We start from the raw sequence: 409424 nt of genomic DNA, 5'->3' as shown, positions 1-409424 counted from the left end.
GATTTATTAACGGCTACGGGCACGATTTTCAGTTTTGGGAAACTTCAGCCAGTATTACCACCTTAGTTTTATTGGGTAATTTGCTCGAACAAAGGTCGGTTTACCAAACAAATGCAGCCATCAGAGGTTTAATAGCCATGCAGCCCGAAAAGGCTAACTTAATTAGTTTCGACCAGACATTAGGTAAAGAAACAATTATTTCGGTGCCGGCAAAGATGTTAAAACCAAACAAATTTTATTGGTCAATAGCGGCGATAAAATTCCGGTTGATGGTGTGGTAATTTGGGGCGAGGGCATGGTCAATTCTTCTATGATGACCGGCGAGTCAGAATTGCAATATGTAGCTACTAAAAACGAAGTTATTGGAGGAACAGTTTTAGAATCGGGCAGTATCCGGATTGAAGCCACCCGGGTAGGCGGACATACTGCATTATCTAAAATAATAGAATTGGTGCGAAAAGCCCAAAACGACCAACCTAAAATACATCGGTTAGCCGATAAAATTAGTGCAGTTTTTGTTCCGGCAGTTTTAGCAGTTGCCATTTTAACCTTTGTTTTGGGATTTTTTGCCTTTAATTTGCCCGCCCCACAAGCCATGTTAAACGCCATTGCTGTTTTAGTAATAGCCTGCCCCTGCGCCATGGGTTTAGCTACGCCAACCGCCGTAATGGTCGGCTTAGGTCGTGCTACGCGACAAGGCATTTTAATTAAAGGAGGCAGTATCATCGAGTTATTGGCAAACGTTAAAAAAATAGTGTTCGACAAAACGGGTACACTTACCACCGGCGCCCTGGCCGTAGGCAATTATAGCACAACTTTACCCGATGATGATTTTGCCGCAGCAGTTTCCGGATTAGAAAAATACTCCTCTCACCCAATTGCAAAATCGGTTGTAAACTTTTTTGAAACCTATTTATCGCCAAATATGCCACCTTTAGTTTTTAGCCAAATTAACGAAACCAAAGGCAAAGGCATAACGGGCACCGACAGCGAAGGTAATATTTGGGCTATTGGCGCACAACACTATTTTGACGATGACCTAGTGCAAAACAGCAAAATTGTAGAAGGGCAACAAATATATATTTCTTGTAATAATAAATTTGTTGGCTCAATAAACCTAACCGATACCCCGCGTCCTGAGGCAGCTCAGGTAATAACCCAGCTTAAAAGCCTTGAAATTGAACCACTGTTGCTAAGCGGCGACCAACAAACAAAAGTTGCCCAGTTTGCCCAAACGGTAGGAATTGACAACTGGATGGCCGGCCAATTACCCCAACAAAAATTAGCTGTAATTGACAACCTTCAACAAGAAAATACCGCCATAGCCATGGTAGGAGATGGCGTAAACGATGCCCCAGCACTACAAAAAGCAACAATTGGAATTTCATTGTCAGATGCCTCGTCCTTAGCTATGGAAACCGCCGATATTGTTTTGCTGAACAACAAATTAGGTCAACTTACGCAGGCAATAGGCATTAGTAAATTAACCATCACTACAATTAAACAAAACCTTTTTTGGGCATTTTTCTACAATGTATTAGCTATACCGCTGGCTGCTGCTGGTTACTTAAACCCAACCATTGCCGCCTTAACAATGGCTTTGTCAGATGTGGTTGTGATAGGCAATTCGTTGCGATTGCGCTATAAAAAATTGCCCTTCTAACGTTTAATTGTTTGCTGTAAATTTAACACATATAACTGTGTGTAATTAAACCATTGCCTACGTTAAAGTGTTTAACTTGCGTTATTTGTCAGATTTTAGCCCTTATAGTAGTTTTTTTGGACTGATTTTTGTATTTTATTAGGCCGAAATTGCATGGACAAATAAAAAAATGGCTAATTTTGACCATCAAAACCAACTCAACATGTCCGGATTAATTTTTTCCGGATGATGTTTTGCGGTAAAAATATCCAGTAAAATATCCGGATAGATTAACCCGACTGTCTTTGTCTAACAAATATCAATATAATAAACACCTATAAAACCAAATAATATTATTTTAATGAAGCAATTACTTTTTTACGTTAGCGTGTTGGCTATTGTCTTTTTAGGGGCAAATAATTTAAAAGCGCAAAATATTAATTTTTTTCAGGGCAACTGGAAACAAGCTCAATTAGAGTCGCAAAAACAAAACAAGCCCATTTTTATGGATGCCTATGCCAGTTGGTGCGAACCTTGTAAACGTATGGATCGCGAAATATTTAGCAAACCAGAAGTTGCCAAGTTTTTTAACGACAATTTTGTAAACGTGAAATTTGACATGGAAAAAGGCGATGGACTTGCCTTGGCAAAAACCCACCAGGTTAAATTTTACCCTACTTATTTGTTTTTTAGCACCGAAGGAATTTTAGTTCACCGCGGCGGCGGCTATATTGAGGCCGGCGATTTTATAACCTTAGGAAGTAACTCCCTAAACGAAAATACACAATACTACACCTTAAAAAACACATACGACTACGGAACACGTACCCCCGACCTGTTGTATAAATTTGCTATGGCTGCCGTTGAAGCATCTATGGGCGACGCCGGCACAATCTCCGAAGAGTATTTACAAGGTTTGGCCGGAAGTAAAAAATTGTTGAGTACCGAAAACATGAAACTCATTATGCAGGTTGCTCAAGATTTTAATAATACCGCATTCGACATTATGTCGCAAAATACCGCAAAATTTGTTGAAACATTTGGTGCCGAAAAAGTACACACTGTATTGGGTAATGCTATGCGTCAAAAAGTGGCCGAAGCCGGCAAAAAAGGCAATACTACGGCAATGGACGAAGCCTTAAAATTTGTTGATGCCAATATGAGCGATAAAGCGCGCCGTCTTAAACCCGAGCTTTCAATGATATACTTTGAAGCCAATAAAGATTGGGCTGCTTATTGTAACGCCGCCCCCGATTACGTAACTTTAAACTTAATGGACGACGCAGTTGGACTAAATAATGTAGCCTGGAACTTTTTTGAACATGCTACAGATGCCGAACAATTAGAAGATGCTATTAAATGGTCTAAACGCTCCATCTCGTTAAGCAACAAATATTACAACAACGATACTTATACTAACCTGCTTTATAAAGCCAAGCAATACAATGAAGCTTGGGCTGCTGCAAAAATAACGCTCGAAAAGGCCGAAAAAGAACAAGTTGATTCAAAAGAAACCTTAAACTTGCTGTTTAAAATGGCTCCCGACATGAAATCTGAAGGGATTGAATATTTATTGGCAAATAAAGCCAAATTTGTTGATGCCTACGGGGAAAAAGAAATTGACAAAAAATGCCATGATTTGATTAACGCAAGTATAGCCAAAGCCGGAGAAAACAAAGACCAAGCCATGTACAACGAATATGTTGGAATTGCCCGCCGCTATTACCCCGGCGAACAAACAAAAATGGAACCTCGCTACCAATTGTTATACTTGTCGGCAGGTAAAGACTGGAATGCCTACGTGGACTATACAGCTAATTATTTTAACGGCCAAAACATGGACGATATTGATTTGCTCTTAGAAGCCAGCAACGTTTATAATAATTATGTTAGTGGAAAATTAGATTTATATAGGGCAAAACGTTGGGCCGAACATATTTTGTCGAACGCTAAAGACAAAAAAAATTACACTACCGTGAGTATGTATGCGAGCCTTCTTTATAAAATTGGCGACACCCTAAATTCAGAAAAATACGCCAACGAAGCAATTTCCATAGGCCAAGCAGAAGGTAAGGATATTACCGAAATGCAAAAACTTTTAGAAAAACTTAAAAAATAAAGTCAAAGACAAAACAAAAAAACGACCTAAAAAATCATATTTAGGTCGTTTTTTTTATTTCAGCCAAAAGATAAAATAGGATGGCCTATTTTATTAATACTCAAGACGAGTAACCCAGCAAAATCCGGAAAAAGATTGTTGCCATTCATCTGTTTGTTACTCGCCATAATATTCGGCGTAAATAGTATCTGTTTCCTCTAATCTAATGCAATGCAAAGTAGCCGCACCGGTAATATGTGGTGTAAGTTGTTGCCAAATAGCAATCAAAAGGTTTTCGGCTGATGGCAAAATGCCCTGCATAAAATCAACATCGAGGTTTAAATTAAGGTGGTCAACCTTTTCTAAAATTACCTTTTTAATAATGGCGCTAAGATTTATAGCATTTATTACAAATCCTGTGTGGGGGGCGGGCACCCCTTTAACAGTTACATGTAACCTATAATTATGTCCATGCCAATTAGGGTTGGCACATTTGCCAAACAAGGCCTGATTTTCGGCCTCACTCAAATTAGGGTTGTGCAATTTATGGGCAGCACAAAAATGTTCAACTCGGGTTAAATAAACCATATAATAGTAGTGCGTTAAATTATTTTTCTCTGCAAAGATAACTATAAGGTTTTACAAGTTTAATAAATTGCGCTTGGTTTTGCACAAAACAATTAATTTTGCCCCTCTTGTTGCCACTACCCTACCCTACATTATATTTTACAAACTATGAGCACCGATACCGTAAAACCAAAAATTGACGAGTCGTGGTTTAACGTATTAAAAACCGAATTTGAGCAGCCTTATTTTGCCAATCTCAAAGCTTTTCTATTGGCCGAAAAACAGGCTCAAAAAACTATTTATCCTCCCGGAAATTTAATCTTTAACACCTACAATTTATTACCTTTTAACCAAGTTAAAGTGGTTATTTTAGGTCAAGACCCTTACCATGGGCCAAGGCAGGCGCACGGGCTTAGTTTTTCTGTTCCGAATGGAATTGAAGCACCGCCATCGCTTAAAAATATTTTTAAAGAAATTAGTGCCGATTTGGGCATCCAATTTACAGGCAATACCGACCTAACTCCATGGGTTAAACAAGGTGTCTTTTTGCTCAACGCCATGCTTACCGTTGAGCAAGGCAAACCACTCTCGCACCAAAATATTGGCTGGCAGCGTTTTACCGATGCCACTATTAGCGCCCTGTCGCAGCACAGGCAAGGCATAATTTTTATGCTTTGGGGCAATTTTGCCAAAAGTAAATTAGCTTTAATTGATGCCAACCGCCACCATATTTTAACCGCCGGACATCCCTCGCCACTGTCGGTACGATTATTTTTAGGCTGCCAACACTTTAGCAAAACCAATAATTTGCTAACACAGCAAGGCCAGTCGCCAATTGATTGGAAACTATAAAAAGTAAAAAATTTAGGCAACTAAGCCTAAAATAAATTTACTTTACTTTGCGTAGTCTTGTCAATGTTTACTGCGCTAACTGTCAATCATTTACAAGATATTGTTTTTATTTGTGCAATACAGTATTAATTCCGGAAAAATACCTACATTTGCGGCTTGTTTTTCCGGATTAACCAAGATTAATTCAAGGCAATATCTTCCGGATGAACAAATATATTAAACTTAGTAAATTAATCCCCGTCTTAAAATTTGAAACCAATAATTTATTAGAAACACAAAATATAAAATTGAATTAAACGCAAGAACAAAACTAACGATATTAAATAATACTTTTACACGCACTACCCCTAAAGTAGAAAAAAATTATTCCACAAACAATCAGTTGTTAAACGCCTTTAATCCGGATAAATTTATTTACTTACAAGTTTATCTGGCGTAATTTATTTAAATTTTTAACAACTATACTACTTAATGAAAGTTTTAGCAGACAAAATTGCCATTGTTACCGGAGGTGCAAATGGCATTGGCAAAGCAACCGCCACCCTATTTGCCCAAGCGGGTGCTACCGTAATTATTTGGGACATGAACGAGCCTAAAGGCAAAGCTACCGAAAAAGAATTGCAAGAGCAAGGCTATAAAGTGCATTTTGCAAAAGTTAATACCTCTGAATGGAAAGATGTAGAGGCCGCCGCAGACGCAGTGGTCAAAGAATATGGCCAAATTGATATCTTATTAAATAACGCCGGAATTACCCGCGATGCAACCCTTGCCAAAATGGAGGTAGAACAATGGGAGCAAGTTATTGATGTCAATTTATCGGGGGTATTTTATTGCGGCAAAGCAGTTGCGCCTTATATGATTAAAAAAGGCTATGGCCGTATTATCAATACCTCGTCGGTTGTAGCATTGTATGGCAATTTTGGCCAAAGCAATTACGCTGCCGCCAAAGCAGGTTTAATTGGAATGAGTAAAGTTTGGGCACGCGAATTAGGCAAAAAAGGCATTACCGTAAATACTGTTGCCCCCGGTTTTGTGCAAACCGACATGATGGGCACCATACCCGATAAAGTAATGGAGGGTTTGCTTAGCCGTATTCCCTTAGCGCGCTTAGGCACACCCAACGAAATTGGACAAGTATATCTGTTTTTAGCCTCAGATAATGCCAGCTATATTAACGGTGCTACCATTTGTGCCGACGGTGGTTTAACTTTGTAGAGCTACCGACGCAACCCAAAAATGAACTGAAGCCTAGCCACAACAAATCTAAAACCTAACTAACAGGAGAGTTATTTTTATAATTTGCTCTCCGGTTAATTAGGTTATGTTTTATATCATTTTAAAAGAAAAACATTATGCAAAAAGGTTCACTTACACTGATATTCTTATTATTGTTAATTGCTGCCTTAAATGCTGGTTTCGGTTGTAGCAAAAAAACTGATTGCTGTGCTATAGTTGACACGGCTGTTCAAATTCATTATAAAACACAGGCCGGCAATAACCTGATTAATAGCAGTGAAGATTATAATGAATCCAATATCCGGATTTATTACAAAAACGGTACAGCATTTGAATACATGCACAAGGAAAATTTAGATAATCCAAACTTTTTCGGCACAACAGTAAAAGAAAACGGAGATTTTATGCTTACCGTTTACCCCTCTTACTATTACGAGGGTATTCAATCTACCACACTAATTGCCTTAAATCTGCATACTGTTGACACGTTATTGTGCGAATTTGATTTAGCCGATAACAAAGAAATTTGTAAACAAGCATGGCTAAATGGCATAGAAATGCCCAACAGATATATAGAAATTGCCAAATAAAAAGAATGATTTTATTTTGGTTTGCAGTTTTAACGTGACAGTTTTGTTTGTGTTTGCAGTTCGGTTTTCCATTTAAAATGCCCATAAACGGCCAGAACCAAATAAATAACAAATTGTAAGGCAATAAACCTTACATCTTTTGCTATATACAAACCAATAGATAAGACGTTAACAAAGACCCAAACAGCCCAGTTTTCGAGGATACGGCGAGCCAGCAACCAATTGCCTATTATACTTGCAGTAGTTGCCAACGAGTCGGTATATGGATAGGAGGCCGGAATAGTAAAAATTGCAGGCAACCATACATGTAGTTTTTGAGTTATAAAACCCATTACTACAGTACTTGCCAAAATGAGTAGTAGTAATTTTAGCCGTTGTTGGGCATTTAAAACACCTATATTTTTTTTGGGTTGATGGCTATTTTTTTGCTTGCCCCAGTACACCCACCCATAAATACACATAACAAAATAATAAACCTGCAAAAACATATCGGCATACAAGTTTATTTGGTAAAACAGCACAAACAGCGCAACAGTGTTAATAATGCCTATTGGCCAGGCAAAAATGTTTGAGCGTGTTTGTAACCAAACCGTAATTAATCCGGATATGGTGCCTATCAATTCTACAAACGACAATTCGTAGCCCACTATATTGGCTACAACATAGCTTGTTTTATACCAATTTAAAAAAAAATCGTGTATCATTTTTTCTTAGAAGATAATAGAATAGCATTGGTATTAACTTGCTTTATTTTGGGCTTCGTGGGTGGCAATAGCTGCTTTAAGGGCAGCAATAGTTTTGGGTGCATTGCCAACAAACAAAGAATCGCCTACCCAAAAGACAGGTCGTTTTAAAAAAGTATATTCCTCTAAAATCAGGCGGCGGTAATCGGCCTCGGTTAAAGATATATTATTTAAGCCCATTGTTCTGTATTTTAGGGCATTCCGGCTAAATAATGCTTCGTAACTACCCGTCTTTTCTTTCATTTCATCGAGCTGTTCTGGCAAAATACCTTCGGTTTTAATATCCTGAAATTGGAAGTATGGCCCCGGATTTACTTCTTTAAGTATTTTTTTATTGGTACTGCACGAAGCCAAAAGGTAAATTTTATATTGCATATTTTAATACTATTTATTTGACCGACTTTAAGCGCATTTTTTTGTTTTCCCGTCTCCGGATAAATGTTTTTAGCAGCCGTGTTTTTTTAATATAAAAAGGTACGAATAAGCTAAATGGTGCGGCAAAGATACAAGTTTATTAACGTATTATTTGAAAAAACCTAATATTGCGCCAATCAGGTTGTATAAAAACAAAAGCACTTGCTAAAGTTTTGGCAAGTGCTTTGGGTATTTTCAGAAAAAAATTAATTCGAAAAAACTAAGTAGATAATCGCCTTATTATTCGGCAACAACCTCAAATTCAATCGTGTAATGGCGACCACCGATAAAGTTAAGTTGGGCGGTATAAAGACCTAATGTTTTAACCTCTTCAACAATTTCTATTTTGCGACGGTCAATATCAATTCCGGTTTGGCGTTTAATTGCCTCGGCTAATTGAACATTGGTAACTGCACCAAATATTTTTTCGGTTGTGCCGGTTTTAGCGCCTACAATAATAGGTTTCTCCTTAATGCAGCCTACTAAGTCTTCAATTTCGTGCAGCATACGCTCTTCTTTTAATTGAAGTACTTTCATACGTTCAGCCGCCATAGCTTTACTGGCTTTGTTGGCAACAGCCGCTAATTTTTTGGGAATCAAGTAGTTGCGGCCATAGCCGTTTTTTACTGTTACCAAATCGTACTGCAACCCTAAGCCCGCTACATCTTGTAATAGTATAAGTTCCATAATTGTATAGATAAATATTTAATGCCTTGGCGGCTTATTTTAACAAATCGGTTACATAAGGTAGTAGGGCAAGGTGGCGGGCACGTTTAATTGCCTGCGCTACGCGGCGTTGAAATTTAAGCGAGTTGCCCGATATGCGGCGAGGTAAAATTTTTCCTTGCTCGTTAATAAAACGCAATAAAAACTCAGGGTCTTTATAATCAACATATTTGATTCCTAATTTTTTAAAGCGGCAATATTTTTTCCGGTTTAAACCCAGTTTAGGTTGGGTTAAAAAACGAATTTCTTTATTTGCACTCATTTTAATATTACGTGTGTGTTAAATAAATAATTAGTAATTAATCAAATAATCAAACAAATTAAATAATTATTTGTCTTTATTTATTTGATTTAGTTGTTAAATAAATTAAGTAAAACAAGTTTAATCGTTGTCGTTTGCGTCGTTATTGCTGTTATCATTGTTGTCATTAACATTTTCATCAATAACAACATCATCGTCATTGGCAACGGGGGCAACGGCGGGGGCATCGGGGGTAACTTGTGGAGCTTCTTTTTCGCGGCGCACCAAGGTGGGGCGTTCGCGGGGCGGCTCGGCAAGGGCTTGTGCGGCGGCTTCGGCGGCAGCGGCATCTTGGGCAGCTTTGCGGCGAATTGGGCCAACAATACCATTGCGGCGGTCTTCGTTGTACTTAACAGCGTATTTATCTAACCGGGTAGTTAAAAAGCGCAGTGCGTTTTCATCGCGTTTTAGTGCAAGTTCAAGTTTTTCAACAACATTACCATTTCCGGTGTATTCTACTACCCAGTAATAGCCAGTTGTTTGTTTTTCAATTGGATAGGCGAGCTGTTTTAGACCCCAAAACTCTTCGTGCACTATCGAAGCGCCGAGGGCATTCAACAACTTTCGGTATTCGCCTATCGCATGGTTTACCTCTTCAGCACTGTACTGCGAGGTAAAAATAGCTACAGATTCATACGACGTAGGCATTCTTACAAATTTAAGTTAAAGAATATGGATTTACCAAAGTGGGCGCAAAGGTACAACTTTTTTATCAATCAAGTTCATAAAAAAGCAAATAATTTTTAAGACCCAAAATTAGATATGGTTTATTTAATTTTCCGGATAAATATACGCGCTTCAAATTAGCTTCCAATTTGCATTTTATCGGCAAAGCGCACCATTAAGGCTTTAAAACATTTGGCGGTTATTTCGGCATCTTCAAGGGCATTATGCGTAGTTGTTTCGCGCTCAAAACCCAACCACTCGGCCACCGACCCTAAACTGCGCGATTTTGGTACTGAAACTCCGCTTTTGCGCAATACCCTGAACACCAAAAACGTTAAAGTAAACAAATCAAACTGGGTGTACGAAAAAGGCCATTCCATCCGGCAATCTTTGTATGCAAACTTTAAAAACATAATATCGTTTACTACACTTTGCCCACACAAAACAACATTCCTCAAAGCGCGGCGCTGGCGTTCTTGCTCGTTGTTTGCAAACATAGTTTCTAACATCCAATCTTCAAAATCCTCTAAAACCTCATCAATCAGAAGTTCGTTTTGCAGTTCGTCCCAGGTAAGGTCGTGTATTTCTTCGGCAGGCCTCGAAAAAGCCTCTTTATTTTCGGGGCAAACATTGCATAAATAATCGCCTAAAAAATTCCAGTTTTCGTCGTATAAAATTGCGCCAATTTGAATAATTTCATGCCATCCGGGTTCGCCGCCCGACATTTCAAGGTCAAAAACCAAATAATACATATTTACTAAATAATTGGGAGTAGTTTATTTTTAATGTTAGAATTTGAAAGGAGTTTAGGGTGCAAATATCCGGAAAACAAAAATATGCAGTATTGGGCAAAACAATAATTTTATCCGGATAAATTAGTGCTGCAATATTGCGTTAGTCTTGTAAAAACTATAATTTATGTTAATTGAGCGGTATTTATTGTGTCTGATTGTATCTTTGCCACCAAAATAATTTAACCTTTTGCAGACCTTAGTTGTTATTTATTGACTTTAATTTTGAAAAAATATTTTTATATGACCAAAAAATGGTTTATTCGATGTTTAGTTTTGGCTTCAATTGGTTTGGGTTTGGGGTTTGTGGTGCCAGCCAACCACTTTGAAATTACCAAAAATGCCGAGCTTTTTGTTAATATTGTGCATCAACTTGAAAGCTATTACGTAGATGAAATAAATCCGGATAAATTTATTAAAACCGGTGTTGATGCGATGATGGCATCTTTAGACCCGTACACAGTATATGTTTCGGAGGAGGAAATGGACGGTTTTAAAATACAAACTACCGGAAAATATGGCGGAATAGGCGCACTTATAAGCAGCAAAGATAATAATATTATTGTGGCCGAACCCTACCAAGGCTACCCCGCTGCAAAAAACGATTTGCGTGCAGGCGATATTATACTTGAAATTGATGGCATAAAAGTTAAAGGTAAAAAAACCGACGAAGTAAGCCGAATGTTAAAAGGCCAACCCGGAACTCCGGTAAAAATCCTCTTGCAAAGACTAAACGAGCCAAAACCCCTTAGCCTCACCCTGCTTCGACAAGAAATTAAACTGAGCAGTGTGCCCTATTTTGGTATGCTATCGCCACAAGTAGGATATATTGTTTTGGCCGATTTTACCGACAACTGTTATTTTGAGGTAGCTAATGCGTTGCAAGAGTTAAAAAATACACACAAAGCCACCTCAATTATACTTGATTTAAGGGGTAACCCCGGCGGCCTTTTAGACGAAGCAGTTAATGTGGCTAGCTTGTTTTTAAATAACGGGCAAACCGTAGTTTATACAAAAAGCCGAAACCGCGAAGGCGATAAATATTATAAAACAGACCGCGAACCAATTGATAACAATATACCTTTAGCAGTAATGATTGACCGCGGGTCGGCATCGGCAGCCGAAATTGTAGCGGGCGTTATTCAAGATACAGACCGGGGTATTGTGTTGGGCAATAGAAGCTTTGGTAAGGGTTTAGTACAAACCACACACCCCTTGCCCTACGATACAAAACTTAAAATAACTACCGGAAAATACTATTTGCCAAGTGGCCGTTGCATACAAGCTATTGATTACTCGGGAGGCTACCGCGACAATTTAGATAAAGTTGCCGACTCGTTGCGAACAGCTTATAAAACTAAAAATGGTCGCAAAGTATTGGATGCAGGCGGTATTGACCCCGACATTACAATACCAGAGTTTGAATATAGCCTTATAACCTCGAGCCTTTTGCAAAAAGAACTAATTTTTGACTATGCAACGCTTTTCAGAACAAAAAACGAAACGATTCCCCAACCCGAAGAATTTGAATTAACCGAAGCCCAACTTAATGATTTTTTTGCGTATATAAAAGATAAATCCTACGACTACTTAACCGAAAGTGAAAAATTATTAAAAGACTTGCAAAAAAACATCGAAAACGAAAAATATTTACCCCTTGTTAAAGACGATATGCAAAAATTAGAAAACCAAATTCAACACGACAAATTAAATGATTTACAAAAATATAAATCAGAAATTAAATTTGCCTTAGAACACGAAATCGCCATGCGTTATTTTTTCCACAAAGGGCAAATTAAAGAAATGCTTGAAGACGACCCTGTAGTTATAAAAGCACTACAAGCACTTAACGATAAAACTACCTACCAAAAACTGCTGAACTAAAAAAACCAAGAGAAGCAATCATTTATAATTAACAACTGCTAAAATGAACCTTAATCATATTGAAATAAATATAAAGAACAGCGCCGTTATCATAGTGGTATTTGCCTTCGCTGCCATTGGATACGGATTTACCGACACAGGCAATAAGCACTATTTTGCCTTACTAAAAAATATTGAACTCTACATTCAGGCATACAAAGCCTCGAATGAGCTGTATGTTGATGAAGTAGAGCCATCGAAATTAATGCGCGCAGGTATTGACTCGATGCTTAAAACACTTGACCCCTACACTAATTATTTTTCGGAAGGGCAAATTGAAGAATACAAATTAAAACAAACCGAAGCCGGAGATATTGGCGTGGAATTATTTATCCGGAACCAGCAAATTGTTATCTCGGAAGTAATACAAGAATTGCCCGCCCAAACAAAAGGGCTGCGCCCAGGCGACATTATCGCCAGCATAAACGGCCAAAGTACAAAAGGCCGCAATATTGACGATGTTAAACGAATATTACAAGGGCAACCGGGCTCGGAAGTAAGTTTGCAAATAATACGCGAAGGTCGCACCGACCCCATGAACCTAACCCTCGAACGCTCGAAAAACTTAGGAAAAAGTGTACCATACTATGGCATGTTAGCCAATGGTGTTGGCTATATTAATTTAAAAACATTTTTAAAACCCGGATGCTCGGGCGAGGTGCGCGATGCCCTAAATAGCCTAAAAAAACAAGGCGAACTTGAAGGTTTGGTTTTTGATTTGCGGCAAAATGGCGGTGGTTTGTTGGCCGAAGCCATTGCAATGGTTAATTTATTTGTACCAAACGGCGAATTAGTAGTAAAAACAATTGGCAAAACCGACGAATGGATTAAAGATTATAAAACTCAACAAGATGCAGAAGACCCCAAAATACCAATTGTAGTATTGGTTGATAACAAATCGGCTTCGGCATCAGAAATTGTAGCCGGGGCTTTGCAAGATTTTGACCGCGCCGTTATTTTAGGCAATCGAAGTTTTGGCAAAGGTTTGGTACAACAAACAAAAGATATAGGTTATAATAGCAAATTAAAACTTACCGTAGCAAAATATTATTTGCCAAGTGGCCGCTGTGTGCAAGCCCTCGACTACTCAGGCCGTTACAAAGATGGTACAACAGCCATGCCCGACTCGTTGCGCAAAGCCTTTAAAACCCGCAATAGCCGCCAGGTTTATGATGGAAGCGGTGTTGAGCCCGACGTGCCCATGCCCCCCCTTGAACACCCACCCGTAATTCAGGCACTTATTAAGAACAACCTAATTTTTGATTACGCTAACGCTTACAACCGAACCCACGACAGTATTCCGCCAGCCCATAATTTTCAGTTTACCGATAAAGATTATGAAGATTTTTTAACCTTTATTTCCGGAAAAGATTATACCTATCAATCAAAAAGTGAAGATGATATAGAAAAATTGCGTACAAGTGCCAAAGAAGAGCAATATTATTCGGCCATATCAGAAACTTTGCAAGGCATTGAATCCAAAATTAAAACACAAAAAAACACCGAACTGAACAAGTATAAAAACGAAATAAAACAATTATTGCGTCAAGAAATTGCCAGCCGTTATTACTACCAAACCGGAAAAATTGAAACCAGCTTGGATTACGATGAAAATATAAAAAAGGCCATCAGTTTAATTCAAAACAACGCCGAGTACAGTAAATACTTAAAATAAAACGTTGTTTTCGGCCATTTTGTGGGCGATTTCTTCGGTTACTCCGCTGTTCTAACTGCCGTATATTTTTATCCGGATGAGAACATCTGAACAGTATTTTTGTTTTTTTTAGGCTTGCTGTTGTTTATTATTCTTATTTTCAACATTGCTGTTTAGCCTACCCGTATAACCTAAATACAAAAGCACCAGCCCAAATGCAAGTAACGGCAGGTTTAATAATTGGGTAGTTTCTGCGTTTGCCTTAAAAAACTCGAGCAAAAACCGAAAACCAAAGGTTAGAGTAAAAAACAAGCCGGCAATAATACCTGTCTTTAATTTTTGGCTGTAATGATACCATAAATGCGCAAGAAAAGCTAAAATGCCAAACAGCATAATGGCTTCATAAATTTGTACCGGATGTCGAGGCTCGTTGTCAATAGTCCGGAAAATAAAAGCCCAAGGCACATCGGTTGGCTTTCCCCACAACTCCGAGTTAAATAAGTTTCCAATTCTTATTAATCCACCTACCAAAGGCATACACAGCGAAATTACATCAAACAAAGCCCAAAAACTCAAATCGCGATGGTTTTTAAAATACAACCACGTTGCCGCCATCACGCCTAATGCGCCGCCATGGCTGGCTAAGCCACCTTTCCAAACCATAAATATTTCGATGGGGTGTTGCAAATAATAGCTTAAATCGTAAAAAACAATTTGGCCAAGCCTTGCGCCAATAAGTCCGCCCCAAAATATGTACTGTACCAAATTGGATAAGTTTTCGGTCGGGTAGTTTTTAATTTTATACGCCCATTGCGCCAAAAAATAACCCCCTAAAATAGCCATGCCCCACATAAGGCCATACCAGCGCAGGCTAAAACTACCAATCTGAAAAATTGTATCCGATGCGTTCCAATCAATAAATGTTAAAACCATTTGCCAATTTTATTGTTGTTGTTTACTAAATTAATTAAGATGTTAGGTCGCAAAAATCAGCTTGCAAGTTACGAAGTTTACAGTTAAACTAAAGGAATGAAAATAAAATTAATTGCTATTGGCAAAACAGCCGAGCCTTTTATTGCCTTGGGGTTTAACCTTTATCAACAACGTATTCAAAAATATACTAATTTTGAATACGCTGAAGGTGTTTTGCCTGTCGCAACAAAAAAGTTGCCGCCCGATGCCCTAAAAATTAAAGAAGGCGAGTGGTTACTGCAACAATTAACAAGCAGCGATTTACTTTGTTTGTTAGACGAATCCGGAAAAAATTTTACCTCAATACAGTTTGCCAACCAATTACAAAATTGGCAAAACCGCAGCATCCGGACGGTAATTTTTGCGATTGGTGGCGCTTTTGGATTCAGCGAAGCCGTTTATGCACGGGCTAACGACCAAATTTCTTTATCGAAAATGACTTTTTCGCATCAAATCATCCGGATAATTTTTGCCGAACAACTTTACCGGGCCTATACCATCTTAAACAACGAACCCTACCATCACGCTTAAAAACGAGCAAGTTTTTGTCTCTATTTGTAACTTAAATATATTAAATCCAGTTTTTAAATCAATCTATCAGTATAATAACAATATGATATCGAGCATTGCCATTAAAACAGCCCAAACAAACCACAATATTTTACCTGCCATTAAAAACCGTTTTAGCCCTCGCGCCTTTTCAAACAAGCCAATTTCTACCTCCGACCTTGCTGTCATGTTAGAAGCGGCCTCGTGGGCGCCAAGCGGCATGAACGACCAGCCCTGGCGTTTTATTGTAGCACATAAACATAATCAAACAGAACTGTTTAATGAAATGGTAAAGTGCTTGTCGGCGGGCAATCAATCGTGGGCTAAAGACGCTGCCGTTTTGATTTTAACTTTAGCAGCTACCCGTTACAGCAACAACGAAGCACCTAACCGTCATGCCTTGTTTGATGTGGGCGGGGCAGTATCACATTTACTGCTACAAGCTGCCGAAATTAATATTTTTGGCCATATAATGGGTGGCTACGATTACCAAAAAACAATAACCAACCTTGCTATCAACGAGCAAACCGGACTTATACCCGTTACTTTTTTGGCTTTGGGCTATTTGGCTGAACCCGATGTATTGCCAGAGCCATTTAAAACTCGCGAATTAACCCCGCGCACCCGGAAACCCCTGCATCAAATTGTACTAAATGCAAACGATGTGTTATAGTTTAGTAAGCTGTTAATATGTAAAAAATTTCTATTTAAGCGCATTGGCAATTACGGTCGCGTTAAAGCGCATCATGCCAATATAAGTGCCTTCGGGGGTGTTGGCGTTGCCAAGAGCATCGCTAAATAATGTTCCACCTATTACAACTTTATGATTTTGTTTTAGGCAGCCAGCTAAAACAGCTTCAATAGGTTTTTGCGCAACTGATGTTTCGACAAAAATAGCTTTTATATTGCGCTGTACAATTAGTTGCACCATATTACTGACATCGCGCAGGCCAAACTCGGCAACGGTTGATATACCCTGCAAACCTTTCACTTCAATTTTATAAGCGCGGCCAAAATATTTAAAAGCATCGTGCGAGGTAATCAGCAGGCGTTGGTCGGCGGGAATTTGCGCCATTTTTTCGATGATTGTTCGATGAAGTGCATTCAACTCGTCAATATAACGGGTAGCATTCATCCGGAAGAAATTGGCGTTAATTGGGTCTAACGCTTGTAGTTGGTTACTAATTTCGTAAACGGCACCTACCCATAATTGCGCATCCATCCAAATATGCGGGTCGTAGCTATTAGCCATGTCGCCCGATAAATATTGGGCTTGAGGAATGCCATTTGCCACGGCTACTACTGGTTTATTGCGACCAATTTTAGTTAAAACATCGGTCATTTTTCCCTCTAAATGTAAGCCGTTATAAAAAATAATCGAAGCATTGTTTAGTAGTGTTAAATCGCCCGAGTTAGGTTTGTATAAATGAGGGTCAACCCCTGGCCCCATTAAAGCGTTTACCTTTATGCTATCGCCGCCTACCTTGCGCACAGCATCGGCAATCATACCGGTGGTGGCCAATACATTTAAAGGAGGATCGGTAGGTTTGCGTGGTTCGAAATTTTTTTGGGCCAAAACCGCATCGTCATTTTTTGGTGGCTCATTTTTACATCCGGAAATAAGCCCTACGACAGAAATTAGCAATATAAGCAGTAGTAATATTTGCTGTGGGGATATTTTTGCTGCTATTTTCATATATCTAAATACAAACTAAAATGAATTATAGGGCAAAATTACAATATTTTTTTAGTGTGTCAAAATATTTTTTTAGGCGAGCCTAAATTTTTTATTAGACGGGGCATGGTGGGGCATGAAGAGGGTGTGGGAATTTAGATATTGAAATGCGAGGCAAATTCCGGATAAAAAAATACCTGCCTGCTGGTAAACAACAGGCAGGCAAAAATGAATAAGTACGATTTTCTATTTATTGGTAAACTGAACAACGGGAACAATCATTTCTTCGAGTGAAATGCCGCCGTGTTGAAAAGTGTTTTTATAATAATTTACAAAATGATTGTAATTATTTAAGTAAACGAAAAAGCTGTTTTCGCGCGCAAAAATAAATGCCGAGCTAATATTAGGGCGGGGTAGTTTTGCCTCAATAGGGTTGTTAACTACAAATACTTCCTTGGGGTTATACTGCAAATTTCGGCCATGTTTGTAGCGAAGGTTGGTAGTTGTTTCGCGGTCGCCAACCACTTTCGAAGGGTGTTGAACGCGCACAGTGCCGTGGTCGGTAGTAATAATGAGGTTAATTTTTTTATCTTCAATGCGGCGCAGGGCTTGCCATAACGGCGAATACTCGAACCACGATTTAGTAATGGAGCGGTAGGCGGCCTCGTCGCTGGCTAATTCTTTTAGTACTTCCATTTCGGTGCGCGCGTGCGAAAGCATGTCCACAAAATTATAAACAATAACATTTAACGTGTTATTTAGCAAATTATGGATATTGTCAACTAATTCGAGGCCATTTTGGTGGTTGGTAATTTTGGTGTAGCTGTGTTTGTATTTTTTATTGTAACGTTGCAGTTGGTCGGCTAAAAATTCGGCTTCGTATAAGTTTTTACCCCCTTCATCCGCATCATTTTTCCATTGGCTGGGAAATCGCCGCTCAATATCGCTGGGCATTAATCCGGCAAAAATGGCATTTCGACTGTAATGAGTGCTGGTGGGCAAAATACTATAAAAATAGTCTTCATCAACAAATTTATAACTTTCGCTAATTATTGGTTGAATAGCTTTCCATTGGTCAAAGCGCAAATTATCAATTACAACTACAAAATTGCAGGCGTTTTCATCTATCCGGGGTAAAATTTTCTCGCGGAACAATGTGCACGAGGTTACCGGCCCTTTCTTTTTCCCTTGCACCCAATCTAAATAGTTTTTTATAATATACTTATTAAACTCTAAATTGGCTTCGGCTTTTTGGTTGGCTAAAACTTCCTGCATTTCACTATTGCCCGATGCGTCTAACTCAAGCTCCCAAAACACTAAACGTTTATAAAGTTCAAACCAAGCATCGTAGTCGCCGCCGGTTTGTATATCGGCAAAAATACTGGCAAATTGTTGTTGATAGGCCGATGCTGTTGCCTGAGTAACAAGGCGTTTGTTATCTAATATTTTTTTTAAGGTAAGCAGTATTTGATTAGGGTGAACAGGTTTAATTAAGTAGTCGGCAATTTGCGCGCCAATAGCCGTTTCCATAATATTTTCAGTTTCGTTTTTGGTAATCATCACCACGGGCAGTTGGCTATCGTACTCTTTAATGCGGGCTAAGGTTTCAAGGCCTGACAAACCGGGCATACTTTCATCTAAAAATACTACTTCGGGGCGGTCAGCTTTAATGGCGTTAATGGCATCGTGGCCATTTGTTACCGGATGCACCTGATATCCCTTGGAATCTAAAAAAAGCAAATGGGGTTTTAAGACCTCAATTTCATCATCGGCCCAAATAATTTTAATTTTTGACATAAATTTATTTAAAATTGTTGATTATTATTTATTTAATTTACTTGATAATTTTTTATGACCTCCTTTAATAAACATCTACTAAATCGTTGAATGAAGGGCAGGTTTCCTTTATTCCACTCATCCGGATATTTTAGTAAATTTGTAAACTCAAAAACAAAACAACTGCTTGTCGCTTAATAATGGTCAAGCCAAAAAAAATCAATCGTTTTATTTGTTAAAAAATGAGGTGTAAAATTAAAGTAAAATTAGAAGCAAATTTATTTAATCAACATTTAAGTAAGCTATAACGTGTTTAACGTGTAAAATAACCTTTTAGTTTAAGCACCTAAGAAAAAAAAAGTTAAAATAATAGATTACCAAGCAATAAAGGCCGTATCTTTGCACCTTAAAAAAACACTAATTAGTAAATTGTTAGTTATTTTATTTTGTTTTACCTAATAATCTGTTCCAATCATTTTATTCATTTTTGTAAACAAAATAGCTTACAATAGCCCGCATTTAGCGGGTATTTTTTTTAGTACCTTATTTAGAATCACCTCAACCATATAAACAGCATTAACAATATATTTATTATTTTTTTATTCCCTAAAGAAAATGGAGCGTATTTTAAGCGAACAGGAAATTTTAAGGCGGCAATCGTTGGCACAGTTGCGCATGTTAGGCATTAACCCCTACCCTGCCGAAATGTTTGAAATTACCGCACAAAGTCAAGAGATAGTAGCTAATTTTAATCCGGATATTAAAAACTACCAACAAGTGCGCATGGCAGGTCGCTTAATGGCAAAGCGCATCATGGGTAAGGCATCGTTTGCCCACTTACAAGACCATCAAGGCCGCATTCAGCTATACATTAACCGAGACGATATTTGCCCCACAGACGACAAAACTTTATACAACGAGGTTTTTAAAAAACTACTCGACTTAGGCGATTTTATAGGCATAGAAGGCTACGTTTTTAACACACAAACCGGCGAAACCAGTGTACACGTTACCCGCTTAGTGGTTTTGGCCAAAAGTTTGCGCCCACTGCCCGTTGCCAAAGAGAAAGACGGTGTTGTTTTTGATGCTTTTACCAACCCCGAACAGCGCTACCGCATGCGTTACGTTGACCTCACTATTAATCCACAAATACGACAAATATTTGTAAAACGCACGCGATTAATTCAGGCTATGCGGCAATACTTTGATGCGCACGGCTGGCTCGAGGTAGAAACACCTATTTTGCAACCCATTCATGGTGGTGCGGCAGCCCGACCTTTTAAAACACATCACAACACCCTCGATATGCAACTTTATTTGCGTATTGCCAACGAATTATACCTAAAACGCTTAATTGTTGCCGGTTTTGATGGGGTTTATGAGTTTGGCAAAATGTTTCGCAACGAGGGTATGGACAGCACACATAACCCCGAATTTACTTCGATAGAAATTTATGTTGCTTACAAAGATTATATTTGGATGATGCAAATGGTTGAGCAGTTATTAGAACAGGCAATTACAGCCGTTAATGGCAGCCCGGTTGTGCGCGTAGGCAACAGCGATATTAATTTTGCCGGACCTTACCGGCGCTTATCTATGTACGACAGCATTAAAGCCTACACCGGAATTGATGTTTCAGAAATGGATGAGGCAGCATTGCGCCAAACTTGCCGCAACTTACATATTGAAATTGATAATACCATGGGGCGAGGCAAACTAATTGATGCCATTTTTGGCGACAAAGTTGAAGACCAGCTAATACAGCCAACTTATATTATTGACTACCCTATTGAAATGACACCATTAGCAAAAAAACACCGCACACAAGCCGGATTAGTTGAACGCTTTGAGCTGTTTGTAAACGGCAAAGAAATAGCTAACGCATACAGCGAATTAAACGACCCCATTGACCAGCGCGAACGCTTTGAAGAGCAATTAGAACTGGCTAACCGCGGCGACGAAGAAGCGATGGCTTTAGACGAAGATTTTTTGCGCGCCTTAGAATATGGTATGCCCCCAACATCCGGATTGGGTATTGGCATTGACCGCTTGACCATGATGCTTACCGGCCAAACTTCAATTCAGGAAGTCTTGTTTTTCCCGCAAATGCGCCCCGAACAAACGCAAAAGCCATCCGAAAAACAGTCAGACAAACAAGAGCGCTAAACTGCCTTGTTTTATTAATTTACAACTCATTAACCTGTTGATTTAGCCAGCTTAAATTAGCAATTGGTGTTGTTTTGACTATTTGTTGACGCAATTGTTCTAACTCGGTTTGCCATGTCATTTTTTTGATATAATCTTTTTTATTGCGCAAGGTAAAGGCGCGGCGGGCAAAGCGCAGCAAATTACTGTAACCCTCTTGTTGTCTTTTTGATAAGGTTTTGTGGCGCGTTAAAAATATTTTAAACGAATCGCAAAGGGCAAAAAACGCATCAGTTTCCTCCGATTCAAAGTAAATTTTAAGCAATAAAGCCCGCGCATCTAACTGGTAAACTGGGTCGGTAAATGTAACTTGCAGCAACAAATTCATGGCTTGCCGATGTTGTTTAGTAAAATAATACCAAGTAGCCAAATTAAAATTATAAGCATTATAGGCTACCGAAGGCGGCAATTTTGCCCGATACGTTTCAATAAAATTCCGGATAAATTGGTGTTCGTTTAAGCGCAATCCTACCGTTACAATATTTTTATAATGCCACTCCGATAAAAATCCCAACGCATCAAACAACCATTCGCGCTGTAATTGAGTGCGATAAATTAGCATGATTTGGGGCAAGAAATCGGGTAATCCGGCATTTATTTTCCGGATACAATAATTTTGTACATGCACATAAACTGCTTTGGCCGTTTCGGCAGGGGCTTTATCTTGCAAAAGTGTAAGCTCTTCAAGCAGTTGGTTAAAATACAAAGGGTCGTCTTCGTGTTGTAAACACATTAATAAATTATACCAAAGTTTAACCTCCATATTTTGTAAATAAAGCTGTGGATGTTGGCTTACCAAAGGCAAAAAATGTGTTGCCAAAGGCAAGTCGAACTGTATATTTAACACTGCTTCGCGGTTTTTCATTTCGCAGGCAGTTGCCAACTGGGTGGCCAAATAATAGGCATCAAAATATTTTGACTGAGCTTGTAAATGGTTTGCTGTTTGATGCCCCTTTGTTTGGCTTTGCCAATGGTTTGCCGAGTTTTGCAAGGTGCTACAATATTTTAATTGTTGTGCATCTAAAATTTCATCATTTTCAAAGGCTAAATTTGCCTGCTGCCATACGCGCCAAAATTGTTTTTCGTGTTGGCGTTGACTTAATTGGGTTAGCAATAGCTGAGTTTGCTCGGCAGGATTTGCTTCTAAAGACAATTGGCTAAAAAAAATAGTAAGCAATTGCACCATTTTTGAGTTAAGATGGTGTATTTTTGCAAACTTAAATGTTTTAATATCCGGATAAACCTTTGAAAAAATATGGGTTGGCTGCAAGTCAAAATCCGGATAATTGGTTTGTAATAAGGTTATATACGCCAAACAATCGGGTTGTTTATTAAAAAATGGCGAGCCTACCAATTCGGCAAACCGCGCTAACTCGCGCCGATTTAAAGTTTTTAAAAGCGAAACAAACAAATTATCTTCCATTTAGCACTATTTTTCTGCGGCAAAGATAGAGAAGTAAAAATAAAAATCCGAGAAATGTAGTTAATTTTATCGTAAGTTGCTGATTATCAATAGACATTTTGTATTATCGTCTAAAAATATACCGATAATTTAGGAAAAAAGTTATTTTCTGTACTCATTTCTCGCTGCATTTTTGCATCATCAATTAAAAGTTTTACCCCAACTCCTAAACCAAATTGTATGAATTATTCATTTTCAGTTTCAGCCTTTAAAACGGCATCGTTTTTTTTAGTCGTTTTTATTGCCAGTTTCTTATTTGCAACCAATTACACCCAAGCACAATGTAGCTATGTTTCGGGGTATGCTTGGTTTGACCAAAACATGGATGGCATTTACGACCCTATTGAAGCACCCGCCCCCGACATGACAATTGCTTTAATTGGTGCTGATAGTACTTTTGTTACAACCGAAACAAACGCTAACGGGTTTTACCAATTCGATATTGCAAACCAAGGAACGTACAGTTTAACTTTTTTTGAAAGCGGATACACATTAACAACACCCAATAATTTTACGTTTTTTATTGCCTGCGGCACTACTTTTCAAGCTAATTTTGGAGTAAGCCCTAATAACACCTTCCCTCAAGCCACCGACGACGAATATTATACCTACAAAAACGAACCATACACTTTTAACCCAACCGAAAACGACCTTACGTTGGGCGATTATACCATTGAAATAATTACCGGCCCCAACCATGGCACCATTACAGATGCGGGAGGTGGATATTTTATATACACACCCGACACCGGATTTACCGGCACCGATGAACTTACATACGAAATTTGCTCGACCGACTTTATTCCAATTTGCGACCAAGCCACCGTTACTTTTATAGTTGTTGAAAACGGCAATTTTGTTGTGGCAAATGACGATAATGTTAGCATAAATATTGATAACAGCGCAAATATTAATGTGTTGGCCAACGATTATACCTCCGACTCTTTGGGGATATTAACTATAACAATTATTGACGGCCCATTACATGGCACCGCCGAAACTACACCATCCGGAACAATTTTTTATACCCCCGACACCGGATTTATTGGCACCGATTATATTGCCTATCAAATTTGTGATGATGCCACCCCACCCAATTGCGATACTGCCTTAGTAACTATTACCGTTGATTACGGCTGCGGCCCCATTGAAGTTTGCGCTACCAATAACCAAGCCCACGAACTTTGTTTTACCGAATGTATTCCCGAAGGATATGTTATTAACAGCGCTAACACTAATAATATTTTTAGCGAAGTTGAAATATTAAACGAGCATTGTATTATTTACACCCCCAATTTTCCGGAAGATTCAACTTTTACTTTTACCGAAGCAATTGTAGTAACAGCAAATATTCCCGGAACAACCTTTAGCATTACTTTTACCGTTCTTGCCTTAGGTAACATGTGCGATGATGCAGTTTGGCCCGGAGATACCGACGACAATGGAGAGGTTAACATGGAAGACCTGCTAAATATTGGAATAGGCTATGGCACAAGCGATATTGCCCGCAACGACAATACTATAGATTGGTATGGCCACCCATATAGTTTATGGACAAATCAATTTGATGGCGAAGTAAACTATGCCCACGCCGACTGCAACGGAAGCGGCACCATTGACGATGCCGACACTGTTGCCGTAGCTGCTAACTATGGTAAAATACACGCCAAAGGCAGTCAATCGTTAGTGGGTACTCCTTTATTTGTGCAACTGCCCACCGAACCCATCCTAGAAGGCTCGGATATTGATATGCCAATTATACTTGGCACCCAAAGCCAACCCCTTGACGAAATATATGGCCTTGTCTTTACCGTAAACTACGATGCAACACTTTTAAAAGAAGGCACACTAACCTTAGATATTAATCCAAGCTGGTTGGGCAATAATACCGACCGCCTTCACCTTTGGCGCAACGAGTTTAATAATGGGCAATTCCAAGTAGGTATAGTGGGCAAAAATCAGCTTAACCGCAGTGGATACGGCCAAATTGCCAAAGCACACGCCGTAATTATCGACAATATTGCCGGCAAAGGTAGCAACGTACCCTTTGCCATAAAAATTACAGACGTAAAAGCAATTAAATTAGATGGCAGCGTAATTGAAGTTGCAGGCGAAGAAACCGCAGTTGATATTTTATCCGGAGTGGCTGACCCCAACAATCCGGAAAATGCTTCGGCAACAATAAATATCACACCAAATCCGGCTAATAATTTTGTTACCATTAAAGCATCAGACGGCCAAGCCCTACAAAGTGCTACTATTTACAACGCAGTTGGCCAGCAGGTTTTACACCAACAAGGCAACAAAGCGCAAATAATTTTTGAATTGAAAAACCTTGCCGAAGGCATTTATTATGTTGGCGTACAAACAAGCAACGGCAGCAAAACTTTCCAAAAACTAATAATTGCTCAATAGAGCATATTAAATGTAATAGATAATACCCCAAATTGCTATTTCAATGCCTGCATAGTAAAATATGTGGGCATTTATTTTTTGCCGCAAAACTGCGAGCTATGTCGTTGTTCTTTTACTCGGTAGCCTGTCCTCTAATTTTCATTGCCCAATTTTTTTATTTGATGCAAGCAATTATGTATCTTTGCTCTTCAGTTAATATTTTATGCGGCAAAGAGGTTTGAACGAAGAGCAAAACGTTTTAGTAAAACTTTGAAGAACATCAAAAACGGAGAAACAAATAAAATAGCATTAAACTAACGGTAATATCCGGATAAAGAAGCTAAACCTTATGTTAATTGATTGATAATCAGCGCATTATAACAATTTATCTCAACTAAAATTTTCATTTGTAAAAATCTATAAAAGCAAACAGTTTGTAATGGCAAAACAAATTACCTCGGGAACCATTTTGGTAATAGATGACGACCGCTCGATAAGGCGAACGCTAAAAGAAATTTTAGAATACGAAGGCTACAAAGTAGAGGAAGCCGAAGACGGCATGGATGGCATGGTTAAAATTAAAACCAATAACTACGATGCTATACTTTGCGATATAAAAATGGCCCGGATGGATGGCTTAGAAGTGCTTGATAATGCCGTTAAACTTAAACCCGATTTACCCCTTATTATGATTTCGGGGCATGGAACTATGGAAACCGCTGTGCAAGCAGTTAAAAAGGGAGCTTACGATTTTATAGCCAAACCTTTAGACCTTAACCGGCTGCTTATTACCGTGCGCAATGCCTTAGACCGCAGCGATTTAGCCGCCCAAGCCAAACAATACAAACAACGCGCTACCCGCATCAACGAAATTATTGGCCAATCGGCAGCCATTAAACGCATAACCGACACCATTGACCGTGTTGCCCCAACCGACGCCCGAATTTTAATTACCGGCGATAATGGCTCGGGTAAAGAATTAGTAGCCCGCTGGGTGCACGAAAAAAGTAACCGCGCCGAAGGCCCCTTCGTTGAGGTAAACTGTGCCGCAATCCCCTCAGAATTAATAGAAAGTGAGTTGTTTGGGCACGAAAAAGGCTCGTTTACCTCGGCAATAAAACAACGAATTGGCAAATTTGAACAAGCTAATGGCGGCACCCTTTTTTTAGATGAAATTGGCGACATGAGCCCATCTGCCCAAGCAAAAGTGCTGCGGGTTTTGCAAGAAAACAAACTAACCCGTGTAGGTGGCGACCGCGATATTACAGTTAATGTGCGCGTGCTGTCGGCAACAAACAAAAACTTGCTCGAAGAGGTCGGAAAAAATAATTTCCGCCTTGACCTATATCACCGTGTAAACGTAATTCAAATTCACGTGCCATCTTTAAATGATAGACGCGAAGACATTCCGTTGCTGGCAAAACATTTTATTAACGATATTTGCAGCGAACAAAACGATAAACCTAAAAATATAACCCAAGACGCGCTGAACCAACTGCAAAACATGAAGTGGACAGGAAACGTGCGCGAATTGCGCAACATAATGGAACGCCTGATTATTTTAAGCGACCAGGAAATTACCCTAAATGATGTTTTGACCTATGGAAACCCAAGTGGCAATATTACCTCCGGATTTGATTTTGACGCATTCACCTCCTTTCAAGATTTTAAAGACGCAACCGAAAAGCAATTCCTAGAATTTAAACTGCGAAAACACAACTGGAATATTTCAAAAGTAGCCGATGAAATAGATATTCAACGAAGCCATTTATACACCAAAATAGAAAAATATAACCTACAAAAAAACGATTAACAAACTAATTTAGGTTTTTGCTTTGTCTTGTTGTTGAACTTCCGGATATTTACTTTTTTTCTTAATCAAAAAATCATAAGAATACATTTAATCTAACAATTAAAAATTTTATTTACACATGCGTACTATCCAAAATTGGCTCGATGCTTACGCCGTAAGCCATAAAAACAGTACAAACAAATTGATACATTGGATTTGCATACCTGCTATTATGTTTAGTTTGTTTGGTTTATTGTATTCTATTCCGTTTTTTACCGCCAAAACCTTACTATTTAACTGGGCTACCTTTGTTTTGATAGCTGCTTTAATTTTTTACCTGCGCTTGTCGTTTGCCATGTTTGCTGGGTTTACCTTAATTGGCTTAGGCATGATTTGGGGAAACCATAAAATTGCACTTTCAGGGGCAAACTTACCGTTAGTTTCAATTATTGTTTTTGTTGTGGCCTGGATAGGACAATTTATAGGCCATAAAATTGAAGGCGCTAAACCTTCTTTCTTTGAAGATTTACAATTTTTGTTAATTGGTCCAGCGTGGTTGTTGTCCTTCATTTTTAAAAAAACAGGTATTCGGTACTAACCTAAGTTCATACAAACTTTATAAATATAACGCCATGACAAGTTTAGTGAACTTCTTACGGCAAAAAAATAAAACAACCGACTACCAACGGGTTGTAAGCCTACAAATACTAATTATAGGCTTAGGGCTAACACTCGAACATATATTGGCCTTGTTTGGCATTACCAACGCACAAACATTTTTATTTGGGCTATACTCGTTATTTGGTGTAGCCTATATGTATTTGTTGTGGGATTTATTAAAAAATTTCACTCAAAAAAAATGGCTTATAAAAACGGTTGGTTATACTTACCTTGGGGTGTTTGTATTAGGCAACTTAGCACAAAACCCTTTTCTAAGTATTTTTAACAACCCACAGCCTGCCTTAGCCGTATTACATGGCACCCTAATGCTAACCGAAATTTTATTAGTTGGCTTTGGCATAACCGACCTTTTCTCTGAAAACTACACCACCGCGCAACGTATATGGGCATCGGTTTGTATTTACTTGATGATTGGTATTGGCTGGGGAAGCTTATACGAAATGCTCTTAGCCATTGACCATAACGCTTTTGGCGTTTATTTACCTGCCGGAATGAAAGGCTACTCCGAATCAATTTACCATAGCTTTTGCAATTTGGCAGGAATTAGCTCCATATACACAAATCCAAGCACTTTAGTGCGCAATTTGGGCCTTATTGAGGGCATTTGGGGCAATTTGTACATAGTATTGCTAATTGGTCGCGTATTGGGTGGCGGCAACGATTCGCCGCCCGCGGCAAACTTACGAGGCGAGAAAACTTAACGCTGAAATGCTTTAAATCAGTCGTTTTTTAGGTTAAGGGCTAAAACCACCATCCTGTTTCGCATTTTTAAATTTAGTTATATCCGGATAAAGCAATTTTTTCCGGCAAAACTTCATTTGTGTAACTTGTTAATCGCTTTATTATCAAGTACTTACGCCTTGTCATCATTCATAAATTCATCTACTTACATACACGATAAAATCAATAAATTGTAGTTGGAAACAGCATTGCCCTAATTGTAATATTGTAGTGCTAAAAACCAAAACTTTAGCTTTTTATCCGGAGGAACATATTCTACATGCTTTTACATCCGGAGATAAAAACTCAAACAAAATTCTCAAACTTTAACTAAAATAAATTCTATGTTGCGTTTTTTACTAATATCACTATTTGCAATTTATCTAAGCGCTTTAGCTTTTGCGCAAATAACTGCCAAACTATCTCTTAACACTGCGAAATGGAAAAACATACAACAAGTTGCCCCTCCGAGCTTAGTTCTTACACAAAATCCAAAACCTACAAAGGTAAAAAAACCTCGACTGCCAAAAGCGGTGCTGCCGAAAAAATTGGCGAAACCTCGTACCACCTGCAAAGCAATAGCGCAGTTGGCCAACGCATTTTAACCGATGACGATGGCAATATACACGCCGTATGGACAATGAGCAAAAGCTATGACGTGGCTGCCGCCGACCGCGGAACAGGCTACAATATGATGAGCAGTGGCGGAACCTGGGGTGCCTTACCCGACGAACGCTTAGAAGGCAACCAGCGTACCGGATGGCCTAATATTGGCTTAACCGCCTCGGGGCGTTTGTTTAGCATTACCCACGCCTCTGGCAAAGGTGCCCACATGACCTATAAAGATGCGGGTAGCACCACCTGGAAAAATAAAGTAATAGGAAGTGAAGTTAATGACGCATCCGGCGTTTGGCCGCGGGCGGCTGTATCGGGCAATAATATTTACGTTATCATTAGCCGCCAAGAAGGTGCTTGCAGCGGCGTGCCTGCCGGCATTTGTTTTTACCGCAGCACAGATGCCGGAGACACCTGGGAGAAAATAGACAATATTGACCTCTCGCCATATCTGCTCAAACTTAGTGCCGACGACTACGCCATTGATGCCCGCGACAAAAATATTGCCATTGTAGTGGGAGGTTATGCAAGTCAAACTGTATTAATTAAATCAACCGATAGTGGTGATACCTGGAATTACACCGTAGTAACACCCACCTCTAACCCGCTCATTCCATCAACAGATGCACCCGCCGATCAAACTTTAGACCCCGTTGCCGTTGGCGGTGGCGAATTTACTGTTGTGCTCGACAGCAAAGGCACAGCCCATATAGCTTTTGACCGTTTATACTGCTATAAACAGGCAACTGGCATTGCCGGCGGGCCTTATTATTTACCTAATAGTACTGCTATCATGTATTGGACAGAAGGTATGGCCAAAGCCGAAGTAATTGGCAAAACCGTGCGCCAAGACTACGATGGCGACAGCACCGCATTTGTAAATTCTGACAAGGTACAAGTACGCAGTTATGGCGGTCTTGTTGGCCAACCATCTATGGGCATTGATGCCAACGATAATATTTTTATAGCTTATAGTGCTGCACGAGATGGCGCTTGGGAGGTGCCGCCCGGCGACAATAGCGCTGGCCGTCTGTACCGCGATATTTATTTGGTTAAACGCAACACAAACAATCCGGAATGGGTTGGGCCCCTAAACGTATCGGACAACGAAAATAAAGAAGATGTGTTTCCAAGTATTGCCAAGCAGGTAAATGGCACCGTTCACCTAATTTGGCAACAAGATGACCTAACAGGAGTTGACCACCAATATATAACAAACGATATTTTATACCAAGGCATAGCTATTGATGATATAATTGACCCGGCTGATACCTTAGTTACTGTTCCGGATATTTTTATGCTTGGCGACTTGCCTTTTGTTTTAGAAAATTGCCCTATAAACTGCGACCTTTTCTATGATTTACACGCTTTAGACTATCCGGATGGTTTGTTTGAATGTGGTTCAGCCAATATGAAAATACCTTTTGTGGATAGTTTAGGCTATTGGCTAATTTCGGCCACCGACAACGATAACAACACAGCAAGTTTAGGAAATTTAATTCCGGCAACCATACTTGACGATACCACACCGCCTATAATAATTGCCGGCCCAATAGACACCATAGACGGCGTTATATACTCGTACTTTAGCTACTACGATACAATGCAAATATTAAAAGGCAGCACCTATATTGAACACAGCGCTATTGTTTACGATTATGTTGCCGATACCATACCGGCATCTATTTTTGGCTGTGGCGAGGGCTTTTTAACAATTACCGGAACGGTTGATGAAAATAAAGCCGGCAATTACACTATTACTTACGATGGTGAAGATATAAATGGCAACAAAGCCCTGCCCGTAACACGCTTGGTAACGGTAATTGATAAAGATGTTGATGCGCCTGTTATCACTTTATTTACCGGAAAAACGGGTGTTGATTCATTGGCGGCCTGTGGCGATGAATTTGTAATTGAACTTCAGTCTGGCGGCTCTTGGAAAGACCCTGGTTATATTGGTTTTGATAATATTGATGGGTTTGTTGAAGTAGTAGTTAGCGGCGAACTGCCCAATTTAGAGATGCCCGGCACCTACACCATTATTTATACCGCCACCGACAAAGCTGGCAACAAAATTGAATGTACCCGGTTGGTAAAAGTAGCCGACACCCAAGCGCCTCATATTATACTGGCGGGACCTGGTAGCATTTTTTGGCCGTGTAATAATATTTTCAACGATATGGGTTACACCGCCTTCGACAATTTTGACGGCGATATTACCGACCTTGTAATTGTAACAGGCATAGTTTGTTACACCTGCCCCGGCACGTATTTAATTACTTATACCGTTAGCGATTCGCATGGTAACACTACAACTGTTACCCGCTACATCCTGATAATAGACGATGCCAACTGCCTTGGCTGCGAAGAGCCCGAACTTGAGTGTGTTGATTTTAGTACCGGAATAAGCAACCAAAATCTGCTGCCGCAAAACAATATTAGCATTTACCCTATACCAGCCACCAATACCATAAATATTCAACTTAACAATATGGTTGGCCATATTAGCATAGAAATTTGCAACGCGGCTGGTAAAATTGTAGCAAGCACCTCCCAAAATGCCGCTTTAAACAAAATAATAAGCATAGATATAAGCAACCAACCCGCCGGCGTTTACTTTGTACAAATTAAATCAACCCATGAAAATAGCATACAAAAATTGTTAATTATAAAGTAAATTATACTATTAAAGATTTGAAGCGATGAAACAGATAAACATCCGGAAAACGCAAAGCCCAAACGACTAAAATGTGCCGGATGATGCAATTTTTGCTCTGTTAGCGTTCTTATTTTATCCGATAAACAAGCATTATTAGAGCCAAAATGTTATTTATAGAATTTATTATATTCCTAATAGTCAATAATTTACGAAGTAATTAATTTATAATATCATCCAAATAAGTTTTCGATAAAACCCTTAAATTGTAGTTGAAAACAGCATAAAAATAGTTGTATTATTGTATCGTGAAAAACTATTTCTTTTTCTTTACTAATTCCAATGTAGAAGACCTATCAGAAAAGCATACTGCAAACACTTAAAAATATCCGGAAACCTAAATTAAAAAACCATTTTCCGGAAAGTTTATCCGCTATTATTATAATTTTCGTTTTGTGCTTTAAACTCTTTTTTCTATCTTTGCAATCAAATTAAAAAAATACTTTTAAATTAAATTAATATTTTTCATCATTAACTTAACAAATTCTATGTTGCGTTATTTACTAACAATGTTTGCAGTTTGCCTAAGCACTTTAGCTTTTGCGCAAAAAACTGCCAAAGTACCAGTATGCGCTCCCTCAACACAACCTAAAATGGAATGGACCCAAGAAACAACTTGCGGAAACGAAGTTGACCTTTCGACCCCACCATCTATTAAAGGTAAAAAAAGCTCGACAGCTAAAAGCGGTGCAGCCGTAAAAATTGGCGAAAGTACTTATGACCTTCAAACGAACAGCTCGGTATGCCGCCGTGTTTTAGTTGACGGCGATGGCAATGTACACGCCATGTGGACAATGAGCAAAAGCTACGACGTAGCCTCGGCCGACCGCGGAACAGGCTACAATATGATGAGCAGTGGCGGAACCTGGGGTGCCGTACCAGATGAACGTTTAGAAGGCAGTCAACGTACCGGATGGCCCAATATTGGCTTGACCGCCTCGGGGCGCTTGTTTAGCATTACACACACCCCCGACAAAGGTGCCTATATGTCCTACCAAGATCCAGGCGGCACTTGGAAATTTAAAGTAATTGGCACCGAAGTGGGCGATGAAACCGGTGTTTGGCCTCGTGTAGCTGTTTCGGGCGACAATATTTACGTTATCATTGGTCGCCAAGAAGGTGCTTGCAGCGGTGTGCCTACCGGTATTTGTTACTACCGCAGTACAGATGCCGGCGACACTTGGGAAAAATTAGACAATATTGACCTTGCTGCGTATGTTAACGACCTAAGTGCCGACGACTACGCTATTGATGCCCGCGACAAAAATGTAGCCATTGTAGTTGGTGGTTATGCCTCACAAACAGTTTTGCTTAAATCTACCGACAGCGGCGATACATGGAACTATACCGTAGTAACTCCTACTTCTAACCCGCTTATCCCTTCAATAGATGCCCCCGCCGAAGAAACTTTAGACCCCGTTGCTGTTGGCGGCGGCGAATTTACAATTGTACTCGATAGCAAAGGCACAGCCCACATAGCTTTCGACCGTTTATATTGCTACAAAGATGTAACCGATGCTGCTGGTGGCCCTTATTACTTGCCAAACAGTGCTGCCATCATGTATTGGAACGAAGGCATGGCCAAAGCCGAAGTAATTGGCAAAACTGTTCGCCAAGACTATGACGGAGACGGCACCACCTCGGTTAATACGCAACAAGTGCAAATACAAAGTTATGGCAGCATAGTTGGCCACACCTCAATGGGTATAGATGCATCTGACAACCTATACATAGCTTACAGCGCAGCACGCGACGGCAATTATGAAACACCTCCTGGCGACAATAGCGCTGGCCGCCTTTACCGCGATGTTTACTTAGTTAAACGCAATATAACCGATGCCGGATGGGTTGGTCCTCTTAATGTATCGGACAACGACAACAAAGAAGACGTATTCCCAACTATTGCCAAAGAAGTTAATGGCACTGTACACCTTACTTGGCAACAAGACGACCTAACAGGCACCGCCTTACAAAACACCAATAACCAAGGCCATGCGACCTTTGTAATGAACGATATTTTGTATGCCGGTGTAAATGTTGATGATATTAAAGACCCATCTGCCGAAGTTAGCACCAAACCCGAATTTTTCATGACTGGAGGTACTCCTTATGGTTTGAAAAATTGCCCCGTAAGTTGCGACCGTTTCGGTGGCTTATCTGTTCTTGACTATCCGGATGGCGAGCTAACCTGCAATCAAATTACAATTGGCGGAACCGTTGATTTGTCTAAACCCAATGCAACCGGCGAAGGCTACCATTGGCTATTAACCGCTACCGACAGCGACGGCACCACAAGTGAGTTAACTTTTGAAGATGCTGATGGCAACGAAATCAATGTAATTGTATTTGACGATACCACCGCACCGCTAATTTTAGCCGGACCTATAGATACTATTGATGGCACCATATACTCGTACTTCGAATATTACGACAGCATGAAAGTGGTAAAAGGCACAAGCTACGATGAGCCAGGCGCTATTGTTTACGACTTTTTTGAAACAGATAATGGCTTTAGCCCATCATGGATATTTGGTTGTGGCGAAGGCACCTTAACAATTACCGGAACAGTTGATGTAAATACCGCAGGTGATTATACCATTACTTACAACGGCGAAGACATGAACGGCAACCAAGCCGACCCAATAATTCGCTTGGTAACAGTAATTGATAAAGATGTCGACGCGCCCGCTATCACTCTGTTTACCGGAAAATCGGGCGTTGATTCATTGGCCGCCTGTGGTGCCGATTTTGTAATAGAAATTCAGCCCGGCGGTACTTGGGAAGACCCAGGCTATATCGCAATTGACAATGTTGATGGTTTTGTTGAAGTTGTAATTGGTGGCCAAGTTCCTAACTTAGAGGTGCCCGGCTCATACACCATAACTTATACCGCTACCGACAAAGCAGGCAACAAATTTGAATGTAGCCGTGTTGTAAAAGTAGCCGATACACAAGCTCCTACTATTACACTATCGGGCCCTGGCACTATTATTTGGCCATGCAACGTGCCCTATACCGACCCAGGCTACTCGGCCTTCGACAATATTGACGGCGATATTACCCAATATGTAATTCTTTCGGGTAAAGTTTGTTATACTTGCTCGGGTACATATACTATCACTTACAGTGTAACCGATGCAGCCGGCAATACCGCAACTGTAACCCGCAACGTAATTATTCCCGATGGTTGTACTAACTGTAGCGAACCCGAACTTGAATGTGTTGAATTTGGCACCGGTATTGACAACCACAACACTTTGCCACAAAACAGCATTAGCATTTACCCCATGCCGGTTAGCAATACTTTAAATGTACAGTTTAACACCATGGTTGGCAATATTAGCCTTGACCTTTACGATGCGGCTGGCAAAGTAGTAACAAGCATTTATGGCAATACTGCGGTAAACAAAGTATTAACCATAGACTTAAGCAACCAACCAGCAGGCGTTTACTTTGTAAGCGCTACTTCGAGCCAAGGAAATACTACTCAAAAAGTAGTTGTAACCAAATAAGGCATTTAGTAGGTTTGAGCCTAAACAAAAGTTTATTGTTCTTTCCGGAATAAATTAGAATTAAATTCTATTTTTGACAAAACTCCGGTGTAAGGCAAATAAACTTCCAAACTAAAAACGGCGGTACAATCACCAAATTGTATCGCCGTTTTTTTTAACCTAAAAGTATCAAATCTTAATTTTAAGCGCTTAGCAATAAATTAAAAAATATACTTTTGTGGTTTGGCTCGATGTGCATTTGTCCAGCCGCCCATTTTTATTTACATACCCCAAATCAAATGCGTTTTTTTTATACGCTGCTTATTCTGTTAGCCCTCAGTTACGCAGGATGGCAATTTTTTAGCATTTCTACCGATAGGTTTTTGTTTAGTGCCGTGCCTAACGACGCATTTAGTTTGGTTTGGATGCAAAATCAACAGCAGGTTTTATCCGGATTAGACAGTTTGCCGTGGTTCAGCAATCTTAAGCAAACTAATTATGGGCAAAGGCTAATAGAGGAGCTAAAATTAATCGATTCTATTTTATTTCAAAACAAACAACATACAAGCTTAATAAGCGCTCATTTAACCAACGCCAACCAATTCGATTTTTTATTTTTGGCCCCGGCAAATCAGTTGCCGCAAAATTTAAGCAAATTTATTCAGGAATGTCGTGTCAAAAACTACCCTATAAACGAACACTATTTAAAAGGCAGTACTGTTTTTGAAATTCAACTACCCAACCACCCTAATCCATTTATTGTTGCCAACGATGGCTATTTGGTGGCGGCAAGTTTTGCCCCAAATTTAGTAGATAACGCTATTGCCGAGTATAGTCACCCGCTAAGTAATGGTTTTGCTTTTAAATTGCCAAATTTGCAATACAAACTGCCAAAATTTAGCTTGTTTTTACATTTGGGGCAGTTTTCGTTGCTAAAAAAAATGCTTTTTGATGAGCAAGATATGAGTTTATTAACTCCATTAAGCGAAGATGCGCAGTGGATTTCGTTGCATAGTGTAGCGCAAACGCCATCCGGATGGAGTTTCGAGGGTAGTCTTAAATTTAAAGATTCAGAATCGGCTGTTAAAAAAATAGCCAGTCAAACCGCAGCAACTACTGGCGGAGCAGGACATTTAGCCCCCAACAACTCGGGGTTTATTTGGTGGGCATCGAGCAATAATACCAATTTACTTTTCGATGGCATTTTTAAGAACCCACAATGGATTGGCAACGATTGGGTTTTGGGTTGCACCGCCTTAACCAACAAAGATATTGCCCGAAATACTTATGCCATCATCCGGATAAATGATGCCCAAGCAGCCCACCAAGCTTTATTGCAGTTGGCCAAGTCTGCCAATTCAAACACGCCATCAAATAGCGGCAACACGCAAAGTAAATTACTTTTACTCGACAAATATCCCCAACTGCCTATTAACGCACAGCCTTTAATTTCGCAACTTTATGGGCAGCAAATTGGATTGTGGTTTAGTCAGGCGCAAGCTGCAATTTTGCCAAATTGTATTGTAATTACCACCCATGCCAACCATTTGCTAGTAGTTACCTCGTCTATTTTGCAAGGACAAACATTGGGAATACAAACAAATTTCCGAAACTTTTTTACCCAACTAAATGTAAATACTACTCAGTTTTTTTATGTGCAAACACCACAATTATACCCTTGGTTAATGGGTATTGTTAGTCCTAACCTTAAAACCGAATTGAGCCAAATTGCCAGCAGCTACCAAAGTTTATCGCCTTTAGGGTTAGGCATTTCACCCCATTTTTTGGGCTGGAGCGAGGTTCAAATGCATATTTTTTATACACCACAAAATAAACTGCCTATATATAATGACAATGGTAGTTTTTTGTTGCAAAACAAAGCCAATACTACCACCTCACCGTTAGCAACCGCTTGGGTCCAAACCTTAAACGCCCCTTTAATGGCTGCCCCACAGGGCATTTACAACCCTCAAAACCAAAGTCAATACATAATTGCCCACGACCAACAACATAATATTTATCTGTTTGATATAGCCGGTAAAACTCAGTGGCAAAAAAAATTATCGCAAGGAGTAATTGGCAATTTTACGCAGCCCGACTATTATAATAACAAGCAACGGCAAATTAGTTTTGTTACAACCGATAGCCTGTACTTGTGGGGCTTAATGGATGCCAAAGGACATGATGGGTTTCCGAAACGCCTGCCCGAACCTGCCAACGCAGGTTTAGTTGTCGTAAATTTTGAAGACGACAACAACAACAACGGGGATGCTTTGTTTATACCCTGCGGAAAAAGCGTCTATGGATTTACAAGGTTAGGGGTTCCTTTGTCGGGGTGGCGGCCTAACCAAACGGGGCAATCTTATTGGCCAGTTGCGCCCATGCGTATTAACGGACAGACCGCTATTGCCGTTTTAACCACTGATGGCTATACCACCCTATACAACAAATTAGGAAAAGAACTATGGAAAACCAAAACCGGCACTTCTATTGGCAAACTACAAGTTGATTATATAGGCGAACAAGCATTTTTAACCTTTGTAACACCACAAAATGAGCTAATAAGTGTTGATGGTGCCGGAAAACTAAAGCGAAAACCATTATCCGGAAATAAAATAAGTAGTTTTTTAACTTCTAACTTGGTGGGCACCCCCACAGACGAGCGTGTTTTTTTACAAGGGAATTCCATTTTAACAAATGATTATGGCGGCACTCTTATTTTTAAAACTACCCTTAAAAACAATACCGCCGAAATATTTAGTATGCGCCGTAATAATAGCACAAATATTATTGGGGTATGGTGGCCCGGCAATAACGCAATTAACTTGCTAACCGAAAAAGGGAAATGGATGCTACCCTCCGATTTGCCCGCTTCAACTCCGGCCTGTTTAATTCCACTAAATAATTTTAATAAATATTTGTTGGTTTGCGGTACCACACCTAATAATTTACAAGCCTATAGTTTTAATTAAAAATCTTAAATTTCGTCGTTATTGCGGGCAGGGTATAGTTTTGATTTGCTATTTAATTTTTAACTTTACCCCATCAACAATTATGTTTATTCTAATTTTTTTTGTTGTATGAGCCAACAAGAATCCGGAAAAACCTTACAACTTTTTTATTTTTTGTGTCTGTTTGTATTAGTGGCTTTTGTTGTTTGGACAATATTCCATATCTACAATATCCATCAAATAAAGAAATTGTATATTGAGAAACAAGAATTAATTTACAAATCACATAATTTTCCGGAAAAACTTGAAAATTCCACTTCGTATAAAGAGGCACAACAAACGGCCACTTACCAAGTTCTGTTGTTGTTAATTTTAGCACCATCGTTATTGGCTTTTATGGCATGGGGTGCTTGGCGTTTACATAAAAACATGGTAAACGAAATTAGTTTTTACAAGCAACAGCAAAATTTTATGCTGGCTATAACGCACGAGCTTAAAACCCCCTTGACAACCATAAGGTTAATTTTAGAAAATTTACTTTTTATACCAACACCCGGCCAAAACACACGGGAAGCGCGTTTAGCTGACGGGTTAAGCGAAATTGACCGTTTAGACCATTTGGTGGTCAATATTTTAACAGCCTCGCGCATTGAACACAATAAAAGAACGCATTTTATACATGAACCGGTTAATATTAGTACGGTAATTGAAAAATGTATTAATGTTTATGATAGTCGCTCGGAAACAATTATTACTTGGGATATTAACATTGCACCCAACATGTTTATACAAGGCGACGAGGGTGCTTTGACGGTCATTGTAAATAATTTAATTGACAACGCCATAAAACATGCAAGTTTAGCGCAATCAGGCAGTTTACTTTACGCCGAAGAAAGCAATGAACAAATTGAAGAACCTCAAATATCTATTATACTAAAACCGGTGCAAACAAACGAAAAACAAGTATTATTTCAAATTACTGATAATGGGCCGGGCATTCCAAACCACGAAAAAGAAAATGTTTTTGACAAGTTTTACCGGATTGGTAACGAAAAAACCCGCACTGCAAAAGGCACCGGATTGGGCTTGTACATAGTTCGTGAATTGGTTTTGTTGCACAAAGGCAAAATTTCAATTACTGATAATTTGCCACATGGAGCAGTTTTTAATATTACTTTTCCTATGGCATAATACCTCCCATGTTTGCCTTACAATTGTAGGTTTTTAGGATAACATATAAAATATTTCACTACCGGAGTTGCCAACTGTGCCAAATGCTGATAATCTGATGCTTGCGTTATATCGCTTACATTGCCATCTTTGCGCAATATTTGGATGCGCGAAGCTTTGTAACTATAGGCACTATTACTTGTAGTGTCGGTATAAATAAAATAGGGCAAATTTTGAGGTGTTAAATTTGGGTATTTTTTTAAACAAGCTGTTTCAAGGGCAGCAATTTTTTTTTCGGAAAAAGGAGTATAGGCTATTTCTATTTGCAATAATTTGCGCTGAACAATTCCCGTTGCCAAAGTTGACAAAACTATATCCGGATGCTGTTGCCATACTTTTAACGAAGCCCATACATCGGTGTCATCCAAAGCCGAAAAATGGGTTAATAAATCATCGTTCTCCTCAAAATCGGTTATGGTAAAATTATTTTCTAAAAACAGCTTAAAATTTGGCGTGGCAAACAAGTTTTCGCCTTGCTTAGTTAATTGTTTAGCCCGCTTTAAAACCTTTACTAACATGGTTTCGGCGCTTAAAACTGTTTTGTGTAAGTAAACCTGCCAATACATAATGCGGCGCGAGACCAAAAAATTTTCGACCGACAAAATGCCTTTTTCTTCCACAACTATATTGTTATTGTGTATGGTAAGCATTTTTATTAACCGCTCCGAGCCAATTACCCCCTCTTGCACGCCGGTAAAAAAGCTATCGCGGTTTAAATAGTCCATCCGGTCAATATCTAATTGGCTCGATACTAATTGATGCAAAAAAGATTTGTGATATTCGCCTTTAAAAATACGAATAGCCAAATCTAATCGCCCCGAAAATTGCTGGTTTAGTTTTTTCATAAACAGCAACGACAAAGCCTCGTGCGATACCTGGGGGGCAAGGCTATGCTCTAAGGCGTGCGAAAAAGGGCCATGTCCAATATCGTGCAGCAAAATGGCAATAGTTACCGCCTCGGCTTCGTTTGGACTAATAGCAATACCCTTGCTGCGCAAAACATCAATGGCCTGATGCATTAAATGGGTAGCCCCCAAAGCATGATGAAACCGCGTATGCAAAGCGCCCGGATAAACATAACACGACAAACCCAACTGCTGAATATGGCGCAACCGCTGAAAATACGGATGCTCAATTAAATCGTATAAAATCTCGTAATTAAGGGTAATAAAACCATAAACAGGGTCATTAATAATTTTGTGTTTATTCATATTAAATACAATCAGTCAAAATTATATGTATGTATTTATTTGTGGTTGTAAGCAAAACCAAATAAACAGCAAAATTACATCTTAAAATTTAAGAACTTGTTTAATAATAATTTTAGGCAAAAAGAGCATACTCGTTTTATTTCATCCGATAATCAGTTTAAACAAAATCAAATTTTTACCGCCACGGCAAGCACAAGTTTTTAACTGCCAAAATAAATTGGTAACTTTCCGCCCAATTAAAACTATTGCATCCTACAAACAATAAATAATGCTTCGAGGTTTTTGTTTATTTGCCATTTTTTGTTTTTGTATTTTTAACCACAAAATTTTACTCGCTACTAATAGCGCCGATAAGTATTGGCAACAACAGGTTAATTACCAAATTGCGGTGAGTTTGAACGACCAAACCCACGAACTTACCAGCGAAATCAAAATAGATTATACCAACAACTCGCCCGATACGCTTACCTTTATATGGTTTCATTTATGGCCTAACGCCTACAAAAATCAAAACACAGCCTTAGCCAAACAATTTCTTGAAAAACGCAAAACCGATTTTTATTTCTCAACTGCCGAGCAACGAGGTTATATTGATGGTCTGGCCTTTACCATAAACGGAAAACAAACAAATTACACCTATCATCCGGAGTATATTGACGTTGCCCGTATAGATTTACCTGCACCATTATATCCGGGTGCCACCTGCCAAATTGCCACTCCGTTTAAAGTAAAACTCCCCGAAACTTTTTCGCGGCTGGGGCATATAGGTCAGTCCTATCAAATTACGCAATGGTATCCAAAGCCCGCAGTTTACGATGCCAAAGGCTGGCATCCGATGCCGTATTTAAACCAAGGCGAGTTTTACAGCGAGTTTGGCAGTTTTGATGTGCAAATAAGTTTACCTAAAAATTATGTGGTAGGTGCTACCGGCTATTTACAAAATCCGGAAGAAAAAGCCTGGCTAAACAAACGAAGTGCCGAAACCGAAGCACGTACCGTTTTTGATAAAAATGATTTAGATTTTCCGGAATCAGACCCTGAAATTAAAACTTTACATTACAAAGCCAACAATATCCACGATTTTGCTTGGTTTGCCGATAAACGCTTCCATGTACTACAAAGTTCGGTAGTACTGCCTCAGACCGGGCGCAGTGTAGCTACTTGGGTTATGTTTACCAACCTCGAAGGGCATTTATGGAAAAAAAATGGCATTCTATCGGTAAACAAAGCCCTACTGCATTACTCGAGTTTAGTGGGCGATTACCCCTACGACCAATGCACCGCCGTTGAAAGCAGCCTAAGCGCGGGCGCTGGAATGGAATACCCCATGATAACCGTAATTGGCAAAAGTGGCGCTACAAAATCGCTCGAAAATGTAATTGTTCACGAGGTTGGGCATAATTGGTTTTATGGAATTTTAGCCCCAAACGAACGCGACCACCCTTGGATTGACGAAGGTATTAACTCGTATTACGAAGAACGCTATATGGCCGAGCATTATCCGGAAGAGGACTTGGTAGATGGGCTTCCTAAAGCACTTGACTATTTTATGCCGCCCCCCGGAGAACGAGACGAAACTTATATTTTATACCAAGTTCAACAACGACAAAATTTAGATCAGGCTATAACATTACATTCAAATGATTATACGAACACAAATTACGGCGTAATTGTATATGCTAAAACGGCAAAGGCTTTTAATTACCTCGAGAAATGGTTGGGTACACCAAATTTTGATGCCATTATGCAAAAGTTTTATCAAAAATACGCCTTTAAGCACGTATATCCGGAGGATTTAAGACGACATTTTGAGGCCGAGTCGGGAAAATGGCAAGAGTGGTTTTGGGACGAACTGCTGCCTACCACCAAACCAATTGATTATAAAATTACAAAAGTAAAACTTAACACCGAAAAAATTGGCAATACTAATTATCATAAGCTTACCGTAACAAACAAAATGGGTAATACCCGCGGCCCCTACCCTATTGCGGCCTATAAAAATGACGAAATAGTGCACAGTGTTTGGTACGATGGTTTTGGAGGCGAGATGGAGGTATTATTCCCAGCGGGCGATTACGATTATTTCCGGATTGACCCCGCACGTGTCGTTCCTGAAATTGACCGTACAAACAACAACTATCGCTTAAACGGAGGTAATTTTTTAAATAAACACATGCGACCTCTAAAAATAAAACCCTTACTCAGCATAGAAACCGAGCGATATAAACCTTTATACCTTACCCCCATTTTTGCTTTCAACACAGTTGACAAAGCCATGTTTGGCCTTGCCCTATACAACAATTTTTTGCCGGCACGCAAATTTACTTTTAATTTGTTGCCCATGTATGCCTTGGGGCACGAGCGCGAGGGAGGGCTAAAGCGGGATGACAAATGGGTTGGCACAGGTAATATTGACTTAAATTTAACACCAAAACAAGGAATTTTCAGCCGGATACAAATAGGATTATCCGGAAAAACTTTTTCGCATGGCTATTGGAAAGGGAAATTTGATACCATTCCTAACACCTTTACTTACAGCGAAGGATTTCGTTTCACAAAATTGGCAATGGCAGTTAATTTGCGTTTTAGACCTAAAACTTTGCGCAGCAGCATAAAAACTGAGCTTACTGCCCGTTTTGTTGCCATTGACAAAGCCGCGACTCCCAATTTTCAAATAGACCAACCCGACACAACTTTTTATTTTACCTCGCCCTCGGCAATGGTGCGCGACGACTATAATGTGGCCATACTAAGGTTTAGCGTTAATAACTCGCGTGTAATAAATCCGGTATCTTTGGCGCTGCAAGTTGAGCAAGGCACAAGGGCAAACCAAGGCAGTTTGTTTGGCAAAGCTTTTGTTGAGGCAAATTATACCCTTAGTACTCGCCGAAAAAACAAAGGGCTACACTTGCGCCTTTATGGTGGGTTAATGTATAATGCAAACCTTAGCCTTTACGACCGCAGTTTTAGGCTAAATGCTTTTGCCACCGATGGGCCAAACGACTATTTATTTGACCAGGCATTTATTGGACGCATGGAAAACGATAATTTTTGGGCGGCACAAATCTATAATAAATCAGGGGGCGGCTTATTATTGCGAAACGATGCCATGGCTTTTTCGTTGGGCAATACCGAAAAATGGATGGCCTCGTTAAACACCTCGTACGATTTACCTATAAAATTGCCGCTTGCCCTATACGCAAACGCCGCTTATTACCCAGCCCCTGGTTATGTAGGCGCCAGCTCCAATTTGTTGTTTGAAAGCGGCATAGCGTTTAAATTAATACCCGGCATGGCCGAAGTTTATTTTCCGGTTTTGTTGACCGGAGATTTAAAAACTGGCGTTAAAACAATGAATAATCCCGAAAAAAGTAAACTTAACAATTACTTTAGGCGAGTTACTTTTATGATAAACTTTAACCGTTTAGATTTATTTAAAACCCTTCGCGACCTTAACTTAAACACCATGATAGGATAAACAAATAAGTATTCAACCTAAAATATCTAATAACTCAAACAGCATTATTTATTTTGTATTTAGCTAATTTTATCAACGGTAAATTAGTAGTCCCCCAAAGCCAGGCGTACCTGCCTTCGTACAACCCTGCTACCGGGCAGCTACACGCCCATGTTCCCGCCTCTAACCACCTTGATGTTCAAGCTGCGGTTGATGCCGCCAAACAAGCCTTTGCAGCATGGGCAGCAACTCCAGCAGAAAAAAAATCGAAGATTTTGGCGCGAATTGCTGACTTAATTGAAGCAAATATAGAAACTTTGTCAATTGCCGAAAGTACAGATAACGGCAAACCTGTTTGGTTAGCTCGCAAAGTAGATATTGCGCGTGCAGCCACTAATTTCAGGTTTTTTGCCTCCGGATTAGTCCATTTTGCCTCCGAAGCACATGTTATGGAGCAAACCGCCATCAATTATACCCTTCGCAAGCCTATTGGAATTGTTGGCTGTATTTCGCCCTGGAATTTGCCGCTCTATTTATTTACTTGGAAAATTGCCCCTGCACTTGCTGCCGGAAACTGTGTTGTAGCCAAGCCCAGCGAAGTTACGCCCTTTACCGCTTTTTTATTGGGCGAAATTTGCAACGAGGCAGGTTTGCCGCCCGGCGTGTTAAATATTGTCCACGGAGATGGCGCACAATGTGGTACGGCAATTGTTCAGCATCCGGATATTAAAGCTATTTCGTTTACTGGTTCAAGCCGTGCCGGTCGCGATATTGCCTCAAAAGCGGCACCTATGCTTAAAAAATTATCGCTCGAGTTGGGCGGTAAAAATCCAAATCTAATTTTTGCCGACTGTAATTTTGAAAAAACACTGCAAACAACCCTTAAAGCTGCTTTTCGCAACCAGGGGCAAATTTGCCTTTGTGGGTCGCGGCTATACATTGAACGGCCTATTTACGAGGTTTTTAAAAAAGCATTAATTGAGCAAACGGCTGCCTTAACCGTTGGCGACCCCCTTGACGAAGGCAGCCAATTAGGAGCGATTGTTTCGGAAGTACATTTGCAAAAAATTTTATCGTATATAGAATTGGCCAAACAAGAAGGGGGCAAAATTTTAGCAGGCGGCCATCAAATATTTTTAGAAGGGCGCTGCGCATCCGGATGGTTTGTTGCGCCAACGATAATTGAAGGTTTGCCTAATAATTGCCGTACCATCCAAGAGGAAATATTTGGCCCGGTAATTACTTTAACCCCCTTTGATTCCGACGAAGAGGCCTTAGCATTAGCAAACGACAGCGAGTATGGTTTGGCAGCCACTATCTTTACCGAAAATTTAAACAGGGCAATGTATTTTGCCGATAAAATTCAAACTGGTATAGTTTGGGTTAATTGTTGGCTGCTGCGCGATTTGCGGACCCCCTTTGGTGGGGTAAAAATTCGGGGGTTGGGCGCGAAGGCGGATGGGAGGCTATGCGCTTTTTTACCGAGCCTAAAAATGTTTGTATTGCTTTGAGCTAATTTTTATAATCCGGAATTTAATATTATTTAAGCACTTTTTAACCATATTGTAGTTTTGCAAATCTAAATTAATTCTGAATAATGAAGAAATTGCTAAAATTAAGGAATTTCCTATTAAATTGTCATTAATCAGATGTGTAATTAGTTCATTTTCAGTTATTTATACAATATATTTGAGTCTTTAAAGGAAAAAAGCAAGACCCTTATAATTAGCTGATAATCAGGAAATTATAAAATTAAAATTATAATATTATATTTTCAACTCAATGAACAATTAAAGAATAAGATTACTCTTAGCACATAAAATTACTATTTTTGCACCCCGAAAGCACACCTATCTTACCTTAATATTTACATTAAAAAAGAGATATTTTGTAATTGTAAAGCTATAACTAATAATGCTACCCCATTTAATAGCCGTTACATCACCCAATAAAGCCAGTTAATGAAGCAACGTTCTATACACTTTTGTTTTTATTTTGTTTTTTTGTTCGCCGCACTTTTATTAACTGCAAAGCCCATCAAGGCATTTCGGTTTATAAATGCAGAAAACCGTGCCACTATTAATTTTAATAATTGCGACATTAATGACACAATAGAAATAAGTGTTCCGTCCCCTTTGCCCTTTTATATTTTACCCAGCGACACGCAAACCTATAAGCCACGTCCGAGTACTTTAATTGATTTGGGACTTAAACCTCAAAAGCAAAACTCGGCAAGGGCTACTTCGTTTATTGATGCCGACAAGCCACTTTCTTTAGAAATTGACTTAACAGCCAATAATCTTAACTTATTACCCGATACTTTGTTGGCCGACCAATTAGCTGCCCAAAACAGCAACGGCAAGCAAAACAATCCTTTTTCGGTTGTTGATGGTGCCTTGGTATTAAATGGTATGCCAATTACCGACCGCGAAACGGCTGTGTTTTTTGTAGGTGAATCTTTGGCGAATGAATTTTTTGGCTTATCAAAACAAGCTACACCAAGCACAAATCCGGAAAGCCATGAACAGGGAACCACACCCGATTTAAGCACAAATTCTTTATACCAAAACAATCCATATCGCTTAGGGAGCACTGTTTTCAACCAAGCCGAAAAACTAAATACACCGCACCAACAGCCTATTGGAAACAATACAATACCTGTCAATATTGAAGAAGTAAACATTGCAAATTCCGATTTTACAGATATTATTGCCGAAGAGAAGCCAATAAAAGGAAAAAAGCAGAAAAAATCGACCCGGCGTTCCAAAACAAATTTGGCTTATGCAAAACCTGCACTTTCCAGCGCTCCCGTAAGTTTAGATGTTTCGCCGATAACCCCGCCTAAATCGTATGCAAACTCGACCGAAAAAATTTTATTAACCGATATTTACGAAGAAACCATTCCTTGTTTTAGCCATTACAACTACTCGTGGGATACAAATAACCCGTATTGCTACGGTTATGCAGTTAAAGATATGCCGTTTGCCGTTGAATTTTTGCTCACACACGGCGTTGGTGAAGATTTTAGAATGCCCGTAAATGGTGCTCTAACATCGGGGTTTGGGCAACGTTGGGGGCGTGCGCATAATGGTATGGACCTTGATTTAAATACTGGCGACCCCGTTCGTGCCGCTTTTAAAGGTATGGTGCGTATTGCCAAATATAGCAGTGGTTATGGCAATTTAGTTGTAGTAAGGCATTGGAACGGCTTAGAAACTTTTTATGGCCACTTATCTAAAATTTTAGTTGCGCCCAATCAGGTAGTGCAGCCCGGAGATATTATTGGCTTAGGTGGAAGTACCGGACGCTCGACAGGTAGCCATTTACACTTCGAAATCAGGTATTTAGGTCAACCCTTTGACCCCACCGACTTTATTAATGTGCGAGACCAAAAACTACATAGCCACACCATAACATTATTCCGCAGCTCCTTAAAATCGACCAACCCGTTTGAGTTGCCCGAAGACGATGACCACTACAACGACCACGCAACGAAATCAAATGGAAAACGTTTAAACGCAAAAACAAAAAATCAACTTGATGTTGACGAGCACCAAACCGCATCATCATCGGCATCATTGAATACAACGCCCTCAAATAATTTAAATAGCCCAGCGATTGGGGTTACCGATGTACTTCAAGCACCGGTAAAACTTGACCCTACATACGAAGGACAAATTACCATAGGCGGCAGTGATAATACTGATTTTGAAAACGAAGAAACCGGCAACCTAAAAGATGAATTTGAAACTGAAACGGCCAACGAATCTTCAAATTATCCGGATGTTGCCAAGTCAACTAAACTCAAAGCCACAAAACCAAAATCACATATTACAAAACGTGGCGAAAGTTTATACACCATCTCGCAAAAATATGGTATTTCGTTAAACGACTTGTACAAAATCAACAAAATGTCGGCCAAAACCCGCCTTGATGTTGGACAGAAAATTAAATTAAGCAAGTAAAATTCAATTTTATTAGAAAAGACAACGCTTGCCCGACTTAACCACAATCAGTTAGAAATTTAAATTATCAACTGACTGCCTTGTTTAAAAAATCATTAAACGGTTTAAGTGCGGCAAATGCGGCAACAGTTTGCGCAATAAAATCAGGCTGAATAAGTTGCTTGTCAGTAAAATTACGCCCAACCACATAGTCTTGGAAGCGAAGCAAATCAATGGCAGGGTGCGTTTTATCGTAATCCTTAGGTGCGGTTTTAAGTTGTCGGCCATTTAAGCTGCCAAACTGTTGCACAAAGTCAGGATTTGAGATGATTTTCCTAAACTCATCGGTATGGTAGTCTATCTCTTGCCGGATGCTTTTAAGCACAGCAGCAGAGGGTTGGTACATACCACCGCCTAAAAAACTTTTGTCGTTAGGCTCAATATGCAAATAGTAACCGGCTTTCGTTTCGTTGTGTTTGTCTTCAATAATATGTGCGCCAAAATTAATTTTATAGGGCGATTTATCTTTTGAAAAACGAATGTCGCGGTTTTGCCTGAACAAGGTTTTTTCGGGCCGTACTGTAGCTATCGAAGGGTCGAATTGCTGCGCAATTTGGGTGCATATTTGCGCCACAACGGCAACGGTATTGGCTTTGGCGGCATCGTAGGCTTGTTTGTTGGCTAAAAACCAATCGCGATTGTTGTTGGCGGCTAATTCTTTTAAAAAATTCAATGTCGTTTGATTGATCATCGGGACAAAGGTTTATAGTTTTGTGGATGGAAGTTAAAGGGGGCAATAAAATTAGCCTATTTAATCCGGATTTTTTATTTCCGGAATAATAGGTAGGTCGCGGGGATCATCAATTTATCAAAAAAAGGAAATTCGGTCTAAAAAAATTAAACATCATCTTTTAACCAATTTAATAAAACATCGTCAAATGGGCTGGCTGACGGTTTAATTACGGCATGTATTTGACCATTTTCATTGATTAAAAATTTTTGAAAATTCCAAGTAATAGGTTTGTTTGATGTTGTTTGCAACCAATTAAACAAAGGATGTTCGTTGGGAGGTAAAACCTGAACTTTTGATGTTAATATGAATTTTACATCAAAATTAAGGCTACAAAACTCGGCTATTTCGGCTTCTGAGGCTGGCTCTTGGTTGCCAAAATCATTGCAAGGGCAGCCAATAATGATTAATTTAGAGGCGTACAAATTGTGTAATTCTTGTAATTGCGCGTATTGCGGGGTATAGCCACACGCCGAGGCGGTGTTTACTATAAGCACTTTTTTGCCTTTAAAGTTTGTTAGTGGCAGTGGTTGGCCATATATGGTGATTAGGTTAAAATCGTAAAAAGTTTGGTTCATGTTTTTTTGCTTGGGTTATATTTTAAGCTTTAGACAGTTAATAGTTGTTTAATTGCTGTTTTTGCAATATTTAGTCTTTGTGAAGGTTCGCCTTGAATAATAGTAAAGCGGCGATTTGTTTGGGTTAAATATGTTTTATACAAATCAAACAGTTGCCAGCGCGTTTGGCTTAGCGGTGTTTCGCGCAGGGGGTCGGGTTGCCAGGGCAAATCGGGGGCTGTAAGCAAATAAAGGGCATATTGCTGGGCTTGCTGTTGCCAAATTGTTTCGATAGTTGGGTGTTGCTGACCAAAGCGTATTTGCGCCCAAATTTTAACAACCAAAGCTTCGGTATCGGCAAACAGCCATTTAATATTGGGCGTTTTTGCTATTTCGTTTTCTAAAATTTGCTGTGCGTTTGCTATGAGTGGTAAATCTGAAAAAGTATAGGCTTGGCTTGGGGGCAAGGCTGTTAAATAAGTGCGGGCAAACTCGGGCACCCAATTAGCGGGCGAGAAATTTTGAGTTAAAAGTTTTGCCAAAACCGATTTTCCGGACGATTCGGGGCCGGTAATAGCTATCCGGATGGGAAAAGGCATAGGTTGGTGGGGGCAGTTTATTGCTATTTATTTGTTGATATCAGTATTTTGGCTCGTTTTAGTAATACTTAATTGCCTCGCTACCGGGGCCTAAATCAAGGTATTTGTTGGTAGCCTCTAACTGGGCTTTTGCAAAACCCGGCAATACAATACCATGCGCCGCACTGTTGCGTATGATACTGTTTTTTATTTTTATGATTACTGTATCAGTATTATCAACAAATATGCTGCCTTGTAGATTTGAATCGAGGCCTGCTTTTCCGGCATCGCTAATAATTACCTGTTGCATTTCGAGGGTGCTGTTGTCTTCAACCCAAATTCCTTGCCAATAGCCGGGTAAAGTGTCAAAGCCTGCTATATAAGTTTCTTTCTGTGGTTCGCCTAAAATAATTAATCGAGCGCCATTGGTTATTTTAATACACGCCTGAGGGTGACACATTATAATATTGTTAGGTTCGATGGTTACGGTAGTATTGGGGCCGGTAATTTCGAGGCAGCCTTTAATTTCGTAATCAATGCCAAATTTTTGGTCAGTTAAAACCCGGCTTGTATTTATAATGGAATCTAACAATGGTTTATCTAAAATAATATCGTCGTTTTTTTGGCAAGCATTGTTTAGAAGCAAGACAGCGAGGGTAATAAAAAAGACACAAAATATTTTTACAAAACTGACCTTCATGATAGAGATATCGCAATGGGCTGTGTTAAAAAATTAATATTATTGTTTCAGCGAAAAATTGATGTAAAGATAGGTTTTTTACGGTAAATCATCCGGAATTGTAGAACTTTCCTTAATTTTGACCTTATTTTTTTGTTTTAACTGTTTTTAAAAATTTTTTAGATTTAAGATGTTTTTTCACTCTTATTATAAATAATATAAACTTAAGTTATAGCCCCCTTGTATTTAGTTATGCCGTCTGCAACACAAATAGAAACCGCTTTAGTGAACAACAATAAGCCTATTATGAAAATAACCGTATCGGGCGAAATAGACGCAAGTACCGCTATTTTGCTTGATACGGCTATTTTAAATTGTAAAGAAAGTTTAAATTATAGGGTAATTTTTGATTTTAATGAATTACATTATATTTCTTCGGCTGGATTGGGGGTTTTTATTGCCCATATTGAAGACTTTAAGGCCAATAGTGGCGATTTTGTTATGTACGGTTTAAATCCGAATGTGTATAGTATTTTTGACCTATTAGGCTTAAAAAGCATATTACATATTGTAGAAAATGAAAATGAGGCCATTTTATTTTATTGCTAAAAATAGTTGCACTAATTTTATATATTTATATTTAAACTGTTTTTCCGGAGTTTTCTTTTTCTAATTTGAGAGTTCTATCTACTACCATCCGGAAAAAATATTTGTTTTGCCCTCGTCTTTAATGGTTGCTTTACAGGCGGTTGGGTACATTCGTTTTAATCGTTTGTCTATATCTTGAACGGTAACTTTTCCGTCTTTATCTTCATCCAAACCCGCATTCATTTTGTATTGAATGGAGGGTTTGCTGTACAAGGCATAACAAGGCTCGGCATCTAAAGCATCCGGATATAAAATAGCTAAATACAAACTTGTAATATTATTATATTTTATATTGTACTGTTTTTTCACTTTGTTTAAATAAGCATACACATAATCAAGTTGGTCTAAGTGGTTCATATTTTGCAATTGGTCAACGGTGATATCGTATTGTTTTGCCGTTTGGGGCATGAATTGTATTAAACCCGTAGCGCCACTTCCTTTAAAATTGCGCGCCGAGGCATTAAACCCACTTTCAGAGTGCATGACGGCCATTAACCACTCGGGAGGAACAGCTAATTTTTTGGCAATTTTCCGGACTTTTTGCTCAAATGCAATGGTATCAGTTAGGTAAGTGGCGGCTTGCTTCAACAAATATAAACTTTTGGTGTGATTGGCAGCTAAATTGCCAGTATCTATGGAGCTACGGCTAAATAGAAGCCAAGTAAAACAATTTGTAAAAACAATAAAAAGCCCTATTACTATTACTTTAACAGGTTTTGCAGATAAAAAAAGACTTAAATTTTGAGGCCAGCGGGTTAATTTAATTTTTTTCGGGTAGATGGATGAATTTTGCATAATAAAATAAGTACATTTTGGGGATGGTTAAAAAAACTAAAAACAAAAATGAGGCAAATAATTTTTATGGCAAAATATTTTAGCAAAATGTTAATAATTTTAGTTTTTTACTACTAAACAAGCCGGATTTGATGCTACCTACATAAGTTCGACCTCAATTTAGCAGATAGCAAGAGATACAAGAAAATACACTCGCCTCACACATTAAATTAGAACACAGGGTGTTTTTGAAAAAAACGGCAAAATGGCATAGTTTTTGAATTAGGCAAACTATACTACAAACAACTAAAATTGAAAAAAGCGAAGCAATTAATTAATACTCTAATATAATAAATACTTAAGCATCAATATAATTGCTACAACTATATATGAGAAAATTCTTTTTTTTATTTGGCTTAATTTGGTTGCTTAATTTGCTAACCAACGTATTTGCTTTTAAAAATAATGCCCAAACAACATTTTTAGCTAACAATAATAACAATTGGACATCGCCCGTTGATAATAGCCCCACTACCTATATTGTAAACGGAAAAATAGAGGCAGCAATACAACAGGCAAAAATCGAAAATAAATTGCTATTTATATATATACAGGGAGAAGGTTGCGCGCCTTGCCGCGAACTTTCGCGCACCTTGTTATTAAGCGAATTAGCTTCAATATATAGTAATAATTTTATTGTAGTAGCACTTGACCAGTTTCACTTAGACGCCATAGAAATTATGCTAAACAGCACCCACAGCATAAAATTGCCATTTCTTATGTACAAAGACCCAAACAAAAACACAACTTTATACATAGATGAAAGCGGCGACAGGTCATCAAAAAAATTAGTTGACAATGCAAACTACGTGCTGTCGTTAGTTGGTAAAACACTTAACACAAACAGTAACCAAATTGCAACGCCAACCATAAACTTCTCCGATATACAATTATCTACTTTACATTACCTTCACTTGCCCGACGATTTATTCCAAAATAACAACAGCAACCTGCTGGCAAGTAATACGAATAATATATATGTGGAAAACCCTAATCAGTTTCCTTTAACAAACGCTACTAATAAGCAGTTTCCTAATATTAAACAACAACAACAAAAAGCAGTTACTACAATAAATACTGAATCTCCAATTGCCATAGTCGAACGTTTAACAAGCCCAAGTAACGCTATCAGAGATAATTCGATTACTAAACAGCCAACTGTTTCGCCTGTTTCAAATGTTAATAATCAAACAAATGCCACAAGTTTTGAAAACCTTAGGCAGCTTTATAAAAGCGGAAAACTAAACCAAGAGCAAAAATTAACCTATATACATCTGCTCGAAAAAAATAATTACGATGCAAGTTCAGTAATTAATGACAATTTTACTTATTTACTGCAAACAACTCCAAATCCCGAATACTCGCCCCAAGTGCAAAATTTTGCGCTTAAATATGCAGCCTATCCAAAAACAATAACAGTTGAGTTTTTAATTCAACACAGCAATATTTTAGCCAACCAATACGACAACGACCAACTGACTACTATAATTCAAAATGCACTTTTAAGTCATACTTATGAGGCCGGAAGCTACAACAACCAAATCTTAATGAAGCAAGTGCGTGAATGGGCAGATATGGCAAACTGGAATTATGCGAGTCCTTTTAGGAAGCAGCTCGAAACATATTTTTTACAGTTAAGTGGCAATATGTAATATAGTTTTTTGCCATAAAACCTGTGCGTAAGGCAATATTTTGTTACCTTTGCTTTGTATTTATTTGTTTTATCCGGATTTTTGACCCTCCTTTTCATCCGGATTAAAAAGATAGTGCACATATATTCCTGCACAATATACAAGCTACATACAAACATGTCTGAATCCCCTCCAATTATTAATACCGTAGCTGTTGCCGGAGCCGGGCTAATGGGTGCAGGTATTGCCTATTTAAGTGCCTTGGCCGGTTACAAAACCATTTTGTACGACGTAAACCAGCAAGCCCTAATATCCGGAATGTTGCGCGTTACCGACTATGCCAATACTGCCGTAAAACTCAAAAAAATTGAGGCGACAAAGGCCATCGAACTTCAAAACAGCATACAAACAACTACCAACCCCAACCTCCTTATTGCCGACCTAATTATTGAAGCCGTTTTAGAACAATTGCCCATAAAAATAAACTTGTTCAACCAACTGGCACAAATCAATGCGCCACATACTATTTTCGCCAGCAACACCTCGTCTATACCAATTACACAAATTGCGGCACAAATACCAAACCCGCACCGCGTAGTAGGTATGCACTTTTTTAATCCTGCACCCGTAATGAAATTGGTTGAAGTCATACAAGGCGTATCTACAAGCACCGAAACGGCCTTGACTGTTGCAGAAGTGGCTAAAAAAATGGGCAAACAGGTAGCTTTCTGTGCCGACTCGCCCGGATTTATCGTAAACCGTGTAGCACGCCCATATTATACCGAAGGGTTAAAACTGCTCGAAGAAAATATAGCCCCCCTCGAAATTATTGACGACCTTTGCCAAGCAACCGGATTTAAAATGGGGCCTTTCAGATTGATGGATTTAATTGGCATTGAAACTAATTTTGCTGTTACAAGCACCATGTACCAACAATTTTTTTACGAGCAGCGCTTTAAGCCTAACCGCATACAGCAACAAAAAGTAGATGCCGGGCATTTTGGACGCAAAACCAAACAAGGGTTTTATACCTACGACTAATAGATTTTCACCCACCTAGCTTTTATTTTTCCGGATTCCGGACACTGCAACATCATACAACAAGTTTAGTATTTAATACACAGGAACACCTTCTTAAGTATGCAAATATCGGTTGTAATAATTGCCCAAAACGAGGCACACCGATTGCCGCGCTGTATTGCTGCCGCCAAACCCATTGCCAACGAAATACTAATTATAGACGGCGGCTCTACAGATAATACGATTCAAATTTGCCACAATTTAAACGTAAGGCTGCTTCAACGCCCCTTTGATGGATTTTCGACCCAAAAAAACTACGGCAATAGCTGCGCCACCCACGATTGGATTTTATCGCTTGATGCCGACGAGGTTTTAAGCCCCGAACTACAAAGCGAAATTGCAAAGCTAAAACAAATAGCCAATTTTGATACTTTTGCCCACGCTGTAAGCTTAAACCGCTTAACCAATTATTGCGGCCATTGGATTAAACATAGCGGCTGGTTTCCCGATGTTAAAATAAGGTTGTTCAACCGCCACCAAGCAGAATGGCAAGGACTAATTCACGAAAAGTTAGTATTTAACACCCAGCAATATACCCCTTTAAAAATCCATGCCTGCAAAGGTTTGCTGTACCACTACTCTATTGAAAACAAAAAGATGCACCAGCAACGCATTGAACACTACGCAAAACTAAAAGCCGAAAAACTACATACAAAAGGGCAAAGTTTAAATGGTTTTATCGTTTTTTTAAAAGCTGTTTTTAGGTTTTTTAAGCATTTTGTACTTCAGTTAGGCTTTTTAGACGGGTGGGCGGGTTTTCAGATAGCACTTTTTTCGGCTAAGGCGGTACTGCTTACCCATACCTATTTAAAATCCTTACAACGAAGTTGAAAAGAGACAAATTAGCAAATAAAAAATCCGGATAAGCGGCAAAACTTTATCCGGATTATTTAACAGGCCAATTTTAGGCAAATAGCAGATTCAAAATCTTAATTTTTTGGAACTCTGTTTTTGCGGTCATGGCGGTCTTCGGCGCGGTCAAGTTTATCTTCCCTACGGTCGCGGCGGTTTTCTCTGCGGTCGCGCACATCCTCAGCTTTGTCTTTAATATCCTCAGCGTTATCTTTAACATCTTCACGGCGGTCGCGGCGGTCTTCAGCTTTATCTTTGGCGTCTTCAACTTTGTCTAAAATGCCCCCGTCATGGTTGGCGTCCCAAACATCTTCAGCTTTATCTTTCTTGTCTTCGCGGCGGTCGCGCACATCTTCGGCTTTGTCTTTGGCATCTTCTTTGCGGTCGCGGCGGTTTTCAGCGCGGTCGCGGCGATTTTCTTTGCGGTCGCGTACATCTTCGGCTTTATCAAATTTGTTTTCAAGTCGGTCGGCTGGTGTAGGATCTACTTTTTGCGCCAAGGCATTGTTAAAGTTTACAGTTAAGGCAATTAAGAGAGCGGCAAATACGGCTTTGGCTAAAGAACTGTGTTTCATGACTTTTGTTTTTTTAATTTTAATTATTAAATTATTTTTAATTATCTATAAGTTTAAACAATTAATAATCAGTAAAGTAATATTTTTTAACTGAGCGATTATGCTCCTTTTGACAACATGAGATAGAGATTTATTCGCGGCACAAAAAAAAAATAAAAAAATTTTCAAAAAAAAACAAAATCCGGATTCCGGGGTCTTGAAGCTACCATTAATCTCGCATCTATAAATTGTACGGTAATTGCCGACCTTTGGCACTAAAAAAACGTATCTTTGTCGTTCAGCTATATTTGGTCGAAATTATCTACGTTGAGATTTAAAACTACCTAACAAGCCAGCAAGCAATTTAATAATAACTACCAACTACTTGTACAATATGCGTATTAGTTCAAATGCCGACTACCAAACTGCCTACCAAAAAAGTATTGATAACCCCGAAGCATTTTGGAACGAAATTGCCCAAAATTTTACCTGGCGGCAACCGTGGCACACTACCTTAAACTGGAATTTCACCGAACCTAAGGTGGAGTGGTTTGTAGGCGGCCAGCTAAATATAACCGAAAACTGTATTGACAGACATTTACCACTTCGGGCTAATAAAACTGCCATTATTTGGGAGCCTAACGACCCAAACAAACCTAATGTCCGGATAAGCTACGCACAACTATACGAACAAGTTTGCCAAATGGCTAACCTCTTGTTAAGCAAGGGCATTTCAAAGGGAGACAGAGTTGTGTTATACATGCCCATGATCCCGCAATTAGCCGTAGGCGTATTAGCCTGCGCGCGTATAGGGGCGGTGCACTCGGTTGTATTTGGCGGGTTTAGCAGCCAAGCCCTTGCCGACCGTATTAATGGTGCCCAGGCAAAGCTAATAATTACCGCCGATGCTATTTTGCGCGGCGCAAAACAAATTCCTTGCAAATCAATTGTTGATGAAGCCCTTTTGCAATGCCATAGCGTACAAACCGTTTTAGTAGCAAACAGATGCAACACGGCCAATTTATATATGCAGGCCAACCGCGATTTTTACCTCGAACCTGCACTTGAAAAATGTGCTACCCATTGCCCCGCCCAAACAATGGACAGCGAAGACCCGCTGTTTATTTTATACACATCAGGTTCAACGGGCAAACCCAAAGGCATTGTGCATACCTGCGGCGGCTACATGGTTTTTATGGGATACACGTTTTTAAATGTTTTCCAATACAACGAACCCGATATTTTTTGGTGTACCGCCGATATTGGCTGGGTTACCGGACACAGTTACTCACTATACGGGCCGCTGCTTAACGGAGCAACAACTGTGCTATTCGAAGGGGTGCCAACCTACCCCGATGCCGGACGCTTTTGGTCGGTAATTGACAAATTAGGCGTTACCCAATTTTATACCGCCCCCACAGCTATTCGCTCGTTAATGGGCGAAGGCGAAGCACCCATTAAACCCTACAATTTACAAAGCCTAAAAACTATCGGTTCGGTTGGCGAGCCAATTAACGAAGAGGCATGGCATTGGTACAGCACCCATATTGGAAAAAACCGGTGCCCCGTGGTTGATACCTGGTGGCAAACCGAAACCGGAGGTATTCTTATTTCAGCGTTATCCGGAATTAGCGCCACCAAGCCTACTTATGCCGGCCAACCCCTGCCCGGCGTTCAGCCGGTTTTGCTCGATGCACAAGGCAACGAAATTACCGAAAACAATACCGAAGGATTACTTTGTATTAAATTTCCATGGCCATCTATAGTTCGCACTATTTACGGCGACCACGAAAGCTGCCGACAAATTTATTTTGCACCCTTTAAAAACTATTATTTCACCGGCGATGGCGCTAAACGAGATGATAACGGCATGTTCCGGATAATTGGCCGCGTTGATGACGTTATTAATGTATCGGGGCACCGGATTGGCACCGCCGAAATTGAAAACGCCATTGACGAAGATGAAAATGTAATAGAATCGGCGGTGGTAGGTTATCCACACCCTATTAAAGGCCAGGGTATTTATGCTTATGTAATTTGCCAAACTACACCAGCACAAAATAGCCGCGAAGCCGCCACTATTCGCCAGTCTATTACGGCCATGGTTGAAAAACAAATTGGCAAAATTGCCCGCCCCGATAAAATTTTATTTGTAACAGGTCTGCCCAAAACAAGATCGGGCAAAATAATGCGGCGCATATTGCGCAAAATTGCCGAAGGCCAAACCGACCAATTAGGCGATACTACTACCCTACTCGACCCAAGCGTAGTGATTGCTATTCAGCAAAGTGCAACTCAACTTGAATAAAGTAAGTTATATTGATTTGCGCTCGTAAAGAGTTTAAATTTTGTAATTTGCAAGTTCTGGAAAAGGTTTCAAATAGCAAGTGGTCGAAGTTGCGCAACTCCGACTACAAAAATCGTAAAAAATCATCCGGATAAAAACAAAATGGCGAGGTAAACACTCAAAATCCTGTAGCCAATAAATTGTTTCTTAGCTCAAGTATTTTTCGTAGGCCACCACTATAGCTGCCACTAAACTGGCCGCTGCTTTGCCATATTGCGACTGCGCTACCATGCCTTTTATTGTTCCGCCTTTATTTTGTAAAAATTGGGTAAACTTACTGTTGGACTGCTTTTTTGTTGTGGCAACCGCTTGTTGTAGCGTTGCATCAATTTCGGCTTCAGCCCAAATATGATTGCGCAAGCTATCCATAATAGGTTGATGTGCTGCCTCATCCGGTATAAGTTTTATAACCAAGCCTTCAACTGCCTCCATACTTTGGTAAGTATTACTATCTATTTCATCGTATAATTCTAATAGCTCTACCCTACATTTAAGGCAGGCATCAACATGGTTTGCAATTGCTGCTGGCAAGGTATCAAAAGCATTGCCCATATTGCGCTCAATAAATAAAACACGGCCATGTAAATTAAGATGCCCTGTTTGGTCAAAAAATGAGTTTTGTAGATGTTTCATTGGGAGCGGATTTGTATCCGGAATTTAAAAAAAACTTTAAAATCGCTCAAGCAATATGCTTGGTTTTTAAATAGACGTTTGGCAATGAATATTTTCGCAAAACTACAAACTTTTTTTTTGCTTGACTTGCAAATTTGCGCAACCTAACTTTTTTATTGACCTTTGCAGTATGGAATTACCCAACAAGGAAACCAAAAACATTACCATTTTAGCCATCGAAAGCTCGTGCGATGATACTTCGGCTGCCGTAATACAAAATGGCCGTGTGCTGAGTAATATTGTGGCCAACCAGCGTATTCACGAGGCATGGGGTGGCGTAGTGCCCGAGTTAGCTTCGCGGGCGCACCAATTGCATATTATTCCAGTGGTTGACGCTGCGCTTAAACAGGCTAAAATTGATTTACAGCATTTAAGTGCGGTTGCATTTACGCTTGGTCCCGGATTAATTGGCTCGTTGGTAGTGGGGGTAAGTTTTGCCAAATCATTGGCCTTGGCGTTAAACATACCAATTATTGCGGTAAACCACATGCGGGCGCACGTGTTAGCCCATTTTATTGATGCGCCAATACCACAATTTCCATTTTTATGCCTTACCGTTTCGGGGGGGCACACGCAATTGGTAAAACTAAGCTCGCCGTACAAAATGCAGGTAGTTGGCCAAACCCTTGACGATGCTGCGGGCGAAGCTTTTGACAAAACAGCGAAAATGTTGCAATTACCCTACCCCGGCGGCCCTTTAATTGACAAATACGCACAAAACGGCAATGCGTTGGCCTTTCCGTTTCCGGTGCCAAAGGCGGACGGCAAGTTTAATTTTAGTTTTTCGGGACTAAAAACTTCGGTTTTGTACTTTTTACAAAAACAAACAACAGAAAATCCCAATTTTATTAGTCAAAATTTAGCCGATATTTGTGCCTCCATCCAATATACCATTGTAAAATCGCTGATAAAAAAATTAGAAAATGCTGCCCGATATTATAAAATTACCCAAATAGGTATTGCCGGAGGGGTGTCGGCTAACACGCTTTTGCGCCAAGAGGTAGCTGCATTAGCTCAACGCAACGGCTGGCAGGCTTTTATTCCGGATTTTGAATACTGCACCGATAATGCCGCCATGATTGCCATTGCTGCCCACTATCAATATTTGGAGGGTAATTTTGCCGATCAGGAGGTTTCGCCTGTTGCCAGACTTGAGGTTTAGCTACAAAAATTAATAAATTGTTAGGCAAAAAAGTCAAAGCTCTACTACTCAACTTCAAATATGCAATACGCTGGCATTAAATAGATGTATATTTGCAGCCTAATTATGAAAAGTCGCAATGAAACTAAAGACAATTTTACTGTTTCTTATATTCTTATCCGGATTGTTTGGATTAACAAAGTGTGTAACTGAATCGTACAATTTATCCGGAGATTGGGAGCGTTATGGCGATCAATCGAGGGGTAGTATTTTGCAATTTTTAAAAAAAGATAGTTTGTTTGAAGGTATCATTAAGGTGGCAAATGGCGAAATGGCTGCCTCCGGATTTGTTACTAATGCCATTAAATTTTCAGAACTACATCAGATTTCGGCCAATACTTACCACGGATTTGAACATGTTACCCTACAAAAGCAAGGCGAAGTAATAGATAAACGGGTTGTAAAAATTGAATTAAAACAATATGCCAATGATTTTTTAGAAATTACCTGTATCGATTCGTGTAAAAATCAAACAAATAGTGCCTATGGCATAAAACAAAAATGGAAAAAAATAAAATAACTTTACTTGCCCGCGGTTATATTGCTTTATTGGTAAGAAAATTAATACCGCCAACCACAATTCACTGCTCATACAATAAGAAACCTTCCTAATTTAATATATGCGTACCTATTACAAGCAATTTTATTTTTCAGCAACACACTCAAGTTCATTTTCATTTTTAGTAACTTTTTGCTTATTGACTTTTGTATTAAATAGCTGCCAACTGCCCGAAAAAACGAACCCCGAAACGCAAAATAAAACAGCCGGCCTGAAACAAACAGCAAGCAAACCCAACTATACCGACAGTATTGAGACGGAAATTGATATGCCCGACTACCCCGGCCGGGCACCCTTAAGCTTTTTTGCCCCCGACAGTGTTGAAATTCATGCCGTACTGTTTCATCAGGGCAATTCGCTTCCGGTAATGGTGCTATGCCACCAAGCACAATCAAGCAAAGAAGAATACGAAGCCATTGCCAGCCGCTTAAATTTATTGGGTTTTAATTGTTTGGCTATTGACCAAAGGTCGGGCGGCACAGCTTTAGGTGGCAACAACCAAACCGCCGAAAATGCACTCAAACGCAACATGCCCACAGACTATATCAATGCCGAACAAGATATTATTACCGCTATAGATTATGCCGCAAACTTGTATAAACGTCCGGTAATTTTAGTGGGTAGTTCTTACTCGGCCTCATTAGCCCTTAAAATTGGCTGTCAAAACACAAAAGTTACAGCTATTGCTTGCTTTAGTCCGGGTGAATATTTTGAAAACCAAGGCAATCATTTCATTAAAAACAGTATGGGCAATGCTTGTAAAAAACCATTATTTATAACATCATCAAAAACAGAAGCCCCCGAAGCTGCAACCTTTATAACTGCCTCGGCAGCTAATTATAAAACCCAATTTATACCCAAGCAAGAGGGCATACACGGTGCGCGTGCATTATGGGTCTCAACCCCCAATAATGAAGAGTATTGGCAAGCTTTTGAAACCTTTTTAAAAGATTTACCAAAATAAAAACACTTTAATTACCTCGTTTAAGTAATTGGCGGTAAATTTGCGGCGTTTTATATTATCAAGGTTGATATTAACAACATTTTTAATTTAATATGACGAGCGTACCACAATTTACCCCCATAAGTTTTTCAGCGGAAACAATGGCCGACGTGCAGCGCATTATTGCCATGTTTCCGGAAGGAAAACAAAAAAGTGCCCTTTTACGCATCTTACACATAGCACAAAAAGAATTTGGTGATTGGTTAAGCCCCGAAGTAATGGACTACGTGGCCGATCTATTAAAAATTCAACCTATTGAAGTGTACGAGGTTGCCTCGTTTTACACCATGTACAACCTTAAACCCGTAGGCAAAGTGTTACTTGAAGTTTGCAGAACAGGCCCTTGCTGTACGGTTGGTGCCGAGCGCATCTTACAATATATTGAGCGAAAACTGGGCATAACCGTTGGGCAAACAACACCCGACGGCATGTTTACCGTGCGAGGCGTTGAATGTTTGGGTGCTTGTGGTTACGCCCCAATGATGCAGGTAGGCGAAAAATATTACGAATTTTTAACCGAAAGTAAAATTGATCAACTGATAGAAGAATTTAGGCAAAACCCACCTGAAACAAGGTAAAACCACCATTGATTCATGTTTGTATTTTTTTCTTCCGGATATTATTGCAACACCAATATCAAAACAAAATAACTAGCTGCCACATCCGGATAAAATATTAACTAAAGTATAATTCCAGTAAATCAAACAATAAGTTAAATCACACCCTCGCACACAAACCCATCTTTAATATCTTTTTTATACCAAAATGGATCGACAATTATTATTAGAACATATAAAGGTAGAAAATATTGCTTTATACGAAACCTATCGGAAAATGGGTGGTTACCGCTCAGTTGAAAAAGCGTTAAAGAGCCTTAGTCCGCAAGAAGTAGTGGACGAAGTTAAAAAATCGGGGTTGCGTGGGCGTGGTGGCGCGGGCTTCCCAACGGGCTTAAAATGGAGCTTTTTGGCTAAACCCGAAGGTGTACCGCGTTACCTGCTGTGCAATGCCGACGAAAGTGAACCCGGCACATTTAAAGACCGGTATTTGATGGAAAAAATTCCGCACCTTTTAATCGAAGGCATGATTGTGTCGAGTTACGCTTTGGGGTGTAACACGGCTTATATTTATATCAGAGGCGAGTACATGTTTGTATTGCGGATATTAGAAAAAGCAATTGCCGAAGCCTATGCCGCCGGCTGGTTAGGTAAAAATATATTAGGAACAGGTTATGACTTAGATTTATACGTTGCCCCCGGTGCCGGAGCTTATATTTGCGGCGAAGAAACCGCCCTTATTGAAAGCTTAGAAGGCAAACGTGGTAACCCGCGCATTAAACCACCTTTTCCGGCAGTTAAAGGTTTGTGGGGCTGCCCCAGCGTAGTAAATAACGTAGAAACAATTGCCGCCGTTGTGCCCATTATTAACGATGGTGGAGACGAATATGCTAAAATTGGAGTGGGCAAAAGTACCGGAACAAAACTTATTTCGGCGTGTGGCAATATTAATAATCCCGGAGTTTTTGAAATAGAATTAGGTGTACCCGTCGAAGAATTTATTTACAGCGACCAATATTGTGGTGGCATTGCCAAAGGCAAACGTCTAAAAGCCTGTGTTCCGGGTGGTTCGTCGGTGCCAATTTTACCAACTCACCTTATAACAAAAACAGCCGCCGGCACCGACCGCATAATGACTTACGAAAGCCTCTCGGAAGGTGGCTTTGTAAGTGGCTCTATGCTGGGCTCGGGCGGATTTATTGTTTACGACGAAGACCAGTGCATTGTGCGCAACACTTGGAATTTTACCCGGTTTTACCACCACGAAAGCTGTGGACAATGCAGCCCCTGCCGCGAAGGTACCGGATGGATGGAAAAAGTGCTTCATAGGTTAGAATACGGACACGGACACATGCACGATATTGATTTATTAGTAAACGTGGCTAAAAATATAGAAGGAAATACAATTTGTCCGCTCGGCGATGCTGCCGCCTGGCCCGTAGCAAGTGCTATCAGGCATTTTAGAGAAGAATTTGAATGGCATGTTCGGCAGCCGCAACTAAGCCAAGAACGCAATTATGGACTTTTACAAGGGCTGCAGCAAGTTGGAGCTTAATTAAAATGAATTAAAAAAGGAAAAAACTACGCATAATCTTTTTCCGGAATTTTATCCGGAATAATTAGCCACTCAACCAAGCAAACAATCAAACAAATCGCTTTAAGTTAGTACATACACATATATTTATCTATCTATGGCTAAAGTTAAAATAGACGGCTTCGAAGTAGAGGTTCCAGACGGAACGACCATATTAAATGCAGCCCGGCAAATTGGAGGCGAAATTGTGCCTCCGGCAATGTGTTATTACAGCAGTTTAAAGGGCAGTGGTGGTAAATGCCGCACGTGCTTGGTTGAAATTTCAAAAAACTCGGCACAAAACCCCAATCCATCGCCTAAATTGGTTGCTTCGTGCTCTACACCTGTAGCCGATGGCATGGAAATACTTAATATAACCAGTCCAAAAGTACTTGAAGCCCGAAAAGGGGTAGTTGAATTTTTACTGATAAACCACCCCCTCGATTGCCCAATTTGCGACCAGGCAGGCGAGTGCCATTTGCAAGATCTTTCTTACGAGCATGGCGTTGGGAGTACACGATACGAAGAAGACCGTCGCGTTTTTAATAAAATAGATATTGGGCCTTACGTTCAGTTACACATGACCCGCTGTATTTTATGTTACCGTTGTGTTTATGTGGCCGACCAACTTACCGACCAACGGGTGCATGGCGTACTTAACCGGGGTGATGTCAGCGAAATTAGCACCTATATTAAAAACAGTATTGAAAACGATTTTTCGGGAAACGTAATTGACGTTTGCCCTGTTGGCGCACTTACCGATAAAACTTTTCGGTTTAAAAGTCGCGTTTGGTTTTTAAAACCCATGGATGTTCATAGAAAATGTGAAAACCCCAAGTGTTGCGGCAAAGCAGTGGCGTGGATGTTTGGCGACGAAATTTTTAGAATAACTGCCCGCCGAGATAAATACGATGAAGTATTAGAATATATTTGCAATACTTGCCGTTTCGACAAAAAAAATATTACCGACTGGGTTGTTGAAGGTCCGCGCACCATTGACAGCCATTCGGTTATTTCGCAAAACCATTACACAAAACTCCTTGACCGAGCCCCCATAAAACATAAAAAGACCTTAAAATAACCATTTAACTCATCAAGTATCGTATATTTAATATACCGCCCGTTTAACACATAATACTTACCTTTGCTTCTCGGGTTTTTGGATATGCCGAGACAAGAAAACAAAAATTCTTTTGCCCCGCCTTTATAACCTATATCTTTAGTATGGACTTTGCCTTTCTGCTCGAAAAAACCATTTTTATAGTTATAATATTTGCTATTACCTTATTAATTGCCCTATACTCAACGTATGGCGAGCGCAAAATTGCCGCCTTTTTGCAAGACCGCCTTGGCCCCGACCGCGCTGGCCCTTGGGGACTTTTACAGCCTTTGGCCGATGGTGGCAAAATGTTTTTCAAAGAGGACTTTATCCCGGCTAAAGCATCTAAATTTTTGTTTATTTTAGGGCCAGGCATTGCCATGTTCACTGCCCTTATGACAAGTTCGGTAATACCCTGGGGTACAAGTTTAAACCTTTTTGGCCGCGAGATTTCGTTACAAGTAGCCGATATTGATATTGGAATTTTATTTATTATGGGCATGGTATCGGTGGGTGTCTATGGTATAATGATTGGTGGTTGGGCATCAAACAATAAATATTCGTTATATGGAGCTATTAGGGCATCGTCTCAAATGATTAGTTACGAGCTTGCCATGGGTATTTCTATTATCGCAATTATTATGATGAGCGGTTCGCTAAACCTTAAAGATATTGTAGCACAACAAGCAGGTTTTAACTGGAATGTATTTTATCAGCCACTCGGATTTATTTTGTTTTTCACTTGTGCTTTGGCCGAATGTAACCGCGCACCATTTGATCTTCCGGAATGTGAAACTGAATTAGTAGGCGGCTATCACACCGAATATGGTTCAATGAAATTAGGCTTTTATTTATTTGCCGAATATATCAATATGTTTATTTCCTCGGCAATTATTTCAACCTTATATTTTGGCGGGTACAATTTTCCCTTCATGCACAGTCTTGGCTTGTCGGCAAACGCTGTTAGTATCATTGGCATCTTCGTACTTTTTGCAAAAATATTTTTCTTCATTTTTACCTTTATGTGGATCCGTTGGACCTTGCCCCGATTTAGGTACGACCAATTAATGCACTTAGGATGGAAAACCTTAGTACCACTCAGCCTTTTGAATATGTTGCTAACCGGAATTTTTTCACTCATTTTTAAATAGAAACCCTAAAAGCCAAAAGCTAACAGCCAAAAGCCAAAAGCTAACAGCTAACAGCCAACAGCCATAAGCCATAAGCCATAAGCTAACAGCCAAAAGCCCCAAAAAGCAGCTCTTAATCAACAATAATAATAATTTTTTTCTACATATGCAACCGCTTACCAACCGCTCAAAATTAGTGGGAAAAAAAGAAATGACCTTCTGGGAACGCCTATACCTTCCGGCTATTTTTGGTGGAATGTGGATTACCCTGAAGCATTTCTTCCGGAAAAAAAATACCGTGCGCTACCCAGAGGTTCAACGCGAATTTAGTCAGGTATATCGCGGACAGCACGTTTTAAAACGCGACGAAAATGGTGCCGAACGCTGCACCGCTTGTGGCCTTTGCGCCGTTGCCTGCCCCGCCGAAGCCATTACAATGACCGCTGCCGAACGCAAACCAGGAGAAGAAAACCTATACCGCGAAGAAAAATACGCCGCCATTTATGAAATAAATATGTTGCGCTGTATTTTTTGCGGCCTGTGCGAAGAAGCCTGCCCCAAAGAAGCTATTTTTTTAACCGACCGCATAGTGCATACCGAGTATGGCCGCGCCGAGTTTATTTATGGTAAAGATAAATTGGTTGAACCCGAAGATAACGATAAACGAATTGATGTTAGCAAGCGGCAAGATTGGCGACTAAAACAATTAGATAACAAACATTAATAAAGTAATAAAAATTTTAAGCACATTATTATATTATGCTTTTAGTTCTTTTTTATATATTTGCCGTTATAGCTATTATAACATCGCTGCTAATGGTATTTACCCAAAACCCCATTCATAGCGTACTATACCTAATTGCCACCTTTTTTACCATTGCCGGAAACTATATATTACTAAATGCCCAATTTTTGGCCATCGTACATATTATTGTTTATGCGGGGGCAATTATGGTACTGTTTTTATTTGTGCTAATGTTGTTAAACCTTAACGAAGATACAGAACCGCAAAACTCGTCCCTCATTCAAACCATTGCCGTCATTACGAGCGGCCTTTTGGTAGTAACTTTATTAGGTGCGTTGCGCGGCTCAGAGCAACTGCAGTTGCCAACACAACATGACCCCAACCTCGGCTTGGTAAAAAACTTAGGGCAAAAATTATTTACCGACTTTGTTGTGCCCTTCGAAATTTCATCGGTACTGTTTTTGGCAGCTATGGTGGGAGCAGTATTAATAGGCAAACGCAACTCAAACGCAGAAAACGCAACAAAATAAAAGCTAACCAAATAAAATATTACCTCAAATTATATGACCCCATTCTTATTACTTTTACACGCCATACCAATCAGCCATTACCTTATACTTAGCAGTATTTTATTTAGTATTGGTGTTATGGGCGTACTTATCAGACGCAATGCAATTGTTATATTAATGTGCATCGAACTTATGCTTAATGCCGTAAACTTGCTTTTGGCAGCATTTAGTACCCACTTAAACGATGCCTCCGGACAAATTTTTGTGTTTTTTATAATGGTGGTGGCGGCAGCCGAAGCCGCCGTTGGACTAGCCATTTTAATGATGGTTTATCGCAATACAAAATCAACTGATATTAGCTTTTTAGACAAGCTCAAATGGTAAAGACACATTAAACAAAAAATTAAAAACAACGCCTTTATCTTATTTAAATAAATATGTCGCAATTAATACCTATTATACCCCTACTTCCACTGTTAGGTTTTATAATTATTGGGCTTTTTGGCAACAAATTAAACAAAACCCTTGCTGGTGGAATTGCCTCTGCAACCGTTTTGGGAGCATTTGTGGCTTCGCTGGCTTTATTTTTTAATATCCACCAAAATCACAAGGCATTTGAATATATAGCGTTTACTTGGATAAAAGCAGGTGGTTTTCAGGCCGATATGGGCTTTTTAATTGATGAACTCTCGGTGTGGATGATGCTAGTTATTACCGGAATTGGGTTTTTAATTCATATTTACTCCACCGGATATATGGCTCACGATCCTGGTTTTTCTCGCTTTTTTGCCTACCTCAATCTCTTTATTTTTTCGATGTTGTTGTTGGTAATGGGCAACAATTTTCTAATTTTATTTATAGGCTGGGAAGGTGTAGGGCTATGCTCGTACTTATTAATAGGCTTTTGGTACAAAAATAACGAATACGGTAAGGCGGCTCGCAAAGCCTTTATTATGAACCGCATTGGCGATTTAGGCTTATTATTGGGCATATTTTTAATTTTTACCACCATCGGAACGGTAAATTACGCTAACCTAAACACCTTAGTCGCCACCGCAACACCTACCACCTTAACCGTAATTGCCATTTTGTTATTTGTTGGTGCAATGGGAAAAAGCGCACAAATTCCACTTTATACCTGGCTGCCCGATGCTATGGCCGGCCCAACACCCGTATCGGCACTTATTCACGCCGCTACAATGGTAACAGCCGGCATATACATGGTTGTCCGGACTAATGTTATTTACACCGCCTCGCCATTTGCTTTGGCTTTTGTTGCTTTAATAGGATTAGCCACCTCGTTGTTTGCTGCCATTATTGGGCTGCGTCAAAACGATATTAAAAAAGTTCTTGCCTATTCTACCGTCAGCCAACTTGGTTTAATGTTTTTGGCCTTGGGTGCCGGTGCTTATGCCAGTGCTATGTTTCATTTAACAACCCATGCCTTTTTTAAAGCTTTGCTGTTTTTAGGGGCAGGAAGCGTAATTCATGCCATGAGTGGCGAACAAGATATACGCAATATGGGTGGATTAAAAGATAAACTACCCCAAACCTTCCGGATATTTTTAATTGGCACCTTAGCCATTATTGGGTTTCCATTATTATCCGGATTTTTCTCGAAGGACGAAATTCTTGCTAACGTGTTTGCTTATAGCCCCGTTTTATGGTTTTTTGGCCTCGTTAGCTCTGTCATCACTGCTTTTTATATGCTAAGGTTGTTGTTTTTAACATTTTACGGCAATTTTCGGGGTACCGAACAGCAAGCACACCACCTACACGAAAGCCCGGCAAGTATGACCATACCATTATGGATATTGGCCGGATTAAGTGTAATAGGCGGCTTGTTAAACCTGCCACACTTTATTTTTCACGAAAGCGGCAGCTGGTTAGCACATTGGTATCAATCGGTTATACCGCCATTAACAACAAACTTGTCGGCCTCAACCGAGTGGCTGTTAATGCTATTCACAACTGCTTTGATTTTAGCAGTACTATACCTAAATTATCAGTGGTACGTACAAAAAGGCTCGTTAGCCAAATCAAACGACCAACTCAAAGGCTGGGAAAAATGGGCAGCCAATAAATTTTATATAGACGAACTCTACGATTTAATATTTGTAAAACCAATTACGCTTTTATCACATTTTTTTTCTCGTATCATAGACAATAGTATTATAGACGGTTTTGTAAACGGCGTAGGTCGTGCTACCCTTTCAATTAGCGATGGACTTAGGCGTTTGCAAACAGGTAATATCGAATTTTATTTTTTTGGTATTGTTTTAGGTATCATCGCTATTATTACATTTAGCTTAATTTTATAAAACATTAAAACACTACGAGATAGTAACTAATATCGTCTGTTTGCTCTGATTTTTGTATCCGGTAACCGTATTATATTACGAATAATTCAAAACGTTTCCATCCATCAATTTAACCCCCAAAACTTGCCCACACTATTATATATATGATAATATTTGTTTTGCTTATTCCATTAGTAATAGCTTTGATGGTGTTTTTTACCTCGCAAAACACCGCCCGAACCCTTGCATTACTTGGGACAATAGCTAATTTAGGTTTATCCGGATGGATGATTGCCAACTACAATACATCTGATGGAAATTATGCCTATGAGTACTTATGGCCTTGGATTGCCAGCGCAGGCATCAATTTTCACTTAGGCGCAGACGGTATTGGCCTGTTAATGGTATTACTAACCAATTTATTAACTGTTTTTATTATAAGCAGCAACTGGGGGCAAGAAAAAGCACCCACCGGGCAGTATTATGGTTTAGTTTTACTAATGCAAACCGCTTTGCTGGGTGTATTTACTGCCTTAGATGGCTTATTGTTTTATGTGTTTTGGGAACTTGCGCTTTTGCCAATTAGCTTAATATGTGTGCGTTGGGGCGGCGAAAATAAGCTAAAAACCACTTTAAAGTTTTTTCTTTACACCTTTGTTGGTAGTTTATTTATGCTGGTTTCGTTGCTGTATGTATATTTACAAACCCCGGGCAACCATAGCATGTATATAGCCGATTTGTACGCCGTTCAACTCACACCAGCTACTGCTTTTTGGGTGCTGCTGGGCTTTTTTTTAGCATTTGCCATTAAAATGCCGGTATTCCCTTTTCATACTTGGCAACCCGACACCTACACTATGGCACCCACAGGCGGCACCATGCTTTTAAGTGGTATTATGCTTAAAATGGGGGTTTACGGTGTAATTCGCTGGATGCTGCCCATAGCCCCCGAAGGGTGGAGCAGTATCGCACCTTTTTTTGTGTTCTTAGCGGTGGTGGGCATTATTTACGCCTCTATTATAGCCATTCAACAAACGGATTTTAAGCGGCTAATTGCCTATTCGTCTATCGCGCACGTAGGCGTAATAGCAGCCGGCGTATTTGCTGCCAATGCCGAGGGGTTACAAGGCGGGCTTATTCAAATGCTAAATCACGGTATAAATATTGTTGGCTTGTTTTTTATTGGCCATATTATAGAGCAACGCTTAAACACCCGCAATTTGGCAAATATGGGGGGCATTGCTCAAAATGCGCCAAAATTTGCCGCAATGTTTATGATTATTTTACTGGGTAGCGTAGCTATACCACTTACAAATGGATTTGTAGGCGAATTTTTATTGCTAAATGGCTTATACATTTATAAACCACTTGCAGCCTTGTTTGCCGGACTAACTATTATTTTATGCGCTGTTTATATGTTGCGCGTATATCAGTTGGCTATGTTTGGCCACTCAAATGCGGCAACTGCCAATTTTGAAGACGTAAAAAACCGCGAATTTTGGGTTTTATCCGGAATTTGTTTTTTGGTGCTTTTATTAGGTGTTTATCCCCAACCTATTTTAAACTTAACCGAATCATCTGTTCAGAAAATATTATTGTTGGCAAAATAAATATTATTTCCTCCGGAAAAAATTAATACAGCCAAACAACGAACCTTTTATAACCTATTTCATTCAATAAAACGCCAAAATAATACAACAACGCATTTCATTCATGAAGTCATTAATAATAGTTTTCGCGCTTGCCTTGGTAGCCTTATTTGCTGGCCTTTTTAAAAAACGCAGCTTAATACAACCCCTATTAATTTTAGGTTTATTAGGTGCTTTGGGCGTTACAATTGCCGACTGGTTTGCCACAACATTTGCTTTTACTGGCATGATGGCATTTGACCATTTTTCCCTGCTTTTTTCGGGAACAGCTATAGTTGCAACAATTTTAGTGGTATTATTAGCCGGAAACGCTTTTAAGCAAGCTAACGAAACCTTAGGCGATTATTATGGTTTAATGCTATTTAGTTTAACTGGTGCTTTGTGCTTGTTTTCATACGAGCATTTGGTGATGCTGTTTTTAGGTATCGAAATTATGAGTATCCCGTTGTATGTGTTGGTAGGTAGCCGTAAAGACAATCTTTTAAGTAACGAGGCGGCATTTAAGTACTTTTTAATGGGTGCTTTTAGCACTGGCGTAATGCTAATGGGCATTACATTAGTTTATGGCGCTACCGGCCATTTTGATTTGACGGGCATTGAACAGGCAGTAACCAAAGGTGGCCTGCCTTTGTTTTTTAACGTAGGTGTTTTGTTAATTTTATGCGCGCTGGTGTTTAAAGTTGGTGGAGTGCCTTTTCATTTTTGGGTGCCCGATGTTTACCACGGAAGTCCAACCATTATTACCACTTTTATGGCCACTGTAGTAAAAATTGGCGCATTCGGTGCTTTTGCGCGCTTATTTTTAGGCGCACTTAGTACCGAGACAACTATTTGGCCCGATGTTTTGGCAATTATATCCGGATTAACCATTACCATTGGCAATTTTGGTGCGCTTTTCCAAAAGCAATTTAAACGCATGATGGTATGGTCAAGTGTGTCTCATGCCGGATATTTGATGATGGGTTTACTAACCACCAACCCAAACAACGGCAATATTGCATTGTTGTGGTATTTATTAGCTTATGCAACAGCAACAATATGTGCTTTTGCAATTTATATGTATTGGAAATCCGAAACCAAGCAAACTGGCTTTAAAGTGTTTGCCCATATTGGCCGAACTCATCCATTGGCCGGATGGGCTTTGGCAATTTCTATGCTTTCGCTGGCCGGAATACCCCCATTAGCGGGCTTTTTTGGTAAATACTTCGTTTTTACTCAAGCATTGTCGGCTTATCCGGTTTTAGTTGTTGTAGCCGTAATAAACTCGGCAATTAGTTTGGCTTATTATTTTAAACCCATAATTGCTGCTTGGTTTAATAACTACTCGGTAGATGAAACAAACCAAACTGCTGCAGGTTTTACCTTAGATACTAACTATAAATTAGTCTTAATTATTGGCATACTAGTACTTGTTGCGCTTAGCGGCCTGCCCGGATTTGCTTTAGGTCTGCTGCGTTAATTAGTATATTAATTAATGTGATTTATTTTTTTAAATCCGCAATCAATTTGTTTACTTTTTGCTTGTATCCTATTTTGCAGCAAATGCCATGTTTTATATTTTAAAAAAATAATAGTTGCCTATAAAATCAGCGATTTAAAAAACTCGGCAATACCAACGCCATTTTATCCGGCATTAGTATTATCAAGCTAATAACCTACCTAACCAAAGTAACGTTGCCTTGTAATTTTCGCGCTTGTGGCTCGTCCTCAAACCAAATAGTAGCATAAAAAACATAGACCCCCACTTCTAAGTCTTTAAATTTATAGGTGCCATTCCAGCCATCGGCGGGGTCAGTTGTTTCAAATAATTGGTTGCCCCATCTGTCATAGACAGCAAATATATAGTTTGTAAAGGGTGCATTGCCAATAAATGGCTTAAACACATCGTTAATATTATCGTTATTGGGACTAAATGCACTGGGTATTTGAATTTCGGCAATAGGTTTTTCGTTTACCACAACCGTTACAGTATCGCTGTTACCGCAAGCATCGGGGGTGGCAACAATATAGGTAGTTGTTTGCGTTGGACTGGCAATAGGGTTTGCACAATTTAAGCACGACAAGCTTGGATCGGTTTCCCATAAATACGCTGTTGCACCTGTTGCTTCTAACTGCGCAGTTTGGCCCAAAAATATGATTTTATCTAAGCCCGCATCAACAAACACATTAGGCAAAATGGTAATTAAAACACTGTCGGTTGCCAAGCCACAAACGTCATTAGCCGTAAAATAGCACCAAACTTCTGTTGCATCCAAGTTTGTAGGAGTGAAAATAGCGTTTACATTATTAGCATCATCAAATAAGCCCGCTACCGATGCCGTCCATTGGCCTGTGGCGTTGCCACCACTTGTTGTTATGGTAGCGCTTAAATTAATAGGCTCGCCTTGGCAAATTGTTTGGTCGGGGCCAGCGTTTACGGTTAATGTATTGCCCAATACGGTAATTACAACCTCATCTGATGCCGTGTAACATTCGTCTGAAACGGTAAACACAAGGGTATAAACGCCTGCGCCAGCATCCGGATTAAAATTGGTAAGGGCTGCATTCGCATCGTCAAAACTACCTCCGTCATTTGTTGTCCAAGTACCGGAATTGGGGTTTTGTCCGCCCGATATGGTGGCCACAAGTGCTGCCAACTGTCCTTGGCAAATGGTTTGGTTGGGGCCAGCATTTACAGTTAAATTATTTTCCGGAATGGTGCTGGTGCCAGTTGTTATGCAATCGGGCTGACCATCGTTGTCATTGTCGGGTGCAAATGGAAGGTAAGCGCGCCAGTTTGCGGTAATAGTGCCGGCCTCGGGCGCAGCAGCCCAGGTGCCGTTGCTTTGCAAATACTCTACAACAACACTGCCGGGCGGGCAGGCGCTGGCAACAACAAGGACACAAGGATTAGGCTGCACAATATTAACAGGTGCTACATAAACAACAACGCTCAACCATCCGGCCTTAATTTTTGAGCCATCTTTACACAACAAGGCTATATAAGCCGTATCTATGGGTAACGAGCACCCATTTCCATTATAAACAAAATCATCCGGATTTACGGTTTGTGTTAAATTTACATCTTTAAACCATTCAAAACCATTCGCTTGGGCGTCGGGATCATTAATAATTATCTGACCTTCAAAATTAGAGAAATCAGCGGGTGCATTCCCATCGCAAAACTTAATACTGCCCGATAAAGTAGTAGTAACAGTAGGGCACAACACATCGGGACAGGCGTAATCAACGAATACCGTTTCGAGAAAACAATTTCCGGAAATTTGATATTCTGCTTGGCCAGTTTCACCCGGATTAATTATAGTTGGCACATTTATAGGGGTAATTGTGTAGGTGCTGCATCCGGAGGTTATATTTGGCAAAGTACCACATAAACCATTTGTTATTGTTAAATTAGCCTGGTCGAATTTAGGTGGTATAATTACCTGCCCCGCATCGAGGGTTATGTCGGGGTCGGTAGTTTTTAGGCATTTAATAACCACACTGTACGCATTTGTAATTTCGTTGCAGGTTTGAGCCTGCGCAGTTGTGCTGTACGTTAGGTTAGTAGCTCCAGCAATAGGGTTTCCGTTTTCGTACCATTGAACCGAATAATCGGTGTTAAGAAGGGCGTTGGCGGGTGTTATAGCTATTTCGAGGTTAATAATATCGCCGTCGCAGCTTAATGCCGGAGCGGTTTGCACTAAATTAGCCTGGGGACAAATATTGGGGCAGTTATACGGAATATCAACAAACTCAGTCCAACATCCGGCGGTTGTGTTTAAAGTAACACTCCATGTAGCATTGCCATTATCGCCCGGATTAATGACGATAGGAACACTAATCGGTGTAATTTTATAAATAGAGCAATTGGTGCTGATTGTTGGTATTTCGCAATCAGCCGGAGTATTTAGCGTCAGCAAATTACTGTCAAACGGTGGGTTAATAACTACGGTAATATCTCCGGCTAAAATTGGTTGGCTTAGCAAGGCGCAAGCAGCTCCCAAATATAAGGTTTTTTGTTGTAAAATACAATTATCGGGGGCGGTAAATTGCCAAAATGCAGCCGAAACGGGTTTAGTAAGGGCGGGGTCTTCAAACCAGGTTAAGCCAGTAAAATTAGATGGGTCGCTAATAATTACCGAAGCCTCGAAAAAAGGCAAGTCGGCAGGTTGACCACTGCAAATAGTTGTTGCGCCCTGCGCTTTTTGGGTAACAGTAAAGCAAGCCGAACAATCTATCACTTCAATTTGGGCAGTATCAGCCTCTGAACATGCGCCTGCGGGTGTAAATATTAGGTCAAAAAATACCTAATCCGGCAGTTTTGGGGTCAAATAAATTATTTCCTACCCCATTACCTGTCCATGTACCAGCCTCATAATTAGGGTCATTAAAATCAGTTAAATCTACCACCGAGGCATCATCACATAAATTTGGCAAAGGGGGCAAATTGGGTTTCCCTTTGGCGTTAATTATCAATTCAACAGGTGTTGGCGCGCTTGTGCAGGTGCCGTCGGTGTAGGTTTCAGTTAAAAAATATTGGTAAATGCCAGGCAAAGAGCGCACAGGCAAAAATCCGGCCTTGCTGCTGCCATTATCTAAGCCATCGGCACTTGTCCAGCTAATACTACCATCAAAAGTTGTGGGCAATACTAATACGCCAATCACATCGCCCTCGCAAACAACATACGGCGATTTTACCGTCATTGTGCCCACAGGCAACTCGTTTGCTGTTATTTCAACAACATTGCTCAAGCATCCACCCGATGACTGCGCTACAACCCAATAAGTGCCAATTCCCGGAGGTGTAAAACTATTTCCAGTGGCTATTGCCAAGCTAATATCGTCATTAATATTGGCCAACCAATAATAAGTATCGCCCAAATTCGCAATGGTAAAACTGGGAATTGCTTCGTTTTCGCACCAGGTTAAATTTGGATTGACTACAATTGGGTCAGTTGCAGTGGGTTGGCAACTACAATCTTTATTTCCGGATATTATTATTTCCGGACAAACGGCATTAGCATCGTCAATCGCAATATTAAAAGGCGTATTGCTGGCAAAATTAGCCACATAAGGGTTCGTGCCAATAAAAGTAGCCCCCACTAAGTTATAAGGGGGCACACCGCCCGAAACAGTAATTTCAAGGTCGTAAGTGGTTTCATCGGCAGCGCAAATTGTAGTATATTGCACATTAAGCGGCGCAACAAAATTAATATTTACCTGGTCGTTAGCTGTGCAATTATTTTTAGTGCCGGCATAGTTAAAGGTATAAACACCCGGCTCGATAACAGTTACATTGGTAATTAGTGCATTAGGGAAGCTAAAATTGGCAGTTGCCGTCCCCGAAGGCGTAGCCACAACTGTCCATGTACCCGCATCGCCCAAGGCATTGAGCGTGGTAGAAAGTCCGCAAACATCTAAATCAATGCCAGCATTTGCAGTTGGCACTACTACCATAATTGTTTGAGACGACAAATCATCAGGGCAAACACCCAAACCAGATAAACCATAGGTTATGGTATAACTGCCTTCGGCTAATCCGGATGAATTAAATATATTACCTGCTCCTATAGTACCTGCTGGCGCGGTGGTATTCCAAACGCCATTTGTGCCCGTTCCGGCAGCTAACAAATCGTCTAAATCCAACACATCGCCTTGGCAAAGTGGATCTGTCGGCGGATTTATATCGGCAACGGGTGGCAACTGAACAGTTAAGGTTTCGGTTTCGCTTACATCGGGGCATCCAGGGGCGCCGGTTACAGTGTAGGTTATTGCATAATTTCCGTTTAAAGCACTAACGTCAATAATTGAGCCGGCGTTAATCGGCACAGCAGGTAAAATAGCCCAGGTGCCACCGGGGGTGCCTGTTATCAAAGTATTTAGGTCAAGCGTATTGCCCGCTAAAGCACAAATAGGTGTTGGCGGGTTTATAGCAGCGCTTTCGGTACAGTTAATATCACAATCAATAATTTCGATAGTTTGCGTAGTTTGGTCGGTGTTACAACTGCCTGTAACAACATAAGTAAACGTGTAAATACCGGTTGATAATCCGGTTGCATTAAAAATATTTCCAGCATCAATAGTTCCGTCCGGACTTACTGACCACATCCCACCCATATCTCCAACAACTAAATCATCTAAATCAATTTGGTTTGGATTATTACCGTTATTACAAAGTTTTGTTATAGCCGGAGCTTGCGTGGCGGCACTTAATAGCGGTTCGATAATAATAGTTATATTTTCCGGATTTTGCCCACAGTTTCCTATTGTATTTGAAGGGTATAATCCACACGGGCCAGGTATATAGGCCGTAACTCCACCATAATAATAAGCTATACAAGCATTAGAGTAATCAACGCCGTCACAACCGCAAACCGGCACATAATCGGCAGGGCAACCCATAGAAATATCAATTAGCGACGCATCATTACAAATAGCCGAATACGTAAGCGTTACGCTTGTTTGACCGCTAACCGAGGCGGGGTCAAAAATGCCATTACTAACACCCAAGCCCGACCATTCGCCGTTTGCCGAGCCGGGCAATACTAAACTGTACAAATCAAAAGCCGGGTCGTTCGCACAAATAGTTGTGCCTGTAACCAATAGCGGTAATACTTCGTTTATTTGGATATATAAATCCATTGAGGCCGAACAGCCACTAATTGGGTCGGTAACAAGGCAAGTAGCAGTATAATTTCCGGGGCTTAATCCGGAAGGCGTAAACAAGCCCAATGCATCTACAAAACCACCTCCCGACCATACCGGATTAGCCAAAGGGTTGCCATTGGCATCGCTCAACCATATATTTAAATCAAATGGGGCATTGCAGTTTAACGCCGATATAGTTTGAATGCCATAAACTAAATTAATCGAAACATACGGATAAACTGTAATGTTTACATCGGCGGTATTGCCACAGTTGCCATCGGGGTCAAAAGTAATGGTTACTGTTTGCCCGGCAAAGCCGGCAGGGTCAAACTGCGAGCCAAGTACTACCCCACTACCCAACCATTGGCCGGCAAAATTGGGGTCTTCGTAAGGCGAAAGGTCAATTAAGCCGCTGCTTGCACAAAGCGCCGGTGGTGTGGTCAAAATTGGGTCGCTATTGGGGTTTACAACCACCTTAATACTGTCGGTAGTAGTGCAGCCATTTTGGCTTAGGGAATAAACCAACCAATTAGCCCCAATATTTCCATTTGCCGGGTCAAAGGCAGTTCCAGCAACACCTGGCCCAGCCCAGCTACCCCCGGTTGGCGAGGCAAATGGGGTAAGGTCAAAAGCAAGCGCACCTGCGCATAATGCCGCCGGTGTAGTTAAGCTCAACACAGGGGCAGCATTTATAACAACATCAATAGAAGCGGGTGCACCACAGCCGCCCGATGGCGTGAATGTTAAGGTAATATTGCCGGCACCTGCCACGCTGGGGTCAAAAATGTTAGCTGCTACGCCTAATCCCGACCAAGTTCCCGTAAAAGCATCGTCATCATACAAAGTTAAATCAACTACCGCATCATTATCACACAAAGGGCCAAAACTTGTTAAAACAGGCGTGGCTGCCGGAATTACAGTAACCATAATTGTAGCATCAGCTACACAAGCCCCAATAGCCGAAAAAGTTAGCACATAATTGCCAGGTATAACTGCCGAGGGGCTAAACGTATTACCGCCCATAACACCTAAACCCGACCAGGTGCCCGTATAATTAATATCCTGATAGGGAATTAAACTAAATGCCGGATCTGTGGCGCAAATTGGAGGTGGGGTTGTTAGCACCGGAATATTATCCGGATTTACAACTATATCTAAGGTGGCAACTTGTGTACACGCCCCCGAAGGTGTATAAGTAATGGTAAACGTACCTGCACCGGAAACACTTGGGTCAAAATTAGTACCTGTTACGCCTATGCCACTCCAAGTGCCGGGCAAGCTATTGTCATCGTAGTTGTTAAGGTCAAGGGGGTTATCACTTACACACAACGGATTAGGCTGTGTTAAATTAGGAATAGCAGGCGTCATAACGGAAATGGAAATGTTTTCTGAAAGGCCGCAGTCGCCATCAGGGTCAAAAGTTAGGGTAATTGTTTGCCCAGCCAAGCCGGAAGGGTCAAAATTAGTACCGCTAACTCCAATACCACTCCATGCGCCGGTAAAGGCTGCATCTTCAAAAACAGTCAGGTCAATGGGTGCATCGGTAGCACAAACAGGAGCAGGAGTCCCTAAAACAGGTTGGCTTGATGGATTTACCACAACATTAATCGTTACAGTTTTAGGACATACATCCGGCGGCGGTGTATTGCCGGTGAAGGTAAGCGCATGGTTGCCCACACCAGCCAAAGAAGGATCGAACTGATCAGCTCCTACAACACCCAAACCCGTCCAAGTTCCGTCATATCCGGGTAATTCAAACGTGTTCAAATCTATTATTGGGTCGCCTTCGCAATACGGGCCGGGCTGACCAACATTCGGTGTCCAGCTATTTTTTACTTCTATGTCTATACTTGCCGACAGGCTGCAATCTCCATCAGGGTCAAAAATTAGGGTAATTGTTTGCCCACCCAAGCCCGAAGGGTCAAAATTAGTACCGCTAACTCCAGTACCACTCCATACGCCGGTAAATAAATCATCGTCATACAAGTTTAGGTCAAGTAAAGCATCATCATCGCATAAAATAGGCGGGGTACCTAAAACAGGGGTAGTAGTTGGATTTACTACAATATTAATAGTTGCCGCGGCCACGCAAGATCCGGAGGGGGTAAAACTTATTACATGATTGCCTGTACCTGCTATTGATGGGTCAAAACTATTCCCGAAAACCCCTACCCCGACCATGTACCTACAAAATTATCATCATCATACAAACTTAAATCGAGTACAGGACTATTGGCACATAAAGCCGCAGGAGCCAATAATATTGGTACTTGCAAAGCGTTTATCGTTACATTTATATTGCCGTTGTTTGCACATGGGTCAGCAGGGTCGTATGTTAGGGTAATTGTTTGCCCACCCAAGCCAGCAGGGTTAAACGTAGTGCCAGTAACACCTGTTCCGCTCCATACACCGGGTAGTGCATTGTCGTCATACAAATTAAGGTCAAGCACGGCATCGTCTTCGCATAAAACAGGTGGCGTTATTAAATTTGGATTCATTGTTGCGTTTACCGTTACCGTAATATTGTCGGATGCCGTGCAGCCCTCGCTGTCGGTAACCGTGTAGGTAAGTGTAAAACTTCCGGAGGTCGTAGCCGTAAAAACAGGATTTACGATATTTGTAGCTGATAAAAATACAGTTCCGCTACCCGTCCAAACGTGGGTGGTATAAATTCCCGAGCCGCCCGATGGGTTTCCGTTAAAATTAATCGTGCCCCCTTGGCAAATTTCGGCAGGGTCGGGGTAATATTAGCTGTAGGAGCAGCATTTACCGTTACCGTAATATTGTCGGATGCCGTGCAGCCCTCGCTGTCGGTAACCGTGTAGGTAAGTGTAAAACTTCCGGAGGCCGTAGCCGTAAAAACAGGATTTACGATATTTGTAGCCGATAAAAATACAGTTCCGCTACCCGTCCAAACGTGGGTAGTATAAATTCCCGAGCCACCCGATGGGTTTCCGTTAAAATTAATCGTACCCCCTTGGCAGATTTCGGCAGGGTCGGGGGTAATATTAGCTGTAGGAGCGGCATTTACCGTTACCGTAATATTGTCGGATGCCGTGCAGCCCTCGCTGTCGGTAACGGTGTAGGTAAGCGTAAAACTTCCGGAGGTCGTAGCCGTAAAAACAGGATTTACGATATTTGTAGCTGATAAAAATACAGTTCCGCTACCCGTCCAAACGTGGGTGGTATAAATTCCGGAGCCGCCCGATGGATTTCCGTTAAAATTAATCGTACCCCCTTGGCAAATTTCGGCAGGGTCGGGGGTAATATTAGCTGTAGGAGCGGCGTTTACCGTTACCGTAATATTGTCGGATGCCGTGCAGCCCTCGCTGTCGGTAACCGTGTAGGTAAGTGTAAAACTTCCGGAGGTCGTAGCCGTAAAAACAGGATTTACGATATTTGTAGCTGATAAAAATACAGTTCCGCTACCCGTCCAAACGTGGGTGGTATAAATTCCCGAGCCGCCCGATGGGTTTCCGTTAAAATTAATCGTGCCCCCTTGGCAAATTTCGGCAGGGTCGGGGGTAATATTAGCTGTAGGAGCAGCATTTACCGTTACCGTAATATTGTCGGATGCCGTGCAGCCCTCGCTGTCGGTAACCGTGTAGGTAAGCGTAAAACTTCCGGAGGCCGTAGCTGTAAAAACAGGATTTACGATATTTGTAGCTGATAAAAATACAGTTCCGCTACCCGTCCAAACGTGGGTGGTATAAATTCCGGAGCCACCCGATGGGTTTCCGTTAAAATTAATCGTACCCCCTTGGCAAATTTCGGCAGGGTCGGGGGTAATGGCAGCTGTAGGAGCGGCGTTTACCGTTACCGCAATATTGTCGGATGCCGTGCAGCCCTCGCTGTCGGTAACGGTGTAGGTAAGCGTAAAACTTCCGGAGGTCGTAGCCGTAAAAACAGGATTTACGATATTTGTAGCTGATAAAAATACAGTTCCGCTACCCGTCCAAACGTGGGTATTATAAATTCCCGAGCCACCCGATGGATTTCCGTTAAAATTAATCGTGCCCCCTTGGCAAATTTCGGCAGGGTCGGGGGTAATATTAGCTGTAGGATTGGGGTGAACAGTTAAGGTAACAGCTAATTCATCGGTACATCCGTAAGGCGTTGTAGTTTTAAGTGCGTAATAGGTAGTAGTGCTTGTGGGCGACACCGTTGTGCTTGCAAGCTGGTTGCCCGCATTTGCCGGGGTACCGCTATGCCAACTAATAGTTCCGGAGGTACTGTTGGCATCTGCTATATTGAGGGTTGTTAAATCGAATGCGTTGCCGTTGCATATTTCAGGGGCCGCTCCGGATAAACTTAAATCCGGAACTGGGGTTGCTGTAATATTAATTCCGGATACCTGAATGGGACCGCACCCATTGGCATCGTCCACCCAAATAGTATAGGTTCCGGCATTTAAATTATAAAACTCCGGACTTGGTTGATAGGCAATATTATCAATCGAAAAACTGTACTCTTCTGTACCACCTGTAGCGGTTACAATAATAGCACCATTACCCAAACCGCAAGTATCAACGGCAGTACTAACCAATGAAGCCGTTAAAGCAGCAGGCTGCGTAATAGTATAAGTTCCGGTGGTTGTGCACCCCGCCCCCGATGCTGTTTCGGTAACAGTTACATTATAAGTGCCTGCAATTAAATTGGTTGGGTCTTCAATATTGCCTATGGGTTCGGGGCCTGCCCAAGTAAAATTATACGGGCCAACGCCGCCAGTAACGGTCAAATCAATGCTACCATTACCTTGCCCATTACAAAGGATATTGGTAATAACCCCTTGTACCTGTGGGCACGAGATATTTATTTGAATTGGGTCGGTATAGGGGTCGGGTTCGGGTGAGCCGCCCAAACAATTATCGGAAAAAGGGCTAACTGCCGCCGTAAAATAATAGGATTTGCCACACATGGTATCGTCTGTGGGCAAAGTAAAGGTGGTACAGCCAAAATCGCCATCGTAATTGGGTGGGCAAACCGAGTTCCAATCAAGGTCCACATCATCAATCCGGAAAGTACCTGTAATATTAGAAGTATTATAAGCATATACCCGAACACAATATTGTTGCCCACTTTGCACCAAATGATTTGGTACAGGGAAAGAAATACTATGGCAGGTTAAGGTGGCAAAGCCAATAGACGAGCCAATCGGGTTGGTAAATCCATCGTCAGAGGTTAAAACGCTCATACTGGTTGGTCCGGTAGTAGAGCTACCATAGGATAAACTAATATTGGTAATGCGCAAATCGCAGGCAGCATCGGCTGTAACACAAACTTCGTAATAACGGCCTGCTGCAATAGCTTGCGCAAGGGTTGTGTTGTTCCAAGTATTTGCGTTTAGATATTGTTCGCTTACACCGTCTCCGCAGGTTCCGTTGGGTGTAACCCCCCAATAAGTTCCCGGGTTATTGCGGACGGCTGTATTGCCTGTGGCTTTGGTAATATCAGATGAAGTACCTGCTGGCCCACCTGAGCCGGATGTGCCCGCACCTGTGCCAAAATCCCAAAAAACATCTCCGGATGTTGTTACCGATTCCGGAATATCTAAGGTGGTAATTAAGTTACCTTGTGTTGGGTCGGCAAGCAGAGTGTCGCTATAAAACCATTTGATTTCGCCACCTGGAGGCAGGTCGGTTCCGGCAAAACAAAGATTTACATTGCCTCCGGCGGGCATACAATAGGTGGTATTTGTTGCGGTGCTTCCGGAAATATCAAAGTCAGGACAATATTCTCCACTGCAGTTTTCTACTGCAACCGTAAAATTCATTGTTACCGTGGGACAGGTTAGGCTTACAACTGTTGCAGTATAGGTGGTAGTAGTGGTGGGCGTTATGGTAATACTCGTATCTGTTTCTCCGCCGGGCGACCACGTTACGGTTGCCCCGTCTTCGAGTGTTAAAATAATAGTTGCCGACTCGCCCAAGCAAATAGAATTTGGTGCACTTGAAGCTAAAATTGGCGAAATTACATTGAAACTCATGATGTTTCCGGCATCATCTTTATTGTCTAAATCGCTACAAAATCCACATTCAACCTCATCGGCTAAAAGGGTATTTACGTTGGCAAACCCGTCTGCGTAATCTGTAATATTGGCATAGCCGTTTGCGGTAAGGTCGCTATTTTTAACAGACAAGCCCCAAATATAGTAAGTGCCAAAAGGCAGGGTTGAAAGGTCAAAATCGCCGGTAGTTGACAGCCCTAAAATAAGATAAGGAGCGGTGTTTTTTGAGAGCACATAAATATACGAGTAGCCTGCGCCTGGGTCGTCTTCGTCGGGTGCGGCATAGTTGTGGCCAAAGGCGGGTTTATCTTGCCCCTGGCAAATGGTAAAGCCGTTTGTTTCTCCGGTGGGTGGCGTAAGGTCGCCCGCATCGGCTTTACAAGGGTAGGCAATATCGCCTTGGCAATAAGCGGCAGGGTCGGCCAATATGTTGGTTATAAATCCTTGGTTGGTGGCATTGTTGTAGGCACCGGGCGTTTGGTCGGTGGTTAGGTTGCTTTCCGTCCAGTTGGCATCGTCACCATAATCGCCGTCGTTAAACATAAAAACTTTGCCACCTGAATTGCCCGAAAAATAGATAAGATTAGGGTCGGCTACAACTAAATCGCCGAGGCCAACATCGCCCCAATGGATGCCATGTATAAAAACCTCGTCAGGGTTGCGTACCTGTGCTAAATCGCCTTGATTGCGCATACCAAGCACCCACGAGCCGCCGGGGTTCAAGCCGCCCGTACAGGGGCAATATTCGCTGCTGCTTGTATTGGGGTTGCTTGAGCATTTAAACATACAAGTACTATTATCGGGTATAATATAAACATTGTCGGAATTGCTGTCGGTGGGGTCGTCTGCCGGAAGGGCAGCATTGGGGTTGGTGCTGTCGTAAACTACTAATATTGAGCCGGGGGGTACAGAGGTATAACAATCGCCAAAGGCTAAATATCCGGTTGCTGTGCCTACTCCGCTGCCCGGATAATTGTTGTCGTCAATTATCCATCCGGAAATATTTATATTAGCTGTTGGGTTGTTGGGGTCGGGCATTACAATTAATTCAAAGTATTCATCTTGCCCCGATGCACCCATATTTGATATTTCGTTTAGGATAAGGCCACCCCGCTCGTGGCAATAAGGGGCAGTGCCGGTGAATTGAGCAAATACTGTAGCAGGCAAGCTACAACAAATCATTAAAAAAATTGTAAAACAACGTATATACATATTTTCAAACTTTTTTACAAGGCAAGTTTTAATACAAATAAAAGAACGCAAAAAAATAGTTTTATGTGGTTTGAGCTTAACTTAAATTTAGCACAAATTTACACATTTAAGGGGCAATTTTTCTAAGAATTCACCCAATTTCATAAAAAATTAATCTCTAAAGCACGCCTTAATTAATACCAAGGAGATGAATATTTAAAGCCACAGTAACAGTTAAACCGGGCGGCAAAACAAAAGCTACCAAGGCAAAAAAACAATTACCGTTGTTGTGGTGAGGTTGGCTATATGGTGGAACCGTTGTGCGCCGCATAGGTAGCGCAAGCAGTTGTATCTTATTGCAGGCTTGTTTTTTTTATTCTTTTCTTTTGAAGTAGTTATCGCACCCATCAAGGATACTATTATTAAATTCTACCCTTCCGCAGCAAAATAAAATTTGTCCGTGAAGTTGAAATACGCTTGGGGCAACATTTATTGCAAATAAATCAGCATCGCCATCAACAACTTTCCAATTTGATGTTTGCGTTGTTTGTCCATTTTTCTTCATATCCAAGGTGTTATCTGGCCTAAACTCAATTGTCAAGCCTTTAAATTCAGTTTTATTGGTATCTGGTTCTTCAGAACAAGTAAAGTATTCCCACGTCCATTCGCCTATTAAAGTTTTTTTTTTATTTTCAGTGAATCCCATGTTGTTTTATGATGACAATCCCACATATTTGCCTGATTGATGAGTGGGTTTTCATTTTTATTACAGGCAAGCAAAGTAGAAAGGATGACTAAAAATAAAATACTTGATTGAATGTTTATTTTCATTTTTCTTTTGTTTTTTGAATAATATATTTTCTGACTGTAAGACTATACTTTTTCATTCATTGGTTGCTACGTCTTCTCTTCTTCTCAATGTTTGATAAATCTAAATATGGATAGCCCTGTTATTAGTGGCAGCTAAACAAGCCTCGCGGAATGCTTCGGTATAGGTTGGGTGGGCATGGCTAATGCGGGCAATATCTTCGGCGGCGGCGCGGTATTCCATTGCCACTACTGCTTCGGCAATCATATCGGCGGCACGTGGGCCAATAATATGTACGCCTAAAATTTCGTCGGTTTGGGTGTCGGCCAAAACTTTTACAAAGCCATCAGTGTCCATACTTGCGCGGGCGCGGCCACTCGCTTTAAACGGGAAATTGCCTGTTTTGTAAGGGCGGTTTGCGGCTTTAAGCTCGGCTTCGGTATAGCCTACGGCGGCAACTTCGGGCCAGGTATAGACAACACCCGGAATAAGCAAATAATTAATGTGTGGCTGTTGTTTGGCTATGGTTTCGGCTACAAATATTCCTTCTTCTTCGGCTTTATGTGCCAACATTGCGCCCTTAACTACATCGCCAATAGCATAAATATGGGCTACGTTTGTTTGTAAATGTTCGTTTACAGGTATGCGTCCGCGCTCGTCGGTTTTTAATCCGGCATTTTCAAGGGCAAGGCCGTCTGTATAAGGTCTCCGGCCAATAGCCACTAAACAATATTCGGCTTCGTAAGCCAGAATTTCGTTGGTTGCATTGTTTTTAGCTTCGACTATGACGCCATTTTTAGTAGTTTTAACAGCGGTAACGCCCTGGCCTAATGCCATCCGGATATTTATTTTTTTAAGTGTTTGCTCTAAAGCTATACTCAGGTCGGCATCCATTGAAGCAATTAATTTATCCATATACTCAACCAAAGTAACCTGAGTGCCCAAGCGCGCATATACGCTTCCTAATTCGCAACCAATAACACCTCCACCAATTACCACCATGCTTTTAGGCAAAGTTGGCAGCGATAAAGCTTCGGTTGAGGTGATGATGCGCTGTTTATCAATGGTTATGAAGGGTAAAGTCGAGGGTTTAGAGCCGGTAGCGATAATAATATTTTCTCCGGATATTTGTGAGGTACTGCCATCGGCGGCGGTAATTTGGATGGTATTGGCATTTACAAACGAGGCCAATCCGGATAAAACATCAATTTTGTTTTTTTTCATTAAAAATTTTACGCCCTGCGCGTTGGCTGTTACCACTTTTGCTTTGCGCTGCACCATGGTTTGAAAATTTACACCTAACTGCCCTACCTCAATACCGTGGGCGGCAAAATGATGGGCAGCATTGTAATAATGCTCAGTACTATCAAGCAGGGCTTTTGAAGGGATACACCCAACATTTAAACAAGTGCCTCCTAAATTGGGGTATTTTTCAATTATAGCTGTTTTAAAGCCTAACTGTGCGCAACGAATGGCCGCTACATAGCCGCCCGGCCCCGAACCAATTACAATAACTTGATACGACATACTTGCTGTATTGTATTATATAATTAAACAATTAATATAGTAAAGTTGTAGGGCAAAGGTACGTGTTTTGTTTGGTTGGCGGGCAACAAATACTTGTCGATTGGCCGGTTGGCAGTTCAAATATTTATGGCGTTGCAATAATTAATTACAGTGAATTTATTTCTTCGGCAGGTTGGTTTAAAACAGGGTAGCTAATGCGTACATGATGAATACTGCGCAACTGCTTTTTAAATACTCTTTTAATTTGCACTAAATCTTTGAAGCTAAGTGGGCAATTAACCAATTGGTCTTCTTGAATTTTTTCGTCAATGAGTCGTTCTACTAATTTGTTTATTTCTTCTTCATCGGGGCTTTTAAGCGCGCGCGAGGCAGCCTCAACTGAGTCGGCGAGCATTACAATAGCCGTTTCGTGCGAGTATGGCACTGGGCCTGGGTAGCGGAAAAAGCGGTCGTCATCGCGGTCGGTTCCCATACCTAGTTGTTTTTGGTAAAAGTATTCAACGCGCGTGGTACCGTGGTGGGTTCGTATAAAATCTATTATTAAATTTGGCAGTTTGTGCCGGCGGGCAATGGCTACACCTTCGGTAACGTGTTCAACAATAATTTGTGCGCTTTCTTCGGGGGCTAAATCTTCGTGGGGGTTAATATCTTTTGGTTGGTTTTCAACAAAATAGATGGGTTTGTACATTTTGCCAATATCGTGGTATAATGCACCTGTTTTTGCCTTTAGTGGATTTGCCCCTATTTCGCGGGCGGCGGCTTCGGCTAAATTGGCTACATTAAGGCTGTGCGAAAAGGTGCCGGGTGCTTTATTGTAGAGTTTTTTAAGCAGGCCCCGATTTAAATCGCTAAGTTCAAGTAAGGTTAGCGAGCTAACAAAACCAAACAGTTTTTCGAAAATAGGTAGTAATTGATAGGCTGCCAAATTAATGAGCGAGTTAATAGCCAACCAACCTAAAACCTGAAAATTAGCGGGCGGTTCAAAGGTTTGCCGCATAAGCGAAACGCCGGTGTAGCAAGTACAATAGGTTACAAAAATTAAAGCAGCGGCAATAATAAAATCGTTCCAATAATAAATACGCTCGTTTACAGTAATAGCGACTAATCCGGCTATAAACTGAACAAATAAAAAATCAAAGCCTAACGGAGCCATAAATCCGGCTAAAAACAGCAATACAACGTGCGAAAAATAGGCAACCATCCGGCCAAAAAAGTTGCTAATCAAAATTACCGGAAAACAGAAAGGCAAAACATATAAAGCCGGATGCCCTGTATTTCCTTCGACCAAATAATATACATATAACAATACATACACAAACATTACAATGGTTAGCAATAAAAATGTTAGCTCGCGGGCATATTTAAATACGCGCTCGTTAAAAATACGAAGCGATAAAACAAGCAAGGCAAACAACATAAAAGTTACCAAAAAATAGCCAATATCTGTTTCGTAAGTTTTAAGCCATCCGGAGTTGTGGCCGCGCCTGTCGGTATCAATTTGCTCGTATTTTTGCCGCAACGATTCAAGTTCGCGCAATATTTGTTCGCTTACTATTTGCCCTTGTACTACAATTAACTCGCCTTTTTCTTTGTAACCCGCTCCTTCGGTTATACCAGCTAAAGCCTCATCGTGCATTTTACGGGTTACAACACTATCAACAGTTAAATTGGGTATTAGCAGGCCACACATGCGGTTGCGCAATTGCTGGCCAACCGAGTCGGGCATGTTGGCGGCTTGTTGCTCGCTTATATAAGCACAGGCGTTATTGCGTTTGTAGTAGTTGCGGTTGGGTTCAACTTTTCGGTAGCGTTTAACACCGTCGGGGCCAATTTGTGGTACATATATTAGCAGTACCGAGTCGGGTTTATTAAAATCGGCGGGGGCTTGCTCGTAAATTCCACGCTGGTACAGGTTAGTTAATATGCGCTGGCTGGTGCGCAGGTAATTAGTAGAGTCGCGCTGATTAATTTTTAAATTGCTAAATACACCATCTTTATTTAAATTGACAACTAAATGGGCAAAAACCGAATCGGCCATGGTATTAGTTACCGCATAATAGGTATGAAGGGTTTTGTATAATTCATCTTCTTCGCGTTTTATTTGTGCTGGCATTTTTTTTATGGTATAACTAAACGGCGCATAAAGGTCATCGTATTTCCAAGGTTGGCCTAAAGCATAATCGTAATGAAAACTGCGCCGGGGGTACAAAAATGTAACCCAAATAATAATTACCAAGACCAATAAATACCTAAACGAAAAAATATGCCGGTTAACCAACAACGAGATAAACTTTTTCATACGGCAAATATAGAAAATCCGGATTAAATAATTGACAGATAATTGGCAGCCTATTTTTTCCGGAGCTAAAATATACTAAACCATCACTTGTTTCGTTCATCAAACTTAAATAAATAACAAACTTAAAAACATGCGGCCTTGTATTTTGTTTCACTTAAGTCAAGTTGTTTGCTTACCGCCACAGTTTGATTTAAATTTGCGCCCCGCCATGTAATTTTTAATTTTACAAAACCTTAACAAATATTATTGCCATCAAGCCTAATAACCAACCATATCCCAAAATTGTATTTTTATGAGAAAACAGCTTGTATTATTGTTTCTTGCGCTCTTATTGAGCCAATTTGCAACCGAGGCGCAAAATACTGCCACCCCTACCCCACCCCAAACTATTGACCCTGCAAATAAGGCAGCTCTTTACGAAACCGAAATGGCTTTAATGCCCATTATGGAGCGTATGCGCAAAGATAGTACCACCGAAATGCGGTTAATTGCCAACACCGAGTTTATACCAAAATTAGTTGCCGGACTAAAAACACCTCAATCGTTTTTATATAAATTTGATTCGCTTAAAAATATGTCTATAGTTGAAGCCCCCGACCACAGTTTCCGGATTTTTACGTGGATGGTAGTGCTTGATAACGTTAATTTTACTTACCGCTATTTTGGGGCAATTCAAAAAAACAATACCGAAAAATTAGAACTACTGCCGCTTATTGATGGCAGTGCCGAAATGAGCTCGCCCGAGGTGCAAATTACAGACAACGAAAAATGGTATGGCTGCATCTATTACGGCATCCACCAATATACCTACAACAATACAAATTATTATATTTTGTTTGGCTGGGATGGCAACAATACCCGCAGCGACAAAAAAATTGGCGATGTGCTTTATTTTAACAACGGGAAACCAAGTTTTGGCGCACCAATTTTTAATATCCCTAATTTTTCAAACGAGTTAGTCATGCGCAACCGGCTTATCCTCGAATTTAAAGAGGGTGCCATTGTAAACCTTAGCTTCAATAAAGATAAAGACATGATATTGTACGACTTTTTAACCACCGAAGCCGGCGACCCGCCCAGTTCGGGCAATGGGTTTGCCTTAGTGCCCGACGGTACTTACCACGGTGTTAAACTTGACCCCAAAGACGGGGTTTGGAAATATCAATCTATAATTTTTACCGAAGTATTGTCAGAAGCACCCGTTTACCGCGAAAAATCGAAACCCGCTAAAAAAGAGAAAAAGGCTAAAAAAAGAAAAAATAGAAAGAGCAAAAAAGCAAAGTAAAACATATTATTTCTTCCGGATGCTTGCTTTGGGTGTATCAAAATTTTTCCGGATGAAATAAATCGCGCTCACTTCTTTGCAAGTGTACAATATTATCCTTGTAGTTGTGTGCTAAAAATCGTTGCCCAGCGATAAATAAATACAGCGTTGTGTTCGGCTGCCCGTATCAATACCCCATGCCACATCGAATTTCACAAAATAGCCCAATATTTTGCTTCGCAACCCATAACCATAACCCATAACAACAGGGTTTCGGTAATATTTTACGGTAGCAATAACGGGGCCGGTTGCTTCTTCGGGCGGAGTAATACCGCCTTGGTCAACGGTAACAACGGTATAGCGGTTGTCATCGTTAAACGGCGAGATGCCCGTCCAGGCAGCGCCAAAATCGGCAAAACCTACAATTTGAAACGACCGTAAAAACTCAGAGCGCAACGGGTTTCGCGCTAAATACAAAAACAACGGAATACGCAACTCGCTGTTTAATAGGGCATAGCTTGTTCCATTCCGGATGTTTTGCTTAAAACCGCGCAGTTGGGTAACATACGACTGAAAAGCATACGTGTATCTTGTATCTTCTATAGTCGAAAATTCGTATTTTTTCTGCGGATCAAACGCGAGCCAGTTTTCAACGCCGCCTAAGCGATACAACAGCCTTTTATTGCCCACCGATACGGCGCTGGCAAACCTATTTGCCCATGTAATTTGCCGGCTTACGCGCTGGTAATGCCTTGCATCCACACCTATTACGCCTAACCATCCGGTATTGTTAAATTTCATTTTTACCCGTTCCTCGTCAATAGTGCCTTCAAACGGCTTATGAAACTCTACGTATGCCTTTGCGCGCAAACCTTTAATAATATTTAAAGTTACGGGACTTGTATTATCGAAAATATACTCGGCTTTGGCAAACAACCAGTTTTCATCTAATTGTGAGGGCAGTTTGTTTGACAGCGAGTCGGTTACTAAAATGCGCAATTTGTCATTTCTAATGCCGCCGTGTAAGCGCAGGCTTTGTGCGGCATCGAACGGGTAATTAAAACTTGATTGTGCATAATGCGTGATGTTTTTACCTTCAATGGCAAATACCGGAAATCCGGGCAAACCTACCATGTATGGATTGCGTTGGGTTTTGCGGTAAAATAATAATTTTTTATCCCAACGTTTTTTCAGGTTCTGAAATTGAGCAAAATACTCCGAACTTTTAAAATCAACAGGAAGCCTAAACCCGCCCATAAAATGGTAATCTTCTAATAAATCTTTAGCCCCAATTTTAATGGTGCCGCCTAAATCGGGCTGATTAAAAAAACCACCCGTTAAGCTATAACTTTCGTAGGGGGTAAACAAAATGGCATTATCAACCTGCGAAACAACCTCATCAACGTAAAATTGTGGTTTGTAAACCCTAATATTTGTGCGTTTAAAGGTTCGGTTTGGTTGGTCAAATAAAGTGGGCACGCGAGGTGCTGTACGAAGTACATTGTTTGCAGCGCTTTCTGTTGTATTGCTGCCGTTTCCTGAGGAGGGGTTAAATTTATTTTTTCTGTTTCAAATTCGCTTTGAAAAAAATAATTTTCTTCGGATTTATCTAAGGTATCTGTTTTTAAGTCTGTTTTGTTTATTAATTCGGGCTCTGAATTGGGTTTTGTGTTGCTTGAGTTTGATGGCAGTGCTGGTGTAGGTTGGTTGTTTGGCTGTGGTGGTAGAGTTTGATTTATTTTTTTGACTTTAGCCAGATTTTCGGTTTGGCTGCGATGGACCGTATTTTGCAAACTTGGCCGCGCAGTTATTAAATCCGGAATTGGTTGCTGGTAAAAATGGTATCGGCCTTGGTAGTTTTGTAAGCTAAACCATTGTGCTGCTTTAACGGCAGCATCGCTTGAAATGGGACCTTGTGGTAAATTAGTTGCTGTCTTTATTTTGGCTACTGTTTTGTAAATTGGTTTAAAGGTTATGGTATCAATTAAACCGCTTTTAACAAATGTGTCTAACGGGTAAGCCGGATTTACCACTAACGAGTCTTTAAATTTTACCCATTTATCGGTACGAGCGAGGATACTGTCAAATTCGGCAACGTATAAATTATTGATGCCATTTTGGTCGCTCATCCATCCTACGTGGGTGCTATCTATTTGTTGGGGAGTTGTTTCGGCGGCTAAAGGTGTAAAAGTACATTGTGCCAAAGCATTACCATCGTTTTTACCCTCGAGCGTGTATAAAAATACATTATGATTACCAACTGGCAACAAGGTATCGGGTTTGGCAGCGCTTAAGGTATCGGTAGGCCGGTTCGATATAAATAAAATACCAGTCCGGTCTTTGAGGGCAATATAATTAGCATCTAAATCGGTATAATAATCGTCTGTTAGCTGCACCGTTCCGGCTGTTGGTATATTAAACAAGTACAAATCTACCTGCCCGTTGCGCATGGCAGTAATTACCATATTTCGGGGGTCGTTTGTAAAATCTATGCTGTATATTTGTTGAAACTTGACAATTTCGTCGCTTTGTCGCTCGTGCGTTTCGGCATTATACACTAAAAGGCGTGTTTGGTCGCGGCGGTCGTAAACAACGCCCAAAAATTTACTTTTATTATCCCAGGTTAGCAGGGGGTAAACATCGTCGTTAGGTTGGTTGGGGGCGCGGTAGCCATTGCGCAGTATTATTTTGGTTTCTTTTGTTTGGGTATCAAAAAGTTTAACTTTTTGCCGGCCATATTCGCTGGTTGCCCACGCCATATAACGGCCATCGGGACTAACTTTTAAATTATAGTAATCTATATGTAATTTTTGTGCTCGTTTTTTTGAAGTGTAAAGTTTAAGGCTATCATCCGGAAGTAACAAATTATTGCGTTCGGCAAGGTATCGTTGTTGGTAATATTCTAAAAAATCGACCAAAGTTCCTTTTAAATCATTGCCCAAAACAAACATAAATCCGCTTTCTAAACTGCGGTTTACGCGGGTAATATACAGCAAATTAGGTATGGCGGGCTGGCCGTGCAATTGGGCAATATAATGCCAAAGTGCGTGGCCGGCAAAAGTAGCCTCTTCGCCTTCTAACTGATTAAAATGGTCAAAGCGTTTGCGTTCAATAAGGTTGCGCAATTGGTCATCGTGTTGTGCGCTCCAGGGTTGCCCCAAATACGAGGTGAGGCCGTTTATAAACCAATCGGGCAAATTTAGCAGTACCGCGTTTTGTAATACCTCTTGAATATTGCCGCCGTGCATCATTTTGGCCAATAAAATACCGGCAATGCCCTCGCGAACCTGCCGCTGAAGGTCGCTGTAGTTGCCATTAAAATAAATAAATACTTTATTACCTATGGTTTTGGTAATGCCCCCCGGATTAGTTTGCCAAGCAGTAAGGCCAATATTGGTTTGGCGCAAATCGCTAATATTGTGGTACACCATAATATCAATCCGGTTATTGTTTTTAAACTCTAATTTCGACTCTAATTCTGCTAAATTTTGTTCGGCCATAAATACCACAAACCGGCCTAAATTTTGCCCTCCCTGGTAAAAATAGGTAGTAAAATTTGGCGACTCATAACTTGTCCAAATAAACTGGTGATATTGTACTCTGTTTTGCCCAAAATCGGTGTTAAATCCTTGTGCGAAGGCATTAATTGTCCGGATACCATTGCTCAAAGCAAGGAACAACAAAAACAAGCGAATATAAGTGTGAAAATTAACGCGCGGTGAAAGGTGTTTCAGCATTTTTAATAAAAATTACAAGTAATATTGGCCTGAATTAATTTGGTAGAGGTAAAAATAAAGGCTTAGTTGGATGTATCAGGGGTAAAAAAAATTTCCGACCTGTTAATTAACGAGGATAAAGTGCTAAAAGTTGTGTTTTAGCGGGGCAAATACTGTTAGACAAGATGAATTACCATCAATATCGGTTGTTTCCGGATTAAAGTTAAGCCAACTAATATGCATCAATTAATCTTCCAAGTCAAAATTAACCGTATAACTAAGTCCGGCCATATTAAAATTATAACCTGTGCCTTTTTTGCCGTTATAGGTTAAACTCAGCCAGTTGTTGCCACCCACTTTAACTCCGACTGCCAAACCATATTTAGCGGCATATTCATTTAAATAGCCACAAGCACTAAACATAAATTTTTCGTCAAATATTGTTTGGAGGCCATATTGTAAATTTGGTTTATACGTTACACTAAATGACTTAGAGGCAAGCACTTGCTTAAGCTGTATAAACGGCTTTAGCATCCAGCGTTTTTGCACCAACCAATTGTAGTGGGCATTTACACCCATTACCCGCATAAACCTAAACGAAATACCGGGCTGGTAAAATTGATAATCGGGTTGATTTGTATTTACAAACGAAGCACCCAATGAGGCTTGACCCAAACGCAGCAAAAAACCAAAATCTAATTTAGGTTTAAATTTCGACTCAATAAGCGGTACTATTACAGTGCCGCCTGTTCCGCCCGTTCCAAACAAGCCGTTATCGTTGGTTGAAAACCTAATAAACCCCACGCCAACCCCAAACCGAAGGTACGATGCTTCTGAACCGCCCAAAAATTGTTGGTAATTATACATGCCCGTAAGCATCAAAATTTTATCTTTGTCGTCATTGTTAAAATTCACAAAATTGGCCTGCAATCCAAACCCCGACTTAATAGACGTAGCGGGGCCATGCCAGTAGCCAACAATTTGCAAAGGCGCCGAGGTGTCGGCGGCGGCCTTATTCCAGCCATATTGTGCAGCCAAGCCCAATTTAGGCATATCGGTTTCGCCGGCAATCGCCGGATTTGTCATTAGCAAATTATTGGCATAAAACGAACTATTTGGCAATTCGCGGGGTAAATAATAGCCTTGCCCATAAACAAGCGGCATCAAACAAGTCAATAAAATACTGATAAAAACTAAAAAACGCATAATAAACAGACATTAATAGATTTAGATGCCGTAAAACTACCCTAAATTTGCCAAATTTTCCGGATGTTTTTTTTTCTTCCGGATAAAAAGACTGGGCAAAGGCATCCATCGGTTTAAAATTACCTCATCTAAGTTCAAATTACAGCAGCAGATATGTCAGACAAAAAAATATCAAAGCAATTTCACTGGCTTTTACCTTTCCTAATTGTTTGTATTACCGCTATTTGCTTTTACCCCAGTTTAACCAACGCCAATTTTGTAAACTGGGATGATGACCGCTACCTACTTAATAATATTGCCAAATTAACTGCCCCCATAACTGCGTTTTTTACCCAACCATTTGTTGATAATTATATGCCGCTAACTGCTATTTCGTGGGTTGTAAATTATAAACTAAACGGTTTAAATCCTTTTGGTTACCATTTTGTAAATTTGATTTTGCATTTATTAAACACAGTTTTAGTATATATTTTGGTTAAAAAAATTACCGCTAATAATTTGAAAATGGCCGTATTTGTAGCTTTATTTTTTGCCATTTCGCCCTTACGTGCCGAGTCGGTGGCGTGGGCTACAGGGCGCAAAGATGTTTTGTATATGGCCTTCTTTTTATCCGGATTATTGACGTGGTGGCAATACATCGGCTCAAACCATCGAAAATATTATATTTATACGCTGTTATTTTTTGTAGCGGCTTTAATGAGTAAGCCAGCAGCCATTGTTTTTCCGCTAATACTGCCTTTGCTCGAGTACCTTACGCCGCGCTGCCCCATACTTAAAGGGCGCGCCTTGATTGAAAAATTGCCTTTTGTAGGTTTGGCTGTTTTGTTTGGTGTTATTACCTGGCAAATTCAGGCCGGGCAAGCCATTGGAAACTGGGGGCAGTTTAGCGCAGTGCAAAAAATTAGTTTTACCTGTTACGCTTTATTGCAATATGGTGTTAATATGTTAATACCGTTTAAAACGGCAGCCCTACACCCTTATCCTGTGTTTGATGCCCAAACTAATTTGCCATTTTATTATTATGCCGCTATACCAGTAGCAGTTCTTGTATTTGGCCTATTCTTATATTGGGCGTACAAAAATGTTTGGATTCGGTTGGCTTTGGGTATTTATATTGCCGGATTTTTGCTGGTACTACCTGTTTGGCAGGTGGGCAACGCCATTATGGCCGACAGATACACTTATTTAAGCGCAATTGGCTTAGGTTTGGGTTTGGCTTGGTGGCTATTTAGCGATAAATCACAAGCGCAACGAGCCGCTGCAAACCGCTGGCCTAAACTTGTTACCGCGCTCCTTGGTTTGTGGTTTTTTGTCTCCGGATGGCTAACTGTCGAAGCCACTCAACGTTGGCAAAACAGCGAATTGCTTTGGACGCACGCCATTGACTTATATCCGCAAGGGCATTTTTTGGCTTATAACAAACGCGGCGAGGTTTTTTACGAAGCTGGCAAATTTGACCGTGCCTTAGCCGATTATGAGGCAGCCATTAAAGCCCAACCCAAACATTATTTGGGCTATGCGGGGCGGGGGCAGGTATTGCTAAATGCCAAAAAATTCGACCAGGCCCTGCCCGATTTCAACCAAGCAATTTCGCTTAACCCACAAAGCGCAGCCACCTACAACAGTCGCGGGCATTTATATTACCAAACACAACAATTTGAGGCCGCCTTAGCCGATTATTCGAAAGCTATTGCCCTTGACCCAACCTATTACCGCGCCTTTAATAACCGTGCCATTATTTACCACACACAAGGCAATAAAGCCGCCGCCTTAGCTGATTACGACCAAGCGCTAAAACTGAAACCCAATTATACAAATGCAAAAATTAACAGGCAAAAGCTATTAGAACAAACCCCTTAAAAAGAGCCTAAACATTTTAGCCACATTATCCGGATGAATGTTGCATGCCGATAAACTTGCTCTACACATTAAATCTAAAGTGCATAATATCGCCATCTTTTACTACATACTCCTTTCCTTCAATATGCAGTTTGCCGGCCTCGCGGGCGGCACTTTCCGAGCCATACTTCACAAAATCATCGTATTGCATTACCTCGGCACGAATAAATCCGCGCTCAAAATCGCTGTGAATAACGCCGGCGGCTTGCGGAGCTTTGGTGCCTTGGGTAATTGTCCAAGCGCGTACTTCTTTTTCTCCGGCAGTAAAATAAGTAAGTAATTTTAGCAATTTATAGCTTGAGGCAATTAAGCGTACAATTCCGGGTTCTTGTAGGCCCATCGTTTGCAAAAACTCTAAACGCTCTTCGTAACTTTCTAACTGCATGATGTCGGCTTCTAAGCCTGCCGAAATAATAAGCACTTCGGCATCTTCGTCCTTAATAGCATTTTGCAAGGCTTGGGTATAGGCATTTCCGGATGCAGCCGAATCTTCGTCCACATTACAGACGTACAAAACGGGTTTTGCGGTCAGCAAGTTTAAATCTTCAATGGCAAATCGGTCTTTGTCTTCAACGGGGGCGGTTCTTGCCGATTTTCCATGCTCTAAATGCTCCTTGTAAATATTTAAAATATCAACGGTGCGGTGTGCTTCTTTGTCGCCGGCATTGGCAGCACGTTGTAGTTTGTTTATTTTTTTTTCTACGCTTTCTAAATCTTTAAGTTGCAGTTCAATGTCAATAATTTCTTTGTCGCGAACGGGGTTTACCGAGCCGTTTACATGCACAATATTGTCGTTGTCAAAGCACCTAATAACGTGCAAAATGGCATCGGTATCGCGTATATTTCCTAAAAATTGGTTGCCAAGCCCTTCGCCTTTGCTAGCTCCGGCCACTAAGCCAGCTATATCAACAATTTCGACTGTGGTAGGTACAACGCGCTGCGGATTTACAATACGCTCTAATACATTAAGTCGCTCGTCGGGTACGTTTACTACGCCTATATTTGGCTCGATGGTGGCAAAAGGGTAATTTGCCGCCAAGGCTTGCGCGTTTGAAAGGCAGTTAAATAATGTTGATTTTCCTACGTTAGGCATCCCTACAATACCACATTTTAGACCCATATATATAATATTTTATTTGCTTTTATGAAATGAGGCGCAAAATTACGAAAAAATAAGCTTGGTTGGGCTACATGAGGCAACTTTTCGGTAGCAATGTCTGTTATATAATAAACTATTAATCAGTTTTTTGTAAATTTTAAGCAATAATCAATATTTTACGAAGGAAAACTTGCCTAAAACAAAAAATTTACCTTAATTTAGCAATATAATTAAATTAAAAACAAATATTATTCACCGTTTTTTTAAAACTAAATTTTAAAAAATGAATTATTCCCAGCGACCAACCACCATACGATATGGCTAATTAATTATATTTAATTGTATTAGTAGCCATTCAATTAGTGTTAAATATAATTTTACTTATATTATATCAAATTATTTTTTAACCAAATTTACGTGTTATTTTTATGGTTACAATCATCTTCTCACTACTGCTTTTTCTATTTTTTATAGACAAGGCAACCCGTAAGGGTTTTAAACCAAGCGACCAACAACTACACAATGTTGGTTTGGATGTACTACGACAAACAAACGGCAACTTTGAAAGTTTAACTGTAAAAACTGATTATCACAACGACGAAAACGCAAAAAGTATTACTTGTGTTACATTCAGATGGACGATTACCGAATGCTTTTTTTTCAACCACTATTGCGAAGTTACAGGTATTATTCACACAAATGAATATAACCAAGTAGTTAAGTTTCAAAGTTTTAACACCAATGCAACCCTTAAACGTTATGGTTTTGAAAACCATGACATTACATTAAACTACTACAACTAAAACTACTTTTATCGACTAAAAACTTACACTGCACTTTTTTATCCGGATAAAAAATAGAATGAACGGCGTATTTTTGCCCCATGGAAAATCAAAATGCACCGTTTACCTCCTCTAACTCTAACCATTCAGCAAGTACCGGTACTACTGCTGAGGGAAACACCTCGGCACAGCAAATTAAACATAATATTGATGCCCACAACCACGTTGCCAAGTGGTACGACCAAAAACATGCCGAAATTTACAACCCCGTTGAGCAAGAACGGCTAACACAGTTGTTGCAAAAAATGGTAACGGCATTGCCTATGCCGGCCAATCAGGTTCATGCTTGCGATGTAGGCGCTGGCACGGGCAATATTACCCTCAAATTATTGGCATTGGGCTGCCATGTTACCGCTGCCGATGTATCTGAAACATCGCTAAATTTGTTGCGGCAAAAAACACCTCTTAACGACCTGCCCCGTTTGCAAACCGTTGTCATACAAGGCGAACGCTTGCCATTTGCACCTAATTCGTTTCAATTAGTAACAACTTATTCGGTGCTGCACCATATACCAAACTACTTAAATGCGGTAAAAAATCTACTCGATATATGTGCGCCACAAGGTTTTGTTTTAATTGACCACGAACACGCAGCACAACATTGGCAACCCGACCCCACCTTACAGGCATGGCAACAAATTGTAAGAATGACCCGCTACGAGCACCTGCGCGGCTTAATTACACGCGGCGAACTATTTACCTTGCCCTTTGTTAAAACAATTTTTCAAAAACTATTTGTAAACCCTCGTTACGAGCGCGAAGGCGACCTGCACGTTTGGCCCGACGACCATATTGAATGGCCTAAAATTTTAGAACTTGCCAGCCAAAATAATTTCCGGATAGTTGAATCGCCGCAATATTTGCTCTACCACCCCAAAGCTACAATCCAGCAATACGAATATTACCAGCCGCTTTGCGCCAATATGCAATACGCCTGGTTAGAAAACTTAACTGAAGGCAATTAGGTTCGTTGAACAAGAACAAAAGAAAGAAAAGGCAGGTTTTAAAATTTAAACATTATTGGTTTTTAGCGAAAGTTTTAATCAGCAGCAATTAATTCCGGATAAAAGAAAATACAAGCAACAAATCAGGTAAAATCAGGTTCTAAGTGGTGCAAATAGCATGGAAAATTTCACCCCTATTTTTGCACAAATCTAACCAATCCCGAAGGGATATTATGTTTATAGAAAACCAAAATATACACAGGGTTCGACCCCAACGGGGTCGCATAAAACCCAACACAACCGGTTCTATAAACCTTTGAACCCTTGGGGTTCTAAGCTATGGAAATAGTGTAACAACTTAGGCTATTTGTTTTTGAGCAAACTACACATAACCAAAAAATAAATTTATATATTTGAGCAAAAAACGGCAATAAAGTTTTGTTTGCTGATAATAAAAATTATTAAATTGCTGGCAGATTTAAACAACCAATTTTTTCATCCATAAAAATAGTATAAAATGAAACATGTTGTTAAAAACTTTAATTTAGTGGGGGGGGTAATGTATAGCCTTATTGTTATGTTTAACTTAGCGCTATACCCCAATTTAAAAACCTATGCCCAACAAGACCCTTTTAACCAACCCAAGCGCAGCTAATTGTCTATAACCGTTACGGACAGCGTGTTTTTAACGGAAATGCCTTTGATGGTTGGAGCGGTGTTTTACCCAACAACACCCCCGCACCCGTTGGCGTGTATGTATATATGTTCAGCTACACCAACCCTTTATCCGGATTAACCGAAACGCAAAAAGGAAATATTACGCTGTTGCGGTAACGATGCATTGTTTTGCAAGATTGGTTTGTTAGTAATTCCTATTTTTATAGCTTTACATTTAGCCGCATTTATTATAGTTAAAGCCATTTTATTGTTACTCCAAATAGGCTGGAAATCAGTTTAAAAAAAACAATTCCATTATGATATACGACTCCATTTACTTCGGCTTTCGCGGCGCCAAGCCTCATAAAACTGTTTTAAATTATGGTTATCCGGGTTTTGCATATTAGCATCGGCATCTAAAAGTTTTGAGGCTGCAGCCCTTGCCTCGGCCAATAACGCACTGTCTTTTACTATGTCGGCCAATTTAAACTGCACTAATCCGCTTTGTTGGGTGCCGTCTAAATCGCCAGGGCCGCGCAACTGCATATCAACTTCGGCAATTTTAAAACCATCGGTAGTGGCTACCATGGTGCGCATACGCACACGGGCATCGTGGGTAAGTTTGTCGCCAGTAAGCAGTACGCAATAGCTTTGCGCTGCCCCCCGCCCCACACGCCCTCGCAACTGGTGTAGCTGCGACAGGCCAAAACGCTCGGCACTTTCAATTATCATAACGCTGGCATTTGGCACATCTACGCCTACCTCGATAACCGTTGTGGCAAGCATAATTTGCGTAAGCCCCTGCTTAAATCGCTGCATTTCGGCTTCTTTTTCGCTGGGGCTAAGTTTGCCATGCACTACACTAATAGTATAGGTTGGTTGCGGAAAAGCAAACGACAACATTTCGTAGCCCTGCATCAGGTTTTTGTAGCTCAAAGCCTCACTTTCTTTAATCAGTGGGTAAACAATATACACTTGCCTGCCCAAGGCAATTTCGTGGCGCATAAAGTCAAAAACGGCTTGCCTTTGCCGCTCGCTGTAATGTACTGTTTTAATTGGTTTGCGTCCGGGGGGCAGTTCGTCAATAATCGAAACATCTAAATCGCCGTAAATAGTCATGGCCAAGGTGCGCGGTATGGGCGTAGCACTCATAACCAAAACATGCGGTAACACGGTGGTTTTTGCCCATAAACGCGCGCGTTGCGCTACACCAAACCGGTGTTGCTCGTCAATAACCACCATACCGAGTTTATTAAACTGAACGGGGTCTTCTAATAAAGCGTGTGTGCCAATTAATACTTGAAGTTCGCCGTTGGCAAGCCGGGGCAACAGTTCTTTGCGAGCTTTGGCTTTGGTGCTTCCGGTAAGCAAACCAACTGTAATAGGCAGGTTTTGAAGCATTAACCCTATATTGTTGGCATGTTGTTGGGCTAAAATTTCGGTTGGCGCCATTAGGCAGGCCTGGCAATTATTATCAATAGCCATTAACATAGCCATTAAAGACACTATTGTTTTGCCGCTCCCTACATCGCCTTGCAACAAGCGGTTCATTTGTTTGCCGGCAAGGGTGTCGCTTCTAATTTCGCGCAGCACCCGTTTTTGGGCGTTGGTTAGGGCAAAGGGCAAATGCTGGTTGTAGAAACTGTTAAAATACTCGAGTGCCGGAAATCGCCAGCCCTGGTTGTTTTGCCGGTTACTGTTGCGACTCAACAAAATACGCAACTGTAGTAAAAAAAAACTCTTCAAATTTTATGCGGCGTTGAGCGGCGGCAATTTGCGCTTCGGTTTCCGGAAAGTGGATATAACGATAAGCATCGGCACGATTTATAAGTTTGTAGTGTTGCCTTATTTCCTCCGGAAGAAATTCGGGCAGGTCTTTTTCGGGTTGAAGTTTTTCAAATAAATTCCGGATAAGTTTATAGATGCCTTTGCTGTCTAAAAAGCGGGTTTTTAGTTTTTCAGTCGAGCTGTAAACGGGTTCATATTTTGCCGTAGCCGTATTTGTTTCGGTGTTGTCGGCAAGTTCGGTTACAAATGGGGTAATTTCGGGGTGCGAGATACTAAATTTTGCCCCAAATTGGCTTGGTTTTCCAAATACTAAATAAATTTTTCCGGGAGTAAGGTATTGTTTTACATAGCCAAACCCCTGAAACCACACCAACTCAATACTGCCCGTATCGTCAGACAAGGTAGCGGCAAGGCGGCGGGTTCGTCCTTCGCCTAATTCTTCAAATTTACCCAAAACCCCTTTAATTTGTACTAACTGCGTGCTGGGATTAATTTGGCCTATCGGGTAAATTTGGGTTTTATCAATGTATCTAAAAGGGTAATGCTCTAATAAGTCGCCTAAGCTAATGAGGTTTAGCTCGGCCCTAAGCAGTTCGCCCTTTTGGGGGCCAATGCCTTTAAGGTATTCAATTGGGGTTTCTAAAAGTAGAGCAGTAGGGTTTAGCGCCATATTTGCATTAATGGTAACACAAGAAAAAGCAAACCGCTAAGATAGCGTTTTTTTTAGTATTCTTAAAAAAAAGTGTATTATTTTTGGAGGATACTGTTACATTTTTTGATTAAACACATGTTGTTTTAAATTTAAAGTTTAGCCGCCGGCATGGTTTTATCCGGATAAAAAACAAAAATCCCCTGCAAAGAAGATGATTCTTCATTGCCGGGGAAGTTGAAAAAACGTGGGGATATCTTCTGAAAAAATTTACAAGTTTAAATCCTAATTATTTTGTGGTCAAACTAAAATGCAGTAAGTCTGTTTATTGCATTCCACCCGTTGGAAACTTATAACTAATGCCGTTGGGGGCCTCGCCAACTGATATGGTATGGGTTACTTTTTGGGTGGCTACATCAATAACAGAAACTGTATTGCTTTTGCTGTTGGTAACATAAACACTTTGCCCATCATTGCTTACTACAACACCATGTGCCGCATTGCCCACATCAATAGTATTGGTTACCGATGAAGCGGCAATATCAATAACATATACTTTGTTAGAAACAGGGTCGGTTCCAACACCGCCTTGGTCGCAAACATAAAGCAACTTATTATCGGGAGTAGGATATAATTGTATTGGCCCCAAAGCCCCTGCCGGAAGTGCTATTTTGGTAACCTGTTTAGTTTGTATATCATACATTGCAACCTCTTTTGTATCATATAAAGAGGCAAAGGCATATTTTCCATCCGGAGTAACAGCGGTTTGTACTGCCATTCCGCCTAAAGGTACCTCATCTATTTGCCCACTTGAAATATTTATTATCGACATGCTTTTTGCCCCCATATTAGCCACATACAGATTTCCTTTTGAATACCTCAAGCCATGCGGTTCATACGTTGCGCCAAGGTTATATCTTTTCACTTCGGTGTAGGTTTTGGCATCAATTTGTATAACCTGGCCAGCTTCATTGGCAGTTGCAAATGCGTAGGTTGAGGCAGTGTCGAGCACTATATGCCCAAGATGCTGATTAACGCCGACATTAATCTTTTTTAAGATACTATGATTGGCAACTGGGTCAATCACAATAACTTGCTCCATGTCTCCGCCATCATGGGCTGTGGCTGTTACCCAAACAGACTTTCCGTCGGGTGCCACCTGTACGTTGTGCGGCATAAGCCCCATTTGAGACGAGTGGTGGTCGCTGATTACTATGCTGCCAACTACTTTGTTTTCTAACGGATTAATGACTGTAATTTTTCCTTCATCCTCTTCGGCAACATATACCGCATAAGGTTGGTAAGGTATTTCGTTGTGGTTGGAATGGTCTTTTTTGCAGCCCACAACAATAGATAGTGCATAAATAAAGACAAACAAAAATAATACTGCCCTCAAAGAGACAAAATTAAATTTAATCATGTTTTAATAAGGTTTTATATGAATTAATATTATAATAAAAAGTAGGGGTGTTAATTAGAAAGTTTCTTATTTCATGGTTAGACTCAGGTTTTGTCGGAGAACTAAACCCTGTACATTTTAACGAACAACCTGATTGAATGGTTTTGATAAAACACAGTAATATAACAGTTAAAAGCAATTATACACAATACTATTAAATCTTAAATATTTTTAGCATTAAAAACGCCTAAACTTATGATTAATTTGATTATAGGATTGGTATGATTTTGAGAACAAAGCAGCACCTACTGTTTTTTCCGGAGAAACCTCTTCGTTGTCTCTTATCCGGATAAAAAACCAAGCATTAAACGCTAATTAGAAATTAAAATAACGGGGTTCTTAATGCTTCCGGAAAAATTATTGCAGAGCAAGTTTTCGCTTCAAAAATCATCACTATCAAGCTTAAAATAATATCGTAAATTTGCGCCATTAATAAACTGCCTGCCCAATAAACTATGTTGAAAGCCTTTTTTACCTTTATAATTGTTATTATTGGTGTATTTTTATTGCAGCCGGTAACAGCCCAACCGCCGGCATCGTGTACTAACCAACGCTATCGCACCGATATTTTTACTGCCAACACGCAAACTAATGTAGCTACCTACGCTACAGCTACAGCGGTAATGTATCCGCCATATATTTCAGAAACAAGCACTTATAGTCAAAACCTTAAATTTGACCTATACACCCCCGCCGGCGACACGTGCACCAAACGCCCATTGGTAATTGTGGCCTTTGGCGGTGCATTTTTGGTTGGCACTAAAAGCCAAATAGAGTTGGTAGCATTTTGTAAAGCCTTAGCCCGCAAAGGTTATGTGGCAGCCGCCATTGATTACCGCTTGGGTTACAATATACTAAACGAAAGCACTGCTATTAGGGCTGTTTATAGGGCGGGGCAAGATGTTAGGGCTGCCGTTCGTTATTTTAAAGAGCATGCCAGCACTTATGGCATAGATACCAACTATATTTTTGCCGGAGGCAATAGCGCCGGTGCTGTCGCCTCCATACATACCGCGTATTTAACCGATGCCGAGCGCGCAGCCTCGCCCTTGTTAATACCAACCTACACCGTTGACCAACCACTTTTGCCCGATTGGCCCGACCTGGGCTGCATTGATTGCTCGGGTAACAATTACGTACACAACGGAGCGCCCAAGGCAGTGGTAAACCTATGGGGTGCCATTGGCGATACCCTTTTTATGGATGCTGGCGAAGCGGCTATTGTTTCGTTTCATGGCACCAACGATAATATTGTAAATATTGGGGCGGGTGTTCCTTTTGGGGCTACAGGCTTTTTTCCGGTATTATATGGCTCGCAACCAATAAGTGAGCGTGCTGCAAACATCCCCTTAGCCTTTGAATTTTATCCCTTTGAAGGGCAAGGGCACGAGCTTTGGACAAACCCTACCAACGCAGATTTTATAAATGAAAAAACGGCGTTATTTTTATATCATCACTTGTTAAAACCTACAAAACCAACCCTTTTAGGCAATGCAACGGCTTGCAATAACGGCCTCGAAACCTACTCGGTAACACACCACTATGGCAGTGTTTGGTGCTGGCAAATAGTGGGGGGGCAAATTGTTGGCGATGCCACACAAAACAGCATTCAGGTAAATTGGCAAACGCCGGGCATGGGTAGTATTACGGTGCGCGAAATTAACTCGTTAGTGGCCGAAAGTGATACCGCCTATATGTCCGTAAACATTGTAAATCCACCTGTACCTATTAATTTAACTGCTGCCAATATAGGTTTAGGCAGCGCTGATATTAGTTGGAGTGAGCCTTATGGCTTTGAAACTGAAATAAGATACCGGCAAATAAACGGAAACAATACTTGGGCGACCACTTCGGGCGGTGATTCCGGATTTAAAATTTTATCCGGATTAAGCCCATGTAGTCAATACGAAATGCAAATTAGCTCACTTTGTAGTGAAACTCAAAGTCAATATTCGACCTCGGTATTTTTTAACACGCCTTGCGCAAACTTAGCCGTTACCTGCTTTTTAGAAGGTAGTTTTAACAATAATACCCAAACTATGAATACTACGCTGCGCAGTAAAGATCTTTTACCCAATACGCAGCCCTTTAATACCGCACCTTGGTGGTATGCGGGCAACCAAGCAACCCCCACCCTACCCTCGCAAGTAGTTGATTGGGTGCTAATAGAGCTTAGACCACAACAAAACACAACCCAAATAGCCGAGCGCCACGCAGCGCTGCTGTTTGCCGATGGCAGCATTAGGGCAACCAATGGCAATACTTTTATTACTTTATCGGCCAATATTAACCCCACCTTAGCTTACTACGTAATTGTGAGGCACCGTAACCATTTAGGCGTTATGAGCGCGCAAGCACTGCCGGTTTCAAACACTATGACATGGAATTTTAGTACGCAGGTGCAACAGGTCTACGGCATAGGCCAACAAATATACAGCGCGAGCGGCATTGCCTTGCTGCGTGCCGGCGACGCCGATGCCTCGGGCAATATTACCGTTGCCGATTTTAACGTGTATAACAGCATGACCGCTTTGTTAAACGGTTATTATAAGCCCGATTTTAATTTGGATGGCAATATTACAGTTGCCGATTTTAATCTTTACCACCCCAACGCAAGTAGTATAGGAGTTTGGGAAGTACAAAACCCTTAAAATCTATCCGGATAATTATAATAGAAGTTAAAAATAGTCTTGCCATTGACGCTCTTAGGCCTTAGTGGCAATGGCAATAAAATGATCTTTCTCTAATAAACGGTATTGCAATTTGCAATTAAAAACTTGTCTAGTTTCGGCAATAAGAACTTCGCCGTCCATTTCCGCCCAATCATCAGGATAAGGGTCAGAAAATAATGTAATGCGTATATTCTCGCTAAAACTAAGTCCTTTTCGTCCAACTAATTTATACATAGCTTCTTTGCACGTCCAAAAAATGGTAGCATAGGACGCTTGTAAACGCGAGGGTTCTACCTCTCGAATCAAACGCAACTCGTAATGCGAACAAAAACGTGGGGCAATATTTAAGGCTTTGGGCGAAATTAATTCTACGTCCACACCAATAGGACCACCTTGGGTATTAACGGCCACAACAACCCATTTTGAGGTGTGGCTAATACTTATTTGATGTTGGGGAAACTGTGGCAAATACGGTTTTCCGGATGGATGATATTTAAGTAGGGGGTCGGCAGTTTTATTGTCATTCTCCGAGCTTTGAAATAATTGTTGTAATAAGCACAAAACCGCCAACCATTGCCGTTTTTTTTGGGGATGCTGTAGGGCTGCCCATTTTTCTGGGTAAAATTGTAGTACTTTGAAGTTAATTTGTTCAAGTAATGCCTCAACTGATTCGGTAAGTTGCCAAATAGCAACAAAACAAGTTTCTTCGATTGTTATTTTTTGGTAAAATGGCATCTATGTGTCTATTATTGCCCAATAACTAAATCAAACCAATTAAAGCTGCAAAACTATTAAAAATTTTGATCACTGCATAAGCAATATAAAAAGTAGTGGCCAACATAGATACAGCTACGGCAATATTAATTGCCGAGCAATATTTAATAAATTTGGTTTTGCCCCAAAACACACCAGTAATACCACCCATCAAACTTATAGAACCTAAAGATATCATTAAAAAAAGTGAAACATCAATAGCAGTGGTTAACAGGAGAATAAAAAACAAAAAATTAACTGCGGTAGCTATTAACGAAATTAAATTAAGCTGGTAAAACCATTGGTTCGTATTCATAATCGTAAAGTACATTAATTAAAATTATTTGCACCCTATTTTATTAGACGTTTGCCTTTGCCGATTTTGGCAATTTGCACTAAGGTTCTTGGTAAAATAAAACATTTTTGTCTAAATCAAAAGATAATTTTGCAATTTTGCAGGATAGAAAGCAAAACATAACTTGTTCAAAATATTTTTTAATACTAATATATTGTTAATTTAACATGTCCACAATCGATAAAAATGCTAATTTAGTTTTTAAAGAAAATAATTTTTGGAAGCAAGTTTATACCCTCATACAAAAAGATGCGCAATTAGAGTGGCGACAAAAATCGGCGGTGGGTGGATTGTTATTATATGTTGTGGCAACGGCATTGCTGTCGTTTTTGGCCTTTAAACGTATTGACGGCCTTACGTGGGTAACTTTATATTGGCTTATGTTAGTATTTGCCGCCGTAAACGCTGTAGCCAAAAGTTTTATGGCCGAGTCGCGCGAGCGGATGCGTTTTTACTACGGTTTAGCCAGTCCGCAAGCTATTATTATGGCAAAGCTGCTTTACAATTGCGGTCTGCTAATTATTATTGCCGGCTTAGGTTTAATTATATTCAGTATGTTGTTTGGCAACCCCATTGAAAATATGAGTTTATTTGTAGTAATTGCTTTTTTAGGTGCAGTTGGTTTTTCGTTTTGTTTTACCTTGGTATCGGCAATAGCGGCGCAAACGGGGGGTAATGCCGCGCTTATGCCTATATTAAGTTTCCCGATTATTATTCCGGTATTTATTTTGCTTCTGTCCTTGTCAAAAATTGCTCTAATTGATACATTTAACGCTAATTTTGCCCTCGATTTGGGCAATTTATTGGCCATAAACGTACTTTTATTAGTGTTGTCGGTAATTTTATTTCAGTTTGTTTGGAAAGAATAAATGACAATCTCTTATCCATTTATTATGTCAATTATCCGGATTATTTACTTGTTTATTTAATTAATTAGTTACGTGAACCAAACACTTTCAGTGCCAAAAATTTTACACTTAAAAAAAGGAAAAGAAGCCTCAATAATGCGCCGGCACCCTTGGGTTTTTTCCGGAGCCATTAAAAATATATCCGGAAACCCAAGCGAAGGCGATTTAGTGCACATCCAGACTGCAGACGGCACTTTTTTAGCCTCAGCATTTTATCAGCAACAAGGCAGTATTTCGGCACGCATAGTAAGTTTTGAAGCAGTAACAACCACCGACCAAACATTTTGGGGTAAAAAACTAAGCATGTGTTTAAATAGCCGCCAAAAATTAGGATTATTAAACAACTCTCAAACCAACTGTTTTAGGTTAGTAAACGCCGAAGGAGACGAAATTCCGGGCTTAATTATAGATATTTACAACAGGGTAGCGGTTTTTCAGGCTCATAATTGGGGTATTTACAAACAAAAAACGGAAATTGTTGCCGCCTTATTGCAAATTTTACCGCCTTACAACCAACCAATTATAGCTATATACAATAAAAGCGCCGATACACTGCCTAAAAACTCGCCTTACCCACTGCCTACAAACGGTTACCTGTGGCAAGAAGAGGCGCAGCTATCAACAAACGCAAAATTTAGCAACGCCAAAGGAGATTGGGTTACAGAAAACGGACTAAATTTTTGGATTGACTGGGAATTAGGGCAAAAAACAGGCTTTTTTTTAGACCAGCGCGACAATAGAAAACTGTTGGCTACCTACGCAAAAAATGCGAACGTGTTAAACGCTTTTTGTTATTCGGGCGGATTTTCGGTGTATGCCTTGCAAAATGGGGCGGCAAAAGTAGTAAGTATTGATAGCTCACAAAAGGCAATTGATTGGGCAAACAAAAATGTGCAACAAAATTTTCCGGATACTGCCGTACCCGATAGCCCAATTTCATACCCCCGCCATCAAACCGTTACCGCTGATGTTTTGCCCTATTTACAACAAACCGAAGCCAACCAGTTTAACCTAATTGTGCTCGACCCACCTGCATTTGCCAAAAATTTAGCTGCTCGTCATGCTGCCGTTCAAGGCTACAAACGCCTAAATGCTCAGGCTATGCGCAAAATTGAGGCAGGGGGCATTTTGTTTACTTTCTCGTGTTCGGGGGTTGTAACCCGCGAGTTGTTTAACGATACTATATGCGCCGCAGCCATCGAAGCCAATAGAAGCGTGCGCATTTTGCATCATTTGGCCGCCCCTACCGACCATCCGGTAAATATTTTCCATCCCGAAGGTGCTTATTTAAAAGGCTTGGTAGTACAAGTTTTTTAAACTAAATTACTCATTTTAAAAGCAGCGTCATTCCCTTGAATTACAACCAAACCTTAGAATATTTATATCAAAAACTGCCCATGTACCAGCGCATAGGTGCGGCAGCCTATAAAAAAGATTTAGACAATACCCTTGCGCTAAGTGCATTTTTAAACAACCCACATACTAAATTTAAAAGTGTTCACGTTGCCGGAACCAACGGAAAAGGCTCGGTTACCCATGGAATTGCCGCAATTTTACAGGCAGCAGGCTATAAAACAGGCGTGTACGTGTCGCCACATTACCGCGATTTTAGGGAGCGGATAAAAATAAACGGTCAATACATACCCAAAAAAGCAGTTATTAATTTTGTCAAAAAATGCCAGCCGGTACTCGAAGATATAAACCCCTCCTTTTTTGAAGCTACGGTTTGTATGGCTTTCGACTATTTTGCAAGAATGGCCATTGATGTTGCCGTTGTAGAAGTTGGCTTAGGTGGCCGTTTAGACTCGACAAATATTATACATCCGGAATTGGCAGTTATTACCAATATTAGCCTCGACCATACCGACATGCTTGGCGATACCTTGCCTTTAATTGCCGCCGAAAAGGCCGGCATCATTAAAGCCCAAACTCCGGTTGTAATTGGCGAAACCAACCCGCAAACGGCACCTGTTTTTATTCAAAAAGCGGCAAACATGGCTGCACCGATATTTTTTGCCGACCAAATTTTAGAAATCAAGAACTTTGAGCAAAACTTGTTGGGCTGCAAAGCAAATATTGAAAACAGTGGCCAATTAATTTATCCGGATTTAAGCACCGACCTAACCGGCGATTTTCAACGCCACAATTTGCTCTCTATTTTACAATCCGTTGAAACACTGAAGCAACAAGGATTTATTATACCTAAAGAAGCGATTTATGCCGGACTGAACCAAGTTAAACCGCTTACCAATTTCATTGGTCGCTGGCATGTTTTACAGCAGCACCCTTTGGCTATTGCCGACAGCGGCCATAACGAAGCCGGTATAAAATTTGTCGCCACCCAGTTACAAGCTTTAAATGCACAAAAACTTCATTTGGTTATTGGGTTTAGTAAAGACAAATCTATTGACGCCATTTTGCAACTATTGCCAACAAAAAATACCGTTTATTATTTTTGTAAAGCCAATATTCCAAAAGGGCTGTCGCAAGACGAGTTACAAGCAACTGCCGCCCGTTTTGGTTTACATGGCCAAACATATCCAAGCGTAAAGGCAGCCTACAAAGCCGCTTTAAAAGCTGCCAATCCTCTTCATGATGCTGTGTTTGTAGGAGGTAGTATTTTTGTAGTTGGCGAGGTAATATAAACTGGTTATTTACAGCAAACAAAAACCCCCAAACTTAAGGCCAAGTTTGGGGGAGCGGTTAGTTATAAAAATTCACGAAAAAATTAGTTAATTTCGATGTTTTTAACTGTAGGTTCGGCAACAACGGGTTTTACCTTCGGTAAATTAAGGGTTAAAACTCCATTATTGTGGGTAGCGGTAATGGCGTTGGCATCAATATTTTCAGACAAGTTAAAACTGCGTTTAAACGAAGCATGTTTGTACTCGCGGCGAATATAATCGGCTTTCTCGTTGGTTTGCTCCGTTTTGTGTTCGGCACTAATAGTTAGTTGGCCGTTACTAATGCTAACAACTACCTCATTTTTATCGAAACCTGGCACCAAAATATCCATTGCAAAAGCATTTTCGTTTTCGGTAAGGTTTACACGACCTGCCAAATTTGCATTTTTACCCCCCCAATTAAAAGATTGGTCGAGATTAAAAAATTCGCTGGCTAAACGGTCAAAAACGGTAGGCAAATTAATGGCATGATAGCGCATTTTTGGTTGGCAATAAGAGTGCATCATAATAATTAAATAATGGTTTATGGTTAGTTAAATGATTAAAAATTTGTTTTTGCAAATAAGCAAGTACGCCCTCTGTATTGCAAACGAGATGCCAACAGGTTAGTTTTATATTTTTAATGCCTTAATGTCAAAAGTAAACGCTAAAATGGCATTGTTTTGTTAAATTTAATGACATTTTGGCAATATAAAGCTGTTTTAACAAGCCAGCTTCTTATTTGTTTCCCACTTGAGCAAGCAAATTAGATATCCAAGTTTTATTTAAACAAAAAATACTAATTTTGAGCCTTCAGTAAACATAGTATTTTGTTGGTTTATTTTTTCCTATTCACAATCTATTAATTTGATGTCCATAATGTTTCGTTTTATTTTGCAGATAGGGCTTGTTATCTTTTTTTTATCCGGATATTCGAGTTTTTCCGGATTTGGCATTTTTCTTCATGCCCAAACGACAAATAAACAATCCTCCTCAAAATCAAATACTTCACTAACAAATTTCGATACTTCGTATTATAACGTTATGCGCTGGCGCTGCGTTGGCCCCTGGCGGGGTGGCCGAAGTTTAGCCGTTGCGGGGCATACCAACCAGGCAAACACCTACTATTTTGGTGCCACCGGCGGTGGTGTTTGGAAAACTACCGATGGTGGCGAAACATGGAATTGTATATCAGACACCGTGTTTACCGCATCGAGTATTGGCGCTATTGCCGTAGCACCCACCAACCCCAACACCATTTATGTTGGCACCGGCGAAGCCGAAATAAGAGGCAATATTAGCTATGGCGACGGCATGTATAAATCAAACGATGCAGGCAAAACTTGGCAAAAAATTGGCTTGCCAAAATCGTATGCAATCAGCACTTTGGCAGTGCACCCAAACGACGAAAACACCGTCTTTGCCTGCGCCTTGGGCAATGTGTTTAGTCCAAATCCTGAAAGGGGTTTGTACAAAACCAAAGACGGGGGCAAAACATGGGAATTGGTATTAGCTAAAAACGACTCGACGGGCGCAGTAAACGTAATTTTTGACCCCGGCAACCCCAATATAATGTATGCTTGTTTATGGCAGGCTTACCGCAATGCTTACAGTATGAGCAGCGGCGGCCAGGGCAGTGGCCTGTACAAAAGTACGGACGGCGGCGAAACATGGAAAAATATTTCAACTCGGCCGGGTTTACCTAAGGGAGTTTTGGGTAAAATTTGTATTGCCATATCGCCAGCCAATACCAACCGCATTTGGGCCATGATAGAAAACGAAAACGGTGGCTTATACCGCAGTAACGATGCCGGCGCTACTTGGCAACGCATTAACGAAGATAAAAACCTGCGGCAACGGCCTTGGTATTTTTCGCAAATTTACCCCGACCCAAAAGACGAAGACATATTATATGTGCTAAACGTAGGATTTTGGCGCTCAATAGATGGCGGCGGTAAGTTTAACAGCATAAATGTGCAACACGGCGATTGCCACGATTTATGGATTGACCCCAACAATCCGGAAAGAATGATTCTGGGCGATGACGGCGGTGCAGAAATAACTACTAACGGCTGCCAAACATGGACTCAACAAGATATTCCTACGGCACAGTTTTACCATGTTGTTTTAGATAATGATTTTCCTTACAATATATATGGCGCACAACAAGATAACAGCTCCATCCGGATTGCCTCGCGCACCAATGGCTGGAGCATAGATGAACGCGACTGGTATCCGGTGGCAGGCGGTGAAGCTGGTTATATCTTACCGCACCCCGAAAACAGTTTAATAACGTTTGGCGGAGAATACGATGGTCAAATGACAAAGTACAACAAAACTACCGGACAAAACCAAACCATATCGGTTTATCCGGAAGGTGGTATCGGTAATCCGGCAAAAAGTAAAAAAGAGCGCTTCGCATGGACGTTTCCCATTGCGGGCTCGCCCCATAACCCAAACGTGTTATATGTTGGTTCTCAACATGTTCATAAATCCACTAATCAGGGCGCAAGCTGGCAAGCCATAAGTCCCGACCTTACCCGCAACGACTCTACTAAACAAATGTCGAGCGGCGGCCCCATTACCAAAGACAATACCGGCGCCGAAGTCTATTGCACGGTATTTGCTATTGCCGAATCGCCTATACAGCCCGACTTAATTTGGGCAGGCTCGGATGATGGCTTGATACACCTTACCACCGATGGAGGCAAAAATTGGCGCAACGTAACACCTTCTAAAAATATACTCCCCGAGTGGGCACTAATTTCCATTATTGACCCGTCAAGTTTTGATGCCGGAACTTGTTATGTAGCTGCAACACGTTATAAATTGGGCGACCAAAAACCCTACTTGCTAAAAACCACCGATTTTGGCAAAACCTGGCATTTAATTGTCGCCGGATTGCCTGCGAATGCCTATACACGCGCCATTCGCCACGACCCAAACCAGCAAAATTTATTGTATGCAGGCACAGAGCGCGGTATCTTTGTATCGTTTAACAATGGAGACAAATGGCAAAGTTTACAATTAAATTTACCGCTCACCCCAATACACGACCTGCGCATCCACCCGCGCGAGCGCGACTTGGTAGTAGCTACCCATGGCCGCTCGTTTTGGGTATTAGACAACTTAACGCCATTACACGAACTATGCACGCAAAACCAACAAATAACTAAGAATGCGCTGCATCTGTTTAAACCTAAATTTGCTTACCGGATGGAGGGCGGCAGCTATTACTCGCCCACCATGCAAACCGGGCAAAATGCGCCCAACAATTTACAAGTATATTACTACTTAAAAACCGAACCAAAAAAATCGCTAAAAATGCGATTTTTAACCGAAAAGAACGACACCGTTGCCACGTTTTACAGCAATAAAAAACGTAGCAGCGAAGCCATGAAACAAGATAACAAATTTTACGAAAATCCGGAGAACAAACCAGGCGATGTATTGCCTCTTAAAAAAGGGTTGAACTTGTTTAACTGGAATATGTATTATGATGACGCTACCCGATTAGAAGAAGCTACCCCAATGTGGCATGGCGGTGTAGGTGGGCCACAGGCAATACCCGGAAAATACCGCGTTGAATTGCTGTTAAACGACACCTTAGTTGCCCAACAACCATTTGAAATTACAAAAGACCCCCGCATTACCACCACCAATACAGAATATGCCGAGCAGTTAGAATTTGCCTTAAAAATACGCGACAAACTGTCGGCCACCCATGAATGTATAAACCAAGTTCGCAAATTGCGCAAACAAGTCAACGATTTTAGCAACTCGTTAGGCAAAGATTCGACAATGATAAAAGTACTAAACCCACATACCAAAGGCATTTTAGATACTTTGCAGCAAATTGAAGATGCCTTGGTACAGCACCGCGCAAAAGCCACACAAGATTTGCTGGCACATCCGGTAAAGCTAAACGATAAATTGGCTGGCGTAAAATCAACTGTTTTATCGGCTGATGCTGCCCCTACCGCCCAATCGTATGCGGTTTATGCCGACCTTGCTGCCAAAATTGATGAACAATTAAGTATTTTTGAAACTATAAAGACGAAGCGTCTAAAAGCACTAAATCAACGTATTGATGAAATGCGCATTGATGCGATAAGGCTTTCGGATAAAAAATAACGGCCTTAAATTTGTTCTTATCTACTTCTGGAAACAGACAAGATACAAGTTTCAAAATGTATTGACGGCTTGTTAAATTTGGGTTTATTTTAACCATCCGGTAATACTTAACCGCTGCCGGGTGGCTGGTAAAACTTCATGAGCCAAAATATGACTTTTAAAAATAACGGTTTTCCCAAAGTTTGGGTTCATATAAACTGGGGTGGTTTGGTTGGGCAAATAAATGGCCAATTGGCCTCCATAGGAAGGCAACCAATCGGGGTTTAGATAGGTAATAAAAGTGAACTTGCGTGAATCGTCGTTTTTAAACCGGTCGATATGTTTTTTGTAAAAACTACCCGGCTCGTAAACGGCATAATGAAACTCGCCCGATTGAATACCGGTATAACAAGTTTCGTTTAAATAGTTGTAAAATGCTTGTACGGCCAAGAAATAGTCTTTTTCCGGACTTGCTATATGATCAAAAGCATCATTATTATTGTCAATCCATAAAATTTTATCATTTCGTACAGCCTCGTTAATATTCAAATTGGTTTTATTGCCTGTACCAGCCGTTTTAAAATTGCCGTTTGCTAGGTTTAGCAACAATATGTCGCGAAGCTGGGTCAGCAAATTTGAAGGCAGCAGAAAATCGGTTTCGGCATATTGGTTGGCAATTAATTGGTCAATTATTGTTTCGTAAATTGAGTTCGGGTTGTTCATGGTTCTATTTATATGGTTAGAGGCCAAAGGTGTGTTTAATTATTGGTGTGGGCTGTTTAAATCCGGTTCGATATTCAAATAAATTTTTCCGGTGTTGGTTAAAATAGTAAGTCAAATAAACCATCAAGCCAAACATTGCCGAAACCTCTACGGCGGTAATTAAAAATCCGGACTTAAGCTTAGGTATTAAAATGGCGTTATTGCTTATAACGTGCTTACTTTGAACACACTGAAACCCTTCATCTTTTAAAAATTGTAACAAAACGGGCAACATTGCGCTATAAATACCCTTGTTGCGGTGAGGCTCAAAAATTCCGGTATTGCGCATATAAAATGTTTCATCGTTGGTTTGAATTCCGCACGTCCAACCAATAATTTCATCTTTTTTACAAATATACCAATTTAGCTGAAAGGGCTGCCCTAAGTTTTGTGCTAGTTTTTTAATTGCGGCAATTTCGTTTGGGCTTAATAATAAGTCTTCGTTTAGGCGCGTGCTTTCACCAAACACAGTTAAACGATGTCGTTCAAAATAATCCCAAAATTCGGTAATATTTTGTGCGGGTTGAATATTGTAATCGTCAAATAAAAGTATTTTTTGCAGCATATTTTACATAATATTAATAAATTCGTTCGTCTTCAACAAACGACCTTAAAGCTTTGCCACCAACGGGCGGGTTTAGTTTGCTTACCCTTACGCGGGCATGTGTAGGTTGAGGACTTAAAGTGCCTAATCCGGATAAAATACGCTGCACAATTGGCTCTAACAATTTAGAAGGTATTTGAATGAGGTCTTTGCACAAATCATATACCTCTGCGTAATTAATTGTATCTTGTAAATTATCGGTTTGGGCAGCTATACTAATATCTGCTACTTGCAAATAAACATCAACCCAATACCAGTTGCCGCGGTCTTGCTCGGCTTGAGTTACGCCATGATGGGCAAAAAATTGCATTTTTTCGAGCGCAATGGTAGGCATTTTGTAACTTTGTGCTTCGGTTTAGTTTTGCACCCCACAAAGGTAGGCTTTAGATTATTAAATAAGACCTACAAAACACAATTCCGGAGCAAATTTTGACCGTTTTTTTAAATGCCAACGCCTATTTAAAATAATATTAATTAAACACATAACAATATAATTTTATGACCCCATCCGATAACAACCAAACCACCCACACAAAAATTGCCGGACAAGACAAATACCAGTTTCACGACTATTATTTAGTTGATGAGTTGCTGACAGACGAACATAAACTCATTCGCGAGTCGGTACGGGCATGGATAAAAAAAGAAGTATCGCCAATTATTGAAGATTACGCCCAACGCGCTGCCTTTCCGCACCATATAATATCCGGATTAGGTGAAATTGGCGCATTTGGCCCAAATATACCAACACAATATGGCGGCATGGGCTTAGACCAAATTGCTTACGGCATCATTATGCAAGAATTAGAGCGCTGCGATTCGGGCATCCGGTCAACGGCTTCGGTGCAAGGCTCGTTGGTAATGTATCCGATTTATAAATACGGCAACGAAGCCCAACGCCATAAATATTTACCTAAATTGGCAAGCGGCGAATGGATGGGCTGCTTTGGTTTAACCGAGCCTAACCACGGCAGTAATCCAGCCGGCATGACTACCCGCTTTGAAGACAAAGGCGACCATTACCTGCTTAATGGCGCTAAAATGTGGATAAGCAATGCCCCATTTGCGCAAATAGCCGTTGTATGGGCAAAAGACGAAAATGGCGAAATAAGAGGATTAGTTGTTGAACGCGGTATGGAGGGCTTTACAACCCCCGAAACACACGGCAAATGGAGTTTGCGGGCATCGGCAACCGGCGAGTTGGTATTCGACAACGTTAAAGTTCCCAAAGAAAACTTATTGCCCAACGTAAAAGGATTAAAAGGACCTTTGGGTTGCTTGTCGTCGGCAAGGTACGGCATTGCCTGGGGGGCTATTGGCGCAGCCTTAGATTGCTACGATGCTGCCCTTCGCTACTCGATAGAGCGCGAACAATTTGGCCGACCCATTGGAGGCTTTCAGCTAACACAAAAAAAATTGGCCGAAATGCTCACCGAAATAACCAAAGCCCAATTATTGGCCTGGCGCTTGGGCACCCTAAAAAACGACGACCGCGCCACACCTGCCCAAATTAGTATGGCCAAACGCAATAATGTAGAAATGGCACTAAATATAGCACGCACCGCCCGCCAAATTTGTGGCGGTATGGGCATCACCGGTGAATACCCCATGATGCGCCACATGATGAACCTCGAAAGTGTAATAACTTACGAAGGTACACACGAAATACATTTATTAATTACCGGATTAGATGTAACCGGATTGAACGCATTTGGCTAAGAAAAAAAGGGAAATTGATTAAGGTATTTTATATTCCGGATCCATCCGGATAAATGGCTTCAATCTATCCTAAAATTAAGTACCTGCAATTGCAACACAAAATAGCCTTTTAAATGTAATCAATATGGCTCATATACCTTTAATAAACGAGCAGGAATTGCCCGGCATTACCGGATTGTTGCACTACAGCCCCGTAACTGCCCAACCTTTGTTGCTGTTAGCCGATACTTTATTGCACAACCCAAACACCTCGACCTTAACACCCGGCGAGCGCGAAATTATTGCCTCGTCGGTATCGTTTTGGAACGACTGCCATTTTTGCCACGCCTCACATGGGGCAGCAGCAGCCGCACACCTGCAAACCGATTTGTGTTTAATAGACGACATCAAACAAAATTTTGAAGGCAAAAATATATCTCCCAAGCTACAAGCCTTGCTACAATTAGCTAAGCAAGTGCAGCAAGGCGGAAAAATGGTTACAGAAACCCATATTGCCCAAGCCAAACAAGCAGGCGCAACCGACCACGAAATACATGATACAGTATTAATAGCCGCCGCTTTTTGTATGTTTAATCGTTATGTTGATGGTTTGGGAACCTGGCAACCCAGCGAAAACGAAGCCTACAAAACAATGGGCGAACGCATGGCACAACATGGTTATATACGGAAACATTAAATTAAACTTACCAACCTTCAACCCCTAATAAATAATATTGTGTAATTTTACCTTTTAAACGGTCAAATATGATTGTGGCTTCTACAGCAAACAATATCGAGGTATTTAGGTTTGGGCAAATTTTGGCAATAATAATACTGTTTTTTGTATATTTTGGTCTTGTTTTGCCGGTTATTTGTAAAGCCCAGACCCCTGCAAACCCAAGAAGCAGTACTACTGCCCCGGCAAACACCTCAAAAGATGGCAATCTTAATAATAAGGTCGTTGACTTCGATTTAAGGCATTTTGACGACAATGCAATGAAAGAGATGGGCAAAGACCCCTTGTATAATTATGCCAAAACTTCGCAAGATGAAGGATGGTTTAAACAAATGTTGAACAAGATTTGGCAATTCATTTTAAACAAGTTTGAAAATCTTTTTGGCAAATTAGACGGGGTTACATCTTACCACATTGAGCTTTTATTTAAAATAGTAGTTTATATACTTTTTGCCGCCTCGCTTATTATTTTAATAATGCGCCTGCTTAAAGCCGATTTGCGCTGGTTGTTATTTAAACGTTTAAACCAAACCGAAATAATAGCCAACGACCTTGGCATAGACCAGATTCACAAACTTGATTTAGAAACCTTGCTGCGCGAGGCTATTGCTCAAAAAAACTTAAATCGCGCCATTCGCATTTTATATCTAAAATCGCTTAAATATTTAGCCGATACCGAACAAGTAGTATGGTATGCCCATAAAACAAATCAAGATTATTTGCGCGAATTACAAAAGCATCCGGCAAAACCCCAAATGACCGAGCTAACTTATTGGTTTGATTATGCTTGTTATGGCAATTTTCCGATTAAGCAGGTTCAGTTCGATGCTGCCCAAAAAAACTATCAGGCAATAGAGGATATTGTGCAAAAACTACCACTAAAAAAATACCCTGTCAACAATAATTAAATCAATTACGGCTAGCAAATTTATTTCGTATGCATAAAAAAAACTATTTGCTATTAGCTTTTGTAGGCGTTTTGTTGGCAATAATTACCGTTACTGAGGTTGGCAACAACAAACTCATCAACTGGAAGCCCACTTTTGCAAGCCAGCAAACAATTCCCTACGCTTCAAAAGGATTGTACACCCGTTTGGGCGATATTTTTCCGGAAGCCAGGATATCGCAAAACACTTTGTCTTTTTACGAGTTTAGTAAAAACCTTGAAAAAAATAACGCTTTGAATAAAGGCAATTCGGCATTTTTTTTAACAACCGAATATCTTAATTTTGATAGCCTTGAAACAGCTAAATTGTTTGATTTTGTTGCTGATGGCAACTATGCTTTTTTAAGCACCGAAGCATTTACAGGGTATTTAAGCGACACCTTGGGCGTAAGGCATACGCCCACACCTTTTATAACAAAAAATGATATAGACCCAACCAAACCTTGGATAATTAATTCCGACTCAATTGGTATTTACTTTTTACACAAAGCCATACCAACTGCCCATAGCGAATTTTGTATTGCAAAAAAAGAAGTTGAATACGGCCTGAAAACAGATACAAAAAAGCCCGGATTTACCTATACGCCGTTAGCCAAAAACGAGTTCGATCAAACGGTACTACTACATATAAAATTAGGTAGCGGGGCTATAATTTTGTCGAGTACGCCGCGTATGTTTACCAATTTTGTGGCTATTTACCAGCAAAAACAAAGTTTTGCAGCGATAGCCTGGTCGCATTTGCCCGCAACAATTGAAAATATTTATTGGGACGAATATTACAACGGCAATATTATAGTTGACGAAACTCCCTTGCGCTATATCTTGTCCTTGCCGGCCTTTAAATGGGCTTTTTATCTGATGTTGGCAGGTATTTTATTATATATGCTCTTTGAAGCTAAACGCCGTCAACGTGCCATACCTATTGTTGTGCCGTTAAGCAATACAACCGTCGAATTTGTTCGGACGGTAGGTTTATTGTACTACGAAAACGCCAATCATGCCGATATTGCCCACAAAAAAATAACCTACCTAAACGATTTTTTGCGCACTCAATATTGGTTGACTAACTGGCAAAATAACCCCGAATTTTACGATTTGATAGCCGCAAAAACGGGCGTAAATCCGGATATTGTAACACCACTGTTTGAACAAATATCGCAAATCCAGCAAAAAACCAAATTAACTAATGCCGAACTGACCAATTTCAATCAACTAATAGAACAATTTTACGACCAATGCAGCACACAAAGGTAATCGCATAAACTACACAGCCCTATTTTTTGCCTGCCAAAATTGCCCTATCTTTGCCCCAAACCAACTGAAATAAATAAAAAATAAATAAATATATTTAAAAGTGTTATCAATTCCTGAATTACAAAATTTTGCCTCGCAGGTTCGTCGCGACATAATACGCATGGTTGCCCAAGTTAATTCGGGGCATCCGGGCGGCTCGTTAGGCTGCGCCGATTTTTTTACCATCCTCTTTAATAACATCATGCGCCATAAGCCCCACGCTTTTACTATGGATGGCATAGGCGAAGACTTGTTTTTTTTATCGAATGGGCATATTTCGCCGGTTTATTACAGCACCTTAGCCCGGTGTGGGTATTTTGATGTGAAAGAATTAGCCAGTTTCCGGAAAATAAACTCGCGGTTACAAGGGCATCCGGCCACTAAAGAGGGGCTGCCCGGCGTGCGAATTGCTTCGGGTTCGCTGGGGCAAGGCTTGTCGGTAGCTATTGGCGCGGCTTTGGCCAAGCGGCAAAACAACGACCCCAGCTTAGTATATTCGCTGCATGGAGATGGAGAATTGCAAGAGGGACAAATTTGGGAAGCAGCTATGTTTGCCGCCCATCATAAAGTAGATAATTTAATAGCTACCATTGACTGGAACGGCCAACAAATAGACGGCTCGAACGATGAAGTGCTTAGCCTTGGCAATTTGCCCGCAAAATGGGAGGCTTTTGGCTGGCAAGTACTTCAAACAAACGGCCACGATTACGAAGCCTTGCAAAATACCCTGTTAAAAGCTAAATCCTTAACCAACAAAGGTCAGCCAATTGTTATTTTAATGCGCACTATTATGGGCAAAGGGGTAAACTTTATGGAAGGAACGCATAAATGGCATGGCGTAGCCCCTAATGCCGAGCAAACCCAGCAGGCATTGGCGCAACTTGCCGAAACATTAGGCGATTATTAAGCAAAAAACAAACAAAATATGTTAATTGTTGGAATTGCGGGTGGCTCGGGGGCCGGAAAATCAACGGTGGTTCGCAAATTAATGAGTTGTTTACCCAACGATAAAATTGCGCTTTTACCCCAAGATAATTACTACCGCGACAGTAGCCACTTGCCCATGGCCGAGCGGCAAAAGCTAAACTTCGACCATCCGGCATCTATTGAGTTTGAGCTATTGGTAAACCACGTGAAACAACTAATAGAAGGCAAACCCATCGAAATGCCAATTTACTCGTATATTACCTGTACCCGCGCCAAAGAAACCATTACCGTAGCGCCCTGCGATGTTATTATTGTAGAGGGAATTTTAATACTAACCGATGAGCATTTACGGCAACTGTTACAAATAAAAGTGTTTGTAGATGCCCCCCCAGACGACCGATTAATACGCATTATTAACCGCGATATTTTAGAACGAGGGCGTAATTTACAAGAAGCGTTAGCACATTACCAAAACCGGGTTAAACCCATGCACCAGCAATTTATTGCCCCCACCAAATCTTTTGCCGATATTATTGTTCCGCAAGGCGGAAACAACCAAGTTGCCATTCAAGTTTTATCGAGTATGATATTATTAAACGTGCAATAATCAACAACTCTTTCTTTCCGGATAGATTAAAGTAACGTTCATTAAGCGCGCTGACATTTTAAACATACTCACTCAATTCAAGCCATCGCATACTTTTTTCGTCAATTAAAGCTATTAGCTCATTAATACGGGTAGCCCATTTTGTAAGCTCGGTATGGCTGCCTTTGCCAGATGAAAGTTGAGCTTCTAAGTTGGATTTTTCGGTTTCTAAATTTTGGATTTCCGTTTCTAAAAGTTCAAACTCGCGCTGTTCTTTAAACGACAATTTAAGTTTGGGTTTAGCCGTCGTATTTAGTTCGCTTGATGACTGTTGCTGCCGTGTAGTATTGTTTCCGGATGCGTTTTTTCCGGATGATACTGTGGCAGCGGTATTAGTTATTGTTTGTTGTTGTTGCTGCAATTTTAGTTGTTGCTCTTCTTCGGTGCGTTGCTCGCGGTATTGGGTATAATTGCCGGGGTAATCGCGTATTTTGCCCTGTCCTTCAAATGAAAAAACGTGCTCTATCAATTTATCCATAAAAAACCTGTCGTGCGATACAATTAGCAGGCAACCCTCGTATTGTTGCAAATAATCTTCAAGGGCGTGCAAAGTTTGAAGGTCTAAATCGTTGGTAGGCTCGTCTAAAATTAAAAAATTGGGATTTTGCATTAAAATCGTCAACAGGTACAAGCGACGAAGCTCGCCCCCACTTAGGGTACTTATGTAGTTATGATGCTGGCTGTACGGAAACTGAAAATGGTCTAACAGTTGGGCGGCGGTAAGGTGTTTGCCTTTGGCTAAGGGTAAAAACTCGGCCACATCGGTAACAATATCAATAATTTTTTTGTCGGCGGTAAATTTGATACCGTCTTGGGTGTAATGACCAAAAACAACAGTTTTGCCCCAAACAATTTTGCCTATGTCAGGTTTTTCGGTTCCGGTAATTAGGTTTACAAGCGTTGATTTACCCACGCCATTGCGCCCCACCAAGCCTACACGGTCGCCTTGGGCAAAAGCGTACGAAAAATCGCGCAGCAATATTTTATCGTCAAAGGCTTTGTCAATATGATACATTTCTACAATTTTACTGCCCAAGCGTTGCATTTGTAGTCCTGTTAAATTTAGCTGGGCATCGTCAAGGCGGCGGCGGGCTTTGGTTTCTATATCGTCAAAAGCATCAACACGGGCTTTGGCTTTTGTGCCGCGTGCTTTAGGCTGGGTACGCATCCAGGCAAGTTCTTGTTTGTAGCGTTGTTTTGCTTTTTCGGTTTCGGTTTTAAAAATTTCTGTTAATTCGGTCTTTTTTTCAAGATAGTGCGAGTAATTGCCGCGGTACATCCGGATTTGCCCTGCATCTAATTCGGCAATTTCGGTACAAACGCGGTCTAAAAAATAGCGGTCGTGGGTTACTAATAAAACGGTAATATTTGGGTTTTGCAAATAGTTTTCCAACCATTCAATCATGTCGAGGTCAAGGTGGTTGGTGGGTTCATCTAAAATCAGTAGGTCGGGTTCGCGCACTAAAAGGGCGGCAATAGCCAATCTCTTTCGCTCTCCGCCCGACAGTTCGCGGATAGGTTGATTTGTGTTTGTTATATTAAATTTTGTCAATATCTGCTTGATCCTAATCTCGTAGTCCCATGCGTTTTGCGCTGTTAGTTGTTCCATAACCCGGTTAAGTGATACCTGGTTTTGGTTGTCATCCGGATATAATTCGTTTAAAAGCAGTAATTTTTCGTAAGCCTGAATTAGCAATAAAGTAGGGTCGTCTCCGGCAAACAGGGCTTCTAAAACGGTTAATTCCTCGTTAAAATTTGGTGCTTGAGGCAAATAACCTAAGTGTGCCTCGCGGCTAATCCAAACCGTTCCAAGTTGGTCGCTAGAATCAAGCCCAACTAAAATTTGCATTAAACTCGATTTTCCGGAGCCATTTTTGGCCACAATGGCCATTTTTTGCCCTTTGTTTAGCAGCAAATCAACCTCGTTAAACAGCACTTTTTCGCCGTAAATTTTAGTCAGACGCTCGGCTTTTAAATATTGCATAGTAAGGCAAAGGTAAGGCCTATCTCTGAATTTTTATCTTTTGCATTTATTACTTGAACCTAAAGGCAATAAAAAAACGAACATAAATAATATAAAAACAAATCATCAAGCAGGACTTCATTCAATAGGCCTGCCTAATTAAAAAAGTATTGAATTTGTAGGAGGCAATATTGCTATTCGAGTATTTTTGTGATGTCGTCATAAGAAAGTTCAATAGTTTTATCTGTTTTATTATCAACTTTTATGTAGCAGGTTTTGTCGTCTTTAAGCAACAAAGACGGCAACAATCACGAGTATATATTCGCATAATATTAATTTTAAGTTTATACTATTGCCGTCATTTTTTCTTTTACTACCAACTCAGCGTTAAAGCTGCCGATTTGCGCAAATTGTAAATAGGAATTGCTGCCTCGCCGCAAATTTGTTCGGTTTTTTGGGCAAAGCGTTGGGTGTTACTGCCATCTATTAGCAGCGAATCAAATAAAAGTGTTTGTTGGCTATAAATTAAGTCGGTTTGTGCATTTTTGCGCAATATGGCATAATGGGTTTTAATTTTTTCATTTTTTGGTACTAATTCGGCGTTGTATGGGCTTTTATTAACTGATAGAAAGGTAAACTGGTAAGGGCCCGCTAAAACGGTGGGGTATTGTATAGATACTTTCTGGTTAAACACGATATTACTGTTTGAAAATTGGTTTATTGTACTATCTGTGGGCATTTCAAAATTTTCAATCCGGATAATTTGCGGCCTGCCAACCCCTTTTTTCCATAGATTTGGCTGTATTTGGGTAGGCATCTGTGCCAGTCCTGCCGAGTCAAGCAGTAAAACACTGCGCCTGTTTTGGGTAATATCTATAGCTGTTCCTCCGGAGATACTATAAACGGTTATTTCATTCCGGATACTGTTTTGGTAAGCATCGTACAGCGTTTGAACCCCAACTATCGTCAAACTTATTAATCCGGATAGTAGCCATTTAGTTTGTTTAAATTGTAAAAACTGCGCTACCCCTACAATAGTTACAAACAACAAAACAGCCGAAGAGATGGGTGTCATATAGCCTTGTATTAATGCGCCGGGCAAGCTCCCCATAAAGGTTAAAAAATGGTTTTGAAACCAAACTAATCCATACATTACCCAACCTACCCCCTGCGAAACAAAGGCAAAAACACTAGTCCACTGTGCAAATAAGGCCGTAAAGAACAGGGCAATGCCCGCATATAACACCCACCCCGACAATGGCACGGCTACAATATTAGCCAATAAAGCATAAGTTGGGAACTGATGAAAATAATACAACACCAAAGGCAGTGTGCCAATTTGCGCTGCTATTGAAACCGAAGTAATCTCCCAAGCGAGGTTTAACAAGGCATTTGGTGCTAACCAAACCCTATATATAGGTGCTTGCCACAGCAAAATTCCCAAAACCGCCCCATACGACAATTGAAAACCCACTTTAAACAGCATTAATGGCTGAAAAAACAATATTACCAATGCCGAAACAGCTATACTGTTAAAAACATTCGAGCGACGTTGTAAAAAGTCGGCCATCATAACTAAAGAAATCATTACTGCTGCACGCACAACCGAGGGCGGCAAGCCTGTAATAACAGCAAAAATCCAAATAAAACCCAAACCCAATAATAAGCGCAATAATCGCACGCTCTTTGTGTTATGTTTACCAAAAATCAAACGCAACAGCCATTGTAACAAGCCATACAAAATTACCACGTGCATACCTGACACCGCCAATACGTGCATAGCACCTGTGGCCGAATAAGCCTTTACAATTTCGTCATCAAGCAGGTGGGTATAGCCAATAAGCAAGGCAGCCGCTACGCTTGCCTCGTCTTTTCCGGGCACATATCTTGCAATAGCATCCAAAAAAAAGCTGCGCAAATAGTAAATCTTAGCAAAAAACCAGTTACCCTGATTTTGTTGAGTTGGCAGCCATTTACCCGAGGCCAACCAAGCTCTGTGGTAAATTTGCTCGAATTGTAAATATTGTCTGTAATCAAACGCTCCGGGATTTTTAACTGAATCAACCAAGGCAACCGCCTGCGCCTGTGCAACAATTAAGTCGCCGTATTGTAGCGCGGCGGCGGCACTGTCGAGGGCTAAATAGGTAAGTATTTTTCCTTGCGCTGGTTGTAAAAGTTGGGTGCTATTTTCATTTGTATAAACGCCTAATACCTTAGTAGTAGTTTTATAACTGCGGGTTTTAGCAATTAGCGGCTCTTGAATTTGCAATAATAATGTCGCACTGCTATCTGTTGAAGTAATAAAATGCCTAAAATGTGTTGGCTGCTGGAATTGGTTTTGTTGCAAAGTACGGGCTAAGCCCAGCAAAAAAAATGCAACGGCCATGCAAACACCAAACCAAACCTTAATCTGTCGCGTTTTTTTCGATTTAATATTGCGAAAAAAGAACAACGCAACAACCAACAAAGGCAAACAAGCGGCAGTAATGGCGTAAGCCCACCACCAAGGCTCAGTTTGCTGCCCAAAGAAATAATAAGCCGCTATAATACCTATCACAAAAGGCAATAGCAACCGTAGGGCTGGCAACTGCTCTATATAAGGTATAATTCGCTCGATGTTTGGGTTGGTAATTGGAGGTTTACTTTGCACAACTTCAAGAGGTTCGTTTCAATTAAGCGGATGTTTGCTGTTAAGTAAAAATAGGTTCTGCTTTTAATTTTTATCCGGATTAACAAAGTTACCGGATCAAGTAAACTTCAACTACCAGAGCAAAAAAATAGTCCGCTAATTAAGCCCAATGGGCAAAATTAGTTATAATTCATTTATTTATTTACTATTTATGCCAACTTCGCACTATATTATTGCTGCCCGCTTTGAGTATCCATCCGGACAATAAAACGAATGAAAGCAGTTACAATCAAAAAAAAGGATTGAATTTTATTTAAGTTAAAGCCTTTAAGCTTCGGGCAATAATATCAACACAATCGTAAATTTGATTTTCGGTAATTACCAAAGGTGGGGCAAAACGTATTTTGTTGCCATGTGTTGGTTTAGCCAAAAGTCCAAAGTCGCGCATTTTAAGGCATATATTCCAAGCCAAATCGCTGTGCTCGTTGGTATCAATTTCGATGGCGTTTAACAAGCCTTTGCCGCGCACTTCTTTAACTAAGGGCGAGTTAATATTGGCAATACCCTCGCGCAGCAGTTTGCCCATTTCTTGGGCGTTTTGTGCTAATTTTTCGTGTATTAACACCTCAAGCGAGGCGATGGCCACTTTGCAAGCAAGAGGGTTGCCGCCAAATGTAGAGCCATGTTCGCCGGGTTTAATGCAAAGCATCACTTCGTCGTTTGCCAATACTGCCGATATAGGCATAACGCCGCCCGAAAGGGCCTTGCCTAAAATTACCATATCGGGGCGTGCGTTGGGTTCGTGGTCGGTGGCTAACATTTTCCCGGTACGGGCTAAGCCTGTTTGCACTTCGTCGGCAATAAAAAGCACATTGTGTTGGTTGCAAAGCAGCCTTACTTGGGTTAAATAGTCGGGGGCGGGTACAATTACGCCCGCCTCGCCTTGTATGGGTTCAACTAAAAAGGCGCAAACAGTGGGGTCGGCAAGTGCATTAGCTAAGGCGGGTATATTATTAAAAGGCACTTTAACAATACCGGGCAGGTAGGGGCCAAACCCTTCGTAGCTTTGCGGGTCGGTTGAGGCAGACACGGCAGTCATGGTTCGGCCATGAAAATTTTCGGTGGCTACCACAATTTTAGCTTGGTTTGCAGCAATATTTTTATGTTTGTAACCCCATTTCCGGGCTAATTTGATGGCCGTTTCAACCCCCTCGGCGCCGGTATTCATGGGCAATACTTTGTCGTAACCTAATAATTGGGTAATAAATCGCTCGTATTCGCCTAAGGTATTGTTGTAAAATGCGCGCGAAGTTAGGGTTAGTTTGGTAGCCTGGTTAATAAGGGTTTGAACAATATAGGGGTGGCAATGCCCTTGGTTTACTGCCGAGTAGGCCGATAAAAAATCGTAATACTTTTTGCCTTCAACGTCCCAAACAAATACACCTTCGCCCCGCTCTAACACTACGGGCAAAGGGTGGTAATTATGTGCGCCGTAGCGGTCTTCTAATTCGATGTAATAATTGGCGCGGGCTTGTGGGGTTGAAAGGGTGGCAATCATGTTGATGTATTAAAGCTAAAAAATGATATAAAAAATACGGATGGCAAAATTACCATTTATTTTTCCGGACACAAAGGATTTATCCGGAAAAATTTGCTTGGGTGAGGTTGGTAATAAAACCTGCAACTTTATTGCCCGAACAAGTCATGAGATTTTATACTTTTATCCGGACATAAAAAAACAAAACAGCACCCAATTTTAGCCGAGTATTGCCTTAAATCAGGTGCTGCAAGCAAGGTCTCAACCTTTTGTGTTTAGCGCTTTGCCATTGCAATTTGTGGGGTCTTATTTTGCCACTGTTATCTTTGCCGTATCATAAGTTTTGCCTTGGCTATAGACTTGTACTATGTACACACTGTTTGGCAAATGATAAAGGTTTATAGGTTCAATTGAATGAGAAACAGGGCTTGAAAAAACCTTAACGCCTTGTAAATTATACACTTGTAAGAAGGTATTTTGTTGGCTGTTAATGAATTTTTCCGGAATTGTTACCGTAAACTGCCCGGTACTAATGGTTGGGAAAACTTCTAAGGTTTGCGCTGAAGCATCCTCGGACGTAGCCTCATTTATACTTGTAGTATATGAAACTTTTGCTATCTTAAATAACATACTACTGTCGGCATCAGTAATTGTTACACCATAATTACCTACAGCTAAATAGTTAATAGTTTGAGTGGTATCACCGTTGCTCCATTTGTAGGAATAGGGTTCAGTTCCACCCGAAACATTTACCGAAGCACTGCCGTCGGTGCAGCTATAACAACTCGCATCCGTAACAATAACCGTAGCAGTTAATTTTGGTTTTCCAACTTTGATTTCTACTTTAAAGGTTGCCGTAGTTACCATTTTTGTGGCGAGGCTAATTTTTAAGCTGTCGCCATTGTTATCTTCAAAAACGCCCGATATTGTATTTGCCGGAATAAGAATTTGGCCTAAATTGTCATCTTGGGGGCAAAACAAAGCATCGTCCCGCTCTAAAGCCTTTACAATAACGCTGTCGGCGGTCAGGTAGCCATTAACATAAAAATCAACTGGGCAATTATCATTTGCTTTGTCGGGTATTTTTAATTGAAGTATCTTGGCTGTGTTAAACAAGTTCAAATAATAGTCGGGACTACCGTCAGTAATACAATCACTCCACAATGTACTTGTTTTTAATAAGGTAAGTTTGTCAATAATTCTAAAACTGTCTGCCTTGGTTACCGTTAAACTTAAGGTGTATATGTCAAGTTCGGTGTAGTTTATAGTTGGGTTTTGTAGCGTCGAGGTTTGCCCATTGCCAAAATCCCAATAATAGGTATCGAAGCCCGGTAAAACAAAGGAAAACGGGATGGATTGATTAACAACAGCATCGTAATCATCCCAATCTGTGCCTAAGTTTAGGTCAACTTTAAATAAAGGCTGCGATACTGCTTTTGAACAAAGTGTTACTAACAAAATAGCGTAAAAAAAATAAGTTTTCATAAATGTGTCTTGTATTGTTTGAGTGAAAAAATTATACTTAGCAATGTTGATTTAATGTTGTTTTCTTTAATAAGACGCTCTGCTCTGTTTATTTTGGCCGGCTATTAAACTTTTTAAGAAAATAAATGTCGCCTTACAATTTTGGTTTTCCGGATAAGAAGATATAACTCGTAAAAAAATTGTACCACAAGGCTCAATATTTCGGATATTTGCGTCTAAATACAGCAAATTATTACCATCCGGAATAAGAATATATTTTCATATTGTAATTTTAAACCTATGCCGTTTCTTATAAAAAATCATTATATCGGTCTGCTATTTGTTTTTTTTGCCCTACTGCTTACAACCATTAACTGTGTATTTTTTGCCGCGCAAGCTCAACCTTGTACCACCGAAAATGCCGCCGGTTGTGTGTGCCCACCTCAAAGCGCCAATGCCGATACTTGCTGGCTTTTGCCCGACCTTAGTATTGCCAAAAAAATGTTGCTTGACCCCGAATGGAATACCGAAACTAAAGGAAATTATTACCTTTCGGTAGCAACGCCCAACGTGGGCTACGGGCCTGTACACGTAAAAGCCTCGAACTATTTTATTTGTGGCACCGATACGCTTTACTACGCCAATGGCATTGCCGATACCTGCCCCGGTGGCACCTACCCAAAGCAACTAATACGGCAAATTATATATATCAAAATGGGCGAAACAATGGATACTGTGCTGAGGTGGGCAGGCTCAATGACCTACCACCCTTTGCACAAACACATGCACGTTGATGATTGGTCGTATTACTCTATCCGGATAAAAAACCCCGAAGAGCCTAACCCTTTAAAATGGCAATCGGTGGCCGAAACAACAAAAACAGGATTTTGTTTAATGGATTTTGGCAGTTGTACCAGCACCAAATACAACGATTATTGCATTGATGCCCAAGGCAACGCCCTTAACAACCCCGCCGACATACCTAATTACGGCTTGGGCGGCGGCGAATATACCTGCGGTTTTGACCAAGGCATATCGGCAGGCTTTTTAGATGTTTACAACCAATATTTGCCCACCATGTCAATTCCAATACCCGATGATTTATGCGATGGCGATTATTATTTAGTGGTACAAGTTGACCCCTTAGATTATTTTTTAGAAATGGACACGACTAATAATTTATTGGTTTTGCCCCTTACCCTAACCGAACAAACACCCAAGCAAGCAAGTATTTTAGCTGTAAACGGCAAAAACCGCACCTGCTACACCGATACAACTTGGTTAAAGGCAACCACTGGCGATACTTTTTTGTGGAACACCGGCCAAACTACCCAAACAATAGCCGCTACTACTACCGGAAATTATTGGGTAACCATAACCAACCAATGCGGCAATTTTACCAGCGATACCGTTTCCATCGAAATTATTAATCCGGATACCCCCATTGCCCAACCCGACACAGTTTGCATAGGCGAAATTCCCATTTTTACTGTATCAGCTGCCGACTCGTCCGTTAATTGGTACGCCTCGCAAACCGATACAACCCTTTTAGGAAATGGTTTAAATTTTAGCCCCCCTGCCCCACCCTTCAACGATACTGTTTTTTATGCCGCACACCTGCAAAATGTAGTAGGGCAAAGCCATTATTGCCCACCTTACGATAGGTTTTTTGGCCCCGGAGGTATTATTCCGCCTAATTATCGCGGGTATTTGGTATTCGATGCACTTAGCCCTTTTGTGCTTAAATCTGTTGAAATTACTAACCTTGAGCCGGGCGAAATCACCATTGAACTGCGCGACAGCACAGGCCTTGTACTACAAAGTAAAAAACAGTTTATTGAATATGGCACAAAACGCTACGATTTAGATTTTTATTTGCTGCCGGGCAAAAAATACCAGCTCGGCACAGCCGAAAAAGCTCGGTTTTTCCGGAATTTTAGCCCCGTAAAATTTCCATTTCAAGTAAATGGGTTTGTGCGCATTACAGGCGGATTTTGCCAAGAGTGCGGCTCGGGCGAAAATATTATACCTAATAACTACTTCTCGTTTTACAAATGGCAAATTGACGAGCCCAATTATGCTTGCCTAAGCCCTCGCATACCTGTAATGGCAGTTGTTGATTCGTGCGTGGGTGGCACCTCCGGAGGGTTTAGCCAGAACAATATAGCTCAACTGCAAATTATACCATCGGCCATCAACAAACAGCAACAAAACGAAATAAAAATTGTAGGCCAAATTACTGCTGCCGAGGGCAATTACCAACAAAAAATACAATTTGCCTTGTATAATTTGTGGGGTCAAGAAGTATTTATAAGTAGTTTTTATGTTAATACCGCCCAACCTGTACAACAAAATTTAGTTTTACCCCCGGCACTTTTGCCGGGCTTGTACGTTGCTAAGGTTTATCCGGAAAAAAAGGCTTGGGTTTGGCATCAAAAATTATTGCTTTATGGCAATGACAAGTAATTTTTGGAGCTTGGAAAATTAAATTGCCGAGTTTATCTACATTTAAACCCTTTGGGTTCTTATCTGTAGAATTTATTATGTTGTGGGTTCAAAAAAGTGTGGAAGCTATTTTGGGGAATCCTATTTTTTTAATCATTTTTGTGAACATGAGTGTTTAATTTTATAAAGCCAAACTCTTTGTTGAGCTCAATGGCAACCACCCTAATGACCGTATAACAAGGCATGGCCAACAACATGCCCACAATGCCGGCCATTGTACCGGCAATAAGTATGACCAAAAATATTTCTAAGGGGTGGGCTTTAATACTGTTCGAAAAGATATAGGGCTGAAAAAAAACGTTGTCAATAATATGTACCACCAAAAAAACCGTAAAAATTTTAAAAGCCAATGGCAATAAAGTGCCATAAAAATTAGGGTCATCTAACGAGGCAGTTATGCCTACCAACATGCCAAAAATACTGCCTATAAGCGGCCCAATAAAGGGAATTATATTAATACATCCGGCAAAACAGCCAATTAATAAAGCATATTTAACGCCTACTAAACTTAATCCTAAAACGGTAATTATAGCTACTAATGTTATTTGTATTAGAACGCCAATAAAATAACGGCGCAATAAAGTTTGGCAGGTAGTGGTTACATGTTGAAATTTAAACTCCCATTTTGCCGGAACAAAGGCTACGGCCACTCTGTATGGTATTTGTGGGTCAATTAAAAAAAAGAAAGTAATAAACGTTATTGAAAACGTGGCAGCCGCTAAATTGCCCAGCAAACCGACCAAAGACGAAAAAATACCCGATACATTGCCCATATTGACCAAATTGGTAAACCCGTCGCGAATGGCATCGCTTACCGCCGAGCTCGAATCGTGTAAATTAAAACGGTTAATCCAAGAATCGGCACTGTTTAACGACAACTCTAATTGCTTGGTAATGCTTTGAAAATTCAAATTGCTTATCATATCAATTTCGCCATAAATTACCGGAACAACCAATGCAACAATACCCACCACCACTAAATAAAACAAGATTAAAGTTAAGATAGCCCCCACCCAGCGCGGAAGCCTGATTTTGCCGCCAAAGCTAATTTGGTGCAAGCGGGTAGTTAAAGGCGCACCAATTAAAGCCAAAATTCCGGCAATAAGCAAATACAACAATATAGTTTGTAAATGAAATACAAAATATGCCAATATGCTTAGCAAGCCCAAAATAAAAACAAGTCGCCAAAAATTACTCATAACAAATAAGATTATATTTAATATTGCTTACTTATTTTTTAGTAGGACTGTTTTTTTTAGTAAAAAATTTAGCACCCCATTTTAAGCGTGGCAAATAGTTTTCAATATTAAACAACGCCGAGTCGTTCATAGCTTTGTAAATAAAAAACAAACCTACAGGAAACAAAATAAACAAGGGCATCCAGCCGCCTAAAAATGGGCTGATAAGCTTAGATTCGGCCATTTTTTTGCCAATGGTTGATAAAATATGGAAGCTAAGGAAAAAGGCAATTGCTACAATCATGGGCATTCCTAACCCCCCTCTGCGAATAATGGCACCCAAGGGCGCGCCAATTAAAAACAGCACAAAACAAGCCAGCGACAAGGTAATTTTTTGGTGCAAAATAACGCCTGCCTTAATAATTTGGTTTTCGTAATTGCCCTGTTGAGTTTTTTCAAGGCGGGCAAAGTTTTTAACATTTCGGGCGTTACGGGTAGCTGCCTGTTTAATTTCGACAGCCATGTTTGGTGGAAATTCGGTTAAAATTTGGGCAAAATTTGTTTGGTTTTGCAGCAAAGGGTTAATTTCCGGATGATTTAATTGCGCTTGATATGTTTTAAAAAAAGTGCTGTCTTTAAAAAAAATAAAATTTGTTTTTAGGTTAGCCTCTAAATACGAAACGCGGTCGGTCATTTTTTTCCGGATAGAATCGTTATGCGCCGTCAGTTGGTTGACGTTCATTAGTTTAATACTATTTTTAAACATGTTTTCATCGGCTTGGTTAAAACTAAAGTTCGACAGGTCAAACAACATCCGGTATTCGGTAAAATTATTGCGAATAAAAGCATTTGTAGGGTTGCGGCCTGGCCCTGAGGGGTTGCCCCCCGATGCTGGTTCTTCGACTTGGTAACCGTTGTACAACAAAAACACTAGCGAGCTGTCGGCTTCGTTGCGGTGCATTTCGCCGCGCTCGGCGTATAACGAGTTTACATTGCCCTGCCTTTCGCTGTGGTCATAAATAATTATATTGCGCATTTCGCGGCCACCTTTGGCCAACTCGCCAACATATATAACATAATTTTGAATGCCATCGTTAAATACGCCCGGTTTAATATTCAGTGCAGGGCGTTGGCGCGTAACCGAGTATAACATGGTCATGGCCTTTAAGTTGGCAACTGGGCCAATATTGTTGGCAAATAAAAACGACAATCCACTCACTAAAACAGCCACAATAATTAAGGGCATAATAAAACGTATCAACGAAATGCCCGAAGATTTAATGGCCACCAACTCATAATTTTCGCCAATATTGCCCAAGGTCATAATGGCAGCCAACAGTACGGCAATGGGCATTGCCAAGGGCACCATAGTTGCCGACATATAAAACATTAACTCGGCCACAATACCTAACTCTAAGCCTTTACCAACTAAATCGTCAATATATTTCCATAGAAACTGCAAAATAAGCACCAATAAAGCTATAAAAAAGGTGGCAATAAATGGCCCAACAAATGCCCGCAGTATAAACGAATCAATTTTTTTCATAAAAAGCCTTGTGCGAAAATACAATAAATCATCCGGATAATTTAATTAAGAACAAAATTACTATTCTTGTCGCTCAAATTTAATATATTCCAAACCTTTGTTGTAATAAATTCGCAGTTCGTTGCATTTACGGCTATAAGATGATGTGTTTCCTAAGGCAATTAACAATTTTTTGCCCCATAAATTTTGGTCGGTGCCGGTGGCGTTAATATTGGTAATTTCTAATTGGCTGTCGTTATCGGTTTGGTAATTTGCCGTTAAAGTGTGCTCAATAGTTTGCCCTGTTATTTGATTTTGGTCGTTAAACGTCAATACTATTGGCCGTGCGATATTTGATGGCTCGTGGCCAACTTCGCCCGTTAGCTGGTAATGGATTTGGGTCATTTGCCAACTGCCAATTAAGGTTTCTCGGTCGTTATCTTTACAACATCCGGAGGCAAAACCAAGCAAAATGGGCACAAAAAACAAAACAAATAAGGCCCTTAAATAAATTGGCAGCATAAATTTTTATCTTGCTAAAAAGTAATTATTAGTTTAACGCAAATAACCGCGGGCAAGGTTGTTTTTTTATTAAAACTAGGATAAAAGCACATCAGTTACAAGGGCAAAGATAGGATTTTTGTAAGCAATTAGATTTAACAGGTATGTTCGATACTGTATTTAAGGTTTAAGGAGTAGATAACCCAAGCACATACTTAGCAATTTTCCGGATAAGATATTTTTAAATAACCCTCAACAATTTAGAAAAATATTTAGAAAATCATAAATTTAACATTAATTTGTCTCCGTTTCGAAAACAAGACCCTGAATTGTATTGACCCCCAAACCAACCGCATTTACGCCTACGACTGGGTGCGCGCCCTGTGTTTTAATACGGCAAGGTAAAATAGCAAACTTCGACACTTGTTTTTTAACAAATCAATTAATCCCGAAGGGATTTTATGTTTATAGATAAACCCAATACAACCCGTTCTATAAACATTTGAACCCTTCGGGTTCTTAGTTTAGCTGTTGCAACTACAAGTAACAAACAAATTCATCCGGCATGTAGTAGGCGGGTTAGGCATCTCAAGCTAAGTATAAAATTAAAAAAGCCGACAATTAAACAAATTGCCAGCTTTAAGTTTTTATAATGCAGTATTTAAGTATTAGTGTCCGCCGGTATTAGGTGTGGTGTTTCCATTTCCAGCTGGGGTGGCGGCAGGGGTAACGGCAGCTTTTACATATAACATACTGTTTTCGGGGGTGGTATTTGCCCAAATAGTAACCGATTTTTTTTGTTGCCCTTTTTTGCCTTTCGAGTTAAATTTGACGTGAATTTCGCCGGTTGCGCCAGGAGCAATAGGGGTTTTGGGATAATCGGGTACGGTACACCCGCACGAGCCTTTAGCGCGGTCAATTTGTAAAGGGGCGTTTCCGGTGTTTTTAAAAGTAAAAGTATGCTCTTTAACATCGCCCTCGTTAATTTGCCCCCAGTCGAACTCGGTGCCATTGGTAAACTCAATAGTAGTTTTGGGCATGGCGGCTACTTTTGCCGACAAATCTTGGCCTTGTGCTTTACCGGCTGCCGGTGTGGTAGATGGCTGGGCTATTGCGGGGGTAGGTTTAGCTACTGTCGTTGGTCTTGATGCTACTGGTTTTGCCTCTGGTTTTGGTGTTGTAGTGTTATTGGCAGTCGCCTCGGTTTTATTGGCTGTACTGCTGGTGTCGGGGCCTTGTGGGTTAGCTTTTTTATGGCAGGCTGTTAGGCCAAATACTAAAAACAAAACCATACCGATACTAATAATTAAACGATTCATGTGTTTAAATAAATTAAAATGGTTGAAAGAAAATTTTTTGTTTGTAAATAATTTGGTGCAAAGGTAAATTACATTTTTTCGCATCAACTAAATTTTTAGTTAAAGAATGTAAAAGTGAGGTAATATTATTAAAATTAACTGGTTCGCCTTCGTTACCACTTAACTTTACTTGTTGCCACTTAACTAAAATATAAGATTTTGGTGATATTCCCCATTCTTCGTTTGTAACTATTTAACCGCTTTAAATGAATTCTGCCCATCGCTGCCATTTTTTAATCCGGATATGCCTTTGGGTGTTTTTAAATCGAAACTGAAAATACTATTCTGAAAAAACTCAAATATTACTTGTTAATATAAAACAAAAGCACTATGAATAAATAGGCAGTTTTGTTATTTTTTTTCAGCTACCGCGAATAAAAATCATTGGTCAGTTGTCTATTCAATAAACTTAGTTTAAATTCGCATTGTGTTTTGTATTTCCGGATAGATTTATTGGATTTGTGGTTTCAGATTAGCGTTATCCGGAAACAATTTAAGCAATACTATAATCATAACAATTATTTTTTAATTTATACATCCATAAACCATTTTTATGGCCTCAATAGCTCCTTTTACGCAAAAACTTGGTTTGCGCTTGGCTGCGCACTTATTGCGCCGTGCCAGTTATGCTTACTCAAAAGCTACCCTTGATAGCTTTGCCGAACTTACCCCCTCGCAAGCCTTAGATGTGCTGTTTATTACCAAAGAACCGACAATAGCTGAACCCATCGACCCCAAAACAGGCCAAGGTTGGATTAACAGCGGCACCGACCCCCTAACCATAGAAAACGGGCTGCGCCAGTTTGTTAAGGGGTGGTGGCTCAACGAAGCAAGGCAAGATGGCTCAATTGCCCATAAAATGATGTTTTTTTTACATGGCTGTTTTACCACCGAGGGTAATGCTGCTCAATCGCCTTATTTTTTCGATTATTTGGGTTTGTTGCGCTTCTATGCCTTAGGCAACTACAAATCATTGGCCTACCGCATGACCGTAGATAACATGATGTTGCGCTACTTAGATAATACTTTTAACGAAAAAGGAAAGCCAAACGAAAACTACGCCCGCGAATTTTTAGAACTGTTTACCATTGGCAAAGGCCCCCAAATTGGCGAAGGCAATTATACCAACTATACCGAAACCGATGTAAAAGAAGGCGCACGGGTGCTAACCGGTTTTAAATTTGGCAACCGTACCGACAATATTGACCCGGTAACCGGAATTGCCATGGGCAAAACAAATATTTACAAACACGATACCGAAGATAAAACTTTTAGCTCGGCCTTTGGCAACCAAACCATAAAAGGTGGTAAAACACAAGCCGAAATGCACACCGAACTACAAGAATATATTAGTATGGTGTTTAACCAAAAAGAAACAGCGCGCTTTATTGCCCGCCGCTTGTATCGTTATTTTGTTAGCACTAATATTACCACCGAAATTGAAACCGACATAATTGAAGCCTTGGCCACCACTATTTACGATAATAATTACGAGCTAAAACCCGCCCTTCGACAACTGCTTGAAAGTCAAAATTTTTACGATGCCGACGACAGCGATAATAAAGACGAAATTATTGGAAGTCTCTTAAAATCGCCAATTGAGTTGTTGCTACAGGCTATTTCGTTTTTTGAACTACAAATTGCCGACCCCAAAACTAACCCCGACGACCACTATTCAAAATTTTGGTCTAAAGGCATCATATCCGCTTTTTATGCCATTCAAGGATTTGACCCATTTTACCCCCCCGATGTGGCCGGCTACCCCGCTTACTACCAACAACCCGACTACACGCGCTTGTGGTTCAATGCCAGTTCAATTATACCCCGCTATAAAATGCCCGAAGCATTACTGTATGGCAAAGTCGCCTCGTTAAAATTAACCTTAGGCACCCAACTTGATATTGTGAACTGGATAAAAAACAATATAAGCAACCCTTACGATGCCGAAACAGTAGTATATGAGTTAATTAGCTACCTGCACCCCGAACAACCCGACACCGACCGCTATAACCATTTTTTATACACCGTATTTTTAGACGGCCTATCTGTAGAAGACTGGAATTACGAATGGGATGCCTATATTAAAACCAGCGAAGATGGGGAGGTAAAAGCAGCCCTTAATAACTTGATAAATGCACTTATGATTGCCCCCGAATATCAAGTTTTTTAGAATAAATAAAAAACCGGAGCCTTTTTCTTAACAAACCAAACAAAAATATCCGGATAAAACAGCAATAATAATTTGTAACCGCAAAAATCATTACACACAACCCACAAAACTTAGCACCTATCTGTTTAAAATCTTACAATAAATAATATATGAATCGCCGCAATTTTTTAAAAATAACCTCGCCTTTAGCTTTGGCACCTATTGCCATAAACGGATTTACCGCGCGCGCATTTGCCCCAAACGCTTTGTTAAACGCACTATCGGGCGCATGCGATGGCATTGAAAACCGTATTTTAGTATTAGTACAAATAAAAGGCGGAAACGACGGCTTAAATACTATTGTGCCGCTTAATCAATACGACACTTACGCCCAATTACGACCTACCATAAAACTTCCGGAAAAAGGCACAAACGGACTTATTGCCTTAGACAATACCCTGCCTTTAGCCGACCAAGTTGGATTGCATCCGGCCTTAACCAGTTTTAAAAATATGTACGACAGCGGTCAAATGCACATTGTGCAAGGCGTTGGCTACGAACAAATCAACAAATCTCATTTTAAAGCCACCGATTTATGGCTTACCGGCGGTGATGGCACCCCCGAAAACTACAATATAAACTCGGGATGGATGGGGCGATATTTGGCTTATACCTACCCTGGCGTAGCCGGAAACCCCAGCACCCAAATGCCCGACCCACTTGGCATACAACTTGGCGACCCCAAACCTTCGCTCGGTTTTCACTCCGAAGCCGAACATGCCACCTCCATTAATCTTAGCGGGCAAGACCCCGCCGGCTTTTACAGCCTTATTTCGACAATTGGCGGGCAGCCAATATCCAATATGCCTAACTCAGACTACGGCGACCAGTTGCAGTACATTTCTGACGTAGAAAAAAATGTCAGTGTGTATGCCGAGCGTATATCGGCTGTATTTAATGCCGGACAAAATTTAGGCACTTACCCCGGCGAAACATTTGCAGCCCAGCTTAAAACGGTTGCCCGCCTTATTAGCGGCGGTTGCAAAACCAAAATATACTTAGTGCAATTAGGTGGCTTCGACACGCACAATTCACAGGTAGATACCGCCGATACAACCATTGGCACCCACGCCGAGCTATTAACACGCTTGTCGCAAGGCATCGAAGCATTTTATGCTGATTTGGCCTTGCTAAAATTAGCCGACCAAGTAGCCACCGTTACTTTCTCGGAATTTGGCCGCAAAGCCGCCGAAAATGGCAATTTTGGCACCGACCACGGCACCTTAGCACCTATGTTTATATTTGGTAATGCCTTGCAGGCAGGCGTATCGGGTACTAACGTCAACCTTTCGGACCTTGAGAATGGCGAGCAACTTAAAAACCCACAACACGACTACAGGCAGGTGTTTACAACTATTTTACAAGACTGGTTAGGGGCATCTGGTTCATGCTTAACAGCTACTATGTTTGAGGAATATCAAACCCAAAAACTTAATATCTTGCAAAGTAGTACCGTTGTTGACCCCGATTGCTATATAGATACAATTGCCACAAGCATAGATTTGCCCAATAATACTGCCATTGGTGCGGCACAAATGACGGTTTACCCAAATCCGGCACAAAATATTGCTTGGTTGCAGCTATCATCGGCCATTAACACCGAGGCACAATTAAATATATGTAATATGGCAGGGCAGGTGGTTCAAAAACGTGCGTTAAGCCTACAGGCTGGGGCTAACTTGTTGCCAATTGGCCTAAACCGCGTTGCTGCCGGCAATTATATTATACAAGTTTTAACCAATGACGGACAAATTGCACAAAAAACACAGTTAGTAGTGGTAAAATAACAAATGAAGCCAATTGCTGCTGCTTAGTTTAGTTAAGCAAAATCCGGAGGATAGCAATACCCGCTATGGCCCATAAAATAAGGGCTACCGCTTTGTTTAAATACAAGTTCAGATTTTTTATTTTACTGAAATAGTTTTTTGCTAAAAAGGCAAAAAGCAACATGGCCATCATAGTGCCTAATCCGGTACTTAAAATAAATACTGTAGCCGTACTTAGCTGGGTGCTAATAATATGGTTCGATAAACCGTATCCGATATAAAATAGCCAAAACGGATACACGAGTGTATTTAAACTGCTAAAAAATGCGCCTTTAACAAAGGCATTGTTGTTTATACCGTATTTTTTCATCCGGATTTTGCTCTCCGAATTAGGGTCGTGCTCCGATTTTAATTGCGCTAATAAATTGCTGGATTGCTTAAAAAAATACCAGGTGCCAAGAACTATTAATATTGTTATACCAGTATAGGTAAGCACCGTTTGTACCATTTCTTTTTCGTGGGGCAGCAAAGTAATAATTAAAAAACAAAGGGCAACTTGTATAATTTCGACCACAACTGCGCCCAATGCCAACCACAAACCCAACCGTATTGATTTTTGGGTGGTTGTTTCAATAACATTTAACCCAATTAATCCGGGAGGTAATGCCCCAACAAAACTGGCTGCCGCACCAAAATACAAGGCTTGAATCATAACGCTAAAACATAGTTTGCTCTTGACAAGAGCAGATTTGAAAAAAACGTGCAAATTTACAAGAAAAAAATGAATATTTTTTTAATATATGCCTTTTTTTGAGTTAACTACTTGAAATTTAGCGGGTAATCATCTATTTAGGCATTATCTTTTTTAGTATCTGTTGCGAACTGGCTTTGTAGGCCGCACTTCCATAAGGTAAATTTTGTTGAACGATGGCTATAAGTTCGGGTTTTAGGTCGGGGTATTTTTTTTGGGCAATTTGGGCTAAAAAGCGCATGGCATAACATTTAGTTGCAATAGCTTCGGCTGGGTTTTGCAGCCAGGTAAAACAAAGGTCAATAGCTTGCCCAAGATGTTTGGCCGGCGCAGCAAGCCCTAAATCCTTTAAGGTGCAGGCAATGTTTCGCTTGGTAGCATCGTGCAAATTTGGTTGTGTGGCCTTTTGCAACAATTCACCCCAATAAGGTGCCAACAAATTGGCGTTTTGTTGGGCTATTAGCCGCAGCGACCATGCCGCCCTTTGACTAATAATTTTATTGGAGCTACAAAAAGCAGCAATATACTGTGGCATAAACGCATCCGGATGATTGACTACCAAATCGGCAACCTCTACAGCCGTACTTTTTGCATGTTTAGCTAACAACATGGCTTCTATTTGCATAAAAATTAATTTATTCTAGGTCAATCGATCTAAAAACATCTTACATTTGAGGGCGAATTAGGCAATAAGCCTGCTCCTCTTAAAATATTTATCTTAAATTTAAATCCCTTATATTAGTTATGTTAAAACAAGCACAAACTTACGCTTTAATTGGCATATTATTTTGCCAAATACTGGGACTATACACAAGTTGTACTTCTCCGTCAAACCAAAACAACCCCACTACTACCACTACTGCTCCTGCCAATAACACGCCTCAACCAGCTACAAATTCAGAGACAACTCCGCCTGCCCCATCAAACAACCTAATTAGTTGCAACGGTATAGACCAAGTAAATTTAACTGACACAGAAGCCGACATAATTCGAAAATATGGGCAGGCTAACGTAACCCGCGATACACTTTACGCCGAAGGTATGCCCGTAACCATTGGCACGTATGTATTGCGCGACACCCCCCGCGAAATACAAATAATTTGGGAGGGGATTGACAAACCCGGACAAGATATGTTAATTCCAAATTTCAATAAAATTAGCTCATTGGTTGCCAAACACGAAAAAAGCCCTTATAAAACGGCTAACGGCATACAAATTGGTGTTACAACGGTACAAGATTTGCAAAAATTAAACGGCGGCGTACCATTAGGTTTTTCGGGATTTGGTTGGGATTATGGCGGTAGCTGTTGCAATTTTAAAGGCGGAGCTTTTGAAAAAGAGATGCCCTGTATAGGATTTCAACTGACCTATGATGAAGGTGGCAAGCCACTAAGCGATAAAGAGATGAATGCAATTATGGGCGACCAAGAAGTTTTGTCGGATAATAAAGTTTTAACAAAACTACGTGCCTACGTGTTAGAAATTTCGGTGCACAATAAATATCCGGAAACAAAATGAGGTAAAGAGCAATTTTTATTTTATCCGGATAAAAAACACATCAAAACAAATTAAATTAAGTTAAAACACTAGTATTGAGCTACAAATACTACAAATACTCAAAATTATGTACCAAACGTGGCCTGCCCTTGCCGTAATTTTGCGCCATGAAACAAAATAATAACATTTTTAAGCTCGTTTTTTGGTTTGGTATTTTATTTTTTGCTTTAAGTTTTAACAAAAATACATTTGCCCAAAAAACTCATTTCGCTTCAACAACCTCAGCCAACGACACCATGTTGCTGCGTGGTTTTGTTTACGAAGAAATTCAAGGTAAAAACGAACGATACCCTATTATTGGCGCAGGCGTATATTGGCATGGCACCACAACAGGAGTAATAACCGACGAATTTGGCCATTTTGAAATTGCCCCCTTGCCAGGATTTGATACCTTGGCCGTTAGTTTTGTTGGCTTCCCTAAAACGTTGTTGCCTATAAACTTTGCCGATGCCAGCAGTATCAATCAGCCCATTACCATTTTAATGCAGCCCGGCCTTGAGTTAAATAAAGTTGAGGTGTTGGCACAGCGCGGTTCAACTTTTATTTCGCGCCTTAGCACCATTAAAACCGAAAACGTTACCGCCCAAGAGCTATGCAGGGCAGCCTGCTGCAATTTAAGCGAAAGTTTTCAAACCAATGCTACGGTAGGGGTAAATTATGCCGATGGTGTAACAGGTGCCAAAGAAATTACCATGTTGGGCTTGGCCGGACGTTATACCCAATTACTTTCTGAAGGCATGCCTTTAATGCGTGGCCTTGCCGCCCCGTTTGGCTTAACTTACGTTCCGGCATTATGGATAGAAAATATTCAGATTGCAAAAGGTAGCGGCTCGGTAATGAACGGCCCTTCGTCAATAGCCGGGCAAATTAATACTGAATATATAAAACCCGACAAGGCCGAGCGACTTTACTTAAATGTATTTGGCAATAGTATGGCCCGGCTCGAGCTTAACGCCAATTATGCACACCGCTTTAAAAAATCGCCGTGGTCAACCGCCTTGTTGTTTAATGCTAACACCCATCCTATTAAAAACGACCATAACGAAGATGGCTTTTTAGACTCGCCGCAACTAACTGCTTACAATGTTTTGTCGCGCTGGAAACGCGATACCGACAAGCTAAAAATACAGTTTGCCCTTAAAGGTTTGTACGAAGACCGCACAGGAGGGCAAACAAGCTACGATAAAACACAACCCAGAACCATAAATAACGGCTATGGAATTGGTATTGAAACGGCGCGCCTCGAAGCATTTGGAAAGACAGGCTACGTATTTAATGATAAACAAAGTATAGGTTTGCAATGGGCTGGTGTTTGGCATCATCAAACAGCATTTTTTGGATTACAAAATTACGATGCCACCCAAAAAAGCGCCTATGGTAATCTTATTTTTCAACATGGACACCCTAGCTCGCAACGGCATAGTTTTACTTCCGGATTAAGTTTTGCCTACGATGCCTATGCCGAAAATTTCAACCAAAATACAGCTAATCCAGAAGAAATAATTCCAGGCGTGTTCGGCGAATATTCGTATAGCGTTCCTAAAAGACTAACTGCCGTACTGGGGTTGCGGGTTGACCACTTAAACAATTCCGGATGGTATGTTTTACCGCGTATGCACTTCAAATTTGACCTTACACCGCAAACAGCCCTGCGTTTATCGGGTGGGCGTGGTTTTAGAACTGCCAAAATTTATGCCGAAAACATGGCTATATTTACTACCGGTCGCACCTTAAATATAACTGAAAAATTGCTTCCGGAAGATGCTTGGAATTATGGAGCCAGTTTAGTACATAATTTTTATATTGAACGGCGAGATGGACAGATTTCGTTAGATTTTTTCCGGACTAATTTTATTAATCAGGTAATAGTTGATGCCTATAGCAATAGCAACGAATTGCGCTTTTATAATTTATCCGGAAAATCAATTGCCAACAGTTTTCAAGCCGAAATATCGGGCGAATGGCTGCCCCGATTTACCGCCAAGGCTGCTTATAAATTAGACTATACCTTTGCTACCTACAACGATAAATGGTTGCCGGTGCCATTTTTGCCCCGCCATACCGCAATACTATCGCTTAGCGCCCGCACACGCAACAGAGCCTGGCAAGCCGATATTACCACCCGCTACCAAGGTAAGGCAGCACTTACCAACCATTTGGCGGCTACACAACACGACAATAACCACCAGCCCGATAACGATGACGTTGCTTACTCGCCCGATTATATTACCTTGCAATCACAAATTACTTACAACCATAAGCAATGGAGTTTTTATGTTGGTGGCGAAAACTTAACAGGTTACACCCAACACATGCCCGTAATTAAAGCTCAAACACCGTATAGCCCACAGTTTGATGCCGCTAATGTTTGGGGGCCACTTGAAAAACAAACCGTGTATGCCGGTATTCGGTTTAAAGTGATATAAATGCAATTCGAAAAAATGGTTTTTTAATTTATTAACACATTATCAATTAACCTAACTGCGCCAAAGCGCACTGCTACGCAGGCAACAGTTGGCGTTTGAGTTTGCCACAGCACCAAAGGTTGTAAAAATTGGGCATCAACAATTTCAAAATATTCGGTGTGCATACCCTCAACGCCGTTTAGCTGCTCTATACAATACCGTTGAACTTGCTGTGGCAAACATTCGGGGTTATTAAACTGCTGTGCTGCCCATTGCAGGGCTTCGTAAATAACACCTGCCATTTGGCGCTCGTGTGGTGTTAGTCGCTCGTTGCGCGAACTCATAGCCAGCCCGTTTGGTTCGCGCAAGGTAGGGCAGGCCACTAACCGGACGGTGCTATTGGTTAAAGCCAATAAACGCCGCACAACTGCTACTTGCTGGAAATCTTTTTGCCCCATAAATAAAGCTGTAGGTTGTACAATATTTAACAAGCGATTTACTACCTGTGCAACCCCATTAAAATGACCAGGGCGACTTTTGCCCTCCATGGGCAATGCCACCTCGCCCAAGTCAAAAGGTTGTTGCGGCGGCAATCCAGAGGGATAAACTTCGGCAACATCGGGCAAAAAAAGCAGATTGCAACCAGTGTGGCTTGCTAATAGCTCCATATCGCGTTCAACAGGTCGGGGATATTTCTCAAAATCATCTTTTTCGTTAAACTGTGTTGGATTTACAAAAATACTAACTACCGTACAATTGGTTTGTTGGCTTGCCATTTGTATCAAAGATAAATGACCGGCATGTAAAGCCCCCATTGTAGGAACAAAACCAATCGTTTTGCCTTGGTTTCGCTGTTGTTGTAAATAATTTTGCAGTTGGGCCACAGTTTTAAAAATAAACATGGTTGCAATAATTAGTTGATGTTAATTTAGTTGATAATGTCAGGTAAGTAGGTAGGCAGCAAAATTAAAAATTAGGCGATAATCCTTCTGCTTCATAAAATGCGTTAATAATATTGGCCACCTCGTCAACATCATCGGTCGTCCTAATCAAATCAAGGTCAGTTGGATTAATATTCTTTTCAGTTTCTAATACGGTTTGTTTAATCCAAGCCATTAGCCCCGACCAAAAATCAGTACCCATTAAAACCACTGGAACGCGCGTAATTTTTTGAGTTTGTATTAAGGTTAAACATTCGAACAATTCGTCTAAAGTACCAAAACCACCCGGAAGAAAAATAAATGCTTGGGCATATTTTACAAACATCACTTTCCGGACAAAAAAGTAACGATGGTTAAGCAGTTTGTCGGCATCAATATATGGATTATGAAATTGCTCGAAAGGCAAATCTATATTTAAACCTACCGACTTGCCGCCAGCGTTATATGCCCCCTTATTGCCTGCCTCCATAATGCCTGGGCCTCCGCCAGTAATTATACCGTATCCATCTTGAACCAATCTTTTGGCTACTGCTTCAGACATTTTGTAATAAGGGCTGTTTGGCTTGGTACGCGCCGACCCATAAATAGAAATACACGGCCCAATTCGTGCCATCGTATCAAATCCATCAACAAATTCGGACATAATTTTTAGGATACGCCACGAAGATTCTGCTTTAACTTCAGACCAGTTTTTTTGGTGATGTTGCTCTAATGGTGTCATAATAAAATTTTATAAAAATAAATAATCAGTAAATTTACACTAAGCTCAATACCTCAATCAAACACCATTCGGTTTTGTAGGTTACATTTTTTACTTGTAAGTTTGGGTAATTTTGTAGTGCGTTTGTTATAAATGGTACATCGGCATGAAGTAAGCCACTAAGCAGTAGCGAGCCGCCTGCTGCCAAAGCGTGGGTTAAATTGGCTAACGACTCTAAAATAATATTGCGGGTAATATTAGCCACAATGGTTTTGTAAGGCTGGTTAGGTGCGGTAGCAATTGCCGTATCATTGCCCACAATAACGGTGCTAATATTATGTAGTTGATGTGCTAAAAGATTTTCGGCAGCTATTTTACAAGCGTGGGCATCATTGTCTATACAAACAATATTTGCCGCCCCTTTAAGTCCGGCCATAATAGCTAAAATGGCAGTTCCACATCCAAAATCTAAAAAGCTATGACCTTTAAGGTTCATTTCAAGCAAAGCTTCAAGCATTAACGCCGTAGTTTCGTGGTGCCCTGTGCCAAAAGCCATATTGGGGTCAATGGTAATAGTGTAGGGGTAGTTTTCTTTTATAAGCGACTGTTGAGCATGGAAAGGAGCTTGTACTAATAATTTACCACCGATAATTAGAGGTTCAAAATTGTTTTCCCATTCGGCGTTCCAATTAATATCAGGAAGAGGTTGCGTGTATAGCCATTTTATATCCGGATAAAATTGAATAGCCTCTAACATGTTCGCTTCGTTATAATACTCTTCCGGAATATAGGCACATAAACCTATTTCTGTAAATTCAAATCCGTCGTAGCCAATCTCACTCAGCTCGGCCATAGCAATTTCAATTAGCTCAGTAGTAGAAATAGAATAAAAAACTTGTAAGTAACCCATAATTGTTAAAAATGTGGCGACAAAAATAGGTCAATTAGCCCAAAAATGAAAAAAAATAAGAGACTGTCTAAAAATTAAAAATTGGCATGCCAGTCCTAAAAATTGATAGGAAAAAAGTTATTAAAAGAGATGTGAATAAAAGACTATCAGTTTGACGTTTAAATAATAATTCATAGCTTTATGAAAAATCAAACACATAAAGTAAAATGAAAACCTACCCAAGCAGTCTCACCGATAGTCAATGGAGTGCAATATTAGGCATTTTAGACGACAAACGGAAACGAAAACACAGTTTAAGAGAAATTTTTAATGCGCTGTTCTATTTGCTTAAAACTGGCTGTCAATGGCGCATGCTGCCGTTCCATTTTCCGTCATGGAAGCTTGTTTACTACTATTTTACCAAGTGGAAGAAGGATGGGACGATAGAACTCATCCATGAAATACTCAGGGATAAGACTCGAAAGCAAGCAGGCAGGGCTTCATCGCCAAGTGTTGGTATAATTGATAGCCAGAGCGGTAAAGACAACAAGCGTCGGAGGCTTGTGCAGAGGGATTGACGGGGGTAAAAAAGTTAAAGGCAGAAAGCGGCATATTATTGTAGATACAATGGGACTACTTTTAGCGGTTGTGGTTCATGCGGCAAATGAGCATGACAGTAAATCAGCCCCAATGGTTATAGCTGACCTCAGAGGCAGGTTTTGCAGATTGGTAAAGATAGTAGCTGATGGCGGGTATAGAGGCGAGTTAATTGAAAATACCCGCAAAACGTTTGGGTGGGTGGTTGAGGTTGTAAGTAGATCGAATACAGCCTCGAAATTCGAAGTATTGCCAAAAAGATGGATTGTTGAAAGAACTTTTGCATGGCTCGAAAGCTATCGAAGATTGAGTAAAGACTTTGAGTTCCAAACCGAAACGAGCCAGACAATGATCCAACTTGCCATGATAAAATTGATGCTTAATAGAATTAGAAAATAAAATTTAGACAGGCTCTAAAAGTTTTAAAAAAAAATGAAAAAAAACTTGTTAAAGTCGTTACCTTTTCGTTACTTTGTGTCTTAAATGTGAGTTGAGTGTAGTGATTGGGAGCAGGATATTAGAGGTAACCCCTCTTATCCTGCTTTTTTTATTGCCTAAATTTTCAAAAACAGACATTTTAGTTTTAAATCACTCAAACTTCACTCGGTTAATGCCAATTTAAACCACCTCTTTAAACTGGTGGTCTCTTTGAAAAAGCCCTGCGCATTGACCTTTATTATTACGGACACAAAACTTTGGCTTTTCCTCTGTATAACAGATGGTAAAACTGTTTCCGGATATCCGGAATTTTGGCTGCCCTTGTATCAATATATATTACGGCTGGGTCAAAATTTTTAGCTTTCATATTAAGGTTATTACTCTTATTGTTGCCTCTATTCTCTATTTAGAAAAGATAGAAGAAGAGTAATGTGCTAAATTAGTTGACAATACAAAATTCGATTTTCGCGAGGCACCAAAATTGTCCCTTCAAAGGCGCAAAATTATAGGAAATCACAGCTGTAATTACATTCTATCCCTAAAAACCTAGTTTTTATCCCTAAAATTTTAGGTTTAGGAATTTACATGGAACCTTTGCGTGTCAGAAAAAACAAAAACCGAAAATAGAAAGCTATAATAGCTATTTGCAGGTTCTGTCTTTTCATGGCGATATTTTTTTACTACAAACTTAATATTTAAGTTATTTATGAAAAATTTAATTTTCTTTGCCTTGTTCTTGTTTTATTCCGTGTTATCTATTATGGCACAATCGGGGAACGGTACAATTACTGTTGGCAGCAAAATTACCGAGGGACAACGTATTCATTCCGCCAACAAATCCCATTATCTGACTGTACAAGCCGACGGAAACCTTTGTATCTACAGCAGCAGCGATGCTTTTGTTTGGTGTAGTATGGCTACCAAAGGCGGCGGAAGCTATTTAACTTTTCAGGCAGATGGAAATTTAGTAGTTTATGACCGCAACAATCAGGCAGCGTGGTCAAGCCAAACACAAGCGTTTTTTGACCCTAAGTACGGAACAAATGAATGGAAGCCTGTTCGCGCTATTTTGGAAGATGACGGTAGCCTTTGCTTGTACACGGCTGCAAACAAAAAAGTATGGAACAGTCCGCCGGGCAATAATAATTCCGGAAACACCAGTGCCATAGACCCCAAATATAAACCTGCCGAAGGTTACAGCGGTCCTACAACAAAAAAACAATTAAATATTGTGCTGCCAATGTCTAAAAAAGCACAAAATGTTGAGGTAGAAATAACCCCAGACGGAAAAGTTATTTATCAAAGTGATATGGTATTAGGAAAAGTTGAAGATTTTACCAATACCCCCGCCCCATCTAATGATGCTGATAATTCCAGAAGATGGCCAAATTCTACCATCCCGTATGTTCTTCCTGCCGGGCACAGCAAAAGAGATATTATTTTAGCGGGCATCAACGAGTTAAACACCAAAACAAACCTGTGTATAATACCTCGAACAAATGAAAAAGACTATGTTGAGTTTGTCTCCGAATCTGGAAACTGGTCGGATGTTGGAAGGAGTGGTGGTATGCAGAAAATTTCAATTGATAAAGCGGGAATGGGCACAGTTGCCCACGAGTTATTACATGCTGCCGGTTTCAGCCACACGCAAAGCCGCGAAGACCGCGATAAATATGTTACCATAAATTTTGGCAATATTATCGAAGACAAAAAGCATAATTTCACTAGAGAGGAGGATAAGGCTACCAATATTGGTGCTTACGATTTTGGCTCGATAATGCATTATTTTGCTACCGCTTTTTCTAAGAATGGCCGAAATACTATTGATGTAAAAAGTGGTACGGCACCTGCAAATATGGGGCAACGCGAAGCCATAAGCGCCGGCGATATTGCAGCTATTGCCTCTATTTACCCACCTGGCTCGTGCAAACCCACCACAACCCCGCCAACTGCGCCAAGCACGTCAACTGCTCCAAGCACGGCAACGAGCGCTTCTAACTGTGAAGCAAAAGATGCGGTTAAAAAATACCAAACCATCTTAAATCTTGGCAACCGCATACTAGAAAAGGAAAAATTGGTATCGGCAAACGGTCGTTTCCAACTTCGCGGCACAACCGATGGCAATTTTGTGATAGAAGAGATTCTAAACAGCAATAACTGCCAATTTAAAGAAGTATATCGTTTTCCTTTAGAAGGGCAATGGGGCAACCCACCTGCTGTAAGCTTTTTAAGCCTCAACCCCGATGGAAATGTTTGCATAGACAGTAAACTAAAAAAGAATTATTGCGCAACTACCGGACAAGATAACGTTGCAGGAATAATACTAAACAAAGTTAAGCACGCCGAATTAACAGATGACGGCCGGTTAAGGCTTGTTACCACATCCGGAGAAGAAATATGGGCTACAGCACCTGCTCCGAACCAAAAACAACCAACTCAACCAACACAGCCGACACAACCAACAAGTACTGCAACACAAACGAGGGGAATATTGCAATTGGCAAAACTGCATCCCAATCGCCACTCTTCCAAGGAATCGAAAACAATGCCCCTAAGGTTATTGACGGTAATACAGACGGAAGATTAAGTATGGGGTCGGTGAACCAAACCGATGAAGGCGCATGCCCCTATTGGGAGGTTGATCTTGGTGCTATACACAACGTAGAAAAAATTGTAATATGGAACAGAACAGATGAGTGTTGCTGGAGTAAACAACAAAATTTGTGGGTGGCAACCGGTGCTGCTGATATAATAAGAGCAAGGACTACAGGTGGAGGAACCTATAAAAATAACGGTAACGGCACTATGACATCTACAAACTATCAAACTGTTTGTGGACATATGGGTGTGGACGAATTTAAAAATCGTAATGAAAATCTCGGTCCGTTTAGTTTTAAAGACCCCAACCAAAAAAACCGCACTGTTCCTATAAATCGCCAAGCCCGATACATTAGAATATACATAGATACAAATGATGCAAAAACACCCGGAAGCGGTAGCTTGAGCCTTGCCGAAGTACAGGTGTTTGGAACGCCTATACAAACTACTAGAACAAGAACCAGATAAATAGCACAATAAGAAAAATTATTTTGCGTTGCTTTTGCTGTGGGCTAAAAAATTGTTTTAGCCCACAGCTATTTATAAATATTTAATACAAAACAATATGTTGTTTTTTGTTTATAACCTTCTTTCGTTCCTTGCAGCAATGGTATTTGGGTTCAATTCGTCACTCAAAACAGAAAATTTGCAGCACTTAAATATACTGCATTACCAAGCACCCTGCCAGGGCGAGGGTGTTCAGTTCTGCTATTTAATTCGTACAGAAGATGGAGAGACCGAATTTTTTTACGATTCAATAGAAGGTTTCAATTATGAATGGGGACATAACTACGAAATAGAAGTAGAAAAACTAAAAATCGAAAATCCAATGGCAGATGCTTCTTCCTTCAGCTACCGGCTAAAAAAACTAATAAAAAAAGAAAAAGTACCCGCAAGCCTTCGTTTTGAACTGCCTTTGAAAGTTAACGGGTATAACATGGTGGATTCTGATGGCAAAAAATGCACGTATTTAGGCGAAATCGTCATCAATACAGGTGTTTTTTCATGCGATTCAATAGCATACGGGCAGGCGGGTATTTTTCAACACACCAAGGACGGAATAAATTTAATCGAAATTATAAAAAACATTCCGGATAAGAAAGAGTAAGGCACTGAATCGTTAAAGATATAGGTTTTTAAGGTCAAAGGCAACTAAGCATTGAAAATCTGTCGATAATTATGGCTTAGCTGGTTACAACCTTATTTAGACAGACCCCTTTTTGCCCGTCAAAAATACTATTTATTAACGTTGCTCGCTGGCAAGGTTTTCCTCGCCAATTAGGCTTTTTTTAATAAGCATAAATTTATTTTACAACCCAAGTCCCGCATCCCAAGCATGCAACAAGGCTTCAGTTGGCAAGTCAATACACGTTGTATTTTGGCAGGTAACTATTAGTTGGGGCTGTGCGGTAACCTGCCCTAACAAAATAGCGCGCTTGCCCATAATAGCTTCAAAACTTATTTGATGCGCTGGGGCAACAGACACCACAAAGCGCGAGTGGCTTTCGGCAAAAAGAATAGCTTGTAAATTTACGTCCTGATTAGTATTTAGCAAACCCGAAACTTCAATTTTAGCACCCAAACCACCAAAAGTACATTCCGTTAGGGCAACCATTAAACCACCATCACTAAGGTCGTGGCAATTTTGAATAAGTCCTTTCGCATTAGCCCTCATTACCATTTGATACAAGTCTTTTGCATTATTAGGCCTTACAATTGGCAAATTAGCCCCTAAATAACCATGCAAAGCATAATATTCTGAAGCACCAAGTTCGTTATACGTTTCGCCGAGTTGATAAATAAGGTCGCCCGATGCTTTAAAATACGATGTTACAGTTTTCCGGATATCCGGAATTTTGGCAACCATTGAGTACAAAATCGTTGGTGGCACCGAAATTTTCACGCCATCGGCTTTAAAATCGTTTTTCATACTGTCTTTACCCGAAGTAAGCGGAATGTCGAAAAAAACCGCCATATCGTAAAGCGCCTGGCACATCTGTACCAATTTTGCCAATTTTAATTTCCCATCCGGATTAGTTTCGGGGTGATATACGGAATCGGGAACGCAAAAATTATCGTTCACCGACCAGGCAATGCCATCATCGGCGCTCCTATTTGGCAACAATCCGCCTACGGCAATAATTTGCCTAACTGCTTCGTCAAAGGCACCCGCCGACATTTGATAAGCGTCAATATCGCCGTAACGTGGCAATATTCCATTAGAGACTGCCACCCCCTCGTAATGTTCAAAATGGGTGCGCACTACGGCTGCATCTTGCGGAGCCTTACCCTGAGCACCCATTAAGGGCTTAATAACCGTGCGCCCTTTTACTTCGTGGTCGTATTGGCGGATGATGGCCTCGCGCGAGCATATATTTAAACTGCCCATTAGTCGCAATAATACCTCGTTATAATTTTCATTATCCGGAATTTGTGGCTCTATTAACTGTGGCTGTTGCCATTCAGCTTCAAGGATTTTTTGAGGCACGCCGTCATGTAAAAATTCTAACGATAATAAAGCCAATAAGTTATTGTTAAACCTAACTTCTAAATTGCCCGAATTAGTAAAGCAGCCAATATCTGTTAACTCTACCTCCATGTGTGCAGCTAATGATAACAGGGCGGGTACTTTTTCCGGATCTGCTACAATGGTCATACGCTCTTGCGACTCGGACAAAAATATCTCCCAAGGACGCAGTCCACTATATTTTAGCGGTACTTTTTCGAGGTTTACCAAAGCTCCACCCGATATAGTTGCCAATTCGCCAATTGAAGACGACAAACCACCTGCGCCATTATCGGTACTGCATTTTACAAGCCCCGCTTCGCAGGCTTTTATTAGAAAATCGTTTAGCAATTTTTGGGTAATGGGGCTGCCAATTTGCACCGCCGAGGCCGGCGAATGTTCATCAATTTCGATAGACGAAAATGTTGCGCCATGAATACCATCTTTGCCCACGCGCCCGCCGCCCATTAAAATGCGGTCGTTTGTAGCAATAGGTTTTTCCCAGGTAGGCAAGCCGTGGTAATCGGGTTTCAATAGCGCACCAGTACCACAATAAACAAGGGGTTTACCGCTAAACCGGTCATCAAAAACAATACTGCCGTTTACCGTAGGTATGCCCGATTTATTGCCGCCATCTTCAATACCTTTAACTACTCCTTCAAAAATTCGTTTGGGATGCAGTTGTCCGGTAAGCAATTTTCCGGAAAAAAACGGATTTCCAAAACAAAGCACATTTGTATTGAACAACAAACGAGCGCCGCCAACGCCTGTTCCTAATGGATCGCGGTTATTGCCTAAAATGCCTGTAATGGCACCGCCGTAAGGGTCAAGTGCCGAAGGTGAATTGTGAGTTTCTACTTTCCAGACAAAAAGTTGTTCGGGGTTAAGGCGAACAACACCGGCATTATCGGTAAATACTTTTACCAACCAATTATTATTGTTGGCTTTAAGTGAGGCAGTAACGGCATCGGTAGCACCTTTTATATACGTTTTGAATAGTGATTTTATAGTTTGTTTTTGGTTGGTAACATGGTTGGTATAGTGAATTATAGCGTTAAACTCCTTGTGTTTACTATGTTCGCTCCATGTTTGGGCTAAAATTTCGAGTTCGCAATCGGTTGGATTAGCGGGTAAACCTGCGGCCAACCGCTGTTGTACTGTTGTAGTATTGGCAAACCACGCTTGTATGGCTTTCATTTCGTCTAAACTTAAAGCCAGCAACATTTTACGCGAGAGGTCTAATAATTCCGGATCGGTTAAATTGAGCGAAATATCTTTTACCGTTAGGTCGGCGGCAAGTTTTACCTTTGGCACATACAGTTTAGCTGTTTGCAGGTCGTTAATTGCCGACAGTGAATCGTATTGAAAATGGTTAATAAGTTTATTGCCCAACAGTTCTTCGGCAATTTTTTTTAATTGTGGGCGGGTAAGTGGCTGCTCAAAATAATAAATATACTGGGTGTAAATGTGTTGTGTATTTGTATCTAATGGGACATTTAAAAAATCGGCTAAAGCTTTTTGTGCCGAGGCCCCTTCGTCGTCGGTAACGCCCGGAAGTTTGGCAACTGCAATATACGAGCCATATCCTTCGGGAATTAGCAAACTGTTAATATATTGGGTATTCATTACCTCGTCATAAAGGCAAGCGTTGCTAAATGCCGTTAACTGGTGGTTGTTTAGGTGATAATCTACTACAAACACCCGAGACGATTTAATTTTTCCGGTATTGATATTTAAAAATTGTTGACACCGTTGGGCAATGGCATCTCCAAAAACATCGCGCAAATGCGGGTGCAGGGCTAACTGAATAAACGAATAACTCACAAATACAGCAATTAAGTTACAAAGGTAAGGAAGGCAGGTAAATTTTTCAGGAAAAAGTTGAAAACAGGGCGGCAAACATATTTATAAAATAAAATATTTATTAGTTTGTTAAACGGGCTAAACCCTCTTGTAAGGAGGTAATTTTTTGCTCGGCATCTTCTAATTTTTTTTGCTCAAGAGCCACCACTTCCGACTTAGCGTTTTGTACAAAACGCTCGTTGTTCAATTTTTTAAGTACCGAGTCGCGAAAGCCTTCCAAATACTCCAATTCTTTTTGTAAGCGGCTGCGTTCGGCCTCTGTATCAATTAAATTTCCTGTTGATGTAGTTATAAAAAACACATCGTTGCCCACTAATAACGACACACTATTTGGCACTTCGGCGTTAACAAGTTCAAACTCCGACAAATAAGCTTTGCGAACAAGCAACTGTTTCCATGCTATCCATCCGGATGCGCTGGCATCAACGGTTTTTAGTGCTAAATTAATGAGGTCGCGCGGTTTTAATTGTAGTTTCACCCTGGTATCGCGCAATTTGCGTATTAGCTCGGCTACTTGCTCGCCAGCCAAAAGTGCAGCGTTGTCAATTGTTTGGGCCTGTGGGTAGCGGGCAACAACGATACAGTCGGCAGGGTTTGCTCTGCGGCAAAGTGTATGATAAACCTCTTCGGTTATAAAAGGCATAAACGGATGTAGCAATTTCATCAGGTCTTCAAAAAATTGCAGCGTAGCATTGTAAGTGTATAAGTCAATTGGTTGGCCGTATTCAGGTTTTGCCATTTCGAGGTAAGTACCGCAAAAATCGTCCCAGATAAAATTATACAAACTTTTAATAATTTCTGAGAGTTTGAAATCGGCATACAACGCTTCCGTTTGGTCAATAAATTGGTTGAGTTTGCTGCCAAACCAAGCTATCAGGGGTTCATTATCCGGATTTTTGGTTGCGCCTCCTTCGGTTGTCCATGATTTTACCAAGCGCAGTGCATTCCAAATTTTATTGGCAAAATTCCGGCCTTGCAGCACTAATTCTTCATCGTACAATATCTCGTTACCGGCTGGCGAGCTTAACATGATGCCCATCCGCAAGCCGTCTGCGCCATGTTGGGCAATTACCTCCATGTGTCGGGGCTGTTGCCTAATGATTTCGACATTTTTCGGCGCAGTTTATCGCGCACAATTCCGGTTAAATATACATGCGAAAAGGGTTTTTCAGCGCGATATTCAATGCCGGCAATTATCATACGAGCCACCCAGAAGAACAAAATTTCGGGGGCTGTAACCAATACATTTGTTGGATAGTAGTAGTTTATTTCTTCGTTGTTGGGGTTCGAGTAACCTTTGAACACTTCGATTGGCCATAACCAAGACGATGCCCAAGTGTCGAGCACGTCGGGGTCTTGTTGTAGGTTGTTTTCGGTAATATCCGGATTATTGGTAAGGCGGCGGGCGCGTTCAACGGCTTGCGTTATGTTTTGCGCCACTACAAACTGCCATTTTTCGGGTTTTTCATCCGGATTTTTAATAAAATAAGCCGGAATTTGTTGCCCCCACCATAATTGTCGGCTTAGGCACCAGTCTTTTACATTTTCCATCCAATATCGGTAGGTAGCTACAAATTTATCCGGAATAATTTGCACTTCTCCATTAACAACGGCATCGAGGGCTGGCTGGCAAATTTGTTTCATGCTCAAAAACCATTGCATAGAAAGTTTAGGTTCAATAACGGCATCGGTGCGCTCGCTGTAACCTTTGGCATGTGTTAGTGGCTCGCGTTTTACAATAAGCCCTTGTTTTTCGAGTTCGACGGCGGCCATTGGGCGTGCTTCTTCACTGTCGAATCCTATAAAAAATTGGGCATTTTGATTAAGGCGGCCATCAAAATCAATGATATCCAAAATGGGTAAATTATGCCTAAGTCCAATTTCGTAATCGGTTTTATCGTGGGCAGGTGTAACTTTTAGGCATCCGGTGCCAAATTTGCGGTCAACGTATTCATCTGTAATGATTGGTACAGGTTTATTTATTAAGGGCACTATTGCCATTTTGCCGTGTAGGTGGGTGTAGCGTTCGTCTAAGGGATGTACGGCAACGGCGGTGTCGGCCATAATGGTTTCTGGTCGGGTGGTAGCTACGGTTAGGTATTCGGTGGTGCTGCCTTCAATAAAGTATTTTACGTAATATAGTTCATCTGTTGTTTCGCGGTAAAAAACCTCTTCGTCTGATACGGCTGTTTGAGCTTTTACGTCCCAGTTTACCATCCGGAGGGCGCGGTAAATATGGCCTTTGTCGTACAAATCAACAAAAACATTTACTACCGATTTGTAGTAATGTTCGTCCATAGTAAAAGTGTTTCTGTCCCAGTCGCAGCTTGCGCCCATTTGCCGCAATTGTTTATAAATATGGTCGCTGTGTTTATTTGCCCATGCCCAGGCATGTTGTAAAAAAGTTTCGCGGCTTAGGTCGCTTTTTTTAATACCCTCGGCACGTAGTTTTTGCACTACTTTGGCTTCGGTGGCAATGCTGGCGTGGTCGCTGCCTGGCACCCAACAAGCGTTAAAGCCTTGCATACGCGCCCTGCGAATTAATATGTCCTGAATAGTATTGTTAAGCATGTGCCCCATGTGGAGAACCCCCGTTACGTTTGGCGGCGGAATAACGATGGTAAACGGTTTGCGGGCGGGGTCGGGTTTTGAGGCAAAAAATTTATGCTCCATCCAATAGTCGTACCATTTTGTTTCAATGGATTGAGGGGCGTATGTTTTAGCTAATTCCATAAAAAATAAGAGCAGTAATTATAAAGTAGGTATTCGTTAAAATGTGGGGATGTTTTACAAATAAACCCCAATAAGCGGTGCTTCAATCGCTTACGGGGGTTAGTAGCTATACAAAATAAGTAAAGGGTTTATTTTGGGTGCAAAGGTAACTATTTTTTGCGAGCTTGGCAGAGATATGTTGAGTTTAAAGTATCCGGAGTTTCCTAACGCTGCCCCCACCCTACCTACCCTTTGGAAACCCTCAAGCAATGGAGGGGTAAAAAATCCTGCAAATCATTAAACCACAAAAACGTTGAATTGAGCTTGCCGAAATTTCATGGTTAAAGTACGATTTTTTTTAGCCTAATGCATACAAGCTAAAATAAAGTGTCGTACATTTACCACATATAGTCGTTTCTATATATTAAGGCTTAATTTTTCGCTCACAATTTAACCGCCGTTTGCTATGGTTTTTTGTTTTGCTACTACCGCCCGCACCGGCACTTGCTACACTTTAAGCAAGCGCTGGGGTAAATACTAAGCCGCAGCTCACCGCTTTGTATTTGCCCCCACTTCCCCCCGTCCTTGCAAACACGCCCCCAAGTAGAGAAATTGCCTCGTCTGTCTATCTTCGCCTAAATTAATGTTCAACTCCTTCGGAGTTGGGGGTTTGTGGTTCTACGTTTTGTCTATTAACATTACACTCCTTCGGAGTTAAAGCTTACCCTCGATAGAAAACTAACCCACCCCTGCGCCCCTCCGAGGAGGGGAGGGTGTGAAATCCTCCTAATCCGTTAATCCGCTAAATCAGTGGTTCAGACAATATCCGGAATAAAAAACCACAAACCAAACCAATTTTTTAACTTCAAAAAAAACCATTTTAAATGAAAAACTTTTTTCTTAATTTTGTAGGCTTAACTTCTACAACAGCCCAACAGCCCAACAGCCCAACAGCCCAACAGCCCAAAAAATTTAAAAACTGTAAAGGTAATGCTTATGGTTTTGCTATTTATAATTAACAATGTTGGGGTGTGGGGGCAAGAGACCGAAAACGCACCGTTATACAAAATTTGTGGCACAAATAGTCAAGCAAGCCAACAACCAATGCAGGGTAGTTGCAATACAGATACGTTGAAATACTACGAAGAACAATGTTTGCGCTATGCTCATCTTGAATTTTATTTTGTTGGCGACGAAGGCTATACCGCTACCGGCAACCACTTAAACCTAAAATTTAAAGATTTTAGCAAATACCACACTTATAATGGTTATGACTATGTTGCCGAATTAGTTGCAAGGGCTAATTATGCGTTAGCTACTATGCAGCCTACAAATTTATGTACGGGCTGGGGCACCTACTCGCCGTTAAAGTACGATGCCAACGGCGATTTAACCGTACCAAACCCTAAATTTAATACCAATTTTAAAGTATGGACGGGCAATATAGCCGAAAAAATGCCTCCTAAACCCAATGCCGGATTTAGGTATGTAATAGATACCGTGCATTTTTTAACATGGGAACAAACCGATTCTGTATTTGAAAACGACAACTTTTTAGGCGATGACAAAATTGAGGTATTTTTGTTCCCTACTTTTTTTTCGCCGAACACAACCATACCCATTGCAAATGCTTACCACAATGCCGGGCATATTACCATTAGGTCGGTAAACTCGCCACCAACTAACCCTTCTTTGCTGCTTCACGAAACCGGGCACGCCATGGGCTTAGACCATACTTGGTACTATACCTATAAATTTGGCATTGAAGAGGCAGTAAACACCATTGACATATTAAATGTTTGTGATGACTACGCAACTAATTCCAAAATTAATTTAAGTACCGCAGGCCTTATAACCCAACTACTCGATACTATTGATAGAAAATTAATAAACAAATATTTAGACGCAGACGGAAACATAAACTACACCCTGCCCGAAATTCAAGCTATGGCCACCTACAAGGGTATTGATTGCCAGCCCTGTTTTAAACTGCTTGCCGATATAGTAATTGAAAAATGGAAAACTGCAGTAGAATGTCCGTATTTTAATCCGAAAGAGATATCTTCGCCCGATGAGTCTGAAAATCGTTGTTATGATAATATCGGTCCAGCCCCCTGTACAGTTGTATCAAAAGAAATGGAAACAGGGCCGGGGCTAAGTTCTTGGGATAATTTTAGCGATACCAACCCCAATACTAATTGTGGTGGTACAGTTTTTGAAAAAGATTGGGTAAACAACAAAGCTCGGCAAACCTACCTAAAATCGTTTTTTACCTATTGCAACGACCCCGAAGAAATAACCAATAACACCATGGATTATGTTGATGGTTTACCCCTAACTTTAACTTGCGAGCAACTAACTGCTATGCACAACACTAAATTTATGATACCAGCACCCACCAACTTACTCCCCCTCGAAACACCGCATAGTTTAGTACTTAGCTGCAATACGCCCGGCAGCATTACCTTTAATTGGCAGGGCAACCAAGCCGACAGCTACCAAATTGCCTACCATATTAACAGCGATACCATACCTGCATATACTATTATAGACCACTCGTTGCTGCCCACCACCCCACAAAACTACACCTTTGAAATGGCTGCCTTAAATACAACCTATAAATTTACTATTAGGGCAATTAATGGCAGTTGTAGCGGACGCGATACCAGTGCTTGGAGCGACACCCTAACCGTAAATACCCCATCCGGATTTGTAAACCCCATAGGTTTTGCTTGGGCAAACAATGAGTTTAACATTGATACTTGTTTTTTAACCTCACTCAGTTTTTATCTAACCCCAAACACCTATACAAGTATTGTATGGCGAAAAACAGATGCCGCCGGTAAAACCACCATATTAACCGCCTTTAACAACCAAGATACCGCCCAAATAGTAATTGATGCCGACGGTCTTTTGCAGTTTTGTGTTATTGCCACCGATACCAGCGGCTGCACCTACCACCAGCATTTTACCACCAATACCGATAAAGAAAAATTGTTTCTATATGCAAACGATTGTGGTAAAAGCACCAATTTTTACCTGTATCCTGGCGATACTAAAAACGACACCATACAAATATGTAAATACGACTTGCCTTTTACCATTTTTACAGAACGAACATTGAACAATAAATACCACCTCGACACCCTTGAGGCGTTTTGGAAAATTAATGATATTGCCATGCCCCACAATATAGATGCCAATAGCGATGGCTATTTCGATGGCTATTATGATGTTAATGCCGCCTGCAAATTTACCTACGCCTTTGGTTTGCACATTAACGATATATTGGCAAACAATACCCTCTTAGTTGAAAACGACACTAGTTTTAATATGAGCATTAACCTTTATAACGACACGACCCAATGCCATACCTTGTTTAATTTTGTAATAATATACCACAATATAGAACCAAAAGTAAACCTTGGACCCGACCTTTGGCTTTGCCCCTCTGCTATTAATTTTACCGCCGGTGTTGATACCACCGGACAACCGCCCGGCGTAACCTACCTTTGGAACGACGGCAGCAGCAGCCCAACCAAACTTATAACCCAAGCCGGCACCTATATTTTACAAGCAAGTGCCGCCGATTGTACCGCTACCGATACCTTGGTGGTAACAAACGCCCAACCCAATATAACCTTTAACGAACCCGATAGTATTTTTGACGGGCTTATGGCTTTATGCCCCGATACCGACACTTTTACCCTTACTGCCTTATGCCAATATATGCCCACCGATGTAACCTATTTATGGAGCAACAACGCAACCACCCAAAGTATAACTATAACGCCACCCTACCCGCAAACCTACAATGTTACCATAACCCCAAAAGATACCAGTTTAAACTGCCCAAACACCAGCACCATAACTATTAACGAGGCAATAACCCCCACCATAATCCACAACAAAATAAGTAATTTTAAGGGCAATACCCTGCAAAACCCTATTAACCAAAACGATATTGTAAGAATTTGTAAAACAGACCCAGAATATTATTGGTTTGTAAGCACAACCGATAGTGCCGAAATTACCAACTGGGTGATAGACGGCATAGCACTAACGCCCAAAAAAACTACCGGATATTGTTTAACCGATGACGACAACGGGGTAGAAGGTTTTGTTATTTCTTTTCCGGAGGTTAAACTGAACAAAAACAAACTCATTAACCAATCCGGCGTTCATACCGTTGTTATAACCATTACCAATATTTACTCGGGCTGCCAAAACACCTATAATTACACCCTATATATATACGGCACAACCCTTAGCTTACAAAGCCAACCGCAAACCGTTTGCCCCCAAAGCCCCGCCACCATTACCCCCACACCGCCACCGCCACCCGACGCCTTGCTGTGGAGTACCGCCGACACCACCCCCACCATTACCGTAACCCAAGCAGGTACTTATAGCCTAACCGTTACTCCGCCTTTAGCCGGCTGCCCCCAATATAGCAGCAGTATTACCCTAACCGATGGCGCCCCACCCCTTGAAATTACCCCCAATAATGGCAATAATACCATTAGCGTTTGCCAAGCAAATTTGCCCCTTACCTTAACCGCTACCAGCACCGACCCCAATATTACCAACTACCTTTGGGGCAACGGCGAAACCACCCCCACCATTAGCGTAAACCAAACAGGTATTTACACCGTTACCATTACCAACCAACAAGGTTGCACCAATACCGCCGCCATTGCCGTTATTATAAATAATGCCCCAATCATTACCCTCATCGCCCAAAGCATAAATACCTGCACCACCCTAATTACCGCACCCGGTTTATTGGGTAGTTATGAATGGTCGGTACCCGACAACGATGGCTCCACGCCCAATACTATTGAGGTATATGAACCCGGTATCTATACCCTTACTTTTACAGATGCCCTAACCGGCTGCCAAGCAACCACTAATATTACCATTAACGACACTAATTTTTACGATTTGATTGACCCCTTAATTACCACCAACACCACTTGGGATATGAATAGTTTTGCGGGGGGGGTAGCCCGCATTAAGGGTATTATTAAAATTGCCCCTAACGCCACCCTTACCATTGACAACCTAACCCTGCATTTTGCCGACCCTCAAAGCGGCATTGAAATAGATACCGCTGCTACGCTAAACCTAACCAATAGTACCCTAAGCAGCGACACCTGTACCCAAAACTATTGGCAGGGAATTGTATTATTGGGCAACCCATTTTTGCCACAAGACACAACCAACCAACCCCGACAAGGCATACTAAATGCCAACAATAGCCTGATTAAAAATGCCTATATTGGTGTACATATTGGCAAAATAGCATTTTTGCAAAATAACGGAAACCCATTGGCATATATGCGCTCGGGGGGGGTAATAAACGCCACTAACACGCAATTTTTAAACTGCTCGGCAGGGGTGGTTTTTGAGCCATATAGCTTTAGTGCTTATAGCACTTTTGCTGTAAATTGCCGGTTTACCTTTAGTAAACAATTTATAGGTAACGAAACAGCTATGTTTAACCCCGATGCCGGCTATATTGGTATTTATACCAGCGGTATGCGCCGCTTAAACCTAACAGGCATTATATTTGAACGAACAGGTACTATTGGCAGTAGCCTACAATACCATAAACAAGGTATTGGCATTGTAGCTACCAACAGCCACCTAAATATAGGTAGCTTAGCGAGTAACGGAAATATGGCACCTACCTCCGAAAGTTGCACCTTTACCAACCTATACAAAGGCATTGATATTTATGGGTTCGGCACTGCCTTAAATGCTGCAATTATAGACCAAAACCAATTTACCCAAACCCGGCGTGGCATAACCCTTAACGGCAACGGTTTCAGCCAAATTAGGCAAAATACTTTTACCCAAATACCAAGTATCGAAACAACCCAAAACAGCAACCTTATTTACCAAGCCTATGGCATTTTAAACTACGGCAGTACGGCGTTTAATATAGAGGGCAACGTATTTAGCAAAGACAGCCTACAATATAACGCCACCCACGGCATTATTACGCTAAACTCGGGCTTAGGTGGTGGCACTATTAAGCGCAATGCTTTTGAGGGCAGTTTTTGGGCAGCCAATTTACTACTCGGCGACAACCAAGCACTTGAATTAGACTGCAACCAATACAACAGCCAAAACAAAGCCGACTGGTTAATTGCCCACGCCTTAGACCCCGAAACAGGCATTATAAATTTGGCAAACCTAAAAGAACAAGGCTATTGCGACTTTAATGACCCCAATAACAACGCCCCCCTACACGAATACTGGCACGCCGAAGCCGATACCACCAACTACCACATATTAAACTTGGGGCTTGATACCGTAGTAGTGCATTACGAACAAAACGACCCCGCCACTTTTGAACCTACCTTAATTTCCGGAATTGTTGATGCAACAGTAAACTGCGAGGGACAAGGTTTATTTTGCCAAAGTAGTTTTGCACAAACCCCTCAAGGGTTGGCAGCAATTATACAAAACCAAATAAGCCAAACGGGTACTTATGCTGCTAATCTGGGGAATGCCTTAGTACAAAATTATGTGGCGCATGGTAATACCACAGCCGCTATAAATTGGCAACGCAACAACCCCAATATTGCCAATAATACGGCATTAATGGCGCATTATACCCTGCAAAACCACGCCGATAGTGCGGCGCATTATTGGGGTTTGGTGGGCAGCAATTCCCAACCGCAGGCACAAGCGTTGCACCAAATTTATAGCCCTTGGGTAGCAGCATTGCCAACCAATAGCAGTTGTTTACCCAGTATGCAGCAGCAAGCTGATACCCTTATGGGCAGTTTTGGCACTATGGTAGCGCAACAATACTTGGCGTGTTTTAATAATACCCTATATAATAGACAGGTGTATATACCCGCTATTGCCGAAAAAAATGCGCCAACCATGCCGACAAACGCCAGTAACACCCTAAAAGTATATCCCAACCCTACCAATAGCAGTTTTACCGTTGAAACGCCTACTGCCGAAGGTTTATTAAAAATCTATGACACAAAAGGTATTTTATTATTACAAATACCTGTAGCCCAAAAGCAAACTTTGGTAGCCACCCCACAATTAACAGCAGGGGTTTATTATGTATATTGGTATTCGCCAAACAGCAATACGCTTATGGCAAAAATAGCAGTTATTAAATAAATAGGTTGTAGCCGTGTAGGGCGGTGATTGCTGCCCTACACTTTTTATTAACTATTAAAAAACGATTTAATTATGTATAAACTTATATTTGTCGCAGCCTTAATTTGGTGGCATACAGCAGTAGCAGCACAATCTGTTTTTAACAAATTATACACCACCGACACCTCGCATATTGGTTTTATTGCTGCAAGGCAAATAGGCGACCAATACCTTGCGTTTGGCTCAACTTATAATATTAATGGCAGCTATGTGGGCTTTTGGCTATTAGATGCAAATGGTAAAATAATGTCATTTAACTTATTAGACTATGCAAAAAAGAATCATAGTTTATATGGCAAAGGGCAATTATTACAACTAAGTGACAGCGTATTTATAGCTGCCATTGATGCTAAAAGTAGTAAGCAAAATTATTCTGACGATATTATGGTCATAAAATTTGATATTTTGGGAAATATTTTATTAAAAAAAGTGTATGAAAAACAAGATAATCAAACCGCCCACGAAATTATTACCACCTCTGACGGCGGGTATTTGATTGCCGGATGGACACAAGCCATAAATGAAATAGGGTATATGTACGCGCTTAAAATAGATAGTATTGGGGGGTTTGTATGGGAGAATACTTATAGTCTTAGCAATTACGGCAATAGTGCGGCTGTGTCGGTAGTGCCTGCCGTTGGCGGCGACGGGTATATACTATCAGGCTATGGCTACCATAAAGATAAAGACTACCAAGCCTATTTAGTAAAAATTAACCACAATGGCGAAAAAATTGAATATAAAGATTTTGGAGGCATCGAGGCCAACGGAGCAGGTCTTTTAACCGTTTACCAAAATTTATACTTTTTAATTTATGGCGTACACAAAGCAAAACAATATTACCCTGTAATTAGCTTGATTGATACATCTTTTAACCCCGTAGGTCCCCTTAAAAAATACGACAACATTAGTGAAGTAGCAGGGTATGCAATTCCGATAGTAAAGGGCATGGATAATGGATATTGGTTAGCGGGTTATAGTGCCAAAGATAATACTGCTAACCCTGCGGGTATGGTTATGCGTTTTACAGCAAATTGCGATACGGTTTGGGTTAAAACAGTACAAACATCACCATCGCACGACAACTACCTGCGCGATGTAACCCCCACCAGCGACGGCGGTTGTATTGCGGCGGGTTTTAAACTGTATCCTTCGCCACAAATGGGTTGGTTACTTAAATTTGATGCCGATGGTAATATCTGTTGGCAGGTAAACTGCGATAGCACCCTTACCACTACGCAAGTTATACCTACCATTTCCGGAAACGGTTTAACGTTATACCCCAACCCCGCCGACCATACCCTTACCGTTAGTACTACCAACGATTTAGTGGGCACTTACTTAGAAATATATAATAGTATGGGTTTATTAGTTTGGCAGCAAAAACTAACTGCCAATACAATAACTTTTGCTACCAATCATTTAGCCAATGGGGCATATTTTTTGAGGGCAAATAACACTACTGTTAAATTTACTATTATCCATTAATCTTTAACCAAGCAGGGGCAACCTCATTATTGCCCCTGCTATTTTATTTTTTACACCATGAAACACTATTTTATTTTTTATTTTTTTGTTAGCTGCTATTGCATAGCACAACCCAATGATGGAAGCTATTTGTTTAATAAATTATACCCCCCTGAAAAACCTACCTATGCCCGTAGTTATGTTGCGGCTATACCCATTGAAAACAACCATTATATAGTTGCCGGAACACACCACAGCACCGAAAACGAAATTTACGTACAAAAGCACGATGAAAAAAGGCGACATAAAATGGCATACAACCGTATTAAAAACTACTGATTTTGCAACTACCTATTTTGGTAGTGCCTTAACAAAAGGGCATGACGGCAATTTTTTAGTTACGGCAAAACGCGGAAAAGAAAAATGGGATACTGATTATATTGTTGGCAAGGTTACTCCCTACGGCAAATTAGTTTGGGTTAAGGAATACCCCTACCCTTTAAACGATGATTGTATGCACATCATTGCCTGTAAACAAGGGGGGTATTTGGTGGCAGGTACCAACCAAGAAGTGATACCCGTAGTAAAAAACGCACATTTTCAACTATTGCGATTAACTGAAAACGGCGATACACTTTGGCGAAAAAAAACAGCAATAACCAATTTTGCAGTACTTGACTTATCACAAACAAGCGATAGCGGTTATGTATTTAGTGGTTATAGGTATAACAAAGAAACCGGTTACGATATGTTTGCCGTAAAAACCGATAGTTTGGGTATTATTGAATGGCAACAAACCTACGGCACCCCTTATGACGACGGCGGTTGCCATGTTATGGAACGCCCCAAAATACAGGGTAGCTACCCCAGTTATGTATTAGTTGGGCTAATAAACACAGGGGGCGGACAAGAGTATAAAAAAGGCATTTATTATGCCCATTTGAGCAAAAAAGATGGAAAAGTGTTTTGGATAGAAAAAATTTACGAGCCTAACAAAGTAGATATTTATGGGTCTAGTTCTGAATGGATGGATGAAAAAGGGGAAATATATAGTGCAACACACAGTTATTCTTCAATCATACCCGTATATAACGAAATTACAAAATTTAACAGTAGTGGCGATACTTTATGGAAAAGACCCATAGCTACAGGGCTACCCGATGACGATTATATAAGAGATATTAGGCAATGCGAAGATGGTGGTTTTATTTTAGCTGGGTTTAATTTTAGTATTCCAAATACTGCGTGGTTGGTAAAAACAGATAGTTTAGGTTATACCTGTGGTTTGCCTAATTGCGATTCTACCTTAATAAATACTTCCGTTAGCCACCCTATAAAAAGCAAAGCAAATATTATCCTTAGCCCAAATCCGGTTAATTTAAACCAGCCAATACAAATACAATATACCCTACCTCCACAAATCTTAGAGGCGGTATTAGAATTTTATGATGAGCAAGGTCGAAAAGTAGCTTATAACATGTTATTAAATGTATTGAATACATGCAGTATTGAACCTTTACCCAAAAAAGGGTTATACACTTGGCAAGTCAAAACACCCTATAAAGTGTTGTCATCGGGTAAATTAGTGGTACAGTAAATAATCCGGATAATTTACAATCGAAATCCTATTTATCATTTAATCCTACAAATCATAATTCAGACGAAAAACCTTAAAATCATGATACTTTTTACCCAAACCCAGCGCGGCGTAACCCTTAACGGCAACGGTTTTAGCCAAATACGGCAAAATACGTTTACACAAATACCAAGTATTGAAACAGCCCAAACCGACGAGATTATTTACCAAGCCTACGGCATTTTAAACTACGGCAGTAAGGCGTTTAATATAGAGGGCAACGTGTTTAGCAAAGACAGCCTACAGTATAACGCCACCCACGGCATTATTACGCTAAACTCGGGCTTAGGCGGCGGAACCATTAAACGCAATGCTTTTGAGGGCAGTTTTTGGGCAGCCAATTTACTACTCGGCGACAACCAAGCACTTGAATTAGACTGCAACCAATACAACAACCAAAACAAAGCCGACTGGTTAATTGCCCATGCCTTAGACCCCGAAACAGGCATTATAAATTTGGCAAACCTAAAAGAACAAGGTGTTTGCGACTTTAATGACCCCAATAACAACGCCCCCCTACACGAATACTGGCATACCGAAGCCGATACCGCCAACTACCACATTTTAAACCTGGGGCTTGATACCGTAGTAGTGCATTACGAACAAAACGACCCCGCAACCTTTGAACCTACCTTAATTTCCGGAATTGTAAATAAAGACGTTCCTTGTACCGGATTTGGCGAATATTGTCAAAGTAGTTTTGCACAAACACCCCAAGGGTTGGCAGCAATTATACAAAACCAAATGAGCCAAACGGGTACTTATGCTACCAATTTGGGCAATGCCTTAGTACAAAATTATGTGGCGCAAGGCAATACCGCCGCTGCCATACATTGGCAGCGCAGCCACCCCAATATTGTCAATAATACTGCATTAATGGCGCATTATACCCTGCAAAACCACGCCGATAGTGCCGCGCATTATTGGGGTTTGGTAGGCAGCAATTCCCAACCGCAGGCGCAAGCGTTGCGCCAAATTTATAGCCCTTGGGTGGCAGCCTTGCCAACCAATAGCAGTTGTGTACCCACTATGCAGCAGCAAGCCGATACCCTTATGGGCAGTTTTGGCACTATGGTAGCGCAACAATACTTGGCGTGTTTTAATAATACCCTATACAATAGGCAAGTATATATACCCGCTATTGCCGGAAAAAAATCGCAAACCATGCCCCATAACGCAAGTAACGCGCTAAAAGTTTACCCCAACCCTACCCACAGCAGTTTTACCGTTGAAACGCCCTCTGCCGAAGGATTGTTACAAATATATAATACCAAAGGTATGTTATTGTTGCAAATACCCGTTAGCCACGAGCAAACTTTGGTAGCCACCCCACAATTAACAGCAGGGGTATATTATATTTATTGGTATTCGCCGAACAGCAATACGCTTATGGCAAAAATAGCAGTTATTAAATAACTAGGTTCTAGCCGTGTAGGGCGGTGATTGCTGCCCTACACTCTTTATTAACTACTAAAAAACAATTTAATTATGTATAAACTTATATTTGTCGCAGCCTTAGTTTGGTGGCATACAGCAGTAGCAGCACAATCTGTTTTTAACAAATTATATACCAATGATACCTCACAAATATTTTTTACTGCAGCACGACAGTTAAACGAAACCACCTATTTAGCATTTGGGTCATCGGGCAATTCAAAATATGGATATATAGGCTTTTGGTTACTAAACCAAGCGGGTAATATTACCAATTTTCATTTACTAAATACCTCTTTTGAAGGGCATAGTTTATCTGGCAGGGGGCAATTATTGCAACTAAGCGACAGCGTATTTATTGCTACTTTTGATGCTAAAAACAGCAACCCAAATTACGCCTACGATGTTATGGTTATAAAATTTGATATTTCGGGAAATATTTTATTAAAAAAGACTTATGAAAAAATAGGATTGCAACTGGTTTATGAAATAATACCAACAAATGATAAGGGTTTTTTAATAGTAGGTGGCACTCAATTAGTCAATGAAATATCTTATATGTATGCCCTTAAAATAGATAGTATTGGCGGTTTTGTGTGGGAGAATACTTATAGTCTTAGCAACTACGGCAATAGTGCGGCTATGTCGGTAGTGCCTGCCGTTGGCGGCGACGGGTATATATTGGCAGGCTATGGCTACCATAAAGATAAAGACTACCAAGCCTATTTAGTAAAAATTAACCACAATGGCGAAAAACTTGAATATAAAGATTTTGGCGGTAGCGAGGCTAACGGAGCAGGTCTTTTAACCGTTTACCAAAATTTATACTTTTTAATTTATGGCGTACACAAAGCAAAACAATACTACCCTGTAATTAGCTTGATTGATACAGCTTTTAATCTCGTAGGTCCCCTTAAAAAATATGACAACATTAGCGAAGTGGCGGGGTATGCAATCCCTATTGTAAAGGGCATTGATAATGGGTATTGGTTAGCAGGGTATAGTGCCAAAGATAATACCGCTAACCCTGCGGGTATGGTTATGCGTTTAACGGCAAATTGCGATACGGTTTGGGTTAAAACTGTGCAAACATCAGCATCGCACGACAACTACCTGCGCGATGTAACGCCCACCAGCGATGGCGGTTGTATAGCGGCGGGTTTTAAACTATATCCTTCGCCTCAAATGGGTTGGTTGCTTAAATTTGATGCCGATGGTAATATCTGTTGGCAGGTAAACTGCGATAGCACCATTATTAACACCGCTATTGAACCGCCTCCACAACAAGGAGCAAATTCCCCCGCTTTGAGGGGGTTAGGGGGAGTTGTTACCCTTACCCCCAACCCAGCTACCAATATGGTACAGTGTAAATTTTTGCAATATAATCCTGCCCAGCAAAACGCCACTTTACTACTTTACAATACCCAAGGAGTAGTAGTTAAAAAAGTACCGCTAACTAATACCGAAACCGCTTTTTCCGTAACCGACCTACCCAAAGGCGTTTATTATGCGCATTTGCCAGATTATGCCTATTTTTATAAGCTAATTGTGCAGTAATGCCCCTACGGAGGAGCAACCCACCCCTGCGCCCCTCCGAGTAGGGGATTGTGCAAAATCTTGCTAATCCGTTAATCCGCTAAATCAGTGGTTCAGACAATATCCGGAAGAAAACGCAACGGTAAAATTACGGCAAAACTACCCTAAAGATACAGGTTCACAAAAGAAAAACGCCACCTACTTTACAAACACAAGCAGATAGCGTTTTTCAAATAAATCCAATTAATTCTTTACTCAATAACAACCACTTTAACGGTACGGGTTTGGTTGGCATTGGTAAGGGTTAGCAAATAGGTTCCGGCTGCCCAATGGCGCACATCTATATTAGTTTGATGGATGCCTGCTTGTGTATTTTCATCCGGATGTTGGTTTTGGAACACCAAACGGCCTGTTACGTCGTAGGCATATAGTTGCATATCATTGTTTTGCATGCCGTCCGGAATAAAATAGCGAATAGCAATAGCATCGGTAGCTGGTTGTGGCATTACCTGCAAGATGTCGAATTGGCCATTTCCGCGCAATAGGGCAATAATATTTGACTCGGCGGTTTTACCCTCGCTATCAAGAACAGTAACACGGTAGTAGTTGGCACCTTCAACGGCATTGGCATCAAAAAAGGCGAATTGCTGTTCGCCTGCTTTAGGCTTCATAGTTTGGGTATTTAAAACCTCAAACTGGTTAACATCTCCTCCGGAGGTCATGCGCCACAAAGTGCAACTAATATTATCGCCCTCGTCGTCGGCAATTTGCCAGTATAAATTATTACCTAATTCGGCCACGTCTCCTGTTAATTGAATAGCGGGTGGTATGGCCAAAACCGGTTTACAGTTGGGTTGCCCTGTAAAATTGCCCATCAAACAATTATTGGCATCTAAAATAAGTACCTGATAGGCGATATCGGGAGCAACAGGGCCAACTTCGGGCACAGCGCCCATAGCCGCTATGGTGGTATTTAATACGTTTCCGGATATGGTGTAAGGAGCGGTACCTTGTTCTATGTACATACCTAAATAGTAGCTGAAATCGGGTTCGTTTTTACAAACTTCATCTAAGTAGGCCTGTGCCCCTTCGCAAAGCGAGTTAAACATATACCCAGCATCGAGGTCAAGATCGGTAGTGGGGGCAAACAAGGTAAAATTGGGTGTACGGCCTGTGGCATCAATATCGCTGTCTAAGGCTGGGTTGCCGCCTGCATTGGCCGGCGATATTATATAGCTTGGCAAAATACCAACAGATATGTAATAGCTGCCCAAGTCCAAATTATTAAACAAGTAAAAACCGTTTACGTCGGTAATGGTAGTTGCAACTAAGTTATTGTCGGTGGTATAAAGGTAAACCGTTACGCCTTCTAAGCCGCCTTCTGTGGGGTCTTGTACGCCATTGCCATTGGCATCGTTAAATACGCGGTTTCCGATAGCCGACTTGGTTGCATCGCAAAATACCTCGCCGCTAACAATTAAATTACACCCGTCGTTGGCAATATCAATAATTTGAACAAAATAAGTTTGGCCACTCATGACCGGCAAAATATACTTACCTTCGGTAACGCCCGATAGTATTGTCGAAACGCCATCGGTAATATTGTAAGTGCTGCTTCCGGCTAAGGCTATTTCTAACTGAAAATCGCCAGCACCCAAGCAGGTTTCAACTGTATTTACTACAATATCGCAGGGCGGAAGTTCGTTGCAGGTTTGCGACACCGGAATATCAATTGCACAAGCTGTATTATTTTTGTCGGCAATATGCAGGGTATAGTCGCCGCTAACGTATCCGGGCAAAATTACGGTGCCAGCCGTTTGGTCAAAAACAGGTGGATGCACGCCATCGGTAATATTATATACCGCCGAGCCAGTAATAAGTAATTCTACTTCAAACTCGTTGCCACCGGTGCAGGTTGCGCTTGACTGAACACCCAAGTCGCACTCAATTGGGTTGGCACAATCGCGAATGCCGGCAAGTGTTTTAAAGCAGTCAGTATATTGGGTATCGGTTACTTTTATGCTGTACTGACCGTTGTTGAAAGGTCCTAATTTTACCTCACCGCCTCCGGTAATGGTTATATCCGGATGTTGGCCATCGGCAATAAGGTAAGTCGAGCCTCCGGAAATTGAGAGGGTAATTTCGTAGGTAGTTTCATCTAAGCAGGTAATACCCAAAATATTTGTTGTTAAATTACATTCGGGTATTGGGGTACAGTCTTTAATGCCTGTAATGGTTTGGGTACAAGTAGCATCAATATTGCTAACAGCGGTTATGCTAAACGAGCCGTTGGGGTAAGGTCCCATAGTTAAATTGCCCGCCGATACATTGGCTAATTTGCTGCCATTTTGGTCCATAACTGTATAGGTGCCTGTACCAGCCAAGGTTAGAGTTACATTATAAGTATTATCGCCAAGGCAGTCGGTAGCCGTTGAAAGGTTAATATCGCAATTAAATGGCGGCTCGGTACAGTCTTTTGCACCCGAAATGGTGTTTACACAAGCGGCAAAGTTAACGTCTTGTACGGTTATTTCGTAGTTTAGTAAGGTTGAGTTTCCGAGCGGGTAAGTACCTGCTGTTACGCCGTTAAGTGGGGCACCAAAATTAGTGGTAATATTATAAGTGCTGCTTCCGGTAATGGTAATACTTACGGCATATCCGGCAGTTTTTTCGTTGCACAACAAACTCACTTCGGTTAGCAGGTCGCAGCTTGGGTCTATTTCGCAATTTACAAAACCCGACGAGCCAACAAAACAAGTGGGGTCGTTTACGTCTGTAACAAGGAATTGATAATCGGCATCTTGCGGCAAATCAAAAGGCCCTAAAACGTAGCTGCCGGCTGGTTGGTTAAACAAATCGGGGCTGTTTGATATTTGCACATTATAAGTGCTTGGACCAGTAATATTTAAGTTTATATTAAATTCATCTTGGCTTAAACAGTCAATTTGTGGGGTTGCGTTTAGGTTGCAAGTACCGGGCGGCGTGCAGTCCATTGAGCCTTCGTTTCCAAAATAGCACCCTTGTTGGAAATTAACATCCGCGATATTAACATAGTATAAAAACTGGGTCAAATTTTTAATGGTATAGGTTCCGGCAGGATTAATTTCGTCGTAAACTTCGTTTCCACCCAAGCCGCCGTCACGTACCCGCAAACGATACTCGCTACTTCCCGAAATGGTAATAATTAGGTCGTACGTGCCATCATCATGACATTCGGTAGCTACGGTATAACTCAAATCACATTCCGAGGGTTCGCAGTACCATGTTCCGGTATAGTCGGTATTACATTCTGGGTTTTCACTATCCATAATTACCATATCGTATTCGCCGTTATTAAAAGGCCCAACCGTATAAACCCCTGCCGGTACATTTTCTTCAAATTGTTGAACCAAATTGCCTGGGTAGTCGCCTTCCCATATATTATAGGTACTTGAGCCTGATATTGTAATTTCAAGATTGTACTCGTCGTCATTTAAGCAAACAAATTTGTTGGTAACATTTATGTCGCAGGGCGGCGGCAAAAAGCAGGGCAATGTTTTTAACAAATTAACCTGGCAGTTTTCGTTCTTTTCGTCAACAACCTGTAAAATAATACTGTTTTCGTCGTTGTATGTATAGCTATACCATCCGGCAGTGGCTGCTGTTACACCTGTTACCGTTTGTCCGTCAAAATTAATGGTGTAGGTAGAGCTTCCATTTAGCGTCAAATGTACGGCATACGAGTTGGCTTCTTCAAAACACACTACGCTATCAATGCTGGCACTAATATCGCAGGGTGGAGGTACGGCGCAAGCATAAATTCCGGAAAATTCCTGCACGCAGGCCGAAAGTGCTTCGTCAACTACTTTAACGTTGTATTGGCCATTATTGGTATAAGTGCCTATCGTTTCGGTGCCGGCAATAATTCCGGATTTTAACAATACGTTTTCCTTGAACAGGCTGTAGGTGCTGCTGCCCGAAATAGTAACTGCCAAATCGAAGGCTGTATTATCGCTATTACAAACGGGGGCAACGGCTACATCTAAATCGCAGGTGGGGGGCGGCTCGCAAAACACCGAACCCGATAAATAGCTGAAACATACTGGATTTGTTTCGTTTTGCACAAAGGCGCTATATGGTCCGTTGGGATAAGGGCCAAAATTGTAGGTTCCGGCGCTCAAACCTTTTATCGTATCGGTTTGATTGTATATAATTGTGTAAGTGTCGGTTCCGGATATTACTAAAGTTCCGGTAAAACTATCGCCAGCATCAACGCAAGTAGTTGTTGCAACGGCTTCCATATCGCACGAGGTATTTACAACACAGTCCACCTCGCCAAAAAACTCAAAACGGCAAGATTGGTTTCCGCCACCGGTACCTAAGCGCACTACAAACTGAAAGTTTCCATCATCATCAAACGGGCCAACTATATAATCGCCGGCGGGTACGTCATTAAATTCGGGGGGGCCGCCGCCAACAAGGATATCATATACACTGCTGCCGGCAATATGCACCAACATATTGTAATTGGTGTTGCCTTCGCAAATAGGTTCGTAGCTTACAATTAAATCGCAGTTTAAGTCGCAATCTTTAGCAATTTCCATACTTGTTACACAGTCGGCTAATTGTTCGGCGCCTGCGGCACTAACTGTTATATCAATTTCACCATCATTGTAGGGGCCAAGTACATAGTCGCCGGCGGGTACATTGGTTAAAACTTCGTCATTTTCAACCTCAACATCGTAGTTATACGAGCCAACAATGGTCAGGTGTATTTCGTATTGGCTGTTTGAAGTACATACGGCATTGGCCATTATACTTAAATCGCAAGACTGTTCAACGGTGCAGTCGTGGTTTTCTTGTAATTGGACCGAACATCCGTTAGGATTACCCACTTGGCTAATTTCGGCAACATGGGTGTCGCTGGTCAATCCGGTAAAAGTATATTCGCCGGCCGGGGCATTATTTTTGCTAAAATTATTGCCTTCAAAATCGTTCACCTGAATATTGTAAAGCCCCGATCCGGTAATTATAATGTGGTAAATATACGAGCCATCGGGTTGGCACTCGGTAAAACTGGTTGCGCTAAGGTCGCAGTCGGGGCAGTCTTTATTTATTTCAAAATCGGTATAACAATCTTCCTTTTCGGTATCTTGAATTTCAATATTTTGGTTATTACCATTACCCAAAGTAAAGGTATAAGTGCCGGCAACTGCTCCGTCAATATCTTGCCCGCTGCCATTTAAGTTAATATCGTAAGTGCTAAGGCCATTTAAAACCAGTGTGGCTGTAGGCGAATTGCCATCACAATTTAAAGTTAAGTCGGCATCGAGCGTACATTCTTGTTGCACACCACAGGATTTAAGTCCGGATACTGTTTGGAAACAGAACGGGTTATTTTCGTTTGACACCGTAATATTAAATATTTGGGCATTTTCAAAAGGGCCTATGGTTGTTGAGCCTGCACTTACGCCTATCAGTGGGCTATGTATGCCGTCTGTAATGGTGTAGGTTGAGTTGCCTTCGATGGTTAATTTTACCATATAAGTTTGATTGGGCAGGCAATCGGGGAGGGCAACGACATTGAGCACACAATCATAATTACAAGTTTTAGTACCGTTAAGCACTACCTGGCAATTAGGGTCGGCTTCGTTGGTAATTACTATACTGTAAGCACCATTAGTAAGTGGCCCTAAAACATAGGCGCCTGCTGTTGCGTTGGTAATAGGGGTATTTATGCCATCGGTAAGGGTAAATGTGCCGGTACCTGCCAAAGTTACTGTTACCTCGTAAGTTGTAAGCGTTAGGCAGGTAGGCAAAGCAGTAGCAACGGGGTCGCAAATGATGGGGTCTTCGCAGTCGTAAAACCCACCTAACGAGGTAAAACATTCGGGATTAGCTTCGCTAATGATGGTAAGATTGTAGTTGCCATTTGCAATAGGGCCTAAAGAATAGGTGCCAGCAGTTAATCCGGTGAGTGGTGGATTAACGCCATCGGTCATTACATAAGTATCAGTTCCGGACAAAATGACTTCTAAATTATAAGATTCTTGTCCTTCGCAAATTGTATTTGCTGTTGCCTGTACATCGCAGTTAAACTCGGGCGTACAGTCTTTTACACCTGCCAGCGAAACGCGGCAATTAGCCTCAACAGGGCTGGCTACATTAACCAAATAACTGCCATTGGGTACCGGGCCAAGCGTGTAAGTGCCCGCCGTAATATTAGTAAGTATTACGCCAAAATTGGTTGTTACATTATAAACGCCCGTTCCACCTACATTAAGGGTAATATTGTAATTAGTATTGTCGTCATTACAAATAATATTGGTCGAAGCGGTTAGGTCGCACAAATAACAATCGGCAGCACCATTAAGGGTGGTAAAACAGTCGGGGTCGGCGTTATTAATTATAGTAATGCTGTATGTGCCATTGCTGTAAGGGCCAAGGGTTACGGGGCCAGCGCTAAAGGTTTGCGGTGCATTAATACCGTCATAAATTGTATAGGTTGCGGTGCCCTCTAAAACAAAGGTTACCATATATCCCGATTTATCTGACACACAATCTACATCGGCAACGGTGGGCAGTTGGCAGTCAAAACAAGTTTCGGTGCCTTCAACAACGGTTTGGCAATTAGGGTCTTCTTCGCTGATAACGCCAAACTCGTAGGTTTCATCATTGGCATAAGGGCCAAAAGTGTAAGTGCCGGGTGCTAATCCGGTAAATGCTGGCGTATTAAAATTGGTAACGGTAAAAGTACCGGTTCCGGAAATTATTAAATCTACAAAATAAAAATCATCGTCTTGGCATTCGGTGGTAGCCGATGCTGTTAAATCACATTCAAAACAGTCTTGGGTGCCGGTAAGTACTTCAAAACAATCGCTGGTTTCTTCGTTGGTTATGGTTATAGTATAGTTTCCGTTGGGGAATGGGCCAACTACTACCGTACCTTTTTTACCGGTTTGTGGTGTATGAATTCCATCGTCAACGGTATAAGTTCCAGGGCCAACAATAGTTAAAGTAATGGTGAACTCTAAACCGTTAGTACAATTTATATTTTGACTAACCGATAAATTACATTGATAACAATTTTCGTTGATAGGTACTACGGTAGTACAATCCGGATTAGAACCGCTTACAACAGATATATTGTGCATGCCATTTGTTAAGGGGCCAACCTCCCAAACGCCTGCGCCTACGCCACTGTGGTAAACCGTACTGCCTTCAGAGATGGTATATAAACCCTCGCCAGATATGGTTATTTCTGTTTCAAAAGTGTAATTATCTATGCAAAAAGTTGCTGCCGATGCGTTTAGAACGCAATCAAAGCAATTGGCTTCGGCGGTTAATGTTTGTTTGCAAGAGGCATCGGTTTCGCTGGTAACAACAAAAGTTACGGGTGCATCTTCATCGTCGTAGCCGGTATATTCGTAGGTGCCGGCATCAAGCCCTGTATCGGTTTGGCCATTATGTACTACTTTATAGGTGCCCGACCCTGTAATTGTTAAAACTACATTATACAAACCATCATCGGTACAATCGGTGGCAATAGTTGCCTCTAAATCGCAACAAATCACATTCATTGGCAAAATAGTTACGCAGGTAGGGTCGGCGGTGCTGGTTACGGTAATGGTGTAGTTACCTTGGTCAAAAAGTCCTAAATTATAGGTGCCGGCATCAATATTGTAAAGTATATTTACGCCATCATCTAAATTGTAAGTGCCCGAACCGGTGATGGTAACTGAGGCAACAAATTGCCCTCCGCTAAAACACGATGTCGAAACCGTAGCAGCCAAATCACACTCAACCGTACAATCATCGGCAACTGTTACCGTTTCAGTACAAGTGGCATCATCTGTTTTTGTAACAACTACATTATAGTTGCCGTTGTCGTAGGGGCCAAACGTATAAGTTCCGGCGGTTGCATTGGTGTAAGGGGCATGGATACCATCAGTAATATTATAAAGCCCTTGCCCGGTTATGGTAATAAATGCACCAAAAGTTTCCGTGTCAATGCATTCGGTGGTAGCTGCTACAGTTAAATCGCAGGTTTCCAAGCAATCTTCTGTTACCGGAATTACTTGGACGCAATTAGGAATATCTTCGCTGGTAATACTTATATCATACGAACCGTTTGGAAGCGTGAAAGTATAAGTTCCGGCGGGTTTGTTGGTTAGCGTAGTTGTATTATATTGGATGGTGTATTCGCCAATTCCGGATATTATTAAAGTTACGGTATATTCGTTGTCGTTCAAACAATCTACTGTTGCCGATACCTCTAAATCACATTCCGGAATGTCTTCGCAATTTATTATTTGCGATACCGAACATCCATTGGCATCTGTTACCACCAATAAATACATACCGGGCGGCACATCAAATTTTCCATCTGTGTTTGTTTCTATCAACGTAGGGTTAAATCCGGGGGTGTATAATTCGTAAATGTAAGGGGCCACACCGCCAATGGCAACAATACCGTCGGCACAGCTATATGGCTCTACAATATCTAACGGAATAGCAACGGTTACTACTAAATTGTTAAGCGTTTTAGTACATCCTAAAGCATCAGTAACCGTAACCGAATAAGTACCAGTATTTAATCCGCTAAAATAACCATTGTTATTTTGGGCAACTAAAATACCATTTTTAAACAATTTAAACAAGTACGGAGTTGACCCGCCCGTTGCGCCAATATTTAAAATGCCATAATCGCAAAGTGTTGTGTTATTTGTAACCACCAATTCGGGGTAAGCCACAATATTTACGGTAAGTGGTTGGCCGGGGCAACCGCTGTTGTTTAACGAATAAACCACATAAGAACCTGTACTAACATTTGTAAAAGTTGCTTTTCCGTTGGCATCGCCATTTTGGGTTTGCAGCCAGCCATTTCCGGCATTTTGTGGGTCAGATGGCACAAAAGTTCCGGTTGAGGTGTATAAATAAAACGTCCAGCCGGGCCCACTTGCTTGCACGCTAAACTGGTTAGACTTACAATTATCAAATGGCAGTAAGGTAATGGGCTGATTTTGATTTACCGCAATAGGGATAGATGCCTGACATCCTAAATCATCTTCAACAACTAAATAATAATTCCCGGATGCTACGCCACTAAATGTGCCCGGCCCGTGCAATACTGGTGGCGTTGAGCTTACATTCGGAATAGCTCCCGGCGCTGGCAATGTGGACAAAAATATATCGTACAAACCTGCTCCTGAAAAAATATCGGGGTCATGGCCTCCATCTACATTATTAACGGTTACCAAATTATTTTGGCAGTTGTACGAGCCAGTAATTACTAAGGCCGCCGATACTGTTACCGTAACAGGGCCAGCTACGCAGCCAGAATTATCAATAGCCCAAATTTTATAAGTTCCCGGATTTATACCCATAAAATTGCCAGTATAGTCGTTTCCGCCTACACCCAAATCGCTGGCAACCCAGCCATTTACCGGATTTGTGGGATTAAGTGGGTCAAAACTGCCAGTAAATTGGTACAAATAAAAATCCCAATCGGGGGTGCCGCCTGTTGCGGTTGCCTGCGCCGTATTTGGGGGGGTATTGCAATTGGCTTGAGTTGCAGTTAGCGTGCCAGGATTGCCCGTTACTATTACCGGAACCGAAGCTTGGCAGCCTAAATTATCTTGTAAAATAGCGTAATAGTTGCCATTTGGAACGTTGGTAAAAGTACCCGGACCCGATAATGTTGGAGGGGTAGTGCTTACATTTTGTATGCCACCTGGTGCCGGAAAAGTAGAAAGAAAAATGGTATAGCTTGCGCCTGCAAACACGTTGGGGTCGCTGCCCCCACTTACCGAGTTAATAGTTACAGTACCTCCTTGGCCACAGTTGCCGCTAGCAGAAGCCGTAATAACTAAGGGGCCGCGCACTTTAACTGTTTGAGGGCCAACTTGGCAGTTATTTGCATCGAGCCCCCAAACTTTGTAGGTGCCGGGTGCTATGCCTGTAAAATTGCCAGTATAGTCGTTGCCACCAGTGCCAATATCGGTTGCGAGCCATCCATTGCCCGCATTTTCGGGATTTAGCGGGTCAAAACTGCCGGTATTGGTGTAAAGGTAAAAATCCCAGTCGGGTGCGCCATTGGTAACGTTTACAATGGCGGTATTATTGGGTGGATTTGTGCAGGTTAAGGCGGGTGTGCTTATAACAGGGGCTTGTCCGGTTAAAGTAACTGGCACCGACACTTGGCAGCCTCGCGCATCCGATAAAATAACATGGTAACTACCGCTGGCTACATTGCTAAAAGTACCCGGTCCCGTTAGGGTTGCGGGCGTTGAACTTACATTGGGTATGCCGCCCGGTGCGGGTATAGTTGAGAGGTAAATAACATACGGCGATTTTCCACCGGCTACGGTATTAACGGTTACGGTATTGCCGCCCGTACAAGCTCCCGAGCCATTAGCGGTTATGCTCATGGGGGTGTAAACCTGCACATTCAGCGTTTTGGTGCAACCGCCCGGAACATCCGGATTATTGTCGTTTACTTCAACGGTATATGTTCCAACTGATAATCCGGTAAAAATGCCGGTATTATTGGTTGCCAACAGGGTTCCGCCCTGAAAAAGTTTATAAGTAAACGAGGTGCTGTTCCAACTTGCGCCGGCGTAACCTCCCGAGCCTGTTGTGTAAATTTGCCCATCAACACATTGGTTTATTTCGGTTAAATTAAGCGGGTTGTAAATGCCTACCGTCATCGAAATAACAGTACAGCCAGTGCTGTTCTCGGCATAAACAGTGTATTGCCCGCCGCTAATGCCGGTAAAACTGCCCTGATAAACGCCGGGTGATATGGTATTGGGTGTTACGGGCGTAGTAATATCGGTAGCACCGTCATCAAAAGGTGCACCTAAATTGTATAAATAATAGACCCACGAGCCGGGCTGCCCGCCTGTTGTTTGAATGGTAGCTTTGTTCCAAGTGCATCCGGTTGGAATTTGGCTGATGGTGTAGGTTTCATTATTTTCGGTAACAGTAACCGGAACGGAATATTGGCAGCCTCTGTCGTCTTGCAAAACAACATAATAATTGCCTGCTGCAACATTTAAAAAGGTGCCCGGCCCCGACAAAGTTGCCGGTGTTGAACTAACATCGTTTACGGCACCCGGTGCGGGAGTTGTTGATAAGAAAATGGTATAAATAGCGCCCGGAAATCCGCCGCCTTGTGTTTCTAATGGAGAGCGGCCACCATTTACGCCGGTTATTTTAACTTTTTCTTGAAAATCGCAGGGGTCGGTTGAAAGTGTTATGCTAAACGGGTCATACACTTCGATGGTAACAGTTTGCGAGCACATAATACCGGTGGCTACGCCATAGGGGTCAATGTATTCGTAACTAACGGTAATAGTATGGTTTCCGGAGGAAAGGCCTGTTGCGGTAAATAATCCGGAGGTGTTGCAGTTGCCTAAAAATCCATCAATATTTGAGCTAACTTCGTAAAGTGCTAAATTGTTATAGTTTGGGTGCGCGGGCTGTCCGCCGCTTACCTGTAAAGTAAAAGTGTTAAACGTGCTACAAGTTATAGTATTTACGTTTACGTTAATAGGATTAAAAATTTCAACGTCTATAGTTGTTTGGCAGCCTGCCTGGTCGGTAATGATAACTGGGTACGTTCCTTGCGGTACAAATCCGGAAAATTGCCCGGTATTGTTTGTGCCAAGCCCTGCCGATGTCGCATCGAAGGTGTATGGCGAGGAGTCGTAGTCGGGTAAACCGCCATTGGCACTAATATCAATACTGTTATAGCTACAAGCCTGTTCGTTGGTAACTGCTTCAATGGGGGCTAACATAACCATTGTGGCGTTGCCTCCGGCAAACTCTTCGCATCCGGGAGGGGCACTATCGCTAAAATCTTCCCAAATAGTGCCGGTAAAGGTCATAAGTGTATTATAGGGGTAAGTGCCATTATTGGTAAGGGTAAACGAGGTGCCGGCACCTAAGTGGTTTAAATTGGGATTATTGTAGGGGTTGGCATTGTTCCAGTGAATATGGTACGAGCCACCCGCATAGGGAATTACTATATTTGCCGGATTTTCAACCTGCACAGTTCCCGATTCGCCGGCACATAAAATTTGGTCGGTAGTGGTTACGGTAAGCTTGTCGGCTTCGGGGCAGCCCACTACAAATGCGTAGTCTTGCGAAGCAATAGCCGCCGAGGTGCAGGTTTGATAGGCTTCCCAACGGATGGTATTTGCCCCGCAGTTCACTTTTAGTTGATTTGCGTTGGGTATGCATCCGGGGTTGCCGGGGCAGGCAATAAGCTCTTTGTTTATCGTTAGGATTTCGCTGCCATCGGTACAGTTGCTGGTGGCAGTAGCTACTACAACGCCGTTCAGTTTTATTTGATACACCAAACTGCTTTCAATACAGCCGTTTGTTGGCGAGGTTGTTAAAGTGGTATTTAGGGTAAAACCACAGGTTATGGTTTGGTTATTGTTTAAATTAGTAGCTACGCTAAAGTTGGGTGCGGTTGGTTGCCCTGTTATGGTAAAGTTTAGCGTTTGTGGATACGAGGGGTTTAGCCATCCGCTGCCGTCTGGCAGGGTACAATCTTCCATACCATCTAAGTTTCCAATACTTGGGTTGCCATTACAACAACGCCACGGGCCAGGGCCAACATTTGAGTTGTCGGCAACACCTTTGTCGTAATCGGGGTTCATGGCGTAGGCAAAAAGCGTATAAGTTGTGCCAATGCAAAGTTGCGAGGCTGGAATTTGCAGTAAATTGTCGCAACCGCCTGGGCTGGCACAAGACGAGCCAACAGCCGTACTGCCCACAGTACAGTTTGTGCCCCAAAAACCGTGTGCAATAAGGCCGTTTTGAACCTCAATACCTTGTAAATCGCAAGCCGAGCAATCGGAATTGGCGTATAAAAACCAATGAATATCTACATTGTCAATACCAAAACCGTTTACATTACAATCGTAGTTAAACCCACCACAGTCGGGCATATCGTTAGGGTCTAAACGAAATAGAAATTCGTAATTGCTGCCTACTAAATTAGGGCCACTTACAATTTTTGCATAAGGAGGGTTTTCAGCATAAGTAGTGGTTGCAGCGAAAAATAAAACAAGTAAAATCGTTGCAAGTGATTTTACTTTTGGTAAAGCTTGGTTCATAGGTTAGGGATTTTTTAAAAATAGTAGCGCTGTCGAAATAAAAAAAAGGATACTTTTGTTTGAAAAGGTAGATTTTTTCCGGATTGGTTGCATACTATACAGCAAGCAAAAAACAAAAGTAATTAGAACTGTCGTTTAGCAGGCAAATAATTATAAAAAACTTGTTTTTAATAGGTAAACTTGGTATAAAGGTAGTTACAATTTGCCAAATACTTTATAGCCTCGCAACATTATTGTTTAGACATGTCGTTTTTCTGCCTAAACCTTAATTTTGTTTCAGGGCTTGGCATAAAATAATTCTAACTCTGATTTAGTGCAAATGATATAGTTAGAAGATTCTTCCGGAAATAGCGCGCAAATACAGCTAAAACCGAACCATTCAAGTTGGCATAGGCAAAAAGTTGTATCTTTTTTACTTTGAAAACGGCGAAATCAAAAAAGTATTACCTTTATACTAAACCTATCTATGATGGCGTTTTAAAAGCTATATAAATTTCCGGATTTGATACCAACCCACCCTACTAAGTTTTTTAATTTATAGCTGTAATATTGCTCAACACAAAACAAGCAAACAACTATCTTATGTTAATCCTTTATTTAGTTCGCCACGCAAAATCTGACTGGGATAATAATTTTAATGACCACGACCGCCCACTTAACGAGCGCGGTCTAAACGATGCCCCAAATATGGGCAAATATTTAGCCCAGCACCTTAACCCCAGCCAATTGCCACAATATATAATTTGCAGTACGGCCAAACGGGCACATACTACCGCCCAGCTAATTGCCCAACAACTAGGCTATCCCCCCGAACAAATAGCTACTGACCCTTTGCTGTACGATTTTTCCTTAGCATCGGGCAATATTGTGGCAACCCTTCAAAACCTGCCTAACCAATACCAAACAGCTATGATGGTAGGCCACAACAGCGCGTTCTCGCAGTTGGTAGCTTGGTTTTCCAATACCCGCTATTTTGACCGCCCAACTTGTGTAGTGGTACAAATTTTATTGCCCATAACGCAATGGAGCGACATAAAGCAAGGCATTGGCTCGTTAGAAATGTATTTAACGCCTAAAAGTATATAAACTAAAATTAGGTATTTTAACAAAGTACAAACACCCAATTAAACAAAATAGGCATCTGTTTAAGTAGAAGTGTGGTTAATGGTAGTTTTTGAAGTGTTTTTACTGCTGATACTGCTATTTATGAGCCATTTATTTATAAAATTAACTAATTCATTTTATTAAAATGCGAGCCAAATTATACTCCTTTTGTTTAACCCTGTTGGTATTTACTTTATTTGCTTTATATGCCCCATTTTTAAATGCTAAATTGCTGTTGTCTGCTTCCGGAAAAACCCTTGTCAATAACAGTGGGCAATTACAAGGCACTGTAACCGATGCTACTACCGACCAAGCTTTATCGGGCGTTACAATTTCCTTGTTGGATGGCAACAAAACCATAGCTCAAACCACCAGCAACAAACAGGGTTTTTACCAAATAACAAACTTACCCTCGCAAGAGTACCGGTTAGAGGCCTCTAAGGTGGGTTATGTTAATGCTACACTATATGCGTTGGCAATCCATGAAAGCCAACCCAAGTATTTACATATTTCAATGTCGAGAGACAAGTTTGCCGAATCGAAAAAAGCAGATGATTTGGCCAGTTCAAAAACCGAACCCCCAAAAGATACTAAAAGTAAAACAGCCAACAACACTAAACCCAAACCAACAACCGAAACCGGTTATGGAAGGCAATCCAAACTATCGTTTAGTGCTATACCTACCTCGCCCCCAGCAGCACCTGTACCTACAAAATCTTACGAATCAATTAGCAAAGCCGAGGCATATTATGTTGATGGTATTCGATTAAGTAAAAACCCCAGCCCCAACCCAAGTAGGAAGCCTTTAGAATTAACCGCTATAAAAATACCCTCTGATAGCCGCAGTATTGAGGTAGGCGATTTAGTAAAAAAACATTTTGAGGGTGGCGGTGCTTACACGCTGGAAGCACCCAAACCGAGTGCCGGAACTTTAACCGCCGGAGAACTTAGCGATTTTAAAAAATGGGATCTTTGGCAAGATATTGCTAACCACGATTTATACCAATACCAGCAAAAATGGCAAATACAACCCATGCAACGCTATACGGTGCAATTAGTTACCGAATCCGGATTTCCTATTGCCGACCAACCTGTAAAACTATTAAATAAAGCAGGGCAAACCGTTTGGCAAACCCGCTCAGACAATACCGGCAAAGCCGAACTTTGGGCAAATTTATACTCAAAAAACGATACAACAACAAAAACTGATAAATCGGAATTAATTTCCGGAAAAAACGAGCAATTTAGTATCGCTGTTAATTATTCCGGAAAAGAATACAAGGTAAAAAAAGCACATCCGTTTCATAAAGGTATAGAGGTAATTACCCTCGATGCGCCTTGTTATGCGCCCCCAGTTGCCGATATTGCGTTTATTGTTGATGCTACAAGTTCTATGGGCGACGAAATTGAATACCTTAAAGCCGAGCTTTTAGATGTAATTGCCCGAATTAAAAACCAAAATACTACAGAAGAATTAAGCTTGCGCGTGGGCAGCGTTTTTTACCGCGACTTAGACGACGAATATGTTACCCGCACCTCGCCATTAAGCACCAATATTGACGAAACCCTAAACTTTATCCGCAACCAAAAAAGTGGCGGCGGTGGCGACTACCCCGAAGCAATTGACAGCGCTTTGTCGGTAGCCGTTCATACTTTAAACTGGAGCAGCGAGGCAAGGGCGCGGCTGGCTTTTGTAATTTTGGATGCCCCGCCACACGAAGACCCCGAAAACTTTATCCGGATGCAAAATGCCATTACCACCGCAGCCGCCAAAGGCATCCGGATAGTGCCAATTGTGTGCAGCGGCATCAAAAAAGACAGCGAATACCTTATGCGCAGTATTGCTTTGGCCACTAATGGCTCGTACCTGTTTTTAACCGACCACAGCCGCGTGGGCAACAGCCATATTGAACCTACCACCGATAAATACGATGTAAATAAACTTAACGATTTGTTGGCGCAGGTGGCTTTGCAATTCATAAAAATGCCAAACTGCCAAATTCCAATTGACCAACAGTTTGTAGCCGATAGCACCGTTGTTGACCATATATTTATTGCTGCTGCTGCCTTAAATGCCAATATTACCACCGATACAACTCAAAACAACGGCAACAAAACATATAACGACATTAAAACCATTGAGCTTAAATTATATCCTAATCCTACCTATGGCCCATTAACCCTAACTGCAAATGCCGATATTGCCGAGCTTTATTTGGCCGATGTCGCCGGCAAACTCATCGAAAAATACCAACTCACCGGCAATAAACCACTTCAGTTAAATTTAGCACAATACCCCGCCGGCGTTTATTTTATCCAATACCCAAGCGGGCAAAGTTTAAAAGGCGTTAAACTGGTTTTGCTGCATTGACCTATAAATCAATGGATAATTAAGAATTGAAAATTCTGCCTTATCTTTTCATATTAAAAATATTTTTTTCGTAAAAAGCCATTAAATAGGCGTACCTTTGCAACCCTTACGTAGTTTTAGCATTAAAATACCCTATTTATTATTTACGAATGATTTCGGTTAGCAATTTATCGTTGCGGCATGGCAAGCGTGTGCTGTTTGAAGATGTAAATTTAAAATTTACGCCCGGAAACTGTTATGGCATTATTGGCGCTAATGGTGCCGGAAAAAGTACTTTTTTAAAAATACTATCGGGCGAGGTTGACCCCACAACCGGCAGTGTTGAAATTGGCAAAAACCAACGCCTAAGTGTATTAAAACAAAATCGTTACGAGTTTGACGAGTTTCCAGTTTTAGATGCGGTAATTATGGGCAACGAAAAATTGTACAAAATTATCCAACAAAAAGAAGCCCTGTACGCCAAACCCGACTTTACCGAAGAAGATGGCCATTTAGTTGGCGAGTTAGAAAGCATATTTGCCGAAATGGACGGCTGGAACGCCGAAAGTGATGCTGCAACATTGTTGAGCAATTTAGGTATAGCCGAAAGTTTACACTACCAAATGGTTAAAGACTTAGACGGCAAAGAAAAAGTGCGCGTTTTATTAGCACAGGCCTTATTTGGCAATCCGGATATTTTATTATTAGACGAGCCAACAAACGACCTCGACTTAAATACAATAGACTGGTTAGAAAATTTTTTAGCCGATTATCAAAATACTGTATTAGTAGTTTCGCACGATAGGCATTTTTTAGATGCCGTTTGCACCCACGTTGCCGATATTGATTTTCAGAAAATTACCATTTTTTCCGGAAATTACTCGTTTTGGTACGAATCGAGCCAGTTACTGCTAAAACAAGCCTTAGATAAAAACAAAAAAGCCGAAGATAAAATTGCCGACCTCAAAACTTTTATTGCCCGGTTTTCGGCCAATGCCTCAAAATCAAAACAAGCCACCAGCCGTAAAAAAGCCTTAGAAAAAATAAAACTCGAAGACATTCGCCCCTCGAGCCGCAAATACCCCGCCATTATGTTTAACGATATGCAGCGCGAAGCCGGCGAGCAAATTTTAGAAGTTGAAGGCTTGGGCTGCGAATTAAATGGGCAGGTTTTATTTAGCAACCTCAGTTTTCAGGTACAGCGCGGGCAAAAAATTGCCATTATTGCCAACAACAGTTTAGCCGCAACGGCTTTTTATCAAACCATTATGCTGCCCGATGAACAGCCACATACAGGCAGTTTTAAATGGGGCATCACTACGGCACCCACCTATTTACCCTCCGACAACTCGGCATTTTTTGCCAATGCCAACCTAAATATTGCCGACTGGCTGCGCCAATTTTCTGATGAAACAGAAGAAACTTTTATTCGCGGATTTTTAGGTAAAATGTTATTTACCGGCGAAGAAGTTTTTAAGTCGTGCGCAGTTTTAAGCGGAGGCGAAAAAATGCGCTGTATGATTAGCCGGATGATGATGTTAAAAGGCAACGTATTATTAATGGACGAACCAACCAACCACCTTGACCTTGAAAGCATAACCGCCCTAAACAACGGTCTAAAAGATTTTAAAGGCACCTTGCTGTTTACCACCCGCGACCATGCCCTTGCCCAATCTATTGCCAACCGAATAATTGAACTTACCCCAACCCATTGCATTGACCGCGAAACTAATTTTGACGAATATAAAATGAGCAATAGTATGGCCACCTAAGCAAAAAAACAGTAAAACAAAAAACTGTATGTACTACCTTTGCTTTTGCAAAATTCAAATAAGTAAACTAAATAAACATGATACAATACCTTATTAAACGAATTTTATATGGCATTTTAGTGCTGTTTGGTGTAATAATAATTGTGTTTTTTTTATTTAATGGCTTAGGCGACCCCGCACGGCAAACAATGGGGCAACGCGCCGATGTAGCCACCCTCGAAGCGGTAAAAAAAGAATTAGGATTAGATAAACCATTAATGACACGGTTTGGTTTGTATCTAAACGACTTGCTACCAATATCAATACACGAAAATACCCCCGAAAACCAACAGAAATACAACTATAAAAAAATACTAAATATTGGCAATAACAACGTAATAGCAGCCAAATGGCCATTTTTGCGTAAGTCGTACCAAAATAACCGACCCGTGGGCGAAATTTTACTCGAAGCCCTGCCAAAAACCATTATCTTAAGTTTGGTGGCCATGACTTTGGCTACTATTTTGGGCGTTTTTTTGGGCATGTTGGCGGCTATAAAACAATTTTCGTGGCTCGATAACAGCATTGTTGTAAGTTCGATATTAGGTGTTTCGCAGCCCTCGTATTTTACCGGAATTATATTAGCTCTTATTTTTGGCTATTGGCTTAAAGATTATACCGGACTTAATTATACCGGAAGTCTCTACGAAATGAACGACTTAGGCGAGGAAACGCTAAATCTTAAAAATCTTATTTTACCTGCCATAGCCTTGGGTATCAGGCCATTGGCTGTTATTGTGCAGTTAGCCCGCAGCAGTATGGTCGAGGTATTAAGCCAAGACTACATACGCACCGCTTACGCGAAAGGATTAAACCCTTGGGGCGTAGTGATTAAACACGCCTTGCGCAATGCGCTTAACCCGGTTGTTACCGCCGTTTCGGGGTGGTTGGCCGGCACCTTAGCCGGGGCGTATTTTATTGAAATAATTTTCGACTACAAAGGACTGGGTTTTGTTACCATTAACGCACTTAGCAACCTCGATTTTCCGGTTGCTATGGGAGCGGTATTGTTTACTGCAAGTTTGTTTGTAGTAATTAATATTTTGGTTGATATGCTATACGGCTTGCTCGACCCACGTGTTACTTTATAACTAAGATTGTTTTTCGTTCAACTTATTTTAGCTGCCTAAACGCGGATAAAAAGCAATTTTGGCTAAAAATTCCGGTAAAAAAGCGTAATTTTACGGCAATATCAACCCGTATCTATAAAAAATATATGCCTCGTAATACCACCACCAAACAGCCTGTTTCGGCAGCCGAAATAGCCGCTATTACCGGAAAAAACTTAACTTGGGATGAATTTTGTACCGAAGTTTTGAACGATTTTTACTTAGCAAACGCCAGCCGCGAAATGAGCATTTTAGGCCGGAAAGAGGTTTTAGGTGGCAAAGCAAAATTTGGAATTTTAGGCGATGGCAAAGAAGTGGTACAGTTGGCAATGGCCAAAGTGTTTCAAAACGGCGATTTTAGGTCGGGATATTACCGCGACCAAACCTTAATGATGGCACTTGGTTTGCTTACCCCTCAACAATTTTTCGCCCAGTTGTACGCCAATACAAATCCGCAGCAAGAGCCAAACAGCGCAGGCCGCTGCATGAATGGTCATTACGCTACAGCTAGTTTGAACGATGATGGCTCGTGGAAAAATTTATCGCAACTAAAAAACAGTTCGGCAGATGTATCGCCAACAGCTTGCCAAATGGTGCGGGCCGTAGGCTTGGCTTTGGCCTCAAAAAAATACAGAGAATGTGCCGCACTGCATAACGAAACTGATTTTTCGAACCAGGGCAACGAAATTACTTTTGCCACCATAGGCGATGCCAGCACCAGCGAAGGTATTTTTTGGGAGGCCATTAACGCCGCAGGCGTACTGCAAATTCCGTTGGCAGTAACCGTTTACGATGATGGTTACGGCATATCAGTGCCTAAAAAGTATCAAACAACAAAGCAAAGCATCAGCGAATCGCTTAGCGGCATGGCTTATGACGAAAAAAATAAAGAGGGGATGTATATTATAACCGGACATGGATGGGATTATGCCGGATTATGTAAAATGTATCAAAAAGCAGTTCCAAATATCCGGAAAAAACACGCGCCCGCCTTATTTCACATCCAAGAGGTAACGCAGCAACTTGGCCACTCAACATCTGGCGACCATAGGCGTTACAAATCGGAAGAACGCCTAAAATGGGAAGTGGAAATGGATTGCCTACTGCATTTTAAAAACTGGATTATAGAACACAAAATTGCAGATGCCGAAGCCTTACAAAATATTGCCAACCAAGCCATTGCAGACGTTCGCCAACAAAAAAATGCCGCTTGGAAAGAACTGAACCAACCCATACAGGCGAATTTAGCTGAACTGTTGAGTTTGTACGATGCCATAGCCAACGAGGGCACGCATCCGGAGAAAATGCAGCAATTACGCCTCGACCTCTCAAAACTGCTAAACCCTACCCAGCGCGAAATAGCCCAATCGGCACGCAAAACTCTATTACAACTGCGCAACGCCACAAATACCTCCGGTATAATTAATTTGAAGCGTTTTACAAACGAGTTAATGCAAACACAAAAACAAATTTTTACCTCGTTTTTAACCAGTCCCTTTCCAAACTCAGCACTCAAGGTGCCACATATAAAGGCAGAATACACTGCAAATAGCCCTCAGGTAAATGGCTACGAGATTATGGTTGCTTGCTTTGATGCCATTTTAGCACGCGAGCCTCGCTTTTTTGCTTTTGGCGAAGACCTGGGCAAAATTGGCGATGTAAACCAAGGATTTAGTGGACTGCAAGAAAAATACGGCAAACAGCGGGTTTTTGATACCGGAATTCGCGAAGCCACCATTGTTGGGCAGGGCTTAGGAATGGCCATGCGCGGGCTGCGCCCCTTGGCCGAAATACAATATTTAGACTATTTACTGTATGCGCTTCAAACGCTTAGCGATGATGCCGCTACCTTATTGTACCGTACTGCCGGAAAACAAAAAGCACCCTTAATTGTGCGCACACGTGGCCATCGTTTAGAAGGTATTTGGCATACTGGCTCGCCAATGGGGGTAATTTTACACGCCTTGCGCGGTATGTACGTGGTAGTGCCCCGAAATATGACCCAAGCCGCCGGACTTTATAATACCTTACTGCAAGCAGATGACCCCGCCTTGGTAATTGAGTGTTTAAACGGATACCGGCTAAAAGAAACGCTTCCGGATAATATTGGCAGTTTTACCGTTCCGCTGGGTGTGGTTGAAACTTTGCGCATAGGCACCGACCTTACCATTGTTACCTATGGCTCGTGCTGCCGTATTGTTATGGATGCCGCCGAGCAATTAGCGGCTATCGGTATAGATTGCGAAGTAATTGACGTGCAAAGTTTACTGCCTTTCGATTTAAACCACAACATTGCTGCTTCGGTGCAAAAAACAAACAGACTGTTAATTGTTGATGAAGATGTGCCCGGAGGTGCATCGGCCTATATTTTGCAACATGTTGTTGAGGTGCAAGGTGCTTACCGCTGGTTAGACAGCCCGCCCGCTACCCTTACCGCCGTTGAAAACCGCGCCGCTTACGGCAGCGATGGCGATTATTTTTGCAAACCCAGCGCCGAAGATATTGTAGAAAAAGTGTACGCAATAATGAACGAAGTTACACCCGCAATCTTTAAAGAATATTTGGGGTAGCATGGCACACTACCTGTATAAAAAACATGTGTCGGTGAATGTATTTGACCACAAATTGTTAATTGACATTTTTAGATATTTATTCTCATCGTAAAAAAGTAATTGTAATTGGGTTAGGGAGGATGTAAAAAAGACCTAAATTAAGCAACAAGAGGGAAAAAAAGTCACAAATTAATTTGATGATTAACCCTAATATTGTCGTAAATTTGGACAAGAGTTTTTTTTTCCATAAACAAATACTCCCATGAAAAAGAACTTATTTAAGGGCAATATTTTTGTTTTCGCATGTACTTTTATGGCTTCTTTCTATGGTCAAGCCCAAACTAAAAAGTTTTAGTTTGTTTTCAGAGAATTTTGAAAAACCTAAGTATTTTAAATTTCAATTAAACTCGGATACCATTCCGCCCCATGGCGTAATCTCTTTGTTGGTAAAGGATAGATCGAATTTCAAACGTCTTTTTTCTCTAACGCTATGTATTAGAAATTTAGCAACAAAATTAATGCTTTTTTCTATTGCGGAATCCGGGTTAAAAATGTCCATTACTCCTAAAATATTCAATGTGATTAAATTATTAGCATCAAGCAATAATATCAAAATTGAAACTCGTCAAGAGAAAAAAAGCAAGTATATCGCATTATCGGCCTCCCATAACGGTGGCAAATGATTTGTTTTGCAATTTGCTTTCAACCCAAACTACAAAATCAAAATAAGCTAAGGCTTTGCTTTCAAAATGGTGGGTTTGCAATTCGAGTAGCTGTTTGTGTAAGTCGTGCAGCAAGCCTTGAAAATTAAGCTCGGTGTTTGCGTGTACCACTTGCCGTAAAAATTGCACCACCAAACTTTCGAACTGGTAGCGGCGTTGCCTTTGCACCAAATATTTATAGGTTTGTTGCACACATTTTTTAAGTATTTGGGGGGTGCCCAACTCGTAGGCTGCCAATAACGACAATATCCTCGAAAAGCAATAAATATCGTCTCGAACAACGTGCGGGGGCATGGCTAAAATCCGGACTAAAAAGCGATATGCTTCAGCAAAACGCTCGCAACCAAAGCACAAATGAAACCCATAAAAACAAAGCATAGTTTGCCCCATTGCATCTATTTTGTTATACCAGCGCTGCAAACCTTCCTCTAACTGGGCAATTAGGTATTCGCCCTCAAAAAAGCGGCCGGTGCTAATACATCCGGTAATTTGGTGGTAATAATACGCTTCAAAAAGTTTTATTTGTAGTGGTTCGTTGTGTTTTAACGATTCGTTTGTTAGCATCAGGGCTAATTCTTGCAAATAAGTTTGCCGCTCGGCAGCCTTTTCGGGGGCGGTGGTCATATTTAGCAAATTATTAACCGATTGTACGTACAAAAATTGGTTGTCGTTGCGCAAATCGGGGCGCGACTCGATGGTTTGCACTAATTTTTGGCTATATTGATAACAATTTTTAAAATCGCGGGCGATAAAAAAATAGGTGGCATAAATTCGATAGAACGAAATGAGCGCAGCGTGCGAAAGGGCTTGTTTTTCGTCTTTAAGCAATGGCGAGTTAAACACGCCGGCCAGTTGGTCAACGTCCGAGGGGTTTCGCATCATGCCTTTATCATTATAAAAAGCATATAATTTAGCTTGTAACAGCCAATATTCGTTTTTATTTACCAACTGTTCTAAGGTTTGGCACTCGGCATCATAAATAGCACGCAGAATTTGGGTTGGGTATTGTTGATAGGCCAACAAGTCGATAATTTGTTTGTGTAGTTCGACAATTTGCGGCAAAAGGGCAGTTTTTTCTCGTTCAAGGGCGGCTTTTTTGGCTTTGTTAACCCATTTTAATGACTGCTGGTATAAGCCTTTTTCGAGCAAAAACCGGGCTTGCCCTAACCAGTCGGCAATTTGCGTTTCGAGCGAGCGCGAAGCATGGCAAGCGTTCATACTTTTAAGTATCAACTCGTACAAATATGTTTTTGCCACCGACAATCTTTTGGCAAATTTTTGTGTTTTGAAGCGTTGTAACAAAGCCGTCTCGTTGTAAATAGGCTGTTGGTTTATGGCATCAAAAAGTTTAACATAGTTATTTTCGTTGCCAATAACATGGCGCGAAGAGTAAATTTTAAAAAACCGTTTTTCCGATTTTGTTAAGCTTTTAATGAGGTCAAACAGTGGCTCTGATTTCTGCATACTACAACAACATATACACACAGCCAAATAACGGTATATATAGGTTTTAAAGGGCTGTAAGGTTTAAATAACAAGCACGCAAAGATACAAATTATTTTTAGACTACTGCGTTTATTTTTTAAAAGTTGTAGGCGGTGTCGCTAAACTTATATAAATACAAACCCGTAGGTAATTGGCAGGGTATTGCCTGCTGGTTTTGGATTGTATTGTAGGTGCTAACTATTTGCCCTATACTGTTGTAGCGTTTGTTTTTGTATTGCTTCATAATTTTTAAAATTTAAAATGAAAAATTATATCAGTCATTTGCAAAATTAACGCATTTTTTTATATTTGCAAGGGGGGGTAAAAAAATGTCTTGAACCATGATTTTTAGGATTATAGGATTAACAAGATTTAGTTCAGTTTTACCCACCGCCGCCCACCAACAAAATTTTACCCATGATGACAGGTTTTTTTTCTTCTTCCGGATTGTTTGGCGTGAAATGGTAATAATAGATGCCTTGGGCTAAATTATTGGGCAAATTGTAAGCATTATATCCGGATGGAATAGCGACAACCGACCAAACCAACTGCCCCAGAGTATTGTACAAAGCCAACTGCCCTGCTTGGGGCGCGTGTATATTAACCGAACCACCCGCCGCAACTATGTTTGGAAACAAAGCCCACCCATCCGGCGGCTTGTAGCGCGTAGCCCCTTTTACGGGTTGGTAGCCAAAGGTGTCTTGGGGATTGGTGGTGGTATCTTGGGGGGTACATTTTTTTACAGTTAGCAATAGGGTATCGCTTAACACAAGGCTATTACATTTTTTATTAGTGGCATAAACCACATAATAGGTGTTTTCTGTGGGACAAACCGTAACCCCCGATACGTTTTGATTGTTGCTATACCCTTCGGGAATACTGATCCATGTAATGGTGTATAAACTTTTATCGAAACTATTTGAGGGAACCCATATTATTGTGCAACTGTCTTTGCAAATAGTGGTGTTCTCTGCTTGTAAATCAATAGCGGGATTGGTATCTATATAAATGGGTGATAAATTATCAAGCATTACTGCTGACGTTATGTTGGGGTCTACCTCACCTGCCTCAAATAGCATATAGGGGTAGTGTTGGTTGGGTATAAAGGTAATAGTATCTTTATGCCACATACTGCTTTCTAAACTAGAACCCGATTTTGTGCCCGCCCAAAGCAGTTGGTCTTTAGCGCAGGGCTGCATACCCCCCCATAAAAATAAATTGCCATTAAGCACATTCGACGATTTTCCGGTAAAAGCGCGGTACGCATCTACATAAAAAGTATGTTGACAGTGGGCAACTAAGGGGCAACTAAGTTTTTGCATAAAACTTTCGTTTCCCCAGTCAGGAAAATGAGCAATTTGTATATAACAAAGTCCATCTGTTGGCTTAATTAATGCAAAATCATAATATCCACCTAAATCGGGGGTTGGCATACAAACATCCCAACCTAATGCTATTGTATCTTCCCATATATCATTTCTTGGAACACCCTCAAATGATGGGTTTATAAAATGTATAGTGGCTTGCCAAGCCAATAATAAAAATAATTTCATAAAAATAATAGTTTGTACAAGTGCTGATTCTTATTTGCTTGCTGTAAACAACAAGCAAATAAGAATAGCACTAAATGTTTATTGTAAAATTATTTTTCCGGTTTCAACTGTATTAGTAGCAGTATGTACGCTATACCAATATAGACCATTGGGCAAATGGCCTGGTATTGGTAGCTCATTTGAATTTGCTATTGGGGTTTGCCAAACCAATTTATCCGCCATATTAAACAAACGCAGTTCGGTTGCTGCAAGCTGTTGCGCCAGATATAAAGTGCCATTATTTGCCCATAGTTTGAGGGGTGGTTCGTGACTATTATATTCTTGCTTACCACTTTCGCCGTCTTCTGTTTCTATAACGCAGTTAGCTGCGTTGTCAATGGTTAAATTATAGCGCATTATATTAGCCCCCCCACATATGTAAAAGTAAATAATGTGTTGGTTAATTTACCAACTAACGCCTGGCTGTATTGAAACAGCTTTTTGTCTTTGTTAGGCATAATTCTAAAAATTTAAAATGAACAACTATATGAGCCAAGGGCAAATTTAACGTATTTATTATTTAGTTGCAAAAAAGTTGAGATAAAAAAGCGTCTTGAACTATGAAATTTCGGCAAGCTCAATTCAGCGATTTCGGCAGGCTCAATTCATCGTTTTTAGGATTAAATAATTAGCTTGATTTTTATCCGCTATTACTTCATCATTTTTTCCGGATAAAAAAAAACAACGCAAGCAGTTTTTGCCAGTTTTTGTCCATTATTAAACCTGCTTTGCGTTTAAATGCTAAATTCCACACTATTTACCTTATTTTTGCGTTTTATCTTTAAAAGAAAATTCCGAAAACCACAGCATTTCTATTTTGTTTTATTTTTCTATGTTGTTTAACCAAATTAACTCTAATATCCGGAAACCATTGCCGGCTTTAGTTTTGTTCTTATTTTTATTGGCAGGGTGGCAGCCCGTTTCAGCTCAAAAGGTCAATCTTTTTCCTACCAATGCCGATGAGTTTTACGCCAATTTAACCGAGCGTGCCGAAAAAACCACCCGCAACGACACGCGCGAAGCCGTAACAACTTTTGTTGCCTCGTGCAAAGCGGGCACTATCAAAAGCACACAATTACAAGATATTATTGCCACGCTTAATGCAATGGAAAATATTGGGCTGCGCATCCACCCCAACCACACCTCGTATTTAACGGTAATTAATAATTTAATTGCCAAAGGATGGGTAAGCACCCAATTTAACACATGGAACGATATTATTAAAAAAATGGCCGAGAAATCGGTGCGCGGTAAAACCAAAGCTTTAGATGAATTTATGGAGTTTTCGGAGCGTTTTTTTGCCAAACGCAGTTTTTACGATGCCGGCGGCAAACGCTGGGCTTTTCAGGCCGATGCTTATACTTTTGCCCTAAAAAATGATACGCCCAGCGTAAGTTTCAACAAAGTATTGCTAATAGGTGCCACCTTTAACAAAGATTCAATAATGATTGCCGACACTAAAGGCAGCTATTGGCCGCTTAGCAATATTTGGCGCGGCGAGGGCGGACGTGTTACCTGGGAGCGCAACGGCATACCCGCGGCAACAGCTTATGCCACCTTAGACAAATATGTAATTGAAGCCAAACAAAGTGGTTACAAAGCCGAAAACGTAACATTAACTTACAGCAAATATTTTAACACACCTATTAAAGGCACCCTTACCGACCAAATTGCAACCAAAGTAAGCGGTGTTTACGATAATCCACAGTTTACATCAACCGATTTAAACCATAATATTACCGGTTTTTCAAACCAAATAAAATATTACGGCGGTTTTGCCCTCGAAGGCCCTAAACTAATTGGCTTTGGAACCGAAGAAAACAAAGGCCGGATGGACTTTTTTGACGACAAAGGAAAATTAATTTTGCGCTCGTACTCAAAACGGTTTGGCGTAAAAGAAGCAAGCGAAATTAACGCCCAACAAACTGCTGTTTCGTTGTATTTTGGTAAAAACGACTCTATTTACCACCCAGGCGTAAACTTGCGCTACGATATAGCCAACAAAGAGCTTCGTTTGGTGCGCGATGCCAAAGCAAGCGCGCAAATTGCCTTCATTTCATCGTATCACCGCCTTGAAGCCAACGTTGATGCTGTTTCGTGGAAAACAACTACACCCGTCATTAATTTTGAAGTTGTATCGCTGCTTAAAGATAATACGGTAATTTTTGAATCATTTAACCTTTACGAGCCTAAACGACTGTACAAATACACCGCCTACAGCGACCAAGACCCTATTTTGTACCTTAAAGGTTATGTTGAAGGTGGGCAAACCCAAATACCAATTCAAGATTTTGCCGGCGCCTTTAATGCACGCTACGACAAACAGGCTGTGCTAAGTACCGTTTTTGATATGGTTGCCGATGGATTTGTTTTTTATAATCCGGAAACAGAAATGATTACCCTGCGCGAAAAAACCAAATTATATATTGAAGCAAGGCGCAAAAAAACAGATTTCGACCGGATCCTCATTAAATCGGAAACCAAACAAGACAACGCCCAACTTGACCTTACCACCCAAGAGCTAATAGTAACCGGCGTTAAACAAGTAACCCTTAGCGACTCGCAAAAAGTTATTATGCAGCCCGCAAAAGGGTTTGTACGGGTTAGTCAAAATCGAAATATGGATATTGACGGCACTATTTTAGCCGGAAATGTGGACTTTGTAGGCAAAAATATGCACTTCGACTACGATAAATTTAATATTAACATGGATACAGTAAATCAAATGTTAATGTACATTAAAGACCCCGAAGGCAAACAACCCACCATTGACGGCAATGTATCGCAAGTAAAAACACCCATTCGCGACATTTCCGGAACCCTTAGTATTGACCGACCCGACAATAAATCGGGGCGCGAGATGTTAAAAGATTACCCAAGTTTTACCAGCCGAGGCAACTCGTATATTTATTACGACGATAAAAACCTGTATAACGGCGCATACAAACGCGACCAGTTTTATTTTAAACTAAAACCATTCACCTTTAACGATTTAGATGAATTAACACCCGATTTAATGAGTTTTCCGGGAACAATGAAAACCGCCGGCATTTTTCCGGATTTTGACCAAATCTCATCCCTCCGAAAAGATTTCACCTTAGGGTTTGAGCGCGAAACCGAAGCCAATGCAATGCCAATTTACGCTAAAGGCAAATATTCGGGCAATATACAAATGAGCGGCGCCGGATTGCGCGGTACGGGCGAAATAAGTTATATGACCAGCAAGTTTACCTCGCAGCAATACGAGTTTTTACCCGACTCAACCTTAGCCAACTGCGATTTGTTCGAAATGAAAAAACAAACCACCCGACCCGAATTTCCGAGCGGCTACAATGCCAAAGTGCGCATGAAATGGCTGCCCAAAGCCGACGGGATGCACATAATAATGAAAGACACCCCTTTTACACTGTACGACGAAAAAATTGGGTTTAAAGGCGAATTGCTTATTAGCGAAAATGGTTTAAAAGCCAACGGCATATTAAACTTCCGCGAGGCCGCCCTGCGAAGCAACGAGTTTGTTTGTTTGGCCAACTCGTTTAAAGCCGATACCAGCGACGTAGTTATTAAAAACAAAGATATTGCCAAAGTAGCCTTCAACTCGTACAACGTGCGCTCGAAAGTTGATATGGAAAAATATACGGGCGAATTTACCGCAAACGGCGACAATATACCCATTACCCTGCCTTTTAACGATTACAAAACCACCGCCAAAGAGTATATTTGGTTAATGAACGAAAACATAATTAACCTGCGTATGCCCGACGACCCCAATCAGGCTGTTTTTGAATCGACCCACCCCGACCAGGCCGGCCTTAAATACCAAGCATCAGGGGCAGTTGTTGATATTGCCAACAATACCATTAAAGTGGACGGTGTACCTTATATTGTAGTAGGCGACGCCAAAATTCGCCCCGATAATACCCAGGTAAACATTAAGCCCGGAGCCGTTATTGAAACCCTAAAAAACGCCCTAATGGTAACCGATAAAATAAACGAATACCACTCGTTAGAAGACTGTACCTTAGACATTAAAAGCGCTTACGTTTTTAAAGGCAACGGCACCTACCAGTTTAAAGTAAAAGGTTTAAAAAAGCAAAAAATTGTTTTTGACGAGATTACCTCGCTGAAAGACGAAGAAAAAAAGGGCGATATCTATTACACTTTTGCCGAAGCTAAAATTCCGGAAGAACGAAGTTTTAAACTAAGCAGCCGGATTGATTATAAAGGCAAAGTAAATTTAGACTCGCGCAAACAGTATCTTATTTTTGACGGTTTAGCCAAACTCGACCTTGTTTCGAAAGATTATATCGACTCGAAATGGTTTAAACTTAAAGACGACATTAACCCCGACAATGTGCAAATTGATGTAACAGCACCCATAGGCGAACGCAACGACACTTTAACTTTTGGTATATCGCAAGATATGGATGCGTTGGAACTTTACCCCACCTTTTTGTTTAATAAACGTACCCCCTTAGACGTAAACGTATTTAACACCAACGGCGAATTACAATTTGACCCCGCAACCAATACCTATAAAGTAGGCACCAAAGAGCGTGTATTGGGCGTTAATGACTACGGAGAACTGTACACCCTGCGCGATGACAAAAGCAGCCTTAGCACAGAAGGAGCTATGAATTTAGGCAAATATGGCTTAGTTGATTTTAAAGTATCCGGAAAAATTGACAACGACCTTAAAGCTAAAACCTTCGATTTTAAAAACATAACGATGGCTATTGATTTTATGTTCGATAAAAAATTAATAGCCAATATGGCAAGTGTGTTGCGAACCTCATCAGCCGATAATCCGGAAATTAAATACACCGATGAAAGTATCAAATCGGTTATTCAATTAGTCCCAAAAGATAAAATGGATGACGTTAAACGGATGTTAAACCAAATGGGTTATGTTTCTGAGCGATACAAAGGCTTAGATAAAACATTATTGCTAACCAACGTAACAATGGTTTGGGATACCTCGACCCGAACCATTCGCAGCGTGGGGCAAATAGGTGTGGCTTATATTGGCGACCAATATATTAACCGGATGGTGGACGGCTATATAGAAATTGGCATTAGGCGTAGCGGCGACTATTTTGACCTGTACTTTGAAACCAAACCTCAAGAGGGCGGTGGCCGGCAATGGTATTATTTTACCTATACAAAAGGCCAAATGCGCGTAATTAGCGCCGACCCAACATTTAACCAAGGTATTTCGGACGCTAAAGAAAAAGACCGCACCTTAGAAGATAAAAAAACAGGACTAATTTACCAATACAAACTGGCACCCATGCTTAAACGCAACCAATTTGTTGGCCGCATGAAAGGCTCGGTCGAAGATGTTCCCGAACCCAAACCCGCTAATATTAAGCCCAAACCCGAAATGCCCACTCCCGACCCAACGCAACCCGCCGATACCACCAACGCCAGCCAACCAACCTCCACCCCTACCCCACCCGACCCCAGCAATACCACAACCGACCCCAGCACCGGTGGCGACACGACCCCTCCTGCAACCCCACCCACCGAAGAACCCAAAAAAGAGCTGACCCCCGAACAAGAAGCTGAACAAGACTTGCAACGGAACAAAGTATTAGAAAAAATTAAAGAGTTTGAAGAAAAAGAAGGCAAAAAGAAAAATAAAAAGAAAAAAAAGAAAAAAGATGGAATTGATTTTGGTACCGGCGACGAATAAAGCCTATATACAGCCCGCATCATCCGGATAGTTAAGGCTAAGTAAAAACCTTAAAAGTGTTAGTACTAACGCTTTTAAGGTTTTTTAATTCGAGGCATAGGTTTAATTTCAAATCAAAAAATTAATGTTTAACACGGTCGTAAAGCATTACTTTATTTAAGTTCCGTCTAAACCAAACCTTAGTAAAATTGTTTGTTTAGATTAATCATATTTGGTTAAAATAAAATCTAACCCAACTTACTGCTTTAATTTATAAAATGCGCTCATTTCACTTTATATTACTATTTATTAGCCTAATTACCGTCGCACCATTTGCCACCATAGCCCAAACCGCCAACACCAAAGTAACCCTTAGCGGTTATGTGCGCGATGTTACCAATGGCGAAACCTTAGTTGGTGCTAATGTTTACAACGCTGCAAACCGGCAACAGGGGGCAGCAACCAATGTTTACGGTTTTTACTCCATAACAATTCCAACTGGCCAATACACTTTTGAATGTTCGTACATTGGTTATTTAACCCAACAAATTACCTTAAACCTTACCGCCGACCAAACTTTAAATATTGATTTACCCAGCACCAGCATCATGAAAAACGAGGTGGTGGTTACCTCAAAACGCGCCGACGAAAATGTACAAAGCACCGACATGGGCAAACAAGAGCTTAGTATCGAAAAAATTAAATCTCTGCCTGCCTTATTAGGCGAGGTGGACGTGGTGCGCACCCTGCAATTGCTGCCGGGCGTAAGCTCATCGGGCGATTTAAACGCAGGTTTTTACGTGCGCGGGGGCGGCCCCGACCAAAATTTAGTGCTTTTAGACGAAGCCGTTGTTTACAATACCGGCCATTTATTGGGCTTTTTTTCGGTGTTTAACCCCGATGCCATAAAAAATACAACCCTCCACAAAGGAAGTATGCCCGCCGAGTATGGAGGCCGGTTGTCATCGGTGGTGGACGTTACCATGAAAGAGGGCAACAATAAAAAATACCAGTTCGATGGCGGCGTTGGCACCCTTTCATCGCGGCTTACGGTGCAAGGCCCTATACAAAAAGAAAAAAGTTCGTTTTTAGTTACGGGCAGGCGCACTTATGTTGATTTATTGGCTAAACCATTTATTAAAAATACCGAATTTGCCGGAACAGGCTACTATTTTTACGACCTTAATGCAAAGGTAAATTATCGTTTTTCGGACAAAGACCGCTTGTATTTATCCGGATATTTTGGCCGAGATGTTTTTAATTATAGCTCTACTGACGGCTTTAGTTTCCGGATGCCTTGGGGCAACACTACAACTACTTTGCGCTGGAATCACACCTTAAACAAAAAAACATTTATCAACACTTCGGCAATTTACAACGACTATTATTTTGGGGCAAACTCATCTTTTGACGAGTTTAACTCTGAATTTCATACTAATATTAGAGATTGGAATGCAAAAATTGACCTTGACCATTTTCCGAGTGTGCTGCATAAAATAAAATCCGGAATTAACTATACCTGGCACAGATTCACGCCTTACTCGGTTAATGCCACTGTTGGAGAAACTGTTTTTCAAACCGATTCGCTTAATAAACAATATGCCCACGAAATAGCTGCTTATGCCCAAGATGATTGGGCAATTTCAGAAAAATTTAAAATTGCATACGGCGTTCGCACAACATTTTACCAACAAGTTGGCCCTTACAGGCGCATTGAATTTGGCAACCAAAACACCATAATAGACACTTTAAACTATAAAAAAGGCGAACCAATTGTTAAGTACTGGGGTTTTGAACCCCGCGTTTCAATGCGTGTTGGCTTAGGTAAAAACAATTCCATAAAAGCCAGTTGGGTACTTACCAACCAATTTATTCATTTGGTGTCAAATAGCGGTTCAACATTGCCCACCGACCTTTGGGTGCCCAGTACAAAACGCATAAAACCACAGCGCGGCTCGCAATATGCGTTGGGGTATTTTCATAATTTTAACGACAATACTTACGAGTTATCGACTGAGTTGTATTACCGCGATTTAAAAAATCAAATTGAATACTCAGATAGTTATGTGCCAAGTTTAGGGCGCGAGTTAGAAGATGAATTTGTGTTTGGGCGCGGTAGGGCTTACGGCGTTGAAGTGTTTTTTAAAAATGCCAAAGGGCGCTTTAACGGGTGGTTAGGCTATACTTTTTCGCGCACCGAGCGGCAATTTGCCAGCCTAAACCAAAACGAATGGTTTCCTACGCGCTACGACCGCACCCATGACGTAGAATTAGTAGCAAGTTTTGAGGCATCGAAAAAATGGACTATATCGGCCACCTGGGTTTACAATACAGGGCAAGCCCTAACTTTGCCAAATGGCTTTTTTATTTTTGACGGATGGCTTCATACCAGCTACGATATGCCCCGAAACAGCTACAGGCTAAAACCTTACCACCGCTTAGATATAGCTGCAGTTTTGATTTTGACCGACAAACCCAAATTTTATAACGACCTGACTTTTTCTATTTATAATGTTTATAGCCGGATGAACCCGTTTTTTGTTTACGCCTCGCCCGAGTTTCCTAAAAACGAAAATGGAGGCGGCAACAGCAACGGAGGTTTAATTACCCAACCCATTAATATTAAACTAAAACAAGTATCTTTGTTCCCGATATTACCCGCCATAACTTGGAATTTTAGATTTTAACACCTAATAAATTGACAGATTTAGTATAAATAGAAAAAAATATCCGGATAAAAAAAACTCCGGATAAGCGATTAATCAATTTATCAAGAAGTAAGTCAAGTCAGAAAGTAAACATACAACTAAACAATAAATAGTTATAAAAATGCAAATAAAGTTTTGCGGTGCCGCCCGCGAAGTAACCGGAAGCAGTCATTTATTAATCTTAGATAATGGCTATACTATTTTGCTTGACTGTGGCTTGTACCAAGGCCAAGACGAAGATTTGCAAAACTTAAACCGAAGTTGGCATTTTAAGCCCTACGAAATAGACTGTGTTGTTTTATCGCACGCCCATATTGACCATTGTGGACGGCTGCCCATGTTGGTCCGCGATGGGTTTAAAGGCAATATTTATTGTACCCATGCCACCCGCGACCTTTGCGCTATTTTACTTTTAGATAGCGCCAAAATACAAGAGCGCGACACCGAATACAGCAAAAGACACAAAAAACAAAGCGGCGGCGAAACTACAGACGATGAACCACTTTATACCGAGCAAGATGTGCGCCGCGCTATGCAGCAATTTATAACCTTGCCCTACGAGCGCCCGTTTAATATTTGTAGCGAGGTAAAAGTAATGTTCCGCGATAATGGCCACATTTTAGGCAGTGCCAGCGTTACCTTAAAAATTGAACAAGAAGGCAAACCCGCCACAACCTTTGGTTTTACCGGAGATATTGGCCGCCCCAACAGACCAATTTTGCGCGACCCCATTCCCATGCCACATTGCGATTATCTAATTTGCGAATCGACTTATGGCGACAGATTGCATAAATCGAACCCCGATGAACGCGATGCTTTGCTTAAAATTATTAAAGATACTTGCTTAAAAAATCACGGTAAATTGTTAATTCCGGCATTTAGCGTAGGCCGGACCCAAGAATTAATATATGCCTTAGACAGATTAGAGCACGAACACAAATTGCCGCGTGTGCCCGTTTATGTAGATAGCCCCTTATCTACAAGTGCTACACAAATTTACCTGTCGCACCCCGATTGCTTTGATGCCGATATTATGCGCTACATGCTAACCGACCCCAACCCATTTGGCTTTCAAAACCTGCGCTATATACGGCGCGTTGAAGAATCAAAAACACTAAACTACCAAAACGAAGCCAGTATTATTATTAGCGCATCGGGCATGGCCAATGCGGGGCGTATAAAACACCACTTGCGCAACAACCTCGAAAAAACCAGTACAACAGTTTTAATGGTTGGTTACTGTGCGCCCGGCACCTTAGGCCGCCGCCTCAGAGACGGAGAACCCGAAGTGCGTATTTTTGGCGAAACAATTAATGTTAATGCTACCATAGAAATTTTAGAATCGTTTAGTGCGCACGGCGACCAAAAAGAAATGCTCGATTTTATTGAAAATCAAGACCGCGACCGCCTACAGCAAATATTTTTAGTACATGGCGAGTACGAATCCCAAAAACTTTTAAAACAAAAATAGAGCAGCAAGGCTTTAAAAACGTGCAAATTCCCCAAAACGGAGAAACATTTGAAATTAACGGGTAATACGGCATCAGCCGTTAATAATTTTGAGTTGCCAACTATTAACTGTAATTTTGCGACTTTATATTACATTGTATTGCATTATTTTTTATGGAAATTGTTTTAAGTGGGTCGAGGCCAACGGGATATGTACATTTAGGTAATTATTTAGGCGCTATCCGGAATTATGTGCGGATGCAAGACAATTATAAAGCTTATTTTTTTGTTGCCGACTATCATTCGCTTACCACCCACCTCGACACCTCCGAACTTCAAAAAAACACAAAACTATTATTAGCCAATTATATAGGCTGCGGTTTAGACCCTAACCGGTGTACTATTTACATACAAAGCCAAGTTCCCGAAATTAGTGAACTATTTTGTATTTTCAATAATTTAGCATACAAAGGCGAGTTAGAAAAAGTACCTACTTTTAAAGATAAGGTTCGAGACCAGGAAAGCAAAAATAAAACTATTAGTGCCGGATTATTGACTTATCCCGTTTTAATGTCAGTAGATATTTTGATTCACCGCGCACATAAGGTTCCGGTGGGCAAAGACCAGGAATCGCATTTAGAAATTACCCGCAATTTAGCGCAGCGTTTTAACTATTACACCAATTCGCAGTTTTTCCCCGAGCCACAAGGCTTTAATTTTGGCGAAGACCTATTGCGTGTTCCCAGCTTAGACAATACCGGAAAAATGTCGAAATCGGCAGCGAACCCAAATAGCGCTATTTTTATGACCGATGACAGCGAGTTAATCCGGAAAAAAGTGATGCGAGCCGTTACCGACTCAGGGCCTACTCAACCCAACCAAACCAAACCCGATGCCATAGGCAATCTTTTCGATTTAATGAAGCTTGTTTCGAGTCAAAATACTTATGACCATTTTGAAACAACCTGGAACAACTGCACCATTCGGTATGGCGACCTAAAAAAACAATTGGCCGAAGACATGGCCGCGTTTATTTCACCGTTTCGCGAGAAAATTTTAGACCTCGAACAAAATGTGCCCTATTTGCAGAAAGTAATAAACGAGGGTGCCGAAAAAGCCCGCCATAGCGCCAGCGAAACATTACAGGGAGCTAAAAAATTACTTCGCTTTAACTATTTTACTTAGCCTGTTTAAGCCTTGCATTGATTAGTGTTTATAAATAGTTTTGTAAAAATAATTTTTACCGACGAAATAGCAAAAATTGTAGGATTTCAGGACGGTGAAGTAGCTATTGTATTACTCGATGGCGAAGAAATACCCGTTTTTATAGAACATCTGCAAGCAGTTCCGGATGATTTTGTACCTCCCGAAATTGAGAACAACAATAAAAAACAAATCTCCGGAAAAACTACACCAACAAATCCACCTGCCCATCAATTATCGCCGCCGCCAAAAACTGTCGAACCAGCCAAACAAAACCCCGACAATCAAACTAATTTACCCACCAAGCCAAACTTGGGCAAAAAAAACCCATTAGCCCCTTACCACCCCGAAAAAGACAACGGCTTAACCTTGGCATACGTCGCTACCTATGATGCGAACGGCGAAATAGTACATTTTACGCCTTATTTAATAAACAATAGCGGTTACACGCTACAAATTACCGCCGAATTTGTTTGCCCCCACGATGCCTACACACGCCGCTTTACTTTAACTACAAATAACGCCCAAAATTTGCCCAATCTGCTGTTTGGTCATTTAAATTACGCCCCACGCTATAAATTTTTATGTCATTTGACCCATTTGCTTGAAGGCATACGACCCAATTTTGAATTGTTGCAGTCGCCAAAAGTTAAAATGATTAATCGCCCTGCCAACACGCTAAACATTATTAATTTGCCCGGATGGTTATTTGTACTTTGCAATAAACTGCCCGCCTCGAAAAGTGCAATTATGGCAAACGAAACACCAGTTTCTACAGAAAACTTAACAAACGATGTTTTGCAGCCTAAGCAAAAGACACAGCCCGATTATAAGCCCAAAGTTAAATTGCACCACGAGTTGCGCATTATTGACCTTCATATCGAAAACTTAGTAGAAGGCAAAATTGCCCATTTAAAAAATCACGAAAAACTCAAAATTCAATTAGATGTATTTGACCGCGAAATTGCTGCCGCTATCCAACACCGCGAAAAAACAATGGTGGTAATTCATGGCTTGGGCAAAGGCCGGCTTAGAGATGAAATACTTAGTCGCCTAAGATTTTATCCACAAGTGTGCGATTTTAATAATGATTATGATGCGAAATATGGATTTGGCGCTACTAAAATATTTTTTGATTACAAGTAATTTCAAGTAGCGGTAAATTTAGGCACCGATATTAATACTACCCAAGCAGTTATATTGAAAAATAAAATATTAGTTGCTACTAAGATTAGTTGGCTCTTGCGAAGTTTGTTCTTCCTTAATTTGTTGGCGCTTAACTATTTGCCGGTTGCGCCACCACCAAATACCCAATGCCATTGCAAGTAAATAAGGTGCCGCCAACAAGTATAAAATACCCCTGTTTATACCTCGCCCGGCCGAGCCGCCAGCACTCATATTCGACTCTAAAGTGCTTTTGCACATAGGACATTGCGCCATTACATCAAAACATAGCAGTAAAAAAAGTAAAGAAAAGATTAATAGTATTACATATTTTTTCATAATCCATCTGTTTTATTTTATTACTCTAAACAAAACGAAGTTTAATAATACGGAGAAATTAGCAAATAAACAATTACGCCTGTAATAGATACATATAGCCATAACGGCATGGTGTAACGTGCAATTTTTCGGTGCGCCTGAAAGTTTCCCGAAAATGCCCTTAGAAAGGTAAACAAAATAAGAGGCAAAATAATAGCTGCCAATACAATATGGGTAAGAAGTATAAAATAATATATATATTTTATTGCCCCTTCTTCGCCAAATTTAGTACTTTCGGTAAAAGTATGATAAGTAATATACGACACAAAAAAAACAGCCGACAAAATTAAGGCCGTTATATTACATATCTTGTGGAATTTTACTTTTTTATTCCGGATAAAATACCAGCTTGATAACAACAGCAAACTTACCGTGCCATTCAAAACAGCATGAAACTTAGGTAAAATCTTCCAATTAAATGAAGTATTAACCTCGGGCGGAGCAAGGTAAAACAAGGCAACCACTAAAACTGGTACAAGAACCGAAATTAAAACAATAATTTTTGCCCAAACTTGCTCGCGCGAAAAAAATTCAGAAGACATATTTGTAGTTTATTCAATACAATTAAACGCACCCAAATAAAGGGGTTACTCGGTTGCGGGAGGGGTGTTTAGTCGCTGAAACAAATCATTTAAACGAATTGCCTCATCTAATGAGTCGTCTAAGAAAAACTCTAACACCGGCATCCGGCGCAATTTATTATGAATTTTCTGGGTTAAATGCCGTTTAATCAAATGGCTCCCGTCATTTATTTGCTCGAGTACCTGATTTTTGTCAGACACATTATAAATACTCACATAAATACGTGCAGTCAATAAATCGGGGGTTACGTATATTTTAGTGATGGTTACAAATGCAGTTTTATACACTTCCCGTCCATGCCTTAGAAACACATCTGCAAGGGATTCTTCCAATAAATGGGCAACCTGTCGTTGTTTGATACTTTCCATAAAATTATAATAAATGCAATAGCATTACCTAATAAAATGCAAAGTTAGGGCATAAAATTGTTAATAGCCAAAAAACTTTGCTTTACTTTGTGCCTGAAATGAACACCTACCGGCAAATTGCCCAATATATAAAGCCATATAAAGGTTTAGTAGCTGCTAATGTAATTTTAAACTTGTTGGCCATTGTATTTAGTGTACTTTCGCTAACCATGATGGTGCCTTTTTTACAAATGTTATTTGGCACCCAACCCATAACTACCAATTTGCCCGCTTTTAACTGGTCGCTTATGTGGTTTAAAGCCGCCTTCGATTACAAAATGGGGCAACTGATTGCCGCAGGTGGGCAAAACACCGCACTTTTTTGGGTTTGTGTTATAATTATTGTTGTTTTTTTACTTAAAAACTTATTTTTATATTTAGCAAGCCTTAAAATGGCCAATTTACATTGCAGCGTTCTGCGCGATGTAAGGCAAAAACTGTTTGAAAAAGTTTTGCGTTTGCCCTTGTCGTACTTCACCAACGAGCGCAAAGGCGACCTCATTACCCGGTTTACCAACGATGTGCAAGAAATTCAAATTGGGGCTATGAGTTTGGTAGAGGCTGCCACCCGCGATCCCATTGCCATAATAGCAAATTTAAGCCTGATGCTGTTTATTAGTCCAAGTTTAACCGGATTTGTGCTGGTTATACTGCCTCTCACAGGGCTAATTATTGGCCGGATTGGCAAAAACCTGCGCAAACGCTCCGAGCAAGCTCAAAATCAATTAGGTTTTTTATTGTCAATTGTTGAAGAGGCATTATCAGGTTTGCGTATTATTAAAGGATTTGGAGCAAGCGAGGCACAAACAAATCGTTACAGCGAACAAAACCAGTTACAATACAAATTGCTCCGGAAAATTTTGAAACGCCGGAATTTAGCCTCTCCATTAACCGAGTTTTTAAGCATTTGCGTTGTAGCTCTAACGTTATATGTCGGCGGGCGTATGGTTTTATCCGGAAATTCGAGCCTTAGCGCCGAGCAATTTATATTATTTGTCGTTATTTTTTCGCAAATACTACCGCCGGCAAAAGGTTTAATTTCGGCTTATTACCAACTGCAAAAAGGTGCGGCCTCGTTGCAACGCATACAAGCGGTAATAAAGGCCCCCGAACCAATAGTTGAACAACAAAAAGGTATTGTTTTGCCTGCATTTACCCGCGAAATTAGCTTCAATAACGTATCCTTTAGTTATGGCAGCAACCAGCCTGCGGTTAAAAATATCAATTTTACCTTAAAAAAAGGGCAAACTATTGCCATTGTTGGCGAGTCGGGGGCAGGAAAAACTACCATTATTGATTTGTTAATGCGATTTTATGATGTTACCGAAGGGCAAATTTTGATTGATGGCATTGACCTTCGCGAACTCTCGCTGCCCGAGTGGCGGCAATTAACCGGAATGGTTTCGCAAGAGCCTGTATTATTTAACGACACGGTGCATTTTAACATATCGCTTGGCAACAGCAAAGCCACCCGCAGCGAAGTAATTGAAGCCGCAAAAATTGCCCATGCCCACGAGTTTATTAAACAATTACCCAATAATTACGACACAACTATTGGCGAACGCGGTGGTAAATTAAGCGGCGGCGAAAAACAAAGGCTAACCATTGCCCGCGCCCTGCTGCGAAACCCCTCAATTTTACTTTTAGACGAAGCCACATCTGCACTCGATGCCCAAAACGAGCGTCTAATACAAGCCGCCCTGCAAAACCTGCTCAACGACCGGACTGCTTTGGTAATTGCCCACCGGTTGGCAACGGTGCAACATGCACATCTAATTTTAGTAATGGAGCACGGTCAAATTATAGAGCGAGGCACCCACGCCGAATTATTGGCTTTAAATGGGCAATACGCAAAAATGGTGCGGCTGCAAATGTTGTAAGACAAACTATAATCATTTAAAAATACGAAAAACTATTTAGCTAAAATTACTTAACAAACAAAAATTTAGTGTTAAAAGCATAAAAAAGCGGTAATTTTGCACCTTTAAAATTGTGATACTGTGGGTTAAAGCAATTTAATAACATTAAATAATCATTTCGCTGTTCTTACACTATATATACATGACCTTATTTGAAAAACACCAATCTATTTTAGAAAATGCGGTAAAAGCTGTTTTTGCGCGCACCTTTTTTGCACAATACCCCGAACATCCGGGCGCTTATGGCCCTGACGCCCCAGGTGTAGGCCAAACAGCCTACCAAAACGCCCTGAACAAACCCTTCGAAGGGCTGCTTCAAACAGGCAGTAACGGCGTAATTGGCGAAGAAGTATCGCCTTATACCGGCCAAGCCTTAGGTATCACCTACCCTACTGCACCGCCCGCCGTATTAGTCGAAAATGCAAAAAAAGCCGCCGAACAATGGCAAAACACCGATGTGCAAACCCGTGCAGGCCTGTTAATTGAAAGTTTAGAACAAATTAAAAACCGTTTTTTTGAGTTGGCGCACGCCACCCAACACACCACTGGCCAATCTTTTATGATGTCGTTTCAGGCATCGGGGCCACATGCTTTAGACCGCGCTTTAGAAACTATTGCCATGGGCTATGCCGAGCTTACTCGTTTTCCCGAAAATATTGTTTGGGACAAACCCATGGGCAAATTTAACTTGGTGCTGAACAAATCATTTAAAGCCATATCCAAAGGCATTGGCTTAGTAATAGGCTGCTCAACTTTTCCGACATGGAACACCTTGCCCGGCCTATATGCCAATTTAATTACCGGAAACACTGTCATTGTAAAACCACATCCGGGGGCAATTATGCCCATCGCAATTGTGGTAGCCGAATTACAAAAAACTTTACAAAATGCCAATTTCGATGCAAATATTGTGCAATTAGCCAGCGATGAAAGCAAACACCCAATAACCACTGAATTGGCACAACATCCGGATATTAATTTGATTGACTATACCGGAGGAAGTGCTTATGGCCGTTTTTTAGAAGCCATTCCGAACAAAACCATTTTTACTGAAAAATCCGGAATAAATGCGGTTATTATTGACTCGGCACATGATTTGCGCGAAGTAATGCGCAATATTGCTTTTTCGGTTAGTTTGTATTCGGGGCAAATGTGTACAGCACCTCAAAATATATTTATTCCCGCCAATGGTATTGCCATAGCCGATGGCGAGGTGGTAAGTTACGCCCAAGCGGTTGATTTGCTTAAAAACGAAATAGCAAGTTTAGTGCTAAACCCCAAAGCCGGACCCGGCACTTTAGGGGCTATCCAAAACCAAAACACCTTGCAGCGAGCGCAACAAGCAGGCAATTTAGGGGCAACCGTTGCCTTGGCACCTCCGGCGGTTACTAACCCCGAATTTACAAATGCACGCATTTGTGCTCCTACATTATTAGAAGTATCTGCCGAGGCTACCGAAATATACCAGCAAGAGTTATTTGGCCCTATTGTTATTGTGGTTCGCACAAGCTCAACCGCCGAGTCGGTGGCCATTGCTGCCGATATGGTTAAACAATATGGTGCCATCACTTACTCGGTGTATTGCACTAACGCCGAAAAATCCCAACAAATTACAGACACGTTAAACCGCGTGTTTGCCCCTGTATCGTTAAATTTAGTAGGTGCTGCCTTTGTAAATCAACACGCCGCTTTCTCCGACTTTCATGTTACGGGCGGCAACCCAGCAGGCAATGCCTCGTTTACCGATGGCAATTTTATTACCCGCCGTTTTGTATGGGTAGGCAACAGAAGCCCAAAATAAAACAAAATCAAATCGTAGAAAAAACAGCATATTCTTTTGAAATGCAAAAATATAATAAATTATTAATTAATTAACTAACTAAACAATAAATAAATAGAAATGAGCACTGTATTAGCAGCTAAAGATTTTGCAAGCGACCAAGATGTTCGTTGGTGTCCGGGGTGTGGCGATTATGCCATTTTGAAGCAAGTGCAAACCGTGCTTGCCCAATCCGGATTTAAGCCACATGAAGTTGTAATGGTGTCAGGTATTGGTTGCTCATCTCGGTTTCCGTATTATGTAAATTCATACGGCATACACTCTATTCATGGGCGGGCAACTGCCGTGGCTACCGGACTGCGCTTAGCCAATCCAAATTTAAGTATATGGGTTATTACCGGCGATGGCGATAGTTTATCAATTGGTGGCAACCACACCATGCACTTATTGCGCCGCAATGTAAACCTTAACGTTTTGCTGTTTAATAACCAAATTTATGGCCTAACAAAAGGGCAGTACTCGCCAACCAGCGAACCACAAAAAATTACATCCTCAACGCCGTTTGGCTCAATAGACCACCCTTTGAACCCCTTAGCGTTGGCGATGGGCGCCGATGGAAGTTTTATTGCCCGCTCGTTAGACCGCGACCCCAAACACCTGCAAGCTGTTTTAACACGTGCCAACCAACACCAGGGCACTTCGTTTGTTGAAATATACCAAAACTGCAATATTTTTAACGATGGTGCTTTTGAAGTGTTTACCGAATCGACTACTAAAAAAGCCAATGGCCTGTTTTTACAACAAGGCGAACCTTTAACCTTTGGCAATAACAACGAATGGGGTATCCGGTTAGATGGTTATAAACCACAGGTAGTATCTTTAACGGAAGGCTCGACATATTCGGTAAACGATTTATGGGTACACGAGGAAACCGACTTGTTTAAAGCCCAAATATTAGTGCGGTTTTTTGACGACCCCAATCAGCCCAACATTTCCGGAGCAGACTTAAACAGCGACCAAGCCTCGCCCGGCTTTTTACCGCGCCCATTTGGCGTAATATATACACACCAGCGCCCTGCCTACGATGCCCAGCTAACCGAACAAATAACCCAAACAACAGCTTCTAAGGGCAAAGGCAACCTAAATGCCTTATTGGTCGGTACTGATTCGTGGACGGTAGTATAAACCAAACAAGCAGATGATTTTAAAAGAATTGAAACCACGAAAGGCATTAAACAAAGCCTTTTTAAAAGTAAGACTCAACAGAGTTGAAATTGAAGGTTTCAAGGCTAACCTTATTACCTTACTTGACAGAATAAATGACACCGAAAGCGAAAAGTTTCATAAAAACTTAGTTTCTGACTTCCTTAAAGACACTTATTACAAGCAAAACCATTTTATAAATACCAAAGGCCGCAACGACCTTGTAATTCATAACGGGCAAAATGCCAACTCAACCGTTGGGGTAATTATTGAAGCTAAAAAGCCAACCAACAAAACCGAAATGATTACCACCAAAAAACTAAACGTAAAAGCGTTTCAGGAATTGGTGCTTTACTATTTACGGGAAAGAATTACCCACAAAAATCCTATCGCGTAATTTGGGATAAGCCTTATACTGCGAAATTCTGGGATACGAGATATAGAATTGGTATTGGGAGTAAGTCGAAAAACGGTATTAAATACCTTGGTAAAAGAAGCAGAAAAGTGTAAGATTGTCCCTAAATTAGCTTTATCATACATTTTAAACCACAACCTAATTTATATCCTATACGCAATAAACAAACATGGTTTGACTTAGGCGTCAAGTTCGCCGGCAATTACGTTCATGCTACTCATGGTTAAAATAGCGTCGCTAAGCATACCACCTTGTACCATTTCGGGGTATGCTTGGTAATAAATAAAACAGGGTCGTCTAAAGTGCAGGCGGTAGGGCGAACGGCCACCATCTGAAATAAGGTAGAAGCCCAGCTCGCCATTACCACCTTCAACGCTGTGGTAAACCTCGCCTTCGGGAATTTTGGTTTCGCCCATTACTATTTTAAAATGATAAATGAGGGCTTCCATACTTCTGGTATATACTTCATCTTTTGGCGGGAGGTAAAATTCGGGCACGTCTGCGTGGTGTTTTCCGGATGGTAAATTTTCGAAGGCATTTTTAATTAGCTTAAGACTTTGCCTAATTTCTTCTTGTCGCACCATAAACCGGTCGTAAGTATCGCCGTTGGTACCTATTGGAATTATAAAATCAAAGTCTTGGTAGCTGCTGTAGGGGTTCATTACCCTAACGTCGTAATCAACGCCTGCTGCGCGCAGGTTGGGGCCGGCAAAACTATACGCTAAGGCGCGTTCGGCACTAATTGGGCCAGTATTTACGGTGCGGTCTATAAAAATGCGGTTGCGTTCTAACAAGTTTGCGAACTCCTCAAAACGTTTAGGAAAGTCGTTTAAAAAATGGCGCAGTTTTTCCATAAATTTTGGACTAAAATCGCGCTCAAAGCCACCAATCCGGCCAATATTAGTAGTTAGCCTTGCGCCGCAAACTTCCTCAAACAGTTCATAAATTTTTTCGCGCTCTTGAAACATATAAGTAAATCCGGTAAGTGCGCCCGTATCAACACCAATTACGCTGTTGCAAACAAGGTGGTCGGCAATTCGCGAAAGTTCCATTATAATAATACGCATATATTCGACGCGTTTTGGCAGTTGCACGCCCAGCAGTTTTTCGACTGTCATGTGCCAGCCCATATTGTTTATGGGCGACGAGCAGTAATTGAGCCTGTCGGTAAGGGGGGTAATTTGGTTATAGGGGCGGTGTTCGGCTATTTTTTCGAACGCGCGATGAATGTAGCCAATGGTTGGTTGGGCACTTAAAATGCGTTCGCCGTCCATTTTTAGTATATTTTGAAAAACGCCATGTGTGGCAGGGTGCGTTGGGCCTAAATTAAGAGTTACAATTTGGCCGTCAATAGTTTCGTCTAATCGGGTGGCGGGGTTGGGGTTGCGTAAATTCATGATGCGAACAATAAAAAATAAGATTGCGGTTGCCGGGTTTCTTTACTTTTGTTAGATGCTAAGAAGATAAAATTTAGTTAGGTGTTGTAAATTTATCCGGATAAAAAAAGGCAAAACTTAGGATTTTTTTCCGGAAAAAGGAATTGAGAATTAGGTGAGCGATTTTATGTCGTCAAATTCTATTCCTACATGTCCGTCGCGGCCAAAAAAGCGGTCGTCTTTATCGGTTCGGGTGCCGTCTTCAAGGGGGTATTCCTTCCGGAGGGGGAAATAGTCCATTTCATCAACGTTTAGTATTCGGCGCAAATCGGGGTGCCCGTCAAAATGGATACCAAAGAAGTCGTAGGTTTCGCGTTCCATCCAGTTTGCTGCTGGCCAAAGTTTGGTTGCGGTGGGGGTATGCGGGTTTTTTACCGGAAAGAAAGTTTTTAACCGGAGGCGGAAATTATGAGTTAAGCTGTGCAAATGATAAACTACGCCGAGTTCTTTTCCGGAATTATTGGGGTAATGCAGGCCGCATAAATCGGTCAAATAAATCATTTGAAATTCGGCATCATCTCTCAAAAATTGCAGTACGGCCATTATGTTTGGGTGTGCTATTTCGAGGGTTAGCAAGCCATAAGGGTCGTCAAACTCATGTACGGCGTTGGGGTGTTGTTGCCTGATACGGTCAAGGACGTGTTGGTTATCGAGGGGCATGTTTTGCTTGGTATAAATTAGGATTTGATGTTTGGAAACTGCTATGGATATTGTTAATGTATTTCGTAATATTTGAGTAAATGCTCGTATTCAGGCGAGTGTCGGCGGCGCAACGATTCGTTTTTTACTAATTCTTGAATGCGCATAAAGCCGTCAATAATTTGTTCGGGTCGGGGCGGGCAGCCAGGTACGTAAACGTCAACGGGAATAACTTTATCAATACCTTGCAGTACGCTGTAGGTGTCAAAAATTCCGCCGCTGCTTGCGCAAGCACCTACGGCTATTACCCAGCGGGGTTCGGCCATTTGTTCGTAAACTTGTTTTAATATTGGCCCCATTTTTTTGGCTATGGTGCCCATTACCATGAGCAGGTCGGCTTGTCGGGGCGAGAAGCTTAGGCGTTCGGCGCCAAATCGGGCTAAATCGTAGTTAGTGCCCATGGTTGCCATAAATTCAATACCGCAGCACGAGGTGGCAAAGGGAAGTGGCCAAATTGAGTTAGCGCGGGCAAGGCCAATAGCTTTATCGAGCGTGGTGGCAAAAAAGCCTTGTCCTTCGTAGCCTTCGGGTTTATCAACTAAAGTAGGCATTTTATTTAGGTATATTGGGTGTTAATTTAATCAAAAGAGAGGAGAAGAGGTGGTAGTTGCGTTTTGTGTGTTTGTTTTTATGTTTTGTCAATATTATTTTTGGCACATTTCTTTTATGTCGGCTACTGGCAGGTCTAATAGTAAGCTAAGCGAGGTTAGGTCGAATCCTTGTTGCAGTCCATTCCGGATAATAGAAATACGGTCTTGCAGTAATTGTTCTTCTTTACCGATTTCTTTACCGATTTCTTTACCAATTTCTTTACCGCGTACTTCGCCGCGTTCTTCACTTTCAAAAACAATTTTGTCGTATAGGTTTTTAAATATTGGGCGTGTTTTAGTTGGCATAGTTTTGGTTAGCCTTGATTTAAATTATTTTTGGCAATTATTTCTTTTATGTCGGCTACTGACAGGTCTAATAGTAAGCTAAGCAAGGTTAGGTCGAATCCTTGTTGCAGTCCATTCCGGATAATAGAAATACGGTCTTGTAGTAATTGTTCTTCTTTTCCAATTTCTTTTCCGATTTCTTTTCCGATTTCTTTTCCGATTTCTTTACCGATTTCTTTACCGATTTCTTTACCAATTTCTTTACCGCGTACTTCGCCGCGTTCTTCACTTTCAAAAACAATTTTGTCGTATAGGTTTTTAAATATTGGGCGTGTTTTGGTTGGCATAGTTTTGGTTAGCCTTGATTTAAATTATTTTTGGCAATTATTTCTTTTATGTCGGCTACTGACAGGTCTAATAGTAAGCTAAGCGAGGTTAGGTCGAATCCTTGTTGCAGTCCATTCCGGATAATAGAAATACGGTCTTGCAGTAATTGTTCTTCTTTTCCGATTTCTTTTCCGATTTCTTTTCCGATTTCTTTTCCGATTTCTTTTCCGATTTCTTTTCCGATTTCTTTTCCGATTTCTTTACCAATTTCTTTCCCGCGTACTTCGCCGCGTTCTTCACTTTCAAAAACAATTTTGTCGTATAGGTTTTTAAATATTGGGCGTGTTTTGGTTGGCATAGTTTTAATAATTTTTATGATGTCTATAGAAATTACCTGATGTCTAATGATATATGTCAGTAGGGTTGAAAAATAGGCTGTTGCAATTTCGTTGTCGTATAATTCGGTTAAAGTATCAAATAAATATTGGGCTTCTGCTAATAATTTATCCGGAGTTTTGTAGTATTTAAAGGCAATGAATGTATTTGTTAAAAATTGTACTTTTAAATTTAGTATATCTTCTTTTGTATAGTGGCTAATATCTGTTAAATGGTAATCAAAATTTGGTATATATTTTAAAATTTCAGATGGGATGTCTTCAAAATAGGTGTGAAATGGTTTATAGTGCCAGGTTTTTTGCCCATGATAAATTATAATTGGTATAGTAGCTTCGAGGTGTTTTAGTTGTTTTAAGTCATCCATCCACTTGTTTAACAAATAACGCATCAATTGCAGATGCGGGTATTTTGGTGCAAAACTTTTATGTTCAAACAAAAAGGCGATACTTACAGTTCGATTCTTTTTTAATTTTTTTGATTTATTTTTTCCTGTTTTTTGTTTTTCAACTAATTCAAACCGGTAGGTTATGTCAGACATTTCTTCGGCTAAATCGGCTTGTATATACGAGTCGGCCAAGCGTTCATAGCGTTCAAAGTTTAGAAGTGGTGCAATATTTGGCAAAAATTTAATAATATAGCCTATAGCGGCTTCTGGCTGGCTAAAGGTAGCCTTAAATAGTGCGTCGTGTGGTTTATTGTCGGGCATGTACGCTATTAATATTAATAGGTGAGTATGCTATTTGTCCCATTCAAATGCTCCTTTGCGCAATACATAATAAAACCCTATCAAAAAGAACGAAACAAACATAGCTACCGCTATAAAACCTTGTACCCCCATATCTTTAAAGTTTACCGCATAGGGGTAAAAAAATATAACCTCTACGTCAAAAAGTACAAACAAAATGGCAGTCATAAAGTATTTTATCGAAATGGGTATCCGGGCATTTCCCTGAACTTCAATACCACATTCAAAGGTTTCTGATTTTGCTTTTCCCTTTCTATTTGGGCCTAACAAGTGGGTTAACAATAGCACTAAGCCAACAAAACTTAATGCTACAATTGATTGTATTAAAATTGGAACGTAATTAATTGAACTGTTTAGTAATACCATATCCTATAAGTTGCATTTAAAAATAAAAATTAACTTTAAAAACAAACGGCAAAGTTACAATTCATTATTGCAATTTTCCGGTTTATTTTGCCCGGTAAAGCAATTTTATAGCCTCACTTTTTTTCATATCAGATGAAAGTTTAATTTGGCGACTAATTTTGCCATCGGTAACGTTTAATGCGGCTGTGTTGGGCGGTGTTTTGCCTAAATTATGCGCATAAAGCACCAATTTGCAAGGCTGTTCTTCGGGTAAATGCAGAGTTATGGCTTTTTTATCTTTTTGAATGGCGTATTCTTTTAAAACGCATTCGTCGTTAAAAAATAAAGATACAATGTCTCCGTCAATTTTTTCATCATCCCAAATTTCAACTTGTATGGTGCTGTTGTTAAACACAATAGTGGCTTTGTCGGTTATGGCTCGGTTTATAGTAGTTGCAGGTGTTGAGGTTGTATTTGTTGGAGGTTGTGCGGGTATATTAAATGGCTTATTGCTTAAATTGTACGATTTTAATTGTCCATCGCTGCCGGCAACGTATAATTGTCCGGATTTATTGTTGAAAGCAAAGTTTGCAACTGCTTGTTGGTGTGATTTTTCTTGTAAGGCAAGTTCTTGCGTTTCAATATCCCATATTTTATAACTTGTGCCCGAGTTTCCCGAAATCAAAAACTTATCATCTAAACTAAACAAGATATGGCTGTATCCTTTATCTCCGGCCATTTGGCTAAAAATGGGTTGCCGGCTTGGATATTCCCATAAATGTAACTGGCCGTTTTCGCTCCACGCTGCTAATTTGCTGCCATCGTGCGAAAAACATAAATCGTTTACGTAGTCTTCATTTGGAGTGATTTGAAAAGCAGTTCGTTTGGTTACGGGGTCAAAAAAGCGAATATGTTTTCCGCAGCCAATTGCCAAATATTTTTTATCCGGAGTCCATGCTGCTGTTGTTAAAATATATAGGTCGGCAAATACTTCCTCCGGTTGGCTATTGCCTTGCACCGGACATTTATTTAGTCTAAAATTTTTGCCTCCAAAATATAAATACTGTTCCGTAGGGTCGAAAAGAACAAAATTTGCCCCTTTGTATTTATTGCCCGGAGGTGCATTTTCAATTTTTTTAAGTATTTGCCCAGTTGACACATGCCATAAAATAACATATCCATCGTCGCTGGCCGATGCTAATTTGTCGCCTGTTTGGTTAAAAACCACGTGATTAATATATTGTGAGTGCCCTTTTAATGTTCGCTCCAAGGTATTTTTGCCAAGATCCCAAATTAAAATATCATTACCCTCGCCTGCGGTTGCTAACCACTTCGCATCAGGGCTAAAAGCTAATGTTTCAATTTTATGTACTTTTCCGTCGCTTGTTTTATGCTCCATTTTGTTTGCTTCCTGCACATACAATAGTTGAGCAAATATATTGGTATTAAATAATAGTAAAATTAATATAAATAAATACTTGTTTTGCATTTTTATTTAAATTGGAGATAGGTGGATACGGCGGTACTTGCTTATTAAAGCCTAACAAATAAGATGCCTAAAACCGGCTATTGTTTATTTTTAAAACTACAAAATTAAGCTAAAAATACCCAAATATGCTATCTTAGTTTTAGTTGTATTTTGTTAATGGCTTTTTGACGAGGTGATTGAGCAATAATTTTTTTCTGAAATTTGGTTACACAAAAAAAAACACCTACCTTTGCGGTTCAATTAAAAAATACAGAAACTAACCATTTACAAATAAATTATTTTATTCTTTATATGGCACATCATAAATCGGCATTAAAAGCCATTCGCCAAACTGAAAAACGCCGTTTATTAAACCGCTATCAAAAAGCTACCGCCCGCAACGTTATAAAACGCATTCGCAAATCGCATAATAAAACCGAAGCAGCCGAATTGTTGCCTATGGCGGCAAGTTTAATTGATAAATTGGTTAAACGAAATATTATCCACAGAAATAAAGCAGCTAATTTAAAATCAAAATTGGCACATCATGTTGCCAAGATGCACTAAACAATCCATTGTTTTTTGTTTTTTGTTTTTTTTAATGAATATCTACTACAGCATAGACTTTTTTAGTTTATGCTGTTTTTTTTATTCAAAACTACAACAAAAAAGCCTTTTCTGTAAACACAAAAAAGGCTTTTTAATCTAAATCAACCTTAAATAGGTTGGCTTTTTAATTTTTATACGTTGGCTGGAATACGCAAAACCTGCCCCACATAAATTTTGTCGGGGTGAGAGAGCATAGGGCGGTTAGCCTCAAAAATTTCGTGGTATTTATTGGCGTTGCCGTAAAATTCTTTAGCAATTTTAGATAAGGTATCGCCAGCTTGAACGGTGTACATTTGCGATTCGGGTTCGGCAATAGCGCGTTCAACTTCTTCCGGAAAAACCACTTCCATTTGGTCGTCAACACTGCCAATACCTTCAACATTACCAACGGCAATAATGGTTTTTTCTTTGTTGCTAAACGAGTTGGCTGTTCCATAAACGGTAGCGCGGTCGCCGTCAACTTCAACGTTAAGGTTGGCAATTTCTAAACCAAGGCTGTTAACCATTGATTCGAGGTCAAGTTCGCGTTGCGCATCATCAACAGGGCGTTCGGTTGTAGCAGCGCGCTCTTCGGCGGCGGGGGTAGGGGTTTTGCCAAATAATTTAGAACCGGCATTTTTAATAAACGAAAATAATCCCATTGTTTGTATAGAATTTGTATGGTGAAAAAAATAATATTTAATGTTTGAGATAATCTAAAAAGTTTAGAGTTGTAAAGAAAAATACAAACTATTAAACAAAAACATCCGGATAAAAGTTTTTTATCCGGATGTTAAGACTTAAAAAAATAATTTAGTTACGTGCAAAATACACTTTTTTTCCATCATCATAAGTTATAGCCATCTTGTTGTCATCTATAAAATAGGTGCAAATAGGGCTTGGTTGGTTTAAAGTTTGGCCGTTAACCTCGGTTAATAAAATTTGATTGCCTTTGGTTATGTATCTGCCGGTATATTCAGGCTCACTCCAAGTCGAACCGTCGTAGCTCCAGCTGCTTCCGCCGCCATACGATCTTGACGCGCCAAATTCAAAGCTGCCATCTTGACCAAAATACATCAGTTTTTCGATAGCCATATAGCCACTGCCATACGAGCCTCCTAAATTTTCACTGTTAATCCAAGAGCCTGCTAAGTTTAAATCAAAATTTGTATTTGTTGCAGCTGGTGGTTCGTGCGGAGTAAAATTAGACGCGGCAAAAGGGTTGCCGTTGTTAGGGGCGTTTGCATAATTGTTCCCTGATTTTATGCCTTGTTTTTGTAAGGTAATTTGCGCAAATGGTATGCCCATTAGGCCTAATTCCATATTAATTTGTTGCGGGCTGGCTATTTCGGCACCAAATTGTATTTGCAGGTTTGCCGTGCCCGCCCCTTGAATGTAGCCGCCTGCCATATTTCCTTGTATTACACCGGTAATGGCACTTTCGCCGTCACTGTCTACCCATAGGCCTGTTAAATTATTGCCTTGTTGGTTTAAACTTATTTGAGCGGCCTGCCCTTCTATGGTGGTGGTATATAGGCCAGTAAAGTTTTGGGGGTAAGCATTAACAGAAATTACTAAGCTTAAAACGATGGTTAAAATACAATTTGTCATGATGTTGTTTTGTTAATTTGGTTTGTAATGGTGTTTAATTTTTTGATGCCACAAAAATAGGGCGAGCCATTAGGCCATTGAAACCACAAACAGTCCTAATTTTTAAAAAAAACAAAATAAAATTAAATAGATAAACAAGTTTAAAGCCTTATCAGAACAATGTTTTACAAAGATTGGCATTTAAAAAAACACAGCATTTTTTTTATTCCGGAAATAGCTGCCAGCAATAAATTTATTCCGGATTTCGATTGTCTTTAAAACGCTCCCAAAGGGTTTTAAGGCGTCTCCAGTTTTGATGTAATAAAACCGCTCTAAAGCACCTGCTTAAATCTTGATTCCGGGCAATGGCTGCTTTTTAAGATGGGGCAAACCCCAGTAGTTTACTCCGGGCAAGAACAGTTTCTTTTAGCGTTTTATCAAAAATGCTTATTGTTTTTTCTCCCTAATTTGTTAGCATAGAGGGCATTTCTGCTAATTTCCCTATTTTGTTTGTGCCCACAACCTCGATACACGCGCCGCAAACGGGGCAGTTGGCTTTGTACAATACCTTAGGGCAGTTGGTTTGGTCGGTTAGGGCTATTCCATCCGGATATAATGCTTTTAATTTGCCAAATAATTTAGCCCAAGGCATGTATTACTACCATTTCACGCCCAATCATCCGGAAGAAGAAAAACCTGTAATAGTGGGTAGAATTTTGTTGGTGGGTGTGGGTAGTGAGAGTTGAATGGAACTATCAATTTGGCATCAAAATTAACCCTTTTTTCTATTGCGGAATATGGGTTAAATAATGGCTGTCTAATACAACCAGTTTTTTTGCCTATTTAATTTTAAAAATTGAAGTTGTTTAAGAATTAACCCATATAATTAACCACATAGGACACATAGAATTTGTTTAAGCATAAATAAGATGTGACAGTTTAAACACTTGATACTAAGAAAATATCGAGGTAAAAACAGGCTACAAAAATGTAAAACAGATTTATAGAGGACTTAGTTTCGCAATTGCTTCAATGGCACATAGTTCTAAACTGTTTCAATAAACTAATTTTTAAACAAGTTCATTGTAAAAACTCATTTATTTACCCGTCTTGCCGCTCGACATAACGTTTATGCACCCAAAACATACCAATTACCATAATTGGCAGTGCTAATGCCGACCCTTCAAACCCAAAGCTTCCGCCTGTTAGCCAATTTGGTCCGGTTAAATTTTGTTCAATAATACTGCCGCCTATATTGTTGCCGCTTACTTCAAAGCCCAGCACGGGCCCCTGAAAAAAATTCCATGCAAAATGCAACCCAATCGGAAACCATAAATTTTTGCGCCCAATATAATACACACCCAGCAAAATACCCGCCAATACTAACGATATAAACGGTAAAACGGCAATATTTGCATTTAATAGATGAAAAACGGCAAAAATAACAGACGACAATAACAAAGCCCACCCCGGCGGTATTGATTGCGAAAAATTATTTAATACATACCCCCGCATCGAAATTTCTTCGTTAAACGAAACAACTACCATAATGGCTATTTGCAATAAAATTAAACCTATATTAGTAGAACTGCTAAAACTTGCCTGCAAATAACCCAATGCCCATAAAATAACAAAACCTGTTGTAATTAATACACCTCCAAACAACAAACCCGTTAAACCATGTTTCAAAAACGGGGTATGGTAAGCTAAACCAAGGCTTTGCATGGGGCGTTTATCAATAAAACGGCAAAAAAGGTAGGTGACAAGCAAGGTGCCACCTAATCCAAACAGTTGTAAACAAAAAATAATTTGGGGACTTTGTAATTCGGCTACTTCACTAAAACTTTGCCCAGTTATGCCACCATAAACCAATATACCCAATACCTGAAAAACTAAGGCGGCAATAATAAAGGCAAAAACGTATAAACTTGCCCGCACCCAACCATGTTGTAACATAAATTTATGTATTTGTTTTAAATTAAAAATGAAGATAAAATTGTGAAGAGCTTACAGATAAGTAAAATATTGAGTGCGTTGGCCATAAGTTTTTCTTCCGGAGGTATTGAGATTTAATGCGAGCGGCTTATGGTATATTCAACTAAATTTTTTAGGGCGGTTAAAGTCTCAGAAGGCGGCAGTTGACTAAATAATTGCATAGCTTGATCAATATAAGTTTGCATTTTTTGCCTTGCGTAATCTATGCCTCCGCTTTGTTGTACAAATTGTACTACTTCGTTAATTTTTGCCTTGTTATTGTGGTGGTTTTTAACAAGGTATATGATACGCTGTTTATCGCTTGAGCTGGCATTTTGCAAGGCATAGATAATTGGTAGGGTCAGTTTTTTTTCCTGAATATCAATGCCGTGGGGTTTACCTGTTTCTTCGTCTCCTAAGTCTAACAAATCGTCCCGTATTTGAAAAGCCATGCCAATAGTTTCGCCAATTTGCCAAAACTGTGAGGCGTTGCCCCCAACCGATGCTGCCCCAACCGAACAGGCCGAGGCAATAAGCGTAGCTGTTTTTTTCCGGATAATATCGTAATATACCGCTTCGCTTACATTTAGCCTGCGCGAGTGCTCCATTTGAAGCAGTTCGCCCTCGCTCATGTCGCGCACTGCCCTCGATACAATTTGCAGCAATTCAAAATCGCCATTATCTAACGACAGCAACAACCCTTTCGACAGCAAATAGTCGCCCACTAAAACGGCTACTTTGTTTTTCCACAAGGCATTTACCGAAAAAAAACCTCGCCGTTGATAAGCGTCATCTACCACGTCGTCGTGTATTAGGGTGGCGGTATGCAGCAGCTCAACCAATGCCGCGCCACGGTAGGTCGATTCGTTAATTTGTCCGGCAATTTTAGCACTTAAAAATACAAACATAGGGCGCATTTGTTTGCCCTTGCGCTGCACAATATAGTACATCACTTTGTCAAGCAAAGGAACTTTAGACTTAACCGAAGCCTCAAATTTTTTTTCAAACAATTTCAACTCGGCATCAATTGAAGCCCGAATTTCGCGGAAAGAAACAGCCATTAGCCAACCTTAAAACCATCAATCACTTAAATACGGCTGCAAAGTTCCTAAAAGTTCTCATTTTTACACGATGAAACAAAAAATTATTGTCTTTAAAATGAAAAATAAGCCCTATTTAAGGTATTTATCCGGATTTTTAACCTTTTTACTCCTTGTTTTTTTATGTTTTAGTTGCCAAAACTCTTCAACGCCTCCTTCAAACAACGACACTGCTATTTCGTCGCATTCGCCTGCTGCGTTAAACCAAATCAGCCCGCTGCCAGAAAGCTGCGCCTTAGGTTATGTGGCCTTGGCAATAGAGAAAGAAGCAAACCTAACTATTCCTGAAAACGCCGTTGCCCGTTTAGATAGTTTTTGTGCACGGGTAAAAAATATCCGGATAAAAAAACAGACATTAAACCCGAATGACACTAATCAAATTTACCGGATTGAAATACTAACAGCCATTGAGCATCAAATTGCCCAATTTAGGCAAAAAACGGTTACCTACCACCCCGCATTTGGTATGTGTTTGGCTTATGGATTTTTTGACTGCGATATTAATACCATTTTATACCTAACCGCCGCCGATACTTTGGGGCTACCTTTAGAAGCCCTGCTCTTGCCAAACCATACCGCTATTGTATGGCCTACCACCACCGATACTTTGTATTGGGAAACCACCACAGCCCAACGCACCAACAAAAATTATTACCTGAAAAAATATCTAAAAAATACTGCCGACACCACTTGCGCCGGATGTTTTACCTTGCTAAACCGCCAACAATTAATAGCCCTTTTATGGTTTAATGTGGGTAAAACCTACGCCGATGCCGGCCATACCCACCTTGCTGAAATTTGGCTAACCAAAGCCATTAGCGTTTGGCCATCTTGGTTTTTACCTCGCCTTGAATTGAATAAAATTTGTGGCACTAACCACTATCAATAAAAATAACGCTTGAGAAAAGCAAATTTATTTATTGACACTACTTTTTATCCGGATGTTATCGTTATTTGCTCACCAATTTTTGTAATTTTGCACCGCTTTGTGCCATTTTATTTAACCATTGCGCATAAGGCCTTTGCTTAGTAAGCATTAAAGAGGTTTTTTTGGGCTGCCTCACCCCTTCGTTAAATCCATTAAAAGTGCGGCTACGGCCTTACGCACTAACCATTTTTAGTTATGATTAAATACTACGCCAAAGAACGCGGTGGCATATTGCAAGAGCTACTCCACGCACAACGCGGCTGCTGGATTAACGTTTACCCACCCTATAACCGACAGGAAATTAACTTGTTGAGTGAAGAATTGGATGTTCCGTTAGACTACTTTTTTGATAGTTTAGATATTGACGAAAGGTCGCGATACGAGCAAGAGGATGGCGTACAGTTTATAGTACTAAAAATACCCATAAAAAACATGGTCGAAGATGATAGCGAAGCGGTGTATCTTACCATCCCAATAGGCATTATTGAGGTTGATGACTATATTTTAACCATTAGCGCCTTCGAAAATCCGGTTATAGATTACTTTTTAACCCGCAACCCGCGCGAGTTTGAATCGACTGACCATAGCCATTTTGCCCTGCTTTTGTTTGAAAGAACAGTTTTTTATTTTTTGCACTATCTTAAATTTATTAATAACCAGCGCAATTTATACGAAAAAGAACTGTATAACAGCAGCCGAAACCAAGAGTTAAGCAAACTAATGCGCCTGCAAAAAAGTTTAGTTTACTTTGTAACTACCCCTGCGCGACAACGAAATGTTGATGATGCGTATGCAACGAAGCAATTTTTTAAATATCCGGGAAAAAGAAGAGCGCGAAGACTTTTTTGAAGCTATTATTATTGATATGCAACAAGCCCAAGATATGGCACGCATCTATACCGACATTTTGAACAGCACCATGGACTCGTTTGCCAGTATTATTTCAAACAACCTGAACAGCAGTATGGAGCGCCTTACCACTTTAACGGTTATTTTAATGGCGCCAACTTTAGTAGCCAGCTTTTTTGGTATGAACACACCTGTACCAGGCCGCGAAAGTAATACCGCTTTTTATTGGGTGGTGATTATAGCCACACTTATTGGCTTTTTAGTATGGTGGATTATGCGCCGCAAAAATTAAATAGTTGCTAAACTGATATTTTTTAGGCTACCTGCTTATTAATTCTCTAAGGCTGAAAAGACGCTATGAGTATAGGTTTTAAAGTATCCGGAGTTTTCCATTGAAGGGACAGGGTTGGATTGCTTGCTAAAATCCAGCCAATCCCTACAACTGTGCCGATACCACCACCAACCCCATAGACACCCTTGGCTACCAACCCGTAAAAGGCGCTACGCGCTACAAGCTGCCGGGTGGGTGGGCTTTGTTTCCGAGTATGGTTGCGCCGGGCGGTTCGGTTAATATACACGTGCCGCAAGCGGGGCAGTTGGTTTGGTCGGTTGCCGCTATCCCATCCGGATATAATGCTTACAATTTACCCAATAATTTAGGCCAAGGCATGTATTATTAGCATTTTAGGCTTAATGGACATTTTTTAGGCTAAAAACCTTCGAAAGCATTACTATTGTTAGCTTTGAGGACAATCAAAGGTTATGAATAAAAAAAATGCTTTTACTGTGGTAAAGGGTTTGTAAAGAAAACGGACTTGTAAAAGGAGTTCAATTGTATAAGTGTGCTCATTGTGGGAAACAATTTTAGGTGGGCAACGCATCACTAACGAGCAAATATGGGAAGAATACAAAAAGTGGTAAACAGACCTATTTGTAGTTAGCTCACAAGTATAATTGTTCTGTTAAAACGATTCAAAGGCGGTTAGACAAGATTAAAATAGTGGCTACGAAAAAACAGGTAGAGTAGTCGTTGTATTAATGGACACCACCTATTAGGGTTTTGGCGTAATGCTTTTAAGATGCCTACACCAAAGAACCCTTTGAAATATTATGTAAAGACAGAGACCAATGGGCTGTATATAGAAGGAATTAAGGAGTTAAAAAGGCGAGGTTTTACTATTTCGGCTATTGTTTGAGACGGAAGAAAGGCTTAATTGCGTCGTTTAAGGGTATTCCTGTTCAAATGTGCCAGTTTCATCAAGCAGCAGCCAATTAGAAGATATTTGACCCGTAAGCCAAAGCTAAAAGCTGCACAAGAGCTGATGGATGTTGTAGATTTGATGAAGCAAACAGACAAAGAAGCTTGTCGGAGCATTAGACTATGGCTGAAAATGGAAAGTGTTTCTAAACGAGAGAACTGTAAATCCGACTACAAACAAATCGTTTTATACGCATAAAAGGCTTAGAAGTGCTTATCGTAGTTTGAAGAATAATTTACCTTAGGTTGTTTACTTGGCACGATAACAGGGAACTTCAAATACCTAACACAACCAATGCTATTGATGGACATTTCGCAGATTTAAAAAACAAATTGAGAAACCATAATGGCCTATCAATGAAACGGAAAATGAAATTTATAGATGGGTTTTTAAAGGTATAAGGGCTTTCTGAAAATATCAAAGGCTTACAATATACAGTAAGCCTTTGATAAGAAATTTCGTCAAGCATCTGTTTTATCCCCTGACAAGTTGCTCCCAGCAGAGCTTGTTTCCGTTTTTACAGACATGCAAAGAAATAAAATATTCAAGAATAATGTAAAAAAGTGAATAAAAAAACAGCATTAAAAATGTCCACTTGAACCAAGCGTCTAAAAAATAGCCTAATTTTTGTCCATTACTCCGCATTTTACGCCAAACAATCCAAGAAAAAAAACCTGCCATTAAGCCTAAAATTTTGTTAGTAGTGGCAGTGGGTAGGCATAAATACAACTTGTCATTTCCGGAGAAAATAACTTTTTTAGCTAAACCTATTTTACAAACGCAACAAACTGCATTTTGGCGAAATCAAACTTCTATTGTTTTAATACTTGTTTAGCCAATATTTTTTCGGGTTTGGCTTGGTTAGGGTCAGGCCAAAATTGCAGTTCATAATAATTGCCTGCTGCCCAGTCGTTTAATCCGGTGGCATAGTATCGGCTTCCGGGGTTGCCCGATTGACCGCCTGGCAATACCCCCCACGCCTGCGGCATATCGCCAAGGGCAACTACCATTCGCCAGCTTGGGCCTGTTGTTTTGGTGCTTGCATTTACAATACTTTTACCCCCGCCAACGGGTAAGTCCATATAACTTAGCGAGGGTATCCGGGCTAAATGTTGTATGGTTATGCCTCGGTAATTGCTCCATGCCATCGAGGTTTTGGGGTGTTTAACCTGCCATTCGGCAATATCAATAACGCTTTGTTTGAAGGCATCATTAATTATATCGTTAAGGGTTTCAATTTTGTTGGGTGTTTTGGCGTTGTCTATTAGTTTAAAGTTAAAATTGGTGGCAATTATTTTATTTGTTGCAGGCCATTGCGGAAAAACCCGTCCGGCGGTATCTAATTCGTCCCAAAGTTTTAGGTTAATTTGGTAAAAAAAAGCATCGTAAAAACTTGGCCCCCAGCGTTGGGGGTCATTTACAGGGTTTTTTGCCCAGTTGGTTAAGGTGTCGAAGGCCAAACTTTCGGGGGCCGAGAAACTTGTTTTAGCACTATCTAAATGGTTTAATAAAACCGGCAGTAGTTCGGCGGCTTGCAAATTATAATTGTCGTTTTGCAGGCGCATCAGGTCTTGCGGCGAAAATTTATCGGTTTTATGCAGTTGTTCATTGATCCGGCGATTGCGATAAAATTCAAAATCGGGCGAGATGTAGTAGTAGGGGTAGGTAGGGTCGGTGGGGTGCTGGTTGGCCGAACTTACAAAGCCGCGCACTGGGTTTAAAATATGCGGATTGTGCTGCTGCGGTATAAATCCTTGCCAGTCGTGTTGTGGTTTGCTGCCATCTAACACAAAGCGGCCTTGCCCCTGCCATTTAAGCGGAAAATTACCTTGTTGCCAAATAGCGATGTTGCCATTTTTTTCGGCAAAGACAATATTTTGGCCAGGTGTGGCAAAATTGGCAATCGCTTTTTCATACTCGGCATAATTTTTAGCGCGGTTTAGTTGGTAAAATGTTAAAATAGGGTTGCCGTAGGCTTGGTGGGCAACCCATTTAAGGGCTAAATCATCGCCCAACTGGGGGTTTGGAGTATAAACAACAGGGCCATGATGGGTAAAAAATACCGTATCTATATAAGCTGGGGCGTTGCGTACAAAAATGGTGTCTGTTTTTTGGATGGTAGGTTTCCATTGCCCGTCGTATAAATATAAATTGCGTGTACTGTCTTTAAATGTAATATGATACCAGTCTTTTACATCGCGCCCTGAGTTGGTAATGCCCCAAGCAATATTTTTATTAAATCCAATTAAAATGCCCGGTGTGCCCGGCAACGATACGCCGTAGCAATTAATGTCGGGTGCGTTTAGCTCGACTTCAAACCATATTGAAGGCAGTTGTAGTTTTAAATGTGGGTCGTTGCAAAGCAAAGGTTTTCCGGTACTGCTTTTTGCGCCCGACACAGCCCAATTGTTGCTGCCAATACCTTCGAGGTTGGGGTCATAAACCTCCGGATAAAAATTGTTTGGCAAGTATGCTTCTGCCGTAGTACAGTTATTTTTATTTTCGTTGGGTAAATTTTGGGCATTTTGAGGCAGATTTTTTTTGTCTTTTTCCGGATTTTGTTGTGGGTAGTGTTGCCAATATTGGGTGGTGTCGGCAAATTTGGCGGTAATAGCGTCAAAATCCCAATCAGTTCCGGATGGAATAATTGGGTCTTGGCCGTCGTAAACATCCGGATATAAAATATTAACAATTCGTTCATCAAACAATTTGAGTGCATTTGTCAATTCTAAATCGCGCGAGTTACCAGTTAAATCATCGGTTAAAGCCATGGCCAGCAGGCCAATTTTATGCGGCGACCATTTTTGGGGCTGGTAATTAAGCAGTTTAAACTCGAAAGGCCAATTTTTATACGTCAACGACTCGATGTAAGCATTTACCCCATCAACAAAGGCGTTAATTATTTGATTAGTGGCGGTATCGGCCAATAATTTGTCGGTTAAAGCCTGCGCGCCCATAGACAGCCCAAGCCGGCGGCGCATTTTATCGAAAGGGATGGCTTTGCTGCCTACAATTTCGGACATTTGCCCGGCCGAGGCACGCGCTAAAAAATCCATTTGCCAAAGCCTGTGTTGTGCCACTACAAAGCCTTGTGCGTAGTATAAGTCGTGGTTGTTTTGCGCGTAGATATGTGGCACTAACCGGTCGTCATAAATAATTTCTACAGGGTTGTTTAGCCCTTTAATAGATAATTCTTTGGGTATTTTTAAAACTGCAGGCTCGGCATTTTGCAAATAACCATCAAAAGGACTTGTAAAAGGGGCAAGCGGGGGTAAATTTCCGGCCGGCGATTGTGCAACCAAACTTCCTACAACTGGCCAATTACCTATGGGTGTATTTAAGGCTAATATGAGCAAAATAGTGCCAAAAAGTGAAAGCAAAAACCGTATAATACGCATTGTTGATTTTACAATTTACTGTTAATTTAAAGGGCAATAATACAAAAAAATATCCGGAAGATGATTGAAAATTTATTTTTCAGCGTAGTCTATCTTTTCAGATAGTCGTCAATTAAAATTTGCTGTAATGCCTGTGCTTTTTCAAGGTTTTGATTGGCGGCTTGTTCGGTGGTGCCGGGTGCAAGATAGATTATTTTTTTTAAAACGTTATCGAAGGTAAAGCCTACATTTGGAGCAACAAAGCCTACGCCGTTGTTGTAGCAAAAAAAGGCAAAGGGTTTGGTTTGGTTATTATTGCTTAAAATATTTTTGCTCCAAACAAATTGATTTGCTTCGAGGTGTAGCTGTGCCAGTATTGTTGCCGCCAAGTCGGTTTGGCTGGCAATATTGGTTATGCGCTGCCCTTTGTATTTTGCTTGTAACGCTCCCCCCCACCAAAGCATGGGTATCCGGTATTTTGCATGTACGTGGGCGGGGTTGTGTTTTGGCAAACGGTGTCCGTGGTCGGCAATAAGTAAGTATAATGTGTTGTTAAACCAGGGTTGTTGTTGTTCTTTTGTTAAAAACTCGCCCAAAACTTTGTCGGCATAAAACATGGCATTATTAAAGCGGCCTTGCTCGGTACTTTGGTCAAATTGGTCGGGCATGGGTACAATAAAAGGTTCGTGGCTACTAAGGGTCATGACGGTTGCCAAAAAAGGCTGTTGTAAATTGGGCAAAGTTTGTTGAACTTTATCAAGCAAAGCGCCATCGTGTGCCCCCCATTTTGCATTACATTGGCTTTCGTTAAAAGCGGCGCGGTCAATAATTTTTTGATATTGCCCTTGTAATACTACCGATTTATAGTTGGCATACGCAATGTCGCCGCCATAAAAAAACGTGTTTTCGTAGCCGTTTTTTTTAAGTTGGGCAGCCCAAACGGGCAAGTTTTCGATTTTACTTGGTATGGTTGTTATGGCGGTTGTTGGTTGAGCGGGGTATCCGGCCAAAACAGCTACTAAACCTTTGTCGGTACGGTCGCCGCTGGCATAAATATTGTCGAACAGCAGGCCTTGCGGCAGCAAATTATTAAAATTTGGGGTAATTCCTTTTTCGCCTCCTAATGCCTCAATTACGTCCGAGGTCCAGCTTTCTAAAATAAGCAGTACAATATTGGGTTTGGATGTGGTTAGCACCAGTGAAGTGTTTGCCGAGGGTTGGCCGATACTATCTTGTTGGTTGGCTTTATCATCCGGATTATTTCCGGATAAAATTGCGAAACTATTGCTTGTTCGGTTAAATAAACTATCAACAATGGCTTGTGCTTTTTCTGTTTCGAGGGTGGCAAATTGATTTTTAGTAATACGTGCTGCCGGATTGGCTACATGCTGAACAAAATTCCAGGTCGAGTTTAAAGTGGCATGATTTATAAATGGGGTGTTCGAAAAATAGACAAATCCGGCATTCATGGGTGCCGTTCCAGTGCCGCCTCTTATGCCAATAAACAAAATACCTAAGAGCAAACATCCGGATAAAAAAGTAAAAAAAACTCCGGTGCTTTTCCATGCCCAACCTTTTCTATGGGAAAATATATATTTTACATTACCCATGTTTGCCGTAAATGGCTCAAGTAAATATTTAAATAAAAACCATCCAATTAGTAAACAAATAAATATAACTGCTATTAACAATAAAAATGGAGCACCTGCCGCATAAGCCATTGATTCGCGGGGATACAGCAAATATTCCATGTTTTGGTAGTTGAGTTTTACACCCGTACTGTGGTATAAATCTGACTCGCCGATGTTTAAAAACGTACAAATAAGTAAAATAACAAAATAATAGCCTTTTACCAGTCGCCACCACCATTTTTTTTGTACAAACAACCCCGCCAAACCCAATAAAACGGCTATTGAAGTAATGTAACAAGCCGCCGAAACATCCATTGGTAGGGCTTTTACAAACGACTGCGCCAACTCGTTATTTTGAATACTTTGGCCGTAATTGTTGTAATTGTAAATAATAAACCAAGCCCTAAACAGTGCAAATAGAACTAACCAAATAAAAATTAATTTAGCTGCAAATAAGATAAGGCTTTTCATTATTATTGTTGTGGCGATAAAAACCGCTGTATATTGATATTGAACACAAATGTAATAACCCCAGCCAATATTTGTTTGACTGGGGTTATTAATATTTTATTTCTTTGCCAAAGCAACAAAAAAGGATTGTAATTAAGGTTGAAGAACAATTTTTTGCCGCCAAATGGTTTGCCCGCTTTGGTTTTGAACTTGAATTACATACAAACCTGCAATCAATTTTTGAGTTGGCAAGGTAGCGCTACCCTGTTGCAAAGGACTTGTTGCCAATGTTTTGCCCGACAAGTCTGTTAGGGTAATCCATCCGGAAAAATGTTTGGGTGTGCCAATTTGCACCTGATTATTTTGGTGCATCATAATAATATTGGGCGCATTGTTTGTTTGGTCTATACCCTCGCAATAATCAACAGTTACGCTGTTGGTTTCCGAGTCGGTGTCGCCAACTGTACCCACGATTGATAATTTTACGGTATAAGTTCCGGGCAATTCGTAGTTATGTGTTGGGCTTTTTTCGGTGCTCGAGTTACCATCTCCAAACTGCCAGTTGAACGAAGCGGCATTTTCGCTTTGGTCTTCAAAATCAACACTCAGGCAAGTAATTTGCGAGTCAAAATCGGCATTTGCCGGGCATAAAACCGTAATATCTTGTTCGTAAACGGCAGTATCACCGGCTACGCCATAGGCGGTTAAGGTTACGGTAAAGTCGCCAGGTTTGTTATAAGTGTGCGTAGGGTCTTCATCGGTGCTGGTGCCCCCATCGCCAAACTCCCATAAATAGGTTGCGCCATTATTGGTTTGGTTATTAAACGATATAGTTAGGCAATTTACATCCGAAATGTTAAAATCGGGGTCAACAACACAATTTACCGAAATAGATTTGGTTATTTTTATGGTATCGCCATTCAGGTCGGTAGCGGTTAGGGTAACTTCATAATCGCCTTTATTCTTGTAAGTATAATCCGGCTGATAATCTAAACTTGTGGTGCCGTCTCCAAAATCCCAAGAAAAATTAAACGCATTTGAGCTTTCATTGATAAAATCAACACTCAAACAATCGGCTGAATAATCAAAATCAACTACGGCTGGCTCGGCGGGCAAATCAACGTATTCAACGTTTACAATGGTAGCGTCAGCACCCGAGCCGCTCATGGTAAGTGTCATTACCGGATAATCTTCATCTTTTGCAATAAATATATAACGATGCGTTTCGACGGAGCCAATTGTATCGGGCAGCAAGTCAATTTTGGGTTTTAAAATACTTTTGTCGTGTATGCGCAATACTTCAAATGTGTCGGTAGGTAAATAAATCGTACCAAAGGCATCGGCAGTCATTTCGCGTTCGATGTTTAAACTTACCGTTATTGGAATTGGAATTCCCGGAACTTCAATCGTAAATGGGAATTTTGCATTGCTTGATGCTGATTTTCCATACTCTAAGGCAGTCAAATATAAATCCGGAGGCGTTCCTTCAATTTTTACGTCTTCTAAATCTACAAATCCACCAATATTAATATCGGTAACAAGGCCAATGGTAAAAATACTTTTGGTGGCGTTGTTTATGCCGTAGTAAGCAGTTCCTACTGCGCCGTCGCCCTGCCCAAAGTTTGGGAGCGAAAAACCCAAAAGCGAGGTTAGCGGCCCACTACGCGCCATGTCTGACAAAGGAAACTCGTCGTAAAAAGGCGTTTCAATGGGGTTTTTAAATTCAATAGCTTCCTGACTTGTGGGGGCAAGTGCCGTAAAATCCCAAGTTTGAGCCGTTGCCGATGCCTCGCCTGCTTTTGCCGTTTCGGGGGCTTGGCCGTAACTAATAATTTTTTTAGTGCCTATTTCGGGTAAGTCATCTAAGGTTAGTTTAATTTGCCCAAACCCTTGAAAACTAAACCCAAACAAGCAAAAATAAACAAAAAGTAATTTTTTAATCATGTTTGGTATTTTATAGTTAAATTATTTAATTTTAGTAATTTTTCTAAATGAGATAATAATTGCCAAAGTTACGCAAGTTTTTGTTTTCCGGAAAATTTTTTGCGGTTTTGCACCGCCAAAAGATCCAAATTTCAGCGTTTCTATAATGGTAACAACAGCAAAAAAAAGTTGCATTAATATATCGTAAACTGATTTATTTTCTTTGAACTTAGTGCTTGTTGTATTGTTGTTTTACGGGAGTACACCCAAGCAAAATTTTTATTTTTGACAACTATGAATTTAACCCTATTGCCTGCGCTTTGCCAGCAAACCCAAACAGTTGTAGCCCAAGCCGCCGCTTTTATAAGCAGCCAAGCCGGAAAAGTGCAGGCTTCGCAAATAGAAGTAAAATATAAAAACAATTTAGTAAGTTATGTTGATATTGAAGCCGAAAAAATTTTAATATCCGGATTAAAGACCCTATTGCCCCAAGCTAATTTTTTAGCCGAAGAAAATACGCTTGGCTTAAACTCAAACGATTATCATAGCAACGATAAGAACAATAATGAAGTCTCAAACTGGCAATGGGTTATTGACCCCTTAGATGGCACTACCAATTTTTTATATAATTTACCTGTTTATGCTGTTAGCGTGGGCTTGTTGTACCAACAAAAACCAGTTATGGGGGTGGTACACGAGGTTGTGCGCAACGAGTGTTTTTATGCATGGCAGGGCGGCGGCGCTTGGTGCAATGGTTTGCCTATTGGCGTTTCGAAAGTAGATAATTTAAGCGAAGCATTGATGGCAACGGGTTTTCCGTATTACAATTTTGAATTGGTAACGCCTTATTCAGCACTCCTTCAAACATTAATGAAGCAAACCAAAGGCATAAGGCGGTTTGGCGCGGCAGCCGTTGATTTATGTTATGTGGCCTGCGGTAGGTTTGATGCCTATTTTGAGCATAGCCTGCACCCTTGGGATGTTGCAGCCGGAGGGCTTATTGTTAGGGAAGCGGGCGGCGTAGTTGCCGATTTTGCCCAAAATACCGACAACTGGCTGCATAACCAACAAATTGTAGCCGCCAACAAGGCTATTTGGCCCAATTTTATGGGTTTGGTAGGGCAGTATTTAAATGAGGCTAAACATAAACAAGTCTAAACAACTTTTAAGCACTAAACCAATGCAACAAATAGGCATTTTATCGGATACGCATGGCTATGTTCACCCTAATATAGCCCAGCATTTTGCCCACTGCCACCAAATATGGCACGCCGGCGATATTGGCCCTATTGCCGTTGCCGACCAATTGGCCACTATTGCCCCGCTTAAAGCCGTTTATGGCAATATTGACGACCATATTGTACGAGCCACCTACCCCGAACACCTGTTTTTTACCTGCGAAGATACCCGCATATTAATGACCCATATTGCCGGACGGCCTAACAGATATCCGGCAAAAATTAAACAGCTTATAGCCAAACATCAACCCGATATTTTTATTTGTGGACACTCACATTTATTGCTTATCGAACAGCCACAAGGTATGCACCACTTACACCTAAACCCTGGTGCAGCCGGCAAACATGGGTTTCATCAGGTATTGACTTTAGTACGCCTATGTATTGACGGAAAACGGATTTTTAATTGCCAAATTATTGAATTAGGTCAACGCCGATTTTTAGAACCTGCCGATGATTAATAACAGAAGCAGTTAAACATCCGGATAAACTGGGTATGATAATTTGACCTGCCTTGTTTGGTCTAAATTAGGGACCATCTCTAACTGCACATAATTATATCCGGATAAAATTGGACTTATAACCTGAGGCCATTCAATAAAACACCAATTGCCCGAGTCTAAATAGGTTTCAATACCAATATCTAATGCTTCGTTTAAGTTTTTTATTCTATACAAATCAATATGGTAAACAAGCTTGTTTTGTGTTGTTTGGTATTCGTTAACCAAGGCAAAACTTGGACTGCTGAGCTGATTTTTACTAATGCCTAATTGTTGGCAAATAGCTTTTGTTAAAGTGGTTTTTCCGGCCCCTAAATTTCCTGTTAGCAAAACAATTCGCACGCCGTTTAACGCCTCAATTAATTGTTGTGCTACCTTGGGTAGTGATTGTAAATCGGGAATATAAAACTCGGTTGGCTGCATTTTTTACTAAACAAACTGCAAATATAGTCCATGCTTAAGCAGTTTGCTTGGTTTTGTGTCAATTTTTACCTTCAAACCCATTAAAATACCCTATATTTGTGCTAAGTACACCTATATAAATTCAACATTGTTTTTTTTGTTATTAACATATATGTTTCGAAGTTTAACCTTAGCTGCTCTTTTTATTTTAATGCTAACGGGTTGTGCCAACGAGCCTAAACAGCAAGCCCTACCTGCACCTACCGAAGCCGAAAAAGCCCAGCACGCCAAAACTTTTGCGACTGCGCCCCCTGAGTGGAGTAAAAACTTAAATATTTACGAAGTAAATCTAAGGCAATATACCAAAGCGGGTACTTTTGCCGCCTTTGAACAAGAGCTGCCCCGCCTGCAAGAAATGGGTGTAGGTATTTTGTGGTTTATGCCCATCCACCCAATTGGCCAAAAAAACCGAAAAGGGAAAATGGGCAGCTATTACTCGGTTAAAGATTACCAAGCCGTAGCCCCCGAGTATGGCACGCTCGACGATTTTAAACGCTTAGTTGAAAAAGCCCACAAAATGCGTATGTTTGTAATTATTGACTGGGTAGCAAACCATACAAGTTGGGATAATGTTTGGACAACAACAAACCCCGACTTTTATACCAAAAACGAAAAAGGCAAGTTTAAACCGCCCGTTGATGACTGGAGTGACGTTATAGATTTAAACTTTGATAACCCCAATTTGCGGAAAGCCATGATTGAAGCCATGCAGTTTTGGCTGCGCGAAACAAATATTGACGGCTTTAGGTGCGACGTAGCCGAAATGGTGCCCCCCGATTTTTGGAAAGAGGCAACAACAGCGTTGCGGCAACAAAAACCGGATATTTTTATGCTTGCCGAAGCCGAAAAACCCGAAATGCACCAATATTTTGACATGACGTATAGCTGGGAAATGCACCATGTATGGAACGAAGTGGCGCAAGGTAAAAAAACGGTTGCCGATATTGATTCGGTTATTGAAAAATATGCCGACAACTACCACCCAAGTAATTACCGGATGTATTTTACCTCGAACCACGACGAAAATTCGTGGAAAGATACCGAGTATGGGTGCTTAGGTGCGGGCGCCGAAGCTTTTGCCGCTTTAACGTATTTTTTGCCCGGAATGCCTTTAATATATTCAGGACAAGAGGCCGCCAATAAAAAGAAATTGCAATTTTTTGAGAAAGATGCCATTGTTTGGCCATCAAAACCCTACCCCTTAGCTAATTTTTACACGCAACTAAACCGGATGAAATTACAAATGCCCGCCCTACATAATGGCAGTTTTGGTGGCAATTACACCCGCTTAAAAACGGGCGTAGATACCCAAGTGCTGGCTTTTTCGCGTGCTAAAGATAATAATCAAATAATTGTTGTGTTTAACTTATCTGATAAGCCCGCTGTTGCCACCCTTGAAGTAGGTAATGTTACCGGAGATTTAATTGAAGTGTTTGCAAACAAAAAATTATCTGCCGCAAGTAAAATTCCGCTTAATTTAACGCCTTGGGAACATAGAGTGTTTTTGGTTTCAAAATAAAAATGGTTTCATTCATCCGGATTGAAAGAAAAGAACTATATCTTTATTGTCGGCATTAGGTCGTTTCCTTAAAAATCAGGCCGGGCAAATTATTATTTTTGCCTTTGAAAAGTATATTTGTTGTAATTTCGTAGCTAACATTTGCTTCGTTTTAAATTGTTTGTTTAATATTAAATAAATATGAAAAAAGTTTATACTATTTTAATTTTTGCTTTTTGCTTCATTGCCCTACACCCCAAATTAAATGCGCAATTGGTTGTAGATGGCTCGTACCCCATTGAAACAATGGTCGAAGACTTTTTTTCGGATGGTTGTGTAAGTTTTAACAATATTAGTTTTGTAGGCGATATTAGCGTAAATACCCCCAGCATTGGTTTTTTCGATGCCTCGGCAACCTATATGGGTTTAGATGCGGGTATTATACTTGCAAACGGTTGTATTAACGGAGCATTAGGCCCAAATAATTCTAACAGCGAAACTTGTAGTGCTGCTTATTTAGCGGATGGAGACTATGATTTAGACAATTTAATACCAGGATATTCTACTTGGGATGCCACAGTTTTAACAATGGACATTGTTCCGGAAAAAGATACTATTGTTTTTGAGTACGTTTTTGGATCGGAAGAATACATTGAATATGTAGGTTCTGCTTTCAATGATATTTTTGCCTTTTTTATTCAGGGCGGCGAATATGATGAAATTACCAATATTGCTTTAATTCCGGACACTATCATACCTGTTAGCATTAACAACGTTAATTCGGTAGATAATAGTGCTTATTATGTAAATAATGAAACTGGTCCCGATGTGGAAAATTTACAATACGATGGCTATACGGTAGTATTAACAGCTAAGGCTGCCGTAACACCTATGCAAACCTATACCATCAAAATTGCCGTAGCCGATGCAGGCGATAGTGTTTTGGATTCGGGGGTTTTTTTAAGCTCTGAAAGTCTTTGCAAATCAAATACCGAATATTTGAACGCCAATTTTACCCTCAAACAAAACGATTTAAAAGTTAATTTAACCAACAAAACCAAATATGGTATTCATTATTTATGGGACTTTGGCGATGGTAACCAGTCTTCCTTAGCCGATGCAATAAGTTACACTTACAAGCAACCCGGCGTTTACGATATTTCGCTAACTGCCTATAATGCCGCAAAAACTATTAAATCAACAATTACTAAAACGGTTGTTATAGAGGCAACGGGGCTTAACAATCTAACTAACCAATCCATTATTCAAACCCAAATAGTGGGCGGGCAGTTGTACTTAGAGGCAAGTCAGCCAGTTCAAGTGTTAATTACAGATGTAGCCGGCCGCTGTATTTTGAATAACCATTTACCATCCGGCCAAACAACTGTAAATTTAAGTCCGTTTGGGCAAGGTTTGTATTTGCTGCAAGCTACAAATGGTAGAACCCAACAAAATACAAAAATTGTTTTTAATTCACAGTCCCAAAAATAAGAATTTCATCTTTGTTTATACTATCGTTTCCTAAAAACATGGAGTTCAATTGTCTTGAACTGTGATTTTTGTGTTTGAATGATTAGCTTGATTTTTACCACACCACCATTTTAACGCCTTCTATCTCCGGATGCTTGCGTAAACGGCAGTAGTATATTCCGGATATTAGGTTGGCGGCGGTAAAAGTGGTTGTTTCAAATCCGGACAAAGGAACGGTTTTTACCAATCGCCCTTGGGTGTTAAAGATACCATTGATTATGCTAATTACCTCTTTCTAAATACGCTCGAGTATAGTGCCAATTCAAATGGCCCTATGGGAGCCCCCGTTAATATAAAACATAATGTAAAAAACGGGCTGGGTACATTTACCGGATATTGTGTAGGCAGCGAAATTGACGTTTATATAGATAAATAAAATAATGTCAATTAATTAATTCCGGATAAATTAATGAATGAACTAACTAACTTGTCCAAGTTGTACCATCTTTGCCATCTTTAACCGTAATTTGCAATTCGGCAAGTTTATTGCGAATAATATCGCTGGTTGCCCAATCTTTGCGCGCGCGCGCTTCGGCTCTAATTTGCAGCACCAAATCCATAAGGCCATTGGTTAGGCTGGCATTTTTTGACGATGTCGATGCTGCGGCTGTTTCATCTTTTAAACCCAACACATCCAACAAAAAAGCGCGGTAAGTATTGGCCAGCTCTTCAAAAGTGTTTTGTGCTAAGGCATCAAGGGGCAGTTGTTGGTTGTGAAGGCGATTTATAATCCTGGCTATTTCGTACAAATCGGCAAGTACGCGAGCGGTATTAAAATCGTCGTTAATATGGGTGTAGCAATCGGCACAAATTTGGCGGGCGGCCAAATCGGCTTCAATATTGGTGGCAATTTCGTTTCCCGGGTGTTTTAAGCCGTCTAACAATCGGAGGCTTTCCATTAAGCGTTTGTAGCCTTTTTCGGCATCTTGCAAACCTTTATTGGTAAAATCGACCGTGCTGCGGTAGTGCGCCGTCATAAAAAAAGCAGCGCAAAGTCATGGGCGAGTAGGCTTGCTCTAACACCTGGATGGTCGCCGGCAAATAGTTCGGCAGGTAAAAAAGAGTTGCCCAACGACTTGCTCATTTTGTGCCATTAACCGTCAGCATATTCGAGTGCATCCAATATTGTACCGGCTATTGCCACAGCAGCCAATGCTTTGCGCTATTTCGGCCTCGTGATGCGGAAATTTTAAATCCATTCCGCCGCCATGTATATCGAAAACCTCGCCTAAATATTTTTGACTCATTACCGAGCATTCCAAATGCCATCCGGGGGTGCCTTCGCCCCAAGGCGATTTCCAACGCATAATATGTTCAACGGGCTGTTTTATCCAGATAGCAAAATCTGTCGGCGATTTTTTATCGTCTTGACCGTCTAAATCGCGAGAGCCGGCAATTAAATCTTCTAAAATTTTTCCCGATAATTGGCCGTACATGGGTTTATCCGGATGACTTTTTAAATATTCGGCATATTTTGGCACATCAAAATACACCGAGCCTTTAGCTTCGTAGGCAAAACCGTTATCAATTATTTGTTGTACCATGGCAATTGCTCGGGTATATGCCCCGATGCTGTTGGCTCAATGCTTGGCCGGCTTACGTTTAGCAAATCCATTACATCATGGAAAATTGTTGCTGTATTTTTGCACCACTTCCATCGGCTCTAATTGCTCTAGGCGGGCTTTTTGCCAATTCTATCCTCGCCTGAGTCGGCAGCCTCGTTTTCAAGGTGGCCAACATCGGTAATATTGCGCACAAAACGCACTTTGTAACCGATATGTTTTAGGTAACGATACAGTACGTCAAAAAATACAAAGGTTCGGCAATTACCCAAATGAACATAATTGTAAACTGTAGGGCCACACACGTACATGCCCACAAATCCCGCTTTTAAAGGGGCAAACTTCTCTTTTTGTCCGGATAAGGTGTTGTAAATAGTAAGTTCAGTATTGCGCATACATATTTTATGAAAATAAAAAAACAAGCTGCAAAGATACGGCAAAAATGGCAATACCACTTCTTAAACGGGTTATGGGCTTTACAAGGTTTTATTCACGCTAATCTTGTTTTTTCCGGATGAAAAAGAAAAAAAATCCCCCTGCAAAAAAAATATTCTTTTTGCAGGGGTATCTGTTACCAAAGGCTGGGTTACCACAACAAGGTAATATTGTGTTTTGTAATTATAAATCAAAATGAGTTAAAGGCTGCCTGTATCCACGCAAAAACGCTTCGGGGCTTATGCGGGCTTTGCCTGGCATTTGTATTTCGTGGAGGTTTAACCACCCCAAAGCGGTGGCAACTTGTAAACTTGTTTTAGCATCATTTATATATATTGTGCCAGGTGGGGCATTAAAATTGCGCTCACTCAAGCTGGCTGCAAATATTTTGCAAACTTCGCCGTTTAAATGGGTAAATGCACCCGGATAGGGGCTTAGGCCGCGTATAAAATTATATACTGCCTGTGCTGGCTGATTAAAATTAATGCGGCAGGTATCGGTAAATATTTTAGGAGCAAGTTTAATTTGCCCTTGGGGATGCTGAGGTTCATTGGGGTATTTTCCGGATATAATAGCCTGCACTGTTTTTACCAATAAATCGGCTCCTAACTGCATCATCCGGTCGTGGAGATGGCCGGCATTTTCATCCGGAAAGATTGGTAATTTAGCCTGAAAAATAAGTGAGCCGGTATCAATTTCTTGCTCAATAAAAAAAGTAGTTAATCCGGTTTCAGTTTCGCCGTTAATAATTGCCCAGTTAATTGGTGCTGCCCCGCGATATTGCGGCAACAGCGAAGCGTGTAAATTAATACTCCCGTATTTAGGCATGGCAAAAACCGCTTGTGGCAACATCCGGAAAGCTACTACCACTTGTAAATCGGCGTTAAAGGCAGCTAATTCGGTTAGAAATTGCGGGTCGCGGAGTTTTATGGGCTGCAAAACAGGTAAATGGTGAGCTAAAGCGGCCATTTTTACCGGAGAGGCCTGCAATTTATGCCCTCGGCCAGCAGGTTTATCGGGGGCAGTAACAACGGCAACAACATTAATTTTATTGGCTATTAAGGCTTCGAGGGCGGGCACGGCAAATAGCGGCGTTCCCATAAAAATTAGGCGCAAAATACTTAGGTTAGGTAGGTGTTTAAATTTGTTTGAATAAATTTAGCACAAAAATACCTAATTTTGGGGGTTCAGAGGTTTTGTGTTTAGTTTTTAAACACCAACTTTACTTAAAAAAACGCTCAATACATTATGACTACTACCACTATATTAACCGTTGCCGCCGTTGTTATTATTGCCTTATTGGTTTGGCGCATGATGCGTACCATTTTTAAGTTTATTTTTATTGGGGTCATTGCACTGTTGGCCTTTTGGTGGATAAGCAATGGCGGGCTTGGTAATTTTATTGAAAACCCAACGGGAAAACTACTTGATATATCGGCAAAATACCAGAAATGCCAAGCCGCCGACCAAATTAACGATATGGATTGTAAATGCTGGATAATACCTATTTATAAAGATTTGCGCTTGCGCTATAATGCCAACGAAATTACAGCCTTAGAAACCAACAACAAAACCAAATTAGCGCGCGAGCTTACAAAAAGTATTGCCAATACCCGCTCGCAAATAAACGACTGCTTAGGCGAAAAAAAGAATAATGCCGAAAAGTTTTTTAAAGAAGTAAAAGATGTTGTGGATGCCGCAAGTGGTGAGTAAATTATATCGTTAAGCAAAATATTGATTACGCAGTTGATTCAATATTAATACCTTTTTGAAAATAAACAAAATCCGGATTTTGCGTCCTACAAAATCCGGATTTTGTTTGATTAGTTAATGATAAGCTCTGTTAGAAACGTTTTACTTATATTAGCTAATTGCAGTATTCAAATTTATTCTGAAATAACTAACTTATCGTAAGATACTACGCCGCTATCAAAAGTGGTGGTAACAATATACACGCCTGGGGCAAGTTTACTTAGGTCAACAACAAATTGGTTTTGGCCTTTTGTAAGTTGCCTGCTAAAATTGCTTGAAAACTGCCCAACTTGCGAGGTAATATTTACTTGCGCTTTTTGTGCCGAATTACTGTTTACCCAAAAGCTAATGTTTCCGGCGTTGCCAAAATTAGGTTTTATTTGCAAGCCATCTTTTTTTGCTGGCGGGTTTCCACCTACGCTCAATTCAATACACACTTCTTCTTCGCAGCCAAACTCGTTTACCACTGTTAAACAAATAACATAGGTGTCGGGCTCGTCAAATTCGTGGGTTGGGTTTAAATCGGTGCTGGGTTCGGTATCATCGCCAAAATCCCAATGGAAAGTAACGCCGCCTTCGGTTTCATTTTCAAAATGGATGATAAGAGGGTTATCTTCATCCGGAACAACATTAAATTTAACTTCCGGACAAGGTTTTGTTACTTCAATTTCTTTGCAGAAAGCGTCCACGCAACCATCAGAAGTAAATATTTTAAGGCAAACAAAATAAACGCCGGGGTCGGGCACCACCAAAGTTTCGGTTGGACCTTTTTCGCTTACTAAATCTTCGTTAATATACCATTTCCATCCGGTAATGTCAGCGCTACTATATGAATCCGAGCCATCTACCATTAAACTAAAGTCGTTTATTTCGTAGGTATAGAATGCTTCGCATTTTAAGCCACCGCCAATAATGATAGTTTGGCAAACATCAGATTTGCAGCCGTCGGCAGCTTCAATAATTAGGCAAAGTTTGTATTCTCCGGGTTCACCAACTTCAAAATTAGCAGTTGGGCCATCGGTGCTCATTACTTTTCCTTTAATTTTCCATGTCCAGCCTACAATTCCGCCATCGCCTGTTGAAGCGCTGCCATCAACGTAAACCATATTGCCATCAACTGTTGCCGTGAAAGCGGCGTCGCAGGTTGGTGGCGTTTCGATAACAACAGTTTTGCAATACTCATCTTCACATTCTGTAGATGTAGCTATAGACAAACATACTTCGTAAGTACCTGGTTCAATAAAAGTAATGCTATTTAATGGGCCGCCATCTTTTGTTACAACCCCATTTACCCACCATTTCCATTCTGTAATTTTATCGAGTGGGGTTGATTTTTCGCCGTTTAGTTTCAAGGTTAAGCCATCAACGGTATAGGTAAACATGGCCTCGCACTCGCTGCCGCCTTCAACTACAAAGGTTTGGCAGTAATCAGATTTGCAGCCATCTTTGGTTTTTATGAGCAAACATAGTTTATGTTCGCCGCTTGTTAAGCCGTCTTCTTCAATGATTGGGCCTTTTTCGCTAATTAATTTGCCGTCTAAATACCACCACCAATTTGTAATTTGGTCGAGTGGTGTTGAGGTGCTACCATCGGCAATCAAAAAGCCATCTTTAAGGGTGTAGGTAAATAAAGCGTTGCACTTGTCGCCGCCTTCGCCAACTTTAACCACTTGGCAATATTCGATTGCACATCCATCGGATGTAAAGATGACCAAACATATCTTGTATTCGCCCGGCGCATCGAAGGTAATAAACGTATCGGGGCCATCATCGCTTTTTAATTCTCCTTTTACCCACCATTCCCATTTGGTAATTTTATCGAGGGGGGTTGATTTTTCGCCGTTTAGTTTTACGGTTAAGCCATCAACAAAATAGGTAAACATGGCCTCGCACTCGCTGCCGCCTTCAACTACAAAGGTTTGGCAGTAATCAGATTTGCAGCCATCTTTGGTTTTTATTAGTAAACATAGTTTATGTTCGCCGCTTGTTAAGCCGTCTTCTTCAATGATTGGGCCTTTTTCGCTAATTAATTTGCCGTCTAAATACCACCACCAATTTGTAATTTGGTCGAGTGGTGTTGAGGTGCTGCCATCGGCAATCAAAAAGCCATCTTTAAGGGTGTAGGTAAATAAAGCGTTGCACTTGTCGCCGCCTTCGCCAACTTTAACCACTTGGCAATATTCGGCAGTACATTCCTCATCGGTTGTTATTACTAAACATATCTTTTTTTCGCCTGGCTCATCGAAAGTAATAAACGTATCGGGGCCGTCATCGCTTTTTAGTACACCGCCAACCCACCATTCCCATTTGGTAATTTTATCGAGGGGGGTTGATTTTTCGCCGTTTAGTTTTACGGTTAAGCCATCAACAAAATAGGTAAACATAGCACTACAATCCTTTTCGCCATCAACTACAAAATATTTGCAGTAATAAGACTTACAGTCATCTTTGGTTTCTATTACCAAGCAAAGTTTGTGTTCGCCTTTGCTTAGGCCGTCTTTTTCAAATTTGGGGCCTTTTTCGCTAACTAATTTGTCATCTAAAAACCACGACCATTTTGTAATTTGGTCGAGCGGGGTTGAGGCACTGCCATCGGCAATCAAAAAGCCATCTTTAAGGGTGTAGGTAAATGAGGCAAGGCAGGTAGGGGGTAAACCATCGCCAATCTCGACAGTTTTGCAGGTTACGCTATAGCAAAACTCGCTTTCAATGGTTAAGCAAATTTTGTATTTTCCGGCATTTTTATAGACATGTAAAGGATTTTCATCTTTAGAAGTAAGGCCATCGCCAAAATCCCAATGAATGCCTTTATAATCGCCGGTCGATTTATTTTTGAACTGAACATTCAAATCAACCGCTTCGTAGGTAAATGCTGCGCCAAAGTTTTCGCAGGGGTCGGGTTCGGCGTACAAGCTAACCGAAGCTAAAACAGCTAAAAGCAGCGTTAAAATAAAAGTGTATTTTTTTTTCATTTGTAAGATATGGTTTACTGATAGGTTTTATATTTTTCTAATAAATTAAAATTACAATAATGGTGCGTTTGAGTATAAATGTCCTATATTTTGGTTATTTTGCCTAAATTTGCAGATAAAAGCAAAAATACTACTTTATATTAAAAAAATGGCTAGAATTAGTTTAAATATTCCGGAAAAGACACATTTTATTTGCACGCTACCTGTTCGAATCTCTGATATTAATTATGGGGGGCATTTATCGAACGACAAATTATTATCCTTATTACACGAGGCTCGTGTGCAGTTTTTTGGACACATGGGTTATAACGAAACAAATGTTGCCGGCGTTGCCACCATAATGGCAGACGTAGTAATTATTTACCGAAACGAAGGGTTTTACGGAGACGTTTTGCAAATTGCCATGTCGGCGGTTGATTTTAGCTCGGCTGGCTTCGATTTGTTTTACCATATTACTTGCCCTAATCGCGAAAATATTGAAATTGCGCGTGCAAAAACGGGCATAGTCTTTTTTGATTACAATATTCGCAAAGTGCAGCGTGTTCCGGAAGTTTTTAAAGCCCAATTTGACCCTAATTTTATGCCACAAAAAACAATAATTGCCTAAACGCAGCCAACCTTTTTAGGTCAAAGGCTGTTGAATAGATTTTAAAAATTGTATTTATTTATTTTTTGTTGCCGAGTAATGAAAAAATATTGTTATATAGTAAATTTGTTTTTGCTCAATTTTATCCGGATAATGCGCTGTTTATTGCTTTTTCTAAGCTTTGTAGTCATAACATCTGATTACAATATCATTTCGGCTCAAAATTATCCGGATGCTGACAATGGCAGTACAAAGCCTCGCCCCCAAAAAACTAAAAAGGCAAAAATTAAGTACGAGTTTCACAAGGGCATTGCTTTAACCAAAAGCGATATGCCTTTGGTGGGCGAATTTAAATACACCGAGTCAAAAAATGAAGTACCTTACTACGAATTTATTGATTACGAGGCCGAAGGGCGCAAAAAAAAGGTTGCTTTGTCTATGATTAAACAGCTAACCCTCGCCGGCGCCGAGCGCGGCATTAGCGCCCGCAACGATAGTACCGAATTTGTTTGGATTGACCGCTTTAAAGACCTTTACCGCGCCGTAAGAAAAGGCAATTTACTGCTTTACGATAACTCGCGTATTGTAGATGAGCCTTACGAATACCTTACCGATTATATTTTATTGGCCGGACGCGAAAACTATCCGTACAAAATTATTAGCAAATTATCGGATATTGAGCCGTTAATGGTGGACAAGCCCTATTTTATGGCATCGGCAAAGGCAACAAACCGACTTAAAACCGAAGATTTTAGGGTAATTATTTACCTTACCGATTTGTTTAACGATGCCGACCCTATGCGCGTTTTGCGCTGGGATACCCTGCAAATTGAAACCAAAGACGGCAAAATTGTTACCGGACGCGGTTATATCCAGCCCTTAGATATACGCGATGAATATGTAAAATTGGGTAATGCCTATTTACATTTCTATAATTTTAATACGAATAGCTTCGAACTGTACGACCAACAGCAAATTAAAACGATTAAACAAAACGGCGAAATTTATTTACCCGCTTATTATAGCGTGGCGGGTAAAAATTTTTATGGCACCAACTGGAAATATAACGACGATACCTATATGGTTGCAAGGCGCATTATACAAAGCAATAACTACTTTTTTAAAGCAAAAAACACCAACGGGCAAGACATTGTTATACTAAAAGAAGTTGGTGGCTCATATATGCGCCCGCTTAACGAGCCCGATTTGCGCACTGCATACATGGCCGAAAAAGGACTTACCGGAAATTAATTTGGTTGGAAGTAGGCACGCCAAAGGCTACAACAACTGCTGATTGAAAGCTAATAATATTATGTTGTTATTTACCCACTCGTACTTTTATAGGTTCGATGCCAAACAATGGCGCACCGCCAAGCCTTACCCACCATACGGCACTATGTACGCAGCTGGGTTTATGCGGCAAAATGGTTATGAAGTTGCCATTTTTGATACAGGTTTAGCACACAGCGCCGCCGACCTACATCCCCATTTGCAAAAACATCAACCTAAATACCTTGTTATTTACGACGACGGGTTTAATTACCTCACCAAAATGTGCCTAACTACCATGCGCCAAGCCGCTTTTGACATGGCAGAAATGGGCAAAAAACAAGGCTGCACCGTTATTGTTTGTAGCTCCGACTCAACTGACCATTGCGAAGCCTATTTACGTGCAGGTGCCGACTTTGTTTTGCTGGGCGAAGGCGAATTAACCCTTTTGGAACTAGTTAAAACCTTAGAGAAAAACCAACCTATTGATGCCAATATTTTATCCGGAATAATGGGCTTGGCTTACCTGCATCCCGAAAATAAAAACACCGTTGTAAAAACCCTAAAACGCCCTATACTCCGCAATTTAGATGAAATAGCTAACCCCGCATGGGATTTAATTGACGTATTGCCTTACCGCAAAATTTGGTTGCAAAACCATGGTTATTTTTCGCTAAACATGGCCACTACGCGCGGTTGCCCCTTTAAATGTAATTGGTGTGCCAAGCCTATTTACGGAAACCGCTACAATAGCCGCTCGCCACAGCGGGTAGCCCAAGAATTAGTTTTTTTAAAAAACAATTTAGGAGCAAATCATATTTGGATGAGCGATGATATTTTTGGCCTCAAACCCGGATGGGTTGAAGAATTTAGCCATTACGTACAAGAATATGCCTGCAAAACGCCATTCAAAATACAATCGAGGGTTGATTTACTTTTAGAAGCCAATACTATTGACGCTTTAATTAAAGCCGGATTAGAAGAGGTTTGGGTGGGTGCCGAAAGTGGATCGCAAAAAATTTTAGATGCCATGGACAAAGGCACCACCGTTGAACAAATTTTTGAAGCAACAAAATTGCTCAAAACCAAGGGGGTAAAAGTTTGCTTTTTTTTACAGTTTGGCTATTTAGGCGAAACCCGCAGCGATATTGATAAAACCATAACCATGCTGCTAAACTTACTGCCCGATGATATAGGCGTATCGGTATCGTACCCATTGCCCGGCACTAAATTTTACGAAACGGTAAAAAACACCATGTTGGCCAAACAAAACTGGACCGATAGCGACGACCTTGAGCTAATGTATAACGGCACCTACGGAGCGGCATTTTATAAACGGTTACACAGGTTTGTTCATAAAAAATACCGGCAAAAACAAGGATTGTCAGTTTGGCAAAAAATACTAACAAACCCTCTAAAAATAAAAGCAACCGACCTTAAACCAATGGCATCCCTACCCTACTACACTATAGGCTCTATGTTTGATGCTTGGCATTTAAACAAATTAGTTAAAACTTAGTTTTTAAAACCGATAAAGGAAAAAACAACCGGTAAATAAATAGTTAAACTAAAATAAGATAATTGAGATGCTAACGCCAAATTTATTTCCGGAAAACAATACAGGTTTAAGGTTTAACCATTTATTCCAGCAAGTATTTCTGCCTGATTTTTTTTCAGGAGAAGGTAAAAAAACTTAGATAAATTAGGCAATAAATGTAGCGGCTCAATTAATTTACATTAATTGAGCCGCCACTATTGTTATTTTGAGGTTTCGCCATTCTTAAAAATCATCTATAACTAAACAAGCAGCTACAATAACCTTAAAACGATTATTTTAAATTAAAAAGAAGAAATTCCCTATCTTTGCCGCCGAAAAATAACAAGCAAAATAAAATCCGGATGAAAGATTTAGCCTTAATTTTGGTTTGCTTTATAGTTTTTGTAGGTTTGAATTCCTGTAACGGCAATCAAAACGCAACCAAACCGGCCAATACTACAACCACAAAAAGCGAAGCTGCCCAGCCAACCGAATGGCCAATGAAAAGTTTAATCGATGTAATTAATACTTGTCGTAAAACCGAATTTCAACTATATAAATTGGGTATTAGCTTTGAAACCGAAGACAGCCTAAGCGCCAAACGCTTTTACAGCTATTTATCGAACGCGGCAGTTAGTGCCGAAACCTGCGCCAATAAAGATTATGACGGCGGTGTGGTGCTAAAAGATGCAAATGGTGATATTAAATTGACTTTCGAAATTAATATACCCATCGTCAGCAAAGGCTGCAACAGAGCTTATTTTAAATTTGACGGCAAAGCATATAATTTAGTTTTTAATGATATGGGCTTACAATTTTTCGACTCGGTTTTAAACAACCGGGTAAACTAAAAAATTTATGTATTCTGTGCTTGTATAACATAATATTGTTTACCTTTGTGCGGTCTTATATTTTGCATTATTTTGATTTTGTTTTCAATTATACCTTTCTAACAATATTAAATAAATAACATACACAAAGGTTATGGCACATTTTGAAACGCGAATTTCAACCCCCGACCAATACGACCTTTCAAGTTGGTTTTTTCGGGTTGCCTTCCCCTCGTTTTCATTGGCAATGACGGTTGCCTTTTTTCAGAACTATTGGCTTTCTAACGGCTACCCCTTACCCGCCTTGATGCGCTGGCCTTTTACCGTATTTTTAGGCGTTTGCTGTTTTATTTGGTTATGGCGCTGGTACCATAAAAAATATGACCGCACCGGAAAATTATTATTAGATGAAACACAAGTACAATATAACTGGCGCGATTTACCCACCAAATCAATACCCCTTTCAGATATCGAAAACATGCATATCATTTACGAGGGTATCGAAACTGTTTTGGGACCAAGCACAGGCTGCAAAAATGTTCTTTCGATTAAAACAAAAGATAACCAAGAGTATAAATTTAATTTTGTACTTATCAACAACGACGAGGCCGACAAAATGAGCGAAATTGTACAAAGCTGGCACAAACAAGGCGTTAATGTACACGAACGCGATACAGACGGCAACGAACGTTTTGCTTTGCTATACCCCGCCAAATACAAATTTGCTACACCCAATACTGCCGTAGCACACTCAAAGTATTTATATTAAAAGAAACATAATATCATCCCATTGATTTCATTGGAACAAAACATCCAAGACTAATTCAATAGTTTTGGGTGTTTTTTATTTCCGGAAAAACGCCAAACTTGCCGCACTAATTGTGCTCGCCATTACATTCAAATAATATACTATTATGGACGATATTACTATTAATTCTCAACCCGTTTTTGTTTCTTTTTTTGAATTGTTGGGTTTGCCGACACAGTTTACTGTTAATGAAACCGAGCTAAGGCAAAAATACCATGCGCTAAGCCGGCAATTTCATCCGGATTTTTTTACCAACGCCTCCGAATCAGAAAAAAATATAGCGCTCGAAAAAACAGCCCTGCTAAATCTTGCCGATCAAACCTTGAGCAACCCTAAATTAAGGCTAAAACACCTGCTCGAAATAAACGGACAACTACCACCCAACGAAAAATATCAACTTCCGGCATCATTTTTAGGCGATATGATGGAACTTAATGAAGCAATTATGGAATTAGAGTTTAATCCGGATACCAAAAACGTTGCCGAAATAAATGAAACCATCAACAATCTAACAGAAAATCTTAACAGCGAAGCCCAAACAGCCTTAAACACTTTTGATAATACTGCCGAAACAGCCCATTTTCTGCCTTTTTTAAAACAATTTTACTATAAACAACAATATTTATTGCGAATTCAAGAATCCCTGCGTAAATTTGCACCCACAACCAATAATGGTGCGCTTTAATTTGCCCGTGTGGCGGAATTGGTAGACGCGCCAGACTCAAAATCTGGTGATAGCGATATCGTGCTGGTTCGATTCCAGTCGCGGGCACTTTTAGGGTTAGAGGCCTCTGCTTTTTATAAGTGGGGGCTTTTTTATTAGTATTTGTGTTGCCCGTTTACAAACTTGATGTTGTGTGTTGTGCAACAAAAAAATGCTTAAATTGCAGCCCAAATTAAGCTCGGTTCGCATTCATATGAATACTTTAAAAAATAATATTGTAAATTTTGAAAATTGGGGCTTCCTGCCCTACCAAACAGCCTGGCAACAGCAAGAGGCCTTAGTAGCCCAAATAGCCGAACTTAAAATTGCCAACCGAACCGCAGCACATCCACAAATTACACCTAACTATTTAATATTTTGCAGCCACCCCCACGTTTATACGCTTGGCCGAAGCGGGCAGCAAGATAATTTACTGCTAAACGAAACTGAGCTAAAACAACGGGGTATTGATTTTTACCGCACTAATCGCGGAGGCGATATTACCTACCACGGGCCTGGCCAAATTGTAGGCTACCCCATCCTCGATTTAGAAAATTTTTTTACCGACATTCATTTGTATATGCGCAATTTAGAGGAGGTTATCATCCGGATGCTGGCCGACTGGGGCATTATTGCCGGACGACTGCCCGGCGCAACAGGTGTATGGCTACAACCCGAAGATAATAAACAGGCTCGTAAAATATGCGCTATGGGCGTGCGCTGCACCCGTTGGATTACCCTCCATGGCTGGGCTTTAAATGTAAATGCCGATTTATCGTATTTTAATAATATTATACCTTGTGGAATTACCGATAAAGGTGTAACCACCATGAGCCGTGAGCTAAACCTGCCCTTCATTGATATTGAAACCGTTCAAAAACAACTGTTGCATCATTTCGAGCAAGTGTTTGAATGTCAAATTACCCACCAATTACCAACTACTACAAATCAATAACTATTACTTTTGTATTTATATGCGTATTGCCGTTTTTCCTGGCTCGTTTGACCCGATTACCATTGGACATGCCGATATATTGCGCCGCGCCCTCCCGCTTTTCGATAAAATTGTAATAGCCATTGGCACAAACAGCAGTAAAAAATATCTTTTTTCTGCCATCCAGCGCAAGGAGTTTATAACTACCTGTTTTGCCAACGATGCAAAAATTGAGGTAGCAGATTTTACCGGACTTACCGCCCATTTTTGCCAGCAAATTGATGCTAAATTTATCTTGCGCGGGGTTCGTTCGGCTGCCGATTTTGAATACGAGCGCAGCATCGCCCACCTCAACACAGCTTTAAACCAAAATTTAGATACTGTTTTGTTAGTTTGTTCGCCTCAGTACAGCCATATAAGCAGCACCATGACCCGAGACGTGCTACAATACGGCGGCGACGCCTCGAGCCTTTTACCGCCCGAAATTAAAGACTTGATTCAAAATACCTTGGGTAAATAATACAACCAAAGATTTAGACCAATATTTTACTAAATTAGGGCAAACTACTTTAAAAAGCGACTATTAGCTTGGTTCGCCCGATAAATAGATGATTGTTGTTGTTGTTTTACTGGATTGGAGTATTATTAAACTGAGTTTATAGTTTACAACTTAAAAAAAATCCGGATAGTGCTTATTAAAACACCATCCGGATTTTTAAGTCTCATCCGGAAATAGAAATAATTTTATCCGGAAAGAACTACGACTAGATCACAGTTTATTATTTAACCATAACTTTTTGAACCACGTTTTCGCCATTATCGCTTACCATGCGTACAAAGTAAATACCAGCAGATAAGTTAGCTTCTAAAGGCAAGTTTACAGTTTCGCCGGCGGCAAGACTACCTTTAAACAATTGCATTACTTGTTGGCCGTTTACATTGTAAATACCGGTTTCGATATTGCCGCCCATGGCGGTAGTAAAGCTAACTGTTGTATGCTCGTTTACAGGGTTGGGGTAGCAAGTTAAGCTGGCTGTAGCTATGCTGCCATCGTATTTGCAAGAAGTGCCACCATTAAAGTTTTTAGGACAGCAACAAGCGGTAATGCGTACCGAGTAGTTATTGCAATTGTGGTTAACCATTAATACTTTATTAACTTTGGTGAAAGTAACCGGACCACCACCTGTTAACAAATAGGTATAGCTGGTGTTTTTGCAGTTAAAAGTGATAGTGTAATAGTCTGCTTTGCCATCGTTGCCTGCGCCCAAAACTTGGGCTATATCACTACCACAACATTTAACATAAAATGTGTAGTTTACAGTATAAACGCAAGGGCCGCTTGTGGCCACCATAGTAATAGTAGCTTGACCTAAGCCAGTTGTTGGGTCAAGTGATACAGCACCTGGGTTTACATAATAATTGCCGCCACTGGTAGTAATTACACCACTGCTGCTGCTGCTCCAAGTAGCGGTATAACCAGCGGGCGAAGTAACAGTTAACAATTTTTTGCCAGCGTTATCGCAGTAACGGTTAGCAGCACTGGTAGCAGGTAAGGTGGTAACAAAAGTAGGTGCCGAACCGCATGCGCTAACATAGTTAACCGAAAAGTCTTCGGTTTCGCCCCAAGAGCCTAGATAGCACGAGGTAATGTTAGTAGGGTTTGTTTCGTAAGCCAATGCACGGAACAAGGTAGTGCTGCTCGAATAACCAGTAGGAACAAAAAAGTTATAGCCGTAACCTACGCCACTTGGTGGAGCAGATACATAAGGGCTGGTGTAAAGCAGTTCGCTTGCATCATTTAAACTGAAGTTATGGTTAAAATCGCAATAAGTGCGAAAACCACCCGACCACGAAGATGAGCCACATTGCCCCCAGTTAACCTGCCCGTAATAAGTAGAACCACCCGACAAATTAGGGTTGCTAAACATACCATAATAATTGCTATAACGGTTTAATACTGAGCCAGCACCACCGGTACTACTGCAGTTACTGCTAACACCCAATGTGTGAATTTGGGTGTATAAAATTTCTTCATCGAAAGTAGAGCTTGCATAACTAGCGCAATAACCCGCCGGAGGCGTTTGTGCTTGTAGGGTAAGTGCAAATACAGCTAACACTATCAGGCCAAGAGTTTTTGTAAAAAATTTCATATTTAATAATGGTTAAATTGTGAAGAGTAAAAATATATAGAATAAATTACTACTGTGTTTAAATTATAAACTTAACATGCCACACAAAAATAAATTATTAATTCATAGTCGAAAAAAAAAACTCCTCATAAGTCGGGAAAAAGACACTATGAGGTGAAGCAGCTCAATTTGAAAAGGAATATACTGTTAGAGGAATATACGTTTATTAGTTTTCCAATAATTGTTTTTACTTTCTTTTCGGGTTAAGGCCGAAATCTTTAACCTCGGAAAAAATACAATTGTTTTCATTCCTCAAAATTGCTATTCACGTTCAATCCAATATCAATTGTTCAAATACTTGGGTAGAAAAAAATTAAAGACAAAAAAAAATCCGGATAATGCTTATTAAAACACCATCCGGATTTTTAAGTCTCATCCGGAAATAGAAATGATTTTATCCGGAAAGAACTACGTCTAAATTACAGTTTATTACTTAACCATAACTTTTTGAACCATGTTTTCGCCATTATCGCTTACCATGCGTACAAAGTAAATACCAGCCGATAAGTTAGCTTCTAAAGGCAAGTTTACAGTTTCGCCGGCGGCAAGACTACCTTTAAACAATTGCATTACTTGTTGGCCGTTTACATTGTAAATACCGGTTTCGATATTGCCGCCCATGGCGGTAGTAAAGCTAACTGTTGTATGCTCGTTTACAGGGTTGGGGTAGCAAGTTAAACTGGCTGTAGCTATGCTGCCATCGTCTTTGCAAGAAGTGCCACCATTAAAGTTTTTAGGACAGCCACAAGCGGTAATGCGTACCGAGTAGTTATTGCAATTGTGGTTAACCATTAATACTTTATTAACTTTGGTAAAAGTAACCGGGCCACCACCTGTTAACAAATAGGTATAGCTGGTATTTTTGCAGTTAAAAGTGATAGTGTAATAGTCTGCTTTGCCATCGTTGCCTGCGCCCAAAACTTGGGCTATATCACTACCACAACATTTAACATAAAAGGTGTAGTTTACCGTATAAACGCAAGGGCCACTTGTAGCTACCAAAGTAATTGTAGCTTGACCAAAACCAGTAGTAGGGTCAAGTGAAACAGCACCCGGATTTAAATAGTAGTTGCCACCGCTTGTAGTAACTACGCCACTGCTGCTGCTGCTCCAAACGCCAGTATAGCCACCTGGTGCAGTAATGGTTAACAATTTTTTGCCAGTATTATCGCAGTAACGGTTAGCAGTGCTGGTAGTAGGTAAGGTGGTAACAAAAGTAGGTGCCGAACCACATGCGCTAACATAGTTTACTGCATAGTCTTCAGTTTCGCCCCAACCACTTATCCAGCATGGAGTAATGTTTGAAGGAGTTGTTTCGTATGCCAATGCACGGAACAAGGTAGTACTGCTCGAATAACCAGTAGGTACATAAAAGGTAAAGGCATAACCTACACTTGATCCGCCTATTGGTGCAGAAGTGTAAGGGCTGGTGTAAAGCAGTTCGCCGGCATCGTACAAACTGTAGTTGTGGTTAAAATCGCAATACGTGCGGAAACCACCCGAATATGCGTATGAACCACAATTCCCCCAGTTAACCTGGCCCAAATAGGTGTTTCCACCCGACAAGCTGGGAATGTAAACCTGACCATAGTAATTGCTATAACGGTTTAATACTGAGCCAGGACCACCGGTGGTGGCGCAAGTGCTGGAATTACTCAATCCGTTTACGTAAACGTAATAAATGTCTTCATCAGAAGTGTAGTTTGCATAACTAGAGCAATAGCCCGGAGGGGGTGTTTGTGCTTGTAGGGTAAGTGCAAATACAGCTAACACTAACAAGCCAAGAACTTTTGTAAAAAATTTCATTCTTTAATAAAATTAAACTGTGAAAAAAATATATAAAATTTAAATTATTGCTGCGCTTAAATTGAGAATTGAGAATTGAGAATTAAGTATCATGCACAAAAATAAACAATTTATTCGATGGAGCAAAAGATAATTATCAAATTGTACAAAATTTATGTGTCGTTGCGCAAGTTTAAAAAAATCCAATGCATGGTGTACCATTTTCCTTTGTACATTGGGCTTTTAAGCATCGAAATTTTAAATTCGGTGTCTTTTTGATGAAAGAAAATCTCAACCTCGCGCATACCCATTTCACCATAATCATAAAGTTGCCTTACTAACACACTGTCAATTTTAAGGTTTTTTACATCAACATTTTCATAATAAACAGCTTGTTTTATCATATTAAAAGACTCGTCAAACTTATTGGTATAGTTGTCATAAAAGCCATCAACATCTTCGCCAATTGCTTCTTGCATTTGTTTAAATAAGGCCGGTGGGGCTAACGGATTTAAAGCGCGGTTTACTAATAATATATCTTTTTTAGGAATAAGATGCTGTTTTAAATATTTGCTATCTCCGGTTTTAATACTTTCTAAAAAATCTTTGATGATGGGTTCTTCTAAAACTTCCGGATAATTGGTTATTGTTTTTTTGTTCAATTCTGCCTCTTGAATAGTTGTATCGCCATCTAAAAAGCGCTTGTATAAGGCTTTTCCTTTGTCGTCAAAGCCTAACTGGTTGGGGTCGTTTGGGTTTTTAGTATTGCAGGCAGCCAAAACAAAAATAAAACTAACTGCAAGTAAAAGAATTATGTTTTTAAATACCATAAATATTATAAATATTAAAATGCTATTGTTTTGCGATTTTATTATTTAGGGTCAACCATGTTTTCGGGTACAACCCATTTGTCAAATTCTTCGGCGGTTAACAAATTTAATTCAAGGGCGGCTTGTTTAAGGGTAGTATTTTCGGTATATGCTTTTTTGGCAATTTTAGCGGCATTATCATAGCCGATATGTGTATTTAAAGCGGTTACCAACATCAGCGAATTTTGTAAATGTTTTTCAATTTGGGCATAATCGGGTTCAATTCCTTTGGCGCAATGTTCGTTGAAAGACTCGCAAGCATCGGCCAATAAACGTGCCGAGGTTAAAAAATTGAAAATTATTACCGGCTTAAATACGTTTAGCTCAAAATGCCCTGTTGCCCCGCCAATATTAATGGCCACATCGTTACCCATAACCTGTGCGCAAACCATTGTTAGTGCTTCGCTTTGGGTAGGGTTTACTTTTCCGGGCATAATAGAGGAGCCAGGTTCGTTGCTTGGAATAATTATTTCGCCAATACCGCTGCGTGGCCCGCTTGAAAGCATCCGGATATCGTTGCCAATTTTCATTAAGCTAACAGCCAAAGTTTTAAGTGCTCCGTGGGCTGCAACCAAGGCATCGTGGGTGGCTAAGGCTTCAAATTTATTTTGAGCGCTGGTAAAAGGCAATCCGGTAATTTGGGCAATTTGTTTGGCTACTAATTCGGCGTAGCCATTTGGGGCATTTAGTCCTGTGCCTACGGCTGTTCCGCCCAAAGCCAACTCGGCTACATGCGGCAAGCTATGCTCAATATGTGCAAGGCAATGGCTCAACTGCGACACGTAGCCCGAAAACTCTTGCCCTAAGCGTATGGGGGTAGCATCCATAAAATGGGTGCGGCCAATTTTAACGATACCCATAAAAGCTTGGGCCTTAGCCGCCAGTGTATTGCGCAAAGCCGTTACACTTGGCAATAAAACTTCAACAAGCATTTTGTAGGCTGCAATATGCATAGCCGTTGGAAAGGTGTCGTTACTCGATTGCGATTTATTGACATCGTCGTTGGGGTGCAATATTTTTTTCTCGTCAGTCAGTTGCCCACCTTGTAGTACATGGGCGCGGTTGGCAATAACTTCGTTGAGGTTCATATTGCTTTGCGTGCCGCTGCCGGTTTGCCATACTACTAACGGAAATTCGTTTAATAACTGACCGGCCAAAATTTCGTCGCAAACTTGGGCAATAAAATCGGCTTTTTGCTGGTTAAGTACGCCACATTGCACGTTAGTATAGGCTGCTGCTTTTTTAAGAATGGCAAAAGCATGTATTACTTCGCGGGGCATTAAGTGGCCACCAATTTTAAAATTTTCTTTCGAGCGTTGGGTTTGTGCGCCCCAATAGGCTTCGGCGGGCACTTGCACATAACCTAAACTGTCTTTTTCTTCTCTGTATTGCTGTAAAGACGACATAATTTTTTTGCAGCCAATAAAGTGAGGGTATTATACCCAAAGGCTATAAGAGGTGAAAATTTTTATTTTGCCGGAAAATATGGGTCTCCGAAAAATTTAGAAAAAAAGCTGTTATGGTAATAAGGCGACAAAGTTACACATTTTAATTATTGTTTTACCCCATCTGCTTAAAATTTAGGCAGTTTTTCAAAAATTCAGGGTTATTTTTCGCGAATGGGGTAGTTTTCTTGCACTACTAAGTTTCCAATTTTGGTTAAAAGGCTTAATTTTCCGCCATAGGTTTTTTGCAAACTTTCGTCTGTAAAAACCTCGTTGGTAGGGCCGGCAGCCACTAAGCGGGTATTTAGCATTAAAAACCAGTCAAAATAGGCTTGTGCCGTTTGCAGGTCGTGGTGTACTACAACAATAGTTTTACCTTCGTTGCGCATGGTTTGCAGTAATTGTAAAATTTGGTCTTCGCTGTTGGCATCTACGCCGGCAAATGGTTCGTCCATAAGGTATAAATTGGCTTGTTGCGCTAACGAGCGGGCAATAAAAACGCGCTGTTGTTGCCCACCCGATAATTGCGATATTTGCCGGTTGATATAAGGCGTTAAGTTTACTTTTTCGATGCACGACAAGGCAATTTCGCGGTCGGTGCGGGTAATGCGGTTAAACAGCCCCCGTGCCGGATACCGCCCTGTTAAAACCACATCGAGCACATTGGCGGGAAAATCCCAATCAACCGATTCGCGTTGTGGCACATAACTAACCTGGTTGCGCACTGCTGCCAAAGGATGGTCAAATATTTTTACCCAACCGCTGCTAATTGGCACTAAACCCATGATGGCTTTAAGCAGAGTTGATTTTCCGGCACCATTTGGACCAATAATGCCAATAATTTTTCCGGATGGAACAGCAAAATCAATATTCCAAATAACGGGTTTAGCAGTATGGTAGCTTACGGTTAACTCGTGGGCTTCTATGGCAACTGAAGGCATAAAAATCAATTTTGTAATATTTACATTGACGTAAATTGTTTGGGCTAAAACAATTCATTCGGGTGCAAATTTACTACAAAGCGCCTAGATTTACCTTAGTTTGAGCTAAATTAACCTGTTTATCACTGAAACTGCAATACCTGCACCGTTCCTGTGCCTGCACCATCCCACAAAACTGTTATGGTATTTGTTCCCTGTCCGCTTATTATTGTGCCGCCGGTGACCGTCCATTCATAGGTGGCACCTGTTATATGTGGTATGGTATAAACAGCCTGTTCGTTTGAGCACACATTAACACTCGTGCCTTGCAAATTTGGGGTGTAGGTACAAGGGTTGCAGGTGGTGGTGGTATTTATTAATATTTCAGATTGCCAGGGCGGCAGGGTTAATATACCGCAAATTTCGTTTTGGTCTAAATCGAGGTATTTGGTATTGCCCAGCCCAATTACTAAAATGGTATCGCTTGGGTTCATAAACAAAACCGAATTGTCGGTGGGTAAATTCCAATTTACAAAACTCGGTTTTGAATGAGAATCGTTGCCGGTGGCTTGCCATCCGGAGAAAGTAAATTGACTGTTAGGCGTTCTAAAAGCGACATAATTACTATATGGCTGGAAAACGTAATTGCTGTCAATTATTCCAAAAGTAAAATCGGTGGTGCCCTGGTTGGGCGACTGCCGGTAAATATAAGCCAAAGGATTTAAGGCAAAAAGTTTGTTATGTTTTACCATCATGCTGTTCATTGGCTCGGGTTGGCTTGATGCGTTAAAAAAAATGGCATTATGGGTTGCTCCATAAACAATATTGTTTAGAGCGGTAATATTATTGGTGCCGCCGTTAAAAAATATGCCTACATCGGGGGAATTATAAATGGTGTTAAAAGCAACCAAACTGCTACTTACGTCAAAATCAAAATAAATGCCGGGGGTTAAAAAATTGGCATTATAGGTGCCTTCGGTATTGCCCGGTGTTGCCGAAACAAAATTATACCGATAAATGATATTACTGCTGGGTGCGCCAAACGATTTAAGCGGCGCACCGTCGTTAAGCAGCAGCATACAATTAGCCAAAATATTAAACTCAACTATATGATTAGTGCCATCGGCATGGATACCCGTATAGCCCACACTGTCTATATTATTATGATGCACATGCACACTGTCAACAAAAGCTAAGCTTATGGCTTCGAGGTTAGTTTGCTTGCCGCTTCCGGAGTTTTTATACCTGCCAATTTGCCTGAAAACATTGTGGTTAATAATTGATTTTCCGCCTTGTGTTACCTCTACACCTTTTCCGTCGCAATGTCTAAAAAAACAGTTTGAAACTTGGTGGTAATTACCTCTTAGTAATACTCCGCTTAAAAATTGTTTGGTAAACGTGCAATACTTCACTTTAATATTTGTTGAAGTATTGTTTGAAACTGCTATGCCATTTCGCGCTTGCTTATCGAACCATAAATTTTCAAGCACAAGGTTCGACACATTATCACTTATTTGCAAACCATTGTCATAAACGGCAGCTTCGCAAATTTTACTATTAGGGTTTTGCCCCGTTGGTGGATAATAATAAAGTAAGTCGGCAGCAGTATCGTAAAACCATTCGCGGGCAGTATCTAATTCGGCTAATTTATTGTACATAAAAAAACCGTAATTGCCAATGGGCGAAATTTGGAGCAAGGGGGCTACGGTTAGGCTTCCTCCGGAGGTTGAACTATTTACGGCGGTTGTTTCCCAAACCCACTGGCAGGTGCGCACACATACACGGGTGCCCGCCCAATAGTCCTCGGGCTGGGTAATTTGCGCCGAATTAATGGTTGATTGGCTTGAGCCGCTTTGTATTAAATACCCTGAATTAGGAAACCGGGCTACGGTCATTTCATCGTCATCTATAAAAAAATTGCCAACTGTTGTGGTGTAGGGCACTGTATAATAATTCCCCATGGCCGACCAGCCCGATACAAGCTCGGCACCGCTTATTTTTGGCATACTGCCTGTGCTATATGCCGTATAAACAATAGGCTTGGCCAAAGTACCGCTTTGGTTGGCGTTAATTTGCCCGCGCCAGGTATCGTTGCGCTTAAAAAAAACGGTGTCACCGGGTAATAAACTGAGTGTGTTGAGTTTTGTAATTGTTTTCCAGGGGGTGGTTTGTGAATTTATAGGGTTAGAGTCGTTACCTGTACTAAACGAAAAATAGTAATTTGAGGCTTGTAGCTTAACAACAAACAACAAACCAAAGAAGGCATAGGCAATGTTTTTCATTTTTACGTGCGATTAGAAAAAAGAATAAAAAAAAATCCGGATAGCATTTTTAACAGGAATAGCACGTAAAACTTACTGCATGGTCTTTCAAGTTTAATAGACATCCGGAATTTGCAGTTTATTCTGTCTCAATCAAAATTAGGCGCATAATCAAAATAAAAGCGCATTAAATAGTGCTGTTTAGGCTAAGTTGATGCACAACTTCATAATTGGCTATTTTTTCGTTCAATTTTTCCAGCACCTTTTTTTGAAATTGATTTGGGTGGTGTTTTGATGTGTAGGTGGTTGATTTAAAAGCAATTTTAAAATCATCGGCCTCAATTTGCGCGCTATAGTTCTTTACCCAATGTTTTATTGTTTTTTGCATACACCATTTATCTATGCGGCTGGCAATAGTTTTATTTAACACCCATTCCATTCCATTTTTAAGCCAATTGCCTTTACCGATTGGCAAATGCGTGTAAGGGCGTGGTGCGGAATTTGGGTAGTATTGTTTTACCCAATTGTTGGCCTGCCAAAATTTGGGGTAAAGTAGCTGTCCATAGGTTGGCAGCAAGGTAATAAGCTCGGTTGCCGAGAATAAGTTTTGCTCTTCAATTTGTAAATGGTTGGTATCAATAAAATAATTTACACAAAAGTATTTATGCGAGTTGAACAAAAACAATTTTTTAAATCCTACCAACAAGGTTCGGGTAAGCCAAAGCCGGTTAGGTTGGGCAATAATAAAATAATCAATATCGCCATCGGCTGCCAATCTATTTTTCGACAAGGAGCCCGAAAGCAAAACGCCCCGTACAAAAGGAAAACTGCCAATAAATTTAGAAATCCGGAAAGCCAGCGGTAGTATTTTTTCGGCACGTTGGTTGCCAATTAAGCGGTCGGCGACCATTTTTTCAATATCCGGATATGCTTTTAATCCATAAAAGTTCTTACAAGCAAAAATAAGCCCTTTTGCCAGTAAGTGTGGTAAAGCAGCTTCTACCTGTTGTATATTCGTTTGAGGGTGGCTGCTAAATTCTGCTATTTCGTTAGCGGTTAAAGGATGATTAAAAATATCGGCGTACAACAGGGCTTTAATAATTGCCTGATGAAGGGGCGAAAGCGTTATAGGTTGCATTCCGGATATTAGTTCGGGGCTTAAACTGGCTCTAAAAATTATTTAACAACTATATATGTGCGCAAACTTACATTTTTTTTGCCACATACCAAATAACAATATAATCGTAAACGGCATGTAATATTATAGCGGCAAAAATACCAAAATAAATAAATACCAAACCCAATAATACACTTAACAAAAGCATAAAAAAAACTGCAAGCACAAAGCCTTTTTCTTTGTATAAAAATAAATAGCCATGCAAAGCAATAAATATAATTGCGGTAGGCAACAAACCTATTAATGGTTGAACACCCGCCCTGAAGCAAATTTCTTCGCCTACGCCGGCGCAAAATGCCACCCAAGCATAATGAAAATGGTTAATTTTGGGATGCTTAAATGTATTTTGTACCATTTTATTGGTTTTTTCAAAAACACCTTTTTTGGCACCCAAGCTGGCAATTAAACCAAAAAGCAAACCCAAACCAACACCAACAAGAATTTGCAGGTAAAGTGGCTTTCCGGATAAAAAAACCCGGCTTAATGATTCGGCCTGAACCCAATAAATTAAACCCAATCCGAGCAAGGAAAAACCTATTAAAGTTGCCCATCCCATTATAATAAGGGCATTGTTGGGGCTATAATTTTTAAGGCTAAATTTTTTCATAACAACCAATCGGTTTAACATTGACGTGCAAAGATACGACAGCGCTGGATATTAGTTTTTATCAAAATAGTCTAAAACGCTTTTGGCATTTGTATCGAATAATACCACCTTGCCAGTTGGCGAAAGCAACAAACCATACGGAAAAGAAGCGGTAAGCAGTTGGTTGTTAAGTTCGACGCTGCTTAATCCTTGTGTCCAAATCATTCGTTTGCGTTTTATAAACTCTTCTAATTTTTCGCGTTCGTCGTTGTACGAAAGGCTTAGAATTTGTACTTTATGGCTATAATTTTGGTGCAGTTGCGCTAAATAAGGAATCTCTTGTAAACAGCCTATGCACCAGGTACCCCAAACATCAACATAGGTGTATTTTTTTGATTTTGAAATAGCCGAGGCATCTATAATTGAGTTATCTAAGAGGGTAAACTGTATATTTTGAGGCAATTTCGTGAAACATTGGGCGGTAGCCTCCGGATAAATATTGTTATTTTGCAGTTTTAGCAACTCAATATTTATTTGCTTGTTCGAGTGTTTTTTTAGTTCGTAGTATTGTTCATCTACCTTAAAAATATTGGGGTAAGTACTGCTTATGGCCGAGCAAACATGGGGGTTGTATATCATTGTATCGGCTATGTTTGGCAGCACAAAAAAGGCCTCGCCCCCTACCCTATTAACTATGCCAACATAAAAATGATGGTAAGCATTACTAAATTGTGCAATTTTAGCAGGTCTGAACACCACGCCTCCCGAATCGGTAAAAATAAAATCTTTCAGCACAGCATTTATGCTTAACGCTCGCCCTGCCGAAGCAGCCGTTTTTTTACTTCCTGTGCACTGGCTAAAAAAAACTATTAGAAGCAAGAAAGTCAATATGGGCAAGTGTTTTACCGCAATCATAGTTAAGTAAGTAATATCAATAGGTACGGGTAAATTAATAGAAAACTTCGGCCAACATACAACGCGCACTACCGCCGCCGTAGTGTTCAATCGTTTCTAAATTGGGCAAAACAAGGTGTTTATTAAGTGTTTTAAGTTGTTGTTGTTGGTTGGCATTTAAACTTTGCCAGGCTGCTTTTGAACAAACCAGCACATTTTCGGCAAATTTGTTGTGTAGTTGGAGCATATTTCCGGCAAATTTAAACATTTGTTCTTCTGATATTTCAATTAACCGGCGATTTGTTTGCCCGATATATTGCACAATAGCCGCTTTTTCATCCGGATTTTTGATCACCTCTAAACAAAAAACAATAAAATTATTACCTATACATGTTATTACGTTCGTATGATAAATTGGTTGGTTGTCTTTTGTTAAAGCATTAAAACACAAAGATGTGTATTGCATTTGCTCGCACCACAAATGTACTGCTTTTAGCGTTGTTCGTTCCGAAATATTTGCCAGTGCAATTTTGTGTGTATGGTCGAGCACCAAACTACCCGTGCCTTCTAAAAAAATTTCTTCGCCCTCTAAATACGAAAAATCAATGGTTTTGTAGGTAATATTGCTTAGTTTGCTGCCTATTTGGGTTATAAAATCAGGGCATCGTTCGGCGCGTCTGTTGGGCGCAAGCAGAGGGTATAATATAGCCCGGCCTTGTTTGTGAAAGGAAATCCAATTGTTCGGAAAAACAGCATCGGGGCAAACAGGGTTATCTGAGTCATTGATGACTAATACATTTATGCCTACATTTTTAAGTTCCGAAACAAAATTATCAAACTCAACTAAGGCTTGCTGTGCAATTTTTTGAGTAGTTATTGGCGATAAAATATTGTTTTTGGTTTGCGGCTGAAAAACATTAGTAGCAATTGTTTGATGATTTAAACCAAAATGAGCCGGTCTAAGCATAAAAACCGTATCGGTTGTTTGAGGAGTAGCGAGCATATGTATTAAAAAATGCTAAAAACAAGTGAACAACGAAATTCACTAAAAAAATAAAAGTACAAAACCTAAAAAAAATCAGGTCATGCACTCTTGTAAAAAACAGCCGAAACAGTAAAATAGTTTTTTATAAAAACAAGTTTAACTAATCGTCGTCGCTATCGGTATCGGTGGTGTTTGAAACTACCCCTTGAACAACATTTATAAACTGTTGTGCCGGTTTAAAAACAGGCATGGTTTGTTCGGGGATGTCAACAGACACGCCTTCTTTAATATTTCGTCCAACTTTTTTAGCCCGTTTTTTTGTAACAAAACTTCCAAAACCTCGGATATAGACATTTTCGCCTTTCGAAAGGTTATCTTTAATTTCTTTTAAAAATTGCTCTACAGTAACCAAAACGTCAACTCTGGGCACGCCTGTGCGCTCGGCAATAATTTGTATTAGGTCGGCTTTACGCATAAAAAAGGTAGTTGTTAGTTTATTAAAAAATTATTTCCAAAAAAATTAAAACATACATAATAACGTGTTTTTCAGACTATTGTTTTACAATTTGTCACTAAATCAGATAATACGGCCTATTTTTTTTTGCTAATTATTTACGTTCAAATAAAACTCAATCTTAAAAGTAAGCCAATATTTGAACCGAAACAATTCCGGACAATCTCGATGGTGGTCTTAAAAAATTATTTTCATTTAAAAAAAAACTTTGGAAACTTTGAACTATTTAATAGTTTCTAAAGTTTATTTTTTTGTAATTTTGCGCCCTATTTAAAAAATCAGTTTATGGATACCGCCTTAGACAAACTACTTACCGTCTCGCAATTGCTGTTTTTGCGTTTTGGTATCCGCAATGTTACCATGGACGATATTGCCCGTGAAATGGGCATATCAAAAAAAACGATTTATCAATTTGTTGAAAACAAAGCCGATTTAATTTGCAAAGGTGTTACCAAACACATACAAAACGACCATAGCAGCTGTATTGCTTTAATTGAACACCAAAATCAAAACGCCATTGCCCAAATGTTGTACATTGCCAATCATGTTTACAGACAATTAACTACCATAAATTTTAACTTAGTATTTGAGCTTCGAAAATTTTACCCCGAAATTTGGCAACTTTTAGAAAAACACAGAACAGAATTTGTGCCCAAAATTATTTCGGATAATATAAGCAAAGGCATCTCTGAAGGATTATACCGCCAAGACATTCAGGCTGACATTATTACCCAACTCTATTTAGCCAATAGCACGGTATTAATTACAAACACTGAATTTATCAAACAAAACCATCAGCTAACTACCCTTTATACCCAAATGCTAAAATATCATTTATTTGGTATTGCCAGCACAGAAGGAGTAAAATATTTAAACAAAAACTTCGACCAATTATTTAACAATACTAAAATATGCTTTGCATAAAAGTTGAAAATTAAATAAAATATAATATATATGAATCGTTTTTTAATATTCATTTTACTGTTTTTACCCTTACAATTTATTGCCGTACAAGCACAGAATACTGTCTCTTCAGACACTGTAAAACTAAGCTTAGCCGAGGCACATGCTTTTGCCGTCAAAAACAATTTAAACAACCAAATTTCGTGGATGCGCGTAGATGCCGCACGTGGCCAAGTGCGCGAAGTTAAATCTATAGGTTTGCCGCAGGTAAAAGCCTCGGCAAATTACAATTTCAATGCAATTTTACCCTCCTCGTTAGTGCCGGCAGACGCATTTGGGTTTCCGCCAATTTTGCCCTTAGCAAACGGCGACACGCTTTTTATAGCGCAAACCCCTTCAGAAGAAAAACCCGAATTTATGAAATTAAAATTTGGCACAAAAAACAATATTGGCTTTGGCCTCGAAGCAACACAATTGTTTTTTGACGGTGCCTATACATTGGGCTTAGAAGCAGCAAATTTGTTTATTGACCAGGCAAAATTAAGCGCCGAACAGAACGAATACGAACTAAAAGCTACTATAACTGATGCTTATTTTGGCGCTTTACTTTTACAAGAAAATATTGATTTGCTGAATAAAAATGTGCAAGTTTTAAGCCGTGTTTTAAACGAAACAAGCGAGTTTGTAAAAGCCGGATTTGCCGAACAAATTGAAGTTGACCGCTTAACCCTATCAAAAGCAAACCTGCAAACACAGGTCTTACAATTAGAACGCAGCTATCAAATTGCCCTCGATGCGCTAAGATTTACAATTGGTATGGATGCAACTCAACCGCTGTACCTAACCGAAAAACTAAGTAACTATTTAGCCAATGCAGAGCAACAAATAGCTGTTGATTTTAATGCCCTTTATGCCGAATCCTTAAGCAAACGCAAAGAAATGCCGCTACTGCAAATACAAAACACCTTTCGCGATTTAGACATCAAGCAGATAAAAGCCAAATATCTGCCCTCAGTTGTTGGTTTTGCATCCGGAAATTTATCATACCAAGGCGACAATCTAAATCTATTTAAATCAGAGCGATGGTTACCCTCAAGCGTTTTAGGCCTCCAAGCATCAGTTCCAATTTTTGATGGTTTTCAAAAAAAAGCACAGATTCAACAAAGAGTTATTTTGCAAAAACAAGCTTTCAAACAAGAAGAATTGTTTAAACGAGGCGTTTGGCTTCAAATAAAACAAGCACAAACAAAATACCTAAGTGCCTACGAAAGCCTAAACAGCCAACGCGACAATATAAAACTAGCCGAAAAAATTTATAACGTAACGCTCGAAAAATATAAGGCCGGCATAGGCTCAAGCCTCGAAATTATTAATGCCGAAGCAAAACTGTACGAAACGCAGGGCCTCTACATAAAAGCACTTTACGACTTAGTAGCAGCAAAAGCAGCTTTAGATAAAGCAGTAGGACGGTAACAATTGACAACTATTAATATTCCATCCGGAAAAAAACAAACCTACCTCCTTAACTGAACTTCCAATTAAAAACTTAAATATTCAAATTGTTAACCCAAATCAACCAACAAACATTTAAATAATTAATCTTTTGTCCTACGCAATCAAATAATTATCCATTCAACGTAATTAACAACCAATATTTATAATGAAACATTTAACCGTTTTATCTTTCTTCATATTACTACTGTCAGCTTGCAGCACAAAGGCACCAAGTGACAAAACGCAGCAATTAGCAGATTTACAAGCCGAGCAAACTAAGTTAAATCAACAAATTACCACCCTTCAAAACGAATTAGGCGTAAAAGCCGGCGATACTTCCAACAAACAAAGCCATAGAGAAACCCCTGTTGCCCTATCGGAAATTAAACCTACCTCTTTTTCGCATTTTTTAGAAATACAAGGTAAAGTTGATGCCCTTGATAATATAGGCGTTAGCACTAAAATGCCCGGAATTATTACCGCAGTATTTGTAGTAAAAGGCCAACAAGTAAAAAAAGGCACCCTATTAGCCACTTTAGATGATGCCGTTTTTCAGCAAAGTGTTCAAGAACTGCAAAACAGCCTCGATTTTGCCCGCACCATTTACGACAAACAAAAAGGGCTGTGGGATAAACAAATTGGCACTGAAGTGCAATACCTGCAAGCAAAAAACCAAGTTGAAAGCCTTGAAAAAAAATTGGCAACATTAAATCAACAAAGCGAGTTGTACAAAGTTTATTCGCCCTTAGCAGGTACAGTTGATGAGGTAAATATAAAACCCGGCGAAGGTATTGCAGTAGGTATGCCCGCTTTTAGGGTAGTAAGCCTTAGCAATTTGCGCGTATTGGTTGATATTGCCGAGTCCTATTACAAAGATATTAAAACAGGAGACGCCGTTGAAGTCATTTTTCCGGATTTAAATAAAAGCGTTAACGCCAGTGTAAAAGCAAAAAGCAATATAATAAACAACCTAAACCGCACTTTCCAAGCCGAAATACGCCTGCCCGCAAATACAGACGCTAGACCTAATATGATTGCCAACGTAAAACTAAAAAATTATATGGCGGGCAATGCCTTGGTTGTGCCAGTAAACGTAATTCAAAACAGCGAAGAAGGTGATTATGTATTTGTTGCCGATAAAGACACAAATGGCAACTCGGTTGCCCATAAACGTATTGTTACCACCGGCAAAATTTATGGCAGTGGTGCTGAAATTTTATCCGGATTAAAAACTGGCGAAAAAATTATTACCAACGGCTACCAAGATTTAGTAAATGGGCAGACAATTAAATTTTAATTTCAAGAAAATAGAAAGTTTGATTTAGTTTCCTTAGCTTATTCTAAACTGATTTGCTCATTTCATCCGTACAAACAACCCCATAATTTAATGCCTCGTAGGATTAAATCTATAATCTGTATCCTTTAAACATTATCCGACATCCTAGCTCATCTCAAGAAGTAAATTCTTTGCTGATAACGCTTTTAAAATTAGCTTTTCTTTATTATTCTTTGCCCAATTATGAATAAAATACTTAAAAATCTTAACCATAAAACCTTCGGGCCTACAAACTGGAGCATTAACAATAGTACAAGTATATTAATTATTACCTTGCTAGTAACTGCTTTTGGTTTAATGAATTATACCAGTTTGCCAAAAAACCAATTTCCCGATATTGTAATTCCTACAATGGTAATTAGCACCATTTACCCCGGCACGTCGCCCGCCGACATGGAAAACTTGGTTACGCGTCCCATCGAAAAGCAACTCAAATCTTTATCAGGAGTTAAAAAAATTACTTCAAATTCTATTCAGGACTTTTCAATTGTTACCATCGAGTTTAATACCGATGTGGACGTAGCAGATGCCAAACAAAAAGTAAAAGATGCCGTTGACAAATCGAAAACCGACCTACCCAATGACCTACCAAGCCCTCCAAATGTTTTGGAAGTTGACTTCTCTGAAATGCCCATTATGAGCGTAAACGTATCGGGCGATTTTGACCTGAACAAACTTAAAAAATACGCCGACCGCCTACAAGACGAAATCGAGGGATTACGTGAAATTACCCGCGCCGATATGGCCGGTGCCTTAGACCGCGAAATTCAAATTAACGTTGATATGTTTAAAATGCAGGCCGCTTCGGTTGCATTTAGCGATATTGAACGAGCAGTAGCCTTCGAAAATATGACCATATCGGGTGGTTTAGTGAACGTTGACAATATGAAACGCGCACTACAGGTTAAAGGACAATTTAAAAACGCCGATATACTAAATGATATTGTTATCAAAACAACTGCCGGAGGCGTTGTGCACCTAAAAGATATAGCCGAAATAAAAGATACTTACAAAGAAAAAGAAAGCTATGCCCGTTACAATGGAAAAAACGTAATTACGCTTAGTGTAATTAAACGAAGTGGAGAAAACTTAATTGATGCCAGCGACAAAATACGCCTAATTATTGAAAAACTTAAAACTGAAGAGTTTCCAAAAAGTTTAGATGTAAGCATTAGCGGCGACATGTCTAAAAATACTCGTACCACCTTACACGACCTTAACAACTCCATTATAATTGGATTTATTTTAGTTGTTTTGGTGCTAATGTTCTTTATGGGTGTAACCAACGCATTTTTTGTAGCCTTATCGGTACCGTTGAGTTGCTTTGTAGCCTTTATGATTATGCCCTTTATTGATTTTGAGCTAAACATGATTGTTATGTTTGGCTTGCTGTTTGCCTTAGGCATAATTGTTGACGATGCAATTGTTGTAATTGAAAATACTTACCGGATATACAACCACGGCGAAGTGCCCATTAAAGAAGCTGCTAAACAAGCCGCCGGAGAGGTGTTTGTACCCGTTTTAGCCGGAACTTTAACAACTTTGGCGCCCTTTATACCTTTGACATTTTGGCAGGGCATTGTGGGTAAATTTATGTTTTACCTGCCCATAACACTTATTTTAACCCTATTAGCCTCGTTGGTTGTAGCCTACATAATAAACCCCGTATTTGCAGTATGGTTTATGCGCCCCGATGCACCAACCGATACCCCCGAAAAACGTCGTAAACTGCTTAAATCGCGCCTTATTACAGCCGCTGTTTTGTTGGTACTGGCTTTATTTGGACATTTGGCGAATAGCCCTGGCATCCGGAATTTTATGCTGATTTCCTTAGCAATTTTCGTATTGTATTTTGTAATTTTAAAAAGACTTATTTCCGGATTCGAGCATAAATTGCTGCCTCGTTTTATGGATGCCTACGAGCGCGTAATGGGCTGGTTAATGCGTGGCATACTAAGACCCATCTTGGTTATTGTTGCTATAATAATGATACTAATTGGCTCGGTAACTTATTTTAGTGCCAATACCCCGCCAAGCAGCTTTTTTCCGCAGGGCGAGCCTAATTTTATTTATGCCTATTTGGTTTTACCCGTTGGCACAAACGCTGCTTATACCGATAGCATTACCCAAATTGTCGAAAATCGAATTTTTGAAGTAGTGGGTAAAAACAATCCTATTGTTGAGTCGGTAATTGCAAACGTAGCCGTAAGCGCTACCGACCCCCAAAGCGGCGACCGCACAACAGCCTCAAATAAAGGGCGAGTTTCAGTGGCTTTTGTTGAATTTGCCAAGCGAAACGGCGAAAGTACTGCCAAATACTTAGACCTTATACGCCAAAAAGTACAAGGAATACCCGGCCTGCAAATTGCCATAGCTCAAGAGGGGTCGGGGCCGCCAACAGGTGCACCTATTAATATTGAAATTGCCGGCGAAAACTTAGACAACCTGCAACTAACAGCCGCACGACTTAAAGCCTATTTGCAAGACACCGTACAAGTTCCCGGAATTGAAGAGCTAAAATCTGATTTTGTCAATAATAACCCCGAAGTAATCGTTGAAATTGACCGCGAACGCGCCGCCCGCGAAGGCATTAGCACCGCACAAATAGGAAGCGAAATACGAACAGCCGTTTTCGGAAAAGAGGTCTCTAAACTAAAAGATGACGAAGATGAATACCCCATCGAATTGCGCTACACTTTTAACCAGCGCAACGACTTACAACAACTACTAAACCTTAAAATTACTTTCCGCGACATGAACATGGGCGGCTTGGTGCGTCAGGTACCTCTGTCTGCAGTAGCCGATATTAAATACACCAACACCTACGGCGGCATTAAACGCAAAAATCTTGAGCGTGTTATTACCTTACAATCGAATGTATTAGGTGGCTATTTTGCCAATAACGTAAATGGCGATATTAAAAGAGCAATCACTAATTTTAATCTTCCGGATGGGATAAAAATTGACATGACCGGCGAACAGGAAGAACAAGCTGAAACAGTAGCATTTTTAGGACGTTCGTTGTTAATATCTTTGTTGTTAATTATACTAATATTAGTAACTCAGTTTAATTCGCTTAGTAAAAGTTTTATTATTTTAACCGAAGTTATATTTAGTATTATCGGAGTCTTGCTGGGTTTTTCCTTTTTCCAAATGTCAATGGCGGTAGTTATGGTGGGTATTGGCGTGATAGGTTTGGCAGGCATTGTTGTACGAAACGGAATTTTAATAGTCGAGTTTGCCGACGTGCTTAAAAATCAAGGCCACGATAGCTGGTACAGTGTGGTTCATGCCGGAAAAACCCGCTTAAAACCTGTTTTACTTACCGCAACGGCCACCATGTTGGGCTTGGTACCTTTGGCTGTTGGTATGAATATTGATTTTGCCAGCATGTTTACCCATTTAGACCCCAAAATATTTTTTGGCGGCGACAGTGTTGCCTTCTGGGGCCCCCTCTCGTGGACAATAATTTTTGGACTTGCCTTTGCCACCATTATAACTTTAGTAGTAGTACCTGCCATGTACCTGCTTAACGACAAACTGCACGATGCTTGGCATCGTTGGCGCGGTACTGGCAAATTTGCACCTCAAACCGAACAAGGCCAGCAACAAACTGACGAGCCAGCTACCGAAAATACTTCGTTAGCTACAAACCTATAATTTAAAGCATTACCTTAGGCCCATCTACAAATAACCAAGCCTAACGAAACAAATAAACCCTTTGGTTGGCTATAGTTAATTATATCCAAGCAAGGGGTTTTGTTTTTACCACATCAGCGTTTTGTCGCCTATATAGTAAACTTGAGATCCTTATTAGTACCATCAATCATACCTTCCGGATATTTTACTTGTTTAGTGGTATGATATTCGAAAAACAGGATGTAAATTTGTAGTATTAATCAAAAAATTATTATTATATTTAGCACAAACAACAAACGATAGTTTTAGACTGAAAGTTTAAAAAATATCCTTAATTTAAAACCAAACATTCAAATTTGTAGTTAGTTTAGTACCCGTTTAAACTCAGTGGGCAATAATTTCTTAAAATGCTCGAAAACCTTCATCAAATTTTAAAAGAAAAATGGGGCTACGATGCCTTTCGACCCTTGCAATTCGAAATTATGCAAGCGGTTTTGCAGGGCTTTGACACCTTGGCTTTGTTACCCACCGGGGGTGGTAAATCGGTATGCTACCAAGTGCCGGCCTTAACCTTTGATGAGGGTGAGCTTTGCTTAGTTATATCGCCGCTAATTGCCCTAATGAAAGACCAGGTGCAAAATTTAAAGGCAAAAAATATTGCCGCCGAAGCCATTTTTTCGGGATTACACCCCAACGAAGCTAACCGCATTTTACAACTTTGTTTATCCGGAAAATGCCGTATTTTATACGTTTCGCCCGAAAGAATTCATACTGCCCTGTTTAAAGATTTTTTAACCCGTATAAAATTATCATTCATCGCCGTTGACGAAGCACACTGTATTTCGCAATGGGGTTACGACTTTAGACCCGCCTACCTTAAAATTCCATTACTGCGCCAACTGCAACCCCATGCACCTGTTTTAGCACTTACGGCTTCGGCCACAACGCGCGTTCGCAATGATATTGCCGACAAATTGCAATTAGCATCCGGATATAAAATATACGAACAAAGTTTTACGCGCTCAAACCTGTCTTATTCGGTTTTAAATGAAGATAACAAAAAAGATAAACTCTTAACCATCTTAAAAAAAATATCTGGATGTGCACTTGTTTATACAAACAGCAGAGCCTTAGCGCAAGAAACAGCACAGTTTTTGCGTAAAAATGGCTTGGCTGCCGATTTTTATCACGCAGGTCTAACAACCGCCCAACGCAACCAAAAACAAACAGCTTGGATGAAAGACCATATCCGAATTATGGTTGCAACCAATGCTTTTGGCATGGGTATAGACAAACCTAATGTGCGCTTGGTTGTGCATATATCGCCGCCCACCAGTTTAGAGGCGTATTACCAAGAAGCAGGTCGTGCCGGACGAGATGGCAAGAAATCGTTTGCGGTATTGCTATATCAAAACAGCGATGGGGTAAATTTGCAAAAATTAATTGTGCAGCGTTACCCTAATAAAGCTACCGTATTACAAACTTATATTGCCTTGTGCAATGCCTGCCAATTGCCGGTTGGTGCGGGGCAAGGGCAGAATTTTGATTTTGATTTAGATGAACTTTGCGATAATTTTAAATTGCCCATTTTGCCAACCTGGCACGCACTTAAAATATTAGAAGAACATGGATATATTGCCCTAAGCGATGCCGCCGACCTGCCAGCCCGTTTGCTTATTACAGCCTCGCGCAACGAATTGTACGAAGTTGAAGTCGCCAATATTCGCCTTAACCCGTATATAAAAATGTTGTTGCGCCTTTATGGTGGCTCGGCTTTTGTGCAATACGTAGCCATCAACGAGCGGCAAATAGCTAAACAAATGAGTGTACCTATTGAGTTTGTAAAAAATGCCTTAACTGTGTTACATAAACAAAAACTTATTGACTATTTGCCGCAAGCCGAGCAGCCCCAGGTTAGTTTTATTGAACCGCGAATTGCAGAAAATAACCTTGCTGTAAACGAAAAATTAATGCAATTTAGGCAAACTGTTTTTTTAAACAATATAAATGCTATCCTAAACTACGTAAATACTGCCACAATTTGCCGAAACCGACAGATAGTAGCCTATTTTGGTGAAACAACAAATACCGATTGTGGCATTTGTGATGTTTGCATACAACATATCCGGATGCAAAAAGCCGAGCAACAACAGCAACTTGCAACACAAACTTTGCTTCAAATGGTGTCTCAATATTATAATAATAACAAAACCACTACTGCCAACAACGCCTTAACCACCGAAATTTTACTTCAACAAACCGAGTTACAAACCAAACTAAACAAGCAGGTAATAATTAATGCCTTGCGCTGGTTAATTGATAATGACGAAATAAAAACAAACGAAACAGGCATTTTTATTTTGCCAGCTTAACAGGTTTTTTGACTGATAGCTATGCTTATTTTAAAAAGTTAAAATCTATCCGGATAAAAAAGAAAACAAAACTTAGCAATGCTGCCTATTCAATGGTTTTTGTGGATAATTCAAATGCTTACTTCCGGAAAACATCCGGAACAAACAATACGGATGCCGGCAGTTTTACATGAATCGTCGGGTTTATGTGCTATTGGCGACTCGTTGTTTGTATCGCACAACGACAGTGGCAATGCACCTAATTTGTATTTTTTTAATTATCAGGGCCAATTAGTATTAACCCTCGAAATTGCCAACGCAACCAACCACGATTGGGAAGACCTTACCTTAAACAATTTAAACGGCGATTTATATATTGCCGATATTGGCAATAATGCTGCTCGCCGGCAGGATGAAGTATTTAGTTTTTACAAAATTTTGGCCGCCAACTGGCAACAAGCTTTATCTTCAAAAGACAGGCGGGTTATTGTAAGGGCTGAGCCTATTAATTTTACCTACCCTAGTAGTCCACACAACGCCGAAGCAGCAATTTATTTTAACGACACCATTTGGATTTTCACAAAACACAGTACTAAAAAGCAAAAAAAATTGGGCTTTATGCGTTGTTTTGCCGTACCTGCCCAAGCAGCAGTTTCGCCAACAAATGCACCTATACAAGCCCAGCTTGCAGATAGTTTGTTTGTAGGCTCGCCAGTTACAAGTGCGGTATTTAGCTTTGAACAGCAATGTGTTTGGCTGTTAAGTTATGGGCAAATTACAAAAATTGAAACAAATCATCCGGGAAAATTACAAGGCAAAACCAAGCGGGTTTGGTCGCTACCGCCATTTTTACCCCCTCAAGCACAAACCGAAGCCATAGCAATTTTACCCAATGGTGGGCAAATTGTAATTACCAACGAAAAAGGCTGGTTGTGGTTTCTAAGTGGTTTTCCGTAGCAATTATGCCTAGTATAAAAAAGTAAAGGGCTAATTACAAACTAAATCGCTCAACAAAAACTGCATGGTATCAATTTTGTCGGCATAGTCGTTTAGGGCGGGTAGCTGTGTATGGCCAAACGGCACACAAAGACCGCTGCGTTGTGGGTTACCCACTACACATTGTAACTGTTCATGCACATCAATAAGTCTGTTGGTTAGGGTATCAGTTGTATCATAGTACTCGTAATATACCAAGCCGGTAGGGGCTGCTAATTCGGGGCGCTCTACCAAGGCAACAAATGAATTAGCTAAATGCGGTTCGCGATTTAGCAACATCATGGCGCAATAGTAGTCGTAATTATTTTTGTATTTATTGTGGTTTTCAACAAATTGCCAATCATCCCAAGCAGTTAAAATGCGCGTGAGGTCATAATTTTTTGGTACAAACAGTTTGGCAACATTGCGGCACCCCATACCAAAATACCTAAAAACATCATCGCCTAAGGCTTTTAGTTCTTCGGTTGTTTCGTGGCCGGTAATAATGGCTGCCGATACCCGGCTTTGCCGAATGATATGCGGATACTTTCCAAAATAATACTCAAAATAACGGGCGGTATTGTTGCTTCCGGTTGCTATGATGGCGTTAATATCTGTCAGTTTATCCGGAAAAGATATTGTTTGCGAAAGGTTTGCATCTAAATTACTTAATAAGTTCAAAACAGCCGGCAACAAAACATCATCTTTGGAAGATAATTTTATGGCGGCATGGTGCCCCGACAGGTAAACGCATAAAAAATCATGAAACCCGACCAAAGGTAAATTTCCGGCCATAATGATGCCCACTTTTTTAGGCGCGTTTTTTGCTTGTTTCGCTAATTCATCCGGATATTCTTGTAAGAAGGTTTTTAATTTTGCTTCATCTAAAAACTCGGTGGCAATGGCGTTTAAAGCGTAAGCAACATTGTTGTGGGTGAACCAAGGGTTTTGTCGGCAGGCTTTTTCAATAAATGGGCTTAATTGTTGTGGCTTATTGGCTATTTGATAGCCAAGCTGGGCTAAACAGCTTATTTTTTCATCTAAATGGGTGGGCATTGCTATAAATGTGGGGCGTAAATTCTATTAATGTGATATAAACTTTTTACCTTTGCTTCTTGTTCAATAATTGTTGCGTACAAAACTGCAAATTAACATCATAACCTTAAAAAAACCAAACTAATTAACTAATTTTATACTCCATGGCCATTATTATTACCGACGATTGTATTAACTGCGGAGCTTGTGAGCCCGAATGCCCAAATAATGCTATTTACGAAGGTGGCGTTGAATGGGCAATTGCCGATGGCACTACCGTGCAAGGCACCGTTATATTGTTAGACGGACGCGAAGTTAGCGTTAAAGAATCATTTAAACCCATTCAAGAGGACTATTATTATATTGTTCCGGATAAGTGTACTGAGTGCATGGGTTTTCATGAAGAACCACAATGTGCAGCAGTTTGCCCAGTTGATTGCTGCGTGCCCGACCCCGACTTCCGCGAAACAGAAGAAGCATTATTAGCCAAAAAAGCTAAAATGCACATATAAAATAAATACACAACGCAAATAGCTAAACCTGCTTGCAAAATACTTTTACCACGTAAAGGTGGCATAAGCAGGTATATGGTCGCTATAGCCGCCAAAATATTTAAAATCGCGGCCAAAAGTTCTGTTAGGCATTCTCCCCCACTTATTATCGTTATACAACATAAAGTCGGCTTTAAAATACCCCGTTTCTTCGGGCAGTACTTTAAGGCCGGCTGTTTTATGTACCATTGCCCTCGACACAATTACCTGGTCTATACGTTCCCATTTGCCTTGGTAGCGGTAACTTCCGCCTTTTGTACTATCCAATTCGGCGGTAATATTTATTAATTGCGTTTTGTTGTTTGCAGCCGAAATTCCTTTAGCGCCAAGAGTTTCGACAATACTTTTATCGTTCGGATGGTCGTTAAAATCGCCCATAATGATTATATTGGCATCCGGATTTTTTTTGAAAATAGCATCACATTTAGTTTTTAAAACGGTAGCGGCTTTTATTCGGTTGCCTTCGCTTAGTGTTTTGTCGTTCGAGTGGCGACTTGGCCAGTGGTTTAAAAATATATGCAATTCGTACTGATTGGCAATTTTACCATGTACCCATAAAATATCGCGGGTATAGTCGTTGTTTGGCAATGTTATATTAAGATTTTTGCTTTCTAAAACGGTAAAAATATCCGGATTATAGACCAAAGCAACGTCAATTCCGCGCTCATCGGGCGAGGGGTAATGCACTGTTTTGTAATGGTCGGGCAATACTGTTTTGTGGATCAAGTCGGTTAGAACCTGATTGTTTTCAACTTCGCAAACACCAAAAATTTCTGGAGGTTGGCCATCATTAGTGGCTTCAATTACCCGCCACAAATTATTAAGTTTATGTTGGTAGCGGTCGGTTGTCCATTTACCTTTGCCGTTAGGGGTGTAATCATCATCTCCGGGGTTGGCGGGGTCGTTAATGGTATCAAAAAGGTTTTCTAAATTATAAAAAACCATTTTTACCTGCCCATGATTAACCGCAGGCTGAGACGACGATATCTGTTGTGTTGTTTTGGGGCGGCAGGCTATGCTAAAATTAGCCAGAATGACCAAAAAAACAAAACTAGCAACAATATTAAATGACGGGCGTAAAACTATTTGCATGTACCTATACTGTAAAAAATGGTTGTTATTTAATTAAGGCAGCGCAAAGGTACGCAAAAGGGCATAAAAAAAGCTTACGGGTAAACCGTAAGCTCTAACCTCTAAAATTTCATGCTATGAAAACGTGCGAATGTTTAGGACTTGAACCTAAAATAGTTTTACTTACTATTGCGCCTGCGCATTCAACAAACAAACTATTTTAATCTTGTTGTTAGTACAAAGATACAGTAAGCGCTAAGCGTTTTGCAAGTATTTTTTGCTTTTTTTTATCAATATTTGTTAAAAATTGTTAATTTTCTCGCTAAAAGCTGGTAAAAAACCTAACACATCAAAAAATTAAACGCAAAAAATCACTTTATTGTTGCATTAGCCCTATTGTAGCGCCTGCGGGGTCGCGCACAAGTGCAAATAAAAACGCTCCTGCTTTGCGTGGGCCGTCAATAATATTTCCGCCAAAAGCTGTGCATTTTTCTAAGCTAATGGTTAGATCTTGCACCCAAATATAAAGTACCCAAACCGGAGGAATTTTGGCATTTACCCCCTGCTGATGGCAAACCCCGGCCACAACGTTTTCCGTATGTTCGGGCAAGGCCATACTATAATCGTTGTAGCTGCCCATGTTTACCGGAATACTTTTCCAGCCTACAACTTGTTCATAAAAATCGCGCAGTTCATCGGCGTTGGGTGCGGTTAAATCAAACCAAGCTAAAGAGCCAATGGCATTATGGGGTTTTAAACTCATTGTTGTTGTATTTTTTTATTTAAATGTATTTGTGTTTTATACTATCGCATAGGCGGGTGAGCATCGGGAGTTTTAGTTTCCTTCATAGCATCGGTCATTAAGTTTGGATTTTTTGTTTGGTTTGGGTTCAGTTTTATATAGCCCACGCCGTTGCAATCTGTACACGTTTGTTGTATTATTACTTTGTCGCTGCTAATTGACCACGGATACTTTTTTGTATAGGTTGCAACTGGCAAACTGCCGCGCCCGTTACATGTTTTACAAGGGTAACTGCGCAATTCGGTATATTTTTGCAACCAATAAAATCTTATTAAATTAAAAGCAATAAGTATTCCGGCAATAATTGTGTTTCCAATTCCAAACGGTGGAATTCCATTAAGTGTTTCTAAAAAAATAATATCTAACAGCATGGCAAACAACATAAAAAAACCTGCAGCCCACAGCCGAACCTCCCAATTAGTATTGCGCGGCTGCAAAGTATTATGTTGTGTAGTATATATTTTTAAAAAAAAGTAATACACCAAAAACAAGGCAGCATATAATAAACCTACAATTGCTATTAATGGTATTGACGTCATTATTAGGGTGTGAATTTTTGTTAAATCGTCAAACTAAATACAATTCTATTGAAATTTGAAGTGCTAAAAACAACCATTCCATATTATTTCGCGTAATAAATTTATAAAGACAGCAGTGTTTTTCATAGTTTTGGGTTTGTTTATAGCGGCGAGTTGCTAGTTGCAATTTGCCGCTATTTTATTTTGTCCCAATCGCCATCATCCGGAATATTTTTTTTTACCTAACCAAGGTTAAATTTCCTTCTAAAACTTGTTTTTTCCCATCGTTAAACGTAATTTCAGTCACTAATACATATACACCTACTTCAGCTTGTAGCGTTGAATTTTGGTACATTCCGTTCCATCCTTGGGTAGCGGTTAAAGCTACTCCATTAAAAATTATTTTTCCCCATCGGTCATATATCAACAAGTTATAGTTTAATATATTATTGCCTGCTGGTACAAAAACATCATTAAACCCATCATTATTAGGACTAAATGCAGTTGGTATGTTTACCACATTTGGCAATAGTACATTTATAGTAATTTCGGCTTCGTCTTGGCAACCAAAACTGTCGGTAATTGTAACTAAATACGTTGAATTTGCGGTAATAGTTGCTACTCCTTCGTTACAATTATTGTTGCTACAAATAATTTCAGGCGACCAGGTATAGGTTAATTCACCGCCAAAAGCAGAACTACCATTTGCTGTTAAAAGTACCGTACCACCTTTTAAAACCGCAGTATCGGCAGCCAATAATTTAACCTCCTCTATTGCCGACACAATAACCCCTTTAGTCATTGAAGCCGAACATCCGGCAATAGTGGTTTCTGTTAATTGAACCTCATAATTTCCGGTTGTTATTGGTTTGTAAACAAAGGGTCCGGAATTATTATTGATGACTTGGCCATTAATTTTCCACTCAAATTGTGAATCCGGATTTATATTTCCGGAAACAAGCAGCGTCAAATCGTCTCCTAAACAAATATAATCGGGTAGTATCACTTCCGGATTTGGCAAAGGCACAACAGTTATTTGAATAGTGGTATCATAACTACAAACCGTTGAACCAATATTTTGAACCAAGGTGTAGGTAATGTCGTGTGTACCAACTCCGGCCATATTAGCATAAAACAAATTACCCACAATACCACTACTATCTCCAAAACTGCCTCCAACTGGCTCAAAATTTAAGGTAACAGGTTCGGCATCTATACAATACGTTGGCAATACGCCGGTTACGGTTATTGGATTTGGCGGGCAGCTATAATTTTCAGTTGTGCAGCTAACGGTTGCCTCCGCGCTGTTACCACATTCGGCGGGGCCGTTTACAATAATTGTTATGCTTACCGTTTGTCCATCTGTTAAACCAGTGATTAATAATGTAGTATCGGTGGTACTGCCGTTTAAACCTGTAGAGGTGCTATAACTATAATCTAACGCGCCAGCTATGGCATCCCAAACAAACTCAATACTAGTATTAGTAATGGTGCCACAATTTACAACCACAGGGGGCAAACTGCCCACAACAGTAGCCGAGGCGGTTGCCAAGCATCCAAACGAGTCGGTAACAGTTACGCTGTAAACACCCGGAAGTAAATTTGTAGCCGTTGCCGAAGTTTGCACCGGACTTGTATTCCACAAATAACTGTAAGGCAAACTGCCGTTAGAAACATTGGCCGATACGCTTCCTTCGGGGGTAGCGCAAAGTGCTGTACCATTGGTAATAGTAATGCTTGGGCCATCAACGGCATCAATTGTAATGTTTAGCGTTGCAGTGCAGCCTTTGGCATCTGTTACCGTTACAATATAATTACCTGCACTTAAATTAATGGCGTTAGGGTTGTTTAGGGTAGCATCATGGCTCCAAGTATAAGTGCAAGGATTGGTGCCGCCAGTAGTCTGTGTTTCGGCAAAGCCATTTTTAAGGCCACAATGTTCGGCCTGAGAAGCTGTCAGGGCAATCTGTACCGGCGGCGAATCGCCAATAATTGCCGAGGCAATATCACTACAACCATTCGAGTCGGTTACGGTTACAGTATAGTTTCCTGCCAACAAGTTAGTAGCATCCGGGTTATTTAAGCCCGGATTATGGCTCCATGTATAAACCAAAGTGCCGTTTCCGCCTAAAACATCGGTAGCAATACTACCATTCGCTTTATTACAAGTTGCATCATTAATTGAAGCAATACTCAGGTCTGGAGCGGCAATGCAATTAATATCATAATTGCCCAAAGTTTCACATCCTAAAGCATCTGTAACGGTAACAGAATAAGTACCGCAAGTTACATTGTATAAGTCTTCGCTGTTCATGCCATTATTCCACACCAAAATGTAAGGAGGCATTCCGCCCGATATTGTTATTTCTACTCCCCCATCTAATTTGCCGCAATGCTCAGGTAATATCGCATCAAGGGCAATTTGTGGGCCGTTGCTAACAGCCACCAAAGTACTACCCGAAACAGCGCAACCTAAGGCATCGGTTATAGTTACCAAATAATTGCCCGCGCTTAAATTAGTAGCAACAGGGCTGTTTAAATTTGCATCGTGCGACCAAGTAAACGTACATGGCTGCAGTTTGCCTGTTGTATCAATGGTAATACTGCCATTAGATGTCCCACAGGTAGCATCTGTTACACCTCCAAAAACTAAAGGCATGGGGTCGGCAATGGGTATGATTACCGTTATTACAGAGGTGCATCCTTTGGAGTCGGTAACTGTTACATCATAATTACCACTAACCAAATTACTTGCCGCTGCCGAACCATCCGGAATAAAATCGGGCCAATCATAATTATACGGTGGCGTGCCGCCTGTTGTTTCTAAAATAGCAGCCCCGTTTTTTAAACCACAATACTCGGGCGTAATATTTTTGATGTTTAATGATGGGCCAGCAATATCCGGAATAAAAACATCTAAAAAAGAAGTGCATCCATTAGCATCAGTGGCCGTTACTGTATAATTTCCGGAGGACAAATTGGAAGCCAAAGCCATATTTTGCATGGGCACACTATTCCAAACAAAATCAATTGGGCTTGTACCGCCCAAAGCGGCTACCTCGGCACTGCCATTAGCCTGGCCACAATTAGCCGATATTAGGCCAACCAAACTAAGAATTGCGCCCTGTTGGTCAATAAGCACTATTACCGCTGTTGCTTGGCAACCATCTTGGTCGGTAACGCTAACACTATACACGCCCGCAGGTAAATTACTTATTGAATTAGTATTATTGGGTGTTGGCGACCACGAATAAATAAGCGTTCCATTGCCACCTGTAGCAGATATACTGATTTCTCCGTTGGCTTGTCCGCAAGTGGGATTAGTGCTGTTATCAATTGTTATCTGCGGTGCTCCGATATTTGAAATTGACAAGGTCAAACTACTGCTACAACCATTTAAATCGGTAACTGTAACGGTATAAGTGCCAACTCCTAATCCGGATGCCGTGGCTGTATTTTGCGGCGGTGTTGTATTCCACAAAAAAGTATAATCGTTTATATTTCCGGGCACTAAAACCTCAAGGCTGCCGTTATTTTGCCCGCAGTTAGCTGGCGTGTTGTTGCCCGGCGATAAAACAGGGCCAGCACTATCTGTAAGATTTTGGCTAAGTGTGGCCTCGCAACCCGAAGCATCGGTTACTGTTACGCTGTAAGTGCCCGCCAATAAATTAGTAGCATTGGGGCTATTCAACAACGCATTATGCGACCACTTAAAGGTGTAGGGCAAAACACCACCATTAGCATTGGTTTCAATTGAGCCGTTATTGTTGCCACAACTTGTATTAACACTATTAACTAACGAAATACTTACACCCACAATATCATTAAGCGTAACGTTTAATATTGCAGTACAACCATTTGCATCGGTAGCGGTAATGGTGTAAGTGCCGGCAGGTAAATTGTCGGATTTGGTACCGCTACCTATGGGCTGCCAACTTAAATTACTACCCGCACTAACCTGAACGGTTATGCTGCCATCGGAAAGGCCGCAATGAGCATCTGCTTGTGCTATTAGGGTAAGTGTAGGCCCATTTACACTACCAACTGTGCCAGTTAAAGTAGCAGCGCAACCATTGGCATCGGTAACAGTTGTGGAGTAGGTACCGGCCAACAAATTATTATAAGTAACATTATTGCCCGACAAGTTGCCGGGTTGCCACGTGTAAGGTGGTTGCCCTCCATTTGCAGTAAAACTTAAACTGCCCGATGCTTGTCCACATGCTGCATTAGTAGAATTAGTTAAACTGATACTCGGAGCACCTAAATTAACAATATTAAAGCCAATAGTGTCGGTACAACCATTGGCATCAGTAACCGTAACACTATATACGCCCGCGCTCAAATTGTTGGCACTAATAGTATTGCTAACATTAGGCAACCAGGTATAAGTAGTAATCGGTGCGCCGCCGGCAGTAACTTGCAGCGTAGCTGTCCCATCCGATGCTCCGCAATTAGATTCAGTTGTAATTACATTGGCAATATCTGGCGAGGCTTGGGCATCAATAGTCAGGTCTATTTGGTCGGTGCAGCCATTAGCATCGGTAAAAAATACGGTATAGCTGCCGGGGGGCAAATTGTTGGGATTGTTGGTATTGGCTACATTGGGGGTCCAAAGCCATGTACCAGCGTTGCTACCTGCGCTATTATTAATGTTGGCAAATCCATTATTAAGCCCACAAGTAGCAGGGTTACTCGAAACAAGTACTAAGTCGGGATTTGAAAATCCTACTACCGTTACCACCAATACATCTGTACAGCCTGTTTCGTCTTGGGCGGTAAAAGTGTAATTACCCGCAGGAAGCCCGTCAATGATACCATCTGCCGGCACATTGCCAGACGAACCGTCATCGGCAAGCCAGGTAATATTTACCACGCCCGTACCACCACTAACCGAAACGGTAATTTTGCCATCGGTTTGCCCGCAACCGGCATTACTTACATTAACTAAATTTATTTCGGGGGCGCTTGGATTGACGATTTCAATGGTTTCAGAATCGGTGCAGTTATTGGCATCGGTAACGGTAACGCTGTAAAAGCCCGCTGGCAAATCGGTAATATCCGGATTATTGCCCAAACTTGGCGACCATTCGTAAACAAAGGGCGCTGTACCATTTTCTGTTTCAAGGTCAATAGCACCATTATCAACACCACATGATGCAGGTATGATATTGGCAACAATAATATTAGGAGCAGGTGAATCGGCAAGCGTAAAACTTTGCGTTGCTATACATCCGGCTGCATCGGTAACGGTAATATTGTAGGTTCCGGCATTTAATCCGGATGCAATATTTGAATTGCTAACATTGGGCGACCAATTGTAAGTATAATTGGGTGTGCCATTAGTAATATTTAATTCTAAAATGCCATTAGCCTGACTGCAAGTTGTGTTTTGCTGATTAATTAAGACAAAACTTACTGGTGGCGAATCTGTGAGGGTTAAAGAAAGGGTAGTTTGACATCCGGCGGCATCTGTGGCTGTTAGCACATAATTTCCGGATGGTACATTTACAAGATCTTCGGTGTTAATATTACCCGGCATCCAAACAAAATTAAAAGGTTGTAATCCCCCTGTTATTTCAATATCGGCACTGGCGTTGGCTTGGTTACAAGTAGCATTTGTTGTACTTACTATATTTGCTGTTGCTGCCGCACTATTGGGTAAACTTATACTTAACTGTGCGGTGCAGCCCAATGCATCGGTTACTGTTACCGTGTATGTGTTGGCATTAAGTCCGGTTGCCGTAGGGCTATTTAAACTTGCATTATGCGACCACGTATAACTAAACGGCCCAGTGCCACCAGTAGGGCTAACTGTAATTTCGCCGTTGGCTTGCCCGCAGGCGGGGTTAATTTGGTTGGTTAAAATAAGGCTTGCTGGCGGTGAGTCGTTAAGGGTAAATGAAGCGGTTTGCGTACAGCCTAAAGCATCGGTAATTTGTAAGGTATAATTTCCGGAGGGTAAATTGCTTATATCTTCGGTGGTATAACCGCCCGGCGACCATAAATAAGTGAAGGGTGGCAAACCATTGCCTCCAACTGATACCGACAAAGCACCGTTGGCTAAATTGCAACTTGCTTGTTGTGCAACGTCAAGGGTAATTGTTAAATTAACTACCGTTAAATTAGTTGTTACAGTACTATCACAACCGTTTGATGCTTGTAAAACATCGGTATAAGTTCCCGTTGTGGTGTAAGTGCTGTTTCCTATGCTATAAGATGCCCCGTTACAAATTGTAATATCGTTTGAGGCTATAATAGCAGGTAAAACTGTTAATTGGGTGGTAACTACGCTATCGCAACCGCCTACCGAAGTAAATAAATCTTGATAAATGCCATCGGCGGTGTAAGTGCTGTTGCCAATCGTATAGCTGCTGCCATTACATATAGTTTGTGGATTATTGACGTTAATTTGGGCTGTTACCGTTAAATTTGTAGTAATTGTACTATCACATCCGGCGGCATCAATCAATACATCGGTGTAAGTTCCCGTAGTAGTGTAGGTATTAGTTCCTACGGTAAAAACATCGCCATTACATATTTGAGGGTTTAGAGTAATATTTGATTCGGGATTTATCGTTAATTGCGTGCTAATCAGGCTATCGCATCCATAAATTGTTGGCAACACAACATCATAAGTTCCAGATGTAAACACATTAGTACCATCGGGCAATAAATAAGGTGTTTGACTTTGGCAAATGGCTATGGGTATAATTTGGCTATAATTGTTGTTTGCTGTTAAATTTGTGGTAATTATACTATCACATCCGGCGGCATTTATTAATATATCTGTATAAGTTCCGGAAGTAGTATAGGTGTTAGTACCTACAGTAAAAGCATCTCCATCGCATATTTGTGGATTAAGCGTATTGGTCGAGTTGAAATTTACCGTAAGTTGGGTTGTTATTAAGCTGTCGCAGCCATTGCTTGCAGTTAATAGTACCGGATAATTTCCGGATAATGAAACTAAACTCCCATCCGGAAGTTGGTAGGGGAGGTCGTTTTCGCAAATTGCCACCGAACATCAACTGTAAAATTGGGCAATATAGTTAAAGTGGTAATAATTGTACTATCGCAACTGTTAATAGTAGGCAGGGTAACCGAGTACACGCCGTTAGTATTTACCTGCGAGCCATCGGGCAAATTGTAGGGCAAACTTGACGGACAAACTTGCGCATCAACGGTTTGGGTATAATCGGGGTTAACTGTTAATTGGGTTATAACTACGCTGTCGCAACCATTAGATGCCGTTAATGTAACTGGCCAGTTCCCCGCACCATTCGCTTGTCCGCCGTTAGGTAAAGTATAAGGAAGTTGGTGTTGGCAAATAATTTGTGGGTTATTGGTTGTAAACTCGTTTAACACCGTCAAATTGGTAGTAATAATACTGTCGCAACCGTTGGCAGCCACAAGTGTAGCTACGTAGGTGCCAGTACTGCTGGCCGTTGTATTGTCGGGTAAAATATAGGGCAAATCCGAAGGGCACACATTCACATTTTGGTTAGCGCTAAACGTGGGTAGCACCTCAACGGTACGTTCTAAACTGCTTGCGCAACCTCCAAGCGTAGTAAAATTTAGCGTATAAGTAATGTCGGTTGTGGTATTACATATAGGATTTTGGGCATTTGGATCGTCTAAATTAGTGCTGGGCGACCATACCCAATTGCTACCGTCTGGTGCGTTTAGCTGAACAGTTGACCCATTGCACACGGTAAGCGTATCTATTACTTTGGTGAAGGAATAGCCTTCAATACAAACAACTTGTACATTCGACAACGCACCAGTTGAGCCGGTAAATCCAAACCAAACATCCGGATTGCAACCGAAAGTATTGCCCACTATATCTCCAATATTTTGACTGATTCTTAAAATATTATCAAAATAGACCTCAACGATATTTGTTGCCGGGTCCCAACTAATCACTACATCGTGGTCTGTGTTATCTTCTACATTAATGTTGCCGGGCAAGCAACCAATGGGGCCTGCTAAATTATCGGTACTGGCATGGTTGGGGTTGCCATTGCGCATAACGGCTATGTGGTCGAAAGTAGCTGGGTCGTTGTATGGCGAGCCGTTATGATAGGTGTCAAACTCTACTCCAATAGATGGCGCTATGCCCTGGTAGCCAATTCCGCCGCCACCCGTACCCGATGCCGCCGTACCCGAAGCGCTGCTTTGCCATAAAAAAGCAATTCCATCGGCACCATTACTGTCGTTGGCACCAAAATTAAGTTGGCAATGTATGGTAAAGGGAGCAGCCAATGTAATTTTATCGGTACACCAAATACGACCATTTTGATTGCTTTGCGCTTGCGTGAGGCGGAAACAAGTATCATTAAGTTTAAATGCATTACCACCTAACTGAAATGGAAGCGGATCTATTTGAGCGAAGGTCTTTAAACTGCTAAAGGCAACAAGAACAAAAAGAAAAATAAGGTTTATTTTTTTGTAAAACTTAGGCATAGGCAGCAAAAAATTGCAAATTGTAAAAAGAGTTGAATGCACAAATTTAAAACTATTTATTAAGACAAAACATTTTTTTATGATTTATACTATGCTTTTATATTACTTGGAGGTTTAAAAAGGTAGTTTTAAGAACGAAGCAAGGCAAAAAAATAATCCGGATAATGAACTAGCCATTATCCGGATTATGCTGTATTTAAAACTTGTTTGTTTGGCTAAAAACCAATCAATTTTAGTTCAAATTTACCTTAATCTGCTTAGTAAGTGTATCGCATATTGCATTTTAACACCTTACCTATCCATCTAACTAATACGCTACTAATTTATGTATTGTTTTGTAACCATTGCAAGTAATTTGCAAGTAATAAATGCCTGCGCCATATTGATTTAAACTCATCTGTGTTTTGGTAGGCTGTGTTTGATGTTTGCTCACCAATACTTTTCCGGAGGCATTGTAAAGTTCAAAACTTGCTTCGCCCCAGGTTTGTATTTGGTAGGCGCTATTACCAAGATTTTGCAAAAGTGGCAAATTTGTTTGGGTTCGGGTAACAAAAATTGAAGCAACGATACTGGTTTTATTATTAACGTCAATTTCCAACAAGCGGTAGTAGCTAATACCGTTGGGGGCTTGGGTGTCGATAAATTTATAAGCGGCACCAAAGTTTTTACCTTTTGCGGCTTGTTTGGTTATGGGGGTAAACTGGCTGGCGTTGCCAATGCTCCGTTCAAGGATAAAGTAGGCCGAGTTAGTTTCGGTGGCTGTTGCCCAGCTTATTTGGTTGCCATTTTCAAGGGCTAATCCGGAAAAATCTAAGAGTTCAATAGGTGTTTTGGTACAAATAATTGCTTCTTGCTTTTGGCCACTACAACCCAATTCATCTTCTACGGTTAAAGCCCATTCTTTAGCTTCGCCCTCTTTAATTAAAAAGTTTTGCGTTTCAGTCCAGCCTAAAGAAAAACTTGCAAATCCGTTAAAAGTATAATTTCCCGATTTTAAATATTCAGGAAGGCCGCCTTTGCCCGAAAAAACAAGGGTATAGTCGCCTGTACCCCAATCGCAGTCGCCATTTGCTATAATTTCAACGGGGGTTAAGAACACAATGGGCGTGCCTGGTGCTATTTTGGTACAGCCGTTATTAAAATCGGGTACGCCGGGCGTGCTGCCTTGTGGCCCTACAACAGCCGATACATAATAAACAGTTTGGTATTTAATATCGGGATTATCGGCTTTTGAAAACACACCTCCGGAGGTGTTAATCGCTAAAACAATTCCTAATACATCGTTGGCACTCGTATGAAGTACGTAAGCTAATACATCGTCTCCGTTTAACAAAGCTCCGCTTGTAGCAACATCAACACTACCACCCTCGCAAAGGTAAATGGGGCCTTCGGGCATGGTGCCGGGCTGCGAGTCGCCGCCACCTATTGTTACAGTTATTTGGTCAGTGGCTTCGCAACCTTCTTTGCTGGTAACTAAAAGCGTGTAGGTTACAGATTCGGTTCCGGCGGTAACTTTAGGGTTGGCAATATTTGGGTTGCTCAGGCCAGTTTCGGGCGACCATTTGTAAACTGCCCCTACCACAGACAAGGCCTGTAATTGGGCTATATCGCCTGGGCAAAGTGTAATATCAGCTCCGGCATTGGCAGCAGGAAATTCGGCCACAATAATAGTTACCTCATCCGTATCAAAGCACTGTGTTAAGGGGTTGGTTAAGGTAATGGTATAAGTAGTGGTGCTTGTAGGGGTAGCTATGGGGTTTAATATATTGGCGTTGTCAAGCCCAATTTTAGGCGACCACGATATTTCTGTGCCGTTAAAAGCAGTTGCATTTAATTGTACTGATGCACCTGGGCAAACAGTTGTATCTTTTGTGCCATTTATATCTGCTAAGGTTAATACAACTTCGCATGCGGCCACGTTAAATTGAAAATCGCGCAGGCTAACATTTATTAGCACGCCATCGCGGTACTCGTACACACAAATACCCACTACAAACTGCCCTACCGTTTCAGGAAAAGCGGTTAACTCTCCGGTTTCGGGGTCAATACTAAGGGGTGGTGTGCCGCCCAACATGTCTAATTCGCTGTAAGGTGGGTTTAACCATAAAATTGGGTCATAAGGCGGGGGCGGAGCGGTGAGAGGCATTGGGTTGTCGGGCGAGGCACCATCTAGTGGGGTGCACAAGCTATATGATAACGAGTCGCCGTCTAAATCAAATGCCGAGTGGTCAAATACCAAGGGGCTATTGGCACATACTAAGATTGGTGGGAAATTATTAAATATCGCCGAATTATTGGTACAACCATCATCTGCAGTAAATGCCGGAATTGTAACAAAATAGGTATTTCCTGTGCCACCTGGGTCAACTATATTAACAATAGTATTATTGCGGCAGCAACGCTGATAAACAACATAATAATTACCTCCATCAGCAGGCAGGGTAACATCCAAGGCATAAGTACCCAACTCAACACAAACATCCGGAGCGGTTTCTATACAAAGCCCGTCGGTTGATATTTCGAGGGTGTCGCGGCCAAGCAAATTTACAGTTGGGTTTAATACTACAAAACCAAAATCGTCGTAAAAAGTTAAGTAGGCCGGCTGGTCAAAATCGGCACATCCGGTACAATTACAGTCGCGATAAAGTGAAAGGTGAATTAAAAAATCTTCGCCGCCAAAACATTCGTAGGTCAATTCGCCACCTACTGCATGTGCAGCTTTAAGTGTTGTGGTAGGCAAATTAGCCAAAACACAAGATAGAATAGCAAATAGTAAAAATTGTAAAGCCTTTTTCATAAATTTACTTTTTGTATATAATTTTATTGTTAAATGCTGAAGATATAGACATTGCCCTACTAACACTACTAAGGCATAGTTGCGTAAAGGTAGTTATAATATCCGGATATTGATAAAAAAAATTAAGAACGCTGGCATAAAATACGTTTAACATTATGACAATTTATTTTATTATATCTCATAAAAAAACAATTGCCCTTTTATTACTTACTCGCCATCATTTTTTTTAAGCCAATCGGGTTGTAATATGGCATACAGTCGGCAATCTTCAAAGTTGGATTGCCGTAAATAATAGCCGCGTTTAATGCCTTCGAACAGCATACCGCATTTTTCCATTACCCGCCACGATGCAATATTATTGGGGTTGCAAGTTGCTTGTATGCGGTGCAGATGCAGGTGGGTAAAACCATATTTTAATACGGCTTTTAAGGCTAAGGTAGTTATGCCCTGTCGCCAAAATTTATGGTTCAACACATAACCAACCTCGCAGCGAGCATGTGCCGCGTTCCATTTATGGATGCCAATAGTGCCAATTAACAAGTCATTTTGCACTATTGCCCATTCGGGGTTAGGTTTAAGGGTATAGTTTTGAATGGTAGTAGTAACAAAATTAATCGAATCTGCTAAGTTGCGGTGAGCTGGCCAAAGCGTATAGCGGGTAACATTTTTACTCCGGGCATATTCATAAATGGCAAGCGCATCGGTCAATTGCAATGGCCGCAACCATAAATTAGTGTCGTCAATTTTAACAACAGGAAATTGTTTAAACGGATGGTTTTGATGCCACTCGTACTGTAAATAGGAGGGCGTAGTGTTCTTTTCCATACGAGAAATGGATTTAGTTTATCCGGATTAAAAAAAATCACTTCAACAAATTTAGTATGTACGTGTGTAGGCAGTGACTACGCTTCAATTTCAGCTTTTATCAATCTAATAAAATCAGCCAAAGTCATAGTTCCTTTGTCGCCATGGCCTTCGCCCTCGCCATGTCTGCGCACGGCTACCAAACCTTCTGTGGCTTCTTTTTCGCCAACAACTAATTGGTAAGGTATTTTTTCGATGGAGGCTTCGCGAATTTTTCGGCCAATTTTTTCGCTGCTATCGTCCACGTTGGCGCGTATGCCTTGTGTTTGTAGGGTTTGGCTTATTTGGTGGGCATAGCCATTAAATTTTTCGCTGATAGGTAATATGGCTACTTGTTGTGGAGCTACCCATACCGGAAAATTTCCGCCATAGGTTTCGAGTAGTACGGCAATAAAACGTTCAAGCGAGCCAAACGGGGCACGGTGAATCATTACGGGGCGGTGTTTTTCATTATCCGGACCTATATATTGCAGGTCAAAACGTTCGGGCAAATTATAATCTACCTGAATAGTACCTAACTGCCATGAACGGCCAAGTGCATCTTTAACCATAAAGTCGAGTTTTGGGCCGTAAAATGCGGCTTCGCCATATTCAACAATAGTGTTAAGTCCTTTTTCAGCAGCGGCTTCAATGATGGCATTTTCTGCTTTTTCCCAGTTTTCATCGCTACCGATGTATTTGTCGCGTTCGGTTTGATGGCGCAAGCTAATTTGTGCGGTAAAATCGGCAAAGCCCACTTTTTTAACTACCGTTGTTACCAGGTCAATTACGTTTTTAAACTCATCGAGCAGTTGTTCGGGAGCGCAAAATATATGGGCATCGTCTTGGGTAAAACCGCGCACCCGCAATAAGCCATTTAGTTCTCCGCTTTGTTCGTAGCGGTAAACAGTGCCAAACTCGCCCAAGCGCAAAGGCAGGTCGCGGTAGCTAAGTTGAAAAGCCCGGTAAATTTCGCAGTGGTGGGGGCAGTTCATTGGTTTGAGCCTATATTGTTCGCCTTCGCGGGGCGTGTCAATAGGCTGAAAACTATCGGCGCCGTATTTGGCTTCGTGTCCGGAGGTTATATACAACTCGCGGCGACCGATATGGGGTGTAACTACCATTTTATAGCCACGTTTTACCTGCTCACTGCGCAAAAAGTCTTGCAAAATTTCGCGCAACAGTGTACCCTTTGGCAGCCATAGTGGAAGTCCGGCACCAACCCGCTCGCTAAAGGCAAACAGTTTTAAAGCCACGCCCAATTTTTTATGGTCGCGTTTTTTTGCTTCTTCTAATTGGTGTAAATAGGTATCTAACTCGGCCTGTTGTGGAAAAGTAATACCGTACAAGCGGGTAAGCTGTGGGTTTTTTTCATTTCCGCGCCAATAAGCGCCGGCAATATTTAGAATTTTTGCAGCTTTAATATATCCGGTATGTGGTAGGTGTGGGCCTCGGCAAAGGTCGTAAAAACTGCCTTGCTGATAAAATGTTATTTCGCCATCGTTAAGGCCATTTACCAATTCCGTTTTATAGGGATTATCAGTATAAGTTGCTAAGGCGTTGGCTTTGCTTACCTCTGAACGAAGGTAGGGATTTTTTTGGGCAGCCAATTCTAACATTTTGCGCTCAATGGCTTCGATATCGTCGTTTCCGGGGCTGTTGCCACAAAAATCAATATCGTAATAAAAACCTTTTTCAATAGGTGGACCAATAGTAAACTGTGCTTCCGGATATAAAGCCTGAACTGCTTCGGCCATCAGGTGCGCCGACGAGTGCCAAAAGGTGCTTTGCCCGTCAAGGTCATCCCAAGTTAATAATTTTAAATGGCCATTGGTGGTAATTGGACGGGTGGCATCCATCACCTCATCGTTGAGTTTTATGGCTAAAACTTTTTTGGCTAAACTATTGCTAATTGCGCTGGCGATGGCAAGGCCGGTTATTCCGGATTCGTATTGCCGTACAGTACCATCAGGAAAAGTAATATCTATCATAATATAATTTATATTCGGGTTTTTAATGGGTTTTAATTTTGTTTTAGTATCAAAGTCTAAAAGCTAAAAGCCAAAAGCTAAAAGCCAACAGCCAAAAGCTAACAGCTAAGAGCCAATAGCTAACTCTCAAAGAACTTATTTATCTTGAATTTTATTTAAAGCGGTTTCAATTTCGGGTTCGTTAGGTAAAAAATTTAAGGCTTGGATATAATCGCGGCGGGCCGAGGCAAGGTCGTTCAGTTTTTCGGCGCATTGCCCCCGCATAAAATAGGCTTTGCCCATGGTGGGTTTTACGGCGATGGCCATATTAAAGTGGTCGCGGGCTTTTGCATAGTTTTTCTGATTATAATAAATAAATCCCATATTGTAGTAAGCATCGGTAAAATTGCGGTCAACAGCAACAATTTTTTTGTACTCGGTCAAAGCTTTATCGGCTTGGTTCGTATTTTGGTAAAACATGGCCTTACCGTACAGGGCTTCGGCACTTGTGCTATCAATAGCTAATACTTTATTATAATTTGTTAAGGCACGGTTGTCCTTTCGTTCAGCATACATTTGGGCAAGCATAATAACAGCATCGTAGTATTCGGGGTCAAGTTCAACGGCTTTTTCCATAAGCTTTAGGGCTTGGTCGTTTTTTTGTTGGTCGCGCAGGCTCATAGCTTGCCAAAAAGCGGTGGCAGGCCCTCGAGGGTCAAGTTTTTCGGTTTTTTGAAATAATTCGTCTGCTCTTTTATAGTCGGTTAAGTAGTAATAATATTTTCCTAATTCGCGCATAATTTCAGGTTCATCCGGAGTTAAACTAAGCCCTTTCTCTAACACAGCGATAGCATCTTTCATGTTCTCAACGTCAAAATACAAATCGGCTAAGGCTAAATAATAAGCAGCATTTGTACTGTCGTTCAGCAAAGCGCGGGCAAAATCTTGTGCAGCTTTTTCGGGAACATTGGCTTGTAAGTACATATTGCCCCTTGCAAACCAAATTTGTGCGTTGGTGCTGTCTTTTTGAAGTTCCCTTGTTAGTTGTTGCAAGGCCGGCGATGCCTCAATTTGTCGCAATGCTGAATTGCTAACTGTGTCGGCAGGGTTTGTATCATTGGTGGCAGTTGCTTGCTCTGTACTTGATTTGCCCGAACAAGATGCAATAAGCAGTATAAAACTTACCCAAAGCGCACAAAATATCAGATGTTTGCGAAACATTTGCAATAGCTATAATAAAGTGGTAGTTAAACAATTAACGAACTAAAAATGTCAATTTTAGTTTAAATTAACCCACAAAATTAGGTCAAATTTGGCAGGTTTACAAAACTGTTTTTTTCGAATATATTAAGACAATATAATTTTAGCTTTTTACCTTTTTAAAGAAGCTTTTTTTATCGAACTATTAAAATAAATTTCATAGTATAAGTATAAAAAAGTATCCGGATAGCAGCCTTAAAACTTGCTCTCTGGGATGCAGGGGTCATAAATTAGTCAATTATCAATAATTTACCGCTTGCCACTACGCCAATACCGCTTGCTAATTGCCCTATGTAGGCGCCGGCGGGTAAGGAGGTGGGTAAAACCAAATCAATAGCTGTAATGCCGTTGGTTTGGTTGGTAAATATTGGTTTTGAAGTGTAAACTTTTTGCCCCTGCAAATTATACAACGAAAAAACGGTATAAGGCAGGTGCAAAGGAATAGTTGCCTGCAAATTTATACTATTACCTGCCGCATGATGGGTTATTTGCATATTATTAATGCCACGATTATAGGGTTTATTGGCAGTAATATTATTATTGTTGCTGCTTAATATAACTGTAGTATCGCAGTTGGCTATGCCGCAGGTTTTACCCATACTATCTGTTTTTACCAGCCATGCCGTTACAGGGCTTAGATGGTTAAACCCCGATAAAATAAAACCCCCATCGGGCGTGCGTTCTATATCGCGGATATAATCTTCAAAGCCGATACCTGTTTTTAGCTGGCTCTGCCATACTATTTCGCCGTCTTTGGTGAAGCGTGTTAATTGAGTACGCATTGTATCGGTATTGCTAAAATCAACAACTGAAGCAATAACATCGTCATTTGGCATTAATACTACCGAACCGTCAGCACCACATACATCATTAAAAGGATATAGTTTTGTTTTTAAGGTATTTCCATCCTTGTCAAGGCGAGCAAAATAAAATTGGTCTTTTGAGCCTATTTGCTTTGCACCTAAAATAATGTATTCGCCATTACTTATTTGTAAGGCAAAGCAACCCCAATCATTTTCTGTCGTTCCCCAGGTTTTTTCCCATTCTGTTTCAAAATTGGCAGTAAGTTTAAGGGCATACATATCGAAACCTTTTTCTATAGTATAAGAATAACCCGATAAAATATAACCCCCGTCGAGTGTAGGCTGGCTGTATAAAATAGTGCGGTATTTTATTGTATTTAGCTCAATAGTTGGCAATTCGTTGCCGTTTTTATCGGTTTGCAGTATAATTAACTTACTATACCCACCAGGGGCAGATGACCAACAAACAACGCTACACCCCGTTGAATCGGCTTTAAGTATGGTTGATGATCCCTCAGATTTTTTGGGGCGATTAAATAAATGGGTATAGATGGTATCGCCATTGGTATTTATTTTTAGCAATAAAATATCGGTATCAACACTGTTTTTGCCTATAGTGCCGCTTAAATAAAAATTATTGTCGGCAGCATCTTTATAGAAGGCTTTGGGAAGAGAATAACTAATATAGCCCGATTTTATGTTATTTAACTGTTTAAGCCAAATTAAATTCCCAGCAAAATCGGCTTTAGCAATGGCAAATCCGGTTACGGTGTCTGATTTTTGCATTAAACTGCTAATATATATATGGTCGTCTATAATTTCGTTACCTAAAAAACTAATATGTTTTAGATCTAAACTATATATTTTATTAAAATAGGTGGTTGTGGGTTCTTGGGCATTAATAATTTCCCCACAAACATTAAATAGTAATAGTATTGTTATTAAAAGCAAACGCATAATCATATAAAAATAAAATAGCAGCCATACCTATAATTAAATTAATTTTTATTTGCATAAGAATAAATATTTAAATTGTCTGAACTACTGATTTTTAGGATTAAATGATTAGCAGGATTTTTACCACAGCACCATTTTAACACCCTCTATCTCCGGATGGTTTTGAAGGCGGCAGTAATATATTCCGGATATTAGGTTGGCGGTGGTAAACGTGGTGGTTTCCCCTCCTGATGATAAAGGAATGGTTTTAACCAACTGCCCCTGGATGTTAAAAATTTCAAGGGTTTCGCCTTGATTTATTAGATGGGTATAGTTGGGGTTGAGGGTTAGGGTAGCCGTTTGGTGGGCGGGGTTGGGGGTTACTGCCCCTAACCCCGCCGAAGTAGGAACTCCCCCTAACCCCCTCAGTGAGGGGGAATTTTCGATACCTGTATATAACGACATAAAACAACCCAAATACTCGCAGGTTTCGCCGAGGGTATCTATTTTAACGACCCACGAACTTTGTTGTGTGTAGTTAAAACCCGATAACAAAAAACCACCATCATAAGTTGGCTCTATATCTTTAATATACCAATCGTTAAAAGCATCTATACCCGGAATTTTCTTTGTCCATAGGGTGTCGCCATCTTCCGTATAGCGAATTAAAACAGGGTAGTAATTATATAAACCATTGTGGGTTAATAAACAACCAATATAACCATTGTTTTCGCCTGGCATTTTACGAGGTACTGCTTGACTTGATGTTGGATAAGCGCCTATAATATACTCTTGTTCCCAAAGCAAACTACCCTCAGAACTTAATTTGGCTATATAGCATCTTTTCTTTTCTCCGCTATATAGACCACCTGTTATTAAGTAGGTATTGTCGTTTGCTTTAGTAATATGACACCCATTATCGCTTTCGGGGGTGCCATGTAAAAACTCCCACTCTTTTTTGTTTTGGTCGTTAAACTTTGCCACGTACATTTCGGTGCTCTGTAAAGAATTGGGGTTTATATAACCCGAAGCAATATATCCACCATCAATACCATAGTCTAAGCTTGCGCCCAGTCCTGATTTGGTAGTATGTAAAGTGGTATCCCATATTTTTTGACCTGCGGCATTGGTGCGCAAAACATAAAACTCCTTAACGGGGTCATTAATTTTTCGCTTTGTTCCGGCAATAATATAGGTGCTGTCGGGCATAGATAATACTGCTCCGGGCGTATCGTGTGTTTCGGGTTGTTCAATAGTAGCCGTAAACAAAGCATTGCCGTTTTTATCAAATTTTATCATAACTATATCGCCGTCTCCGCTGTTAAGGGTACTTGTAACCCCACTTACCAATATAAAATTGCCGTCTGTGGTAGGAGCTAAAATTTCACCTTCTATAGTATAAATGTCATGTACCCCATAAAAATAGTATTTAAACCATTTATTGTCTCCGGCAAGGCTGAGTTTGCGCACATAAATGCCACTCGTAAAATTATACGAGCCAAAGGGTCCGGCTATTAAATAGCCATCAGGCAAAGGCATACATGCAGGCGCGCCCGTGTTTAGTGTATCGTAAATATATTCTTTGTTAAAATAGTAAAATGGTTGGCTCTTTACGGCTATAACCCAACCTATTGCAAATGTAAGTAATATTAGGTATTTCATTGTTTAAATAGTATTAAACATTCAAAGCCCTTGCGTTTACAAGGGCTTTGTAATGCTATATTAATAAATTAACGAATTATAGTAAATTTAGCATAAGGCGCGGCTATGCCGTTGCTTACTTGGCTTATATAGATACCGGGGTGTAATTGTGCCGTATTAATATTAGCTTGCCCATTTACCATTTTCACCTTTGCTACTTCTTGCCCATTGGCAGTATATAAACTTACTTCTGCTTGCGCAAACATTATAGGGTTGGCAGTAATGTAAAGTTCGTTATTTGCGGGGTTGGGGTAAACTAATAAATTGCTGGTGGTATGCTGCGTGGTTTCGTTTTGTTTTTTCACCTCAACAGGTATGCGGTTATAACCCGTTTTTTGGCTTATTGCCGTATGAGTTTGCGCCATTAAACTACCCAAATCGGGGGGGTAAAGCAGGTTTTTATCGGCTAATTTAGTTAGGTTTTGTTGTGCTGATTGGGTTGTTTTACCGCTGCCCCCTGTGTTTTGGCGTTCTTCGATATAATTGGTAAAAAATTCGTGAAAAGCAATATTATCAGGTGTGTCTTGTGGTATTAAATCTAAAGTAGCCAATGCTTGGCTATACTGCCCTTGCAGGGTTTGCGTGGCAGTTAGTGCCTGGTTTAGGTTGCTTGTAGTTAACAGTGTTTCTGCCTCGCTAAATTGGTTTAAGCTAATATGGGTGCGCAATAATTCGCTGGTAATTAATGTTTGTTGTGCAGGGGTAAGGGTGGTATCGGCTTGTAAATTTTGTAAATAGGCAATTTTGGCAGCCCCCGTGCCACCGCCTTGGGTAATAAAGGTACAGTCTGTTTCGTCATCAGCGCAATCATAGGTATTAATATTGCCACTTAACAGCGTAGGTTCGTAGCCATTTGCGTAGGTAATATTAAAAGGTATTTGGGCGTTGCTGTAATAAATATGATAGGTACTGCCATTTTGCGGGGGAGTATGCCAATCATTGGCATTGGGGTTAAGAAGTTCGCTCACAAAATCACACGCCCCTTGGTCTTGCAAAAAGTCAAAAATGCGCAGGTCGTATTTGCTTTGTGCATTAAACACGTTGCAGTCGATGGTTAGCAGTTGGTTGCTGCCTCCCTCAATTTGCACACCTGCCCGCAGGGGTTTATTGCTGTTGGGGTTGGTGTTGTCGGGTACGCCAAACACGTTTTCGAGTACCGCAGCACCCATTGTGCCGCTATTGTGCATTACCAAACCATATTTAAAATTGGTTTCTGTTGCCGCCTCTGGCGCGTTAAAAGTGTTGCCTGTTACCTTTAATCCGGTTGATAAAAGCGTATATACACCATAATTGCCATCTGCATTACTTAGTGTAAAATTATTATCTTCAATCGCAGAAAAACTATTGCCGTTTAAGGTTATGCCTTTATAGGTGTTGTCGTAAAAATTATTGCCAACAATACTTAACATACTTTGCAGGGCATTTAGTCCATAACCTGTTATACCTTTGTATAATGCCGAAAAATTATTGTCGCCGATACTCATATTGCTATTATTGGTTATAATGCCGCAACCTTGTTTATCGAGGTCAAAGGCTTGTGGGTTGTGGTTTTTAAAGGTGTTGCCGTTTATGCTTACACTATTTATTTCGTTGGTATATACCCCAATATACCCTAAATTGGTATAAGTATGGGTGCCTAAAAATGGGGCAGTAATATTAAAATCGCTGTTAGCAATACTACTAAGCCCAATATTATTGTAAGGGTTAAATTCTACACCTACCGAGCAATTATCGAAATTGCTGTCTAAAGCCGTTAGCAAACCACCGCCACCGCTTAAAACATTGCCTTCGAGCACTACTAAAGGTTTACCCACTTGCACGCCAATTTTGGCATCTTGAATAGTGGCGTTGTTGAGTTCTACAATGCCATGATGCGTTAATAAATCGGTGTTTCCGGATAATTGGCAGGCGGGGTCGGTTACATCTTGGCAGTTGGTATAATTGCCTTCAATTTGTATGCCCTGCCAAGGGGTGTTATCGCAACGTTTACCTCTAAATGTTACAGGGTAGTTTTCGTAACCATAAGCAATCAGTTTTCCGCCGGGTTTTACAATTATTCCGCCTTGGGGTGAAAACTCAAAATATCCACCATCAAGCGTCAGGGTTGCTCCGGATTCGATAATAATTTTGCCGTTAATCCGTAACAAGTGATTGTGCCATGTTTCATCGGCAGTTATCAATATGTTCTTTGACCAAATATTATTTTCAAACTGAAAATTATAGTCACTTGAGGCTGCATCATTAAAATTTATTTGCAATTCATCTGTCCGGGTTTTTCCATCATTAAAAGTTGTTGTTATCATAAAATCTCTTGATGTAATAGTTAAGTCTTCTGTGTAGGACAAGGTTTGACCTGTTGCATTACCACCACTCCATGACCAATCAATACTACTTATATTATCCCCATTTACCGTCATTACAACAGTTTGAGATTGGCTAGGGTTTATATGGTCTATTATTGCTTCGGCAAAATTGTAATCTATGGCTACTACGCCAGTGGCGGCTAGATTTTCATTTGACCAAAGGTGTTTAAAGTTCAAAATTCCAATTTCGTTTGATATTACCGTATTGTGCAATACATCGGTCATAAATAGAGCCTGACCAAAGGTAAAATTAGTACGTTGTGGGCAGGCACTCATAAAATTACTCAATTGGACATGAGGAAACAAGTCGCCACCACAACTTGGTGCGTAAAAATCACACGATTCAAGCACCCCCGGAGGTGTATCACAAATAAAATCGCCTTCACTTGTGCAATTAACCTCGTTGCAGGAAGCTGCCTCGTAAGTATGCTTTAACCCAAGCATATGTCCTAATTCATGAGTTGGGGTATTACTACCGAAAGAAGCGTAATCTAAATAAATTCCTCTTCCGTTTAGGGCAAAGCCATAAACTGATTTTTCAACAATATCAGATACAATCCAAATATTTATATACTTGCTAATGTCCCAAAGAGCCATAGCCTCAAAACGATAAACTTCATTTGCAAAATCAGTGCTATTATTGTAATAATGAAACTTGCTATCAGCATCATAAACATAGTTAACGCCATCTGTTTCATTGCCTTCGGGATCCAACCCGGCTAGTGCAAACTGAATTTTTGTATCAACAAACTCGTTTATAACTGAATTGGTTGTTCTAAAATTTCTGTTAATGTTAAATAAAAAATTTTCAGTTATCTCTGTCATTCCGATATCAACTTGTGCTTGTTCAAGCGTACCACTATAAACAACATGAATAACAATGGGTAAAACCTTTACGGCATCAGTACAAAAATCTACATTTGACCTAAAACCACCTTCGTCATATTCTCCAAACAAAATAGCTCCTCCGCACTCTTCGGTATCTTGAGCAAAAGTAGCTAAGGTATTTAAGTTGGTCAATATTAGTAGCGCCATAATTATTACCTTTGTTGGTTTAAAAATATTATAGCTGTTGGGCTGTTGGGCTGTTGGGCTGTTGGGCTGTTGGGCTGTTGGGCTGTTGGGCTGTTGGGCTGTTGGGCTGTTGGGCTGTTGGGCTGTTGGGCTGTTGTAGGTATAATGCCTACAAAATTAAGAAAAAAATGTTTCATTTAAAAATGTTTTTTTTGAAGTTAAAAATGGGTTTGATTTGTGGTTTTTTATTCCGATATTGTCTGAAACAGGGATTTATAGGATTAACGGATTAGCAAGATTTCGCAACTTCCCCCCCTTGGAGTGCAGGGGTGGGTTATTTCCTTGGAGGGGCGCAGAAGTGGGTTAATCTTCCGGATGAGGGGGATAGGGATAAATACAAGGCGGTGAGCTACGGGTTTAGTATTTACCCCTGCCCTTGCTTAAAGCGCGGAGGGTGCCGGTGCGGAGGGTGGCAAAGCAAAAAATCATAGCAAACGGCGGTTATATGGTTAAATACAGCGGCAATTTACGGCATTTATTTTAAGTTGTATATGTTTGGGCAAAAAAATTTCTGAACCATAATTTTTCTTTTGCTTCCGTAAATTGTCAGAATCAGGATTTATACTATTAGCTAGACGGGCGGGGAATTATTCATAAAATATTGCAGTTAGGGCCCTTGTTCGGCGGTTGAAAGCGTTTGGTTGCGCCTTGCCATTACACGGTTAATGTCGCGCAGGGCTTTGGGCAGTTGGTAGGCTTCGAGGTTTTGTCAGCGTCCACCCAGCTAAAAAAGCTGGAACATATTTGTTTGGAAAGCCTCCGCCAAACACATTACAGCAAACGCCTACAACGGTTCCGTATTAAACATGGTATTAATGCGGCCTTGCTATGGTCGGCCATAATTAAGCCACAAAATTGTAATCCGTATCTATAAATGCTTGCTCAACCATGCTCCAGGCAGTTACTAAACTGTAGTTATTTTTAAGGTTCGAGACAGTTGGTATCGGCACCTAAATTGCACCACGCCCCAATTACCGAGTTGCCAATAAACCCGTCGTGGGCTTTGTTGCTATAACCCCAAAAAACGCTGTTGCTTACTTCGCCACCTATTTTGCAACAGGGGCCAATGGTAGTATTTGAGTAAATTTTTGCCCCCATTTTAACCGTAGCACCTTCGCAAAAAGGGCAAACGGCCCTCTTATAGTGCTGCCCTCCATTATTTTCGGCATTTGGGCCTATATAAATTGGGCCTTCGGTGGCATTTAAAAAGCACCTGAATTTTAGCACCGGGTGCTATAAAAATATTATTATTAGGGTTTAGTGCTGGCTAAACGCGCCGAGTGGCTGGCTTTGTTTATTTTTAGTTAAAAGGGCAAAATCGTTTTCAATTTCGGTGCCGTTAAGGGTAAAAAATGTCCCAGGGGGGTTAGCATTTTGTAGTTGGGCAACAAAACAACATTATCTTTAATAGCTGTATGTGTCGGTGGATGCTGCACAGAGGCGGGGGTACAAGCAGCTACAATTTTATGTGTTTGAGGGTGCAAGGCTATGTAGTTTGGTGGAATTTGGCAAATAGAATCGACCAGTTTGGCATTTGGAATTATGGCACTATTTACCCAAATTTTAAAAGCTGATTTTTCTTCGGGATATTCATTTGGATACAATGCTTGTAAATAAGGTTGGGTGTAAATTTCAACTGCAATCCGGAGTAAGCCGCCCATTTTTCGGCCAAAGTTAAAATGCCCACGCGCAAAGTTGCCGCACTGCGGGTGTGTGTTAAAGGCAATAGCTGTTGCCATTCTACATCATCAAAAAGTATAATTTGTATCTTTGCCATGACTTAGAGACTGTCTAAAAATTAAAAATTGGCATGCCAGTCCTAAAAATTGATAGGAAAAAAGTTATTAAAAGAGATGTGAATAAAAGACTATCAGTTTGACGTTTAAATAATAATTCATAGCTTTATGAAAATCAAACACATAAAGTAAAATGAAAACCTACCCAAGCAGTCTCACCGATAGTCAATGGAGTGCAATATTAGGCATTTTAGACGACAAACGGAAACGAAAACACAGTTTAAGAGAAATTTTTAATGCGCTGTTCTATTTGCTTAAAACTGGCTGTCAATGGCGCATGCTGCCGTTCCATTTTCCGTCATGGAAGCTTGTTTACTACTATTTTACCAAGTGGAAGAAGGATGGGACGATAGAACTCATCCATGAAATACTCAGGGATAAGACTCGAAAGCAAGCAGGCAGGGCTTCATCGCCAAGTGTTGGTATAATTGATAGCCAGAGCGTAAAGACAACAAGCGTCGGAGGCTTGTGCAGAGGGATTGACGGGGGTAAAAAAGTTAAAGGCAGAAAGCGGCATATTATTGTAGATACAATGGGACTACTTTTAGCGGTTGTGGTTCATGCGGCAAATGAGCATGACAGTAAATCAGCCCCAATGGTTATAGCTGACCTCAGAGGCAGGTTTTGCAGATTGGTAAAGATAGTAGCTGATGGCGGGTATAGAGGCGAGTTAATTGAAAATACCCGCAAAACGTTTGGGTGGGTGGTTGAGGTTGTAAGTAGATCGAATACAGCCTCGAAATTCGAAGTATTGCCAAAAAGATGGATTGTTGAAAGAACTTTTGCATGGCTCGAAAGCTATCGAAGATTGAGTAAAGACTTTGAGTTCCAAACCGAAACGAGCCAGACAATGATCCAACTTGCCATGATAAAATTGATGCTTAATAGAATTAGAAAATAAAATTTAGACAGGCTCTAAGGCTTCAAAAGAAAGTAAGTAGCAAGTAAAACATCCGGAAAAAACAACGAATTACTATAAACCACTTTTAAGTGCTAACTTTGCCAGCGGTTTGTTAAAAAAATCAGTCCTCTTTATTCTTACCACTGTTGCAACCAAACTATTAGCCTTGGCATCTTGTTTGTTTAATTTGTTGGCTGAGAATTGTTTTCTTTAACCATATTTTTATTTATTTTTGAAGTTATTGGCAAAAAAATGCGCATTACTATTATTATTTGTTTTTTATACTTTTTTAGTTTCACTACCACGGCATTTGCCCAAACAACGCAACCTATTTTACTCGATAAAATTGTGGCCAAAGTGGGCAAACACATTATTTTAAAATCGAGAATTGATGCCGAAACACAAGCAGCCTTAGCACAAGGCATTAAAGAACCCGAATTAGAATGTGCCGTCTTAGAACAAGCCTTGCTCGAAAAAATATTTGTAACGCAAGCCGAAATTGATAGCGTAGAAGTAGGCGAGGCTGAAGTTGAGCACGAACTTGACCAGCGCATGAATTATTTTATTAGTGCATTTAATAACGACATAACGCAGTTAGAAGCCTACTACGGCAAAAGTATTGCCGAAATAAAAAACGACCTGCGCGAAAAAACCCGCGACCTTTTAGCGGCGCAACGTATGCAAGGGCAAGTTACAGGTAATACTGCCATTACCCCCTCTGAAGTGCGCGATTTTTACAACGCCCTGCCACCCGACAGTATTCCATACATTAACTCGGAGGTAGAAGTTGGTCAGTTGGTTATTACACCCAAACCAACACGGGCACAAAAAGAGGTGGTAATCAATAAACTGCTCGATTTGCGCCAGCAAGTGCTTTCGGGCAAAAAATCGTTTGAAGACCTTGCCAAAGGATACTCTGAAGACCCCGGAAGTGCCCCACACGGCGGTAATTTGGGGTGGATGCAGCGCGGCTCGTTAGTTCCTGAATACGAAGGAGCAGCCTATTTATTAAAACCCAACGAAATATCGGATGTAATTGAATCGAGCTACGGTTTGCATATCATCCAACTAATTGAAAGGCGCGGGGAAAAGATAAATACCCGCCATATCTTAATCCGGCCGGTTCCGGATTGGGCGCAAAACCAAGCCACTCAAAAAACTTTAGACAGTATTAGAAACTTAATAGTGGCCGACAGCCTAAATTTTAAATTAGCAGTCGAAAAATATTCGGACGATGAAAACAGCAAACGCTTTGGCGGCATGGTTCAAGATGCACAAACCGGCAGCAGCCGTATTGAAATGAACCGCTTAGACCCAACTGTGTTTTTTGGCATTGACGGCTTAAAGCAAGGTGAAGTTTCAAAGCCTCAGGAGTTTAAAAAACCGGATGGCACAACCGCTTACCGAATTTTATATCTTTACGAGCGCACCCAGCCGCACCGCGCCAATTTAAAACAAGACTATGCCCGTTTTCAATCGTATGTTGAAAATATAAAACGACAAGAGGCCCTACTGAAATGGTTAGATAGGCGAATTCCGGAAACATACGTTTGGCTTGCCCCCGAGTTTCAAAATTGCACCATGAGCCAGCGTTGGGCTAAAGCAGCACAGGGCGGCGAATAAAACATAAGGTAATATTTTGCCCAGTACTTGGTCGCTTAAACCTAATAAAAATGATGTTCTTGTTATGTTTTTAGTACAAAAACCCATTTTTTTAATTGGCTACATGGGTTGCGGCAAAACAAAATCCGGAAAAAAATTGGCTCAATTGCTGCACACCCAATTTATAGATTCAGATGTCCAAATTTCAAACAAAGAGAACTTATCTATTCCTGAAATATTTGCCCGGCATGGCGAAGCTTATTTCCGGATATTAGAGCATAACTGGTTGCAAAATTTTGGCCACTCTCGTACTCCGTTAGTAATTGCTGCCGGCGGTGGTATGCCTTGTTTTAATGATAACATAGCCCTAATGAACAAAATTGGTCTAACTGTTTATTTACAGGCATCGGTAAATTTGTTAGTCAAACGTTTGGCCACGCCCAAAGCGCAACAAAAACGCCCGCTCATTGCCCACCTTAAAACACCCCTTGTACTTGCAGCGCATATAGCCAGCCAATTGACCGAGCGCGAGCCATATTACCTCCAAGCTCAAATTGTATACCTGTTGACCATTTACCGGCGGGGCAAATTGAAACAACTATTTTTAGCAGCCTTAACACCTATTTACACACCTAAATAAAGCCTAACATCAACAAGCAAATTAAAGTGCTATTATTTACTACCTAATTGGTACCAGTCAATTTTGCGGCTTAAGTGCATAACCGTTGCCAAAAAGGCAAACAAGCCCAAACTGCCAATTAGCAGGGCATAATCTTCGAGTTGTAATAAGGTAAACAAAAAGCCGTACAGTAGCACTAAAACAGAAAAAATACCTAAAGTAAGCCATTTATTATTAAAAATACTGTTGCAATAAAGGGTAATTAAGCCAACAACTCCGCTGGCAGCCACTATATAAGCAAGGTTAAAACTTATATATTCGGCCAATGACAACAGCAATAAATAAAAAATGCAAATGGCAAAGCCTACCATTAAATATTGTATAGGGTGAATACGCAAACGATTTAAAATTTCGGTAAAGAAAAAACTGGTAAAAGTTAAAACCAAAAAAAGCAATGCGTATTTGGTGCTTCGGTTGGTTTTGTCGTAATGACTTACCGTTTGCATTAAACTTACCCCAAACGATGAGTTTTGAACCGAATAGGTAGTGCCCAACCATTCTTGCGGATAATTGCGGTTCAAATGTAATACTTTCCAATGGGCTTTAAATCCGGATTTTAATGAGTCTTTAGTGTCTGGCAGAAATGCACCGTTATAACTTGGGTCGTTCCAAGGGCTGGCCATAGCTACGCTGGTTTCTTTGCCAAGGGGGGTAATATGTAAATAATCGCTGCCGTTTAAATCGAGGTTAAGTTTAAAATTCAGCTTGTGATTGTTGGTATTACCAGCACTATTTGCAGCTATTTCATTATTTATATTTAAATTAATATTACAGTGAACGCCCGTGTCGCAAATATCGTTATTGCCGGTTCCGGGTTCAAACAGCAAATTTTGCCCATTCCAATTTAAGGTTATATTTTCGTTAATACCACGCATATCGCTTATACCAAGCGTTACAAATGCCTGGTCCCACAAAATATCTTTAGCATCAACACCCAAGTCGGTAAAATTCGGATAGTTAAAAAAGCCCTCCATATTCAAATCACTTTTATACAAAACCGCCTGGTAGATACTTCTTTTTCTCAATTCCGGATGCAAATTGGCATCAACACTAAGTTCTTCGGGTAAAAAGTGGGCGTAGGCAATTTGCATTATGCGTTGGCCGTCTGCGTTGGTTTGCCATGTTTTATAAGGTATATTAATTATGGGGCCAGTTAACTGTTGGGGTTGGCCCCAGTTGGTGCTAATCTCTGCAACAACCTGTCGATAGCGCGCGGCGCGCTCGTTTACCAAGTCGTAAATAATAAAACTTGGTATCATTAATAAACCAATCATCAGGCCAATAACAATAATTTTAATAATTACCGATTGGCTGGCGCGGTCTGACCATTTTTCGGATTGTCCGGGAGGCAAATTGCTCATATCATCTGTTATATTAAATAATTTTACCGTATTAGCAGGTTATTCTAAAATTCAGATGCTGTTTTAGTTTGTCGGGTTGTATGTAGAACAAAAATGAGCAAAATTTGACTATAAAATTGCTAATTTGTTATATCTATTTTGTTTTGGGCAATTATTTCTTGGTACAAGGCATCCATATTATTTATTAGCCGGTTGAAATGAAAATGTTCAAGTGCCCAGCTTTGCCCGTTTTGCGCTAAATATTGTTGCATCGGTAAATTGTTTAGCAGTTGAATTAGCTGTTCGGTAAACAGCGTTTGGTTGTTGTTGGGTACTAATACTGCCGTTTTGTTAGGTAGCACTATGTCGGCAATACCGCCCGCCTCAACGCTAATAATGGGTTTGCTGGCAGCTTGCGCTTCGATGAGGCTGACTGGCGTGCCCTCGTTAAACGAAGTGAGTGCTATTACATCAAGCCCGGCATAAACAACATCCATTTGTTGCGCCCACGAGGTAAATATTACCTGTGGTGTTGAAATTTGGTTTTGTGTTTGATGGCCGATTAAATTGGCGGCAGCATCCGGATAATTTGTATATTCACTATTGTCGTCAAATTGCAAACTTGCTTCTTTTTCATCCGGATTAAAATTGTTATCGTAGGGTTGCATTGTCCAAGTTAAATTCAAATTAGTGGCTAATTGCTGCAACGAGGCCAACAACTCGCCATTGCCAATAATAAAGGCACAAGCTGGCTGTTTTAAGTGTGGCAACGCGGCGGCGTAGGCTTTTAAAAACATAGCATGGTTTTTTACGGCTGTTAGCCTGCCAACAATGCCCAAGGCCAAACAATTTGAGGGCAAATTATAATATTGCCTGAAATAGGCGCGTTTTGCTGCTTGGTTTAAGGTAAAGGGGTGTAAATTAAAACCTAAAGGCACAACTGCAATTTTATGGCTTGGGCAAACACGATATACGTTGGCAAGTTCATGCTTTTGTTTTGTACTTAGGGCAATTACTTTGTGGCAATATTTAGCTAAACGCCGCTCGGTCTGTAAAAAAAATCGGGTTTTAGCATGGCCAAAATACGAGTGAAATACATGCCCGTGGAACGTATGCACAATTGCCGGAACCTTACTTACATGTGCAGCCAAACGCCCTAACGCACCTGCTTTTGCTGCGTGGGTGTGTACAATATGTGGTTTAAACTGCGCTATTATTTTAAGCAAATAACGATAAGCAAAAATATCGTTTAGCGGGTTAATTGCCCTTCGCATGTTTGGCACGTAATGAGCCGTTATGCCCATTGACTCGAGTAAATAGTCTGACGATGCCTCGCTTTCGTCTTTAATGCCCGACAATAGTAAGGTTTCGTAGCCTTTGTCGGTTAAATATTTAGTTAGTAAACCTACGTTGTGTGTTGGCCCACCTATATTTAACCGGTTAATAATTCGTAAAACTCGAGGCATTTGTTCGTGGATAGTGTTGGTAAAACAAACTATGAATTTCGGCGAGGTGGCGGATGAAAAATATATTCAAATAAAACACATAGCACAAAGGCCATGCCTGTTGAAAGTGCTATTTTTGGCAAAATATTATCAAAATACGAAAAACTGTAGGCATCAACCACATAATAAAAAGTTTGATGAGCCAACAACAATATAAGGCAATAAATTGCAAACCATTTTAATCCTAAGCTCGCTATTGATGGTTTGTCGCCGGGTTGATAGTCGCTAACCGGGCGATTAAAGGCAATTACCGGATGGCGCAAATAGGCCATAAAAACGGTTGCCGAAGCATGCAATCCGGGTGTATTTACAAAAACATCAATTATTAAACCAGTTAAAAATGCCAAAATCAAGCTTAACCATCTTTGCACTTCAAAAGGAAGCATCAAAATACAAAGCGGGTAAATAACAGGTGTTATACCGCTTGGCAGTTCGATACGACACAAAATAAGCGTTTGAAGGGTTAAAAGCCCTACAAAGCGCAAAATTAATCCTATTGAAAAATTAGCATTACTCATTTATTTACTTATTTATTTATTCCGGTCTTCAAGGGTGCGTTGCTCGTTTTTGCGTATATTGTCAATTAAATACACGTATTCGAGTGTTTGAAAATCGGTGTCTAAGCGCACCCGCAGCCTGTAAAGATTTGAGCCTTCGGCAAGCTGAATATCGTCAATAACGCCAACGGGCAGGCTGGCCGGAAAAAATTCGGAATAACCACTGGTTAAAACAGTATCTCCGGCCATAATTAATATGTCTTTACCTATGCCTTCAAGGTAAGCGTACTTAGGGTTGGGCATGGGGTCGTTCCATGTTAGCGAGCCTTTTACATTGTTGCGTTTAACTTTACAGCTTATTTGCAAATTGCGGTTCAGTATTGGTATTACTGTTGCAAAATTAGGACTTACCGCGCTAACTACACCTACAATACCATTTTTACTTACAACGCCCATCTCTTGCCGAACGCCATGCAAACTGCCTTTATTTATCGTTAAATAGTTGTTTGTACGGTATAGCGAACCATTAATAATTTTAGCACCTAAAAAATTATACAAGCGAGCATCGCGACTAATTTTTGCTTCTAGCTCTAAAGCCGCTTGTTTTTTAAGGCTGTCTATTGCTAAACTGTCGTAGCCCATACCCGCCGTGTCTAAGGCTAAAGGGGCGTTGTAGTTGTTGGCAAACAAGGTTGGGTAAATGTCTATGCACTCGCTGCCCGTGTTTAGGTCTAATTGTTGACGAAGTGTGCTTATTTCTTGTAACAACAGGGCGTTTTCTTCGGCTAATTGGGTGTTTATATCTTGCAGTTTAACGTAGTCGCGTATTTTATCAGTTTTTTCAATCATTGTACCCGTTACAATATTTAAATTGCTAAATGTTGTAGCCCTTTGGTAATGGTTGTACCGAAGCAGCAGCCCAAACGAAAGAATTTGCAAGAGCAGGAAAACCAAAAAGGCATTGTATCGAGTAAAAAATAACAACAAATTGCGCATGGCAAAACGTGTTTGAAAAGATTTAGTGTTAACTTATTAAATTAGATGGAATTAGGAGGAGTTCGAGCTGAATTTAGTATAAGTAGATACTATTAATGGTTAGGTAAAATATTGTAATTTTCCGGATAAAAAAATGTGCACTTTTTTAATTTTATTATAAGCTTTAATTGCTGGCTACCTTTATATCATGAATCTTTAAGTTTATATTTTTAATGCTGTTTCATATATTTTTTTAACGCTGTTTTCTTTTTCGTGTATTAATAGTGTTTCAATTTTGGGCAACAATTGGCTGTTCAAATTTGTTTTAAGTTTAATAATTTCGGACAAGGCGTAAGCGGTGCTCCAGCGCACTACTTTGCTTTCGTTGGTAGTATTTTCGAGCAAATTAGCGACGGTGTTTGCTAAATTTTGGGGGTAAAGTGGGGCAATATTGGCAACAATTTTTGCCGCCTCCCATTTAATGCGCGAGGCTTTTGCCAACAAGTTTTGGGTAGCAAAGTTAAGACAATTTAAATTGGCAATATCCGGAAATAATTTGGTTGCGTATTCAATGGCTTCAATACAGTTGGCTTTATCGGGGTCTTTCTTAATGTTTGAAGTCACTTTTATTAGGTCGTCTAAACTAATATTTTTACTTAATATAAGTTCGGCAATAAGTTTGGTTTTTGCTTTTGCTTTTATACTTTTATCGGTTAGAATATTGTTTAGCGTCATGTTTTGGTAATAATAGACAAAATTTTTATCTTTGAAGTTGTTTAAGAATTAAACCATAATAATTAACCACATAGACACATAGAATTTGTTTAAGCATTAAACGGTGTGGCAGTTTTAAGGACTTGATACTAAGAAACTATTGAGATAAAACAGGCTGTAAAATGTAAAACAAATATATTGACAACTTAGTTTTGCAATTACTTTAGTAGTACATAGTTTCAAATTAGTTCAAGAAACTAATTTTTAAACAACTTCTTTATATCCGGATTAGTTTTTTATTTTAACAAAATTAAATATAAAATGATGTTCGCCTATGTAAAAATGGGCAATTTGTCATTTCTTATATTATTACTTTCGCTTCGTTTTGCCTTGTACTGTTGCTACCGCCAATTATTTGGTTTATCTATTTACCCATCAAAAACGGAAATTTATTGATGTTTTTAAGTGCTTCGCCTGTGCCGCGAACAACCGCTCGCAAGGGGTCTTCGGCCACGTGTACTTTTAGCTTTGTTATAGCCGATATGCGTTTGTCTAAGCCGCGCAGCAAGGCACCGCCTCCGGTTAAATAAATACCAGTTTGATAAATATCGGCGGCCAATTCGGGGGGTGTAATTTCGAGTGCTTTTAAAATAGCCTCTTCAATTTTAGCAATTGATTTATCTAAGCTATGGGCAATTTCGGCGTAATTTACGGTTACTTGTTTAGGAATACCGGTCATTATATCGCGGCCATTTACGGCATAATCGGGGGGAGGGTTTTCTAAGTCGGTAAGTGCTGCGCCTACATTAATTTTTACAGCCTCGGCGGTGCGTTCGCCAATTAAAAGGTTATGTTCGCGGCGCAAATACTCCATAATATTGTGGGTAAGTTCATCGCCGGCCACTCGTATTGATTGGTCGCAAACAATACCCATAAGTGCAATAACAGCAATTTCGGTAGTTCCACCGCCAATATCAATTACCATATTTCCTACGGGTTCGCTAACATCAATACCAATACCCAAAGCGGCGGCCATCGGTTCGTGTATCAGGTAGCGTTCTTTGGCGCCGGCGGCTTCGGCTGAGTTAAAAACTGCCTTTTTTTCTACCTCGGTAATTCCCGAAGGTATGCAAATTACCATTTTATACGAAGGACTAAACCACTGTTTGTTAGTGTACAGCATTTTAATCATTTCGCGAATCATGTTTTCGGCGGCTTCAAAATCGGCTATTACGCCGTCTTTAAGTGGTCGTATGGTTCTAATGTTTTCGTGGGTTTTTTCGTGCATTTGCATAGCGCGTTTGCCAACGGCAATAACTTTACCGGTCAAGCGTTCTATGGCAACAATTGAGGGTTCATCTACCACCACTTCGTCTTTATACATAATGAGGGTGTTGGCAGTGCCAAGGTCAATGGCTATTTCGTGTGTTAGGTCTAAAAAACTAAGTAATCCCATTTATAATAACAATAAACTGAGTCGAATTTAAAATTTGTTTCAAAAAAGCCAAAATAAAACCAAGCCAAAGAGAAGTATAATAGAAACTATATACCATCTTTACAATAAATAAAAGGCAAGTTTATATTGGCATTTAACGCGCAAAGATAGTGCTTTATTGAAACTTTTAAAAATTTGTTTCCGGAAAAATCAAAACTTCCCACTCGAAAATAAAATATCCGGAGCTGTGCTAATTTTAAGCAAATAACCCATCTTAAATTTGGCAAATTAAATACACGTAAACTGCAAACTTTGTACTTTTGTGGTTAAATTAAAAAGAAAGTATGTCATTACTTGAAGTGAAAGTACCACCAGTGGGCGAGTCGGTTACCGAAGTTACAGTAGCTAAATTATTGGTAAAAAACGGCGATATTGTAGCTATTGACCAACCTATTTTAGAATTCGACAGCGATAAAGCTACCCTTGAACTGCCCGCCCCCGCCGCAGGAAAAGTGAACCTGTTAGTAAAACCCGGCGACGACCTTAAAATTGGCGACACTGTTTGCACTATTGATACACAAGTTGTAATTACCGAAGAAACCACACCGCCACCACCGGCCAATAATCTTCCGGATGAGAATACAAATAACGACAATACCAAAACAAAAACGGTACAAAATGATGGTGAAACCTACACCAAAGGCCATCCATCTCCTTCGGCTCAAAAAATTATAACCGAACAAGGTTTACAAACTGAAAAAATTGCAGGCACGGGGCCCAAAGGGCGAATTACCAAAGCCGATGCCCTACAAGCTGCCGATAATATTACCAAACAACAAAATGTACAAATTACAAGTAATAACAATAATGTAGTAGATACCGATACATCCGAAAACAATAAAAATATCCGGATAGAAAAAATTACCCGCCTGCGCAAAACCATTTCGCAACGTTTGGTGGCCGTTAAAAATCAAACAGCCATGCTTACCACCTTCAACGAAGTTGATTTGCACAATATTAACCAACTGCGCGACAAATATAAAGATGTATTTAAAGAAAAACATGGAATTGGGCTTGGTTATATGTCGTTTTTTAGCAAAGCCGCAGCCCAGGCTCTTATGGAGTTTGAGGCGGTGAACGCTTATTTTAAAGAAGACGAAGCCATTATTGAATACCATAATTTCGTTGATATTTCGATAGCCGTTTCAACACCCAAAGGATTAGTTGTGCCGGTGATGCGCAATGTTGAAACGCTTAACCTTAAACAAATTGAATTAGCAGTGAAAGACCTTGCCACCAAAGGCCGCGACGGCTTGCTAACTATTGACGATATGACGGGCGGCACTTTTACCATAACCAATGGCGGTGTTTTTGGCTCGTTGCTTAGCACTCCAATTTTAAACCCGCCACAATCGGCAATTTTGGGTATGCACAGTATTCAAGAGCGGCCAGTTGCCATCAATGGCCAAATTGTAATACGCCCCATGATGTACGTTGCCCTTAGTTACGACCATAGAATTATTGACGGCAAAGAGGCAGTTAGCTTTTTAGTGCGCATCAAACAATTATTGGAAGACCCAATTAAATTGTTTTTAGAACTTTAACCTTTACTTGTTCTTTATCACTCACTATCCCAAAAAAATACAGCAACTTATTTAACATTAAACTCAATAATAATAAACTTAATTACATATCTCTGACTTATGCAAATTACCGCCACTTTAGTTCAGTTATTACCCTTGCAAACGGGCGAAGGCCGCAATGGCCCATGGAAAAAACAAGAAATTATAGTAGAAACTGATGGCCAGTACCCTAAAAAAATATGTATTTCAATTTGGGGGGATAAAATTATCGAATCTGTGCTTCAAGTAGGTCATCAACTAACTATTTCGTTTGACCTTGAAAGCCGTGAATTTAACGGCCGGTGGTACACAGACGTAAAAGCATGGAAAGTTGAGCCAGGCAATAGTAGTAATACCAATACCAACAGCCAACAAACCTCTGCCGACAACAGCTCAAACGAGCCGTCAATACCCACCGATACCGGAGACGATTTGCCCTTCTAATTAAATACGATTTGGCATATTATCTTTATTTATATTGTACAAAGCTTGGTATAAATTATATTTGGCCCTAATGCAACAAATATAATATAGTATAAATTTGCTATTTTTACCAACTATCTGTTTTGCTTCATGCCATTTCGTATTGTTTTTTCGCACGGCTATTTTATACAATTAGATGCCAAAGAACAGCCCATTATGCGGCCTTATCCGCCTTTGGGTTTGCTTTATTTGTCGGCATTTTTGCAGCAACATGGCTTTGCCAACGAAGTGTTTGATAATACGTTTTACTTGCCCCACGATTTTAAGCAGTATTTGCTTAAAAACCCACCTCATGTATTAGCTTTTAATGTTAATTTACTTACCAAACTTCACATTTTACCGCTCGTAAACTGGATTCGCGAACAGCCAAGTTTACAAAATACAATTATAGTTTTGGGTGGCCCCGATGTAACCCATAATACAGATGCCTACATACAAGCAGGCGCTGACGCTGTTATTTACGGCGAAGGCGAACAAACTATGCTGGCCTTAGTACAAGCTTTATCATCCGGATATTTGCCTACCGACCCAAAAGCTATGCAGCCTATATCCGGACTTGTATGGCGCAATGCCTCAACGGGGCAAATAACCCAAAATCTACCCCGCCCCGCCTTAAAAAATATTGACGATTTGCCTCAGGCCAACTGGCAGGCAATAAATATGCACCAATATATTGAAACATGGAAAAAACACCATGGTTTTAGTTCCATATCAGTAAGCACACAACGCGGCTGCCCTTATACATGCAAATGGTGCAGTACCGCCGTTTTTGGGCAATCGTACAGGCGGCGTGCGCCAAAATTAGTAGTAAAGGAGTTGGAATATTTACGGCAAAATTATAATATGGACTTAATTTGGTTTGTTGATGACGTGTTTACCGTTAGCCACAAATGGCTACAAGCATTTGCCAACGAACTTAAAGCCCAAAACTTTAGCTTTGCCTTTGAATGTATTACCCGCGCCGACCGCCTAAACACCCAAGTTTTAGAATTGCTGCATCAAACAGGCTGCGTAAAAGTATGGATAGGTGCTGAGAGTGGCTCGCAGTCAGTAATTAATGCCATGGACAGGCGGGTAAATATTGGGCATGTTCAAAAAATGCTAATCGGTGCCAAAAAATTAGGTATTAAAACAGGCACATTTATAATGCTGGGCTACCCCACCGAAACCCACGCCGATATAGTTGAAACAGTGGCACATTTAAAAATTGCCAACCCCGATTTTTATACCATTACCACTGTTTACCCCATAAAAGGTACGCCGTTATATACCGAAGTTGCGCCTCAAAATTCAAATTTTATGGAAAATTGGGCAGCAAGTTCAAATAAAGAATTGATTTTCAAACGCACTTATCCGGAAAAATATTATTATTACGCCATACGTTGGGTGGTGAATGAGTTTTTATTTTTCAAATTACAAAAAACAGGTAAAACTTTTCATCCAAGGGCTGTAAAGGCAAAACTAAAAGCATGGGCTGCTTGGGTTGGCATGTTTTTTTACAAGCAAACTACTTCTTAAATTAAACTATACGAATAGTTACCTTACAATTATGTCTATTCTATTGAGGTTAGTCCTAATTTTTGTAATAAATTTTGAGGGTTGTCAACACTTGTTTCTTTAAAGTTTAAGCCATTCCAAACTAATACTTTTGCCGTATAGGCATTGGCAGTTGGCAGGCTTTTATCAAAACTGCCCAAAACTATATCTTTAGCCTTGTCGTTATTAATATCTAACAACATGGCATAATCGGTTTTGGTATTATTAAACATATAGTTGGCAATATTTTGATAGCCCACAAATTTTTGCTGGTTTTTATCTAAATAAAATAAGGTGTAAAGGTCATTTCGGCCTGCCGCGTTGTGGCTTCGCACTAAGTAGCCCTCGTGCATGGGCGATATTTCATAACGGCCAACAGCAAAATGTTGGGTTAGCGGTGCTTGTTTGCTTTGCTCGTACCAATTTTCGCTAAACATTGGCAATAGCGAGGGCTGTATGGGGCTGCCCACTAAAGTTTTTGCCAACTCGTTGTTTTGTGTCAATTGTCCGGCCATTTTAGGATTTACAATCAACGACTCAAAATTTAATAGTTTAAATTTAGTTTCCAATTCCCAAATATCAATACTATTATTACCAATTTTATTGGCAGCATAAAAGTTGGCTGCTTTAGCTTGGTCGTTTGGCAATACAGAAAATGCTTGCCCTTGTGGTTGCAAGGCGGCAGTTGAATTAGCAGCTACGGGTGCATTAAAAACTTGAGGTGCCGCCGCCGCCGATATTGTTGTTGTTGTCATTTCGGCAAAATTCCACGAAGCTGGTTTATTCAAATCAGCGATGGCGCTATTACTATTATTTACCTCCGGAAGAGAAAACGTACTGATATTGCTATTGTTTGGGTTTTGATAAGTGCCACTGTTTACCTGTCCGGTTATAGCATTAAACGTAACTGCCGGCGCAAGGGCAGAACTTGTCGCAGGTTTAATTGTCGAACCCGAAGTTTGTTGTTGTTTAGAACTTGTACTGGCCGCCGGTGTTTCTTGTTTAGTTTGTGTTTGCTTATTACCACCGTCAGCAACACCCTTACTTAACAGCGTTACTTGCCCAACCCCTTCCTTGTTGTTGTTAAAGGTTGCCGCCGTAACTGCAGCGATAGCAGGAGCAGTAGCGGTTGTATTATTTGCAGGAGGAGTATTTTCAACGGGTGTAATCCTCATGTTATAATCTAAAAATACCAACGAATTTTCGGCATGGCTGGTAATAGCAGCCTCCGGATATCCATGTTGTTGCCAATACTTAGCCCAGTTTTGAGCTGCATCGAATGTTTTAAATGGGCCAAATAACAGTTTAAAATCGCTGTTTGTTTGGTTGTTTTTTTCACGGAAAATCGCTCCATATTCCACTAATTCTGACAAATTAGCTAAGTCTTCTATATTTTTATATGTTACCAACGAAACAAAAAACCATATATCTCCATTGCCCGTATTTTGCTGGTTTGATGTATTGCCATTAAAGGCATCGCTGTTCGCAGAGGGCATGTCATTATTATTCGTTCGATTTGCCAAAGGTACCGGCATTTCGTCTTTGGTTTTTGTAACCGGATTTGGTTTTTTGTTTAAACTTTTTATGCTATTATCAATGTTAATATTTGCAGGTAAGGTTTCTTTGTTAGATGTTGTATCGTTTATTAATACCTCCTTAACTTCGGGTACAGAGGCGGTTGTTTTTGGCGTTTCTGGCTCAAAAGCCTTGCCAATTAAAACGCTATTGGCTGGAATGGGCTTGGGGTAACGCATTACCATAGCCTCGGCAAAACCCAATGTTTTAACCCTTTCGCAAATTTGATTTGCCGCTTCATAAGAATCGTAATAACCAACAATCAAACGAGTCAGACCTTGTTCGGTTGGTTCAAAATAAACATCGCCCACTCTTCGTAAGGGGTTAATTTTATTAGTGTCAACAGCCGGGTCAATTAGCTTAAATGCCCCAACTTGTACTTTAAATTTATTTGCAGCAGCAGTATTTACATTAGGGCTTTGTGCGTAAACTATTGTAAAACATGCACCTAAAGCAAAAAGCACAAAGGCTTTAAAAAAATCGTTCCTCATCTTTGTTTGATTGAGTAAATAAACAACCACATAATTGTAGATTGGTACAAAATTAGGCAAATTTACTGTTATTTTTACAATGTAATGCGCAATAGGTGTTTAAGACATCAAAAAGTCAAAATAGAGCCTAATTTTGACTACCTTTGCTTACGTTGCCAATTTGATTATTCCGGACAAACCCTGCCTTAGTCTTTATCCGGATAAAATAAAAATTAATACTTTTACTGCGTGTTTCAATCCTAATTTAACAATATGGAATTACAACTAACTAATTGATTAGCTAAACCCAAAAAAACCATTCATAAACCTTGCCCATTTACGATTATTTAGTTGTTGGCGGCAGTTTGGCCGGATGTTGGTTAGCCTATTACCTTACCCAGTATGCGCAACAACGGGTTTTACAGGTTGTAGCTCCCCAACGGCCTGGTGCTGCCTCAGTTGCAGCAGGTATTGTAAACCCCATTACTGGCCGCCATTTATTGCTTACTTGGCGAGCCAACGAAATTTTACCTTTTGCCGAAGCAGCCTATACGGAGGCAGAATCTTTTTTTAATTCTAAAGGTCTTAGTTTGCCAAACTTAGCTAAATTATGGCATAAACGCCGTTTAATTTGGCAAATTACTGAACCCCAACAGGCCGAACAATTTCATTTGCGCAGCCAAACTCTGCTTTATGCACCTTATATTGAGGAAATTACAACCCGCCCTACCCTACCCTATTTGCCACCCGCGCTTGCCTACGCACAAATACAAGCAGCACAAGCCAATATAGGCGTATTTACACAAAATTGGTTGGCTTACCAACAAAACAAGCAAGCAAGTATTCCTCTTGTTGTTTGCGAAGAGTTCAATACAAAAGATTTACAACTAACCACTACTTCGGCTATATGGCGAGGCAATTCCATAGGTACAGTTGTTTTTTGCGAAGGGCATTGGGCTACCGAAAATCCATATTTTAGTTATTTGCCCCATGCACCAGTAAAAGGCGAGGCGCTGCATATAAAAATTTCGCAAGCCCCCAACCTGCCCTATATAATTAAAGGTGGTTTGCAAATTGCGCCCATGCTTACCAACTCCGCTGAGAACGATATTTATTGGTGTGGCAGCACCTACAACTGGACAGACCTGACCCCCGAACCAACCGAATGGGGGCTTGCGACCTTACAACAAAAACTACAACAAACCATAACCGCGCCCTATCATATAATAAAACACGTTGCCGCAATAAGGCCGGCAACCAAACAACGCCGCCCTTTTTTAGGCCGGCACCCTGTTTACCCGCAGTTAGCTATTTTTAATGGCTTAGGAACCAAAGGAACTTCGTTGGCACCGTTTTTTGGGCATTTACTTTGTAAACACCTAACGCAAAACCATCCGTTAGAGGCCGAAATTGCCCTACCCTCTCCGCCTTGAAAATTACACCTTTATTTCAAATTTGTTTTACAAAGTAGCTTTATTATTTAAACATAGAACTACTTGCCTGCAATTTTCGTTTAGAACAAAAAATAATTGCCTTTATTAATGAAGACGCATCGTTTAAAAGCCGCACTTCAACGCATTTTTGTTTTTGTAAAAGCTCGCTGGCAGCAAATTCCGGAAAAACTCCGGAAAAAAATACGCCTCACAGCCATTGTTTTGGCGAGTTTTTTTTTAGGTTTTATCCTGCTCGATTTGCTGTTTCCCTTTAAACCCAAAGTTGTATATTCGCAAATTATACTTGACGCCAAAGGCACTCCATTGCACGCCTTTTTAACCCCAGACGATAAATGGCGCTTACGCCTTGAGGCGCAAGATATTACACCCGAACTGAAAGAAGCCTTTTTGTTTAAAGAAGATAAATATTTTTATTATCATTTTGGTATTAACCCTGTTGCTATTGTTAGGGCTGCGTTTAATAATTTGCTCAAAGGGCGGCGCACATCGGGGGCAAGCACTCTTACTATGCAAGCGGCACGTATGTTACAACCTAAACAACGCACCGTAGGCAATAAAATGATTGAAATGTTTAGGGCTTTACAATTAGAATGGCATTACTCGAAGCAAGAAATTTTGCAAATTTACCTTAGTTTAGTGCCCTATGGCGGTAATATAGAGGGCGTAAAATCGGCGGCGTTATTGTATTTTAAAAAAATGCCCAACCATTTAAGCTTGGCCGAAATTACTGCTTTGTGTGTAATACCAAATCGCCCAAATTCGCTTACCCTAGGGCAAAATAATACCGAAGTGGTAGAGGCACGCAATAAATGGCTTAAAAAGTTTGCCCAAGCACATATTTTTCCGGATGCAAATATAAACGATGCGTTAAACGAGCCTTTAAATGCTTCGCGCAATGATGCCCCTAAATTAGCACCTCATTTTAGTATCCGGATGAAAAACACTTACCCAACAAAGCCTACTATTGAAACATTTCTTAATTTACAACAGCAACAAAAAACCGAAGAGTTGGTAACAAATTATATCAGAAGATTGTATCACCAAGGAATGCGCAATGCTGCAGTAATGGTTATTAACAACCAAACGATGCAAGTTGAAGCCTATGTGGGGTCGGCCAATTTTGAAAATACCGACGACGGGGGTCAGGTGGACGGTGTTAGGGCAGTGCGGTCGCCGGGCAGTACGTTAAAACCATATTTGTATGCCCTGGCCTACGACAAAGGCTTGATTACCCCTAAGTTTAAAATTAGTGATGTTCCGGTTAATTATTCCGGATATGCACCTGTTAATTTCGACAAAAAGTTTAATGGTATGGTTAGTATTGAGTTTGCTTTGGCTAATTCACTCAATATTCCGGCAGTAAAAATTTTAGACACCCTGGGTAAATCTTATTTTATCGAACAATTAGTAAAAGCTAATTTTAAACAGGTAGCGCTTAAAAAAGATGTGTTGGGTTTGTCGGTTATTTTAGGTGGATGTGGTGCACGCTTAGAAGAGCTAACCACTTTATACGCCGCTTTTGCCAATCAGGGTGTTTACCGGCAGCCCCATTTTGTACCATCTGACAGTTTAGAGATTACTACGCCTTTATTTAGCCCGGCAGCAGCTTACGGCATTACACAAGTGCTAACGCAGCTAACGCGCCCCGATTTTCCGCAGCAGTTTAGCGCCTTTACCAATACGCCACGTATTGCCTGGAAAACCGGCACCAGCTATGGCCGTAAAGATGCCTGGAGTATTGGCTACAACGCGCATTACACCATTGGCGTTTGGGTCGGAAATTTTTCGGGCGAGGGCAACCCCGATTTAACCGGAAACAATATTGCTACGCCTTTGCTGTTTTATATTTTTAATACTTTAGATTATGCGCCTCAAAAAGACTGGTTCGTAGCGCCGCCCGAATTGCAATATCGTTGGGTTTGCTCGGTAACGGGTTTGCCTCCCGACCATTTTTGCCAGCAGCAGGTAATGGATGTATATATTCCCGGCGTTAGTACTGGCCAAGTTTGTAACCATTTATTTGAAGTAGCCGTTAATCCAACCGAAACTTATAGCTACTGTACAGCCTGTAAACCTATTGACGGCTTTAAAATTAAAACCTACCCACGATTACTGCCCGAAATTGTAGCCTATAACCAAGCTAACCATATTCCTTACGAAGCCGTGCCCGAACACAACCCCAATTGCGAGCGAATTTTTAACAATACTGCACCAACCATCAGCTCGCCTGTTGCAAATATTGACTACCTGCTTGACCCTGCCGATAATACCGAAATTATGCTCGCCTGCAACGTAGGCAACGATGTAAAAAATGTGTATTGGTATGTAAACAACGCTTTTTATGCACAAGCCATAGCCGCCGATAAACTTTTTTTTAAACCTATTGAAGGCACTAACAAAATTACCTGCGTTGATGATAAAGGCCGAAAAACAGACGTAACAATAAAAGTGGCATTTTTATAGTACCAAGTTATTATGTTTCTAACCTAAAAACTAGAAATCGTGCTTAATTAAAAGATAGCATTAGCTAAATTGTCCATTAATAGTTGGGCAATGAAAATATCATCGGGGTTTGAGTGGGTAACATTATTTTGAATTAGATCAATAGTGCCTGCGCTACCCGAAAAAACTTTACCCAAATCAATGGTTACTGTTACGTTTTTAACATCGCCGGCCAATAAGGTAAGCGGGCGCGGTAGCGATACAGGTTTATATAATGGGTCGGTGCCGCAATGGTAAGCAAATCCGGTATTTAAAGGTGGTGGGTCTAATTGAGGGTCAGCTTTGCCAATTATCTCTAAAAATGTATATTTCAACCAAGCCCAATATAAAATAGTATTTTCAAAATAAAGTGGGCTGTCTTTAGGAACGGCGGTAGGGTCGGTATTATTAAGTTCGGCATCTAAGCCCAAGCCAAATTTTAAGGTATTGTAAGTGCCAATGGCAATTTTTGCTTTTATTGTATCTGGGTCTTTTAAGTCAAGCAAGGCAACGTCTCCAAGCGATTGCTCTGTACCATCGGGTGCTACCATAGCCATCCGCGAAACATATAAACGAAATGCTTCAACCGAAAAGTTTTGCCCGTTAGTGTGGGCGTAAATATCGCTTGGATTGTAGATTGAGCCATTTACAACCGCCTTAAAAATTAAATTTACATTGTATGTTGGGGCGGGTGGGTCGGGTTCGTCATCAGGGCAGGCAGTAAACACCAGCGTAGCTGTAGTTAGTAAACCAAGCAATAAAAAACGGTGCCAAATAGGATTATTCATGGTAGAAAGGTATTTTTTAAGAATGGCAAATTAGTTTAGGTTGCAAAGTTACCAATTTTAAAACATAATTCGCAACGCAACAGACAACTAAAAAAATATTTTTTAGCACTTATTGAGTCTCGTAAAAGTAAAATCCGGATATTCATATAAACAAAAAACATGCTTTATTAACTTTGCGTAACTACCGCGCCAAACTAAAATTTCCGGATAAAAATTTAATCGCAGCTTTTTCGATAATTTAATATTAAATCAAATGGTTATCATTTTAAAATCGAAGGTAATTTTTTCTGGGCAATAACTCAGGGACAGTTGCATAATAAACCGAGATGGAGTTTTATTGTTTTACTTTTATATTTGGTAACGCCAAAAAAATAGCACAATAATTATTTCTTTTTAGCCAAGAGTGAGCTAAGTTAAAAATACTAGTTAATTTAATATTGTTTATGAGTAGTTTATTAAAAGATCTATACTCAAAGGAGTTTTACCACAATTTTGCGCAAATATTAGCACCTTTATTGCCCAAATTTAACGGCAAAATTTTTAAACAGTTACTATTTGATGAGGCATGGGAAAAACGCGAGCTTAAAGCCCGGATGCGCCATACAACCCAAGTTTTAAAACAGTTTTTTCCGGATGATTTTGGCGAGGCAATGTCGCTAATCGAAAATTTAATTAATAATCTAAGGTTGGCAGATTTTAAAAACGGGCAACTTGTTTTTATGTTTTTGCCCGATTATATAGAACTATACGGCCTCCAAAACTACCCTCAATCTATTAAAAGCATTGAGTTTGTAACCCAATTTATTACTTGTGAGTTTGCAGTGCGCCCCTTTTTAAAGCAATACCCAGCCGCCATGATGGAGCAAATGTTGCAATGGGCAAAACACCCCAACGAATCGGTTAGGCGATTAGCATCTGAGGGTGCCCGGCCTCGCTTGCCATGGGCAATGGCTGTGCCGCATCTTAAAACCCAGCCCAACAACATTTTACCTATTTTGGAGCGATTAAAAGACGACCCATCCGAAACCGTTCGGCGCAGCGTAGCCAATAACCTTAATGATATTAGCAAAGACCATCCGGACTTGGTTTTGAACGTATTGCAAAATTGGGCCGAGCCTTTAAACGCCCAACGAATGGCTTTGCTAAAACATGCAGCCCGAACCCTGCTAAAATCCGGAAACCCCAAGGCTTTGGCTTTGTTTGGACTTAGCACCTCAAATCTAATTAAGCTTACCCACACACATCTTCAATCAACTGAAATCGAAATTGGGCAATATTTAACCCTACAATTTACATTGCATAACCCAAGCAACAAACCTTTTGCGCTTAGGCTTGAGTACGCTATTTATTTTTTATTGGCAAACGGCAAATGGAATAAAAAAGTATTTAAAATAAGCGAACGGCAATTAACTGAAAACGAAACGCAAACAATTCAAAAAAAACATTCGTTTAGACCCATAACTACCCGCAAATATTACAAAGGGCAACATTTTGTGGGCTTAATTATAAACGGTTTAGAACAGGTTAAACTACCTTTTTGGTTAGGCTAACTACCCGCCTATTACACTACAAATGGGGCATTTATCGGGATGGTGATTGCGGGCGGGGCAGTATTGCCGTCCAAAATAAATAATTTGTAAATGTAATTTGTTCCAGTCTTCCATCCGGAAAATTGCTTTTAAGTCGCGCTCGGTTTGTACTACATTTTTGCCCGATGTAAGCCCCCAACGTTGGGCCAGCCTATGTATATGTGTATCGACCGGAAAAGCAGGCACCCCAAAGGCTTGCGACATAACCACCGATGCTGTTTTATGCCCCACACCCGGCAAAGCTTCTAATGCCTCGAAACTGTTGGGTACCTGGCCATTGTGTTTGGCAACGATAATTTGCGAAAGGTTGCGAATTGCTTTTGATTTTTGGGGGCTTAACCCGCAGGGGCGTATAATGTTGGCAATTACCTCGGTGGGTAATGCTTGCATGGTTTGCGGCGTGTTGGCAAGTGCAAAAAGTTGAGGGGTAATTTTATTGACGCGCTCGTCTGTACATTGCGCCGACAAAACCACTGCAACTAAAAGCGTATAGGCGTTTGTGTGCTGTAACGGTATAGGCGTTTCAGGAAATAGCTTATTTAAAGTTTTAGTTATAAACTGTGCTTTTTGGGGCAAGGTCATAGCGGCAATCAATGAGGGTTGTTATTTTTTTTGCAAGGTTTTAAGGTCAAAATCTTTGCGCACAAATACTTCGCTCATTTGTATGTTAATTTGTTTGTTTTCTTTGCCTTCACTTTTTGTATTTAACACCAAAACAACAGGTTTTTCGCGGTTAGTGTTAAGGTCTAAATCTGTTTCAATAATACAGGTTCTGTTGCTGCTAAATGATTTAATTGCAGTACCAACCAACCATTCGCCCATATCGCCATCAAGGGCTGTCAGGGGTTTTTTATCGAGCGAAACAAGGTCGCTGTTAATAACTACATGGTCATCAACAGTTTTGAGGCTGCTGTTTAAAAATATTTCAATATCGCCCTGCTGAACAATTAATTTTGCAGTTGGCCCGGGCAAAATTGCTACCCATTCGCCTTCAAGATTTTTAATTAATTTTTCGGTAAGTTCGTTTCGTTCGGCATTAGGGTCGGCAACAAAAAACTGCCTGTACGTATTTTTAGGAACTCCGTCTGAATACACTTCATCAACTTGTAGGTCAATTCCTTTTATTTTATCACCAACAAAAATTGGGAAAAAAGTACCTATTGTTTTTTGGTTAATTATTGGGTCGGTATAAACTACTTGATAATTGTCATCCGTTTTTGACTTAGTAGGCTCAAGTTCGCCGAGTAATTTTACCCGGTCGTTTACAATCCGGTAAAATTTAACTAAATACTTGCCCTCGTTGTTATAAATTTGAAGTTTTGGAATACGGACGTAGTTGTCCCACTCATTTTTCCAATGTCCGGCAAATTGTTCAAAACTTATTTCCGGATTAGGCGGATTAGGCCCTAATTGTTCAAGGCTTGATTTGCGGACCATCACGTCGAGTGCTTTTCCGGTATAATTTCCGTTAGGGTCAACTATCAGGGTGTGTAAATATAGTTTTTCAACGCCTTGGTCAAAAACGGGCATTATTAAACATTTTGAACCGGCAAGGGTGGCAACAAAACTAAAATCTTCTTCCGATACTTTTACTTCAGCCCATTTCAAGGGCAATTCTTTTTTACCTATTTTAGCATAGGCTTTTACTCGGTAAGTTTTATAAATTGTTTCTTCAAAAATAACTTTGTTGTAACGGTTTGTTACCGAATCTACTTTTACCCACTCGCCCTGTATATTAAAAAAGTGCTGGCTGCCTATGTATTGGGCAGAAACAGTCAAATTAAATAAGCCTAAAAAATAAAGGCAAGTTATCAATGTTTTGAACTTAATAATTGGTTTCATTGGCGTTGCTATTTAATTCAATTTATTTTGGCAAAAGGATTGAAAGATGTGAGGTGGTATAAAACAAAAAGCAATATTTTCAGCGAAATTAGGGAAAAAATTTTAGCAACAAAAAAAAATTAAAAATTAGGTTGTTCATTGCCTTAGTTTATAAAAGTTTATTTTGTTTTGCAGGCAAATATTTCGATGTAGCTTATTTTCAATTCAAAGAAAAAAATGATTTTTTTGGTTCGCAAAATAAAAAATCATAAAAATAGTGCTGTTGATTTACTTAACCATAATCTTCAAAAAAAGCTTCGTAATAAGCAAAAGTATAAGTTTTGCCGGGTGGTTGGTTATGTTCTAACGAGTGGCCTTTTTCAGGAAAATCCCAAGAATCAACACCAAAAATACTATTTTGCCATTTTTGGCAATATGCTATACAATTTTCAACAGACAAATTGAGCATTTCTTCAATAGTTGTCAATGTTGTTTGGCCAGTAACTGGGTTCTTAAAGGCAAGTTCACCCGATAATCGTTCAAAATAGCTGTTAAGTTGTTTATAGTATAATGCGCCTAATTTGGTTTGCATATTTTGTGGAAAAAAACTAAATAAAGGGGCAAAAAAAACTATTTCGGCTAAAGGACCGTATTTGCCGGTGAGCCTTTTGTGCATCAGCTAATGCTGTTAGCATGTGTTTTGCATACACCTCTGCATTCATAGTTAAATAAAACGCCAGTGCCTGCTGTACTAAATCATCAAAACGATATTCTAAACCTTTAACCAAGGCAGTCAAATCGTATTTATTCATCTCCTCGTAATTGCCTTTGCATAAATAAAAATCGAGCAAAGCCTCAAATTTAAGATGATGGCGTTGATGACGAATCCGGGTTTTAATGTCAGTGTCCGGATAATACTCGCCCGTATAATAGTAAACTAAGGGATGAAATATTTGGTCGGCAATTATATGTGTAAGTAAGCCCAACCAAAAAGCAATTAAGTGTTGATTCTCGGCTTGTCTTTGTATTTGCCACGCTACACAGCGTAAAACTGCAAAAGTATCTTCTCCGGATATACCATGTAATTTGTTTGTCACCGAAGCAAGTCCTTGCGCAATAGCCTGATGTTTGGGGTATTTTTGTGGCGTTAAATAATAAAATAAATCATGGTAAACTGCTCCCAACTTATAAATATTTGGATATTTATTGATGGCTTGTTCGTAAACAGTTCCTTGCAATTTTTTGGCTACCCGTTCAGCAATTATCCAATGCGTTATTTCTTTAGGCATGATTTAGGCAAATAAGTAACTATATTGAATTTAGCATAAAATATAGCACAAAGGTACAAACTTAATTATGGTTTGTTGTTCATAAGCATCAACAAGCAAAATAAAGACCAGAAAATACACAGTTCAGGCAAAAATTTACACCTTATAAAAGCAAAAAAGTCGTACCTTTGCCGGCCAAATTGTAGCGCACATTTTAACTTAAATACAATTTATTTATTTGTTTTTTACAACACATTTAATATATATTAATTATGCACGAAGTAGTAATAGTATCGTTGGCACGCACACCCATTGGCAGTTTTGGTGGTAAATTGGCCAGTTTAACTGCCATTGAATTAGGTAAAACCGCTATGCAGGCCGCCATGCAACGCGCTGGCATTGATTATAATGCAGTGAACGAAATATATATGGGCAATGTTTTGCAAGCAAACGTAGGACAAGCACCTGCCAGGCAAGCAGCATTAGCAGCCGGATTTAACCCCTCGGTTGTTTGTACCACTATCAATAAAGTATGTGCAAGTGGCATGAAATCGGTAATGTTAGCAGCCCAATCCATACGCTTAGGCGATGCTGAGGTTGTTTTAGCCGGTGGTATGGAAAGCATGTCGCAAGCGCCTTTTCTATTAACCCGTCAACGTTGGGGCAACAAGTACGGCAATATCGAAACCGTTGACTGTATTGTGCGCGATGCCTTGCAAGACCCCTATAACGGCAATATGATGGGTAATGTTGGCGAGCTTTGTGCAAATACTTATGGTTTTAGCCGTCAAGACCAAGACGATTTTTCTATCGAATCGTATAAACGTGCCGAAACCGCCTACAAAAACGGATGGTTTAACAACGAAATTTGCCCTGTTACCATACCAAACCCAAAAGGCGAGCCTACCGTAATTACCGAAGACGAAGAGTACCGCAACGTGCGCTACGACAAAGTTGCCTCGCTTAAACCTGCTTTTGACAAAAATGGTACGATAACCGCCTTTAACGCCTCAAAAATTAATGACGGCGCTGCCGCTTTGGTACTAATGAGCCGGGCAAAAGCCGACGAGCTTGGCCTTAAACCCATTGCCCGCATTGTATCGTATGCCGATGCCGAACAAGACCCCGATTGGTTTACCACTGCTCCCTCAAAAGCTGCGCCTTTGGCGTTAAAACGTGCCAACCTAACCATTGACCAAATAGATGCCTGCGAAATAAACGAAGCTTTTGCCGTTGTTGCTTTATCAAATATGCGCCTGTTAGGCGTACCGCATGAAAAAACCAACCGCTTTGGAGGTGCAGTAGCCCTGGGGCATCCTGTTGGCGCATCAGGTGCGCGAATTATTTGTACCCTTATATCGTCGTTACAACAATGCAACGGACGTTATGGCCTTGCTGCCATTTGCAATGGCGGTGGCGGTGCCTCGGCAGTTGTAGTTGAATTGTTATAAAAAACAGGTAATACCTAACAATTTTAACATTTCTTATAAACTTTAAACTTTAGCTCCTCGTATAAATAAGGGTAATTAAACAAATCTTATTGCTAAGCAATAAGATTTGTTTAATTTAAATTTATCTTTTTTAATACGAATTAATGTTATAGTTTATGTTTAAAGTTTTTTGCAGTTTGTGCCTAAGCAGCTTATTATTCTTAAACTCATGCTCACAAACTACCCATACAAATTCACAATCGCCTACTTCATTAAGTAACAACAATATGTTAAACTTACCGCTTACCCCCGTTCAAGTGCCTGCAGGCAAAGAAATAGCCACTTTTGCCGGCGGGTGTTTTTGGTGTGTCGAAGCTGTTTTTTCTGAACTCGATGGGGTAGATAAAGTTATATCCGGATATGCCGGAGGCATCGTTAAAAACCCTACCTACCGCGAAGTTTGCTCGGGCAGCACACAACATGCCGAAGCCATACAAATTACTTTTGATCCTCAAAAAATAGGTTATTCCGATTTGTTGTATATTTTTTGGCACGTACACGACCCCACCACCCTTAACCGACAAGGCGCCGATGTGGGCACACAATACCGCTCGGCAATTTATTACCACAACGACACGCAAAAAGCCCAGGCACAGGCATCAATTGCCCAAGCACAAACCGAAGCTATATGGCCTAATCCCTTTGTAACCGAAATTACCCAATTTACCAATTTTTACCCCGCCGAAGATTACCACCAAAGCTACTACTACGCCAACCCTTCCGAATCGTATTGTACTTTTGTGATAAGCCCTAAAATGGCTAAATTCCGGAAAAAATTTGCAAACAAACTTCGGCCATCCGGCGAATAGTTTTTAAAAACAACCAGCCTGCATACTGTACTAAACTAAAATTAATCTACCCTACCCTAACACCTCTTAGCTTTTTTTATGCTGTTTGTTTTCTTACATATTGATTAATTATTTTATTTAGTACATTTACACATGTCAACTAAGCACGATCTTAATTCCAATTCAAGCCTAAGCGTGCCAAGGGGTATTTACATTAAAGGAGCAAGGCAGCACAATTTAAAAAATATAACAGTTAATATTCCGCGAAACGCTTTGGTGGTTGTTACCGGGGTTTCAGGCTCAGGAAAATCATCGTTGGTAATTGACACCCTGTTTGCCGAAGGCCAAAGGCGTTACGTTGAAAGTTTATCGGCCTATGCACGGCAATTTTTGGGGCGGATGAACAAGCCCGAAGTAGATTATATTCATGGCCTTAGCCCTGCCATCGCCATCGAACAGCGAGTAATTAGTAATGCCGCCCGCTCAACAGTAGGTACACTAACCGAAATTTACGACTATTTGCGCCTGCTGTATGCTCGGTTAGGTAAAACATATTCGCCAGTCAGCGGGCAATTAGTGCGCAAAGACGAAGTAAGTGATATTGTAGATTATTTGTTTAACCTGCCTAACGGCGAACGGGTTGTCTTAGCCGTGCCTTTATCTCCAGATATATCAAAATCTGAAAAAAATACTGACGCCGAACTTAATCTCTTGTTGCAAAAAGGCTACTCAAGGCTTTGGTTAAACAATACCCTTGTTCGTATTGAAGATGTTCAGACCTCGCCCCAGCCATTATTATCCGGAGCTATGGTAATGATTGACCGTTTTTCTATTGACAATGCCGACAACGATTTGCGCACCCGTTGTGCCGACTCGGTTAATCTGGCTTTCTACGAAGGACACGGCCACTGTACCATCATTCATCCGGATAAAAATGAATGGCGCAATTTTAGCAATAAATTCGAAGCCGACGGTCTCGTCTTTGAAGAACCTTCACCTCAGTTTTTTCATTTTAACAATCCTTATGGCGCATGTCAAACCTGCGAAGGGTTTGGTCAAACAATTGGTATTGACGAAAATTTGGTCATTCCCGACCATAGCCTTAGCGTTTATGAAGGGGCAATAGCACCGTGGAAGGGCGAAAAAATGGGTGAGTGGTTAGATTTTTTAGTAGCGAATAGTTCAAGATTTAATTTTCCCATTCATAGACCCATTGCCCAGCTAACGCCTCAAGAATATCAACTACTTTGGACTGGCAATAAATATTTTGAAGGCATTAATGCATTTTTTAAAATGCTGCAAGAAAACAGCTACAAAATGCACTACCGCATTATGATGGCCAAGTACAGAGGGCGCACCATTTGCCCTGATTGCTTGGGCAGCCGCTTGCGAAAAGAGGTACAATACGTAAAAATAGGGCAAAAATCGTTAATAGACTTAGTACTGATGCCCATTAGCGATTTACAAACTTTTTTTTCCGGATTAAGCTTAAACGATTTTGAACAAGCGATAGGTAAACGAATTTTAATAGAAATTACCCACCGTTTAAATGTGTTGATAAATTTAGGTTTAGGCTATATTACACTTAACCGCAACTCGGCCACACTAAGCGGCGGCGAAACCCAGCGCATTCATTTAACCCGCATTTTGGGCAGTAATTTAACCAATGCCTTGTATATACTCGACGAGCCAAGTATTGGCCTGCACCCCCGCGACACCGACCGCTTGGTGCAAGTTCTGCAAAACTTACGTGCTTTAGGCAATACCGTAATAGTTGTTGAACACGAAGAGGCCGTAATGAAAGCTGCCGATTATTTAATTGATATTGGTCCTTTGGCAGGGCAACAAGGCGGCGAAATTGTATTTGAAGGAAAGCCAGGTGATTTATTGGAGCAGGCAAAGAATCCCGAAAATAAAAGCCTGACCGCACAATATTTATCCGGAAAAATGGCTATCACCCCACCAACGCATACGCGCCCACCCCTCGATTTTATTATCATCGAAAATGCTTCTCACCATAATTTAAAAAATGTAACGGCTAAGTTTCCGATAGGTTGTTTTACTGTTGTTACAGGCGTATCGGGGTCGGGCAAAACCACTTTAGTTAAAGATATTTTATACCCCGCCTTACAGCGCCACTTAACGGGGTTAGGCAACCAACCAGGTCGGCACGAAAAAATAACGGGCTACCTGCAAGGCGTTACAAAACTCGAACTAATAGACCAAAACCCATTGGGGCGCAGTTCGCGTTCTAATCCTGTTACTTATATTAAAGCCTACGATGCCATCCGAGATTTGTATTGCTCGCAGCAATTAGCCAAAATACGAGGCTACAAAACAGGCAGTTTTTCATTTAATGTGGCTGGTGGTCGCTGCGACACCTGTAATGGCGAAGGTGTTGTTACCATTGAAATGCAATTTTTAGCCGATGTACATTTGCTTTGCGAAGCTTGTAACGGCAAACGTTTTAAACCGGATATATTAGAGGTGCATTTTGGCCGTAAAAATATTTACGATGTATTAGAAATGAGCGTTGAAGAAGCCATTGACTTTTTTAAACCTCAACATAAAGATATTGCCACTAAATTACAACCTTTAGCCGATGTTGGTTTAGGTTATGTTAAATTAGGGCAATCGTCAAGTACTTTAAGCGGTGGTGAAGCACAACGACTTAAATTAGCCACCTATTTAGGCCAAAGTCGTACAAACGAAAAAGTACTTTTCATTTTCGATGAGCCTTCGACAGGCTTACATTTTAACGATATAAAAAAACTGCTATCCGCTTTTTATGCGCTTACCAACGCTGGCCATACGGTTATTGTTGTTGAACATAATTTAGACATCATAAAATGCGCCGATTGGGTCATTGACCTCGGTCCCGATGGAGGAAGCGATGGCGGCTATATTTTATATCAAGGCCATACATCCGGATTATTAACAGCAGAAAACTCTCATACCGCCAAATTTATCCGGGAAAAAATACAGTTTACCTCATAGTCATTTGCTTGCTGTTTTTTACTGCTTACAAAATTAAAAACCGCCCCACTCTTTAGGGATTAATCCTTAAAAATGGGGCAGAAGCATTATACTTCGACTAAACTAAACTGAAAACCAGTAGTTATATCTTGTTAATTTAATTCAATTTAATAACTCCAACTGCCACACAACGAGGAGCGGGACAACAATTGCCTAGTATAAACACAACCGGGCAGCATCCTGTTTGTGGACAGTTTGCATTGTCGGCAGTATAACTGTAAACGCCAGGCTCAGTTATCGTTAAACTGGCTTCTGTTGCACCGGGTATTAATATGCCATCTTTATACCATTGAATATTGGTTAAGCCTGCATCTAACGTTATCGTGTAACTATCACCCGGGCATAATTCAATGGGTACCATAAAGCAAGCTCTTCCCTCGTCATTATCCACTGAACTATCACCACTGGTAGCGGTAATATTTGCAGTATTGCAATAGTAACCAGGTGCGGTTGGCTGAACCGTAATTTGTATGGTTACCGTTTGACCTACTGCAACTGTTCCAACGTTAAACTCGCCTGATACCTGATTATAGGTAATATTATTCGGCGTATGGCTAATATAAGTCAACCCAGCAGGTAGCACATCGGTTATAACTACTCCTGTTGCATCGGCAGTACCGGTATTTTCAAGTGTAAGGGTAAATATAGTGTTTTGGCCTATTTCGCCCTCACAATCATCTACCTCTTTGGTTAAACTAAGATCAGGCTCACCTGCCGAACAATTACTTTTTTGTACTGTTGTAGTAATGGTGCATGCAGCATCGTTATTGTCGGTTATGGTAACAGTGATTACACTGCCATTTGCCGAACCTGCATTTAACTGGAAGGCTGTTGCACTGCCGTAAGTTCCGGATGTCGGGCTAATAGTAAAGCCCCCTGAAACAGACACAGTATATCCTGTACCAAGTTGTGTGCCCGTAGGATTAAGGCTAAAAGTAATGTAATCATCGGACAAATTGGCTGCTGTATTATTATCATTACAAGTTTCATTTGTTTTGCCTGCGTCAGTAAGCTCGCAAGGTGCTGGTTCGTTAACGGTGGTGCTGCACTCGGCAGTACAACCCTTGGCATCGGTAACGGTTACGGTATAAGTGCCGGCGGTTAAGCCGCTAATGCTCGAAGTTGTTGCGCCGGTGTTCCACAAATAGGTGTAGGGTGGTGTGCCGCCGCTGGCTGTTACGCTGGCTGTGCCATCGCTGCCGCCGTTGGTGGTTACATCGGTGCTGCTGCAAGTTACATCCATTACAGGGGGTTCGGTAACGGTGTAGCTGGCTATTGCCGTACAATTAACAGCATCTGTTATCGTTACGGTATAAGTGCCAGCCGATAAACCGCTAATAGTTTGGGTGGTTGCGCCGTTGCTCCATAAATAAGTTACCGCACCGTTATTGCCTGTAGGTGTAGCTGTTGCGGTGCCATCGCTGCCGTCATTGCAAGATACAGGTGTACCATCAGCAGTAGCACTAAGGTTACAACCTGGTTCGTTAACGGTGGTGCTGCACTCGGCAGTACAACCCTTGGCATCGGTAACGGTTACGCTGTATGTACCCGCTACTAAGCCGCTAATGCTCGAAGTTGTTGCGCCGGTGTTCCACAAATAGGTGTAGGGTGGTGTGCCGCCGCTGGCTGTTACGCTGGCTGTGCCATCGCTGCCGCCGTTGGTGGTTACATCGGTGCTGCTGCAAGTTACATCCATTACAGGGGTTCCGGTAGCGGTGTAGCTGGCTATTGCCGTACAATTAACAGCATCTGTTATCGTTACGGTATAAGTGCCAGCCGATAAACCGCTAATGCTTTGGGTGGTTGCGCCGTTGCTCCATAAATAAGTTACCGCACCGTTATTGCCTGTAGGTGTGGCTGTTGCGGTACCATCGCTGCCATCATTGCAAGATACAGGTGTACCATCAGCACTTGCACTAAGGTTACAACCTGGCTCGTTAACGGTGGTGCTGCACTCGGCAGTACAACCTTTGGCATCGGTAACGGTTACGCTGTATGTACCCGCTACTAAGCCGCTAATGCTCGAAGTTGTTGCGCCGGTGTTCCACAAATAGGTGTAGGGTGGTGTGCCGCCGCTGGCTGTTACGCTGGCTGTGCCATCGCTGCCGCCGTTGGTGGTTGCATCGGTGCTGCTGCAAGTTACATCCATTACAGGGGGTTCAGTAACGGTGTAGCTAGCGGTTGCCGTACAAGTTGGTGTTTCGGTAATAGTAACGGTATAAGTGCCAGCCGATAAACCACTAATAGTTTGGGTGGTTGCGCCGTTGCTCCATAAATAGCTCACAGGGTCGCTATTGCCCGTAGGTGTGGCTGTTGCGGTGCCATTATTGCCGCCATGGCAAGAGACAGGTGTACCATCGGCACTTGCACTAAGGTTACAACCTGGTTCGTTAACGGTGGTGCTGCACTCGGCAGTACAACCTTTGGCATCGGTAACGGTTACGCTGTATGTACCCGCTACTAAGCCGCTAATGCTCGAAGTTGTTGCGCCGGTGTTCCACAAATAGGTGTAGGGTGGTGTGCCGCCGCTGGCTGTTACGCTGGCTGTGCCATCGCTGCCACCGTTGGTGGTTACATCGGTGCTGGTACAAGTTACATCCATTACAGGGGGTTCGGTAACGGTGTAGCTGGCTATTGCCGTACAATTAACAGCATCTGTTATCGTTACGGTATAAGTGCCAGCCGATAAACCGCTAATAGTTTGGGTGGTTGCGCCGTTGCTCCATAAATAAGTTACCGCACCGTTATTGCCTGTAGGTGTAGCTGTTGCGGTACCATCGCTGCCGTCATTGCAAGATACAGGTGTACCATCAGCACTTGCACTAAGGTTACAACCTGGCTCGTTAACGGTGGTGCTGCACTCGGCAGTACAACCCTTGGCATCGGTAACGGTTACGCTGTATGTACCCGCTACTAAGCCGCTAATGCTCGAAGTTGTTGCGCCGTGTTCCACAAATAGGTGTAGGGTGGTGTGCCGCCGCTGGCTGTTACGCTGGCTGTGCCATCGCTGCCGCCGTTGGTGGTTACATCGGTGCTGCTGCAAGTTACATCCATTACAGGGGGTTCGGTAACGGTGTAGCTGGCTATTGCCGTACAATTAACAGCATCTGTTATCGTTACGGTATAAGTGCCAGCCGATAAACCGCTAATGCTTTGGGTGGTTGCGCCGTTGCTCCATAAATAAGTTACCGCACCGTTATTGCCTGTAGGTGTGGCTGTTGCGGTACCATCGCTGCCATCATTGCAAGATACAGGTGTACCATCAGCACTTGCACTAAGGTTACAACCTGGCTCGTTAACGGTGGTGCTGCACTCGGCAGTACAACCCTTGGCATCGGTAACGGTTACGCTGTATGTACCCGCTACTAAGCCGCTAATGCTCGAAGTTGTTGCGCCGGTGTTCCACAAATAGGTGTAGGGTGGTGTGCCGCCGCTGGCTGTTACGCTGGCTGTGCCATCGCTGCCGCCGTTGGTGGTTGCATCGGTGCTGCTGCAAGTTACATCCATTACAGGGGGTTCAGTAACGGTGTAGCTAGCGGTTGCCGTACAAGTTGGTGTTTCGGTAATAGTAACGGTATAAGTGCCAGCCGATAAACCACTAATAGTTTGGGTGGTTGCGCCGTTGCTCCATAAATAGCTCACAGGGTCGCTATTGCCCGTAGGTGTGGCTGTTGCGGTGCCATTATTGCCGCCATGGCAAGAGACAGGTGTACCATCGGCACTTGCACTAAGGTTACAACCTGGTTCGTTAACGGTGGTGCTGCACTCGGCAGTACAACCTTTGGCATCGGTAACGGTTACGCTGTATGTACCCGCTACTAAGCCGCTAATGCTCGAAGTTGTTGCGCCGGTGTTCCACAAATAGGTGTAGGGTGGTGTGCCGCCGCTGGCTGTTACGCTGGCTGTGCCATCGCTGCCACCGTTGGTGGTTACATCGGTGCTGGTACAAGTTACATCCATTACAGGGGGTTCGGTAACGGTGTAGCTGGCTATTGCCGTGCAATTAACGGCATCGGTTATCGTTACGGTATAAGTACCAGCCGATAAACCGCTAATAGTTTGGGTGGTTGCGCCGTTGCTCCATAAATAAGTTACTGCACCGTTATTGCCTGTAGGTGTGGCTGTTGCAGTGCCATTATTGCCGCCATGGCAACTGACAGGTGTACCATCGGCACTTGCACTAAGGTTACAATCTGGCTCGTCAACCGTAGCGGTACACTGGTCAGTACAACCTTTGGCATCGGTAACGGTTACGCTGTATGTACCCGCTACTAAGCCGCTAATGCTCGAAGTTGTTGCGCCGGTGTTCCACAAATAGGTGTAGGGTGGTGTGCCGCCGCTGGCTGTTACGCTGGCTGTGCCATCGCTGCCGCCGTTGGTGGTTACATCGGTGCTGCTGCAAGTTACATCCATTACAGGGGGTTCGGTAACGGTGTAGCTGGCTGTTGCCGTACAATTAACGGCATCGGTAATGGTAACCGTATAAGTACCAGCCGATAAACCGCTAATAGTTTGGGTGGTTGCGCCGTTGCTCCATAAATAAGTTACCGCACCGTTATTGCCTGTAGGTGTGGCTGTTGCGGTGCCATTATTGCCGCCATGGCAAGAGACAGGTGTACCATCGGCACTTGCACTAAGGTTACAACCTGGCTCGTTAACGGTGGTGCTGCACTCGGCAGTACAACCTTTGGCATCGGTAACGGTTACGCTGTATGTACCCGCTACTAAGCCGCTAATGCTCGAAGTTGTTGCGCCGGTGTTCCACAAATAGGTGTAGGGTGGTGTACCGCCACTGGCTGTTACGCTGGCTGTGCCATCGCTGCCACCGTTGGTGGTTGCATCGGTGCTGCTGCAAGTTAGATCCATTACAGGGGGTTCGGTAACGGTGTAGCTGGCTATTGCCGTACAATTAACGGCATCGGTAATGGTAACCGTATAAGTACCAGCCGATAAACCGCTAATAGTTTGGGTGGTTGCGCCGTTGCTCCATAAATAGGTTACCGCACCGTTATTGCCCGTAGGTGTGGCTGTTGCGGTGCCATTATTGCCGCCATGGCAAGAGACAGGTGTACCATCGGCACTTGCACTAAGGTTACAACCTGGTTCGTTAACGGTGGTGCTGCACTCGGCAGTACAACCTTTGGCATCGGTAACGGTTACGCTGTATGTACCCGCTACTAAGCCGCTAATGCTCGAAGTTGTTGCGCCGGTGTTCCACAAATAGGTGTAGGGTGGTGCCGCCGCTGGCTGTTACGGTGGCTGTGCCATCGCTGCCACAGTTGGTGGTTAAATCGGTGCTGGTACAAGTTACATCCATTACAGGGGTTCGGTAACGGTGTAGCTGGCTATTGCCGTGCAATTAACGGCATCGGTTATCGTTACGGTATAAGTACCAGCCGATAAACCGCTAATAGTTTGGGTGGTTGCGCCGTTGCTCCATAAATAAGTTACTGCACCGTTATTGCCTGTAGGTGTGGCTGTTGCAGTGCCATTATTGCCGCCATGGCAACTGACAGGTGTACCATCGGCACTTGCACTAAGGTTACAATCTGGCTCGTCAACCGTAGCGGTACACTGGGTCAGTACAACCTTTGGCATCGGTAACGGTTACGCTGTATGTACCCGCTACTAAGCCGCTAATGCTCGAAGTTGTTGCGCCGGTGTTCCACAAATAGGTGTAGGGTGGTGTGCCGCCGCTGGCTGTTACGCTGGCTGTGCCATCGCTGCCGCCGTTGGTGGTTACATCGGTGCTGCTGCAAGTTACATCCATTACAGGGGGGTTCGGTAACGGTGTAGCTGGCTGTTGCCGTACAATTAACGGCATCGGTAATGGTAACCGTATAAGTACCAGCCGATAAACCGCTAATAGTTTGGGTGGTTGCGCCGTTGCTCCATAAATAGGTTACCGCACCGTTATTGCCTGTAGGTGTGGCTGTTGCGGTACCATCGCTGCCGTCATGGCAAGACACAGGTGTACCATCAGCAGTAGCACTAAGGTTACAACCTGGTTCGTTAACGGTGGTGCTGCACTCGGCAGTACAACCCTTGGCATCGGTAACGGTTACGCTGTATGTACCCGCTACTAAGCCGCTAATGCTCGAAGTTGTTGCGCCGGTGTTCCACAAATAGGTGTAGGGTGGTGTACCGCCGCTGGCTGTTACGCTGGCTGTGCCATCGCTGCCACCGTTGGTGGTTGCATCGGTGCTGGTGCAGGTTACATTCATAACAGGGGGTTCAGTAACGGTGTAGCTGGCTGTTGCCGTACAACCTTTAAAATCAGTAATAGTAACACTATAAGTGCCAGCTGTTAAACCACTAATGTTTTGAGTGGCTTGGCCATTGTTCCATAAGTAAGTGTAAGGGTTAGTACCGCCATTTGGAGTGGCTGTTGCAGTACCATTATTGCCGCCATGGCAACTGACAGGTGTACCACCAGCACTTGCAGTCAGGTTACAGTAAAACCCAAAATCAAATACGTGTGAGTTTTTTCCATATGTTCCTGTTGAAAAACTCACATCGGCATTATTTCCGGATGAAATTCCATCTGAGTCTGTTTTATCATTTTCATCATTTGATGTACCACTTGTATTTGGGGTTGTAAGTGCAAAGCCCGACAAATTTGATTGCTGACTTCCTCCTATAATGTTGGGAATTCTAATAGTATAGGGCGTTAATTGGTTAATTGTAAGTCCATATTTAAAACTTGCTGTTGAGGTTTGGTTGTCGCTTGAAAAAATATAAAGTCCATTATTATCTGTTGTGGCTGTTGCTATTAATGTATTACCTTGATACAATTCAACGGTAATACCAGCAATTCCATTTTCGCCAGGGTCTTGAACTCCATCTTTATCTGTATCTAACCAAACTCTGTTGCCCAACTCAATAGGAGGGGTTTTACATACAACCTCTACATCTGACATAACAGTTGCCTTCACGCCCATTACACTTGTGCCGTATATGGCCACGCCAGTTGTATAATCCAAGTATCTACCTCCAGCTTGATTGATAGGTTCGCCTGGGTTTGTAAATCCGCCAACTACCATATTTGTGCCCGGCACAACCATAGTACCTCCGGCATATAAGTAGGGATGGACTGATGTACGCCCAACTTCAAAGAACCAATCATTTCCTGGTCCGGCAGTTGAAGGATCATCGCTGCCGTCATAATAGCCGGGTGTCCCATCCGGATTAGTACTGGAGCCTTTTGCGGTGGAGGTGTATGGCCCAGAAACCCCAGCATTTTCTACCGTAAAAGAGCCATTAGCCTCGCGCCAGGTACGCAACATATAACCAGGTTCCCTATTGCTCTTTCCGTTAACAAAAACCTGCCGGTTAGTAACGCCTATAATCAAAGCCCCGTTATCATCAAAAGCAATGGATGGTACTATGGGCTGAATTTCACCGGAACTTCCTGCGTTTTCGGTTCCTAACCAGGTTGTGCTCCATTTTTTTTGAGGCCAGCCTGGTGCACGAAGTCCGCCTCCGGTAAATGTTGATAAATCATAATCTAATACTTGGGTTAACGCGTTAGTTACTACATCCATTTTAAACCCTCTCAATCTCAAATCCGAACTAGAACTTCCGCTTATAGAAGCATCACAAATACCAACTATATATAAGGCACCCGCATGATACTCTATAGCGCTGGGTCGAAAAATACCGTTCGAACAGTTTGTGCCCGGAAGTGAAATCTCTGTAACAGTCAAATTATTGTAGCCACCACTCGGTATAGTGGCATAAGTTACAGCCGAAATATCGAACTTTGCAATATTACCTTTTCCCATATTAACGACATACAATGAGCCACCATCGTCAGAAATAGCAACGCCACCCAGACCATACTCACCCATCTCATTTGCAACAGGGTTTAATGCCGCTGTACTGATACCATAATCACTCATATTTGTAAGCAATTTACGGCCCACATAAGTGTTATTAGCTCCGCCAGCATAACTGGCTGCATATATTGCATCTCCGCCATCTGGAGCCGCGGGAAACCTATCGGTGAAGGTGGCAGATATCGTACTCATATACATAATCCTTGTTTTTCTTTGAGCTGCCACTCCAAAGGGAACACCAATCTGCGAAGCTAATATATCATCTGTATGGGTTGTTTCAGAGCCATCGCTGCCCATATTGTCTATATCTTCTCTATCATCAAGAAAATCCCATGATTTAACGCTATGATCATCATGCCAGATGCCAAGCCCGGTAACTACCCGAATTTTTTTATCCGGATCACATTTATCAGGCAGGTTAATTCCAAAATCAACAACATCCGAGCCATCCGCAAACTGTACAGAGGTGCCTGCCGATGAGCCAAAAGCGGCATCATTGTAGCCCGCAGGCATAGACAACTCTACTCTATAAGGTGTTCCGGAGACTATTCCTGCAATAGTATAATTACCGGATGCATTTGATGTCGCTGAAAAACTATTACCCAATGCATCAAATGCAGTAACAGTAGCATGAGTAAATGGCGCTTCTGCAGCTTGCTTGACACCATCATTATTGCCATCAAAAAAGACAATACCGCTTATTTGCGCCTGGGCATAATTTGAGAATAAGGTTATAACCACAAGCACAAAAGCCGTTTGATTTGAAACTGGTGGAAACACAACCTGAAATAAGTGTTTATAATGTTTATATTGGTCATAAAAATAAAATTTGCTAAACATAAGTTACTTTGGCGGTAGGGCAATTTTCATGCCAAATTGGGATTTGAACCCGATTTAAAAAAAGCATGATTACGTGCTTCCCTTAGGCTAAAACAATCCGGCGATTTATCTTTTAAACAGGCAGGCATTGTTGCCACAATCAAAAAATGCTTAATTTTGGGTCTATTTTGTTCTGAAATAAGCACAAAAAATCATCTTTTGTGAATTGTTAATTTTTTTTTTCAGTTTCTATACTTGTGTTTGTTCACTAAGCATCGAATAAAATAAAAAATCAAACAAGCATAATATCGCTGCCTCAAATGCCCAGTTTACTACCGCCCACCGAACCAACAAGGTATGCCCACGTTATTGTACCGCTGCCTATACGCGAAGCCTATACCTATGCCATACCCGAGCCATTATTAGCGCAAGTTGTGCCGGGCAAACGTGTAGAAGTGCAGTTTGGAGCAAAGCGTGTATATGCGGGCATGGTAAAAACTGTTTTTGAGCCAACCATAGCTCTTAACCCCACTAATGTAAAGCCAATTATTTCAGTATTAGATACTGAGCCTATTTTAAGCCCGATACAATTAAAATTTTGGGAGTGGATGGCAACTTATTACCTATGTACCGAGGGTGAGGTAATGCAAGCCGCACTACCTTCGGCATACAAACTATCCAGCGAGTCAAAATTAGTGCTCAATCCCTTGTTTGGCCAAGATTTTTCGTTGCTTGATGACCGCGAATACATGATTGCCGAAGCACTTACAATGCAGCCTCATATTACAATTCCGGATGTACAGCTAATTGTAGGCATCAAAACTGTTATGCCCATTATCAAATCAATGCTCGAAAAAGGTATTATTTTGGTAAATGAAGAGTTAGTAGAGCGTTACCAACCACGCGAAGAAATATTTATTGCCCTGAACGGAAACTATTTAAACGACGAAAATTTATTAGCCGAACTTTTTAACCAATTATCGCGTGCGCCTAAACAAGAGCAGCTTTTATTGGCATGGTTGCAATTACATGCCGAAAGCGAATTGCCCAATATTATGCGGTCAATACTGTTAAAACGTGCCAATGCCGAAGCTAATGCCTTAGATGCTTTGATAAAAAAAGGTGTTTTTACGAAGGAAAGACGCTTGGTTAGCCGATTAGATGATTATGTAAATCCGGATAAAACTATGAGTGATTTTATCCTTAGTCCGGCACAAAACGAGGCATTACGACAAATAAACGACTGGTTTGCCTCCGGAAAAAGAACTGTTTTACTGCACGGTGTTACAGCCAGCGGCAAAACCCAAATCTATATCCGGATGATTGAAGAGGTCATTGAAACAGGCAAGCAAGCCTTATTTTTGCTGCCCGAAATTGCCCTTACCGTACAAATGATAACTCGTTTGCGCAAAGTTTTTGGCAATCAAATTGGTATCTCGCACTCAAAGTTTAACGATGCCGAGCGTATTGAAATTTGGCAATCGGTATTAAATGGCAAATACAAAGTTATAGTAGGGCCGCGCTCGGCCATGTTTTTACCCTATCAAAATTTAGGCTTGGTAATTATTGACGAAGAACACGACCCCAGCTATAAACAACACGACCCCGCCCCGCGCTACAACGCCCGCGATGCTGCAATTTATTTAGCCAACCTTATGGGTGCCCAAGTTGTTTTAGGCTCGGCGACACCTGCTATAGAAACGTACTACAATGCTACGCAAGGCAAAAAATTTGGCTTGGTAACCCTCAACGAGCGGTTTGGCGGCGTTGAAATGCCCGCCATTGAAACTATTAGTTTGCGAGCTTTAATTAAAGAAAAAAAACTTGTTAGCATTTTTACCCCTCAGTTAATTGATAACATAAAAAATGCCATCAAGCAAAACGAGCAAGTTATTTTGTTTCAAAATAGGCGGGGGTATGCGCCTTTTATTTTGTGTACTGCTTGCGAATGGATTCCGCGCTGCCATCAATGCGATGTTAGCCTAACTTATCATAAGCACAATAATAGTTTGCGATGCCATTATTGTGGCTATTTTATGCCACTGCCCAGCCATTGCCCCGAGTGCAAAACCACCCAATTGACGGTACAAGGTTTTGGGACCGAAAAAGTAGAAGAATATTTAAAAATATTTATTCCGGATATTAGCACCAGCCGCTTAGACTTAGACACTGCCCGTACCAAACATGGTTTTGACAGGGTTATTACCGATTTTCAGGCGCAAAAAACACAAGTATTAGTAGGAACACAAATGATTACCAAAGGACTCGATTTTGAGCGGGTTAATTTAGTGGGTGTACTTAATGCCGACCATTTATTACATTTTCCGGATTTTAGAGCTGCCGAAAGAGCATTTCAACTATTATCGCAGGTGAGCGGCAGGGCGGGGCGCCGGCAACAACGCGGCACGGTGCTAATTCAGGCATTTAATACTAAGCATCGGGTGCTTCATTTTGTAATTGACCACGATTATACCGGATTTTACAAGGCCGAAATTGAAGAGCGGCGAACCCACCGTTACCCACCTTTTGCCCGCATTGTTGTACTTAACCTTAAACACCCCGACCGCACAAAAGTAAATACCTTTGCCGAGCAGTTGGCAAAACGCCTCAAACAATGGCCTGCCGACCTGCTTGTTTTAGGGCCAACAGTTCCAATTATATCAAAAGTGCGCAACTATTATTTAAGGCATATTTTAATAAAAATACTAAACCCAGCCTCACTTAATGAAGCTAAAATGCGCATTGCCGAGGCAATAACACACCTAAAAACAGCACAAGGTATTGGCAAATTAGTTGTTTATGCAGATGTTGACCCCGCCGGGTAGCAGGTAAATTAATCAAAACCCAAAAATTATTTTTTAAGCACCTGTTATTTTAGCCCTCAAACTGCAAGGTAATCATTACTGCGCGCGATTTTAACCGGCCTAACACCTCCGAATAACGCAAATTAGGCGTATCGGTAAAAATATTGTTTAGGCCATTGCTAAACCGTATTTCGGGCGAAAAAATAAACAGCGGAAAATAAAATTCTAAGCCTAAGCCATACTCAACGGCAAAATCAACAGGTTTAATTTTTACAATGTCTAAGGCTTTGCGGGCTTTCGAGTTCGAGGCAAGGTCCCAATCCAAACGTCCACCGCCAATAACATAAAATCTGAAATTATCAAAAAACCTGTCTGATTTATATTTTACCGACAACGGAAAGGTAAGCATAATGCTTTCGATGGTTTTGTTTGTCGCAAGGTTGGGGCCACCATCCGGAGAAAGTTCAATATAATCGAGTTTTTTTTCGGCAAATACCAACGAAGGAATAAAACGCAAATCAGTGCGTTTACCCATGTGGAAATCCGAAATAATACCCACATTAAACCCACCCGAACGCGAAGATTGCACGCTTTTAATGGTATCATGAAAAGCAAAGTCCGGCGAGTGCGTAACAGCAAAACGCGATAAATTGGTGCCCAGCGAAATACCAAAATGAATTTTTCGTCTGTCGTGGTTTTGTAAATTAGGCTGGGCTTGACTTAATTGGTTGTTAGCCAAAAAAAGGCTTAACAGAAGCGCACAAAAAATGCTTAAATTGGTTTTTTTCCGAAATAAATGGTGCATATTCCAAATGTTAAACGTATAAATCTCGTATGGGTAAATTGTGCGTTTTTAAGGTGATTAATAAAATCGTTTCCTTGTGGGAAAGCGCGTATAGATGCGGGTAAGTACGTGTAGGCGCTGTTGTTTTTTGAAAGCATTTTTCCTATAAAGGGCAACCAATAACGGTTATACGCATTGTAACCTAAACGCATTAGTTTGTTTGGGGGTTGTGTAAGTTCTAAAATAACTAAACTACCTCCGGGTTTAAGCACCCGCCACATATTAGCTAATCCAAGGGGCAAATTAGCAAAATTGCGCACACCAAAAGCAACGGTAATGGCATCAAAATTATTGTCGGCAAAGGGTAAATTTTCGGCATCGGCTTGTAAAATTTCAAATTTTGTTCTTTTTTCATCCGGAATTGAGGCTAATTTTTTCCGGAAAAGGTCTAACATGCCATCAGCAATATCTATACCCACTATTTTATCCGGATTTAATTGTTCCATTGCCATCAGCGCAAAGTCTCCGGTGCCGGTTGCCACATCCATCAACAATTTAGGTTGCTGATCTTCCAAAAGTTGTAAGGCTTTTTGACGCCATTTTTGGTCAATGCCCATTGAAATAATACGGTTTAACAAATCGTACCGGTGCGCAATATGGTTAAACATATTGGCTATTTGTGTTTTTTTGTCGTCGGTGGTATTATTTAAGTCGGGCACTACGGGCAAATTGGGTGGTGGTGTTTGTTGTGCCATAAATTTAACGGAGGTGGTGAGATGAAGGATAAAAAAACAATTAAATTATGCTAAAACTTTATCAATAGCCTCCATAATTTCAGTTGTTAGCAGGGGTACGGCATCAAGGGCTTTAAGGTTTTCGGTTAGTTGTGTTAGTTTTGAGGCGCCCAAAATAACTGTGCTTACATTAGGATTTTTTAAACACCATGCCAAAGCCAAAACAGGCATAGAAATATCTAAGTTTTGAGCTATACGGGTTAATTGGCGCACTTTGGCAAGTTTTACTTCTTGAAGCGCTTGTTCGCGGAGCCAGTCTAAACCTTGTCGTTGCAGGCGGGTGTTGTCGGAGGGCATACCGTTGTTGTATTTTCCGGATAAAAGCCCCGATGCAAGTGGCGACCAAATAGTAGTACCTAAGCCAAAATTTTTATAAATGGGTTCGTATTCTACTTCAAAACGCTCGCGGTGCAACATATTATATTGCGGTTGCTCCATAGTGGGGCCAATAAGGTGGTAGCGCTGGGCGGCATAATGAGCTTCGGTAATCTGTTGGGCGCTCCACTCGCTGGTACCCCAATACAACACTTTGCCTTGCTGTATAAGGTGGTTCATAGCCCAAACGGTTTCAATAATGGGTGTATTGGGGTCGGGTCTGTGGCAAAAGTATAAGTCTATATAATCAAGTTGCAGGCGTTTAAGTGCGGCATCGCAGGCTTCAAATACGTGTTTGCGGCTTAATCCGGTTTGATTGGGCAATTTTCGGCCATCGCCAAAAAATACTTTACTCGATACGGTGTAAGAAGTTCTGTCCCAATTTAATTTTTTTAATATTTCGCCCATTACTATTTCTGAGCGACCATGTGCGTAAATTTCGGCATTGTCAAAAAAATTAATGCCGGCTTCGTAGGCTGCTATCATTAGCTGTTCGGCAATATCGTTATCAATTTGGCTGCCAAAGGTAAGCCACGAGCCTAATGAAAAGGCACTTACCTGCAAACCTGAGTTTCCTAAACGGCGGTACTCCATGATTTTTATTTATTAATTGTGTTTATTTTTAAATTGTTTTTTCAATTTGTGTTGGTAATACTTAATTGCTTGCCTACTTTTTTGGGCTACTTACCGCAAACCTTTACTCCCAACTGCCGTTAGTACTACCGTTTTTTAACGAGCCAACCCGCAAGGTATCAAATCGGTGTGTTTGGTAGTAGGTTTCGGGTATATTGTGGTAAAGAACGGTATAGGGCACGCTAATTTGAAAAGCCTCGATGGTATCGTTGCCTTGAATTATAAACGTTGTTGCGGCATCAAATGTTTCACCTAAATTGTTTGGCACTATAATTATATCATCTAAAAGGCGTGCCGAGCCATTAAAAAGGGAGTCTAAAACGGATTTTTTGCCTATTTCGATGGTATTGTCCGAGAGGCTGTCTAAGGGGTTTGAAGCGGGTAAAACGGCTTGATTTATTGTAAGACTATCGTGCAAGGCAAGATGTAATAATTTGCGCAGATCGTCAGTATATTTGCCTTTTATACTTTTATAGGCCAGTTCTATTTTACGCAGTCGGTCTAATCGTTTAACGGTAGTTTCGTATCGTTTGGTTACTTGCCATTGGTACGATACCGGTTTTTGAAGCATAGCTATTAGCAGCCACGCCAAAACCAAGGCGGCACTAATAAAAATGATGTTCAACCAATGGCGTAATTTTATCATGTATGTTTAATAGGTCGTTTGCTTGATTTGTATTTTTTAGTGTATGTTTTGCTCGAGTTTAGTTCTAATTTCGGCCAATTTAGTTTCGGTTACTTTGCAGGTAATCCATTCGGGGTCTAAATGTACGCCTAATTTTTTGTAAAAATTAATAGCTGGCTCGTTCCATTCTAAAACATGCCACCGCACTTGCTGGGCGTTTATTGAAAGAGCAAATTTAAACACTTCGTTTATTAATAAATTGCCAATTCCGGTTTTTCGGTGTGTTTGGGTAACAATTAAGTCATCTAAGTAAACAATTTTTCCTTTCCAGGTCGAGTAGGCAATATAATACAAGGCAATACCTACAATTTTTGGAGTAGGTTGTTGTTGGTCTGTGTCAAATGCTTCGGCAACATGTAATTTATAAATAGGATTAGCGCCAAAGCCATCTTCAATAAATTGGGGTAAGGAAAGTTTAACTTCGTGTGGGGCTTTTTCGTATTCGGCCAGTTCATTTATTAAGTCAAAAGCGGTGGCGGCATCGGCTTTTGTAGCGGGGCGGGTTTTGTAGTGTATCATTTTTTTTTATGATTGTTGTTGTGGCTCTGCTTGAAGGAGCAATGTTTTGGTCTTTGTTTTGTTTTTGTATTTTTGAATGAGTAAATGAAAACCATAAGCGCCCACAATATATAAACCAACAGTAATTAAAATGATGGTTCCGTAGCGAAGTTCGTGTTGCCGCATCATCCGGAAAAGCTGGCTGCTAATAAACCACGATCCGGACCAAATGCTCGAATGTATGGCGCTCATCATTTCACGGTTTTTGTCGCCAACGTAATACATCGAAACCTCCGAGGTCATAGGGTTGGCAATATTCATCAAGGGCTGCCTTAACATATAACTAAGTACAGCCAAGGGTAACGCCCACCAATAGGCACTATAAAAATCGGAAAATGCAAGTAAAGCTAATAAAAATATAGCAAGAATTTGCGTGTAAGTAATAGCATTATAACCATATTTAAGTTTAATAGTTGGCACATATAGTAAGCCCAAAGCTACTAAAACGCAGGTAATTGCGCTTAGCAGCGAAAATTGGGCGGTGGTAACGCCAAAAATATTGGCAAAAAACAGATTCATAAATGGCACTGCCAAGCCGCCGCCAATGGCAATGAGCAAATTAGGTATTGAGGTGCGAATAATTAAAGGCCAATCGTATTGATAATACTCGCGGCGTTTGATGTTTTTAGTGCGTTTTTCGGCAATATTTTCATTTTTTGGCAACCGCAAAGCCCAAAATAACCCCGAAAAACCCAGCACGCTAAACAGCATTAAGATGGTGTAATTTGTAAAGAACTGTGGGCTAATTTGCATTAATAACCAAGTAAGTAGCCCTGTAAGCACAAAACTTGACGACCATGTGGCCGAGTTCATGCTAAGTGCTAAGGTATGTTGTTCAATTGGGGTGTTTCGCAGTATATAGGGGCCGGTGGCAATGCCAATAGCACTTTGGCTTATGCCCCAGCCAACTAAAAACAAGGATAAAAGCCAACCAATTTTTAAGGATGCTGCCCAAATAATTAACACTGCAAACATAGGTAAGGCTGCTAAAGCTGTAATAAAAACGGGACGCAAGGATTTGCTTTTAATATACAACCCAAACGGCACCGCAAAAATTAAAGCCGCCACAAAACGGTACGAGGTAAGGTTGGCAATTTGGGGGTCGGTATAGCCTAATTCTTTAAGGTAAAGGTTTAGTGCCAATGTTTGAATGGCATTGACAATTTGCTCGCAAAAGATGGCTAAAATTAAATAAAGAATGGCTTTGTTTAACCTTTTATAGTCGTATAACCACTTCATACATGCCCTTTGTAAATTAGCGTTTTTTGCCTGTTTTTGCAATAGCGGCGCAAAGGTACGTAAAATAAATAAACTTAACTGGCACGAACGGAATAGCCCGAAAACCTGCTTTGCAATATTTTATAGCGACCTATTTTGGGTGCGAGGGCAAAAAAAATCCGGAAAGCTACGCTTTTTCAAGGTCAGATTTTTACTAACTATATGTTTTTGTTAGCATTAATTCATCGCTGAAATCTGAATTTGATTTAAAAGACTATTGCTTTTCTTCAACGGCTTGGTAGGGTATATATTTTAATCCGGATGGGCTGGTTTCGTCCTTAACAGCATCTACCCGTTGCAAACGGCGGTGTGTGCGCGATTTAATAAGCAATGGCATTTTTTCAATATCTACATTACTGGTATCTAAGCCAAACCAACGCGCAGGGGCTGCGGTGTAAGATTTTATGGTAAGGTAGGCCGTCATAATAAGTTTTTGAAAGAAAGGCAAATTGCTTTCTGCCGACAGGTATTCTTCGAGTAGAACAAATTTAAAATCTCCGGCAATATTATTTTTACTTAGCGAGTAATAACGGCTGGTAATATTTACTTGTTTTTGAGCTACCAAATCTTCTACCACTTGCCTAAAATACACGTTTACACGTTGTTGAACACGGTAGCCTAATCTGAGGTGCACTCCAATAACATCATCCTCTGCATGTATTTTAACATAGTATTCGTAGGTATCGGGTTCGTCTGTTAGTTCAATATGTAAAAACCAATATATATCAGCACGTTTGGGTTGCTTTTGTAGTATGGAGTATGCAATTTGGTGCTCTATAAGCCCCTCTTGCCTTGCCGTTGTAAGATAAACCAAGTGGGTAGCATGTTTAGGTATAGTATCGTCGGCACTTAGGGCTATCAATTGATTTTTGTAATGGTCTATTTTAACAAAACTTGAATGTCGGTATTTAATTTTTGCCGAAAAATGCCATATTAACATTAACACAATTAAAACCGAGGCCAACAATAAAACCACATAACCACCGCGCATAAATTTTTCGAGGTTTGCAATTAAAAAAGCAATTTCAATAATACCGTAAATGATAGCGTAAAGCACTATTATAAACTTATTATATTTATTTTTAATCATGTAAAAAATGAGCAAAATCGAGGTCATTATCATTGTAGTTACAATAGATAAACCGTAGGCGGCCTCCATTTCGCTGGCCTTTTGAAAAAACAAAACAACGCCAACACAACCAAGCCATAGTAAAAAATTGGTTAACGGTATATATATTTGCTCTTTTAGTTTACTGGGGTAACTAACCCTAATTTTGGGAAGTAAGTGCAGCCTAATAGCCACACTTACCAAGGTAAACGACCCCGAAATTAAGGCCTGGCTGGCTATAACAGCAGCAAGGGTTGCCAATATCAATCCGGGCCAAAACAACCACGGAGGTATCATGGCATAAAAAGGATTCATGTTTTCGGGAAAGCCGCTTTGGGTTATATATTGCGAGTTTAGCAGCCATGCACCTTGGCCAAAATAGCAAAACAACAACATTAGTTTTACAAAGCCCCAGGTAATCCGGATGTTTTTAAGCCCGCAATGGCCTAAGTCTGAATATAATGCCTCAACACCTGTACTACATAAAAAAACTGCACCTAAAAGCCAAAATCCATGTGGATAGTTACTCAAAAAGTCAATAGCATACATGGGGCTAATGGCTTTTAATATTTGTGGGTGCAATATTATTTGATAAGCCCCTAAAACGCCAATAAACAAGAACCAAACAAACATAATAGGCCCAAATGATTTGCCAATGGCAGTTGTACCGAACTGTTGCAGTACAAACAAAACCGATATAATAGCAATTACGATGGGTATTATGGGTACGCTAATATGGTTATTGTGCAAACCTTCAATGGCAGCGGTTATAGAGATGGGAGGGGTAATCATTCCCTCGGCCAAAAGGGTCGAGCCACCTAATATAGCAAAAAATATCAACCATTTTGACTGCCCGCTTACCAACGAGTACAACGAAAAAATGCCACCTTCGCCGTTGTTGTCGGCGCGCAAGGTTAGGGCAACATATTTAATACTTGTCAGCAGGGTTAGTGTCCAAAAAATACACGACAAGCCGCCCATTACCAACAAATCTTCTAATTTTCGATTACCCACTATGGCATCCATAACATATAACGGCGAGGTGCCGATATCGCCATATATAATGCCAAGGGTAATAATTAAAGTGGCGGAGGTAATTTGGCTATTAATTGTGTGAGAAGTAGAACTATTTGGCATAATTAACCAATATTTGGCTGCAAATATTAATATAAAAGGAAAGAGAAAAGAATGATTTATGTATAAAAATTACAAAACCAAAAAGAAATCAATTATTGTTATTATTATTTATATCCGGATTAAATAGACGGAATAATTATAGTACCATTTCCGGAATATCGCCTTCTACAATTAATTTTCCGGATGTTTTGGCTTTAATCTCGTCAACACTAATGCCGGGGGCGCGCTCAATAAGTTTAAATCCTTCGGCGGTAACATCAATTACGGCCAATTCGGTAACGATACGGCGCACACAACCCAATCCGGTAATAGGCAGGGTACATGCAGGCAACAATTTCGATTCGCCTTCTTTATTAGTATGTTGCATGGCTACAATTATGTTTTTTGTTCCGGCAACTAAATCCATGGCGCCACCCATACCTTTTACCATTTTGCCTGGAATTTTCCAGTTGGCTATATCGCCATTTTCTGATACTTCCATGGCGCCCAAAACGGTTAAATCAACGTGGCCGCCTCTTATCATGGCAAAACTTGTGGCCGAGTCAAAATAGCTGCCCCCGGGCAATATGGTTACGGTTTGTTTTCCGGCGTTGATAATGTCGGCATCTACTTGGGCTTCTGATGGAAAGGGCCCCATGCCCATCATTCCATTTTCAGATTGAAACGTAACCGAAATTCCTTCCGGAATATAGTTGGCAACCAAAGTAGGAATGCCAATTCCGAGGTTCACATAATAGCCATCGCGCAATTCTCGGGCTATACGTTTAGCTATTCCATTTTTGTCTAACATAATAAAATTAATTGGCAATACACCCGTTTTTGTATGAAAATTATGCAAAGGTAGTTAAACCTACTACAATTAACTTTTTTTTAATCAAAATAAAACGCAGTCGTAATAAAAGGTATGGCATTTTTTTTTTGCAAACTTAGTTTGTACAGCTATTTGCGGCGACGCAAAAAGTTTAATAGCCTGAATGACGAAGGCCTGCTTGCTGTTTGGTAAATACCACTTCCGGAAAAAATTTCGCTAACGTATTGAATGTCTTCAATCGTATAAAAAGCATCGGGCATATTTGTTTTAATCAGTTGTATTATTTCATTTAATCGTTTTCGGCGAATAACCATAAATATTAAATTTGCCGGCCCTTGCGAGCCTTGTGCGGGCAAATACGTATAGCCAAAACCGCGCACCGACAGCTCAGAAATCAGGACTTGAAATGGGTTATTGCTTATAATGCGTATAATTACATTGCCTACTGCCAATTTGTTTTCAATTAACATGCCAATATAGGTTCCGGCGGCAAAACCGGCGGCATAAGTTACATAGCAAAGCCAATTATTAAGATTCTGGAAAATTTGGCTAATGGCTATCAACCAAATCAAAACCTCAAAAAAACCCAGTAAAGTTGCTGTATTGCGCAACCCACGGCCAATAAACATGACACGCACTGTTGAAATGGGTACATCAATTAAACGTGCTAAAAAAATTAAAGTGGGAATTACAACCCAGTTCATTATTTCAGGACTAAACATAGGAAAACCTTCTAAATTAGTTGAGGTAAATAAAAACAGTTAATTGTTGATTAATAATTATTTATTTTTACAATTTGTTTTGGGTGTTTATTAATTATTACCCGCGCTGTTGTTGTACAAATTTGGCTATGGCGTCCCACATTTCGGCAGGTAAGTGGCGCAAATGGTTAAACTCGCCCGCGCCTTGTAACCATTCTCCTCCATCAATAGTAATACAGTCTCCGTTTACGTAGGCACTGTAATCACTCATCAAATAAGCGGCTAAATTGGCAATTTCGGCTAATTGCCCCATGCGGCCAAGTGGCACATTTTGGTCGGGGTTATACATTTTTGCTATGGGTTCGGGTAGCAAACGACTCCAAGCTCCTTCGGTAGGGAAAGGTCCCGGCGCTATAGCATTGCACCTAATGCCTTTGCGCCCCCACTCAACCGCTAACGACTGCATAAGTGCCAAAACGCCAGCCTTGCCACATGCCGAGGGCACTACCCACCCCGACCCAGACCACGCATAAGTAGTTACAATGCTTAAAACGGAGGCCGAAATTTGGTTGGCTAACCAATATTTTCCGGCTGCCAAAGTGCAATTATAACTTCCTTTTAATACAATATCTACAACCGTATCAAAAGCCCTATGCGATAAACGTTCGGTAGGACTTATAAAATTTCCGGCAGCATTATTAATTAAACCATTAAACGAGCCAAAATGGGCAACTGTTTGCTGTATCATATTTTCTACTTGTTCGTAAACTCTAACATCGCAAGCTAAAGGCAGCACTTCGGCTTGGGCAAGTTGCCTTAAATCGGCGGCGGCTTGTTGCAATACGCCTTCTTTGCGGCTGGTTATTACAATTTTTGCCCCTAAGGTTAGCAGCATGGCAGCCATGGCTTTTCCAAGCCCGGTGCCGCCACCTGTAATAATTATGGTTTTATCGGCCAAACTATTGGCGGGCAACATAGGGGTTAAAATGGGTTGGGTCATAAATAAAAACAGGTCTATTATGTTTTATTTACATCATATAAATAAACACAATAGTTGATAAATTAATAATACTTACGGCAAAGGTAGTATTTTTTGCCCGAAACTAATATTCAAAGATAAAAAACAATCTTGGGCTGAAAACATCATGATAAAACCTTAATTTTGCCTTAATTTTTGTTTAGAAAAGAAATTTATTTTGTATGAGGTTTCCAATAACACCTAGTTTTTTTCTTGTAGTTTGTTTTATTTTATCCGGATTTATTATTGCTGCCGATGTTCAAGCGCAATCAAACACTCAAATTGGTGCTTACCACAGAGGGATTGACGAAATAAACTGTGCCACTGTTAAAACCATGCTAAACTGCTTTAGCCGGCAAAGTAATGCCAAAAATTTAACTACCTGCACCTATGGGCAAATAACCGCCGAGCTACAAAAGGTTAAAACAAAAGAGCAAACGATTAAAGGTTACTCCGACGAGTTTTTAAAATTTGCCGAAGCGTTAAACAATTTTAAAACTGCTAAAATGCCCACTAATGCCGACCAAGCCGACGAATACCTGCGCGAGGCGCGGGGTACGGCCTTACAAAATATAAACCGCATTTGTAATACTTTTAAAAATAACGAGGCGGGCACTTTAGTTTGCGAAAACCTACAAATAAAAACCACTGACTTAGAAGGCAAACTCAACAATATTATTAGCACTGCACTAGCAAAATGGAACGGTACAACAGATGCAAAAGGCGACCGTGCCAACGAATCGCCCGAAAAAACCTCGCCAACTACTACCACCCCTACCGATTACGTGGTACCAGGCAGCGAAAGCAAAAATGCAAACGGTGATACAGCAGAAGCAAATAAGGAAACAAAAACCGGCGGTGGATTTTGGAGCAAATTTTTGAATTTTATCTTTTTTGCCGCTTTGTTGCTAAGTTTAGTGTTTTTATACCGCGAAAATTTACACCGCAAAAGCGAGATTCAAGCCTTAAAAGAGGCATTGCGAATGTTTATTAACCCAAACGATACAAATCAACCACCAAAAACAGAATAAACCGTTATGCTGAGTGGGGTTAGTGCAACTTTGCCAAAAGTAGCGGTTGTAATTTTAAACTGGAACGGTGCTCAACTTTTAGCACAATTTTTACCTTCGGTAATTGAAACAAATTATCCAAACTTTACCATCATTGTAATTGATAATGGCTCAACAGACGACTCGCTGTTGTGGATAGCCGAGCGTTATCCACAAGTTCAATGTTTAGCCTTGGGGCAAAATTATGGTTTTACCGGAGGTTATAACAGAGCCTTGCAGCAAATACAAACACAAAATTTTGCCTATTGGGTTTTGTTAAACAGCGATGTTGCCGTTACCCCAAACTGGCTTCAGCCAATGGTGCAACTCCTCGAAAAAAACCCAAAAATAGCAGCATGTCAGCCTAAAATTAAATCGCATAAACAACCCGACTTATTTGAGTATGCCGGGGCTGCCGGCGGCCTGATAGATGCATTAGGCTATCCTTTTTGCCAAGGCCGGGTATTTGATACTTGTCAAACCGACCAAGGCCAATACCAACAACAAAGTCGGGTTTTTTGGGCATCGGGGGCGGCGTTAATGGTGCGACCCTATTTGTTTATTCAAATAGGTGGCTTTGAAACTGCATTTTTTGCGCACATGGAAGAAATTGATCTTTGTTGGCGTTTACAGCGTGCCAATTTTGAAGTTTGGGTATGCCCCAGCGCCGAAGTATTTCACTTAGGAGGCGGCACTTTACAGGCTTATTCGCCAATTAAAACTTATCTTAATTTTCGGAACAGTATTTGGCTTTTAGTGCGCAATGCACCCTGGTGGCAATTATTTTTTATACTGCCTTTGCGTTTTATTTTAGATGCGATGGCCGCCTTACAGTTTATAGTAAAACAACAGTTTAATATGGTCAAGGCGGTTTTAAAAGGAATGTTGCACGGCTATTTCCGGATATTTACCCTTTACAAACTCAGGCAGCGCGCCGTTATTAAATTTGTAAAAAACGACTACCGCTTTTGGTCGCTAAACGGTGTTTATAAAGGCAGTATCGTTTGGAATTATTTTGTACGCCGCAAAACCAATTTATGAGATTAAAAAGCATTTTTCCGGATATTTTTATAACCATCCGGAAAAAAAACAGGACATTTTACTTTAACCCTACTTTAGATGCCTAAAATCCGGATAAAACAAAATTCAACTATTTTAAAGGTTTATCTATAGAAAAACTACCTCCACAAGTATTTAGTACCGATATTTGCAACGCAAAAAATTTTATTTAAAAAAATTGAGTTTCTAATTTTATTTTTCTAACAGGATTATGTCTTTTCCAAGCGATTTAGCCATTGCACAAAGTGCGGCCATACAACATATTAAAAATATAGCTGCCAAAGTTGGCATAGTTGCCGACGATTTAATTTATTACGGCAAGTACAAAGCAAAACTTCCGCTATCGCTTATTGACGACGAAAAATTTAAAAAGGCCAAACTTATTTTGGTAACTGCCATAAACCCAACTCCAGCCGGTGAAGGAAAAACAACAGTTTCGATAGGATTAAACGACGGACTTAACAAAATAGGCAAAAAATCTATAGTAGTACTGCGCGAGCCTTCATTAGGGCCCGTTTTTGGCATGAAAGGCGGCGCTGCCGGCGGCGGCTACTCGCAGGTTATACCCATGGAAGATATAAATTTGCACTTTACCGGCGATTTTGCCGCCATTGAAAAAGCCAATAATTTACTTAGTGCCTTAATTGACAACAATATACAAAATACAAGCCGCTCTTTAAATATTGACCCGCGCACAATTGTTTGGAAAAGGGTAATGGATATGAACGACCGTGCCTTGCGCAAAATTACAATTGGCTTGGGTGGCACGGCAAACAGCATTCCGCGCGAAGATGGTTTTAATATTACACCCGCCAGCGAAGTAATGGCTATTTTATGTATGAGCAAAAACCGCCAAGACCTTAAAACCCGCTTAGGCAATATTTTTGTAGGCTACACCTTCGACAAAAAACCTATTTTTGCCCGCGACCTTAAAGCCGAAGGCGCAATGGCTATTTTGCTTAAAGATGCCATTATGCCCAATTTAGTACAAACACTTGAGGGCAACCCCGCCATTTTACACGGCGGGCCATTTGCCAATATTGCCCAAGGAACCAACACTATAATTGCTACCAAAATGGGCTTATCGTTAGGCGACTGCGTAGTAACTGAGGCAGGTTTTGGGGCCGACTTAGGGGCCGAAAAATTTATGAACATTAAATGTGGATATGGTAATTTAGCTCCGGATGCTTTGGTAATAGTAGCTACTATACGAGCATTAAGGCATCATGGCGGCGCTAAAAAAGATGCATACAATACGCCCAATTTAGACATTGTAACTAAAGGTATAGAAAACTTAGAAAAACACATTGAAAACTGCAAAAAGTTTGGCCTTAATCCCGTTGTGGCTATTAACCATTTTCCAACAGACAGCGAAGAAGAAATTGCCTTAGTACAAAGCCGTTGTCAAGCACTGGGCGTAAAGGCAGTAGTAAGTTATGGTTTTGCCCAGGGTGGCGAGGGTGCAAAAAACTTAGCCCAAGCAGTTTATGACAGTATTGAAAGCGGCCAAAACAAATTTAAACCTTTGTACGACTGGAACTTAACCACAGAAGAAAAAATTAATACCATTGCCACCGAAATTTATGGCGCAGAGGCCGTTGAATATTCAAGCACAGCCAGGGCACAATTAAAAACCATTAAAGCATTAGGCTACGACAATTTGCCCGTTTGTATGGCAAAAACCCAAAAATCGTTGAGCGACAAAGAAACAGCCATTGGCTGCCCACGCGGTTTTACTATTAACGTGCGCGAGTTTGAATTTGCCGCCGGTGCGGGCTTTATCATACCCATTCTGGGCGACATGATGCGTATGCCCGGATTGCCGGCAACACCCGCCAGCGAACACATGGATATTGATGCGAATGGCGTTGTATCCGGATTGAGTTAGTTAGGTAAACTGCGTTTATTTTTTTTTCGCGCCCTACTCTACCCTACCCTGCTGCCCTGCCTAACAAAAAAAAAGAGCAGGCAACCGTTTTGCTGTTTTTTACATCAGTTTACAACTAATTTACACATCTATAACCTAATGGAGTCCACTAATTTTTCAATTCAAATGGTCGATTTGGTAGGCCAATATCGCCGTCTTCAAGTACAAATTAACGAAGCTATTACAAAAGTACTTGAGTCGGGCTATTTTGTTGGCGGCCCAACCGTTGCCAATTTTACGCGCGATTTGGCTGCTTATAACCAAGTTAACCACGTTATTACCTGTGCCAACGGCACCGATGCCCTTCAGTTAGCTTTAATGGCCTTAAATTTACAGCCCGGCGACGAGGTAATTATGCCCAGTTTTACTTTTATTGCTACCGCCGAGGTCGTTGCCTTACTTGGGCTAACCCCTGTTGCAGTTGATATTGACCCCCAAACTTTTAATATTGACCCAGCCGCTGTTAAACAAGCTTTAAGCCCTAAAACCAAGTGCATTATACCCGTGCATTTATTTGGTCAGTGCGCCCCAATGGAAGAAATTTTAGAACTTGCCCAAGCATATAATTTATTTGTAATTGAAGATAACGCACAGTCAATTGGGGCTTACTACACCTTTGAGAACGGGCAACGCCAACCATCCGGAAGCATGGGACATATTGGCTGCACCTCGTTTTATCCCTCAAAAAATTTAGGTGCCTATGGCGATGCCGGCGCTTTGTTTACCAATCATCCGGATTTAGCTGAAACCATTGCTACCTTAGCCAATCACGGGCAACGAAACAAATACACCTCCGATTTAATAGGCATCAACTCGCGATTAGATGCCCTGCAAGCTGCCATTTTACACGTAAAACTGCATCATTTAGATGCCTTTATTGAAGCAAGGCAAGAGGTTGCCGATTTTTATGATGCCGCCTTGAGCGGATGCGCAAATCTAACAATTCCTTTCCGGATGCCTTACTCAACGCATGTTTTCCATCAATACACCTTAATATACAACGGCGACCGCGATTGGTTAAAGGCCGAACTTCAAAAACGAGGTATTCCTACTATGGTGTATTACCCCGTACCCATCCATTTACAACCTGCTTACAGGCAAAAATACCAATGGCAAAACCTACATTTGCCAAACAGCGAGCGATTAGCCAAACAAGTTATATCGCTGCCCATGCACACCGAACTTACCGACAAGGAACTTACCTATATTGCAAATACCTTAATTGAACTTTGTAGTTAATATAGCATCTTGTTAGAGCCTTACAAGCAACTAAAATTAAAAGGAAATTGCCCTAACCCCAAGCAATACTTCGCTAAAAATCTTCCGATAGCCATTTTTTATACACAGCCTTTTGCTGGTCGGTGGCATTTTTAGCCTTAACAATTTGGTAACTGACGTTTGGATTTGTTGTAAGTGTAACGGTCAAATCGCGCAAAAGTCCATACCGAGTAACCGTTACCACAATTTTGTCGCCTGTTTTATGGCGTGCTAAAGCTGTTGTTACGTCTTTTTCGGTATAGGTACGCAGGCCGTCAACGGCTACTAACTCATCTAAAGCCGACAAGCCGCCTTCAAAACCACAGGTTCCGCGTTGTACGTTGGTAATATTTAATTTACTGCCTTCTTGCTTTAGTTTAACACCTAAACTTAACTCGGTTGACTTGTTTGCAATTTCTAAATGAAGGCCGGCATAGTCAAAAAATTGGTCGTAGTTAATATTGGCAGTGCCGTTAATATGGTTCGTCCAAAAATTGTCCATTTTTTTGTTGGCAACTGTTTCGACTGTTTGTTTCATTTCTTCATCGGTAAAGCCACGGCCTTGTTTTTTATAAAAATCGTTGTATAAAATGCGCATTACATCATCTAAACATTTGTTTCCATTAGTGCTGTGCATAATTTCAAGGTCAAGAAGCATGGCCATAACGGCGCCGGTTGTGTAGTACGAAACGCCGCTATTTTGCGTATTTTCATCCGGACGGTAATATTTTATCCATGCGTCCAAACTCGATTCGCTAACGGGCTGCACCATCCGGCCTGGTGTATTTTGGTGGGTATTAATATTGCCGGCTGCAGTTTCTAAGTATTGTTTTGTATTAATTAATCCGGCACGCTGAAGCAAATAGTCGTCATAATAGCTGGTAAAGCCCTCAGAAACCCAAAGTAAAGAGGTGTAATTTTCGGTTTCGTAGTTAAAAGGTCCTAAGGTTATTGGCCTAATCCGTTTTACGTTCCATAAATGAAAATACTCGTGGCAGGCCAGGCTCATAAATCTTGTCGAAATACCTTTCTCGCCATAGTCCCAGCGCGCGCACATAATGCTTTGGCTGTTTAGGTGTTCTAAGCCACCGCCCATGCCATCGGTATTATGAATTATAAACAAATAATCGCTACAAGGGTTGTCGCCAAATACGTTGGTGCATACTGTTACAATTTTTTTAACAGCCTCGACCATTTTTGTAATGTTGTGGTTGCCGTGCCCAAAAATGGCAAATGTATGCGGTATTCCATTGGCTTCAAAATTTACCACTTCGTGATTGCCAATTTCAATGGGTGAGTCAACTAAAATATCGTAATTAGGGTAGGAAAGTACCCATGCGTTGCGCGAGTCGAGGGGTTTTAGTGAGGTAGAGATTTTTTTAAAATCGGGGTGCGGTTTAATATGCACCGTGCCGGGCAAATTTTGGTAACCATCCGGATATAAAAATAAACTTGCGCCGTTAATAAAGGCATGGTCGGCATCTAAAAAACTAGTACGGACACTTTGCTCAAACGAATAAACTTTATACTGTACAGATACATTGTGCACATCCCTTGGTATTTATATGCCAGGTATTTTTATTTTTTTTATCAATACTAAGTGGTTCGTTATTTGAAAAAGCCTGTACCCCTTCAACTTTCCTCGAAAACTCGCGAACTAAGTACGAGCCGGGTGTCCAGACCGGCATTTTTATTGTCAATTCGTTTGCATCGAGGTTAGCTATTTCAAGGTTTACTTCAAAATAGTGGGTATGCGGCTGCGGCATGGCCACATGGTAGGTAATTGTTGGTGCTGCCATTAAGATTGTAGTTTGATAAATGAAAACCAAGAGAAAAAAGCTAAAAATACGCATTAAAAAGCTCGAAAAACAAATAGTATAAAAGTATTATTTTAGGTATTAATTTTGCTCAGCCTCATAAGCACTCGTCAAAAAAACACCTTTTGTTAGCGGCTGCAAAATTACGCTTTATTTAGTAAGTGGGCAAATGCCATTGTACCTCACTTTGCCTATGTATTTAAAAAGTCCTAATTTTGCTGTTTATTAGTGCTTGATATTGCATTATATTATTTATTTATATTTTCTCAAAACTCCATACAATATTGGTCATGCTATTTAATTTTATTGCCGAGCACCAATCCATTATAGCCATTATAGCCCAGGCAGCGCAGCAGCTAAATACCCCTGCGTGGTTAGTAGGTGGCTATGTGCGCGACAATTTACTTAACCGCCCTTGCAAAGATATTGACGTTGTTTGCGTGGGCAGTGGTATTGAGTTGGCTAAAACGGCTGCCGCACTATTGCCCAACGCCACACAAGTAGCCATATTTGCCAATTTTGGCACCGCCATGTTTAAAATAAACGACTACGACTTAGAGGTGGAATTTGTAGGCGCACGCCGCGAAAGCTACGACCGCCAGTCAAGAAAACCTGTTGTTGAAGATGGCAGTTTTGAAGACGACCAAAATCGCCGCGATTTTACCATCAATACGCTTGCAGTTAGTTTAAACCGTGCCGATTTTGGTCATTTAATTGATAGTTTTAATGGGTTAAGCGACCTAAACGACAAAATTATACGCACCCCACTCGATGCCGATATTACTTTTTCGGACGACCCTTTGCGTATGTTGCGGGCTATACGTTTTGCCACACAATTAGGTTTTCAAATTCATCCGGATACCTGGCGGGCTATCATCCGGAACGCACACCGCATAGAAATTATCTCCTTCGAACGCATTACAGACGAGCTCAACAAAATAATGGCAACACCTAAACCTTCGGTTGGTTTTATCAAATTGCACCAAGCTGGTTTACTGTACTATTTTTTGCCCGAACTATCGCAACTACAAGGGGTGGTCACCCTTGACGGGATTGGCCATAAAGACAATTTTTATCACACCTTGCAAGTTTTAGACAACGTTAGCCAAACTACCAATAACCTGTGGCTGCGCTGGGCGGCCCTGCTGCACGATATTGGCAAAGTACCTACCAAACGTTTTGAAAACGGCGGGTGGACTTTTCATAGTCACGAGTTTGTTGGGGCAAAAATGGTAAAAAAAGTATTTACACGCTTAAAACTGCCGCTTACCGAGCCACTGCGCATAGTTGAAAAGTTAGTTTCGATGCACATGCGCCCTATTTCGCTTACCAAAGAGCAAGTTACCGACTCGGCAGTACGCCGACTTATGGTTGATGCCGGCGAGCAAATTGACGAGCTAATGCTGCTTTGCCAAGCCGACATAACTTCGAAACGCCCCGAAAAAGTGCGGCTTTTTTTAGAAAACTACCAACTGTTGGCGCAAAAAATGGATGCCGTTGAAGAAAAAGACCGCTTGCGTTGTTGGGAGCCCCCTATTGATGGAAATCTAATAATGGAAACTTTTGGGCTATCGCCCAGCCGGATGGTAGGTGTAATTAAAACAGCCATCCGCGAAGCCATACTCGATGGTATTATAGCCGATGAGTACCATGCAGCTTATCAATATATGCTCGAAATTGCCGCACAACACGGTTTGCAGCCGGTAAATAGTTAGAAGTAAGAGGTTGAAGGTTATAAAGTCTTATTAAAAAAAGTATGTAAGAGCGCATACATCTGAACTATGATTTTTTCTTTTTTATCTGGAAATTGTCTGAAGCACTGATTTTCAGGATTATTTGACTCCATGGATTTCGTCACTATCTCATCTGTGGATTGGAAACTGCACCAAACTCCAAAGGAGTTAAATAAAAATTACTTCCGGATAAACATTTTCGTTCGCAATATTCTTTATCTCAAGCACATCTTGCCCTACTGGCAGGGATAATATCCACAACAAGTAGCGCGCAAGATTTAAACTATGAGCAACAAGCTTTTTATTAACGCAAACGCGAATAATTGCGCGGGTCAAAGGCTTGACGTATGCCCTCGCCAATAAAGGTAATAGTAGTTAGGGTAAAAAACATCATAACCAATGGCGTCATAATTAGCCAATATTCTTTAATATCGTCCATTCCCTGTTGAATTAGCTCGCCCCAACTTGGCGTAGGCGGTTGAAGGCCAAAGCCCAAAAAGTCGAGGCCAACCAAACTTGTAATTGAGCCTACAATACTAAACGGAATAAAGGTTATTACAGGCGTAAGTGCATTAGGCAAAATATGTTGATACATAATTTTAAAATCACTGGCGCCCATGGCTTTTGCTGCCGAAACATAATCGCGTGATTTTTCGCGGTAATACTCGGCTCTAACATAGTAAGTTGTGCCTATCCAGCCGCCTAAAATAACCAGCAACATGGCTAAAAAAAACAAATTTGGCTTAATAAACTGCACTAAAATCATCACCATAAATAAAAAAGGCACAAAACTAAACACCTCAATAAAGCGCAGGGCATAAATGTCTAATTTGCCTCCATAATAGCCCAAAGCGCCACCAACCAAAATACCAATTAATTTTGAGAAAAAAACTACAATAAGCGCTAACGTTATTGATATTTGAAAACCATAAACCACCCGTGCAAACACATCGCGGCCTTTTTTATCGGTGCCCAATATATTTTGCCCGTCTGGGGGGGTAGGGAACCCTCTGTTGCCAGCCTCCTCGAACGACAAAACTTCAACAGGGTCGTAGGGGTATAAAGGCATTAGCATCCAGTTATTGTTGCCGGTGCTTTGTGATTTCCATTGTTTTTTTAGCTCTCTAAAATGCGGTGCCCCTTGGTGAGGGCGGCCAAACAACTCGGTTTGGCCATAAAAAGCAGCATCTTTATACGATACTGGTAAAATACCTCCAAACAAATCGGCAAATGCCGGAAAATACGTACCACCATTATAACTAACCACTATTGGTTTATTGTTAACTAATAAAGGTGCTAAAAACGAAAGTAAGTATAGAAAACCAAGTAAAATTAACGAATAATAAGCGCGTTTTATTTTTTTAAAATTATTCCACCGTTTTTGAAAAATAGATTCAGATTTAGGAGTAGTTTGGGTTGATGATTTATTAGACATAGTAAAGTTTTGGCAGTTTGAAAACAATGTTTAATTAAATTTAATACGGGGGTCAACGGCTACATACAACAAATCGGAAATTAAATTGCCCAACAACAAAATGACAATACTAATAACCAAGCTGCCCATAATAAGCGGGTAATCTGAGCCAAGTACCGCCTCAAAACCCAAAAGCCCAATTCCGTGGATATTAAATACTTTCTCGAGCAAATACGAACCCGTTAAAAAGATACCAATAAAATGCCCTAATCCGGTAGCAATAGGAATTAAAGAGTTCCGGACGGCGTGCTTTAAAACTACTTTTTTTTCCGGAAGGCCTTTGGCAAATGCAGTTCTAACATAATCTAAGCCTAAGTTTTCGAGCAACGAGTTTTTCATAAGCATAGTTAAGGTGGCAAAACTGCCTATTAAATAGCAAAGGAGCGGGGCAATAGTATGTTTTAATTGCCCTATTATTTTTTGAACAAACGTTAATTCTTCCCAGTTATCGGGTCTAAAGCCACCCAACGGAATAACATCCCAAAAACTGCCGCCCCCAAACAAAACTAACAACAATACGCCCATGGCAAACGCTGGTATTGAGTAGCCTAAAAAAATGATAGCGCTACTAACTACATCAAAATTTGAATTGTGTTTAATGGCTTTGGCGATACCTAACGGAATACAAACCAAATAAGTAACTATAAAACCAATAATGCCAAAATAGGCCGAAATATGTAGCCTGTCGGCAATCAGGCTAATAACGGGTCGCCTAAATTTATCTGACATCCCTAAGTCTCCGGTTAAAATTCCGCTAAATTTGGGTTTCACCGTAGCATATTGGCCGTTAGCGGCTTCTTTGTCAATTTTCCATTCGGAGTTAGGCATCCAGTTATTGATTTCGGTAAAATTGGGTAACTCCGGATATTTATCTGAAAATTTAAAATCGCTTCCTACCCCGCTCACAAAAAATTGGGGTTTTCCGGAATTATCTTTTTCAATTTTAACCCATCTTTGTATGGCATAAGTTTGCGAGTTTGCCGATACATACCGAAGTGTTTCGCGGAAAGGCTCGCTTAAGCCTATTGTTTTTTCGTTGACATTGCGTGGGTAAAACCCAAGCCAAATTAAATAGCGCACCAAAATAGGTTTATCTAAGCCATATTGGCGGCGCAAATTAGCTAATTGTTCGGGGCTTAACATTTCGCTACCTGCTATACGGCTGCCCGATGCGGCACCTCCTTCGCCACTTCCTTGCATTTCGGCTGCTTTTAACTGCATGACAGCTTTGTCAAACGGGCCACCGGGCACTAATTGTAAAATTAGAAAAACTAAAAAAGTAGCACCCAAAAAAGTTGGTATCATTAATAACACCCTTTTTATCAAATACTTAAACATATATATACAAATTTGTCGTGGTTATTTATAGCGTAAAAATAAGTCGAAAATTTTAAACTTTGTTTATGCTTTAAAAAAAACAGCGATTAACAAGGTGCTAATCGCTGTTTTAGGTAAACTGATTGAAAATAGATAATTAATTATTGTACTAACCGAGTTTTATTTTACCCCTGTTGCTGCATTTCCTTTACTGCTCCGGCGACCATAAAAATCCACTTCTTCGGGGTTAATGGGCATTGTAACCGTTTTATCGTTCATACCTTTTGCAACGGTTTTTTCTTTTTCAGGGTCATTCCACCATAAAGTTAAAGCCGAGTCAAAATCTCCGGTATAGGTAAACACCGATTTTGGGTAGCCAAATTTATTCCAGTGTAAAGCGCGTACCGAATAGGGCGCTACCCACAACCAACCGTAATGTTTTTCGGCTACGGCAATACCGTCGACCTCTTGCATTAGTTTTATGCGTTCGGCGGGGTCGTAGCTTTTGTCGTACAAGTCGCAAAGTTCGTCTATGCGTTTATTTTTCATGCCGGTAATATTAGTAGTTTCAAGGTCATCGGCGGTTTTGCTGTGCAAGCTTGTAACGGGGTTGGGGAAAAGTAGCCCCGTCCAGTTGCGGTAGCTAATTTTAAATTGGTGTTTCATTACACTTTTAAAATCTTCTTGGGGCGTAACATTTTTAAAATTAAGTTGAACTCCCGCATTTGCTAAGTCTTGTTGATAACGCGTAAACACCTCTTGCGTTGATTGTTGGGTCATGTTCAAATCTATTTCAAGCGATTTGCCATTTTTGGTGCGCACTTTTTGGCCTGATGCTAATTTCCAGCCTGCTTCGTCTAACAATGATGCAGCTTTTTTGGGATCAAAACTTGGCATAGGATTGTTTGGGTTGGCATATACGCTACCTTGATTATAGGAAACACAGCGCTCGTATTCGTTAAAAAACCGAGTTTTGTTTAGTTCTTCAAAATCGAACAAAAGTTCAAAAGCCTGGCGAACACGTTTATCGTCAAAAGGTTCTTCACGGGTATTAAATGCCAATCCGGATGTTCCGGCGGGATTAAAATTAAACACTTTTAAGCGTTGAATCAAACCGCGCTTAATGCGTTCATCTTTATCGGCAACAAAGTCCTCTTTCCACCATTTGGCCTTTGGAACGATGTAGAAATCGTATTCGCCTTTAAAAAATTTCTCGCGGCGCAGTGTTTCGTCTAAAACAAACATAAAGTGGAGTTCGTCAAAATTGCAAGTACCCGCAAAACCCGGGTCGTCTTTGCCCCAGTAATCAGCTCGGCGTTTGATAACTAAAAGTTCGGGTTGTTTTGTTTTTTGATAGTCAATTTCGTAGGGGCCTGTTACAGCAAAAGTTTGGTATTGATATTGTTGCAAATAACCTTTGCCGTCAATTTTGTTGAGGTATTTAGCCGGAAAAACTTTCATCGAACCGCCAAAATATAAAATATTGCGCCAGTTTTCGCGTTTACATTTCACTTTAAACAACAAGGGGCTAACTTTTTCGGGGGTTTCAAAATTTGCGCCATAAGTTTCGTTTGACGATGGGTCTTCAATGCCGGCATCGGTTAGCAGTTTAAAGGTGGCAATAATATCGTCGGAGGTAACCGAGTTGCCGTCGCTCCAGCGGGCGCGTGGGTCGAGTCTGAACCAATAGGTCATTTTATCTTCGCTTATTTTCCAGTGGGTGGCCAATCCGGGCGTGTATTCCATGGTTTTAGTATCTAAGCCCAAAAGGGTTTCCCACATTAAGCCAGTCATAATGCTTAAAACCTGCAAATGCGAGTCTTTACCGACTGCACGGTAGGTCGGCGGAAATTCATCCAAACACATGGTAAATTTACCGCCGCGTTTGGCATTAGGGTCGCCGTACATGGTAAAGTTTGAATTGGTTTTAAAGCCTAATTTTTCAGCTACCGCTTCAAAGTTTTTACCGCCTAAACTATCGGGTATAGAGTCTAAGTTTACTACTACGCCTTTGGTAGTCCCACCTGATTCTACAACGGTTTCGTTGCCGCCCCCACCGCATCCGGTAAGTATAAATGTGGCAAATGCTACCGTTAAGCAAAGTAAAATTTGTATTGGCTTCTTCATATTGTTTTGGTTTAATTAAATTTATGTTTTTGAAAGGGCAATATTGTCTGATATTTTCTGCAAGGTTATAAAATATGGCCGAAAATTACGTTTTTATTTTTTAATTAAAGGCATCTATCAAATATTAGTCAAAAATTTAACAAAACACATTGTTATATTTTACAACATAATATTATTTCCACCCGTCTTCGCTAATAAGCCATATTAACGCGGTTATTGCGCCTGCACCTAACTCTAACTCGCGTTGGTTAACTGCCTCTAATACGTCGGCATCGGTATGGTGGTAGTCAAAATAGCGTTGCGAGTCGGGAATATAGCCGCTTGTAACCGTACCATGTTCTTTAAGTGGGGCAACATCAACGCCCGAAAATCCTTTTTCAAACTGATGAATGCCATAGGGGGCCAACAAATCGTTATAATTGCGCACTTGATTGTATGCGCCTTCAATTTTATCCGGAAGAGCATCAATAGAGAAACCGCGCGGGGTAAATCCACCTCGGTCGCTTACTAAGGCAAAAATACAACGTTCGGTTTTTTTAATGGCAGCTACTCGGGCATATTCTTTAGCACCTTTGGCGCCGTTCTCTTCGTTCATAAAAAGTACGCACCGTATAGTTCGTTTGGGTTTTAGTCCTTGTGCTTTTAAAATACGCAACACTTCTATTGAATGAACCACTCCTGCGCCATCGTCGTGGGCACCTTCGCCTTTATCCCAGCTATCTAAGTGGCCGCCTACTAAAATTACTTCTTCCGGATGTTCGGTACCTTTAATTTCGCCTATCACATTAAAACTTGGCGCATCGGGGTACGATTGGCAATCTAAATTCAAGTAAAACGAAGCTTCGGGGTCTTTTTCAATCATTTGTTTCATCCAATCTCCGGATTTTGTGCTTACGGCTGCAGCCGGTATTTTGGGCAAACTGTCCACATAGCCCATGCTTCCGGTATGCGGGTAATCGTCAACGGGGCTTCCTAACGAGCGCAAAATAAAACCTACCGCACCTAATTTGGCTGCTTTTGGTGCGCCGGTGTACCTGTCTCCGGCACAGCCACTATAGGCCGAGAAAGTGCTAATCAAAGCCTCGTCGAAAGGGCGGTGTAAATAAACTATTTTACCTTTTACTTGCTTGGGGCTTAGTTTATCTAATTCGCTTAACGATTGAATCATAATAATTGGCGCATGCAATCCGGCTGGGTCGGTTGCTACTGAGCCTCCTAAAGCACATAATTTTATAGGTTCGTGGCCAATTCGTTTTGAAATAAAGCGTCCTTCTTCGTGTTGGCCGCGCACCCAATGGGTAACCATACAAGGCTGAAGGTAAACGGTATCGGCATTAGCGGCTAAGAGGGTTTGCCTGCCCCATTCAACGGCGGCGGCGGCCTGTGGCGACCCTGCTAAACGGTTGCCTACCTGTTTGCAAAGATGGGTAAGGTTTTGGTAAGATTGCCCCTTTACCAATGCTTCGTCAAAAATTTTCCGGATGATGGTAGCGCGTTCATTCTCTAATATTAAAAGCGAATTGGTTTGGCTGTATAGGTAAACGCTGGCTATAATTGAAAGCGCAATAAAAGGAATAGATTTTTTCATCGACACAGTATTATTAAAAGATAATTGAATACAAACTACAATGAATTAAACAGTCTTATGTTATTTTTTATTTGGTTTTTTGGGTATAATTTCTTTTAGTTTATCAAACTCGTGGGTAAAGGTTATGGCCACCCCTGCCTTGTTATAAAGGCCATTTAATACATCGCTATCGTATTTATTAAAGGCTTTTATTTTATAGGCACCATCTGGAGTTAAGTCGTATAATACTAAAAGGTCGGTAGCAAAATTAGTTGCGTTATTGCCTTGTGTTGCTTGTTTTTCGCCGCTAACATCTACACTGCCGCCAATTTGTAAGGTTAAGCGGTCGTTAAGTAATTTTTTTTGCAATTCAATATCAACGGTATTGGTGGCAACCTTTTCGCCCGTTTCGGTATTTTGGCTATTGGCATCAAAACCTACGTTTATTTGTGTGCCGCCTAAGTAGCGCCCAAGCGATTCGTTTAAAAAGTTAGACATATAGCTCGAAATCCATTCGGTAACGGTAGCTGTTGCACTGCTGCCAATGTCGAGGTTAAACTGGTCGGGGGGCATAAATTTATTGATTACCAGCAAACCAAATATTTGTTTACTAAGTTCGTTATCGCCGGCGGCAATTAGCTCTTCTAATTTGCCCTGTGCCAAATTTGTTGCTAATGATGGATTAGTTTCGCGCGGAATAATATTAAAGCTAAGGTCGGGTTTAAATAACGAACCAGTCATTTTTAGCACTACATCAATGGGTATAACTTTTTTAAGTTCGTTGGCTTCATTTGCCGTTAAGGTTTCGCGTTCGGTTTGGGTAAACAAGTCAATACGACTGGTTTTTACCTGATGAATGGCATCTACATCGAGGGTTGCCTGGTAGGGGTCGCCGTTAAAGGTTATAGTGCTGCCACCGCTAATGCTAAATTTTTTCTTTACAAACTCTTGCAGGGTAAATAAGTACTCACCATCGGTCAGCTCGTATTTACCATAAATTCCCATATAAAAATCGCCAATAGTGTTTACGTCAATTTGTAAATTGCCGCGTCCGTGTCCTTTAATAATATCGCCGGTTGCCTCATCAAAAATAATATTTATAGCGGCATCGCTGGTTATATTTAAGTCCATATCTACCCGCACACCCGTTGAAATTGGGATGGTTGTAAGTGCTTTTTCGGCCAATTTAATACTGTCGAGTTTTAGGGTATCGGCTTTGTTAATAAACGAGTATATAGTGCTTTGCCCTGTACTTGTTTCGGTGCTAATGGGTAAATTTATAACGGTGCCTTTGGTGGTTGTGGCGGCTATATCGAGTGCCAAACCCGTTACGGGCCCATAAATATGGACATTTCCTATGCCGTATGCAGTGCCATAATACAGTGGATTATCGGTATATTTTGTATCCATGAACAAGAACGGTTCGGCGGTTGCAATATTCACATCCATCCGGATATTTTTAAAGTCCGACAAATCAATATTGCCTTTTACACTTGCTGTTTTTTTATCTCGGTCGGTTATATTCAGGTCTAAAAATAAACCATTGTCTCTAAACTCTAAAAATTGGTTGTGCAGCCGGTAGTTTGTTTGCAGCATATCAATGGTAGCAGAGGTGTTGCGCAACATTACTCTGCCGTCAAACCTTAGGGCAGATGTTGGGCCTACGATACGCATTTTTCCGCCAAATGTGCCTTCAATGTCAGAGGCAATTGTGCCAATAAATGCCGAGGCAAAGCTTGTAGGTGCTTGGTCAATAACCGCTACAAGGTCTAAATTATCCGGATTATTTTTTTGGCGCAGTTTGTAGCTCCCATCAACTCGTAGTTTGTAGTCGCCGCCGTCGGTAATTGCCATAAATGACAGTAGAGGATCATTTCCGGTTTTTTCAATTTTTATCCGACCTCGTGCCATATATTGTTTGAAAAAAACCAAGTCGCTAATTTCCAACTCGCCATATGCAATTTGTTGATTAAACAAATCAGAAACATTTACCACCCCGTTTACTATTCCGCCCAATCCTAAGTTGGAAATTGTTTTAATGTATTCAAACTCTTTGATGTCAATATTCTCTAATTGTAGTTCAGTTATATTTTTAAGGGTTGGCGAGGGTTCGCTGCGAAGCAAAATTTGTTTCGCACCATTTCGAAGCACAATATCATCAACTAAAAAATACTGTTGGTCTTTGTAAAAAAAGCGGCCGGTTGTTGTTTCCCATCCTTCATTTTTAATTACAATATCGGTACGGTTTAAAAACAATTTAAGGGTATCGCCGGTAACAAAAAGGCCATCGGCTCTAAGTCGGTTATGGGCAGTATCGGGGGCTAAGGCCAGATCAAAATCAATACTGTCGGCATGGGCTTTACCTTCTAATTTAAGTTGAGCAAAGTTTTGTTTATTTTTAATATTTATTGCATTAGCTTTGGTTTTAAAATTTAAAAAGCGGGTATCTGAATTTGCTTCTACACTGGCATCATCTAAAACAATGCCATCGTACACAACTTGTTTTGCTTCAAAAAATATTTCAGAGCGACGCGTGCCGGTATTGATATTGCCCTTGGCGATGCCGTAAGCCAATTTTTCGAGTTTAATATTAAACAAATCGGCTAAGTTTTGGGTATTTTTAAAGCTAATATCAAAATTTATATGTTGCAAGGGCGCGCCTTTGGGCTTAACATAACGCGGAAAATAAGCCGATAAATAATCTTGAATAGCCGGCACTATATCTTTAAAAGTAAAATTTCCGGAAATATTGGCGTCGGCTATATCTGATTCTATTCGGAGGTTTCGTTCGTTGGTACTGGTATTTTTATCGGCAACAAACTTAAAGGTTTTAAAGGTAACGGGTTTTCCGGATTTGTTAATTACAAGATCAGTTAAATTAGCTTTGCCAACAATATCGTCTAAATTTGTACCCGATAGTTCTATCTCGGCAATACCGTTTAGGGTTAAATTGCCACCCATAGCATTGGCAGCAAGCAAATTAAGTTGATGCAAATTAGCTTTATCTACTTTGGCGTTAAACCTGTACTGCGGGGTTGCTTGCGAAAAATCTATTTTTCCGTCAAAATCTAAATTCAAGTTAGCGTCATTAACGTCAACTATACCTGCAAAAAACTGTTGTTTTATGTCGCCATTAATTTCTATATTGTTGTATTGGTAGTTTTTAAGGGTTAGATATTCAATTTTACCATTTAAGTGGGTTGCCAATGTTGCCAGGCTCAATCCTTTGCCAGCGGCGTTTACGTCAAAACTTGTTTTACCAAGCAGTTCGGGTTTGTTTGTCAGCGCGCCTAAGTCTAAATTCTGGGCACTTATGCGCCCCGAGTAAGTGGTGTTAGCCGTTCCCTTTAACGCCATTTTTAGGTCAGACTTTATGGTGCCAACTGCTGTTTTTACAGTGGCTTCGGCAATAAACTCGTTAATATAACCTACAAACAACCCTGCCATTTGTACTTTACCCAAGGTGTTTAGTTGCGAAGGCAGTTTGGCATTATTGGGCAAAAAGTATTTAACTTCGTTAATATCCGTATTTAAACTGGCTATATCGGCATCAATATTTGTATTTTTTATATCCGGAAGTCCGCGCAATTTTACATTTCCGCGCAATACCGTATTTTTAAATTGTACTTCGAGGTTTTGTGCTTTAAGTTTTGGGATTCTACCTGTTATTTGGCCGCCAATTTTAACCGGATAAGCCATAAATTTATTTAAATTAGAATTTCCATTTAATCCGGATGAAAAATGGGCAATATCTTTTAAGCTTAACTGCGAGTTTTTGGCCAGGTCAAGGTTAATGCCCACTAAGTTTACAAAATCGTTAAAATTGTATAAAGTAGAGTATTGCAATCCTAATTTACCGCTAATATTGCTATTTGCTGTGCTTAATAGCAAATCGTCAAGCTGAAGTCCGGTGGCGGTAATTAATGCTTTGGCTTTTAGCTCCTGTATAGTTAGGTCGGCATTTTGCTCGGTTACACCTATTAACAGTTGGGTTTTTATGGTGTCGTTGGCTATGCTCACAGGGCCAGCATCGAGATTAATATCGGTAAGTTTTAATTTTTTTGAATTAATCAAGCCTTGTTTTACCGTTGCCGAGCTATCTGTAATTACTAAAGCCTGCGATTGTTTGACCAAAAATGAGCCTATATTAATTTGCCAACCCGCAGGGGTTATATGCACTATTTGCGAGTAATCTTTGGGTTTCTTAGGGTGAAGTCGTTTGCCCTCGAATAAAGTAAAATTAACACCATCAATTAAAATTTGCTCAATCTGCATGGTTTTTTTAGCTAAATCCAAGCGTTCAACTGCAAGTGATAGTTTTTTTAAGTTAGATGCCGTCAAAGTATTATTGTCGCCATCAGCGAAGCTAAAACGCCCTTCGGTAAGGGTAAGCGTATGCAAGTTTAAATCCCAAGTAAACCCTGTGTCATTAATTTTGGCTAATGTGTCGGCAAGATTATTGGCCGGTTTACTGTTATTTGCCTTAGGGTATTGTTTAAGCAAATAGTCTAAATTGGTATAAGTTTCGTAAGGTTTCCGGACTAACCTAAAGTATGGCTCGTGTAGCTCAATGTTTTCAATTACAACTCGTTGCTGCAGCAAGGCAAGCTCCGAAATATCAATTTTAGCCTTGCCTGTGTACAATAAAGTATCACAATCCCAGTCTCTAATTAATAAATTATCGCAAGTTATATTATTAAAAATATCAACCGATACATCGCTATAGCTAATTTCGGTGTTCAGGTAATTTGCCAAAAAGGCAATACCCTGCTTGGTTAAATAGGTTTGTGCCTTAACCGAACTCAATACAAAACCTACCAAGCCCGCCAGCAACAACGCCAACAGTAAAACCAACCAAAAAAACCACGAAAAAAAACGATATACTTTTTTCACTAAAAATATCAATAATATTACATGGTGGCAATTTTACCATTAGAACAACGTTGTAGGGGCAACGTTGCATTTAGGCTCAAAATTACAGTTTTTTTGCCATTTTTTAGCTTTAATAAACCAAGAACTAAGGCGCAAGAACAAAGTTTGGCCAAAGAAATTAAAATATTTGCCTATACCCAGATTTTACTTAAAGGAAAAAATAAATCAAATAATGGGTGGTGATTCTAAATTATCCAAATATCCGGATAGTAGCCAACCAAATAATATAAAGTTAATATTTGCTAATTTTTCGGATATTAATCTTTTTTTATTAACAAATTAACCATTTAGCTCAAAACACCTAACTAACTGCCGTAAATGATGCAACAAATTGCCTCAAAAAAACGTTATTTAAGTAGTATTGTGATACAACAAAAACTATTGTAGCATTTTATTTTAAATCAATAATATATCAAAGAAATCAAATTACAATTTTCCTCATTTCGAACAATATTGGCTTTGTTTGCTTGTCTTCTTAAATCTAATAATACATAATTAACACCCATTAATTGTCATGAAAAAAGAACATTGTTTTTTATTGATTATGCTTGGTTTTGTTAGCCATTTTAATTTTATCCAAGCACAAAACACCGAAGGTTACGGCAACGGTACAAATGCCGGCAGTGTGCCTACACCAGCCCTTATTGATGCCCGCGAAGCGAGCAACCCCAACCCTTACGAATTAGCCAAACCGTTAGCCCGAGACGGCGCTTACGATAAACTTGCCTTAACGCAGCGCGAAGCACTACCCTTGCCAAACATTCGCGAGGCCGATGTTTTTTGGCAAAAACGCATTTGGCGGGTAATTGATACGCGGCAAAAACTGAACCAACCGTTTACTTTTCCGGTGCAACCCTTTGTTTATGTACTGCTCGATATTATTCAAAAACATCCGGAAGCTAAAATTTTTACCGATGACCGCTTCACCACCCCGTTAAGTTTTGCCGAACTACAATCGAGGCTGGGCGGCACCGACACAATAACCACTTATGATTTAGATACCGGCGAACCTATTCAAAAAGTTGTACGCAACGATTTTAACTGGTTAAGCGTTTATAAATTCCGGATTTCGGAAGACTGGATTTTTGAAAAACAAGTTTCTAAAATGCTACCGCGCATATTAGCCATTGCACCCATACGCGAAGTAACCGATGCCAATGGCAATTACAGAGGCGAGCAAGCCATGTTTTGGGCTTATTTTCCGGCGTTCAGGCCTTATTTGGCTAAGTATGAAACGTTTAATCCACTTAACGACTCACAACGCCTTACTTGGCTCGATTTATTAGAAATGCGTATGTTTGCAAGTAATATCGTAAAAGAATCAAATGTGCTTGACCAGCGCATTAGTGATTATGCTATGGGCCGCGATGCCCTATTAGAGTCAGATAGGATAAAAACTAACCTAATGGAGTTCGAGCACAACTTGTGGTCGTACTAAGCAATATAAGCATAGCTTTTATACATTTCTGATTTTGCCGTTTTACGTGTTGGTTTGAACCTAACACTACCACACTTACCAATTACTTATATGCTAAGCATTTTGAGGCAAAACCGGTGCTGCTGTTAATATAGGTTTAATATCCGGATGATCCGCATAAATGGCTAACCTATCATGAAATCTCTTAGCCAAAGCCAAAGCGCCAAGGTCATATTTTGATTTGTCGGGCCAAGTATTGCGGGGGTTCAGTACTTCGGCAGGCACATTGGGGCACGATGTAGGGAAATGAAGCCCAAAAAGTGGGTCGGTTTCGTAGGCTACTTTATTTAATTGCCCTTCGAGGGCGGCGGTAATCATAGCGCGGGTATAGCTCAGTTTCATGCGGTTGCCCACGCCGTAGGGGCCACCTGTCCATCCGGTATTTATTAGCCATACATTGATTGGCTGGCCCTCAACTGCACTCTCCTCAATTTTTCGCCCTAACAAACGAGCGTATTTTGCCGGATGAAGCGGTAAAAATGGCAAGCCGAAACATGCCGAAAAAGTATCTTTGGGCTCAGTTACTCCGGCTTCGGTACCTGCTACTTTGGCAGTGTATCCGGCAATAAAATGATACATGGCCTGCTCGGTAGTTAAACGCGAAATAGGCGGCAAAATACCAAAGGCATCGCAGGTCAAAAAGAAAATATTTTGAGGTGGGCTACCTGCCGAGGGGCGCATGATATTGTTAATATAATCTATTGGATAGCTGGCGCGGGTATTTTCGGTGCGGGTAGCATTTGAAAAATCAACAGTGCGACTATTAGGTAGGTAAGCAATATTTTCGAGCAGGGCACCAAATTTTATAGCGCCATAGATTTGGGGTTCTTTTTCTGCCGTTAAATCTATACATTTTGCGTAGCATCCGCCCTCAAAATTAAACACACTAGTTTTAGACCAGCCATGTTCATCGTCGCCAATTAAGCGGCGGTTAGGGTCGGCGCTTAGGGTTGTTTTGCCTGTTCCCGATAAGCCAAAGAACAAGGCTGTATCATTTTTTTGACCCACATTAGCCGAGCAGTGCATAGATAAAACGCCGTGCTCTTGGGGCAATATATAATTTAAGACGGTAAAAATGCCCTTTTTAATTTCGCCGGTATAGGCTGTTCCGCCAATTAATATCATTTTCCGGGTAAAATTAATGGCGGCAAAATTATGCTGCCGTGTTCCGTGTGTTTTTGCATTGGCATGAAATCCGGGGGCATTAATTACCACCCAATCGGGCTTGTGCGAGGCAATTTCATTCTCATTTAACCGGATAAACATATTGCTTACAAACAAACTTTGCCATGGGTATTCGGTAATAGCGCGCACATTAAGCGCGTAATCCGGATGCGCACAAGCGCAAGCATCCATTACATACATGTCTTTGCCCGTTAAATAGGCGGTTATATCTTGGTAAAGTTGTTCAAAATGTGCTTCTGAGATGGGGTTATTTTTTGCCCAATTAACTGTATCGCGGGTTTTGTCATCTTGTACGGTAAATTTATCATCCGGCGAGCGGCCTGTAAATTCGCCCGTGTCAATTGCTAAAGCGCCTGTATCACTTAGGCTACCTTGTTTTAAAGTTATAGTTTTTTCAACTAATTCGGCTGGCGTTAAATTCCAAAAAATACGACCATCAGTTATGTTGTATAACGATAAATCGGCAAAACTGCTTTTTCGACCAAAATTTTCCATTATAAATATTAGTTGGTGACAATTAGTATAAAAAAATAATTTAATGGGTAAACCAATTAGGCCACAAAGGTACGAAATTTACACACCCAAAACACCAAACCAAGCATATTTTAAGGCAATTAGCCGTAAAATAACGTTAAAAAATTGCCGCTAATGCATTAAAAAATACCTCGACTCGGCAACCTCTATTAATTCTATTTCTTGTTTAAAACTTATATAAATATAAATTGTGCCGGGTTTTTCTTTGGTCGTTATTTCTATTCTCGAACGCACACCCGGGTACTCTTTTGTTTGAAAATGAAAAGTATTTGCCTTTTTAATGGAAAAACTTCCCTTAGGCGTGGTAACTGTATTTTCAGAAAAACTAAACTTGTAGCCTTTTCCACGCTCAATTCTGACCTCTATATTATTATTCGTTACATCTTCAATCATTGTATAGGGTACAACCGTTTTATCTAATAAATTGCTATAATCGCGCACAAAATATTCAATCCGGGGTGTATAATAAGTTTTATCCTGGGCTAAATCTGTTTCATCTTTTTCGGCCAAAAACCATGTGTGCTCCCCTAATGTTTTCGAGTAGAAATAAAACAGCAAAATATATCGCTGGTCGTCAAAAACCGCTTTAAGGCGGGCATTATCGCCATTTTTATCAAGCAGCTCATATACATACCCTACTTTGGGGTTGGGCTGCTGACTCATAATATGAAAATTGCCAAGTCCTTTATCTCCAACAATATAAACCTGATTTTGCTCGATGCGGATAATACAATCTCCCGGATTTAGTTCAATTTCAGGAGTTTGGCCTTGTTGATATTTTTCCGGAACAAATATTTGCCCAATCAATTCATGTATTACATCATATCTACGGTCGGTGGTGTAAGTAAACTCTAATTTGGCCGGAGGGGCTTCAATAACTTGTTTATTTTTTTTATTTTTTTCGCTTGTGTTGTTTAGCAAGGTAGTATCGTTTTTTGCGTTGTTGTTAGAATTGGTTTGCTGGTCTGTCGAGGTCTGAGTCGGCTCAGGTTTTGCTGGTGTAGTATTTGGCTTTTTTTCGGGTTCGGCAACTGGCGTGGGTGGCGGCGTTGGTTCGTTAGGCTTGTAACGCTGCGAATAACCTAAAACAGAGGTTGCAAAAAGCAAAAATAAGGCAAAAATTAGTTTAAAATTCATACGGCAATAGTAGTTCAAAAAAAAGCAATAATATCGTGTTTAATTAGACATTTCTTGCTTCAAAAGGTTTGAGTCGCCACTTAAATAAATTTATTTAATATAATAATAAATATTTAATTATGACTTGACCCAAAACTGGTTTATTCCAAATAACACAAATTTATTATTGTTTCCGAAAAATCAATAGTCAAGGCAATTTTTATCCAAACACCTATAAGTTAAACAATATGCCGTAAATTGCAGCAATTATAACCCACCATTTAACCGCCGTGGCCAACTTCGCGAAAACCTAAAAATACTTGCCGCAAAATTGTGTCAAAAGTATATGAATACGGGTTTTTAAAAGCATAATCGCAGGCCGCCGCCGCCCTTTTACAATTTGAACTATTAAACACCATCAAGTATTTCTCGCCCAAGGGCAAAACCACTAACCCTTGTTTATTTTACATTCTAAAATTTGAATACAAATACCGAACTAAGGTGCGTTTGGCCACCGGCAATAAGGTTTCGGCCAGCGGATAGGCTTTTGTGCTGGCTATTACAAACGTAGCCGGATTGGGTAAATCGCGCTGCCGTTTAACCAAATCGAGTTTTATAGCCTCGTAAGTATTGCTAAACAAAGGTTGGTAAGCATCAATATATTGGGTACGCATAGCCCTGAATTTTTCATTGGCATTTTCAAAAAAACTAAGCTGGTAGGCAAATACATTAGTTTGGGTGTGCCGGCCATTAACTAACAACAAATAACCGGCCTCGGCATTAATAGGCACAATGCCAACGGGTTGAATTTCAAGGGCGTTTTCAACCTGGTCGTAAACATTGCGGCCTGTTTGCAAACAATTTTCAATTTTGGGAATGGCATAGTTAATAATTTGGGCAATTTCCTCAATATAATCGTCGTTGTGCATTAAAGCCTCGTACTGCAAAGTAAAATCTTCTAAGTCTAAACGTTGTAATTGCCTTGGAAAATGCTCGTTGGCATCGCGCTGGTTGGCCCTAATTACAACAAGGTTTTGATGATGAAATATAAGGTCAGCAAGCATTGGGTATAGGGTTTCCTCGTCAAAATGTTTGCTTACATGTTGCAAATAGGCCAATAATATATACTTTTTGTATTCAAAGTCAATTAAGCCTTCCGAAATCCAGTTTTCCGATAAAGTTTTCATGGGTAAGCTAACCAGTTGATTAAAAAATAGTCGTTTTTATTATAATACTACGACTTTGGGGGGCAAATTAAGGTTTAATAACCAAACAAGTCTATTTTTTAGTTAAACAAGCAAAATTTATGCCTACTTAAATAATGCCATGCAAGGGGCCACCTTTAGCGCCCAAGGCATCTACCCGTTTTTCAATTTCGGGGTCGGGTTCAAGTGGGGGGGCGTGGTGAGGTTTTATGCGAGCATCGAACACCAACGGGCCTTGGCACCCCCAGTGTTTTTGCCGGGTAAAGGCGGCAATACCATGCACATCGTGCGAGGGGTTGCAGCGCGTAAACACCACCCATAAAAAATTATGTAAATTGCGGGCGGTAAATTCGGCATCATCGCAAAGCACAATTAGCGGAAAGCCCAACAAGTTATGATACCCGTTTTGCTCGTAGTATTGGCAAAACTTGGCCATATCTTCATTTCCGGATGCTACAACATTATAAACCGGTGCTTGTATAACCATAATACCAGGGTGAGCAATTTTAGGCATCCGGAAACCATCCGGAAGCTTAAAATTATCCGGAAAAAAAGTACTCAACTGCCTAATTGGTTGCCCAACGGCTGCCAGCACTAATTTCGAGCCGCTATTTAATCCGGTGCCGCTATAATCTAAGGTATCAATAGTAGTATTGGTATAAAAATGCAGGTCGCGTTTGGTGTCAATTCTTTCAAGTAAATGCGTTAAAAAGGCATCAACATCGTTAATTTTTAAGTTTGGCGCATCGTTTTTGGCTATAATCAGTAAAAATTTAGCCAGCGACAATTGGCCGGTGCCTAAAATATGGTTGGTAATGGTTAACAACTCTTGTGGTTGCTGCAAAGTATAGTATGGCGTATAACGCTCGTTGCCAATGGCCAGCAACAATGGGTGAACGCCCGAGTCGTCAATGGCATGAACCGCCTCTAAGCCCGGAATTTCGTTAGGGATGGCCGCGCCGGTGATATCGTGTATAAGCGAGCCAAAATAAGTATCTTCTTGTGGAGGCCGCCCCACTATTGTAAAAGGCCAAATGGCATTTTTGCGGTGCCAAACTTTTTCAACGTGCATCAACGGAAACGGGTGTTTCAGGCTATAATAGCCCAAATGGTCGCCAAACGGGCCTTCGGGTTTGTTTTCGTGCGGGTTTACATAGCCCGTAATAACAAAATCGGCATCGGTACTTAGGCAATATCCATCTTTATAAACGTACCTGAATGCCCTTCCAGCCAATACGCCGGCAAAAGCAAGTTCGGGCAAACCTTCGGGCAAGGGCATTACCGCCGCCAAACTGTGGGCAGGTGGGCCACCTACAAAAATACTTACTTTTAAAGGCTGATTGCGCTGGTTGGCCTTGGTTTGATGCACACCAATTCCGCGATGTATTTGGTAATGAAGTCCAATTTCTTTATCCGGAATATACTCATTTCCGGATAATTGAATTCGGTACATACCCAAATTTGACTTCATAACGCCCGGTTTATCAAAATCTTCGCTGTAAACCTGTGGCAGTGTTACAAATGCGCCTCCATCGTTAGGCCAGCTTTTAATTTGCGGCAATGCCGAAATTGTTGTTTGGCCAAATAGAACGGGTTTAGCAAACAAAGGCTTTCGGGGCAAGGCTGTTAGCCCTTTAAAAGGCAAATGTGCATATTTTAACGGTCGTTTTAGGGCATCGGTAGGGTCAATTTTTAAGTTTATAAATGATTCGAGGGTTTTAAGGGTATGCCTAAACAACCAACGGCTGCGGGCTTTGGTGCCAAACAAATTTGAGGCCGCCCCAAAAGGGCTACCCTTTACCCGCTCGAACCACAAGGCGGGGCCGCCAACCGAAAAAACCCGCCTGTGGATAGCCGCCATTTCCAAATCAGGGTTTACCTCATTTTTAATACGGATGAGTTGGCCGCTTTTTTCAAGGTCTAACAAACAATCAAGCGTACAGGTATAGGGCATGTAATTATTTATTTTTTTAGCTGTTCAAGCTGAGAGACAAATATAATATTGTTGCAAAAGTACAGTTGGCAAGGCTAAAAAGCAAGTTAAACAAAAACTCATCAACTAATAATATACATCAGGCAAGCAAGGCACGTTTAGGTTGATAAACACACAAAATTGCCAGCTAATTATTTGCCCAACTGCTTCAATAACAATTCTAACTCGTTTTGGGGGTTTGCTAACCATTGTGCCGAGTAAATGTAATGCACCTCAAAACCCATGCGCTGCAACTGTGCCTGCCGGTGCAAGTCGTGTAGCCATGCTTGTTGGCTTTGGTGTTGTTTGGCATTATCACATTCAAGGGCAATAATACGTTGTTTGTCAATAGCAACAGCCTTATTTTCATTTGTATTAGTGCTTGGTTGCAATGGTAGCTGTGGCAATAATAAAGCAATATCAATAACCATACCACCACAAGCGTAAAACGGCACAATTTGTCCTTGTTCAAAATGGGGGGTTAGCTTTTCGGCCAGCCAATCTATAAAAGCATTGGCCGATTGAGGTGGCGCGGTAATTTGGGCAAAAGTATCGGTTTCGGGGCAGGCCTTTGCTAAGGCTTGTAAAATACCCAATCTAAGCTCGTTATTAGATTGGGTTGTGGCGCGCGCATAAGCCAAATACGCATACAAACAAGCACGGCCGGTTATACCATTTTCGGATAATTCGTGAGCGTATTGACTATAGTAAGTTTCGGGTATGGAAGTAAAAATATGCACGGCAAATCGGGCGCGTGTTATTAGCACGTTCAACAGTTTATAGCCTTTGGGGTGGTTTAGCGGGCCAAACAGCTGCAAAAATTTGCCATCGGCACGTTGGCCATACGTGGTGCTAATAAGCATGATGTCGCGCTCGTCTCCCTGTATGTTTTCGAGGTTTTTAATAAAAAGGCCATTTTGTTCTAATTCAGCTAAACGAGCAGCGGCAGCAGGGTCGGCCAATCGGGCTTCCTCTAATAAGTCAATAATTAAATTGCGCTGCAATAAATTAAAAGTAGCAATACCTACCGAGGGCAACTGGCTTTGCATGGGTAAGGCTGTTAGCTGGTACAATAAAAAATGTACTACCGCTTTAGCCTCGTCGGCGTTAGTTTGGTTATGATACAAACCATTTACTGCCACAAAACTAATAGGCTGGTAGTTTAGTTGTTGGGGAATGGGCATGGGAAGCAGGCGCGAGCCATAAAAAGCCGCATTTGAAAAATCAATCAAGTAGGGGTGTCGCGACCTATAATGAAAATCTAAATACAGCCGTTGATAGTGCATATCGTCTGCGTAATGTAATAACGAGTCGGCACCGGCCAACCCATCTGAAGCGTCAATTAAATCTAATTGCTGGGCCTCGTCAAGTGCTAAATCGGCTTCTGTTTCGGTATTTTCATCGGTGAACAACAAATTAGCAGCCGTTTCAAAATAAGAGGATGGTGGCATTTGGTGCCTGTCACCCGAAATTATCCGGATGCGCCCGCGCAACAAGGCGGTAAAGGTTTCTTCAACGCGCAGTTGGCTGGCCTCGTCAAAAATAACCACATCGTATAAATTTTCGTGTAGGGGTAACAAGCCACTACAAACTACCGGATTTACCAATAGAACCGGAAAAAATGCTTTAAACAAGTCGGTATTGGCTGCTACAATAGCGCGTAGCGAATTGCTGCGTTCGCCTTTACTTCCACGCAAATTATACAAACGCCGCAATGGGTAATTTGCCTGTAACTGTTGCCAGTTTTTGATTTCTACTTGTTGTTTTTCGGTAAAAATATGCAGCGCCGTTTGTGCCACCTGGATTTGAATTTGTGCTAAAAGCTGCGTTAATTCTTGTTGCAAATAATTGTTATACGGGGCATTGCCCGTTTTTTCTATCGTTACCAATAAATGCGCCAAATAGTGTCGCTGTGCAATTTGTTGCCAGTTATTGTTGGTAGTTGCTGGCGCTTGGTCGGTTAATAATTGCAAGGTTTGCCTAATGCTTTGCATCGGCTGTTGGAGGCAAAAATATTTAAATGTGTAGTATTGTCTAAAGGCTGGCCAAGCCATCCGGATACTTTGTAAATTGGTAGCCAACAATTCTAAGGCATTAATTTGGTCGGTTACGGCAGGCAAATCTTCAGCAAACAAAACACTCAATAGTTGTGGTTTATTGACGGCATTTATACAGTTTATATAAGCTGCCCGAGGCGCTTGCAATAAGCCATCTAAGGCCGGATATAGGTTGGTATTTACCGCCAAGGTTGCCGTTAAATGTTTTACCGCCAAAGGCGCTTCGTGGGTTAACCACTGACTTAGTCGTTGCAAAAATGCGGTAATATTTTGCTGCACTTGCATAAAGGTAAACCCTTCGTTGTTTGTATTTAATACTGCTGTTGTTTGTAAAAAAGCATGACGAACCAAAGGTTGTTGCCGGTACAAATCTTGTAAACTTTGGTAATCATTTAAGATTGCTGTTTGTTGTGCTTTAATTTGCTGATGCTTGCGGCTTACTACAGCCAAAACCATCACTACTGCTTTTGGTAGCCCTTGTGGCAAATTAAACAAATTGCCATGCGCTGCAATATTGGCATTAATACGCTCTATAAGTTGTTGTGCTAAACCTAATTGCTCGTTTCCTTTGTTGGCAAACCAATTAGTTAGTGCCTCGGCATACTGTTGCGGCAAGGGTTTAAGTGTTGCCAAGGCTTGTTGTGTAAGGGTTTCGCAGCGATTTAGTTGTTGTTCTAATATTTGTTGAAGTTCGGTGGGTTTGGGCGAGGTAAATAAAGTCGAGTTTAACAATTCTAATGCTTGGCCATTGCGGTTTATTACCTCGTGCCAAAGCGGGGCGGCAGTTTGGGCAGCGTTTAGCAATTTAAAATATTCGTCGTTGGTAAATTGGTAATTGTGCTGCTGGGGGTCGGTATCGGTGGCTAAAAGTGGCGTTTGAAGGTTGGTAATTTGCAAATATTGACCTACTGCTTGGGTAAATTGCTGGTTTCCGGGTAAGGTTTGAGCTAAAAAATGGTGCTGCGCTTGTACTTCGTCTATCAACTCCGAAGCGCGATTTTTTTGCCATTCGTCCGGAGGAAAATTTGGCACGTTTTGGTTTTCTAAATTAGCTATTTGCTCGCGTACAGCTCTTACAATGGTTTCGCGGTCTTTGGTTATATTTTCAATCAAGGCGCACAAACTGCCCAATCCTATTTTTTGTAAATATTGGTGCAGCACTTCAAGAGCGGTGCGTTTGTCGCATACTACTAAGCAAGTGGCCCCCTGACTAAGTGCATTGGTAATCAATGCCACTAGTAACTGGCTTTTTCCCGTGCCGGGCGGCCCTTGTACTAACTGGGCGGGGTATTTACGGAGGGTTTCAAGAACGGCTTGTTGCGAGGGGTCGGTAGTAATGGCACTAAAAAAATGATGCTGCCAGGTAATTGAGTTCTCCGGATCAGGAGATGGGGGCAAACTAGTATTACTTGTTTCATCCGGAATTAATGCCTGCAACTGCCCCTGTAACGAAATATCGTCTTCAAGAGGAGATAAAAATTCAATATCATCGTTAATAAAACCATCAAAAGTTTCGTTTGTTGGCTGCTCATTTTTTCCGGAGTTTTCTGTATCCGGATGTTTTTCTACTTCAGCGTTAGTTGACTCTTGATTTTGATTTTTATATTGTTTAATCAGCGCATTTAAATCGTTTAAAATGGCTTGGCGCGGTGTTTGAAACAAGCCCAACACCCCCGACCAACGAATAGCAGGGCGGGTAAAATTAGCAGCTTGTAATAAGGCAGATTCTGGAGCAGGCGCTAAGCCGTGTACTGGGTAGGTTTCGTTACTGCCTAACTGCTGCATGACAGCATTACAAACAGTTACAACTTCGGTGGGACTTAATACATTGTCGGTTAAAAACTGGGCTGGTATATTGCGCAGACTAATGCCTTCATTATATTCGAGGTGGGTTAGCAATAGTTCGTTAAACCGGATGGTGTGGTTTTCGTTGCGGCGAATATGCCATTGTAAGGCATGTGTACGCGATTTTTCTATGCTTACTTCCCAAATTAGTAAAGGCGCTTTAATTATTTTGGTGGGGTCGGTTTCGTCTCGTTTTATTAATATTGGGTAGCCTATGGCGGCGGTTTCAACCCCGGTTTCCAAAAAAGTATCGCGGTTTTCATAAGCTATATTATTTAAGCGTTTGTTTAGTAATTCTAAGGTTTGCCGCTCGTCGTAAGGCAAGGTTTGCACAGCAGCTTGGCCGGTATAGCGCAAAGTAAGGTTAAAACTCGCTTGGCTTAGCAACACCTCAAGCAATTGATTTGGTAGTTCGGCACTAAGGCTGCCTAATTGAAAAATATCTAAACGGTTAGCCCTGCGCCCGGGCAAGGCATCTAAATATATTGAACGACGGTTGCCCGTGGCTAATTTTTGTCGCAATAACTGCAAAAAACGAACAGGAGTGGTTGCTGGCATAGAGCAAAGGTAAGGTTTTTAGTCTTACCCTTAACTTAATTAGCACCTTGCCATTTTGCGTTTATGTCCGGTTTTACCTGCCAACGCAATTTTCTTAATATATTCGGTCGCCAAAGGCACTTTACAAGCAGTATCGCCCATATTTACATGAATTTTACCAATTTTTTGGGCAATTTCGGCAGCTTTATCTGTTAAAGGCAGCACATAGCAACCTATGGCAATTACAAAGCCGTTCATGGTATAGCGCACGCGGTTGGGGGCGGTGGCAATTTGCTTCGCTACTCGGTCAAGGAGTTGGTTTAGGCAGTCAAGGTCAAGTTGAGCATCGGGAGTTATAGCTGCCCAACCTGATAAGGTAGCCCATCCGGCCGATGCTACTAATTCGGCAGGGTCGTCAATCCATTTTAAGCCCATGTTTAGGGCATGTGGACTTTCGGCGGTTACCCAAGCAACGGTAAAATCGCTTAATATATACCAATATGCTTCCTTAGCCCAGCGTTGTAAATCGTTGGGGGTCATACGTTTTTCGTCGGCCATTAATCCGGCCAAGTACATGGCATCCGAGTTTCCGGTGGCATACAAATCTAAAGCCAAATTGTAGTTCTTTTTTTCGCGCTTCAGTATTTTTTTCAAATACTCGACCTTAACGCCAAAAAAAGGCTCGCGCGCGCCATGTTTTAGAAATATTTTTTTTATTTGGTCGCTGCCTAAATTGCGCAGTTCTTCCATTATTGCTTCAACGGTGTTACTCATGTTTTTTTATAGTTGATGTCTGTTTAAATAAATAAAATACAACAAAATTAGGAACTTAAACAAAATAAACAGCTAATAAATGGCAAAATAAAAAAGATAAGTTTGATGATTAAGCATTTGGTCCAAGCATTTTTAAAGTAAAAAACGGTTTGTTTTATTTTAAATAGTTAAAAAACTGCATAGAAGTATAGAATTTTAGCAAGTCTTTTGTAATTTTGTTCTTGTTTAGTAAGGTTTAACGTATATGCAATGGATTAACCGTTTGCGGGAAGTTTTTGAACCAAGGGCTTTTGGTGTGTGCTCGTGGTTAGGAGAGCATATTGGTATTCCCACGCGCCATATCAGGTTGTTTTTTGTTTATACCGCTTTTATAGCCAATTGGTCGCCATTGATTATTTATTTAGCGCTGGCGTTTGTAATAAATATCCGGAATTACGCGCGAAAACCTACAATCATACCGCGACTTATAGACCAATCAAGTTTTCTTAGTACAATAATAATAGCTCAATAAATTATACATGATTGTAATAACAGGTGCTGCTGGCTTTATTGGTAGCTGTGCTGCCGCTTTTTTTAACCAATTGGGCCGCAACGACCTTATTTTGGTCGATGAATTTGCAAGTCCGGAAAAAAAGAAGAACCTAACCCATAAAAAATATTTGGGTTGGATGCAACGCGACGGTTTTGTTAGCTGGTTTTTACATCATCCGGATAATGTTGAAGCTGTTTACCATTTTGGCGCTCGGTCTTCAACCACCGAGTGGGACACTACTATTTTTGACCGTCTAAACGTCAATTATTCAAAAAGTTTATGGGAAATTTGCACCCAAAACCAAATACCATTTTTATACGCATCATCGGCGGCAACTTATGGCGATGGCAACTTGGGTTATGCCGACAATCACCAAATTCCCTTCGAGCTAAAACCGCTAAACCCTTATGGCATTAGTAAAAACGAGTTCGACAAATGGGCGTTGCAGCAAACCACTGCCCCACCCTATTGGTACGGCATGAAATTTTTTAACGTTTATGGCCCAAACGAGTATCACAAGGGCCGAAATGCCTCGGTTGTAATGCACGGCTTTAATCAGATTACCCAAGCAAAAAATGGCAATGGGTTTATAAAACTGTTTAAATCGCACAAAGAGGGCTTTGCCAACGGAGGCCAACTCCGCGATTTTGTATATGTTAAAGATATTATAAAGGTGTGCCATTGGTTATTGCATGTTAAGCGCCCCAACAGCGGTTTATACAACCTTGGCACCGGGCAAGCCCGCAGTTTTGAAGATTTAGCAAAGGCTGTTTTTGCCGCCCTAAACCTGCCGCCCAAAATTGAGTATATTGATATGCCAGAAGACATTAGAGATAAATATCAATACTACACCCAAGCCGAAATGCAAAAACTGCAGCAAGCAGGTTACAACCAAACCTTTGCCACCCTTGAGAACGGCGTAGCCGATTATGTGCAAAACTATTTGGCAAAGGGGCTTTATTGGTAATTGCTTTAAATCTTTACAAAAATACAAATCAAAGCCTTATTTTTGCCGCGTTTATTTAGTTTTTAAATAGGCGAATAGTATTTTTATCTTTATAAATGTATGCAAAATCCTTTGGATGTTTTACAACAGAAAAAAGCCCAAGCCTTAGAAGGTGGCGGGCAAAAACGCATAGACAAACAACACGAACAGGGCAAATTAACTGCCCGCGAGCGGCTTCAAATTTTGTTAGACGAAAATAGTTTTGAAGAAATTGGCCAATTGGTACAGCATAGGTGCAGCGATTTTGGCATGGAAACTCAACAATTTTTAGGCGATGGCGTTATTACCGGATATGGCACTGTTAATGGGCGTTTGGTGTATGTTTTTTCGCAAGATTTTACCGTTTTTGGCGGTTCGTTAAGCGAAACACATGCCGAAAAAATTTGCAAAATAATGGACTTAGCCCTTAAAAATGGAGCGCCAGTAATTGGTTTGAACGATAGCGGCGGCGCTCGTATTCAAGAAGGGGTAAGTTCGTTGGGGGGCTACGCCGATATTTTTTACCGCAACACCATTGCATCCGGAGTAATACCACAAATATCGGCCATTATGGGCCCATGTGCGGGCGGAGCGGTTTACTCACCAGCCATCACCGATTTTATTTTAATGGTCGAGCACACCTCTTATATGTATGTTACAGGCCCCAATGTGGTAAAAACCGTAACCCACGAGAACGTAACCCACGACGAATTAGGCGGCGCACAAACCCACGCTACAAAATCGGGGGTTACCCATTTTGCCTGCGAAAACGAAGTAGTTTGCTTACAAAATATCAGGCAATTATTGACCTATATTCCTCAAAATTGCGAAGAAACCGCACCTGTTTACACTTATTCTCCGGAAAAATCCGGACAAGGTAATGAAGCCGAACTGCGCCCAAACCTCCAAAATATATTGCCCACATCGGCTAATCAACCCTACGATATGCGCGAAATCATTGCAGAAATTGCCGATAAAGATTCGTTTCTTGAAATTCATAAAGATTTTGCCGAAAATATTGTGGTTGGTTTTGCCCGAATCGCTGGCCGAAGCATTGGCATAGTTGCCAACCAACCTGCCCATTTGGCCGGCGTGCTCGATATTAACGCTTCAAAAAAAGGTGCGCGTTTTGTGCGTTTTTGCGATGCTTTTAATGTGCCCTTATTGGTTTTTGTTGATGTTCCCGGATTTTTACCCGGAACCGACCAAGAATGGCATGGCATTATTACAAACGGAGCTAAACTTTTATTTGCACTTTGCGAAGCTACTGTTCCCAAACTAACCGTAATTACCCGCAAAGCTTATGGCGGTGCTTACGATGTAATGAACTCGAAACATATTGGCGCCGACCTTAATTTTGCCTGGCCAACTGCCGAAATTGCCGTCATGGGGGCAAAAGGAGCTGCCGAAATTATTTTTAAACGCGAAATTGACAATGCCCACGACAAAGAGGCCAAACTAACAGAAAAAGTCGCCGAATATACCGAAACCTTTGCAAACCCTTATAAAGCCGCTGCCCGTGGCTTTATTGACGAAGTAATTGACCCCACCGAAACCCGAATAAAACTTATCAAAGGTTTTTCCATGCTCGAAAATAAAGCCCTAAAATTGCCTCGCAAAAAACATGGAAATATTCCATTATAAATATGAAAGTTCAAAAAATACAACTATCATTTATCAGTCGAACAACCAATATTTTATAGGCAGTTGAAAAGCTAACGACTTATCCCTTTGTATGCAAAAAGTATTAATTGCCAATCGTGGCGAAATTGCGTTGCGCATTATGCGCTCGCTAAAAGAAATGAATATTATAACGGTTGCCGTTTTTTCGGAAGCCGACCGCAATGCCCCGCACGTACATTTTGCCGACGAAGCCTATTGTATAGGGCCTGCCCCCTCGCGCGAGTCGTATTTAAGGGGCGATGTAATTATTAGTACCGCTTTGGCCTGCCAAGCTCAAGGCATACATCCGGGATTTGGTTTTTTGAGCGAAAATGCCGCGTTTGCCCTTGCAGTGCAACAGGCCGGGCTACAATTTATTGGTCCGTCGGCGCAAGCCATGGAGGCTATGGGCAACAAATTAGCAGCAAAAGCAGTAGCTCAACAGCATAATGTGCCCATGGTGCCCGGCACCCAAACCAGCATCAGCGACCTTGACGAAGCCAAACAAATAGCGCTTAAAATTGGATTTCCGGTACTCATTAAAGCGGCTGCCGGCGGCGGTGGCAAAGGTATGCGCATAATAAACAACCCTAACGAATTTGAAGAGCAAACCAACCGTGCCATGAGCGAGGCTTTGTCGGCATTTGGCGATGGGTCGGTATTTATTGAAAAATTTGTAAGATCGCCCCGCCATATTGAAATACAAATTTTGGCCGATAGTTTTGGAAATGTGGTGCATTTGCACGAGCGCGAATGTTCGATTCAGCGAAGGCATCAAAAATTGATTGAAGAAGCACCATCAAGCATATTAACGCCCGAAATACGGGCTGCAATGGGGCAAAGTGCCGTTAATTTGGCCAAAGCAGTGCAATATACTGGTGCTGGAACTGTAGAGTTTTTATTGGACGACCAGTTGAACTACTACTTTTTAGAAATGAATACCCGCTTGCAAGTTGAGCATCCGGTAACCGAATTTATTACCGGAATTGATATCGTAAAAGAGCAAATCCGGATTGCGCGTGGCGAACCGCTTGGCTATCAGCAGGCAGATATACCCTTGATTGGCCACGCCATAGAACTGCGTATTTGTGCCGAAGACCCCGAAAATAATTTTCTTCCCGATATTGGTACGCTTACCACCTACCGCCCGCCATTAGGCCCCGGAATTAGAGTTGATGACGGTTTTGAACAAGGAATGGCCATTCCAATTCAATATGACCCCATGATAGCCAAATTAATTGTTTACGCCCCCGACCGCAAAACTTGTATTGCCAAAATGTTGGCGGCCATAAACCAGTACGCAATTGAAGGTGTAAAAACAACCTTACCATTTGGTGCTTGGGTTATGCAAGATCCCCTGTTTATTAACGGTCAATTTGATACCAATTTTATAGCTCAATATTTTAATCCGGAAGTTTTAAAAACGCCAAAACATCCGGAAATTGCCGAAATAGCCGCTCGTTTAGGTACTCAATTATTGCAAAAATCTACTTCAACTTCAACAATTGAACAACAACCAACAAGTAACCTCAACTACGTTGATACGCCTAAACCCAAATCTTTAGGTAGCCCTTTATGGCGGATAAACAGATTGCGATAGTCTTAGATTTATTTCTTGAGGCGAAAAAAGTTAAGAATACAAATTATAATTAATAAAATAAAGATTCCGGAATAAAAAAATACCATTATGGCAAAAATAGCGATAGACATGAAAGGCGGCGAATTAGCCAATATAGCCCCAAGCATTAATCAAGATATAGTTATTGGCATTGACTTGGGCACTACCAACAGTTTAGTGGCCTACGTAAATGCACAAAATAACCAAGCACAAATTATAGCCCCAACCGCAGCAACGGCAGCAACAAACGAAACACAACAGTTAGTGCCATCTATAATTTATTTTAACCCCGGCAGTACCGAAATATTGGTAGGCATCGAGGCAAAACCCCATTTAATTTCTAACCCCGAAAATACTATTTATTCGGTTAAGCGTTTAATGGGAAAATCGTATGCCGATGTGCAAGATTTAACCAATACTTTGGGCTACGAAATTATAAACGATGATACTGACCGCTTGGTTAAAATTAGAGTTGGAAACAGATTTTTTACCCCTATTGAACTATCGGGGCTTATTTTGCAGCAATTAAAACAACGGGCAGAAGAAATGCTTAACTTACCTGTAACAAAAGCTGTAATTACTGTACCCGCCTATTTTAACGATGCCCAACGACAGGCCACCCGCGATGCCGGCAAATTAGCCGGATTAGACGTGTTGCGCATTATAAACGAACCCACCGCAGCAAGTTTGGCCTATGGCTTGGGAATAGACCCTGCCCAAACCCGAACTATTGCCGTTTATGACCTTGGCGGTGGTACTTTCGATATTTCGGTTTTGCGTATTGAAAACGGCATTTTTGAAGTATTAGCTACCAACGGCGATACATTTTTAGGCGGAGACGATATTGACCGCGCTATTGTAAATTGGTGGCTACCCGCATCCGGATTAAGCTCTGCCGACTTATCCAACAACAAATCGTTGGGACAGGCATGGCGCTTAGCTGCCGAGCAGGCAAAAATTGCCCTATCGGCCCAGCCACAATGGCAAGGAACAGTAAATGGCATAGCCCTACAATTAACCCAAACGCAGTTAGCCGAAATAGCACAGCCACTAATTAGCCAAACTATTAACTGTTGTAAAAACGCCCTTGCTGATGCTAAACTTACCGCAAACGATTTAAATGAAATTGTACTTGTAGGCGGCTCAACACGAATGCCCCTGATAAAGCAGGCTGTTGCTAATTATTTCAACCGACCTATACACGATGCGTTAAACCCCGACGAAGTTGTGGCCTTAGGTGCCGCTGTTCAGGCAAGTATTTTAGCAGGTGGCCGCAACGATTTATTACTGCTCGATATTACTCCGCTGTCGTTAGGCATTGAAACAATGGGCGGACTTATGGATGTGCTTATTCCGCGCAACAGCCGGATACCCATTAAAGCTGCAAGGCAATACACCACCCAATTAGATGGGCAAGCCAATATGCGCATTACTATTTACCAAGGCGAGCGCGATTTGGTGAGCGATAATCGCAAATTAGGTGCATTTGACCTTAAAGGAATACCCGCTATGCCCGCCGGAATGGCTAAGGTTGAAGTTAGCTTTACCATTGATGCCGATGGTATCACGCGGGTAGCTGCCAAAGAGTTGCGGTCGGGGGTATCGCAAAGCATAGAAGTACGGCCTCAATATGGTGTTACAGAAGAAGAATTGGCTACCATGTTGCTTGACTCGATAAAAAATGCAAAATCGGACATGCAAACACGTGCCTTGCGAGAAGCACAGGTTGAAGCGGAACAGCTAATTGCAACCGCCGAGCGTTTTATGGCAAAAAACACATCGCTATTAACCGAAGAAGAAATCAACGGCACAAAAACACATATAAAAAATCTTCAAACAGTGTTAAGCACTGCCCCTAAAGACGAGCTACATACCTTAATTGAAGCACTAAACCAATTTACCCGCCCATTTGCCGAACGACTTATGAGCAAAGCATTGACCGATGCCATGCACGGTAAAAAAATTACCAATTAACTAATTCGCTACAAACGAGCGCTTGAATTATGCTTAATCAAAAAGTAGTATTTATAGCCGGATGCCGTACCCCATTTGCCAAATCCGGAACCGATTTTGCCAACCTCACCGCCTACGATTTAGGACGCATGGCCACCAATGGCTTACTCAAAAAAGTTGGCATAGATGGTTCGGCTATTGATTTAACCATTATAGGAACGGTTGTTCATCAAATACAAACCAGTAATTTAGCCCGCGAAATAGCATTAGGAGCAGCTATTCAACCCAAATCACCTGCATTTACAGTTAGCTTGGCCTGTATATCGGCAAATATGGCCTTGTCTTTAGCCGCCGACCAGTTAATATTAGGAAAAGCCAAATTAGTAGTAGCTGGCGGCGCCGACTCGGTCAGCGATATTCCCATTCAAGTAGCAAAATCATTGCGCAGCAAACTATTAAAAGCTAAAAATGCCAAATCAACTGCCGATTATATTAAACTAATTGCCGGCCTTCGCCCAAACGACCTTAAACCACAAATACCCACTATTACCGAGTTTAGTACAGGTTTAAGCATGGGGCAAGATTGCCAAAAACTGGCCGACAAGCTGGGTATTTCGCGCAATGACCAAGATGCTTTTGCCCTTCGTTCGCACGAGTTGGCCTACCATGCTGCGCAATCCGGATGGTTAGATAACGAAATTACAGCCGTTCAAACGCCACCAAATTTTACCAATATTACCAACGACAACGGGGTTAGGGCGCAATTGCATCCGGAAAAATTAGCTGCCCTGCCATCTGCTTTTGCAAAACCTTATGGCAGTATAACAGCTGGCAATGCTTCCTTTTTAACAGACGGCGCTGCCAGTACTTTGCTAACAACCCAACATCAAGCTCAAACCTTTGGACTTAAGCCCTTAGCAGTACTAAGAGGCTATGTGCTTACGGCACAAAACCCGGCAACAGGCGAGTTGTTATTAGGCCCTGCCTATGCCATACCTCAGGTATTACAACAAACGGGGCTGCAAATAACCGATATAGATGTGATAGAACTGCACGAAGCCTTTGCCGCGCAAGTCTTGGCAAATATCCGGTGTTTGGCTAACGATACTTTTTGCCGCGACAACCTTAACCTTGCATCGGCTTTTGGCGAATTGCCAATGGATAAAATAAATACTTGGGGAGGCTCGTTAGCTATAGGGCATCCGTTTGGCGCTACGGGGGCACGATTGGTTAGTACCGCTATTAATCGTTTGCACCGCGAAGATAAACAATTTGCGTTGGTAGCATCGTGCGCTGCCGGTGGGCATGGCCATGCAATGATATGGGAAAGAATTTAGGATTTTTGAAACACGCATTTGTATCCGGATTAAGTGAGGATGGGGAAAAACAAAAGGCGAGGTCAATTTTATGATAAATTGCACTCGCCTTTTCTGAAAAGCTAATTATTTAATTATTTTTCCGGAGTTTATTTGTTGTCGCGTATTTCTTCGTATTCCACATCTTGAACATCTTCTGCTTTTTTTCCATCGGTATTATTGTTTTGCCCGTCATAAGACTGATGTTCGTTGCCACCTGCACCTGGGTTATTTTGCTGGGCTTGGTACATATCTTGCGAAGCGGCTTGCCATGCGTCAGTAAGGTTTTTTGTACCAACTTCAATGCCGTTAATATCTTGGTTAGCATGGGCATTTTTAAGTTGAGCTAGGGCATTTTCAATGGCACTGCGATGAGAGGCATTAATTTTATCGCCAAACTCGGCCAATTGTTTTTCGGTTTGAAATATTAAGGTATCGGCCTCATTAATTTTTTCAATTAGTTCGCGTGCTTCTTTGTCGGCACGTTCGTTGTTGCGCGCATCTGTTTTCATACGTTCTACTTCGTCTTTACTTAATCCGGTAGAAGCCGTTATTTTAATACTTTGCTCTTTTCCTGTGCCTTTATCTTTAGCCGTTACGCTTAAAATACCGTTTGCATCAATATCAAAAATTACTTCGATTTGGGGAACACCGCGTGGGGCTGGTGGAATATCGCCCAACATAAATTTACCGATTGTGCGGTTATCGCGCGCTAAGGAACGTTCGCCTTGTAGTACATGTATTTCAACAGATGGCTGGTTATCGGCTGCCGTTGAAAATGTTTCTGATTTGCGCGAAGGGATGGTTGTATTTGCTTCAATTAAGCGGGTAAACACGCCCCCTAATGTTTCAATACCTAAGGATAGAGGCGTAACATCTAAAAGTAATACATCTTTAACATCACCGGTTAGTACCCCACCCTGAATTGCTGCTCCTACTGCAACAACTTCATCCGGATTTACACCTTTATGGGGTTTTTTGCCAAAAAATTTCTCTACAACTTCTTGTATTTTGGGCATCCGGGTTGAACCACCTACTAATATCACTTCGTGAATATCGTTGGGCGAGTAGCCAGCATCGCGCAGTGCCAAGCGGCAAGGTTCAAGGGTGCGTTGTACTAAATGGTCAACCAACTGTTCGAATTTTGCGCGTGTTATCTTTTTCACCAAGTGTTTAGGCACCCCGTCAACGGCAGTTATATAGGGCAAATTAATTTCGGTTTCCAAAGATCCGGATAGTTCAATTTTAGCTTTTTCAGAAGCTTCTTTTAAGCGTTGCAAGGCCATGGGATCTTTGCGGAGGTCAATATTTTCTTCGGCTTTAAATTCGTTGGCTAACCAGTCAATTATGCAAAAGTCAAAATCATCTCCACCAAGGTGGGTATCGCCGTTGGTTGATTTTACTTCAAACACGCCATCGCCCAATTCTAAAATTGAAATATCGAAAGTACCGCCGCCAAGGTCGTAAACGGCAATTCGTTGGTCTTTGTGTTGTTTGTCTAAGCCATAAGCAAGGGCAGCTGCGGTAGGCTCGTTAATAATACGGCGCACAACCAAACCTGCAATTTCGCCGGCTTCTTTTGTTGCCTGGCGCTGCGAGTCGTTAAAATAGGCGGGCACAGTAATTACAGCTTCAGTTACCTCGTAACCAAGATAATCTTCGGCAGTTTTTTTCATTTTTTGTAGTACCATAGCCGAAATTTCTTGTGGTGAGTACATACGTCCGTCAATATCAACGCGAATAGTATCGTTGTCGCCGCGTACTGCTTTGTACGATACTTTTTCGGTTTCGCGGGCTATTTCGGAGTAGCGAGCGCCCATAAACCGTTTGATAGACATGATTGTATTTTTAGGGTTGGTTATAGCTTGGCGTTTAGCGGCATCGCCAATTTTGCGTTCGCCGTTGGCCAAAAAAGCCACAATAGAGGGGGTGGTACGTTTACCCTCGCTGTTGGCAATTACAATGGGTTCGTTGCCATCCATAATTGCTACACACGAGTTGGTTGTACCGAGGTCAATTCCAATAATTTTGTTCATTGTATAAATAAGTTGTCTTTTAATTACAAGATAAAATAGTTTGTTTTGCTAATTTTAATCAATACACATGCCAAGCCTAAATTTTGTGCAAATTTGGCAGGTTTTATCTATTTTAGGCAGATGGTAGTAGTATATTATAGACATTTTGACAGCAAGCCCTAAGTCAAATATAGCTATTTATAGTGTTTCATTTCCGGATATATCCAGAACAAAATGCAGTGATCATAAAAACAAGTCCGGATTAGTTGTTAGAATTAACCAATCCGGATATATTTTCAGAAAAATGCAGGCGTACTATATATTTACTTCGCACTAATTTGTTTGACATCTATTACATACGCCGCTAACTAAAAAGCGCACTGTTTTAAGTGTATAACCTTTAGGAAGATTGATGTTGGGAACAAACACTTGGTCTAAACAACTAACTGCATGGCAAACTTCACATTCAAAATGAATGTGGTTGTCGTAGTGGTGGTGTTCGGTACAGTCTTCGCATAGGGCGTACATAGCTGTGCCGGCAATATCGCGCAAGGCATGGATGATGCCTTTTTGTTCAAACGTATCGAGGGTTCTGTAAAGTGTTACGCGGTCAAACTGGGGCAGGCGTTTTTCTAAATCGGGCTGGCCTATTGCATGGGTAGCTTTTTGTAGTAATTCAACAACGGCTTTACGGCAATTGGTAACGCGCAAATTGTAAAACTGCAATAATTCAACCGAATTGAGTTGGGGCTTATGTTGTTGCATAACACTGAAATACTTATCTAACAGATGGGTAAAAGTTTAGTTTATATTATATTTATCTGCAACGCCATAAACTGCTGCGGATAAAAAAGAAATTCCGGATACACAGGTGTAGGCTTGGGCATACGTGCATCCGGAAGAAATAGTTTGAGTTTCAATTTTAATGCTGGGCTTTTTTACTAAACCGAAAAGCTTTCGCCGCAGCCACAAGTACGCGAGGCATTTGGATTTTTAAAATAAAAGCCCTTGCCATTTAAGCCACGCGAAAAGTCGAGTTCGGTGCCGTATAAATATAAAAAACTGCGCAAATCAATACAAATTTTAACCCCTTTGTCTTCAAACATTTGGTCGTCTGGTTGGTTTTCGTTGTCAAAATCCATTTTATAACTAAGCCCCGAGCATCCACCGCTTGTAATTGACACGCGCAAAAAATAATCGGTGGTTAGGTTGGCATTAGCTTTGAGGTTGGCTATCTGTTGTTTTGCTTCGTCGCTAATGGTAATCATGTTATAAAAATATTTATCAAATAAATTGAAAACAAATTTGCCCTATTTGGTTTAGTGTACAATTGAGGCTTCTTGTTCAATGGGTTCAAGGCCGTTTTTTACGCGGTAATCGTTAATGGCTGCGCGTATGGCATCTTCGGCCAGTACGGAGCAGTGAATTTTAACTGGGGGCAAGTTTAGCTCTTCAACAATATCCATATTGTCAATTTCTAAAGCTTGGTCAATGGTTTTGCCTTTAAGCCATTCGGTTGCCAACGAAGAGGAGGCGATTGCCGAACCACAGCCAAAGGTTTTAAATTTAGCATCGCTAATAATGCCTGACTCATCGTCAACTTCAATTTGCAGGCGCATAACGTCTCCACATTCGGGGGCGCCAACAAGACCTGTACCTACACTTTTTTTACTTTTATCTAAAGTGCCTACGTTGCGTGGTTGGTTGTAATGGTCAAGAACTTTCTCTGAATATGCCATAGTGAGTATAAAAATTTTAAATAGAATTATAATGAAAGAGCAAAATTACGGTTTTCTGAAATAAATAAACATTTTTTTAAGTGCTATGGTTCAAATTGAAGGCAAAAAAATATCCGGATACCGTAAGCAGCGTATCCGGATAAACAAATTGACAGGCAATTTTGAGTTGTTTATTTTCTTTATTTATATTCATCGTAGGGTATGAAGTCATAATCCGAGGTATCAAAAGCTTCCATATCAACTTGCCCAATTTTAAAATTTTTGACGGTAAAACTTACGGTTTTCTGGCCGTCTTTTGTTTTATAATTTCCCTCAAGAGGCATGCCGGGGATATAATGTAAATTGGCAAACTCGTAATAGGCGGGGTTCTCTGTCGAGCCACATGCCCTAAATGTAATATACAAATATAGAAAGTTTATAGGAATAATTTCGGCAATCCAAAGTTCGTAAAAAGCTTTGTTTGTTTCAATTGTGTATTGTATTGTTTTATAGCCTTCAATTTGTTTGATATTTTCGGTGCGGTAAATTTTTACTGTGGCATCGTTTGGTTGAATATTAGGCCGGGGCAGCAGCACTTTGTAGGCTTTCTTATTATAATGGTTCAACAAGGTAAACGAACTTTGCCTTCGGTTGTATATATAATGTTGCATATTCAGTCCGTCGGTTAAACGGCGCCTGCTCACATCCAAACCATAATCGTCTATATTAATACTTCTGATTTCGGAGTAATTATCCTCTTCGTGCAACGAATCGGTATGGGTAACCGTCATGTCAAAGCGGCCAATAAACTCGCTTTGCAGGGCCTGCATATTTTGTAATTCTTCAACGTTGGCAGTTATTTCGTATTTCACCAATTCTACTTGCGCATAAATAAAATTACTTCCAACACAACTTGTGGCCCACAGCAGGAAAAATCTGTAAAGCAACGACAAAACGGGCTTATTTTGTGTTATTTTTGTGCAAGTTTGTTGTCTCATCGTAAAAAAGTGGCTAAAATTACCTAACTTTGCCGGATTATGTTTATTTTTATCACCTAAATTGTTTTATAAATATTATGGGTAAAGGCGATCGTAGAACGAGACGCGGAAAAATTTGGAATGGCAGTTTTG

282 protein-coding genes, 1 tRNA gene and 10 pseudogenes (1 of these 293 only partly in view) are annotated in these 409424 nt (G+C 40.8%); 141 read left to right on the top strand and 152 right to left on the bottom strand.

All coding sequences use genetic code 11. From position 1 onward, the window contains the following. The 3 genes and pseudogenes from IPI59_11900 to IPI59_11890 form a co-directional block, all read left to right on the top strand. The coding region (locus IPI59_11900) for a hypothetical protein (protein MBK7528232.1) at positions 1-281 on the top strand (281 nt) is incomplete at its 5' end. Then, positions 212-1663: pseudogene (locus IPI59_11895) on the top strand (cation-translocating P-type ATPase). The gene IPI59_11900 and the pseudogene IPI59_11895, both read left to right, overlap by 70 nt. Positions 1664-2003: 340 nt before the next feature. Beyond that, positions 2004-3761, top strand: coding sequence for a thioredoxin family protein (locus IPI59_11890; protein MBK7528231.1), 1758 nt, complete (start codon positions 2004-2006; stop codon positions 3759-3761). Between the two features lie 156 nt (positions 3762-3917). On the opposite strand, the gene IPI59_11885 is transcribed toward IPI59_11890, so the two are convergent. After that, on the bottom strand, positions 3918-4328 hold the full coding sequence (locus tag IPI59_11885; protein MBK7528230.1) for a 6-carboxytetrahydropterin synthase: 411 nt from the start codon (positions 4326-4328) through the stop codon (positions 3918-3920). Between the two features lie 147 nt (positions 4329-4475). On the opposite strand from IPI59_11885, the gene ung reads away from it, so the two are divergent. The 3 genes from ung to IPI59_11870 all read left to right on the top strand — a co-directional run bounded on the left by ung (position 4476) and on the right by IPI59_11870 (position 6985). Next, the gene (ung, locus tag IPI59_11880) at positions 4476-5159 is read left to right on the top strand and encodes a uracil-DNA glycosylase (GenBank protein ID MBK7528229.1); all 684 of its coding nucleotides are present in this window, start codon (positions 4476-4478) and stop codon (positions 5157-5159) included. A gap of 471 nt (positions 5160-5630) precedes the next feature. Beyond that, positions 5631-6374 carry a beta-ketoacyl-ACP reductase gene (locus IPI59_11875; GenBank protein MBK7528228.1) on the top strand — a complete coding sequence of 248 codons (744 nt, stop codon included), beginning with the start codon at positions 5631-5633 and terminating at the stop codon, positions 6372-6374. Between the two features lie 137 nt (positions 6375-6511). Beyond that, positions 6512-6985 (top strand): hypothetical protein, encoded by a 474-nt coding sequence (locus IPI59_11870; GenBank protein MBK7528227.1) that lies wholly within the window; start codon positions 6512-6514, stop codon positions 6983-6985. A gap of 29 nt (positions 6986-7014) precedes the next feature. On the opposite strand, the gene IPI59_11865 is transcribed toward IPI59_11870, so the two are convergent. The 6 genes from IPI59_11865 to IPI59_11840 all read right to left on the bottom strand — a co-directional run bounded on the left by IPI59_11865 (position 7015) and on the right by IPI59_11840 (position 10587). Continuing rightward, a complete protein-coding gene (locus tag IPI59_11865) occupies positions 7015-7689 on the bottom strand; it encodes a nicotinamide mononucleotide transporter (protein MBK7528226.1) in 675 nt (224 codons plus the stop codon). A 33-nt stretch (positions 7690-7722) separates the two neighbouring features. Further along, the gene (locus IPI59_11860; GenBank protein MBK7528225.1) at positions 7723-8103 is read right to left on the bottom strand and encodes a hypothetical protein; all 381 of its coding nucleotides are present in this window, start codon (positions 8101-8103) and stop codon (positions 7723-7725) included. Positions 8104-8382: 279 nt separating this feature from the next. Beyond that, positions 8383-8829 (bottom strand): 50S ribosomal protein L9, encoded by a 447-nt coding sequence (gene rplI, locus IPI59_11855; protein MBK7528224.1) that lies wholly within the window; start codon positions 8827-8829, stop codon positions 8383-8385. Between the two features lie 34 nt (positions 8830-8863). Then, positions 8864-9130 (bottom strand): 30S ribosomal protein S18, encoded by a 267-nt coding sequence (locus IPI59_11850; protein ID MBK7528223.1) that lies wholly within the window; start codon positions 9128-9130, stop codon positions 8864-8866. Between the two features lie 120 nt (positions 9131-9250). After that, entirely contained in the window at positions 9251-9817 is a 567-nt protein-coding gene (gene rpsF / locus IPI59_11845) for a 30S ribosomal protein S6 (protein ID MBK7528222.1), read from the bottom strand. A 155-nt stretch (positions 9818-9972) separates the two neighbouring features. After that, positions 9973-10587 carry a 3'-5' exonuclease gene (locus IPI59_11840; GenBank protein ID MBK7528221.1) on the bottom strand — a complete coding sequence of 205 codons (615 nt, stop codon included), beginning with the start codon at positions 10585-10587 and terminating at the stop codon, positions 9973-9975. 282 nt (positions 10588-10869) lie between these two features. Between IPI59_11840 and IPI59_11835 the strand changes: the two genes are divergently transcribed. Further along, positions 10870-12510 (top strand): S41 family peptidase, encoded by a 1641-nt coding sequence (locus IPI59_11835; GenBank protein ID MBK7528220.1) that lies wholly within the window; start codon positions 10870-10872, stop codon positions 12508-12510. 43 nt (positions 12511-12553) lie between these two features. Continuing rightward, positions 12554-14224 (top strand): PDZ domain-containing protein, encoded by a 1671-nt coding sequence (locus IPI59_11830; GenBank protein ID MBK7528219.1) that lies wholly within the window; start codon positions 12554-12556, stop codon positions 14222-14224. Between the two features lie 108 nt (positions 14225-14332). On the opposite strand, the gene lgt is transcribed toward IPI59_11830, so the two are convergent. After that, positions 14333-15136, bottom strand: coding sequence for a prolipoprotein diacylglyceryl transferase (gene lgt, locus IPI59_11825; GenBank protein ID MBK7528218.1), 804 nt, complete (start codon positions 15134-15136; stop codon positions 14333-14335). A gap of 96 nt (positions 15137-15232) precedes the next feature. On the opposite strand from lgt, the gene IPI59_11820 reads away from it, so the two are divergent. Both IPI59_11820 and IPI59_11815 read left to right on the top strand, forming a co-directional pair. After that, positions 15233-15706 (top strand): 23S rRNA (pseudouridine(1915)-N(3))-methyltransferase RlmH, encoded by a 474-nt coding sequence (locus tag IPI59_11820; protein MBK7528217.1) that lies wholly within the window; start codon positions 15233-15235, stop codon positions 15704-15706. Between the two features lie 82 nt (positions 15707-15788). After that, positions 15789-16397 (top strand): nitroreductase family protein, encoded by a 609-nt coding sequence (locus IPI59_11815; protein ID MBK7528216.1) that lies wholly within the window; start codon positions 15789-15791, stop codon positions 16395-16397. Between the two features lie 30 nt (positions 16398-16427). Here IPI59_11815 and IPI59_11810 read toward each other — a convergent pair whose 3' ends face one another. After that, complete coding sequence (locus IPI59_11810; GenBank protein ID MBK7528215.1) at positions 16428-17420, bottom strand: zinc ABC transporter substrate-binding protein; 993 nt, start codon at positions 17418-17420, stop codon at positions 16428-16430. A gap of 225 nt (positions 17421-17645) precedes the next feature. After that, complete coding sequence (locus IPI59_11805; GenBank protein MBK7528214.1) at positions 17646-19196, bottom strand: PglZ domain-containing protein; 1551 nt, start codon at positions 19194-19196, stop codon at positions 17646-17648. A 594-nt stretch (positions 19197-19790) separates the two neighbouring features. Here IPI59_11805 and lysS point away from each other — a divergent pair. After that, positions 19791-21341: a lysine--tRNA ligase gene (gene lysS, locus IPI59_11800; GenBank protein ID MBK7528213.1), complete on the top strand. Its 1551-nt coding sequence runs from the start codon at positions 19791-19793 to the stop codon at positions 21339-21341. A gap of 19 nt (positions 21342-21360) precedes the next feature. Here lysS and IPI59_11795 read toward each other — a convergent pair whose 3' ends face one another. After that, positions 21361-22803 carry a hypothetical protein gene (locus IPI59_11795; protein ID MBK7528212.1) on the bottom strand — a complete coding sequence of 481 codons (1443 nt, stop codon included), beginning with the start codon at positions 22801-22803 and terminating at the stop codon, positions 21361-21363. A 219-nt stretch (positions 22804-23022) separates the two neighbouring features. On the opposite strand from IPI59_11795, the gene IPI59_11790 reads away from it, so the two are divergent. The 8 genes from IPI59_11790 to IPI59_11755 all read left to right on the top strand — a co-directional run bounded on the left by IPI59_11790 (position 23023) and on the right by IPI59_11755 (position 39393). Beyond that, positions 23023-25257: a T9SS type A sorting domain-containing protein gene (locus tag IPI59_11790; GenBank protein MBK7528211.1), complete on the top strand. Its 2235-nt coding sequence runs from the start codon at positions 23023-23025 to the stop codon at positions 25255-25257. 418 nt (positions 25258-25675) lie between these two features. Continuing rightward, a complete protein-coding gene (locus IPI59_11785) occupies positions 25676-27049 on the top strand; it encodes a sigma-54-dependent Fis family transcriptional regulator (GenBank protein MBK7528210.1) in 1374 nt (457 codons plus the stop codon). Positions 27050-27167: 118 nt separating this feature from the next. Then, a complete protein-coding gene (locus tag IPI59_11780; GenBank protein ID MBK7528209.1) occupies positions 27168-27626 on the top strand; it encodes a DUF962 domain-containing protein in 459 nt (152 codons plus the stop codon). A gap of 34 nt (positions 27627-27660) precedes the next feature. Then, on the top strand, positions 27661-28410 hold the full coding sequence (locus IPI59_11775) for a hypothetical protein (protein MBK7528208.1): 750 nt from the start codon (positions 27661-27663) through the stop codon (positions 28408-28410). Between the two features lie 458 nt (positions 28411-28868). Beyond that, a complete protein-coding gene (locus IPI59_11770) occupies positions 28869-31721 on the top strand; it encodes a DUF5011 domain-containing protein (protein ID MBK7528207.1) in 2853 nt (950 codons plus the stop codon). Positions 31722-32248: 527 nt separating this feature from the next. Beyond that, positions 32249-35272, top strand: a complete 3024-nt coding sequence (locus IPI59_11765) for a DUF5011 domain-containing protein (protein ID MBK7528206.1) — start codon at positions 32249-32251, stop codon at positions 35270-35272. Between the two features lie 278 nt (positions 35273-35550). Next, positions 35551-38223, top strand: coding sequence for a hypothetical protein (locus IPI59_11760; GenBank protein MBK7528205.1), 2673 nt, complete (start codon positions 35551-35553; stop codon positions 38221-38223). A gap of 108 nt (positions 38224-38331) precedes the next feature. After that, positions 38332-39393, top strand: coding sequence for a HAMP domain-containing histidine kinase (locus tag IPI59_11755; protein MBK7528204.1), 1062 nt, complete (start codon positions 38332-38334; stop codon positions 39391-39393). Positions 39394-39410: 17 nt separating this feature from the next. Here IPI59_11755 and IPI59_11750 read toward each other — a convergent pair whose 3' ends face one another. Next, entirely contained in the window at positions 39411-40643 is a 1233-nt protein-coding gene (locus tag IPI59_11750; protein ID MBK7528203.1) for an HD domain-containing protein, read from the bottom strand. 268 nt (positions 40644-40911) lie between these two features. Between IPI59_11750 and IPI59_11745 the strand changes: the two genes are divergently transcribed. From IPI59_11745 to IPI59_11735, 3 genes and pseudogenes are all read left to right on the top strand, one after another. Beyond that, positions 40912-44121 (top strand): M1 family metallopeptidase, encoded by a 3210-nt coding sequence (locus IPI59_11745; GenBank protein MBK7528202.1) that lies wholly within the window; start codon positions 40912-40914, stop codon positions 44119-44121. A 50-nt stretch (positions 44122-44171) separates the two neighbouring features. Then, positions 44172-45616 (top strand): annotated as a pseudogene (locus tag IPI59_11740) (aldehyde dehydrogenase). Positions 45617-46103: 487 nt separating this feature from the next. Continuing rightward, positions 46104-48065 (top strand): peptidoglycan DD-metalloendopeptidase family protein, encoded by a 1962-nt coding sequence (locus IPI59_11735; protein MBK7528201.1) that lies wholly within the window; start codon positions 46104-46106, stop codon positions 48063-48065. 67 nt (positions 48066-48132) lie between these two features. On the opposite strand, the gene IPI59_11730 is transcribed toward IPI59_11735, so the two are convergent. The 4 genes from IPI59_11730 to IPI59_11715 form a co-directional block, all read right to left on the bottom strand. Further along, positions 48133-48777, bottom strand: coding sequence for a DUF2461 domain-containing protein (locus tag IPI59_11730; GenBank protein ID MBK7528200.1), 645 nt, complete (start codon positions 48775-48777; stop codon positions 48133-48135). 164 nt (positions 48778-48941) lie between these two features. Beyond that, positions 48942-49412, bottom strand: coding sequence for a glutathione peroxidase (locus IPI59_11725; protein ID MBK7528199.1), 471 nt, complete (start codon positions 49410-49412; stop codon positions 48942-48944). A gap of 29 nt (positions 49413-49441) precedes the next feature. Next, the gene (locus tag IPI59_11720; GenBank protein ID MBK7528198.1) at positions 49442-49990 is read right to left on the bottom strand and encodes an AAA family ATPase; all 549 of its coding nucleotides are present in this window, start codon (positions 49988-49990) and stop codon (positions 49442-49444) included. A gap of 58 nt (positions 49991-50048) precedes the next feature. Continuing rightward, on the bottom strand, positions 50049-50669 hold the full coding sequence (locus tag IPI59_11715; GenBank protein MBK7528197.1) for a hypothetical protein: 621 nt from the start codon (positions 50667-50669) through the stop codon (positions 50049-50051). Positions 50670-50900: 231 nt separating this feature from the next. On the opposite strand from IPI59_11715, the gene IPI59_11710 reads away from it, so the two are divergent. Then, the gene (locus tag IPI59_11710) at positions 50901-51257 is read left to right on the top strand and encodes an STAS domain-containing protein (GenBank protein MBK7528196.1); all 357 of its coding nucleotides are present in this window, start codon (positions 50901-50903) and stop codon (positions 51255-51257) included. A gap of 81 nt (positions 51258-51338) precedes the next feature. On the opposite strand, the gene IPI59_11705 is transcribed toward IPI59_11710, so the two are convergent. Next, positions 51339-51887, bottom strand: coding sequence for a transglycosylase SLT domain-containing protein (locus tag IPI59_11705; GenBank protein ID MBK7528195.1), 549 nt, complete (start codon positions 51885-51887; stop codon positions 51339-51341). 572 nt (positions 51888-52459) lie between these two features. On the opposite strand from IPI59_11705, the gene IPI59_11700 reads away from it, so the two are divergent. From IPI59_11700 to IPI59_11690, 3 genes are all read left to right on the top strand, one after another. Continuing rightward, entirely contained in the window at positions 52460-53782 is a 1323-nt protein-coding gene (locus tag IPI59_11700; protein MBK7528194.1) for a hypothetical protein, read from the top strand. 156 nt (positions 53783-53938) lie between these two features. Continuing rightward, positions 53939-54802, top strand: a complete 864-nt coding sequence (locus IPI59_11695; protein ID MBK7528193.1) for a 3-hydroxybutyryl-CoA dehydrogenase — start codon at positions 53939-53941, stop codon at positions 54800-54802. Positions 54803-54901: 99 nt separating this feature from the next. Continuing rightward, the gene (locus tag IPI59_11690; GenBank protein ID MBK7528192.1) at positions 54902-55672 is read left to right on the top strand and encodes a glycosyltransferase family 2 protein; all 771 of its coding nucleotides are present in this window, start codon (positions 54902-54904) and stop codon (positions 55670-55672) included. A 98-nt stretch (positions 55673-55770) separates the two neighbouring features. Here the strand turns inward: IPI59_11690 and IPI59_11685 are convergent, their stop codons facing one another. Then, positions 55771-56268 carry a hypothetical protein gene (locus IPI59_11685; GenBank protein MBK7528191.1) on the bottom strand — a complete coding sequence of 166 codons (498 nt, stop codon included), beginning with the start codon at positions 56266-56268 and terminating at the stop codon, positions 55771-55773. A gap of 373 nt (positions 56269-56641) precedes the next feature. Here IPI59_11685 and acs point away from each other — a divergent pair, with 373 nt between their 5' ends. After that, positions 56642-58555, top strand: coding sequence for an acetate--CoA ligase (acs, locus tag IPI59_11680; protein MBK7528190.1), 1914 nt, complete (start codon positions 56642-56644; stop codon positions 58553-58555). Positions 58556-58741: 186 nt separating this feature from the next. On the opposite strand, the gene IPI59_11675 is transcribed toward acs, so the two are convergent. After that, on the bottom strand, positions 58742-59227 hold the full coding sequence (locus IPI59_11675; GenBank protein MBK7528189.1) for a hypothetical protein: 486 nt from the start codon (positions 59225-59227) through the stop codon (positions 58742-58744). A gap of 169 nt (positions 59228-59396) precedes the next feature. Between IPI59_11675 and tsaD the strand changes: the two genes are divergently transcribed. From tsaD to IPI59_11610, 13 genes are all read left to right on the top strand, one after another. Then, positions 59397-60428 (top strand): tRNA (adenosine(37)-N6)-threonylcarbamoyltransferase complex transferase subunit TsaD, encoded by a 1032-nt coding sequence (gene tsaD / locus IPI59_11670; GenBank protein MBK7528188.1) that lies wholly within the window; start codon positions 59397-59399, stop codon positions 60426-60428. Between the two features lie 118 nt (positions 60429-60546). After that, positions 60547-60987 (top strand): hypothetical protein, encoded by a 441-nt coding sequence (locus tag IPI59_11665; protein MBK7528187.1) that lies wholly within the window; start codon positions 60547-60549, stop codon positions 60985-60987. A 100-nt stretch (positions 60988-61087) separates the two neighbouring features. Next, positions 61088-61990 carry a hypothetical protein gene (locus IPI59_11660; protein MBK7528186.1) on the top strand — a complete coding sequence of 301 codons (903 nt, stop codon included), beginning with the start codon at positions 61088-61090 and terminating at the stop codon, positions 61988-61990. 92 nt (positions 61991-62082) lie between these two features. Continuing rightward, complete coding sequence (locus IPI59_11655; protein ID MBK7528185.1) at positions 62083-62607, top strand: NAD(P)H-dependent oxidoreductase subunit E; 525 nt, start codon at positions 62083-62085, stop codon at positions 62605-62607. 187 nt (positions 62608-62794) lie between these two features. Then, a complete protein-coding gene (gene nuoF / locus IPI59_11650; GenBank protein MBK7528184.1) occupies positions 62795-64141 on the top strand; it encodes an NADH-quinone oxidoreductase subunit NuoF in 1347 nt (448 codons plus the stop codon). A 136-nt stretch (positions 64142-64277) separates the two neighbouring features. Then, a complete protein-coding gene (locus IPI59_11645) occupies positions 64278-65240 on the top strand; it encodes a (2Fe-2S)-binding protein (protein ID MBK7528183.1) in 963 nt (320 codons plus the stop codon). Between the two features lie 143 nt (positions 65241-65383). Beyond that, positions 65384-66409 (top strand): NADH-quinone oxidoreductase subunit NuoH, encoded by a 1026-nt coding sequence (gene nuoH, locus IPI59_11640; protein MBK7528182.1) that lies wholly within the window; start codon positions 65384-65386, stop codon positions 66407-66409. Between the two features lie 145 nt (positions 66410-66554). Beyond that, positions 66555-67112: an NADH-quinone oxidoreductase subunit I gene (locus IPI59_11635; protein MBK7528181.1), complete on the top strand. Its 558-nt coding sequence runs from the start codon at positions 66555-66557 to the stop codon at positions 67110-67112. Between the two features lie 35 nt (positions 67113-67147). After that, positions 67148-67663 (top strand): NADH-quinone oxidoreductase subunit J, encoded by a 516-nt coding sequence (locus IPI59_11630; GenBank protein MBK7528180.1) that lies wholly within the window; start codon positions 67148-67150, stop codon positions 67661-67663. Between the two features lie 33 nt (positions 67664-67696). Then, on the top strand, positions 67697-68026 hold the full coding sequence (gene nuoK / locus IPI59_11625) for an NADH-quinone oxidoreductase subunit NuoK (GenBank protein ID MBK7528179.1): 330 nt from the start codon (positions 67697-67699) through the stop codon (positions 68024-68026). A 53-nt stretch (positions 68027-68079) separates the two neighbouring features. Further along, the gene (nuoL, locus tag IPI59_11620; protein ID MBK7528178.1) at positions 68080-69963 is read left to right on the top strand and encodes an NADH-quinone oxidoreductase subunit L; all 1884 of its coding nucleotides are present in this window, start codon (positions 68080-68082) and stop codon (positions 69961-69963) included. Positions 69964-70106: 143 nt separating this feature from the next. After that, positions 70107-71552 carry an NADH-quinone oxidoreductase subunit M gene (locus IPI59_11615; GenBank protein MBK7528177.1) on the top strand — a complete coding sequence of 482 codons (1446 nt, stop codon included), beginning with the start codon at positions 70107-70109 and terminating at the stop codon, positions 71550-71552. 103 nt (positions 71553-71655) lie between these two features. Next, the gene (locus IPI59_11610; protein ID MBK7528176.1) at positions 71656-73050 is read left to right on the top strand and encodes an NADH-quinone oxidoreductase subunit N; all 1395 of its coding nucleotides are present in this window, start codon (positions 71656-71658) and stop codon (positions 73048-73050) included. A gap of 196 nt (positions 73051-73246) precedes the next feature. Here IPI59_11610 and IPI59_11605 read toward each other — a convergent pair whose 3' ends face one another. From IPI59_11605 to IPI59_11575, 7 genes are all read right to left on the bottom strand, one after another. Then, positions 73247-75814 carry a gliding motility-associated C-terminal domain-containing protein gene (locus tag IPI59_11605; GenBank protein MBK7528175.1) on the bottom strand — a complete coding sequence of 856 codons (2568 nt, stop codon included), beginning with the start codon at positions 75812-75814 and terminating at the stop codon, positions 73247-73249. A 55-nt stretch (positions 75815-75869) separates the two neighbouring features. Then, the gene (locus IPI59_11600; GenBank protein ID MBK7528174.1) at positions 75870-80402 is read right to left on the bottom strand and encodes a hypothetical protein; all 4533 of its coding nucleotides are present in this window, start codon (positions 80400-80402) and stop codon (positions 75870-75872) included. Beyond that, on the bottom strand, positions 80390-80719 hold the full coding sequence (locus IPI59_11595) for a hypothetical protein (GenBank protein MBK7528173.1): 330 nt from the start codon (positions 80717-80719) through the stop codon (positions 80390-80392). Before IPI59_11595 ends, IPI59_11600 begins: the two co-directional genes overlap by 13 nt. Positions 80720-80829: 110 nt before the next feature. Then, on the bottom strand, positions 80830-85395 hold the full coding sequence (locus IPI59_11590; GenBank protein MBK7528172.1) for a hypothetical protein: 4566 nt from the start codon (positions 85393-85395) through the stop codon (positions 80830-80832). A gap of 397 nt (positions 85396-85792) precedes the next feature. Next, the gene (locus IPI59_11585; protein MBK7528171.1) at positions 85793-86125 is read right to left on the bottom strand and encodes a hypothetical protein; all 333 of its coding nucleotides are present in this window, start codon (positions 86123-86125) and stop codon (positions 85793-85795) included. 225 nt (positions 86126-86350) lie between these two features. Further along, a complete protein-coding gene (lpdA, locus tag IPI59_11580) occupies positions 86351-87754 on the bottom strand; it encodes a dihydrolipoyl dehydrogenase (GenBank protein MBK7528170.1) in 1404 nt (467 codons plus the stop codon). A 145-nt stretch (positions 87755-87899) separates the two neighbouring features. Next, complete coding sequence (locus tag IPI59_11575) at positions 87900-90053, bottom strand: HDIG domain-containing protein (protein ID MBK7528169.1); 2154 nt, start codon at positions 90051-90053, stop codon at positions 87900-87902. 292 nt (positions 90054-90345) lie between these two features. Here IPI59_11575 and IPI59_11570 point away from each other — a divergent pair, with 292 nt between their 5' ends. Continuing rightward, positions 90346-91338, top strand: a complete 993-nt coding sequence (locus IPI59_11570) for a hypothetical protein (protein MBK7528168.1) — start codon at positions 90346-90348, stop codon at positions 91336-91338. A gap of 1316 nt (positions 91339-92654) precedes the next feature. Here IPI59_11570 and IPI59_11565 read toward each other — a convergent pair. From IPI59_11565 to IPI59_11555, 3 genes are all read right to left on the bottom strand, one after another. After that, complete coding sequence (locus tag IPI59_11565) at positions 92655-95054, bottom strand: hypothetical protein (GenBank protein ID MBK7528167.1); 2400 nt, start codon at positions 95052-95054, stop codon at positions 92655-92657. A 225-nt stretch (positions 95055-95279) separates the two neighbouring features. Next, positions 95280-96200 (bottom strand): type IX secretion system membrane protein PorP/SprF, encoded by a 921-nt coding sequence (locus IPI59_11560; protein ID MBK7528166.1) that lies wholly within the window; start codon positions 96198-96200, stop codon positions 95280-95282. After that, a complete protein-coding gene (locus tag IPI59_11555) occupies positions 96145-96348 on the bottom strand; it encodes a hypothetical protein (GenBank protein ID MBK7528165.1) in 204 nt (67 codons plus the stop codon). Before IPI59_11555 ends, IPI59_11560 begins: the two co-directional genes overlap by 56 nt. A 44-nt stretch (positions 96349-96392) precedes the next feature. Here IPI59_11555 and IPI59_11550 point away from each other — a divergent pair, with 44 nt between their 5' ends. After that, positions 96393-98099, top strand: a complete 1707-nt coding sequence (locus IPI59_11550; GenBank protein MBK7528164.1) for a tetratricopeptide repeat protein — start codon at positions 96393-96395, stop codon at positions 98097-98099. 61 nt (positions 98100-98160) lie between these two features. Here the strand turns inward: IPI59_11550 and ychF are convergent, their stop codons facing one another. Continuing rightward, positions 98161-99258, bottom strand: a complete 1098-nt coding sequence (gene ychF / locus IPI59_11545) for a redox-regulated ATPase YchF (protein ID MBK7528163.1) — start codon at positions 99256-99258, stop codon at positions 98161-98163. 407 nt (positions 99259-99665) lie between these two features. Here ychF and IPI59_11540 point away from each other — a divergent pair, with 407 nt between their 5' ends. From IPI59_11540 to IPI59_11525, 4 genes are all read left to right on the top strand, one after another. Next, complete coding sequence (locus IPI59_11540) at positions 99666-100040, top strand: hypothetical protein (GenBank protein ID MBK7528162.1); 375 nt, start codon at positions 99666-99668, stop codon at positions 100038-100040. Positions 100041-100120: 80 nt separating this feature from the next. After that, positions 100121-101044: a class I SAM-dependent methyltransferase gene (locus IPI59_11535; protein ID MBK7528161.1), complete on the top strand. Its 924-nt coding sequence runs from the start codon at positions 100121-100123 to the stop codon at positions 101042-101044. Between the two features lie 496 nt (positions 101045-101540). Further along, a complete protein-coding gene (locus IPI59_11530; protein ID MBK7528160.1) occupies positions 101541-101678 on the top strand; it encodes a hypothetical protein in 138 nt (45 codons plus the stop codon). Next, on the top strand, positions 101678-101857 hold the full coding sequence (locus IPI59_11525; GenBank protein MBK7528159.1) for a gliding motility-associated C-terminal domain-containing protein: 180 nt from the start codon (positions 101678-101680) through the stop codon (positions 101855-101857). The genes IPI59_11530 and IPI59_11525 overlap by 1 nt, the downstream gene beginning before the upstream one ends. A 138-nt stretch (positions 101858-101995) precedes the next feature. Here the strand turns inward: IPI59_11525 and recG are convergent. Both recG and IPI59_11515 read right to left on the bottom strand, forming a co-directional pair. Beyond that, positions 101996-104138 (bottom strand): annotated as a pseudogene (recG, locus tag IPI59_11520) (ATP-dependent DNA helicase RecG). Positions 104139-104442: 304 nt separating this feature from the next. After that, the gene (locus IPI59_11515) at positions 104443-105537 is read right to left on the bottom strand and encodes a hypothetical protein (protein ID MBK7528158.1); all 1095 of its coding nucleotides are present in this window, start codon (positions 105535-105537) and stop codon (positions 104443-104445) included. Positions 105538-106031: 494 nt separating this feature from the next. Between IPI59_11515 and IPI59_11510 the strand changes: the two genes are divergently transcribed. Beyond that, a complete protein-coding gene (locus IPI59_11510; protein MBK7528157.1) occupies positions 106032-108227 on the top strand; it encodes a carboxylesterase family protein in 2196 nt (731 codons plus the stop codon). Positions 108228-108281: 54 nt separating this feature from the next. Here IPI59_11510 and IPI59_11505 read toward each other — a convergent pair whose 3' ends face one another. Both IPI59_11505 and IPI59_11500 read right to left on the bottom strand, forming a co-directional pair. After that, positions 108282-108983 (bottom strand): 4'-phosphopantetheinyl transferase superfamily protein, encoded by a 702-nt coding sequence (locus tag IPI59_11505; GenBank protein MBK7528156.1) that lies wholly within the window; start codon positions 108981-108983, stop codon positions 108282-108284. 25 nt (positions 108984-109008) lie between these two features. Beyond that, positions 109009-109317, bottom strand: coding sequence for a hypothetical protein (locus IPI59_11500; protein ID MBK7528155.1), 309 nt, complete (start codon positions 109315-109317; stop codon positions 109009-109011). Between the two features lie 206 nt (positions 109318-109523). On the opposite strand from IPI59_11500, the gene IPI59_11495 reads away from it, so the two are divergent. From IPI59_11495 to IPI59_11485, 3 genes are all read left to right on the top strand, one after another. Then, positions 109524-110225: a heme exporter protein CcmB gene (locus IPI59_11495; protein MBK7528154.1), complete on the top strand. Its 702-nt coding sequence runs from the start codon at positions 109524-109526 to the stop codon at positions 110223-110225. 135 nt (positions 110226-110360) lie between these two features. Further along, positions 110361-111581 (top strand): class I SAM-dependent rRNA methyltransferase, encoded by a 1221-nt coding sequence (locus IPI59_11490; protein ID MBK7528153.1) that lies wholly within the window; start codon positions 110361-110363, stop codon positions 111579-111581. Positions 111582-111616: 35 nt separating this feature from the next. Then, positions 111617-112909: a bifunctional folylpolyglutamate synthase/dihydrofolate synthase gene (locus IPI59_11485; GenBank protein MBK7528152.1), complete on the top strand. Its 1293-nt coding sequence runs from the start codon at positions 111617-111619 to the stop codon at positions 112907-112909. Positions 112910-112992: 83 nt separating this feature from the next. Here IPI59_11485 and IPI59_11480 read toward each other — a convergent pair whose 3' ends face one another. Next, entirely contained in the window at positions 112993-113454 is a 462-nt protein-coding gene (locus IPI59_11480; protein ID MBK7528151.1) for an Hsp20/alpha crystallin family protein, read from the bottom strand. 343 nt (positions 113455-113797) lie between these two features. Here IPI59_11480 and IPI59_11475 point away from each other — a divergent pair, with 343 nt between their 5' ends. After that, positions 113798-117061 carry a glycosyl hydrolase gene (locus IPI59_11475; GenBank protein MBK7528150.1) on the top strand — a complete coding sequence of 1088 codons (3264 nt, stop codon included), beginning with the start codon at positions 113798-113800 and terminating at the stop codon, positions 117059-117061. Between the two features lie 84 nt (positions 117062-117145). Here the strand turns inward: IPI59_11475 and IPI59_11470 are convergent, their stop codons facing one another. From IPI59_11470 to folB, 3 genes are read right to left on the bottom strand one after another with little or no spacing between them, the layout of a single operon-like run. Further along, positions 117146-117763 carry a 2OG-Fe(II) oxygenase gene (locus IPI59_11470; GenBank protein ID MBK7528149.1) on the bottom strand — a complete coding sequence of 206 codons (618 nt, stop codon included), beginning with the start codon at positions 117761-117763 and terminating at the stop codon, positions 117146-117148. Positions 117764-117779: 16 nt separating this feature from the next. Further along, positions 117780-118367 carry a GNAT family N-acetyltransferase gene (locus IPI59_11465; protein MBK7528148.1) on the bottom strand — a complete coding sequence of 196 codons (588 nt, stop codon included), beginning with the start codon at positions 118365-118367 and terminating at the stop codon, positions 117780-117782. A gap of 13 nt (positions 118368-118380) precedes the next feature. After that, entirely contained in the window at positions 118381-118740 is a 360-nt protein-coding gene (gene folB / locus IPI59_11460) for a dihydroneopterin aldolase (protein ID MBK7528147.1), read from the bottom strand. A 164-nt stretch (positions 118741-118904) separates the two neighbouring features. On the opposite strand from folB, the gene IPI59_11455 reads away from it, so the two are divergent. The 6 genes from IPI59_11455 (at position 118905) to udk (ending at position 124613) form a co-directional block, all read left to right on the top strand. Then, positions 118905-120125, top strand: a complete 1221-nt coding sequence (locus tag IPI59_11455) for an acyl-CoA dehydrogenase family protein (GenBank protein ID MBK7528146.1) — start codon at positions 118905-118907, stop codon at positions 120123-120125. 124 nt (positions 120126-120249) lie between these two features. Continuing rightward, positions 120250-120801 (top strand): peroxidase-related enzyme, encoded by a 552-nt coding sequence (locus IPI59_11450; protein ID MBK7528145.1) that lies wholly within the window; start codon positions 120250-120252, stop codon positions 120799-120801. Between the two features lie 74 nt (positions 120802-120875). Beyond that, positions 120876-121748: a DUF4129 domain-containing protein gene (locus IPI59_11445; protein ID MBK7528144.1), complete on the top strand. Its 873-nt coding sequence runs from the start codon at positions 120876-120878 to the stop codon at positions 121746-121748. Between the two features lie 29 nt (positions 121749-121777). Then, positions 121778-123040, top strand: coding sequence for a hypothetical protein (locus IPI59_11440; GenBank protein ID MBK7528143.1), 1263 nt, complete (start codon positions 121778-121780; stop codon positions 123038-123040). Positions 123041-123149: 109 nt separating this feature from the next. Then, entirely contained in the window at positions 123150-123986 is an 837-nt protein-coding gene (locus IPI59_11435; GenBank protein ID MBK7528142.1) for a transketolase, read from the top strand. Between the two features lie 18 nt (positions 123987-124004). Further along, entirely contained in the window at positions 124005-124613 is a 609-nt protein-coding gene (udk, locus tag IPI59_11430; GenBank protein MBK7528141.1) for a uridine kinase, read from the top strand. A gap of 58 nt (positions 124614-124671) precedes the next feature. Here udk and IPI59_11425 read toward each other — a convergent pair whose 3' ends face one another. The 3 genes from IPI59_11425 to rocD all read right to left on the bottom strand — a co-directional run bounded on the left by IPI59_11425 (position 124672) and on the right by rocD (position 130802). Beyond that, entirely contained in the window at positions 124672-126636 is a 1965-nt protein-coding gene (locus IPI59_11425; protein ID MBK7528140.1) for an ABC-F family ATP-binding cassette domain-containing protein, read from the bottom strand. A gap of 352 nt (positions 126637-126988) precedes the next feature. Next, complete coding sequence (locus IPI59_11420) at positions 126989-129265, bottom strand: ComEC/Rec2 family competence protein (protein ID MBK7528139.1); 2277 nt, start codon at positions 129263-129265, stop codon at positions 126989-126991. A 292-nt stretch (positions 129266-129557) separates the two neighbouring features. After that, complete coding sequence (gene rocD, locus IPI59_11415) at positions 129558-130802, bottom strand: ornithine--oxo-acid transaminase (GenBank protein MBK7528138.1); 1245 nt, start codon at positions 130800-130802, stop codon at positions 129558-129560. 40 nt (positions 130803-130842) lie between these two features. Between rocD and IPI59_11410 the strand changes: the two genes are divergently transcribed. Beyond that, positions 130843-131004: a hypothetical protein gene (locus IPI59_11410; GenBank protein MBK7528137.1), complete on the top strand. Its 162-nt coding sequence runs from the start codon at positions 130843-130845 to the stop codon at positions 131002-131004. Between the two features lie 83 nt (positions 131005-131087). Here the strand turns inward: IPI59_11410 and IPI59_11405 are convergent, their stop codons facing one another. Then, positions 131088-132266, bottom strand: coding sequence for a T9SS type A sorting domain-containing protein (locus IPI59_11405; protein MBK7528136.1), 1179 nt, complete (start codon positions 132264-132266; stop codon positions 131088-131090). A gap of 279 nt (positions 132267-132545) precedes the next feature. On the opposite strand from IPI59_11405, the gene IPI59_11400 reads away from it, so the two are divergent. After that, on the top strand, positions 132546-134711 hold the full coding sequence (locus IPI59_11400; GenBank protein ID MBK7528135.1) for a hypothetical protein: 2166 nt from the start codon (positions 132546-132548) through the stop codon (positions 134709-134711). Between the two features lie 128 nt (positions 134712-134839). On the opposite strand, the gene IPI59_11395 is transcribed toward IPI59_11400, so the two are convergent. The 4 genes from IPI59_11395 to IPI59_11380 form a co-directional block, all read right to left on the bottom strand. Further along, on the bottom strand, positions 134840-135949 hold the full coding sequence (locus IPI59_11395; GenBank protein MBK7528134.1) for an AI-2E family transporter: 1110 nt from the start codon (positions 135947-135949) through the stop codon (positions 134840-134842). 31 nt (positions 135950-135980) lie between these two features. Further along, the gene (locus IPI59_11390; GenBank protein MBK7528133.1) at positions 135981-137474 is read right to left on the bottom strand and encodes an LptF/LptG family permease; all 1494 of its coding nucleotides are present in this window, start codon (positions 137472-137474) and stop codon (positions 135981-135983) included. Positions 137475-137534: 60 nt separating this feature from the next. Further along, on the bottom strand, positions 137535-137933 hold the full coding sequence (locus IPI59_11385) for a DUF4847 family protein (GenBank protein ID MBK7528132.1): 399 nt from the start codon (positions 137931-137933) through the stop codon (positions 137535-137537). A gap of 689 nt (positions 137934-138622) precedes the next feature. After that, positions 138623-138994 carry a DUF1573 domain-containing protein gene (locus IPI59_11380; GenBank protein MBK7528131.1) on the bottom strand — a complete coding sequence of 124 codons (372 nt, stop codon included), beginning with the start codon at positions 138992-138994 and terminating at the stop codon, positions 138623-138625. A gap of 871 nt (positions 138995-139865) precedes the next feature. On the opposite strand from IPI59_11380, the gene IPI59_11375 reads away from it, so the two are divergent. Continuing rightward, positions 139866-141482 (top strand): DUF1800 family protein, encoded by a 1617-nt coding sequence (locus IPI59_11375; protein MBK7528130.1) that lies wholly within the window; start codon positions 139866-139868, stop codon positions 141480-141482. A 149-nt stretch (positions 141483-141631) separates the two neighbouring features. Beyond that, positions 141632-143308, top strand: coding sequence for a DUF1501 domain-containing protein (locus IPI59_11370; GenBank protein MBK7528129.1), 1677 nt, complete (start codon positions 141632-141634; stop codon positions 143306-143308). Positions 143309-143336: 28 nt separating this feature from the next. Here the strand turns inward: IPI59_11370 and IPI59_11365 are convergent, their stop codons facing one another. Further along, positions 143337-143999, bottom strand: coding sequence for a LysE family transporter (locus tag IPI59_11365; GenBank protein ID MBK7528128.1), 663 nt, complete (start codon positions 143997-143999; stop codon positions 143337-143339). Positions 144000-144132: 133 nt separating this feature from the next. Continuing rightward, a complete protein-coding gene (locus IPI59_11360; GenBank protein MBK7528127.1) occupies positions 144133-144663 on the bottom strand; it encodes a hypothetical protein in 531 nt (176 codons plus the stop codon). Between the two features lie 119 nt (positions 144664-144782). Here IPI59_11360 and IPI59_11355 point away from each other — a divergent pair, with 119 nt between their 5' ends. Both IPI59_11355 and IPI59_11350 read left to right on the top strand, forming a co-directional pair. Continuing rightward, a complete protein-coding gene (locus IPI59_11355) occupies positions 144783-145556 on the top strand; it encodes a hypothetical protein (protein ID MBK7528126.1) in 774 nt (257 codons plus the stop codon). A gap of 146 nt (positions 145557-145702) precedes the next feature. After that, positions 145703-148021 carry a TonB-dependent receptor gene (locus IPI59_11350; GenBank protein MBK7528125.1) on the top strand — a complete coding sequence of 773 codons (2319 nt, stop codon included), beginning with the start codon at positions 145703-145705 and terminating at the stop codon, positions 148019-148021. A gap of 23 nt (positions 148022-148044) precedes the next feature. Here the strand turns inward: IPI59_11350 and IPI59_11345 are convergent, their stop codons facing one another. From IPI59_11345 to prmA, 3 genes are all read right to left on the bottom strand, one after another. Then, on the bottom strand, positions 148045-148902 hold the full coding sequence (locus IPI59_11345; protein ID MBK7528124.1) for a pantoate--beta-alanine ligase: 858 nt from the start codon (positions 148900-148902) through the stop codon (positions 148045-148047). 64 nt (positions 148903-148966) lie between these two features. Then, complete coding sequence (locus IPI59_11340) at positions 148967-149662, bottom strand: TIGR00730 family Rossman fold protein (protein ID MBK7528123.1); 696 nt, start codon at positions 149660-149662, stop codon at positions 148967-148969. 34 nt (positions 149663-149696) lie between these two features. Next, entirely contained in the window at positions 149697-150551 is an 855-nt protein-coding gene (gene prmA / locus IPI59_11335; GenBank protein ID MBK7528122.1) for a 50S ribosomal protein L11 methyltransferase, read from the bottom strand. A gap of 206 nt (positions 150552-150757) precedes the next feature. Here prmA and IPI59_11330 point away from each other — a divergent pair. The 4 genes and pseudogenes from IPI59_11330 (at position 150758) to IPI59_11315 (ending at position 155271) form a co-directional block, all read left to right on the top strand. Beyond that, positions 150758-151526 (top strand): annotated as a pseudogene (locus IPI59_11330) (IS5 family transposase). A gap of 799 nt (positions 151527-152325) precedes the next feature. After that, a complete protein-coding gene (locus IPI59_11325) occupies positions 152326-154152 on the top strand; it encodes a hypothetical protein (GenBank protein MBK7528121.1) in 1827 nt (608 codons plus the stop codon). A 2-nt stretch (positions 154153-154154) separates the two neighbouring features. Beyond that, positions 154155-154631 carry a hypothetical protein gene (locus tag IPI59_11320; protein ID MBK7528120.1) on the top strand — a complete coding sequence of 159 codons (477 nt, stop codon included), beginning with the start codon at positions 154155-154157 and terminating at the stop codon, positions 154629-154631. Between the two features lie 97 nt (positions 154632-154728). Then, entirely contained in the window at positions 154729-155271 is a 543-nt protein-coding gene (locus IPI59_11315; protein MBK7528119.1) for a DUF4377 domain-containing protein, read from the top strand. A gap of 201 nt (positions 155272-155472) precedes the next feature. Here the strand turns inward: IPI59_11315 and IPI59_11310 are convergent, their stop codons facing one another. Together IPI59_11310 and IPI59_11305 are read right to left on the bottom strand one after the other, a co-directional pair. Continuing rightward, entirely contained in the window at positions 155473-158493 is a 3021-nt protein-coding gene (locus IPI59_11310; protein ID MBK7528118.1) for a phosphoribosylformylglycinamidine synthase, read from the bottom strand. Positions 158494-158593: 100 nt separating this feature from the next. After that, a pseudogene (locus IPI59_11305) lies at positions 158594-161265 on the bottom strand (valine--tRNA ligase). Positions 161266-162240: 975 nt separating this feature from the next. Between IPI59_11305 and IPI59_11300 the strand changes: the two are divergent. From IPI59_11300 to IPI59_11275, 6 genes are all read left to right on the top strand, one after another. Continuing rightward, positions 162241-168396, top strand: a complete 6156-nt coding sequence (locus IPI59_11300) for a T9SS type A sorting domain-containing protein (GenBank protein ID MBK7528117.1) — start codon at positions 162241-162243, stop codon at positions 168394-168396. A 72-nt stretch (positions 168397-168468) separates the two neighbouring features. Continuing rightward, a complete protein-coding gene (locus IPI59_11295) occupies positions 168469-169923 on the top strand; it encodes a T9SS type A sorting domain-containing protein (protein ID MBK7528116.1) in 1455 nt (484 codons plus the stop codon). A gap of 57 nt (positions 169924-169980) precedes the next feature. Continuing rightward, a complete protein-coding gene (locus tag IPI59_11290; GenBank protein MBK7528115.1) occupies positions 169981-170241 on the top strand; it encodes a hypothetical protein in 261 nt (86 codons plus the stop codon). After that, positions 170192-171499, top strand: coding sequence for a hypothetical protein (locus IPI59_11285; protein ID MBK7528114.1), 1308 nt, complete (start codon positions 170192-170194; stop codon positions 171497-171499). The genes IPI59_11290 and IPI59_11285 overlap by 50 nt, the downstream gene beginning before the upstream one ends. Before the next feature lie 81 nt (positions 171500-171580). After that, positions 171581-172954 carry a T9SS type A sorting domain-containing protein gene (locus tag IPI59_11280; protein ID MBK7528113.1) on the top strand — a complete coding sequence of 458 codons (1374 nt, stop codon included), beginning with the start codon at positions 171581-171583 and terminating at the stop codon, positions 172952-172954. A gap of 72 nt (positions 172955-173026) precedes the next feature. Beyond that, entirely contained in the window at positions 173027-174529 is a 1503-nt protein-coding gene (locus tag IPI59_11275; protein MBK7528112.1) for a T9SS type A sorting domain-containing protein, read from the top strand. 230 nt (positions 174530-174759) lie between these two features. Here IPI59_11275 and IPI59_11270 read toward each other — a convergent pair whose 3' ends face one another. Continuing rightward, positions 174760-187617, bottom strand: coding sequence for a T9SS type A sorting domain-containing protein (locus IPI59_11270; protein ID MBK7528111.1), 12858 nt, complete (start codon positions 187615-187617; stop codon positions 174760-174762). A 582-nt stretch (positions 187618-188199) separates the two neighbouring features. Between IPI59_11270 and IPI59_11265 the strand changes: the two genes are divergently transcribed. The 5 genes from IPI59_11265 (at position 188200) to IPI59_11245 (ending at position 196561) form a co-directional block, all read left to right on the top strand. Beyond that, positions 188200-188703 carry a histidine phosphatase family protein gene (locus IPI59_11265; GenBank protein ID MBK7528110.1) on the top strand — a complete coding sequence of 168 codons (504 nt, stop codon included), beginning with the start codon at positions 188200-188202 and terminating at the stop codon, positions 188701-188703. Between the two features lie 163 nt (positions 188704-188866). Continuing rightward, complete coding sequence (locus IPI59_11260; protein MBK7528109.1) at positions 188867-191092, top strand: carboxypeptidase regulatory-like domain-containing protein; 2226 nt, start codon at positions 188867-188869, stop codon at positions 191090-191092. A gap of 149 nt (positions 191093-191241) precedes the next feature. Then, positions 191242-192843, top strand: coding sequence for an ATP-binding cassette domain-containing protein (locus tag IPI59_11255; GenBank protein MBK7528108.1), 1602 nt, complete (start codon positions 191242-191244; stop codon positions 192841-192843). Positions 192844-192920: 77 nt separating this feature from the next. Continuing rightward, complete coding sequence (locus IPI59_11250; GenBank protein MBK7528107.1) at positions 192921-193973, top strand: ABC transporter permease; 1053 nt, start codon at positions 192921-192923, stop codon at positions 193971-193973. 125 nt (positions 193974-194098) lie between these two features. Beyond that, complete coding sequence (locus IPI59_11245) at positions 194099-196561, top strand: transketolase (GenBank protein ID MBK7528106.1); 2463 nt, start codon at positions 194099-194101, stop codon at positions 196559-196561. 635 nt (positions 196562-197196) lie between these two features. On the opposite strand, the gene IPI59_11240 is transcribed toward IPI59_11245, so the two are convergent. The 4 genes from IPI59_11240 to IPI59_11225 form a co-directional block, all read right to left on the bottom strand. Beyond that, on the bottom strand, positions 197197-198729 hold the full coding sequence (locus tag IPI59_11240; GenBank protein ID MBK7528105.1) for a hypothetical protein: 1533 nt from the start codon (positions 198727-198729) through the stop codon (positions 197197-197199). A 118-nt stretch (positions 198730-198847) separates the two neighbouring features. Beyond that, positions 198848-198994, bottom strand: coding sequence for a hypothetical protein (locus IPI59_11235; protein ID MBK7528104.1), 147 nt, complete (start codon positions 198992-198994; stop codon positions 198848-198850). 139 nt (positions 198995-199133) lie between these two features. Further along, positions 199134-200303 (bottom strand): T9SS type A sorting domain-containing protein, encoded by a 1170-nt coding sequence (locus IPI59_11230; GenBank protein ID MBK7528103.1) that lies wholly within the window; start codon positions 200301-200303, stop codon positions 199134-199136. Positions 200304-200381: 78 nt separating this feature from the next. Next, positions 200382-200699, bottom strand: a complete 318-nt coding sequence (locus IPI59_11225; protein MBK7528102.1) for a T9SS type A sorting domain-containing protein — start codon at positions 200697-200699, stop codon at positions 200382-200384. A gap of 475 nt (positions 200700-201174) precedes the next feature. Here IPI59_11225 and IPI59_11220 point away from each other — a divergent pair, with 475 nt between their 5' ends. The 5 genes and pseudogenes from IPI59_11220 to IPI59_11200 all read left to right on the top strand — a co-directional run bounded on the left by IPI59_11220 (position 201175) and on the right by IPI59_11200 (position 212522). Beyond that, entirely contained in the window at positions 201175-206037 is a 4863-nt protein-coding gene (locus tag IPI59_11220) for a hypothetical protein (protein MBK7528101.1), read from the top strand. A gap of 257 nt (positions 206038-206294) precedes the next feature. Beyond that, complete coding sequence (locus tag IPI59_11215) at positions 206295-208703, top strand: TonB-dependent receptor (GenBank protein ID MBK7528100.1); 2409 nt, start codon at positions 206295-206297, stop codon at positions 208701-208703. Between the two features lie 142 nt (positions 208704-208845). Beyond that, positions 208846-210260, top strand: a pseudogene (locus IPI59_11210) (MBL fold metallo-hydrolase). An 87-nt stretch (positions 210261-210347) separates the two neighbouring features. Beyond that, positions 210348-211358 carry a tryptophan--tRNA ligase gene (trpS, locus tag IPI59_11205; GenBank protein ID MBK7528099.1) on the top strand — a complete coding sequence of 337 codons (1011 nt, stop codon included), beginning with the start codon at positions 210348-210350 and terminating at the stop codon, positions 211356-211358. A gap of 24 nt (positions 211359-211382) precedes the next feature. Beyond that, on the top strand, positions 211383-212522 hold the full coding sequence (locus IPI59_11200) for a hypothetical protein (GenBank protein MBK7528098.1): 1140 nt from the start codon (positions 211383-211385) through the stop codon (positions 212520-212522). Positions 212523-212591: 69 nt separating this feature from the next. On the opposite strand, the gene IPI59_11195 is transcribed toward IPI59_11200, so the two are convergent. Genes IPI59_11195 through rbfA form a run of 3 tightly spaced genes read right to left on the bottom strand, consistent with a single transcriptional unit; the run spans position 212592 to position 213868 of the window. Continuing rightward, positions 212592-212879 (bottom strand): hypothetical protein, encoded by a 288-nt coding sequence (locus IPI59_11195; protein MBK7528097.1) that lies wholly within the window; start codon positions 212877-212879, stop codon positions 212592-212594. A gap of 41 nt (positions 212880-212920) precedes the next feature. Beyond that, positions 212921-213460 (bottom strand): DUF420 domain-containing protein, encoded by a 540-nt coding sequence (locus tag IPI59_11190; protein ID MBK7528096.1) that lies wholly within the window; start codon positions 213458-213460, stop codon positions 212921-212923. A gap of 45 nt (positions 213461-213505) precedes the next feature. Continuing rightward, positions 213506-213868 (bottom strand): 30S ribosome-binding factor RbfA, encoded by a 363-nt coding sequence (rbfA, locus tag IPI59_11185; GenBank protein MBK7528095.1) that lies wholly within the window; start codon positions 213866-213868, stop codon positions 213506-213508. A 98-nt stretch (positions 213869-213966) separates the two neighbouring features. On the opposite strand from rbfA, the gene IPI59_11180 reads away from it, so the two are divergent. The 4 genes and pseudogenes from IPI59_11180 to IPI59_11165 all read left to right on the top strand — a co-directional run bounded on the left by IPI59_11180 (position 213967) and on the right by IPI59_11165 (position 219194). After that, entirely contained in the window at positions 213967-215787 is a 1821-nt protein-coding gene (locus tag IPI59_11180; GenBank protein MBK7528094.1) for an ABC transporter ATP-binding protein, read from the top strand. 181 nt (positions 215788-215968) lie between these two features. Further along, positions 215969-217627 carry a phenylacetic acid degradation protein PaaN gene (gene paaN / locus IPI59_11175; GenBank protein MBK7528093.1) on the top strand — a complete coding sequence of 553 codons (1659 nt, stop codon included), beginning with the start codon at positions 215969-215971 and terminating at the stop codon, positions 217625-217627. Between the two features lie 99 nt (positions 217628-217726). Next, a complete protein-coding gene (locus IPI59_11170; GenBank protein MBK7528092.1) occupies positions 217727-218791 on the top strand; it encodes a 2-oxoacid:ferredoxin oxidoreductase subunit beta in 1065 nt (354 codons plus the stop codon). A gap of 13 nt (positions 218792-218804) precedes the next feature. Further along, positions 218805-219194 (top strand): annotated as a pseudogene (locus tag IPI59_11165) (type II restriction endonuclease). Positions 219195-219403: 209 nt separating this feature from the next. Here the strand turns inward: IPI59_11165 and IPI59_11160 are convergent. The 8 genes from IPI59_11160 to IPI59_11125 all read right to left on the bottom strand — a co-directional run bounded on the left by IPI59_11160 (position 219404) and on the right by IPI59_11125 (position 225536). Then, positions 219404-220621: an NADH-quinone oxidoreductase subunit D gene (locus IPI59_11160; GenBank protein ID MBK7528091.1), complete on the bottom strand. Its 1218-nt coding sequence runs from the start codon at positions 220619-220621 to the stop codon at positions 219404-219406. Positions 220622-220771: 150 nt separating this feature from the next. Continuing rightward, positions 220772-221320 carry an NADH-quinone oxidoreductase subunit C gene (locus IPI59_11155; protein ID MBK7528090.1) on the bottom strand — a complete coding sequence of 183 codons (549 nt, stop codon included), beginning with the start codon at positions 221318-221320 and terminating at the stop codon, positions 220772-220774. A gap of 53 nt (positions 221321-221373) precedes the next feature. Continuing rightward, entirely contained in the window at positions 221374-221910 is a 537-nt protein-coding gene (locus IPI59_11150) for an NADH-quinone oxidoreductase subunit B (GenBank protein ID MBK7528089.1), read from the bottom strand. Between the two features lie 93 nt (positions 221911-222003). Continuing rightward, a complete protein-coding gene (locus IPI59_11145; protein MBK7528088.1) occupies positions 222004-222255 on the bottom strand; it encodes a hypothetical protein in 252 nt (83 codons plus the stop codon). 8 nt (positions 222256-222263) lie between these two features. After that, on the bottom strand, positions 222264-222581 hold the full coding sequence (locus IPI59_11140) for a hypothetical protein (GenBank protein MBK7528087.1): 318 nt from the start codon (positions 222579-222581) through the stop codon (positions 222264-222266). 8 nt (positions 222582-222589) lie between these two features. Further along, positions 222590-223663, bottom strand: a complete 1074-nt coding sequence (locus IPI59_11135) for an Rpn family recombination-promoting nuclease/putative transposase (protein ID MBK7528086.1) — start codon at positions 223661-223663, stop codon at positions 222590-222592. Between the two features lie 30 nt (positions 223664-223693). Then, a complete protein-coding gene (locus tag IPI59_11130; protein MBK7528085.1) occupies positions 223694-224068 on the bottom strand; it encodes an NADH-quinone oxidoreductase subunit A in 375 nt (124 codons plus the stop codon). 82 nt (positions 224069-224150) lie between these two features. Further along, positions 224151-225536: a WD40 repeat domain-containing protein gene (locus IPI59_11125; GenBank protein MBK7528084.1), complete on the bottom strand. Its 1386-nt coding sequence runs from the start codon at positions 225534-225536 to the stop codon at positions 224151-224153. Positions 225537-225827: 291 nt separating this feature from the next. Here IPI59_11125 and IPI59_11120 point away from each other — a divergent pair, with 291 nt between their 5' ends. After that, positions 225828-226082, top strand: a complete 255-nt coding sequence (locus IPI59_11120; protein ID MBK7528083.1) for a 30S ribosomal protein S20 — start codon at positions 225828-225830, stop codon at positions 226080-226082. Between the two features lie 173 nt (positions 226083-226255). Here IPI59_11120 and lysM read toward each other — a convergent pair whose 3' ends face one another. Together lysM and IPI59_11110 are read right to left on the bottom strand one after the other, a co-directional pair. Further along, entirely contained in the window at positions 226256-226765 is a 510-nt protein-coding gene (lysM, locus tag IPI59_11115; GenBank protein MBK7528082.1) for a peptidoglycan-binding protein LysM, read from the bottom strand. A gap of 151 nt (positions 226766-226916) precedes the next feature. Next, positions 226917-227714, bottom strand: a complete 798-nt coding sequence (locus IPI59_11110; protein MBK7528081.1) for a hypothetical protein — start codon at positions 227712-227714, stop codon at positions 226917-226919. A 491-nt stretch (positions 227715-228205) separates the two neighbouring features. Between IPI59_11110 and IPI59_11105 the strand changes: the two genes are divergently transcribed. Then, complete coding sequence (locus IPI59_11105; protein MBK7528080.1) at positions 228206-228439, top strand: hypothetical protein; 234 nt, start codon at positions 228206-228208, stop codon at positions 228437-228439. 355 nt (positions 228440-228794) lie between these two features. Here IPI59_11105 and IPI59_11100 read toward each other — a convergent pair whose 3' ends face one another. Both IPI59_11100 and IPI59_11095 read right to left on the bottom strand, forming a co-directional pair. Further along, the gene (locus IPI59_11100) at positions 228795-229649 is read right to left on the bottom strand and encodes a CPBP family intramembrane metalloprotease (GenBank protein ID MBK7528079.1); all 855 of its coding nucleotides are present in this window, start codon (positions 229647-229649) and stop codon (positions 228795-228797) included. Between the two features lie 113 nt (positions 229650-229762). After that, a complete protein-coding gene (locus IPI59_11095) occupies positions 229763-230728 on the bottom strand; it encodes a polyprenyl synthetase family protein (protein MBK7528078.1) in 966 nt (321 codons plus the stop codon). Between the two features lie 97 nt (positions 230729-230825). Between IPI59_11095 and IPI59_11090 the strand changes: the two genes are divergently transcribed. The 4 genes and pseudogenes from IPI59_11090 (at position 230826) to IPI59_11075 (ending at position 234204) form a co-directional block, all read left to right on the top strand. After that, on the top strand, positions 230826-231656 hold the full coding sequence (locus IPI59_11090) for a hypothetical protein (protein ID MBK7528077.1): 831 nt from the start codon (positions 230826-230828) through the stop codon (positions 231654-231656). Between the two features lie 234 nt (positions 231657-231890). Continuing rightward, positions 231891-232544, top strand: a complete 654-nt coding sequence (locus IPI59_11085; GenBank protein MBK7528076.1) for a magnesium transporter CorA family protein — start codon at positions 231891-231893, stop codon at positions 232542-232544. Then, entirely contained in the window at positions 232486-232836 is a 351-nt protein-coding gene (locus IPI59_11080; GenBank protein MBK7528075.1) for a hypothetical protein, read from the top strand. The genes IPI59_11085 and IPI59_11080 overlap by 59 nt, the downstream gene beginning before the upstream one ends. A 587-nt stretch (positions 232837-233423) precedes the next feature. Further along, a pseudogene (locus tag IPI59_11075) lies at positions 233424-234204 on the top strand (hypothetical protein). A 411-nt stretch (positions 234205-234615) separates the two neighbouring features. Here the strand turns inward: IPI59_11075 and IPI59_11070 are convergent. The 3 genes from IPI59_11070 to IPI59_11060 form a co-directional block, all read right to left on the bottom strand. Continuing rightward, a complete protein-coding gene (locus tag IPI59_11070; protein ID MBK7528074.1) occupies positions 234616-237201 on the bottom strand; it encodes a penicillin acylase family protein in 2586 nt (861 codons plus the stop codon). 89 nt (positions 237202-237290) lie between these two features. Continuing rightward, a complete protein-coding gene (locus IPI59_11065) occupies positions 237291-239282 on the bottom strand; it encodes a sulfatase-like hydrolase/transferase (protein ID MBK7528073.1) in 1992 nt (663 codons plus the stop codon). 132 nt (positions 239283-239414) lie between these two features. Beyond that, on the bottom strand, positions 239415-241205 hold the full coding sequence (locus tag IPI59_11060) for a PKD domain-containing protein (GenBank protein ID MBK7528072.1): 1791 nt from the start codon (positions 241203-241205) through the stop codon (positions 239415-239417). Between the two features lie 273 nt (positions 241206-241478). Here IPI59_11060 and IPI59_11055 point away from each other — a divergent pair, with 273 nt between their 5' ends. Together IPI59_11055 and IPI59_11050 are read left to right on the top strand one after the other, a co-directional pair. Beyond that, positions 241479-242342 (top strand): inositol monophosphatase, encoded by an 864-nt coding sequence (locus IPI59_11055; GenBank protein MBK7528071.1) that lies wholly within the window; start codon positions 241479-241481, stop codon positions 242340-242342. Positions 242343-242364: 22 nt separating this feature from the next. After that, entirely contained in the window at positions 242365-242883 is a 519-nt protein-coding gene (locus tag IPI59_11050; protein ID MBK7528070.1) for a metallophosphoesterase family protein, read from the top strand. Positions 242884-242895: 12 nt separating this feature from the next. Here the strand turns inward: IPI59_11050 and tsaE are convergent, their stop codons facing one another. Next, a complete protein-coding gene (gene tsaE / locus IPI59_11045) occupies positions 242896-243345 on the bottom strand; it encodes a tRNA (adenosine(37)-N6)-threonylcarbamoyltransferase complex ATPase subunit type 1 TsaE (protein ID MBK7528069.1) in 450 nt (149 codons plus the stop codon). A 151-nt stretch (positions 243346-243496) separates the two neighbouring features. Here tsaE and IPI59_11040 point away from each other — a divergent pair, with 151 nt between their 5' ends. From IPI59_11040 to IPI59_11030, 3 genes are all read left to right on the top strand, one after another. Further along, entirely contained in the window at positions 243497-244903 is a 1407-nt protein-coding gene (locus tag IPI59_11040; GenBank protein ID MBK7528068.1) for an alpha-glucosidase C-terminal domain-containing protein, read from the top strand. A 180-nt stretch (positions 244904-245083) separates the two neighbouring features. Continuing rightward, on the top strand, positions 245084-246373 hold the full coding sequence (locus IPI59_11035; protein MBK7528067.1) for a choice-of-anchor L domain-containing protein: 1290 nt from the start codon (positions 245084-245086) through the stop codon (positions 246371-246373). Between the two features lie 232 nt (positions 246374-246605). After that, positions 246606-246788: a hypothetical protein gene (locus IPI59_11030; GenBank protein ID MBK7528066.1), complete on the top strand. Its 183-nt coding sequence runs from the start codon at positions 246606-246608 to the stop codon at positions 246786-246788. Between the two features lie 46 nt (positions 246789-246834). Here the strand turns inward: IPI59_11030 and IPI59_11025 are convergent. Both IPI59_11025 and IPI59_11020 read right to left on the bottom strand, forming a co-directional pair. After that, a pseudogene (locus IPI59_11025) lies at positions 246835-248369 on the bottom strand (cysteine--tRNA ligase). A gap of 223 nt (positions 248370-248592) precedes the next feature. Further along, the gene (locus IPI59_11020) at positions 248593-249510 is read right to left on the bottom strand and encodes a methionyl-tRNA formyltransferase (GenBank protein ID MBK7528065.1); all 918 of its coding nucleotides are present in this window, start codon (positions 249508-249510) and stop codon (positions 248593-248595) included. A gap of 147 nt (positions 249511-249657) precedes the next feature. Here IPI59_11020 and IPI59_11015 point away from each other — a divergent pair, with 147 nt between their 5' ends. Continuing rightward, complete coding sequence (locus tag IPI59_11015; GenBank protein MBK7528064.1) at positions 249658-250122, top strand: hypothetical protein; 465 nt, start codon at positions 249658-249660, stop codon at positions 250120-250122. Between the two features lie 173 nt (positions 250123-250295). Here the strand turns inward: IPI59_11015 and IPI59_11010 are convergent, their stop codons facing one another. Beyond that, positions 250296-253133, bottom strand: a complete 2838-nt coding sequence (locus IPI59_11010; protein MBK7528063.1) for a T9SS type A sorting domain-containing protein — start codon at positions 253131-253133, stop codon at positions 250296-250298. 148 nt (positions 253134-253281) lie between these two features. Between IPI59_11010 and IPI59_11005 the strand changes: the two genes are divergently transcribed. The 9 genes from IPI59_11005 to coaD all read left to right on the top strand — a co-directional run bounded on the left by IPI59_11005 (position 253282) and on the right by coaD (position 260320). Next, positions 253282-253740, top strand: coding sequence for a thioesterase family protein (locus IPI59_11005; GenBank protein MBK7528062.1), 459 nt, complete (start codon positions 253282-253284; stop codon positions 253738-253740). A 78-nt stretch (positions 253741-253818) separates the two neighbouring features. Further along, positions 253819-254970, top strand: a complete 1152-nt coding sequence (locus IPI59_11000; protein MBK7528061.1) for a hypothetical protein — start codon at positions 253819-253821, stop codon at positions 254968-254970. Positions 254971-255031: 61 nt separating this feature from the next. Beyond that, positions 255032-256507: a B12-binding domain-containing radical SAM protein gene (locus tag IPI59_10995; protein MBK7528060.1), complete on the top strand. Its 1476-nt coding sequence runs from the start codon at positions 255032-255034 to the stop codon at positions 256505-256507. Positions 256508-256887: 380 nt separating this feature from the next. Continuing rightward, positions 256888-257376, top strand: coding sequence for a hypothetical protein (locus IPI59_10990; protein ID MBK7528059.1), 489 nt, complete (start codon positions 256888-256890; stop codon positions 257374-257376). A 133-nt stretch (positions 257377-257509) separates the two neighbouring features. Further along, on the top strand, positions 257510-258124 hold the full coding sequence (locus IPI59_10985; GenBank protein MBK7528058.1) for a hypothetical protein: 615 nt from the start codon (positions 257510-257512) through the stop codon (positions 258122-258124). A 145-nt stretch (positions 258125-258269) separates the two neighbouring features. Continuing rightward, positions 258270-258848: a DnaJ domain-containing protein gene (locus tag IPI59_10980; GenBank protein ID MBK7528057.1), complete on the top strand. Its 579-nt coding sequence runs from the start codon at positions 258270-258272 to the stop codon at positions 258846-258848. Between the two features lie 3 nt (positions 258849-258851). After that, a tRNA-Leu gene (locus tag IPI59_10975) sits at positions 258852-258935 on the top strand. Between the two features lie 145 nt (positions 258936-259080). Continuing rightward, positions 259081-259821, top strand: a complete 741-nt coding sequence (lipB, locus tag IPI59_10970) for a lipoyl(octanoyl) transferase LipB (GenBank protein MBK7528056.1) — start codon at positions 259081-259083, stop codon at positions 259819-259821. Between the two features lie 19 nt (positions 259822-259840). Beyond that, positions 259841-260320: a pantetheine-phosphate adenylyltransferase gene (coaD, locus tag IPI59_10965; GenBank protein ID MBK7528055.1), complete on the top strand. Its 480-nt coding sequence runs from the start codon at positions 259841-259843 to the stop codon at positions 260318-260320. Positions 260321-260579: 259 nt separating this feature from the next. Here the strand turns inward: coaD and IPI59_10960 are convergent, their stop codons facing one another. The 11 genes from IPI59_10960 to IPI59_10910 form a co-directional block, all read right to left on the bottom strand. Further along, on the bottom strand, positions 260580-261950 hold the full coding sequence (locus tag IPI59_10960) for a T9SS type A sorting domain-containing protein (GenBank protein MBK7528054.1): 1371 nt from the start codon (positions 261948-261950) through the stop codon (positions 260580-260582). Positions 261951-262418: 468 nt separating this feature from the next. Continuing rightward, positions 262419-263795, bottom strand: coding sequence for a T9SS type A sorting domain-containing protein (locus IPI59_10955; GenBank protein ID MBK7528053.1), 1377 nt, complete (start codon positions 263793-263795; stop codon positions 262419-262421). A 152-nt stretch (positions 263796-263947) separates the two neighbouring features. Next, positions 263948-264604 carry a hypothetical protein gene (locus IPI59_10950; GenBank protein ID MBK7528052.1) on the bottom strand — a complete coding sequence of 219 codons (657 nt, stop codon included), beginning with the start codon at positions 264602-264604 and terminating at the stop codon, positions 263948-263950. 41 nt (positions 264605-264645) lie between these two features. Then, positions 264646-266049: a class II fumarate hydratase gene (gene fumC, locus IPI59_10945; GenBank protein ID MBK7528051.1), complete on the bottom strand. Its 1404-nt coding sequence runs from the start codon at positions 266047-266049 to the stop codon at positions 264646-264648. A 200-nt stretch (positions 266050-266249) separates the two neighbouring features. Further along, positions 266250-267029: a metal ABC transporter ATP-binding protein gene (locus IPI59_10940; GenBank protein ID MBK7528050.1), complete on the bottom strand. Its 780-nt coding sequence runs from the start codon at positions 267027-267029 to the stop codon at positions 266250-266252. A gap of 122 nt (positions 267030-267151) precedes the next feature. Continuing rightward, entirely contained in the window at positions 267152-269290 is a 2139-nt protein-coding gene (locus tag IPI59_10935) for a right-handed parallel beta-helix repeat-containing protein (protein ID MBK7528049.1), read from the bottom strand. Between the two features lie 166 nt (positions 269291-269456). Further along, complete coding sequence (locus IPI59_10930; protein ID MBK7528048.1) at positions 269457-270407, bottom strand: nucleotidyltransferase domain-containing protein; 951 nt, start codon at positions 270405-270407, stop codon at positions 269457-269459. Positions 270408-270474: 67 nt separating this feature from the next. Next, the gene (locus IPI59_10925; GenBank protein ID MBK7528047.1) at positions 270475-271053 is read right to left on the bottom strand and encodes a CPBP family intramembrane metalloprotease; all 579 of its coding nucleotides are present in this window, start codon (positions 271051-271053) and stop codon (positions 270475-270477) included. Between the two features lie 51 nt (positions 271054-271104). After that, positions 271105-271911 (bottom strand): TlpA family protein disulfide reductase, encoded by an 807-nt coding sequence (locus IPI59_10920; GenBank protein ID MBK7528046.1) that lies wholly within the window; start codon positions 271909-271911, stop codon positions 271105-271107. 70 nt (positions 271912-271981) lie between these two features. Then, positions 271982-272929 carry an amidinotransferase gene (locus IPI59_10915; GenBank protein ID MBK7528045.1) on the bottom strand — a complete coding sequence of 316 codons (948 nt, stop codon included), beginning with the start codon at positions 272927-272929 and terminating at the stop codon, positions 271982-271984. A 142-nt stretch (positions 272930-273071) separates the two neighbouring features. Continuing rightward, positions 273072-273386: an integration host factor subunit beta gene (locus IPI59_10910; GenBank protein ID MBK7528044.1), complete on the bottom strand. Its 315-nt coding sequence runs from the start codon at positions 273384-273386 to the stop codon at positions 273072-273074. Between the two features lie 324 nt (positions 273387-273710). On the opposite strand from IPI59_10910, the gene IPI59_10905 reads away from it, so the two are divergent. The 6 genes from IPI59_10905 (at position 273711) to IPI59_10880 (ending at position 284105) form a co-directional block, all read left to right on the top strand. Continuing rightward, on the top strand, positions 273711-274349 hold the full coding sequence (locus tag IPI59_10905; GenBank protein MBK7528043.1) for a TetR/AcrR family transcriptional regulator: 639 nt from the start codon (positions 273711-273713) through the stop codon (positions 274347-274349). 30 nt (positions 274350-274379) lie between these two features. Then, the gene (locus IPI59_10900) at positions 274380-275801 is read left to right on the top strand and encodes a TolC family protein (GenBank protein ID MBK7528042.1); all 1422 of its coding nucleotides are present in this window, start codon (positions 274380-274382) and stop codon (positions 275799-275801) included. Between the two features lie 187 nt (positions 275802-275988). Further along, positions 275989-277119: an efflux RND transporter periplasmic adaptor subunit gene (locus IPI59_10895; protein ID MBK7528041.1), complete on the top strand. Its 1131-nt coding sequence runs from the start codon at positions 275989-275991 to the stop codon at positions 277117-277119. A gap of 222 nt (positions 277120-277341) precedes the next feature. Continuing rightward, positions 277342-280818: an efflux RND transporter permease subunit gene (locus tag IPI59_10890; protein MBK7528040.1), complete on the top strand. Its 3477-nt coding sequence runs from the start codon at positions 277342-277344 to the stop codon at positions 280816-280818. A gap of 386 nt (positions 280819-281204) precedes the next feature. Beyond that, entirely contained in the window at positions 281205-283169 is a 1965-nt protein-coding gene (locus tag IPI59_10885; GenBank protein MBK7528039.1) for a RecQ family ATP-dependent DNA helicase, read from the top strand. A gap of 78 nt (positions 283170-283247) precedes the next feature. Continuing rightward, entirely contained in the window at positions 283248-284105 is an 858-nt protein-coding gene (locus IPI59_10880) for a hypothetical protein (protein MBK7528038.1), read from the top strand. Positions 284106-284135: 30 nt separating this feature from the next. On the opposite strand, the gene IPI59_10875 is transcribed toward IPI59_10880, so the two are convergent. Beyond that, positions 284136-285179, bottom strand: a complete 1044-nt coding sequence (locus IPI59_10875; protein MBK7528037.1) for an acyl-CoA reductase — start codon at positions 285177-285179, stop codon at positions 284136-284138. Positions 285180-285322: 143 nt separating this feature from the next. Between IPI59_10875 and IPI59_10870 the strand changes: the two genes are divergently transcribed. Next, positions 285323-285670, top strand: coding sequence for a 4Fe-4S dicluster domain-containing protein (locus tag IPI59_10870; protein ID MBK7528036.1), 348 nt, complete (start codon positions 285323-285325; stop codon positions 285668-285670). 45 nt (positions 285671-285715) lie between these two features. Here IPI59_10870 and IPI59_10865 read toward each other — a convergent pair whose 3' ends face one another. From IPI59_10865 to IPI59_10790, 16 genes and pseudogenes are all read right to left on the bottom strand, one after another. Then, the gene (locus IPI59_10865) at positions 285716-286801 is read right to left on the bottom strand and encodes a hypothetical protein (protein ID MBK7528035.1); all 1086 of its coding nucleotides are present in this window, start codon (positions 286799-286801) and stop codon (positions 285716-285718) included. Between the two features lie 355 nt (positions 286802-287156). Further along, complete coding sequence (locus IPI59_10860; GenBank protein ID MBK7528034.1) at positions 287157-287543, bottom strand: VOC family protein; 387 nt, start codon at positions 287541-287543, stop codon at positions 287157-287159. A gap of 41 nt (positions 287544-287584) precedes the next feature. Then, on the bottom strand, positions 287585-288121 hold the full coding sequence (locus IPI59_10855; GenBank protein ID MBK7528033.1) for a hypothetical protein: 537 nt from the start codon (positions 288119-288121) through the stop codon (positions 287585-287587). A 217-nt stretch (positions 288122-288338) separates the two neighbouring features. After that, a complete protein-coding gene (locus tag IPI59_10850) occupies positions 288339-295115 on the bottom strand; it encodes a gliding motility-associated C-terminal domain-containing protein (protein ID MBK7528032.1) in 6777 nt (2258 codons plus the stop codon). Continuing rightward, positions 295064-296560: a hypothetical protein gene (locus IPI59_10845; protein ID MBK7528031.1), complete on the bottom strand. Its 1497-nt coding sequence runs from the start codon at positions 296558-296560 to the stop codon at positions 295064-295066. Before IPI59_10845 ends, IPI59_10850 begins: the two co-directional genes overlap by 52 nt. 307 nt (positions 296561-296867) lie before the next feature. Beyond that, positions 296868-299357 (bottom strand): T9SS type A sorting domain-containing protein, encoded by a 2490-nt coding sequence (locus IPI59_10840; protein ID MBK7528030.1) that lies wholly within the window; start codon positions 299355-299357, stop codon positions 296868-296870. A gap of 207 nt (positions 299358-299564) precedes the next feature. Continuing rightward, positions 299565-300182: a GNAT family N-acetyltransferase gene (locus IPI59_10835; protein MBK7528029.1), complete on the bottom strand. Its 618-nt coding sequence runs from the start codon at positions 300180-300182 to the stop codon at positions 299565-299567. A 77-nt stretch (positions 300183-300259) separates the two neighbouring features. Continuing rightward, entirely contained in the window at positions 300260-302191 is a 1932-nt protein-coding gene (gene thrS, locus IPI59_10830) for a threonine--tRNA ligase (GenBank protein MBK7528028.1), read from the bottom strand. A gap of 135 nt (positions 302192-302326) precedes the next feature. Beyond that, positions 302327-303391, bottom strand: coding sequence for a tetratricopeptide repeat protein (locus tag IPI59_10825; protein ID MBK7528027.1), 1065 nt, complete (start codon positions 303389-303391; stop codon positions 302327-302329). Between the two features lie 269 nt (positions 303392-303660). Next, positions 303661-305190 (bottom strand): hypothetical protein, encoded by a 1530-nt coding sequence (locus IPI59_10820; protein ID MBK7528026.1) that lies wholly within the window; start codon positions 305188-305190, stop codon positions 303661-303663. 120 nt (positions 305191-305310) lie between these two features. After that, complete coding sequence (locus IPI59_10815) at positions 305311-306831, bottom strand: T9SS type A sorting domain-containing protein (GenBank protein ID MBK7528025.1); 1521 nt, start codon at positions 306829-306831, stop codon at positions 305311-305313. A gap of 68 nt (positions 306832-306899) precedes the next feature. Beyond that, the gene (locus IPI59_10810) at positions 306900-310268 is read right to left on the bottom strand and encodes a T9SS type A sorting domain-containing protein (protein MBK7528024.1); all 3369 of its coding nucleotides are present in this window, start codon (positions 310266-310268) and stop codon (positions 306900-306902) included. A 5-nt stretch (positions 310269-310273) separates the two neighbouring features. Further along, the gene (locus IPI59_10805; GenBank protein ID MBK7528023.1) at positions 310274-310444 is read right to left on the bottom strand and encodes a hypothetical protein; all 171 of its coding nucleotides are present in this window, start codon (positions 310442-310444) and stop codon (positions 310274-310276) included. A 525-nt stretch (positions 310445-310969) separates the two neighbouring features. Next, a pseudogene (locus tag IPI59_10800) lies at positions 310970-311636 on the bottom strand (hypothetical protein). Beyond that, positions 311612-311911, bottom strand: coding sequence for a hypothetical protein (locus tag IPI59_10795; GenBank protein ID MBK7528022.1), 300 nt, complete (start codon positions 311909-311911; stop codon positions 311612-311614). Before IPI59_10795 ends, IPI59_10800 begins: the two are co-directional and overlap by 25 nt. Continuing rightward, positions 311860-312075 (bottom strand): hypothetical protein, encoded by a 216-nt coding sequence (locus IPI59_10790; protein MBK7528021.1) that lies wholly within the window; start codon positions 312073-312075, stop codon positions 311860-311862. The genes IPI59_10795 and IPI59_10790 overlap by 52 nt, the downstream gene beginning before the upstream one ends. A 161-nt stretch (positions 312076-312236) precedes the next feature. Here IPI59_10790 and IPI59_10785 point away from each other — a divergent pair, with 161 nt between their 5' ends. The 3 genes from IPI59_10785 (at position 312237) to IPI59_10775 (ending at position 315246) form a co-directional block, all read left to right on the top strand. Beyond that, positions 312237-313004, top strand: coding sequence for an IS5 family transposase (locus IPI59_10785; GenBank protein ID MBK7528020.1), 768 nt, complete (start codon positions 312237-312239; stop codon positions 313002-313004). A gap of 252 nt (positions 313005-313256) precedes the next feature. Then, on the top strand, positions 313257-314627 hold the full coding sequence (locus IPI59_10780) for a peptidylprolyl isomerase (GenBank protein MBK7528019.1): 1371 nt from the start codon (positions 313257-313259) through the stop codon (positions 314625-314627). Positions 314628-314643: 16 nt separating this feature from the next. Further along, complete coding sequence (locus tag IPI59_10775; GenBank protein MBK7528018.1) at positions 314644-315246, top strand: shikimate kinase; 603 nt, start codon at positions 314644-314646, stop codon at positions 315244-315246. 32 nt (positions 315247-315278) lie between these two features. Here IPI59_10775 and creD read toward each other — a convergent pair whose 3' ends face one another. The 6 genes from creD to IPI59_10745 all read right to left on the bottom strand — a co-directional run bounded on the left by creD (position 315279) and on the right by IPI59_10745 (position 321772). Then, on the bottom strand, positions 315279-316646 hold the full coding sequence (gene creD / locus IPI59_10770; protein ID MBK7528017.1) for a cell envelope integrity protein CreD: 1368 nt from the start codon (positions 316644-316646) through the stop codon (positions 315279-315281). Between the two features lie 119 nt (positions 316647-316765). Further along, positions 316766-318091, bottom strand: a complete 1326-nt coding sequence (locus IPI59_10765; GenBank protein MBK7528016.1) for a glycosyltransferase — start codon at positions 318089-318091, stop codon at positions 316766-316768. A 29-nt stretch (positions 318092-318120) separates the two neighbouring features. After that, on the bottom strand, positions 318121-318648 hold the full coding sequence (locus IPI59_10760; GenBank protein ID MBK7528015.1) for a rod shape-determining protein MreD: 528 nt from the start codon (positions 318646-318648) through the stop codon (positions 318121-318123). 12 nt (positions 318649-318660) lie between these two features. Beyond that, complete coding sequence (gene mreC, locus IPI59_10755; GenBank protein ID MBK7528014.1) at positions 318661-319623, bottom strand: rod shape-determining protein MreC; 963 nt, start codon at positions 319621-319623, stop codon at positions 318661-318663. A 201-nt stretch (positions 319624-319824) separates the two neighbouring features. Then, a complete protein-coding gene (locus IPI59_10750; protein ID MBK7528013.1) occupies positions 319825-320337 on the bottom strand; it encodes a hypothetical protein in 513 nt (170 codons plus the stop codon). A gap of 403 nt (positions 320338-320740) precedes the next feature. After that, positions 320741-321772, bottom strand: coding sequence for a rod shape-determining protein (locus IPI59_10745; GenBank protein MBK7528012.1), 1032 nt, complete (start codon positions 321770-321772; stop codon positions 320741-320743). 323 nt (positions 321773-322095) lie between these two features. Between IPI59_10745 and odhB the strand changes: the two genes are divergently transcribed. From odhB to IPI59_10730, 3 genes are all read left to right on the top strand, one after another. Continuing rightward, the gene (odhB, locus tag IPI59_10740; protein ID MBK7528011.1) at positions 322096-323355 is read left to right on the top strand and encodes a 2-oxoglutarate dehydrogenase complex dihydrolipoyllysine-residue succinyltransferase; all 1260 of its coding nucleotides are present in this window, start codon (positions 322096-322098) and stop codon (positions 323353-323355) included. A gap of 99 nt (positions 323356-323454) precedes the next feature. Beyond that, positions 323455-323817: a DUF3127 domain-containing protein gene (locus IPI59_10735; GenBank protein ID MBK7528010.1), complete on the top strand. Its 363-nt coding sequence runs from the start codon at positions 323455-323457 to the stop codon at positions 323815-323817. A gap of 129 nt (positions 323818-323946) precedes the next feature. Continuing rightward, complete coding sequence (locus tag IPI59_10730; GenBank protein MBK7528009.1) at positions 323947-325374, top strand: B12-binding domain-containing radical SAM protein; 1428 nt, start codon at positions 323947-323949, stop codon at positions 325372-325374. 35 nt (positions 325375-325409) lie between these two features. On the opposite strand, the gene IPI59_10725 is transcribed toward IPI59_10730, so the two are convergent. After that, the gene (locus IPI59_10725) at positions 325410-327458 is read right to left on the bottom strand and encodes an SPOR domain-containing protein (GenBank protein ID MBK7528008.1); all 2049 of its coding nucleotides are present in this window, start codon (positions 327456-327458) and stop codon (positions 325410-325412) included. 308 nt (positions 327459-327766) lie between these two features. Between IPI59_10725 and IPI59_10720 the strand changes: the two genes are divergently transcribed. Together IPI59_10720 and pbpC are read left to right on the top strand one after the other, a co-directional pair. Beyond that, a complete protein-coding gene (locus tag IPI59_10720; protein ID MBK7528007.1) occupies positions 327767-328870 on the top strand; it encodes an FAD-binding oxidoreductase in 1104 nt (367 codons plus the stop codon). A 108-nt stretch (positions 328871-328978) separates the two neighbouring features. Next, positions 328979-331354 (top strand): penicillin-binding protein 1C, encoded by a 2376-nt coding sequence (gene pbpC, locus IPI59_10715; GenBank protein ID MBK7528006.1) that lies wholly within the window; start codon positions 328979-328981, stop codon positions 331352-331354. 47 nt (positions 331355-331401) lie between these two features. Here the strand turns inward: pbpC and IPI59_10710 are convergent, their stop codons facing one another. Continuing rightward, on the bottom strand, positions 331402-332160 hold the full coding sequence (locus IPI59_10710; protein ID MBK7528005.1) for a hypothetical protein: 759 nt from the start codon (positions 332158-332160) through the stop codon (positions 331402-331404). 443 nt (positions 332161-332603) lie between these two features. On the opposite strand from IPI59_10710, the gene IPI59_10705 reads away from it, so the two are divergent. Further along, positions 332604-333710 carry a DNA alkylation repair protein gene (locus IPI59_10705; protein MBK7528004.1) on the top strand — a complete coding sequence of 369 codons (1107 nt, stop codon included), beginning with the start codon at positions 332604-332606 and terminating at the stop codon, positions 333708-333710. Here the strand turns inward: IPI59_10705 and nth are convergent, their stop codons facing one another. From nth to IPI59_10685, 4 genes are all read right to left on the bottom strand, one after another. Next, entirely contained in the window at positions 333711-334331 is a 621-nt protein-coding gene (nth, locus tag IPI59_10700) for an endonuclease III (protein ID MBK7528003.1), read from the bottom strand. 21 nt (positions 334332-334352) lie between these two features. Continuing rightward, positions 334353-335591, bottom strand: coding sequence for a hypothetical protein (locus IPI59_10695; GenBank protein ID MBK7528002.1), 1239 nt, complete (start codon positions 335589-335591; stop codon positions 334353-334355). Positions 335592-335862: 271 nt separating this feature from the next. Then, complete coding sequence (locus IPI59_10690) at positions 335863-336162, bottom strand: hypothetical protein (protein ID MBK7528001.1); 300 nt, start codon at positions 336160-336162, stop codon at positions 335863-335865. A gap of 16 nt (positions 336163-336178) precedes the next feature. Beyond that, on the bottom strand, positions 336179-336859 hold the full coding sequence (locus IPI59_10685; protein MBK7528000.1) for a zinc dependent phospholipase C family protein: 681 nt from the start codon (positions 336857-336859) through the stop codon (positions 336179-336181). A gap of 251 nt (positions 336860-337110) precedes the next feature. Here IPI59_10685 and IPI59_10680 point away from each other — a divergent pair, with 251 nt between their 5' ends. The 3 genes from IPI59_10680 to uvrA all read left to right on the top strand — a co-directional run bounded on the left by IPI59_10680 (position 337111) and on the right by uvrA (position 342113). Continuing rightward, positions 337111-338289 (top strand): acetyl-CoA C-acyltransferase, encoded by a 1179-nt coding sequence (locus IPI59_10680; GenBank protein ID MBK7527999.1) that lies wholly within the window; start codon positions 337111-337113, stop codon positions 338287-338289. 155 nt (positions 338290-338444) lie between these two features. Continuing rightward, positions 338445-339137 carry a peptide-methionine (S)-S-oxide reductase MsrA gene (gene msrA / locus IPI59_10675; protein MBK7527998.1) on the top strand — a complete coding sequence of 231 codons (693 nt, stop codon included), beginning with the start codon at positions 338445-338447 and terminating at the stop codon, positions 339135-339137. Between the two features lie 132 nt (positions 339138-339269). After that, complete coding sequence (uvrA, locus tag IPI59_10670; GenBank protein ID MBK7527997.1) at positions 339270-342113, top strand: excinuclease ABC subunit UvrA; 2844 nt, start codon at positions 339270-339272, stop codon at positions 342111-342113. 136 nt (positions 342114-342249) lie between these two features. Here uvrA and IPI59_10665 read toward each other — a convergent pair whose 3' ends face one another. From IPI59_10665 to IPI59_10650, 4 genes are all read right to left on the bottom strand, one after another. Continuing rightward, positions 342250-345105, bottom strand: coding sequence for a DUF11 domain-containing protein (locus IPI59_10665; GenBank protein ID MBK7527996.1), 2856 nt, complete (start codon positions 345103-345105; stop codon positions 342250-342252). Then, positions 345066-347372: a SprB repeat-containing protein gene (locus tag IPI59_10660; protein MBK7527995.1), complete on the bottom strand. Its 2307-nt coding sequence runs from the start codon at positions 347370-347372 to the stop codon at positions 345066-345068. The genes IPI59_10665 and IPI59_10660 overlap by 40 nt, the downstream gene beginning before the upstream one ends. Before the next feature lie 96 nt (positions 347373-347468). Next, positions 347469-347750: a SprB repeat-containing protein gene (locus IPI59_10655; GenBank protein MBK7527994.1), complete on the bottom strand. Its 282-nt coding sequence runs from the start codon at positions 347748-347750 to the stop codon at positions 347469-347471. Positions 347751-347788: 38 nt separating this feature from the next. After that, positions 347789-350830, bottom strand: coding sequence for a hypothetical protein (locus IPI59_10650; protein ID MBK7527993.1), 3042 nt, complete (start codon positions 350828-350830; stop codon positions 347789-347791). 299 nt (positions 350831-351129) lie between these two features. Here IPI59_10650 and priA point away from each other — a divergent pair, with 299 nt between their 5' ends. Continuing rightward, a complete protein-coding gene (gene priA, locus IPI59_10645) occupies positions 351130-353634 on the top strand; it encodes a primosomal protein N' (GenBank protein ID MBK7527992.1) in 2505 nt (834 codons plus the stop codon). A gap of 49 nt (positions 353635-353683) precedes the next feature. Here priA and IPI59_10640 read toward each other — a convergent pair whose 3' ends face one another. The 10 genes from IPI59_10640 to IPI59_10595 form a co-directional block, all read right to left on the bottom strand. Next, positions 353684-354352 (bottom strand): PorT family protein, encoded by a 669-nt coding sequence (locus IPI59_10640; GenBank protein MBK7527991.1) that lies wholly within the window; start codon positions 354350-354352, stop codon positions 353684-353686. Between the two features lie 32 nt (positions 354353-354384). Continuing rightward, positions 354385-355152, bottom strand: a complete 768-nt coding sequence (ubiE, locus tag IPI59_10635; GenBank protein ID MBK7527990.1) for a bifunctional demethylmenaquinone methyltransferase/2-methoxy-6-polyprenyl-1,4-benzoquinol methylase UbiE — start codon at positions 355150-355152, stop codon at positions 354385-354387. A 45-nt stretch (positions 355153-355197) separates the two neighbouring features. Then, positions 355198-356160 (bottom strand): aldo/keto reductase, encoded by a 963-nt coding sequence (locus tag IPI59_10630; protein MBK7527989.1) that lies wholly within the window; start codon positions 356158-356160, stop codon positions 355198-355200. A 103-nt stretch (positions 356161-356263) separates the two neighbouring features. Then, positions 356264-356845 carry a hypothetical protein gene (locus IPI59_10625; GenBank protein ID MBK7527988.1) on the bottom strand — a complete coding sequence of 194 codons (582 nt, stop codon included), beginning with the start codon at positions 356843-356845 and terminating at the stop codon, positions 356264-356266. 36 nt (positions 356846-356881) lie between these two features. Next, positions 356882-357403, bottom strand: a complete 522-nt coding sequence (locus tag IPI59_10620; GenBank protein ID MBK7527987.1) for a GNAT family N-acetyltransferase — start codon at positions 357401-357403, stop codon at positions 356882-356884. Positions 357404-357409: 6 nt separating this feature from the next. Next, entirely contained in the window at positions 357410-358681 is a 1272-nt protein-coding gene (locus IPI59_10615; GenBank protein MBK7527986.1) for an MFS transporter, read from the bottom strand. A gap of 253 nt (positions 358682-358934) precedes the next feature. After that, positions 358935-360965, bottom strand: a complete 2031-nt coding sequence (locus IPI59_10610) for a KUP/HAK/KT family potassium transporter (protein MBK7527985.1) — start codon at positions 360963-360965, stop codon at positions 358935-358937. 136 nt (positions 360966-361101) lie between these two features. Beyond that, positions 361102-361755, bottom strand: a complete 654-nt coding sequence (locus tag IPI59_10605) for a CoA transferase subunit B (GenBank protein MBK7527984.1) — start codon at positions 361753-361755, stop codon at positions 361102-361104. A 149-nt stretch (positions 361756-361904) separates the two neighbouring features. Continuing rightward, complete coding sequence (locus IPI59_10600; protein ID MBK7527983.1) at positions 361905-362480, bottom strand: DUF2179 domain-containing protein; 576 nt, start codon at positions 362478-362480, stop codon at positions 361905-361907. A 115-nt stretch (positions 362481-362595) separates the two neighbouring features. Then, a complete protein-coding gene (locus tag IPI59_10595) occupies positions 362596-363477 on the bottom strand; it encodes an SDR family oxidoreductase (GenBank protein ID MBK7527982.1) in 882 nt (293 codons plus the stop codon). A gap of 200 nt (positions 363478-363677) precedes the next feature. Between IPI59_10595 and IPI59_10590 the strand changes: the two genes are divergently transcribed. From IPI59_10590 to IPI59_10575, 4 genes are all read left to right on the top strand, one after another. Then, on the top strand, positions 363678-364526 hold the full coding sequence (locus IPI59_10590; protein ID MBK7527981.1) for a hypothetical protein: 849 nt from the start codon (positions 363678-363680) through the stop codon (positions 364524-364526). A gap of 6 nt (positions 364527-364532) precedes the next feature. Further along, complete coding sequence (locus tag IPI59_10585) at positions 364533-365585, top strand: glycosyltransferase family 2 protein (protein MBK7527980.1); 1053 nt, start codon at positions 364533-364535, stop codon at positions 365583-365585. Between the two features lie 229 nt (positions 365586-365814). Beyond that, positions 365815-367491: a formate--tetrahydrofolate ligase gene (locus tag IPI59_10580; protein ID MBK7527979.1), complete on the top strand. Its 1677-nt coding sequence runs from the start codon at positions 365815-365817 to the stop codon at positions 367489-367491. Positions 367492-367656: 165 nt separating this feature from the next. Next, on the top strand, positions 367657-368769 hold the full coding sequence (locus IPI59_10575) for a DegT/DnrJ/EryC1/StrS family aminotransferase (protein ID MBK7527978.1): 1113 nt from the start codon (positions 367657-367659) through the stop codon (positions 368767-368769). 73 nt (positions 368770-368842) lie between these two features. Here the strand turns inward: IPI59_10575 and IPI59_10570 are convergent, their stop codons facing one another. Together IPI59_10570 and IPI59_10565 are read right to left on the bottom strand one after the other, a co-directional pair. Next, complete coding sequence (locus tag IPI59_10570; protein ID MBK7527977.1) at positions 368843-370336, bottom strand: M61 family metallopeptidase; 1494 nt, start codon at positions 370334-370336, stop codon at positions 368843-368845. Next, positions 370311-370586, bottom strand: coding sequence for a hypothetical protein (locus IPI59_10565; protein ID MBK7527976.1), 276 nt, complete (start codon positions 370584-370586; stop codon positions 370311-370313). Before IPI59_10565 ends, IPI59_10570 begins: the two co-directional genes overlap by 26 nt. A 308-nt stretch (positions 370587-370894) precedes the next feature. Between IPI59_10565 and IPI59_10560 the strand changes: the two genes are divergently transcribed. Further along, positions 370895-372319, top strand: a complete 1425-nt coding sequence (locus IPI59_10560; protein ID MBK7527975.1) for an HD domain-containing protein — start codon at positions 370895-370897, stop codon at positions 372317-372319. A 322-nt stretch (positions 372320-372641) separates the two neighbouring features. Here IPI59_10560 and IPI59_10555 read toward each other — a convergent pair whose 3' ends face one another. The 5 genes from IPI59_10555 to IPI59_10535 form a co-directional block, all read right to left on the bottom strand. Further along, positions 372642-373772, bottom strand: coding sequence for an ABC transporter permease subunit (locus IPI59_10555; GenBank protein ID MBK7527974.1), 1131 nt, complete (start codon positions 373770-373772; stop codon positions 372642-372644). A 30-nt stretch (positions 373773-373802) separates the two neighbouring features. Further along, a complete protein-coding gene (locus IPI59_10550) occupies positions 373803-375116 on the bottom strand; it encodes an ABC transporter permease subunit (protein MBK7527973.1) in 1314 nt (437 codons plus the stop codon). A gap of 192 nt (positions 375117-375308) precedes the next feature. Then, entirely contained in the window at positions 375309-377255 is a 1947-nt protein-coding gene (locus IPI59_10545) for a hypothetical protein (protein ID MBK7527972.1), read from the bottom strand. Positions 377256-377427: 172 nt separating this feature from the next. Further along, positions 377428-378843: a M20/M25/M40 family metallo-hydrolase gene (locus tag IPI59_10540; protein ID MBK7527971.1), complete on the bottom strand. Its 1416-nt coding sequence runs from the start codon at positions 378841-378843 to the stop codon at positions 377428-377430. A gap of 60 nt (positions 378844-378903) precedes the next feature. Next, entirely contained in the window at positions 378904-383715 is a 4812-nt protein-coding gene (locus tag IPI59_10535; protein ID MBK7527970.1) for a translocation/assembly module TamB domain-containing protein, read from the bottom strand. Between the two features lie 553 nt (positions 383716-384268). Between IPI59_10535 and gldN the strand changes: the two genes are divergently transcribed. After that, the gene (gldN, locus tag IPI59_10530; protein ID MBK7527969.1) at positions 384269-385192 is read left to right on the top strand and encodes a gliding motility protein GldN; all 924 of its coding nucleotides are present in this window, start codon (positions 384269-384271) and stop codon (positions 385190-385192) included. Between the two features lie 93 nt (positions 385193-385285). Here gldN and pckA read toward each other — a convergent pair whose 3' ends face one another. The 6 genes from pckA to IPI59_10500 all read right to left on the bottom strand — a co-directional run bounded on the left by pckA (position 385286) and on the right by IPI59_10500 (position 396456). Continuing rightward, positions 385286-386911 (bottom strand): phosphoenolpyruvate carboxykinase (ATP), encoded by a 1626-nt coding sequence (gene pckA / locus IPI59_10525; protein ID MBK7527968.1) that lies wholly within the window; start codon positions 386909-386911, stop codon positions 385286-385288. 150 nt (positions 386912-387061) lie between these two features. Beyond that, positions 387062-388087, bottom strand: a complete 1026-nt coding sequence (locus tag IPI59_10520; protein MBK7527967.1) for a hypothetical protein — start codon at positions 388085-388087, stop codon at positions 387062-387064. Between the two features lie 443 nt (positions 388088-388530). Next, positions 388531-389253: a hypothetical protein gene (locus IPI59_10515; protein MBK7527966.1), complete on the bottom strand. Its 723-nt coding sequence runs from the start codon at positions 389251-389253 to the stop codon at positions 388531-388533. A gap of 127 nt (positions 389254-389380) precedes the next feature. Beyond that, entirely contained in the window at positions 389381-391225 is a 1845-nt protein-coding gene (locus tag IPI59_10510; GenBank protein ID MBK7527965.1) for a UbiD family decarboxylase, read from the bottom strand. 170 nt (positions 391226-391395) lie between these two features. Then, entirely contained in the window at positions 391396-395703 is a 4308-nt protein-coding gene (locus tag IPI59_10505) for a DUF4011 domain-containing protein (protein ID MBK7527964.1), read from the bottom strand. A gap of 39 nt (positions 395704-395742) precedes the next feature. Beyond that, positions 395743-396456, bottom strand: coding sequence for a DNA alkylation repair protein (locus IPI59_10500; GenBank protein ID MBK7527963.1), 714 nt, complete (start codon positions 396454-396456; stop codon positions 395743-395745). Between the two features lie 253 nt (positions 396457-396709). On the opposite strand from IPI59_10500, the gene IPI59_10495 reads away from it, so the two are divergent. From IPI59_10495 to IPI59_10470, 6 genes are all read left to right on the top strand, one after another. Next, positions 396710-396967 carry a PspC domain-containing protein gene (locus IPI59_10495; GenBank protein MBK7527962.1) on the top strand — a complete coding sequence of 86 codons (258 nt, stop codon included), beginning with the start codon at positions 396710-396712 and terminating at the stop codon, positions 396965-396967. A gap of 7 nt (positions 396968-396974) precedes the next feature. After that, positions 396975-397955, top strand: a complete 981-nt coding sequence (gene rfaD, locus IPI59_10490; GenBank protein MBK7527961.1) for an ADP-glyceromanno-heptose 6-epimerase — start codon at positions 396975-396977, stop codon at positions 397953-397955. Positions 397956-398054: 99 nt separating this feature from the next. Continuing rightward, entirely contained in the window at positions 398055-399617 is a 1563-nt protein-coding gene (locus IPI59_10485; protein MBK7527960.1) for an acyl-CoA carboxylase subunit beta, read from the top strand. Between the two features lie 91 nt (positions 399618-399708). After that, a complete protein-coding gene (locus IPI59_10480) occupies positions 399709-401235 on the top strand; it encodes an acetyl-CoA carboxylase biotin carboxylase subunit (protein MBK7527959.1) in 1527 nt (508 codons plus the stop codon). A gap of 87 nt (positions 401236-401322) precedes the next feature. Further along, positions 401323-403227 carry a Fe-S protein assembly chaperone HscA gene (hscA, locus tag IPI59_10475; protein MBK7527958.1) on the top strand — a complete coding sequence of 635 codons (1905 nt, stop codon included), beginning with the start codon at positions 401323-401325 and terminating at the stop codon, positions 403225-403227. A 29-nt stretch (positions 403228-403256) separates the two neighbouring features. Then, positions 403257-404543: an acetyl-CoA C-acyltransferase gene (locus IPI59_10470; GenBank protein MBK7527957.1), complete on the top strand. Its 1287-nt coding sequence runs from the start codon at positions 403257-403259 to the stop codon at positions 404541-404543. Positions 404544-404671: 128 nt separating this feature from the next. Here the strand turns inward: IPI59_10470 and dnaK are convergent, their stop codons facing one another. From dnaK to IPI59_10445, 5 genes are all read right to left on the bottom strand, one after another. Next, complete coding sequence (gene dnaK, locus IPI59_10465; protein ID MBK7527956.1) at positions 404672-406597, bottom strand: molecular chaperone DnaK; 1926 nt, start codon at positions 406595-406597, stop codon at positions 404672-404674. A 312-nt stretch (positions 406598-406909) separates the two neighbouring features. Continuing rightward, positions 406910-407341, bottom strand: a complete 432-nt coding sequence (locus IPI59_10460) for a transcriptional repressor (protein ID MBK7527955.1) — start codon at positions 407339-407341, stop codon at positions 406910-406912. Between the two features lie 176 nt (positions 407342-407517). Then, positions 407518-407844 (bottom strand): iron-sulfur cluster assembly accessory protein, encoded by a 327-nt coding sequence (locus IPI59_10455; GenBank protein ID MBK7527954.1) that lies wholly within the window; start codon positions 407842-407844, stop codon positions 407518-407520. A 51-nt stretch (positions 407845-407895) separates the two neighbouring features. After that, entirely contained in the window at positions 407896-408315 is a 420-nt protein-coding gene (gene iscU / locus IPI59_10450; protein MBK7527953.1) for a Fe-S cluster assembly scaffold IscU, read from the bottom strand. A gap of 179 nt (positions 408316-408494) precedes the next feature. Next, on the bottom strand, positions 408495-409292 hold the full coding sequence (locus tag IPI59_10445; protein MBK7527952.1) for a hypothetical protein: 798 nt from the start codon (positions 409290-409292) through the stop codon (positions 408495-408497). A 77-nt stretch (positions 409293-409369) separates the two neighbouring features. On the opposite strand from IPI59_10445, the gene IPI59_10440 reads away from it, so the two are divergent. After that, on the top strand, positions 409370-409424 hold the start of the coding sequence (locus IPI59_10440) for a 30S ribosomal protein THX (GenBank protein ID MBK7527951.1). It continues 56 nt past the right edge of the window; only the first 55 of its 111 coding nucleotides appear in the window; its start codon is at positions 409370-409372; its stop codon lies off the right edge, out of view.

This window comes from Sphingobacteriales bacterium (assembly GCA_016706405.1).
Taxonomy (GTDB): domain Bacteria; phylum Bacteroidota; class Bacteroidia; order Chitinophagales; family UBA2359; genus BJ6.
This window is presented reverse-complemented; position numbering and strand designations above follow the sequence as displayed.

What these genes read in the sequence shown, in the direction of transcription:
- IPI59_11890 (MBK7528231.1), top strand. Translation starts at nt 2,004, where the DNA reads ATGAAGCAATTACTTTTTTACGTTAGCGTGTTGGCTATTGTCTTTTTA.
- IPI59_11885 (MBK7528230.1), bottom strand. Translation starts at nt 4,328, where the DNA reads ATGGTTTATTTAACCCGAGTTGAACATTTTTGTGCTGCCCATAAATTG.
- ung (MBK7528229.1), top strand. Translation starts at nt 4,476, where the DNA reads ATGAGCACCGATACCGTAAAACCAAAAATTGACGAGTCGTGGTTTAAC.
- IPI59_11875 (MBK7528228.1), top strand. Translation starts at nt 5,631, where the DNA reads ATGAAAGTTTTAGCAGACAAAATTGCCATTGTTACCGGAGGTGCAAAT.
- IPI59_11870 (MBK7528227.1), top strand. Translation starts at nt 6,512, where the DNA reads ATGCAAAAAGGTTCACTTACACTGATATTCTTATTATTGTTAATTGCT.
- IPI59_11865 (MBK7528226.1), bottom strand. Translation starts at nt 7,689, where the DNA reads ATGATACACGATTTTTTTTTAAATTGGTATAAAACAAGCTATGTTGTA.
- IPI59_11860 (MBK7528225.1), bottom strand. Translation starts at nt 8,103, where the DNA reads ATGCAATATAAAATTTACCTTTTGGCTTCGTGCAGTACCAATAAAAAA.
- rplI (MBK7528224.1), bottom strand. Translation starts at nt 8,829, where the DNA reads ATGGAACTTATACTATTACAAGATGTAGCGGGCTTAGGGTTGCAGTAC.
- IPI59_11850 (MBK7528223.1), bottom strand. Translation starts at nt 9,130, where the DNA reads ATGAGTGCAAATAAAGAAATTCGTTTTTTAACCCAACCTAAACTGGGT.
- rpsF (MBK7528222.1), bottom strand. Translation starts at nt 9,817, where the DNA reads ATGCCTACGTCGTATGAATCTGTAGCTATTTTTACCTCGCAGTACAGT.
- IPI59_11840 (MBK7528221.1), bottom strand. Translation starts at nt 10,587, where the DNA reads ATGTATTATTTGGTTTTTGACCTTGAAATGTCGGGCGGCGAACCCGGA.
- IPI59_11835 (MBK7528220.1), top strand. Translation starts at nt 10,870, where the DNA reads ATGACCAAAAAATGGTTTATTCGATGTTTAGTTTTGGCTTCAATTGGT.
- IPI59_11830 (MBK7528219.1), top strand. Translation starts at nt 12,554, where the DNA reads ATGAACCTTAATCATATTGAAATAAATATAAAGAACAGCGCCGTTATC.
- lgt (MBK7528218.1), bottom strand. Translation starts at nt 15,136, where the DNA reads ATGGTTTTAACATTTATTGATTGGAACGCATCGGATACAATTTTTCAG.
- IPI59_11820 (MBK7528217.1), top strand. Translation starts at nt 15,233, where the DNA reads ATGAAAATAAAATTAATTGCTATTGGCAAAACAGCCGAGCCTTTTATT.
- IPI59_11815 (MBK7528216.1), top strand. Translation starts at nt 15,789, where the DNA reads ATGATATCGAGCATTGCCATTAAAACAGCCCAAACAAACCACAATATT.
- IPI59_11810 (MBK7528215.1), bottom strand. Translation starts at nt 17,420, where the DNA reads ATGAAAATAGCAGCAAAAATATCCCCACAGCAAATATTACTACTGCTT.
- IPI59_11805 (MBK7528214.1), bottom strand. Translation starts at nt 19,196, where the DNA reads ATGTCAAAAATTAAAATTATTTGGGCCGATGATGAAATTGAGGTCTTA.
- lysS (MBK7528213.1), top strand. Translation starts at nt 19,791, where the DNA reads ATGGAGCGTATTTTAAGCGAACAGGAAATTTTAAGGCGGCAATCGTTG.
- IPI59_11795 (MBK7528212.1), bottom strand. Translation starts at nt 22,803, where the DNA reads ATGGAAGATAATTTGTTTGTTTCGCTTTTAAAAACTTTAAATCGGCGC.
- IPI59_11790 (MBK7528211.1), top strand. Translation starts at nt 23,023, where the DNA reads ATGAATTATTCATTTTCAGTTTCAGCCTTTAAAACGGCATCGTTTTTT.
- IPI59_11785 (MBK7528210.1), top strand. Translation starts at nt 25,676, where the DNA reads ATGGCAAAACAAATTACCTCGGGAACCATTTTGGTAATAGATGACGAC.
- IPI59_11780 (MBK7528209.1), top strand. Translation starts at nt 27,168, where the DNA reads ATGCGTACTATCCAAAATTGGCTCGATGCTTACGCCGTAAGCCATAAA.
- IPI59_11775 (MBK7528208.1), top strand. Translation starts at nt 27,661, where the DNA reads ATGACAAGTTTAGTGAACTTCTTACGGCAAAAAAATAAAACAACCGAC.
- IPI59_11770 (MBK7528207.1), top strand. Translation starts at nt 28,869, where the DNA reads ATGGAAAAACATACAACAAGTTGCCCCTCCGAGCTTAGTTCTTACACA.
- IPI59_11765 (MBK7528206.1), top strand. Translation starts at nt 32,249, where the DNA reads ATGTTGCGTTATTTACTAACAATGTTTGCAGTTTGCCTAAGCACTTTA.
- IPI59_11760 (MBK7528205.1), top strand. Translation starts at nt 35,551, where the DNA reads ATGCGTTTTTTTTATACGCTGCTTATTCTGTTAGCCCTCAGTTACGCA.
- IPI59_11755 (MBK7528204.1), top strand. Translation starts at nt 38,332, where the DNA reads ATGAGCCAACAAGAATCCGGAAAAACCTTACAACTTTTTTATTTTTTG.
- IPI59_11750 (MBK7528203.1), bottom strand. Translation starts at nt 40,643, where the DNA reads ATGAATAAACACAAAATTATTAATGACCCTGTTTATGGTTTTATTACC.
- IPI59_11745 (MBK7528202.1), top strand. Translation starts at nt 40,912, where the DNA reads ATGCTTCGAGGTTTTTGTTTATTTGCCATTTTTTGTTTTTGTATTTTT.
- IPI59_11725 (MBK7528199.1), bottom strand. Translation starts at nt 49,412, where the DNA reads ATGAACCAAACTTTTTACGATTTTAACCTAATCACCATATATGGCCAA.
- IPI59_11720 (MBK7528198.1), bottom strand. Translation starts at nt 49,990, where the DNA reads ATGCCTTTTCCCATCCGGATAGCTATTACCGGCCCCGAATCGTCCGGA.
- IPI59_11715 (MBK7528197.1), bottom strand. Translation starts at nt 50,669, where the DNA reads ATGAAGGTCAGTTTTGTAAAAATATTTTGTGTCTTTTTTATTACCCTC.
- IPI59_11710 (MBK7528196.1), top strand. Translation starts at nt 50,901, where the DNA reads ATGCCGTCTGCAACACAAATAGAAACCGCTTTAGTGAACAACAATAAG.
- IPI59_11700 (MBK7528194.1), top strand. Translation starts at nt 52,460, where the DNA reads ATGAGAAAATTCTTTTTTTTATTTGGCTTAATTTGGTTGCTTAATTTG.
- IPI59_11695 (MBK7528193.1), top strand. Translation starts at nt 53,939, where the DNA reads ATGTCTGAATCCCCTCCAATTATTAATACCGTAGCTGTTGCCGGAGCC.
- IPI59_11690 (MBK7528192.1), top strand. Translation starts at nt 54,902, where the DNA reads ATGCAAATATCGGTTGTAATAATTGCCCAAAACGAGGCACACCGATTG.
- IPI59_11685 (MBK7528191.1), bottom strand. Translation starts at nt 56,268, where the DNA reads ATGAAACACAGTTCTTTAGCCAAAGCCGTATTTGCCGCTCTCTTAATT.
- acs (MBK7528190.1), top strand. Translation starts at nt 56,642, where the DNA reads ATGCGTATTAGTTCAAATGCCGACTACCAAACTGCCTACCAAAAAAGT.
- IPI59_11675 (MBK7528189.1), bottom strand. Translation starts at nt 59,227, where the DNA reads ATGAAACATCTACAAAACTCATTTTTTGACCAAACAGGGCATCTTAAT.
- tsaD (MBK7528188.1), top strand. Translation starts at nt 59,397, where the DNA reads ATGGAATTACCCAACAAGGAAACCAAAAACATTACCATTTTAGCCATC.
- IPI59_11665 (MBK7528187.1), top strand. Translation starts at nt 60,547, where the DNA reads ATGAAACTAAAGACAATTTTACTGTTTCTTATATTCTTATCCGGATTG.
- IPI59_11660 (MBK7528186.1), top strand. Translation starts at nt 61,088, where the DNA reads ATGCGTACCTATTACAAGCAATTTTATTTTTCAGCAACACACTCAAGT.
- IPI59_11655 (MBK7528185.1), top strand. Translation starts at nt 62,083, where the DNA reads ATGACGAGCGTACCACAATTTACCCCCATAAGTTTTTCAGCGGAAACA.
- nuoF (MBK7528184.1), top strand. Translation starts at nt 62,795, where the DNA reads ATGGATCGACAATTATTATTAGAACATATAAAGGTAGAAAATATTGCT.
- IPI59_11645 (MBK7528183.1), top strand. Translation starts at nt 64,278, where the DNA reads ATGGCTAAAGTTAAAATAGACGGCTTCGAAGTAGAGGTTCCAGACGGA.
- nuoH (MBK7528182.1), top strand. Translation starts at nt 65,384, where the DNA reads ATGGACTTTGCCTTTCTGCTCGAAAAAACCATTTTTATAGTTATAATA.
- IPI59_11635 (MBK7528181.1), top strand. Translation starts at nt 66,555, where the DNA reads ATGCAACCGCTTACCAACCGCTCAAAATTAGTGGGAAAAAAAGAAATG.
- IPI59_11630 (MBK7528180.1), top strand. Translation starts at nt 67,148, where the DNA reads ATGCTTTTAGTTCTTTTTTATATATTTGCCGTTATAGCTATTATAACA.
- nuoK (MBK7528179.1), top strand. Translation starts at nt 67,697, where the DNA reads ATGACCCCATTCTTATTACTTTTACACGCCATACCAATCAGCCATTAC.
- nuoL (MBK7528178.1), top strand. Translation starts at nt 68,080, where the DNA reads ATGTCGCAATTAATACCTATTATACCCCTACTTCCACTGTTAGGTTTT.
- IPI59_11615 (MBK7528177.1), top strand. Translation starts at nt 70,107, where the DNA reads ATGATAATATTTGTTTTGCTTATTCCATTAGTAATAGCTTTGATGGTG.
- IPI59_11610 (MBK7528176.1), top strand. Translation starts at nt 71,656, where the DNA reads ATGAAGTCATTAATAATAGTTTTCGCGCTTGCCTTGGTAGCCTTATTT.
- IPI59_11600 (MBK7528174.1), bottom strand. Translation starts at nt 80,402, where the DNA reads ATGGTCGGGGTAGGGGTTTTCGGGAATAGTTTTGACCCATCAATAGCA.
- IPI59_11595 (MBK7528173.1), bottom strand. Translation starts at nt 80,719, where the DNA reads ATGAATCCAAATTTAATAACGCCACCTGTTTTATGCGAAGACGATGCC.
- IPI59_11585 (MBK7528171.1), bottom strand. Translation starts at nt 86,125, where the DNA reads ATGGGATTCACTGAAAATAAAAAAAAAACTTTAATAGGCGAATGGACG.
- lpdA (MBK7528170.1), bottom strand. Translation starts at nt 87,754, where the DNA reads ATGTCGTATCAAGTTATTGTAATTGGTTCGGGGCCGGGCGGCTATGTA.
- IPI59_11575 (MBK7528169.1), bottom strand. Translation starts at nt 90,053, where the DNA reads ATGAAAAAGTTTATCTCGTTGTTGGTTAACCGGCATATTTTTTCGTTT.
- IPI59_11570 (MBK7528168.1), top strand. Translation starts at nt 90,346, where the DNA reads ATGAGAAAACAGCTTGTATTATTGTTTCTTGCGCTCTTATTGAGCCAA.
- IPI59_11565 (MBK7528167.1), bottom strand. Translation starts at nt 95,054, where the DNA reads ATGCTGAAACACCTTTCACCGCGCGTTAATTTTCACACTTATATTCGC.
- IPI59_11555 (MBK7528165.1), bottom strand. Translation starts at nt 96,348, where the DNA reads ATGGATGCCTTTGCCCAGTCTTTTTATCCGGAAGAAAAAAAAACATCC.
- IPI59_11550 (MBK7528164.1), top strand. Translation starts at nt 96,393, where the DNA reads ATGTCAGACAAAAAAATATCAAAGCAATTTCACTGGCTTTTACCTTTC.
- ychF (MBK7528163.1), bottom strand. Translation starts at nt 99,258, where the DNA reads ATGGGTCTAAAATGTGGTATTGTAGGGATGCCTAACGTAGGAAAATCA.
- IPI59_11540 (MBK7528162.1), top strand. Translation starts at nt 99,666, where the DNA reads ATGGTTACAATCATCTTCTCACTACTGCTTTTTCTATTTTTTATAGAC.
- IPI59_11535 (MBK7528161.1), top strand. Translation starts at nt 100,121, where the DNA reads ATGGAAAATCAAAATGCACCGTTTACCTCCTCTAACTCTAACCATTCA.
- IPI59_11530 (MBK7528160.1), top strand. Translation starts at nt 101,541, where the DNA reads ATGAAACATGTTGTTAAAAACTTTAATTTAGTGGGGGGGGTAATGTAT.
- IPI59_11515 (MBK7528158.1), bottom strand. Translation starts at nt 105,537, where the DNA reads ATGATTAAATTTAATTTTGTCTCTTTGAGGGCAGTATTATTTTTGTTT.
- IPI59_11510 (MBK7528157.1), top strand. Translation starts at nt 106,032, where the DNA reads ATGTTGAAAGCCTTTTTTACCTTTATAATTGTTATTATTGGTGTATTT.
- IPI59_11505 (MBK7528156.1), bottom strand. Translation starts at nt 108,983, where the DNA reads ATGCCATTTTACCAAAAAATAACAATCGAAGAAACTTGTTTTGTTGCT.
- IPI59_11500 (MBK7528155.1), bottom strand. Translation starts at nt 109,317, where the DNA reads ATGAATACGAACCAATGGTTTTACCAGCTTAATTTAATTTCGTTAATA.
- IPI59_11495 (MBK7528154.1), top strand. Translation starts at nt 109,524, where the DNA reads ATGTCCACAATCGATAAAAATGCTAATTTAGTTTTTAAAGAAAATAAT.
- IPI59_11490 (MBK7528153.1), top strand. Translation starts at nt 110,361, where the DNA reads ATGCGCCGGCACCCTTGGGTTTTTTCCGGAGCCATTAAAAATATATCC.
- IPI59_11480 (MBK7528151.1), bottom strand. Translation starts at nt 113,454, where the DNA reads ATGATGCACTCTTATTGCCAACCAAAAATGCGCTATCATGCCATTAAT.
- IPI59_11475 (MBK7528150.1), top strand. Translation starts at nt 113,798, where the DNA reads ATGTCCATAATGTTTCGTTTTATTTTGCAGATAGGGCTTGTTATCTTT.
- IPI59_11470 (MBK7528149.1), bottom strand. Translation starts at nt 117,763, where the DNA reads ATGAACAACCCGAACTCAATTTACGAAACAATAATTGACCAATTAATT.
- IPI59_11465 (MBK7528148.1), bottom strand. Translation starts at nt 118,367, where the DNA reads ATGCTGCAAAAAATACTTTTATTTGACGATTACAATATTCAACCCGCA.
- folB (MBK7528147.1), bottom strand. Translation starts at nt 118,740, where the DNA reads ATGCCTACCATTGCGCTCGAAAAAATGCAATTTTTTGCCCATCATGGC.
- IPI59_11455 (MBK7528146.1), top strand. Translation starts at nt 118,905, where the DNA reads ATGACCCCATCCGATAACAACCAAACCACCCACACAAAAATTGCCGGA.
- IPI59_11450 (MBK7528145.1), top strand. Translation starts at nt 120,250, where the DNA reads ATGGCTCATATACCTTTAATAAACGAGCAGGAATTGCCCGGCATTACC.
- IPI59_11440 (MBK7528143.1), top strand. Translation starts at nt 121,778, where the DNA reads ATGCATAAAAAAAACTATTTGCTATTAGCTTTTGTAGGCGTTTTGTTG.
- udk (MBK7528141.1), top strand. Translation starts at nt 124,005, where the DNA reads ATGTTAATTGTTGGAATTGCGGGTGGCTCGGGGGCCGGAAAATCAACG.
- IPI59_11425 (MBK7528140.1), bottom strand. Translation starts at nt 126,636, where the DNA reads ATGCAATATTTAAAAGCCGAGCGTCTGACTAAAATTTACGGCGAAAAA.
- rocD (MBK7528138.1), bottom strand. Translation starts at nt 130,802, where the DNA reads ATGATTGCCACCCTTTCAACCCCACAAGCCCGCGCCAATTATTACATC.
- IPI59_11410 (MBK7528137.1), top strand. Translation starts at nt 130,843, where the DNA reads ATGGCAAAATTACCATTTATTTTTCCGGACACAAAGGATTTATCCGGA.
- IPI59_11405 (MBK7528136.1), bottom strand. Translation starts at nt 132,266, where the DNA reads ATGAAAACTTATTTTTTTTACGCTATTTTGTTAGTAACACTTTGTTCA.
- IPI59_11400 (MBK7528135.1), top strand. Translation starts at nt 132,546, where the DNA reads ATGCCGTTTCTTATAAAAAATCATTATATCGGTCTGCTATTTGTTTTT.
- IPI59_11395 (MBK7528134.1), bottom strand. Translation starts at nt 135,949, where the DNA reads ATGAGTAATTTTTGGCGACTTGTTTTTATTTTGGGCTTGCTAAGCATA.
- IPI59_11390 (MBK7528133.1), bottom strand. Translation starts at nt 137,474, where the DNA reads ATGAAAAAAATTGATTCGTTTATACTGCGGGCATTTGTTGGGCCATTT.
- IPI59_11380 (MBK7528131.1), bottom strand. Translation starts at nt 138,994, where the DNA reads ATGCCCAAAACTACTATTGAGTTTACCAATGGCACCGAGTTCGACTGG.
- IPI59_11375 (MBK7528130.1), top strand. Translation starts at nt 139,866, where the DNA reads ATGGCCTCAATAGCTCCTTTTACGCAAAAACTTGGTTTGCGCTTGGCT.
- IPI59_11370 (MBK7528129.1), top strand. Translation starts at nt 141,632, where the DNA reads ATGAATCGCCGCAATTTTTTAAAAATAACCTCGCCTTTAGCTTTGGCA.
- IPI59_11365 (MBK7528128.1), bottom strand. Translation starts at nt 143,999, where the DNA reads ATGATTCAAGCCTTGTATTTTGGTGCGGCAGCCAGTTTTGTTGGGGCA.
- IPI59_11360 (MBK7528127.1), bottom strand. Translation starts at nt 144,663, where the DNA reads ATGCAAATAGAAGCCATGTTGTTAGCTAAACATGCAAAAAGTACGGCT.
- IPI59_11355 (MBK7528126.1), top strand. Translation starts at nt 144,783, where the DNA reads ATGTTAAAACAAGCACAAACTTACGCTTTAATTGGCATATTATTTTGC.
- IPI59_11350 (MBK7528125.1), top strand. Translation starts at nt 145,703, where the DNA reads ATGAAACAAAATAATAACATTTTTAAGCTCGTTTTTTGGTTTGGTATT.
- IPI59_11345 (MBK7528124.1), bottom strand. Translation starts at nt 148,902, where the DNA reads ATGTTTATTTTTAAAACTGTGGCCCAACTGCAAAATTATTTACAACAA.
- IPI59_11340 (MBK7528123.1), bottom strand. Translation starts at nt 149,662, where the DNA reads ATGACACCATTAGAGCAACATCACCAAAAAAACTGGTCTGAAGTTAAA.
- prmA (MBK7528122.1), bottom strand. Translation starts at nt 150,551, where the DNA reads ATGGGTTACTTACAAGTTTTTTATTCTATTTCTACTACTGAGCTAATT.
- IPI59_11325 (MBK7528121.1), top strand. Translation starts at nt 152,326, where the DNA reads ATGGCACAATCGGGGAACGGTACAATTACTGTTGGCAGCAAAATTACC.
- IPI59_11320 (MBK7528120.1), top strand. Translation starts at nt 154,155, where the DNA reads ATGGGGTCGGTGAACCAAACCGATGAAGGCGCATGCCCCTATTGGGAG.
- IPI59_11315 (MBK7528119.1), top strand. Translation starts at nt 154,729, where the DNA reads ATGTTGTTTTTTGTTTATAACCTTCTTTCGTTCCTTGCAGCAATGGTA.
- IPI59_11300 (MBK7528117.1), top strand. Translation starts at nt 162,241, where the DNA reads ATGGTTTTGCTATTTATAATTAACAATGTTGGGGTGTGGGGGCAAGAG.
- IPI59_11295 (MBK7528116.1), top strand. Translation starts at nt 168,469, where the DNA reads ATGTATAAACTTATATTTGTCGCAGCCTTAATTTGGTGGCATACAGCA.
- IPI59_11290 (MBK7528115.1), top strand. Translation starts at nt 169,981, where the DNA reads ATGAAACACTATTTTATTTTTTATTTTTTTGTTAGCTGCTATTGCATA.
- IPI59_11285 (MBK7528114.1), top strand. Translation starts at nt 170,192, where the DNA reads ATGAAAAAAGGCGACATAAAATGGCATACAACCGTATTAAAAACTACT.
- IPI59_11280 (MBK7528113.1), top strand. Translation starts at nt 171,581, where the DNA reads ATGATACTTTTTACCCAAACCCAGCGCGGCGTAACCCTTAACGGCAAC.
- IPI59_11275 (MBK7528112.1), top strand. Translation starts at nt 173,027, where the DNA reads ATGTATAAACTTATATTTGTCGCAGCCTTAGTTTGGTGGCATACAGCA.
- IPI59_11270 (MBK7528111.1), bottom strand. Translation starts at nt 187,617, where the DNA reads ATGAACCAAGCTTTACCAAAAGTAAAATCACTTGCAACGATTTTACTT.
- IPI59_11265 (MBK7528110.1), top strand. Translation starts at nt 188,200, where the DNA reads ATGTTAATCCTTTATTTAGTTCGCCACGCAAAATCTGACTGGGATAAT.
- IPI59_11260 (MBK7528109.1), top strand. Translation starts at nt 188,867, where the DNA reads ATGCGAGCCAAATTATACTCCTTTTGTTTAACCCTGTTGGTATTTACT.
- IPI59_11255 (MBK7528108.1), top strand. Translation starts at nt 191,242, where the DNA reads ATGATTTCGGTTAGCAATTTATCGTTGCGGCATGGCAAGCGTGTGCTG.
- IPI59_11250 (MBK7528107.1), top strand. Translation starts at nt 192,921, where the DNA reads ATGATACAATACCTTATTAAACGAATTTTATATGGCATTTTAGTGCTG.
- IPI59_11245 (MBK7528106.1), top strand. Translation starts at nt 194,099, where the DNA reads ATGCCTCGTAATACCACCACCAAACAGCCTGTTTCGGCAGCCGAAATA.
- IPI59_11240 (MBK7528105.1), bottom strand. Translation starts at nt 198,729, where the DNA reads ATGCAGAAATCAGAGCCACTGTTTGACCTCATTAAAAGCTTAACAAAA.
- IPI59_11235 (MBK7528104.1), bottom strand. Translation starts at nt 198,994, where the DNA reads ATGAAGCAATACAAAAACAAACGCTACAACAGTATAGGGCAAATAGTT.
- IPI59_11230 (MBK7528103.1), bottom strand. Translation starts at nt 200,303, where the DNA reads ATGAAATTATTTTTATTATTGGCTTGGCAAGCCACTATACATTTTATA.
- IPI59_11225 (MBK7528102.1), bottom strand. Translation starts at nt 200,699, where the DNA reads ATGCGCTATAATTTAACCATTGACAACGCAGCTAACTGCGTTATAGAA.
- IPI59_11220 (MBK7528101.1), top strand. Translation starts at nt 201,175, where the DNA reads ATGTTGTTTAACCAAATTAACTCTAATATCCGGAAACCATTGCCGGCT.
- IPI59_11215 (MBK7528100.1), top strand. Translation starts at nt 206,295, where the DNA reads ATGCGCTCATTTCACTTTATATTACTATTTATTAGCCTAATTACCGTC.
- trpS (MBK7528099.1), top strand. Translation starts at nt 210,348, where the DNA reads ATGGAAATTGTTTTAAGTGGGTCGAGGCCAACGGGATATGTACATTTA.
- IPI59_11195 (MBK7528097.1), bottom strand. Translation starts at nt 212,879, where the DNA reads ATGAAAAAATATGTAATACTATTAATCTTTTCTTTACTTTTTTTACTG.
- IPI59_11190 (MBK7528096.1), bottom strand. Translation starts at nt 213,460, where the DNA reads ATGTCTTCTGAATTTTTTTCGCGCGAGCAAGTTTGGGCAAAAATTATT.
- rbfA (MBK7528095.1), bottom strand. Translation starts at nt 213,868, where the DNA reads ATGGAAAGTATCAAACAACGACAGGTTGCCCATTTATTGGAAGAATCC.
- IPI59_11180 (MBK7528094.1), top strand. Translation starts at nt 213,967, where the DNA reads ATGAACACCTACCGGCAAATTGCCCAATATATAAAGCCATATAAAGGT.
- paaN (MBK7528093.1), top strand. Translation starts at nt 215,969, where the DNA reads ATGACCTTATTTGAAAAACACCAATCTATTTTAGAAAATGCGGTAAAA.
- IPI59_11170 (MBK7528092.1), top strand. Translation starts at nt 217,727, where the DNA reads ATGAGCACTGTATTAGCAGCTAAAGATTTTGCAAGCGACCAAGATGTT.
- IPI59_11160 (MBK7528091.1), bottom strand. Translation starts at nt 220,621, where the DNA reads ATGAATTTACGCAACCCCAACCCCGCCACCCGATTAGACGAAACTATT.
- IPI59_11155 (MBK7528090.1), bottom strand. Translation starts at nt 221,320, where the DNA reads ATGCCCCTCGATAACCAACACGTCCTTGACCGTATCAGGCAACAACAC.
- IPI59_11150 (MBK7528089.1), bottom strand. Translation starts at nt 221,910, where the DNA reads ATGCCTACTTTAGTTGATAAACCCGAAGGCTACGAAGGACAAGGCTTT.
- IPI59_11145 (MBK7528088.1), bottom strand. Translation starts at nt 222,255, where the DNA reads ATGCCAACTAAAACACGCCCAATATTTAAAAACCTATACGACAAAATT.
- IPI59_11140 (MBK7528087.1), bottom strand. Translation starts at nt 222,581, where the DNA reads ATGCCAACCAAAACACGCCCAATATTTAAAAACCTATACGACAAAATT.
- IPI59_11135 (MBK7528086.1), bottom strand. Translation starts at nt 223,663, where the DNA reads ATGCCCGACAATAAACCACACGACGCACTATTTAAGGCTACCTTTAGC.
- IPI59_11130 (MBK7528085.1), bottom strand. Translation starts at nt 224,068, where the DNA reads ATGGTATTACTAAACAGTTCAATTAATTACGTTCCAATTTTAATACAA.
- IPI59_11125 (MBK7528084.1), bottom strand. Translation starts at nt 225,536, where the DNA reads ATGCAAAACAAGTATTTATTTATATTAATTTTACTATTATTTAATACC.
- IPI59_11120 (MBK7528083.1), top strand. Translation starts at nt 225,828, where the DNA reads ATGGCACATCATAAATCGGCATTAAAAGCCATTCGCCAAACTGAAAAA.
- lysM (MBK7528082.1), bottom strand. Translation starts at nt 226,765, where the DNA reads ATGGGATTATTTTCGTTTATTAAAAATGCCGGTTCTAAATTATTTGGC.
- IPI59_11110 (MBK7528081.1), bottom strand. Translation starts at nt 227,714, where the DNA reads ATGACAAATTGTATTTTAACCATCGTTTTAAGCTTAGTAATTTCTGTT.
- IPI59_11100 (MBK7528079.1), bottom strand. Translation starts at nt 229,649, where the DNA reads ATGTTACAACATGGTTGGGTGCGGGCAAGTTTATACGTTTTTGCCTTT.
- IPI59_11095 (MBK7528078.1), bottom strand. Translation starts at nt 230,728, where the DNA reads ATGGCTGTTTCTTTCCGCGAAATTCGGGCTTCAATTGATGCCGAGTTG.
- IPI59_11090 (MBK7528077.1), top strand. Translation starts at nt 230,826, where the DNA reads ATGAAAAATAAGCCCTATTTAAGGTATTTATCCGGATTTTTAACCTTT.
- IPI59_11085 (MBK7528076.1), top strand. Translation starts at nt 231,891, where the DNA reads ATGATTAAATACTACGCCAAAGAACGCGGTGGCATATTGCAAGAGCTA.
- IPI59_11080 (MBK7528075.1), top strand. Translation starts at nt 232,486, where the DNA reads ATGCAACGAAGCAATTTTTTAAATATCCGGGAAAAAGAAGAGCGCGAA.
- IPI59_11070 (MBK7528074.1), bottom strand. Translation starts at nt 237,201, where the DNA reads ATGCGTATTATACGGTTTTTGCTTTCACTTTTTGGCACTATTTTGCTC.
- IPI59_11065 (MBK7528073.1), bottom strand. Translation starts at nt 239,282, where the DNA reads ATGAAAAGCCTTATCTTATTTGCAGCTAAATTAATTTTTATTTGGTTA.
- IPI59_11060 (MBK7528072.1), bottom strand. Translation starts at nt 241,205, where the DNA reads ATGATTAAAAAATTACTTTTTGTTTATTTTTGCTTGTTTGGGTTTAGT.
- IPI59_11055 (MBK7528071.1), top strand. Translation starts at nt 241,479, where the DNA reads ATGAATTTAACCCTATTGCCTGCGCTTTGCCAGCAAACCCAAACAGTT.
- IPI59_11050 (MBK7528070.1), top strand. Translation starts at nt 242,365, where the DNA reads ATGCAACAAATAGGCATTTTATCGGATACGCATGGCTATGTTCACCCT.
- tsaE (MBK7528069.1), bottom strand. Translation starts at nt 243,345, where the DNA reads ATGCAGCCAACCGAGTTTTATATTCCCGATTTACAATCACTACCCAAG.
- IPI59_11040 (MBK7528068.1), top strand. Translation starts at nt 243,497, where the DNA reads ATGTTTCGAAGTTTAACCTTAGCTGCTCTTTTTATTTTAATGCTAACG.
- IPI59_11035 (MBK7528067.1), top strand. Translation starts at nt 245,084, where the DNA reads ATGAAAAAAGTTTATACTATTTTAATTTTTGCTTTTTGCTTCATTGCC.
- IPI59_11020 (MBK7528065.1), bottom strand. Translation starts at nt 249,510, where the DNA reads ATGGGAACGCCGCTATTTGCCGTGCCCGCCCTCGAAGCCTTAATAGCC.
- IPI59_11015 (MBK7528064.1), top strand. Translation starts at nt 249,658, where the DNA reads ATGACTACTACCACTATATTAACCGTTGCCGCCGTTGTTATTATTGCC.
- IPI59_11010 (MBK7528063.1), bottom strand. Translation starts at nt 253,133, where the DNA reads ATGAAAAAAAAATACACTTTTATTTTAACGCTGCTTTTAGCTGTTTTA.
- IPI59_11005 (MBK7528062.1), top strand. Translation starts at nt 253,282, where the DNA reads ATGGCTAGAATTAGTTTAAATATTCCGGAAAAGACACATTTTATTTGC.
- IPI59_11000 (MBK7528061.1), top strand. Translation starts at nt 253,819, where the DNA reads ATGAAAAAATATTGTTATATAGTAAATTTGTTTTTGCTCAATTTTATC.
- IPI59_10995 (MBK7528060.1), top strand. Translation starts at nt 255,032, where the DNA reads ATGTTGTTATTTACCCACTCGTACTTTTATAGGTTCGATGCCAAACAA.
- IPI59_10990 (MBK7528059.1), top strand. Translation starts at nt 256,888, where the DNA reads ATGAAAGATTTAGCCTTAATTTTGGTTTGCTTTATAGTTTTTGTAGGT.
- IPI59_10985 (MBK7528058.1), top strand. Translation starts at nt 257,510, where the DNA reads ATGGCACATTTTGAAACGCGAATTTCAACCCCCGACCAATACGACCTT.
- IPI59_10980 (MBK7528057.1), top strand. Translation starts at nt 258,270, where the DNA reads ATGGACGATATTACTATTAATTCTCAACCCGTTTTTGTTTCTTTTTTT.
- lipB (MBK7528056.1), top strand. Translation starts at nt 259,081, where the DNA reads ATGAATACTTTAAAAAATAATATTGTAAATTTTGAAAATTGGGGCTTC.
- coaD (MBK7528055.1), top strand. Translation starts at nt 259,841, where the DNA reads ATGCGTATTGCCGTTTTTCCTGGCTCGTTTGACCCGATTACCATTGGA.
- IPI59_10960 (MBK7528054.1), bottom strand. Translation starts at nt 261,950, where the DNA reads ATGAAATTTTTTACAAAAACTCTTGGCCTGATAGTGTTAGCTGTATTT.
- IPI59_10955 (MBK7528053.1), bottom strand. Translation starts at nt 263,795, where the DNA reads ATGAAATTTTTTACAAAAGTTCTTGGCTTGTTAGTGTTAGCTGTATTT.
- IPI59_10950 (MBK7528052.1), bottom strand. Translation starts at nt 264,604, where the DNA reads ATGGTATTTAAAAACATAATTCTTTTACTTGCAGTTAGTTTTATTTTT.
- fumC (MBK7528051.1), bottom strand. Translation starts at nt 266,049, where the DNA reads ATGTCGTCTTTACAGCAATACAGAGAAGAAAAAGACAGTTTAGGTTAT.
- IPI59_10940 (MBK7528050.1), bottom strand. Translation starts at nt 267,029, where the DNA reads ATGCCTTCAGTTGCCATAGAAGCCCACGAGTTAACCGTAAGCTACCAT.
- IPI59_10935 (MBK7528049.1), bottom strand. Translation starts at nt 269,290, where the DNA reads ATGAAAAACATTGCCTATGCCTTCTTTGGTTTGTTGTTTGTTGTTAAG.
- IPI59_10930 (MBK7528048.1), bottom strand. Translation starts at nt 270,407, where the DNA reads ATGCAACCTATAACGCTTTCGCCCCTTCATCAGGCAATTATTAAAGCC.
- IPI59_10925 (MBK7528047.1), bottom strand. Translation starts at nt 271,053, where the DNA reads ATGAAAAAATTTAGCCTTAAAAATTATAGCCCCAACAATGCCCTTATT.
- IPI59_10915 (MBK7528045.1), bottom strand. Translation starts at nt 272,929, where the DNA reads ATGCTCGCTACTCCTCAAACAACCGATACGGTTTTTATGCTTAGACCG.
- IPI59_10910 (MBK7528044.1), bottom strand. Translation starts at nt 273,386, where the DNA reads ATGCGTAAAGCCGACCTAATACAAATTATTGCCGAGCGCACAGGCGTG.
- IPI59_10905 (MBK7528043.1), top strand. Translation starts at nt 273,711, where the DNA reads ATGGATACCGCCTTAGACAAACTACTTACCGTCTCGCAATTGCTGTTT.
- IPI59_10900 (MBK7528042.1), top strand. Translation starts at nt 274,380, where the DNA reads ATGAATCGTTTTTTAATATTCATTTTACTGTTTTTACCCTTACAATTT.
- IPI59_10895 (MBK7528041.1), top strand. Translation starts at nt 275,989, where the DNA reads ATGAAACATTTAACCGTTTTATCTTTCTTCATATTACTACTGTCAGCT.
- IPI59_10890 (MBK7528040.1), top strand. Translation starts at nt 277,342, where the DNA reads ATGAATAAAATACTTAAAAATCTTAACCATAAAACCTTCGGGCCTACA.
- IPI59_10885 (MBK7528039.1), top strand. Translation starts at nt 281,205, where the DNA reads ATGCTCGAAAACCTTCATCAAATTTTAAAAGAAAAATGGGGCTACGAT.
- IPI59_10880 (MBK7528038.1), top strand. Translation starts at nt 283,248, where the DNA reads ATGCTGCCTATTCAATGGTTTTTGTGGATAATTCAAATGCTTACTTCC.
- IPI59_10875 (MBK7528037.1), bottom strand. Translation starts at nt 285,179, where the DNA reads ATGCCCACCCATTTAGATGAAAAAATAAGCTGTTTAGCCCAGCTTGGC.
- IPI59_10870 (MBK7528036.1), top strand. Translation starts at nt 285,323, where the DNA reads ATGGCCATTATTATTACCGACGATTGTATTAACTGCGGAGCTTGTGAG.
- IPI59_10865 (MBK7528035.1), bottom strand. Translation starts at nt 286,801, where the DNA reads ATGCAAATAGTTTTACGCCCGTCATTTAATATTGTTGCTAGTTTTGTT.
- IPI59_10860 (MBK7528034.1), bottom strand. Translation starts at nt 287,543, where the DNA reads ATGAGTTTAAAACCCCATAATGCCATTGGCTCTTTAGCTTGGTTTGAT.
- IPI59_10855 (MBK7528033.1), bottom strand. Translation starts at nt 288,121, where the DNA reads ATGACGTCAATACCATTAATAGCAATTGTAGGTTTATTATATGCTGCC.
- IPI59_10845 (MBK7528031.1), bottom strand. Translation starts at nt 296,560, where the DNA reads ATGCCTAAGTTTTACAAAAAAATAAACCTTATTTTTCTTTTTGTTCTT.
- IPI59_10840 (MBK7528030.1), bottom strand. Translation starts at nt 299,357, where the DNA reads ATGAAAAAGGCTTTACAATTTTTACTATTTGCTATTCTATCTTGTGTT.
- IPI59_10835 (MBK7528029.1), bottom strand. Translation starts at nt 300,182, where the DNA reads ATGGAAAAGAACACTACGCCCTCCTATTTACAGTACGAGTGGCATCAA.
- thrS (MBK7528028.1), bottom strand. Translation starts at nt 302,191, where the DNA reads ATGATAGATATTACTTTTCCTGATGGTACTGTACGGCAATACGAATCC.
- IPI59_10825 (MBK7528027.1), bottom strand. Translation starts at nt 303,391, where the DNA reads ATGTTTCGCAAACATCTGATATTTTGTGCGCTTTGGGTAAGTTTTATA.
- IPI59_10820 (MBK7528026.1), bottom strand. Translation starts at nt 305,190, where the DNA reads ATGCGTTTGCTTTTAATAACAATACTATTACTATTTAATGTTTGTGGG.
- IPI59_10815 (MBK7528025.1), bottom strand. Translation starts at nt 306,831, where the DNA reads ATGAAATACCTAATATTACTTACATTTGCAATAGGTTGGGTTATAGCC.
- IPI59_10810 (MBK7528024.1), bottom strand. Translation starts at nt 310,268, where the DNA reads ATGGCGCTACTAATATTGACCAACTTAAATACCTTAGCTACTTTTGCT.
- IPI59_10805 (MBK7528023.1), bottom strand. Translation starts at nt 310,444, where the DNA reads ATGAAACATTTTTTTCTTAATTTTGTAGGCATTATACCTACAACAGCC.
- IPI59_10785 (MBK7528020.1), top strand. Translation starts at nt 312,237, where the DNA reads ATGAAAACCTACCCAAGCAGTCTCACCGATAGTCAATGGAGTGCAATA.
- IPI59_10780 (MBK7528019.1), top strand. Translation starts at nt 313,257, where the DNA reads ATGCGCATTACTATTATTATTTGTTTTTTATACTTTTTTAGTTTCACT.
- creD (MBK7528017.1), bottom strand. Translation starts at nt 316,646, where the DNA reads ATGAGCAATTTGCCTCCCGGACAATCCGAAAAATGGTCAGACCGCGCC.
- IPI59_10765 (MBK7528016.1), bottom strand. Translation starts at nt 318,091, where the DNA reads ATGCCTCGAGTTTTACGAATTATTAACCGGTTAAATATAGGTGGGCCA.
- IPI59_10760 (MBK7528015.1), bottom strand. Translation starts at nt 318,648, where the DNA reads ATGAGTAATGCTAATTTTTCAATAGGATTAATTTTGCGCTTTGTAGGG.
- mreC (MBK7528014.1), bottom strand. Translation starts at nt 319,623, where the DNA reads ATGCGCAATTTGTTGTTATTTTTTACTCGATACAATGCCTTTTTGGTT.
- IPI59_10750 (MBK7528013.1), bottom strand. Translation starts at nt 320,337, where the DNA reads ATGACGCTAAACAATATTCTAACCGATAAAAGTATAAAAGCAAAAGCA.
- IPI59_10745 (MBK7528012.1), bottom strand. Translation starts at nt 321,772, where the DNA reads ATGGGATTACTTAGTTTTTTAGACCTAACACACGAAATAGCCATTGAC.
- odhB (MBK7528011.1), top strand. Translation starts at nt 322,096, where the DNA reads ATGTCATTACTTGAAGTGAAAGTACCACCAGTGGGCGAGTCGGTTACC.
- IPI59_10735 (MBK7528010.1), top strand. Translation starts at nt 323,455, where the DNA reads ATGCAAATTACCGCCACTTTAGTTCAGTTATTACCCTTGCAAACGGGC.
- IPI59_10730 (MBK7528009.1), top strand. Translation starts at nt 323,947, where the DNA reads ATGCCATTTCGTATTGTTTTTTCGCACGGCTATTTTATACAATTAGAT.
- IPI59_10725 (MBK7528008.1), bottom strand. Translation starts at nt 327,458, where the DNA reads ATGAGGAACGATTTTTTTAAAGCCTTTGTGCTTTTTGCTTTAGGTGCA.
- pbpC (MBK7528006.1), top strand. Translation starts at nt 328,979, where the DNA reads ATGAAGACGCATCGTTTAAAAGCCGCACTTCAACGCATTTTTGTTTTT.
- IPI59_10710 (MBK7528005.1), bottom strand. Translation starts at nt 332,160, where the DNA reads ATGAATAATCCTATTTGGCACCGTTTTTTATTGCTTGGTTTACTAACT.
- IPI59_10705 (MBK7528004.1), top strand. Translation starts at nt 332,604, where the DNA reads ATGAGTAGTTTATTAAAAGATCTATACTCAAAGGAGTTTTACCACAAT.
- nth (MBK7528003.1), bottom strand. Translation starts at nt 334,331, where the DNA reads ATGACCTTGCCCCAAAAAGCACAGTTTATAACTAAAACTTTAAATAAG.
- IPI59_10695 (MBK7528002.1), bottom strand. Translation starts at nt 335,591, where the DNA reads ATGAAACCAATTATTAAGTTCAAAACATTGATAACTTGCCTTTATTTT.
- IPI59_10690 (MBK7528001.1), bottom strand. Translation starts at nt 336,162, where the DNA reads ATGCAAACCAAATTAGGCGCATTATACTATAAACAACTTAACAGCTAT.
- IPI59_10685 (MBK7528000.1), bottom strand. Translation starts at nt 336,859, where the DNA reads ATGCCTAAAGAAATAACGCATTGGATAATTGCTGAACGGGTAGCCAAA.
- IPI59_10680 (MBK7527999.1), top strand. Translation starts at nt 337,111, where the DNA reads ATGCACGAAGTAGTAATAGTATCGTTGGCACGCACACCCATTGGCAGT.
- msrA (MBK7527998.1), top strand. Translation starts at nt 338,445, where the DNA reads ATGTTTAAAGTTTTTTGCAGTTTGTGCCTAAGCAGCTTATTATTCTTA.
- uvrA (MBK7527997.1), top strand. Translation starts at nt 339,270, where the DNA reads ATGTCAACTAAGCACGATCTTAATTCCAATTCAAGCCTAAGCGTGCCA.
- IPI59_10655 (MBK7527994.1), bottom strand. Translation starts at nt 347,750, where the DNA reads ATGCCAAAGGTTGTACTGACCCAGTGTACCGCTACGGTTGACGAGCCA.
- IPI59_10650 (MBK7527993.1), bottom strand. Translation starts at nt 350,830, where the DNA reads ATGTTTAGCAAATTTTATTTTTATGACCAATATAAACATTATAAACAC.
- priA (MBK7527992.1), top strand. Translation starts at nt 351,130, where the DNA reads ATGCCCAGTTTACTACCGCCCACCGAACCAACAAGGTATGCCCACGTT.
- ubiE (MBK7527990.1), bottom strand. Translation starts at nt 355,152, where the DNA reads ATGGCACAACAAACACCACCACCCAATTTGCCCGTAGTGCCCGACTTA.
- IPI59_10630 (MBK7527989.1), bottom strand. Translation starts at nt 356,160, where the DNA reads ATGGAGTACCGCCGTTTAGGAAACTCAGGTTTGCAGGTAAGTGCCTTT.
- IPI59_10625 (MBK7527988.1), bottom strand. Translation starts at nt 356,845, where the DNA reads ATGATAAAATTACGCCATTGGTTGAACATCATTTTTATTAGTGCCGCC.
- IPI59_10620 (MBK7527987.1), bottom strand. Translation starts at nt 357,403, where the DNA reads ATGATACACTACAAAACCCGCCCCGCTACAAAAGCCGATGCCGCCACC.
- IPI59_10615 (MBK7527986.1), bottom strand. Translation starts at nt 358,681, where the DNA reads ATGAAGTGGTTATACGACTATAAAAGGTTAAACAAAGCCATTCTTTAT.
- IPI59_10610 (MBK7527985.1), bottom strand. Translation starts at nt 360,965, where the DNA reads ATGCCAAATAGTTCTACTTCTCACACAATTAATAGCCAAATTACCTCC.
- IPI59_10605 (MBK7527984.1), bottom strand. Translation starts at nt 361,755, where the DNA reads ATGTTAGACAAAAATGGAATAGCTAAACGTATAGCCCGAGAATTGCGC.
- IPI59_10600 (MBK7527983.1), bottom strand. Translation starts at nt 362,480, where the DNA reads ATGAACTGGGTTGTAATTCCCACTTTAATTTTTTTAGCACGTTTAATT.
- IPI59_10595 (MBK7527982.1), bottom strand. Translation starts at nt 363,477, where the DNA reads ATGACCCAACCCATTTTAACCCCTATGTTGCCCGCCAATAGTTTGGCC.
- IPI59_10590 (MBK7527981.1), top strand. Translation starts at nt 363,678, where the DNA reads ATGAGGTTTCCAATAACACCTAGTTTTTTTCTTGTAGTTTGTTTTATT.
- IPI59_10585 (MBK7527980.1), top strand. Translation starts at nt 364,533, where the DNA reads ATGCTGAGTGGGGTTAGTGCAACTTTGCCAAAAGTAGCGGTTGTAATT.
- IPI59_10580 (MBK7527979.1), top strand. Translation starts at nt 365,815, where the DNA reads ATGTCTTTTCCAAGCGATTTAGCCATTGCACAAAGTGCGGCCATACAA.
- IPI59_10575 (MBK7527978.1), top strand. Translation starts at nt 367,657, where the DNA reads ATGGTCGATTTGGTAGGCCAATATCGCCGTCTTCAAGTACAAATTAAC.
- IPI59_10565 (MBK7527976.1), bottom strand. Translation starts at nt 370,586, where the DNA reads ATGGCAGCACCAACAATTACCTACCATGTGGCCATGCCGCAGCCGCAT.
- IPI59_10560 (MBK7527975.1), top strand. Translation starts at nt 370,895, where the DNA reads ATGCTATTTAATTTTATTGCCGAGCACCAATCCATTATAGCCATTATA.
- IPI59_10555 (MBK7527974.1), bottom strand. Translation starts at nt 373,772, where the DNA reads ATGTCTAATAAATCATCAACCCAAACTACTCCTAAATCTGAATCTATT.
- IPI59_10550 (MBK7527973.1), bottom strand. Translation starts at nt 375,116, where the DNA reads ATGATACCAACTTTTTTGGGTGCTACTTTTTTAGTTTTTCTAATTTTA.
- IPI59_10545 (MBK7527972.1), bottom strand. Translation starts at nt 377,255, where the DNA reads ATGAAGAAGCCAATACAAATTTTACTTTGCTTAACGGTAGCATTTGCC.
- IPI59_10540 (MBK7527971.1), bottom strand. Translation starts at nt 378,843, where the DNA reads ATGAAAAAATCTATTCCTTTTATTGCGCTTTCAATTATAGCCAGCGTT.
- gldN (MBK7527969.1), top strand. Translation starts at nt 384,269, where the DNA reads ATGAAAAAAGAACATTGTTTTTTATTGATTATGCTTGGTTTTGTTAGC.
- pckA (MBK7527968.1), bottom strand. Translation starts at nt 386,911, where the DNA reads ATGGAAAATTTTGGTCGAAAAAGCAGTTTTGCCGATTTATCGTTATAC.
- IPI59_10520 (MBK7527967.1), bottom strand. Translation starts at nt 388,087, where the DNA reads ATGAATTTTAAACTAATTTTTGCCTTATTTTTGCTTTTTGCAACCTCT.
- IPI59_10515 (MBK7527966.1), bottom strand. Translation starts at nt 389,253, where the DNA reads ATGAAAACTTTATCGGAAAACTGGATTTCGGAAGGCTTAATTGACTTT.
- IPI59_10510 (MBK7527965.1), bottom strand. Translation starts at nt 391,225, where the DNA reads ATGCCCTATACCTGTACGCTTGATTGTTTGTTAGACCTTGAAAAAAGC.
- IPI59_10505 (MBK7527964.1), bottom strand. Translation starts at nt 395,703, where the DNA reads ATGCCAGCAACCACTCCTGTTCGTTTTTTGCAGTTATTGCGACAAAAA.
- IPI59_10500 (MBK7527963.1), bottom strand. Translation starts at nt 396,456, where the DNA reads ATGAGTAACACCGTTGAAGCAATAATGGAAGAACTGCGCAATTTAGGC.
- rfaD (MBK7527961.1), top strand. Translation starts at nt 396,975, where the DNA reads ATGATTGTAATAACAGGTGCTGCTGGCTTTATTGGTAGCTGTGCTGCC.
- IPI59_10485 (MBK7527960.1), top strand. Translation starts at nt 398,055, where the DNA reads ATGCAAAATCCTTTGGATGTTTTACAACAGAAAAAAGCCCAAGCCTTA.
- IPI59_10480 (MBK7527959.1), top strand. Translation starts at nt 399,709, where the DNA reads ATGCAAAAAGTATTAATTGCCAATCGTGGCGAAATTGCGTTGCGCATT.
- hscA (MBK7527958.1), top strand. Translation starts at nt 401,323, where the DNA reads ATGGCAAAAATAGCGATAGACATGAAAGGCGGCGAATTAGCCAATATA.
- IPI59_10470 (MBK7527957.1), top strand. Translation starts at nt 403,257, where the DNA reads ATGCTTAATCAAAAAGTAGTATTTATAGCCGGATGCCGTACCCCATTT.
- dnaK (MBK7527956.1), bottom strand. Translation starts at nt 406,597, where the DNA reads ATGAACAAAATTATTGGAATTGACCTCGGTACAACCAACTCGTGTGTA.
- IPI59_10460 (MBK7527955.1), bottom strand. Translation starts at nt 407,341, where the DNA reads ATGCAACAACATAAGCCCCAACTCAATTCGGTTGAATTATTGCAGTTT.
- IPI59_10455 (MBK7527954.1), bottom strand. Translation starts at nt 407,844, where the DNA reads ATGATTACCATTAGCGACGAAGCAAAACAACAGATAGCCAACCTCAAA.
- iscU (MBK7527953.1), bottom strand. Translation starts at nt 408,315, where the DNA reads ATGGCATATTCAGAGAAAGTTCTTGACCATTACAACCAACCACGCAAC.
- IPI59_10445 (MBK7527952.1), bottom strand. Translation starts at nt 409,292, where the DNA reads ATGAGACAACAAACTTGCACAAAAATAACACAAAATAAGCCCGTTTTG.